Consider the following 461,373-nt stretch of genomic DNA (forward strand, 5'->3'; position numbering starts at 1 on the left):
CTTAAAGAGGCTGTTATAAATATTAAGTGGGTTTATATCGTGGAAAGTATCTTCAAAATCGTCCTTGTATTCCTTAACAAGAGTATGGACAAATTCGCTGCCATCCTTTCCAATATCTCTTGCTCCCTTAAACTTATTTACAACATAGATCCTAAGCATCTTAGAAAGCTCACTTCTTACATCTTCCATCTTGATGGCTGCAGCAAGCCCATTGTTTTGGTTTAAATATAGAGAAACTTCTATAGCAGATGCAAAAAAGTTTTTAACTGTTTGGCTAAATTCGTATTCTTTGACAGGGCTATAGGCAAAATCTTTGTTTGGCAGAAGTGCATCAGAACCTGGTTTGTTATATAAAAACTCAATATCAGCTGGGAGAGTCTTTATAAAGTCTTTAGCCACATCGCTACTTATTATCGACTCGGAAATCTTAATATTGTCCATCTTGTAAAGGTCGATGGTTGTAAAAGAAAACTTGTTTTTGTCGAGTTCGCTTTTCTCCTTAACCCTATTTACAAAGATTAGGTCATCAAAAAGTCCTGCAAACTCTTCTTCGAGTTTGGCTATAATTACCTCATTGACAACTGTATAAATCCTATAAAATTCGTCATTATTTTGCCTTTTTACATAAAAAATAGACTCTATGGCTGGGTTTGTCTTTGCATAATCTTTAATTTTTTGCGAAATATCATTCCTCATTTTTACTCCAACTTTCTATAAAGTTTTTTAGCATTTTTGCGGTCAAGCCCCAAATTACAGGCTTGGTATCATAGAAAAACATTTCATTGTATCCGGTTTGAAATTTATAATCCTTGCCATTCGGGATTTTATCAAAAGGAAAATCTTTTGGAAAATCCATCTTATAAGGCGCCCTGTAGGATATGGGCGGATTATTTTTAAAAAAGTCAAGATCGACCGTAAAAATCGACTCTACTTCCTTATTATACTTTATTTCTGACAAATTTTTATTAATCCTACCATAAAAACTTTTTACATGCCTGTAATTAGATGTAAGAATCATAGAAGAATAACCTAAATATGTTATTTCTCGGCGATTAAGATTTAATTCTTCCATAGTCTCTCTTATGGCGGCTTCCTTAAAATCTTCGCCACATTCTACTCTACCACCAGGAAAAGAAACCTCACCAGGTTGGCTAACTATGTCACTTCTTACTTCAAATAAAATATGGTCCTTGCCGTCAATCTCTATTAGGGGAATAAAAACAGCGAAGGATTTTAACCTAGATAAAAATTCGTCATCTACTTGTAAATATTTCATAGAAACTCCTATTAAAATCATATATAAATATGGTTTTAAAGTCAAGTTATTAGAGTATAATGAAACAGTATTTTAGAAATATAGAAAGGAATTATTATGTTTAAAGAATTTAAGGAATTTATTGCCCGTGGCAATGTATTAGATATGGCCATAGGTATTATTATGGGTTCAGCCTTTACAGCTATTGTAACTAGTGTAGTTGATGATCTTTTAATGCCAATTATAGCAGGCCTTACAGCAGGAGTTAACTATGAAGACCTTGTTATAAGCATAGGAGGAGCAACTCTTAAAATTGGTAATCTTATTAATGCAATTATTTCATTTATAATTATTGCCTTCGTTTTATTTTTGATTGTTAAATCTCTTAACGGTCTTCATAAAAAGAAGGAAGAACCAGTAGTAGAAACAGAAAAAACTTGCCCATACTGCAAGAGCAAAATTGATATAGAAGCAACTAGGTGTCCAAAGTGTACATCTAAGCTTGAAAATTACTCAAACGAATTAGAATAAAAATTAGGGACCTTCGCAAATTTGCAAGGGTCCCTATTTCATTTCTTTATTTTAAATCTTTTTTTATTTTCCGGATTTTTCTAGTTTTTCAAGGGCTTTTTCAGCTTTAACTATCAAGGCATCTGATTTTTTGATAAGATTTTGAAGTTTTGTTGTCACTTCTTTATTCAAATCAGGAACTGTATCTAATAGAAGTTGGGCAGCCTTAGTTGTAATTTTATTATCATCTATAGAAGCTTTTAACTTTTCAACTTGGCTAAGAGTTTTTTCCTTCTTATTTTCTTTTTTAGGAGTTTCTTTTTTACTTTCTTGTTTTGGAGCCTGTTTTGGAGCTTGCTTCAAGCTTGGCATCATTTCTTCTAGACCTGCTATAAACAATTCATGAGTTTTTGCATCTAATTGGTCGGTATTATAGTTGCCAGTAGATACCATTTGATCGAGTTTTTCTCCCATATTGTAAAGTACATCGAGAATTGTTCTATAATCACTTGTAACTGCTACAATACTATCTCCTCTATCTATAATTTTATTAATATAATCAATCTCTTGCTTATTTAGCAAGCTTTTATCAAGCTTATCAAATAGTATTTGTTTTGATTGTGCCTTATAAGATTTTAGGTTGAGGGCTTGGATTCTATCTAATACAACTTTTTCACCTTGATTTGTCTTAAAATTTACACCTAAATATAGGTCTTTAAATACCAGGCTAATTCCTGCCATGTTTTGTCCAGGAAATGATACAACCATTTTACCATTTTTATCTTCTACGGAATAATTGCCTGGCTCTAAGTTTCCCCTATAAATATCGCCATCAAAGTCTGCCATCAAAGCAAAGTCTTGAACTTGACCAAGATTTTTAGCACTTATGCCACTAAACTCAAGTGTATAGATATTTGTCTCATAATCAAATTTGCCGCTTACCAGCTTGATATTATTAGTATTAACATCAGCATAAGCAACGTTTTGAATCCCTGCGCTAAGGTTAGCATTATCTACAGGCATACCACCAAGTCCTGCAAAAGTCATTGTTCCAATTACTAAACCTGCTAACATTTTATTTGTTTTTTTCATAAAAACTCCTTTAATATTGTTATTTATAAACGCTTTACTTGAGTATTATGATATTTCAAACGAATATTTTGATATATACCAGTCGATTTATTGAAAACTATTCATTCTACAAATAAAAAACTATGACAAGAAATACTTGTCATAGCTAATTTATCTTTTCTTTACTTTTACATAATCACATTCAGAACATCTGATTTCGTCTGTTTTTCTATTTTTCTTATGGACTAAAAGGCTGCCACATTCTGGGCATTTCTCACCTGTTGGCGGATCCCAAAGGGCGTAATCGCATTTTGGATAGGTCGAACAACCGTAAAATCTCTTTCCTCTTTTGGATACTCTTTCGATAATTTCCCCATCTTTACACTTAGGACACTTAACTCCAGTTGTCTTTATTATAGACTTTGTAAAGTCACAATCAGGAAAACCAGTGCAACCTATAAACTTGCCGTTCCTACCATGTTTAATAGCAAGAGGCTTGCCGCATTTTGGACATTTTTCATCAAGGACCTTGTCTTTAACCTTATAGTCAGTTGTATCTTTTTTGACAGCAGCCATATCCTTAGAAAAATCTTTATAGAAATTTCTCAAAACATCTTTCCAAAAAACTTGGTCTTCGGCAATCCTGTCGAGTTGGTTTTCCATATCTGCAGTAAATTCTACGTTTATTACATCGTCAAAATTTTCCTGCAAAAATTCATTCACAGTCTTTCCTAACTCTGTCGGATAGATTGACCTGCCGTCAAGTTCGACATAGTTTCTGGACATGATTTGGTTTATGGTTGCAGAATAAGTTGAAGGCCTGCCTATGCCAAATTCCTCCAAGGTTTTTACAAGAGATGCTTCTGTGTACCTTGCTGGTGGATTTGTAAAGTGTTGGTCTTTGGTGATTTTTTCTGCACCTATGACTTGGCCTTCCTTAAGGTCTGGCAAATTATTTTCACTATCTAGGTTGCCATATAATTTATTGAAACCATCAAAAAGTGTAATCTTTCCATTTGCCCTAAAAATTAAGCCATTATTGTCAAAATTTATTTGGGTTGATAGATATTCATAATCAGCCATTTGGCTTGCTACTACCCTTGACCAGATTAGCTTATAGAGCTTGTATTGTTGGTCTGTTAGGTAAGTTTTGATTGAAATTGGGTCTCTAAATATGGATGTAGGCCTGATTGCCTCATGGGCGTCTTGGCTGCCTTTTTTCTTGCCAGAATAGGTATTGCCACGTCCTGCGTATTCTGCCCCGTATTTTTCCTTGATATATTTCAATGATTCGCCCACAATTTCCTTAGAAATCCTAGTCGCATCTGTTCTCATGTAGGATATTAGACCGACAGTTCCCTCTTTTCCAATATCAATACCTTCGTAAAGTTGTTGGGCAAGTTGCATGGTAAATTTGGTTGAAAAACCAAGTCTGTTTGATGCATCCTGTTGGAGGGTTGAGGTTGTATATGGGGCATAAGGACGTCTTTTTCTCTTAGTTTTGGCAATTGTATCGAGTTTAAAATTATCCTTATCAATCTTATCCAAAACTTTTTGGGCACCAGACTCATTTGAAACCTTCATTTTTTTGGATTTTGATCCATAAAATTCAGATTCAAAATCTATGCCATCGTATTTGTGTTTGGCAGTAATAGTCCAATATTCTTCTGGTATAAAATCATCAATTTCTTTTTGCCTATCAACAATTAGTTTTAGGGCAACAGATTGGACACGGCCTGCAGAAAGGCCTGATTTGACCCTCTTCCATAGAATTGGACTTATTTCATAACCCACAATCCTGTCCATGACCCTCCTAGCCTGTTGGGCATCAACAAGATTTTTGTCGATTTTTCTAGGGTTTTTCATGGCATTTAGGACATTATTTTTGGTTATTTCGTGAAATTCCACCCTGTTATTTTCATTTGGATCAAGGTCTAGTAGGTATTCAAGGTGCCAAGAAATGGCTTCACCTTCCCTATCCGGGTCTGTCGCCAGATAAACCTTGTCAGCACTTTCCGCTTCTTTTTTTAACTCGTTAATAGTTTTCGCCCTACCTCTGACCTTTATGTATTCAGGTTCAAAGTCATTTTCTATGTCAACACCAAACTTGCTTTTTGGTAGGTCCCTAAGGTGGCCAACAGTTGCCTTTACCTTATAGTTCCTTCCAAGCATTTTTGAAATTGACCTAGCCTTGGTAGGCGACTCTACTATTACTAGATTTTTAGCCAAAGTCTCACTCCTTTATTGTAAACTCATTATTTCCTATATTTTCAATTATGTTCTTAAGTTCTAAACTTGTCAGTAAAAAGTTTATCACATCTATGCTTAAATCTAAGTTAAGTGCCAAGTCATCAGGACTGGCATTTGGATTTGTCTCAATATATCTTACTACACTAACTTCATCTTTATCAAGTGCAGAATAATCAATAGGTTGTTTAGGTACTTTTTTATCCAAAAGATAATCGAGTTCTTCAAGTATATCTTCAGCACACAAAATAAGCTTTGAGCCATCTTGGATTAGCTTATTTGTCCCTTTTGAGTAAATTGAATTGATATTTCCAGGCACAGCAAAAACTTCCTTGCCTTGGTCTAGGGCACACCTGGTTGTAATCATGGTTCCTGATTTTTCCTTGGCTTCTATCACCACAGTTGCCAGGGAAATTCCAGAAATAATCCTATTTCTCCTTGGGAAATTATAGCCAATAGGTGGAGTTTCTAGGGGAAATTCTGACAAAATCAATCCTTCTTCTTCGATTTTTTCATACAAAAATTTATTTGCCTTGGGATATACCTGATCAATTCCACAGCCGATTACTCCAATGGTCCTGCCGCCAACTTCCAAAGTCGCCTTGTGGCACATGGCATCAATACCATAGGCCAAGCCAGAAACAGTTGTTAGGCCTGCCTGGGCAATTGATCCGGCCAAATTTTTGCAGGCCCACTTGCCGTAATCTGTGCACTTTCTTGCCCCGACAAAGGCGATGGACTTGCTATCACGAAGGGCATCGAGCCTTCCCTTATAATACAAAACCGCAGGTCTATCGTCTATGTATTTTAAATTCTCTGGATAAGATTCATCTAGGATTGTCACAAAGTCAACACCAAGCTTAGCAACTTTTTCCCTATAAGCTTTGAAATCCTCAAGGTTTTTTGGATTAAAAATCCTATCGTAATTCCCATCGTTAAGGAAGGAATAATCTAGCCTTCCCCTTTCGAAAAAATTATCCAAATTCGTATTTTCAAAAATATCTAGGATGGTTCTATTATTAATATTTATGTAATTTAGGTATAATAAAATTTCTCTCTTATCCATATCAAAAAGCATTTTCTATGTAATTTATCTTTCTTGTATCTAGGTAAACTTCGGCAATATCAAAGGTCATCAAAAAATCCGACATATTTTTTTCCATTAGATAGGCCTGGCTCGCCCTTCTTATCCTCTGCTGCTTATAGAAATCTACAGCCTCGGCCGCATAGGCAAAGGCATCTGACTTTCGAGTCTTAACCTCAACAAAGGCAATCAAATCATCCTTGATGGCGATTATATCAATTTCTCCAAAGGGTTTGGAATAATTCCTATCAAGGATCCTATAACCATTTTTTTCTAAGTATTCGGCAGTGATTTCCTCACCAAAATCGCCGACTTGTCTTTTTATCGTCATATAAATGATAGCTGCCTTTCGTGAAATTTTCTCAAAAAACTTTGCCTATGAATAGGAGTTTCTCCGTATTTTTCAAGGCCTTCATAATGAGCCTTTGTTCCATAGCCAAAATTTGTTTCAAAACCATAACCCGGGTAGATTTTAGAAAAATTTATCATAATATCATCTCGTCTGACCTTTGCCAAAATCGAAGCACAAGAAATAGCGTATTCGTTTAAGTCGCCCTTTACAATATTTAATTGAGGAAGGTCTGTATCAATCCTTTCCGCATCAATTAGGACAATATCTGGTTGGATTTCCAAATTTTCTAGGGCATCTTTCATGGCTCCTAGAGTCGCCTGTCTGATATTTATTTGATCGATTTTTCTGGAATTGGCATAGCCATAAGAAACAGCGATGGCTTCTGCCAAAATTTTTTCCTTTAGATCGAGCATTTTCTTGCGGCTTAATTTCTTGGAATCAGTCACTCCATCTATGTGAGAATCTTTTTTCATAATGACTGCACAGGTCACAACAGGACCTGCCAGAGGACCCCTGCCGACCTCGTCAATTCCACATATGTGGTCGTATTTTTCATATATTTCTTTTTTTATTTGGTCATTATATTCAGAATATTTCATAGTTTTTCTAGGGTAATTCTTCCAAGTTTACCTGTCCTAAAATCGTTTAGGATGATAGTCGCTGTCCTTGTGTAATCAAAATCTCCGCCAGCAATAATTGCACCACGCTTTTTGGCGATAGCTTCGTAAATGTCGATTGCTTGGGCATTTGGGTCAACTCCGTACCTTTCTTTGAGATTCTCCGGATATTCTTCTGCCAATTCTCTAATAAAATAAAGTGTCAAATCCTCTATATTTAGGATTTCATCTTTGATGGCGTTGGTGTAGGATAAGTGAAGACCTGTCCTATCATCAAATTTTGGCCAAAGCACACCTGGAGTATCAAGAAGTTGCAAATTAGAATTTGTCTTTATCCACTGTTTGGTTTGGGTCACACCTGGACGGTTGCCGACTCTCGCACCTTTCCTTTGGGCTACATTATTTATAAAGGTAGATTTGCCAGAATTTGGTACACCAACAATCATCATCCTTATTATAGGATTGTCAATGTCTTTTTCCTCATGTTTTTTAAACTTATCTGCAAGGATATCCCTTGCTATATCATAAATTTTGCCTACATTGATTCTCTCTTTAGAATTCATTGGTAAAGCCACAATCCCATCGTTTTTAAACTTATTAATCCACTTTTGATTTTCCTTTGGATCTGCAAGGTCCGATTTATTCATAATAATCATCCTTGGCTTATCAGCCAAAATATCATCAAGCATTGGATTTCTCGAAGATTCTGGAATCCTCGCATCTATAATTTCTAAAACTATGTCAACCAGCTTTAGATTTTTTTCAATTTCCTCCTTGGTCTTTTTCATATGACCAGGATACCAATTTATATTTAGTGCCATATCTATCTCCTAACTTACCTACTATCTATTATACATAAATAATCGGAAAAATAAAAATTATATATTTTTGCATTTAAAAAATGCCTTAAAGGTAACTTTAAGACATTTTTTATTATTAATAATTTGTTTTTTCTTTAACTTTAGCAGCCTTACCTTGACGTTCTCTTAGGTAGGTTAGCTTAGCTCTTCTTACCTTACCGCGTCTGGTTACTACTAGTTTTTCTATTCTTGGGTTGTGGTATAGGAAGGTTCTTTCTACACCTACACCGTAAGAGATTCTTCTTACTGTAAATGTCTTGCCTACGCCGCCTTCGCTGATGTAGATTACAGTTCCTTCAAAGTCTTGAAGTCTTGTCTTGTCGCCTTCTTTGATTCTGTAGCTTATTCTTACTGTATCACCTACATTAAAGTCAAAGTTTTCTTCACGTAGGTTTTCACTTTCTATTTTTTTGATTAAATCCATCTTTGCTCTCCTCTCGTAAGTACTTTTCGTATAAGTCTGGTCTTACTCTTTTTGTTTTTTCTATTGCATTATTTTTATTCCAAGCTGCGATTTTTTTGTGGTCCCCACTTACAAGTTCGCTTGGTACGTGGTAGCCATTGAAAACTCTTGGCTTGGTGTATTCATCTTGTTGCAACAATATATTATAGTGAGAATCTGTTACTAGTGACTCTTCCTTGCCTACAACTCCGTCTATGAACCTTGCCATGGAATCTATTAGGACCATAGCTGGGATTTCTCCGCCTGTTAGGACATAATCGCCTATGGATATTTCATAGTCTACATAGTGGTTGGTTATTCTTGCGTCGATGCCTTCATAATGACCGCATATTATTATCAAATGTTCAATACTCGCAAAGTCGATTGCTAACTTCTGATCTAAAACTTTTCCTGTAGCCGACATAAAGGCTACTTTAGACTTGGCTGTTTTGACTGATAATAGGGCGTCATATATTACTTGAGGTCTAATTAGCATACCGGCTGCCCCGCCGTATACTGTATCGTCGACGTGATTGTGCTTGTTGTTTGCAAAATCTCTCATATCCACTATTTCGAGTTCTAGTTTTTTATTTTCGATCGCCTTACCTATTACCCCATAGGTCCTTAAAAAATCAAAGGATTCTGGAAATAGGGTCAGGAGTGTTACCTTATTCATAGTCACTAAAATTTTCTACTTCAATTATTTTTTCTTCAGTATCAATTTTTTTGATTGTATTTTTGATTGCAGGAAGCAAAACTTCGCCGCCATCTGTTTTTATAACATAAACGTCATTTGGATAGACGCCTGAAATTACATCTACGATTTCACCCACATTTTGCCCATCGCAGATTACTTTTAGACCAATTAGGTCCTTGATGTAGACTTCATCTTCAGCAAGTTTTCCCAAATCTTTTTCATCTATGGTTAGGTCTTTGCCCACAAATTTAAGGATGTCGTTGATATTATCATATTCTTCAAAGCCTAGAATAAGCATCGCTTTTTGCTTATATGATCTTTTTATAGTTACAATTTCGTCTCCTATAAAAAGTTTTGATCCAATTTTGAATCTTTCTTCATTATCGCTTAGGCTTCTTACCTTGACTTCTCCCCTAATTCCTTGGGCTTTTACAATCTCTCCTACTGAGATCCTCATATTTTTATGTTTACCTTAACATTTTCCTTTATAGCTGCACTTCTTGCGATAGTTCTAATGGAGTTTATAATATTGCCCCTAACTCCTATTACCCTACCTTTGTCTTCTTCGGCAACCTTGATTAAAATATTAACCTCACTGCCTTCACGATCTTCTACAATTTCTACAGCTTCTTTGTCTGTTACTAATTCTTTAACGATTAATTCTACTAAATCTTTCATAATTATGCTAATACATCATTGTCTTTGAATAGCTTTTCTACAATAGATGTTGGTTGAGCACCGTTTTTAATCCATTGTTTAGCTTTTTCGTTGTCAACTTTAAATACTTTTGGTTCAGAAACTGGGTTGTAATAACCGATTTCTTCGATAAATCTACCATCTCTAGCTCTTCTAGAGTCTGCTACTACCACTCTGTAGAATGGTTTTTTCTTTTGTCCTAATCTTTTTAATCTAATTTTTACTGCCATTTTTTCCTCCTTATTTTTTAAAAGAAAGGCATCTTTGGAAAGCCTCTGCCTTTTTTTGCTTTTTTCTGTAGTCCGTTCATTTTTTTCATCATCTTCTTAAGCTCTTTAAATTGCTTTAATAGCTTATTAAGTTCACGGACATCCACTCCAGAACCATTTGCAATCCTGGTTTTTCTGCTCTTGCCAATAATTTCAGGCTTATCTCTTTCTTCCTTAGTCATGGAATTTATGAGGGCTTCGATTTTATCAAAACCTGCATCATCCACATTGACACCTTTGAGCATCTTTGAGTTAACTCCTGGTATCATTGCTAGTAAGTCTTCAAGGGGACCCATATTTTTTATCTGTTGGATTTGTTCCATAAAGTCATCCAAACTATAGGTCTGTTCCCTCATTTTTGCTTCGAGTTCCCTAGCATTTTCTAAGGAAAATTGTGCTTCAGCCTTCTCTATTAGCGAAAGTACATCACCCATTCCAAGGATCCTACTTGCCATCCTGTCTGGATAGAAAGGCTCTAAATCGTCAAGTTTTTCACCTACACCTATAAATTTGATAGGTTTGCCTACGGCTTGTCTGATTGATAAAGCAGCACCGCCCCTTGCGTCACCGTCTAATTTGGTGAGGATGACTCCTGTTATATCTAGGTAATCATCAAAGGATTTGGCTACATTTACCGCTTCTTGACCTGTCATAGCATCCACAACCAAGAGGATTTCATCAGGTTTTACTTCTTCTTTGATAGCCTTAAGTTCATCCATAAGGTCTGTATCTATCTGAAGCCTACCTGCTGTATCGAGGATTACTGTATCATAATTATTGATTCTTGCATAATCCTTTGCCTCTTTGGCAATTTTTACAGGATCTTCCTTGCCCTTTTCAAATACAAAGGTATCTGCTTGTTTACCTACGACCTTTAATTGTTCAATGGCTGCGGGTCTGTAGATATCAAGGGCTGCTAACATAGGATTTCTATTTTCCTTTTTTAGCATTTTTACAAGTTTACCAGAATGAGTAGTCTTACCAGAACCTTGAAGACCAACCATCATCACCATATGAGGTGTGCCACCTTTTAAGGCAAGCCTAGAGTTTTCCTTACCCATAAGCTCTGTTAGCTCTTCGTTTACGATTTTAACTACCATCTGTCCTGGAGAAAGTGAATTCATCACGTCAGCCCCAAGTGATCTTTCCTTAATAGTCTTTACAAAGTCTTTTACAACCTTGTAGTTAACATCTGCTTCAAGAAGGGATAATCTTATTTCTCTCATAGCAGTGTCTATATCTTTTTCGTTTAATTTTCCTTTTCCCGTTAGCTTTCCAAGTGCTGCTTGGAGTCTATCTGAAAGGCTTTCAAAAACCATATACGCTCCTAAATATTTTCAATTATTTCTGTTAACTTTTGAATTGCTTCTTTATTATTTGAACTTTCAATCAGCTCTCTTATTTCAAAAAGAGAAGCCTTAAGTTCAGTCTTGCTTTTTAGTAAAGAAAGCTCATTTTCAAACTCAAATAATTTATCCACACTCCTATTAATCATATCTGAAATTGCTTGCTTTGATCTACCGTCATTGTCAGCAATCTCTTGAAGGGATAAATCTTCGTTGTAGTAGCAATTTATAACATCTCTTTGCTTTTCATTTAGAAGTGGGCCATACATATCGTACAGCTGGGCTACTTTTACTATTTTCTCCATAATATCACCTGTCAATATTTTTACTTGACTTCACTATTATACACGCTTCCGAAGACCCTGTCAAGATAATTTCTTGACTCCAAACATTTTATAATAATCTCTATCAATATCGAAATTTCAATGGTTTTTAATGCATGCAAAAAGAGCAGCTAAAATAACTGCTCTTTTAAATTATTTTTTATGGAAGATTGAAAAATGGATTTGATTTTTCTTCCTGTTTTTCTTTGGATTCATTTGGTCTTGCAGACTTATATTCATCTACATTTGACGAATCTACTGTAAATTTAAAGTTAATTTCCTCTTCCTTGCCATCTCTTTCTATAGTTAATTTAACTGTATCACCAAGATTGTAGGCTAAGAGAAGTTTCTTTAATGCTCCCATGTCTTTTACAGGTTTTCCGTCTATTTCCTTAATTACATCGCCTTCCTTGATTGGGCTATCATCTGTAAATACGCTTACAACATAGATTCCACTTTTTACCTTGATATTGTCTTTTAGGTATTGTAATTGCCTTAGGTAATCAAGGGATTGACCGGTTATGCCAAGGTAGACTGAGTCAAACTTGCCATTTTCCCTAATTTTATCTATAACTGGTTTTACAGTATTAATTGGAATAGCAAAACCAATCCCATCGCTGTTTCCAGCCTTAGCTGTGTTGATTCCTATTAGTTGGCCCCTTGAATTTAGAAGGGCACCACCTGAGTTACCAGAGTTAATGGCTGCATCTGTTTGCATTAAGCCATCCATTTGAACTCCTGTATTAAAGGAAACTGACCTATTAAGACCAGAAATAATACCAGATGTGACAGTGGATTGAAGTTGAAAACCAAGTGGGTTACCAATTGCGACTACCCTATCTCCAACGCCTATTTCATCAGAATCTCCGATATCAATTGCCTTTAGGTTTTTATTATTTTCGTCAACCTTAATTATAGCAAGGTCTAAAGATGCATCGTTCCAAACAAGTTCTGCCGGAGCAGTTTCGCCATTATTAAATAAGACGTTAATCTCCTTGGCTTCCCCATCGCTAACAACATGTGAATTTGTCACAATATAGCCATCTTCACTTACGATTGATCCAGAACCAATACCTTCTACATAACCTGATTGAGGTCCAAAAAATGACTGTCTAGTCACCTTTGACACTGTATTGATACCAACCACAGAATCAATTGACTTTTTAACCACAACAGACTCCATAGACTCATTTTCCTTAATGTCTATTGGTTTGGTATAATCTTGCCTTGTTTCAACTTGGGTTTTATTTTCACTAATTTCTTTTTTATTTGACTGAGGCGCAACTAGTAAAAAATAAACAACAAATCCACCAATGATAGCACCAATTAAAGCTGAAGCAAAAGATGAAAATCTTCCGCCAGATTTTTTATAAGATCTATTACTCATATTTTCCTCCTATAAAGTAATATATACCCAATATGTGGCTAAACAATGGATAAATTATTAAATTTATATAAAATTTCTTATTTTTATTAATATCAGGAAAGAAAACTTCAAATTAATGGATTTTGATAAGGATATTTATTAAATATTTTCAATAAAAAAGGAGAAAATTCTCCTTAATTTTTATTTTACCTTATCAATATAGGCTCCGTAGCCTTCTTCTTCCATCTTGCTAAGGGGAACAAATCTTAAAGCTGCGCCGTTTATGCAATACCTGGCACCGCTCTTATCCGTTGGACCATCATTAAATACGTGACCTAGGTGAGAATCGCCTTTTTTACTCCTTACTTCCACCCTTTCCATACCGTAGGTCTTATCATTCTTGTAGTTGATATTAGAATCAATTGGTTTTGTAAAGGATGGCCAGCCACAACCTGCATCGTACTTATCTTTTGAAGAAAAGAGTGGCTCACCAGTTACCACATCAACGTAGATACCAGGTTGGTAAAAATCATCATATTCAGAAGAAAAAGGCCTTTCAGTTTCATTTTCCTGTGTCACCTTGTACTGATTTTTTGTAAGTTTTTCTTTTAATTCCTTTGTATTTTTATCAATTTTATTTGATTCTAAAGGCTTTTCTGCCAAAGAAATATTGATATGACAATAACCTCCAGGATTTTTATCCAAGTAGTCTTGGTGATAGTCTTCTGCCAAGACAAAATTCTTTAAAGGCTTAACTTCTACAGCAATTTTCTTTTCAAAATTTTCTTGTTTTTGCCTTATAAGCTCATCAATAATGAGCCTATCATTTTCATCTGTGTAGTAAATCCCAGTCCTATATTGCCTGCCCACATCATTGCCTTGCTTATTTATAGATGTAGGGTCAATTATCCTAAAATAATATTCTAGGATCCCTTGTAGGGACAGCTTATCTTGATCATAGGTGATTTTTACAGTTTCGCTGTGGTCTGTCTTTCCTATTTTTTCATAAGTAGTATCATCTGTTTTACCATTGGCGTAGCCAACACTTGTGTCAATAACACCTGGGATTTTCTTAAAATATCCTTCAACGCCCCAAAAGCAACCTCCAGCCAAATATATTTCTCCCCTATTCTTAAGGCTTGCTAGGTCTTTAGCTTTTATTTCTGTATTTTCATCTCTAGGAGAATTACTGTCTTTATTCCCAAAAACCCTTATTCCTATAAAGATCAACATTAAGAACAAAAAGGAAATCAATATTTTTTTCGACTTCATTTTCTAACCTCTTTATATTTTTTAAAGAATTTTACCATCCATTATTAAAAACATCCATAAAATTTACTTACATTGCAAAGGATAATCTCATAGAAAATCAAATTAAAAGACTTGCCCACATATTGCCCACACAATCGAGTAGGAGGTAAATGATTAATTCATCTACCGACCTCTCACACCACCGTACGTACGGTTCCGTATACGGCGGTTCTACAATTTAATATGAACTTTATTGTAATAGCTGACTAGGGATATATAGCCCCTTTCAGCTATTCTTTTGTTGTTTAGAGCTCTGTTTAATACTGGGCTTTTGGCTATTCTCCAATAGGATTTGCGTGTATTTGCCCATTGCCAAGCTTGATATTTTGTTGTACCTAGTTTTACTAAGTTTGTAAATTTAGTTTTAATTTTCTTCCAGCTTTTCCATGCACACATTCTGATTCTTCTTCTTAACCATTCGTCTAGTTTCTGAAGATGATTTCTCATATTTGCTAGTTTGAAATATTGTATCCATCCTCTTATGATTTGGTTGATTTTTATTCTTCTTTGCCTATAGCCTAGTGCATTACTTCTGCTTGTTACTGCTTTTAGTTTTGCCGTTAGTTTCTTTAGGCTTTCTTTGTGTACTTTTAATTGGGTTCCGTTGTTATGGTAAAATCCATATCCTAGATATTTTGTTTGGCTTAATTTTCTTATTGAGGTCTTTTCCTCATTGACTTTAAGCTTTAATTTTCCTTCTAACAGCTTTTTGACTCTTTTGTAGTATCTTTCGGCTGCTTTTCTATTTCTTGCAAATATTAGCATGTCGTCTGCATATCTTACAAATTTGTATCCCCATTTTTCAAGTTCTTGGTCAGCTTCATTTAGGTAGATGTTTGCGAGTAATGGACTTAGGGGACCGCCTTGTGGGACTCCTTTGTCTGATTTTACTTTTATTTCATCTATCATTATTCCTGATTTTAGATATTTGTGTATTAAGGATATTACATCTCCATCTTTTATTTCTTCTGATAGGATTTGTATGAGTTTGGATTGGTTTACTGTGTCGAAGTATTTTTCTAGGTCTAAGTCTACTACCCAAGTGTATCCTTCTTCTGCTATTTCTTTTATCCTTTTTAGGGCATCATGTGCATTTCTATTTGGTCTAAATCCATAGCTGTTTTCTGAGAATTTATTTTCATATATTGGGCTTAGTATTTGTGCTATTGCTTGTTGTATTACCCTATCTGTTGTTGTGGGTATTCCTAGATTTCGTTTCTTACCATTTGATTTTGGTATTTGTACTCTTTTTACTGCTTTGGGCTTGTATTTCCTCGCTCTTATTTGTCCTAGTATTTTATCTTTGTTTTCTTTTAGATGTTCTAGGAGTTCTTCTGTTGTTATTCCATCTATTCCTGCTGTACCTTTGTTGGATTTTACTCTTTTAAAGGCTTCATTTAGGTTGTCTCGATGGAGTATTTTCTCAATTAGTTCATTTTTGGTATTTTCTTTTGAGTTAATCTTATCATGACTGTGTCCAGCTAATTTATTTTCACTTTCCGAGTTATCTTTGATTAGTCTGGTTGATTTTCTACAGTCTTTGCCATGATTAGTTTCTTTCATAAATTTATACCTCCTGTAGTTCGGTCCTTCCTAGTTTTAACTAGTACTATGACTTCTGCTGACTTCTCACTATTCGTTGTTACTACTGTTTCGTTAGTGAGACCTCCTCGGGTAAGGGCATGTTCTTTCCTCTCATCTATCTGCCACATCTACATTTACGTATTCCGTGTAGTTTTTGGACTTTACTTTGTTGTGCAAGCTTATCCTACGTAACTGCCTTATATGATTTCTATTCGTCAGACCAAGAGTTTGCCTAGGGCTTCCTTCAGATTCCAGCTCACGATGGACACCCTTGCCTTTGGCTATGTGTTTCCCACTACCGGGCACACTTAGGACTTTCACCTGTTAGATTATGCTCATGCCGAGCGCACACAAAAAAGGAAGGTTGATCAAATCATCCTTCCTTATAATTTTTGGCGCGTCATTGAGGATTCGAACCCCAGGCCTTCTGGTCCGTAGCCAGACGCTCTATCCAGCTGAGCTAATGACGCATAAATATTCTCTACCTTATTAGTATATCTTATTTTTATATCCTAGTCAAATAACCATAGTGATTTTAAATTAAAAAAGCTTGCCAAGCAAGCTAAATTTGGAGCGGATGACGAGATTCGAACTCGCGACCCTCGCCTTGGCAAGGCGATGCTCTACCACTGAGCCACATCCGCATATGGAGCTGATGATAGGAATTGAACCCACAACCTACTGATTACAAGTCAGTTGCTCTACCAATTGAGCTACATCAGCCCATCAAAAGGGTTGGGCGGGATTAAATAATCTAATCCCTACAATGTAATAAGCTTAAAAGCTTATAAATAATATATAATTGGCGATCTGGATGAGATTCGAACCCAGTCCCTTGCAGGGTTTCAAATCGTCAGATTAGAAATCTTCGAGACGAACAAAGTGAGTCCGAAGAACTCTCCGCCGTAACGGCGGATTTAGAACGAAGTCACATCTAAGTGTTATTGTTATATTGGCGACCTGGATGGGATTCGAACCCACGACCTCCGCCGTGACAGGGCGGCATTCTAACCAGCTGAACTACCAGGCCAGATGCATGGATTAAGACAACCCATGATAATATTGGTGGAAGTAACAGGGCTCGAACCTGTGACCCCCTGCTTGTAAGGCAGATGCTCTCCCAACTGAGCTATACTTCCATAAAACTCGCAATTTGCGGGAAATTCCAAAAGGCTTATGGTGACCCTACCGGGATTCGAACCCGGGATACCACCGTGAAAGGGTGGTGTCTTAACCGCTTGACCATAGGGCCTTAATCTTAAAATCTTTAAAAATTTAATTCCACCTTAAAAATTAATACCATAGGCTATATAAGTCTATGGTCAATCTGGTGACTCCACCGGGATTCGAACCCGGGAAACCAGCGTGAGAGGCTGGTGTCTTAACCGCTTGACCATGGAGCCATATAGCTCCTAGGTCAAATAAGCTAAGAGCTTATAAAAAAATGGTAGCGAAGAAGAGACTTGAACTCTTGACACTCCGGGTATGAACCGAATGCTCTAGCCAACTGAGCTACTTCGCCATATTAAAAAATATTATAATTTTGGTTGCGGGAGCAGGATTTGAACCTACGACCTCCGGGTTATGAGCCCGACGAGCTACCAGACTGCTCTATCCCGCGCTAAAAGCTTTTTTGGCGCTCAGGGTGGGACTCGAACCCACAACCTACCGGTTAACAGCCGGGTGCTCCACCATTGAGCTACCTAAGCATAAAGCTAGATAGAATAATTCTAGGAAAACCTAGAATTTATCATAAATCTTAATTTAATTATTATTTTTAACTTTTTTCAAACCTAATCGTAAAAACGATTAGGCTAGAAATAGTTATTTGGCGACTTCCTACCGTAATACAAGGTTTCCCGACCTCTACTATCTCGTAGAGGCTTTAGAGAAGTCTTTTTATTTGGCGATTTCCTACTCTACCACACGGTTGCCCGAGCAGTACCATCGGCGTTATAAGGCTTAACTTCTGTGTTCGGTATGGAAACAGGTGTATCCCTTATGCAATCATCACCATATAGTAACCTTTAAAAACTTTTTGTAATAGCAAACAATATTTCCAGTCAAGATGTAAAGTTTAGTATCCATTAGCTTAATACATTACTGCACTTACACCTTGGACCTATCAAACGTATTTTCTTTACGTACTCTGAGAAATCTTATCTTGAGGTCTGTTTCGTACTTAGATGCTTTCAGTACTTATCGTTTCCACACGTAGCTACCCAGCTATGCAAATGGCTTTACAACTGGTACACCATAGGTGTGTCCATCCCGGTCCTCTCGTACTAGGGACAGATCCTCTCAAATTTCTTACGCCCACGCTGGATAGGGACCGAACTGTCTCACGACGTTCTGAACCCAGCTCGCGTGCCTCTTTAATGGGCGAACAGCCCAACCCTTGGGACCTACTTCAGCCCCAGGATGAGACGAGCCGACATCGAGGTGCCAAACCTCCCCGTCGATGTGGACTCTTGGGGGAGATAAGCCTGTTATCCCCGGGGTAGCTTTTATCCGTTGAGCGATGGCCCTTCCATGCGGTGCCACCGGATCACTAAGTCCGTATTTCTACTCTGCGCAACTTGTAGGTTTTGCAGTTAAGCTCGCTTTTGCCTTTGTACTCTTCGAATGGTTTCCGTCCATTCTGAGCGAACCTTTGAACGCCTCCGTTACTTTTTGGGAGGCGACCGCCCCAGTCAAACTGCCCAACTGACAATGTCCATTGCCCTGATTCAAGGGTCAATGTTAGAACTTTAATATTAGAAAGTTGGTATCCCAAGGGTGACTCTGCACATACTGGCGTACATGCTTCACAGTCTCCCAACTATCCTGTATATCTAATCTCAAAGTCCAATATCAGCCTACAGTAAAGCTCCACGGGGTCTTTCCGTCCTAGCGTGGGTAAGTCGCATCTTCACGACTACTACAATTTCACCGGATCCTTTGTTGAGACAGTGCCCAAATCGTTACACCTTTCGTGCGGGTCGGAACTTACCCGACAAGGAATTTCGCTACCTTAGGACCGTTATAGTTACGGCCGCCGTTTACTGGGGCTTAAGTTCGAGCCTTCGCTTGCGCTAAGCCGTCTCCTTAACCTTCCAGCACCGGGCAGGTGTCAGCTCCTATACTTCATCTTACGATTTTGCAGAAACTTGTGTTTTTGGTAAACAGTCGCTTGGGCCTGGTTTCTGTGGCCATATCGCTATGGCTCCCCTTCTCCCGAAGTTACGGGGACATTTTGCCGAGTTCCTTAACAAAGGTTCTTCCGCGCGTCTTGGTATTCTCTACCTCCCTACCTGTGTCGGTTTCGGGTACGGGCGCTTTGGTCTCGATAGTGACTTTTCTTGGCAATTTGAAATCGGCTACTTCTCTACTTATGTTTTCGATACCTATCAAGCCTCAGCCTTAATAGTGTGCGGATTTGCCTACACACTGGCCTTGACTCTTAGACTAGCATCCATCAGCTAGCTTAGCTTATCCTCTTGCGTCATCACATCTCTATTAACGACTTTAAGCGGTACAGGAATTTAAACCTGTTGTCCATCGCCTACGCCTTTCGGCCTTGGCTTAGGTCCCGACTTACCCTGAGTGGACGAGCCTTGCTCAGGAATCCTTAGGGTTTCGACGGGAGAGATTCTCACTCTCCTTCTCGCTACTCATGCCAGCATTCTCACTTGTATTAAGTCCACCTTTGCTTTCGCTTCTGCTTCTTCCCTAATACAACGCTCCTCTACCACTGATAGAGAAATTAAATCTAGACATAAAGTTTTTTCTTAGATAATACTTTGATTAACCAGGTTCATACTTTCGTATGCTGTTTTTTCGGTGATATCGTAGTTACAACTTACCATTTACTTGTGATTGATTTAGCGTAAATTTGATTATAACTCGTTTATCTTGATTAATTGTTGTTTACAATATTTCCTAGTTAAGCTTTTCTTACCTTTTTTCTTTAGTTCTTTATGATTAGATTTAAATTCTCTATCAATCCGAAGCTTCGGTACTGGATTTTAGCCCCGTTCATTTTCGGCGCAAACCCACTTGACCAGTGAGCTATTACGCATTCTTTAAATGCATGGCTGCTTCTAAGCCAACGTCCTGGTTGTCTTAGTAGATTCACATCCTTTTCCACTTAATCCAGATTTGGGGACCTTAGCTGTCGGTCTGGGCTGTTTCCCTTTCGACTTAGAAGCTTATCCCTCTAAGTCTGACTCCTTGACCTGATTTTTTGGCATTCGGAGTTTGATAGGTTTCGGTACGGTTAACCGCCCTAGACCATTCAGTGCTCTACCTCCTAAAATCTTTAGTCAAAGGCTAGCCCTAAAGCTATTTCGAGGAGAACCAGCTATATCCGAGTTCGTTTGGCTTTTCACCCCTATCCACAACTCATCCGATACGTTTTAAACCGTACCCGGTTCGAGCCTCCAGTGAATTTTACTTCACCTTCACTCTGGTCATGGATAGATCACCCGGTTTCGGGTCTATTCTAATCGACTTTGGCCCTATTAAGACTCGCTTTCGCTTTGACTTCGTATCTTAAATACTTAATCTTGCCGCTTAGAATAACTCGCTGGCCCATTCTACAAAAGGTACGACATCACACTTTAGTGCTCTGTCTGCTTGTAGGCGCTAGGTTTCAGGTTCTATTTCACTCCCCTTTCGGGGTTCTTTTCACCTTTCCCTCACGGTACTTGTTCACTATCGGTCACATGTTAGTATTTAGCCTTAGGGGATGGGCCCCCTATCTTCACAACGGATTCCTCGTGTCCGGTGCTACTTTCACTCTGTCCATATTTAACTGTCGCGTACAAGACTGTCACTTTCTTTGGTTCATCTTCCCAAATGATTCTGCTAATTAAATATGATCCTTATTGAGTTGGGCTGTTTTCTTTTCGCTCGCCGCTACTAAGAAAATCGAGTTTTCTTTCTTTTCCTCCTGCTACTTAGATGTTTCAGTTCACAGGGTCTTACTTCACTAAGCTATGTATTCACTTAGTGATGACTATGTCTTCCATAGCCGGGTTTCCCCATTCGGAGACCTAGGGGTCATGGCTTTTTGTGAGCTTACCCTAGTTTTCGTTCACTTACGTCCTTCATCGTCTTCATGTGCCAAGGCATCCACCTTGCGCCCTTTCTTTCTTGACTGGAAATATTGTTTGCTATTTAGTTTTTATTGGTTCATTGCATTTTTAAAACTTGTTTTAAAAATGCTTGGTGGAGATAAAGAGATTCGAACTCTTGACCCCCTGCGTGCAAGGCAGGTGCTCTCCCAGCTGAGCTATATCCCCATGTTTTATATTGTTGTTTTAATAATTCGTTCTTTTTTAGAACCAAATTAAAATATCAATGATTTTTGACTTTTTTTCTTTTCTGTTCGGTGAGAGAGCAACGTGTCGCTCTCTCGTCCTTAGAAAGGAGGTGATCCAGCCGCACCTTCCGATACGGCTACCTTGTTACGACTTCACCCCAGTTACTGACCCTACCTTCGACTGCTGCGCCCACAAGGGTTCGCTCACAGGCTTCGGGTATTGCCAACTTCCATGGTGTGACGGGCGGTGTGTACAAGACCCGGGAACGCATTCACCGCGACATTCTGATTCACGATTACTAGCAACTCCAACTTCATGTACTCGAGTTGCAGAGTACAATCCGAACTGGGACAGGCTTTTTGAGATTCGCAAGACATCACTGTTTAGCTGCTCTGTGTACCTGCCATTGTAGCACGTGTGTAGCCCAAGTCATAAAGGGCATGATGATTTGACGTCGTCCCCACCTTCCTCCGGTTTGTCACCGGCAGTATCGTTAGAGTCCCCAACTTAATGATGGTAACTAACAATAGGGGTTGCGCTCGTTATGGGACTTAACCCAACATCTCACGACACGAGCTGACGACAACCATGCACCACCTGTATTACAGTCTTCCGAAGAAGTAGGAATCTATCTCTAGATCCCGCCGTAATATGTCAAGACTTGGTAAGGTTCTTCGCGTTGCGTCGAATTAAACCACATGCTCCGCTGCTTGTGCGGGTCCCCGTCAATTCCTTTGAGTTTCACGCTTGCGCGCGTACTCCCCAGGCGGAGTGTTTAATGCGTTAGCTGCGGCACCCAGATTTACTCCAGACACCTAACACTCATCGTTTACGGCGTGGACTACCAGGGTATCTAATCCTGTTTGCTACCCACGCTTTCGTACCTCAGCGTCAGGTTATGGCCAGAAAGTCGCCTTCGCCACCGGTATTCCTCCTAATATCTGCGCATTTCACCGCTACACTAGGAATTCCACTTTCCCTTCCATACCTCAAGATGAGCAGTTTTAAAAGCTTACTATAGTTGAGCTATAGGATTTCACTTCTAACTTGCTTACCCGCCTACGTACCCTTTACGCCCAATGATTCCGGACAACGCTCGGACCTTACGTATTACCGCGGCTGCTGGCACGTAATTAGCCGGCCCTTATTCCTATGGTACTGTCATTTTCTTCCCATAGAAAAGATTTTTACAACCCGAAGGCCTTCTAAATCACGCGGCGTCGCTGCATCAGGGTTTCCCCCATTGTGCAAAATTCCCCACTGCTGCCTCCCGTAGGAGTCTGGGCCGTGTCTCAGTCCCAATGTGGCCGTACACTCTCTCAAGCCGGCTACTGATCGCTGTCTTGGTGGGCCGTTACCCCACCAACTAACTAATCAGACGCAAGTCCATCTTAGAGCGATAAATCTTTGACCAAGGCCTCATGCGAGGTTATGGTTTCATAGGGTATTATTCTTCGTTTCCAAAGGCTATCCCCTTCTCTAAGGCAGGTTACTCACGCGTTACTCACCCGTCCGCCACTAATCCACTTAAATTCACTCCGAAGAGATCATTTAAGTTTCATCGTTCGACTTGCATGTGTTATGCACGCCGCCAGCGTTAATCCTGAGCCAGGATCAAACTCTCATTAAAAATTTGTAATGAAAGTCATTTTATTCTGACTCTGTCATTTACATCTGACTTATATATCAAATGCGTGATTTAAAATTCTTTTTCAAGAATCATTTTTGTAAAGAAATTAACTAGGTTAATAGTTGTTTCATTTACGATTTTTTGATCAATTAAGATCATCAAAAATCATTGATATTTATTTGTTTGAAATGCTTTTGCATTTCTGGTTCAGTGTCTGGCACTTTTCGTGTGCTGACTCTAATATAGTACCACACGTTTTTTATCTTGTCAAGGATTTTTATCATTTTTTTATGATTTTTTTCACTTTGAACAAGTTTCTCTCTTGCCGACATTTAATACTATAACATCCAAAAAGTTCTTTGTCAAATATTTTTTTAAAAAATTTCATTATAAATTAAAAAAGCCCATTTTCTGGGCTTTTTATAATTTGTAGTGTGTTTTTATGATTTGAAGGTTTTCTTTTATCTCTTCTGTTAGGTCATCATAAGTTAGGAGTTCTTCTATATCTTCTTTGGCCTTTTCCTTATTTCCCAAAACAAGATTTATTTGTATCTTGTTGTAGGTCATCCTTGGGTCTTGTGGATATTTTTTAAGTCCTTGTCCTATGATTCCTAAGGCTTCTATTTCTTTTTTATTTAAATACAAGCTTATGGCATAGTCGTTGTATAGCTCCCTGAAGTCTGCATTTAGGTCTAGGGAGTTTTCAAAGGCCATTATTGAATTTTCATATTGGCCAAGGTTTTGATAGGCTACTCCTAGATAATAATATGCATCTGCCCTTTTTGTTTTTGATAGGAGTTTTGTTAGGGTTCTTACTGCCTGGTCATAATTGCTTTTTCCTATATAATAGAGGGCTTGTTCTATTTCTGCATTATCATCAATAGTCATTAGCTTATTTCTGATGTCATTTTTGGCCATTTCGTCATCTGTTAGCCTTAAGGCATTATTATAATATGACCTAGCCTTGATGTACTCTCCGAGATTAGCGTAGATATTTCCCAGTTCATAATATGAAAGCTTGAAGTTTTCATCATGTTTTAGGATTTCTTGAAGAATTCTTAAAGCTTCTTTTACAAAGGCATTTTGGTACTCTCCGTCATCTTCATAGGCGATTGGCCAAAGGAGTCTGGCATATAAATAGGCATTGTATTTATTTTCCGCCTCTAAAATATATCCTGCCCTTGCCATTAAAAGTGCCTTGGTTCTGTCAGTTTCTTCGTAGTTTACTGACTTATTGGCTGTATAATCGCCAAGGTTTTTGAGATATTTCTTTAGAATCTTTTCGTAGTCTTTCCTATATACAAAATTAGGATCAATGGCTATATTTAATAGCATGGCTTCTAGAATTATTTCTAGATTTATCTCGCTTGCAAAATCTCCAGACTGGATTCCTTCTTTCATATCTTCCATATATATAGGAAGGGATATCCCTTTGAGGTCCTCGTTTGGACTTTCTTCTTTTAATTCTATATAGGCAAGCCTATCTGTATATTTTATAAAGTATCCGTCTAAAATACCCATTAGCACCACCCCATGAACTTTCTTTGTCTGTAGGAGTGTTCATTTAAGTGTTTGAACAAGATTCCCCTAAAGATCATGAAGCCTGTGTGGATTGCACCAATTATGAGGCAGGCAATAATTTTATCTATCCCCATTGGTTGGCCGATAGAAAATCTCATGCTTAGGCAAAATTCAATGCCAATAAATATTAGGCTGTAAAGGCCGTAGTGGAGAATGTTGTTTTTTACAAAATTTACTGATTCAACTATTGCATTTACCCCACTTCTACCATTTAGGTAAATTTGCTCATATATTGATGATAAGAGGATTTGGATAATGATTGTTACCACAATCCTCGCCCTTGCCGGGAAGTTCACCATAAGGAGGTTTACAAACATTTCTAATAAATAGACCCAAAACATTGTTTCTATCATAGGGCCAAAGAAATTTCCCACAGCATTTTCTAAAGAAGACTTACCAGTATTTCCGAATTTTACAACTGATACAAGGCTTTGGACTACAAAGCAGGATATGATTACTCCTATGAAGTAGTTTACAATTCCGCCTATAGTCCCGCCTACGACACCAAAATTAAATTGGTTATTTTCAAAAATTGTATTTATTAAGATAAAAATGAAGACCATATAAGACTTGTTAATCTTTTTTATAGTTTCCTTAAAAGCTATTTTAGATACTACTAAAAAGTCTTTAATTTTATTCATTTACATCTTCTCCACAGTTCTAATTCCAAGTAGGCCTAGGGCTGTTTTGATTACTATTGCTGTTACATAGGCTAGGGCTAGTCTTTCTTCCTTTAATTTTTCGTCTTCTACCATGATTTTTGATGAGTTGTAGAATTTATTAAAGCTCTTAGCTATGTCTGTTAAGTGTCTTGTGATAAGTGATGGTTCGTATTTTTCCTTCGCTTTTACAACCACATCTTCAAAGCCAGCTAGTTTTTTAACTAAGGTAAACTCTTCATCGCTTGTGATTTTTTCAATATCAAGTGATTTGATTTCGTCAATACCAGCCTTTCTTAGGACGGATTTTGCCCTTGCATAGGTGTATTGAACGTAAGGTCCTGTTTCACCATCAAAGTTTAATACCTCATCCCAGTCGAAAACATAGTCCTTAATCCTGTTGTTGTATAATTCTTGGAATTTAACAGCTCCAATACCTACTATTCTTGAAACTTCATCGATATTTTCAACCGCATCATCACGATTTTCCATGATTTCACGTGTCTTATCTATAGCTTTATTTAGTACATCCTCTAAGAATACAACTTGGCCCTTTCTTGTTGATAGGGTTTGGTCTTTTAGACTTACCATACCAAAGGAGATGTGTTTGCATCCCTTATAAAGGTCATATCCCATTAGTTCAAGGATTCTCCAAAGTTGTTGGAAGTGTAAGTTTTGTTGAGTGGCTACAACGTAGAGGTTTTCATCAAAGTTGTATTCTTTTTTTCTGTTGATGGCTGTTGCAATATCTCTTGTTATATAAGCAGATGAGCCATTTGACTTGATTATTATTGATGGTGGAAGATCAAACTCTGAAAGATCTATAATTTGTGCCCCATCAGATTCTACAAGGAGGTTTTTCTCCTTTAGTTCTTCTAAAATCGCTGGCATATATTCTGAATAACAAGCCTCGCCCTTGTAGTTATCAAATTCTATATCAAGGAGTTTATAAACCCTATCAAATTCATTGAAGGAAATTTCCTTAAACCAAGACCAAAGTCTAGTAGCTTCTTCTTCGCCTTCTTCGAGGTTTTTAAATTCTTGACGGGCTACTTCCATCATTTCTTCGTTTTCGCTAGCCTCTGTATTATACCTAACGTAGAGGTTTAAAAGTTCTTGAATTGGGTTGGCATTTAATTTATCGTCATCTCCCCAAAGCTTATAGGCTGCAATCATGGTTCCAAATTGGGTGCCGTAATCACCTATATAGTTGGTTGCTATGGTATTATAACCCAAAAATTCGTGGATATTTCTAAGAGCATCGCCGATTACAGTTGACCTGATGTGGCCAATGTGGAATGGCTTTGCAATATTTACTGAAGAAAATTCTACAATTGCAGTCTTTCCCTTACCCATGTCAGATTTTCCGAAGTTTTCTTTTTTCTCTATGATTGTGTTTATAACTTGGTTTTCGAATTTTTTCCTATCTAAGAAAAAGTTTATATAAGGGCCAACGTTTTTAACCTCAGCAAAATCTTCAAAATCTAAGGCACCAACAAGTTCTGTCGCTATTTGGGCTGGATTTTTCCTTAAAGTTTTTGCAAGTTGGAAACAAGGGAAGGAATAATCTCCCATGTCTTCTTGAGGTGGAATTTCTATTAATTGGTAAATCTCATCTTTAGATAGGCCTAATTCTTTGCCTTCTAATTTTTCAGCAATAATTTCTTTGTAATCTTTCATTTTTCCTCCTTAGGCAAATTTGACAATTGTAACGCCGTAACCGCCTTCTTCGTCATCTCCAAACCTATAAGATTTTATTCTCTTATCTGTTTTTAAATTTTCACTTACACCCTTAATGAGGGCTCCTGTACCCTTTCCATGGATGATTTTCGCCTGGTCAAGCCCAGCAAGCATGGCATCATCAAGGTATTTATCAAGGTTTCTCATGGCTTCGTCATATCTTTGCCCTCTTAAGTCTAAGCTTGCAGAAATATTCATAGCCTTTTTAACACTATACACCTTCTTGATGTTTTTCTCAGTTTGGTTTTCGCCTTCAATCTTCTTGACGTTCTTGATATTTGAGTCCATCTTAAGGATTCCCATCTGAACTTTGATATTACCCTTAGCATCTGGTGCCTCAATAACTTCTGCCTTTTCATTTAAGCCTGATATTATAACCATATCTCCGATTTTTAACTCTTCTGGAGCATCCTTTGATCTTTTTTGGCCGAACTTGTCTTCTTCCCTTTCTATATAGGAATCCTTGTATTTGTTCCTAATTTTGTTTAGGGACCTATCAATGTCGCTAGTGTTTGCATTTTTAGACCTTTTGGCCTCTTTGAGCATGGCTTGACTTTCCTTGTTGGCCTTATCAAGGATTTGATTAGCCTTTTCTTCAGCCTGCTTGATGATTTCTTCTTTGATTTCGTCTATTTCTTTAGACTTATTTCTAAGTTTATCTTTGATGGACTGGATTTCTCGCCTATAGGCTTCAATTTCCTTATTTTTCGCTTCCATCTGGTACTTATCGTCTTCAATTTGCTCTAAGATTTTATTGAAGTTTTTTGTATCCTCACCAATCAGGCTTTTTGCTTTACTTAATATTTCATCTGAAAGTCCAAGTCTTTTTGAAATTTCAAAGGCATTTGACTTTCCAGGTGTTCCTATCTCTAGCTTGTAGGTTGGAGAAAGGGTGTTGACGTTAAATTCAACTGAAGCATTCATCACCTTGTCATTTTCCATGGCGTAATATTTGAGTTCGCTATAATGGGTTGTGGCAAAGGTCATAACTTCTTTTTCTGTTAGATGGGAAAGAATTGAAATCGCAAGGGCCGCTCCCTCGATTGGGTCAGTTCCAGATCCAATTTCATCAAGTAAAACCAAGGAATTGTCTGTCACTTTTTCTAATATGTCTACAATATTGGTTAGGGATGCAGAAAATGTTGAAAGACTCATTTCAATTGACTGCTTATCACCTATATCTAAAAATACATCATCAAAAACATTTACTGTAGATCCCTCTTCTGCCGGAATAAAAAGGGCTGTTTGGGCCATCAAAGTAATTAAACCAACAGTTTTTAGGGAAACTGTCTTACCCCCTGTGTTTGGTCCTGTGATAATTAAGGTAGTATAATCTCCACCAATGGCAACATCTATCGGCACAACCTTGCCTGGTAGAAGTGGATGGATTGCGCCCTTAATATTTATAATTTTTTGATCATTGAGCTTTGGCAAAGAATAGTCGTTTTCAAGGCCAAATTTTGCCTTGGCTTGGAGAAAATCTATCCTTGAGATTATTTTTTGGTTTTCCAAAATCTCTACATCGAATTTTTCAGCAAACCTTGATAGCCTATCAAGAATTCTTCTAATTTCCGCTTCTTCTTTTAATTCTAAATCCTTGTATTGATTGTTAAGCTCAACTATGGCTGATGGTTCGATAAATAGGGTATTGCCTGAAGCCGACTTGTCGTGGACAATGCCGTTAATTACTGAACGCTTGTTGGTTTTTATCGGAACAACATACCTGCCGTCTCTTACAGAAACAACCTTGTCTTGGAGGGCATCCTCGTATTTTGAAGAAGTTACATAGGAATTTAGTTTATTTTTAATTTCCTCTTCCTTGCGTCTTAGGCTCCTTCTTATTGACAAAAGCTCTCTTGAAGCATTGTCTGCAATTTCTTCCTCATTTAAAATCGATCTGTCTATTTCATCCTTGAGAAATTCATTGGTTGAAACCCTATCAAAAAGGTCTGAAATATAAGGGTCTTCGATATTTTTGCTATATTCTTTTAAATATTCTGAAACTCTCAAAAGGCTTAAAATTTTCAAAAGGTCAACTGGGTCGAGAATCCCATTTCTCTTGATATAGCCAACTATTTCTGTAAAATCATAAAGGCCAAAAATGTCAATATTCCCATTTCTGGCAATTACCTTTGCCATGGCACCAGTTTTTTCAAGCTCATCTTCTAGATAATCCATATCTGTGGATGGTCTTAAATCTAAGATTTGTTTTTTGACCAGGCCTGAGCGTGCCATTGCCGAAAGCTTTTCTAATATTTTTTCGTATTCTAAAACTTCTAGGCTTTTTGCCTGCATTAAATAACTCCTCTTTCGTAATTTAGCTTGTCTTTATAAGATTTATTTTGATAGACCCTTAAGTCCTCATCAGAAAAAACTGAAATTAATCTTGAAAGACCGCCATCAAATAAGTTCTCATCAAATCCCGCAGGATTAAATGGATATATTTTTGTGAGCAAATCCCTTCTTACAAGTTTCATCCTATCTCCATTAATAGATACAAATTCGCTATCCCTAAATTTGCAAGTCTCACAGCCCCTTAGACCACATTTTTTTATGGTTGAAAATGGGCAATGTACCATATTCATTAGTTCAATTCTGCCAAAAGATAAGGCTTCCACTTGGTATCTTTGGGCATTTTTATTTATATTTGTAAGGGTATTTTCAACTGAAGACTCGATTTTTTCTGCAAAATCCGAATAAAAATCAAAGGCATAGGAATTTATAACGTTTAAATACCTGCCAATCCTTATTTTTATGCCCGCTTCTTTGAAATCCTCAATAAAATCCAAATCCCTGTAATTATTAAAAATCACACCCTCGATGGAATTAGCCATTATATATGAAATCAAGTCATCAATTTCATAGTCCATATGACTGTCAAGATTTAAATACAAAGAAAAATCCTTATATTTTGGGTCGTATGATTTTATGTAGACCTTATCAAATTCTTTAAGAAGACTTGGATTTATATCCTTTGTCATAAGTTCAATATTTTTTTCAGGATTTTTCGTGCTTGGGTCTTCAAGTTTTGGTTTTACTATTTTTATCGCTTGTCTTTTGTATTTTCCTGCAATTTTTTCTTTTAAAAGTTCAATCGCATCTCGCCTTAATTGATTTATGTCTTTTTTTCTTAGGAAAATTCCTTGATCTATTTTGATTTCAATATCAAGAGCTTTAAAGATTTCATCCTTGAACCTATCAAGATTATCTCTGATGCTTGCTTCATCCAGAGAAATATTTTGAGCAGACTCAATTTGATTTTCGCCGAAGGCAACAACTTCCAAATCTCTATAAGATATTTTAAGTCGAGGTTTTTGGCCAAGTTTTCCTTCAAAATAAAGGCTAACCGGCAAATTTTGATACGACTTAAGTCCCTCTTCCAGATCATCTTTGATATTTTCTGCATTTAGCATTAAAATATCAGAATTTAACTTGGCATCCTTGTACTTATCAAGGAAAATTACCTGACCTTTCTTGTAATCTTCTGTCAAAGTCAGAGGTAATTTCTTATCCCTATCTGTTGTAACTTGGAGATTATCTCCCTTGTGAAGGTCTGAATTAGCAATAAAAGCTTTTTTGTTTTTTATTAAGTCAACAATTCCTACAGACCTGTGCTTAATATCCCCTTCTTTAAGGATATAGTCACGTCTTTGGTCGAAAATGAAACCTTTTGTATAACCCCTGTTTGAAATATCTCTTAGTTTTTCGCTATCATAATACTTGCCATTTACCTTTTTCTTATAGGCTAGGACTGAGTTATAGACATATTCAGGACTCTTCATCCTGCCTTCGATTTTAAGGCAATCAATACCGAGCTCCAACAAGGAGTCGAGATTGTCAATGACATTTAGGTCTTTCATATTTAGGTAATAATCATCGCCGTAAACTTTTCCATTATTTATAAGTTGATATTTTTGCCTGCAAGGTCCAGCGCACCTGCCCCTGTTGGCAGACCTCTGTCCAAAGTAGGAACTCATAAGGCATTCGCCCGAATAGGAAACGCAAAGTGACCCATGGACAAAAACTTCCTTTTCACAAGGAAGTTTGGCTATTTTTCTGATTTCTTCTATTGGTGTCTCACGGGCAATTACAATTCTTTTAAAACCCAAATCCATTAGAGCCTTGGCTCCGTGATAGTCTCTTACTGCCATTTGAGTTGAAGCGTGAAAATCAAGACCTGGCATTTGGTCCTTGATAATCGAATAAAAACCAATATCCTGGATCAAAATCCCATCAACTCCATATTGATAGAGTTTTTCTATATAGGAAATAGCCTTATCAATTTCAGAATCTTTGATAAGGGTGTTCATGGTTATGAAAACTTTCCTATCGAAATAATGGATATAGTCTATGACTTCTTCAATATTATCTATGGTGAAATTTTCCGCATAGGCTCTAGCGCCGAAATCGTCAAGGGCCAGATAGAAAGCATCTGCCCCTGCTGCGATTCCTGCATAAAGCATATCCATATTGCCAACAGGTGCAAGGATTTCAGTATTAATCATCAATTTTTCCCTTCAAAATTTCATTTTCCTTGGTAAGGTCCATGGCTTGTTTTTGGAGGGCCTTGATTTTTTCCCTTAATTTGTCAGCATCATTTTCTGCCTTGGTTAGGTTTATTATCTCTGCGTCCTTTTCTTGGAGGAGGATTTTTAAATCTTTTAGTTCTTCTTTTTTCTCCTCAAGATCGGTCTTGTAGGTTCCGTATTCGTTTTTAAAGGTTTCTAGTTCATCTTTTAAGGCTGGAAAATTTTCTATAGCCTCTTTATTTTCCTCGTAATATTGCCTAAAGGATTCCTTATCCTTAAAATATTCATCAGCTATATTAAGACTAGCCAAAATAAGCTGCCTATCAAAAGTGAGCTTATCAGATTTTACATCTTTAATCTTGCCGTCAACATAAGCTGCTATTTTTTCTATACTCTCTTTTGATTCTTTGGTTACAAGAGGATATTTTACACCGTCAATTTTAACTTCAAGTCTAAGTTCGCTCACTTTTTTCTCCTATCCACGTAATACTATGTTTTTCGCCTTTAATTCTTCAAGGATACTTTCTTCCACACCCTTGATATCTTCTTCCTTTAGGGTCCTGTCGGCTTTTCTATACCAAACCCTATAAGAAATTGATTTTTGATCATCGGCAATTCCCTTGCCTGTGTAAATATCAAATAATTCTATCTTGTAAAGAAGGTCACCGGCTTTTTCTTTCATGATATTTTCAATCAATTCTGATTCCACATCCCTGTCAGCAACAAAGGAATAGTCACGTTCTATAGCTGGGAATTTTGGAATTTGCTTATATTTTTTATCAGTAATTCTAGATTGGGCAATCTGGCTTAAGTTGATTTCTAAGATGATTGCACCCTTGTTTATATTATACTCTTCACGCACTTCATAGGAAATCTCGCCAATCACGCCGATTTTTTCGCCGTCAAAGTAGATATCAGCGCACCTACCAGCGTGGAAGGCATAAAGATTTTCGTTTGCCTTGTATGAAAAACCAGTAAAACCTATATTTCTCATAGCTTCTGTAAAGAAATCTTTCATATCATAGAAAGAATAGTCTCCATAAAGACCCATGGTTAGGGTGAGATTTTCTTTTGGAAGCTGATCATTTGTCTTTTCAAAAGTCCTGTCAAGTTCGAAAAATCTCATATCTTTTTGGCCATACTTGATATTTTTTGCGATAACATCAAGCATATTGGCTATTTGAGTTGTCCTCATAACTGAGAAATCTTCGCCAAGTGGGTTTATTAAGCTGATATAGTCCCTAAGTTTTGAATCTTTGGCAATGCCTAACCTGTCATATTCTCTTGGTGAAATGAAAGAATAGGTTGCAAGTTCTGAGAATTTTTGGCCCACAAGTTTGTGTTTTAAATCATCCCTTAGAAGTCTCATTTCTGATCTCTCGCCTTTTTTAAGAGAAGATACAAGTGGTTTTGATTCAATCTTACCCATACCGTAAAGTCTTACAACTTCTTCTATAAGGTCAGCTTCGATAGAAATGTCATTTCTAAAGTAAGGAGCTTTTGCTAAAATAGTGTCTTCGTCTATATCTTTAACTTCAAATTCTAATAATTCTAAGTTTTTGATTGCCTCTTCTTTGGTAAATTTAACACCAGTTAGGGAATTTAACCTAGTTATTCTAAGTTTAACTTCCTTATCGTCATTTTCTTTGATGCCTGCGTCAAAAGACCCGCCGATAATTGTACCTATGCCAAGTTCTTCGATTAATTTCATGACTCTTTTAGAAGCTATCTCAGCAGTTTCAACCGCTACTCCCTTTTCAAAACGAGAACTTGCCTCACTTCTAAGATTGAGTTTCTTGGATGTATCTCTGATATTATCAGCGTCAAAACTTGCCGCCTCTAGGAGGATATTTTTAGTATCATTTGTAATTTCAGAATCAAAACCTCCCATTACTCCTGCAAGACCAATAGCTTCCTTATCATCAGCTATAACAAGCATAGTTGGATCAAGTTTTCTTTCTTCGCCATCAAGGGTTTTAATAACTTCACCCTCTTTAGCATCTCTTACTATAATTTTTTTGCCAGCTAGCCTATCAAGGTCATAGGCATGGAGAGGTTGGCCAGTTTCAAGCATAACAAAGTTTGTAATATCAACGATATTATTAATTGGTCTCACACCTGCAAGCATCAAGTAATTTTGTAGCCATTGAGGAGATTTTTCAATCTTGACATCTTTTACAACTCTTGCGGTAAATCTCAAACATGAATGGCTTTCAACTTCTACCCCATTTGCGTAGTCATTTATATCTTCTCCATTTGTTGAATATTCTAATGAAGGATAAGTGATTTTCTCTCCAAAACTTGCCGCAGTTTCTCTTGCCATACCTATTATAGATAAGCAATCTGACCTGTTTGGAGTGATTTCATATTCTATGACTGGAGTGTTTGAAAAGAGAACTTCTGAAGCTGGTGTTCCTGGTCTAAATTCTCCAGCTAAAACAATTACTCCTTCTCTTAATTCTTTTGGAATTACAGAATCATCATAGCCAAGCTCGCTATAAGCTGTAAGCATGCCTTGGCTTACAATGCCAAAAAAGTCATGGTCTTCGATAAGAGTTCCATTATCCATCTTTGTGCCAGATGTGATTACTGGTAGGAAGTCTCCTTTTTTTGTATTTTTAGCATTTGTTATAATTGTAATTGGCTCATTTTTTCCAACATCAATTGTTAAAACTTTTAATCTGTCTGCATCTGGATGATCTTTTTGTTCTAGGACATGGCCTACAACAATGCCTTCAAGGTCAGATGTATGGATTGTAACTTCTTCTACGTGTGATCCAGTTTCAGAAAGTCTGTCTGTGATTGTTTTTAAATCTTTATCTATTTTTATATAATCTTTTTGCCATATTAAAGGTACTAACATTTTTCCTCCTAAAACTGTTCTATAAATCTCTTGTCGTTATCGTAAAGTAGTCTGATGTCATCAAGGCCGTATTTTACCATAGCAATCCTGTCAACTCCAAGACCAAAGGCGAAACCAGTGTATTTTTCGCTATCAATTCCACAAGCTTCAAGGACATTTGGATGAACCATGCCGCCACCTAATAATTCCATTGACCAACCAGTATTACCACATGCTGGACAGCCCTCGCCCATACAAACTGGACAAGTCACGTCGACTTCTAGAGATGGCTCAGTGAATGGGAAGTGGTGTGGCCTATATCTAAGACTCATCTTATCGCCAAACATTTCCTTGATAAATGTCTCAAGAGTTGCCTTAAGATTTGCCATTGAGACGTTTTCATCAACTACAAGACATTCTAGCTGGTGGAACATTGGTGAGTGGGTTGCGTCAACTTCATCATTCCTAAAAACCCTACCGGCAGAAACCATCTTGATTGGAAGTTTGCCTTCATTCATTACCCTAATTTGCATAGAAGAAGTGTGAGGTCTTAATAAAACCTCGTCATTTATATAAAAAGTATCTGATGTAGACCTAGCTGGATGGTTTTTGGGACTGTTTAGGTCGTCAAAAACATATTTAACTGTGTCAACTTCAGGGCCCGCCACAACATCAAAACCCATATTTTGGAAAATTGTTTCAAGTTCTTCCATCGTTTGGTTTATAACTGCGAGATGGCCTGATTCATACTTGTCAAAATGAGCTGTTACGTCTATTTTTTCAGCTTTGATCTTTTCTTTTAATAAGTCTCTTTTGATTATTTCATTTTTATCTGCAAGAAGGTTTTCAATTTCCTTGCTAGTTTGGTTTATTAACTTACCCGCACTTGGTTTTTCTTCATTAGGTAATTTTGCTATTGACTTTTTAAGGTCAGTAATAGTTCCTTTCTTACCTAAAAATTTTATCCTGAGTTCTTCTAGGGCCTCTAAGGTCTCTGCTTTTTCTATTTCAGTCTTGGCTGTTTCTAAGACTTGCTTTAAATTTTCTTCCATTTTTCCTCCAAATAAAAAAATCCGTCCTCTACAAAGGACAGATATAGCTCTGCGGTACCACCTTAATTGATTTATAAATAAATCCGCTCATTACTTTAACGAAAAGTTTACGTATCGATTACTCAATTCATCTCAAAGTTCATCGGTGAATAACCCTAATCGTGACTTAAAAGGCTCTCAACATCCCTTTCTTGCTGTATAAGAATAATTAAAGTCTTTCCGAATCATCACATAAGTCTATTCATAATTATGCTTGCAGCAATGGCTGCATTTAGAGATTCGATTTCTCCTTCCATAGGTATTTTGATAAAGTCATCAGTGATTTCTCTTAATTTTTGACTTAGGCCATTGGCCTCATTTCCTATAGCAAGGATGATTTTAGAATCTTTCTTAAAATCTCTTATATCTAGCCCGTCCATATCTGCTGATAGGACCTTGTAGCTAGGTTTTAGTTTGTTTATATCATCGTGAGTTTTTTCTAAGATATTTAGTCTAAAGACAGATCCCATTGATGCCCTTAGTGTTTTTTCATTGTAGAAATCAACTGTTCCTGGCATTAAAATCACATCTCTAAAACCAAAAGCTTCAGCAGAACGGATCATTGTGCCAAGATTACCCGGATCATTTATCCCATCTAAGAGCAAAATCTTAGGCGAAGAAATTTCCCTTGGATCTTTCTTTTTTATGACAGCCCCTATTCCATCAGGGTTTGTCATTGATGATAATTTATTAAAAAGGGCTTCACTAAAGACTAAAGTTCTATACTCAGTCTTATAAGAAACACCTTCTTTTAAAAAAATAAAATCTATCATAGCAGATGAAGCTACGGCCTCATCTACTAATTTCCTAGATTCTATAATAAATGAATTTTCTTTGTCTCGATACTTTTTCATTTTAAGCTTATTTATAAACTTAAAATTTTGATTAGATACCGATTCTATTAGCATTAAGCGTTTTTAGCTCTCTCTACTAATTTAGCAAATTCTTCTGGGTTGTTTACTGCAAGTTCAGCTAGCATCTTTCTGTTGATGTCGATGTTTGCTTTCTTTAGGCCGCCCATAAGTTTTGAATAGCTTGTGCCATTGATTCTTGCTGCAGCGTTGATCCTAGCAATCCAAAGTTTTCTGAAGTCTCTTTTTCTGTGTTTTCTACCAATGTAAGCATATGATAGAGATTTCATTACAGCTTGGTTAGCTGTCCTGAATAGAAGGCTTTTGGAACCGTAATAACCCTTTGCTTGTTTTAATACTTTTTTATGTCTTTTCTTTGCATTTACTGCTCTTTTTATTCTTGCCATCTATATCCTCCTATGCACCAATTAACTTTTTAACATTTTTATATACAGTTTGTGAAACTTCTGCAGGTTTTCTTAGTCTTCTTTTTCTGTTTGGTGATTTCTTAGCTGTTAAGTGTCCCTTATAAGCTTTTCTTCTCATGATTTTGCCAGAGCCTGTTACTTTAAATCTCTTAGCAGCTGCTCTTTTAGTTTTAATCTTATTTTTTGCCATCTTATTCTCCTTTTTCATCATTTGGTTCTAGAAACATAACAAGAGATCTGCCTTCCATCTTAGGCTTTTTGTCAATCTTGCCACAGTTATCTAGCATGCCGTTGAACTTATCCATTAATTCGTAGCCAGGTTCTTTTCTACCAAGTTCCCTACCACGGAATCTTATAGATACTTTGACTTTATCCCCGTTGTTTAAGAATTTTTTAGTTTGATTTGCCTTAGTTTGCAAGTCATTGTCTTCGATATTTAAAGAAAATCTTGTCTCTTTAAGTTGAGCATTCTTTTGTTTTTTCTTATTCTCTTTTTCTTTTTTCTCTTGATCATATTTAAACTTGCCATAGTCCATAATCCTTGTTACAGGTGGCTTTGCCTGTGGACTCATAAGTACAAGGTCAAGACCCTTTTCGTCAGCCATATCTTGGGCTTCTTTTAGGGAAGTGATACCAACTTGGTTACCTTGATCATCGATTAGTCTTACTTGACTAGCTCTAATTTCATCATTGATTCTTAAATCTTTTATAGTTATACCTCCAATGTATTGTATAAAAAAAGCGGGCACAAAGTACCCGCAAATAATCTATCAAAAATAAATCTTATTAACCTAAAAACTTGTGCCGTTAGGTGAGTTTGGGTACTTCTTTGTTGTTTACATGTATCATAATACTAGCTAAAATAGTAATTGTCAAATAAATTCAGATATTTTTTTGATATTTTCAAACTATTTTTAGTCTAAGATGAAAAATCCTATACCAATTAGTCCTGGACCAGTGTTTGCACCTAAGGTTGGGGAAATCTGTCCTTCCTTATAGATCTTAGCATTTTCTATAATATCTTTAAGTCTTTCTTTCATCTTTTCGTGACCATCTGGATAATCGCCTTCAGATATAAAGAAATAATAGTCTTTTACACCTTCAAGATTTTTTCTAATTATCTTTTCTAGTTGGCTAATGGTTTTCTTTTCACCCCTAACAATTTTTTCTATAGCGAAGCCGCCTTCTGGTGGATCTGTCTTAATGATTGGTTTTACTGAAAGAGCATCACCAATTTTACCAAAAGTTTTTGGCACCCTTCCACCTTCTACTATATATTTAAAAGTATCTATAGTGAAAAAGACCTTAGAATCATAGATTTTTTCTTCTAGTTTTTTTGTTATTTCATCAAAACTCTTGCCTTCGTCGATTAGTTTTTTTGCATAGGTTGCATAATAACCTTGAGCAAGGGTTAGATTTCCAGTATTAAAGGCGTAGATTTCAAGACCAGGAACTTCTGCTAGCTTACAAGCATTATAGGTTCCTGAAAACTTATTTCCTATATTAATACAAATTACTTTATCATATCCATCTTCTTTAATTTTTTCCAAAAGCTCATTGATATCTCCTGGAGAAGGCATGGATGTCTTTGGCAATTTGTTGTTAGTTTTTATCCAAGCATAAAAATCTTCAGGGCTAATTTCTAGCCTATCTTTTAGGAACTTACCATCTAAATTCACATATAATGGCAAGTAATAGAAACCTTCTTCTCTTATGTAATCAAGACTTAAATCACTTCCTGAATCTACTAATATAGCTATCTTTTCCATTATATCTCCTTGCGGTTATCTATTACTAATTGTGTGTATAATTTTGTAAATAGTGAAATGGCCAAGTAGGAAAGAACCTTATCGTGGTGGTCGGTGTATTCAAAAGAAATATTGACCGCATTGACCTTTTCACTTGTAAGTATGGCTTTTCTTGCTTGGTTAAATATATTTTCAAAATTCTCGTAAACGTCTTTTAGACCAAATGTTGACATTTCTATATCTATGCCCTTGGCCAAATCTTCTATTGATATTACCTGTTTAAATATTGATATAACAACCAATTGGGCTATGGAAGACCTGTAATATTTTTTCTTTTCCGGCCTATCAATATAGCCTAATTTGACATAGTTATTTACCATAGAAGAACTAATCAAATTTTTTTCAACTACATGAAGGGGACTTAAAATTTCATTTAAGTACCTCAAAAGTTCTTCCTTATAAATACCATCATTAGGCAGACTGTCCCAACTAGGCAGGTTAATATTTTCTAATTCATTAATTTTTTCAATCATATCTACCCCGTATTATACCCCATCTAGTTCATATTACTAGATTAGAGGTCACAATCTATATCTATTTCCACCCTCTCATTGGCCTTTGTAATCGCCCTTATATCAGTAAAATTAGATCTATAAAACTTCTTAAATTCAAGGCTTACTTCTTCCCTATCACCAATTTTTGTTGGAAATAGGATTTGACTATCAGCATCATCTATTATCTTATCCAAGTAGGCAAGGGATTTTTTGTTTAAATCTGTAATTGGCAAAAATATTATGTCTGGATTTTCAAATCTAAGTTCATCCAAGAGGTCTAGATACCTATCATCATCGACTTTTTCAAGGTCCATTGATCCTCCGTAAAAAATTATCAAATCCTCTACTTCTATTAAAAAACCAAGCCTTATCCCATCTAGGGAAAAAGCCCTAACAAATACTTCATCTCCCTTATAATGTAGACTTAATTTATCATCTTCGCCCAAAAGATAGACATTATCTCTTTTATAGAGTTTTTTAAGGTCCTTCATCCCAATCTCATCTTTATTTAGGTAGATAATATTATCCTGGTATTTTAAATCTCTAATATTCTTATTTAGGACATAGGTTAAAGACCTTAATTTACCAAGATTAAAAATGTCTTCTGTATAGGATTTCTCTCCCTTATCTGTGGCAAAAAATATAATATGTTTTGACTCGGGTATATCAAGCAAACCCTCAGCATAATCAAAAACTAAAAAATAATCCCCGTAAGCTAGGCTATAGCAGGAATCATAAATATAATTCACAAGTACTTTCTCACTCATCGTATCTCCTTAGATTTTTTATACCCTATATTACATTTTTTATCATTGGCGTATAATCTTTTTGAGGTGATTTTATGAAAAAAGAAATTAAAACTAATGCAATGAGATTTCTCGATAATTTAAATATAGAATATGAACACATAGATTACGGTCTTGACCACGAATTTGTTTCTTCTGTAGACTTGGCAGAAGAAGGTCATACAGATATCCACACAATCTTTAAGACCCTTGCTACAGAAAGTAAGGAGGGGGATGTTTATATACTTGTAATAAACGGAGCAGATGAGATCGATTTTAAAAAAGCAGCCAAGGCCATTGGTGTTAAGAGCCTTTCCATGCTTGCCCTTAAAGATCTTAAGAAAACTGTTGGTTATGAAAGAGGAGCCACAACTCCGCTTGCACTAAAAAAAGATTATCCAGTTTTTATTGACCAAAAGGCAAAAGATATGGATTTTATCAAGGTTTCTGCAGGTAAGGTTGGCCATTCTTTAAAAATTAAGCCAGCAGATTTGCAAAAAGCAACTAAGGCTAGCTTTGTTGATTTGATAAAATGATTTTAACAAAGTTTGAAAATGGCAAAAAAAATTCCTACCAAGTTACAAATGGTTTTGGTTTTGATCAAATAACTCAATGTCAAAGCCAATTTGAGGATTGCTTTTGCTTAGAAATCGAAAATGACCCTGAGGATGAGAAATTAAAACTACTTGTCATCCTCTCACCGATTTTTATTGCGGCCTTTGATAATGGAAATGTAGAACTCGAATTTCTTAAAAAAACCATAGAAAATTCTTCCCATCCTTTCGCCTTGTATCCAGATTTTTTTGGAAATTTTGACAAAGACCAATATTTCAAGGCTTATGAGGATAAAGACGAAGGGAAAATTACAGAAGACATAATTTTAAGGGAAGATAAGATTATAGAATTTTATTTCAATTCCCTACCAGAAGCCTACCTAAAATCTCTTCTCGCCATGGTTGATGGCCTGATAGAGGATGATTCTAATAGACGTAATCTCTTGCATTATTTCGATCAAATGAGAGATGATATTGTTATAAATGGTAGAAGGTCAATTTTAGCTAATGGCATCCAGGCTTTTTATTTAAATAAATATGTAGTAGTGTGGATGCTCGATTTATTTTCCTTTATACAAAAAAATAAAGCTGACGTTTCTAGCTTTCTTGATCCAATCATGGACCTGGTAAATGACCTAAAAACGCCAGCCAATATTAAATAAAATTTAGAAGTGAATCGTAAGATTCTTCTGATAAATATTTTGGGGCCACATCTAAAACGGTGATGGCTCCTTTTTTTCCTTCTTTAGCGAGTCTATAAAGTGCCCTAGCATAGGCAATGTCAACTGCTGCTGTAAAATCAGGATTTGATTCTAGATCGAGATTAAATTCCATTAGTGCATTGCCTTCGCCACTTGCCTTGCCCCTTCTTATAACATGGCCGCCGTGGACCATTTTTTTGTGGTTTTTATCAAGGTCTTCTTGGCTAATGAAGTGGACGAAAGTCTCGTATGGTGCGAAATAATCAGGCATAGTTTTTATTTTTTCTTCTATTATTTTCCTATCTGCCCCATCTTCGACAACTGCATAGACTTCTCTCAAATGAGCCTTGTGGCTATCAAAATCAAATTCCTCATCCTTTCTTATTTTATCCAAAATTTCAGGCTTTGGAATTGTATATTGTGTTGCATCAAGGACTCCATCTATCGACCTAACTGCTGCCGAATGACCTTGGCTAACTCCCTTGCCCCATAGGGTGAAGTACTTACCATCTGGAAGTACAGCTTGGCCAATAATCCTATTTAGGGAAAATAAACCCGGATCCCAACCAGTTGATATAAGGGCCAAGTTCCCATTTTCCTTACCAATATTATCCATCTCGTGAAAATAATCTTTAATTTTAGCATGATTATCAAAACTATCAAGAGTATTGAAGCTTTTTAATAACTCTGGCCCTTGGGATAAAATATCCTTATCTGATGACCCACATAAAATTAATAAATCAATTTGATCTTTGTATTCATTTATATTTTCAAGTGGCCTATAAAGGTCTATATCTAGCTTTCTCCTAGAAAATATCCCAGCCACTTCCATATCAGAAATCGCATCAATGCCTTTTTTTACAGACCTTCCTAAATTTCCGTAACCAACTATTCCAACTCTAATCATTGTCTCCCCTTATTACATCTTTAAAATCATACCTACCTGGTTTCTTTCCTTGTAAAAAACTTGCAGCCTTCAAAACCCCATTGGCAAAGATTTTTTTGGATGCTGCTTGGTGATTTATTTCAATAGTTTCATCAAGACCGGCTAGGATTAATCTATGCTCGCCAACTATTGTTCCCGCTCTCACAGAAGATATGCCAACTTCATTTGGATCACGCCTGTCATCATGACTAAAATCTCTCATTTTCTTAAATAATTTGCCATCCCTGCCCCTATTTACTCCGTCAAAGATCATATTGGCAGTGCCAGAAGGATTGTCCTTCTTTTTGTTGTGGTGGCTTTCAACTATTTCTATGTCAAAATCTTTTAAGACCCTGGCAAGTCTTTCGGCTATATCTGTCATAACATTTATGCCAAGAGAATAATTGCCTTCTTGAATAAAGGCTACACTTTCCCCGAGTTTCTTGATTTTAGAAAGGTCTTCATCTGTATAACCAGTTGTTGCAAATACTACTGGATAGGATTTTTCTTTGGCAAATTCAATTATATGATCAAGTAAAAATCTTATCAAATGCCCTATAATCCACATTTAGATTTTCATCAAAAGGCGTGATTACAGCGACAGTTGATCCTGTGAATATCATCATTACTCCTTTACTAAAAGTTCTGCGATTTGTACAGCGTTAAGGGCTGCACCCTTTCTAATATTATCTGCCACGCACCATAAATTTAAGCTATTGTCACAAGAGAAATCTCTCCTAATCCTACCGACAAAAACCTCGTCTTTGCCGCTTGCTGTAGCAGGCATTGGATAAATTTCATTGGCAATGTCATCTTCTACTATGACTCCCGGTGTAGACTCTAAAACTTTTCTAATGTCATCAAGATTAAAATCTTTTTTTAACTTTAAGTTGATTGAAACACCGTGAGCGTTAGAAACTGGTACTCTGATGGCTGTGGCTGTAATTTTTATAGAATCATCTCCCAAAATTTTTCTAGATTCGTTAACCATTTTCATCTCTTCTTTTGTATAGCCATTATCTAAGAAAGAATCTATTTGTGGAAGTAAATTGTCATAAATTTTATATTTCCAGTGGTCATTTTTCTTTTCATAGAGGTCTTCAAGAGCTCTTTCACCACCACCAGAAACCGCCTGATAGGTATTGTAAACAATTCTATCTATGCCGTATTCTTGATAAATATTCGCAATAGCAAGGACAGATTGGATTGTAGAACAATTTGGGTTTGCTATTAGCATATCTCTTTTCTTAATGTCACTAGGGTTCACTTCTGGAATTACAAGTGGCACGTCTTTATCCATCCTAAAACATGAAGAATTATCAACAACCCTGATATTGTTTTTTACAGCCAAAGGCACATATTTTTCTGAAACACTTCCACCTGCCGCAAATAAGGCTAGATCAATTCCCCTATTATCAAAGGAATCTTCCTTTAATTCTTCAATGATTACTTTCTTTCCCTGAAACTCAATTTCTTTTCCTACTGACTTTTTTGAAGCGAAGGCAAAAAGCCTATCAACCGGGAAATTTCTTTCCTCTAGGATATCCCTAATCTTGCTTCCAACTAATCCACTTGCACCAACAACTGCTACATTTGCCATCTTATTCTCCTTTATATTCACAATCATTTTTTATTAAATCATCTAAAGTTTCTCTTTTTACTGCAAGATAATCCTTGCCATCTTCAACAAAAACCACAGTCGGTTTTGGAAGTTTATTATAATTTGAACTCATCGCCAATGAATAGGCTCCGGTGTTTTCAATAGCAAGTATATCCCCTCTTTTTGGATAAGGAAGGTCGGTTTCTTCTATCAAAATGTCTCCCGATTCGCAAAACTTGCCTCCAACCCTAAATTTTTCATAATTTTTATCGTCAAGTCTATTTGCAATTAATGCATCGTACTTGGCCCCATAAAGGCTTGGCCTTATATTATCAGACATACCCCCATCGACAAAAACAAGTGGGAGGCCTTCAAGGGTGTGCTTAACACTACCCACACTATAAATCGTCGTTCCAGCCTGGTTAATCATAGACCTACCTGGCTCGATGCCGACCCTTGTGATCTTAAGCTTATAATCCTTGATTTTTTCCTCAATGATTTTCGCAAAGTCTCGTAAAAACTTTTCTAAATCAAAGTCTTTGTCATTTTTATTTTGTCTGACTCCAAAACCTCCGCCTAAGTTTAAATGACTAAAACTTTGGTCAGTAAGGTCTTGCATTTTCTTTGTAAAATCAAAGAGGATTTTAGCTTCTTCTTCAAAAAATCCAACTTCCATTACTTGGCTGCCTATGTGGGCGTGAAAACCTAGTAAATTTACAAATTGGCTTTGGGCCATTTCCTTGATATAGGATTCTATTTTTTCATCCCTGATATTTATCCCAAACTTGGAATCAGCGTTTGATGTTTGGATATACTTATGGGTTGAGGTTTTTACATCAGGATTAATCCTTAAAAGGCAATCCATCTTCTCGTCCATTTCCTTTAGGATTTCTTCTAAGAATAAAAATTCCTCGTAAGAATCTATAATTATTGTTCCAATCTTATTTTCTATGGCAAAAACAAGTTCTTCTTTGGTTTTATTATTGCCATGGAGATGGATTTTTTTAGGTTCAAAACCGGCCTTCATGCCTATATACATCTCCCCAATAGAAACCGTATCAAGAAAAAGGCCCTCGTTTTTAATAAGACCTAGCAAATACAAGTTTGACCCTGCCTTTGAGGCAAAACTTACCTCGCTAGCAAAGATATCTGATTTGAAATTTTCCCTAAAAGCCCTGGCTGTATCCTTAATTAGTTTTTGATCATATATGTAAAGGGGCGTCCCATATTTTTTCCTTAAATATTCTACAGAAAGTCCACCAATATGGAGCATCCCATCTATATTTGTATAATTTTTCTTAAGCATATATCCTCCATACGAAAAAAATCACGGGCAAAAGGCCCATGATTTCCCTTTCGCCTGACTTAGCAAGTACTCCAGCAAGATTTGGCAAATCTTGCTGACAATCATAGACCTATTCGACCTATGACCAATACCATGTATTTCGGCGGTTAGACCTTTCGTTACCTACTCATTGTAACCGCGACCCCTTGGCTAAATCTTTAATTATTTATCAGTCTATCAGATATTAGTGCTTTTGTCAAATTTATGTTAATATTCATGCAAATATTTTTATTTTAATACCGATTGTTGTATAATAGTGCCAATTAGGAGAATGATGTGAAAATAACAGCTAAATTTGGGGGCTCATCTGTAGCCTCAGCCAGTCAAATAGAAAAAGTAGGACAAATCGTAAAAAATGATGAAAATATAAGGGCTATTGTCGTTTCTGCCCCAGGAAAGAGATTTAAGGCAGATATAAAGGTGACAGACCTTTTAATCAGCCTTTTTGAAGAATATAAATCACAAAGCCCAACTTACATAAAAACCTTGGATATGATTGTCCTCAGGTACACAGAAATCTCTGAAATTTTGGGTCTTGATAGAAAATTAGTGGAATCTTTTAAGGAAATACTTCTAGGATTTTTATCAAGTATTAAGGATGATTTTTATTTGGAAAATGCCATTAAATCTTCAGGCGAAGACTTTAATGCAAGGCTTATTGCAGCCTACATGAATAAAATCGGAATCAAAGCCACCTATATGTCACCAAAAGATTTGGGAATTGTCCTTGAATACAGTCTAAATGATGTAAATATTTTAGATGAGACCTATAAGAATATCGGAAAATTTAAGGATAGGGATGAGCTCTTAGTTGTGCCTGGTTTTTATGGCTACAATAAGGATGGCGATAAGCTTACCTTCTCTAGGGGTGGATCAGATATAAGCGGGGCTATCCTTGCTAGAGGTCTTGGCTGCGATATTTACGAAAATTATACAGATATGACCTATATTTATTCAGCAAATCCTAGCCTTTTTGATAAGCCTGCGCCGATTAAAAATATTTCCTATGCCGAAATGAGAGAACTTTCCTACAATGGTTTTGAGATCTCCAAGAAGATGCCGTTGAGCCCCTTCTTGATACAGATATTGAAATCCATGTCAAAAACACCAATAATCCAAATGAAGGCGGGACAATTATTTCAAAGGAAAGGACAGATGTGGATAAGAACCCTATTGTCGGAATGAGCGATGTTGGAGAATTTACTTCCTTTAAAATCACTGAATATTTGATGAATAGGAAGGTCGGTTATATCAAAAACGTCCTTGATATTTTCCAATATATGCACATACCAGTTGAACATATTCCTACTTCAATAGATTCTATTTCTATCCTCGTTAGGAGCGAATATCTGGAGGACAGCTCAAAAAAATCTTCTATAGTAAATGCAATAAACAATTCCTTTGACCTCGATGAACTAGTAGTTAGAGATTTTCTAAAATCCATTGCTATAGTTGGCGAGGGTCTAAAAGACCAAATGACCACGGCACTTTATATCATTTCTGACGTCTTAAATCAAAACCAAATTAAAATCGAATATATTATCCAAGGAGCATCTAACAATTCACTTTTTATTCTAATTAATAAAAAAGATGAAAAATTATGCCTAAAATCCCTCTATAAGGCAATTTATGAAGATAAAGTCCTTGATAAGTAAATTAGTAAAGAAAAACCAGAGTCAGGATTCATATCCCGCTCTGGTTTTTAAAATTCTCAGATTCTCTTATTAGTATTTCTCCAAATACCGATTTCTTCTGCTGCCTTGATTAACTCATCCCTATTGTCTGGGTGGGCTAGACTTACAAGGGCTTCTGCTGCTTGCCAGGTTGTTAGACCTTTGAAGTTTACAATACCTTGTTCTGTTGCAATGTAATGGGTGTTAGATCTTACAGCTGTAGCTTGGGTGCCTGGTGCGAAGGTTGGAACGATGTTTGAAATTCTCTTACCGTCCTTGTCTACTCTTGATGAGTTAAGGGCAATTATTGATCTACCGCCCTTTGACCTATAAGCACCAAGTACAAAGTCTAGGGCTCCGCCTGCACCTGATATGTGTTTAGTTCCAATGGATTCAGCAGAAATTTGTCCCCAAAGGTCCACTTGTAAAACTGTATTGATTGAAACAAAGTTATCAAGAGATGCTATTACGTCAATATCATTTACATAGTCAACTGGAGCTGCCATTAGCTCTTCATTATCGTCTATATAGTCGTAAAGCTCTTGGCTACCTGCAGCGAAAGCATATGTTTGGCGACCAACATCTATATTTTTCTTACGTCCTGTAATCCTGCCTGCTAGGGCCATTTCTCTAAAGGCATCAACATACATTTCTGAGTGAACACCAAGGTCTTTTAGGTCAGATTTAGCAATTTCTGAACCTATAGCATTTGGAAGACCACCTATACCAATTTGGATAGTATCACCATCACGAAGCATATCTACTACGAAGCTTGCTGCCTTAAGTTCTTCTTCACCAAATGAAGCTTTTGGAAGTGTGAGCATTGGATAATTTGTTGATTGGTAAACATAGTCAACATCTTTGATATTTATAAAGTTATCATATCCACCAAGTGCTCTTGGAACATTTTCATTTATTTCTAGTATTACCTTATCAGCTGTTTCAAACGATGCCATAGCGTGACTTACTGATACACCAAAATTGAAGTTTCCATGCTTATCCATTGGACTAACTTGGAATACTGAAACTGCAGCTTTTGGAGCATTTTCTCTGATATATCTTGGTAGCTCGCTGTATTTGATTGGAATAAAGAAAGCGTTGTAGTCTTTTGAATTAATTAACTTTCTTTCTATACCTGATGAGTGCCAAGAATGGTAGGTAATGTGTTCTCCTGTAGGATCAGCTGTGGCTAAAGGTGAATTGTAAGCAAGGATTCCTCCCCTTACCTTTACATCTTTTAATTCATTTACTCTTTCAGCTAAGGCCTTATCGAAGTCAACAGGTGTTAGGGCACACCATCCCATTTCTACCCAGTCGCCGTCCTTAACCATTGCTGCTGCTTCTTTTGCAGTGATTAACTTTTCTTCATATAATTTCTTAAAATCCATATTTTCCCCTTTTATAATATCGTTTTCTTATGATATTAACTATATACCCATAATTGAAAATTATTATCAATCTTTAGTAAATAATTTAATATTTTATCGAAAATTAACAAAAAAAGGCATGCAGATAAGAACTACCTGCATACCTTAAAATTTATCTTATCTTTCTACTATAACTGCAGTACCCATACCGCCACCTATACAAAGTGTTGCGATACCTTTTTTAGAGTCTCTCTTTTGCATTTCATATAGAAGTGTTGTAAGGATTCTTGCTCCTGATGCACCAACTGGGTGACCGATAGCAATAGCTCCACCGTTTACGTTAACTATGTCTGTGTTTAGACCTAGTTCTTTGATTACTGATAAAGCTTGAGCAGCGAAAGCTTCGTTAGCTTCGATTAGATCGATGTCTTCAAGTGTTAGGTTAGCTTTTTCTAGAGCTTTTCTAACTGTTGGGATTGGGCCTGTACCCATGATTTTTGGATCAACACCTTCTGTAGCGTAGCTTACGATTGTAGCAAGTGGAGTAACGCCAAGTTCTTTAGCTTTTTCTTCACTCATTACTACTAGACAAGCTGCACCGTCGTTGATACCAGATGCGTTAGCTGCTGTAACTGTACCGTCTTTGATGAAAGCTGGTCTTAGGCCAGAAATGCTTTCTTTTGTAACGCCTTCTTTGATGTATTCATCTGTGTCAACTACTGTAACTTTGCCTTTTCTACCCTTAACTTCTACTGGTACGATTTCGTCTTTGAATCTACCTTCGGCTCTAGCTTTTGCAGCTTTTTGTTGGCTGTCTGCAGCAAGGGCATCTTGTTCTTCTCTAGTTAGACCGAATTTTTCTGCTATATTTTCTGCAGTAACTCCCATGTGGTAGTCATTGAATGCGTCCCAAAGTCCGTCTTTGATCATTTCATCGACAACTTTTTTATCACCCATTCTTGCTCCCCATCTTTCGTCTGTTAGAAGGTATGGAGCTTGTGACATTGATTCTGTACCACCTGCTAAAACAACATCACAGTCACCAGCGATAATCATTTGAGCTGCTAGAGAAACAGATCTTAAACCTGAACCACAAACAATGTTTAATGTCATTGCTGGTTTTTCAATTGGAATACCAGCGTCTAGTGCGATTTGTCTAGCGATATTTTGGCCGTTACCTGCTTGAAGTACACAACCAAGGATTGATTCATCTATATCTTCTGGTTTGATGCCAGCTCTTTTGATTGCTTCTTTAGCTGCTACTGCACCTAGTTCTCTTGCTGAAACTGTTTTAAATGCTCCGCCGTAAGCACCAACTGGTGTTCTTGCTGCACTTGCTATAACTACTTTTCTTGTCATAATTTCTCCTTTAGTTTTTCTTAAAATCTATTTATCTTATTTGCTGTAATCGTAGAAGCCTTTGCCTGTTTTTCTACCAAGGTCTCCAGCTCTTACCATTTGTCTTAATAGTGGGCATGGTCTATATTTGCTATCACCAAATTCATTGTAAAGAACTTCCATAATAGCTAGACATGTATCAAGTCCGATTAAATCTCCTAGAGCAAGAGGTCCCATTGGGTGGTTTGCACCAAGTTGCATACCCTTATCTATATCTTCTACGCTTGCAAGTCCATCAGCTAATACGCCAACAGCTTCGTTGATCATTGGGATAAGAAGTCTGTTAACTACGAATCCTGGACCTTCTTTAACTTCGATAGGTTGTTTGCCAAGATCTTCAGCTAGTTTAAAGATTGCTTGGTTTGTTTCATCAGATGTGTGTAGACCTCTGATAACTTCAACAAGTTTCATAACTGGAACTGGGTTGAAGAAATGCATACCAATTACTTTTTCAGGTCTTTTTGTAACAGCTGCTATGTCTGTAATTGAAAGTGAAGATGTGTTTGAAGCAAGGATTGCGCCTTCTTTAACAACTTCATCTAATTCTTTAAAGATATCTTTTTTAAGTTTTGGATTTTCTGTTGCTGCTTCAATTACTATGTCACAATCAGCTAAATCTTTAACTTCTGTTGTGTAAGAAATGTTTGCTAGAGCTTTTTCTTTAGCTTCTTCAGTCATTCTTTCTTTTGATACCAATTTTGTATAAGATTTTTCTATTCTTGCCTTGCAAGCATCTAGAAATTCATCTTTGATATCTCTTACAACAACTTCATAATTTTTAGCAGCAGTTTCTACAATACCGCCACCCATGATTCCTGATCCGATTACACCTATTTTCATTAAAAATCTCCTTTATTTATTTTCAAATTCAGCTTTACCTTTATTGATAAAAGCGTTCATTCCTGCTTTTTGATCTTCTGTTGAGAAGGTTAGGGCAAATAAGTTTTCTTCAACTTTGATTGCGCTGTCTATATCTACTTGACCACCTACGTTTATAGCTTCTTTTGAAGCTCTAACTGCAACTGGTGCGTTAGAAGCGATTTTTTCTGCTAGTTTTTGTACAGTTTCTTCAAGTTTGTCAGCTTCTACTACTTCTTGAACTAAGCCAATTTCGTAAGCCTTGTCAGCCTTGATGTTATTTGCTGTATAAATTAGATATTTCGCATAACCTGGTCCTACTAATCTTTGAAGTCTTTGGGTACCTGCAAAACCTGGAGTAATACCAAGACCTACTTCTGGTTGACCAAATAGGGCCTTATCGCTTGCAATCCTAAAATCACAGCTCATAGCGATTTCACATCCACCACCAAGCGCAAAGCCGTTAATTTGTGCTATAACTGGAATTGGTAGGCTTTCAAGTTTTCTAAATACGTGAAGACCTTTGTAACCAAATTCCTTAGCTTCGATAGCTGTAAGTGTTGACATTTCTTTAATGTCTGCACCTGCAACAAAGCTTCTGCCTTCACCTGTAAGGATTGCTACCCTAAGATCTTTGTTAGCTCTTACTTCATCTAATAGTGTGTTTAGTTCGTCTAGTACTTCTGAGTTAAGTGCGTTTAAAGCTTCTGGTCTGTTGATAGTTATTTTTGCTATGTGACCATTAACTTCATATTTTACAGTTTTGTAAGTCATCCATCCCCCTTCGAATTAAATCGTTTACAAATTTTCCTTAGTACAAAGCTTCCATAAACTTTATACCCATTTTCTCTTCTTATACTTATATTATAACAGTTGATATTTTTTTGTCAATCTTTTTTTGTATATTTTTTAACAAGATTTACAAACGATTTTCTACCAACTAATTATAGGTTTTTTTAATCTATAAAAGAAAAACCACTATTTGAGAAAATAGTGGTTTAATTTTTATATTAGGCCTTTCTAGCTTTGATTTTTTCTGTTAGGGCTGGAACTATTTCGAATAAGTCTCCAACTATACCATAATCAGCTACATCAAAGATAGGCGCATCTGGATCTTTGTTAATAGCAATAATTGTATCTGATGCATTGATACCAGCTAAGTGTTGGATAGCTCCAGAAATACCTATTGCTATATATACCTTTGGTCCTACAGTCTTACCTGATTGGCCAACTTGGTGAGAGTGTGAGATCCATCCAGCATCTACTGCTGCACGTGATGAACCAACTGTAGCTCCAAGTGCTTCTGCTAATTCTTCAATGATTTTGAAGTTAGCTGCTTCACCTAGTCCACGTCCACCAGATACGATATATTCAGCACCAACTAAGTCTACATCATCGCCTTCGTCTCTTGGGATGAAGTTAAGAATCTTAGTTCTAATTTCGCCTGTATATTCTATATTGTCTTCAATTTCTTCGATATTGTCTTTTCTACCAAATGCTTCTTTAGGGAATACGCCTGGACGTACTGTACCCATTTGTGGTCTAGAATCTGGACAAAGAATTTGTGCCATTAGGTTACCACCAAAGGCAGGTCTTGTCCATTGTACGTTGCCTGTTTCAGCGTCAACGTCAAGTTCTGTACAGTCTGCAGTAAGACCTGTGTGTAGTCTAGAAGATACTCTTGGACCTAGGTCTCTACCTTGGTTTGTTGCACCGATTAGGATTGTATTTGGATTGTGATTTTCAACTAATTTGCATACAGCGTTAGCGTAAACATCTGTATTGTATTCTTTATATATTTCGCCTTCGCATGTGATTATTGCATCAACGCCGTGATCTTTTACTTCTTCCTTAGCCTTTGATACTTCTTCACCAATTATAACTGCTACTAATTTTCCACCAAGTGTGTCAGCCATTCTTCTACCTGGATTTAATAATTCAAGTCCTACATTAACAGCTGATCCGTCTTCCTTAGTTTCAACTAATACCCATAGGTTTTTATTTTCTGACATAGTCCCTCCTTAAATAAGCTTCTTATCAGCTAATGCTGCAATTAGCTTATCTGCTGCTTCATCAGCTTCCATATTTTCAAACATTTCACCAACTTTTTCAACTGTTGGTGTGTAAGATTTATTTACTCTTGTTGGTGAACCTTTTAGACCGATAGCTGTTTCGTCTATAGAATCTTTTAGTTCTTCAAAAGTAATTTGTTCTATGTTAGCTTTTTTAGCTTTTAGTTTGTTTTTGATTTTTGGATATCTTAATTCTTCATCACCGTATTTTGTAAATGTAACAAGTGCTGGAAGAGTCATTTGGATTTCAAGTGCTCCGCCTTCAACTTCTTTAAGAACTTTTAGTCCTTCTTCATTTACTTCTGCAGTGTAACCATAAGTTACTTGTGGAAGGTCTAAGTGTTCAGCAAGTTCTGGTCCTACTTGTGCAGTATCACCATCGATAGCTTGTAGTCCACAAAATACCATGTCTGGTTGGCCTTCAGTTTCAGCTACTTTTTTGATAGCTTCTGAAAGGATATAAGATGTAGCTAGTGTATCAGAACCACCGAATTTTCTATCTGTTACTAGGTAAGCATTGTCTGCACCAACTGCTAGACAATCTCTAAGCATTTGATCTGCTTGTGGAGGTCCCATTGAGATTACTGTAATCTTAACTTCTGGGTCTTTGTCTTTGATTCTTAGAGCTTGCTCAAGAGCAAAAGCATCGTAAGTATTAAGGATACTTGGAACGCCTTTTCTAATTAGTGTATTTGTAACCGGATCAATTTTGATTTCATTTGTATCCGGAACTTGTTTAGCACATACGAATATGTTCATATATATCTCCCTTCGATTTATCTTATCTTAATAATGCTCCGCCAACAACCATTAACATAACTTCTGAAGTACCTTCATAAATTTCTGTTATCTTGGCGTCTCTCATCATTCTTTCAACTTCGTATTCTTTAACGTAGCCGTAACCACCGAATAATTGAACTGCTTTTGTTGTAACATCCATAGCTACTCTTGCTGCTTTTAATTTAGCTTCTGCTGCTGCTACAGTGTAGCTTTCGCCAGCATCTTTAAGTGTTGCCGCCTTATAAACCAGGTGACGAGCAGATTCTATGTCTATTGCCATTTCAGCTAGTTTAAATTGTGTATTTTGGAATTTAGCGATTGGTCTACCAAATTGTTGTCTTTCTTTAACGTATTTGATTGCTTTGTTTAATGCGCCTTCTGCAATACCAAGTGCTTGAGCTGCTATACCAATTCTACCACCATCAAGGGTTTGCATAGCGTATTTAAAGCCTTTACCTTCTTCACCTAGTAAGTTTGCTGCAGGAATTCTACAATCTCTAAATACTAATTCCATTGTTGAAGAAGCTTTGATACCCATCTTGTCTTCTTTTGTACCAAAATCAAAACCTGGAGTTCCTTTTTCTACTATGAAAGCTGAAATACCTTTTGTACCTTGTTCTTTATCTGTCATTGCAAATACTACATAAATGTCAGCATAGCCAGCATTTGTTATAAAGATTTTTGTACCGTTAAGAACATATTCATCACCATCTTTAACAGCTACAGTTTTTTGGCCTGAAGCATCTGTACCTGCATCTGGTTCTGTAAGGGCAAATGCACCTAGTTTTTCACCTGAAGCAAGTGGAGTTAAGAATTTTTCTTTTTGTTCTTCATTACCGAATTTATTGATTGCGTCAGCACATAAAGATGTGTGAGCAGAAAGAATAACACCTGTTGATGCACAGCACTTAGATAATTCTTCAACGCATAGTACATATGTAAGTGTATCAAGACCAATTCCGCCGTATTCTTCATCAAATGGGATACCAAAGAAACCTAGCTCTTGCATTTTAGCTACGTTTTCTTCTGGGAATCTGTGATTTTCGTCGATTTCAATAGCTATAGGTGCTACTTCTTTTTCGGCGAAGTCTCTAAACATTTGTTGCATTTCTAATTGTTCTTCAGTTAATTTATACATTTTCTCTCCTTATAATTTTGACTTTGGATTAAACATCCATACATTATTATCCTACTGTTATTATCTTAACAATCATTTTCGTAATTGTCAAATAAAAATCAAAGTCTTTTTTTAAACTAGACTTTTCACTTATGATTTAAGAAGCTTTGCCCTTTATTTCAAGGAAAAATCTTGCTGCAAATTAATCTAAAGTTGAATATTATTCAATCTTTAGAAAACTTCTGCACATAAGCTCTCATTCTAACTATACCTTTTCAGGCCTCTAATTCAATCGTTTTCTTATCATTTAACAAATATAAAATCATTGCAAATAATATTTAATTTTGCACATTGTTAAATTATTTGTTATAATCATATCACAAGCAAATGAAATTGTTATTTTATTAGGAGGTAATATGACAGATTACAACAAAGTTAGTGAAGAAATCATTAACAAATTTAGGGAAAGCGTTGAAGGTAAAGTTTATACTGCAGACGATATCAACGAAGACTACTACCACGACGAGATGCCAATCTACGGTTCTTACCAACCAGAAGTTCTTATTGCTGCTAAGTCTACACAAGACGTTTCAAATATTATGAAAATTTGTAACGAGAACAAAATTCCTGTTCTAGCACGTGGTGCTGGTTCTGGTCTAGTTGGTTCTGGTGTTGCTATCAATGGTGGAGTTATGATTGATATGCAAGATATGAACCAAATCCTTGAATACGACCTAGATAACCTTGTTGTTAGAGTTCAACCTGGTGTTTACTTACACGACCTTGCTGAAGATTGTCTAACAAAAGGCTATATGTACCCACCTGATCCAGGTGAAAAATTTGCTACCCTAGGCGGCAACGTTTCTACAAACGCCGGTGGTATGAGAGCTGTTAAATACGGTACAACTAGAGATTATGTAAGAGCTATGGAAGTTGTTCTTCCTACTGGCGAAGTCACAAGATTTGGTGCCGTTGTTTCTAAAACATCTACAGGTTATTCACTAAAAGACCTAATGGTAGGTTCTGAAGGAACCCTTGGTATAATCACAGAATTAACCCTAAAAATCGTTCCTCAAGCTAAACACACCATTTCTTTGATAGTTCCATTTGAATCTCTTGATGAATGTATAGCTACAGTTCCAGTTTTATTCAGAGCTAACCTTAAACCACAAGCTATCGAATTTATGGAAAGAAAGATAATTCTTGCTTCTGAAAAATATATCGGCAAGGAAACCTTCCCTAAAAATATCGAGGGCACTGATGTTAATGCTTACCTTCTAATCACCTTTGATGGCGATAACGAAGACGAAATTGATGGCCTAATGGAACAGGCAGCTGAATTATTAGTTGAAAACGGAGCTATAGATGTTCTAGTTGCTGATACTCCAAGTGCAATCAAAGATGCTTGGGCAGCAAGAAGCTCTTTCCTTGAAGCAATCAATAGCCAATACAAACTAATCGACGAATGTGACGTAGTAGTTCCAATTAACAAAATCGCTCCATTTATCAACTATGTAAATGAAATCGGTGAAGGATATGACTTTGACGTTCAATCATTCGGTCACGCTGGCGACGGCAACCTTCACATCTACACAGTTTCAAATGAAGAAGATAAATTAGATGAATTTAATGCACAAGTTCACGACTTCATGGAAAAAATCTACACCAAAGCTTATGAATTTGGCGGAAAATTATCAGGCGAACACGGTGTTGGTCACGGTAAATTAAAATACCTAGCAGAATACGAAGGCAAACTCAACACAGACCTAATGAGAGGCATCAAGAAAGTATTCGATCCAAACATGATCCTAAACCCAGGTAAAGTTGTTACAATAGACTAATAAAAAGATTTTAAACTAAAAACAATTTACAAGAAAAAAAGAGCTAAGTCTTTCGACTTAAGCTCTTTTTGCTTTCTTATATATTATCAAAATTAACAAGGTCCTGGTCGCCTGTTTCCATATTTCTTACAGTAACTTTTCCTTCTTCTCTCTCGTTTTGACCGATGATATAGGCATATTTTACACCAACCTTATCAGCGTAGGAGAATTTCTTTTTAAGTTTTCCGCCTTCTAGATAAATATCAGCTCTCTTTCCTTGTTCATGAAGCTTATTTAAGATATCTATAGCGTAGAAGTTTTCTTCATCGCTCATTGGAATTACAAGTATATCTGTAAGTCTAGATTCTTTTTCATCCACAAGACCAATTTCCTTTAATTGGTAGAATAAACGGGTCAAACCTATTGACATACCCACACCTGGGAGGGCCTGCTTAGAAAAGTTTGCTGCAAGGGTTTCATAACGGCCACCTGATGATACAGAACCAATTGATTCATAGCCATTTATAAAGGTTTCATAAACTGTGCCTGTATAATAATCAAGACCCCTTGTGATAGCTGGGTCAATTTTGACATTAGTATCAGGAATACCAAGGTGGATCATGTAGGAATAGACCGTTTTTAATTCGTCAAGGCCTTCTCTGTATAGGTCGTTATCTACAAAGTCGGTTAATTTTTCTAAAAGTTCTTCATTCGCCAAATCTGACCCTATAAAGGATAGGATTTTGTCTGCCTTTTCGCTATCGACTAATTCTAGAAGCTCATCTCTTGTATTTTCCATACCAATCTTATCTTTTTTATCGATAAGCCTTAGGACATCAGTTGTATCTGTGATATCCATAGCATTTAAAAATCCATTTAGAAGCTTTCTGTTGTTTATCCTAAAAGTCACATCTGGTGTATCAAGTTTATTGAAAATCTCATAGATAACCCTTGGTGGGATTGCGTCGTTGGCTATGGCTAGGTTGTTATGTCCGATTATATCAATATCGCATTGGTAAAATTCCCTGTAGCGGCCCTTTTGGTTTCTCTCTCCCCTATAAACTTTGGCTATGTGATAGCGTTTGAAAGGGAAATTTAAATCAGCAAAATGCTCTGCCACATACCTTGCAAGAGGCACTGTTAGGTCAAACCTAAGGCTCATATCCCTGGTTTCAGAGGCAATTTCATATATTTGCTTTTCTGTTTCTCCCCCACCCTTTGCAAAAAGTATTTCATTTTTTTCTATGACCGGGGTATCAATTGGCAAAAATTGAAATTTTTTATAAGTTTCTTCTATAATATTTTTCATCTTGTCAAAAGCCAGCTGGTCTTCTGGCAAAAGTTCCATAACTCCGGCTATGGTTGATGGTTTTACAATTTTCATATCTCTCTCCTATATCTCTTTAGCTAGGTATATTATACGATAATTTAGCAAAGAAAAAAGCCCCATATTAGAGGCTTAAATTTCAATGATAGAACCCAGGTCTATAAGTTCTGTTTTTGGATAAATAATATCTATATTTTTATTTTTGCAAATTTCTTCTATCTTTACAAAGGCCTTATGCCTAGAAATATCTCCGCTAAAAATTAGCTGGTTTCCAACCAAACCACAAGTCCCACCTAAAAATCCCTGGTCAAAGCCATCTAGGATGACCTTGTCATTATCAACTAATTCTATATCGACCTTATTTTTTAGAGCCTTGTAGATTCCATAATCGCTAGTTACTAATAAATCTCCAAGAGGAATTAGAGAACACCTGGTGTAGCCTTGGTTAACTTTGAGATGAGAAATACCTTTTTCTATAAGGAAATTTTCTATATTTTTTTCTGTAAAATCATTGTGGATATAAAAATCTTTAAATCTTACTAAATTATAAAGGGCGTCTTGAGGATATTTTCCGCCAAGATTCTCTCCCTTGATTAAGTTAAAGCCCACTAATTTCTCCTCATAATATGAAAAGACAGCTTCATCTACTACTAAAGTTTTATGGTCTATTTTAAACAAAGACAAGTCCGGATGATCAGCAATTCTTGGGTCTAAGTTGGGATTGGCTATTGTTTCTATAAAGGAAAATCCATTTTCCCTTAGAAAATTTTTAAAATCATCGCTTGCCTTATAGGAAATAACTAACATAAAAATCCTTTCAATAAAAAAATCCCCATCTGGGGATATTTTGGAGGCGCCACCCAGATTTGAACTGGGGGTAAAGGTGTTGCAGACCTCTGCCTTACCACTTGGCTATGGCGCCAAATAAAAAATGGAGCGGATGACGAGATTCGAACTCGCGACCCTCGCCTTGGCAAGGCGATGCTCTACCACTGAGCCACATCCGCATACAAATATTATAACATTTTTATTTGCTTTTGTAAAGTCTAATCCAATATTTTTTGAATTTTTACTTGCTTTAGGGTTTCTCCCTCTCAAGCTTACTTTTATATTATAGGATAAGTTTTAAGACTTGTCAAGTTTTATTATTTTATTTTCAAAAAATTTCTATAGCAATTTCAAAGTCTAATAAAAAATGGCAAAGCCAAGCCTAGTGGATTCGCTTTGCCTTTTTTAATTCGTTTAATTCTTCTCTTATCAAAAATATAGAAATAACCATAGTTAGGAAATCTGATGCAATTAGGACATACCAAATTGCTTCTTTTGCCATAAAGTTCGCAACAAAATAAGCAAAAAGTGTCACAAATACATAGCCCCTAAGAAGGGTTATGATAAAGTCAAACCTTGGCTTGCCAACAGCTGTAAGATACCCACCGTTTGTTATATTAAAGCCTAGGATTAAAAAACTTATAGCAAAAATCCTAAGTGACTTTGAGGCAAAAACCATAAAGTCAGCTGTCACATCAGTCAAAAATACATTTATGAAAAATTCTGGCCACAATTCTATAGCTCCCACCATTATTAGGGAAAGAATAGCAACTGATCTTAGCATGTATTTTCTAATAATTGGAATGTTGTCGTATTCTTCCGCTCCGTAATAAAAGCCCAAAAGTGGTTGGCTTGACTGGTTTATGGCAAGCATAGTATTTACAACAAAGGTCATGACATAGGCAATTACAGAAAAGGCTGCAAGGCCCACTTCTCCATAAAGCCTACCTATAGCAAGGTTAAATACCAAAATACAAAAACCTGTAGAAAGCTCTGATAAGGATGCAGGAAAACCATAGGAAAAAATTTCCTTAAACATAAAGGCCTTGACCCTAAATTTTCTAAATTTCAAATAAGACTTTGGTGATAAAAAGTAAATCAAATAGCCAATTGTTGGAATAGTCTGTGCCAAACCTGTCGCCACAGCCGCTCCCCATAATCCCCAATGGAATTTGAAGATAAAAATATAGTCAAGAACTACATTTGTAAGGGCCGACATCAACATGAGTACAGTTGTAATCGATGGTCTTCCATCTGCCTTTACCATTATCTCAAAAACATAGGATGTAAGATAAAAAGGCAAAAAGAAAATCAAAATAAATAGGTATTCCTTAACCATTTCTACCATGTGGCCTTCTGCGCCCAAAAATCTTACAAGGGGATTTATAAAAATAAAACCTACAATAGAAAGACCCAGGGCAAAGATTACTGAAATAGCAACGCCAAGGCTAAAAAATTCATCGGCACCTTCTTTATTTTGCCTACCTTTTTCGTGGGCAATTAGGTTTAAAGATCCGATTGAAATTAAAATCGAAAAAGCAAAAGCCAGGGTCACAAAAGGCATAGAAATATTTACAGCTGCCAAACCCTCACTACCAACACCCCTACCAACAAAAATACCATCCACCATGGTATAGGTCGAAAATAAGGTCATGGTCGTGATGGTAGGTATTAGATATTTTAAATAATTTTTAATTAGTGATTTTTTCTGCATTTAGACTCCTTAATACCTATAATATAACTCTCGAGCCTTCTTTGGTCAAGATTTTAAAGCAAAATAAAAAATCGACTCGAAAGAGCCGAAATTTTATGAGATTAACTTATAGTATTCCCTGGAACTTAATTTGTAATAAATCAAATACAAAAGAGCAAATATTACAAAGCCTATTACAAAGGAAGTAATTTTTATAGAGTTATTAACACATCCTAACATGACAAAGATTTTTGAAATCATCTTAAAGGCAAAGCCTACGTGGATGCCAGAAACTACCAAAGGTAGGAAGAAAAATACCAGAACTTGCTTATCTATAGTTTTTTTGATTTTTTCTTCTCCTATGCCAAGTTTCCTCAAAGATTCATATTTATTTTTATCGGCAAAACCCTCTTGGATTTGCTTATAATATATTATTAGGCCAGTTGCAACCATAAAAATTAATCCTAAGAATATTCCTACGAAAAATATAGCACCGTAAAGTTTGTATCCTTCTAAGACAAAATCATCATGAAAGCCAATGCCAAATTCATTTTGCACTTCCTTAGTTTTCTCTTTGAAAATCGCCATATCTTCATCACTTAGGTCAAAATTATAGGCATGGACTATTTTATTATCATCTATAATTAGGTTTTTATCCAAGTTTTTAACTATCACATAATAAAAATCAAACATGTAGGACACTATGGAATTATTTCCAGAATTTTTATATGGGAAATCTTTAATATCTGACTTTTTCCTTAATTTTTGGCCATTTATATCAAGTTCTGAAAGATCAGCCAATTTAGGGGACTTATAAAGTAAAAACTCCCCATCTTTTAAATTGGAAGCTTCTGGTATTGATTCGTCATTAACTTCCACAAGGATACCCATGGCCTTTCCATCAAGATCATTTGGATTTTTAAAGGCGTAAGATTGGTCACTGGTCTTAATATTTTGTCCATCTTTTTCAAAAGCAAGTACAGCTTTGTAATCTTGAATATTTTTTGCTTCCAAATTATTTTCTTTGATGATTTTTTTAACCTGGTCAATAGAATACTCATCAACACTAGCAAGGCCCACATCTCTTGGATATTGCCTAGATCCCACATCCTCAACACTCCTATAAAGAGCTATGGCTGATGATAATAAAATAATGGCAGCTGTAGACATGATTGTAATTGATCCAAGTCCCTTGGCGTTTGACCTTAACCTAAAAATAAGGCTAGAAACTGAGATAAATTTTTCAGTTTTGTAATAAGATTTGGAAGCCTTCATCATTTTTAAAATCACTATTGAAAGTGATGAGAAAAGGAAAAATGTTCCTATCATTACAAGAATAACCGCCAAGAAAAAGTAGCTAAGAGCCCTTAAAGGATTGTTTATAGTTTGGGCTAAGTAATATCCAGACCCAAGCAGAATTAATGATACAAACGCACTTAAAACCATCCCCCTTGGCCTTTTAAAGGTTTTTTCTTCCTTAAATAAGTCGAGAATTGATTTTCTTTTTATTTTTATAATTCTGGTTAATAAAATTAGTAGAGAAATTCCTGCAAAAACCAAGAAGCTAATTATATAAGCATCTCTAGCAAAACTTAGGTAGAAATTTCCTTCCATTAGCATAAGCTTCAAAAAAATTGTTTCTAATAGTTTATAGATAACTGAAGCAGAGATTATACCTATTAAATATCCTAAAGCTGATATTATTAATGATTCTAAGGCCAATATTTTTGAAAGATGTTTTTTATCAAGACCTAAAATCGCATAGAGAGAGATTTCCTTAAGTCTTTTATTTAATAAAAATCCATCTGAATAATATAAAAATATCAGCGAAAAAATCCCCATTACATAAATAGCAATTTTCAATATATAGTAGATGCTAGACATGGCGTAAAAATCTTTTAAAGTATCGGCATTCATTAAAAGCAAAATCGAAGTAAATGAAAAAACCATAAATCCGTAAATCAAAATATATGGAAGATAAACTTCCTTATTTTTTCTAATCCCATCTAGGGCAAGGCGCTTAGTGAGTTTCATTCTTTGCCGCCCTTAGAAAATTTAATGAATCTGAAATTCTTTTATAAAACTGATCTCTGCTGTCATCTGCCTTATAAATTTCATTAAAAATCTTACCGTCCCTGATAAATAAAACTCTTTTAGCAAAGGAAGCCGCGATATTTGAGTGGGTCACCATGAGAATTGTATTCCCATCTTGGTTTATTCTTTCAAAATAATTTAGCAAGTCTTCGCTGGATGAAGAATCAAGTTGACCTGTTGGTTCATCTGCCAATATTATTTTTGGTCTTATAATTAAGGCCCTTGCTACAGCCACCCTTTGCTTTTGGCCACCAGATATTTCTGCCGGATACTTATTTAAAAGTTCAGCAATCCCAAGCTTATTGACAATAGGCATAAGCTTATCCTCAAAATTTTCTGGATTTTCTTCCCTTAACACAAGGGGCAAAAGGATATTTTCCCTCACATCAAAATTATCCAAAAGATTAAAATCTTGAAAGATATAGCCAAAATTATCCCTCCTAAAATCTGACTTTTCCTTATCAGATAAGGACAGAATTTCCTTGTCATCAAGGAAAATTTGTCCACTAGTTTCCTTATCAATAAGGGAAATGATATTCAAAAGTGTGGTCTTTCCTGAACCAGACTCACCCATGATGGCTAGGAAATCACCATCCTCTACTTTCAAATTCACATCCTTTAGGGCAGTCACAGCGTTGGCTGTATTTTCCTTATAAATTTTTCTTAAGTTTTTTATTTCTAACATATTTTCACCTCTCATAATATAATTATAAAGGCTTTATAAAAATAAGTCCCTTTGCCTAGCTTACAAAGAGACCCCTTTTCTTACAATTTTGTAAGTTTTGGAAAATTTATCATGATTTTTGTAAATATCCCTTCTTCTGATTCGATTTTTATATCTAAGTTTAGGTCCTTGCCAATGGATTTTACAAGATATAGGCCAAGGCCAGTTGAAGACCCAAGTTTCCTGCCATTTTCACCTGTATAACCCATTTCAAAAACCCTTGGCAAGTCAGAGGCCTTAATGCCAATCCCATTATCTTCTATAATAAGGAAATTTTTCTCAAAATATATTTTTATCTTGCCAGCTTCTGGTGTATATTTCAAAGCATTATTTAAAATCTGACCTATAATAAAACCTATCCATTTTTCATCACTTACAGTCATAAATCCAAGGTCGCCCACATCCAAGCTAATTTTTTTGGAAATAAAATCGTAAGACTTTTCTCTGATTATTTCCTTAACCACAGATTCAATTCTTACTTCCTTAAAGACATAGTCATTGGTTTTTGAATTGTACCTTACAAAGCCAAGGAGAATGTTTAAATAATCTTCGATCCTCTTATTATTTTTTATAAGTAATTCAAGGTCTGGCTGATTGTCAGCTAAGATGAGCTTATTTTCAGCAATAGGCGTTTTAATTTCATGAATCCATAGGCCATAAAAATCCCTAAGGTCGCCTTCAATTTCATTATAGGCAAGTAATAGGTCCTTGTACTTCTTATCGAGATTTTCTAATTCATCTAGGATAATTTTTTCCCTCTGGCTTGGATTTTTTGAAATTTCTGCAAAAGTTGGTACCTCTTGGTTAAAATACTTATAGAGAAAATAAGCTAAAAAAATAAAAAAGCTTATCAAAAACCCATAAATTATTGGGAATTTTTCTAGGTTGAAACTTATGAAAACCAACAAATAAGTAAGGCTAATAATAAAAAAGAAAATAAAAGATACCTTATTTTCCTTCAAAAAATTTTTAAGCTTCAACATAATAACCATATCCCTGCTTGGTTTTTATAAAATCATCTACCCCAAGACCTGCCAAAGACTTTCTTAGCCTAGAAATATTGACTGTTAGGGTATTATCGTCGATGTAAATATCTGTGGACCACAAACTTGTCATTAGCTTATCTCTAGAGACAACATTTCCCTTATTTACCATAAGAGTTTCCAAAATTTTAAATTCATTTTTAGAAAGTTCAAGACTTTTTTCGCCAAAACTAATTGACATTGACTTTAAATCAAGAATTAGTCCTCTAACTTCAAGTCTTGATAGATTTTCCTTATAATCATAAGCCCTCCTTAAAAGTGCCTTGATTTTTGCAAGCAAAAGATCCATTTCAAAAGGTTTACTCACGAAATCATCTGCTCCCATTTCCATAGCCATGATTTTATTCATAGTATCTTCCTTGGAAGATAAAAATATTATTGGAACATTTGAGATGTTGCGAATCTTCCTAGTCCAAAAATACCCATCATAAAAAGGAAGGCCAATATCCATGACAACAAGGTCTGGTTTTTCTGATTTAAAAGCATCAAAAACCTTCTCAAAATCACACACAAGGGCGACTTCAAAGCCCCACTTCTCAAGTTCATTTTTTAATTTTTCTGAAATTATCTGGCTATCGTCCACCACAAATATCTTAAACATAGTCGCTCCTTAAAAATATTATAACACAAAAACCTCCCATTCCTAATTTGAATGAGAGGTTGTTAATTAATCTAGTTCCAACTTACCGGTATATAATTGCCAGTAGGTGCCTTTTTCTTTTATTAATTTGTCGTGGTTGCCACGTTCTATAATCCTGCCGTCTTCCATTACCATGATTACGTCAGAGTTTTGGATAGTTGAAAGCCTGTGGGCTATTACTATGGAGGTTGAACCTGTCATTAGCTTATCCATTGCCTCTGTGACATCTTTTTCTGTGGCTGTATCTATGGATGATGTCGCTTCGTCAAGTATAAGCATTGGAGGTTCTGCAATAGCAGCCCTTGATATTGAAATCAGCTGGTTTTGACCATCTGATAGGCTTGATCCGTCGCCGTGGATTTCGGTGTCATATTTTTCTGGAAGTCTTTTTATAAAGGAATCCGCACCAGAAAGCCTAGCCGCAGCCTTCACTTCTTCATCGCTGGCTCTTAGTCTACCATACTTGATATTGCCCTCAATGGTGTCTGTAAAGAGGTTTACTTCCTGGAGCACCATGCCAAAAGCACGCCTTAGGGCATCTTTTTTAATATCTCTTATGTCAATTCCGTCGACCATTATAGAACCATTGTCAATTTCATAAAACCTGGTGATGACGTTGGTAATGGTGGTCTTACCTGCTCCGGTTGAACCAACAAAGGCAATCTTTTCGCCAGGATCAGCATAAAATGAAATATCCTTAAGGATTTGGTTTTTGCCATCATATGAGAAGTCCACATTCTTAAACTCAAGTCTACCTTCGAGCATCTTATAGTGTTTCCTATCGCCATCATCCCACACCCAAGCATAGCGGCCTGTTAGGTCGTCACACTCAGTCACAGATCCGTCAGCATTTTCTACAGCGTGGACAAGCTCGATAAAACCAGTGTCTTTTTCAATCGGCATATCAATTATTTCAAAAATCCTGTCAGCCCCTGCCATAGCTTGGAAAACTGCGTTGGCCTGTTGGCTAACATTCACAATAGGATTTTGAATTTGCCTAATATTTGATAAAAAGGCTGCCAAAACTCCCACAGTCATATCTCCCTGGATTGTCAAATAGACTCCATAAACTGTAATAGCAGCATAGAGAATATTTACCATATTTAGCAAGAATGGCATCATCCTACCAGCATAGGTATTGGCACGGGTGAAGGCAATCCTCACTTCTTCAGTCTTATTTCTAAAAGTGTCGAGGATTTTTTCTTCTCTTGAAAAAACTTTTACAACTTTTTGTCCAGACAAAGTTTCCTCAGAAAATCCTTGCAAACTTGAAATATATCCCTGGCCTTCCCTGAAGGATGTCGAAGACTTGTAGATAATCCTAGATAGGATTGGAATTAAGATTAATAGACCAAGAAGCATTGTAAGTGTCAGATTAAAACTTAATTTAAACATGACAAGTATTGTTCCCACAAGCATGATTGTGGCCCTTACAATGGTTGGGACTGTATTTGCCAAGGCCTGGCTTAGGACGTCTGTGTCGTTAGTAAACCTTGACATAATCTCACCGTGCTTGTTGGTGTCAAAAAATCCTATTGGCATCTTTTGCACTTTGTCAAAAAGCTCTACCCTAATATTTCTAATTGATCTTTCTCCAACCCTGACCATGAGTCTTGAATATATAAAGGAAGTAAGGGCGGAAACTGCGTAGATTGCGCCCATTTGAAGGGATGCTCTCTTTAATCCTGCCACATCAGATTGTAAGATGTAGTTGTCAATAATTGGCTGGAGCATATTTACTCCCCAAATCTGGGTAAGGGCGGAAACTATTACGCAGACTACAATCAAAATCATCTGCCACCTATAAGCAAAAAGATAGGATAAGAGCCTTCCTATTGACGAAAATGAAACTTTTCTCCTATATGATTTGTCATTCATTTTATAATCATTAGTCATTATCTCCACCTCCTTGCTCTTGTATATCAACGGTTTCCCTGTAGACCCTGTTGGTCGCATAAAGCTCATCGTGAGTGCCGATTGCTTCGATTTTTCCTTCGTTCATAACTATAATCCTGTCTACATACTTAAATGAAGATACCCTCTGGGAAATAATTATCTTTGTCAAATCCTTGTTGTATTTGTTAATGCCATCGATAATGGCTGTTTCTGTCTTGGTATCAACTGCAGATGTGGAGTTATCCATAATAAGGATTTTTGGCTTTTTAAGTAGTGCTCTGGCAATAGTTAGCCTTTGTTTTTGACCACCAGAAACGCCTGTTCCACCCTGGCCAAGGACTGATTCATAGCCATCATGGCGGTTTCTTACAAAGTCATCGGCCTGGGAAATCTTACTTGCAAGCTCAATTTCTTCCATAGTTGCCTCATCATCTCCCCACCTGAGGTTATCGGCAATAGATCCTGAAAATAGGGTATTTTTTTGAAGAACTATTGCCACATCATCTCTTAAAGTTTTTAGGTCATATTTTTCAACCGAATGGCCACCTACTTTTAGAGAGCCTTCGCTTATATCATAGAGTCTTGGAATTAACTGAACTAGGGTGGATTTTGATGCTCCTGTTGGTCCTAAGATACCAATTGACTCACCGCTTTTGATGTGAAGATTTATATCTTCAAGCTGATAGGAATCAGAATCTTCTTCATATTTAAAGGAAACATTGTCAAAATCAATTGAACCATCTTCTAATTTTAGGCCTTCGATTTTCTTATTATTATCCATAGTAGGAACCCTGCTAATAACTTCAACAACCCTTGTAATACCAGGCGATGCTGACATAAACATGGTTAAAACCATGGACATACCGATAAAGGCGCCTAAAAGCATGGTTGCGTACATATTAAATGCCACAAGGTCGCCGACTTGGAGCCTGCCTTCGATGATTTCAATCCCGCCAAAATAGGTGATGCCAACAAAGGTGGCAAATAAAACTACATTGGCAAGGGGAAATACAAGAGACATTGGCCCTTGAGATCCGTCCGCGTATTCAAACATCTTTTGGTTTTGGATGCCAAACTTATCAAGCTCGTATTTTTTCCTAAAAAATGCCTTAATCACACGCATATTCTTAAGATTTTCCTCTACAACTAGGTTGAGTTTGTCATATTGGTAGCGGGCCTTCCTAAATTTTGGAATGGCATAGGTTGTTAATCCCATCAAAAGGGCAAACAAAATTGGCACAGCTATCAAAAATATAAGCGACAATTTTAGGCTAGATTTAAGAGCCAAAACAAAGGCCACTATAGCCATTGCTACAGTCTTAATTACAAACCTGGTTGAAACAAACATTGAAAAAGTAATCTGCTGGGTATCAGACGATAGCCTTGTCAAAAGCGAAGGGACCCCAAAATAATCTATATCTTCAAAAGAAAAGCGCTGGATATTTTCAAACTGAGCAAGCCTTGCATTACGGCCCATACCAGATGAAGCAATACCAGCATTTTTAGTTGCCTGCATACCACAAAACATGGTAATTAATGATAATACAACCATCAATAGTCCGTATTTTACGGCAAGACCCAAATCTTGGCCCTTAACAGCTTCATTAAGTGTAAGGCCCATAATAGCTGGAATTGCAAGCTCTAAGATGGTTTCAAAGCTGGTATAAATCCTCGAAATATTTCTATTTTTCTTAAATTCTCCCAAGTACCTTTTGATATAGGTAAAGGACTTGTAAAATTCTTTTATACTTTCCATTCATCCTCCTTCATAAAATCTTCTCTAATTGTGTCGTTAAGAAGTTTAAGAGCATCTTTAATCTCCCTTACCTTCTCATCGCCCAATTTCTCGTACATTCTCTTATTTGATTGGCTAATCGGTTTTAATCTCTCATCCCTAATTTTTTCTCCTTTGTCTGTCAGGCTTAAAATCCTCATCCTCTTATCATTTTCGTCTGGAATAAGGTCAATCAGCCCGTCTTCCTTAAGGATTTTAATGATATTATTTACAGTTTGCTTGGGAGCCCCAAGTTTTTCTGCAATATCTTTTTGACTAGGATTTGCCATGTGGCCGATGTGGATAAGGATAATAGTTTCAAGGTCATTAAGCCCATAAAACTTTGCCCTCTCCCTATTAAGGCCATTTGCACACCTCAGCAAAGAAAAAATAGAGACCATTGGATCAAGTTCAAAATTCATAAATCCTCTTTCTCTAAAATAAATAAACAATTATTTGTAATTAATATTATAGTCTTATTTAGGACTATGTCAAGTTGGGTTTATAGTTAGCATACCCCAGCGCCGTCCCGAACGACGCCAAAGGTGGCGGAGGGACCTTATAAGGTAAAGACCCCCACGTTCGTAAGATGTCTCACATACGTTCGACATGGCGCAGTAGTTTTAAGGAGACCGCAAACTCTAAGCCGCCGTCTCGATAGATAAGCCGAAGGCTTTGACGAGAGACCTTATAAAGAAAAGACATCTGATTTATGATAAAAACAATTAGCCACCAAAAAAACCGCCAAAATAGCGGTTTTCTATCTATTATATATATTTTTCCTATGATCAATGTCAACGACACAAATAATCAACTTCTCATCTTGAATTTCGCAAAGAATCCTATAGTCACCTATCCTATACCTCCAAAATCCCCTAAGATTTGTCGATAAAGCCTTGCCCCTAGACCTTGGTTCTTCTAATAGAGCGATTTTATCCATATAGGAAATTATTATTCTTTGAACTGGCTTATCCAATTTTTTAAGGGATTTGAGAGCCTCTTCAGAATAAATTATCCTCATAGACCAAGCTCTTTTTTCACTTCTTCGCTGGTATAAAATTTCATATTTTCTTTATTTAAAAGATAGTCCTCAATTAGTTTTTCGTCGTATTCTTCTTCTATATTTCTGAGCAAGGTCTCCCTTGCCCAATCTGATAGGGACTTACTATTCTCTTCGGCAACTTTTTTAAAAAGCTCCTTGTCATCTCTATTTAATCTAATTGTTAAAGTAGTCATAGGCCCTTCCTTTCTGTGTTACATTGTAATATGATTATACAATATTAGTTAAAAAAGTCAAAAAAAGACCGCAAGCCTTTGCTTACGATCTTTTAATCTTATTCTTCGTCCTCATTCTTTTTATCTCTTGTAAAGAATAGTCCGACACTTGATGCTGCCATCAATCCTATATATAGTCCATAATTGCTTATGATACCAGTTGTAGGATTTAGGAAGTTCTTCACCTGGTTAATTACTTTTGTACCTGTTTGGTTAATAGTTTTCACAATCTTTGTGCCAGTTTGGTCTAGATTTTTCTTGCTATCATTTTTAACAGGTGGTTGGTTCTGACCAGGCTTTTTAGGATCTTTATCTCCTGGTTTTTCTGGAGTTTCTTCCTTATCTTTGTCAGGAGTTTCCTCCCTATCAGGATTTTTCTCCTTGCCATTTTCTTCGTCAGGAGTCTTTTCCTTATCTTCAGGTTCCTTTTCATCATCACCACCATCAGGTAATGTTGGGTCAGGATCTGGAGTAGGTATATAACCACCGCCTCCTGGATTGTCCCCTGGCTCTGGAGCTGGACATGGCTTGCATGGTTCTCTTACGTAGATTAATACCTTTGTATCTACTTGAGTTCCATCATCATAACTTACTGTGATTATAGCAGATGTAAATTCATCTCCAACTTTAGTATTAGGACGTTTTATTACTTTTGCTCCCTTAATACTCTTTCCTTTAGGAAGTATAAGTTGACTTATCAATTGGTCATCACTTATCTCATCGTCTTTATCCACTTTCATTGGATTAGATTCAACACCGTTAACTTCGATTATTTCACCTGATGAAATGCTCTTTTCTTCATAAGTAGCTGTAATTATTGTCTCTTTATCAAATAATTTAGCTTTCTTAGGATTATATTCATCGCCTTTTGCATCAGCGCCAAGCTTCCATGCACTAAATATTTTCTTACCCTTTCCTACAGGATTATTTACAGGAATTATTACTTCTTTTTCTGGATTTACATAGAATATACTAGTTCCTTCGAGTTTTCCTTCGGCTGTTGGAACAAAGCTAACTTTTACAAAATTATCTGGAGTTCCAGCTGGTGGATTACCATGTTCATCAGCTGGTATAACATCCTCTGAATATTTAGCAACTAGGGTTATATCTTCTGTGACTTTGTATTCTTCTGGATTGATAATCTTACCATCAAGAGTCCATCCAACAAATAAATAACCTTTTTTTGTTGGGGATGGAACCTCTCCAATAGCAGTATCATGTTTTACCTTTTGTGCTGGAATATAATTTCCGCCATCTGTATCAAACTGAACTGTATGCAAATTCTCATCCCAAACAGCTACTGCAGTTGTGTTTTCATTTAGAGTGATTTTTTCACCTGGTTTGTAGATTTTTTCTCCAATCATCCAACCAGTCAAAGAATAATTATCTTTCTTTAGGTCATTGCCACCAGCTAGGGTTATCTCTGTGCCTACATCATATGACAAAGCAGCTGGAACTTCTCCTGATGTTTTATCATCTGCTTCATAGGTCATGGTTACCTTGGCCAATTTGAACCTAGCAACGAATTTCTTGTCGGTTTTGATAGGTTTATCATCAATTTTTTCATACCAGGCATCAAAATCGTAGTTTTTATTTGGTACAGGAGTTGGTATTTTAAGGTCATCTGAACCTACTGTGATATTCTTTAATGGATTTACATAATAGGTCTTGTTTCCTTCTTCTAATTTACCATTTTCACCTGCTATAAATTCAACTTTAACATAGCCTTCTGGTTTTTGATCTATTTTTTCTGCTGGGATAACATCCTTATATGATTGGAAATGATAAACAAAAGTCTTATCATTTTCAAATGTTGCCTTTAATGCAGCATCTGTATTATCTTCATTTGTCCATTTTCCGCCATCAGCAACAAAGCCAACATTTGGTTTTTTAGTAATTTTATTTGCAGTATCTGTTAGGTCTACTTCCTTTTCAGGATTTACATAGTAAACAGTTGTTCCTGATAGGCTACCATTGTCATCTGCCACAAATTTTACAACCTTATATCCCTCTGGCTTATCAGAACCATCTGTGTTTTTCTGTGGAATAATATCATCAAGTGGCTTATATTCGGCTGTGATTTCATAAGTAGGTGAATTTGCTTTTAAATTTACAGTTAAATCTTTATCCCAATTGTTAAATTTATAACCAAGATCTGGCTTTACAGTCGGTGCAGGAATATTCACTTCAACTCCTGGTTTAATCCAGTATATTTGTGTGCCTTCTAATGAGCCATTGGTTCCAGGTTTAAATTCAACTTTTACATAACCTTCTACTTCAGTTGTAGAAATGTTATCAGGATCATTATAAAGAGCTGTGATTTTTGCACCATCTTTGTATTGAATTGCTTGGTCTATAGAAATATCCCATCTTGCAAATTCATATCCAGTATTTGGAACAGGAGTAGGAGCTTTATCCTTAAGAACTACTGCCTTGTTTGGATTTACATAGTAAACTGCTTGTCCAGTTAATTCTTTTCCATGGTCACCCTTAACAAATGTTACAGTGATATAGCCATCTGGTTTCTCAGAATTGTCATCCTTTGTCTTTGGAATTACATCATCAATAGGATCATACTTAGCGGTAACAGTTTTATCAGCTTTTATTTCAAAATCATCTTTAGTGTCCCAGCCAGTAAATTTATAACCAACTTCTGCTTTTACTTCTGGTTTTACTATTGATGTGTCTCCTAAAGTTTTAGAAGGGTCAGCTTTTGGATTTACATAATAAACAGTTTGTCCTGTTATATCTTTTCCATGCTCGCCCTTGTCAAAGGTTAGGGTCACATAACCTTCTGGTTTTTCGTTTGGTGTTCCATCTTCCTTGTTTGCTGGAATAATATCATCAAGCTTTTTGAAGTTACCTTTAACTGTGGTGTCATCGGTGTATTTCTTAGCTTTTTTAACAGTATCTTGGTCCCACTTTTCAAATTCATATCCTGTGTCAGCTTCTGTCTTTGGCTGTTGAATTGTTACTTCTTTATCAGGATTTACATAGTAGACTGTAACTTCACCATCAGCAATCTTGCCGCCTTCTGCTGGTTCAATTATAAATGTAACTGTTTTGTATCCTTCTGGTTGTTTATTTTCACTTCCATCTGGATTTGTCTTTGGGATTACAGCGCCTTTTTCGTTAAACTGAGCTGTGATTACGGTCTTATCTTTGTATTGAATTTTTTCATTGATTGGTCTGTCCCAACCAGCAAAATCATAACCAGTTTTTGGAACTACTGATGGAGCATAAGCTTCTAGGGCTACAGCCTTATTTGGGTTGAGATAAAGAACTTTTTCTATATTTCCACCCTTGTCTGTAGTCTTGAAAGTAACTGTGATATAACCTTTTGGTTTTTCATTTGGACTTCCATCTTCTTTATTAGCTGGAATTACATCGCCAAGTGGTTTTGAAATTGCTTTTACAACTATATCGTCTGCTTTGATTTCTGTTGCATCTTCTTTATCCCACTTTTCGAACTTATAACCATCTTCTTCTGTGTATGCAGGTTTTTTAAGTTCATCATTTCCAAGTTTTATACCTGCATTTGCCTTTACATAGTAGGCTTTTTGTTCTGTTAATTTTAAGCCTTTTTCTGCTTCAAATGTTACTTTGACATAACCATCAGGTCTGAATATCTTTGAGTCATCAGTATTTGTTGGGTCAAATGGGATAATATTAGGTGATTCCTTATAGGTTGCTGTGATGATTGTTTCATTTTCAAATTTCTTTTTCACACTTGGTTCATAAACTTCTCCATCCGCATTTGCACCAATCTTCCATTCTTTGAAGGTGTAGTATTGATTACCAACAGGGTTTTTAACTGGGATTATTACATCTCTATCCTTCTTAACCCAGAATATTTTTGCACCTTCCATATCACCTTTTTCTGTAGGATTGAAAATAACTTTTACAAAATTATCTGGTAAGTTCTTAGGTTCTTCAGTTCCCTCTTGTGGGATGACGTCCTTAGTGTACTCTGCCTTAATTGTTGAATTCTTTTCAAACATGGTTCTTGGTCTTTTTGTTAATTCGTAAAGACTACCATCACCTGTAGCGTCATCTGCCTTCATTATCCATCTTACAAATAAGTTATCACCCACCCCTACTGGGTCTTCGCCAGGTATTACTACCTTGGCATTTGGATTTACATAGTAGAAGTATTTTTGTGGTTTTTCAGCTGTTGTAGTTGGGTCTACTGTCACCTTTACATAATCTTCTGGAACATAATTTGGCCTACCCTCTTTGGTTTTTGCCTCGTATATGTTTTTAATAACTTTAATAGGTACCTCTATAACTACATTTTTGCCAGTTTTCTTAAAATCCACCCTTACTTTAATAGTAGTATTTCGAGATACTTCAGTTTTATCATCTTCTTTTAGTTTATCATACAAGCTATTTGCTAACTCAAAGGATTTGATTTCTTTTCCAGTATCATCTAATACGGCAAAACCATGGTCGTCGATATTAAGTGGAGTGTATTTTCCATCTTCACCTTTTATCCTAATTTGCTTTTCTAATTTTTCCATGTTAGGAGTAAATTCATTAATCCAATTATCGCCATCTTTAAAAGATTCATGGACTACTAGTTCTTCAGCTGTAATATCGTTGTTACCCCAAATAGCATAGAAGGTTTTTGCTTCTGTAACATTTGTAGTTTTTGCCTTAAAGTCTGCTTCACTTAGGGCAGGACCATCTGCTGTTTCCGCCCAACCCTTAAAGGTTTCTAGGTCTTTTTTAGGCTCTTCAACCTCTTCTGTCAAATCTTTTCCGTATTCAACTTCTTTTACGATTTGTTGGTCAGCCTTTGGGTCTGTAATAGAAGAGAATTTACCCTCATTGGCATCAAAGGTGATAGGTAAGATCTCTGTCATAGTAAGCTTACCACCATTTATGACATCGTAGGTGAAGTCGTATTTGAATTTATGGTCATCTGATTTGACAGTTTTATTTGTTGTATCAAAAGTTAATCCAGCTGTGCTTGTATCTATTTTGACATCTGGAGTTTTTTCTAGATAAACTGACAACACAAGGTCAGGATCAAAATCATTGTACCAGTCTCTTATAATTTTAGTGTCTTTATCGTTCTTTGGTAATTCTACACTTACTGGAGACACCCCGTCTCCTTCATCATCAAAGGCAAAGTTTGCTTTCATGTCTGGTCTGTCTTCTTCAGAAACACCTGTATGCCATTCAGATTTAAACTTGGTAGATGCGATTTGATTGTAAGTAAGTCCTAATTTAATATTTCCAATTATCTCCCCATCTGCATTTTCTGGTAAAAATGTAGGACTTGAGCCTTGAGTACCAAAACTTACAGAAGTCAAAAGTTTAACCTTATCTGAGACTCTTTCATCAATCCTTACTTCGTATCTGTAAGGTTTAAAACTCTTTGAAAATAGAGGTAGTTTAGATGGTTTACCTTCTCCATCAGACCAAGTGTATTTACCTTCTTTAGTAATTTGTAACATATAATATACGCCAGTATCTACACTTGTTTCATAATCCATTTGCCTAAAAATTATTTGGGCTGGTTTTGGATTTCCGTTTTCATCTACTCCAAATATTTCATTCCACTGGAATGGATTCCCGTCTAGACCATTTAGGTCTAATTCCGCACTTACATTTCCAAAATATTTTGGTTTATCCACATCTTTTGGCTCGTTATTATCTCCAAAATATGGTCCTGAACTAAATAAACTAACTCCCGGCCTTTGTGATCTCGATGTCCTGGTCTTTGCAGCTATCCTATTTAATTCATTCATTATTTTTGCATCATAGCTTTTTGCATTTATCTCGCCTACTTTTACATACTTGCCTTGAGGGGGAGTCTCCTCTCCCTCAGCAAGTCCTATGTTAGGCGGGATAAAAACTTGCAATAACATCACTATTGCTAAAAGCAAAGATGTTAATTTTTTTCTCATTATTTTACCACCCTATATCATACTTTCTCTCTTCAGACTTAATTCCATCTTTAATTGCGTAGATTGTGATTTTATCACCTCTTTTTAATCCTCTGCCTATTGATTTTTTTACAAAGAAAACATTTAAGCGTCCTCTTTTAGCAGATGTTATTGTTTTATTACTTGATATTCCTTCTCCACTTATTTCAAGATATCCAGTAGCACCTTCAGTCAATTCATCAATTAGAATATTATTTGCGTTTAGCTTTAATTCTTTTATTTTAATATCTGGCTTTACTTCGTCTGCTTCGCCAATTATTGTGTCTTCTTCAAATTTCCACTTACCATTTTCAAATGTCCACTTATCATTTTCACCCTTTGTTAAATCCCATGATTTAAACTCATAGTCATTAACAGCATTATTTTCTAAGGTTAACTTGTGAACAATTGGTGTGTCAATTTCTACATCTGTATTGGCTTTGACATAGAATTTACTGTCGCCAGTCATGAAAGCTTTGTTTTCAGGAACTCTAAACTCTACTAATACCATTCCTTCAGGTGTTTCGTCTTTGATCTTATCTTTGTCAGTTTCTTCTGGATCTACTGGTATTACATCAGCTTTAGGTTCGTATTGGGCTGTGAAGGTTATATCTTCGCCATTTAATACTAGAGCTTTGTCCCAACCAGAATTTTCTGCTTTTGCCTTGTAGTATTTAGCTGGGTTGATTTCTGGAACTGTTAGACCAGCTTTAACTGCCTGTGCAAATGTGTAGTCTTTGGCAACTTTATAAGTTGTTTGACCATCAAGTTCTCCGTGCTTGCCTTTTAAGAAGGTGACTTTAATGAATTGTTCTTCGACAGTGGCATTTTCGTCAATTACTTGAACTGGAGCTTGCCAGATTGCTATTAGGGTCTTGTCTGCTGTGATTGGTGTATCAAAGTTAAAGTAAGATGTGTCAGTTTCTTTTTCTTTCCAACCCATAAAGACTTTGCCATCTTGTTTTGGTGCCTCTGGATTTGTTGCTTTATTTCCATGGTCAACTGTTTGGCTTGGAACATCACTGCCGCCCATAGTGTTAAAGGTTACGGTGTGTTTAGCTGATGACCATTGGGCTGTTGCAGTTCTCGCTTTTTCAAGTTTAACTTGGTCACCTGGTTGGTAGATTTTTTCATCTTCATCTAGTTTCCAGCCAGCAAAGGTTGCATTTGGTTTTGCTAGACTTCCAGGACCTGCAAGTCCTACTGTCTCTCCATAATTTACTGTCACAGAAGCTGGGACTGTACCGCTTGCGCCTTCACCACCTTCATAGGTCAAGGTCACTTGGCCTGACTTAAAGATTGCAACGTGTTCTCTATCGCTTTTAATTGGTGTGTTCTCATCAATATTTTCTTGCCAATTTAAGAATTCGTAGTTTGTTGCAGGGACTGTTTTTGGAACTGCTAATTGTTTGTCTTTTACAGTTTCATTTTCACCTAAAACTTTTAAGGTAATTCCAGCTTTTGGATTTACATAGTAGATTTTTTCTTTAATATCACCTTCAAGTTTGCCCTTGTTTTCATCTTCTGTTCTGAAGGTTACTTTTACATATCCTTTTGGAATAACTTGGGTAGGGTCGTCAGTTTTTTCTACGATGTCTTCTGACTTATCGAAGTTAAATACAAATTCTGTTTCTGGATCAGTAAATATACCCTTTAATGTTTTATTAGCTGTATTAGTCCATTTTTCACCATTTACAAAGTATCCTGTATCTGGTGTCTTTGTAACTTTGCCAGCAGATTCTGTCATATCGACTTGAACTTCTGGGCTTACATAATAGACTGTGTCACCTGATAGGCTTCCGCCCTTGCCAGCCTTAAAGATTACTTTCACATAATTTTCCATGGCATCTTTTGGTCTTTGACCACCTGGCGCTTCTGGGATTATATTTTTGTGAATTTCTACTGGGATTATGACTGGATTGTCATTTGTTCCTTGGGTTGAGCCGTCTTTGTATTTTATAGTTACCTTAGCTTCTTGTTTGCCAGGTTTACTTGGATCTGGTCTTTCAACTACTGTTATAGAGTCAATTTCTTTATTCTCTGGTGGAGTGATTTTTCCAATCAAATCCTTATCAGTAATTTCTTTGCCCTCAGGTGTGTGAAGCTCTTCGGTCTTGATTGGCTTAACTATTGGTGTAGCAGCAAATCTTTCGTTGTAGGCTGCTTCTATTACAGTTACCTTATCAGTGTATTTGTTGTTGGCTAGGATAATATCTTGAGCTGGTTTAACATCTTGTAGCTTATCATCCGCTTCACCAGCTTTGACTTTTTGCCAACCCTTAAATACATATGTGACTTCTTTTTCTCCAAGTCCTTTGATGTTGACTTTTACTTTTTCCTTACCTGTTGGAGGATCAAACTGAATTGATACTTCCTTGGTTGGATTAACCCAGAAAGCTTCTTCTTTTTCTTGGTTTGCTTTATCTGTAGTCCTAACTATAACTTTTACATAAGAATCTGGAACTTTTGGTTTATCCTTACCTTCTTGAGGTACTACATCCTTAGCAAATCCTGGTTGAATTAGAGTATCTTCAGTAAATTTATGACGTTTATTAAAGTCATAGATTCCATTTTCTGCTTGTCCTTCGTTTTGGTTGGCCTTATCAGCTGTCCAATTTGTGAAGCCTAGGTTTTTCTTTTCTTCTTCTGTTAATTTGATTTCAGGAATTTCTACCCAAGCCTTTGGATTTACGTAATAAATCTTTGTATCTTTTTCGCCTGGTTTACCTGTTGGGTTTACTCTTACTCTTACATAATTTCCTGTTATGTCTTTAAGCTCACCCTTTTCAGCATCTGATAAGAATAGTGGCTTTTCACCTGTTGTGAGAGCTTCGTAGACGTTTTTGTAAACTGTGATTGGTATATCAAGCTCTTGTTGGCCTTTGCCATCCTTGAAAGTTACTTTAGCTTTGATGTTTACTGTACGGACAAGTTGGTCTTTGTCGGCAGCTTTCTTTTCATTTACTAAATCATAGACTTGGTCGTTTGTTGTTAGTTCATTTCCAGCTTCATCGAATAATTTTATTTCAGTTCCTGCTGGTAGATCTTTAACTTGATCTTTTTCTCTCCAAACTAATTGTGCTTTTAATTGATCAATAGTTGGAGCAAATTTGTTTGACCAGTCTTTTGTTCCATCAGCCTTGTCATCTTTAAAGGCTTCTGTCCTTATAAGTCCTTTTGCTGTGAGGCCTGACCAATCGAAGTAGGCTGTAAATTCGTGGCCTTCATTAATGATTGTGTTTTTATTTAATAGTGGACTTTTATCCCATTTTGTAAATTTCTTACCATCATCAGGAGTGATATAGTACTTGTCAGCTTCTTTTGTCTTGCCTTCTTCTAATTCTTTTGGAACTGGAAGGAAGTCAGACTTAAGTCCCTTTATTACATCGTAGTGAAGTTCTGTGATGTCATTTCCATTTTCATCCTTACCAAAGGATCCGCCTTTTTCCGCCTTAAAGGTCACTCTGACATAACCATCTGGTGTCTTACCATTTTTTGGAACTTCTATTACTCTAACATCCTTATAGTAGAAGAAGATTTGGTCTGATCCTGTGCCGTTGATGCCCAAAAATTCATTTGTTTTTTCATTGACATCGAAGAAGAGTTGTTGTTGAGGATCACTAGTTAGCTTCCAACCATCAATCCTTCTGTAGTTTCTTGCATCATAGTGACGGTTACCGTTTGTGACAGCTTCTGGTTCTACAATTTGATGTTTTTTGATAATCTCTTGTAATTTTGATTTATTAGCTTCATATTTATTTTTGTTAGCCTTGTTTGCTTCAAGAAGGTCATTGCCTGTTAATCCGTCAGTAGGAGTACGTTTCAAGTCATCAAAGAATTTTTCAACTTCTGCTTTTCCCTGTTCATCTAGGTAATTTACAGTGTATTCACGTTGTCTGAAAGGTCTGTAGAAGAAGTGGAAGACGTTGCCCTTATAAGCTGGGTTAGGAATCATGTCCCCTGAGTTAGGGTCTTTGATTTTTTCTGGCTCTATACGTTGGTTTTGGAAGTAGGTGTTGTTGAATCCGAAATCTTTGTTGTATTTTTCATACATTTCTTTAATTCCTGCATCTTGAGTATTCATTAACTCTTCATGAGAAGCAAGGATCAATGTTTCACCTTGTTTATCACCAACTGTTGCTGTGTAATAACCTGTCCTCTTATTTTCTAAGATGTCTATTTTTTCTTCTTTCTCTTTACAATTCTTATCTAGGATATGATGATGAACTTCTACGTCCACTCTTTGGTTAGGAACCCAAATTGCCTTGAGGGTGATTGGAGAAACTACGTCGTTGCCAAAGGTGTAAAGCTCTGGCACGCCGTATTTATCACGGTAGGAAGTGTCGACTTCGTCTGTGTAATCGCCTTTGTCATTTTTCTTGTAGCGGATTACTTCCCAACCTAGGAAGTCGTATCCTTTTTTTGTAGGTGCTATAGGTTCTACAAGCTTTTGCCTTTGGATAACGGTAAAGTTTTGCTTGTCGCCGTCATTTGCTTCTTTTTTCGCATAGGTGTTTACTTCTTCTTGGCCTATGTCGCCTTCTTGGATAGTCTTGCGTTTTTCTGTTAGGTTTTCTTCTTTGATTGTCTTAAGCTTTCCACCATCTGGATCGAAAGTTACCTTCCATTTGTAGTCAGGCTCGCCCCATTTTGCGTATAGGTTTAATGGGTGGAAAGGCATTTTTTCGTCCTTGTTTTCCCAAACAAGTTTAGTGCCTGCTGGGTCTAATGCCCAACCCTTAAATACCATTTGGTCTGAAAGGCCTTCTGGTCTTTTGACTTTGAGTTTGCCATCTTTTGGATCAGTAAAGACTAGGTCTGTAAGGCCTAACTTTTGTAAGTTTTCTGGATTGTCCAATAAGTTTTTTGGGTCCTCTTTGAAATATTCCCTTTCTTCCCTAGGTGTTTGATCAGAAACTAATTCCGGACTTAAAACCTTTAATGGAAATTCATAGAAGGTATCTAATGATTTTTTTGAATTAAAGTAAGAATCATCTCTAATAATTGATGGGTCGTAGTTGAACCTTAGTGGGTACTTGTTACGGGTGTATTTGAAACGAAGGTAGCCGTTTTCTTCAAATGCTTTAATGCTATCATCTTTAGGATCGCCCCATGGATCAGCATCGCTAAAGAAAACTGAGATAAAGTCTAGCTGGCCTATAGGGAGTTTTACTCCTTGGTTGTTATAGTATGTCCCACAATTGTTAGGGGTGATTTCATCACGCTCATCGTTTAGGTCATTAATCCCTTCTTCATCCACACGACCATTTTCTTCGCTTCCCTCTCTGATTACTGGCCATGCACTTTGAGGATTACCAGGTTCATAGTCACGAGGAGTAAAGCCTGTAACTTTCGGATATCTATGGCCATAGTCAGGGGCAGCCGTATCTGCCTTGGTCCTAACAAGGTCGTAGCGGATGATGGTTTCCCCGTCCTTAAAGCCGTCCATCCAAAAGTCCATGTGGTGAGGAATAGATGGATGATCCTGTTTTATACCAAAAGATAGGGTTTTAAAATCGGAACTATCTAAATCGATGGTTGTGCCATCGCCCTTGTCTATGTGCTTAGTATAGCCGCCCCAATTAGTATAATTAGCCATGTCTAGAAACTCATCGGCATTAAGCCTATAAGGTGGTGTGTCAAGGTGTAGTGGCCAATTAGGGATAACGTAGTTTGGTCCCCAACCGAAAGATTGGTAGCCAGGTGTGAAGCCCTTGGTTTGCTTAGCATCATTTGGCCACTTATACATCATCTCATTAAATCTTGCCTTGTAGTGGTATGGGTTGCCTGGGCCACCTACTTTAACTGCCTCACCTTCCTTTTCATCATATTTCCAAATTTCAGGGTATATGGTGTTTTCCTCAGGTTGTGCATTGGACTTAGTAAAGTAGAGGTCGTAGACTTGCCTGTCGTAGTAAATGTTATAGACTGTTTTGCCTGTAGCTTCGACTTTTTTTACTTCACTTGGTACTTTTGGGTCGGAGTTTTGCTTGTTTGTTAAATCTTCATTGTAGACAAAGAATTTGTTTAGATAAAGATTAAGGCCTCGATTAAATCTTGCGTTAGCCCATATCTTATTTAGACGAGCTTGGTCTAGGTCTGGGAATCTTAGTCCATTTACAGGTTCATCTTTTAAAATTGGTTTTAATCCTGTATCGGCATCCTTATAAACACGGGTGCTAAGGTATTCATACTTTTCCATGATAGATGCATTATCTGCATGGTCAGCCTTTTCTGTCCAGAATTGGACTGCGTAGTCTGCCTTTTCCTTATCCTTCCACACTGCTGTGAATTTTAGTCTCTCTCTTGATTTTTCATCCTGACCTAAAAGAAGGGCAGGCATTTTGAGGTGGACATCAAGATCAAGGGAAGGTTTCCCGTCTGCTTTATTTATAACTTGTCCCTCTTTATAAGTATTTCCGTCTTTATCTGTTAGGTCGTGAGAAGGCATCCATCCTTGGAACACACAACCTACTTTTGTTGGGATATGTTCATTTTCTATTTTTGGAATTTCTTGATCATAGTAGTAGGTACGAGTTGATAGTGGTGTACCTCCCATTGTATCAAAGTCAACATTGTAGTGGGCACGGTTGTAGCGGTATTCCAAAACAAAGTCTGTCACATCTTCTGGGACCCTCATAGTGATAAACTTAGATTCTGGCTCAAAGCCTTTTCTGTCAACCTCATTTAGAGGGCTTACTTCCATGGTTGATCCAGTGTTCCCAGCTTGGGTAGTGATTTTTTCTGGCTTACCTTCTCCTCCTGGGTTTGTGTACTTGGTAAAATCGTTCATGTCTTGGAAAAGATGTTTAATCTTTATTTCATTTGATTTTGCCTTATACCTGAATTCTTGGTTTGCAAAATATCTCTTCCCATCCTTATCGTCTCCTGTTTCATTCTTGCCCTTAGCAGCATCATAAACAGTATTATAGTCGATTTTGTAAGTATCATCTAGGTGGCTTTTGTCATAGCCCGCAAGGTCAGGCAAGGTGATTTCTTGGTTGACCTTTTCTTTCTCACCCTTTGTTGCAGCTTCCCCTACACTTGCAACGTATGGTTGGTAGTCTATTTCATATTTCTCTCCCTTTTGTACTTTATAGTCTGTACGTAGGGTGAAGATTGCAGGTTGGTCTGGATTTTTTATCAAATCCGCTGCATTTTCATTTTTTTTAGTTTTTGCAGGGCTAACTGGAGTTTTTTGATTTACAATAACCGATGGCAAGCTATCGTATTTCGCAGTGCTTGCAAAAGCTGGAGCTATATTTGATGCCATCATGACAGCAGCTGTCAAAAAAGCAACAAACTTCTTAGTACTTTTCATAGTTTTCTCCTTATTTATCAATAATCTTTCTTGTGATAATTTAACAAATTAAAATATTACATTATTTAGTTATATTATACACCAAAAGCCTTAAAAAATAAACATTGTAAGCAATTTAACAATCAAAAATAATCCCTATCAAAAGCAATTATTGCAAATATAAAAAAATGATATTTTTCCTGCCTATTGTATAATAAATCCGAGGTGAATTATGATTAATTATTTAAAAGACCAGGGCATTAATGAGAATTTGATTGCCCTTTTAGAAGAATATAGACAAAAAAATGGCCTTGAAAATAACGACAGGATTATAAGGCCAGAGTATAAATACTATGGGAAAGATGTCTTAGAACAGGCAATTGCCGCCCTTTTGGCGGGGAAGAATATCCTCCTTACAGGGGCTAAGGCGACTGGCAAAAACGTCCTTGCTTCAAACCTTTCCTATCTTTTTAAAAGACCAACTTACAATGTTTCCTTCCATGTCAATACTGACTTTGCTTCCCTAATAGGAGCTGATACTTTCAAAAATGGTGAGGTGACTTTTAGGAAGGGGCCAATTTATGAAGCTGCTATTAATGGTGGTTTTGCGATTTTAGATGAGATCAATATGGCAAAAAACGAGGCGATTTCTGTCCTACACGCAAGTCTTGACCACAGGAGAATTATTGATATATCTGGTTTTGACAAGATAAATCTCGATCCAAACACCAGATTTATTGGAACTATGAACTACGGTTATGTTGGCACTCGTGAGCTTAACGAGGCTTTGGCATCAAGGTTTATGATTATAAATGTGCCAAATATTACCAAAGCCAATCTTGATTTGCTCCTTAAGGATAATTTCCCAACCCTCAAGGAAAAATATAGACAAGCTTTGATTGATATGTTTATTTCTCTACAATTAAAAAGCGAAAACAATGAAATTTCAACAAAATCTGTGGACCTTAGGGGTCTAATCGGGGCTATTGAAACTATGAAAATCGGCCTTAATCCATTTGACGCTATCAAAATGGGTCTGGTGAATAAGTCTTTTGACCAGTTTGAAAGAGACCTTGTCCTTGATTTGATAAAGACAAAAATTCCTGAAAAAATAGACGAGAGTGTCTTTGATGAGTGAGAATTTTGACAAGATAAGAGAATATAACATCATCTGGGATTTTGCGGAAAAATACGACTTTCTTCCCCAAAAATCCTATCCCATGGACCAAGTTTATAAAAATATGACCAGGGGTTTTGTAATTAAGACCTTTGATTTTGATGTTTTGGATTCATATTTTGAATATTTGAGGTCCGAAAGTCCCTTTTTCCCAGAATTTTCCTTTATTGCCAATCTCTTGATGGAAGATATTGCCTACAAGAGTCTTGCCAAGGACAATCTGGTTATAGATTCTTTGAGGAAAGATTTTGCAAAAAAAGCCCTAAGAAAATACAATTTCCACGAGGCGGACGACTTAAAAGAGCAAATCGAAAAGGCCTATTATGGGCAAATCTTAGGCAAACCTATCACTGAGGGTCCGTTTTTCAGGACAATTTATAGGGATATTTTTAAGATTTATGAACTTGATACAGGCAAACTCATTGAGAAATTAAACGGGGTTTTTAAGACCTATTTCACTTTTGAAAAGTCTAGGGAAAATGAATCCCTCCTTAAAGAGATGATTAAGGATAAAAAACCCAAGGACTTTAAAAATTCAAAGAAGGATGCCAAGGATTTCGACTTTTCTGATGACTTTATAAAGGACCAGTTTAACATTGGTTCGGCTGAGTTTACGGGAAATATCTACCTAGAAGAAAAAAATAAGGATATGGATAGGCACCTAATCCTCTTAAATGCTGATAAGGAAGGCTACCATGGAACAAATGAATTTATTGAAGACTTCTATGGCAAGTCGGTTTTTCCGGAAATGAGGGTCAAGTCCCTTGAGAAAAAACTCGCAACCGGGGTTCATTCTGGGAAATTTTTGTATTTTACCAAGGGAGTTTACACAGATAGTCCAAATGCAAAATTTTATAAGAAAAATAGGGACGAGGTTTTTGAGAAAAATAAGGATTATATTGAAAAAAATCTCGCCATCAACAATCGTTCCATCAAGGAACTTGCCCAGACTATTAAAAATTCTATAGCAAATTACGAAGATTTTTCTGAGGTGTCAAAGGCCTACGGGATTGTAGACTCTACAAAGGCTTGGAAGGCCAGCGTCCTTAAAGATTTTAATATTTTTGACAATGTAGAAAACGACGACGTTTCGACTTTCAAGGTCGATCTGCTTTTGGATTCCTCAGCCAGCCAGAGAAATAGGCAGGAAATTATCGCAAACCAAGCCTACATCATAGAAAATGCCATGGATGAAGTGGGCATACCTATTAGGGTCATGTCCTTTTCGACCCTACGTGACCACACAGTTTTCAATCTCTTTAGGGATTATAACGAAAAACACAACAACAAGGAGATTTTCAAATATTTCGCCTCTGGATCAAACAGGGACGGACTTGCCTTTAAGGTTTTAAATGAATTAATTGACAAGACTAAGGACAATGAAAAACACATTGTAATTATCTTATCAGACGGGAGACCAAATGACGAAAAGGCCAATATAAATACTGTAAAACTCCTGGAAAAAGAACAGTATGTCGGGGATGTGGCTGTGAAAGATACTGCCAAGGAGATTAGGAATATAAAAAACGAAGAAATTTCTGTATTGGGCGTCTTTACAGGAGAAGACGAAGATATAGAAAATGGCAAACTAATTTATGGGGCTGATTTTTGTAGGATTACGAGCCTTGAAAATTTCTCCAAAATTGTTTCGATTTTTATGAAAAATACCATTATGAAAATTTAAAAAGATGGCAAAATTGACCTGAACCCCAAAATCCGGAATACGGATGGAGGGGTTTTTGCATGCCAAAATACACAAAAGAATTTAAAATCAAACTAGTAATGGAATACTTATCAGGGGAATCTGGAGGCAGTCCGATGATTGCTAAAAAATATGATATACCCGAGGGTACATTACAAAACTGGATAATCAAATATCAATCAGGAGGTTTTGATAACTTATCAAAAAAACAAAATCAAGATAAATTCACTAGTGAATTTAAGCTATCTGTAATACAATATAGGCAAATCAATAATATCTCATTCAGACAAACCGCAGAGCACTTTAATATAAAAAATGGATCAATAATATGTAATTGGGAGAGAGCATATAGACAGCGTGGTTTATCTGGACTAGAAGATAACAGAGGAAGGCCTAAAAAAGACATGACCAAATCAAATAAGAAGTCTAAACCTAATACTCCAATAAATGAAAGTGAAAGAGAAGAGTTAATAAGATTAAGAGAAGAAAATAGACTTCTCAAAATGAAGATAATATACGAAAAAAAGTTACAAGCCTTGCTCCTGGAAGAGGAAGCAGAAGCAAGGAAAAAACAAAGATAATCCTCAAACTTCTAAAAGAAAATCCACAAATTAAAATAAATGAATGGCTAAAAATAGCAAAATTACCAAAATCATCATACTATGAATGGAAGATAAAATTAGAAAGTCCAGTGGATAAAGACAAAGAAGTTAAAGATGAAATTAAAACCATAACAGAAGCTTCAAAAGGTCGATATGGCTATAGAAGAGTAACTATGGTATTAAAAAATAAAGGCTTTAATATTAATCATAAAAAAGTCTTAAGAATAATGAGAGAAGAATCCTTGCTATGCACTAAATACAAAACTAGATCAAGAAAATACTCATCATACAAGGGACAAATAGGTAAAGTAGCAGATAATGTTGTAAAAAGACAGTTTACAGCTACTAAGCCAAATCAATTATGGCTAACAGATGTAACAGAATTTAGAATAAAAGGGCAAGAAAAGAAACTATACCTATCACCAATATTAGACCTATACAACAGTGAAATAATAAGTTATACACTAAGCGATCATCCAACAATAGAATTAACTAATACAATGCTAGAAAAAGCGTTAGAAGAAAATAAAGAAATTAAAGAATTAACAATACACTCAGACCAAGGATTTCATTATCAACATAGTACTTGGACTAAAAAACTAGAAAAAATGAATATTAGGCAGAGTATGCCAAGAAAAGGTAATTGTCTAGACAATTCTCCAATGGAGAACTTCTTTGGGATATTAAAACAGGAAATGTATTATGGAGAAGAGTTTAATAGTTATGATCATTTGAGAAATGAGATTGAAAAATATATCAAATGGTACAATGAGGATAGGATTAAGACAAAATTAAACGGAATGTCCCCTGTTATGTACAGATTACATTCCGCTTAAAATATTATTAAATTATTCCGTGTTTACGGGTTCAGGTCAAATTACGCCATCTTTTTTAATACCTATTTTTTCTTTTTCTTCTTGCTACCCTTTTTGGTTCTTCTTTTTTCTCAAAAAACTTGTGGTAGATTTGGTTAACTAGGTCCATGACTTCTGGAATCCTGGCTAGTAAAATTAGCAAAATATAAACAAGGCCTGCCACAATAATAGCTCCGAAAAGAGCGATTATATGGGAAATTTTACCAGCTAGCATGGTGTATGTGACATCTGCCAAAAAGGCCATAAGACCAGTTGCAAAGCCGATTTTCCCTAGGGAAATTAGGGTCGATTTGAAATTAAAGGATCCGAAATTATCCCTAAATTTATAAATCATCATGATTGACCCAATGGCAGTTGAAACAACTGTTGCATAAGCTAAACCCTTGATGTCAAAATACTTGATCAAAACAAAGTTTAAGACGATATTCAAAACTTGTTGGATCACAACTATAATAACTGGAGTTTTGCTATCGCCAACCGCATAAAATCCCCTATCCACAACATCTGTAATGGATTGGAAAATTATATAAGGGGCGTAGGCTGACAAGAGGCTCGCAACGATTATTGTATCTTCGCTTGTGAAGGCCCTTCTTTCAAAAACAAGCTCTATTATTGGCCCTGATAGGACCATCATGCCGATGGTGGCAGGAATTACAAGGCTCATAGATGTGACAACAGCAGATGAGATTGATGATTTCATCTCTTTTATTTGACCCGCTTGACCCAAGTGGGCAATTTTTGGGAAAATAGCTGTTGTGACAGAAACTGTAATTACTCCTGTGATTAGGGTGAGCATGGTTTTTGAATAAAACAATTTTGAAATGGCAGCCTTGCCGAAAAAGTAAGACGCCATGGAGTTGTCTGCAATTATAGAAAGTTCGCCAGCGGCAGATGAGATAATTATTGGCACTGCCACAATCATCAGACTTTTGACATACTTGTTGTGGATGTCGACTATTCTTTTGTGTTCATAGCCTGCTTGTCTTACGGCTTTTGGAAATAGGATGTATTGCAAAACATTTCCCAAAAGAGCTCCTACAATCAACAAATAAGGATTGCCTGTGATGCCTGTGAGGACTGTGAAAATTATAATTACAATATTCATCAAGATCCCAGTTATAGCAGGATCAAAGAAATTGCCCTTGAGGTTTAAATAGCCCCTAAAAATCGCAGAATAAAGATAGGCAAAGACTGCAAACATCATTATTCTTGTGTAGTTTGTCGCAAGGTCTAGCCATTCCCCCTCAAGGTCAGGGCTTAGGATTTTAGAAAAAGGTCTTGCAAAAACTATACCAAAAATTACCGCACCAAGGGCAAAGCGCATCAAAATATTAAATACATTTGAGGTAAATTCCTCTGCGGCTTCCTCGCCCTCTTCATTTTTTGCTTTGTTATATATAGGTATAAAACCTGAAATAATACCCATTGCCACGAAGTTTGATACAACTACAGGCAGGGTGTTGGCTGTTGTATATACACTTTTTAGATCACCTGCTCCAATGTAATAAGCCATCACGCCTTCTCTTAAAAATCCGAAGACCTTTGAGATGATGGTTATTATCATGAGCATCAAAGTAGTTTGACCCATAAATTTCCTCTCTTATAAAGACTTTCCTATATTATATCTAAAAAATGTCCCATTTACAAATATATGGTTTTAGGAATTTCTCTTTCCTTTGATTTGAATTTTCTCATCGGCTATAGATAAGCTTGATAGGGAGTGGCTTACGAGAAGAACTGTCTTATCCTGGCTCTCTTTTTTGATTGATTTTAGGATACTTGCTTCATTTAGGATATCGAGATTGCTTGTTGGTTCATCAAAAAGCAAGAGATTTGAATCGTGGAGGAAGGCTCTGGCTATGCCAATTCTCTGTCTTTCACCAGCTGATAAGGTCGATCCTAATTCTCCAGCCCTGGTTTCATAACCGTCTTTTAGGGAACTTATAAAATCGTGGATAGAAGCTTTTTTTGCCGCCTCTATTATTTCTGTATCTGTTGCATCAAGTTTTGCAAGCCTAATATTATCCTTTAGGCTGATATTGAAAATATAGGTGTCTTGGCCAAGAAGACTTTGCATTTTTCTTAGTTTTTCACTTGGGATTTCCTTGATATTTTCGTTATTTATTCTTATCTCTCCCTGGTCCACATCCCAAAATCTCATCAAAAGTCTTAGTAGAGTTGATTTTCCAGACCCACTTTTGCCATAAAGTCCAAAAATCTTGCCCTTGTCGAATTTTAAAGAGAAATCTTCGAGGATTTTTTCATTTTCATAGGCAAAGGAAATCTTATCTATTTCTGCAGATTCAAAGGCTTCCTTATCATCATCTCCCAAAACGTCCCTTACCATTGGCTCTTCTTCCAAAAGATCTAGGACCCTGTCCCCACTTGCAAGGGTGTGGGAGAGGATGTTGCCAAGGTTAGAAAGGGCAACGAATGGACCAAAGCTTGAAAACATGGCTATGGTTGGAATTATAAAGCCCTTTAGATCAACGATATTATTTTTATAAAGTAAGAGTGATAAAAGAAGCATTGCAAAGGAAAATCCTAGGATAAGGCCTCCAATTAAGGCTTCGGAACCTGCTCTTATTTGATCAAGTTTGTTGGCAGTTGTTCTTAATTTCCTAGATTTTTTCCTAAGGATAGAAACCTGCCTATCTTTTAGGTCAAATTGCTTAACCTCATCCATATTTCTTATAGTTTCAAGGACAAAAGAGTTCAAATCTCCAGTTTTATTCCTAAGATCAAGGCCCAGGCTAGAATTTTTCCTGCCAATTATCATAGGGCTTATTAGGCCAATTGCAACATATGCTAAAAGGGCTAAGATGGCTTGGTAGATAGAAAAACTTCCTAGGAATATTTCCATTATAATTAAGTAAGTTATGGCAATTCCGATTGGTGAAATTGTGTGGGCGTAGAAAACTTCTAGCAATTCTATATCTGATGTAATCAGGCTTATGAGGTTGCCCTTGTCCTTGCCAGCTAGTTTTGCTGGGGCTAAGCTCCTCATTTTCTTAAAGACAAGGTGTCTAATTTTGGCTAAAATTTTAAAGGCCAAAAAGTGGTTGGCGTATTGCTCGATATAGTGGAAAATCCCTCTTAGAATGGCAAAAATCAGCATTAATTTGATTATAAAAATAGTTTTTCCGTCGTTTTGATAATTCGACAAAATCCCGTAGCCTGCAAGGATTGTCACAAAACTTGCACAAAGGTGGCCAAGGCTGCCTATAATGATGGCTAGGGCCATAACAGGTTTTAATTCGCCAACAAGTCCTATCATATTTTTCATTATTGCAAGACCAGATCTCCTAGTTTTCATAGCTTACCCCCTTTGCATAAGAACAAAGCTCTTCTTGTTTATCAAAGATATCTTTATAAGACTTAGAATTTTCATATAGGTCAGCGTGGGTGCCGGATTTTTGAATTTTGCCGTCTTCTAAGAAATAAATCCTATCGCTATTAACTAAATTTATTAGCTTATGGGAAATGATTAAAACTGCCTTTTTCTTGGCGAGTTTTTGGATTATTTCCATGATTTTTGCCTCGTTTGGCCCGTCAATATTGCTTGTCGCCTCATCAAAAATATACAAAAGCCCATCAAACAAAAAGGCCCTGGCAAGGACAAGTCGCTGTCTTTGACCCCCAGAAAGGTTTGAAGCATTTTCTAAAATTTCTGTATCAAGGCCTGCTTGGTCTGTAAAATAGTCGTATAAATTGACCTTTTTTAGGGCATCTTGCATTTGCTCGTCAGTTAAATTTTCTCCTGCAATTTTCAAATTTTTCCTGACGCTTCCCTTAAAGACCTTGCCATCAAAATCCACATTTATTATTTTTTTGTTAAGGCTCTTTGGATCATAAGAATTTTTTTCAAGCCCATTTATGAGGATTTTTCCATCAAAGGAAAGGCCTGGGTCCTTGATTAACTTAGCTATTGTTGATTTTCCAGACCCACTTAGGCCGACAAGACTAACGAGTTCTCCATTTTTTATTTCAATATTAATATTATCTAGGATTTGTCTCCCACCATCATAGGAGAAATTCAAATTATCAAAGCTAAGATCAATTTTTTCACCTTCTAGGCTTTCTCTTCCTAAGTCCCTATCAAGACTATCGATTAGGACCATGAGCTTGTTTGAAGCTGCAATACCATTCATGGCTATGTGGAAATATGAGCCGAGCAGTCTCAATGGAAGGAAAAATTCCGCAGCCAAAAGACTTATAAAAACAAGGCCAAAAATATTTATGTCCCTTTGGCTAAATTCCAAAAGAGCAACCCCGATACCAGCCGCAGCTCCACCATATGCTATTATATCCATGACAGATGTTGAATTTAGCTGCATTACAAGGACTCTCATAGTCGCTTTTCTAAATTTTTCGGCAAAATCATCCATCAAATCTTGCCTATAAGAATCAGCTCCGTAAGATTTTAATTCATTAAGGCCCTCAAGATTTTCTAGAAATATATCAGCAAGGCTCATATAAGATGTCCAATAAGAACCCAAAAGTTTTTTGGCAATTTTTTGGATTAGGATTATAGAAACTGGGATTAGGGGTAGGCAAATTAGAAGGGTAATTGCCGCAGTTTTGCTTATATAGGAAATACAGGCAAAAAGTATTAGGGCTGATGATAGGGAATAGTAAAGTTGTGGTAGATAGGATGTGAAATAAATCTCCAACTGGTCTACTCCCTCCACAGCTAATTGCAAAATAGCAGATGTTGGCAATTTTTCCTCAAAGTCTATCCTATCGTCCATGAGTTTTTCAAAGATGATTTTTCTCATTTTTTCCTTGATAAATTTTGTAGAGTGAAAAGAAATTCTTGTTACCATATATTGGCAGAAAAGTTTTATAGCCAAAAATAAAATCCCATAAAGGATGATTTTCACTAGGGAAGTCTCCCCTATCTTTTGCCTAAATACTAAGGAAATAACCTGACTAAATATGCAAACTATTCCAATTTGCATAAAGAGGGACACATAGCGTAAAAGTAAATTTACATACAAATATTTTTTTGATCCCTCAAGCATTGCTAGAAGTTTTTTATTTACCATACTTACCTCATTTTTTATCTAATATTGTTAATAATATATTAATTTTATTTTATCATATGAAATAAAACCGTGCAATTGATTTTCAGTATCATAGTATTTAGGCATTTACTCAAGTTTTAAGAAAAAAATAAGCAATAAAGGGGCTGTTGCAGAATGAATAAATCGTCCCGATATCATCATAGGGTCTCAATGAGCCGACGGGCTTCTTTCTCGTGAAGTTTCGCCTCCGTGAGCCGGCGGGATAAATGTGGCCTGCCGGCCCAAAGAGGCAAACTTTGAGAGAGAACCCTATGATAATGGGACGATAGTTATTCATAATTTTGCAACAGCCCCTAAAAATTTTATAAATTATTTAATTTTAATGCTTATTTTTGTAAGACGCTATCGTCCGGTCTATCTGCTACTGGGATATTTGTATTATCTGCTGGTGATTTAAAGATTGATGCTACTGAGAAGTCCTTTACAGCCTTAGATGATTTTCTAATATCAACAACTGTTCCTGGTCCACCAACGCAGCCGCCAGTACAAGCCATTCCTTCGATTAGCTTACCGTTCATCTTGCCAAGTTTTGCCATCCTAGCAAGGGTTACACAATCGTGGAGACCTTCTGCCTTTTCGATATTAACTAGAGCATCTGGGTCAATTTCGTGGATTCTCTTTTCAACAGCTTGGGCAACACCACCGCTTACAGCATAGTACCTACCTGTTTGAGAAGCATCCATGATATCTTCTTCTACTTCTATTTCAGCTGGCTCTATACCCTTTGCAAGAAGCATACCCAAAAGCTCTTCGTAGGTAATTACAAAGTCAATAACTTCTGCAACTTCTGGTTCAAGGGCTTCAAGTTTTTTAGAAATACATGGGCCTATGAAAACAACTTCGCAATTTGGATCACGTTTTTTCATTTGCTTGCCTGAGTAAATCATAGGTGTAGATGACTCAGAAATCTTGTCGTTGATTTCTGGGAAATTCTTTCTAACCATTGATTTCCATGAGAAGCAGCAAGATGTACCCATGAATGGTATTTTACCTGTTGGAACTGATTCTAAGAATTCATGTGCTTCGTTCATTGTTGTAAGGTCAGCACCTAGACCTACTTCTATCATATCATCAAAGCCGAGCATTTTGACAGCTTCTCTAATCTGTTTTGGACTTACATTTGCACCAAATTGGCCTACAAAGGATGGAGCGACTATAGCATAAACCTTCCTGTCTGATTGGAGAGACTTAATTAATTGGTAAATTTCTCCCTTATCTGAAATAGCGCCAAATGGGCATGAAATAATACACTTACCACAAGCTACACACTTATCATCGTCAATTTTTGCACGACCTAGGTCATCTGATTTTATTGCCTTCACACCACAGCTTTCCGCACATGGTCTTTTTTGGTGATTTATAGCATTGTATGGGCAAGCTTCTACACACTTTCCGCATTTGATACATTTTTCTTGATCAATTATGGCACCCTTAGCTGTGTATTCTACTGCGTTTTTAGGACAAACATTTACACAAGGATGTCCTATACAAGCGTGACATTGGTCTGTAACTGTAACCTTGTTTTCTGGACAAGCTTCGCAGGCAATCTTAATAACTTGAACTAATGGTGGATGATAGATTCTCCTATCAACGTCCATATCAGCAAGACCTTCTGTGATGGCTTCGGTTTTGTCAGCTGTTCTTGCATCAAGACCTATACACATCCTAAGTCTTTCGCCCATTACAGCTCTTTCCCTGAAGATATTTTCCCTGTAGGATGCTTCTTCTCCAGGGAGGATATTATATACTTCTAGGCCTATATCTGTCAGTGGCCTATTCTCATAGGCAATCTTCGCAATTGCCTCAAAGGCCATCCTTCTTATGTTTAAAATATCTATGTACGATTCTTTCATTTAATACCTCAACTAACTTAATCTTTTCTTATTTATTTCTTTGCCCTTCTCTTATCCCTATCAACTTTGATAGTTGCATACATTTTTTCCATAAGAACTTCTGGTTTAGCTTTGGTTATGTACTCGTCATCTATTTTTAAAATAGGTGATAATCTTTTTGAATTTTCTACTTCATCCATTATGTTCTTATAAACTATTTCGATTTCTGGCGCGTCGCCAAGACCATCTACTTCATAAGCAATTTCAACATCTTTCTTTACAAGCTCAGCGGAATCGTGTAAGTATTCATTACCGTGGGCTGTACATCTTGCACATGAACATATAGTTACCTTCATCTCAGTCTCCTTTTTATATTCTCAATATGATTGTATCAAATATAACGAAATGTTTCAATATGAATTATATATAATCATCAATTGGTACTTCTATTATAAAAGTAGAACCCTCTCCTAACTTACTTTCGATGTCCAATTTAAAGTCAAGGGTATCGGCTATGTGTTTTGCAATAGAAAGGCCAAGACCAGTTGATTTTACCTTCCTGTCCCTTGATTTATCAACAACAAAAAATCTCTCAAAGACTCTTTTTATATCAGCACTTGCAATTCCTATGCCAGTATCTTTTATAAAAATCCTAAGCGACCTATCTATAAGAATCGAAGAAATTTCGATAGATCCGCCTTCCTTGTTGTATTTTATGGCATTTTCATAAATATTTGATAAAAGGTCCACAAAAAGAGATTTGACTGTGTGAACTCTGAAAGAAGCTAAATTATTTTCGACTTTTATATTTTTCTTATCTGAATTTTGCCTAAACTTATCGATAATAATATCCATCTCTTCCTTAATATCAAGATAAGATTTGGCTATATCAAGTCCTTTTTCATCAAGTTTTGATAATCTTAGGATGTCGTCAATTATTTCAAGGAGCCTATTTCCCTCATCAAAAATTATCTTGGCGAATTTTTTAACATCCGCTTCCTTGGCAATGCCAGTGGCAATGAGCTCTGCATAGCCATTTATAGATGTGAGTGGACTTTTTAGTTCGTGGGTTACATTGGCAGAAAATTCCCTTCTCATAAGCTCTGCCTTCCTAGTTTCAGAATAATCAATGATAATTACCACAAAACCCATATTACCATCGTCATAAATTGGGTCGATAAAAATCTTTAGGTGGTAGGAATTTACATCAAGAGCCAGGCTTTTTGACCTTGATAAAATCCTAGCTTCCCTAAGGGCGAGCCTATATTCCTTATCGTCAATAAGCTTATCAAGCCTAACCTTCTCGTCTTTATTTAGAAAAACCTTGGCAGAATCATTCATGAGTTCTACCCCGCCCTTTGGATCAAAAACTATAAAGCCTTCTTCCATATTGGAAGTGATATTTTTTAGCTCTTTGATTTGCCTTTTGAGGATAGAAATATTTTTCTCAAGTTTGATATTTTTGTTAAGGAGCTTGCCGTAAATCTTGCCTACATCTTCAAAATCTTCGCCAATGTGGTCAAAGTCGTAGTATTTATCAAATTTTGAAATCTCTTTGGCATAGGTATCTAATCTTTTGTCGATATAAAGGTGAGAAGATACCAACAAAACCATTACAAACGCCCAAAATAAAAGGCAAAGTTTATATTCACTTGTATAAAAACCAACAACCACAGCAAGACTTGTCGCTATGGTTGTTGTAATAATCAATGATTTTTTAGTTAGCTTTTTCATATCTCTCCAAATTTATAACCTAGGTTTCTTACTGTTGAAATGTAAGAACCAGCTTCTTTAAGCTTTGATCTTAGGCTTGCTATGTGAACGTCAACTGTCCTGGTTTCGCCCTGGTAGTCATAACCCCAGATTTTTAGGAGGAAATCTTCCCTGGTTATGACATTGCCAAGGTTAGCCATAAATAAGTTTAGCATTTCAAATTCTTTGTAAGTAAGGTCGATTTTTTCTCCATCAACCTTGACTGTTCGTTTTTTGGTATTAATACTTAGGTTTTTGTAGGTAAGATGATCGGCATCAACCTTGCTTACTCGGCGCAAGATAGCCTTGACCCTTGATAAGAGTTCAAGGATAGAAAATGGTTTAGTTATATAATCATCAGCCCCACTTTCAAGGCCCAAAACCTTGTCAAATTCATCAGTTTTTGCTGTAAGAATTATAACAGGAATATCAGAAAATTCCCTAAGGTCTTTTAGGATTGTAACTCCGTCTTTGCCTGGAAGCATGAGGTCTAAGAGTAAAAGTTCGCAGGGATTTTCCCTAATTTCCTTTACTATTGACCTACCATCCTCAAAAGTCTTTACTTGATAGCCTTTTTCTGTGAGTGCATAGGATACTAAATTTCTAATTGACCTATCATCTTCAACTACATAAATCATTATAACCTCGTTGCTAAGTCTGCTACCCTGGCGAGTCTGTCGCCAAGCCTTTCAAAATATTTAAAAAGTAAAATTTTATTCGATAATTCTACTGGACCTATCATATCATTTTTATTTTCATCTGCCGCAAAGTTAATGGCATCTATAAATAAGTCGTTATTTATTTGGTCTTTTTCTATTGTGGTAAGGGCTAAGTCCTTATTGTTGGTCATAAAGGCCTCTATACCATCTTCTAGCATATTTTTTTCATTTTCGATAAATTTTTTAAGAAAAACTATTTCTTTTTCAGAAAGACCATAGGATTTTAAAATCTCTGCTACGGAATTTAAGTGGCTTGCTATTCTCTTGAAAGTTGAGGCAAGTTTTATTTCCATTTGCAATAATCTTAAGTCTTTGGCTACTGGTTGTTGGAGGGCCAAAAGCTCAAAGCAAAACCTCTCTATTCCTGCTGCTCCCCTTCTTATATCGTCATAGAGTTCTATGACATGGTCCAAATTTTCATCGTTTTTATTATCAAGATATAGGTCAATCCTGTCATAGGAAATAAGGATTAATTGGCTTACTTCCTTACTCATATCCTTGATTGATCCCAAATCACTATTAAACCTAGTTCTCATTATCCAAACCTTCCTGTAATGTAATCTTCAGTCCTCTTATCAGCTGGATCTTCAAAAATCTTTTTGGTTTGATCCATCTCTATTACCTCTCCTGTAAGGAAGAAGGCTGTTTCGTCTGAAATCCTCGCTGCCTGTTGCATATTGTGGGTTACAATTACAATGGTGTATTTTTCCTTTAATTGATCCATCAAATCCTCTATGGCAGATGTAGATATAGGGTCAAGGGCACTTGTAGGCTCGTCCATTAGGATTATTTCAGGGTTTACTGAAAGGGTTCTCGCTATACAAATCCTTTGTTGCTGGCCACCGGAAAATGACAAGGCGTTTTGGTCGAGTTTGTCCTTGACTTCATCCCAAATTGCAGCAGCCTTTAGAGAATTTTCTACAATCCCATCTAGGGTGTCCTTATCCCTGATACCGGAAAGCTTTGGCCCATAGGTTATATTGTCATAAACTGACTTAGAGAAAGGGTTTGGTGCTTGAAAGACCATGCCGACATTCCTACGTAGACTTACGACATCCACGTCTTTTTTATAAATGTCAGCTCCTTCTATTTCTATTAAACCTTCTATTTTACACGAATCAACAAGGTCATTCATCCTATTAAAACACTTAAGAGTTGTAGATTTACCACAACCTGAAGGTCCTATGAAGGCAGTAACCTTGCCCTTTTTGATATCCATATTTATTTTCTTAAGGGCCTTGAAATCTCCATACCATAGGTCTAAGTCTTTGACAAGAATGGCAGTACCCTTATCTTCTACATTTCTTTGGGCAATTATTGATTTATTTTTCTTATTTATTTGCTGGGCCTTTTTGAAGATGTCGTCTCCTAAATGTCCCTTATCTTTTATATTATCCATTATTTCTCCTAAGCTTTTACAATTTTTTTACTAATCTTTGCTGACACAAAATTTATCAAAACAACAAAGACTAGGAGGAGGACTGCTGTAGCGTAGGCTTCATTAACGTGGAAACCTTCTGACGAAAGGACGTACATGTGAACTGCCATTGTCCTTGCAGACTTAAATAAGCCTTTTGGTATATCAGTGTTTGACCCCATGGTGAAAATTAGGGCGGCTGATTCGCCAACAATCCTGCCTGTTGATAAGAATATTCCTCCAAGAATCCCGTCCATGGCATCAGGGATTATGACCTTAAAAATCGTTTGAATCTTTGTGGCACCAAGGGCAAGGGAGGCGTGGGCTTGTAGAGGGTTAACTGTCAAAATCGCCTCCTCAGTTGTCCTTATTATGGTTGGAAGGACCATGATTGCCACTGTCAAACATCCTGCTAGGAGGGAATACTTCATACCAAGGCCATAGCCTGTCCCTGATACAAAAAACAAGTAACCAAATAGACCGTAAACAATAGAGGGAATTGATGATAGGATTTCAGTTGAAAACCTAACGGACTTTATAAGAAACTTATTTTTCGCATAGTTAGAAAGATAAATTGCAGTAAAAATTCCTACAGGAAGGGCAATTATCAAGGTTAAAACTATGGTTATCAAGGTTGTTATAAGAGCAGGCATGAGGGAAACATTTTCTGTAGTATATTTCATTTCAAATAAGGATGGGCTAATATTTGGTATGCCCTTGATTAAAATATAGGCGATAATAATCCCCGCCATAGCATAGCCAAGGAGGGTTAGAACCATTATTAGCCCCTTATAAAATTTACTCATAAAAATCTCCTATAATCTTTCTTCGGTTTTAGATCTTATAATATTAAATCCAATATTTATTATTAGGATAAAGACAAATAAAACCATGCCTGTAGCAATTAGGGCTTGTCTATGGGTACCTGATGCATATCCCATTTCTAGGACGATATTAGTAGTTAGGGTCCTTGCACCTTTTAAAATTGAAGATGGCATGACTGGTTGGTTACCTATTACAAGATAAACTGCCATGGTCTCGCCTATGGCCCTACCTATGGCAAGGATTATTGATGAAAATATACCAGATCTGGCATAAGGCACTAGGATTTTCCTGATAGTTTCTTCCTTTGTTGCCCCAAGGGCGAGAGACCCTGTCATGAAGGTCTTAGGGACTTGCCTTAAGGAGTTTTCAGAAATATTTACCATGGTTGGCAAAATCATAAAGGCTAGGAGGATTGAAGCTGTTAGCATATTCATACCTGATTTTACATGAAAAATATCTTTTACTAGGGGCACAAGGACCATCATTGCAAAAAAGCCATATACAACTGATGGAATTGCTGCCATAAGGTTCATCAGAGCTTTAAGGCCTTTGTAGGATTTTTTTGCATAGTAGGCCATAAATATTGAAATTGCAAGGCCAAATGGAAGTGCTATTAATGTTGATAAGCTGGTTACTATTAAAGATCCTATGATCATTGGATATATTCCAAATCTCGGATTGCCTGCAGTTGGTTTCCAAACCTTGCCGGTTACGAATTTTAAAAGTCCGTATTCATTTACAAACTTTACACCTTCAGAAAATATGAAGAAGATTATAAGTAGTATCAGAAATACGGACATTACTGCAGACAAGAGAAAAATTATTTCGCCAACTTTTTCTCTTATCTTTCCCATTTTACTTTCCTAGTTCGCTTGTACTTTTTAGCTCGCCCTTAAAGATTTGTTTAAGTTGGTCCATTGTTAGGTCTTCTACCTTGCTTGCTGGATTTACAACTACTGCGATACCGTCAGTTGCTATTACTTCTACAGCAAGTTTGTCTTTTTCTTCATCTTTTAATTCTCTTGAGGCCATAGCTATATCTGCTGCTCCGTCGATTACTGCTTCTATACCAGCAGAAGAACCTGTTGATTGGATTTCAATCTTGGCATCTGGGTTAAGTTCCTGGTATTTTTCTGCCATTTTTTGCATAAGTGGGGTTACAGATGTAGAACCAGCTACTGTGAGGGTACCAGAAAGTTTAGCTGGTTCATATTTCTCTGTATCCTTTAGTGGAACATAGCCTTCTTCTAAGGTGAGGACTTGGGCTTCTTCTGATAAGCAGAATTTTAAAAAGTCTTTGGCTAGGTCATTTATTTCAGCTTCTTTGAAAGCTAGGTTAAATGGGCGAGAAATTTTGTAAGCGCCATTTACTATATTTTCTTCGGTGGCTTCCACGCCTTCGATTTTTACTGCTTTTACAGTATCATTTAGGGATCCTAGGGAAATATAGCCTATAGCTTCAGCATCTTGGCTTACTGTTTGCATAACAGCGTTGGTTGAGTTTTGTACGATGGCTTCTTGGGTTGTCATATCTTCCTTAGAGCCATCAACTTCTTCTTCAAGTCCAACAAGTTCTATAAAAGCACCTCTTGTACCTGAACCTTCTTCTCTAGATACAACTGTGAAATCATAATCTTCTTGATTTGCTGTTTCAGTTGATGCCTCTTTTTCTGCTGGTGCTTCTGCTGTTTCAGTTGTTTCTGTTTCAGCTGGTTTTTCTTCAGCCTTTTGATCTTTGCCACATCCAGAAAGGATAAGTCCAAGTGAAAGTGTTGCTGCTAGTATCTTCTTATTTGTAATTTTCATTTTAATCTCCTTAAGTTTTTTAACTTAAGTCTATAATACTATGTCATTATTCGAGAGTTTTTAAATCTTTGTAAAACTTATGTAAAATAAAGCATAAAAAAAGACGAGGATTTCCTCGCCTAAAAATTATTATTTTTCTTAATCAGCTATTACTTCATCAAGGACTGTTTCTTGTCTCTTATCGGCATCTGTTTCTGGAATCATTACATTCATCAAAATTGATGTGAGGGCAGCAAGGACTACTGGCGATACACCGATTGCGTTTTTAAGAGCTTCTGGCATAAAAGTTATGCCTGCAGATTCAGCAGTTGTAACTATAGTTGTAAAACCAAAACCAATAGCAATGGCGATTCCTACTATAGAAGTATTTCTCACTGTGAGTGGCTGTTCAGTTATCATCCTAATTCCGTTCATAGTGATCGCTGCAAATACTGAAAGGGTTGCACCACCTACTACAGGTGCTGGGATGGTTGTTAGTAATGAAGATATTTTTGGCATAAAGCCTGCCACTAGAATAATCAAACCTGCTTGGAAAAACACTCTCCTATTAATAACCTTATTTACTGATACGATGCCAACGTTTTGTGAGAATGTAGCTGTTGGAAGACATCCTATAAAGGCACCTATAACATTTGCCACACCAAAACCTACAATTCCTCCCCTGAGCTCATCGTCTGTAGGGTTTCTATCCATACCACCGATGGTGGTTGATGACATATCGCCAATTCCTTCTATACATGTAACCATAAAGATGATTACAAAGGAAATTATGGCTGATGGTTCAAATTTTATGCCAAAGTGAAGTGGAGCTGCTACTGATAACCAACCTGCTTCCCTAACTGGTGATAGGTCTACCATATCAAAGAAAAATGCTATGATATAGCCAACAACCATGGCAAATAATACTGAAGCAAGTTTGGTAATGCCCTTGCCAAAATGGTTAAGACCAACATTTACAAGAAGGGTGATTATACCTACAAGCCAATATTGCCATGCTCCCCAACCTGGGGCCATAACTGATCCTGCTCCACCCATATTTGTAATAGCAACTGGATATAGGGTAAGGCCTATAGCCAAAACTACAGTTCCTGATACAAGTGGTGGGAAAAATGGTGTTATGTATTTAAGGGCAAGGCCAAATACTATAGAAACAATAGCTCCTATTAATTGACTTCCTAAAACTACGGCCACAATTCCAGCAGGACCTGCTGATTCAAATTGACCACAAAGGGCAATCATGGTTGGCACATATGGGAAGGCTACACCATAAATCATAGGTAATTTACTACCCAAAATTCCAATTGGGTAAAGCATCAAAAATGAAGTAAGGGCTGAGCCTATAAGGGCCATCTGGACAAGGATAATGCTATCAGCGTGGCTAAGGCCTGCTGCATCAGCAAAGATCAAAGCTGGAGCTACACAACCGGCAATCATAGCGATTACGTGTTGAAGTGCAAGTGGGAAGGCTTCTTTGAAAGAAACTTTGCCTTCAAATTGAAACAATTCTTTAAATTTACTTTCCATTATCTCTCCTATTTTTTATTTTGGACAAAGAAAAAGCCACCAATAGGTGACAAGCTTATTCATTTATCCTAGTTCTTTTTGAAATGGCTAGTATAAGTATGTATAAATCCAAAATTTATTTCTACCATTTCTAGATAAGTTATACAGTTAAAATCCCTTAAGTCAAGTTATTTCTAAGCCTTATTTTTTATGGTAATTTCAAAAGAAAATTTTAGTTTTATACAATTTTTATTTTTCTATAAAAGAAGTAAAATAGAAGAATAATAGCGAAAAATAGAAGATGGAGAATTAATAATGAAATTAGTAATACCAGAAGCTTACAAGTCAAATGAGGACCTTTACAGGACTCAGGTTTTAATAAAGGAAATAAAAGATTATTTTCAAATCAACCTTGCCAACAATTTAAATTTAAAAAGGGTATCTGCACCTCTTTTTGTATCAAAAAAATCAGGTCTTAACGACAACCTAAATGGCGTGGAGAAACCTGTTTCCTTCAATCTCCCAGAGGCTGATAATGAAGAAATGGAGATTGTCCATTCCTTAGCCAAGTGGAAGAGATATGCCCTTATGGAATATAAATTCAAAGTCCATGAAGGTTTATATACAGATATGAATGCCATCAGAGCTTGCGAAGAGCCTGACAATACTCATTCATTTTATGTAGACCAATGGGATTGGGAAAAAATAATCGATAAGGACGATAGAAACGAAACCTACCTTAAACAAACTGTAGAAACAATCTACAGAACAATGAAAAGTCTTGATGAATATCTTTGCGGACTTATACCTACAAGGAGTAAACTCTTAAAAGATCAAATTAGGTTTATTACCAGTCAAGAACTCCTTGATATGTATCCAGATAAGGATGCCAAGGAAAGAGAAAGACTTGCAGTAAAAGAATTTGGTTCAATATTCTTATTACAAATTGGCGACCTCTTATCAAATGGTGAAAAACACGATGGCAGAGCTCCAGACTATGATGACTGGCTTTTAAATGGTGATATAATCGTCTACAATCCAGTCCTTGATGATGCCCTAGAGCTTTCCTCAATGGGTATCAGAGTCGATAGCTTTAGGTTAAATGAGCAATTAAAGCAATCTGGCAACCTTGATAGACTAAAATACGACTACCACAGGATGCTCCTTGACGATAAGCTCCCACAAACCATAGGTGGTGGTATAGGCCAATCAAGACTTTGTATGTTCTTTTTACAAAAAGCCCACATCGGTGAAGTCCAAGTATCCTACTGGCCAGACGACCAAAGAAGAACCCTTGCAAACAAGGGAATCCAACTCTTATAAAATAAAAAAAAAGTGAGAAAATTACCAGCTCCAATAGTTAAATAAAAATAACTTATTGGCAGTTAAAAATTTTTCTCGCTTTTTCTTTGAAAATTTTTATAAGTTTAATTTTTTTAATTATCTCTGAGGTATTCCTTGATTTCTGCTATGAAAATATCCCCATATTGGATGAGTTTTTTCTCTCCGACTCCCTTGATTCTCAGGAATTCTTCCTCGTTTTTTGGCTTATTTATAGCCATGTCCTTTAGGGATTGATCAGAAAAAATTATAAAAGGTGGGATTTTTCTTAGTTTTGAAAGATCAAGCCTAACTTTCTTAAGCCTATCAAACAGAGCTTGGTCGGCTTGGCTGGCTAAATCTTGCTCTTTATGTTTGACGGATTTTTTAACTTCGGTCTTTCTTGCATAAAACCTTACCTTGGAAAATAAAATATCCTTGGATTTTTCAGTAAGGGCAAGGACTGGATAATCAAGACCAACGACCTTAATATAGCCATCTGCAATCAAAACCCCAATCAAATCTTTTATCTCTTCGGCGGATTTATCTTTCATGATGCCATAGGTAGATATATTTTCAAGATCCTTTTCTCTGGCATTTTTATTTTTTGACCCCTTTAGGCAATCAACAACTGTACTTATCCCGTACTTTTGGTCGAGCCTAAAGATACATGATAGGATTTTTTGAGCATCGATAGTCTTATCTTCTTTTTTTATATCATCCAAACAATTGGAACAAAAATCGCAATCGCCCTCGTAGTCTTGGCCAAAATATTCAAGGATAAAGGCCCTAAGGCACTTATTTGTATTGACGTAATTTATAATTGTCTGAAGCTTTTCAAGTTGGATTTTCCTGTAGGCAAGGTTACTGCTTTGGTTTATCAGGTGCTTATTTATAATAATATCCTGGGCAGAATAAAGAAGGATACAATCGGCATCTTCTCCGTCCCTACCAGCACGGCCTGCCTCTTGGTAGTAGGATTCCATATCCTTTGGCATATTGTAATGGATAACAAAACCCACATTTGACTTATCAATCCCCATGCCAAAGGCATTTGTAGCTACAACTAGGTCTTTTTTATCAAAAATAAAATCTTCCTGGGCCTTTTTCCTCTCAGCCTCACTAAGGCCTGCGTGGTATTTGGTCACACTTAGGCCTGCGGCTGCCAAATATCTTTGGAGTTTGTCAACCCTGTTTCTAGTTGATGCATAAATAATTCCAGATTTTCCCTGGCGGTCTTCCAGATAGGCTTTTAGAAATCTAAGCTTATCCTTTGGTTTTCTTACTATAAATTTTAAGTTTGGCCTGTCAAAACCAGTCACTTTCACAAAAGGATCTTTAAGGGCCAGATTATTTATGATATCTTCCCTAACTTCTTTGGTGGCTGTGGCTGTAAAGGCTGCTATTTGAACATGAGGTCCAATAATATTATAAAGGTCAGCAATTAATTTATAAGAAGGCCTAAAATCGTGGCCCCATTGGGAAATACAATGGGCCTCATCAACTGCCACAAAAGATAGGTTAATATCCCTCAAAAAGTCCCTAAAAAACTCATTATCTAGCCTTTCTGGAGAAATATAAAGGAGTTTGATTTTTCCCATTCTAACATCATTTAGAGTATCGATATAAGTTTCAAAATCAAGGCTTGAATTAATAAAACTTGCCTCAATTCCATCTTCCCTTAGGGCATCAACCTGGTCTTTCATGAGGCTGATTAAGGGCGAGATTACAAGGGTAAGCCCATCTTTCATAAGGGCTGGAAGCTGATAACAAATCGACTTGCCCCCTCCTGTTGGCAAAACTCCCAATACATCTCTTCCCTCTAGGATTTTTTCTATAATTTCCCTTTGCCCCTTCCTAAAAGAGTCAAAACCGAAATATTTTTTTAAATTACTCGTGATTTTTTCTGTCATATTTTTCCTAAAAAAAATAATTAAGCCCTAGGACCTAATTATTTTCTTCTTCCTCTTCTGAAGATTCGTCTGATTCTTCATCTATATTTTCTGAATCCTCTTCATCTTTTGCTTTTTCTTTTTCTTTGCGCTTTTTATTTTCTTTTTCGGTCTTTTTTACATTTCTCTCTAGGGCGTTTTCTTCATCATCCTTGACTTTAGAATCATTTGTGAGGTATTCCTGATTTTCAACCTTGGCTCCCTCACCCTTATTAAAGACAATGTCACCAATTTTTGTCCTAAGATCAATGTTATTTTTGGCCTTATTGTCTGAAAGGTAACCATCTGTGATATTCCTGTAAGAAATATTTCCTAGGACAAAATTACCAACTTCAAGATAGGCGTTTATATTGTAATTATCAATAGTATCCTTGGCATCAATCAAAATATCACCTGTAGATGTGGTAAAATCAAGTCTATTGCCTAGCTTTGATTCCTTGATAATAATATCACCTGCGACTGTTGATAGCTTAGTATTTGACAATTCGCTTTTGTTTAGATTTATAGATCCTGATTCATTTCTGATAGAACCTTGGAAAAATCCATTATTAAGACTGATATTGCCGCTTTTAATCCTTAGGTCAAAGTTTTTCACCTCAAGGTCATCAATTTTGACATCGCCAGCACCTATGGTGCCCTTGATTTCTTCTATACCTCCCTCAGATGGAAGGAAAATCCTAACTATCGGAATTTTATCCTTCATGTAAAGTTCCTTGCCCTCAACCTTGTTTTTAAGCTTAAGGACTCCTTCCTCAAAGCTCACATCAAGCCTGTAGGCATTATCTTCGCCCCTAAAAAGCTCGGTGTATTCTATATATGGGTTGGTATTAGACCTTTGAATTCTAACATCTGATGAACCAAGGTCAAAGTCAATTGACTTTATCTTATTTAAGTCAACCCTCATAATACGGGACTGGTTGTAAGAGTTTTCATCAATTTGACTAGTTGTAGCTGCATTTTGGATTGAAGCATTTTTCTTTGAAGAAATCATAAAAATCACAAGGATAATTAAGACGAGTCCTACTAAGCCAAAAATCAAATTCCTCTTATTTACTCCATCAAGCCACTTAAAAGGATTTGGCTTTTCGCTTTCCTTATTAGACTTTTCCATATTTTCTATCTTGTCTTCGATTAATTCTTCATCTATTTTTATTTTTTTATCGTCCACTCTTACCACCGCCTAGTTTCTCTAAAATTATAAGTCCTGATGTCAAGGCAAATAGCCATCCTATATATAAAATAGTTTGGTCTTTCTTTATGAAAACACTAAAAACTTTTTCTAAAAGTTTAGAAGATACATCTCCTTGTATTAAATATTGTATCACAAAAAGCAAAGTAAATACATTAAGACTTGCAATTATTAGGTAAAAAATATTTCTACTTATTAAAAGATCATTGGCCCTGATGTAAAAACTAAGTCCAAAAAGAAATACAGAAATTACCCCAAAGAGGATTGTCATGTAGGATTCTTTTACAAGAAATACTGACAAAACACAAAATATTAAGATTATAAGAGCCTTTAGCTCCTTAAAAATATCTATTACAATCAATATTCAACCTCCCATAGGTAAAGCCCAACTGGACTTAAGGCTGGATTTGCCCTCACATTTGACTCTGGGTCAAAATAAGCCTTGAAATCTTCTAGAGAAATTTTCCCTCTGGCAAGTTCAATCAAGCTTCCCGTCATAATCCTCACCTGATTATGGAGAAAGGATTCTGCCTTAAAGAAAATCTCTAGCGTATTCTCTTCTCTTTTGAAATAACAATCGTCTATCCTTCTATTTGTGTTTATCTCAAGTTCCTTATCTTCCTTCATAAAAAGCCTAAAATCATGGTCACCCTTAAGGACCTGAAGCCCCTGGTTTAGCTTATCATAATCAAGCTTGTAGGTTATATTTTCCATATAGGTCCTATAAATAGGATGTGGATTTTTTTCCTGGTTGATTACATACTTATAAGTTTTTGACTTACAAGAAAACCTGGCATGAAAACCAAGGCCTACTTCTTCTGAAGATAAGGCCAAAATATCATCTGGAAGATATGGCTGGATATGGTAGGCAAAACCTTTTGGATTTACATGAGAAGCTGTGAGAAAATTTACATAAAAACTTCTCGCATGGACTCCCGCATCTGTCCTTCCGCAAGCTATAATCCTATTATCTTCGCCTGTCACCTCTTGGATAGCTTTCTTTAGCTCTTCTTCTACTGTTCTTTGGTCTATCTGGTATTGGTAACCCTTAAAGTCCCTACCGTCAAAACACAAATTTACCAATACATTTTTAATCATAGGAAGTATAAAACAATTATAATGGCACAAAAGATTGTAAAACCAATAATAGAAATCCAATCAGTCCTGTGCATGTAAATCTCGTTGAGTTTTGTTCTTTCTTCACCAATCCTGTAAAGTCTCGCTTCCATAGCAGTTGCAAGATCTCCAGACCTTTTTAAGGCATTTATAAAAAGTGGTACCAAAAGTGGGATCATAGACATTGCCCTATCAAAGATATTTCCAGATTCAAAGTCCGCTCCCCTTGCCATTTGGGCCATCTTAATCTTGTTTGCCTCATCAAAAAGGGTTGGTATAAATCTTAGGGAAATTGAAATCATCATTGCAAGTTCCCCTGCTGGAAAACCAAATCTTTTCATTGGTGAGAAAAGTTTTTCAAGACCATATGTTAATTCCATTGGGCTTGTGGTGTAGGTTAGAACTGATGTTGAAAGGATAATTAAAACCAGCCTTAGGATTGTGAAAGCAGTCCTAAATACACCTTCTTCAGTTATGGAAAATTTCCAAATTGTGAAAATTTCCTTACCTGGTGTTGTGACTAAGTTAATTACACCTGTCAAGACAATAATAAATATCAAGGGTTTTAAAGACTTTACAATAGCCTTAAAAGGAATCTTGGCTATGGCCAATAGGGCAATCAAGAGGACTATAAAAGGTATATAAGTGATAAAATCTTTTACAAAAAATATTGTAATTATATATAAAAATACCCCTATGATTTTAACTCTTGGGTCTAGCCTATGGACAAAACTATCAAAAGGAAGGTATTGACCTATGGATATATTAGTCATTTTTGCCTCCTAAATGTTTGTATAATTCATTAATAGCAACGTCCACTGTGTAGATTTTTTCATCCACATCTGGATTTTTCTTTTTGTAGGCTCTCATAAATTTAGTTATCTGTGGCACATCAAGGCCAATAGTATCAAGGTCTACTGATGTGAAAGTATCAAAGGTAGACTTATCTGAATAAACCTTGCCGCCATTCATAACTATGACCCTGTCCACATATTCTGCCACGTCTTCCATAGAGTGGCTAACAAGGACAATACTTAGCTCATCATCAGCTTCGTAGATTTTCATAAGTTCCTTAAAAATTTCCTGGCGCCCTATTGGGTCAAGGCCTGCTGTTAGTTCATCAAGGACTAAAACTTTTGGATTCATAGATAAAATCCCCGCTACAGCCACCCTTCTTTGCTGGCCACCAGAAATTTCAAATGGTGAAACATCCTTATAGGTTTCATAATCAAGGCCAACTTTTTCCATGGCCGACTTTACTCTTGCGTGAATTTCATCTTCCTTTAAGCCCATATTTTTTGGACCAAAGGCAATGTCCTTGGCAATGGTTTCTTCAAATAATTGGTTTTCTGGATATTGGAAAACAAGACCAACCTTAAATCTGGCTGCCTTTCTCTTAGATTTTTCCTTAGAATTTATACCGTCAATTATAACATCACCATTTGTTGGAATCAAAAGACCATTTAAAAGCTGAACTAGTGTTGATTTACCAGATCCCGTTTGACCTATAAGACCAATTATCTCCCTGCTATTTATTTCTAAATTTATATCTTTTAGGGCATAAACCTCGTTGGGTAGGCCCTGGTTGTAGATATAGTCAACGTTTTTTATCTCTATTTTCATAAGCTTTCTAAAAACTCCTCGACAGTCAAAGGAAGCCTGTCAAATTTTATTCCCTTTTGGCTTAGGCCGTAGGCTACTTCTGTAACTTGAGGAACTGTAAGGCCTAGTTCTTTCATTTTCTTAACTTGGGAAAAAACTTCCCTACTATTACCTTCGAGAGCCTTCTTGCCTCTGTCTAAAACTACAATTTTATCAGCAAGAACAGCCTCTTCCATGTAGTGGGTGATGTAGATTATGGTTTTGCCATAGTCCTTGTTTAAGCTTTTAATTAGCTCAATAACATCCTTCCTACCTTGTGGATCTAGCATGGCTGTCGGCTCGTCAAAAATTATATAGTCTGATAGCATGGCAATTACACCTGCTATTGACACTCTTTGTTTTTGTCCACCTGATAGGTTTGATGGGTTTCTGTGCTTAAAGTTAGACATGCCTACCTGTTCGATTGCCCTATCAACTCTTTGTCTTAACTCAGGGTGTTCTACCCTTAGGTTTTCAGGACCAAAGGCTACTTCTTCTTCAACTGTAGTTGCAACCATCTGGTTGTCAGGGTTTTGGAAAACCATGGAACATTTCTTCCTAATATCCCATTCACTTCCTTCAGTAGAAGAAGAAATATCATCTACAAGAATTTCCCCACTTGTAGGTTTGATTTGGGCATTTAAAAGCTTACCCAAAGTCGATTTTCCGGAACCATTGTGGCCTAAAACTGCCACAAAGTCCCCCTTATTTATATCTATTGATAGATTATCAAGGGCAGTCTTGCCCTGGCTACCCTCGTCTATACCAGGATAGGTATAAGTTACATTTTTTATTTTTATCATTTTTTATCCTAATAGCTCATTGCTGGGCTGTAATTTGTGCTTGATTCATAAACTACTACTGGAGTTCCGTGAGGAGCAAGTTCAAATAATCTTCCTGCCATAGCTGGTGGCATATTTAAACATCCGTGGCTACCGTTTGAGAAATAAATTCCTCCACCAAAAGCCCCTCTCCAAGGTGCATCGTGGAAGCCTTCTCCGTCCCAACCTATTGGCATCCAGTATTTTACAGGGGTTTCATATCTTGACCCATCAAAACCATCTCCCCTTAGGGTTTGGTTAGCTGCTTTAGAAAGGATTGAACCAACTCCAACATTGGTTGCCCACTTGGTAGTATTTGGCATACCTGATACAATATTAGTTTCAAGAACAACTTCTCCATCCAAATAAAACCACATATATTGACGGGAAAGGTCCACTTCTACATAGGTGTTTCCTATATCAGATCCGTCAGCTTCTCTCCTAAATCCAGTTCTCTCGTAAACTGGCTCTATATTTCCAGATTTTCTTTCATTAACTAATTCATATACAGCATCAACTGTTCCTGGCACATCAAGTATAAAGCCGTAAACTCCTGGGTTTACAGTGATTTTGCCAATGCCTGTGGCATTAAAAGTCCTATTTGTTCCGTAGGTATCAGTTTGATCTGCAATTTCTTTGACATAGGAAGTTAACTTGTCGTAATTAAGCTCAAAACTTCCCTTATCTGTATCAAACATATCAATTAGCTTTTCGCCTTCAAGTTTAAAGTCAAAACCATTGAAGTTAAAACCTATTTTCATCCCTTCTATGGTTTTGCCATCCTCAAGAAGGGCTGCAAGTTCCTTGGAATTGTTCTTAACTGTTGGATTTATATAATCATTGTCATCAAGGACAATTTCATCTTTGTGGTTATAGATTGCATCCTTAATTTTTGCTGAGAGTTTTCCAAAGTCAACCTTATTTCCCATCACTTCTGGAAAAATTTTAAAGGCTCCATTTTCGTACTTAAGCCTAGCATTTTCTGGTTCTTTCACATTGGTCAATAAGGCCTGCCCTTTTAGGTTTTTATCAAGCTTTGCTTCATCGTATTTAACATTATAATCAAATGTAAAATCGTCGTTTGCTATTTTTGCAAAGGCAAGCGGCCATTTAAATGGATTTTGGTCTATAGATGCAGATTTTGGAATACTCGCACTATAGTCAATTTCCCTTAGGTCAATTGTTGCCTTTCTTTCATCCCTGCCTACTACAGTGATTGTAAAAGGTTCAGCAGGTTTTCTAAGAGCCTCATCTTTTGAGGCATAGGAAATATCCCTGCCGTTTACCTTGGTATTTGGTAGGGCTATAAAAGTAAATATTACTGTAACTATTAAATAAAGTGCTATTATTACAAGAATAAATAGGGTTAGGGCCCTAGATTTCTTTTTGTTGTTTGCTTCTGTTATGACGTCCTCCTCAATCTGGTCTCTTGCCAAAATATTGGTAAAAATCTACCTTTTGGCCACCATTGTATAATTTTCTTTTCTTAGATATTTTTCTCTTAAAGGTCCTATCAAATTTCTCGTCAGCTGTTATAAAATAAAGTGACCAGGTATCAAGGCCTGCCAATTTATTGTTGATTTTTTTATAAATATCAACTAGATCATTGTCTGATAGCCTCATTCCATAGGGTGGGTTTGAAATAAAAACCCCATAGTCATCAGCAAGGGCAACTGAGCCAAAATCTCTGGTTATGAAAGAAATATCTTCCCCAACTCCCGCATTTATAGCGTTTTGCTTGGCTAGCGAAATGGCCCTGCCTGATATATCTGAACCTAGGATATTTAACTTTTTGGAATAGTCGATTCTCTCCATTGCTTCTTTTTTGGCATCCTTAAAATATTTGGGATCCATAAATTTAAAGCTTGTAAAATCAAAGTCCCTATCGATGCCAGGTGCAATATTACGAGCGATTCTTGCAGCTTCTATGAGAATTGTCCCAGACCCGCAAAATCCGTCAAATAAAAACCTGTCTGGATTATAAAAAGAAAGGTCAACAAGAGCTGCTGCCAAGTTTTCTCTAAGAGGAGCTTTGACAGTTCCTTCCCTGTAGCCTCTTTTGTGAAGGCCATCCCCAGATGTGTCTAAACAGACCTTGACAATATTTTTCTCTATCATTATTTCGATATTAACTCTCTCAGCTGATTTTTCAAAAAAAGTTTTTTTATAGTAATTTTTCAACTTATCTATAAGAGCCTTTTCGCTTATGGACTGAATCGACCTTAGTGAAAATAATTTTGACTTATAAGATCTGGCATTTACAGTAAAGTTGCTATCTTCATTTAAAATATCCTGCCAAGGAATTTTATTTACATTTTCAAAAAGCTCTTCAAATTCCATGGCCTTAAAACTTGCGACTTCCAAATAGACCCTATCAGCGTGTTTTAGGTTTATATTTAATTTTGCTAAGTCGGATAAATCGCCTTTTAGGCTAATCAATCCATCACTTACTTCATAGTCTTTATATCCCATATCCCTTAGTTGGAACTTGACCAGGCTTTCTAGACCAAAGCTTGTGGTAATTAGTATTTTTTCCATACTGATATTATAACTGATTTTTGACTCTTTTCATCTTTTTTTGCAAAGGAAAAGCCACTTTCGTGGCAATTAATTTTCTTCAAAAAATTTATAGGACATTTCGTAAAGAATTTTCCTCTGATCTTCGTTAGTAAAGGAGTGATCAGCCCCTTCAATTTCAAAATATCTGGCATTTTTATAGGAATCTCTTAGTTTTTCATTAGAGTCCCTAAATACTAAAGTATCATCTGTACCCCTTATGATTAAAACATTTCCTTCATATTTGCTTGCTGACCCATATATATCTTTTACAATAAAATCTATTAGGAAATTTATATGAATTTTAACTCCCCCTATATCCGCTTCTTTAACTTTTGAAATTAAGCTTTCATAGGGCATGTTGCTTTCTATCTTGGTTTTGCCTGAAACTTCTCCTTCAAAAACAGTTTTAGCCATGACCTTCAAATAATCTTTGTTATTCATATCGCTAGCAGGGGCTAAAAGTGCCATGGCTCTTGGTTTTAATTTGTATGCCATAAGGCTTGCTAGAACTCCGCCTAAAGAGTGACCAATCCAATAAAGCCTATCCTTATCTACATAATATTTCATCTTAGCAAAGTCATGGATCATTTCAAGTTCTTTTTCTTCACGACTTACAGTCATGTCATAAAAAGACCCGTCTGATTCACCAGAACCTGAAAAATCAAACCTAAAGACCACATAGCCCCTTTCTGTGAGGTATTTGGCGTGGTTTATCCTGAAATTTACACTACCATTCCTATCTCCACCAAAACCGTGAAAAATTATTACACTTGGATATTTTTTATTTTCGTCAAAGTCATCTGGGGTGTTTATCACACCCCTCATAACTATGTCATCTTCTTTTTTTATCTGTTCATAAAAGTATTTCATTAAGCAAGTACCCTCGCAACTTCAATACCGCACGCAGAGGCTTGGGATAAGGAGTGAGTCGCACCTGAACCGTCGCCTACGCAGTAAAGTCCCTTTTGTTTTGATTCGAATTTTTCATCTACTTCTATTTCTGAATTGTAGAACTTAACTTCAATTCCGTATAAAAGTGTATCGTCATTTGCCATACCTGGAGCAATCTTGTCTAGTTGGTAGATCATCTCGATTATATCGTCAAGCTGCCTTTTTGGCATAACAAGAGAAAGGTCACCAGGAGTTGCATTCATAGTTGGCTTGGTGAAAGATTTTTCCATCCTTCTTTCTGATGAACGACGGCCTTTTACAAGGTCACCAAATCTTTGCATCAAGACTCCTCCGCCCAGCATATTAGATAGTTTTGCAATTGATTCACCATATTCATTTGAATCTTTAAATGGCTCTGTAAACCTATTTGTAACCAAAAGAGCAAAGTTGGTATTTTGTGATTGGAGTTTTGGATCTGTAAAGGAATGGCCATTTACTGTCAAAATTCCATTGGTATTTTCTGTTACAACGTGGCCATAAGGATTCATGCAAAATGTTCTTACAATATCGTTGTATTGCTTGGTTTGATACATTATTTTAGCTTCATAAACATCATCTGTTATGTGTTTAAAGACTTCAGCTGGCACTTCTATCCTAAGCCCAATATCAACCCTATTTCTCTTAGATTCGATGCCAAACTTATCGCAAACATCACCTATCCACTTAGATCCAGACCTTCCTGCCGCAAGAACTAAATCATCAGCAGAAAATTCCTCGCCCTTATTGGTTTTAACTATGTACTTTCCATTTTCATAATCAACGTCTTCCACCATAGTAGAAAATTCAAAATCTACTGTATCTTTCACATAATCATAGATTTTTTGTAAGATTATCTTGTTTCTGTCTGTACCAAAATGACGGACTTTTGCATCTAATAAATGAAGGTCGTGACGAAGACATTTTGTCTTAAGGTCATTTTTATCTGTGCTATATAATTCCAAATCGTCCCCACCATCAAAACTCATTAGGACGCTGTCAACATATTCCATAAGTTCCATGGCTTTTTTCTCGCCAACATAGCGGTGAAGATCGCCACCAAAATTAGTTGTGATATTGTATTTACCATCAGATAGGGTACCTGCACCACCAAATCCGTACATTATATTACATGGTTTACATCCTATACAATGGTCAACCTTGCCTTCTGTGATAGGGCAAGTCCTGTTTTGAACCTTACGGCCTCCATCAATTACAAGGACCTTTTTCTTAGTTTCTAATTTTGTAAGCTCATAAGCAAGAAAAGCTCCAGAGGCCCCTGCTCCTACTACAATAATGTCATAGTTTTTCATGATTTCTCCTATCCAATTTAATAAAAATTCGTGACATTTTTCTAATTTAACCTGCTATATTATACAAGTTAAATGCCTAATTTCAAACTATCCTTTACATTTTGAAAATATATGTTAAAATATATGTAATTTATTGAATCACTTGTAAGTGCTAAGTAAAGTATATGTAAATACTACATACAAATCAAAAAAAATTCAGTTAGAAAGGATAGCCAATGAAAAAAGCATTTAAAAAAGCCTTCCCCTATACTATACCCGTTATAATCGGTTATATGTTTTTGGGAATCACCTATGGCATTATGGTTAGCCAAGCTGGTTTTAATCCACTTTTCGCACCAATAATGTCACTTATCATGTACGCCGGCAGCATGCAATTTGTAATCCTCCCCCTGCTTAAATCTGATGTATCTATTATTGCAATTATTATCTTAACCTTATCGGTTAATATCAGAATGATGTTTTATGGGGTAAGTTTATTAAAAGAGTACAAAAATTCCAGATCAAAATTTCTTTTTATCCTAACCCTTTCTGATGAAACCTTTGCTCTTGACACATCTATAAAACCACCATCAGATGTGAATAAGGCGGATTTTTTCCTTGCAATTGGAATTATTAATTACCTGGTTTGGGCCCTAGCTTCTTATATTGGCGCCCTTCTTGGAGGCCTAATTAGCTTTAATACAATGGGAATGGATTTTGTCCTTACAGCACTTTTCCTTGTGCTTTTGGTTGAGCAATATTTCTCAACTCCAAACCACAAACCGCTCAAATTAGGACTTGCCCTATCAATCATTGCCCTATTAATCTTTAAGCCAAATAATTTTATGATCCCAGCCCTACTATTAATCGCCCTTAGCCTCTATGGCCTAAGAAATAGAATCGAGGAAAAAAATGACTAAGATTTTACTATGCGTGCTTGCATCATCACTTACAACTTTTTTAATAAGGTCCACCCCATTTTTCTTTTTCTCTAGAAAAGAACTTCCTGACCTAGTTAAATACTTTGGAAAATACCTTCCTTTTGCCCTCATGCCACTCTTGGTGGTCTTTGCCCTCAGAAATATAAACCTAATGGTCTATCCCTATGGGCTTCCTGAAATAATAGCCAGCGCAACGGTTATTATCCTTCATGCAAAATTTAAAAAGCTATTTCTTTCAATTTCTTTTGGAACTTTTATATATATGGTCCTCATTCAATTAGTTTTTGTCTAAAATTGTAGTAAAGTATTATTATAGAAAAGAATTAATAAAATGAGGTTAATATGAAAAAAGATATAAGTATATCAAACAATAAGGCCGTGATTAACTTTTCAAAGGCCTTTTTTAATGACACAGATGACTTATTAAGGAGCCAAGGATTCTTTGATGTAATCTGCTCCTTTGTAGCCTACCACAAGGAAAACCAAACAAGAATCTATACCTACCTAGAAAAATTTTTTAGGGCAAGTGATATAGAAATCCTTGCAGGTGAGATTAGGGATATTACCAAAATCTTAACTGTAATGAGCCTTGATGAAATTTCCGAAAAAATCAACAAATACCACGACCTAGACAAGGAAAGAGATGCCCTAATAAGAATTGTTGAAGACATCTACGATTATTGGAGAAAACTTGAAAGATATTCCGTTATCGAGCAATCTGATTACGACAGGGGTATAGAAGTAGAAAACTTCCTTTCTTCAAACATCAACTTCAAGGACCTTATCCTTGATATATATAGAAAGGCAGAATTTTCTGTCACAGGCAAGACTCCAAAGGTCTTTAGGCAAGTACCAGCAGGAGCCAACGCTTCAATAATTGTCAAAAATTTTGAAATTGATTATCCAGAAGACCTACAGTTTTTAAATGAAATTCCATTTATAACCAAGGTAATGATTGAAACTCCTTATATAACCTACACCAAGTCCAACAAAAGGGATGGTTTCTTTGAGGAAGTTTACGAAAATCCAATAAAGGGTCTAGATATAGATACAGATGAATTTTTGTGTTATCCTGCAAAAGTAGGTGACAACCTAGTATATATCTACTTCCACCACGACCTAATCACCCACGGCATCTCTGCTTCAAACTTATTTGACCTAGCAGATGAGGAGGAAATCCAATCCAAGAGACCGGATGCAATTTACTTATTTGGTGGAGAAAATTCTAAGGACCAAAATGTTTTCTATGAAAATAAAAACGGCCTATTAATTGGCTATGTAAACTATACAGACAAGAAAGACTACTTTGGTTATCTAAAAAAGATGTGCCTAACTCTTTCAAATATCATATCAATGAAAAAATCCTACCTACCAATCCACGGAGCTGGTGTAAATGTAGTTTTACAAAATGGAAAATCAGCTAACGTTGTAATCCTAGGTGACTCTGGAGCTGGAAAGAGTGAATCTATCGAAGCTTTCAGAACACTCGCCAAAGACTACATCAAAGACATGACAGTAATCTTTGACGATATGGGAACATTTAGACTCAAAGACGACAAGGTAATGGCCTATGGTACTGAAATTGGTGCCTTTGTAAGGCTTGACGACCTAGATGCAGGCTATGCCTTTAAGCAAATAGACAGGTCCATCTTCATGAACCCTGATAAGATAAATGCAAGGCTAATCATGCCAGTTGCGGACTACAGCCAAATTATGGCAGGCTACGAAGTTGACTTCTTCCTCTATGCAAATAACTACGATAAGCTAAAGAAGGGTGAAGACTCAATTTCAATCCTAGATGACGAAAAAGAAGCAATAAAGATCTTTAAAAGAGGAGCTAGATTTGCCAAGGGTACAACTACAGAAACAGGCCTAGTAGAATCCTACTTTGCCAACCCATTTGGCCCTTATCAAAAGCAAGATACTTGCGATAAGCTAATCGAAACCTACTTTAACAAACTTTATGAAAACAATAAAAAAGTCGGCCAAATCAAAACCCAACTTGGAGTAGAGGGCATGGAAACAGACGGTCCACTAAAATCAGCCAAGGAACTTTTTGAAATAATCAAGGCCCTATAAATAGGAAAAAATCATCACCTTACTTGAATAAGGCGATGATTTTTTTATTTAAGGTTAAAACCTAGTCAATTTTATATCAAGGTTTTAAAGAGTATTCTACTTTCCCCCTTCTTTGCCTTGCCTTTATTTTTGAACCTTAGCTTCTATAGTGGCCTTGTAATTTATTAGCTCGCCTGTTTCTGTTTCTACATATTGTTCAAAGTTGATTTTTACAGCATCGCTCACATTGTTTAGGGCGTAGGCTTCTTGGGCCCCCACGGTTTTTGCTCCTATTGGTGTTTCTTGTGCGTATTTTAAATCTTCAACTGCCGAATATGTTTCAGCCATCTCTCCCTTTTCATCAATTACAGAAGATGGGAAGAGATATAAATCTTGAATTTTATTGTCAAATCCCAAATTTTCATAGGAGTAATCGATACAAATAACTTCTGCTGGGTCCTTGTCTACAAATTCATTTCTTCCTTCAAGGACTTTTACAGAATTAACCACAAGCTTCCACTGGCCATCCACGACCCATTCCTCGCCTTCTTTAAGCTTGGCTATCTCACCATCTGAGCTTTCTTCCTCAGATGTATTTTCTCCTTCATTTGAGCTTTCTTTTTCTTCTAACTTTGTTTCTTCTTTGGCTTTCTCATCAACTTTTTTATCGCCACAGGCAACCAAACACGCCATAGCTAGGCTTGTTACGAATACTTTTTTAATTTTCATAATATCTCCTTATCCTCTTCCCATTATTGATAGGATCTTTGCGTAGAGTGGTCCTGAGAATGAATATTCTACGACTGTTTTATCCCAATCTAAAATCTTATTTGCATCTATTATCTCTGGGTTAAGACCAGTTATTTGGCCATTTTTATCTAAACTTACAAGGCTTTCTATTTCCTTATCCCTGTAGGCGATTTTGATTTTCACACTTGGCATATCTTTTTCTTGGCTCTGGCAAATGAGGACGGTTGACCTTTGGCAAATCCCATCAAGAAAGTCATTATCTTTTTCGGTGACCTTGCCATCATTACCCTTATCAACAGACCTTAGACTTACTACTGCATTCTCCCATTTTGGTACAACTAGGTAAAAGTCATTACCAGTTAAAAATGCACTATTATCATCATAAGGATCTCTCTGGCCTTCTAAGATTAGTCTTGGGTCTTTATAGTCTGCAAAGCAAGCTTGCCAGGCAAATAGTTTGCTCATTACATTAGGTAGAGTATCTTCTGCATTGGCCCTGCCCATATAGATTATAAAGGCACTTACATTTTTATCATCTGGATCTATACCAAGCTTTGTAGCCATCCTTACAAAGTCATCTGAGTATCGGTTAGTTTTATAATCAGGTCCAGCTAGGGTTTGGATTTCTATTGCTTCCCCTATGCCTGCATCTGAATAGATTTTGCTAAAAAACATTAGTCTACCTACTTCATTTACATAAAATATATTAGAATTATCTTGCCACAAGTCTTTGATGGCAAAACCTTCTTTATTTCCCATGTCATACTGGTAGGAAGGATTTGATAAATAACTGTCATAATGGTCAATTATGTGCCTATAGTAGTCCGCTAGGCTTTTTTCCATTAAGTCTAATTTCTGGTCAGGACTAATAGCAAAATAGGATAAGAGCTCATCATCTGTAAGACGCTTGCCATCTTTAATTGAAAAATTATAGGCCCTATATACTTGAAAACCTGAATCAATATTATTGTAGAGATGGATGAAAACACTTAGGATTTCTTCGTCTTGGTAGGTTGAAAACTCTGCATGAACAAAGGGTTCATCGCTATCTTTAGAATAATCGTCCGCATCCTTGTACATGGTTTTTAACTCTTCAAGGTCCTTTTCTATTTCCTCATTGGCTTGGTCCGCATCCTTTGAATCCAGCAAAATTTTTGGTAGGTGGATACCAAAGCGGAGACCCTTGGCCTTTTCCATTTGTTTTTCATCTACAAAATCCTTAAAGACTTGCCTATCTTCTACTAGGGTTGACTTACTACCTGCCTTTGCTCCTTCTAGGGCCTGAGCCTTTATTGGTTTTCTTTTAAAATTTATTTCTTTTACTAATTTTAAATCTTCATTGCTTTCTTCCTTGGCTAGGGTTTTTTCTTTAGGATTTTCATTTTCATCTTCAGATTTTTCTGCCAAATCCTTTGCTTTTTCTTCCCCTTCTTCTTCGCTTATCTTTGTAGGTTCTTCGTCAAGCTTTTCTTTACCACAGCCTACTAAAGCCAAGGCTAGAAAAATAAGAAGAACTTTTTGCCTTTTGCCTATCATAAACCCCCTCCTTACTTAAATTTGATCTTATCTCCCTTGATTTCACAGCTATTTTCTCCATCAATACAAGAGTTTTTAAGGCCGTATTCATGCCTTATAAATTCATCATGGCTTATAAGATTAGTCACTTCGTGTTTGTTTTCAACCTCATAGGAGTGCCTTGCATCCTGGTTCCTATATTTACTGTAGACATTAAAATAATATATGAAGCCAGCAACTAAGAGTAACCAGAAGAAGTTTCTGGAATCTTGAAACTTTGTATCATCAAATATATCAAAAGCTGCAACGAACCATAGGACAATGGCTATTAAGAAGCTTATAACTTCCACAAGGACTGATGCCATAAAAAGTTTTTTGAAATTTATAGGCACTGATCCCATGGTTTCCTTAGTCCTTGCATTTACTGCAACATAGTGTAAAACGTGTTTATCGCCCTTATTTTCCATATAGGAGTAAAGCCAAACCGGCAAATAGGAAGCCTTCCAAGAATCTCCTTTTACAATAAATTCTTCTTCTTCCCAGTTAACTCCTCTGTCATATTCTTCGATGGTATCTTTGATGGCAAATCTAGCCACATCTGAGCCCCACACGTCTGTAATTTTTTTAAGGTCATATACATTGGTATCTCTCTTTTCGGATGTATAGCCCTTAAGGTAGTTGGCATTGTATTTGACACAATTTTCTGTATCAAAAGGCATGATTGAATTTATGATATTTGTTGTCTTTTCCTTTGAAGAATAGTCAAGTTTATCCAAACTTGATTCTATTGATAAATCATCAATGCTTATGTCAAAGTCCCTGCCTACCCTGTAAAGATCAGCATCATAAATGGTTTTTTCATCATCACCATCTTTTACTGTCCTAGTATTGGTTAAAATTTCTCCCTTGCCGCTAAGTTTCATATGGCCGTTTATATCAACAAGCATATATGGAAAATATACCCCACATATATTTTCGGCATTAAATTCCTTAATAAATTGTGGGTGAGCAAAGGTCTTTCTTTGACCAACAAAATTTTCAATCTCTTCTTTTGCTTCATTCTTAGTCACAGAAAATGGCAAAATTACGTCAGGTACAGCTCCGTTAGCAATTTTAGAATTTATTGAAAGTGTATTTCTGCACCAATGACACCTGGCTTGGGTAGAAGTTGCTGTATCGATAACTACCTCAGCCCCACAACTTTCGCATTTTAGGGTAATGATATCACTAGCTTCTAGGTCTATATCTACTGCACCACTACGGGACTTGCTTCCTTCAAGGCTAGATATTTCATCATCTGCCTCTGCCATATCTAGGTCAAATTCATGCCTACAAAAATTGCACCTAAGCTTGCCAGTTTTGGTATTTGTAGAAATATCAGTTGACCCACACTTTGGACACTTAACCTGGCCATCTTTTGCTTGGTCTGTATCTTTAATAATGTTTATGTTTTCATTATTATCTCTTTCGCCTACCATAGCCTCCTCCTTAGAATCCTAAAAGATCAGATTTAACCTTATCAAATTCTTCCTGGCTAATAACTCCTGCATCTAAAAGTTTTTTCATTTGAATTAATTTTTCTGTTGGATCGACTTGTGCGTTATTTAACGTTTGTTGGTTTTGTTGATTTTGGTTTGGAATATTTTGTCCTACTCCAAAATTAGGTTGGTAAGAATTTGCTCCCTCAGGCTGGTTAAGTCCAACTGCCATAGATCCTGCAGCATTCATTCCCATGCCCATAAAGGCCATTCCTGCACCACCGCCATTTTCTCCTGCCCCTTGCATGCCCCTGGCAACAGATTGTTGGAAGAAAGAATTTCCACGACTTCCTGAAAGGGCATCCGCTTTTTTCACATCGGATAGGAGTTTCTTGGTATCCTCGTCATATTCGATAGCAAGGATAGCAGTTTTTATTATTTCAAGGCCCCTATCGGTCTTCCATTGGTAGGCATCTTCTACTGCCTGGGTTAAGGATTTGGCAAAACCAATCTGATCGCCTTGGATTTTGCTCATCCTATTTCCTCTGGATGGGTCATTTGTATAATTAGAAAATGCAGCAGAAAGACTTCCTACAACTTCATTAAATAGCTGTTCGACAGCTCCATTATCCATATCGTTAAAATCGAAAACTTCTTTATCACTGATTAGGTATTTTTGTGGGACGAAGTTTTTGACAAATAATAGAGGATCAACAATCTTTATTGTGTAAGTTCCCCTGGTTACTGCCCCTACTTGGGTGCCAAAGTAGGCATCATCCCAATAGATTTCACTTTGGGTGCCGAAGCGGTTGTTTGGTATTTCCTTTAAGTTAACATAAAATGCAAGTTGTTCAGCTCCTGGCTGACCACCAAATTTAATTTTCTCCCAAGTAGACTGGATAAGAGATCCCATGATCCCATCACCGGCAAAAATCGATTTAGAATTTGCCTCATCACTTGAATAAATAAAGCCCCCTGGCTCAGCAACTATGCCTGTTATCTTACCATCTTCGATAGTGATTAGGGCTGTGCCTTCTGGAACAATTATTTTAGATCCATTAGAAATAATATTTTCACTTGTACTTGTGTTTGAACCTCTACCTTGGTTTGTTGCTTGACCTTGGGCTGGAAATATTCCTGCTGTGGCAGAAATCCCTGGCATAGGTTTATAAAAATCTAGCCATTGGTCTGCAAAAGTCCCTCCGAGCGCTCCTGTAAATGCCTTTATAAATCCCATTTTTACCTCCTAATTTTTTTCTTATTTTAAGTAAATTTTATTAATTTACCTTGCTCTTAGTTTTATTAAATCACATTAAATTAGTAAAATAAATAGACCAAAAGGCAATCTTTGTTGAATTTTACAAAGATAGACCTTTGGTCTATATGAAAAAAACCTAATAAAGGCAAAAAACCAGCCCCTATCTTTACCATTCTAGTAAAAATAAGACCTGGTTAATTAATTTTTTTATTCTATTTTTTCATTGGCCCGTTCTTTTCTTCATTGGTATTGCCTATTATCTGATCAACCATGCCGCAGCCCTTGATTAGGTCAAGGTAGAGGAGCAATTCTCCCCTGGATGATACATTTAGTTTTTTATAAATTTTTAAAATATGGTGTTTGGCAGTACTCTTGCTAATGTAGAGTATTTCAGGTAGCTGGTCTACGTCATAACCCTTTATCAAAAGAACTAAGACATTTAGCTCTGCAGGAGTGAGACTTGATGTTGCTTCAATGAATTTTTTAAACTTATATTCCAAGTAATTTGGTAGGCCTTTGATAGGCTTACCCTGCATTTTTTCCCTGATGGTTTTAATAAATTGATTTATTTCATAAAAACCAGACTCAGATATTTCACGCATATATTTCTCATCTAGGATTTTTCCCTGGTTTTCAATAAGGGCAAGGCCATCAGTAATAGGACTTATGTATCTACGAGTAAAAGTCCAACTTATAACTATTGCAAAGAATAAAAATAAAACTACTGATATAGTGAGGTTTGTAATATTTCTAATGACATCCTTACGATAATCTTCCATGGGAATCATACAAACAATCATAGATTTTTCGCCATTTTCTATCAAGGATATTTCCCTTTCAAGACCAATATAGGTAGACTTCTTGCCAGCAAATTCCTTTAAACCTCTCGAATAATCTTTAATTTCTAGAATATCTTCTGGCAGATAATAATACCCATCTTCAGTACCGCTACTTAAAGCCTTTTTAGTATCTATATTTTTATCAACGACCGGCAAAAAAATTGAAGTTAATTTTTTTAAATTACTTGGCTGGGCTATTTTTTCTTTAAAAAACATCTCTTCTACTTCAAAACCGCATGTTCCATAAATTGTCCCATCCTCACCTATTATAGGCAAACTTATCAGCATTACTTTTTGATTGGTTCCTGCAAGCTCAAAGACCTTGCTAATCATATATGACTCATACAAGGAATTATTTACATTTTCAGCAAGCTTAGCATAGCTAGGAATCCTAGATATATCATATTCTAATTTCCATTTTCTATGAGGCATGGCCTTATGAATCCTGCCTACATCAGCGTCTCCCCTATAAACTGTAACAGAAGACTCATTCAAACTCCTAGAATCTAGTTTCAAATACAGGCCAGACCTAGAATTTTGGGCTCCATCATTATGGGAATTTACAGTTGTATTCCACAAGACGAAGGCACCTGAAACATCCGCATAAAGCATAGAGCTTTTTAAATTTTCAAAAATCCTGTCTTGAAGCTTGGTTAAAAGTTTTTGATTATCCCTTAAATCCTCAAAACTTACTCCTTCTTCTTCTAATAGATTTTCTAGATAATCCCTTGATTCTTGAGATAAATGCATGGCAGATATGGCTGATTTATCAAAATAACTATTGATTTCTTTATCTAGCATAGACATTTGTATATCAAGACTTTTTATATAAGTTTTTCTGACATTTTTATACTGGTCGAATAAGACCATGGCTATGACGATAAAAAACAATAAAAGACCTGCAAGTATTATCATGTAGGCAAATAATTTCCTATACATGGAATTTTTTTGATATTTATTAAATATACCAAACAAGACCTTCTCCTAAATCATCCTATAAGCATTTGCCAACATTCTTCTATAAGTTTATCCAAATCTTCACCCTTATTGTACCTTTCTACAAAGGATTTTTGCCTGTCCCTTAATTTGCCATAAAAACTTGAGACCTTATTATAATCATAAGATTCACTTAGAAAATTATAGTTCTCTTGCATCTTTGAAAGGCTATTATAAAGTTCTTTATAGTCATTGTTTTCAAAATCCATTGATGAAATTTTTTTAAAGGCATCAGGTCTTACTGGCATATAACCAGTTTTTGTAACAAAATCTAGGTTTCTTTCGCTTTCTGTAATCCACTTAGCAAATATAGCACAAGCCTTAGCCTTATCCTCACTTGTCTTATAGGCACAAAGTCCTGTCCCTGCTAGGGTGTCAAATTTATTTTCATTTTTATTTACTGGCAAAGGCAAGACCTTAAGGTCCATATCCTCAGATGTATTATCTGGATAGGTTACTATATCGTTATAATACAAAACAGCAGCAGATGAACTGATTCCTGCCGGGACCTCTCCTGTCATCATCTGGGTATTGGCATAAAGATCAGATACAATTATATGTCCCTCTACCAATGATTTCATAAACTTATCAAAGTTCTTTTTAAAAGATAAATTATCCTTATCATACCAACCCCCATCATTATGAAGACTTAGGTTAGGATCTTCAGAAAGAGCGGATAATTCTATTTCCCTTAGAATATAGTCCATGGCACAAAAAGCCTTGCCATCAGACCATTCGTAGAATTTCTCAGCTACTTCAAAAAATCCATCCCAAGTTTTTAAATCATCATAGGTCAGGCCTGTCGCTTCAGAAAACCTAGCAAACATAGACCCATTTATATAAAGCATGTGGGTTGATTTTGAGATAGGAAAAACTAAAAGTTTATTACCCACTCTCCCATCATCTAAAAAATCTTCTTGATAAGCTTTGAGTTCTTCTTTTGTAAAATAATCTTCCCAATCAACTAGGTTTTCAATCCCCAAATCATCTGCATTTCCACTATGGCAAAAAAACAAATCTGGCATCTTTTTTGACCCAGACTTCTTAGCTTGGGAATCTAGAAGCTCTTCGCCAATTTCTGCAGAATTAGATGTAGCAGTGACATTTATTATAATACCTTCCTTACTGCCAACAGTTTCGTTAAAATCATCAACGAGCTTATCCATTGGAGATGAGGCTTGTTCGCCATAAACATGCCACATTGTGAGACTTACTGGTTCTTTTTTATTACTTAAAAGTATAAGGACCAAGGCAATAATTACAAAAACAAATATAGTAATTATCCCCAGTCTTTTGTATTTGCTCTTTTCCATAGGACCCTCGATTCAAAATTAAAAACATCTTCTCTATTAAAACCTATCATAGTTTTTTTACATTGTCAAGATAAGTTCATATAGGAGTTAGTTAAAATATTATCATTTATTCAAGTATCCTTTAAATATTATAAATTAAAAAAAGATGAAATATCAAAATAGACTTATCTATTTTAATTCTTCATCTTTCTTCTTATTTTCCTATAGCATTTTCCCTACCATAATAAAATAGGTATTGCTGGGCGTAGCCTGCAAGGTCGCCAAAGATTTCTCTGGCATAGTCGTCTACTTGTTTTTTTGGAACTTCTTTGCCGATAAAAAGTGTTTCCATTACCCTTTTAATCCAGACATCAACAGGGAAGGTCTCCCTCCTGTGGTAGGCAAAAAGCATAATACAATCGGCTACCTTTGGCCCAATGCCTGGTAGTTCTTTTAGTTTGTTGTGGAGCTCTTTATCTGTGAGATTTTTTTCATCTTCAAAATTTAAGTACCCATCCACAAAAGCCTGGGATGTTTCAACAATCCTTACATCACGAAAACCAACTCTGGCATGTTCCCTCAAATCTAAAGGGTCAACCTTTGCTAGAACTTGGGGACTTGGGAAGGAATAATACTTTTCTCCCATATATTCTCCCAAATAATCTCCGTATCTTTCAGAAATTATTCTGACAGCTTTTTTAATCCTTGGAATTTGATTGTTGGCCGAGATTATAAAGGAAATTGTAGTTTCAAACAAATCTTGGTTTAAAATCCTAATTCCATAACCATATTCGCTGGCCTTATTTAGAATTTCTGATTCTGACAAGACTTCTTTTATCATTCCATAATCTGTGCATAGGTCGAAGTAATCATAAAAAATTTCGTAAAATTCATCCAGGCTTACATTTCTAATTAGGGTGTAATCTTCACATTCAAGAAGGTTTATAATTTTTCCCAAAAATACAGCTGTATATGACCCGTCGTCGTTTTTTCTAAAATTAAAACATTGACCACATTCGAAAATATGGTCAACTTTAAAAGAGTCTTCCCTGAGGATAAGTCCCTCAGGGCTTTCTTCTATATTTAATTTTCTCTTTTCACTTGTCTGGTATCTCATTATTTAATCCTAACAGCATGGATAGCTAGCCTCTGATCTTCATAATCGTATTGGCAGGTTGATAAGGTAATGATTGTATCCTCATCTGTAAAAGGTCTGGTATCAAGTTTTACCTCAGAGTTTGACCTAAGTTTGTTAAAGTAAGGCACCTTGTCTCCGTCATAGGTAAAGTCTAAGGTCCTATAATCAGAACTAGATGGTGTACCATAAGCTGAAAATATTAGATATTCTCTAAGACCTTCTTCTGTAGTTAGGTAAATGGTCCTATTTTTCTCAGCAAATTCTTGCTTCCTATACTGGTCAAGAGGTGTAAACATTGAGTCAATTTCTAGATGGTGACCATAAATTACAGAATTATCATCGTTAATATCTGGGGAATTGTAGACATCCATAAAGATGGAACCTGCTATGTCGTATTCCTTATTAAGACCCTTTCTAAGGTAAAATTCGTTATCAGGACCTTGGAAAATTGGGTATTTTATACCAGTTCCAGGAATTTCTAAAACTGCTATTACATCAGAATTTTGCTCTTTCAATTTCTTTAAAAGAGTCAAGTGGATTTTCTCAAGTCTTGCTAATGGATCCTTGATTTCTTCTGTAGGAACATTTGCATAATCATTTGAATCCACATCCGCTTCAGCTTGTTTGGATAAGTCTTCTATATATCTATTGTTTTTCATATTTGTCCAGTAATCTAGACCTCTCTTGCCTAGGATTGCAATACAGGCTAGAATTATTAAAATTAGGACAAATCTAATGAATGCCATTGTTTTTGATTTCATTTTACCACCTTTAAAAAGTTTCGTTTCATTAGTATAATATACCGTAAGAGAGAGTAAATAAAAGTTTTTTGTAAAAAAAAGGAGGACCTATGAAAGATTACAAGTTATATGTAGGAACAGTATGTAGATTTTGTAAAAAAGTAGAAGATTTCATGAAAGAAAACAATATAGATATTCCCCTAGTAAATATAAACGAAGACCGCGAGGCCATGATGGAATTGATGGAAAAGGGCGGAAAAAGACAAGTTCCATGCCTATACCACGATGGTGAATACCTCTATGAATCTGATGACATCATAGAATTTCTAAAAAAAAATTATAAATAAGGATAAAAATGATTAAACTAATAGCATCTGATATTGATGAAACTATAATAAGTAAGGACCAAAAAGTACCAGAAAGAAATAAAAAAGCTATTAAACAAGCAATTGAAAAAGGCCTAATAGTCATGCTTGCAACAGGCAGGGGCCCATACGAAATTTTCGATATACCAGAACAAGCTGGTGTCATTGCTGATGATAGGTATATAATTTGTTGTAACGGCGCAGTTATAATGAATGTTAAGACTAAGGAAATTATTGATGTGATTGACTTAGACTTTGCCTATGCCAAAAATGTTTTTTCCTATGCCTATGAAAACAAACTCACTTTTTACCTATATACCCTAGATAAAAAATACGGCATCAATTTAACTGACGATACAATAGTTGCAGAAAAGCATATAAATATTTTGGATACTGACAATATTGATTTTCTAAAGGATGAAACTATCCTCAAGCTAATAATCAAAAATGAAGATATGAACCATCTCCAAGCTTTGGAAGTTGATATAGCAAGGATTACTAACTATGACCTTGAGATTTCATATTCTTCAAATATGTATATGGAAATAAATGCCAAAGGCGTAAATAAAGCTGTAGCCCTCAAAAAAGTCTGCGACCATTATGGAATAGACCTAAAAGATGTCTTAGCCATTGGTGATAACTACAACGATGTTGCCATGCTAGAAGAAGCTGGCAGGTCTGTAGCAGTTAGAAATGCAAGACTTCAAGTAAGAGAAACTGCCGACTATGTCACAAGCCTTGATAATAACAAGGGTGCAGTTGGGGAAGCAATAGAAAAATTTGTTTTAAACCTATAAAAAATTTACAAAGAAAAAGACTAAGGAAGGAAAATCCTCCTTAGTCTTATTTTTATCCAAAATATTAATAATAATCCCTATTTGTCATATACCTATATCCAAAATAGATAAGTCCCCCAAAGATAATTAGAGGTAGAAGATGGGTTAGGATACCAAAGACAATTACTATTGGTAAGACTATAAGACCTCCAATTAGTAAAAATGGAAGGCTTACAAGGCCAAGAGTGAGACCTAAGACTCCTAAGATCAATTTAAAAACTAATTTTATAAGTGGGATGCCAATGAAAAAGGCCCCTATAATTAAAAGTAAGGTTAACATATTGAACTCCTTTTGTTAATATTATACATATTTTAAAGTTCTATGTCAAGTATCTTAAGATTATTTTTGATATTCTTTTATATCTTAAGTTTGATTTTAATATATGTAAGGGACAAAAAAAGGGAGCATAGCTCCCCTAAAATTATTTTCTAAAACCAAGTTCGTGGTCAAGGATGTAGATTCCACCCCAGTTTCCGTTGATTCTTTCAAGTCTTGTTACGATTTTACCTACAGAGTCTTCTTCTTCAACTTGTTCGTCGATGAAGCCTTTGATGAAAGAAAATACTCTAAGATCTTCATCTTTTGCAATTTCTGCGATTTCGTGAATTCTTCTTGTAACTTCTTTTTCGTGAGCTAGGGCTGCTTTAAATACATCTACTAGGCTTTCGTAGTCATATTGTGGTTCAGCAATTGCTTTATATCTAACATCATAGCCTACTTCTTGAAGGAAATGTTTCATAGCTTCGCCGTGTCCGATTTCTTCTTTAACTTGTTCGTCAAACCAGTGGGTATATCCATCAAGTTCAAGTCTATCTGTATAAGCAGCCATTGCTTTGTAGATGTATGCTGACTCATATTCAAAGTTCATTTGTTCATTTAATAAATCTAATACTTTACTCATTTATTTCTCCTTTTTCTAGCATCTCTCCGTATGGGATATACACTCCGTATATCTCTAGGTTTCTAGCTAAAATCTCCTTTATTACTTGTGTTGTATTTTTGGAGTTTATTTTGACTGTAAAAGTCTTATCCTTAATCATAAACTCATCCTCAGTTACTATACCATTCGATTTTAGGGCGCAAAAAATTTCCATTGCCTCCTTCTTAGTTAATTTGTCATCTAATTGGAAGCTAAAGGGAAAAACTTCTGCATTTTCTTCTAAAGGATTTATTTTTTTAATTAAAAGTAAGTCTTTCATAGCCATCTCCTATTAGTAAAGATACCCAATTTTAAAAAAACTTAACAATTATTTTCTTCCATCTCTTTTTTTGAAAAAATACAGCCACAATATTCTTGCCTGTAGATGCCGTATTCTTTAGAAAGCTCGATTGATTTTTTGTAGCCGTCCCTTTTCTTAAAGTCTGCGAAAAGATATTTAACCCCGTATTCTTTTTCGAGTTCTTCCCCTATTTCATTAAGCCATTGGGCGTTTTTGTAAGGAGAAATCGAAAGGCTAGTTGTGAAATAATCGTAAGATTTTTCCTTGGCAAGCCTTGCAGTTTCAGCTAGTCTTAGCTTATAGCAATCATAGCAAGCCTCGCCGAATTCCTTGTCATCCTTCCTTTTTTGGGAAACTTCGTAAAAGTCTTTCATATCATTGGCTGGAATTATCACCTTTCCTTCAAAATGAGATTTCTCTGCCACTTTTTTTAAATTTTCAGCACGCTTATCAAGTTCTTCTCTTGGATAGATCATGGGGTTATAAAAATATAGGTCCATATCAAAATGGTCCCTAAGCCTTTCAATAACTTGTGTTGAGCATGGCCCGCAGCAAACCTGGAGCAAAAGCCTAGGTTTTTCGCCATTTTCATCAAGTTTTTTAATAATATCTTCCATGACCTTATTGTAATTTATTTTATTCATATAAAACCTTTCAAGCAAAAAAATCGCAAGAATAAAATTCCTGCGATTTGTATTTGTATATTATCTCTTTGAGAATTGTGAAGATTTTCTTGCCTTTTTGAAACCAGGTTTCTTTCTTTCTTTTTTACGTGAATCACGTGTTAAGAAACCAGCTCTCTTTAGGGCAATTCTTAGGTCTGGGTTTGCTTCTACAAGAGCTCTTGCGATAGCGTGTCTGATAGCTCCTGCTTGACCATTAAATCCACCACCGTTAACATTTACTCTAATGTCATAGCTTGTTAGGTTTTCTGTTAATGTTAGTGGGCTTCTTACTACAATTTTAAGAGATTCAAAATCAAAATATTGATCTAAATCTTTTCCGTTTATGATTATTTTTCCAGATCCTGGTACCATTGTTACTCTTGCAACAGAGGTTTTTCTTCTACCAGTTGATTGAATAATGTTTCCTGCCATATTTTACTCCTTACTTAAGATCCAAAGCTTCTGGGAATTGTGCTTCATGACCGTGGTCGCTGCCAGCATAAACTCTTAGTTTCTTTGCCATTTGACGACCTAGTTTGTTGTGTGGAAGCATTCCTACTATTGCATGTTCTACAATTCTTTCTGGATATTTAGCCTTCATGTCTTTGAATTTAGTGATTTTTAGACCACCTGTGTATCCAGAATATCTCTTGTATTCTTTTTGGTCTTCTTTGTTTCCTGTAAGCACTACCTTGTCAGCGTTGATTACTATTACATAATCTCCTGTGTCAAAGTGTGGAGTAAAGGTTGGTTTGTTCTTTCCTCTTAGTATTGCTGCAACTTGGCTAGCTAGTCTACCTAGAACCATGCCTTCTGCATCAACAACATACCATTTTCTTTCGATGTTTGATGGAGTCGCAGTCCATGTCTTTTGATGTTTCATCTCATCCTCCTATAATTTTTTCGGCTACTATATTTAGACACCGCACTAGTAGCTTGCGGCTGTACTCGTCCTGGCATTTTTTTATCGCTCCCAGGATATGCGATCGTCTCGATTCCTTATGAAGGTCTGAGTCGACTGATATATAATACTTGCTTTTAAAGCTTTTGTCAAGATTTTCTTATTTTTTTGCCATTTTCTTGTAAGAATATGGAGAAAATAGCAAGAGCATTGGATAAAGCTCAAGCCTTCCAAATAGCATGGCCAAAGTTAGGGTAAACTTAGAAGTTGGAGCCATTGATGCAAAGGAAGATACTGGCCCAAAATCTTTAAGTCCCGGTCCCACGTTGTTGTAAGTTGTGGCAACAGCTGCAAAGGCTGATTCAAAATTCTCTACATCACGGCTTACTATTACCATAAATAGGATAAATAAAAGTATATATAAAACTAGATATTTATTTACAGCCTCTTCGAGCTCATCGTCCATCCTCTTTCCATCAAGCTTGGTAATGGCAACTCTCTTTGGATTTATAACTTTTTTTATGTGGTTGATTGTAGATTTAAAAAGGATTAAAAACCTTGAAACCTTAAAACCACCTGCAGTTGATCCTGCAGACGCTCCTATAAACATCAATAAAATTAAGATATTTCTAGAAAACATCGGCCAAGACCCGTAGTCAGCCGAAACATAGCCCGTAGTTGTCATTATGGACGACACTGTAAAGAGTGACTGGATTCCTGTATAAACAAGGTCCCCATAATAGTCCCTAATATTATAAAATATTAAGCCTGTAGCAAGGGCTACGATACCCAAATACCAATAAAGCTCTTCTGATTTAAAGCCTTCTCTAGCTGACCTAATTAGGGCAAAATAATAGAGGTTGAAGTTTACACCAAATGCGAGCATGGCAATAGAAAGAACTATTTCTATATACCTAGAATCATAGTATCCTACTGATAATCCCTTGTTGGCAAATCCTCCAGTTCCTGCCGCTCCCATGGCGAAGATTATTGAATCAAACAAATCCATACCGCCAAAAAGCAAGAATATTACAGTTATCAGAGTCATTACAAGATAGATTATGTATAAGACTCTGGCTGTATAAGTAAGTTTTGGAGTAATCTTTCCAAAAGATGGGCCTGGCATTTCAGCCTTCAAAAGGCTTGATGATTCCTTGTTTGATTTTGGAAGTATAGCAAGGGTGAAAACCAAAATTCCCATACCTCCAATCAAATGGGATAGAGACCTCCAAATAATTATTGAATGTGGAAGAAGTTCCACATTGATGGCTACAGATGCCCCACAGGTTGTAAAACCACTCGCCATCTCAAAAAAGGCATCCAAAAAAGTATGGTAATTTGTCGGTGTCAAATACAAGGGTATAGCCCCAATTATAGAAAAAAGGATCCAAGCGGCAGCTGTTGTAAACAAGCCCTCCCTGGTATAAATATGGCCTTGTTCGTCACCGATTTTAACTAAGATACTTCCTGCAAAGCTTGCTATTAAAATTGGTATAAAAAAATATAATTTATCATAAAATCCTTCTCGGTAGATAAAGGCCACCATTAATGGCACCAACATGAGTAGGGCCAATACTTGGAGCAATCTACCTAGGATGTAATTTATAACCTTACGATTCATATTTACTCCAATATATCATCTAAAACCTTGAAGCTGTGGTTGGTTGTTGCTACTAGGACTGAGTCGCCAAGGTTGATCTTTGACCTACCATTTGGGATTTCTATCTCAACCTGGCCGTGGTCTATTGCAAGAACTAGGCTGTCGTCCCTTATATTTAGGTCTTTTAAAGGATTATCAAGGATTTTAGAATGGTCTATAGCCTTAAATTCTATTACTTCAACTGCCCCATCTTCTAGCCTATACAAGGACGAAATCGAAGCCCCCCTGGCATTTACCTTAGACCTTACTCGTCTGTTAATGACATCTGATGCCGCCATTTTTGGCGCAAAAGTAGTATCATTATCTAAAATTCCAGTCATTTTCAAAAGTTTTGTCCTATTTACTTTTGCAATGACCTTCTCAAGTCCAGATTTTTGAGCAAGTAAGGAAATCAAAATATTTTCCTCATCTATACCTGTTAGGGCCAAAAGGGCATCAAAGTGGTTTAGCCTTAGTTCTTCTAAGACTTCTGGGCTTGTACCGTCAGCGTTAATAACAACAGCTTCTTCGTGCATTTCGCTAATGTCTTCGGCTTTTTTTCTGTCAATTTCAACAACAGTTACCTTAAAGCCCCTTTCGATTAGAAGGCCAACTAGGTATTTAGAAATATTTCCAGCTCCTATAACTAGGATATTTTTTATATCGTAGGCGCCTTTTTGTTCGTATCTATAGAAAATATCCACATCTTCTTTTTCGCCTATGACATAAATTTTATCACCGCTTTTTAGGACGTCATAACCGTGGGGTATATTTACTTCCCCATCAGAGTTGATGATACCAATCAATGTGTGGTAGTTTTTTGAATATGAAGATAGGTCAGAAAGCTTCTTGCCGTCAAGGGCAGAGCCTTCTTCTATAACTAATTCCATCATAATGGCCCTGTCTTTAAAGAATGACTCAACATTTAGGGCGTGGGAATATTTTAGGCTCCTTTGAAGGTCCTTGGCTGCTATGTATTCTGGGTTTACTATTGACATGGCATCGGTAACCTGGCCTATAAATTTCCTGTGTTTAACATAGCGAGGTTCCCTCATCCTTATAATTATGTTCTTGGCTCCCAAATTTTTGGCAAAAGTCGATGCTATTAGGTTTACATCGTCAGATTGGCTAATGGCTATGAAAAGATCACAATATTCTGCCCCAGCCTCTATTAGGGCTTCGACATCACGGCCGTCTCCAACTAAGCCCATAACGTCGTTGGTTGCCAAAAGTTCATCTAAAACTTCCTTGTCTCTATCGATTACAACTATATCATGACCCTCATTTGATAGGTCTTGTGTCACAAAAGAGCCGACTTTGCCGGCTCCCAAAATAATTATTTTCATTAAAGCTCCTTGGGAATTTTAAAAATCTACTAATACCTTACCGCTTTTATAAATTTTCCCATAAGATTTGCTTACTTCTTTAGATAATCGTAGGCATAACGAGCTAAAAGTTCTGCCCCGTATTTCATTGCTCTTTCATCTGGATTGAAGTCTTTGGCGTGGTTTTGAGGGTATGTTGCCTTGTTTTCTGGGTCTCTGCCACCTATAAACATGTAGGTTCCATCCACACCTGGCACATCTTTGTAACCTGATAAATAAAAACCAAAGTCTTCTGAACCTGCTAGTTTTAAATCTGTTTGAACATTGTCTTCACCAAAAATTTCCTTGGCTATTTTTACAGATAGGTCTGTAGACTTTTCCTCATTTATGACAGCTCCAGCTCCCATATGGTAGCCAAATTCAGCACTTCCACCGTAGATTTCTGCAGAAAGTTTGGCTGCTTTTTCTAGTTGTCTTACCATAAAGTCAACTGACTCATTAGAAAAAGACCTAAAAGATCCATCGAGTTTTATATCAGCTGCCACTGCATTTGCTGCGGACCCGCCCTCTACAACTCCTAGGTTCAACACAACTGGGTGGAAAACATTGTCGATTTTTCTCGCTTGGATTGCATAGGCAACATTTATGAAATTTGCAAGCATTAGCATGGCGTCATTTCCTTGATAAGGGGTAGATGAATGTGCAGAAGTTCCTTTAAATTTAACTGTAAAGAAGGTGTTATTTGCCATTACTTCTCCATAACCAGTTGAGGCCTTTCCAAGATCCCATCCGGTGTGAATGTGGATGGCAAAAGCTGAATCAACTCCCTTGGTGTAGCCTCCGCTTACAACTGCCCTACCACCTTCGCCTGTTTCTTCGCCAGGTTGGAAAATTATCCTAACCCTCCCATTTAAGTCATCTTTTACTTTCAAAAGTGCTTTTGTAGCATTTAAAAGCATGGCAGCATGAATATCATGGCCGCAAGCGTGGCTTAGGCCTTCAGTTTGGCTTTTAAAATCAAAATCATTTGTTTCCTTTATTGGTAGGGCATCTATGTCTGCCCTCAAAAGAACAGTCTTGCCCTTACTTTCTGGATTTATTTCAACCATAAGACCTGTAGGATCGATATCCACAGGAGAAAAGCCCAAAGCTTCCAGTTCTTTTTTGATAAAGGCAGTTGTCTTTACCTCTTTCATGGCAAGTTCAGGGTGGACGTGCATGAATCTTCTATCTTCTATCATTTTTTCTTCATTAGCTAGTATTGCTTTTTTAATTATCTCTGTCAATTTTCTTCCTTCCTTATTATTATTTATTATACCCAACTGAAAAAAGACTCGGTTTTTATTAAGCTTTTGCTTAACCAAGTCTTTTTTCCTAATCAGCTTGTGGAGCTATTTTTAAATCCAAAAACAAATCATTATACAAAATAGTTGTTTCCTTGCCCAAATCTTTGAAAACTTCTAGTTTATCAATTATTTCATCATCAGGATAAAGAGTCTTATCCTCCCTTGCTTCCTCATCAATTAAATCCATTGCCTTCTTGTTTGGAGTTGCGTACCATACATAATCAGCATTTCTTGCAGCTATATCTGGCCTTAAAAAATAAGATATAAGAGCATAGGCCCCCTTACTATTCCTACTTGTCTTTGGAATTACCATTGTATCAAACCAAATATTTGAGCCTTCTTTTGGTATGTGGTAGGCTAGATTTTCATTCATATCTTGGGCCATTGCAGCCTCACCAGAGAAGGTAATTCCTATATCAGCCTCGCCTTGGCCCATATACATCCTGATTTCGTCAGCAAGTAGGGCCTTGACATTTGACATAAAGGGCACCAGGTCATTTTTGACTTCTCTTAGGATTTTTTCGTTCTTTTCATTAAGGCTGTAACCTTTCTTAAGTAAACCAATTCCAAGTGTTTCCCTTGCTCCATCAAAGGATAGGATTTCCCCTTCAAACTTAGGATCCCATAGATTTGCCCAAGAATCCACATCTGCCTCGCTATATTTTTCGGTGTTATAAATTATACCGAAAGTCCCCCAAAAATAAGGTATTGAATATTCATTGCCCGGATCATAGGACTGGTTTAAAAATCTCTGGTCAATATTATCGAGTCCCACAATTTTTGAATGGTCAAGCTTTTCTAAAAGTCCCTTATCACGCATTATTTCGACCGTATATTCTGATGGAAAAGCCAAGTCATAGTAGGTTTTTCCTTGCTCAATCTTTGCCATCATAGCCTCATTTGAGTCAAAAGTTTCGTAGATTACGTTGTAGCCAGTTTCCTCTTCAAAATCTTTCAAAACTTCAGGATCTACATAATTTCCCCAGTTATAAAAATATATGTCCTTGTCATTAGTCCCTGTAGAACTAGCATTTAGCCTTTCCTTACCTAAAACTAAAAGGAGGGTTAGGGCCAAAATCCCTAGGACAAATTTATAAACCTTATTCATATTTCTTTGCCTCCCTTCTTTCTATAAAGTAATAGATAACTACCATGGCTAATGATATAGCAAAAATTATTGCAGATAGGGCGTTGATTTCAAGGGAAATTCCTGTTCTCACCCTAGAATAAATTTCTATAGAAAGGGTTGAAAAACCAGACCCTGTTACGAAAAATGTCACCGCAAAATCGTCTAGGGAATAAGTAAGCGCCATAAAAAAGCCCGCAAAAATCCCGCTTGCTATATTTGGCAAAATTATCTTATTTAAAATTGTCATATCATTTGCGCCCAAGTCTTCGGCAGCCCTTATCATATCTTCATTTAGGGCATAGAGTCTTGGAAGGACCATCAAAACTACAATTGGGATTGAAAATGCAATGTGGGCCAAAAGAACCGACATAAATCCCATAGGAATTTTTATTAACATGGAAAATAATATCAAGAAACTCGCTCCCATCATGATGTCCGGGAGGACCATCAAGACTGAATTTAAGCTTAAAATTTGTTTCTTAATTTTTTTGTTTTTTGTATAGTAAATCGAAATCGCACCTAAAGTGCCAATGACACTTGCAATCAAGGATGACAAAAGGGCTAAAATAAGCGTATTTAAAACTATATTTATGAGCCTCTTGTCAGAAAAAACTGCCAAATAGTGGTCCAGGGTGAAGGATTCGAAAGTATTCATGTTTCCGCCGCTGTTGAAGGAATAAAAAATCAAATATCCCAGAGGTAAGTACATGATTACAAAAACGAAAATCAAAAATAAATTTGATAATTTAGTCGATCTATTTTCCATTTAAGTCCCCCCTCCTGTTCAAAAACGAAATTACTGCAAACATAATTCCAATAAGGATAAGACCGATAGTTGAGCCCATGCCCCAGTTTTGGGTCACTAGATAGTGCTGTTCGACTGCTGTTCCCAGAGTAATTATCTTATTGCCCCCGATTATCCTTGTGATTAAAAATAGGGATAGGGAAGGGATGAAAACCGCCTGAAAACCAGCTATAACCCCATCCATTGAAAGAGGCAAAATTATTTTTCTAAAGGTTTGAAACTTAGTCGCTCCCAAATCCTCACTTGCGATTATATATTCTCTTGGAATTGTATCTATAGACCTAAAGATCGGCAAGATCATAAAGGGAAGTTCTACATAAGATGCAACCAGTATAAAGGCTGGGTTTGTAAAAAGAAAACCTTGGCTTGCAAGTCCCAAAAGTCCTACGATTGTTCCGTTTTTGTTAAAAAGTCCAATAAAGGCATAGGCCTTAAGAACTAGGTTTATCCAGGTTGGCAAAATTACCAAGAGCAAAATCAAATCCTTGTGCTTGGCCTTGGTCAAAAAATATGAAAAAGGATAAGCCCACAAAAGTGTAAAGGAAGTGATTAAAAAGGCTGTCAAAAAGGAATTTAAGGTCATTATTATATAGTTTTTGTTGGAAAAATATGCAATATAATTATCAAAGGTAAAATTGCCATAAATGTCAAAAAATGACTGGTAGAGCAAAAGGAGGATTGGCGCAATTATAAAAACTAAAATCCAAATATAGTAAATAAAGGTTAATTTTTGGTATTTTTTAGCCATCGCTTTCTCCTGTCGCATATTTTTCGATTCTCTTATCGAATGCCTCTTCACTTTCGTTGTAGCGCATAACGTGGATATTTTCAGGATCTATCTTGATTCCAATGTCATCTCCCTCTTCAAAACGCCTAGTTGTGTGGATTTTCCAAGAAAAATTCCTCTTATCAATTGCAATAAGTTCGTTAAAAACCCCACGGAAAAGGATGTTGTCAATATTTACAACAATGTCAGCGCCTTGGGCTGGGACAAGTTCTATATCTTCAGGCCTTATAACAACTTCTACCCTTTCGCCCTTAGCAATACCAGCGTCGGAACAGTCAAAGACCTTGCCCGCAAATTCTACCTTGTAGTCATCAACCATTTTCGCCTTTAGGATGTTGGATTCACCAATAAACTGGGCAACATAGCGATTAATTGGCTCATCGTAGATGTCTTTTGGTGGTCCTTGTTGGACAATTTTCCCCTTATCCATAACAAAAATATGGTCGCTTAAAGCTAGGGCTTCTTCCTGGTCGTGGGTTACAAAAACGAAGGTAATCCCAAGCTCCCACTGTATATCTGAAAGAAGGACCTGCATAGATTTTCTTAATTTCATATCAAGGGCTGAAAGTGGCTCATCTAGGAGAAGTACGTCTGGTTTATTGACAATAGCACGAGCAATTGCCACCCTCTGCTTTTGTCCGCCCGACATCTGGCTTACCTCACGCTTTTCAAAACCAGCTAGATTTACCATACCAAGGGCTTTTTTAACTTCTTTTTGTATTATAGCCTTGTCAGTTTTTTTGATTTCAAGACCAAAGGCCACGTTGTCGTAAACATTCATGTGAGGAAAAAGCGAGTAGTTTTGAAAAACTGTATTTACAGTCCTCTTATTTGCTGGGACATCTCCCACATTTTTCCCGTTTATATAGACAGATCCACTTGTTGGCTCCAAAAATCCTGCTATTAAATTTAAAATAGTAGTCTTGCCGCAACCAGAAGGACCTAAAAGGGTATAAAATTTCCCCTTTTCAAGCTCTAGATCCACAGATTTTAGGACTTCTTCATCTCCAAAAAATTTGGAAACTCCTTCAAGAACCACCGAGTATTTTTCAAAATTTTTATCCATTTTCCAACCCCCAACATTTTCTCATTATAAAAAGTATACCGCTTTTTATGTCAATTATTAGAAGTATTTGTAAAACTTCTTGGACTTATTAATTTTTTTCGCCAAAAATGGGCAAAAAAATGTACCGGACCTGGGCCCAGTACATTTTCTATTCTTATTTATTATCTTCTTCGACTGTCTTTGCTGCAGTCCTACCTGATGCGATTATCTCTGTGATAGCATTTCCGCCAAGCCTGTTACCGCCGTGGATACCGCCTGTGACTTCTCCTGCTGCATAAAGACCAGAAATTGGTTTTCCTTCTTTATTTAAAACTCTTCTGTGGTCATCAACTTTGAGACCGCCCATAGTGTGGTGGGTTGATGGAGCTAAAAATCTTACTCTGATTTTGCCAATCTTGTAAGTTTCTGGCTTATATTTACCATTTTCGTCCTTTTCAGCTACTCCTATTAAGGACCTGTAAGATTCTTTAGAAACGTCTAAGTGATCAGTTTGACCCATTACATAAGAGTCATATTCCTTGATGGCATCTTCTATTTGTTTGCCTGTAAGGTCGATTTTTAGTTCTTTGAATAGGCCGTCAAGTTCGCTAATTTCTCTTACATATTGTCTTAAGTTTACATCTTCATCCTTATATGGATATGGTCCAGGAATTGGGCTTTCAACATTTCCTACTTCAACGAAGACACCCTTTGTGCCATTTATTTCTATACCATTTTCAAAGGCACCCTTAGATAAAACGTCACGTTCTGCAGATTCGTCTACATATCTCTTGCCAGTTTTTGGTGAGATATAAATTACATCTTCACCGCCACCAAAGGCAAGGTTGCCGTCTTGGATCCAAGAAATTGGCATCATTTGTGTGAAGCCTTCGCCTGTAGTGTCAGCTCCAACTTCCTTACCCATTCTAATACCGTCACCCATTAGGGAATTTCTGTTGGTTGTCTTTAGAGAACCTTCTAGAGCTTCTGGATCCCAGTATTCGTTGGTTTCCTTAACCATTTCAATGTTAGCAGCATAACCACCTGTTGCTAGGATTACCCCCTTGTTTGCCTTAAGTGTGAAAGGTGTTCCGTCAAAGAGCTCTCCTTCTACACCAACTACCTTGCCATCTTCTTCGATAAGCTTTTTAGCATCTGCTCTTCTGTAGATTTTATTTTCCTTGTTTAATTCTTCAAATTTATGGATAGGTGCCCTAAAGTAAGTTGCCCACCTGCCTTCTTCCATTTGACCATCAATTTCTGAACCTATGAATTGGTTTTCTCTTTGCCACAAGCAACCGATTAGGGTTCTTTGGGTTGAATCATCAAATTTTGATCCCATTTCATTTAGCCATGGCTTAATCTCTTGACCTTCCTTGATAAATTGGCTAACTAGGCCTTCATTTCCATAAACCCAAGCTGTTCTTTCAAAGTTTGGTCTGATTCCGCCATAGTAGGTTTGGAAAATGTGGAGATTGATGGTTGAGAAAAGAGTTAGGTCGGTTTCTTGCTTACCAGCTTCTAGTTGTGGTTTAGCCCAGTCAAGATAAGCTTTGATTTCTTCTTTTAAGGCCTTCAATACTGGGAGGTATTCTTCGTGAACTCCTCTTTTTGAAAGGGCTTCGATGTCGCCAATTACAAATTCTTCCCCATCGGAAAGTTTTTCGTCAAATGGCTCTTCTGACCAATTGTAAATGGTCTCTAAGGTGTGAATCCTACCATTATCTGATTTTACTTTTTCAAATTTTTCGCCATTGTGTTCGCCTTCTGTAGCGTCAGGATTTTCCTTATCCCAAACTAAATAAGGCATTACTGATTGGTATTGACCGCCTGAAACAAGGGTATTTCCACCGATTTCAACGTTCTTTTCAACAATTGCAACCTTATTGCCAGCTTGGGCTGCTTCTACTGCTGCAGAAACACCAGCACCACCTGCACCTACAACTACCACATCATAAGTTTCTTCGATGGCTTCTTGTGGTTTTACTTCGATTGTGTTTTTCTTAAAGCCTTCAAGGTCAGAAACTTCCGCCTCTTCTGCAGCCTTGTTAATTGCTGATTTAAAGGCAGCTGAAGTGATTGTAGCCCCTGATACATTGTCAACTCCAGTACCATTTGCGGCAATTACGTCTGCTTTTACAATATCAAAGGCAGGTGTACCTACATGGTCTGTTTCAACATTTTCCACTACTTCAATATCTTCAATCTTATTTTCGCTAAATTTAACAGAGACCTTCATTGGTCCATTATAGCCAGGAGATTCTGCCTCATATGTACCTGGCTTGAAGGTTAATTCTGTAGTTTGAGCTTTTTCGCCCTCTTCCTTTCCTTCTTCTTTTCCTTCTTCAGCCTTATCTTCTACCTTCGCTTCTTCTTTAGGCTCTTCTTTTTTATCAGCCTCCTTTTGGCAAGCGGTGATAGAAAGACCAGCGATTAGCATAATCGCCAAGAGTTTCGATTTTTTCATATATCCTCCTAATAATATTTATGAATATTTTAATTATCAAACGTTTTCATATTTGTCTGAGAAATCTCAAATATCCACCTGTTCCTTATGATTAGAGTATAACACAAAAATGTATGGGCTGTATAAAATATTATTAACATTTTCAAAAATTTTCCTAAAAAAATACTGGCCACTTGGACCAGTATAATTTATGCTTCAATTCCGTATTTATCATCTAAATATACATCGGATAATCTTGCCATAAGGACAATGCTTGTTATTACCATTATAATTGCAAAGGCTAGAATAAAGATGCCAATTAAGCCCATAACAATTAATTCATTTTTTAATAAAATAAGGGATGCCATTAGGGCAAAAAATATTAAAATTGGTATGCCCATCCATTTTAAACCTAATAAAAGAGTTTTCTTAAAAAGTCTCTTACCTAGACTAAAAATCTTGCCGATTATTTCCATAACCCCATCTTCTGTATCATAATGATCTGCTAGATAGAAGTTTGAGTAGGCGAAAAACATAGCAATAACTAAAAATATTATTAATAAAACAATAGGCAATACAATCGCACCTATGGCAAAGACTGAACTGTTACTTGGGCTTGCTACGGCTGAAAATACACCAATAGCTCCACTTTCTGCAAAAGCATACTGGACGATAGCCTGGGCAACAGAAATAATAAATCCTACTGTAAGTACCTTAGCATTTAAGTAATTTACTTGATTTAGGTAGTCACCAATTGATCCCATCCTATTTCTGATAAGACCACTTGATATAGAGAAGGTAAATACAAAGGCAATAATCCCTGTAATTAAATCCCCCACAAATTCTAGGATAAAATTATCATCACCAAGGGCTGTAATAAGTCTATATAATAAGTAGTTTGTAAGCCCAACTATAATCATTATCCAAAGTATAGATGAAAACCTATATTCTCTCTTCATATAATTCTCCATTTTTTAAAAATTTGTCACTTTATAATAATTTACCACATTTAATAATTATTTACCATAAAAACTTATAATTGGGTATTAATCTACTGAGGTGATATAATGATAAAAGTAAGAATGAATCTTGAAAAATCCAGGGCTGAGGCCCTTGATGACGAAAAAGTAATAGGTCTTTGTGATTACAAAATAAAGGGAGATGTCCTTGATGTTTACCACACAGAGGTGGACAAGGCATACGGCGGCAAGGGACTTGCAGGAAAACTCCTAGACCAAGTAGTAGACTTTGCAAGAGCTGAAAATAAGAAAATATATCCAACTTGCTCCTATGTCCTAAAGAAATTTAACGATGACCAATCTTATAAGGATATCGATGCAAGATAAGGTCTGACCCAGCTATTGTTGGGTCCTTTTCTTTGTGAATAATTTGCCTTATCTAGCTATAAGGATTTATAGGTGGTATTATAAGTGTAGTTAACAAGGGAGGTGAAAAATGGAAATTTCAAATAAACATAGGTTCAGAAAAGAGGGAATCTTGTCTGTTTCCCTAATCTTGGCAGTAAACGCCATCATCAGCGGGGCTTTGATTTTTATCAAGGATGACCTTGGCATAAGCCTAGCTAGCGCAGAATTTCTTTTGAGCCTTCCATCAATTACAACAATTATCGCAATCCTTTTAAGCGAACCAATTAGCCAAAAAATTGGCATCAAAAAATGTGTAAGCTTGGGGCTTTTTTTAGTTGGTACATCTGCTTTTTTGCCAATTTTTATTAGGACCTACCCAAGTGTATTCATCTCAAGACTCATACTTGGTTTTGGAGTCGGCCTTTATAACGGCCATGCAGCAAGTCTTATAAATATTTTCTACAAAGGCGACGAGGCGGCAAGCCTCCATGGAATTAGAAATTCCTTTGAACACATAGGCCTAATGTTGCTTTTATTTATAGCAGGCCTTATTATAAAAATATCCTGGCACTATGTATTTTTAACCTACACCTTTGCCTTTTTGATTTTGATAATTTTTAACCTTACAGTAGAAGACGTGGTTCACCCAAAGACCCTAGCTGAAGAAAAATTTAAAATCACCCTTCAAACTATCTTCTTTATGGTCTTTGCAGGTGTGATTTTGATGGATACAACAGCTGTCACAGTCAGGTTTTCAACCATAGCCACAGCAAATCTAGGAGCAAATGCCAACATCAACATGCTAACCATGATTTTCCCAATTTTTGGAATGACAACAGGATTTTTCTTTGGCAAAATAAATAGGAGATTAAGGTCAAAAACTATTTTATTAGGCCTCCTCCTCTATATATTTAAAGATCTAACACTCGCCATATTCGGCCAAAACCTTTATATTTACATGATCTGCATAGCACTTACAGCCATCTCCCAAAGTCTGTGCTTCCCATATATCTTTGCGGAAGTAGCGAGAGTTACAAGGTCCTCTTCATCAAGGATTGTAAATAACCTAATTTTTGTTGGATCTAACATAGGAGGCTTTTTGGCATCAAGCTTTTTAAGCATCATAACTCTGATATTTAACCTAAAGAGCCCAACTACAGCCTTCATGGGCTTTTCAGTCCTATATTTAGGATTTTTCGCAGTTTACTTCTACGAATACCTAAGCGTTAGGGCCTACAGGCAAAAATAAAAATCTCGGAAATAATCCGAGCTCAGACTGTAGACAAAGTAGATGAAAAACATAAATTCATCTACTTTTTCTATGGTATAAACGTTTAAATTAAAGCAGCGGTGAAATAAATATACTAGAGATTAAAGAAGTTATGCTACATAAAAATGAAAAAGAAAAATAACTTAGCTATAAGATACATAGTAAATGGCTTGACAATCCAGTTAGCAAACCAAGTTATATATAAACCCTCAGGATTGTCCTTGATATTTTTTATACTATTAAAATCAATCTTGACCATCATAGGGTAGATCATAATCCATAAAAGTATGGTTGTTGGTATGGACACATTATAAAACTCAAGCTCTCCCAAAGCCTGTGGAATAGCAGGTATGAATTGTCCAATTAAAACACCTATAGCCATGCATATCAAGACCCAAAATGTAAGATTTCTTTCAAAAAAGCTTATATCTTGTTTTTCTATCTTCTTACCTCCTCATCTATTTCTTGGATTAAGTCCTTTAATTTTCTTTCAATTTCATCTATTACCTTGATAAATTCATCATCAGTCTTACCACTAGGATCTTCTATCCCCCAGTCATACTTTTTGTACTTAAATGGAAGTATTGGGCAGACAACATTGCAACCCATAGATATGACATAGTCTACTTCAGGTAGGTCATCTATGAGCTTGGAATATTGATCTTTTTCCATATCTATCCCGTGTATCTCTTTCATTAGCCTTACTGCATCTTGGTTTATATGAGGTACAAACTCAGTTCCTGCAGAGTAAAAATCTATCTTTTCTCCAGCAAATTTCTTGCCAAGGGCCTCAGCTATCTGAGACCTGCAGGAATTGTGAACGCATATAAATGCAACTTTTGTTTCTCCTGTCATATATACCTACTTAATTAATTTATCTAGGTTAGATCCCTTAATCTCATCACTTGACCATGGGATTATTGTGAAGTTTCCACCTGTACGCTTATCAACCTTATTTATCCATTCTAGCTCACTATTAGCCTTAGCTTGTAGGGTCTTGTTAGTAGAGCCAGTCTTATAGATAGATGAATTTATAATCCACCACTTGCTATAAATTCCCGCTCTTTTTAGGTCTTCTTCAAGTCTCACGGACTCATAGAAAGGAGTAGGTTCAGCAAGGGTTACAATTATGACTTCAGTTTCATCACTATTTTTTAGTCTAGGTAGAAGTTTTTTTGCTGATTCAGGAACATTACCTTGGTTTTTTTCTATCTCTGTGTTATAGCTTTCTGTAGAATCTAGAAGCAGAAGTGTATGGCCTGTTGGAGCTGTATCTATGACAACAACTTCACTATCTGCCCTATCAACTATATCTGCAAAGGCTCTAAATACAGCAATCTCCTGAGTGCATGGTGATCTTAAATCTTCTTTCACATATTCTAAGTCATCATCAGACATGACTTTCTTAGCATTTTCTAAAACTTCATCTTGGTATTTTTTAAGTTCCTTTTCTTCATCTATATGGCTTATAGTTAATAAGTCATTTTCATCAATCATACCTGTCAAATGGTTGGCTGGGTCAGTTGTAGTTAGATGGACTTTTTGTCCCTTACCTGTAAGTCCCTTGGCTATAGCGGATGCTAGTGTAGTCTTTCCTACACCACCTTTACCCATGGTAAAGATAACTTTTTTCTTATTCTCATATAAGTCATCTATGATATCTTTTAGACTAGGGGTTTCATCTATCTTAAGATCTTCATCACTAGTATAGCCCTTATCCTCAACTAACAAAGATCTTAGGTTTTCGATACTATTTAAGTTATATCCCCTTAGTGGGATAAAGAAGGTTTTAAGATCCTTAATACCTTCTGGCATCGCATCTAGGGCTTCTTTTTGTTTTTTATAGAAAGCTTCTGAAACTTCATCATCATAGGAACTTAAGAGAACATTTATGATAAGAATTTGATTGTTAATGCCTAATTCTAATAGTTCATGAGAGGCTCTATTTGCTTCAAGAAGAGGAGTTTCCTCAGGTCTTGCAACTAATACTAGGCTTGTAAGTTTGCCATCAGCTAAGGTATCTACAGCAAACTTATATGTTTCTTTCTCATCTTCTAGACCTGATAATTGACCTAGGCAGGAAGCCCCGTGGGTAGATTCGCTGATAAAATTGGACCAAGCAGCAGGAAGCTGGAGCATCCTAAGAGTATGGCCCGTTGGTGCAGTATCAAATATTATATAATCATAAGAATCTTTGAGGGCTGAATCAGTTATAAACTTAGAAAATTCATTAAAGGCAGCTATCTCAACAGTACAAGATCCAGATAATTGCTCTTCCATATTTTCTATTACACTATCAGGTAACTGTCCTCTGTAGGGACCAACTACACTTTCCTTATACTCATTGGCAGCTTCTATAGGATCTAGGTTTATAACAGTAAGCCCATCCACACCTTCTATCCTTACGCCTTTATTATCAAGCTCAGTTTCAAATACATCCTGAAGGTTTGAAGCAGGGTCGGTACTAATTAATAGGACATTATTGCCCATATCAGCTAGACTTATAGCGCTTGCACAGGCAGTAGAGGTCTTTCCGACTCCTCCCTTGCCTGTAAAAAATAAGTATTTGGTCAGGTCAATTTCCTTAATATCAAATTTTTTCATTTAAATTTACTTCCTTTTTTATTGCTATTAGCAGCAACCATTGCCACAACAGCAAGATCCTCCATCACTATTTGTATCTTCTTTGGCATCATCAGATAAAAATAATATTTCATAAAACTCTTCATTGCTAGGGTACCTACCTGTCATAACAACTTCATCATTAACCATTACAACTGGTAAGATATCTTCACCCTTTTCCCTTAAGAGATTATTGATAGTTTTGTTTTCTACAAACTCCTTAGTATTGTTAGTTAAGTTATATCTTTCAATACTAGCTCCACTTTTAGTTAGCTTATCAACTAGGGTAGACACTCTCATCAATTCCTCATCAGGGCTTGGTCCACATACACCTGTTGAGCAACACATAGCACCTTCATATATATACATCTTCTTCATAAAATCCTCCCTTAATTTAAGATTATCCTATATGTAAAAATACATATAGATATATTTAAATATTTCTATGTGTTTGTTGAAAAAATATTTGCCAGGATTTTATTCCTTGCAAATACAGTCATCTTGGATATGAAATATAAGTCTGAGGCTATCCTCAATCTCATCTAAACTATCCTTATCTAAAGAGTAATAGGTATTCTTACCCTCTCTCCAGCTAGTCACAAGACCAACTTCTTCAAGCTTTCTCATATCATGAGATAAGGTAGGCTGGCTAATATCGAATTTTTCAAGTATCTCACAAGCACAAAGCTGATCACAAGATAAGATATCAATAATCCTAAGCCTCTTAGGATCAGAAATCACCTTAAGCTTTTTAGATATATTTTCATAATCAACGCTCATAATCCACCTCATATAGAAATATTTCTATATGTTATGGTACCGGTGGATTTGGTGATGTCAAACAGTTTTTTAAGTTGATGGTGATTTTGTATATATAATCAGTAAAATAACTAATCTTAAATTGACTAAAGACAAAGGATTCTCTTAGGTTTAGTCCAATTGATAACAAACTAGCACTATCAAAAAAATATTTCCCAATAAAAAAAAATAGGCACTTTTATATCTTAATTGTTAGACTGTAGACAAAGTATAGACCCATTAGTATTATAAAACTTGTAATCCCACAATACATCTTCAAGATAAAGAGTATGAGGTAAACAATAAGAGAAGTTGGAATAAAACTAGTTTATCGTTGGTTATTTTGACTCGACTTTATCGAGAAAGTCCCTTACATCTCAACCTTAGGAAAACAAAGAATCTTTCTATCTTAAAGAATATAAATATGACAAAAATAGAGGCGATATCCTTCCATTTACCAAATATTTGCATCACTATTTAAAAAATTAATATATTTAGAATGAATATAGAAAAAGCGTCGATAAACCCAATTTATTAATGGGTTTGCCGACGCACTGAAAGTTTATATTTTTTTAATTAGCTAAAATATTATATCCTATTAGGCTAGCTCCTATGCCTGATAGCACAACCATTAATATTCCAATTTTTATTATTAAATTAGAATCCGAATTATCGTCAGCATGCAACATAGCTATAGGAGCAAATGAAGATGGCAATACATATGCTAAAGATCCACACATAGTTGTTGTTATGCATAAGGCTTGTGGACTTAGGCTAGGTGAAACCATAGCTATGCTTGCAGCAACTCCTGTCATTATTGTAATTGTAGATACATTAGATGAAAAGTTTGTTAGGGTACATGTTCCTAGTGCAAACAAAAGTACAACAAGCATTGTTGATGAATTATCTATTATTGGTCTAAGCTTAAGAATTACAAAATCATTTAGGCCTACACCTTCATTAGATACTGCACTCCCCAATAATACTCCTATCGATATAAAGAATATTGTTGCCCATGAAATTTTCTTATTCATCTCTTCTTTTAAATCTATTAGAGGCTTATTATCTATCCTTATAAAGGCCAGCAAAATAACAGCTAAGAAGGCCCAGAAGGTTATAGAGTATTTTTTTAACATCATGAGGATTAGATTATCTTTTGGCAGGAATATTTGTAAAACTCCAGGTAAAACCCAGAAAATCACAGTAATAAAGAATATGCTAGCTATTGCTTTTTCTCTTAATTGCATAGGCTTTATATCTTCCGAAAACTTGTCAACATCTAAATCTTTCGCCTTTTCAACATCTGGTTTTATTATAAACCTGATTATCGCAAATAGTAAAGCTAGTAATATTAGTGTTGTAGGAACTGCATAGACCATATACTCAAATAAACTTATCTCCATCTGTGTAGTTTGTTCAAATATACCAATACCCAAAATTGCCAACGGATGGGAAATAGGTGTTGCAGCTCCACCTAAGATTACAGAAAATATTGAGCCCAGTACTAAGGTGTTAGAAAATTTACTTTTTGCATCATATCCAATTCTATTGATTATTTCATTGGAAAATGCTAAAAAGAAAGCTGTCGCAGGAACTTGGTCCATAAAGCATCCAACCAAATAGCATATTCCAAAATATACAAACATAAAAGACCAAGGACTTTTTCTTGAAATCTTCATAGTAAGAATTTTGCTAGTAAGCCTAGCGGTAAAGCCAGACTCATTCAATGCATTCGTCATTATCATGCTTGCTACAACAAAGGCAAATATCCAATTACCTAAAGACCCTTGTATGACCTCATTTAAACTCATTACACCTGTCATGGATAACAAAAGAAAGCTAAGAAAAACCGGCCAAATTGTATCTACTATTGAAAGTAATAAAACCGTTCCTATGAAAACTCCTATAACTTTCATGCCCATTGATGTAATTGGCTCAACAGGAGGTAATACCCAAAATATAAATATTACTAAAAGACAAATGAAAGTTTTTACTAAATATTTTATATCCCATTTAAAACTTTCTTTTTTATTAATCATAATATCACCTATTTTTTGTAATTACCATTTTCTAGTAATAATGCTATACCTTGTCCCCCACCTATACAAGCACTTACAACTGCATACCTTAAGTTTGGATTTTCTTTAAATTCATATAAGGCTGTTGTTATAATTCTAGCACCTGTCATACCTAAAGGGTGTCCTAGAGCTACTGCTCCACCATGGAGATTGAAATTATTATTGTAGTAATCGCTTCCAAGGTAGATATCCAATTCTTTTAGGCATCCTAAAGTTTGTCCTGAGAAAGCTTCGTTTATTTCTAGCATTCCGATATCTTTCTTTAAGTCTAAATTATTTCTTTTTAGAAGATTATTTATTGCAGGAACTGGTCCCATTCCCATATAGGCTGGATCAACTCCTGCGATTTCGTAGTCTACTAATTTACCCATAACATCTAATCCATGCTCTTTCGCATAAGATAGGGTGGTGATTATTTCAAAAGCAGCTCCATCATTAAGTCCTGATGCATTTCCTGCAGTCACTGTCCCATCTTTTTCAAACACAGGTCTAAGTTTTGCAAGTTTTTCTAAAGTTGTATCTGGTTTTGGATGGCCATCCTTATCTACCAGATGTGTTTCTTTTCTGGATTTAACTTCTACTGGTACAATCTCTTTGGCAAATCTTCCAGATTCCATGGCTTTCTTAGCTTTCATTTGACTTTCATAAGCAAATAGGTCTTGATCTTCTCTTGAAATTTCATACTTTCTTACAACATTTTCGGCTGTGTTACCCATATGATTAATTCCAGAGTTTGCTCCAGACGCTGTTCTATGGCCTTCATCATTTGCATCAATTAGCCTTGAATCTCCCATCCTAAAGCCTTTAAATCTAGCTTCTTCTGGCAGCATATATGGTGCCCTAGATAAAGATTCGGCTCCTCCTACAGCAATGACCTTTTTATTTCCTCTTAATAATTCTAATGCACCGGATACGGCTGATTGCATACCAGAACCACAAATCCTGTTTACTGTCATACCTGTCGCTTCGAATTTAACCCCTGCGTCAATTCCTATTATATTACCCAAATTATTTGTTGTTTGTGAGCCTGTAACGTGACCAACTATAACTTCATCAATATCAGAAATATCTATATTAGCCCTTTTTACCGCCTCTTTTAGAGCGATTACTCCTAGTTCTTGAACTTTAACAGTTTTTAAATCTCCTAAATAAGCTCCAACTGGTGTTCTAGCTGCCCCTACAAATACTACTTCATCTTTTAAAAATTCTAACATTATTGTTCTCCTTAGTCTAAGATCATTTCTTCTAAATTATCACTAATTACTACATCGGCTTCGACTTCACTAATTATTTCTTCTACTGAAAAACTTGGATTATAAGCGGTTAACAAAAGCTTTCCATTATCAACATTAAACACAGCTTTTTCTGTTACAATCATTGTCGCAGCTTTTTGTGCTGTAAGTGGTAATTTACATTCTTTTAAAATTTTTGCCCTACCATTATTAGTGTGATAGGTTGCTATAATAACTTCTTTTGCACCAATACAAAGGTCCATAGCTCCTCCCATACCCACGACTAACTTGCCTGGTATAGTGTAATTGGCTATATTTCCATATTGATCAACTTCCATAGTTCCCAAAACAGTAGCCGCTAAGTGGCCGCCTCTAATAATTCCAAACGAAATAGATGAGTCAAAGAATGAAGCACCTTTTTTGTATTTTGTTGGAAATCCCGATGAACTAATAACTCCAGGAATATAGGCTGGATCATCATATCCAATATCACCTATAGCCCCAATCATTCCGTTTTCAGAATGAATATTTATATTTTGTTCATCAGTTACAAACTTTGATACGAGTGTTGGAAGACCAACTCCTAGGTTTACATAAGAATTATTCTTTAATCTGACAGCGATATTTTTTGCAATGATTTCTTTCATTTCTTGCTTACTTAATTCCATCATCTCCGCCCCCTTTTACAATATAATCAATAAAGATTCCTGGGATTTTGACATCATTAGGCTCAATTTCTCCATTTTCAACTATTTCATCAGCCTGTACAATAGTAATATCAGCAGCAGTTGTCATCATTGCTGAGTGAGAAGTTGCTGAACCAAAAAATATTACATTTCCCATTTTATCTGCTTTTCTAGCCCTAACTATACAAACATCAGCTCTTAGAGGTTTTTCAAGTAGGTAATCTTTACCATCCACATTTATAATTTCCTTACCTTCTGCTATATCAGTACCTATCCCTGTAGGTGTTAAAACCCCACCTAAACCAAAACCACCTGCACGAATTCTCTCAACAAGAGTACCTTGAGGCACAAACTCAACCTCAATTTCTCCTTTATTAAACTGATCCACCGTAAATTTATTCATTCCAATGTGGGAAACGATTGCCTTTTTGATGCAATGATTTGGTGTAAGTATACCAACATGTTCACCTGGTATATTTAAATCTCCAGTATCATTACAAATCAAGGTCAAATCTTTTATTCCCTCTTTTACTATTCCTTGGATAATTTCATTTGGTGCTTCAGACCCAGCAAATCCTCCTATCATAAGGGTTGAACCAGATTTAATCATAGAAACAGCTTCATTCATAGAAATAATTTTGCTACCATCCATATAAGTAACCTCCTTCTCATAAAATAATTATTTTCTTTTTGATATAATAATTGTATAATGTATGATAAAATAAAACCACGATATAAAAGTTATGAAAACAATAACCTAGCTTTATGCAAAAGGAGGTATAGATGGATATTAACCAAATGAAATATATAATATGTATAGCTGAAAATAATTTTAATATCACTAAGGCTGCTGATAAGCTATATATAAGTCAGCCAGCACTTAGCAAAGCAATAAAAACTATCGAGGAAAATTTAAGCATAGATATCTTCAAACGTAATAAAGGTAGGCTGATTGGTTTTAGTGATATAGGCGAAATACTATATCAAAATGCATTAGAAATTATAGACCTTGAAAATAAAATGCAAAAATCAATACTAGAATACAAGAAAAAATCAAAATCTTACATATCTATTGGGATACTTTCAGTATTTATGCCTATTGTCTATAAGCAAATAAACTCTATACTTAATAAGCACTTCCAAGATGAAGATATTATGATAGATATAGTTGAATACAATTATTGGGACCTTATAAAAAAATTTGAAGATGGACAAATTGACATTATTATAACTATAAGTACTTTTGAAGAAAATGAAAATATTATTAATAAAAATCTTGTAAACAGCTATTATGTAGCAATATACGATAAAAATAAGCATGAATTTGATGATGAAATAAAATACTATGACTTAAACAATGAAAACCTCATATATCCGTCTACCTTGAGCAAGTCAAAGTTATTGATAGATAAAATGCTTGAAAAGTCAGACGTAGTCAGCAAAAGAAAAATCCATCTTATGGATCCAGATGCTGTATTAGAGACTTTGTTAGATACAGATTTTATTGCAATTTTGCCAAAATTTTTTTATACTTTACTCTATCAAAAATATGGACTGTCATTAAAAACAAGTGATTTTACAAATCCAATATCTTGGCAGATGGATATAAGTGCAAATAAAGAAAATATTGAATCAAATGAAAAGTTTAGTAACATTTTTATTGAACTCTACAAAAATTTAAAAACCTTGGAATCATCCTGCTAATTAAATTAAACCAGCCATTTTCATATTTTTGATTTGATTAGTTAAAAATAATAATACTAGCTTGACAAAAAATCTCGGATATTATAGCTTTCCGAGATTTTTTTAATTTATCTTATAAAAATATTCAAATCCAATTCATAGGAAAGAATCTTAAGTAATTCCATGCCCCTTACAGAGTTGCCTGTTTTATCAAGCCTTGGTGAATAAACTGCTATACCGCAAAGGCCAGGGACTATGCCCAAAATTGCCCCGCTTACCCCTGATTTTGATGGGATGCCTACGTCCATTAGGTAGCGGCCAGACTTTTCGTACATCCCGCAAGATGACATTTGGCTTACTATGATAGATACTATTGATTCTGGAATTAAATCCCTGGTTTCATAAAGACCAAAACCCTTGTTTGCAAGGACTGCCCCGAAGTGGGAAAGGTCTACGACATTTGTCCCTATGGAACAAGATCTTATATAAAGGTCCAAAATTTCATTTGGGTCTTCGTCAAAAATATCCTTTGATTTTAGATAATAGGCTATGGCCTTGTTTCTGTCTGATGTTTCCATCTCTGACTTATAAATATCTTCCATAAGCCTTGCCTTATCGGTCCCTGAAATCATATTATAAAAATCAAGTATCCTCTTGAATTTATCTTCCGCGTCCCTTCCCCTTATCATAGAAGATGTTGTGATAGCACCCGCATTTATAAAAGGATTTGCTGGTTTATCTGTAATTGGCACAAGGGAGTTAAATTCAAACTTAGTTGGCTCGCTCCCAACCTTAGAATAAACTTCGATTATTGTATTATCATGGAGGGCAACAAGGAGGTCTAAGATTTTAGAAATCGACTGGATAGAAAATTCCTTGTCCACTTCCCCATAGCTATAGGTATCTCCTGTTGTAGATGTGATAGCAAGGGCAAAGGTGTCTGGGTCCACATTCAATAATTCCGGTATATAAGAAGCCACTTCCCCTTTGCCAATAAATTTTTCACTCTTTACAATTGATTGCCTAATTCTCCTATCAATTTCATTTCTATCAAAAAACATAAAGTCACTCTCCTAAATAATTATCACTTACTATTAATGTACTTTATGAGGATAAATGATACAATATTGGGTATAAATTATAAGAAATAAATCATGAAAGGAGCTTTTTATGAAAATTATAGATATATTAGAAAATGAGGCTTGGGTTAGGTCTTATCCATTTATAGATGACTTTGTAAAATCAGACTATTTTAAGATCTTGAAGGATTCTTACCAAAGATTAAATAGGGATATACTTTTTGATTCCCATATTCACGGCCAAGACCACATTGAAAGAGTGATTTTCTTTGCCCATCTTTTGGCCTTCCATTATAAACTTGACCAGAGGGATACTGATGTTCTTAGAAATGCAGCTAGTCTTCACGATACAAAAAGGGTGAACGATGGTTGGGATACAGAACACGGTCACAGGGCCGCCTTAGAATCAATTTCTTATTCCTATGCAGATAAGGCTGACGATGGGGTTATCCAAGCTGTTATTGCTGCCCATTCTACAGATGATAAGATAATGGATGAGACAATTAGGGAATTTATAAAAGATGGTGATGATTTTGAGAGGACAAAGAGACTTGCCAAGCTTTTTAAGGATGCAGATGGGCTCGATAGGGTAAGGATTAACCACCTTGACCCAGCTTATTTGAGAAATGACTTCTCAAAGGACTTGGTTGACTTTGCCTATGATCTATATGACCGCTTTTAGCTATTGACTTTTTATACAAAAAATTATAAAATTGTAGTGTATAAGGAGATTTATATGCTAAAAAGACAAAAAGCATATCTCGCTTCTATATTTTTAGGCTTGGGCCTCTTATTTCCAAAGACCGCCCTTGCGGATTCTGTAATGATTAATAAGGAAGTCGCCGATTCTTCAAACTTCTACACAGAAGAAAATGGCGAGCTTAGTCCAAGTGCTAGTATCGACACTACAGACCTTTACAATATGGTTAGCGAGGATGATTTTTATTATAAAATAGAATATCAGGGCAAAATTGGTTATGTAGAAAAAAATCATTTCTACAAGCTAAACCACACCAGCCTTGTCAGGGATGCGAATATAAAAAAAGATCCTTCTGATGATGCTGATGACCTCACTTCCTACCAGCTTAAAAAAGGAACTAAGGTTACCATCCTTGAATTTATAAATGTAGATGATTTTGTAAAAGTTTCCTATGAGCAAAGTCGCTTTGACAATAAATTTATAAACCTAGCTGATAGGGTGACTAAGGCCAAAAAGGGATTTGTTGAAACCCTAACCCTTGACCCAGTTCCTGTTGAAACTATAGGAAAAGATGGATTTGGTCCAAGTACTGTTACCGTTGACGATGAAGTAGCAAACTCAGAAGAAAAAATTGGTTACATACATTTTAAGGACCTAGCCCTTTCTTACAGGGACCAAGAAACCATTGACAAGTTTTATAACTATTACAATGCCCTAAATGCTTCAAGAACCTACAGGCAAACTCCAGTCTTTGACCAAGGTCCAGTCTACAACCTAATTCCTGGCCAGACCTACGAAGCAACTAGTGATTTACCAGAAATAACTGTCCACATGACAGGATCTCAAACAGGTATTGACCTATATTCTTATGCAGTTCAATTTTTGGGCAATCCTTATGTTTTCGGTGGCGAAGACCTTTATAACGGCATTGACTGCTCAGGCTTTACCATGAGAGTTTACCAAACAATAGGAATTGGCCTTCCACACTTTGCTCAAAGCCAGCAAAGATATGGTATAGAAGTGCCATTTGGCCAAGAAAAGGCCGGAGACTTGGTATTCTTTGGAACAAGTCTTTATAACATAACCCACGTTGGTATAGCTGATGGCTACGGCAACATGGTCCACGCCTCATCTCCAAGGACAGGTATAATCATAAGCCCAATCAGAAACCCAATCTCAATAAAAAGAATAGTAAATTAAAAAAATTGCTGAACGAGGGAATTTCCCGCGTCAGCAATTTTTTATTTCTTATTGATTGTTTGAATTGTCAGCTTCTTTGTTAAAGACGCTAATTATTGAATTAAAAACATCTTTTAGGAAGTTTATGAACTTATCTAAGAGGCCTGAGTCTTTGGCATCTTTAGCGATTTTTTCAAAATTTTCCTTATTATCTTTTGCAAATTTATTTATAGAATCCTTGTTATCTTCATAAAATTTACCAGCCTTGCCACCAATATCTTTGGCAAGCTTGAAAAGATTGTCTTTTACTTCCTTGCTATCTATTGCAGAAGTATTTTGATAAGAAGAAAAATAATTTACCAAGACATTGATATTATTTTCTGAAAGGACCTTGTCCATGTCTACATTTTTAAGGGCATTTATTACATAGGTTCCTATTTGTTCTTCTGAAGCAGTCTCACCATTTTTTTCCTTATAATCAGCTAAGTTTTGCTTAACTTCAATCACAGCTGCATCTAGTTTTTTGCTATCAAATTGAGGATTGTCTTCATTTTCCTTTGAGACTTCTATCACTGTCTTTAACTCATCTTGGGCAGTTTTTGTCCTTTCTGGATCAAGATTTTCTCCATGGAGCTCCTCTGATTTATAAACCCCAACAAGGGCTGATTCACCAGTAACAGGTTTTGGGCTTGCAACGCAAATTTCCGCATCGGTAATACCTGCAGTGATGGCTGCATTTGTGTATTGGGCTTCGGTGATTTGGTTGATATTACCAGGAGTCTTGATCATAACCCTGATACCAGAACCTTTTTCAAGCCTTTTTACAACTATAGATGAAATCATATTGTAATCATCAGTTCCATAGCCAAGATATTTTTTTAGATCAGCACCGTTTACAGTGCCAACATTTAATTCTCTAGCATCAATTCCAACAGCATTATCGACAATATTTCTTTGTTGGTCATTTAAGGCCACACCGTAAATTACATCGTCCTTATTTTTATCAAAACCTGCCGCAAGGGCAAGATTTGATAAAACAAGCGAAAAGCCTATAACAAGGCCAAATATTCTCTTTTTCATTTATTTTAGTCCTTCTATTTTTTCTACAATTGGATTTAACAATTCATTGTTAATCTCAGTTGCCATCCCTTGATCGATTTTAGATGCAATACTTGGGTCGATTGGGAGTTTGACAAGTGTATCAACATTGTATTTTTTCGCTACTTCTTCTATATTTGACTTGCCAAAAATTTCGTGTTTGCTGCCACAATCTGGACATTCATAATAAGACATATTTTCAACTATGCCTAAGATGTTTTTGCCCATCATCTTGGCCATCTTTAATGATTTTTCTACAACCATTTCAACAAGTCCCTGAGGAGTTGCCACAGCTACTACCCCATCGATTGGAAGGGATTGGAAGACTGTAAGAGGCACGTCTGCTGTTCCTGGAGGCATATCTACAACCATGTAGTCGATTTTTCCCCAATCAACATCTGTATAAAATTGCTTGATAACCCCTGTCACAATTGATGCCCTCCAAACAACTGGATCTGTTTTTTTAGGCAAAATCATGTTGGTTGAGATAAGCTTAATTCCATTATCAGCCACAGCTGGACTCATAATTCCCTCAGCTGTCCCCCTAACTGCTTCGTCAATACCAAAGGCTTCGGCAATTGATGGGCCTGTGATGTCTGCATCAAGAAGTCCCACTTCGTAGCCCTTGTTCTTAAGGCTTACTGCAAGTTGGCTTGCCACAGAAGACTTGCCTACTCCTCCCTTACCACTCATAACAGCGATAATTTTGCCGATTTGAGTTCCTGGTTGGGTATTTATTTTAAATTTATCAAAATTCATTTTTTTATTTTCCATTTCATCTCCTAGTTAATTTTATTTTAAAAAGAAAAAAGCATAGTAACTATGCTCTCTTAATTATATGATATTTAGCTTAAATTTCCATTAAAATTTTTGTAAGCTTTGGAGTTTTCTTCTTTGGCAAAGTCATAAAATTTCATTATTTTTAATAATTTACCAAAATAACTTGACAAGAATTTAATTGAGGTGTAAACTTATCCTAACGACGAAGATAAGAAGAGTAACTAAAGATACTGATTCAAGAGAGTCCCGGTTGGTGTGAGGGGATATCAAAGACTTTAGCGAATAAAGACTTGGAGTCTTCTCGGGGATTTGATCCGGGAACGAGTTTTGCACGTTATAGCAAAGGAGTATGATTGTACTTTTAGAGGTGTGTTTTGTGAAAAATACATAAATTAAGGTGGTAACGCGATTTTCGCCCTTATTATCCAGAAATGGATAGTAAGGGCTTTTTTAAATCTACAATCAAATAAATTTATGAAAGGAATATTATGAAAAGACTTGTTAATTTCTTACTTGCAATTATTCTCTTATTCCCAATAGGAAATTCTTATGCAAGCGAAGACGTACTTAGGGTTGGTATGGAGGTTAACTACGCTCCTTACAACTTCTCAGAGACAGATGATTCAAACGGAGGCGTACCTGTAGCTAATTCACCAGGTGAATTTGCCAACGGCTACGATGTAAGATTTGCAAAAAATATTGCAGATAAACTTGGTAAAAAACTTGAAATCTACAAAATCGAATGGGACGGCCTTATCCCTGCCCTAACCAGCGGCAAGATTGATGCCATCCTTGCAGGTATGAGCCCAACAGACGAAAGGCGCCAGCAAATCGACTTTTCCCTTCCATATTACAGGGCAAAGATGGTTGTGGTTGTGCCAAAAGATTCAAAACATATAAACGCAAAGTCAATCAACGATTTTAAGGGAGCAAAGATAACAGGCCAGCTTGGTACCTTCCACGCTGACATGGTTGATCAAATGGAGGGAGTTATCAAACAAGAACCAATGGATTCCTTCCCAACCATGATTGCTGCTACAAATGCAGGCACAATCGATGGTTACGTTTCAGAAGAAGCCGGCGCTGAATCAGCCATTTCTTCAAACCCAAACCTAACATATATTAAATTTGATGACGAGCATAATTTTAAGACTTCAGATTCTGATACAACAATAGCAGTAGGTCTTGTAAAAGGCTCACCGATGACAGAAGAAATCAACAATTACCTCAAAGACCTTGATATTGACAAGGTCCAAGATGAAATTATGACCGAGATGGTAGAAATTACTACAAAGGACGAAGCTCCAAAGACCTTCCTTACAGAAGTTAAGGAAATCTGGGGCAAGTATTCTTCCCTCTTCCTAAAGGGTGTTGTAAATACACTTTTCATTGCGATTTTATCAACCATCCTAGGTTTTATAATCGGTCTACTTGTTGCAATAATAAGAAGAATAGATGTAAACAAAAGAACAAATCCTATTGGATATTACTTCCATAGACTTGTAAATGTATTGCTTTCAGTCTATGTTGAAGTCTTTAGGGGTACACCAATGATGGTTCAATCCGTAATCATCTTCTACGGCCTAAAACAATATTTCGACATCGACCTATCAACAATATTTGCAGCGATTTTAATCGTATCAATCAACACCGGTGCCTACCTATCAGAAGTAGTCCGTGGTGGTATCAATGCGGTAGACAGCGGACAATTTGAGGCTTGCAAGGCCATTGGTCTTACAAACTGGCAGGCAATGACTGGTATTATCCTTCCTCAAACCATTAGAACCATCCTTCCATCTCTTGGAAATGAGTTTGTAATTAACATCAAGGATACATCAGTTCTTAACGTAATCTCTGTTACAGAATTATTCTTCATGTCTAAATCTGTTGCAGGATCAACCTACCAATATTTCCCAACCTACCTAATCACAGCAGTGATTTACCTAGTCTTAACCTTCACCATCACTAGGATCCTACTCCTACTTGAAAGAAGGTTTAACGATAGGGACTTTATATTAGAATCATCAACAGGAGCGATAAATGTCAATACTCAAGGTAAATAATTTAGAAAAAAAATTCGGCGATAACCTAGTCTTAAAAGACATTAATATGGAAGTTGAAAAGGGCGAAGTAGTTACAATCATAGGCTCATCAGGTTCTGGTAAGTCTACACTTCTTCGCTGCCTAAACCTTTTAGAAGAACCAACAAGTGGCGAAATTATCTATGAGGGCGAAAATATCCTAGACCATTCCTTTGACAGGAGAAAATACAGGTCCAAGGTGGGCATGGTTTTCCAAAACTTTAACCTCTTTGCCAACAAGAATATCCTAGAAAATTGTATGGTTGGCCAAGAAAAAGTTTTAGGAAAATCCAAAGAAGAAGCCAAGGCCACAGCCATAAAATATCTGGAATCTGTAGGCATGGCCCAATACGTAAATGCCAAACCAAGCCAAATTTCAGGCGGTCAACAGCAAAGGGTGGCTATAGCTCGTGCCCTTTGTATGAATCCAGATGTCCTACTCTTTGACGAGCCAACAAGCGCTCTTGACCCAGAGACAGTTGGAGAGGTTCTTGAAGTTATGACCAAACTTGCCAAGTCTGGTATGACCATGGTTGTCGTAACCCACGAGATGGACTTTGCAAGAGATGTCTCAGATAGGGTACTTTTCATGGATAAGGGTATAATCCTAGAAAGCAGTTCTGCCAAAGAAATGTTTGAAAACCCTAAACATGAAAGGACACAAGAATTCTTAAAGAGATTCTTAAACAACTAATGATAATAAATTTTAAAAATATTTGGTTCTCAAATGACCCTAGACAAAAAAATTTAATTTCAAAAAATATGGTAGATAAGCCAGGGATTTTCTCTGCTTATCTACTTTTTAGTGGGAGAAAAAAAGACCCAATAGAGATGGGAGGATCTTATGAATAACACCCTCATACTCATGGTCCTAAACCTTATTGGCAAGCTATTTTCCTTTTTTAGGGAGATGGTTTTTTCCTACTTTTATGGGACAAGTGCTATCACAGATGCCTTTAACACATCTACAACAGCTGCGACCTTGATTTTTTCAGTCATCACCTATGCCCTATCAAAGACCTATATCCCAAGCTTTTCAAAGATAAGCAAAGAAAGAGGGGAGGCGGCAGGAGATGAATTTACCAATAAGCTTTTAAACTTTTCCCTATTTTTGTGCACCACCATTATGATATTGGGACTTGTCTTTGCGCCTTATATAGTAAAGATGTTTGCTATTGGCTATGACGGGGAAAAACTCAAAATCGCTTCGCTTTTTATGAGGGCAGTTATTTTAACCATGTACCCAAATATTTATGCGGCTATCTTTTCATCCTACCTACAAATCAAGGGTGATTTCATAACCCCGGCCCTACCCCTTCTTATCCTAAATATAATATTGGGAATCACAGTGGCGATTTCAAAGGGCAATATTTACATCATGGCGGCAGGAATTTTCCTAGCCTACTTTGTTCAATTTGCAGTTTTTCCTAAAAAAATTAAGGAAAGTGGTTTTAGGAGAAAAAGGGCCAAGGCAAAAATTGATGAGGACATCAGGACCTTGATCAAATTATCAATTCCTACCATATTTTCTATGGCAGCAGTTTATATCTCAACCATAGTCGACCAGTCATTTGCCTCAATAGTTGCCAATGACGGTGGTGTGTCAGTTATAAACTATTCGCTAAAGATTTTAAGAATTGTCTCATCGACCTTCATAGTGCCTTTTCAAATCACAGCCTATCCTATAATTGGAAAGCTCGCTGCAGAAGGAAACTTCAATGAGGTTAAAAATATAACCTCAAAAACAATGGTCAAAATCATGATTTTATTTATCCCATCCCTTGTGGGATTAATGGTTTTATCAAGACCAATCATTTCCTTTGTCTACATGCGTGGAGCTTTTGGCTATGAAGATATGATTAGGACAGCCGACGTGCTTTTCTATTACACAATTTATTTGATAGGACCTGCGGTTGCGGACCTTTTGTACTTGTCATTTTTCTCTGTACAAAATACCAAAATCCCAACCATCATCTCCTTTATCCAGCTGTCTGTAAACGTCTTTTTAGACTTCGCCCTAAGTAGAAAATATGGCCTAGTGGGACTTGCCCTAGCGACAACCCTAAGCCAATTTGTACTTGTAGGCCTAGCAAGCCTTATGTATGTAAAACACTTTGGTAAACTCGATAATGCCTATATAATTAAAAATATAGGCAAAATTGCAATTGGAGCAGCGGCCCTAGGATTCACAGCTAACTACACCTACAAACTTAGACCATCAAACTTCTGGCTCTTAGTAACAATCCTCCTTGCCTCAGTCGTATATCTAGCCATCATCTTCGCCCTTAAAGTGGACGGCCTTGATGAAATAAAGGAGAAATTTACAAAGAAAATCAAAAAGTTTAGATAGGAAAAAGCCCCTAAGTGGGGCTTTTCTTATAATTTCTTATCCTTCATCAACTCCAAGGTCACCAAAAATGATTTGTACAAGCTATCTATTGGCAAAAATTCTTTGTTGGAGTGGAAGTTGTGGGCGCCGGTGAAATAATTTGGAGTGAAAATTCCTACTGTTGATAAGAAAGAACCGTCGGTCCCGCCTCGCATTGGGATTATTTTTGTCTCGATTTCAAGCTTATCAAATATTTCCTTAAGTCTTTCTACCGCAATTTTATTTTCATCATTCATGGAATCAGCTATATTATCGTAAACATCTTCGATTTGGATTTCGATTTCTGCTTTTTTATATCTTTTCTTTAATATTTCTGTTATTTCATAGAGATAAGCCTTAGCTTTCTCAAATTTCTCCCTGTCATGGTTTCTTATATTAAAATCTAGCCTTAGATTCAAAACATCGGAATTAATGTCTGTCACCCAGATATATCCTTCCCTATTTTCTGTATTTTCAGGCATCTTTGCCCTGTCAAGCATGGAAATAAAATCATGGGCAATCATTATTGGGTTTACTAAATTTCCCTTTGAAGACATTGGGTGTGCAGGGATTCCCTTTATTTTTAAAGTCCCGCTTGCAGCATTAAAGGTTTCGTAAATTAATTCCCCAAGCTCGCAACAATCTATAGTGTAAGCATAATCGACCTTAAACTTGTCAAAGTCAATCTTCCTAGATCCCCTAAGCCCAATTTCCTCATCAGGAACAAAGGCTATATAAATTTCTCCGTGATTTATTTGAGGGTTTTCCTTCAGATACCAAAGGGCAGTCATAATATTTGCAATAGCTGCCTTATTATCAGCCCCAAGTACTGATGAACCATCTGTAAAAATTATGTCATCGCCAATATAGGCAAGAACTTCTGGATTTTCTTTGCTAGAAAAAACCACATTCTCATTCAAATTTATATCCTTGCCATCATAGTTTTTAATAATCTGTGGGTGAATTTTATCGGATAAACCCACATCCACAGTATCAAGATGGGCAACCCAACCAAGAGATTTTTTGCCCTCGCCCCTCCTAGGAAGCCTTGCCTGGACAACTCCAAATTGATTAATACTTATATCGCTAAGCCCTAAGTCTTTTAGATCAGTTGCAAGAACCTTACCTAATTCTAGCTGGCCAAAAGATGAAGGCACATCCTTGTTCTTCTCATCAGATTGGCTAGGAATAGCCACATATTTAAGAAAATTTTCTACCAATTTATCTTTTATAATTTTTTCTTCCATAATTTTCCTCATATAATTTTCGCCTAATCGCAATTTCCCTATTTTTTATCCCGAAATACAAACCCACAAATTTAATTAATATTTTCGGATAATCTATAAGGGATTAAAATTTTTTCTTTGCCTTGGTCTGTATCGATATTTCTAATCAAAGCATCAACTCCAAATGCTTTTTTAATATTTTCTTCATTTATTATATCCCTTGATCCGTAAAAGTAATCGCCCTTTTCTCTTAAAATCAAAACCTTATCGGCAATTTTTAAGGCATAATTTGGATAATGGGTATTAAAAACAATAGTTATACCCCTTTTTTTCGCCAAATCTTTTAGTAAATTTATTATCTTTAACTGATTTTTAAAATCAAGCCCACTTTCAGCTTCATCTAGGATAAGAAGGCTGGGATTTTTTATTAGAGCCCTTGCTATTATAAGCATTTGAAGTTCCCCACCGCTTATCTTTGAACACAATTTATTATGAAGATTGCCTATGCCCAGGTCATCCATAAGGTTTTTTGCAAGGTCATAGTCTTTTTCGCTTGGATTTCCAAAGGGGCCAATCTTACTTGCAAGTCCAAAAACAACCATATCAAGACCTGTATAAGCAAAAGTCGCCTCTCTTTTTTGAGGTATATAGGAAATCTTATTCCAAAATCCTTTCTTATCAAAGCTTTCTATATTTTTACCATCTAAAAACGCCCCGCCTTCCTTAAATTTTTCAAAGCCGCATATAGCCCTTATTAGGCTAGTCTTTCCTACTCCATTTGGACCCATGATTGCAAGGATTTCTCCAGATTCAAGGTTAAAGGATAGGTCTTTAAATAAAATTTCGTCATTTTTATAAAAAAATTTAGCATTTTTTACTTCTAATTTCATCTAAAAACTCCTCCGCTAGTCCTGATAAGCCTTATAAATATTGAAGCTCCAATTATAGCTGTAAGTATTGATATAGGTAGTTCCACTACCGACATAGTCCTTGACAAAGCTTCAATTATTACCATGAAGCTCATTCCTAAAGACAGGGTTACTGGTAGGAGATACTTAGTATTAGCACCAACCATCATCCTTGCCATGTGAGGAATTATAAGACCGATAAAACCGATTTGCCCGCATAGGGAGATCGAGGATGCTGTTATCATTGTAGATGCAAGGATTAGTCTTAGTCTGGTTTTCTTAACATCTATACCCAAACTTTCTGCTTCATCTTCTGAAAGACTAAGGATATTAAGGGAATAGCCGTGCATCCAGATCATAAGGATTCCTAAAATAATAATGGGCCCCGCAAGGCCAATATTTTTAAAGGAGCTTCTGGCAAAAGACCCCATTAACCAATAGCTTATAGCAGGAAGTTTGTCTGTGGGATCTGCCATGTATTTTAAAAGTGACCCAAAAGCGTTGGCAAGGGATGATATAACTAGGCCTGATAAAATCAACATTATTGTTGACATTCTCCCGTCTTTTTTGCTTATTTTCAAGACAAAAAACACTCCCAAAAGTCCTGTCGCCAAAGCAAGGATTTGAATTTGAAAAGTACCTAGGGATAAGACAATGCCAAGGATTGCCCCAAGGCTTGCCGATGAGGCAACTCCCAGAATATCTGGTGTGGCTAGTGGGTTTGAAAAAATTAACTGGAAGGCGAGTCCTGCCACAGCGAGCCCTCCTCCTACTACTAGGCCTGTAAGTATCCTCGGTAGCCTAATATTAATAATCACCGATTCAAGCATAGGATCATAGGGTTCATTCTTTAAAAATGATAGCAAAAATCCTAGAATTTCTCTAGGACTTAAAGGCATCCTGCCAAGGCTAAGGCCAAAGAGGCTTGCTATTATTGGCAGGATTATTAGTATAAATAGGCCCATTGGCCTAAATTTTCTTTCTTTGATCAATAATTTTTTTATCATATGTCAAACATATCGTCGATTTGTTCGTCAGTTAAATCGTACTTGTACCAAGTCTTATAATAGTCTTTAATTTCGCTCTTTAGGTCATAGTCTTTGAAGGCTTCTGGATAGGTCTCACTTGCAAGCCAAGCATAGACTAAAGGTGCGTCTGGGTTTGGTGTAAGCCAGTTCCACATACCAAGTTTTGAATTATATACTCTTTTATTTTTAACTGCATCCATTGTTGAGAAATCAAAGCCTTCGACCTTGTTATCAAAAACATCACTTGTAGTCATATTTAATAGGCCTGGTCCATCTAGGTAAAGAATTCCAGGATTTTTCTTATAAATTTCTTCTACATTGACCTTGGCATAGCCCTTGGCATCTTCAAAGACATTTGAAACGCCAATTCTCTTTAGCCAAAAATCACCAAAAGTACCCTTGCCTGCTACCATTGGCACGCCTTCATTGTATTTCCATAAGATCATGCCGTTTGGTCTGTCTTTTTCGTCAACTTTTGCGATTCTTTCTTCAACGTCTTTTACAATTTTTTCTCCTGCCTTTAGGAAATCATCAGTTTTTCCTTCTTCTCCAAAGACATCTTCTAATAATTTTAGCCATTGGCCATATCTGTCGATTGGGTCTGCTTGGCCTAGAGTCCCGATTGTGGCAAAACCTACGCATGGAATGCCAGATTTTTTAAGGGCTTCGTAGCGGTCTTTGTTTGTAGCATTATAAAAAATAACATCTGGTTTTAATTTTACAATCTCTTCTATGTTTAGGTCTGATTGGCCGTGAACAGTTTCTTCTGCATCCATTAGCTCTGGAGCAATGTCTTTAAGGACAGTTTTTTCTGCCACTTGCTTTAGACTTCCTGCATAACCAACTATATATGGAGCCTCGCCCCCGTGATAGGCCATATAAGTAGATAGGATTGGCACTTGGTCTATTACAACCCTTTTAATTTCCTTTGGTAAGGTGACTTCATTGCCAGCGTGGTCTGTTATAGTCCTAGTTTCACCATTTTTTTCTGCGCTTTCCTCAGACTTTGAGGCTTCTTCTTTATTCTCAGTCTTTTCTTCAACTTTTGAGGCTTCCTCTTTTGTTTCTACCTTTTCTTCTACTTGACTAGTCTCTTTATTATCCTTATTACATCCACTAAGACCGCCTAATAAAATAGCATTTATGGTTAGGGCATAAAATATTTTTTTAATTGCTTTCATAATTCCTCCTTAAATTATAAAAAATCTTATAATTAGTCACTATCTATTATATCAATTTTTTTAAAACTCGCTAAATTTCTATAGAAAAAACCTCCAAGACTCATACTTGGAGGTAAAAATTTATAGGCCAATATCGAGGCTCTGAACTTTTTTATCGTAGTCTATATAATATAGTTTGCCATTATAAACCCTAAAACCGTAGGATTCTAGGTCTTTTTCCACAACCTCTCCTGTCAGATAATTTATTATATCCATTTTAAAGAGGTAATCAGCATCGTCGAATTTGACTGGCTCTTGGATTATTAGATTTTGTCCAATTAGAGTCATCCTTCTATCATCATTGATGGTGTATTTCTTGTCTTTTATTTCAATTTCATTGCCATTTGATTTGAATATCTCGTATATAGCTTTGCCATCTTCAAAGTGTTTGGATGATAGCAAGAAGTTTGCATCAGTATTTTCTTCTACAAGTTCTGCTTTTTGGTCGTAGTCTTTATCTGGGTCAAGTTTATAGAGATTAATCTTTTGATCATCTTCCATTTTTGTAAATAAAATTTCCTTATCGCTTATCCCTTGACCTAGCAGACTCTCATTTCCTTTTGTATGGGTAGCCTTATAAACTTCTAGCTTGCCGGTTTTAAGGTCAACTACTCCAATGCCAGATTTTTCTGATACAAAATCACTTTTATCCTTCATATCGTAGTTTTCGTAATACTGGTACCTGCCATAGATTTTATCATCTATCATGGCTAGAGGATAGAAGGTTTGGCCTTTGTCAAAATCATACATGAGTGTTAGGTCTTGGCCGTTGATTTTCTTTATAGAAAATTTCTTGTCCATAGCTGATCCTACCACAAAGATATTGTTTGAAAATGGAACATAGTCCATAAAGTAGTCTTTGCCATAGTCCTTTAAGTCTTCTAATACGTTTATAACTTCGCCATCCCTTACACTTACCAAGGAATAGTAGGAGAAGAAATAATCATCTTCTGTTAGGGCTTTCTTATCTTTATTGCTAGATTTCTTGTCTTTTTTCTTGGATTTTTTGTCTTTTTTATCTTTTTTAGGTTGTTTTTCGTCTGATTTTTCTTCTTTTGAGTCTTCTTTTTTATTTGAAGATTCTACAGAAATCACATCTTTTTTAACATCTTCATCCGGATAGGTCCTGTTTATATCTTGGTCTTCTTCGCTGTCGCCATCATTTTTATAATCATTTTGATTATCTTCTGCTTCTATATTCTCTGAAACTTCTTTTTGATTTAAGGCATCTTTAATTCTAGGATCATCTAAATCTTTCTCATCACAAGCAACAAGACTTAGGGCCAAGAGGGTTAAAATAATAGTTTTTTTCATTAGTTACTCCTTAAAGCTTCAATGGCTGATAGTTTGGTTGCACGTCTAGCTGGGATATAGCCTGCCAAAACTCCAACTAGGGATGAAAATCCAACTCCCACTATAGCTAAAATTGGGCTTATGGCAATTATATTTCCGCCTTGTCCGCCGCCACCAAATATCATTCCTCCGTCCAAAAATCCATTTAGTACTTTTCCTACAACAAGAGAAATAATTAGGCCTATTACGCCTCCAAAAAATCCGATAAAACCAGATTCTATTAAGAACATTCCCCTAATATCATTAATTGAAGCACCGATTACCTTCATCACGCCAATTTCCTTTTGTCTTTCATAAATTGACATGAGCATGGTATTTATTATACCAATAGCAGATACGATAAAGGCTACAGATCCGATTCCACCAAGGATTAGGGTCACTTGCATAGTTTGCTTTTTAATTTCTTCGGCAGAACTTGCCTCTGATTGGGTATTATAGCCGAGTTTTTTGATGTCATTTTCGATTCTTTCAAGATTATTTACATCATCGACTATTACCTTAAGATTGTCATACTTGATTTTATCTGATTTCGCTACTATTGGTTGGCCTTTTTCATCATAGGACATGTCTAGCTGAGGACTTTGAAGTTTCTTGTCTTCTTCCTTGAGCTTTTTATAAAAACTTTCATTAACATATGAAGACCAGCCCTTAAGGATAGCTTTAGAATTAAGCTTGCCACTAGGTTTTATTTTTATATCAACAAATGTTGGCTTTGTGATTTCTTCTGTATTTTCGTCTTGGTTTCCAAAGTGAACTCCATCATCTGATTCATCCTTATATCCCAAACGTAAATAGTATTCATGACTATTATAATCAAATTCTTCTTCCATTGGCATAGAAGTCCAACCACCGTCGGGCATCTTTTGAATCTTTTGCACATTTGCATTTTGGCCTAAAATTACTGCATCCTTATCAGAAGTGGAAAGATTTTTCCCCCATTCAAACATATCGCTTGTTAAGAGTTTGAAAACATCATCTGGAATTACTTCAAAGGAAGTATTTAGAACATAGTCATCGCCACTGTCAACTCTGACGTCTCCCCAGAATTCTTTTGAAGGTACAACAGCCTTTACTCCCCTGACTTTTTTAAGTTTGTTTATGTCTGTATCCTTTACATCCATATTTGCCGAAGGTTTGTCACCATCAATTGTAATTGATGTAAGACCCCCAAAAGATTCTATCATTTCTTTTTGGGAGTTTGAAATTCCTGTGGCGAAGGCAAGCATGAGTATGATTGATGTGGCACCGATTACTACTGAAAGTACTGTCAAAATAGTCCTTGATTTTCTACGAGATAGGTTTCTTAGCGCCATCAAAATCCTGTCACTAATCTTCATCGTCTATCAACAACTCCTCGTCTTCTTTCTTGCCTTTTTTCTTTTTGTATAAAATGCCAGCAAGGATTAGAATTACAATTAAGCCAATCCATAGGAAAGGTGATGTTAAAACTGAACCCCCACCCATGTTAGGATCTTCCACTCCCATTTCATGGGTCATCTCCCCATTCATGTCAGCACCCATATCTTCAGGCATGCCTTCCATGGCTTCTTTTTTAAAGTCCTTTGTTTGGGTGTGGACCTTGCCTGTAGAGTCTTCGTAAGATAACATGATTTGGCCTTCTATCTCGCCAGCCCTTGTTGGAGTAGCTGTAAAAGAGAAGGTCTCTTGGGTGCCGGTGTTAAAATTACCTATAAATTTCCTATCGTTTTCGATTTTAATTCCCTTGCCTATTACATCGCACATGAAAGTGTTTAGGTTATCCTTGCCGGTATTGTAGATATTTATCGACATTTCAGTAGGATTTCCGACCATAAGTTCGTCAGATTTTAATTCACTCATGGTAACGCCCGCCCTTTGGACAACAGGAATGCCAATAGCCTCTGTAGTTTTATATTGGTTGCCATCTGCGTCTTCGTATTCGATTGCAAGATTAATTACATAATTACCTGCAACTGCATTTGGCAAAACATTCATGGTTATATGTTTGTTGGCTGTATTCCAAGGATAAAGAGCTGCCACATAAAATGAATTCGATTGGTTTACAGGAGAAAATACTGATCCATCTGAAACCATAGCATTATTACCGCCTGAATTTTGTGGTTGGGCTCCAAGATTTTGCTCAATAGTTGCCTTTAGGTTGTAGATGGTGTTTTTTGAGTTTGTATTATAAAGGCCAAATGATAGGTCAAAACTCTTGCCAGCTTGAGGAATTTGAGGATTTAGCTGGTAGTATGAAATCATTATCTTTGGTTGGTTTTTAACATTAGTTGACATTTCAGCTTGGTTGTTTTCGTTTTCATTCATCTATAGTACCTCGTCTATACTTAGTTTTTCGTGGACCTTATCAAGCTTACCATCTCTCATAAAGAGGGTCCTATCGGCAAATTCTGTCATTTCTTCATCGTGGGTTACCATTATGAAGGTCTGGTCATTTTCTGTAATTATATCCTTGATTAATTGCATGATTTCAAAAGATGTCTTTGTATCAAGGTTTCCTGTTGGCTCGTCTGCAAAAATTATGGATGGCCTTCCGACAAAGGCTCTGGCTATTGAAACTCTCTGTTGCTGGCCACCTGATAATTCGTTTGGCTTATTATTCATCCTATGAGAAAGTCCAACTGCTTCTAGGATTTTCTCGGCTTCCTTTTTTCTCTGGCTTGCAGGTATCCCCTTAAAAGTAAGTGGCAAGGCCACATTTTCCCAAGCAGAAAGATATGGAAGAAGGTTATAAGACTGAAAAACAAATCCAATATTTAAGTTTCTAAACTTGGTAATCTGAACTTCGCTAAGTTTTGTTAGGTCAATATTTCCATAAGAAATTGTCCCCTTAGTAGGTCTTTCAAGTCCTGCAAGCATATTCAAAAGAGTTGATTTACCAGAACCTGATGTCCCAAGAAGGGCTATAAATTCGCCCTTATTAATGTCTATATTTATACCATCCAAGGCCTTAATTATAGTCCCACCTAGCTTGTAGTATTTTTTTAAATTTCTAACTTCTATTAGACTCATTTTCTTCTCTCTCGTAATGTGGGTTTAGATTTTTCATATAAAGGTCATATTGGTCTTGGTCAATAACTACATCTAGTTCTCCCACAGTTTCAAAAACATTGTCTTCAGTGAATTTTTTCTTGAAATTATAGAGACCATCTGTGCCGTCAGTTTCAAAAATCCCGCCCATATCGTAGTATCTAATATTATTTTCTATACAATATTTAATCTCTTCAAAATTAAGCTGGTAATTTTGGCCCATTGTCTTATACTCATCATTTGACCCGCCATAAAGCGATGTTGCCCTGTTTCCATAACAAAGAAGAAGCGAAGAGCAAACTGGCATATCTTGGTAATATCCTATAGAAAGTCTTATTTGGTCTTTAAATAATTCATATAAACTTTTGAAATAACTATAAGGTCTATGGCCAATATTTGCCCTAAGGGCTGTCTCTTCTATTTCTTTATAAAGAATATCAAGGCCTTCCTCGTCCATAGTTTTTGTGTAAATTCCGTCCCTATAAGATTTTCTAAGGTGTTTTCTAGTATTTTTACTAAAGCTTGATAAAATTTCTTCCTCGCTCCTGCCATTTATATCAAGAACCATATTTAGCAAAGGTTGGCTAGACCTTCTCTTATCTCGTCTAAAAATGATGCCAGCCTTCTTAAATGATTTTTCCATATCAGCATCATAAGGCAAGTATGGGTCTATCCTTAAAAGAAATCCGTCATTTTCTCTGGCAAAATCACCTGCTTCTTCTATTAATTTGGTGAAGTCTTCTAGATTTTTAGGGTCGCAAACAGGGCCCCTTGGGCCATAGAAAAAGTTTTTGCCAACCTTTTGGTCTTTTATATAAATAAGCGACAAAGCTGCTTTAATTTCTCCCGCTTCCTCTATATAAAAATAGACACTCTCCCAATTGCTTTTAAGGTCAGCCCACCTCATATCCTGTTGGAAGTGACCATAGGGGGAATTTTTCACAAAGTTATTATATTTTTCTACTAAAATTTTATTTTCTTTATCTAATATCATTTATATCACATTCTCGCTTCAATGTTTGGTATGTAGTCTAACACCTAATACTATTTTATCATAGGATCTTCTTATTGACAATAGTTCTCATCTAATTATATCCTGAAACTTGTTAAATTTAGCTTAAATTTTTTGTAAGTTTTTTATTTTCAAATAAAAAACCTGGCTAAGCCAAGTCAAATTTAAAAATAAGATATTTTCTCCTTGCCATTCCTAAAATCCCAAAAGACTTCCCTGTATTCTCCTTCATAGATTTTTAGGATATGGTCCATGGACATGGATTTTGGGTTGGTATTTTTAAATTCTTCATAATCCATCCAAAAGAGTTTGCCTTCCCTGTTTTCTTCTACCAAGTTTCCTTCAAAATCGCTAGTTTCATAGATTAGACCAACGTCTTTTCCTTCATCTGAAATCCAGGTAATAAGACCTACAAGTTTTGGATTTTTTATATCAAGGTTGGTTTCTTCCTTAGCTTCCCTAATGACAGAGTCTTCAAAAGATTCGCCAATTTCTACCTTGCCACCAGGAAAAGTGAGTCCTTCCCAACCGTATTTCTTAACCTTATCTAAAACTAAGACTTGACCAGTTTCTTCATTATAAATTTTTAACATATTCATTAAAACAGTTTTCATATTATCTCCTAAGAAAATTATATGGCAAAGAAAAAAGCCCGCAAGTTTTGCGAGCCTTACTTTCTTTTATCTATAGTCTTTCAAGACTAATTTTGATTTCCTTATCGTTAAGTTCGATTGGGTTTACATCCAAGTTTATCTTTTCAAGCTTATCGGCAAGGGTTTCTTTTTTGATTTCTTCTGCAAACTTATCTAGGGATTTGGCTAGGTCAGCGTCTGCCTCATAGGAAATATTGATCCTATCAGTTACCTCAAAACCAGAATCCTTTCTTAGGTTTTGGATTTTTGAGATAAATTCTCTCGCATAACCTTCGTCTTTTAGGTCCTCAGTGATTTCTGTATCAAGGATTACAAAGACATTACCGTCGATTTCAACGTCAAAGCCTTCCTTGGCAGAAATTCTTATATCTAGATAATCTTTGCTAACTTCAAATTCTTCCCCACCAATTTCTAACTTAACAGGCCCCTCATTTACCTGATCGATAAAGGTCTTGGCGTCTGTTTGTCCAAGATATTTTGCAAAGTCATTTACCTTTGATTGGAAAATCCTACCCACAACTCTAAAGTCTGGTTTTAGGAAATAATCCATGAAGGCTGATAGGTCGTCTTCAAAGTCGACTTCCTTGACATTTAATTCTTCTTTTATAAGTGGAAGGAGCTTTTCAAGCCTATCTTTGTAAGATCCATCTACAATTATCTTTGAAAGTGGTTGACGTACCTTGATTGCTTCTTTTTCTCTTGAAGCACGGCCAAGGTTAACAATCTTTCTTACAAGGTCCATATCAGCTTCTAATTTTGTATCAATTAGACTTTCATTTACTTGAGGTAAAAGTTCTGTGTGAACAGTTTTTTCACCAGTTAGTTTTTGGAAAATTTCCTCAGCTATAAATGGTGTGATTGGTGCAATTAGCTTAGTTAAAGCTACAAGAACATCATAGGTTGTTTTGTAAACAGATTTCTTAGAATCAGTTAATTCTTGTGACCAAAATCTCTTTCTATTACGTCTGATATACCAATTTGATAAATCTTCTACAACAAAGTCAGATATTTCGTGAACTACCTTGTTGTATTCAAATTGTTCCATTTCTTCGTAGTAGGACTTGATTAGGGAATTTAGTCTTGAATATAACCAGCGGTCAATTCCGTCTACTTCTACTCCCTCAAAGGACTTGATGTCAGAAAGACTTAGGCCATCTGTGCCTGCATATAGGCTAAAGAAGTTATAAACATTTTCAAAAGTCCTAAAGAAGTTATTTTTAACTTCCACAAGGCCTTTTTCGTCAAACTTTGTCTGCATCCAAGCTGGAGATACATATAGGGAATAAAATCTCACTGCATCTGCTCCATACTTGTCGAAAAGTTCGAATGGATCTAGGGTATTTCCTCTAGATTTTGACATTTTTTGACCGTTCTTATCTACAACTAGGTCGTTTACAAGAACATTTTTATATGGAGACCTGCCCATGGTAATGGTTGAAATTGCCATTAGTGAGTAGAACCAACCTCTTGTTTGGTCTATACCTTCGCAGATAAAGTCTGCTGGATAATAGCCTTTTTCAAATAATTCTTTATTTTCAAATGGGTAGTGAAGTTGGGCAAAAGGCATGGCTCCAGAGTCAAACCAAACGTCTAATACATCAGGAACCCTTGTCATCGTGCCACCGCACTTGTCACACTTGATGTGAACATTATCTACATATGGTCTATGAAGTTCAATATCTTCTGAAATATCTTCTATAGCTCGTTCTTTAAGTTCAGCACGACTTGCAACTGTATCAGTGTGGCCACATTCACATCTCCAAATATTTAGAGGTGTTCCCCAATATCTAGATCTTGAAATTGCCCAATCTTTGACATTTTCTAGCCAGTTTCCAAACCTCTTATCACCTATAGTTTGTGGGAACCAGTTTACTGTTTGGTTATTTTCTACCATCTTTCCTGAGAATTTAGACATTTCTATATACCAAGATGGTCTTGCATAATAAATTAGTGGTGTATGGCATCTCCAGCAGTGTGGATAGTTGTGTTCCATGGTTTCTTTGGCAAAAACCTTGCCTTCTTCTTGGAGATGTCTCCAGATTGCTTCGTTTGTATCAAAAACAAATTCGCCTTTCCAAGGTGTTTCTGTAAACCTACCTTCAAGGTCAACTGGTTGGATAAAGTCTAGGTCGTATTTCCTGCAAGCTTGGTAGTCGTCCTCACCAAAGGCTGGAGCGATATGGACAATACCTGTACCGTCTTCTGCAGAAACATAATCAGCAAGGATAACCTTAAAGGCCTTGCCTGGTTGGGTTTTAACATATGGCATCAATTGCTCATATTCTAAAAGCTCAAGGTCAGTACCCTTCATTTCCTCAACTACTTCGTAGTCCCTCTTATCCATGAGTTTTCCCATCAAAGATTTGGCCATGTAATAATAGCAATCATCTTCCTTGTCAAAAACTTTTACATAAGTTAATTCAGGATTTACTGCAAGGGCTAAGTTTGATGGAAGAGTCCATGGTGTAGTGGTCCATGCTAGGAAATACTCATTGTCAGCATCTTTCTTCTTAAACCTAACTGTAAGGGTGATGGTCTTTTCAAATTCATAACCTTGGGCAACTTCGTGGCTGGCAAGACCTGTACCACATCTTGGACAATATGGCATAACCTTGGCACCTTCGTAGATATAGCCCTTTTTGAAGGCTTGGTCTAATAGCCACCACTCAGTTTCTATGTAATTATTATCCATAGTTACATATGGGTGGTCCATATCATAAAGGAAAGCCATCCTATCTGACATGTCTCTCCACATATCTGAATATTTCCAAACTGACTCCTTACATAAATGGTTGAATTTTTCTATACCATATTCTTCTATATCGTTTTTGTCATGGAAACCTAATTGCTTTTCAACCTCGATTTCTACTGGCAAACCGTGGGTGTCCCAACCAGCTTTCTTAAGAACCTTGTAGCCCTTCATATTTTTATAACGGCTGGTCATATCCTTTAGGGTCCTTGCTATAACGTGGTGGATACCTGGCTTACCGTTGGCAGTTGGAGGTCCGTCGTAGATTACGTATTCATCTGCATTTTCACGTGTCTTAAAGGTTTCCTCTAAAAGGTCAATTTCATTCCAATAGTCTTTTAATTTGGCTTCTCTGGCCTTAACATCTTTGGAATTTACTTCTTCAAATTTCAAATCGCACATAATTTTTCCTTCCTAATAAAAAAGGACCATCCATACAGACGGTCCACTTATTTCCTAGTTTGCTCTTAAGGCTTGGCATTCCTGATAGGCTAGTATTTTCACCTATCAAACAATAAAGTGATTTTCATTTATAAAGCCCCTAGCATTCTCACCAACCATGCCTCTCTGGAAGTTTTTTATAAATTACTCTTCTTTATATAGTCAATATTCTTTCTCTAATGTACTATTTTACCCGATTTTTGTCAAATATGTCTTATAATCTTAAATTTTTCTAAAGTGAAAATATCAAAATCATCCACATTTGCCAAATCTTTTGCATCTTCACACATCTGGTAGTCTGTCTCGTAGTCTTCCCTAAAAACCATAACAGGATTGTTAGCATAAGAAAGAAGAAGGCCAGAATAGACACCAAAATCTTCGATATTTTCGATTTGTTCCACCTTATTTATTTCTAAAACTTGGATATAAACATCATCTAAATCTGAAAGTTTTAGGGCAAAGGCATTGTCAAAAACTCCGAGATTTACCACTTCGTGGATAATATCTAAGGCAATATTGGCCCTTGTAGGATAAATTGAACCTGATCTTTCGTGTCTGTCGCCCTTACTTATTTGGATCAAAACACCGTTGTGGTTATTTTTGAACTCTTCGTCATACTTATCAAGGTATTTTCCAGTCTCTAGGTAGTGCCTCAAGGATTCATAGGCTAAGTCCACAAACTTATCCCTAAGCATTTAAAAGCTCCTTTATGTCTTTTGCAATATTTGCAGGTTTTTTCATAGAATCATATCTCTTAACTGGTACTCCGTTTTTATCAATCAAGAATTTTGTAAAATTCCACCTGATTTTTTTGGAAATTTTACCAGAAATTTGATCTTTTAGATAAGTATATAATGGTGATTCATTTTCACCATTTACATCAATTTTATCAAAACGATCAAAACTTGTACCGAAATTTAAGGCGCAGAAATTGTTGATCTCTTCGATTGTACCTGGGGCCTGGCCTGCAAATTGGTTGCAAGGAAAATCTAGGATTTCAAAACCTTGGTCCTTATATTTTTTATAAAGTTCTTCCAGGCCATCATATTGTTTGGTAAAACCACACTTGGTCGCAGTATTTACTATCAAAAGGACTTTGCCCGCATATTTGTCTAGGCTTACGTCCTCTCCCTTATCATTTTTTACTGTAAAATCATAAATTGTTGTCATAATTTCTCCTCAGTCTTTCTTCTATTATTGTACGGTTTTTCCTCTTAAATTCAGCTAAATATAGAAATTCATCACAGAAAAAGACCTCTGCCAGTGCAAAAGTCTTTTAGAGTTATGAATCAATTGATAACAAAACGGAGGGTTAATTATCCCAAGCTGGTAACCAAGCACCCTTTGTTATTCTTTCAAAGTCTGCTTTTGTTTCGTCTGTTTGATAATATTTTACGAATTCTTTGTAGGCTGGGTTGTTTTCGTCTTCTTTTCTTGCTGCTATTAGGTTGATGTATTGTTTTACTGATTCGCTTTTTGGATCTTCTACATAGATTCCATTTTTCTTATCTAGGCCAGCATCTAGAGCGAAGGTGTCATTTACTACTGCACAATCTACGTCATCAAGACTTCTTGCAGTTTGTGATGCATCCATTTCTACAATTTCAAGTTTTTTAGGATTTTCTGTGATTTTATCTGTACCAATTATATCTCCAGCTTCGCCGTCAACTTTGATTAGACCAGCGTCTTGAAGAAGGAATAGGGCTCTTGATCCGTTTGATGGGTCATTTGGAATAGCTATTTTTGCTCCTTCGCCAATTTCATCAAGATTTTTAACCTTGTGAGAATATAGGGTTATTGGTGCAAGCATTGTATCTCCTATAGATACAAGGTCGCTTCCCTTATCGTCGTTAAATTCTTGTAGAAATTTATAGTGTTGGTAAGCATTTAGATCAATATCGCCTGCTAATAGAGCTTCGTTTGGTTGGTTATAGTCTGCAAATTTTACAAGTTCTACAGTATTGCCTGTACCCTTTTCATATCTTTTGATTACTTCTTCTAATACTTCGTTGTATTCACCAACTACACCTATTTTGATGTGAACTGGATCAGTTGATTTTGCTGCATCACCTGTATTTTTTGTTTCTGTTTTTGCTTCTTCCTTTGGAGCTTCTTCCTTTTTGTCCGCTCCGCTTCCACATGCTGTTAGAGTCACTATTAATCCTAGTGCTAGGGCTATTTTGCTAGTTAATTTCATTTTTTTCTCCTTTTTTTATTAAGCAACATTCCAACAAATTTATTTGAAATCTCTTTTGAGATGATTTCCTTAATGACTTGTCTTTCTAATTAGGTAGTTAGCTATACCTTGAATTAGGTAGACAATAATTAAAATTAGTATAACTGATACTATTACTACATCGTCTTTATATCTTTGGTAGCCCATGGCTATGGCTAAATCGCCTATACCACCAGCACCAACAGTGCCCGCCATAGCGGTAAGTCCCAAGAGGGAAATTAGGGTAATAGATGAGGCCCTGATCAAACTTGGAAGTCCTTCTCTTAGGTAGACCCTGATAATAATTTCGATAGGGCTTAGTCCCATAGCTTCTGCCGCTTCAACCTTTCCCCCATCCACATCTGCAAGAGCTTGTTCAACCTGTCTTGCAAAAAATGGAACTGTCGATAATGTTAGTGGCACTATTGCTGCAGTCGCTCCAATCCTTGTTCCTACTATAACTTTAGTAAAGGGAGCTATGAGGGCTAATAAGATTACAAAAGGTATGGCCCTAAAAAGGTTGGTTAACTTATCTAAAATGCTGTAAACCAACTTGTTTTCTAAAATCCTATCCTTGTCTGTGACTACCATTATTACACCCAAGATTAGGCCAAGTATGCCTGCAAAAATTGCAGATACTATTAGCATATAAAGTGTTATTTTAAAATCGCTTATAATCCTATCTTTTATGGATAGGGAATAATCAAAAAATCCCATCCTTACCTCCTAATATTTCTAAGTTAGTACCCTTATCTTTTAGATAATTACTTACTTCAACTAAATTATCGTCATCGCCTTTAAAGCTTACGATTAAGTTGCCGACTGGTGTTCCATTGATAAACTCTATATTTCCTGCTAGAATATTTGTCCTAACTCCAAACTTTTCGTATAATTCATTGATAATTGGTTCTGTTGTTGATTGACCCAGATATGATAATTTTGCTAGGACCTCATCATCCTTTAGGATTCCAACGTTGGACTTAACTTCCTCAATTGTTTCAGCAATATTTGTAGATGTCTCAACAAATTCCCTGGTTAGTTTATTTTTTGGATTTGAAAATATATCCAAGGTCGACCCAGATTCTATAACCTTGCCATCTTGCATGACTGCACATTTATTGCAAAGGTCTTTGACCACGTCCATTTGGTGGGTGATTATTACTACGGTTAGCTTTAATTTATCATTTAAGTCCTTAAGCAACTTCAAGATTTGCTTGGTTGTCTTTGGGTCTAGGGCACTTGTGGCCTCATCACAAAGTAAGATCTCTGGTTCTGAAGCTAGGGCCCTTGCTATGGCGCACCTTTGTTGCTGGCCACCAGATAATTCGCTCGGATAAGAATCAGCCTTATCCTTGATTCCTACTGTATCTAAAAGGTCTAGGGCTTTTTGCCTTTTTTCTTCCTTGGTCAAGGACTTATCTTTTTTTATGGGAAATATTACATTGTCAATAACTGTAAGGTTATTTAAGAGGTTAAAATGTTGGAAAATCATGCCAATCTTTTTTCTCCTATTCCTTAGGTCCTTATTTGATAAGTCTAGGAGGTTTTCTCCGTCAATTAGAACCTCGCCACTTGTTGGTCTTTGGAGGAGGTTTATGGTCCTAACAAGTGTTGACTTGCCAGCTCCCGAAAAACCTACAATTCCAAAGGTGTCTTGTTCTTTAATTGTTAAACTAACATCATCTACAGCTTTGAATCCATCAAAGTCTACTGTTATATTTTTTAATTCTATCATTTATCGCTCTCTTTCAAAAAATCTATAGCAAACTTAATTGCAAGGCCTAGGCCGTAATCAATTCCCCTCTCATCTAGGTCAAACTTTGCTGTGTGAAGGTCAGAAGCCTTCCCTTCCGCCTCATTTCTAGTTCCGAAATTTATAAAAATACTTGGGCAAAGTTTGGAATATCCATAAAAGGATTCTGAAATCCAAAGTTTTGGGCTTGCTATCAAAGCATCTTCATATAGGCTTTTTAGACTTTTCTTAACTTCTTTAGCTAGGTTTTCATCATTTATAACCGGCTCTGCCACAATTTTACTATAATCATTAAAGGCTACTGAACATCCATGGGCTTTGGCGGTAAGGTCCGCAACGTTTTTCACAAGTTCAAGGGCTTTTTTGCCTTCATCTAGGTCGAAAAACCTCAAGGTTCCCTTCACATTTGCCCTATCACAAATGACATTTGCAGCTGAACCGCCGTTTATTACCCCAATACCAAGGCTAACCGGCTTTTCCAAATCTAATTGGTTGTTCCAAGCAGAATTTAGGGCTGTTATGATATGGGCTGTGGCTATCAGAGGATTGACTGCCTTATCAGGCCTTGAACCGTGGCCGCCTTTCCCTATTATATCAAAGTCAAGGCCAGCGCAACCCGCATAGGCAGGGCCTTCTGTTATGGAAAATTTCCCAACATCTAGGCTTGGGCTTTGGTGGTTGCCGTAAACTGCATCAAGACCCTTATCTTTCAAATGATCTAGCATCGGCCCAATGCCTGCACCGGTTTCTTCGGCTTCTTCAAAGATAAAGTAGATTTTACCCTTGATTTCATCTGCCAAGTCCTTTAGGATTTTGGCACTTATAATCGCTATAGTCATGTGGCTATCGTGGCCACATGCATGGGATACTCCTGGATTTTTGGATACAACCTGCTTTTTTCCTTTGAGATTGTAAGGATCTTCCTCGATTGCAAGACCGTCAAGGTCAGTCCTTATACCAAGAGTCTTTCCAGGCCTGCCTGTGTCAAGTAGGGCAGTAAAACCAGTTGAACCAGGCACTTCTTCAACGATGAGGCCTATTTCTTCGCATCTTTTCTTAAGATACTTGCTTGTTTCAAACTCCTTGCTTGACACTTCTGGATTTTCATGCAAGTACCTACGGGTCTTTATTATGTCTTCTTTATTCAATTCTATTTCAGTTTTTATCCTATCTACTAAAGTCATTTTAACCTCGATTTTCCAAAAAAATAACGTCCCATATTCCATATAGGAATATAAGGACGTTTAAATCGCGTTACCACCTTATTTTATGCCTGGTCACCCAAACATACACTCATCAAGTACAAACATACTCTAATTCTATAACGGGAATTCCCGTATGGATCTCATATCGACCCATCCCATCCAAGGCCATCTTCATCTAGCCACCTCTTTGCTCCTTTTCACCAACTGGAGCTCTCTAAAAAAGATTCTTCTAAACTACTCTTCTTGTCAAATGGTTTTGTAAAACTTTTATCTCGTTGATAATGGTATAGTACCACTTAAAAATTTTTCTGTCAAATATATTGCCAAAATAATTTAAAATTATTCGGGAAGGCTGATTTTTTCAAGGATTTTATTCATCTTAGCAATAGCAATCCCATAATTTGTCATAGGGGTCCCGGCTTCTTTAGCTTTGGCCACCCTGTTTAAAACATGGGTCCTATTAAACATACATGACCCACAGGCTATGATTAGGTCATATTTTTCGTAGGCTATAGGGTCATTGCCCCTGGCAAAATCTATGTTTATATCTGGGTGGGTTTTCTTTATAAGCCTTGGAATCTTAACACTTCCTATATCTTCATCGATTGGTGGATGGCTGCAAGCTTCCGCAATCAAAATATTTTTTATATCCCCATCCAAAACATTGGCTGACTCTACAAAATATTCTAAATCGCCCTTAAAGGCAGAAAACAAAACCGAAAAGCTAGTAAGTTTCACTTCATTTGGCTTTTTTTCGTAAACTTCTTTAAAAGCCTGGCTATCGGTAATGATTAGGTCGATTTTATTTAGGCTTTTAATTGTATTTTCAAAATTTCTGAGGTCAGTGCAAATGGCACTGGCACCCTTATCGATAATTTCCCTTATGGTCATAACCTGAGGTTTTATAATCCTATCCTTGGGAGCTGCTGCATCTTGTGGCATAACAAGGACAACCATGTCGCCTTTTTTAACCAAATTTTTTGTAATGCTTAGGTCTTCTTTTTTGTAAAGAGCTTTTATTTTAGAAAAAATTTTATCTCTTGATTTTGTAGATGAAAGGTCAACTCCTATTGGGTTCTTATTGGCAAAATCATCTAAAATTTGATTTCCCTCACAAGTATCCATCTTCATTGCAAGAAAAATTACCGGTTTGTTTTTAAACTCAGTAATGATTTCCAAATCATCTTCTGGACTTAGGACATAGAGAAAAATATCAACCTTATCAATTTCCGCCAATGTCTTTTGGTACCTTTCCTTGCCAAGCTGAGTTTCATCTGCCGTACCTGCTGTGTCGATAAAAACAACTGGCCCGAAATTTGTAATTTCCATAGGCTTTCTGATTGGGTCAGTGGTTGTTCCTTCTATCGGTGAAACAATTGCAACATCTTGGCCCGTTAGGTAGTTTAGAAGTGTGGACTTGCCGGAGTTAGTCTTGCCGAAAATCCCTATGTGGACCCTTTCGCTATGGCCAGTCTTAGATATAGATGTCACGTTGACCCTCTTCTACACGCTTAATATTTTCCCTAGTTTCCTCTCTTACATCTGGGTTTGGGATGTTTTCTAATTCTCTTTTTATTAACTCATCTGCATGGGCTGCGGTTTTTTCACTAGCATAGTCAACTGCGTATTCTTTGAGGGTTACAAGGGCGTTTGGATGACAAATATTGCCTATTCCGTGTTTTTTAACCATGCCCATAAAGACTTCCCCAGTCCTACCCTTTCTGTAGCAGGCGGTGCAGAATGATGGAACGTGGTCCTTTTCAATTAGCCAATTTACAACCTCATCAAGGGTCCTATTATCAGCAAGCTCAAATTGGTCGCTCCCCTTTGTTTCGTGGTCTGTATAGCCACCAACAGATGTCTTTGAACCACCAGAAAGTTGGCTAATTCCAAGCTCTAGGAGTCTATTTCTCATAGCTTCTGACTCACGAGTTGAAACAATCATACCTGTATATGGTGCGGATATCCTAATGCATGCAACAAGTTTTGCAAACATATCGTCTGATAAGGAGTTGTCAAAATCATCTGGATCTATATCGTCAGCTGGCTGGATTCTTGGTACAGAAATTGTGTGAGGACCAACATTAAAACGAGCTTCCATGTGCTCAGCGTGCATTAATTGGCCGATAAATTCGTATTCATAAGAATCAAGTCCATAAAGAACGCCCATGCCGACATCATCAATTCCACCTTCCATAGCCCTGTCCATAGCCTCTGTGTGGTAGGCATAGTTTGATTTTGGACCGAACTTGTGAAGGGCTTCGTAGTTTTCCTTGTTGTAGGTTTCTTGGAAGAGTATGTAAGTACCGATTTCAGCTTCCTTTAATTTCCTATAATTTTCTACAGTTGTTGCTGCGATGTTGACATTTACACGTCTAATTGCCCCATTTTTGTGTTTGATATTATAAATTGTGTGGATAGACTCTAGTATGTATTCGATTGGGTTATTTATTGGGTCTTCACCAGCTTCGAGGGCAAGTCTCTTGTGGCCCAAGTCTTGGAGGGCGATTACCTGTTCTTTGATTTCTTCCTGGCTTAGTTTTTTCCTTGGAATAGTCCTATTTTGGCCATGGTAAGGGCAATATACGCAACCATTTACACAGTAATTTGACAAATAAAGTGGGGCAAAAAGCACAATCCTATTTGCATAAAATTTGTGTTTAAGATCTTTGGCAAGCTTGTAGATTTCCTCATTTAGGTCATCTTCCTTGCAAGACAAAAGGATGAAAGCATCCCTGTGACTAAGACCTTGGGCCTTTTTCGCCTTTTCCAAAACCTCTATTATCAATTTTCTATTGTGGGCATTTTCCCTGCCATAAGCTAGTGTTTCTAGTATTTCTTCATGATTTATAAATTCTTCTGCATGTGTACTAGCAGGATCGTATTTAGTCATTCTTTCCTTCTTTCATATTCTTTTCTAGTCTATTTATAATTATAATACTTTTTGGGGCAAATTTAAAATAAAATTGGGATAATATTAGAGTCATTCTATAAAAGTCAATAAAAATCCTTAGAAAAAAAAGTATAATAATAATGTTATCATCGGCCCTCAGGGTGAAGGGAGGTGGTTCTATGAATAACTTGTTCAACTTCATTCTCGCTGTCGCAGTACAAAGCAAGCCCCTCCGGCTCGGTGAGGAGTGGTGACTTCTTGTACAAATGGCTAGACGAGGCAAGCCCGTCTGGCTCGTGGAAGACCCTCCACGGAGTGGTCAAGCGAAGCTTGAAATAAAAGAGATGATAATTAGCCAATAAAAAAAGACGAGTCTGCAGCTCGTCTTTTTTTGGTTCCATGATATTGTTCAACTCCATGGTTAATATCATTATACCTAATAATCTTATATTTTCAATTCTTATTAATTTGAAAAGACGAGTTGGTGGCTCGTCTTTTACATTGTTTACCAATATTTATAGTTAACTTCATATAAATATTATACTTGTTTTTTTGTTAAAATCATAAGCCAATTATTCCCCGAAATCTGCCACATCTCCTCTTTCGTCCACAACCCTGTATCCGAAGGAGGCGATTTCTTTTTCGAGCTGTTTTTTTGCCTCTGCCGCCTCAAGGCCTGTGTTTAGCTTGTTATCATAAAGGTTATAGGCTTTTTTGGCTTTCTGGGGACTTAGGTTTGGCATAAGAACATTGGCCCCTGCCTTTAGTCCCAATTCCCTGCCCCTTGGATTAACTGTGCCAAGGGCTGTAGTTGCAGGTATTAGGGCATAAGGGAATACTATCCTCAATATCGAAACTAATCTTAAGGTCTTTGTAAAAGACCCATTTTTAAAATCCTTAAAAGGTGTATCGTGACTTACAAGATATGGCCCAATACCAACCATATCAGGCTCTAGCCTTTCAAGAAACCTAATATCTTCTATTAAGTCATCGGTCTTTTGGTAGGGGCTTTCAACCATAAATCCTCCTCCTACCTGGTAGCCGATTTTTTTAAGATTATAAAGACACTCTTGCCTACTAGCAAGTTTCATTGGCTCTGGATGAAGCATATCGTAATGGTCTGGATTTGAACTTTCTTCCCTTAATAGATACCTATCAGCACCAGCGTCAAAAAAAGCCTTGTAGTCTTCATAAGAACTCTCTCCAAGAGAAAGTGTTATGGCCACTTCAGGGTAAATCGCCTTAAGAGATTTTATCACATCAACCATAAATTCCTTGGTAAACTTTGGGTCTTCCCCGCCCTGCATAACAAAGGTCCTAAAGCCCAGCTCATAGCCAAAATTAGCCGCACATAGGATTTGGTCTTTGCCCAGCCTATAACGGTCCACATGGGTATTTGATTTTCTTATTCCACAATAGAAGCAATCATTTTTACAAATGTTAGAAACTTCAATTAGCCCCCTAAGATAGACCTTATCGCCGTAGATTTGCCTACGGATTTTATCTGCCTTCTCGGATAAAATTTCAGTCATGGACTCATCTTCTATCCATTTTTTAAGGGTCTTGTTGTCTATGTGGTTGATTTCTCTTTTAATCATAGGCCCTTCTTTATAAAAAAATTAGGAGGTCGACTGACCTCCTTCGGGTTTGGTAAAATAAATTCACTTATAATATACTCAAATCTTGGCTTTATGCAATATTATTTTTCATTTCTTAGAAGTTTATAGGGGAATTTATAGTAGCGTGGCCTTGGTAAATAGGCTTTTATAGGCTTTTCCAAGTTTTTTTCAAATTCATCCTTCCAGGCCTTTAAAATCTCAAGTCGGTCTTCTCTTTGAGGACTTTTTGGAATATTTCTCAAAGCTTCCCTCTCTTCAAGTCCAAGATACTTATCCTTGATTAAATTATCCAATAGAATAACTAATTTTTCATAAATATCAATATCACGTTTTTTTAGGTAGGCTCTTATAAATTCCTGGTCCCTCTCGCTCACATTTGCCCTTCCATGGTAAGACTTAAAATCATCAGTCACAAAACCATGGCCCAGGGCAATCCTTGCTGGGTAAAAATATGATTCAAACCTCAATATCCTGTAACCTTCCATCATGTGGGCCAAATCCTCATGGCCATAGGCCTTGCCAATATCGTGAAGACATCCGACTGCATAGGCAATTTCCGGATCAAGGCCAATTTCCTTTGCGATTTTTTCGCAAGTTTTCCCTATGACATGGCTGTGGATTATCCATCCGCCGGGATTTTCCCTAAAGGCCTCATCAAGCATGCACCTTACCTTGTCCTTGTTTGGTATATTTCCATATCCTTCCTTATACATATTCCACCATCCCATATGCGTGGTCAATCTCTGACCCTATTTTAAAATCAATCTTATCTTGGCCCTTCTTATAAAAAAGACCAACTTTTTCCTCGTTTTTTATCTGATTTTTGTAAATCATTTTTATATAGGAAATCTTTTCCTCATCAAGGCCTGGAATTTCCTTGATATAATCAAAATATATCCCGTTATTTACATGGTGATTTTTATCAAAATCTGCCCTTCTGATTGAGACTAGCTCTGATTTTTCAAAATTCCCTATCTTTTTATAATTCCTTCCAGTATAAAATTCAGGACTTTCCCCATAGGCTACCAAGACTTTCTTGTCAATTATTGCCGCCCTTTGTTTATCCTGGTCAAATAGGATAAACGTTCCCTTGGCCTTTGCCAAAATTTCTCCATTTCCTTCCACAATAAAATTCCTGTAAGCAAAAAATCTCTTCATGTGGGTAGGGATTGTTGTAATTTTAATTTCGCATCCTTCTTTTATAGGCTTTGAAATTTCAATATCCCAGGAATAAAGCAACCAAACCTTATGATCCATAACTTTTAGATTTTTTTCTACCCTTTCCGCCTGGATGGTTGATATATCAACCATTAAGCTAGTAAGACTTCTCATGGTAATATGGCCATTTTCCCCGCAAAACATAGGCCCAATCTCATAAATTCTTGAATCTTTCATAAGACTCCTCACATAAAAAGGGCAGGAGTCTGCCCTCATTTTTATTTAATCTCTTTTAACAACTCAGCCAAGGCCTTTAAAAATTGTGGATCCTTATTAAAGTCGTTTGCACTTAGGTCTAAATCCATATTTTTATTTTCTACTTCGACATCTGGCTTAACACCAATCTTGTTAATCTTGTTGCCACTTGGTGTCTTGTATTCACTAATGGTAATCTTAGCCCCAGCCCCATTTTCAAGTGGGAAGAGTTTTTGAACAATACCCTTACCAAAGGACTTGGTACCAACAATCTTAGCCCTGCCCCTGTCTTTTAAGGCTCCAGCTAAAATCTCTGATGCAGACGCAGAATTTTCATTAATTAGAACTGTCATTGGTATATCATCCATGTTAGCATCAGATTTTTCTGTAATTACATTGCCATTCTTATCTTCAGTAGTCACAATCACTCCCTCATCAAGGAAGGTATCGGCTATATCTAGGCAAACATCAAGGGCCCCACCTGGGTTATTTCTCAAATCGAGAATTAAGCCGTCAATATCAGCATTTTTAAGTTTTGAATATTGGGCCTTGAAATCATCCCAAGTAACATCGTCAAAGGCGGAAAGTCTTAGGTAGCCAATATTTTTGCCACCAAGGTTTAAAGTTTTTGTATAAACTGTATCAACAGTCACATCACGTCTTTCGACAAGCATTGGGATTTCCTCACCCTTTGGGTTTTTCTCGCTAACCCTCAAGACTTCAATCTTAACCTTAGTACCAGCTTCGCCCCTAATTAAAGAAACTGCCTTTTCAAGCTCGCTAGCGTCAAATTTAGTTCCCTCAACAGACTTAATAAAGTCCCCAGCCTTCATACCAGCTTCCTTAGCTGGAGAATTTTCAAACACTTGGACAACCTTAATCAAACCTTCCTTAGAAGCAGAAACTGTAACCCCAATTCCCTTATATCTTCCATCGAGGTTTTCCATAAGTTTTGTGTACTCGTCCTTTGGATAATATGAAGTATAAGGATCGCCAAGGTTGGCAAACATACCCTTAAGAGCTCCATTATAAAGGTCTTCGTCCTTATATTCAAAGAGGAAGTTTTTATCAATAAGACCCTTTAAGGAATCCATCTCACTAATCAATTCTTTATCTTTTGCCCCCATGTCGTGTCCCAAATCAACATTAGAACCAAGCATGAAGCCTGCAAAGCCAATCGCCCCAACAAGAACGACGGCCAAAATTAATTTTCCAAATCTTTTCATTAAGCATTAATCCTTTCCAAATGGACCTAAGCCCACTTATACTAATTATATATATTATATCACAATAAATTCCAAATTGTAATAAAAAATAAGGCCTTAAAGTAGTAATAAATATTTAAGGCTCTTTTTGGGTAAAAATCAAGAAAGGACAAAGGAAGGATAATATGCAAATAAAAGAAGTTTATAAAAATATTTACCAAGCGATTTTTCCCCTTACAGGAAATCCCCTCAAATCAATTAATATATACGTCATAAAGTCAAAGGAATTTGCCATGATAATCGATACAGGCTTTAACAATCCAGAAAACAGGGCCAATATGGAAGAATTAATCCAAAGCCTAGACCTAAATCTACTCAAAACCAAGCTCTTCCTAACCCACCTCCACTCTGACCACGTGGGCCTTGCCAAATGGCTAGATGATAAGGGAATTGGCGATATTTATATATCAGAAAAAGACGGAAAAATGGTCGAAAACGGGATAAACAAAGAAGATTTTCAATGGCAAAATATAATAAAAAACGCCCACTTCCAAGGATTGGGACCTGAAAAACTTAAAATCGAAGACCACCCAGGCTACAAAAATAGGCCAAAAGAAGCCTTTCATCATACAAAAATAAGGCCAGGACGGGAAATTTCCATAGGCGATTATAACTTCATCGCAATCGACGAAGAAGGTCACACTCCGGGTATGCTAGGCCTTTACGAGAAAGACCACAAAATCCTATTCTGTGGCGATCATGTTTTAGGAAAGATAACCCCAAACATCACCTATTGGGGCGATAAATTTGGCGATAGCCTTGGGATTTATTTAGAAAACATCAAGAAAATCAAAGACCTAGATATCAAACACCTCTACTCTGCCCACAGATTTTTAGTAGAAGATACAAATGCTAGAATTGACGAACTTATCGCCCACCACCAAGAAAGGCTTGCCGATTGCCTAAAAATTATAGAAAAATTAGGTAAAGCAAACACCACCCAAATCACCCAACAAATGCAATGGGACATCAAGGCCAAGGACTGGAATGATTTCCCAGCCAGCCAAAAATGGTTCGCAGTAGGAGAAGCCGCCGCCCACCTAAAACACCTAGTAAAAATAGGCAAAATCAAAGAAGAAGTAATAGACGGGGTTGGGTATTATTCCATAAAATAAGATCACCAAAAAACTCGCCACACTTTCATGCTGGCGAGTTTTTTATCTTTATTTCCAAAAATCTAGTTTTTCTCCATCAAGGCCTATGTTTGCTGCTACAAATACTGGGTCTTTGTTTTCTTTTCTTTGTTTTCTGTAGTCTTCTAGGGCTCCTAGGGCGTATTTTCCTAGGGCAAAGATTGAGAAGATATTAATTATTGCCATGATTCCCATGAGTAGGTCTGCCAAGTTCCAGGCGAATTTCATTTCCATTCCTGCTCCTAAAAATATCATGACTGTGGCTATTATCCTAAAAGCTAGCATGAAGTTTTTAGATGGGACTTCCTTTTTTAGGTAGGCTAGGCAAGAATCACAATAATAGAGATTGCCTAAAAGGGTTGTGAAGGCGAAAAGTCCCAGGCAAAAAGTGATGAATATATATCCAAAAGGTCCGATGACTGTTGCGAGCGCCTCTTGGACATAGCCAGCTCCTGCAAGTTCTTCAACTGGGGCGATGCCTGATACTAGGGCCATGAAGGCTGTGGCTGTACAAATTACTAAAGTGTCTATAAATACCGAAATCATTTGAACAAGGCCTTGCTTGACTGGATGGCTTACAACAGCGCTTGCTGCCGCATTTGGTGCAGAACCCATACCTGCCTCGTTGGAATATAGACCTCTCTTGATTCCTTCAACCATGGCAGATCCTGCCACACCGCCAAAAATCGCCCTGAAATTAAAGGCGTCATCTATGATTAATTTAAACATTGGCCCAAGGTTTTTGATATTAAAGACAATCATAAAAATAGACATAAATACGTAAATCAAGCCCATTATTGGAACTATTATCGATGTGTATTTTATAATCCTCTTGCCCCCGCCTAGGATACAATAACCGGCTATGAGTGCTAGGATTCCCCCGATTATCCAAGGAGTTATCCCTTTTTGGTAAAATCCGTAGGCCTTAAAAGAATCTTGAAGGTTAAAAGACGCAAGCATGTTAAAACCAACTGCATAGGTCAAAATAAGGGCAATAGCAAAAACCACGCCAAGCTTTCTTGATCCCAAACCATTTTCGATGTAATAGGAAGGACCACCGTAAGATGACCCATCCTTGGCTTTTTTCTTAAAAATCTGTGCCAAAGTCGATTCTATAAAGGCTGAGGCTCCGCCAATTACAGCGATAATCCACATCCAGAAAACCGCTCCTGGCCCACCTAGGCAAATGGCATTAGAAACTCCTACAATATTTCCAGTTCCTACCCTAGATGCGGTAGAGACCATGAGGGCCTGAAAGCTTGAAACATCATCCTTGCCCGCTGGTTTTTCCCCAATAACCTTAACAGCATCTGAAAATAAACTAAACTGGATAAAACCAGTACTAATTGTAAAATAAAATCCACAGGCTAATAGGATAATTATTAATATCGGATAATATAAATACCCATTCACCGTCGATATAATACTCTTAAAAATTTCCATAAAATCTCCTTTATTTTTGTAACTATCAAATCAAATCCATAACTTATCTGAATTTTCATTATTAAAGTACACATTGTATCAATACATCATCTTATCACACTAAAGTATAGCTTTCATTAATTTACTTTAAAAAATGTTTTTTGTCAATTAATTTTTATTTATAAATATTTATAATATTTCATTCTTGAATGGATACTGCGAACGTGACTTAACAACAAAGATAGGAAGCTTAACTTTAAGATCGCCTAGAACAAGATATGATAAATATTGTGCTAGTAAATTTTACACAATATTATGAAATTCACTTACTCCTATTTTTAAAAAAATAATAATTATAATTCTTTAATTTGGGTATATTCTTATTAAGAAAGGTTGGTATATATGAAAAAAATAATCAATGAAAAAGAAAAAATTATAAGTCAAATGCTAAGGGGTCTTCAAAAAGCAAATGAGGACAAGGTCGAAATAAACGAAGAGTTAAAAATCGTTTATAGGAAAAATCTTCCTATTAAGGGAAAAGTTGGTTTGATTTCTGGTGGTGGAAGTGGACATGAACCAGCTCACGCAGGCTATGTTGGTGATGGAATGCTTGATTGTGCAATTTGTGGAGAAATTTTCACATCTCCTACTCCTGACCAAGTTTTAGAAGCTATAAAACTTGCTGATTCTGGTGAAGGCGTATTTATGGTAATTAAAAATTATACTGGTGATGTCATGAACTTTGAAATGGCAAAGGATATGGCAGAAATGGAAGGAATAAAAGTAGATTATATAATTGTAAATGATGATGTTGCAGTTGAAGATTCTACTTATACAACAGGTAAAAGGGGAATTGCTGGAACTGTTTTTGTTCACAAAGTTTTAGGTGCTATGGCAAGAAGCGGAAAAAGCTTGGAAGAAATGAAAGCTATGGCAGAAAAAATTGTGAAAAATATAAAATCTATGGGTATGGCTGTTAAGCCTTGTATAAATCCAATTTCCGGTAAAGAAAGTTTTGAATTATCTGAAGAGGATATGGAAATCGGAATAGGAATTCATGGTGAACCAGGTATAAAACAAGAAAAAATAAAATCTGCTGATGAGATTTCAAAAGAACTTTTGGATTACATTCTAAAAGATTTTGAAAATCTTGATGGAGAATTTGTTTTAATGGTAAATGGAATGGGTCAAACAACTGAAATGGAATTATTTGTTGTAAATAATTTTGTTTATGATTATTTGAAAGAAAAAAATATAAGTATCAAAAAAACTTACCTAGGTAATTTTATGACAAGTATGGATATGGCAGGATTTTCTTTGACCTTATTTAAAGTTGATGAGGAAATATTAAAATTATTAGAAGAAGATGTAGATGTTGTCAGGGGATAATATGGATATAGATAAAATAAAAAATAAGATAATAAATTTATCAAACACCATAATAGAAAATGAAGAATATTTGACAGACCTTGATAGGGCAATTGGTGATGGTGACCATGGATTTAATATGGCAAAAGGTTTTAACAAAGTAAAAGATGCCATGAATGATGATTATAAAGATTTAAAAACTTTATTTAATAAAATCGCTATGACCTTAATTTCAAATGTTGGAGGGGCAAGTGGTCCCTTATATGGAACATTTTTTATGAAATTTGCCCAATCCTTGGATGGAGAAATTCACTTAAGTAAAACTTTATTTGCTAAGGCTTTTTCTGATGGAGTTGATGGGGTTATTATGAGAGGAAAAGCTCAAGTTGGGGATAAAACCATGGTCGATGTACTTTCTCCAGTTTCAGAAGCTTTGAAAAATGATTCTACTTTTGAAGAAATCGTAAAAATTGCAAAAGAAAATATGGAAAAAACTAAGGATATAAAAGCTCTCAAGGGTAGGGCTGCCTATCTTGGTGAAAGATCAATAGGACATATTGATCCTGGTGCATATTCTTCTTATTTGTGCATAAAAAGTGTACTCGGAGATTTAGATGATTAATATTTTATTAGCAAGTCACAGTAAAAAGTTAGCGGAAGGTTTAAAAGAAATTCTAGTCCAAATGGCACCAAATGTAAATATTTTAACAAGTGGTGGTGACAAAGATGGAGATATTGGATCAAATTTCGAAGAGATAAATGAAATAATTAATGAATATGCAAAAGATGATGGCTTAATTATATTTTTTGATTTAGGATCATCAATGCTTAATTGTCAAATGGCAATAGATATGCTAGATGAAGAAAAAAAATCCAAAGTTTACCTTGCAGGAACCCCACTTATTGAAACGAGTGTTCAAGTAGCAGTTAAAGCATCAACAGGGGAAACTTTGGATGAAATAATTTCTTATTTAGAAACTTATCCTGTAAATAAACTAAATAATTTCGACTAGGCTTAAATAATATATTTCATATTTATTAAAAGTGGTGGATTTTCTTAAAGATTTAACAATGTCTTTGGTTAGTTCACCATTTTTTTGATTTGTAATTTTTTTCTTTATACATAGAATATGTAAATTTTCTGATTTTATTATTTCTAAAATAAGGACAAATTCTCCTTTAAAAACCACTAATTTTTTCTACACTGTAAAGTATTGATTTGTAGCTATTTATAGAGTATGGGACGTAAAAGGGGCTGTTGCAAATTGTGAATAACTATCGTCCCATCAGCAGAGGGTTCTCTTAGAAAATTTTTTATATAGCCTGCCGGCTCATGGAGGCGTTTAGCCTGTCGGCATGTGAGACTTTTCTAAGAGGTTCCTCTGGTGATATTGGGACGATTTATTCATTCTGAAACATCCCCTTTTTATAGTTTATATAATTTTTATTCCTCACCCAAGTCCAAAATTCCCTCTGGGGCGGATTCTTTGCCGACGTATTCAATTCTTGTTCTTAGCTTTCCCTTGGCCCCGCTTTCCTTAAAAGACTGGTCGGTTTCTTTGATTAGGTAGGCACCTTCATCTAGATTTTTTATTTTTATTTTTTCCTTAATCTTTCCCTTATCTTTCTCATACATGGCGGAAGTCATCTGATCGTATGCCTTGTCGTCAAAATAAAGTTGGGATTTTTCTGAATATTTTGGCTCACTTCCAAGTTTTTTGCTAATTTCTCCAAGGCTCATCTCATCACAATCCTTGGCAAGCCTCATTATATCCCAAGGCCCCATCCCATCTTCCTTGACCTTCCAATAAGCGACCTGCCTATGGCTTGCCCTCGCCATTTCCTCATCACTTTTAATTTTTACTCCTAGGTCTATTTCATATCCGTCATTCTTATTGGCATAGGATTTTGCAAGAAAAATTCCTGCAAAAACTAAAACTAGGATGCCTAAAATAAGAATTTTTTTATTAAATATCTTCTTCATTCTTTCCTCCTTTTTCCTAGTTTAGCATTTCCCATGTAAAATTTAGATTAAAAAAGCCCATAGCCTATATTTTTTTTATAAAATAAAGTCTAAGAGCTTTTAAATATTATTTTTCAAATCCAGCTTTCAATCTTTTCCCAAATCTCATTGCTGTATAGATTATAGCAAGGACGCCGACAATGCCACCTATTAGGGTTGCTGTCTTTGTAATTTTTACAAGACCATTGCCTTCTTTTGCGTCATTGGCACTTGCCACAAATTCTCCAGAAGGAAGTTTAAATTCTTCTGCAGGGCCAGATTCGTCCCTAATCGCATTTACCAAAAGCCTATCGGGTCTTGGTGGCAAAAATGGACTACAGGTGAGAAGGGTAATCATATCAAGATCTCCCCTTGGAGCAAGCTTTGCCCAATCATATGGCCCGATAATTTCCTTATCGCTTACCACATAACGCATGGTTTCATTGGCTCTTTCTATATAAATATAGTCGCCACTTTCAAGTTCATCCACATATAAAAACATGGTATCGCCCCACCAGCCTCTGTGGCCGGCTATGGCTGACCTTGTACCCTTGCCACCAACAGGAATAGCAGTTCCTGCTACCTGGGCAACTCCCTTTGATATGTGTTCAAGAGTCGCATCTAGGTATAAAGGCAAATATTTATCCAGCTTTGGTATAGAAAGATAGGCAAAAGGTGTGTTGGTTGTCCTAAACATCTCGTACTTATTTTCGTAATCCTCAGTTGTGAATGGGTCTTCCACGGAAATGTCAGTATCCTTAATCATTTCATTGTAGGCTGCTGCGTTTTTATTTTCTTCTTCAATCTCTTCTGCCGGCTTTGCAGCTTCGATTTTCTCGAAGGATTTTTTCTCAGCTTTGGCCCTCAAATCGTGGTAAGATCTCAAAACCAAAGGGCTGGTCAAAAGCACTAGGCCTAGCAATATTAATATATATCCCAAAAAGGATTTTTTAGTTAATTTGATTTCTTTCTTCAATTTCTCTCAGCTCCTTGCTTAGATTGTCGGTCCTCTTCTTTTCCCTAAAAAGGGTCAACAAAAGGATAATTATAATCGGTATGAGTACCAAAACCATCCTGAAAAAGTCAAACCTTGCCCTTGGAGTGTTTGCAACACCATCGTCGATTGCTTCCTGGTAAGGAATCCTCACCCCACGGACCAAAAGCCTGTGGGAGTTGATCATGTAAGGTGTACAGGTTAGTAGGGTCGCATAATCCTTACGCTCAACTACAAGGACTGGCTCAAAATCAGAAGGCTCTACAACCTGGATTTTATCAACCTTATAGGCAATAGTTTCCTTAATATTTGTAATATAAAATATGTCGCCATAGGCAAGTTGGTCAAGATTTCTAAAAAGCTTGGCATTAGGTAGGCCCCTGTGGGCTGTGATAACTGTATGGGTCGAATCTCCACCGATAGGAAGAGATGTACCCTCCAAGTGGCCGGCACCCTTCTGCAAGACATCCTCACTAGAGCCCGCCCTTATTGGAATATCAACCTGAATCTTAGGAATCCTAATATGGCCAAGCATTTCCTCAACTTCAAGCATCCTGGCATATTCAGCACGACCTGCCTTTTCCATATCGGTATAAGGGTCGGCTAGCCTTGATGGATCAAGAGTACGGTTATAAGCTGCAGCCAGCGCCATCCTCTTGTCGAGGTCCTCTGGCGCAAGTTCTTTGGCGGCCTTTGTGAAGGTAATAACTTCGTCTTCCGCCTTGATTTCATAATACTTCTGACTTATCAAGGGATAGGAAAATATCAAAAGTCCCAGGGTGAAAATCGCCATGAAGATTAGTCTAGACCTTGTCTTTCTAGACATAATCGTCATCCTCACCCACTAGGTTATCAAACAAATCACCTTGGGTATTTGTCCTAGGCTTCATAAATCCGCCCTTGGTAAATTCGCTAATCTTCTTGAAATACTCCTTATTATCCCTTCTTAATTTCAAAATCAGGATAATTAATAGAATAATTAAGCCAAGGGCCGCAAAGAATAGGGTCCTGAAGATCCAGTTATTCCTGCTTTCCCTGATTAATTCCTCATCAACCGCTGGCACATATGGTACCCTGTGGCCCCTTACAATAAGCCTGTGGGTATTGATCATAATTGGTGTACAGGTCAAAAGAGTCGCATAATCGTGGCCCGGACTAATCATCAAGTCCTCAAAATTTGAAGGCTCAATTACCTTAATCTGGTCAACCTGGTAGGCAATAATGCCCTCGATATTTTCAATATAAAACTTATCCCCGATTTCCAATTGGTTTAAGTGGGTAAAAAGTGTCGCCTCAGGCAGACCTGAGTGGGCAGTCAAAACCGTATGGCTTGAATTGCCACCGATTGGAAGGGAAGTACCCTCCAAATGGCCAACACCCTTTTGCAAAATATCCTCACTTGTACCTGCATATATCGGAAGCTTTTGGTTAATCTTTGGTATATCAACAGTCCCAATCATCTCCTCAACTTCAAGCATACGGGCGTATTCCTTGCGGCCCTCCTCTTGTTGTTTCCTAGTATATGGGTCTGAAGCAATCTTTCCAGAAAGTGAATCATTGAAGGCCTTTGCCAGGTTAATTCTCCTGTCGATTTCCTTGGTATCAAGCTTTTTGGCCCCAGTCGAGAAGGTCTCAACCTGCTCATTTGATTCAATCCTGTAATAGAGTCTTGAAATCAAAGGATAAATCATCACCAAAAATCCAAGCAAGAAAATCAGCCTAAAGACCCAGCGTGATTTCTTTTTATTAACTTTTTTTCCCTTAGCTTTTCCTTTAGCTTTTTTCTTCGCCATATAAATCCTTTATGTAAAAAGGGGCAAAAGCCCCGTGCTTCTATAATATTTTACTTGAAAATTAAAAATCTCAACTAAATTCTAATATGTAAAATAAGGACCCTTCAAATGAAGGATCCTTCATATTTTATATTCTTTGCACCCTCTCTGTGCTATTAACAAGTTTGATACCCATCATGAGGAGAATCAAACCAACTATAGCCATAACCACGATTCTAATATCGCCAGTCTTAACAAGAGGAGTCTTCACAATCCTAGTAATTTCATTAGGTGTGTATTTGGTTGTAATAGTGTTAGTCTTACTAACAATAGTCTTTGGAACATAAGGTTCATTTACAATCTTCTTTGCAGGAAGCGAACTACTAGCCGCATCCACAGTAAATGGAGTAAGGTCATTTACAATAGTGTGATTTTTTGGAGCTTCAACTTCCTTAAGGGCATATTCGCCATAAGGAAGCCCATCAATCGCAAACTCCCCATTATCCTTAGAAGTAAGCTTCACTTCCTTGCCATTTACAAGATATTTTTCAAAATTAGATCCAACCTTCTTCATCAAAATAAACTTAGCACCACCAAGCCTATTTTCATCCTTGGTAGAATCTATCTTAACAAAGTTAAACCCACCTGTTGGAGTCTTTGGGGTTGGTTTTTCTGGTTTATTCTCAACAATTAAAACCTTAGTATTTCCTTTTTCATCAACTGCCCTAGCATCCTTAACTTTAAATTCTATCTTATTAACAGATAAAATATACTTTTCAGGAGCCTTTGTTTCCTCTAGATAATACTCTCCATCTTTTAAATCAGAAATATAAATCGCACCATTACTATCAGTTACAATTTCTTCCTTACCATTGGTATCTTCTTCATAATAAATACCAGTCTTCTTGAATTTAATGAGAGTTCCATCTTTTTTATACAATTTGAAAACAGCATCTTTTAGATATTTATTCTTATCAGCTGCATCTATTTTTCTAAGTATTGGAGTAATCTTATTTTTTACTGTAACAGTTCCACCAGGACTAACATCTTCAGATTTATTACCTATATTAGCTTTATCGTATCCTGGGTGTGGAGTTTTTTCCTTAAAGTAATATTTACCTTCTGGCACATTCTCAACGACAATCTTTCCATCATCGTTAGTAATAAGAGAACTTGTCTTTCCTTTATCTTTATAAATATAAGAACCCGTACTACCATCAACAGTAACAACCTTATCGCCGTCTTTATCTTTTCTGTAAAGCTCAAATTCTACTTGGTTGAGCTTAATATTTGAATTATCCACATCTTCCTTAATTAGGACAATCCTATCACTAGGAACTTTTTCAGTGACCTTAGCTTCTATTCTTCGAACTTTCTTATTATTTGTAGTTTTTTTAGATAGATGAACCACGAAAGTATTGAGTTTCTCATTGGCAATCTTCTTAGACTCATCAGTCTCCTTGATAAGGTAATAACCCTCCTCAAGGTCCTTAATTGCAATATTTTCTTCAGTCAATTTAGTAAGTTCAGGATCATCGCCCTTATTAAGTTTAATCTCTTCAACAAACTTGCCATCATAAACGAGCTTACTCTTTTCTGATAAGACTCCGTCTTTATCAAAAAGCTTTTTCTCCTTAAGCTTATCCTCAGCTTCCTTAATAGAAACTTCCTTCTCGCCTGATTTGTGAAGGCTTTGCGCCAAGTCAAACATTTCCTTATCGGTCATGCCCTTATCAGCCTTAAGCTTATAAACCTTAACTTGTCTGCCAGAAGACTTGATAGTACCGCCTTCTTTAACTTCTTTTATTAGCTTGTCCTTTTCATTGATTTTGATCCCAATATCAATGCTATACTTCCCACCATCAGCCAAAGCACCGCCACAAGGAAGGAAAATCCCCACAACCATGACCAAAGCTAATAGAAAAGATATGTACTTAGTCTTAAGTATATTTTTCATAATTCCTCCAAGAATCCAAAAACCAAGGCAAAATCAAAAGCCAAGGAAAAACACACAAAACTTGCATTTTATTATAGTTTTTTATGATATATTTGACTTCAAAAATAAATATAATAAATTTCTTCTAGTTATAACTATTATATCACAAAAGCTTTGAAAATACTATGAAAAATAAGAGATAAGTCAAGTTTTTTGGACAAAAAACAAAAATAATCCCAAGTATTAATAGTAATAGAAAATAGAATTCAATTATTGAAAATAAATATAAAAACCAATTTTACTATTACTACAAATTAAAATTTATTTTAAAAATTCTGTAAAGAAAAGATTCTCATATTTTTATAACCATACCTTTTAAGTTAATCACACAAAATCTCATTCCAAAGATAATAATAGAGACCTCTCGTTGCTCCGCTCTGTCGAGGTGGGATTGCTTTATATACTCTGTCAAGATGCCTAGAAACCCACAACCCGTCTCGAACGACTGGAAGGAGTGAGAGACCTCTATCGTTCACTACATCATGGGGTCCGTAAATGCACCGTTACCACCTCTATAAAATAACACCCGTCTCGAACGAATGTGAGAGACCCCCATCGTTCCATATGAAAATCGTTCTGTAAATCCATCGTCAACATCTAAATACAACACCACCCATCTCGAACGACTGGAAGGAGTGAGAGACCTCTTCCGTTCCCTACATCATAGGTTCCGTAAATCCACCGTTATCACCTCTATAAAACGCCCCAACTAAAACAAATCATAATACAATTCTCTAAAATAAGGATTATCCTTCTCTACCAAAGCATACTTCTTTTTTCGACTATATTTTTTTATCTGCTTCTCCCTGGCCCTTGATTCGTAAAAATCATCTCCACATTCAAAGTAAACAAGCTTTGTAATATTATATTTAGCAGTATGAGCTTCTGGGTCAACGTGGTTCTTATGCTCCCACACTCTTTTTTTTAAATCATAAGCATGGCCAACATAAAATCTTTCATTACTTTTATTCATAAGTATATAGACATAATACATAAACCCCTCCTGTATTTATTTTATTATATAAGATTTCTCCTAATAATTGAAATATTTTAATAATAAGTAATGATACTAGCAATTAAATAAATTCATCCCGATGCATCCACAAAATCTCATTCCAAAGATAATAATAGAGACCTCTCGTCGCTCCGCTCTGTCGAGGTGGGATGCTTTATATACTCTGTCAACATGCTTAGAAACCCACCACCCGTCTCGACCGGAGGTAAGCCCGTCGGCTCGTGGAGACGAGAGACCTCTATCGTTCCCTACATCATGGGGTCCGTAAATGCACCGTTATTATCTATATAAAATAAGATCCCAATAAGATATCCCGATGCACCCACAAAATCCCATTCCAAAGATATTAATAGAGACCTCTCGTCGCTCCGCTCTGTCGAGGTGGGAGGATTTTTTCTCTCTCTTGTGTTTGTAAGACATAGACTTTCAAAAGTCCCCTAAATTCTTTTTTATACAATTCCTACAAGTAATAATTAATATATGAAAACCCAAGAAAAACTCAAACACCACCACCCGTCTCGAACGACTGGAAGGAGTGAGAGACCTCTATCGTTCACTACATCATGGGGTCCGTAAATGCACCGTTATTATCTACATAAAATAAGATCCTAATAAGATATCCCGATGCATCCACAAAATCCCATTCCAAAGATAATAATAGAGACCTCTCGTCGCTCCGCTCTGTCGAGGTGGGATGCTTTATATACTCTGTCAACATGCTTAGAAACCCACCACCCGTCTCGACCGGAGGTAAGCCCGTCGGCTCGTGGAGACGAGAGACCTCTATCGTTCCCTACATCATGTGTTCCGTAAATACATCGTTATTATCTACATAAAATAAGATCATCATAAAATATCCCGATGCATCCACAAAATCCCATTCCAAAGATAATAATAGAGACCTCTCGTCGCTTTGCTCTGTCGAGGTGGTATTGCTTTATATACTCTGTCAACATGCTTAGAAACCCACAACCCGTCTCGAACGAATGTGAGAGACCCCCATTGTTCCGTATGAAAATCGTTCTGTAAATCCATCGTCAACATCTAAATACAACACCACCCGTCTCGAACGACTAGAAAGAGTAAGGGACCTCTATCGTTCCCTACATTATGGTTTCCGTAAATGCATCGTTATTATCTATATAAAATAAGATCATCATAATATCCCGATGCTTCCAAATGCACCCAAGCCAAATATAATAGAGACCTCTCGTCGCTTTCCTCTGTCGAGGTGGTATTGCTTTATATACTCTGTCAACATGCCTAGAAAACAATCACCCGTCTCGACCGGAGGTAAGCCCGTCGGCTCGTGGAGACGAGAGACCTCTATCGTTCCCTACATCATGGGTTCCGTAAATACATCGTTATTATCTACATAAAATAAGATCCCAATAAGACATCCCGATGCATCCACAAAATCCCATTCCAAAGATAATAATAGAGACCTCTCGTCGCTCCGCTCTGTCGAGGTGGTATTGCTTTATATACTCTGTCAACATGCCTAGAAACCCACCACCCGTTTCGACCGGAGGTAAGCCCGTCGGCTAGTTGAGACATGCGCCTGCCATGTGCAGTCAGTTCGTCGGGTCGGGGGGGAAGACCCGTCGCCTTTGGGAAGTCTAGCCCGTCCGGCTCGAGGAGGACACCTGTTACGATGAAGATTGGTGATCCGTTACCTACTTTTTTATCCTAATATCATTATCAAATTAATTTAGCAACTCAAAACGCAAATATTATGTCATTAATAGTGCAATTTTGCTAGTAGTTATCATTATCAATCGGTTGGGGCAATCTATAGTATTTATAAAATGTTTAAAAGTTTCTTGTGTATAATAAGCTACCTGTCAATTTGGTATAGAAAAAGAGGAGATTTTTTCTCCTCTTTTCTTGTATAACTCAATCCACGTACTGGCGATTGGGTTTATTTTTAATTCTAAAATCTATTAAGCTTCAACAGCTTGAGATTTTTTGTAGGCTACGAATGCACCTGCCATGATTGCAAGACCTGCTACGATAAAGATTAGAGATCCGATACCACCTGTTTGTGGGATTGTTACTTTCTTGTTTACTAATCTTTTAGCTTTTGTAGTATCTGTTGTTGTTGAATCAATTGTTGCTGTTGTATCTTCTTCTTTGCTTCCTGTCTTCATGATTTTAAGGTCAGAATAAGATTTAGCATCTACAGTGAAGTCAAATTTGTTACCATCTGCTGGAAGACCGTATCCTGCTGGTGCAACAATCTCGTGTAGTTTATATGAACCAAAATCAAGTCCAGTTATTTCCATAAAACCTTGGCTATTTGGTGTTAGAACTACTAGGTTAGCACTTAGATTATCTTTTGTTCCGAATCCATCTTTCCATTCATATTGGATAGATGCTTTCTTTTTAAGTCCTGCTATTTCTGTTGCTTTTTCATCAATAGCTGTTTTCTTTTCTGTTCCAGTTTGACCTTTTTGATTTTCTGCTGATAGAGCATTATATTCATCTACTAATGTTTGTAGTTCGCCTTCTGCTTTTTTAAGTGCTGTTTGTTCAGCAGTTAATTGTTCAGCAGTTTTGTAGTATAGGTACTTGTTATCTTTCTTCATTATTAAGAACTTACCACCAACTAGACGTGCAATATTTGTGTTGTTATCATCAGTTTTTACAAATCTGTATCCACCTGATGTAACTGTTACTTCTGGAGGTGTGATTGGATTTGGGTTAGGGTTTTTCTTATTCTTGATTATAAGCTTACCTTGAGCATCATGTGAGTAATTAGCTACCCAACCTGTAACTTCTTTTTCTACTACTCTATATTTTGCGTCTTTGTCAAGATTTTCAAATTTACCACTAGTTTTTGATGATGTAAGCTCAAGTGTGCTTCCTGCACCTGTTTCAGCTTTCCATGTATTTGTTGCTTGATCCCATTTTTCTAGATTTAAAGTAATTGTTAGGTTTGCTGGCCATGTTTCAGTGCCTGTGCCGTCTCCACCTACAAATGATTTATTAACTTCTATTTGTGTTTTGTTCTTTTCTGGAATTGGGTTTTTATCTCCTGGTTGTGGAGTATAACCTGGTTTGTTTCCATAGTGGAATGAAACAGTGTTTGTTTCTGGGTCTACTGGACCTGTTAAACCGTTAAGAGTTGCAGAATATTTTAATGTAAATTCAACTTTTTGTGCTGCTTCGTCAGCTATTTTGTTATATACTGTTTTGCCATCAATAAGTTTAACGCCGTCACCTTTGTTTAGTGTTTTTTCTAATACCTTTTTGATACCTGCATCAGTAAGTTTCAAAACAAAACCATTATCAGAAGGTTCTACTGTATAATCTCCTTTTGCTAGACCTAAATCTTCTTTCTTATCTCCGTATGTTGCAGTAATTGCTACATCGCCGTTGTAAGTTAAACCTTCGCTCATTCTATCTGACCAAGCTAGCATAACTTCTTTTGATCCTGCTGGAATTGGTGTTGTAACAACGTAAGGTACTTTGGCACCTTTGTCTAGTGTATAAACTTCATTTTCTCCATTTTGTGTAACTGTAACTTTGTGTGATTCTTTGTTTGCTGTATTTGCATCTTTATCTAATTTCTTATCAGTTGTTTTTTCTGTCAATTTGTTTTTTGGATAAATATGAACATCACTTAGTTTTGCAGCTGTAGTTTTGTCATAGATTGGTAATGTAATCTTGAATGGAACTGCAAGTGCTCCAGTGTGATTTGCAGGAACTTCTGATTCTACGAAGTAGTATGTTCCGTCAGCAAAGTTTGAAAGTGTTACTTTACCATCTTTATCTGTAGCTTCAGTCTCTACACCTTTAACTTTGATTTTGTTTTCTGTAAATAAAGTTTCATTTGCATCAATTATTGCTTGTACTTGGGCAGGTGTTTGAGGATTTGATTCTTCAATCTTAGCAAGTTGTGCTGTATTAACTTTGTAATAAGTAAATTTAACTCCTGGTAAACCTTTTGGATTTTTGCCATTGAAGTATTCTTCTAATTTTTCTTGAGTTAATTCTTTACCATCGTGGTCTTTTGCTGTTACACCATCAAAATCATCAAGTTCAATTTTGTGGATGGTTAGGTTTGTAGTACCGTCAGTTGCACTAGCAGTCGTAAATGGTGCTACGAGGATTCCGAAGACCATTGCGAATGCGGTCAATAATGACAAAATTTTCTTTTTCATAATATTCTCCTTTATATTTTTTGTCAGTGTCGCTGTGAAAATATCCGACAGGATATTTTTCTCAGAAAGGCTAGCGACTTGCCTTTCGTGCTGGTGGGCCAGCTGCTTATAGGGGGCGTCCTTTTGTGATATACCAGCGGGACGGCCTATAAATAGTTCTTTTTCTATGTCTAAGGGACTTGCCCTTTTAGCTTTGCCTTAGGCTCTTGCCTATAAAGCCAAGCTTTCCTTTTCTTTATTATATCATAAATCAAGGATTAGTAACATTCTTTCTAGCTCAAACGAGCTGCCATTTCTCGTGCCCTGTACAAGCGGCAAGGGATTTGGCTTTATAATCATAGGCAAGAGCCTAATAATTATTGTGGTTGTGGGATCTCTTCGTTTGGGAGGTCCCGGGGTTTATAAGATTTCTCAGTCGCTCCGCTTCCTTAGAAACGGCACTGAATATTGGGGATTGTTTCCCTTCGTTCATAATGGTCCAGCGTTTATGAGATTCCTCGTCGGCCATGCGGCCTCTGTCGGAATGGCGCTGATTATTGGTTTTTGGATTCTACACCATATCCTTAACTCAATTATTACTAGAGATTTCTCGAGTCTCCTCGAGCCGACGGGCTTGCTTTTGCTCGCTCGAAACGAGGGGGAGGCAAGAGCCTAATAATTATTGGTTTTAGAATGACTCTTCGTTCATTCTGGTCTAGCGTTTGTAAGATCTCTCAGTCCTCTCTACGTGCCGAGGGGCATACCCGCTCCTTCGAGATGGCGCTGGTATTGGGGGTTGTGGGATCTCTCCGTTTTGGAGGTCCCGGGTTTGTGGGATTCTTCGCTTCGCTCAGAATGACACTTTAAGTTTCAGTTTCACTCTTCGTACATCCTACTCCGACGTTTATGAGCCTGGAGTGGTGGGGATTTATCCCCACTTTTCTCCTAGACTCCTATTGCTTGTTTCTTCTTATGGTATACGAAGGCTCCCATTACCATTAGTGCTAGACCGATTGCTGTGAATATCGCTGTGCCCACACTCGCTGTGAATGGGTATTCGGCTTTTTTGTTTTCAACCTCGATTGGTTTGCTTAAGTCTATATCACCCTTAGTTGTAAATGTGTAAGAGTGGTTTTCGTAGGCATCGCCTTTGGTGCCTATATGGAAGCTTCTGTCTTCATTAATCTTATCGCCTATAACTAACTTAGATCCAAGATCTAATTCTGTATTTAGGTATAGTTTTGAACTCATGAATAATACTAGAGTTTTATTTGTAGTAATATCTTCGTCAGTATTTTTACCTTCGAGTTCTTTTACTAGGGCAAATAGGTCTATTTCTTTTGTAGCATAATCCCTACTACCGTAATCACTTAAATCTAAAGTAATAGTTTTTTGTGTAGAATTGTTTGTTCCATCTGTTAGATAAGCTGTTATGGAAATTCCTTTATCTATAACCTTATCTCCAGTTGGTTGACTTGCTTTTGGTAGACCAGAAAGTGTTAACTTCGAATTGTTCTTAGTATAAGTTATTGGCATTTTTTCTGTGTTGTACTTCATTGTAATACTAGTATCATAACAGTTAACAAATCCCCAAGTATATTGCCAAGTTGCTGTCTTATTTACATTTACTTCTGTTACAAATTCTCCATTTTGGGCCTTGTCATCTACTTTTATTTCACCATCAAGATAAGAGAACTCTTTTACATTAAATCTAGGCTTGATATAGTGGTCAGGTGCCTTGACTTCTTTGAGTGCGTAGTAGCCATAATCTAAGACTTTAAACTCAACTAAACCATCTTTTCCAGTGATAAACTTATCACCTGCCACAGCTTTATATCCATCTGGAACATTGTCGCCTTCTTTTAGTACAAGTCTTTCAGTTTTGCCATTAACTGTTTTTTCATAAACCTTAAGCTTTGTGGTGTAATCTTTATCTTCAGCATTGGCTTTATACCAAACTTCAAATTCTGCACCAGCAAGCTTTGACTTATCGCTTGCATCAACTTTTACAAATTTGATTTTTTGTGGTTTTTTGTTGACTACTGGTATTGGTGTACTACCTGATTCGTCAACTCTTACTGGCTGAGTACTACCAACCGGTTTATTATTTGGATCAGTTGTAGTATTTGTATCTTTGTTACGGTGGATATTACCAGAAGCATCTACTTCAAATTCTAGGATAACTCCTGATATTTTTTCATATCCAGTTGGTGCTGCAGTTTCTACTAGTTGATATTTACCAGGTTTTAGTTGTTTAAATTCAGCTATACCATCTTCACCCGATGTTACTATTCCACCTTGGTAGTCATTCCATTTGCCTTCACCATCTTGGATGTTAAGTGAGAATGATGCACCCTTTAGAGGCTTACCATCTTGGTCTACCTTTAAGAATCTAATCTTATTTTCTGGGTTTACAGCTTGGATGCTTAGGTCTGCCTTGGCATTTGTAGAGTTTCCAAAACCATATACTTGGTCTTTTCTATTAACATACAAGTAATACCCAGCAGTTTGGTAGTTTCTATCAAGTTTACCGTGGCCTACATAGGCTGTCTTATTTTTATCCTTAACTGTACCTGTAACCTTAATGATATAAGATTCAGTTGCTTTGAATCCTTCTTTAAAGGTCAATTCTGGTTCTGAGCCCTTAGATAGGTCTTGCAATGATACTAATTCTTTTGCTTTATAATTAGAATTAGTTTCATCTATACCGAAGGATGCTGGCATAACATCGTCAATATCTTCATTATTTGTAATATCTATTCCAGTAATTTTGAAATTATAAATATTTTGATCTGAGTGATAAATAAATGTAGATGGTCCAATATATTTCTTATCTCTATTAATGTAATAATAGTGGACAAATTCCCCAGTTTCTGGATTAAATTTAGTAATCTTAGAACCTAGGTTCATGAAGCTTACCTTATCATCTTCTCTTGATATCATTGAGTCGTAAACAACTTTTATATCTTTTAGTTGTGTCTCATCATCTTTTATGCTAAATCCAACTTTTTCATTACTATTAGTCTTCTTAACCTCCTTTAGATTAATGAAGGCTGTTAGCTTATTAGAAAATTCTGCTAACTGATAAGTCTTGGCATAGTCTGTGAAGGTATAGGTTATAGTTCCATCTTTTCTATTGTAGTCAGCCTTGGCTATTGTACCTACTCCATCTGCAAACATATCAAGGTTGGATGCTTCGTCTTCAAAGATACCATTAAGGTCAATGTTCTTAGTTAGATTTAATACGAAATAGTCACCAGGTTTAATCTTTGTGTTTGGATCTAACTTAAAGGTATTAGCAAATTCAAAGACTTCACCTAAGTGTGGATGAATTTCCCCATCTGCTTTTTGTTTGTTGTCCTTATTTTCTGGATTTATGACTGTCATCTTAGATTCACTTAGTGTAATCTTATCTGACAAGTTGTCTTTCCTTTGAGGAGCCTCTCCTGCATATGGGTCTAGGTCCTTACCACCCACTGTGAAGTGCCAGATTTGGTGGTTGTTGATATAGCCACTTGGAGATGCAACTTCTTCAAGTTTGTATTGACCTATTGTAAGTTGGTCAAATACAATTTCACCCTTTTCATCAACAGTCTTTATTGTGGTTGTACCATTTAAAATATTTGTTAATTTAAATTGTGCTCCTGGTTTTAGGTCTGTTTTCTTGATTGCCTGTGCATCTTGGTCGACCTTCTTAAGTTTTACCTCACCTTTTCCTGGCTTAGTGTTTACTATCTTACCCATGTTCTTTGCAGTGGCGCTTGTTACGAAGTCCACTAGCTTACCATCTTTTTCAGATGTGGATTTTTCAGGAACGTATTGGTAAACTCCATTTGCCTTGTCATATTCTAGGGATATATATCCACTAGATTTAGGAACAATTTTGGCATCCTTGATATTGTAATCGCCATTTACTCCTACAATTTTTAGGTCTTTTAGAAGAACTTTGTTTTTGGTTGTATCTTGTTCATGTGGATTTATGATTTTTGTTGTTTCAACATTGATGTCTGTTGATTTAGCATCTTTAATTGCAACAGTTTCGCCTTTTGCATTTACCATTGATAGGTCTGAAAGCTTATGAACTTCTGGATCAGTATCAGAGAACTTAATTTGAATTGATTTAATATCAACTACTTCTCCTGTTTCAGGATGGACAATTTTACCAGAGTTTGTCTTTATTGTTTCAACTGTGAAGTATAGGAGTGGACCATCAATTGGTTTGTAGTCCTTTGGTGCCTTTACTTCCATTAGTCTATAACGTCCTGGGCTTAGTCCTCTGAAACCAAAGTATCCATTGAAGGCTGATGCTACTGTAGATCCTGGTACATCTATAAATCTACCTAGTCTTTCTTCTTGAAGTTTAAAGACTGCACCTTCAAGCCTCCTCTTTGTTACTTCTTCGCTGTCTATTTTATAATTAGGGTCGTCTTGACCGTGTTTTGAGAAGGTAACATTGTAGGTTTCTTCGTCGTTCGTAATAGACATTCCATCTTGGCTAATTTGGTTGGTCTTATTGGATGAGTATAGGGGCTTGATATCTATTGTTGTTTTAACTTGCGCTAAAGTTGCATCTGCGACTTTTACCCACTGATTATTTATTAATTTATAAGGAGTGTCAATTTTACCTGTTCGATAATTATTACCATCTGTCCAAGTAACATTTTTACCAACCCAGTTAGGATATTTATTATCTAGTGATAATTTTTTACCCCATTCAGTTGGGTCACCTTTTTTGTGGATGATTTTTCCTGATGAATCTTTTACATCTTCCTCATAAACTCCACCAAGTGCTGCAGCACCTGATTGGTAAGAACCATCTTTTCGCCAATAAAAGTTTCCGTATTGGTCTTTGGCTTGTGAATAAAAGTATCTTTCTGTCAAGAAATCTATATTCATTTCTATTTTTCCGGTTTGTTCTTCGGTGATATTGTCATCGTAGAAGCCTTCAACATCTATATAGTAGACTCCCTTATCAAGGTTAAGTTGGTCTTCGTCAAAGCCCCAGTCAAATGGTCTCCACCTTGCGGTGTTAATCATAGACACATTAGGAGCTGACAAGTCATATATGCTTAGGATGTCATTTAATTTTGTATCGTCTGGATCTCCAGTTAAACCTGCAATTTGATAAGTTGACCTATAGGCTGTCTTAACACCATACTTTCCCTTGTAACCTATTTCAGGCGTTTGACCTGGTCTGTCAAACTCTTCTCTTTTTATTACTGGTGTGATTTTTACATTGACTTTTTCATTGCCAGTGTAGTTTCTAGTATCAACATAGATTCTTTGAATAAAGGTCTTAGATTCTGTGTTGATATAGGTCATTTTACTAGCGTATTTAATTCCGCTACCAGCATTTTTTAGATAAGATGAGCCATTAGTTGTATTTGCGTCTTTGGCCTTATCAGAAGTGACAAAGTTTGTAGGTGTATTTTCTGGACCCTTGTACTCGGCCTTCATAGTTCGGGTAGTTGGGTCTTCGTATACACGAATCTTCCAGTCAGCATTTATTTTCTTGTAGCCTTGTGGAGATGTTACTTCTCTTAAAACATAGTAACCTGGTTTTAGTTTAACTTCACTGCCATTTTTGATGAATTTAACAATTCCATCTGCACCAGATATACCAGACATAGATGCTTTTTCTTTGCCTTCTCCATCTTTGTCAGTTATATTGTAATTCTGATCTGCATTATAAAGCTCAAATGTCGCGCCTTCAAGTGGTCTATCACGGAAATCGTGCTTATATATCTTGAATTCAAGACCAACTTGCTTGTTGGTTATTTGTGCAAATTTATCCTTAGGGATTTCTATTCCTGCGTACTCAAAGTTTGCTGATACACTAACAGCTGATGCCGGCATCTTGAATCTATTACCAGTAAGTGGAACAGGTTGTCCATTTGCTGTTACTGAATAGCCTTTAAATACATATCCTGGGCTTGCTAGAGCAGAAAGTGTTATTTCTTCTCCCTCATCAGCACTTGTTGGAGATGCACTAACTCGTCCATTTTGATTTTGTGTAAGGTTAACTTGATAATCACCTGGGTTTGATCTTTCAAATGTTCCAGAAACTGTAACATTTGCCTTTGGCATGATGAAGTAATAACCTTGTTCATCAGATAGGACAGGTACTGGAGTACCACCTTGAGCATATTTTACGCTTTGTTTTGTATTCTTGAAGCCTTCATATGGAGTAAGTGTAATCCTTACCTTTTCTCCTGGTTTATTAATTCTTTGGCTTACAGTTACATATCCACCTGGAATAGTACTTTCTGTATCTGCGGTGTAACTTCCAGTTGGGATTGTTTCTACTTTATAGTCTGCAGCTTTTATAGTAACTCCGACAGCTGGCATGATGAATGAACCATTTACTCCATCAAAGTCTAAATCTACATTTCCGGTTCCGTCAGCCTTTCTTACTATAACTTTGTCTTTTTCTACTTCATAGCCTGGTATAGGATCTACTCTAAACTTAACAATTTCTCCTTCTCTCGCTTGGCGATTAAATCCATCTGAAATCTGAGTAATTGTAATTCTTCCTCTATCGTTGTTTCCTTCCAAGCCTACAGGGTATGTTGGGTAAGTTTTTTCGTTGAAAGTTACACTTACAATTACATCGTCAGCTGGCATTGTGAAAGAATATTTACCTTTTTGTAATTGTGGTCCAATAGATGTATTATCTGCCCTAACATCAGTTACTTCAATTGTGTCATCTTTTGGAGTTACAGTTACTGTAACAGTTTCTCCTACGCTAGCTTTGTCTTTATCAACTGTAACACTTCCTAGTTTAGGGTCGTTTACACTTGTTGTAATGTTAAATACAGTTCTCTTGAAAGTAGCTTTAATAACAACATTTTTGTCTGGCATATTGAAGGTGTTATTGGTAACATCTTGGATCTTAGCACCATTTTGATCTTCAATCCAAATTTTATCTATAGCATAACCCTCTGTTGTATTTACTGTTAAAGAAATTGGTTTACCTTTAACTGAACTACTTGGATTAGCTGTTACACTTCCTTCTGGTCCGCTATAGTTTGTAATTGAAAACTCTGTTGGCTTTGGTTTTAGCTTAAAGTAAGGCTTTAAGTTTACATTTTTCCCTGGCATCGTAAAAGTATTTGTTGTCTTGTCGACATTTTTTATAAATGCACCAGAACTGTCTAATACATCTATCCTATCAAGCTCAGAATCACTTTCAGGAGTTACTTTTACTGTGACAGTATCGCCTTCTTTTGCTGTCGAAGGTGCGGATATTGTTCCATTGCCTTCTCCTGCCTTTTGTAAGGTGTAAATGTTATATTCTTGTGCAGCTTTAGACTTAAATGTTGCATTAACTGTAACATTTGATGCTGGCATGTTGAAAGTCTTTGTATTCTTAATATCATATGTTCTTCCACCATAGCTATAAGTTAAAGTATCTAATTCATAACCTGTTTTCGGTGTTACTGTTAAGCTAACTTGTTCATCTTTCTTGAGTTCTTCTGTCTTAGCAGTTGTAACACTACCATTTCCATCAGTGTTAATGCTTACTGTATAAGTTTGCTCCTGAATTTTATTTATTCCTGCTTCGTTTAAATAAGAGTCACATGCCCAAGATGCAATCTTTGTGTTGTCATATGGACCTGATTTATTAGCAAATTGGTAATCTGCTCCTAAACCAATTGTTCCATCATTTGCATAAGAAGATTCAACTTCTACCAATATTGTCTTACCTTTTGGAAGGTCTGACTTAATCCTCATAGATGGACTACCATCTCTATTATTTTTAGGATTTATTGTAATCTCATTTTTACCAGTAATATTATCTATTGTTGAATTTGCATCAACTTCATAGAATTTAACTGTAGATATTACCCTTGTACCTTGTTTTATATAAAGGTCATTTAATTGATTATTATTTTTCTCTGGCTCTCTATGGATTTCAATCTTACCAGTAAAGTTATTAGTCTTTGGTTTGAATAAGAATATTTGTCTAAATTTCTTAGTATTAGCATCCTTATTTATCGCAGTGATTTTTGTTTCCATATAAGCATCACTATGGGCTTTGCTAGTTCTGCCCTCAGACTTACTTGGGTCAACTGGTTCCCAACCAGATCCTTGACCAAGTGCAAAGCCTACTAAATCATCACCTATTTCTAAGCCCATGTTGTCGGCTATGGAGTTAAAGGCTGCTAGTCTTGCTGACCTTAGTACTGGTTTTAAGGCGTTTAGGCCTTGGGCTGCTGGGTCTTCACCTACAGATATGTTTGTATTTGAAGTTGACCTAGCTTCTTTATTTTCCCTTATAAAGGTCTTGCCGTCTTTAGAAACTGTTACTGTCCAGTCATTCTTGGCTTGTTCGTAGCCTGGTGCTGGTTTAGTTTCTTCTAACTTATAGGTGCCTGGTTTTAGGTTATCAAAAGAAATTTTTCCGTCTTTTCCAGTTGTCATTTCTCTTTCTGTTTTGCTTTCTCCAGGACCTGTTAGTTTAAATGTTGCTCCTTGAATTGCTGAAGGAGCAGTTCCCTCTTTAACCTTTTTTAAGGTAAATTTATAGGTTTGAAGTTCGTTACTTACATCTAGGGAGTCATCTCCTATATAAGAACCTTGGATACCTTTAGATTGCTCTAGTACAGGACCTGCTTCTTTTATAATGTTGACTCTTTCGTAGTAGTCAGACTTCCAATAGGTTACCCCATTTTCAGTCCAGTCCATACCAGTACCAACACCTTGATTGAAATCTTTGTAAGGAACTTTAACATCGACTAGGATTGGCTTATTAGTTTCTGGGAATTCTAGTTTTAATCTAGTTGGTTCTCCAAAACGAGTATCGTCCTTGCTTGCTGTAACATTCTCTGTAATGTTTGTCGGGTTGTACTCTGCAAGCCTGATGTCTTCAATATTGCCTGTGACAGCCTTATCAAGTGTGAATACTTGGTAGTCTTCATTGGCTTTGGCACTTCCATCGTACCAATCCATGTTTGGATATTCTGGTTTTTCTCTATGGATAGTAGCAGTAGTTTTCCCTATTCTTAGAGATTCTGGGTTTAGGATGTATCTTTGGATAACATAACCATCAGTTTTATTTATACCAACTATTCTTGTACCTAGTTTAAATGGATTTGGATAGTTAGCTGTCCAGTCTGCACGTCTATTGTCATAAAGGTTCCAACCTTCAAGGCTCCTGTTTCCAACATCAACCCAATTAACATTTTCTTTTTCAAGAATTGAGTTTAGCTTATTAGTAGTTCCAGATTGCTCCCTGTAGTTATAAACTCTCTTGCCTTGATTATCAATTACAAGAACCCATTTCTTATCTAGTGGTTTATAGCCTGATGGTGGGGAAATTTCTTCTATAATATAGGTTCCGTTTTGAAGCGCACCAAATTTTACAAGACCTTTTTCATCTGATTCTACTTCAACTGATTTGAAGCTAGCGTCATTATGTTTGGTTAATTTAAACTTAGCTCCTTGAAGTGGGTTTCCCTTATCATCCTTTTTATAGACTATAAAGTCTTGACCCACAGGCTTGTTGGTTATTTCTATATTTATATTCTTGCCATCATAAGATTGAGTTGAACCTGAAACTCCAGATTCTGTAATTCTAATATTACCATCACTAAAGACGAAGACTTGCCATTGCTTGTTTGTCTTAATGTGGTCATCTGGTGCCTTAAATTCTTCAAGAATATACCTACCTGGTGCAAGACCAGTGAAGCTAATTTCTCCATTAACATCACTTGTCCTATATATAGGATTTCCTTCTTCTGGTCTTAAGACGAAGATTGCACCTGATAGTTTTTTAGTCCTTTCAGCTTCGTCTAATTTTGTGATTTTAAACTTACCTGGAGTATATTTTTTGTTAATTAGACCAGTGATTTCTTCATAATATTTTGGAATTTCTTCACCTGTTTGGTCTGCTGTAGCAGTGTTGAAGTTGGCACTGTTAGCGAAGGCTGATTCCATGCCTCCTCCATCAGAGTATGCGCCGTTATTCATGTAGAAAATCCTTGATAAGTTTATGAAATTCTCTACGTCTGTTATCTTGAAGGTTTGTTCTACTATGAATCCTTCTTTTTGTGGAGAAATATTCGGCATTCTCACTTTTAGTGGGAAAGTAGTGTGAACTCCTCCAGTTGTTTTTATTTTTCCTGGATCATATTCTAGACTAACTCCATTTGCTGAACTAGAAGTCTTTTGACCTGGGTTAATATAAGTGTGATAGAGCAAAGCATAGGTGCTTGGATCTTGCTCTGGCCTTACACCATAGGATAATGGCATATTGTAGTTAACAGTTATTGTATCACTACCTACTTGTAACTTACCCATGTTCGGCTCAGTACGATATACCTTAACATCTACTAAATCATAAGCAGGTTTATAGCCCTTACCTTCTTGTCTGGCTATCCTAGTATTTTTATCATAGTTTGTAGACATCCAGTTAAATTGAAGTGTCTTTGATGTTCTACTATCTGCCATTGGGTTGAAGTAGGCCATGGCTGTTACATACCACTGACCATCATCACCTTTGTAGATATCTCTAAAGTAATATGATTGTGATGGTTGGCCAAAGCCTGTATCATACCTACCATAGTCTCCTACAATATCTTTAGTGATTTCTTGTTGTCCATCTACACCTGATTGTCCTGGAGCAACTGTAATTGTAAAAGGTTTTATACCAGAGTTTTGGAAATAGTATTTGTCTGGAATCATACCCTTTAGGTCTACACTTACTATAGTTTGTTCTGGTTTAGAGTTCTTATTAAAAACATAGGTCAATAGGTTAGTCTTGTAGTCAAAATATGGATCGGCTATATCTACCCCACCTTTTCTGATTTTAGGAAAACCAGAGAAGTATTGGGTAAAGTCTAGGTTTGGATCAAATTGAATTTCAAATCTTTTGCCAGGGGTACCATCACTTATAGTGATGTCTGCGTGGTATTTTAGGGATTCAAACATGTAGGCTTCCCACACATTTGGTTTTTTTCCCCACTTATCTGCTCCACCTTCATTGTACTCTAGTCTTTGGCTAACATAAGTTACATTAGGTTTTTCTGTTTTTTGAGTTTCTGTTCCCTTTTCAATCCAGTAATCTTCACCGATAACTGGTTGGCCTGATCCTTTTTTAAATTTTGGCTTATAGGTTACTTTGTTTGATTCGTCTACTGTTACTTCGTAGTAAACGTTGGATTTTAAATAGCCATCTGGAGCATTTATTTCTTCTATTGTATATGTTCCAGGAATGTGGCTGTCAAAGTTTACATTACCTTCACTATCAGTTAGTTTGTTAGCTAGAACGTTGCCATCGCTGTCTTTTAGTACAAATTCAGCATTTGAAACTCTTGCTCTCTTGCCATCCTCTTTAAATTCATTGGCAAATTTTGAAATCTTAATCTCGCTTTGCTTAAATGCTTCATTTTTGATAGTGATGGTTGGAATATCATCTTTATTGGTATTTTTACTTAAAGTGACATTTTGTCTAATATGGGAATCTTGTGGTGAGTTATGAACTAGCCAGTCATAGGATAGGTTGGTTGAATCTTTGTCCCCAATATTTCCAGTGACTTTTACTAAGAATCCCCAGTCATCAGCAAATCTTTCTTTAGGGAAGTAAATTTGATAAGCATTTTCTCCTAGGTTGGCAGATTGAATTGTTTTTCCTGTAATAACTTTTTTATTTCTTTTATCATTAATTAGGTTTGATCCAGATGTTATATTATTTACACTTGATAGATCTTGGGCTACCATAGCCTGTCTGACTTGGTCCCTATAGTATGGATGGACATCATAAGCTGTAACATTTGTATTTGTTAGACTCACACCAGGTAAAGTAATATTTAAGTCAGTATCCTTATCTGTTGAACCACCGGCTTGTTTAGCTCTTGGTTTTAGGTAAACATAGAATTCTACATTTCCATTTGAGTCAACCTTGCCATAGTGCATAGCGTTCATAAAGTCTGGCCAGTTAGGATAGTTGCTATGTTCTACCATTTGAGTCTTGCTAGAACCTGTTTTAAGAACAGCATTGTTGCCTGTTACAATTATTTCTCCATTTTCAGTAATAGTTACATTCTTAGTTTCTTGGTCAAGTTTGTAACCATTTGGAGCCTTGGTTTCTTTTAGTACATAGTTGCCAGGCCCTATATTTCTAAATGTAGCTTCACCATTTTTGTCTGTTGTTATACCAACACCTGCACCTAGTAGATAGTAGTCTGCTCCTTCTAGCTTTATATCTTTTCCATCTTTATCCTTGTTCTTATCAATTTTTATAACTGTAAAACTTGTTAGAGTCTTTCCTTCCCTAACTGCTGAGTTTCTAATTAAGTAGGTTTTGGTGTCTTCTTTATAGTAGTTGGAGTTTTCGCTGTATTTGTATTGTTGACCATTTGCAGAAAATGGTTTTTTTGGAAGATTTTGTTTAATTCCAAGCTTATTTGCTACATATACTTGCTTGCCATTTTCGTCTTTGAAGTCCCAGAACTTGACATTTGGAATAGTAATTGTTCTTGAGCTGCCTGTTTCTTCTCCAACTTGTTTTGAAGCTATAACATTGCCAGTTTCCTTGTCTATGACCTCAATTTTTTGGCCAGGCATATTTTGGTCTTTTGGTAAGGTCCATTCTTGTTCGACTATTACATCTTTGTATTTAGAAAGACTAACTCCGCTTAACCTGTAGTCCTTGGCTGTGTTTTGGCCAGATGTGTCATCAGTTAGGTTTGTGTCAATTTTATATACTGCGATATTACCAACTGCTTGGGCACCTTCTGGGTCTTTTTCTTTGGCTGGTATTTCAGTAATAGTATTTTCTGTTCTCTTAACTACCATTTGTCCATAAGTTTGGCTATCTGAATTTGTATCTATACCATAGACAACACTTTTACCAGAATTAAAAGTTTGACTTCCCTCTAGTTTTCTAGTTTCTAATGGAAGGCCCTTGTTTTTGTTTGGGTTTGATTCTTTTTCATCTCCAGATGATACTTGATCTGTTACTGTCCACTCTGCTTCATTAGCTGATTTAAACTTACCTTGAATAGTAGTTCTGTTATTCATGCCGACACGAGTTGGTGTTGCTTCACTTATGGCATCAGCCTTATAGGCATCATCTAATATTAATCTAGTTGCTCCTAAAATATTGTTTTTATTTGTTAGGATACCAGATACATCTAGCATATACGCAGATTGGACTCTTTCTACTGGTGTGTAGAAGGTATAAAGTAGGTCAGTTGCGTTTTTGTCAAGAGTGTGGTGCTTAGAGTCAACTATACCTGTTGCATTTTCAAGTTGTTTTGTTAATGTAACTTCCTGTCCGTTTAATTTAACATCTTTTATTTCTTTAAGACCAGAGCCTTCAACTGCTGTTAGGTTTAGTCTAAAGCCTAGATCTTTTAGGTCATCTGTTGAGTGAACTTTAACGGTCCAGTTAATGCCTTGAATTTTTCCATTTTCAACAGCTGGTTTACCATGAGCGTCCACATTAACTGAGTAGGTCCTGTCATGTTCATTATCAAAGATTTGGATAACATCGTGTCTACCAGGTTCTATTATAGATCCTGCTGGGTTACCATTCTTGTCAATTCTTTGTGGAACTAGGTCTTTTGGTGGATTTAATATTCCTAGACCTGAAACTTTATTTATGACTGTAAATGTTCCATCTGGGTCAAGCTTGATTTTATCCACATTATAATCAACAGGGATATCTAGTGGAACACTAATATTTTCCGGAATAGTTCCTTCTATATTATAGGTAATAATATTTTTTTCACTATCGTATGATGGATTTGCAATTACTCTTCCATTGTAATAGATCGGCTTTAATGTGTTTTTATCTTTAACTGTAAGCTCATCATCTAAATGGATTTTGAAATATTGGTAAGACTGTATTGCCCCACCTGCATTTGAAGTTTGGAAGATTGTCTTTACATGGAATTTCTTATCAGCTAGGCCGGTCTTTTCTTCATCTGTCAGGCTCCTAGCTTCCCCAGCTCCCACTGCTGGTGAGATTATATTATCTCCCATGTCAAAGAGCATGGATGGTCTGAAGTTATTTTCCTTATCTTTTGCTATTAGTTTCTTTATAGCTTCGCCATTGTCATCCATTAGTTTGGCTTGATCGGCTTTTGAGAGTTTGTATTTTTTCTCAAAGCTATCTAATAGATTTTGGATTTCTGCTAGGCCGTTTTTTTTGTCGGCTAGGGCTTTCTTTAATTCCTTGTCTGCTTTTTGGAGGTCGGTTTGTCCTAATAAGGATTTTAGGCCTTCAACAAGTCCTGCTTCTTTTTTGTCTTCCTTTTTTGCTTCTTCTTTTAGCTTATCAAGATTAGCATCAAAGACTTTGATGGCTGATTCTTTTTCATTCTTATCTTCGGAAGGCTTTTCTGATTGTTTTTCTGTTTGTGGTTTGATTTCTGACTTTTCTACTGAAGGCTTATCCTTAGTCTGATTTTCCTTTTTATCTTGTGGTTTTTCTTCAGAATTCTTGCCATCTACCTTTATTTGGCTTTCTTTCTTTTCTGGATATGCATAATTGATTATTTCATCAAAGTTTAAATTAGCTGCCTTGTTTTTTTGTTTATTAAGTCCAGATAGGATTGCTTCTAGGTAAAATCTTAGGTCAGATTTTTCAATTTTATTGTTGACCGCTAGGGCTTTTGTGAAGTCCTTTAGGTCTTGGTCGGTAATCTTGCCTTGGTTGTAAGAATCAAGATCTTGAGCAAGGCTTTCTATAAGAGATTCTTGATTGCCTATTAGTTTGCCTTCTGATTTTAATTTTGCTATTAGGCTATCTTTGTTTAGGATGATAGCTGAAATTGTTTCTTTTTGAGGATTTACTTTTTCCCCTACTGGAATTTCATTTCCATTAGCATCTGTTACGACGATTTGTGTGTCAGAAGTTTTTTCTTCTTTTTTGTCTTCAGTTGATTTGTTTTCTTCTGACTTTTTATCATCTACTTTGGTTTCTGTAGATGGTTTCTTATCCTCTGCTGGTTTTTCTACAGGTTTTTCTGTTGGAGTTTTGTCTGCCGGAAGAGGGTCTTCTTCGTCATTTGATTTTTCTTCTTCATTTCCTTCTATATATATAGGATTTTTTAACTCGCTTTTATTTAAGGAATATGATTTGATATTTGTGTTTTTCTTTGAGACTTTTGTTTGTAGGCTAAGTTTTGCTATAAAACCTTTTGGTATTTCGAATTTAACCTTTTTTGAAAAGTCTATTTTTTGAGAAAATTCCCTTTTGATTTCAAAACCGTTTTCGCTTTGTTCATAATAGTCTAGGCCTATTTGTGAATTTGTTGCTTCTTGGTTTTGATCAAGGTCGAAACTATAGGTAATTTCTTTGTTGTCCTCTTCTTCGTTTACTATGTAGTCTGTCCATGTAATGGTGTCATGACTTGCAAATAGTCCTCCAAGAATTCCTTCTTTTTTGTAGTCGCCTTTTGCTTTTGTAGATTTTTCTTCCTGGTTTACAAGTTGGATTATCTCGACTGTTTGGTTATCTACAATAGTAACGCCTGTTTGTGCCTTTAGGTTGTAGGTAAATACACCGGCTTCTTTGTCAGCTTCTTTTAGACCTATGATTAAGTCATATGGTCTTTGATCTTTGGCCTTGTTCACATCTGCTCTAAGCTTATAGATTATTTCATCACGTACTTTAGATTTGATTACAAGGCTTTCAAAATCTTCTTTGAAGTCTGGGTCGTTGGTTTCAGTATCTGTGCTTGCTGATACTAGTTTTATCTTGTTAATATTTGAAGTAGGTGTCTTTGCTATGGTTAATGAAAGATTTTCATCACTAACTTGGTTTGGGTTTTCATTCTTTGCTTGGTTTTTTCTTTTGGCCTTGATTGTGTAGTCTATCTTTGTCAATGACTCATCGAGGGTCGATGTGATTTCTAGACTATAGTCATCCAAGTCTTTTTCTATTTTTGTTTGGTCTGTGTTTTCTACCTTGGCTTGATCTTCCTTTTTTGGTGCAAGGCCCATGATAGACGAATTTGCATCGTAGACTACAGGCTCTGGTGCACTTGCAAAGGCTGTAGGTGGGATTGACATAGATATGGCAACAATTGATGCAAATATTTTTCTAGTTAGTAGACTCATTTTCCCTTTCATAATAACCTCCTTCCTTTCTCTTCGTTCTCCTTAATTTTGTATTGGAATTTTATCTTAGCTATATTCACTTTTGTCCGATATTTTATCATTTTCATAGTTAAATCCTTGTTTTGATATATTTTCAATTATTTTTTAGTTTTTTTGTGAAATTTTGTTAAATGCCGTTTGAGTTAAATTTTTCTTTATATTTCTTACTATTATAATATAACATTTTGGAAATTTTTACAAGAGAAAAGTCTCTTGTTTGCTTGATTTTCTGTGCTTTTTTGTAAGATTTCAACTCGTTTTTCTCGTTTTTTCCTTAAATGCTTTAGTGAAACTAGGTTATTTGCCAATACTCTTTTATATTTATTTGCAATTTACTTGGTTTTTATAAATATATAGTATAAATTTATATCAAATTTCCCGAGGAAATAATTATAAATAATAGGCCATAAATAATCAAAAATATATCAATCTAAGATTAGATTATTAAGAAGAGGGCTGGATTTTTCCTAGCCCCCTTCTTCCTAATTTCATTTGTTATCTATTAATCTGCTTCTTAGGTTCAAGGATTGAAGATATCTTATAAATATTGGAGTATAAACTTTTTGTGATGATTTTTTCTTTGATGGTTGGGAGTTTTCCTTCTTGTCTTTTTTCTTTTCGTCTTCTTTTTTATCTACTTTTTCGTCTGTTTTCTTGTCGGTTTTTTCATTGGTTTCTCCAGCCTTGGTTGGGTCCTTAGCTTCATTTTTGTTATCTATTTCAATAACACTTTTAGCGTCTGTTTTTCCATCAACTTTGGCTTTATCATCTGGCTTGGATGCTTTGTCATCCTTGGCCTTTTCATCAGTTTTTGTCTCGTCTTTTAGATTTATTTCTTCTTTTGTTTTAGAATCTTCTTCCTTGTTTGTTTTTTCTTCTAAGTTCTTTTCGTCCTTAGCCTTGTTTGGATCTTCTTTTTGATCTCCAGGCTTTTGGTCGGCTTTTGCATCATCTTTTTCGCCTATTGTCACTGTTTGGACTTTCTTAATGGCTTCATTTAGCTTCTTTTGTAAGTTCTTAGAGAAATTCCTTTCGCTTTCTAGCGGAGAATCTTTTGTTATGTCTGAGATTATTGATAATGGTGTAAGTTTGCCCAGATTTAGGACTACCTTATCTCCTCCTCGGCCCACAATTGGATCAGAATCATTATCTACTAGGATTATTTCATCTAGTTCTATAAGTTGTTGATTTGCCTTTGTGCCTAGGGCCTCAGCTTCTTTAACAAGTTGAGCTATTCTCTTGTATTCTTCTTTGGCTGCTTCTGGATCACTTGCTTCAAGGGCTGCCAGACTATCTAGTTCATAGTCTAGGAGTGCTTGCTGGATGAGCTCATAGATGTCTGATGTGACTTCCCTGAGTTCTTCAGTAAGTGCCTTGATTTCTCTATTTTCTTTTTCTATTTCTGCATTAATCTCTACTACAGATTTTTTCTTTTCTTCTGGCTTTTTATTTATTGGCATAAGTGAATTTTGGATTTGCGCCAATGGCGAAGCCATAATAGCTCCATCATCCATCAAGCCTTTAAGTTTTGCATTTTGCTTGCTGATGGCTTGGGATAAGCTCATCATTTCAAGAGTTTCTGGGTCTATATTTGGATATAGCTTTCTAAGAGAAGCTTTTTCCGTTTGGATAAGTTTTTCCATATTTGGACTTAAGACCCTGTTTTGGTTTCCCTTCTTATTTATTAGGCTCGCTAGGGAAACTTCTGCCTTGCCTTCTTGTGTGAAATCTAGGTCAAAGGCTGTGATTTCGGCATCCTCGATAGGATTTGTTGTGTCTGTTTTTTCTCTTAGGTCAAATCTTAATAAGGAATTTGCTGGAATAGAGAAATTTGCTGGATTGTCTATTTCTACCTGTTTTGCTTCCTGGGTGTTTGGATCGACATAAGTCGCCAGTAGTTTATATGGACCATAATCAAGTTGGCTTAGGTCCAAATAATCTGTAAGATTTTTCTCCTCGTCTGTGTCGTTTAGGAGGATTTTTGTAAATGGAAGACTTGCAAAAGGATTTTCCTTAGTTTGGTCCAAATAGGTCGCTTCCCTATTTTCCCCATCCCTTGCTATAGCGAAACCCTTGTCTTGGTCTTTTTCAACCTTAGCATCAAGCTTGCCAAAAGTAGTTTTGCCCTTGCTTGTAACTGCGTAATATAGGGTATAATCGCCAGCTTGGTCTTCTTCCCCAAGATTTACTTGGGCATCGACAATGCATTTATCTTTTATTTGGGTATTAATCCTAAAACCATAAACGCCATTACCTGCGATTTGTTTGCAAGATTCTGCCATTTCTTGACCTGCTTGGATAGCTTTTCCATCAGCTATAAAATTATTTAGGTCAAATTTTTTAACCTTGCCATCTTTTAGGGCAAATATAGAAATTGTGTAGTCTTCTGCTGTATTTCTTCCTTTTATTTCAAAGGTGTAAGAAAGCTTTCCAGCATTTTCTCCTATAAATTCTACGGGATGAGTCTCTACTTGAGGCTTATCTTCAATTTCTTTGCCTTTCTGACTTATGTAATTTATATTCGATTTAAAATCTAGTTGAGCTTTGTATTTAGTGTTTACAATAGTCTGTGAATTACTTACCGGCTGTGTTTGTGGATTGTTTGCCGATTTAACTTCTATTATATTTGTCGGATTTTGTTCTTGACGCCTATCTTCCATGTTGACTTCATCACCACTTATAAGTTCAGTGTCTGCCTTTTCTGTTAGGCTATCAACAGGGGTAAGATTCATCTCATCAGCATTAGCATTTAGAGGAAAAGCTAAAGCTATGGCTAGAGAAAGGAGTCCATATCCAAGATTGTTTTTTCTGATTTTCATAGTTTCCTCCGCTTACCTATATTTTATCACATTTCAATTTATTTACAATAACTATTTTATATTTGTTATTTATTAATGATTATTTCTAAAAAAATCTTAGTTATTTCATATACTTGCTTGCTTCCCTAATGGTTAGAGGGGCTAAGGCCTTTGATTCTTCATCCAAAAAAGAACCAACCCAGGCCGGATTAGTTTTGGAATATTCTCTCAGGGCCCAGCCTATGGCCTTGTCTATAAAAAACTTTTCGTCCTTGTCCTTAACAGGGATTTCTAGATTAATTTTTATAATTTTTGCCAAAAGGTCAGTATCAGTTTTATCTTTGTATCTTCTTTGGTGGCCAATAGCGATTCGCCTGAGCCAAAAATTGTCACTTTGGGCAAGATCTAGTATTTTTTCTTCAAATTCCTTGTTGCCATGACCAAGCCCACCTATTATGGAATCGATATTGTCGATAGTATCCCACCATGGGCGGATTTGAGCAAGATCTACTAGGTTTTCAAAATCACCTATTGTCAAAAGATGGCTTTGGGCCTTCAAAAGATCGAGGCCAAGGTAGTTTATTTCCCTATATTTATTTGAAAAAAGGCCGGTCAAAAGTGTCCGGTCAATGGATTTCGCTTTTTTACCTTCCTTTATATAGGCCTTTGATAAATCTCGCCTGAGCCCTGCAGGCAGCCCATAAAAATCAAATTTATTTCTCATATAGGCTGCCATCTTTTTTGCCCTTTCTGGGTCTGCATGGCTTTTATAAATATTTTCTATTTCATTTATGGTAAACATTTTAGAAATTTTCTAGTCTGATATAGCCGGTTGGACCATAAATCGCCCAGTTTGTTGACCTTAGAAGGTCTGCACCGAAAACAACTTGGATGTCAGCTCCCTCAAGGGCAGGCTCAATTTGTGGTGAAGCAAGCCTTACTTCCTTATTATCATTTGTGAAAATAAAGCGACTGAGGTTTGTAATGTCATCAAGGGATTCACCAAGCATGGTGAGTGTCTCTTTTACTTCATTATCAGAGTCAATCGCCTCTTTGGCTAGGCTTGGTGAAAGTATGGTCACTGGCCTAGATGTGTCGATAGCTGCCTTTATAATCCTATCTATGAAACCGATGTTTATGATTGGTTGGTTGGTTTTCTCCTTATTAGGTTCCATAAAATCTGAAGTTTGAACTTCAAAACGGCCTTCTTTTGGATTGGCCCTCCAAGCAAATTGGGAAATCACATTCCAACCTAGGACCATATCGCAATCGTTGGTATTACCCATTGGATCAGTGCCAAGGTCAAAAGTAGAATCTTTTGCAACAAGAACAGGAACCTTATTCAATTTAAGCCCACCGATTAATAATTCAGAAAGAAAAGCCCTCTTGTAGGTCTTTTTGTCATCTATGTAATCCTTATCTAAATAGTCTATATCAAGGTCTGCCGCAAGGGATTCCTTGATCATAGTATTGCCCCTGGTATTAAACATGGCAATAAGGTTCTTGCCATTCGAACCAAGACCAAGGTAAATAAAATTTAAAAATGTATTGTCAGCAACTGGAACTAAAGAAAAATCCATATAAACTCCTTTTTTTCTTTTTATTTCTTTTATTATACCACAATATTTTTTCACTAGGTGAGTCTATTAATCCAGGATTAACATCTTTTTTTCTTCAATCCGAGATTAATGGTAGTAAAAACTTTTAAATAAAAGTTTTTACGGTTTTCAAAATTTCTCAAGGTGCAAAGCACCGTAGTAGAAATTTATGAAAAACCTTATGTAATTTTTTAGGACCGATGCGACGAATAGGAGCATTGGTTCTAAAAAGATTACGTACCTTTTTATATTTTTTCATTCATTAATGCGAACTCTCCGTAAAAAGGAGGGGCGTAGGGGGCTTTCCGCATGCCCCCTCATGCCCCTCCTTAAACCTCCCCATTACACCCCTAGGCGGCCCCTAAGGCGGGGAGCATGAGCAGTGGATTTCCTTCGGAAATCTTTTTTAATAAGGTTCCCATCTTCGTTTTAGAATTACTATCTACTTACTTTTTAAAATCCCAAGCCTCCTAAAAATTGCAATCTCGTCTGACTTGTGCTTTTTATTTGAAAATTAGTTCACAGTAGCCATTATGTTTTTTATTTGTAAAAAGCTGTCAGTGCAATTTTCTTGACGGATGCTTGGGATTTTAAAATTCTCGACTTTAAGACTTTTAATCTCTTCGTATAAGAAAGATAAAACTCATTTAGCAAAGTTTGGCGAAAGCCAAACGAGCCAGGCGAGTTCTGAAAATTCGAGACCAATTCTCCCATCTATCGAGTAAATATTTCTAATAGAAAGCTCCGTTAAGAAAACTGATTGTTTGAGCGTTAGCGAGTTATCAGTTTTTAGGGGCTTGAATATTAGAAATCAGTGGGGAGATACGTAATCTTATACAAGGTAATTCTCTCTACATAAAAAAGCTTGCCGAAAAGGCAAGCTTCTACTTTCGCACTCCGCTTTAGGAGCCGCTCGGGGGTGTAGCGGTAAGGGGGCCTGGGGGAACCCAGTGAGGGACCCTGCGGAAGGTCCCTTGGGGTTCCCCCAGTTACGGAGTGGTTATGTCAATGACCTAGAATTTTTATAAGATAATATTAATTAAATTCTTTGAATATTCTAGTCTTGTATTCATAAGATCCCTCGTCAGTCGCTTCGCTCCTTCTGTCGGGACGGCGCTGGGTTGTCTTATGGAATAATAACTTGTCTTGGACAAGAAAAATAATAACTTATCTTGGATAAGAAAACCTCTTTGACACTGGTAATTTTGAAGGTATAGTTTAGGAAGTTTAGGATAAAAAAAGAAAGGAATGTTTATGAATTCAGAAAAGAAAATCTATCACATTGATGAAAAGGTTCCAGCTAAGCTACTTTTGCCTCTTTCTTTGCAACATACTTTTGCAATGTTTGGAGCATCTGTTTTAGTCCCTATTTTATTTCAAATTAATCCAGGTATTGTTCTTTTAATGAACGGGATTGGTACCTTATTATTCATCTTAATAACAAAAGGCAAGGCACCGGCTTATTTGGGTTCTTCATTTGCATTTTTGGCTCCAGGAACAGCTATCATTGCAAAACAAGGATTTGAATATGCGCAAGGTGCCTTTGTTGTAGTCGGAATTTTAGGTTGTATCATGGCCTATATTATCTACAAATTTGGCACAAGTTGGATTGACGTTGTCCTTCCACCAGCTGCCATGGGTGCAGTTGTGGCCCTAATCGGTTTTGAGCTTGCGGGCAACACCGTCACAGGCGGAGCAATCGGCGCAAACCTCATGACAGATACAGCCCAAGCCAAGGACTTCATAGTTTTTGGAATTACCCTTCTCACAGCCATCATAGGATCTGTTGCCTTTAAGGGATTTTTCTCAACAATCCCAATTCTAATTGCAATCGTGGTTGGCTATATTTCAGCAATATTTTTTGACATGGTTGATTTCACACCAGTTTTGGAAGCGAAACTTTTTACCATGCCAAACTTCCACATGGCAAAGTTTAGCTTAAATGCAATTTTAGCCATGCTCCCAGTCCTCCTTGTTATCACAAGCGAACATATTTCCCACCAGGTTGTTACATCAAATATTGTAAATAGGGACCTACTCACAGAGCCAGGCCTCCACAGGTCAATCTTTGCCGACAACTTCTCTACAGCCCTATCAGGTCTTGTTGGAGGCGTGCCAACAACAACCTACGGCGAAAACATCGGCGTTATGGCTATTACTGGCGTTTACTCAGTCCAGGTTATTGGAGGAGCTGCCGTTGTATCAATCATCATGGCCTTCTTTGGCCCACTTGCAGCCTTCATCTCAACCATACCAGGTAATGTAATCGGCGGGGTAACCTTCCTTCTATACGGTATGATCGGAACTAGCGGCATCAGGCTTTTGGTAGACGAAAAAGTCGACTACTCAAAATCAATGAACCTAGTTTTGACATCAGTAATCTTCATTGCAGGTCTATCAGGCCTAAAAATTCAATTTGCTTCTATAGAGCTATCAGGCATGGTCCTCGCATCTGTAGTAGCAGTAATCCTATCAGCCTTTATGACAATTTTGAAGAAATTTAATCTTACAAATGAATAAAAAAAGGCCCCTGTGGGGCTTTTTTTGCTATTAGAAAAATCTTAGTTTTCTAATTAAGGATAAATTAATGAAAAACTAAGTAAAAATATAGGCATAAAATAAAAATAAGCGGAATCCTAATCTCCTATATAGACTAGGTTCCGCTTATTTTTTATTATTAAATTTCTAAACCATTTATGCCAAAGTCTTGGCTTTTATCTCTTAATAAAATTCTTTTTCCTAAAAACCTAGATAAAACCTTGCAAATAAAGCAGCCGCAATAGCTCCAAAATATGGAGCAAGACCTGGAATCATCAAACCATATTGCCAATCATTATCTGTTTTGTTTTTGATTGGTAAAAGGCTATAAGCAAGTCTTGGACCTAGGTCTCTGGCTGGATTCATAGCAAATCCTGTAGGACCACCTAGGGCCATACCGATTGCCCATACTAATAAGCCCACACCTATTGGCACAAAATCTGGTTGGTTTTTTACAAGACCTAATATTGATGATAAGAAGATAAAGGTTGCAAAAAACTCTACAAAGAAGTTTCTAGGAAGGTTTCTAAATATAGGGTTTGTTGAAAATATATTTCTTACCTTTACTGGGTCGACGTCTAGGGATGAATCAAATTGATCTTTGTATAGGACGTAGCAAATCAAAGCTCCAAAACATGCTCCCAAACATTCAACTATAACATATGGTATAAAATAAGTCCAAGGAATAAGGCCTAGGATTGCTTGGCAAAACGCCATAGCTGGGTTAATACATACGTCACCAAATATTACCAAAACTATGGTAATACCAAAGCCCCATGTTGTAATTGCAAATAAATGGCCTGAGCCTTGGTATTTAGTCTTGTTAAGTACCTCATCACAATGAACGCCCACACCAAAAATAATCATAAGGGCAGTTCCTAAAAATTCTGCTATTAATTTTGAAATCATATTCGCTCCTTATCTATTAATCTTCAACAACTACGCCCAAACCATCTGGAATAACTACTACTTTAGCATCTTGACCCATTATATCAAAGGCTAATTTTAAAGCATCATCCATAGTTCTTGCTAATTGCATGTGTAAGTCAGTAACAAGTTTTTCGTCTACTTTATCAGATACCAATATTACATGATAATGAGAAAGGATGCGGGCAAAAATTTGAGAAGTCCATTGGTCTGGCACAGTATCTAGCCTTGGAGTGTTAATTGCCATCTCTTCAAATTCCCTAGCTTCTTTTACATCGGCAATATTGTGATAGAAACCTTCACCACCGTGGCCATCACCACAAGCACAACAGCTAATGATTACTCCGCCTTCTTTAACAGTTGCTTCAGCAGCTGTCATACCCTTTACAGCTTGGTAAATATTTTGATCAAGAGGAGCCCCACCATTTGTTGTAATTGCTACATCACAGTCGATCTTTTTCACACTGGCGAGGTCTCTTACAAAATCACAACCAACCTTGTGAGCTTCTTCCATATCACCTGCAAAAGAACCGATAATTTCGTGATTACCATTTAATACAACATTAATAATGAAGGCAAGATTTGCTGTTCTTGCTGCATAAACCATATCTTCATGGATTAAATTATGTTTTAGGTTTCCAGTTCTTGAATTTTTATCATCTATAAATTCACCGCTATGGTTGGCCATGATTGTCTTATAGGAAGCAACTCCTGGCAAAACTGCTTTTCTTCCGCCAGAAAATCCTGCGAAAAAATGAGCTTCAATAAAGCCTTCAGCAATCAACAAATCACATTCCGCAGCAATTTTGTTAATTATGCAAGCTCCGCCACTTGGAAGAGTTCCTATTTCTTTCATTGAGCTATCATCTGTTGATACGTGCATCACGATTTCTTCGTTGTCTACAATTTCTTGACCGTATTTATTTATCAATTCTTCCCTAGTTGATGGGCGGTGGAAGCCTGTTGCTACAAGGATACGGATGCGGGCATCTGGGTTAGCACTGCGTATTCTTCTTAATAAAATTGGTGTGATAATTTTTGAAGGCACAGGACGAGTATGGTCTGAACTAATTATTACAATATCTTTTTTGCCAACAACAAGTTCTTCTAGACTTTTTTGTCCGATTGGGTTATCTAGAGATTCTTCAACCAAGTCTTCTTGAGACTTTTCTGCAACAAAGTGAGTTTGTTGACCTTCTAGTTTTCCTGCAAAGTTTTTATCTTCTAATGCGACCTCCATGCTTGTATGATCGTAAGGTACATTGATTTTTATCATTTTAACATCTCCTATTGTATTAATAATTATTCAACAGGTAGATTATAACATCAAAAATCACCAATATCAAGGGCATTTTTATTAATTTTTGTACGTATAAATGGATAAATTCTAAGACCCTCTAAATTCCAAAAAGTAAAACGTTTTTTGTAATTAAGGGATTTATAGCCTATAAATTATATTTATTTTTTATAGTAATTTGAAACTATATGCAAAATTAATCCATGCATTAATATGCAAAAAAAATTAAAATTTAGATAGAAAAGTCAAAAATAAGATTCCTCGTTAAAACCTTACGATTTCTCTGTCGGAATGACACCAGCCCTCCTTCTTTAGAAACTAGGCAAGCTCGGCCGACACTGGGTAGTGTCTGTCATTCCGAACAAAGTGAGGAATCCCATAAAGCAAAAACCAGAAGAATAGAAGAGAGTTCCTCATAAATGAGATTCCCCGTCGGTCTCCTAAAGCAGACGGGCTAATTGTCTCTCTTGCTTCGCTACGAGATAGTCTGCCGGTCTATGCCGCTTGGTAATTCTGCCCTCGGATACGGCACGCTCTAGGCCGCTAGGGCAGTCCAGCTATCCATCAAATCACTCCGTAATTTGGGATAAGCATAGACACTAACCGAAAAGGCTTGTCTTCTCTGTCGGAATGACAGATCTTAGCTAGCCCACAAATTTCCCAACAAAAAATCCGGCCAGATGACCGGATTTTTCTTAAATTTCAATTTTATTTCAAGTCTTCACCATTAAAGGCATCAATAAAGTCGTCTTTGGCCCTGTTGGCCTTTTCTTTTGCGTCTTTTACAGTTTCTTCTACTTCTTTTTGGTTTTTCTTTAGAAGATATGCACCAGCACCTATCATGAAGGCTGCCTTAGCAAGTCTAGAAATAATATTTGGTTTGTTTTTGTATTTATTATTAAACATCTTTTTCCTTCTTCCTTTGTTTTGAACGCTTTTTCTAGCAAGGTTTGAGGCTAGGTCTTTTGTGCCTTTTGCAACAATTATTTTCTTAAAAAGTCCCATAAGAACCTCCTTCTAAAAGTGTCTAACAAATATATACCCAGTTTTTAGTCTTCTCTAACAAGTGGCATTGACATACATCTTGGGCCGCCCCTACCTACTGTTAAGTTAGAAGAGTCAAGTTTTAATACTTCAAAGCCTTCTTTTTCCAAAACGTCGTTTGTAACATTGTTTCTATCATAAACTACTACCTTGCCTGGAGCAATAGCTAGGGTGTTTGATCCGTCTGTCCATTGTTCACGAAGGGCTGCTATTGGATCGCCGCCACCACATGGGATTAGCTTGACATGGTCAAGGCCAAGGGCATCTTTTAGCAAGTTTTCTAGGCTCTTGTCTAATTGTTCAGATACAATTTCTCCATCCCTTGCAGTAAATCTGTAAGCATGGAAGGTGGACATAATGCCTGGGTGATAGGTAAAGGCATCGTGGTCAATTTGTGTAAATACAGTATCAAGATGCATGTAGGCTCTTTCTACCGGGATATTTACAGCAAGAACTTCCTTAACTTCATTATCGTCAGCTAAGATTAGATTTGTAGCTAAGGTCTTGATTGATTCAAGCTCTGTTCTTTGGCTTATACCAACCATTACAAGGTTTTTATTGATATTTAAAATGTCTCCACCCTCTATAGAATGGCCAGTATTTCTACCGTAGAAATCCCTTGTTCCGCCGTATTCCTTGTGGTATTTAAAGATATAATCAGCGTAGATTGTCTCCCTACGTCTGGTTACGGTGTGCATGCAGTTAATAGAAACGCCATTAGCTATTGAAGAGAATGGATCCCTTGTGAAATAAAGATTTGGCATAGGATAAATTGCTGTGTAGGCTTCATTAGAAACAATTTTGTCAATGTTTTTGAAGCCGCCAATTTCCTTAAGTGTAATACCAGACATAGTTTTTTCAACAAAAGCCTTGGTATCCTTAATTGACTTAAGAAGGGCTTCGCTTTCCTTGTAAAGGTTTTCGTTCTTGATATTAGCTTCTTCTAAATATTGGGCCAAAAACTTGTCACGAAGGCCTTCATTAGCGTCAAGAGTCTCAGCCATAAGGTCTTCAAGATAAACAACCTCAGCCCCATTGTCCCTTAGGATCTTTGCAAAGTCGTCATGCTCAGCCTGGGCCTTAGCAAGGTCAGGAATGTCATCGAATAAAAGTTCCTCAAGCAAGAAAGGTGTAAGGTTTAGAAGTTCCTCACCTGGTCTGTGAAGCATAACTTTTTTCAAAGTCTTGATTTCATTGTTAACGTTTACTTTTACCATAATCTTCTCCTAAATAATTTTCTGAAAAAAAGGACCGATGTTGGTAAATCTACCAACAAAAGTCCTTATTATCAACCAGCAACTTTGCCAGTATCTTTAAATTACGTTTTCCTGATATAATTATAACACTAATCTACAAGTATTGCAACAAATATTGCAAAAAAAGTCAAAGTTTTACAAGACAATTTTAAAATAATATGAATCCCAATCCTCACAGCGCCGTCCCTAATGGGTCTGCCCACAGTGAGCGTAGCGAACTGATGGAAGCCCTTAATCGAGGCTTTTCGAGATGAAGGCAAGCCGTTAGGCGAAGCCTCAATCCGAAAACTACCGTCGACAGAAAAGTCCGAAGGACTTTGACGAGGGACCTTATAAATTAAGGACCAGTGTGAACGCAGTAGCCCCCACAAAAAAAACGCAAAAAAAACTCAAGGCCCAATCGCCTTGAGTTTTTCAAGAGAGGTAAAATAAGTCAAATCTTACTTATCTTATTCCTCGTCTTCTTTTTTCTTTGTAACAAATAATCCTGCAAGAGCAGCGCCTGCTAGTCCTGCTAAACCGCTAACAGAGCCAACGCCTGTCTTGACATTCTTAGCGCCAAGTTGATTGCGTTTGTTTCTCATAGGTGCTTGAGCATTTTGCTTATTACCCTTGAATGGATCTTGGGCATGGGATTTGTCCCTAGAAGGAACTCCCACAGAACCTGGCTCAACCTTAGCAATTAAACTCTTATAAGGAATACTCGCCTCAAAACCGTCATCATAGGTTAGGACAACATTACCCTTATCGTCCATTTCAACCTTCTTGGCATCTGGATTAGCCTTCTTAACCTCATCGATGATTTTATTCTTCTCATCTTCAGTTAAATTATCTTCATCCTTAACCTTAACCTTGTCATCTGGAAGGTTTGGAGTTCTTTGATTCTTACCATCAGAATCTTTACCACCTTTGTCACCAGTCTTATCATCTGTGCCTGGTTTATTTGAATCATCATCACCTGGTTTAATTGGATCAGTTGGAGTAGTTCCACCTGTAGAACCACCACTTCCGCCTGGGGTGGTTGTTTTTTCTGTTACTTTTACAGTTACTTCATCTCCACCTTTTGGTGTTACTTTGATTTCAGCACCTTTGTCTTGTTTTGGTACTTCTGCTGTGAAGTCTCCGTTTGCATCAGATGTTGCTTTGCCTATTTCTTTTCCATCTTTGTCTGTTATTACTACTTCTGTATTTGGTTTTGTTTTTCCGCTTACTGTTGTTGTAGTTTTTGTTGGATCATTTTCAGCTTTGCCATCTGTGATTGCTGGTTTATCTTCTGGTGTTGTAGACTTATCTGCTACTGTTACTTCTGATGGTGTTCCATCTTTTGGTGTTAGAGTAACTTTAGCACCTTTGTCTTGTTTTGGTACTTCTGCTGTGAAGTCTCCGTTTGCATCAGATGTTGCTTTGCCTATTTCTTTTCCATCTTTGTCTGTTATTACTACTTCTGTATTTGGTTTTGTTTTTCCGCTTACTGTTGTTGTAGTTTTTGTTGGATCATTTTCAGCTTTGCCATCTGTGATTGCTGGTTTATCTTCTGGTGTTGTAGACTTATCTGCTACTGTTACTTCTGATGGTGTTCCATCTTTTGGTGTTAGAGTAACTTTAGCACCTTTGTCTTGTTTTGGTACTTCTGCTGTGAAGTCTCCGTTTGCATCAGATGTTGCTTTGCCTATTTCTTTTCCATCTTTGTCTGTTATTACTACTTCTGTATTTGGTTTTGTTTTTCCGCTTACTGTTGTTGTAGTTTTTGTTGGATCATTTTCAGCTTTGCCATCTGTGATTGCTGGTTTATCTTCTGGTGTTGTAGACTTATCTGCTACTGTTACTTCTGATGGTGTTCCATCTTTTGGTGTTAGAGTAACTTTAGCACCTTTGTCTTGTTTTGGTACTTCTGCTGTGAAGTCTCCGTTTGCATCAGATGTTGCTTTGCCTATTTCTTTTCCATCTTTGTCTGTTATTACTACTTCTGTATTTGGTTTTGTTTTTCCGCTTACTGTTGTTGTAGTTTTTGTTGGATCATTTTCAGCTTTGCCATCTGTGATTGCTGGTTTATCTTCTGGTGTTGTAGACTTATCTGCTACTGTTACTTCTGATGGTGTTCCATCTTTTGGTGTTAGAGTAACTTTAGCACCTTTGTCTTGTTTTGGTACTTCTGCTGTGAAGTCTCCGTTTGCATCAGATGTTGCTTTGCCTATTTCTTTTCCATCTTTGTCTGTTATTACTACTTCTGTATTTGGTTTTGTTTTTCCGCTTACTGTTGTTGTAGTTTTTGTTGGATCATTTTCAGCTTTGCCATCTGTGATTGCTGGTTTATCTTCTGGTGTTGTAGACTTATCTGCTACTGTTACTTCTGATGGTGTTCCATCTTTTGGTGTTAGAGTAACTTTAGCACCTTTGTCTTGTTTTGGTACTTCTGCTGTGAAGTCTCCGTTTGCATCAGATGTTGCTTTGCCTATTTCTTTTCCATCTTTGTCTGTTATTACTACTTCTGTATTTGGTTTTGTTTTTCCGCTTACTGTTGTTGTAGTTTTTGTTGGATCATTTTCAGCTTTGCCATCCGTGATTGCTGGTTTATCTTCTGGTGTTGTAGACTTATCTGCTACTGTTACTTCTGATGGTGTTCCATCTTTTGGTGTTAGAGTAACTTTAGCACCTTTGTCTTGTTTTGGTACTTCTGCTGTGAAGTCTCCGTTTGCATCAGATGTTGCTTTGCCTATTTCTTTTCCATCTTTGTCTGTTATTACTACTTCTGTATTTGGTTTTGTTTTTCCGCTTACTGTTGTTGTAGTTTTTGTTGGATCATTTTCAGCTTTGCCATCTGTGATTGCTGGTTTTTCTTCTGGTGTTGTAGACTTATCTGCTACTGTTACTTCTGATGGTGTTCCATCTTTTGGTGTTAGAGTAACTTTAGCACCTTTGTCTTGTTTTGGTACTTCTGCTGTGAAGTCTCCGTTTGCATCAGATGTTGCTTTGCCTATTTCTTTTCCATCTTTGTCTGTTATTACTACTTCTGTATTTGGTTTTGTTTTTCCGCTTACTGTTGTTGTAGTTTTTGTTGGATCATTTTCAGCTTTGCCATCTGTGATTGCTGGTTTATCTTCTGGTGTTGTAGACTTATCTGCTACTGTTACTTCTGATGGTGTTCCATCTTTTGGTGTTAGAGTAACTTTAGCACCTTTGTCTTGTTTTGGTACTTCTGCTGTGAAGTCTCCGTTTGCATCAGATGTTGCTTTGCCTATTTCTTTTCCATCTTTGTCTGTTATTACTACTTCTGTATTTGGTTTTGTTTTTCCGCTTACTGTTGTTGTAGTTTTTGTTGGATCATTTTCAGCTTTGCCATCTGTGATTGCTGGTTTATCTTCTGGTGTTGTAGACTTATCTGCTACTGTTACTTCTGATGGTGTTCCATCTTTTGGTGTTAGAGTAACTTTAGCACCTTTGTCTTGTTTTGGTACTTCTGCTGTGAAGTCTCCGTTTGCATCAGATGTTGCTTTGCCTATTTCTTTTCCATCTTTGTCTGTTATTACTACTTCTGTATTTGGTTTTGTTTTTCCGCTTACTGTTGTTGTAGTTTTTGTTGGATCATTTTCAGCTTTGCCATCTGTGATTGCTGGTTTTTCTGATGGAGTTGTTGCTGTTCCTGCAGTTGATACATTACCTGCTTCATCTTTTGCTTTTGCACTTACTTCAGTATTATCTTTCACCTTGTCTGCTGGGATTGTTACTACTCCTGATGCTGGGTCTATTTTTAAGTCGCTTCTGTCTGGTAGTGACCAGTTTCCATAGTCATCTTTGGTTGCTGTAACTGTTACTGGTTTATCTGATCCTTCTGGTGTGTATGTTATATCCATTGATTTAACGTCTACATCCTTAGGTGGTGTAATTGTTACAGTTCCGTCGTTGTTTGCTCCTACTCCTGGTGCAGCTGGAGCTGTTTTGTCTTTAGTATTATTTTTTACAACTGTATTTTTAGCTGGTATTGTAGCTGCTGGTCTACCGTCTGTTGTTGGATAAGTTACTGTTACTTCTCCATTTGCAGCTACTTCAATTTTTGTACCTTCTGGTAGGTTTGGATTGGCTTTTCTAACTGCATTTTCGACATCTACTTTTTCGTTGTCTGTAAGGGCAGCTGGATTAACAACCTCAGTTATTTCTGGGTATTTTAATTTTTCAACAACATTATCTTTTTGTGCAAGGGCATATTTCTTGTCACCTCTTGTAATAACTGCAGAACCATCATCGTTAATTACTACTTCCTCTTTTGTTAGTTTAAGGTCTGGGTTAGCATCAATTATCGCTTGTTCAACCGCTTCTTGTTCTGGTTCTGTAAGGTCATTGATGTTTGCAACTTCTGTCTTCTTAGGTGCCTTAACATCAAGTAGTTTTGCGTCCTTCTTAACAGTTTCAACTGGTTCAAAAACTTTTGTAGAGTCGCCTCTTGTAACTGTTGCTTTACCATTATCATCTACTGTAATTTCATTATCTTGTAAGTCGTAGTCTTTGTTAGCAGCCTTGATAGCGTCTCTAACCGCTTGTTTTTCATTTTCTATTAGATCTTTATCATCTGCTACAGGAGTTATTGCTGGTTTATTTAATTTCGACAAGTCTTTTTCTTTAACTGTCTTTGCAGCAGGAATTTCGCCGGTCTTTCCATCGCTGGTTTTAACACTAACGTTACCTTTAGAATCTACTGTGATGTCATTTACAGTCAAACCGCTATTCTTTGCAATAACAGCTTTCTTTACTGCATCCTTTTCTTCTCCAGTAAGGTTATTAGGATCCTTAACTTCTGTTATTTCTGGATCAGTTAATTTTAGAACAGAGTCCTTAGCCTTAACAGTTTTGTCAGCCGGAATAGTTCCTACTTTACCGTCTTGGTTGATTTTTACAGTACCGTTGTTTTCTACTGTAATGTCATTATCTGTTAAGTTTCTGTCTGGGTTGGCTTTTTTAACAGCGTCTTTAACAGCTTGTTTTTCTTCAGGTGTTAATGCGCTTGTATTTTCAACAAGAACCGGTTCTTTTGGTGGGTTGAAGTTGTTTTGAACTTGTTTTTGTTCTACAGTTTTTTCAGGTGCTAATGTTCCAGTCTTGCCGTCTTTTTTAACTGTAACTGTACCGTCGCCTGCAACTGTAATGTCAGCTTTTGTTAAAGTTGGGTTAGCTTTAATCACGGCATCTGCTACATCGTCTTTTTCATCTGAAGTTAAATTCTTAGTGTCTTTTACTACTGTCTTTACAGGATCATTTAACTTCAAAGGTGTCTTATCTGTTTGTTCCCAAACAGCATAATAAGTTTTTTGTGATGTGATGTTTGTAAATTCTGTAACATTTGGTTTTGTTGCATCTTTTGTATCTGCCCAGCCCTTGAATGTGTATCCATCTCTTGTTGGATCAGCTGGTTTTGTTGCATTTCCACCTTCAACTTTGACATTAGTTGTGTCCTTACCGTCAGTAAATGTACCTTGATTTGCATCAAATGTAACTGTTACTTCATTTGAATAAACAGCATAAACAACTAAGTGTTTTGTTATTGGTGTTTCATTAGTAAAGATTTGTTCTTTTGGCAATTTATTAAATTCATCTGCTGTAACAACTGCATTATTTCCTAAAGTTGTCTTACCTTTTTCAGTAACCCAACCTAAGAAGTTCTTTCCTTCTAGTTTTGGTGCTTCAGGGAATTTATCACCGGTATTTGCTTCTACATTTGCACCTTCAAAACCGTTAGCTACATAGCCATCTTGGCCGTAGAACTTAACATTATCTGGTGCTATCTTAACAGCTTTCTTTGTACCGTCTGCCCATGCACCGTCTGTTGTATCAAATAATACTCTTGCCCTTACCCTTGTTTCTAATAGGTAAGATGGAAGTGATGAACCGTCAGATGCACTTGAAACAAACTTCATATCCTTCTTTAGCTCAAGCTTATGCTCTGTTGTTTTATCTTCTGAATGATAAGCAAGCATCTTAGCTAGGTTTATCCTATATTCATAAGCCTTGTAGGTCTTGTTATCTCCTGCAAAGTGAGGATCAAAGATATGGCCCTTAGGAATAGTGATATCTTTTCTTTTATCTTCACCGACTAATTTACCATCTTTATCGTATTCATTTTCATCAGCTTCAACTTTGGCGTAAAGTTTTTCTCTTTCAAAAAGAGTCCTTACCTTACCACCGTCATACTTTGTATAACCAACAAGTTCTGTTGTGTCAGTGTTAAACTTAGCATTATCAGCCGGCAATACTCTTGGATCCTTGTAGAAGTCATCTGTTCCTTCTGCATAATCATTTGTAAATATCAATTGATATGGAGTGTAAAGTGACTTGTTTATAGAAAGGATTGCTGACTTATCAGAGTGGTCTGTCCATGCTATTTTATTTGTATTTTCTATCTTATCTATATTTACATACTTAAACCAAGAAGTTTTAGAATCAATCTTATTGCCGTTATTATCATAGGCTTCTACAATAATATCTTTTCCTGGCTCTAATTTTTTAGTGTTAATCCAGAAGTTACCAGCTGTAGAAAGGATGGATGTATTAGGTACACCTGTTAGAACTTTGTCATTATCTTTATATTGCCAGAAAGTTCCTACTTTCGGTGTAGTGAAAACTAGTTCTTTTTGTTCAGTTTCACCTTTTAAAGTATATTTTAATTTAAAGGATGCTCCTCTTGGAAGATCTGTATAAAGGTGCATATTGATATTTCTATCGTTTTGTAATGTTAATGTTGCTGCGCCTTTATTTAGCTTACTGCCGTTGTGCGTTTCAAGGAAGTTTACAGGACCGGTAAAGGTTGAATCATAAGGCATGTAAATCTTTAGACTTTGTCCAGCCTTTATTGTAGCACCTTCTCTAAGTGTAAATTTATAAACACCTTCTGCAAATTTTGTGATGCTATCAACAGCGTCCTTGCCGGTAACGAAGCCATTGTAATAACCTTGTTGCTTTCTTGATATTGCTTGGTCTCCACCAATGTGAATCATGATTTGATCTGCGGCTGGCTTAGAAGTTGTATCAATTAGGTATGATTCTCCCTCTGGGACTACATAATCATTAGCGTATTTCTTTTCAAAAACTGTCCAGCCTTTGTTGTTAGGGTTAGTCCAACCTGACATAGTAGAGTAGTTAAGTTTTCTTACTTTGTCGCTGCTAAAAGTATCTTCAAACTTACCCTTGTCTACTACATAATCAATCGCTGTGATGTAAAATCCGGATAACATGGTGTGTTGGTCATGTTTAGGTACTTGTACTACTTTTACGTCACCTTTACTGAAATCACTTGTACTGACAACTATATAAGCTAATTTTCCATCAGAAGAGTAGTTTATCTTGTCTTTAGGTATTCCAACGTTTTTAGTATATGAAGATAGTTTTCTATCGACAGTCATAACATTGACATATCCAACATTTCCCTCAGAATCAGGTTTCAAATAATTAACAAGATTAGCATCAAAAACTTGTGTAAAAGCAATTGGTTCTCCACCAACTGTATTTCTTACAATAGTGTTCGTTTGACCCATGTATTGAGTTCTAATTATACCTAAGTTTGATGCGTCGCTATAGTTTTCTGGATTTGCAATAAATTCTGACATAAAGAACTCTTGGTTTGTTGCATTATTACTATCAGATTGCAAACCTCCCTTTAGGAATAAAGAGTTTACCTTATCATTTAGAGAAACACCTGTAGTCTTAGTATAAGTTGAGTAGTCCATAGAGGATTCACCCGGTGCATAAGCGTATACTTTCGAATAATCATCAGTTGTTAATCTCATTTGGATAATAAAGTTTTCATTACCCAGACTTTTTAAGTCAATGCCTTCTTTTAAAACTAAATTTATAGGCAGATTCTTTCTTTGGTTAGCTCTACCACCAACAGCGGATGGCAAATCAAAAGACCTACCGACAATTCCGTTTACATTTTCAAGTTTGTATTGAGTCGTACCGTCTCTGCCTACAACATGTGATAAATCAAAGTCGACGAACTTTTCAAGATCCCCGAAATTAATTAAAGCCTTGTGCCAAACAGCCGAAGCAGCTTGTGTCTTTTCTTTGTAAACAAGCCTAATTACGTATCTGCCGTTTGCGTCAATGAACATACCATCATAGTCGATGTCGTTCATTTGAATTGGATCAGATGTAGTTACTCTAACTAAAGTTTGGGAGTCCTCCACCTTCCAACGGGATTTATCCTTAATTTTGTTTTCCCAGTTAGGCTTGTTATAGTAGGTTGCACTTGATAGAGCGTCAACTCCTTTTCCACCTTGATTAGGTTCACCTACTGGTTCTGGAGTTTCTTCATCGCTAAATTCTAGGCCTTGATCTGCATCATCGCTAGATTCTTCGCCTTGTTTTTCTTTATCGGCTATTTCTTGGTCGATAAACTCGTCAAGGTCAAAAAGTATGCCTTCTTGGGCCTTTTGGTCCTTGGCCTTGATTTCTAGTTCTTTGATTTCTTCTTCTGTGAATTTTGCATCTAGTAATTTTTGCTTTTGTTCTTCAGAGAAGATGGATTCTTCTTCAGTATTTGCATCAGCTAATTCTTCTGAACTAGCAGGAAAATCTGCTTCCTCTGCCCATGTATCAACTGGTGATACAATGAGGCTGAAGCCTAGCATACAAGATACTAAACCAATAGATAGTTTTCTTGTAGCGTATTTTGGTTTTCTGATGGAACCTTTGAGCTTTCTTTGCTCGATTATTTCCTTCATTAACAATTTGTCGTCCAAAATTAATACCTCTCTTTCTACTTTTTCCTAATATATAGGGACAATACCCCCATTATTAACTAAAGTCTTATATCCATCATACATCTAAGAGTCATTTTTTCAATTTAATTAGTTTTTCAAACTTGTCTTTCTCAATAAAACTAAAATTAATATGACTTTCCAAGGGATTTTTTCCTTGACAGTGATTAATTATGTATTAATTATGGATTTCATGCATAAACAAAGCGAAATCTGAATAAATATTTATTAAAAAATCTATATCTATCTAGTTTTAATAATCTTCATTTTTTTTACTTTAAAGCTTTTTAATGATTTTTTTATAATTATAAAGGTCTTTTAATTGATTTTATCGCATTTAGGGTGCCTTTATCTGATTAAACATTTACCTTGTTTTGTATTATTATGGACCTAATCTCGAGATGAATAATTTTAGAAATGAGGAATAAGAATGATTAATATAAATAATGCTGTTAGGATAATGGATGATTATATGCCACTGATTTATGCTACTATTAGAAGATTTAATAAATTTGATAGGATGGAGGCGATTGATGAGGCAAAGATGGTCTTGATGGAGGCCATCCTCGATTATGATGAGAGTAAGGGGTCTTTTGGAAATTACCTAAAGAACATGCTTAATTACTATTTTTGGGATAAGTCAAAAAAGCCCTTTCCAATTTCCCTTGATATAGAAAGCGGCAATGGGGCAAGTCTTAAAGACGACCTTGTGTGCGATGATGATATTGAGGATGATTTTTTTACAAAGGAAAAATATAAGGATCTTTACGCAAAGATAAAACGCCTTGATGATAAAGATATTTTGATAATAAAGCTAAAATACTGGGAAAATCTGTCGGATAAAAAAATAGGAGAAATAATGAATCTCTCCGCCAAGACAATTAGAAATAGGCATTCTCTGGCCCTAAAAGACCTTAAGGAGATGATGGAAGTGGAGTAGGGAAATATTTTGCTTGCTTAGATTGATCTGGTCCATGATTTATAGGATTCCTTCTCTCGATTGCAATCGATGTAAACTAAGTCAAGTAATCTCTAGCAGCCAACCCCCTCGTCTCGACTAAGTGAGCGTAGCGAAGAGCAAGCCCGTCTGGCTATAGGAGACCGGAGAGATCTCTTGCTTTTTTTGTATAATTATTATGGAAATGGTGTCGTATTAATTTTAGTATGGAGTAGTTGTTTTATAAACGTCTCCCGAATGTATGAGTAGAGCTAGCTTTGAGTTGGTCTCTCCGTTCATACTGGTCTTTTATTTGTAAGATCCCTCGTCAAAGTCCTTCGGACTTTTCTGTCGGGACGGCGCTGAATTCATCTCGCAAATTCTAGGCTAAGGACTGCCATCAACTCGCTTAACTCACTGTAGCCAGACCATTAGCGACGGCACCGTCCCCCTCGCTTCGACCGATAACTAGCCCGTCGGCTCTAGGAGGCTGGAGAAGCCTCTTGCCGTTTTTGTATAATTATTATGGTAAGGAATTCTCGTTAATTTTAGGATGGAGTAGTCGTTTTATAAACGTCCCCCGAATGTATGAGTAGAGCTCATACGTAGTTGGAAGGTAATCTTTTTATTCCGAACGCTCCTTTTCGTCGCGTCCTGTCCTCACCTAGCCGGACGGGCTAGCTCAAAATTACATAAGGTTTTATCCTATTTTTTCTTCATACCTTTGGTGTTCGAGAAATAGCATAAATCGTTCAAATTTTGTTAGCAAAATTTGAACTACCATTATAGTAGGTATCAGTCTCACCGAGCCGACGGGCTTGCCTCCCATTCGAGACGAGGGCATGGGTTTGAGTTGGTCTCGGGGCTCCACCTCCTCATCTCGACTGAGCTTAGGGCAAGCCCGTCTGGCTTTTGGAAGACCCACCACGCGAAGTCCTAACCCTATTTTCGACGAAAATAGATGGTAGGCCTGGTGCCGTAGCTGAGTGGTCTCGAAAATGACCGATGCTAAAGCATCGGTCACCCTTGAATGGTGGGACTATTCCCATTAGCGAATCAGAAAAAGACTGATGTTTTGATCAGTCTTTCTAAAATCCCGAGGTAATTTGTGAGGAAAAATGTGGGAAATCGGCGAAGTACAGAAGAAACCGGAGTGAGGCGTACCAAAGTACGCCGCAACGAGGTTTATTCGAAACGAGCCGATTTACCCATTTTTACCACAAATTACTCCCATTCTTCTTTTCCAAACGTACACTAATTATCAAACCATTCAAAATACTATATTCTATTTTATGTAGTACCACTAAATCCACCTAATTATAGGACATTTTCAAATTTTTAGTCCCGTCCCAATCCCAGTACCGGACAAAAACTAATAATATTTATAAAGATTCTATATAAACGCCAAAATACATCTAGCTAATAATAAAAACCACCGGCGCAGTGAAATGAGCACAAAAGCTTGACTTAAAAACCAACTTAAAGAGGTCAGTTTTTTGGCTCTTTGTCAAATCGTGTTGGTAATTAAAAATCAACTACATTCTTTATCGGGGATAGAAATTTCTATCCCCGATTTTTAACTAGCAAATAAATTCCTTGAAATAAGTATTCTAGTTCTAAAATTCGCAAAATTCCTGTAACCAAACGCCACTCTCTTTAAAACCTTAATATAATTGTTTATACCCTCAACAGCACCATTAGAGTACTCAAAATTAAATGAATTCTTAAGATAATCAATATATTCAAGGCAAGTATCAATCGATACCTGCATCCTAAAACCAACCCTATCCCTAAAATAAATCAAATGCTTTTTAAAAGACTCAAAATCTCGATTTTCAATATCTTGCCTAATAATCAGATAGCAGGTATAAGAGTCTTCTAAAACTTTATCAATTGAAATACTTTCATTAACAACATCTAACTGAGAAATATACCTACCAGGGAAATGTATTTTCTTAGAAAGGACTGTCGAACTAAGCAACCTATAAGGTTTTAGAAATAGCTTCCAATATTTCTTAAGCTTCTTGTAATCTGAAGAATAAGTAGAAAAAGTCTTCATAGTATCAACTCTAATCTGATTAAAAGATCTAGAAAAAAGACCAACAATATGGAATCTTTCAATAATAATCTTAGCATTTACAAATAACTCCTTAATTAAAGAAATATAGGGACTATACGTATCAATACAAATAATCTCAACTTGATTTCTAACATATTTAGGAAAAGAAGAAAAATATCTTTTTAGAAAAGGCAGTTGTCTATTCTCAACAATATCAACTATCTTATTATTATCAGCATCACAATAAATAAAACTCATAGCACCTTTAGCATCTTTGGTTGATTTAAACTCATCAAAACATAGATGTTTAGGAAGTGTTCTAAAATCTGCATTAAAATAATTATCAAATCTAACTAAAAATCTAGCAACACTAGTAGTGGAAATGTTGTTATCTCTGGCAATATCTTTAATTGAAATCTTCTTAGTTAAATCAGTAAATATGTGTTTTTTTACTTGATTATAAATATTACAATGTTTATCAACTATCTTAGACTCAAGTAAAAAATACTTATTGCAATCCTTGCAGTACATCTTCTGCTTCTTCAAATCAATTAAAACAGGATGTTCACCTGCCCTAGAGCACCTTACAATAGATGATTTAAATCCATACTTAATTAGATTATGGTTAGAGCCACAATTAGGACAAACTTGTTCAGAATATTCTAATTTAGCTGTTAAAACTGTATATGTTACACCTTTAATAACTTTGTGATATATTCCATTAGAAAAATTAAGGTTCTTATCTTTGATATTCAGTAAATTTGTAATAAAATAATTGTTAGACATATTTAATCTCCTTTTTAATTTGTAGCTGATTTAATTATAGGGTAAATGATTAAATATGTCTTCTTTTTTTACAAAAAAATCGTGCTGACAGAAGTTTCATCTACTTCTACCAACACGATTTATTATAGAACCTTTTTTCAGGATTAAGGTTGATACACAAAATTGTTTACAGATCCGGGTCACCTTATTTAATTTGGTAGCTCTTTTTAATTGTATCATATTATAATTCTTTTATATTTGTACAAAGTATAAAACATAGTTTATCGTTTATTGACTAGCTTTCAAATCCATAGTAAATACAGATCCACTTGGTATATTATCCGTTACACTTATTTCGCCACCATGGGCCTTAACTATAATTCTACAAAGATATAAGCCTAGACCTATACTCCTCTTGCTATCGATGATTTTGTTATTAGCCGAATAGAATTTTTGGAATATTCTTTTCTTATCGGTATCTTCAATTCCTTTTCCATTATCTGCCACTTGGATTATGACTTTGTTTGCATCTTGGTAGGCTCTTATATTGATACTTGACCCTTCAAAAGTATATTTTATAGCATTATCTACAAGGTTTATGATGACTTGTATTATTAACCTCACATCCATATCAGCCATTAGGTAGTCATCATCTATATCAACAGTTATATTGTGATTTTTTTTATCTCTGCTTACATGCTTTAGGGCCTCTTCTATGACTTCTTCAACCATTTGTGGCTCTATTTTTAGTTTGCTTTTACCTTCTTCAACTCTAGTTACTGAAAGTAAATTTTCTATAAGATTCAGTAGCCACTGTGAATCATCATAAATATCTCTATATAGCCCTAATTTCATTGTTTCTGTTAAGTTTTCCGAATTATTAAGTAGTATATGAGAATTTCCATAAATAGTTGTTAGGGGCGTTCTTAAGTCATGGGAGATTGATCTTAAAAGATTTGTTTTCAATTGCTCATCTTTTATTCTCAAATTAGCTTCGTTTTTATCTTTTAAAATTTTTTCTTTCTCTAAAGCCAAAGACATATCTCCAAGGATTGCTAGTAAAATTTTATTTTCTACGGAATCTAGCCTATCTTTACCCAAATGTATACCTATAACCCCATACACACTTGTATTAAATCTGATTGCATAATATAAGTACTTGGCATCTGGCAAATATTCTGTGCCAGCACCTGCACTTTTGTTTTTGGCAAATACCCACTTTACTATTTCTAATTCTTTGAGAAATTCTTTATCAGCATCCCTAAAATCATCCTTGAAAATTAGTGGATCCTGAATTTCCCCATCTACTATATCGTAATAAACTATATTTCTATTTAGTAGGTTTGATAATTGATTACAGCCTGTTTCTATGATTTCGTGTTTGGATATTTTAGTCTGTAAAAGTTGATTTGTTTCTAACAAAAGCTTTGTTATATATGTCATATTTGATGAGTTCTTTGCATTTTTTCTTATCTGGCTTGCTAGCTTACTTGTCAAAAATGATACTATTAATAAGACTAAAAAAGTAATAATATATTCAGGATTAGATACTGATAAACTTAAAGTTGGCTTAGTAAAACAATAATTAAAGGCTAATACGCATATTACAGATGAAATAAAACTCACTAATTCATCATAAGTTACAAGGGCAATAAAAAATACACCTAGTATATAGATCATTATTATATTTGCATCACTGTAGCCAAAATCATAAAATATATAACCTATTAGAGTGCTGATTGCTAATATTATAAAAGCAATTAACAAATCTTTTGATATATTTTTGTTTTCTTTAAATCCATAAGTTTTGACCTTATCATTTATTGGAACAGCGTAAATATCTATTCTGTCAGATTTTTTTACCACTTGATCATATATGCTGGTATTTAAAGATAATAGCTTAAAATCATTTCGTTTTTTTCCTATTACAATTTTTTTTACTTTATATAGTTTTGCAAAGTTTACTATTTGGCTTGCTATATCGTCATCATATATAATCTCAACCATAGCCCCCATGTTTTCCGCTAGACTTAAATTGTCTTGTAGGTAGTCATTGTCCTTTTTTTCCTGAAACTTATCTCTATCAGATACATATAGAGCAATTAGTTTAGCTTTTTCATTTTGAGCTATCTCATTGGCTTCTTTTATTACCTTACTATTAGATTGGGATTCAGATATACATACTAATATCAAATCTCTATCAATTAAATCCATTTATTTCATCTTCCCCTGATTTATTGATTCTAATCATCTTGTAGCCAACTCCAACATGAGTTTGGATATACTTATCGTCAGTTAATTTTTCTATCTTTTTTCTAAGAGAGGTCATATACACTCTCAAAGAAGAGAGATCAGATGCTAGGTAATTGACCCAAATGTTTTTTAGGATGTACTGATGTGTGAGAACCTTGCCAACATTTTCTGCTAATAAACATAATAAACTATATTCTATTGGCATTAAATGTATTTCTTCACCTTTAATAAATACGCTTCTCGAAGGATAATCTATTCTTATATCTCCATTTTCAAATGAAATTTTGTCTTCAACACTATTATTTTCAACATAGTTTATTCTTCTTAAGGTTGACCTAACTCTTGCAAGAAGTTCATCAACATTAAATGGCTTGGTCAAAAAATCATCTGCCCCTGCGTCCAAGGCTTCTATTTTATCTTCATCATTGGTCCTAGCGCTAATTACTATAACTGGAGTAGTCGAAAAATCTCTGAATTTTTTTATTATTTCTATTCCATCAATGTCAGGCAATCCCAAGTCAATAAAAACTATGTCATATTTATTTGAAGTCATTAGCTGTAGAGCATTTTTACCATCAATCGCTAGGTCATATTCATAATCATTTATCTGCAATGTTGTTGATATCAAGTTTCTCACAGCTCTGTCATCTTCTACAATTAATATTTTTATATTTTCATTCATATATACTTACCTTCTTTATAGCAAAATATTGGTCAAATCATTCTAAGCCTCAAGTTATGATTACCTGAGGCCTTATATTACAATATTATTTTTTCATTTCACTTACTAAGTCTATGTTTAGTTTCAATACATTTACAGTTTGTTCACCAAAGATTCCCAAAGCTTTTTCACTAGTATTTTGTTTTATCAGTTGTTCTAAGTTTTCTTTGGAGAGATTTGTATTTTTTGCTACTCTATCAACTTGTAATTGAGCTGCTTTGACAGAAATGTGTGGATCGAGACCTGAGCCTGATTGGCTTATGATGTCTTCAGGGATATCTTCTTTTGATACCGCAGGATTTTCTTTAATAAACTTATCTATTTCTTCGTTAATTCTTTTCTTTAGGTTAGGGTTACTTACTGCTAAGTTTTTACTACCAGAAGCTAATCCATCATACTTGTCTCCATCTTCATAGACATTGTAGTTAACAGCTGATGGTCTCGAATGAAATAATTTTGGATCAGTAAAATCTTGACCTATTAATTCTGAGCCAACTACTTCATCTCCCATCTTTATTAAACTTCCATTAGCTTGTTTTGGAAAGATAATTTGTGCAAGTACCGTCATTAAAAGTGGATATATAATACCACAGACTATAAATGCAAATATTGTAACAAAAAAAACTTGTTTATATTTTTTAATAGTTCTCATTATAACTCCTTAAACTCCTTAAATTCCTAACATTCCAAGTAAAGGAAATACTAATATATCTATTAGTTTTATACCAATAAAAGGACAAATTACACCACCAAGTCCGTAAATCAACATATTCTTTCCTAACATTTTTGAAGCTGACATCGGTTCATATTTAACACCTTTCATTGCCAAAGGAATTAGACAAGGAATAATAATTGCATTAAATATTAGTGCTGAAATAATAGCACTTGATGGACTATTCAATCCCATAATGTTCAATACTTTCATTTGAGGTATAGCAAGAGTAAATATAGCTGGTATTATAGCAAAATATTTGGCAATATCATTAGCAATGGAAAATGTTGTCAAAGAACCTCTTGTTATAAGTAGCTGTTTACCAATCTCTATAACTTCCAATATTTTGGTTGGATCTGAATCCAAATCAACCATGTTTGCTGCTTCTTTTGCTGAACTTGTACCACTGTTCATAGCAATACCAACATCAGCTTGAGCCAAGGCTGGAGCATCGTTGGTTCCATCTCCTGTCATGGCTACAATTTTACCTAGGGTTTGTTCTTTCTTTATGGCTTCTATCTTATCCTCAGGTTTACATTCTGCTATATAGCCGTCAACACCAGCTTCTGCAGCAATTGTAGCAGCAGTAAGAGGGTTATCTCCAGTACACATTATGGTCTTTATCCCTATTTTTCTAAGTCTTTCAAACCTTTGTCTAAGTCCTGGCTTAACCGTATCTTTCAAATAGATAATTCCATAAATTACATTATCTACACAAACGACTAGTGGAGTACCCCCTAATTTTGAAATACTTTCTACTTTTGCTTGTAGGTCGCTTGGTACATCTCCACCTCTTTCAGTAATAAACTTTATTATCGCTTCCCCAGATCCCTTGCGTATCATGACACCGTTTTTTAAATCGATCCCACTCATCTTACTTGCTGCAGTAAATTCTACAAAAGACGCATCTTCGTAATCTGCTGGATTAACTTTAGAACCCAATTTTTTTGCAAGTTCGACTGTAGATTTACCTTCAGGGGTGTCATCTTTTAGTGATGATATCATGGCATATTCTATTAAATCTGATTTGTCGATTCCATCGACATTTATAAAATCACTAGCTAACCTATTTCCAAAGGTTATTGTTCCTGTTTTGTCTAGAATCATTGTATCAACATCACCACAAGCTTCTACAGCCTTGCCTGACATTGCTATGACATTGAATCTAGTAACCCTATCCATACCAGCTATACCGATTGCGCTAAGTAATGCACCAATTGTAGTAGGGATTAGGCAAACCATTAAAGCTATTAATGTAGAAACTGAAATTTTTACATTAGAATAGTTAGCTATTGGATATAGGGTTATGATAACTATCAAAAATATAATAGTTAAGGAAACCAACAAGGTATTTAGAGCAATCTCATTTGGTGTTTTTTGTCTAGAGGCTCCTTCTACAAGAGATATCATCTTATCCAAAAATGATTCACCAGGATCTGAGCTTATACGAACTTTAATCCAGTCTGATACAATAAGTGTACCTCCCGTCACTGAAGAAAAATCTCCTCCACTTTCTTTAGTTACTGGTGCAGATTCACCAGTGATTGCAGATTCATCAATACTTGCTATACCTTCAATTATTTCACCGTCATTAGGGATTATTTCGCCTACTTTTACTAAAACTATGTCTCCTTTTTTTAGGTCATTACTAGAGATTTCAATTTCTTTTCCATCATCTAAAATTTTTCTAGCCTTAGTATCCTTTTTTGTTTTTTTCAATGTCTCTGCTTGTGCCTTTCCCCTACCTTCAGCTACGGATTCGGCGAAATTTGCAAATAGTAAAGTTATAAACAAAATAATGGAAACAAGCATATTGTATTTACTTGCATTGTCGCTTCCATCATTTATCAAATTTGGGAAAAAAGCAAGTAATAGACAAATTATAAATCCAATTTCTACTACAAACATTACAGGGTTTTTTATCATATACTTAGGATTTAATTTTAAGAATGCCCCTTTAATAGAAGTCTTCATTATATCTTTACTTACAAATTTTGTTTTCTTATTAACCATATTTCCTCCTATAGTACCAACCATTCTGCTATTGGTCCTAAAGCTAGTACTGGCAAAAATGTTAGTGCTGCAAATATATAAACAATTATTACTAAAATAATTGAAAAAGTTAAGTTATTAGTTTTTAGTGTTCCAGCAGTTTCATTGATATCTATTTTTTTAGAAAGATTTCCTGCTATTGCTAGCTGGATAATAATAGCTAAATATCTTCCAAAAAACATTACTAATCCACAAGTTATATTCCAAAAGATTGTATTGTCAGCCAAACCTTCAAAACCAGAGCCATTATTCGCTGCTGATGAAGAATATTCGTATAGTATTTGACTTAGTCCGTGGAATCCTGGATTAGTAATACCCTCAAGTCCAGGATTTATACTAACTGCTAGTGCAGAAAAACCTAGAATCAAAAGTGGGTGAATGATAATTGATAAAGCTGCAAGTTTCATCTCATTACCTTCAATTTTTTTACCTAGATATTCCGGTGTCTTACCAATCATAAGACCGCATATAAATACTGCTAAGATAGCATAGATTAACATATTCATAAGTCCTACACCTGCTCCACCAAATACAACATTTAACATCATGTGAAGCAAAGGAACTAGGCCACCCAAAGGTGTAAGTGTATCATGCATATTGTTAACAGTTCCAGTAGTAAATGACGTTGTAACTGTTGTAAATAATGAAGATTGGGCAATACCAAAACGCATCTCTTTTCCTTCCATATTTCCCATATTGTGAGATATTCCAGAAAGACTTGCCCCGTTTACACCATTAAGCTCATTATGATAGCAAATACCCAAGCCTATTACAAATAATATGGACATGGCAATAAATATTGACTGGCCTTCTTTGCCCAGCCAAACTTTCTTAGCCATAGCTTTATCTGTGTGCTCTGGTATTTGTTCATTTTCACTTGCTGATTTTTTAATAAACTTATCATGTGCCATCTTTCCAAAAATGAAAACACATGATCCTGGCAATAACATCATAGAAATTAATTCTATAATATTTGAAATAATATTAGGGTTTTCAAAAGGAGTTGATGAGTTGGCTCCGAAAAATCCTCCACCATTAGTACCCAAATGTTTAATTGCCTCCAAAGCAGCTACAGGACCAGCACCAAGTTCTTGGTTTTTGCCCTCAATAGTTTTAATTAAAATATTAGAATTAAAGTTTTGGATAACTCCTTGAGACACCAATAATAATCCAACAATAATAGATGCTGGTAATAAAAATCTTGTTATGATTTTTATAAAATCCACAAAGAAGTTTCCCATCTTCTCTCCAAGTATTCCTCTTATCATTGCTACGCAAGCTGCATATCCACTAGCTGCTGAAGTGAACATCATCATAATAATCACAAACATTTGAGAAAAATATGACAAGCCTGATTCACCAGCATAGTGTTGCAAGTTAGTATTAGTCATAAAAGAAATAATTGTATTAAAAGCTAAAGTTTCCTCCATAGAGCCTATTTTATTTGGATTAAATATCCCTATAGATTGAATTCTAAGAACTAGATATGAAAGTAGAACCAAACACGCATTTAAAAGAATCAATGACAATGCATATTCTTTCCAGTCCATATCACTTTTTTCAATCTTTAAAATTTTAAAAATTCCTGAATCCACTTTATCAAATAAAGGATCAGCGAATGTTTTTTTATTGTTAGTCATTTTATATAAGTAATTTCCACATGGAAATATAATGACTAAGAATATTAGTAATGTTAATAATATTTGTAACATAATCTCTCCTACTTACACAATTTTCTTACGAAAATATATATTTTTTATTTGTGCCATATATTGCTAAATTTCCCAAATTTTTACTAGCAGGTTCATAGCAAGGGTCTAATGCCCAAGCAGCCCTGAAGTGTTTCATAGCCAATTCATGGTTTCCTCTTATTTCCATCAAAATACCTAACAAATTGTGAGGAACTGGACTATGTGGATATTCTTTCATTTTATCTTTTACCAATTCTAAACATTCGTCAAGGTTTCCCAAATCAATTTTTAATTTTATTAAGGAACAAAAATCATTCAAACAATTATTAAAATCACATTTAGTTAAATTCATAATTTCCTTCATACTTATCTCCCAAAACTATATTTAAAATTTCTCAGGGTTAATCAGTGCATAAAACAAATAGCATAAAACCCCTAAAATAACAATTAATAATAGTAACATATAAACCTCCACAATAATTAATTACTTGTAATTTTTTTATCTATCCAATGGACAAATAATTTTAATATTAAAAATGAAATGATAATTATAGCTATCATAATAAGGTCTAACATTAATCATTCCTCCTATTCTCTAACTATATGTGTAATATACCAACTTTTACCTTAAAATAGTTTTAAAATATACACCATAGACATTAAAATTGTATTAAAATTCACTGATTTTGCCTTTTTTTTAATATATATAGTAAAATAAAATCAGAAATAAATAAATAAGGATAATTTTATGGAAAAAAAAGGTGAATTGACAATCTTCTTCGGATACTGTGCAGGTGTCGGCAAGACATACAATATGCTAGAAGTTGCCCACGAAAAGTACCTAGAAGGCATAGATGTGGTTGTTGGTTATGTAGAACTTCATGATAGAAAAGATACTCTAGCATTAATGAATGGTCTAGATATAATAGACTATAAAAAAATAAACTATAAAGATCATATTTTTAATGAACTGGATATAGATAAGTCCCTAGATAGAAAACCTGACATCATATTAGTAGATGAGCTTGCCCATACCAATGCACCAGGCAGTAGACATAAAAAAAGATACCAAGATGTAGAGGAATTACTTAGAGCAGGCATTGATGTATACACAACATTAAATGTCCAACACCTGGAGAGCCTTCATGATATAGTAGAATCAATTACTAATATAAAAGTCAATGAACGTATACCTGATTATGTTTTTGATAATGCTGACCATATAAAAATAATAGATATTGAAGTAGAACAATTAATTGAAAGATTAAAGGAAGGAAAAATATATAATTATTCCCAGTCTAAAAAAGCCCTAGATAATTTTTTTACTATAGATAATCTTATCTCGCTTAGGGAAATAGCTTTAAGAAGATATGCTGATAAAATAAATTTATATACTGACGAAAAAAATAAACCATTTTTAAAAGAACATATACTAGTGTGTCTTGGCCCATCACCCACTAACCAAAAAGTAATCAGAACTGCTTATAGGATGGCTAACTCTTTCCATGCAGAGTTTAGTGCCCTATATGTAGAAACATCTGAAAGCAAAAATTTTTCTAATACAGAAAAAAATAACTTACAAAAAAATATAGACTTGGCTAAACATCTAAAAGCTAATATCGTTTCTTCTTATGGTGATGATATATCATTTCAAATTAGCCAATATGCAAAACTTAGTGGAGTATCAAAGCTTGTCTTGGGAAGATCCTCACAGAAAATATCATTTTTAAATAAAACAACTATAATTGATGAGATTACTAAGGATGCTCCAAATCTTGATATATTCATAATCCCTGATGCTAACAGTGAGTATAAGAAAAAAAATATAAGGCTAGATGAATTTGTGCATTTCGATAGAGAAGATCTGATAGTAACTTTGCTCATACTGTTAGCTACAACTGTACTATCTTATGCCTTATTTATTTTTGATTTTAATACAACTAACATAGTTTTGCTTTATACTCTATCATCCTGCATAGTTGGATACACAACAAAACACCCTATATACAATATTCTTGCTCTCTTGCTAAATATATTTATTATAGATTTTATATTTATACCACCCTATTATTCTTTGAGGATTTACTCAAAAGAGTATCTGATGATATTTATAATAATGATCATAGTTTCTTTTTTCATTAGCCTAATGCAAAATAGACTAAAAAAGGAAAATATACTAACAACTCAGCAGTCACACAGCTTAGAGGTTCTGCTTCAAACAAGCCAGAGATTGCAGCTAAGCAAAAACTATGATGAAGTAATGTATGAAACCTGCTATCAACTACATAAGCTCCTAAACAAGGTAATAATATTTTATCCTGTTTTCAAAAGCTCACTTTTGTCGCCAATAATTTATAACCCAAAAAACGTCGCAAATATGAAAGAAATATATTTGCAAGACTCCGAGAAAACTGTAGCAAAATGGGTATTTTTAAATAATGATAGTGCTGGTGCAGGCACAAATACTCTAACTAATGCTAATGGCTTATATTTTGCCATTAGAAAAAATAGTGCAGTCTATGGCGTTGTCGGCATAGATATGTCAGATAAAAGTATCGGTAGTCAATTGTCAGTAAATGATAAATCTCTGCTTATAGCCATGCTAAACGAGATCGCTCTGGCAATTGATTCATTGGAAAATAAGTCTTGCTATATAAACCTTAATAAAAATTAATATTATAACTTCATAATTTTTCTATTGAATACTTTGCTATATTATGGGGGTATTTTTATGTCCGAACTAATGAACAAATAATAAAGTATTAAGATCATTTCATAATCAATATATAAATGGGCAAATCAAAACTACCAGCTCAGCTGGTAGTTTTGATTATAATATAAAAAGAGGTATGCAATGGTTATTTTAAAGAAGATTTCATTTTCAAATGAGGAAGTTGTTTATGAGTATTACCCGGAAGGGAAAACTGAATTTCTGGGTGTAATCGTCGCAGATTCAAAAGAAAGAAAAGTTTTCCTTAAAGAAAGCTCGGAAAAGGATTTCTATAGAGAAATAATTGGATCAGAACTTAATGACACGAGGTATAGTATTAATAAGATGCGAGTTGAAAATGGCAAAGAGCCGTATACTGAAGAATTGTACATTTGTAATCCTGATAAAGATTATGGTGGTTATGTATATGCAGAAAAAGCTCTATCTAAACTTGAAGAATTTCTTGAAACTAATAATTACAAAGATTAATGTATAGTTGCTTGGTATTAGCAAAAATTATGTTACTAAATTTTTATAGATTTTTAAAATTTTAATTCAAAAGAATGTAAAGAAAAATCTATAGATATGAGTGGAGATTCAGCCATTCAAATATTTTATCACAAATATATTTGTGATAAAATACTAGACAAGAATACTTTATCTTAATATAGAGAAAGCAATGGAGGAAATTATGATTGAAAAAATTATTGACGACAATGAAAATATATTGTGGCGAGGAAAGCCCAATGCTTTTCTTTATATTGTAGGCAAGCCAAGCATTTATTTAATTGCATTAATTTGGGGGATTTTTGACTTCTTTTTTATATCTATTTTTTTTAGAGAATTTAGCTTTATGAATGGATTTTTTATAATTTTCTTTATAATTCATCTTTTTCCTGTTTGGTTTGCAATTTTAATGCCCATCTATAGGGTTTTAAATTATGGAACAATTGAATATGCAATTACAGATAAGAGAGTTTACATCAGCCAAGGCATTTTTGGAAGAGATGTAAATAATTATGAGCACAGAGAGCTTACAAATTTGAAAGTAGATGTAAATTTTATGGAAAACATCAAGGGACTTGGCACAATTATCCTAGTTTATAATGGCGAAGGTGGTAATTCATCTTACAGCTTTAAGACTGACGCAGATAAATTTATTTCCATAAAAGATCCCTACGATGTCTACAAACTTCTTAAAAAAGTATCTCTCGATGTTGCAACAGATCAAGCCTATCCAAACGCCTATAGACCAAAAGAGAATGAAGGCTACAACACAAAATATAAAAGATAACTTAAAATGCAACAAAAATGTCACTGAGAAAATTTTCATGTCAGAATTTTTATCGGTGACTTCTGATTAATGAGGGAAATTTCTGTAATATTTTATTTTAATAGAGCCTTCTTTGCCTTAATTTTTAATAAATAAGAATAAATAATAAGTTATAAGAAAGAGTTGACAGGTGATGCATATCCTATGTTACCTTCTAAATATTCTTTTACTATTTTTAGTTTGAATTCTAAATTGTATTTTGACATTAAAAGACCGCAGCATGAAGCTACGGTCTAATTTTTTGTCCTCATGTAAACCACTTGGAACTATTATTCAGTTTATTCTTTTTTACAAATGTTCCCATTTTAATCCCAGTTACAGTTTTTGATCTTCTGTAACTGTTGATTTTACAAAGTTTTTAATTTTTCAGGTTAATTTGTGAGGAAAAATGGATGAAATAGACGAAGTACAAAAAAGCCCGCAGTGAGGCGTACCTTAGTACGCCGCAACGAGGGCTTTTTGAAACGAGTCTAGTTCGCCATTTTTACCACAAATTTATTCCCATTCTTCTTTTCCAAACGTCCGATATATCCCAAACCATTCAAAATTCTAAGTTCTATTTTTTCTAATATAACTAAATCCACCTAATTATAGGACGTTTTCAGATTTTTAGTCCCGTCCCAGTCCCAGTACCGGAGAAAGATTGTTTTAATATAATATCTGTTAATCTTGTTTATCCAGTTTTCAAATTAATCTCACTTCGAATTTACTTCATTTTTACTTTTTGCTTTGTGGGTTTAAATCTAAATATATTACTTGGTAATTATCCAGCCTATGGATATAAGACAAAATATCTACAGAACCTAAAGCAAGGAGATTTTGTTAAAATATTTGGAAAAGTAAAAACAAATATTGATAATAACGGGAAAGAACATAAAAATGTTCGTATTCTGTCTTCTAAGATATTAAAAGCAAAAGAACAAGTAAGGAGTCAAGGCAAGGATAAAAAGTCCATATTAGGGCAAATAAATAGCTTTAAGGCAGAGGACAAATTTAAGTAGTGATACAGAAAAATATTTTAAAGCTATTTCAGGATACGACACATGTGGAGACGGTGGTATTATTGTCAAGAAAATAGAATAACAAGTTATTAAACTGTCGAAATAGGTGGCTTTTAGGATTTTAAAAGAAATCAGTTCTATAATAAATTAAAAATCGTGTTGGTAGAAAAATCGTCTACTTCTACCAACACTATTTTACAAATAGCCAGTACTTACATCTCTTTTTCTCCTGTAAAACTATTGTATCTTGATACTTTAAGGAGTTTCAATTATTCGATCTGTTAATTGTCATTTTTTCGGATCTAATCTTAATAAAATAGCATTAATGGCGACGATGACTGTTGACACAGACATTAGGATTGCTCCTAATGCAGGGCTTAATGTGATACCAATAGGAGCCAAAATTCCTGCAGCTAAAGGGATAGCTATAAAGTTATAACCGGCTCCCCAAAAGAGGTTTTGTTTCATTTTACGAGTTGTTTTGTGTGCTAATTCAATGAATGATTCAATATCTCCTGGATCGGATTGAGTCAATATGACATCAGCTGAATCCAATGCCACTTGGGTTCCAGCGCCTATAGCTATACCAACGTCTGCTAAGGCAAGAGAAGGGGCATCATTGACACCGTCACCTACCATGATAACTTTCTTTCCACGATCTTTAAGTGTTTTTACTAACTCATATTTGTCTTGTGGAGATTGATTTGATCTATATTCAATCTCTAAATCTTCTGCCGCACCTTGAGCTGCTTTTTCATTATCACCTGTTGCCATAATTGGTTGAATATTGTTCTTTTTAAGAACTTTAATTAACTCTTTACTGGTTGCTTTTAATTCATCCCCCAAAGCTACAGCACCAATAGCATCATCGTTTTCTACTAAGACACTGAGAGTTGCTCCTTTTGGAATATCCATATCCAGATTACGTCCGTATGCTTTTTGACTGATTAATTGGTATTGGTGCCCGTTGGCTTTACCTTCTACGCCAGCACCGGAAATTACATCAATAGAATCAAAGGATACTGGACTTATACCTTCTTGGTCGGCGAAGCTTATAATTGATTGAGCAATAGGGTGACTAGACCCTCCTTCAATACCTGCCAATAGTGAAATGATTTCTTCTTTTGTATATTTTTCATTAAAAAGTTCAACATCTAATACTTTAAACTCACCTGTTGTTAAAGTACCTGTCTTATCTAAAATCATCACATCTGCATCTTGAGCTATTTCTAAAGATTCTCGGTCTTTTACTAGTAAGCCACGACTTGCCCCTAAGCTTGTGCTACGAGCGGTGACCAATGGAATAGCTAGACCCAAAGCGTGAGGACAAGCTATAACTAATGTTGTGATAGCAAATTTTACTGCCGTTGGGATGTCCGCTATAAGCGTCCATACTACAAAAGCTATTAGTGCGACAATGACCGCAATATAGAAGAGCCACCCTGCAACCTTTTGCGCAATATTTTCTGCTCTGGAAGGCTGACTTTGAGCTTGGCTGATTAAATTCTGAACTTGAGAGATGAAGGATTGATCACCTGTCTCATTCACTTTAATATAAAGAACCCCTTCTCCATTTGTTGAGCCTCCGATCACTTCGTCGCCAGGACCTTTTTTAACTGCTTTTGATTCTCCAGTCAAAAGAGCTTCATTTACACGTGATTCGCCACGCTCGATAGTTCCGTCTGCTGGCACATTTTCTCCAGCTTGAACTCGAATTAAATCACCTACCTTTAAGTCAGCAACTGGTCGTGTTTCAATTGAATCGTCTTCTAATACAACGTGAGCATCTTTCGGCACTAGCTTAGCCAATTCTGCTTGTGCGTCTCCTGCTTCTCCAATAGCTTTCATCTCAATCCAGTGACCTAATAACATGATTAATAGTAATGAAGCAAATTCAAAGAAAAAGTCCATAATTTGTTCACCTGTTACGTAGCTTGCTATTACAGTATAAATACTATATAAATATGAAACACTTAAACCTAAAGAAACGAGAGCCATCATTCCAGGTTCTTTTTGTTTAAATTCGTCAACTGCCCCTTGATAGAATGGACGTCCACCATAAATAATTAATATAGTAGATAAAATAGCTACTACAATATCAGAATATGGAAAAGTAAACTGGAATGGTAGGTCAAACCCAGCCATAGGGGATAAGAGCATAATAATGATTCCTAGTGGCAATGATTTTAAGAAAAGTTCCTTAAAGTTACCGTGATGATGGTGGTCATGCCCACTGTGTCCGCTGTGATCATGCCCATTGTGCCCGCTGTGATCATGCCCAGCATGATGTTCTTGATGTTCATCCTTATGGTCTCCATGTTCTTCCGTGCTTACGTGCTCATGTTTTGAATGATCCATGTCGCCATGATTATGGTGACTGTGGGATAAATGTTTGTTGTTATTGTTCATTTTAAATTCCTCCTTATGCTTAATGATGATGTAAATGACATTCGCATTGTCCTTCTGGACAATTGCAATCCACTTCTTCTACTGCGAAAGATTTTTTCATCTCTAATATTTTTTCTAGTCGATCTATATCATCGAAGCTTAAAACATGATCTTCAATAATGCTTCCTATTACATTTCCGACTTTCTTATTGCAAATACGATTAAAAATATCTTCTGCATAATCCCTTACGGCTTCTTTCTCTTCAATATTGGCAGTGTAAATAAACTTTCTACCTTCTTGCTCTGTATTTAGTACGCCTTTTCCAACTAATCGACCTAAGATCGTTTTGATAGTTGATTGTGTCCAGTCCATTTTTTCTTGCAATACGGAAATGACCTCTTTACTGGTTACTCGATCATTTGCCCAAACTACACGCATGACTTCCCATTCTGCATCTGTGATATAAGTATTAAATTCTATTGTGCTCATTCTCCTTTCCTCCTAGTTGTCTACAGATGTGAACAAATATCCTCAAAGTAAGTTTACCATTGTAAACGAATTATGTCAAGTCTTTTTAATAAATGTAAGCAACGCTTATAGCTTTTTATCTCTCCACTTCTATCCCATAATAATTTTCATAGTTTTTCCTATATTGAACAAGGTCAGAAAATTGTTCTTTATTTAAAGAATACTCTTGCATAAAGGCTCATTAAATTAGGGATTTTAGAAAACTGATTTAGAGAGTCTTTTAGGTGGCAAGTAGAAAGGCCATGAGTTTAATGCTCATAGCCGTTTTTGCGGGTCTGTAAATAATTTTGTGTATCAACCTAAATCCTGATATAAGGGTAAGGGTTGATAATTTGGATAAGATTTGATCCCAGCCTCGTATTCTATATGTCCATATGATGATCTAACTGTTTTTTTACTAGTACCATTTCTTGTATTTAATGATAGTGGTTTTTCTCCATATTCATAGTGTAAATGCTAATCTAATTCTGCTTTTAAAAGTTCTTCCATTGTATCGCCTAGAAGGTCTTTTAGAGCTTCTTGAATATCTTGTGCGCTTTGAGGCTGATATTCTTCAATTAACATTTTTGCTTCTTTTTGTTTCTGGTCTTTTTTGGGCATAAAAATTCCTCCTGATTAGTTTTTACTTACCCTAATCAGGAGGTTTCTATACACAAAATTTTACACAGTCTCCGCCATGGTCATTTTTTTCTTTATTTATATTCTCTTTTGTTCATTGAACAACAATCTAATCTTTCATTTCCAAAAGATTTTTTATTTTCTTCTGCTAGATTTTTCAAGAATTTTTTCCATCTATTTTTTATTGATTCAAAGATTTTCATATTTTACCTCCTCGGGTAATTATTTGTAAATTTTCTACAATAATGTTTATACCAGAAAAAAATTATTTTTTCAATTTTTTATCTCTCCACTTCCTTCCCATAATAATTTTTATAGTTTTTCCTATACTGAACAAGGTCAGAAAATTGTTCTTTATTCAGAGAATACTCTTGCATAAGGGTATTCTTTTTTGTAATTACCATACTAATCACCAGAACTTTATTTTGATTTATTAAGAAGTAGGGAATGGATCTGCCATATTTCTTTTGATAATTTTTCTATTTCTTTATTCATTGATTCAATTTCATTTTTGTAAATAACACCAGTTGTATTAGTAGCTTTTGCAATCTGATTTATATTATTTGTTGAATTTGAAAGTAACCATTTGAGATGTCAAAATAAATTAATCCTCATAATATGTACGCAAAAAGACCGTAGCTTGAAACTACGGTCTAATTTTTTATCCAAATGTATACCACTTGAAACTATTATTTACATACCATAGGTTGTTAGTTTTCTGCACCTTATCCTTCATTGTAGCTATTACTATTATCCAATATTAAATTAATTCTGTATCTAATCATATATAATGCTAACATGGTAACTTTAAAAGCAAATTTAAGCATATAACCTTCAAAATAATCTCTTCCATGAATACATTCATTTCTAATATTTAGAGAGTTACTATTATACATAAAGTGATATACGAATAATAAATCCGGAGCACTCTCTAAACCATCCAACTCCTCGTATACATCTTCTATTAGCTCTCTTAATATAGAACTTGGATCCTTAAATTTCATAAATTCACGTACATTTTCTTTAAATGGCACAATCCCAAATAACTTTCCAAGTTTTCTAATCTCAATTTCTAACAAAGGAAAAAGTTGAGTTAAGTGACCTAGAGAAATTTGTTCATTAAATGGAATTAATCTGACTCCAATAATTTTTTCTAACAATTCATATAACTCTTTTTCTTTATTAAATAAATTAATTACGAAATATACGTTATTTATATATGTATCATGCATAGCAGAAACATAAATATCTGCATCTAAAACATTTATAAATTTATATCCATATTTTTCTATAATTTTCTCAACCTGTTTTCTTAAAATATTGTCTGTTTCATGTCTATCAAAATTTATACCAGTGTCTTTAATTGGAAATATATTGTTTATTTCAATTCTACTAACCATATACATTAATGAATGATTAGAAGTTCTTTCAAGAACTGATATTAAATCATCAACTTTAGCTAGAACGGTACTATTAGCTACAATAATGGGATTCTCCAAAATACTTTTATTGTATTTTTCTACTTCTTCTGTGGAAATCTGGGTACTATATATAAATTTTTGAAGATTCTTTATTTGTTCTTGGTATTTACTTTTTTCCCAATACTCTTGAAGATTTATCATATCTTGTTTCACAATTCTTTTATCAACAATTTGATTAGTTTGATTAACAGATATGAGAAATAACATCGCGTGGTAGAATATATTCGCAACCAAAGTATCATTAACATCTTTTATTAACTTCAAGAACCTATCCTTAGTTTCATCATAATAAAATTGATTAATATATCTTGCTATATCTATATTTTTTAAGTATTGCATCAAAATTGGAATATCGTTGATATCCAAAATAGTCCTATATTCATTTTCTATGTAATCTTTTACGCTTTGAATTTGATCTCTATGTAGAGGAAAAGAGGAACGGAGTCTCATTAAGAGATTTACAGAAGTTATAGAGTGTAAACTTTTATAGAATTCTTTTATTACTTCTGTTTTATCTATCCTATCCATAGCTCCTTGATCAAATAGCATAGTCAATATTTCATAAGTTGAAGAAGTCAATATTTCATAGTCCTCACCTTTACTAATCAGATCTAAAAACAAGTTACAATGATCCTCAATAGTCTCTATATTTGGAGCCTTTTGATTTAATAAGAAATCAACAGATTCTATTACAAAATCAGAAATCCTATTGTTAAAATAGTTTTTTAACTGTTTTAATAAATCCGGAGTCCAATCTTTATAGTTTGGAACTATAATATCTCCATTTGAATACATAGGGATTACTTCTCCATTCCTTATTGAAATCTGGATCATGTCTAATAAAGTATCTTCCTGCCAAGTTAAGTTAGTCCCTCTATCAAATGATTGAAAATTGAAACAGTTTTCTGAGAGTAATTTATCACCATACTTCTCAAAGAAATTTTCTGAAAGGCCATAAACTGCACGATTTAGATTATCTTCTATGTTTCGTTTTATTCTTCCAAAGTCTTTTAATTTTATTTTTTCTAAATATAAAATTATCTCTTCTTTATCATAATCAAATTCTTGCATATTGAGTTCTTGATGAAAGTTTCGCTGATTCATGAATCGATTATCAATAATATACTTTGAATTATTTCCTGAATTTTGTAATTTAGTTAACCAAACTGATAAAAGTAGGACTTTAGAAAACTCGCTACTTACCTTTTTCTCACATTTCTCTCTTTCCATTGCTCCTACATAATATTTTGATATTTCATAAATCTCTTGCAACAATATAGTTTTAAATTGAAAGTTAGAATCACATATCTCTAAAATGTTAGTAAAATTTCTTAAGATACGAATCAAAGAATTACTTCTATTTTGATACTCAATGTACGAGCCTACGTCTGACAAATTATAATTATCTTCAATATATTCAATAAACCATTGCCAGTTCTGACTTTGTTCTAATATCCCATCTACAAATTTAACATGTATTTCATGGTCTAAATAGTTTTTATATTTTAATTCTGACAATTCTTTAATCCCCCTTACTATTAAGTAATCCTTATATCTATTATTTTAATATAGATTATTATCATTACTTTTAGTTAATTAATATTTGAATATAGAAATAGCCCCAGTACAAAGACCAGGGCTATCGCTTTTTTCTAAACCACTTTGAACTGTTATTAAGTTTATTCTTTTTAACAAATGTTCCCATTTTGATTCCAGTTAAAATTTTTAGTATTCTATAATCCTTGAATTTACAAGGTTTTATATACTTTAAAATCACTTCGTACTCGGATATGCTTCGTTTTAGTTGGTCTTTAGATTAGTTGAAAATTACTTCGTAATTTTCAATCCCATTCAGCGAATCAGAAAAGCCAACGCTCCTATTCGTCGCGTCGGCTTTTCTTCCCTGCAGAAGGGTTTCCATCCATTTATTCTGCGGTGCTTCGCACCTTGATAAATGGGGAAAACGTAAAAAATATTGCTCGCAATATTTTTTACTCCCATTCTTCTTTTCCAAACGTCCGATATATCCAAAACCATTCAAAATACTGCATTCTATTTTTTAGAGTATCACTAAATCCACCTAGTTATAGGACGTTTTCAAATTTTTAGTCCCGTCCCAGTCCCAGTACCGGAGAAAAAAATTATAATAACACTTCTTTATTCAAACCTGTATCACTCCAAGAAAGTTTATATGCGTTTTTATTAGGGTTAGATTTAATAACATACATCTTATAATTATCCCAAACAACTGCCACTTGATTTTCTATTGCAATCGCATCTGTTAGCTGTCCAACATAAAACTCATCAAATACTACTCTATCAGGCTCGTCATAATGAGGACAGTGTAGATAAGGAATAATACCTAAACCCTTAACCCATATAGGTTTTGGATTTTCAACACCTTCTATATACTCACTATCACTATGACCTGCAATAAACCAACATATAGATCCTGCACTTAAGCCAGAGAGTACCTTTCCACTTTTATAGGCTCTAATCAATGCCTTATCTACACCGTATTCTTCCCAAACTTCCATCATATAAGCAGTATTACCGCCACCAACATAGATGATGTCCGCTTTTTCTATCTTTTGATTAACCTCTTCCTTGTTTACTTTTACATTAGATAAATACAAGGTGTCAGTTTTGCATCCTAATCTCTCGTATAAATTATTGATGACCTCTATATAAGCCTCAGCATCTTTACTTGCTGTAGGAATGAATAGAAAATTTAGATTTTCTTTTTTTCATGACTCGACAATAAATTTATCTATATCGTAGGTTTGATTTTGGGATACTTCTCCTCCTCCAATTACTATAATCATAAAATTCCTCCTGTGTTTAATAATTGTTTCTTTAGTAGAAGTCTTGAACTCCTTATATTTACATAACTATTTACTTCTATCGCTACTATGACACGAAACCCACAAAATATCCTATAGTATTATTAATGATTGCAGACAATACCTTTTCGATCTATTCAGACGGATTGTCAATCGCATTAACCGAAAAATTTATACTTTGGAAATTTATTTAGATACTTTTTACCATCGTTATATTATTGTATCGTGTTCCATCCTTTAAAATAAATGCATCCGGTATTTCTCCCACTTTGACGAATCCTAGTTTCTCATAAAGAATCTGACCTCTTTTATTACCTGAAAAATAGTCCAGTTCAATTTGAGTAAGGCCCCATTCCTTAGCATAGTCTTCAAGACAAAGGAGCATCTTCTTTCCTATTCCTAAGTTCCAAAATTCTTTCAGAACTGTAACAGCGACATTCCCTCGATGACGCATTTTCATTTTTTTTGATTTTGAAATCTGAGCACTTGCAATCAATCTTCCATCAATCTCTGCTATAATCATAAGAATATCTTCAGATTCATTAAAACCTTTTATCATCTTCTCTTCCTGTTCAACAGTCAGAGTTATTTCTTCTGGATAAGAGTATAAAAAGTTAGATTCTCCCATAACAGTTTTCAAATATTCAATAGTTTCTGCAGCATCTTTTACTTGAATTTCTCTAATTTGGCAAATCCTACCATCTTTCATTTCAAAACTTACTGGTATGTATTTCATATTTATCCCTCTCTTATTTTTTATTGTAATATTTTCTTCTTCCTAAATCATTTTACAAATTTACTGTAAAAATCATTCAATCCTTATTTTTATTTTTTGTTTCTACTAATATAACTAATCTATCATTTTTAAATCTTATGCCTAAGTATTGATTGTTTGTATCTGTGTCTCCTTTTTGGTAATCTTTTATATTTTTTCCAACTGTTTTAAGTGCTTGAACATAACTAAACTCTCCTGATTCAGTGTTACCAATCTGATGCATGTTACCTATTTTTTATTATTTCGGATCTATTCATTTAATTACCTGACATAATCCATAATATCTTCAACCTTACAATCAAGAACATAACAAATCTTTGCTATAGTTTCTAAATCAATTCTTTTAACTTTATTATTACAATAAGAATTAAGTTGCGTCCTTTGAAGATTTGCTTCTTTTTCTAATTTGTTTTTGCTTATATTTTTTTCTTCTAAAACCTGGTCTATTTTTAAAATCGGAATATCATTTATATTTATTTTATTATATCTTAAAACTTATTACAGGTCTAAGATATGTTTTAGATGAATTCTATTTAGTTTTTCTTAATAAAAGGGAATGTATATCTCATATTTCTTTTGACTACTTTTATAATTTTTCTGTATTTCTAACTTTCTGTAAAAATATATCTAACTAATATTTGCTAAACAAAATTATTGTCATAATCTAATGAGTCCTTACGATTATTTGTATTATAATTCCTTACTTGTACTAAAAACAATTCTATTTTTAAGATTAGATAAACTCAAAGATTTATGATTTTTAATGATCACAGATTTAAAATTAAAATATAAAACAAAAAAAGACTAGCTCTGAACACTACCCTGACTTGAAATTCAGGCGGTATTTTTTGAACGAGTCTTTTAATCAAATTTTCTTTAATATTGTTTTAGATATTCTGATAAAAGAGCCTCACTATTTTTACCATCGTCTATTAAAATATCTTGTATTATTTCCAATATTAAGCCCTGTCCACTGATAACATTCTCTGAATCATAAGGGCCATGGATATCTCCGCTTATAGGGATTTCTACTTCATTTATCCACCACTTATCAATTTTTCTATATATTTCAATTAATTCTACTAAATATTTAACCTCATCTTCACTAAAGCCTTCACTCAAGCAAAATATTAATTCATGAACAATCTTATTCCTGAATTTTCTTAATTTTTTAAAAGTAGCATACTCCTCTTCTGAAAGAGCGCCAACCATAATAAACCACTTAAAAGATGCATTCTCTATATGAGCATCAAGTTTCCTGACATTTTCTTTATACTCTTCTGACTCATGAACGATAATATTCTCATCTTTAAATTCTGTATGATTGCAAAAAAAATATTTTGGCAAATCTATTAATGAATCTTTTAAGCACTCATAGTACAAAACATATAAAGATGCAAAATGAATATTAGGCTTTAACCTTTTTTCATCCAACACATTTAAAATCTTTTCATAATATCTTTCCATAAAAATCTCCTATCAAGACCACAACTATAATAAATAATATAGAATAGAGTTTATTTAACTCTATCATTTACTTTACTCGAAATATTATTCTTCAATTTCAAAAGTAACCAATATTTATTATATCACAGTATAACGCTATCATAATTGACACTCATTCACTTACAATGACAAGTAAAATCATGGTTTAAAGAATGTAGTTTCCTAATCCCATTCTTCTTTTCAAAAGATACGATATTCCTGAAACCGTTCAAAATACTAAGTTTTTTTTTCTAATTTCGTTAAGCCTTCTAAATATAATACATTTTCAAATTTTTAGTCCAATCCCAGTACCGGACAATAAAGGTTAAAACAATCTATTAAATTTTAAACAATCTTATATTCCTTATGGAATCCTTAAATTTGTATTTTATACTAAGTTTATAAAATGAAGAGGAGGTTCATTTATGGACAAATTGATATTAGAAACAAAAAATCTTACTAAAACCTTTGGTAATCAAAAAGCTGTAGATAATATTTCTTTAAAAATAAAAGAGAATTCTATCTATGGATTGCTAGGACCTAATGGGGCTGGTAAATCGACTACATTGAAGATGATTACTGGAATGATTCATAAAACATCTGGTCAAATCTTTTTTAAAGGTCATGAGTGGAGTCGTGACGATTTATCGGATATTGGTGCCTTGATAGAAATGCCTGCCTTGTATGAGAACTTATCGGCTAGGGAAAATTTAAAAGTAAGGACACTCATATTAGGATTACCAGATTCTAGGATTGATGAAGTTTTGGAAATAGTAAGTTTAAAAGATACTGGCAGAAAGAAAAGTGGCCAGTTTTCTTTAGGCATGAAACAAAGACTAGGTATCGCCATTGCCTTATTAAATAATCCTAAGCTTTTGATTTTAGATGAACCAACAAACGGACTTGATCCACTTGGGATTCAAGAATTACGTGATTTAATAAGATCTTTCCCAGAAAAAGGGATAACCGTTATTTTGTCTAGTCATATTTTAGCAGAAGTTGAACAAACTGCTGATCATATTGGGATTATTAATAATGGAAAATTGCAATATCAAAACATTATTAATCGTGATGACAATTTAGAAGAACTTTTTATGAATGTTATAAAAAGTGGAATGGGAGTGTAAAAAATGATATCTTATATTCTTGCAGAAAATTTAAAACATAAGGGCACTTTTTTGAAGAAGTTATTAGTTCTTATGCCAATATCTTTAATCTTATTGTCACTCTTTCTTATGCCAAGCTATTTCACTGCTAATTCCTATAACTGGTGGTACGTCATAATAATGCCAGCAACTTTTGCCTTAATCCCAGCAATGATGGATAGAAAAGAAAGTAGAAAATTAAACTACAGAGCAGTTTTCCCTCTAAATATTAATCTCAAAAAGTTATGGGTTTCAAAAATAATTACAGCATTTATTTATATGAGTATTACCACTATTGTTCATATGCTAGGAGTGTATATTTTTCAATTTTTAATTGGAGAGCAATTAACACCAAACTATGAATTTTCAACATTACTATTTGCAAGTTTCTTACTAATAATAACCAATATTTGGCAAATCCCATTATGCTTTTTCTTGGTAAAAAAATTTGGCTTTATCGCATGTATTGCAATAAATGCAGTATTAGGTTTAGGATCAGGAATCTTGTTGTCTGACGGTGCTTTTTGGATTTATTGCCCATATTCTTGGGGAATTAGGTTAATGATTCCTGTTATGCATATTTTACCAAGTGGTCTTTTAACGGAAGCATCAAATCCAATAATATCAAGCACATCATTATATATTCCTTGTATTTTATCTGTATGTCTATTTACATTACTTGCAGTAATAAGTGCAAATTGGTTTTCAAAACAAGAGGTAAAATAATGATAAATATAATAAAATCAGAAATATACAAAATTAAAGGCACCTGGCTTCCTTGGATTCACATAGTTTTACCTATAGCCTATTCTTTATTATTTTATGTGGCATCAAAAACCACTGGATTAAAAAATTTTGAAGAAAACGATATAATACAAACTTATTTTGTACTTTTAGGAGCGATAATGCCAATAATATTAAGTTTTATAACTTCAAAAGTAGTTGATATGGAAATGAGTGCTGGGAAATTTCAAGTGCTTTTATCTACTACAAAATCTAGAAGCAAAGCCTATATAGGAAAACTCCTTGTATTAGAATTGGGATTTGTTATTTCTCTTGCTTTAGCTATTATAATTTTCGCAATATTAACAGGATATCAAAATATATTAGATTGGCTTATTGAATTTTTCTTAATTCTTATTAGCAGCCTTTCTCTATACATGATCCATCTTTGGGTATCAATTGAATTAAGTAGTGGCGCATCTATTGGATTAGGTTTTTTAGAAACAATGATTGCTTTACTTTCAATGACTGTCATCGGTGATAATATTTGGTATTTTATTCCTTGTACCTGGGGCGCAAGACTTCCTGCCATGTATATAAGGCTGGGCAAAGCTTTAGATCCTTCATATTTTTATAAAGAGTTAGGGCTGTGGGGTTTAATAGCATCCTTTATTATCTTAATCCTATTTATTTCCTCAATTATTTGGTTTAATAAGTGGGATGGGAAATCTGTTAGTGAATAAAAGTTTTTAATTTAAAATTAGGAGGTGATAAAATGTCTTTAATTCTTGCAGTTGATGACGAACTAGATATGCTTGATCTAATAAAAAACATTTTAAAAAAGAACAACCATAAGGTCGATGTATATCAAAACCCTTTAGACGTTGATAATAGTAAACTTAGTAAATATGATTTGATTCTACTTGATGTGATGATGCCAGGTATTGACGGAATTAGTTTCTGTAAGGATATTCGAACTAAAGTAGACTGCCCTATTCTTTTTTTAACAGCGAAAACTATGGAAGAAGATATAGTTGAAGGCTTATTAATTGGTGGTGATGATTACATCACAAAACCATTCGGTGCAGCAGAACTCCTAGCTCGTGTTGAAGCACATTTAAGACGAGAAAAAAGAGAACGACACACTAGTTTAAATCTTGGTGAAATTCGATTTGATTTATCTTCCAATGAAGTTTTTGTAGGAGAGGAAAAAGTTCATTTAACAAAATCTGAGTATCAGATTTCAGAATTACTAGCAAAAAGAAAAGGGCAAGTATTTTCAAGAGACCAAATATACGAGCTTGTCTTTGGATTTGATGGTATAGGAGATGCATCTGCAATATCAGAACATATAAAAAATATTAGGTCAAAGTTTCAAAAACATGGGAAAAATCCAATTGAAACAGTATGGGGGATCGGATATAAATGGAATTAATATCAAAAGGTCAATCTCTTAAAAATATACTTTTTAAATATTTGTTAAGTATTGCACTAGGACTAGTAATCTCAGTTGGATTAATAATAGCTTTTATATCTGCTTCTTACCAATTTAAATGGATATTTCCTGCGAACTATACTGAGAATTTAATTCTTGAAAAAAGGACAGATATTGCCACTTCAAAAAAATTCGAAAAATCATTACTTCCAGATAATACATCTTATCTATTTATATCAAAAGACGAAAAAGTTATAGAAACAAATATGAATAAGAATATCAAAGATATAGCCTTTAACTATCATAAGGGCTCTGGTAATTCTAATGCCAACTTATCCTTTATGGAAATACAGAGATCCGATGGATATGTACTAGTAGCTTATAAGCTAAAACCTTATTATAGAAACCCTTGGATGCAAAAAAATCTACCACAAATAAATATTTTATTACTAACTTTACTGATAATATTTTGTTTTATTAGTATTATTACTATCACATTAATTTGGGCAAAGAAAATATCAAAAGAATTAAATCCTTTGCTAGAAGCTTCGGAAGAAATTGGGAAACAAAACTTAGACTTCCAAGTTAAAAAGTCAAATATTCAGGAATTTAATGCTATATTAGATAGTTTAGAAAAAATGAAAATAGGATTAAGTGAATCTTTAAGGACAAACTGGAGAGAGGAAGAGAAAAAAAGAAATCAGATTTCAGCATTAAGCCATGATATAAAGACTCCTCTTTCAATTATAAAGGGAAACTCAGAATTATTAGGAGAAACAAACCTAACAGAAGAACAGCAAACATATCTAAATTATATTAAAAAAAACACAAGCCGTATTGATAAATATATCCAAACTTTAATGCTTGTTAATAAATCTGATCAAGCAAATGAATTGAATTTTCTTGAAATTAAGACAGAAAAATTTGTCGAAAACATTGAAAAACTAGCTAAAGAATTTACATCAACTTATAAGTTAAATCTTTTAGAAGATATTAACTATGAGAATGGTATTTTAATAGTAGATTTAAAAAATTTTGAACGAGCCTTTCTTAATATTCTTAGCAATGCTGAGAAACACAGTCCTAAAAACTCAACTATTAAGTTAATTATATGTTCAAAAGCTGATGAGTTTAAAATATCAATATTAGACCAAGGGCATGGATTTACAGGTGAAGACCTATTATATGCAACAGATCAATTCTATCAAGGAGACAAAAGTAGGCATTCAAAAGAAAACTACGGTATCGGATTATTTGTTGCCGAACAAATTATTAAGATGCATAGAGGAAGTCTTATTTTAGAAAATAGGACTGATGAATGTGGTGCTAAAGTCAGCATACTATTGCCAGTAAAGAATACTCAAGAATAGGGGTATTCTTTTTTCTTGCATTTATGAATTTTATGTGTGTGTTGTTTGTATATCTTTTTAAAAGCACTTTCATAAGTTTTTTCACTTTTAGTAATATAATCTACTTCTAAATTTAGAGCTTATTTTATAGGATGTATTTTTGTAATTGCCATACTAATCTCTAGAACTTTCTTTTGATTTATTAAGAAGCAGTGAATAAATCTGCCATATTTCTTTTGATAATTTTTCTATTTCTTTATTCATTGAATCAATTTCATTTTTGTATATAACACCAGTTGTATTAGTAGCCTTTGCAATCTGATTTATATTATTTGTTGCATTTGAAAGTAGCCATTGGAGATCTCTAAATGGTTCTAGGTCTACAATATAAATTTCTTTTTCTAATACGCATTTCCTAAGAAAATTGGACATTGTTTTGCAATTTGCAAGTTTCATTTTCTTTTCAAATATTTCTTTTTCTTCGTCTGTTAAATATATTTTAAGTTGGTTCTTTCTTGTTCTATTATCCATATTTTTCTCCTTTGCTCATATCTTTTGGGGTCTTAGGGTTCTCCCTAACAAGGTAAAAATCGTAAAATTATATAGCCTTATAAGCTATTGATTTTTTGATTTTTTCGTAAGTGGGTACTCACTTACTGTGCTTGCTCATATACTAATAGTATAAGAACAGCTTTAAGCATAGTTCTTAAAAATGAACCTAATCATCTATGATAAAATTATAGATATTAGGGATGAAATGGGATTGTTTTATGTGCTTGCTGGGTTTCCAATTTAGGAATTACTCATTTGGTAGACTCCACCCTCATTCCATTGCCTTTCATCTTTTCGGTTGGTTAGGTTCATTTATTGATTACCTGTATAACTCGTGAGCCTGTTGTGGTTTTGGATTAACAGGGCATCCCAAATTATAGGAGGTATATTATGTCAGAAAAAATTGTTGTAGGAATTGATGTGAGTAAAGCTTTCAGTGATATCTGTATTCTATCACCTAATAATGACATCATCAAAAGACTTAAAATTTCTAATGATATTACTGGTATGAAGTCGCTCATCTATGTACTTGAAAAGGTAGAAGATGAGTACAAAGACACAGCAGTAATTATCATGGAAGCTACTGCACACTATCATCAAATTTTAGCTAATTTTTTCCGTAAGCATAATTACGAAGTCATTGTAATTAATCCGATTCAAAGTGGAGCATTGAAAAATATCAATATCCGAAAAATTAAATCAGATAAAACAGATGCATATAATATAGCGTTGCTATATCGTATTAAGAATTACAACGAAACAATTACACACTCAGATACCGTTAACAGTATCAAAAAGCTTTGCAGACAGCATAAAGGATTGACGGATGAAATTGTGGAACACATCAACCGATTAATCGCTTTTTTAGATATTTCCTTTCCAGATTTCAAGAAAGTATTTACGGATTTGCAAGGGAAAACACCTTTGTCTTTGCTTGAAAAATATCCTACTATACAGGAAGTATTATCTCCTGAAAATAAGCAAGATATTATTCAACTGATAAAAGAAAATTCACATAAAAGCAGCTCCTATGCCGAAGTAAAATATGAAAAACTATTGAAAGCTGCTGAAAAATCTATTGAAGTTTGTATAGTAAGCCTTAGTTCAGCAGTACTTATTCAAACAACTGTAAGGGTTATTTTCAGTTTACAGGAAGCTTTGAAAGCAATCGATGATGAAATCAAAAGACTATCTCTTTTAGATGAAAAGTTTCATAAAGAAATAGTGCTTTTACAAAGTATTCCAGGAGTTGGAGAGTATACAGCATATGTTGTTTTATCAGAGCTTGGAGATATATCCAATTTCTCGAAACCGAAAGAATTAGTTGCCTTCTTTGGATTGGATCCAGGAGTAACTCAAAGTGGAACATACAATAGGAAAAACAATAAAATCTCTAAAAGAGGATCACCTCATGTTCGCTCAATTCTCCATATGCTGGCTAAATCTAATGTGTATCCAAATCGCAACCGAGAGTATTTAAATCCTGTTATGCGTGCTTATTTTGAAAAGAAGATAGCTGAAAAACCATACAAAGTTGTAATGTGTGCAATTATGCGAAAGATGGTTCAAATTATTTTTGCTGTTCTCAGAAACCAAAAATCATTTGAATTAAGAACACCCGAAGAACATCAAAAACTAATTCGAGAAAAGAGTAAGTTAGTCGCATAAACTTTTAAAAGTGTTGCCTCAAAAAATGAAAGTGTATGAGGCTTATTTGCTATGCACATTTTTAAGTTTTGTGACTTAAAAATTTTTCAAAAAAATTTTTAAAATAACTATTGACTTCCTTAGTTGGTCTACTACTAACAAGTCATTAATTTGATTTCCCATAATTTTTCAAATAGGAATTAATAAGTGTAACTGTAACTTATAAAATAAAAACTTCCAAAATTAGGCGAGCTTGTTTTAAGAGTCTATATCAACACCTTATTATCAAGCCATTAATTTATGTAATCCTAATTTAAGAAGATTTATAACGATTAGTTACAGGTTACAAAGTTACATTTGTATCTTTACTTGATTTGCTGTATCTATTTCTGATTGATTTTCTTTTTGCCATTCTTCTGGCAATAAATTCTTGTCAATTTCTATAAAGTCAGTTTCGTTTTCTGTTTTCTTTTCATAATATAGTTTTACTGGAATTGAGACTCCACTTGGTGATATTCTCTGGGTCTTTGATGATCTAACTGGAATCCATTCTTGAAAATAATTATCCATAATCTCTGAAAAAGATTTTGATTTTATTTGGTAGCCTTGCATGGTTAATTCTTTAAAACAAGTTATATTAGGATCTGCACTTTTCGGCTTATATTCTTCTAAGAAATACCTAATGTCTTCCACATCTGGGTTTAGATATTTAAACTTTTCTTGTTCTTTATACAAGTCTTTTAAAAGATGTTTTGGTATAGTCCATGCATGAGTCTTGTTTTTAAAGATTTCATATCCCAAGGCTAGAGCCTGATTAAAATCTTCTCTTATACGAGACATATATTCTTTATCCGAGAGTTTTTCATTGTTATCTTTATCTGGATATATAGTCCTTATTCTTTGATTCGGGTTACATTCAACAGGTAAATATCTTCTTTCTCCAGTATGGTCATTAAGAAAAGTTCTTTCATTTAATGTACCTATGAAGATACAAGTTCTAGGCACATCTGTGGCATATTTTTCGTAGGGTATTCTTATCCTATCGCTTAATTTTGATAAAAAAGATTTAGCTTCATTAGCCGATTTTGCATTTCTTAAAGCAACAAATTCTTCGATTTCAACGACAGTTTTACCCATAAGGTTCATGACGGCATCCTTACCTTGAATGTTTTCTATTGTACAAAACCAATCATCTGTTATGGACAAGTATCTTGCAAAAGTCGATTTACCTATACCTTGCCCACCAACTAAAACAATCATTTCATCAAACTTAGAACCGGGATTAAAAATTCTTTTTATCATGCCCAATATCATATGTTCCATTATCCAATTGTTAAGCTCTGTATCATCTGCTCCCAAATACTTTGGTAAAAGTTTTCTAATGGCATTTTTATCTCCATTCCATTTTAAATTTTGAAGATATTGCTTTGGCGGACTCACTTCATATTGGTGAGCTACAAAACGAATAGCTTCCCACATTTTATTGGAATTATAATTAATTCCAAAGTGTTTTTATATCTCTAAGCCCAGTCTATTGTTTAAAGAATCATCCCAAAGTCGTATTTGATTTTCCTTTATATTTCTTTCTCCGATGATTTTTCCCTGGAATTTTATTTCATTGGTAAATTTATCAAAGAATATTTGTCCATCAATGATTTTTTGATTTTGACAATATTTGGGATTTAAAATAGCTGTTACAATATTTCCAGTAATTTGTCTAACCGTCCCCTTATCCGTAGTTTGTAAGTCTAAAAAGGCGTAAGTCTGATCTATTTCTGGGAATTTTAATTTAATATCTGTCATAAGCCTTACTCCTCTTCTTTTTACAAGCATCTAATCTCTTTATTGTTTTATATTTATTCTCCATTTTATCCTCCTGTCTGGTATAAATAAGACTCCTGTGGTAAAATGAACTTATCTAGAGAACACTTCTCACAGGAGTGTATGCCTTTACTCTTTGTAGTAGGGGCTTTTTTCTTTTTTGATTTCTTCATATATTTGTAAAATATAGATTAAAATATCAGCTTCATCGTCATTGAGTTTGCCGTACTTTTTAATAACTTTTGCTAGTTGAAATATTTCCTTGGCTATATTGTCAGAAAGTCTGTAATCACTTACTAACTTAACCTGGTGATTTAATAGCATTTGTAGAAAATAATCTTGTTTTTTAAGTCCGCTTATTGCAATTTTTTTGTTTATTAGATCATATTCTTCTTCAGATACTCTGAAATTTAAAATGCGATTTCTTTTTCTATTTTTCTCTTTATTTCTAGTTTTTTTAGAAATATCACCTAATGAATGTCTTCTAAACATCTTTATCATCCTCTTCTAATAAATCTTTCCAGTCATTTGCCTTATTATTTCTTACTTGCGTTAAAGACAGAGCCATTTCTTTTTGCTTGCTAGGGAAAAGATGAGCATACCTATAGGTGATGTCAATCGATTCATGTCCAACCCTATCAGCTATTGCAGTTGCAGAAAATCCAAGTTCAATCAAGAGAGAAACGTGAGAATGTCTTAAATCATGTATTCTAATTCTTTTTACTTGAGATTTCTTAGATCCCCTATCCATTTCATGGTGCAGGTAGCTCTTAGAGAAATTAAATATTAAGTCTTTTGGTTTTAACTTATAAAAACTATCTATATATTCTTTGATTTCATCAGTTAAAAATTCAGGCATAACTATTGTCCTGATACTTTTTTTAGTCTTAGGAGCAGTTATTACATTTTTCCCATCAATCCTTTGTAAAGATTCATCAATTTTTAATGTATGCCTTTCAAAATCAAATTTCTCTTTTGTTAAGGCTAATAATTCTCCCATTCTAAGACCACACCAATACAAAAGTTCAAAAGCATAGAATGATTCAGGTTTATCTTTAATAGCTTCTATAAATCTTTCATATTCATCTTGAGTCCAAAAGAGCATTTCATCAGCTTCTTTCTCTCCCATAGAACCAACATCACGAGCAACATTAGTTTTTAAATTGTAGTACCTACAAGCATGATTTAGGATACTAGATAACTGAGCATGAATAGTTCTCAAATAAGTAGGAGAGTACTTTTTCCCATTCTTATCCTTAATCTTCATAAGCTCATTTTGCCATTGAATGATGGTTACATTATTAATCTCATTAAGCATTAAATCACCAATATAGGGAAGTATTTTTTGATTTACAATTGCTTCTTTTGTCCTCCAAGTATTTTCTCTTATTCTTGGTTTTCTATCTCTCTTATAAAGTTCAAAAAACTCCCTAAAGCTCATCTCAATCGATTCAGAATGTTGATTTAAAAATTCTTGTTCCCATTTTAATGCTTCTTTTTTTGTTAAAAATCCACGTTTTTTCTTAGTTAATTTTTCTCCTTTCCAGTTGGTGTAATTAAATTTACAAAACCAAGTCTTGTTCCCGCTTTCATCTCTAAATGCTGGCACTTTAAACCTCCTTTGCATTTGTTGGTTTATAGCAATACTTTTCCATAAAGTATTCTCTATTTACCTTTCCTCTTTGCACACGATAACCTAATTTAAGTAGATCTTGATTCATATCGTTTATTATCTGATATGCTGTTGTTCTGCTTACATCAAGAAATTCTTGTACATCTTTTGCATTCATAAAAATACCTTTCATAATGTCCTCCTTTTATAGTTTGTAAGGTTCTACATCCTCAAAAAAGGCGAGCATTAATTTATATGTCTTACAATTTTCGTTCAATATCGAACGGTATGTATATATAATAACAGTTCATATTTGTTCTGTCAAGTTTTTTCTATTTATTTTTTTCTAAAATATTCAGATACTTGCAACTATTTACAACAGAACAGTTTTGTTGAGCTTTTGTTCGTTTTGTGATAAAATATTTATAGTTATTATGAAATAAGGAGGAATTAGTTTGATTTCTGGAGAAAAATTAAAAAAGTTAAGACTTATGCGAAACTTAACTCAAAAAGAACTTGCCATTAAGTCTGGTTTGACAGATGCTGCCATAAGAAATTATGAACTTGGAAATAGATCTCCAAGTAAAGAACAATTACAAAAAATATCTGAAGCACTTGATTGTGACATATCAGCATTAATTAATCATGAACCTAATTCTATTTTTGAAATAATGCATATAATATTTGATTATGAAAAAGACATGAAGTTTAGACCGTTGGCAGGCGATGGAGAGATCACTGGACTTTTATCAAATGATGTAGACTTCAATAATTTTCTTATAGAATGGAATGAGATGAGAAAAAAGCATTACAACGATGAGATAACAGACGAGGAATTTGAAGATTGGAAGTTATCTTATCCTAAAAAATCAAGATTTTTAAAATAAAATATGTACGCAAAAAGACCGCAGCTTTTAACTACGGTCTAATTTTTTGTCCAAATGTAAACCACTTGGAACTATTATTCAATTTATTCTTTTTAACAAATGTTCCCATTTTAATCCCAGTTACAGTTTTTAATCTTCTGTAATCGTTGAATTTACTACTTTTTTATTATTGTCCCCTCAGAAACATTCAGTTTCTTCGCTTAGTTTTATGCTAGCTCGTATGGATTTTGGAAGACCAACTACTGAGTAGTCTCAAAAATGACCGAGTCCAGGATCACGGAAGCACCTCTTAGCATCGGTCACCCTAAAATCTCAGAATAATTTATTAGGAAAAAATAAATTAAACGTACGAAGCTCGAACCTCCGAATTGAGTTTTTTTTAATAAGTTTATTTCGACATTTTTACTACCTTTATTACAAATTGCTCCCATTCCATATGTCCATTGATACCGTTTTATATAAATGCCGTAAAACAATGTTTTTATTATCGATTTTAGCCTTATTATCGATCTAATTGCTATTTATCTAATATTTTGTAATAATATTACAAGCACAAATTCTATTTCATCAATGACTAATTTAATCCTATCGCAAGCAACAATTTCCTTTTAATCACCTATCTTAAAGTTTTCATATTATCAATCATCTAGTATGATCTTACAATATTCTTCTATAACAACATCTTCCGCTTTTCGTTTAATATTACGAAGATTATTGTGCCCCGTTAACGAATTTAATGCATTCTCAATGTTATTTACTTCTATTTTGACAGAAGTGTTTTTATATATGTTATTAATCAATTCTTCAGCGACATCATTAATAAACTTTCTTTTTTCATCAACAGAAAGTTCTATAAACCTATATACCATGTCAAATCTAGATTTTAACGGATTTGGTATTAATTCAATATATCTTGTTTTTGACATATTTGATGTAAACACAATGATATATCCATCTAAATTATGTTCTATTCCATGTCGATCAGTAAATTTACCATCCTCAAGCAATTCATAAAAAAAGTGAAATACACTAGGAGTTGCCTTTTCAAATTCGTCAATTAAAATTATTTTAGAGTTTGACAATTTCATTTTATTAATCAGTTCGCCACCTTCTTCACTACCAATATACCCTAATGGGGAGCCTATTAAACTATTTAGTACACCTTCATTTGAGTAATTTCCAAAATTTATTTTTATAAGTGACTGATTGGGATACATAATCTCTGAAAGAATTTTGGCAAATTCCGTTTTTCCTATGCCTGATTCTCCTGTTAAGAAAACAGAAAAAATTTTACGTTGTTTGAGTTTGTTTAATAAGGCAAATTTTTTAAGGTTAAAACTAAAATCTTTTTTAAAATCTTCATGACCTTTTAACTGAACATCAATATTTTCAATTATTTCTTGTAAGCTACCATATGGAAATACTCTCGTTTCACAAATGTTTGTATCATTTTCAATAGATTGTGAAAATAAGTTTTTCTTATATTCGAAAGAAAAGGGGAAATATTTTTTTATTTCATCTTCCATGTCTTCAATAATTAAAAATTGAATCTCCCTATTTCTATTCTGAATTTGCCTTAAAATTATCTCAAAATTCAAAATCAAATCTTTTCTTAATGCCAAAGTGTGTACTAGTTCAGTAATGTCTATGTAACGAATATCTTTGTTAATAAGAACATCCTCAATTTCATCAATGTTAAATTTATAGTTAATATTTTCTGCTCCTGAAAATAAACTTCCAATCGATATAATTTGATATTTTTGATTCATATCTTCAACTATTGATTTTTTATATAGTAGCAAAGAAATAGGACTGACAATTATCTCATTTATAGTAATATCTTCTTCTTTACAATCCTCGCTTACTACAGAATATTCCTCATTTATTTCATCAAACACATAAGGGAACTTATCTAATATTGAATTCTTATTTGAACTATTTATCAAAAATTCTACACTTTTAAAACGCTCAATTAATCTATACAAATATCTTTCAATAAATATTCTATAATATCCATTATCAAGAGCTAATGATGTAATATCAATCATGCACTTATTAATAAAATCATCGTCTAAATCGTCAATTTCATCTAAATTTTGTGCTAAATTAAAAATCAGAGCAATACTAACAAAATTTCGAGAAGAAAACTTAATTTTTAAATCATTAATTTTTTCATGATTATATACATATAACCTTTTATTCATTTTTGGTCTCTCCATTTATTCTTAACTCCTGAATAATTGCGATCACATCAATTAAATGCATCTTTTCATTAAGTTTATTGGGTTCAAAATTGAAAGGAGATATTTCTGCCTCCTCATTAATATAACTATCTTTCATAATATCATCATTCCATCTACTACTAAGATCTTTTTTATAAGAATCAGACATTATCTCTAAGAACTTTGATGAAACACTTTCTTTTTTTGAAAAATCTATCTCTCCCCTATAGATTCCCACTATACTTAGTTTTCCTAGCTGTAAATCATTATGTTGATATCCGTTTTCAAAATTATCATTTGCGCTATAAGGTATTTGAATAAGGCATTTCATGTTTTTACAATCATCGGAAATTTTCTGTTCGAATTGATAATCTATTGTAAAATCGTCCAATATTTTCTGCATCATTTTATTCATATCTATCTCGATATTTTCATCACCTTGATTTCTCAGTTTACTATCCTTCAATACATTCAAAATCATAACTGTATCATCAATGTTTATTCTTCTTAATTCTACATCTCTAAAAAGTATCAGTTGCCCTGATACTATACTTGTTTCTCTATTACTACTTTGTTTTGCAACTTCATACAACTTTCTCAGCAATATTGATTTTGTCGTCTTTACATCAAAATTCTCATAAACACGTTTCTTATAGTTATTTTCTTTTTGTATTGAAGTTTCACCAGATAACATAGCTGTCCTCGACGCTAAAGATGAAGTAGTTTTAAGTAATTCTTCCGAAAACTGCTCCTTCTCAACCATTTTCATTATTTTATTATCAATGAGCATAGCAATTTCATGTACCTTAGAAGTATTTACATAAAACAGATTAAATAAATCTTGCATAGGAGATTTAGTAAGTAATTGTAGATTATAATTTTTATCTACGTAATATTTAGAGATTAGTAAATTAATAAATGAGATTAACGTAAGAAAAGTTAATATCATTGAATTATTTTTCATGTATAATTGATTAAAAAACCTTATATTTACAAGCACACATAAAATTAAAAATGTGATTATAGTCGTAATAATATTCATTTTATTCGATATACTAAATCTAAGTATATTATTGATAATAGTAACCAGAATAAAAACTAAAATAGGAATAAAGAAAAAGATTTTACTTTTATTGTAAAAAACTAGTACTTCGTACATACATAAATATATAAATAAATATATACTCGACAAACATATAATATGTACAACATTTTTCAGACATTTAAACTTCGAAATCCCTCTCATATTCTAAAAAATCTCTCCAATCTTAAATTCTATATACTCACATATCAATCATTAAATTTCAATTTATCTGTAATCTATCTTTCTTTTCTTGACAGAACATAAATGCAATTTTATTTTCTGGATATGTTTCAAATCACATGCTTAAATTATTGAAATATTGAGGTGTGAAGTCTGTTATATTTTTCTATAAATTTTTTCTCATATCGAATTTTTATCTGCTCTGATGTCATATCTTTACAGGTTGTTCCGATTCGCATTGTACATCCAGTAGAGGAGAATCCATAATTCTTTTGACAATAAATATGATGATGACCTTTATTTATATGAATTACTATTAGAGTTTTTCCTTCATCAAATTTTAATTCTGAACTGATTTCATCTTGTGGGTTCGGTTCTATTTTAGTTGTTATAACATCAGATATTTTTCTAAGAATTTCATCAACTTTATCCACACCAACTACAACACCATCATCTTTTACTCCTATAATAATTGATCCTCCTGCACTATTAAGGAAAGATACTATTTCCTTTGTAATCGTATCTGTGTATTTTTCTTTTAATTCAATTGTTTCTGATTCGATATATCGGCTCATTGTAGTCCTCCTCAATTATAATTATTATATCATATTTACGACAGTACAAGAATTCAAACCGACATTTTATTGTCGCATTATTTATTTGTTTGCTAAGTTATATAAAATATGTACGCAAAAAGACCGCAGTTTGAAACTACGGTCTAATTTTTTGTTCAAATGTAAACCACTTGAAACTATTATTCAATTTATTCTTTTTAACAAATGTTCCCATTTTAATCCCAGTTACAGTTTTTAATCTTATGCAACTATTGATTTTACAAGATTTTTTGTTTTTTTGCTACTATTCCCACTCGATTGTTCCTGGTGGTTTGCTGGTTATATCATATACTATCCTGCCTACTCCTGCTACTTCGTTTATCATTCTGTTTGATAAAGTTTGTAGGAGGTCGTATGGGAGGTTGGCGGCTTCTACTGTCATGGCGTCGGTGGATGTGACGGCTCTGATTGCTACTACGTTGTCGTAGCTTCTGGCGTCGCCTTTTACTCCTACGGTTTTGATTGGGGTCCAGACTGTGAAGTATTGCCAAATGTCTTCATTTAGGCCAAAGTTTTTGACTTCTTCTCTTAGGATGGCGTCGGTTTCTCTGACTATCCTTAGTTTATCTTCGGTGATATCGCCCATGACTCTGATGCCGAGGCCTGGTCCTGGGAATGGTTGACGCCATACCATGTCGTGTGGGATGCCGATGGCTTCGCCTACTGCCCTTACTTCGTCTTTGAAAAGCATTCTTAGTGGTTCTACTAGGCCTTTGAAGTCCATGTCTTCTGGTAGGCCGCCTACGTTGTGGTGGCTTTTGATGACGCTTGCCTTGTCTTTGCCTGATTCTATGACGTCTGGATAAATTGTGCCTTGAACTAGGTAGGAAGCTCCGCCGATTTTGTGGGCTTCTTCTTCGAAGACTTCGACAAAGTGGTTGCCGATGATTTTTCTCTTTGTTTCTGGATCTGACACTCCTTTTAGGAGGTCTAAGAATTCCTTAGACTTGTCTACCATTTTGACATTTAGGCCAAGATTTTTGTAGGTTTCCATTACAGATTTGGCTTCATCTTTTCTTAGAAGACCGTGGTCTACAAAGATACATTGGAGGTTATCTCCTATGGCCTTTGAGACAATTGTTGCTGCAACTGAGCTATCTACACCGCCTGATAGGCCGCAAATCATCTTTTCGCCAGCGTATTTTTCTTTGATTTCTGCTATGATTTCTGTAGCAAAGTCTGCCATTTTCCAGGTTTTTTCTGCCTGGCAAATGTTTAAAACGAAATTTTCTAGAATTTCCCTGCCGTATTCAGAGTGGACTACTTCTGGGTGGAATTGAACTGAATAAATATTCTTTTCAGTATTTTCCATGGCTGCCACTTCTGTGTTAGCTGTTTTTGCAATTGCCTTAAAGCCTTCAGCTATGTTTGCTACCCTATCTTTGTGATTCATCCAGATTATGGATTTTTCTGGGATATTTTTAAATAATTCTGATTTATTATCTACAATTAATTCTGTCTTGCCATATTCTGCAAGCTTTGGAGTTTCAACAGATCCACCATATAATTGGTTTATAAATTGGTGACCGTAGCAGATTCCTAAAACTGGCACGCCTAGGTCAAAGATTTTTTCATCTGCCCTTAGGCTGTTGGCGTTGTTTACAGATTGAGGACCACCTGTTAGGATGATGCCTGCAAGATTATTTAGGTCAAGGTCATTTAAATCAGTGTCGCAGTCGTGGATTTCTGCAAAAACGCCCATTTCCCTGACACGTCTTACTATTAATTGGTCGGTTTGGCCGCCAAAATTTAATACTAGGATTTTTTCTTTTGCCATATTTTCCCTTCCTTGTCTTAGCTCTTTTCTTCCCTTTCTTCTGGGAATTTTTCGAAGTAATATTGGACAATTTCTGTCGCTGTTTGCTCGATTGTATTTTCTGTTACATCAATTACCTTGCAATCAAGGTCTTTGAAGACTTCCTTGGCATAGGCAAGTTCTTCTCTGATTCTTTCCTTGTCAAAATACTTGCTTTCTCCAACAATGCCCATGGTTTTGGTCCTCTCAGCCCTGATGTTGGATAATTTATCAGGATCAATTACAAGACCAATTACCCTGTCAGGGTCAACCTCAAAGAGTTCCTGAGGTAGTTTGGATTCTGGGACTAGGGGTAGGTTTGCTACCTTGAAATTTTTGGTGGCAAGTATCATGGTTGTAGGTGTCTTTGATGTTCTAGATACGCCAACAAGGACAATATCTGATTCCAAAAATCCCCTCGGATCCTTGCCGTCATCGTATTTTATAGCAAATTCTATGGCGTCAATCATCTTGAAATAGCCCCTAGAGAGGGTCCTTGTAAGGCCAGCCTCTCTGATGGCTTTTTTGCCAGTTAATTGCTCAAACTTGTTGATTCCATAGGAAAGAATATCGAGTACAGTTATGTCTGCTTTCTTTGCCCTATCCCTTAAATGAAGGGCCAAATCCTTGTTTGCAACTGTCATAACTATCACAGAATCATCATCGAGGTCGTCCATGATTTCGTCGATTTCTTCTTTGGTTTTTATATCCGGTTTTCTTATTACCCTTGTTTCTAGGTCTGGAAATTGGCTAGTAACAGATTTCATATAATTGATCGCAGTTTCTCCTGTCGAATCACTTATAATTACAATCGTCAAACAATCGTCCATCAATTCCTCCTATCTTACTATTTCAGAAATATCAAATACTAAATCCATTCTCCTCTTTAGAGAATTTAACATGGCTAGTCTGTTGTTTTTAACTTCCTCATTATCTACATTTATCATTGTATTATCTAGGTAGTCATTGCCTACGAGGCTGGTTTTTTGGATATTTTCTAGCTCTTTTTTATAGTCGTCACTGCTTGCAAGGCCTAGGTCTTCAAGACTAGAAATTTCCTCAAAGAACTTTCTTTCAAGGTCTGTTTCAAGAAGGTCTTGTCTTATTTCTGTCACTTGGCTATCTTTGGCGAGATTTTTTATCCTAATTAGGTAAGAAAGTGAATCGTCACTTTCTTCTATAAATTCACTTACAGCCTTAACTTTTTCGGTCATTTTTAAAATATTTGTAAAGTCTGTATTTATTACTGAGTTTACTATATCATACCTATATCCATCATCTAAAAGCTTATTTTTGAGCCTATCTTTGATGAAGGTTAGACTTTCGTCCATGGTTTTGTCATAGTCAAAGGCTAGGGCGTTGGTTTCTGTATAAACCAAGAGGGCCTCAGCTATTAGCTTTTTGATGTCTACGTCAATGCCATTTTCTAGGATAATGTTGATTATACCTAGGGCCGCCCTTCTTAGACCGAATGGATCACGGCTACCTGTGACGTAATTTTCTATGGCATAAAGACCAACTATATTGTCCATCTTATCTGCTATGGCAAGGAGGATTCCTGCTACAGATTTTGGAGTCTCTGAGTTTTGGTTCTTTGGTAGGTATTGTTCCTTGATGGCTGTGGCAACTCTTTGGTTTTCTCCAGATTTTAGGGCATAGATTGCACCCATAGTTCCCTGAAGCTCGGTAAATTCTACTACCATCCTTGTAACAAGGTCTGCCTTTGCTAGGTAGGCTGCTCTTTTTGCATCTTCTGCTATATCGTCACCTAGGTTTAGTTCTTTTTGATAGCGGCCTACAAGGTCCACAAGCCTCTTGGTTTTTTGGCCCATATTACCAAGGCCTTCAAAAAATACAAGACTATCAAGGTCTTTGACATAGGATTCAAGCTTAGTTTCAACATCTAGGTTGTAGAAGAATTTAGCATCTTCTAGCCTTGCAACTAGGACTTTTTTGTTGCCCTCAATTACATTTTGACTTTCGTAGTCATCCCCATTTCTAACTAGGCAGAAATATGGGAGGAGCTTTTTCTTATCGTCAAGGATTGGGAAGTACCTTTGGTGGTCCTTCATTGGAGTTGTGATTACTTCCCTAGGAAGTTCTAGGTAAGAGTGATCAATTTCACCAACTAGGACTGTTGGGTATTCAACTATATTTACTACCTCATCTAGGAGGTCTTCGTCTTTCATGTATTCTCCTCCAACCTGGCTTGATAGGGAGTTTAGGCCTTTAAGTATTATATCTCTCCTGTCCTTACCCCTTAGGATGACGTAGTTTTCCTTTAATTTTCCTTCGTAATCAGAAATTTTGTCGATAAGAATCTTATCAGAGCCAAGTGTCCTGTGGCCCTTTGTGATATTGCCGACTTCGATGCCTTCAGCATCAAAAGATAAGATTTTATCGTCAAGTAGGGATACAAACCACCTAATTGGTCTGGCCCATCTGATTGATTTTCCGCCCCATCTCATTGATCTTGGGAAGGAAATTGACTTTACTAATTCATAGACATTTTCTTTTAGGAGGTCTTCTAGGGATTTAGATTCTTCCTTTTTTTCTACAAAGATATAGTCTTCGCCTTTTTGTTCTTTGACAATCACATCTTCGAGGCTTGCCTTTTGGCCTTTTAAGAAACCAAGAAGGGCTTTGGATGGATTGCCGTCCGCATCATAGGCGATTTTTACACTTGGTCCTCTAACAGAGATGACTTCTGCTTGGGCCGCTTCTGCTACATTTTTTAGAAGAACCATAAATCTTCTTGGTGTAGATTCGATTTCGATTTCTTCATAAGATAATTTATTTTCAGATAAAAGTTTTTCAAACTTTTCCCTTAGTTGGGTCTTGGTGGATTTGACATAATCTGAAGGTATCTCTTCCACACCAATTTCTAATAGATAATTATGCATGCTCTTCCTTTCTTAAGAGAGGAAAGCCAAGTTCTTCTCTTTTTTCGATGTATTTTTGGGCTACAAGACTTGATATATCCCTAACTCTCTTGATATAGTGGTTTCTTTCTGAAACAGAAATCGCACCTTTGGCATCAAGGGTGTTAAAGGTATGGCTGGTTTTTAAAACATTATCGTAGGCTGGGTAAATTAAGCCAAGTTCGATAAGTCTTGCCGCTTCTTTTTCGTAAATATTAAATAGGGTTTCTAGGGTTTCGTTGTCTGCATCCTCGAAAGAATATTTGGAATTTTCATATTCTGGGAGTTTGAAAACATCACCGTAAGTTAAGTTTTCTGACCACTTGATGTCGTAGACATTGTCCACATCTTGAAGATACATACAAATTCTTTCAAGACCTATGGTTATTTCTCCACTTTCCAATGCGCAGTTGATACCGCCTACTTGTTGGAAATATGTAAATTGGGTAATTTCCATCCCGTCAAGCCATACTTCCCAACCAAGTCCCCAAGCACCTAGGGTTGGAGATTCCCAGTTATCTTCAACAAACCTAATATCGTGTTTTTTTGGATCAATGCCTATGGTTTCTAGGCATTTTAAATATAAATCTTGAATATTAGATGGGGTTGGTTTTAATAAAATTTGCATCTGGTGGTGTTGGTAAAGTCTGTTTGGGTTTTCTCCATACCTACCATCTGCAGGTCTTCTGGATGGCTCAATATAGCAAACCTTCCATGGTTCAGGACCTAGGGCCCTTAAAAATGTGTGAGGGTTCATTGTTCCTGCACCCTTTTCGATGTCGTATGGAATCATGACTGAACAGCCCTGTTCTTTCCAATACTCCTCTAGTTTTAGTATTAAATCTTCAAAGTACATTTACATTCCTTTCGAGTGCCTTTTTGACCCATTCTAAGGAAGGATAGGTCCCTAGATCTAGGTTACTAAGGCAATAGTCTATTATTATTTTGCCGATTTTCGGATAGTTTTCTACCAAATTTATATCTTCAAGGTCTTCTGATCTGGTATATAAAAGTTTGTTAAAATATACAAATTCTTCATAGGTCATAAAGACCTTGTCAAAGACTTGATCTTTACACTCATCACAAATAACTGATGATTCTGATGGGGAAAAGTACAAATATTTGCCCCTTATATTTTTACCGCAAATCCCACAAGTTTTAAAGTTTGGTTTAAAACCTGAAAAGGAAATATATTTGAGAAAAAATCCCAAAAATATATTTACATAGTTTTTACGGGCCTTTTCAAATGCATCAAAACTATTTGTAAGGAGGGTAAAAACAGTCTCTACTTGGATATGGTCGATAGTCCTTAATAAAAGGTCGCAAATCGCTGACTTATACAATATTATATCAAAGTTTTTGTTTGATTTGTAGTAGGGATTTAAAACGAGGCCTTCTCTCAATCCATAAAAGTCCTTGCCGGATCTGTAAAGGTCGAAGGATGCCAAGATAAACCTGTTTGTTAGGGCTAGGTTTTTAGAATTTTTCTTTAAAACCCCCTGGCAATTTATGGAAATTTTTCCCATGTCTTTTGTGAAAACTTCGATGATTTTGGAAGATTCCTTGTATTTAAATTCCCTGAGGACTATACCCCTTATGTCCTTAAGGTCTGCCGTAGCCAAACCTATCCACCAACTTTTCCTTCTTGCGCCAATCTTTTTCGACCTTGACCCATAGTTGGAGGTTGACCCTAGAAGCTAGGAAATCTTCTATCTCACGTCTGGCGTCGATGCCAATTTGCTTTATCATTTGGCCATTTTTGCCAATTACGATTTGCTTGTGGGAATTTTTCTCAACAATAATTGTCGCCCTGATGTCAATAAGGTCCTTATCGTCCCTTTCTTTGAAATCGTCAATTCTCACTGCAAGACCGTGGGGAACTTCTTCTGACAAGAGTCTTAGTGCCTTTTCCCTGATTATTTCTGAGACTACAAACCTCTCAGTCTTGTCTGTGATCATATCCCTGTCATAGTAGGCTGGTCCTTCTTCTAGGTAGGATTTTACCCCTTCTATGTAGGCATTGACATTTGTATCATCAAGAGCAGAAATAGGGATAATTTTATCAAAAAGTCCAACTTGATCGTAGAGTTCTTCGATTTCTTCGATTTCCTCTTCATTTAGAAGGTCTATCTTATTTATAAGTAGGATTATCGGAACTCTAACATTTCTTAGTTCGTCAATTATCATCTGGTCAAGTTTGCCAATTTCTTTAGACTCGTCAACCACGTAGGTTACTAGGTCTGACTCGTTTAGGGAATCCTTAGAAAAGCTTAATAGCCTTTCTTGGAGGACATTTCTTGGCTTTTGGATACCAGGCGTATCTATAAAAATAAGCTGGCTGTCCTCGTCGTTATATATTATATTTATCTTATCTCTGGTGGTTTGGGGCTTGTTTGAAATGATGGAAATTTTCTCTTTTAAAATCTTTTCCATAAGAGTTGATTTTCCAACATTGGCCCTGCCAACTACCGATATAAATCCTGATTTCATTCTAAATCCTTTTTGCTAAAACTTTCTGGCAAGAGTTCGTCAATCCTATAAGTCTTGTAACTTTCAGGGTCCCTGGCTACAATTATCTTTGTGTCGCAATCCGCAAACTCTCTTATAAATTGCCTGCAAACTCCGCAAGGATAAGTATATTCGGAATCGCCTGTTATTACTATGTAGGCAAATTCTCTTTCCCCCTCTGTAATGGCTGTAGAAAGAGCATTTCTTTCTGCACAAAGGGTCGGAGAATAGGCCGCATTTTCTATATTTACACCCTCAAATATCCTTCCAGATTTTGTCATTACGACACAAGCAACATGGAAGTTCGAATAAGGGGCATAGGCCCTTTTTTTGATCTCTATGGCTTTTTTTATCAAATCTTTTATCTCTGTCATGAAAATATCCCAAATATAGCCATGGCCATGGAGGTCCCAAGGATGGCTCCTCTAATAATTTCTCTAGCCGAATGGATGTCGGCTTCGTACCTGGATTCTGCAACTATGAAGGCAAGGGCAACTAATAATAGCCTCACCAAGGGTTCATTTACCAACAAAATGCCTATGGTCGATAGGCAAAAGGCAACTGAGGTGTGGCCTGAAACAAAACCGCCCTTAAAGGCTGTGCCACGGCCTTCATAGAAAACTCCCTTAAGAAAAATTGTTAAGATTATTACCAAGGAAATGGTAATTAAGGCTAAGTGTGATGGTCGTCTGGCAATTTTTAAGATAACTGAATCGTAAAAATTTAAAAATTTGTCAAAAAATATCAAATAGCCAACAAAAACTGCATTTAGGGCTGCAATAAAGGTTGCAGCTGCAGATACGTCCTTGCCAGCCTTGGCGAGTTTTGAGAACTTACCCCCGCTTGCCAAGTCTACAATCTCTTCTATGGCTGTATTTAAAAGCTCAAGGGCCACTACAAAGGCAATTGAAAATACCAAAAACATCATTTCAACCCTGGATAGGTTGAAAAATAAAGATGCAATTAGAACTAGGATTGATGCCAAAATATGAAATTTCATATTTTTTTCGTGGTTTATGGCATAAACCAAACCCTCATAGGCATAGTCAAAGCCCTTGAGGAATTTTTGGCCGTGGGTTAATTTTAAGGGCTCAAAGTCCTCTCCATCTTTCTTTTGGAGTTCCTCGAGGATTTCCTTTTTTAAATTTTCTTTAAGGTCATCATAGTTTTTATCCATTGATTATTTGAAAACTCCTAAGTTTTTCATAACCTCTTTTTCTTTTGATCTCATGACTTTTTTGTCGCCTTCTTCTATGTGGTCATAGCCAAGTAGGTGAAGGGTTGAGTGACAAATGAGATACATGATTTCCCTTTCTAGAGAATGGCCAAAATCTACCGCTTGATCCTCCGCCACATCAAGGCAAATAACTATATCTCCAAGAAGGATTAGAGGATTTCCCTCATTATCAAAACCTTCTTCATCCAAGGGGAAAGATAAAACGTCTGTTTCTCTGTCCACATTTCTGTAGTCCTTGTTGAGCTTATGGATTGTTTCCTTATCTACAATAGAAAGGGAAACTTCAACATTTTCGCTTATATTTTCCACCCTAAGGACTTCAGTGATGGTTTTTTCTGCCTTTTTCCTTATAATGTCAAAGTCCAAATCTTCATTTGTATCATTGGCTATCAGAAGATTCATTTTCTTTCCTCTTTTTTTCTTCTTCTAATCTCAAATCGTTCTTTTCGTAAGCATCGATTATCCTTTGGACAAGTGGATGACGGACAACGTCAATTGAGCTAAAGTTTATAAATTCAATGCCTGGGACATTTTTTAAAATCTGAGCAGCCGAAACAAGGCCAGATTTTCTGCCACGTGGCAAGTCGACCTGGGTCTTATCTCCTGTAATTATAGCCTTTGAGCCGTAGCCCAAACGGGTTAAGAACATCTTCATCTGTTCATAAGTTGTGTTTTGGGCCTCATCAAGAATTACAAAGGAATTATCAAGAGTCCTACCCCTCATATAGGCAAGGGGAGCAACTTCTATGATGCCCTTTTCAACTAGGGCCTGGTAGGTTTCAAAACCTAAGATTTCAAAAAGACCGTCATATAGGGGTCTTAGGTATGGATCTACCTTATCTTGCAAATCTCCCGGCAAGAAACCTAGGCTCTCGCCTGCTTCTACAGCTGGACGGGTGAGGATAATCCTGTTTACTTCGTTGTTTTTAAAGGCACGGACAGCCATAGCTACTGCCAAGTAGGTCTTACCTGTACCTGCAGGTCCTATTCCAAAAACCACGTCATTGGCCAAAATCTTTTCTATATAGGATTTTTGTCCCAAAGTCTTTGGCTTGATTGGTTTACCAGCTGCTGTTGTGACAATTACATGATCAAGGAGGGCCTTTACCACATCCTTGTTTTCCCTTTCAAGCATGTCTGCATCGTACTTTAGTCTTTGAAAATCAAGTTCCTCATCTCTCTTAAGCTCGGATAACAATTGAATTATAAGTTTCTTGGCAAGGTCAACATGACCTTCATCACCATTTATTTCTAGCATATTGTCCTTAAGCTTGAGTTTGACGTCAAATCTGTCTTCTATATATTTTCTATTTGAATCAAAATTGCCAAAGAGAGAAATAATTCTCTCTGGCGCTTCTATTTCTAAAAATTCTTTAATATTTATCTCCTAGCGTCTTTTGGAAACTGGCGGACCAAGGATTTCTGCCATGATAATGGCATCACTTAGCCTTTGTCTATTTTTATCTTTGGCCATTTTTTCCCTAATTTTGTCTGTTTTTTCTTTTTGCTCAGCGTCTCTAAGCCTCATTAAGGCAGCATTGTCCCCTTCCTCACTCTTAGCCTTGATAGAGCCAGTCTGGCCATCATTAGATTTGATTGCCTCCAAGCTTTCCCTGGCTAAGCTGTCAATCTCTTTTTGTATTTGAGAGGACTTTTTAAATTTATCTGCGTGTTTATTTCTTAATTCCGCCTTGAGCCTCCTTTGGGCTTCAAGGTCTGGCTTTGCAGGTTCAGCAATTTCACCAAAATTCCTGTCCATATTTTCTACCAGATCATTAAGGTAGCCGATTATGGATGGGTTTTTTCTTGCAGATTTTTTTGCCTTAAGAGGACTTGTGTCGATTTTTTTATAAAAATCTCCCATTTCACTTTCAGTCTTGATTTCTTCAACCAAGTCGTCTAGAAATGATAAAAAAGATTTATTCTTATTTGACATCTAAGTCAGCCTCATCGTTTGAGATTGACTGGCGCATTTTTGTGTCGGCTTTGATATTTTGGAGGTTATAATAATCCATAACTCCAAGATTTCCTTCTTTGAAGGCTTGGGCGATGGCAAGTGGGATTTCGCTTTCTGCTTCCACAACCTTGGCCCTGTTTTCTTGTTCAAGAGCAATCGCTTGGGCACGTCTTTCTTCGGCCTTAGCTTGGGCGATATTCTTATCAGCCTCTGCCTGGTCTCTTTGAAGCTCAGCTCCTACGTTTCTTCCAACATCCACATCTGCTATATCGATTGATAAAATCTCAAAGGCTGTACCTGAATCAAGTCCCTTGTTTAATACAGTTTGAGAAATATTATCTGGATTTTCTAGTACTTCTGCGTGGGTTTCTGATGAACCAACTGTGGTTACAATACCTTCACCAACTCTGGCAATGATGGTCTCTTCACCCGCACCACCAACTAGCCTTTCAATATTGGCCCTAACAGTGACTTTGGCAATTACCTTTACTTCTATACCATTTTTGGCAACTGCAGCTATAACTGGGGTGTTAATCACCTTTGGTGTTACAGAAACTTGGACAGCCTCAAATACGTTACGACCTGCAAGGTCAATGGCTGCGGCTTCTTCAAAAGAAAGGTCTATTTTTGCCCTTTCTGCTGCGATTAGTGCGTCAACAACTTGGTTGATATTACCACCTGCAAGGTAGTGGCTTTCAAGGTCGTTTGTTTCTATGTGGATACCTGCTTGGTGGGATTTGATCATGGCGTTGACGATTTTTGATGGAGATAATCTCCTAAATCTCATTGCCACAAGGCTTGCCATGGAGATTTTAACTCCTGAAAACCTCGCTGTAATCCAAAGTCCAACTGGTACCATTGTAAAAAATACTATGACTAATATAAAAATTAGTCCCATAATTATATATTCCATTACATCTCCTTTACTATAATGTGGCCATCTTTAACATCTATAACAGAAATCACCCTAGATTTTTCAATGAATTCTGCCCTGGCCATAGCGTCATAAATTTCTCCGTCAATTTCAATCCTGCCCGAAGGCCTAAGTATTGTCTTGCTAATTCCAACACTGCCTATAAGTTTACTCAAATCCTTATTCTTATAGACTTTATTTTTGTTTTTCTCCTTCACATCTAGGACGTAGGAATCAAACAAATTTGCCCTGAAGCCAAGCTTTACAAAAATTGTCATGGTAATGACAACTGCAAGGCCTGTGGCGATAATTACAAAAAATCCAATTTGGGGGTCTGTGAATGAATCCATCACCGAATAAGTCGTAAGGGCAAGGCCCGCCACACCTATTATTCCAAAGCTAGGAATAAAAAGCTCAAGGCTAAGAAGGGATATACCCACAATGAAGGTGATAACTGTGACATTGTCGGCTATATTATACTTGGCATTGGCCAGGTAAAAATAGGCGAATAAAATCACAGAAAGACCCGCAAAGATTAGCTTTTTTTGGGTAAATAAGAGACATATCAAAGATATGACTGCGAGAATAAAACTTGTCGCAATAATTAGGTCATTTCCTAGCATATTTTTCTCCATTTCTTAAAGGCAAATCCTTATTTTTTGAAAATATTTATAAAAAATATTTCCTAAATTTAAGGATTATAATATTAACTTCCTTATAATTATTATCTAGTAAATGAGGTTAAAAATCAACATAAGAGGTCCACTTCTTCTTTTTGAAAAAAATGATTTTTTATCCTGCTTTAGAAAAATTTTTTACAAAAAAGGAGCCTAAGCTCCTTTAATTTTTATTTTCTTTTCTTTTTCTTAGTGAAAAACGAAGATGCCGAATAATTTAAGATGTGTTTTTTATAAACCTTAGATGCTAGGATGTATGAAATATAGAGACTTCCTATTAAAATCATTATAGAAATCCCACCTTCCATGATCCCTGCATTTGCCTTTATCAACCTCAAAGGCATGAAAAATACGGAAATATATGGGATAAAGGATGCGATTTTTACAAATAAATTCACAGGGCGGTTCATAAAAATCATGGCTACCATAAAGGCTGCTATGATTGTGACCATAAGAGGTGTTGCAACCTTGGATGCATCTTCTTGTTTGCTGGCAAGAGATCCTAGCATGGCGGCAATTATCATATAGGCCAAAAGTGAGAGAATTATAAATACAAATATCTCTGCGATTATAATTAGGCTTCTCTGATCAAGGCTTAGGTCAATTTTTATCATATCTAAAAGGCCCTTAGATTTTGCGACAAAATAAGAAATAGCTCCTAAAATTATATACAAAATCGAATGGACGATTATGGCAAAGAGATTACCCAAAATTTTACCTGCAAAATAGTCCTTGGCAGATACTGACGAAAAGATAAATTCAATCATCTTTGAACCTTTTTCTGTTGCTATATCAACGACTAGGATGTTTGAGTACATGATTAGCATAAAATACATGAACATCAAAAGGATAAAATAGGAAGCATAGACCATGAGGCTCTTGCCCTTGTCGAGCTGGTTGATTTTGACATCTGCCTTGGTCGAAAAAATCCCAATTTGTTTTTCATTTAGGCCTGCATTTTTGATGTTAATAGCATTTTGTATCTCATTTGCAAGAAGGGGCAATTTTGAAAGAGCCTTACCGTCCATGGTTTTGGTCTCGATAGTAAGTTTTACCTGGCCCTTTGATTCAGAAATTTCCCCGTAAGACTCAATTTTTTCTGCCTTTAAGGCATCTTCTGCCGCATCTTTTGAAACTAGTTTATATTCATTTTCCATTCCCTTAAAGAAAGGGCTAATATTTTCATCTGCCACTATTTGGTATTTATGACCGTCACTGCCAAGCTTGGCCTGATCTGACTTCGCTAGGAAATAATTAATCCCCACAGGTACTAGCATGACAAGGATTGGCACAAAAACCATGGCCCAAAAGGCAGGTGATTTTATTTGTTTTTTGAAAGAGTCTAGGGCTACTATTAATTTTCTATTCATTTTCTTCCACCTTTCTGGCAAAGATTTCATTTAGGCTTGGTGGCTCTTGGCTAAACATTTCAAGGTAGCCAAGTTTTTCTACAAGTTTATCAAAAATCCCCCTGCCATCTTCTTCCTTTTCAAGCCTTATTGTCCAAAGATTACCATCTCTCTTAACATCATATTGAGGGAAAATCTCTGATAAATCCTCTTCTGTCCTGACTTTTACAAGAGCTTTTTCATAAGAATTTCTAATCTCATTTGGTGAACCCTTTAGGACAATTTTTCCATTCTTTAGCATGATGAGCCTGTCGCAAAGGTATTCTACATTTTCCATGTTGTGGGATGAGAAAATTATGGTTGTACCTTGATTGTTGATTTCCTTGATTATCCCCATCAATAGATTGGCATTGTAAGGATCTAACCCTGAAAAAGGCTCGTCTAAGATTAGAAATTCTGGCTTATAGATAAGGCTTGCCAAAAGTTGAACCTTTTGCTGGTTTCCCTTAGAAAGGGATTTTATTTTATCATCAAGACTTCCCTTGATTTCAAAACGGTCAAAGTAGGTTTGTAGGGTCTTTTCATCAAGGTTTCTCATTTGGTTGAGCCTTGCGAAAAATTTCACCTCTTCCCTAATAGTTTTCTTTGGTGAAAGCGAGCGTTCTTCTGGGAGAAAGCCGATTTTTTCTAGGGGAATATCTGCCATTGGCCTTCCTTCGTAAAGAATTTCCCCGTCAAAATGGTCGTAGAAATTCATCATAGAGCGAAAAAGTGTAGATTTGCCCGCCCCATTTTGGCCGATAACTCCAAAAAGCTCGCCTTTTTTAACATCAAAGCTCACATTATCGAGAGCCTTTAAATCTCCAAAATTTTTAGATAAGTTTTTTATTTCAATCATGATTTTTCTCCTGCAAAGCCATTTGTAAAAACTCCAACCAAACAAGGTATTAGAACAATAAGAGCTATTATTGGGCTTATATTTTCATAAAGGGCTGAGCAAAATAAGATTATTATCATTACAAATTGGCACATAAGCATTCTCTTATAAGAAAGGTAGCCTTTTTTGTAATATTTAAGCTTATCTCTCTCATCAGATTCTGCCATGAATTTGCTATCAAAAAAGAAGTCAAAGATCTCGGTTTTTCTTTCTGGCTCAATTTTTCTTACAAGTTTATAAGTTAGATAAGACAGTATCGAGTTTATAGCTGTAAATACAAATAGAATTACAAGTATAATCAAAGTATTTTTTAATGGATTAGAACTTTTTTTCATTTCGTTATAAATAATTATTATAAGAGATAAAAGGCTGAATAATCCAGCATCTCTCATTGCATTAGCATAATCTATATACTTTGTTTCTATAAATCCATCTTCCCTCAGGCCATCTTCAACTTCTTTTTTTGCTTTTATATAAAAATGTAAACCTAAAACAGCGAATATACTACAAAGTCCTATAGTTAAAACCAAGATGTTTTGGCTTAAAAATCTAGAAAGAACTTCAATAAGCCCACCTATATTTAATTTATTAAAAATAAAACCTACTCCAAAACCAACTACCAATCCTAATCCAACCATATAAAGTACGCTAGTTAGGAATGTTTTCTTATTTTTCTTCATCACTTTCCTCCAAGCTAAAAATCTCATTAATATCCACACCTAGGACCATGGCGATTGTTAGGGCCACGGTCACAGATGGGTTGTAATCTCCTCTTTCTATTAGGCTTATGGTTTGGCGGCTGACTCCGACGAGCCCTCCAAGGTCTGCTTGGTTATATCCCGCCTTTTTTCTAAAGTCCGCCAAGTTATTTCTTAGTTCCATCCGCCCTCCTTTCAAAATAATTGACAACCATTCTTGTCATTATTGTAACTCTGACAACTTTATTTGTCAAATTGTTTTTCAAAACTTATAAGTTTCTAGGAAATTTCATTAAAATTCAAAGCAAGAACAAATAAATAAGCATTTTGAAAGCTTTGATCAAAGCGACTTGGATTTTTTGCATATTCTATGCATAAAATGAAAATATTTACATTTTTTATGCATTTTTTCTTTTTTCCCATATAATAAGAATAGATAATAATTTAAGGAGAAAGTCATGCTAGGTGCCGCTGTCAACGCTATTGCCGTTTTTCTATCTGGTCTTGTTGGTCTTAAACTTGCAAATTACATAGAGCCTTGCTATAAGGATGCAATTATGAAATTTTTGCCCCTTACCATTGTGGTTTTGGGTATAGAATCTGCCCTCAAAGGTGATGTCATAATCGTTCTTATTTCAATGATTTTGGGAGTTATTATTGGAGAATACTTTGATCTGGAAGGAAAACTCAATAATTTTGCCAATATGCTCAAGGATAAATTTATAAAAGGCGAAGACAATGATTTTGCGACAGGTTTTGTTTCTGGCACCCTAATTTTTTGCGTGGGCTCTTTGGGAATCCTTGGAGCTATCGAATCCGGAGTCAACGGGGACAACTCAATTTTATACACTAAGGCCATCATAGATAGCCTTTCCTCAATCTTTTTATCAACAACCCTAGGGATTGGTGTTGCCTGCTCTGCTGGGGTAATCTTCCTCTATGAGGGCCTTATAGCCTTACTTTCAGGATTTCTCGCTCCAATCCTCACACCAGAAATTTTGGCAAATATTTCTGGAGTTGGTGGAATCACAATCATTGCTGTGGGTCTCTCCATGCTTAATCTTGTGAAATTTAAGCTGGTAAATTCCTTGCCTGCAATTGTAATCCCTGTTATAATCGGATTAATTTTAAATTTATTTTAAGAAAAACCCCATTACGGATTATTAAGGTGACCCCACAAAGTTGGACCTAATACCAGAGTTAGAACTAAACTAGCTCTGGTATTTCTTTGTTCTTTCCTACCCCTAGGGGTAGGAAATTTTTATGCTGCATTTTTCTTTCTATATTCTATTGGTGATAAGTATCCTAATTTTTCTTTTATTCTTTCTTCGTTGTAATATTCTATGAAATCTTCTATTGTCTGTTTTAAGTGTTCGTATGAATAGAATTTTCTTCCGTAATATATTTCTTGTTTTAATATTCCAAAGAAGTTTTCCATTGGTGAGTTGTCTAAGCAGTTGCCTTTTCTTGACATAGATTGGGTGATGCCGTTTGTTTCAAGTCTTGATGTATATTTCTTTGTTTGATATGCCCAGCCTTGATCTGAGTGGAATATTCTTTCTTCTTTACTTTTTTTAGTTACCTTTATTGCTTTGTCTAATGCTTTTAATATTGGTTCTATTGTTGGGTGTTTTGATATTTCATAGCTTAGTATTTCACTGTTGTACATATCTAGGTATGGGTTTAGATAGAGTTTCTTTATTTGGTATGTTCCTGTTTTATCTTTTTCTAAATACTTAAATTCTGTTGTGTCTGTTGTTATTTTTGTGTATGGTTTTTCTACTTTGAAGTTTCTTTTTATTTTGTTGTCTGATATTTTTCCTACCTGTCCTTTGTAGGATGAGTATTTTCTAGATTTTCGTGAATAGCTTTTTACTTGAAGTTTTAACTTTTGAACTAATCTTTGTACTTTCTTTTTGTTTATTATTAGTCCTGTTCTTTTTAACATAGCTGTTATTCTTCTGTAGCCATAGTTTGGATTGTCTTTTCTTATCTTAAGTATTTTCTTTTCTATTTCTATATCTTTATTTGGTTTATTTAATCGTTTTTGCCAATACATGTATGTTGATTTGGCAATATTAAAGTATTTTAACAAGTCTTTTAGTTTGTATTTACTTCTTAAGACTTCAATTGTTTCAGCAATTGTCTTATTTCTGTATCTGTCATTTGAGACAATTCTATCTTTTTTTTATTGCATCATTTTCTAGTTGGAGCCAATAGTTTTTTTCTTCTAATTTCTTTATTTTTTCTTTTAGTTGTGCTTCATTTAAGGAATTATCTTCTTCGTTGGTTAATTGTGCTGATGATTCTGTTTTAGAGTCTTTTGATCTCTTTTGTGTCTTTGACATTTTTGAAGGTCTTCCTCTCTTTTTAGATTTCAGTCCTTCTATGCCTTTTTGTCTAAAGTCTATTACCCATCTTGCCATCATTGATGGATTGTTTATCTTTAATTCATTTGCTAGGCTTTGATAGGACATTTCTCCTGTTAAGTACAAGTTTACTACATTTAACTTAAATTCCAAAGTATATTGTGTATTTTCTCTTTTTACTTTTAGTCCTTCATAGCCTTGTGATTTGTATGCATTTACCCATCTTCTTATTACACTTTTATCCGGTATACAATATTTTTCTGATAAAGATCTATATGAGATATTGGATTCTAAATATTCTTTTACTACTTTCATTTTGAATTCTGTGCTATATTTTGCCATTAAAAAACTGACCTCCTTTAGTTAGTTTTTGGTCTAACTTTTGGGGGTCAGTTCATATTTCCGAAATGGGGTTATATTTATATCCTGCCCCTTAATTTAAGGGCTTTTTCTATTCTTGAAAGGCTTAGGATGAAGGCTGCTTTTCTGTAATTTACCTTATACTTATCTGCAGTTTCAAATACTTCTTTGATTGCCTTTGACATATCTTTCTCTTGTTTATTTCTTACTTCCTCTTCGTCCCAATAAGAGCCTGTTATATTTTGAATCCATTCATAATGACTTACTAAAACTCCGCCAGAGTTTGCGAGGATATCTGGAATTAGAGGGATATTTTTCTCATTTAAAATCGCCTCTCCTGCTTCAGTCACAGGTCCATTTGCCGCTTCAACAACAAGTTTAGCTTTAATTTCCCCTGCATTGGTCTCATCTATTACATTTTCCATAGCTGCTGGAATTAATATGTCACAATCTAGGGCAAAAAATTCTTCATTAGAAATTTTCTTTGCATCGATATTTAAGGCAGACCCTGTTTCTTGCCTTGCCTTTTCTAACTTATCAATATCAAGGCCATTTGGATTGTAAATGGCAGATGAACCTGATTTTTGGCTCTTATCCTTAGAATTTAAAGCGATTAGCTTTGCCCCATCTTGGGCTAAAAATTTCGCTGCAAAAGAGCCAACATTACCAAAACCTTGGATTGCAAAAGTTGCTCCTTTTAAGCTCTTGCCGATTTTTTCGTAGTATTTTTTTATGGTGAGGTATACTCCAAAACCTGTTGCTTCAGTCCTTCCAAGGGATCCACCCATGTCGGTGGACTTGCCTGTGAAGGTTCCTATATCGTGGCGGCCGCCATTTAGGGCAATGTATTCGTCAGTGAAATATCCCATAATTTTGGCATTGGTATTTACATCTGGGGCTGGAACGTCAATTCTTGGTCCAATGTAGTTGTTGATTGCCCTGACAAAGCCACGAGAAAGACTTTCAAGTTCCCTTTCTGAAAGCTTTTTAGGGTCAACTACGATTCCGCCCTTGCCACCACCAAGAGGAAGGCCAAGTAGAGCTACCTTTAGGCTCATCAAAGTGGAAAGGACTTTAACTTCTTCATAGGTCACAGATTCATCAAAACGCACTCCGCCCTTTGATGGACCAAGAGCTGATGAATGGGCAGACCTGAAGGCCCTAAAGGTCTTTGTAGTGCCATCATCCATTTTGACTGGAATATTTGCCTCGATTATCCTTTCAGGTTCTTTTATAATATTGTAAAAAGATTCAGAAAAACCTGCAAGGTCTGAAACTTCCTTTAATTTCTTTTGTAGATTTATAAATTGATCGTAAGCTTTTGTCATATTGCCTTCTTTCTAATTGCTAATTAAATTTCTAAAGTATTATACACCTTTTTTGCTAACAGAAAAATAATTTTTTATCATTTTTATCTTTAATTATCCTTATTTTTTCTTATAAGTTTTTCCAAAGACAATTAGGTATTTGCGTCTGTATAGCGGGTCCATCAATCAATTTTTCTTCACAAAAAAACTGGTCCTAGGACCAGCTTTTTAATTTTCTTTTATCTTATCCCTGGCTGCTGCCATCATGAGTTTGACCCTATTTACCTGGTTTACCTCACTGGCACCTGGGTCGTAGTCGATTGCTACTATGTTTGCTTCTGGATAGATTTCTCTAATTTTTTTCATGACACCCTTACCGGTAATATGGTTTGGAAGACATCCAAATGGCTGGATGCAGACAATATTTGGTGCACCAGATTCGATTAGCTCAACCATTTCTCCAGCTAAAAGCCAACCCTCACCGGCTTGGTTGCCGAGACTTGTGACTTCGCTTGCGAGATCTGATATTCCATCAATGTATTTTGGCTCGTCAAAGTGGATACTTTCCTTGAGGGCCTTTCTGATTGGCTTTCTGAAATTTTCTATAAGGACAATTCCCATTCGGGCAAGAGTCGCATTTACAGGGCTTTTGCCGTAAAAATCTCTCTTTAATTCTGCATTTTTAAAGCAATAGAGGAAAAAGTCTGTAAGGTCGGGAACAATCACCTCAGCCCCCTCCGCTTCAAGGACGTCTTGGAGGTGGTTGTTGGCTTCTGGGAGGAATTTCACCAAAATTTCCCCAACTATACCTGCCTTTGGAATTTCCTTGTGGCAAACAGGAATTTCATCAAAATCTTTTACGATATCCTTGATGGCCTTTCTGTATTTTGGCCTATCCATAGTCCTTATCTCTTCGGTAAGTCTTTGTATCCATGCTTCTTTGAGCCTATTTGTGGCATCTTTTTCGATTTCATAAGGCCTGGTTGCGTTGGCCACCCTATTTAAAAGGTCTCCTAATAAAATCGCACTTAGCATTTTTTTCATCAAAGGAATATTTTTGAAGCTTAATAGGTCAAAACCTGGACTCTTCTCAATTCCCTGGGCAGATAGGGCTATTACTGGGATATTTGGATAGCCTGCATCCTTTAGTCCCTTTCTGATGTAGCCAACATAATTTGATGCCCTACAAGCGCCTCCTGTCTGGGTCATCAAAAGGGCAATCTTATCTGTATCGTAACGGCCGGAATTAACTGCCTCTAGCATCTGGCCTACGACTGTAATTGACGGATAGCAAGAGTCGTTGTTTACGTATTTGAGGCCTTCATTTATAACGTCCTTGTCGATTTTGTTCAAAAACTCAATCTTATAAGGAGAATCTTTGAAGGCCCCTTCCATAATCCTAAAGTGTTCTCTTGCCATTTGTGGGGCAAGAATTGTATAGCCATCTTGACGCATTTCTTTGGTGAAAGGCTTGAAATCATAGGCCTTATCTAGGGATTGGACTTCAAAGTCTATGCCTTCGAGTTTTTTCTGGTTTAGGGCCTCAAGTAGGGATCTTACCCTGATTTTAACTGCTCCAAGATTTGAAATTTCGTCAATTTTTAAAAGTGTATAAATTTTCCCAGCTGATTTTAGAATATCTTCAACTTGGTCGGTTGTCACCGCATCAAGTCCACAACCAAAGGAATTTAGCTGAATTAGTTGGAGATTTTTATTTTTTGCCACATAGTCGCTTGCCCTATAAAGCCTTGCGTGGTAGGACCACTGGTCAAGGACCCTGAGTTTTTCGTTTAAATCATCAAGATTATAGGCGACCGCATCTTCGGAAAGAACTGGTATATCCATGGACTCGATTAAATCTCCTATGCCGTGGTTGATTTCTGGATCTATATGGTAAGGTCTACCGGCTAGAACTATGGCATTTAGGCCCTTTTTATTGACCAAATCTATTATTTCCTTGCCCTTTAGCCTTATTGCATCATGGTAGGCTTGCTGGGCCTGCCAAGCTTTTTCTACTGCGTTTTCGATATGATTTTTTGATAAAATATTACCCTCAAAATCATAACCATCAAAAACTTCTACCATTCTCTTTTTGATAATCTCTTCGCTCTCAAAAGAAATATAAGGAAAAAGATATTTAATATCCTTTAGGCCATCAACATTATTTTCAATAACATCTGGATAACCAGACACAACTGGGCAATTCATATGGTTTTTGGCCTTGTCATACTGTTTGTATTCGTAAAAAACTGCTGGATAAAAAATCAAATCTGGATTTTTTGAAATTAGGTTTTCCATGTGGCCATGAACGAGTTTTGCTGGATAGCAGGCAGTTTCTGATGAAATCGAACCTAGACCCTTTTCATAAATTTCCCTAGATGACTTGTCGGATAAGACTATATCAAAGCCTAAGGAAGTAAAAAATTTATGCCAAAATGGATAGTCTTCGTAGATGTTTAAAACCCTTGGAATACCAACTCTTCCAAACCTGGCCTTAGATCCAAGAGTATCCCTATTAAAGAGGAGGTCGTACTTAAATTTGTACATATTAAGGTCGTCTTTGGACTTATCAAGCTTGACCCCAGCACCTCTTTCGCACCTGTTTCCGGTTATGTATTTCCTACCGTCTGAGAAAATATTAATTATTAGGGCACAGTTATTGGTACAACGGCCACACCTAGCTGATTTTTGTTCGTAGGAAAAATCTTCAAGGTCAGCTAGACCTGCAAGCTTAGATGTGCCTGTAGACCTATCCTTGGCAATAAGAGCCATACCCATAGCCCCCATAAGCCCTGAAATTTCAGGCCTGGTGACATCTCTTTCTGATAATTTTTCAAAGGCCCTAAGGATGGCATCTCCATAAAAAGTGCCGCCTTGGACTACTATATTTTTGCCAAGGGTCTTTGGATCTCTGATTTTAATTACCTTTTGGATGGCGTTTTTAATTACTGAATAGCAAAGGCCGGCGGCTATATCTGCCACTTCTGCGCCTTCTTTTTGGGCTTGTTTGACCTTGGAATTCATAAAAACTGTGCAACGAGAACCAAGGTCTGCGGGCTTCTTTGATTTGATAGCTTCTTCTTGAAATTCTTTTACATCCATAGAAACTGATGCAGCAAAGGTTGATAAAAATGACCCACAACCAGAAGAGCAAGCCTCATTTAGCTGGATAGAGTCAATAACCCCGTCCCTGATGTGCATGGCCTTCATATCCTGGCCACCAATATCTAGGATGAAGTCGACGTTGGGATTAAAAAATCTCGCCGCCCTGTAGTGGGCAATTGTTTCAACCTCTCCATTATCAACGTGGAGGGCATTTTTTATAAAATCTTCCCCGTATCCACAAATCCCAGATGAAGCGATGTGGGCCTTGGGATTTTTCTTCTGGTAGGCGTCTTTTAGCATGTCAATGCAGACTTCAAGAGGATTACCTAGATTCATCCTATAATCATCAAGGAGAATTTCCATGTCTTTTGAGAGCCAAACCATCTTTGAAGTTGTAGATCCTGCGTCAAGTCCAACATAGATTGGTCCTTCATAGGTCGCAAGATCCCTGTATTTAATTTTAGAAGTCTTATGTCTTTTTTTGAATTCTTTGTATTCTTCTTCCGATTCAAAAAGTGGTTCAAGCCTTTTTGTGGCTTCTATTTCAACTTTTTCGCTAGTCTTTAATTTTTCTATGAGGTCTGTAATCGAAGCAAATTTTCCATCTTCGCTTGATAAAATCGCAGCCCCCTTGGCAACGTAAACTTCAGCGTCTTCTGGTATATAAAACTTATTAAATTCTTGGCCAAGAGTCTCTATAAAACGGTCTCTTAGGGCAGGAAGGAAGTGCAAAGGTCCACCCAAAAAGGTGACATTACCCCTAATTGGCCTACCACAAGCGAGATTTGAAATTGTTTGGTTGACAACTGATTGGAAGATTGAAATAGCAATATCTTCTCTTGTAGCACCCTGGTTCATCAGAGCCTGGATATCGGTTTTGGCAAAAACCCCGCATCTTGAAGCGATTGGATAAATTTTTTGATAAGATTTTGCTAGGTCATTTAGGCCCAAAGCGTCAGTATCAAGAAGGGATGCCATCTGGTCTATAAAAGCGCCTGTACCACCTGCGCAAATCGAATTCATCCTCTGTTCTACAGAACCAGAAAGATATGTAATTTTAGAATCCTCGCCCCCAAGTTCAATTAAAACGTCAGTTTCTGGGATAAATTCCTTGATTGCCCTGGTTTCTGCTATAACTTCTTGGACAAAGTCAGTTTCAATTAGGTCGGCAAGAAACATACCGCCAGAGCCTGTCACAGCCACAGTCAGTCTGTCGTCCTTGAATTTGTCTCTAGCATCAGCCAGAACCTTTTTTACAGTCTCCCTCACATCCGACTTGTGACGAGTATATACAGAATATATTGTATTAAATGAGTCGTCAGTCACTACCAGCTTAACTGTTGTAGAACCAACGTCTAAACCCATATGTAAGTCCATATTCTCCCTCTCTATTCGAATAAATAATATTAATTATTTATATTTATGTAATAACTTTAAATAAATTTTTAATATTTTTTTATATCCACCCGATTTACTAGGGTAAATGTACTTATATTATACCATTGATTAAATAAAGTAAAGCCCATACATCATAGATATATAGCTAATTTTCAAATTATCGCCAACTGTAAAATTAACTTTACAAAATAAGAATCTATTGTTTTTTAAAAATCTTTATTAGTTGTTATTCACACTATAATTTAATTTTTATACAATAGTTATTCTTTATAGCATAACTAAAAAAGACCCAGTCATTTGACTGGATCTTGTCTTTGTTTATAAATTTCATACTTATTTTTACTAAAATTTCTTGCCTATAAATTAAAAAATCATTATAAGGCCTTACTAAAATCATCAAAAATTATTTTCGTTAATTCATCAAATTTTCCCCGGCTGTATTCCGGATGCCACTGGACGCCCATCATATAGGAATCGTAGTAGGGATTTTCTATGGCTTCGACTAGGCCATCATCACTTGTTGCTGTGGCAAATAAACCCTTTGCCATATCCCTTATGCCCTCGTGATGCATGGAATTGACGTCCCTAGACTTTTGTCCGCCCAATTTTTCATATATCCTCGAAGACCCATTAAAGTTTACCATATGATAGGTAAAACCATCTGAACCATCCCTGTGAGAAATACTTGTCCCAAATTGGCTTGGTAAGTCCTCGTAGAGACTGCCCCCGTAGTAGATATTTATAAGTTGCATACCCCTACAAATACCTAAAATAGGCTTTCCTTCTTCAATAGCTAGGCCTAAAAGCTCAAGGTCAGACCTGTCCTGGTCTGTCGAATAGGTTTCTACAAGGTCATAGGCATCCGATCCGTAAAGGGCAGGATCAAAGTCGTCACCACCTGCAAATATTACCCCGTCCACACTTTTAATGATATCCCTAGAAGCGTCTTTATTTGTCTGGACCCCGGTTAATATATGGATTTCATAATTATAAGAATTTGCAATTTCATAGTAAGTAGCCCCAATTGTCTGGCTAGTGCCAATTACCAACACTTTTTTCTTATTTGATTTTATAAAAATAAAAATACCAACAATTAGAGCCCCAAGCAAGATAAGATTTCTAATAAATCGTAAAAATTTCCTCATAAAAAGCCCTCCTTATTATAAGTATAACAAGAAAGGCTAAATGTTTCCCTACAATTTTTGTAAGCTATTTTATCCCACAAGCATCCTTGGCAAGCCTGTCGGCTAGGTCGTTGTATTTGTCATTTGAGTGGCCTTTGACTTTTACAAAGGCGATTTGGATATATTTTTTTCTGTCATTAATAAAGGCCTTGTAGGATTGGGTGAGGTCGTTGTTGGCCTTCCAATCGCCTTCGGCCCAGGCTTGGATGCCTTGGTAGTCGTGGTGGATGATTATTTTTTTATAAGCTTTTTCTATGGCAAGGTCAATGGCAAGCTCGCTCGCCTTTACTTCTCCTGCCACATTCCTGTGGGTGTAGTAGGAGTCGGTGTAGGCTTTTTTGAAATATTCCTCCTCGCCATCTTTGATTAGGACTACACCTGCACCGTAGGTTTTCTCTGGCAGGTTAAAAGATCCATCGACATAGGCGACAATGGTGTCTGCGTCAACTTCAATTTTCTTTTCAGCCCCTTCTATAAAAGCGATAGCCTCGTCCTTAGTTTTAAAGGACTTGTAAATGGCGCCTGAAAATCCCTTTACTTCCTTAAGACAAGAATCCCAGGATGTGTATATCCCAGGATTTCTACCTTTTCTTACTGCGTAATATTTCTTCATTGGCCTAAGCTTTCCTTGTTTGCCCAGTAGGTTACCTGGCCAGGTCCTACTGTAAAGACGCCGTTGCCATTTTCATCTATGGTAATTTCTTCATTTTTGCCTGAAAGGTCAACATAGGTGGCGCCAGCTTCAGATTCGCCAACAAACATTTGTTTTTCCGCCATATCTTGAATGGAGATTAGAACTGCTAGTGGCTTGTGGTCATCATCGCCTCGTCTTACCCAACCAATTACAGATGGGTGGTCGAAGTAATCATCCTCTTCTCCGTAGTTATATGCCTTTCTAACGGCCATCATCTTATCAAGCATATCTTTGAGTGGGTCTTTTTTTACAGGCCCAATAAGGCCGTAATAATCGCCCGCAAAGAGGCATGGATAACCGTCCTTCCTAAATAAAATCAAGGCGTAGGCTATTTCCTTAAACCAGTCTTCTACCCAAGAATCAAGTGCTTGGCCTGGTTGGGAGTCGTGGTTGTCGACAAAGGTTACTGCTTGGGCTGGAAATTCCTTGACAACTGTGCCGTCAAAGATTTTTCTCATGTCATAGCCGCCCATAGACTTGCTGGCCTCTGCCATGTGGAAGTGGAGTGGAACGTCAAAAAGGTCTATCTTGTAGTCTGAGTTTTGGAGATAATTTTCGATGGCACCTGTGTTATATTGCCAAAATTCTCCAAATAAGTAAAACTTGTTTTCGCCCATATTGTCGTATATATGTTTGGAAAGTTCGTAGATAAAGTCACCTGAAATGTGCTTTAGGGCATCGTATCTGAAGCCATCGACCTTGGTTTCCTTAATAAACCAGTCAACCCATTTAAAAATCTCTTCACGGACTTCTGGGTGGTTGTGGTCGATGTCGCAATTCATAAGATAATCAAAATTGCCCTTTTCATTGGAAACGTCCTCGTCCCAATACTTGCCATCCCCCAAAATCCTATAAATGGCAGAGGTTTCGCTCTTAGCATCGTAGTCTATACCTGTGAAATGGTAGTAGTGCCAGGTCATGTCGGAATATTTTCCCTTTCTGCCCTTAAAATCAAAACCTGTCCATCCTTCGATTTCAAGCTCGCCAGATACGTCTTCTTCCCTATTGTTTTGGTCGACCATAACGGCCTTAAAACTTTCCTTAAAATCAGCATTACCCTTGTGGTTTAGGACTATGTCTGCGTAGGATTTTATCCCTGCTTCATGGAGGTCGGCTATGGCCTTGATTAATTCATCCTTGGTTCCGTACTTGGTCCTAATTGTGCCTTTTTGGTCAAATTCTCCCAAGTCCCAAAGGTCGTAGATTCCATAACCAACGTCATTGTCACCACCACCCTTACAGGCTGGTGGAAGCCAAAGGGCGTCAATACCCGCTTTTTTTAAGTCTTTGGCATCTCTTGAAAGTTTTTTATAAAAATCTCCAGATCCGTCTGTGTCCCATTCAAAAGATTGCATCATTATTTCATTGGCCATGTTTACTCCTTACAAATATCAATTGACTTTGATGCACCAATCCTTGATGCACCTGCTTCTATCATTACTAGAGCCTCTTCTCTGGTGTGGATGCCACCGCTAGCCTTGACTTTTGCCTTATTACCAACAGTTTCTGCCATTAATTTCACATCTGCTACTGTCGCTCCACCTGTAGAAAAACCTGTAGAAGTCTTTACAAAATCAGCTCCTGCGGCTACAGATAATTGGCAAGCCTTGATTTTTTCCTCATCTATCAAAAGACAAGTTTCTATAATTACCTTTAGGACATTTGAACCTATAGCTTCTTTAATCTCTCTAATTTCGTCTTCTACATATGCATATTCACCGTCTTTAAGCCTGCCAACATTGATTACCATATCAATTTCACAAGCTCCGTCTTCTATGGCTTTTTTTGCCTCAAAAACCTTGGCTTCCTTGGCCATAGCTCCTAGAGGAAAACCAACAACAGCGGCTATCCTTACGTCCTTGTTGTAGTCTTTTATAAGTTTAACATTGGCTGAATTTACGCAAACAGAATAAAAATCGTGATCAACCGCTTCATCAACTAGGTTTTTAATATCTTTTATACTTGCATCAGCTTTTAAATTTGTGTGGTCTATATATTGGTTAAGTTTCATATCTCTTCCTTCTTTTCATATTCTAATAGGGCAAGGGTCAAATCATCTGCCATGGCCTGCCAGTTGTAGGATGTGATTATATCATCAACAAAGGTTAAATCACGTGACTTGGAAAAAGTCTCCCTCAACCTTTCAAGACCAAATTCGTTTCCCTCTTCATTTTTCGCTTCGATTGCTCCGTCTGTAAAAAATAATATCTTATCACCTTGGGATAAGTTTAGGCTTTTTTCTATATATTCGTCAGGCTCGATTATATTTGAGATCATCCTCCCATTAGCAAGGAGATATTCTGCCTCGTTTTTCTCCTTGAAATAAATCAGTGGCGGACAATTGTGGCCAGCATTAGAAAATACCAGACTATCGTCCCTAAAGTCAAAAATACCCAGCCAAGCTGTAAAATACTGACTAGAATCAATCTGTAATTTAGTAAATTTTTTCCTAAGATTTAGAAAAACCTGGCCTGGAGAATAATCTGGATGCTTATCAAAAATCGCACTCATGGTCACCTTCAAAAACATAGTCATAATTGAAGCCTTTACCCCATGGCCCATGACATCCGCAATATAAAAAGCAATCCTATTTTCATCTATCTTAATTAGGTCATAAAGATCGCCTGATACATCGTCTGCAGGATTATAAATTCCAGACAGGCTTAGCTTGCCGTAAGTCCCATTTTTAGGAAGGATTGAAGACTGGATACGCCTTACAAAACGTATATCGTCAAGCATGGCCTTGTTGGCATTGTAAAGGTCAATTTTAAGGATAGATTCGCTGGTAATATCCCTGTAGACTTCGATAGTGCCTGTGAAGGTATCACCAAGATAAATCGGACTTGATTTTATCGAATAATACTTGCCGTCGATGAGCTTTTCCTCAATCATGGTCGCTGACTTTGACAAAGTGTTAGAATTAGAAATAATTAGGTCTATATTTTCATCCAAGTAGGTTTTAAGTTTTGGACTTTTCTTTAGGGCATCTTTGAGGGCGTCATTAATAAAGGTCACCTGACCAAAATCATCAATAATCCTCACCCAATCATCCATGGAATTAAGGATAAAAAAGTTGATATTCTCTTGTAAATCTCGGTTTTTATCAAAAGATTTCCTCATTGCGACCCCTTTACTGTCTTTATAGTAACTATATCTTTTTAATATAGTAATTCAATCAAAGTTTTTAGGCCTTATATGCCAATAAAATTGGACTTTTCTTTTGAATTTAAGCCCTTTACCTTAAAATATTTATAAAAGTAAAATAAAATTTACCAAAAGAAAAAGGCTAGACTGATAATTTTACAGCCATTAGCCTTTTTATATATTTTATAGGGACGCTTCCATTTTCACTAGGTGTTTTTCCACAAGACCTATATTTACTTTTAATTTTTCTATCAATTTAATAAGCTTCGCTCTCTTATTAGCGTCCATCTTGCCTGTTTTTGCATAATTTTCTGCAAGTGTTACGACTTCCTTGGCCCTATTAACACTTGCTTTTAATCTTAGGTAAGAATTTTTTAAACGGATTTTTTTATCCATTTTTTCAAGGCTAAGACTTGATAGGTCAATCCCGTAATCATCAGCAATATTATTATCACTACTTCCTTCTGTCCTATGATCTGGTCTAGTAGGATTATCTTGCTTTCTAGGATTTTCAAGGTTTTTAATTTGCTTTTGAAGGTCTTTTATTTGTTGGTCTAGAGTTTTGATTTGCTCTTCTAAACTTTTTACCTTTTTTAATTCTTCAGATTTTTCTAAGGCTTTGATGTCATTTTTTAGTCTATCAATCTCAGCATTATTTTCAGCTATTTTTTCTTTTGCTTTTTGAACATCCTCAGACCCAACGCCTAGTCTATCTCTTTCATCAATAAATTTTTGTTGTTCTTTTGTTATATCATCAATTTCTTTTAATTTTTTATCCAATTCAGCTTTGGCTGTATAATATTTTTCTTTCAAGGATTCTAAAATTTGTGAATTGGCTCTTCCATTTTTCTTGTTTTCTAAGAATTTTCTAAATTCAGTAATGGCTTCTAGGGAATTTGTTTTAGTTTCATAATTTGCTTTTGCAGAATAAAGTTGGTGTTTTTTATAATCTACAGCTTTTTCTAAATCTTTCTTATGTTGGGAAAACTTGGTCAATTCCTCAATTATTCCCTTAGCCCTTTGGTCATGAATATTAGCTAGGTTTTTAAGGTAGGTTTTATTATCTTTTGCAAAATCATTCCTATCATCAGCTAAATTTTTATTTAACCATTCAGATATTGATTTAGATTTGTGGAATTCTTTTCGCTTCATAGCTTCATTTTCTAAATATTCTTGATAAGCATTTTCTGCTTCTTCTTTTTCTCTTATGCTATCTTGCAAGGTTTTAGATGCTTCAGCAACTTCATTGACTTTAGAATTTTGAATACCTTCTAGATTTTTATCTTTAATAATAGCATTTTTATAGTCAGTTTCATAACCTAAGGCAAGTTCTTCTTTCTTGTAAGCATTGTATCTATCATCTCTTTTTTGCTCACTACTTGCAAGTTCTTTCTTATTTTCTATAATTTTTTCATTCTTATCTTTTACTTCTTTTTCTAGCCTATTGTAATTTTCATCAATAATTTTTGATTTAGCTAATGCTTTTTCTCTGAAGGCTTTATAGGCTGGGGTATCTTTTTTATCTGGATTTTGGCTTTCAAATTCTTTTATAAATTCTTCAATCCCATTTTTTTGACCATATGCCTTATATAAATCGCCTTCTATTTTAGATAAGTCCTCCTTTAGATTATCTTCTTTCTTTTGAATTTGGCCGTGATAATTCTCCGCTAAATCATATTCATTTTTTAAATCATCTACCCTATCTTTACTCGCAAAATCAGGGCTTGGGCTAGGGTTGGCTTTTTCAGCCTCATAAACTTTTTCTGCATTTTGATATGTTTTAGTAGCTGCTTCTAATTCTGCATTTACTTCTTTTTCTCTTTGCTTGAGTTCTTCAATTTTCTTATCTAATTCATTTTTCTGTTGTTCTTTGGCTAGGATTTCTTCATTATTTTTTATATTTTCTTCTATTTTTCCAAGCTTTTTTTCTAAAGCTTCTTTCTCTTCTTGGTTTTTTGCTGCATCTTTTTTTGCTTGATCTAAGTCTTTTTCAAGATTTGTTTTTTTATCTTGGGCTGATTTAAGGTTTTCTTTTGCTTGATCTAATTCAGACTTCGCTTTTTCATTAAGGTTTTTCCCTTCATCCGCTCTTGCAGTTTCTATTTTTCCCATAAAAGGCAGGACCGATGCCATCATTAGGCTTGTAATTATAATTTTTTTCTTCATTTTTTATCTCCTAAAATTTTATATTCCTATAATAAAATATTGCTTGTTAAATTTATGTTAAGGAGATAATATTTTTTATAATTTCCTATAATCATTGATATAAAGCCATTTACGATAAATATATCCAAGCCTTATTGTTGCGAAAAAATAAAATAAACATAAAATTTTCCAAGAAAAAACACCCACTAGGGGTGGATTTTCTGTTAGATTAATTAGTCTCTTTTGCTTGCTGCGTATGCAACTGAAGCTGCTGCTAGGATACCTGCAATGCCTGCTACTCCAGCAACACCTGTTTTTGCGTTGTTACCAGCTTTTTTAGAAGGAGTTTTTTCTTCTTTCTTTTCTTCTGGTTTATTTTCTTCTTCTTGTTTTTCTTCTGGTTTATCTTTGATTAGATCTTTGATTTCGCTTGTTGTAGAGTCTAATTCTTTGATTAGAGCGTCTGTGTTATCAGCTTCTTCATCAGCGTAAGCTGTAGCGATGAAGGCTACTTTAGCTTTTGCTAATTTTTCGTCAGCTTTTTTGATAAGAGATTCAGCTTTAACAACTAGAGCATTAAGTTTAGCTTCAACGTTTTTGATCTTTTCTGGAGAAAGTTCTTTTAGAAGAGCTACAGCCTTGATAGCTGTTCTAGCTTCTTCTCTTGCTGTCTTAAGTTCTTCAAGGTTGTCTTTCTTTTTTGGTTTTGATGTTTGTTTGTTTCTATCCTTATTATTAGCATTATTTACATCGTCTTTAGAAGCTTTTTTTGCTGCCTTTTCAGATTTTTGCCTTTCTTCTATAATTTTTTGTTCGATATAGGCATTATAATCACCGTAAGCTTGAGATACCGCTTGATTTCCTTTATTTTTAACCGCTTCAAGTCGTTCTAAGAAATATTTCTTTTCTTCATCGGATAATTGATCGTCGGTACTTATCACTCTTTTAAAATAATCAAATTGGCTTTCATTCTTAAGAAAATTTGCAGATCCTTCTACTCCCCTAATAGCTTCTTTCGCATGCGCTTTGCTTACAAAGCCACCAGTTGCTAATAAAATTGCCATTGCACCTGCAAGGACTTTTTTGTTTGTTTTCATAAATTTACTCCTTTTAATATCTACTTTCGTAATTCAGTTTTTTATCACTTTACCGTCCATTTTTATATTTTCAATTTATATTTATGACTAAGAATTTTTATGTAATCACAAAAAAACCACCCTCTTTTGAGGATGGTCTTTATTTAAATTATAATCTAAATAAATCTATAAGCCCACAGCCGCGAATTTTGGGCTTTTATTTATTAAACTAGTTCGATGATTGCGCGTTCTGATCCGTCGCCTCTTCTTGGTCCTAGTTTTAGTACTCTTGTGTATCCACCGTTTCTGTCTTCGTATTCTGGTGCGATTTCAGAAAATAGTTTTTGTACAAGTTTTGGCTCGTAAAGATAGCTTGCTGCTTGTCTTCTTGTGTGAAGTGTGTTTCTCTTACCTAGGGTGATCATCTTTTCAGCCATTTTTTGTGTTTCTTTAGCTCTTGTTAGGGTAGTTTCGATTCTACCGTGTTCAAGTAATGAACCCACTAGGTTTCTAAGCATAGCATCTCTATGGTCTGTTCTTCTACCAAGTTTTCTTTTGCCTGCCATATTTCCTCCTATTCATCTTTTAGGGAAAATCCAAGTTCATGGATTTTATCTATTACTTCAGTTAGTGATTTTTTACCGAAATTTTTGATTGTCTTTAGTTCTGATTCTGGAACTGCTATTATGTCTGCCACAGTGTTGAAGCCTGCTCTTTTTAGACAGTTGAATGATCTTAATGATAGGTCTAGTTCTTCGATTGTTCTATCTAGATCTTCGTTTGTATCTTCTTCAACTATTTCTTCTTCAACTTCAATTTCTTCTGGTGGGAATGTCTTTCCTGGTAGTTCCTTGAAGAATGAGAAGTTGTCGATTAGGATTGATGAGCCTTCTGCTAGGGCTTCTTGTGGAGTTACTGTTCCATTTGTCCATACTTCTATTATTAGCTTATCAAAGTCTGTAGATTCTCCTACCCTGGTGTTTTCAACTGTGAAGTTTACTTTTTCTACTGGGGTGAAGGATGAATCGATAGCGATAGTTCCTATAGGATCTTTTTCATCTTTATTGTCTTCTGATATCCTATAACCATTTCCATTTGTTACATCCATAGCTATTAGTAGCTTACTTTTATCGTTAACTGTAGCTATATAATGGTCTGGATTGGCTATTTCAACTAAGGCATCTTCTTTTATATCTTTGGCTGTTACTATCTTTGGTCCTTCAATTTCTAGAAATAAGGTTACATCTTCGTCTGAATGTTTTTTTACATTTAGGCCTTTGATGTTTAGGATTATTTCTGGAACGTCTTCAACTACTCCATCAATTATAGAAAATTCATGAAGTACTCCATCGATTAGTATTTTTGAGACGCTAGAACCAGGTAAGGATGATAAGAGCACCCTTCTCATGCTGTTTCCAATGGTTGTACCATATCCTCGCTCAAGTGGGTATAGGGCAAATTTACCGTAGTGGTCTTCTTCCCTTATATCCAATATCTCTATATTAGTTTCTATTTTATCGATCATGGTAGCTCCTTAGTTCTAACTATTACTTAATCCTACTTAGAGTAGAACTCTACTATCATACGTTCTTCAACTGGAATGTCTATTTCTTCTCTTGTTGGGAACTTTACTACTTTTACTTTTAGGTTTTCTATGTCGCTATCTAACCATTCAACTACACCAAATGATGCATTTACTTCTTTGATAGCTTTAAATAGTGTGTTTGTTCTAGATTTTTCTCTAACTTCGATTACATCACCTTCTTCAACTAAGTAAGATGGGATGTCTACTTGCTTACCATTTACGAGTAGGTGGCCGTGTGTCACGATTTGTCTTGCTTCTCTTCTTGTTCTAGCAAGGCCTGATCTGAAGGCTATGTTATCTAGTCTTCTTTCACAAAGGATTATAAGTTGTTCACCTGTTTGACCTTTCATTCTGCTAGCTTTGTCGTAGTAGCCTCTAAATTGTTTTTCGCTTACTCCGTAGATGAATTTAGCTTTTTGTTTTTCTCTTTGTTGCATACCATACTCAGATAGTTTGCTTCTTCTTTTTGGAAGAGCTCTATTTGAAGAACCTGTGTATCCTAGGTAGGCTGGAGAAATTCCTAAAGCTCTCGCTCTTTTGTATACTGGATCTTTGCTTACTGCCATAATATCTCCTTAATTAAACTCTTCTTCTCTTTGGTGGTCTACAACCGTTGTGTGGGATTGGTGTTACGTCTTTAATCATTGTAACTTCTAGTCCTGCTGCTTGTAGACTTCTGATTGCTGCTTCTCTTCCTGAACCTGGTCCTTTTACATAAACTTCTACAGTTTTTAGGCCTTGGTCGATTGCAATTTTAGCTGCAGTTTCTGCTGCTTCACCTGCTGCGAATGGAGTAGATTTTCTACTTCCTCTAAAGCCTAGTTGTCCTGCGCTTGCCCAAGAGAGTGCGTTTCCTTGCATATCAGTAAGTGTTACCATTGTATTATTGAATGTTGATGAAATGTGAGCTTGGCCACGTTCAACATTCTTTTTAACTCTTCTTCTACCTTTGGTAGATTTTTTTCCTTTTGGAGCCATCTATTAACCCTTTCTGCTTTTTCTTGTTCTTGCGTTGTTCTTTGTGTTTTGACCTCTTACTGGAAGACCGTTTTTATGTCTAAGTCCTCTATAAGAACCATTTTCTCTAAGTGCTTTGATGTTAAGACTTGTTTCTCTTCTTAGGTCACCTTCGATTGTGTAGTGGTCTAATTGTTCACGGATCTTACCAAGTTCTTCTTCTGTAAGGTCTTTCATCTTTGTATCAGGATTTATTCCTGCTTTTTCTAATATTTCGTTAGCAGTTGCTCTTCCTACACCATAAATATATGTTAGTCCAATTTCTGCTCTTTTTTCTCTAGGTAAATCTATACCAGCTATTCTTGGCATTAAACCCTCCTAACCTTGTCTTTGTTTGTGTTTTGGATTTTCGCAGATTACCATAACTTTACCATTTCTTTTGATAATCTTGCATTTATCACACATTTTTTTAACTGATGCTCTAACTTTCATGTTTGCTCCTAACTTAAGTTTATATCTTATTTTTAGATCTAACTTTTAAAATTAAAGTTAATGTCCTTTGCCTTGGTAATTATTTGCGTCTCCAAGTAATTCTACCTTGGCTAAGATCGTAAGGAGATAGCTCTACAGTTACTGTATCTCCTTCTAATATTCTAATGCTGTTCATACGAAGCTTGCCTGATATGTGAGCTTGTACTTCATGTCCGTTGTCTAGTCTTACCCTAAATATTGCATTAGGCATTGCTTCGACAACTTCTCCTGTAACTTCTATAGCATCTTTTTTTGACATTGATAGAACCTCCTTTATAAATTTTCTAAAATGTCTATTGAACGCTTGTGTTTTATCAACGACTTTGTTCTAGAAATCTTTGTAAGATTCTATCACATCTAATTTTTTCTTAGCATAAATTAGTTTACTTTCCTAATTTATCGTTAAATTCGTTAAAAACTTCTTCTGGAGTTTTAGCGCCATCTATTTTAACTAACTTTCCTGCCTTTTCATAGTATTCTATGAGTGGACTGGTGAAGTCATTATATACTGCAATACGGTTTTTAACTGTTTGTTCATTATCATCATTTCTTTGAATGAGCTTTCCGCCACATTTATCACAAAGGCCTTCTTTTTGAGGCTTATTGTTCATTATGTGGAAGGTTGCTCCACAGTCTTCGCAAACCCTTCTGCCTGTAATTCTTTCAATTAGGATTTCATCATCTACATCAAAATAAACTACCTGGCCTATTTCAGTATTTCTTTCTGCCATTCCCTTATCTAGGGCCTTGGCTTGGTCTAAGTTTCTAGGAAATCCGTCGAATAGTACTATTCTTTCATCCCTATTTTCCACTTTGTCAAAGGCATCCCATACTAGATCAATTGTTAATTCATCTGGCACAAGGTCTCCTCTGTCCATATAAGATTTTGCTTTCATTCCCAGTTCAGTTTTATTTGAGATATTGTATCTGAATATGTCACCTGTTGCTATCTGAACTGCGTCTAATCTGTCTATTATTTTACTTGATAGCGTACCCTTACCAGCTCCTGGTGGGCCTAACAATATTATATTCATTTCTTACCTGTTTAAAAATCCTTTATATTGCTTCATAGTCATCATAGCTTCGATTTGTTTTACAGTTTCAATAATTACACCTACAACGATGATTACTGATGATCCACCAAATGATATTTGTAGTCCTAGGAGTCTGCTTGCTATAGCTGGTACTATGGTTAGTAGGGCTAAGCAAATTGAACCGATGAAGGTTATTCTTGTTGATACAGTTGCTAGGAAATCACTGGTTGGTTTACCAGGTCTAATTCCCGGAACGAAACCACCATTTTGTTGTAGTTGCTTTGCATATTCAACGGTGTTAAATTGGATTTGGTTATAGAAGTATGCGAATACTAGGATAAGTACAGTTTGTACTAATAGATATACCGCGAAACCAAATGTTGATTTGTTGAAAAATGCAGTTAATCCGCTTTCTCCACCATTTCCGAAGAATAGTGATACAGTAGAAGGAATAGCAAGTACTGCTGATGCGAAGATGATTGGCATTACTCCGCCCATGTTTACCTTTACTGGAATATGGGTTGATTGGCCGCCGTACATCTTACGTCCTACTACTCTTTTTGCGTATTGGATTGGGATTTTTCTTTCACCTTCAGATATCATTACTACTGCTATTACTATTAGGACAACTAAAATTGACATAATAGCTATAGCAAGAACGCTTGTAGTATTGTAGTGAAGGCCTTCTTGCCATCTAGAAATGGTTCTTGGGAAGGATGCTATAATACCCATGAAGATTAGTAAACTTGTACCGTTACCAAGTCCCTTTTCTGTCATAGTTTCACCCATCCATGTTACAAACATTGTTCCGCCTATTAGGGTAACATTCATGGCTATCTTTTGGAAGCCTGTTGCACTTGATAGGGCTGCACCGTAAAGGCCGTTTGTAATGGCTATTGCCTGGAATATGGCAAGTACTATTGTCATATACCTGGTGTATTTTTGAATGGTTTTTCTTCCCTGTTCACCCTCACGAGTTAATTCTTCTAACCTTGGTATTACTACAGTTAGTAATTGCATTACGATTGATGCTGTAATGTAAGGTTGAACTCCTAGGGCAAATATTGATAAGGTTGATAGTCCACCACCTGTTAACATATTTAGGTAGTCAACAAGGGTTCCTTCAATGTTTGAATATACGTTTGCTAAGGCCTTTGTATCGATAAAAGGTATTGGAATGTTGTTTCCAAGCCTATATATTACAAGCATCAAGAGGGTGAATCGGAATTTCTTCCTGATTTCTTCTTCCCCTGCTGCTCTTTTAATTATATCTAACATAGCTACTTCTTTCTATTAAGCTTTTTTAGATGGTTTTACCCACTTTTTCACTTCGATAGTTTCTACACTTCCACCTGCTTGTTCGATTTTTTCTACAGCAGATTTTGTGAATTTATGAGCTTTTATTGTTAGTTTCTTTTCTAGTTCGCCATCGCCTAGGATCTTAACTCCAGCTTTAGCTTTGTTTTTCTTTAATAGTTTTGTCTCAAATAATAATTCTGGTGTAACTTCTGTACCATCTTCAAAGACGTTTAAGCTTTCAACATTGATTGTTTCGTAAATCTTTCTGTTGATATTTTTAAAACCTCTTTTAGGTAAGAGTCTGTATAGAGGCATTTGACCACCTTCGAAACCTGGTCTTACTCCTCCACCACTTCTTGAGTTTTGTCCGTCTTGTCCACGACCAGATCTTTTACCTAGTCCTGAACCAGCTCCTCTTCCTTTACGTTTCTTATCTTTTAATTTAACGTTTGGTTGTAAATCATGTAATTTCATTTTACACCTCAGTCTATATTCTTAACTTCAACCATGTGTCTGATTTTGTGAACCATTCCCTTGGTTGCGTCATTATTTTCTTTAACAACTGATTGACCGATTTTTCTAAGGCCAAGCGCTTTTGCTGTTGCGATCTGTCCATCTTTTTTACCGATAAAAGATCTTTTAAGTGTGATTTCAATTCTTGCCATTGTACTCTCCTTAATAGTCAAATTCTTCTACCGATATACCACGAAGTCTTGCAACTTCTTCTACAGTCTTCATGTTGTAAAATGCGTTTATACATGCGTTAATGATATTTCTTGGATTTGATGTACCAAGGTTTTTAGCTTTGATATCCTTGAATCCTGCAAGTTCGCATATAGCACGTACTGGACCACCTGCGATGATTCCTGTACCTTCTACTGCTGGCATTAGTAATACCTTACCTGCACCATCAACTCCTTGAATTCTGTGTGGAATTGTTGTTCCTACTACTGGAACTTCTATCATTTGCTTTTTAGCATTTTCTGTAGCTTTTCTGATTGCTTCTGGTACTTCTGTAGCTTTACCTGTTCCAACACCTACAACACCGTTTGAGTTTCCTACAACTACTAGGGCTGTAAATCTGATGTTACGTCCACCTTTTACAGTTTTAGCAACTCTGTTGATTGCAACTACTCTATCTTCGAGGTTTAGTTTTTCTACTTCACTTTTTAATAAATATTTCATTTTACCAACCTCCTAAAACTTAAGACCAGCTTCTCTTGCTGCTTCTGCTAGTGCTTTGACTTTTCCGTGATATAAATAACCATTTCTATCAAATACAACTTCTTCGATGCCAGCTTCAAGAGCTCTCTTACCTATTGCTGCTCCAACTTTCTTAGCTGTTTCAACGTTAGCGTGTTCGCTTTCTGCTACATCTTTTTGAAGGCTGTTAGCACTTGCAAGTGTTACGCCGTTAACATCGTCAATTAGTTGTGCATAGATGTTTGTGTTTGATTTATAAACTGAAAGTCTTGGTCTTTGAGGAGTTCCTGATATCTTTGCTCTAACTCTTTTTTTACGAGTTATAAGTCTATCGTTTTTATTCTTCTTAGCCATTTATATCTCCTACTTACCTGTCTTACCAACTTTACGTCTTACATGCTCATCAGCGTATCTGATTCCCTTGCCCTTGTATGGTTCAGGTTTTCTCTTAGCTCTGATGTTTGCAGCATGTTGACCTACATGTTGTTTGTTGTATCCCTTAACAATAATAGTTCTATCATTTGGTACTTCAGTTTCGATACCTTCAGGATCTGGCATTGTGATTTGGTGAGAATAACCTAGGTTTAATACTAAGTTCTTACCTTGTTTAGCTGCTCTGTATCCTGTTCCTTCGATTTGAAGTGTTTTTTGATAACCTTCTGATACTCCTACTACCATATTGTGTATTAAAGATCTATAAAGACCGTGGTCAATGTTTTGTTGTTTTGTATAGTTTTCAGGAATTGAAAGGATTAGTTCATTTTCAACTTGTTCAAGTGTAACTCTATCGCTTATTGTTAAGCTATCTTCTCCGTTTTTTCCTTTAACTTTTACATTAAGACCATCTATAGTAACTTCTACTCCAGAAGGTATTACGATTGGTTGTTTACCTATTCTTGACATATATTACTCCTTACCATACGTAACAAATAACTTCGCCGCCTACATTTTCACGTCTTGCAGCACGGTCAGTCATAAGTCCTTTTGATGTCGAAATAATCGCTGTTCCAAGACCATCTAGTACCTTTGGAACTTCATTAGCTTTTACGTAAACTCTAAGACCTGGTTTAGAGATTCTTCTAAGGCCAGAGATTACTTTTTCGCCATTTTCTGTATATTTTAAATCTATTGTAAGAATACCTTGTTTATTGTCTTCTTCTACGTTAAACCCTGTTATAAAGCCTTCATCAAGCAGTATTTGGGCAATAGCTTTTTTCTCATTAGAAGATGGAACAGTAATCTTTTTATGATTAGCTTTGTTACCATTTCTGATTCTTGTTAGCATATCCGCTATTGGATCTGTCATCATAATTATCTTTCCCCCTTAATTACCAGCTTGCTTTTCTTACTCCTGGTATTTGTCCATTATTTGCAAGTTCTCTAAAGCAAATACGGCAAATTCCATATTTTCTTAAGTAGCCGTGTGGTCTTCCACAAAGTTTACATCTTGTATATTCTCTTGTAGAGAATCTTTGTTTTCTTTGTTGTTTAGCTCTTAGTGACTTTTTAGCCATTTTTGCTCCTTCTATTTCCTAAATGGCATTCCCATTAATTCTAAGAATGCTTTTGCTTCTTCATCAGTTTCAGCAGTAGTTACGATTGTAATATCCATTCCGTGGATGAAGTCTACATCGTCATACTTGATTTCAGGGAAGATCAATTGTTCTTTGATACCTAGTGAATAGTTTCCACGGCCATCAAAAGAATTTGGGTTGATACCTCTAAAGTCCCTAACTCTTGGAAGTGAGATTGAGATTAACTTATCTAGGAAGTCATACATCTTTTCTCTTCTAAGGGTAACTTTTGTACCAACTGCTTGACCAGCTCTTAATTTAAAGTTTGCTACTGATTTTTTAGCTTTGATTTCGATTGGTTGTTGACCTGTTATTAGGCTAAGTTCTCTCTTAGCTGCATTTAATAGGTTTTGGTTGTCTTTTGCTTCTCCAAGTCCGATGTTTATAACAATCTTTTCAAGTCTTGGAACTTGCATAACATTTTTATAACCGAACTGTTCGATAAGTTTTTCAACAACTTCGTTTTGATATTTTTCTTTAAGTCTCTGTGTCATAATATCTCCTATTACCTAGTCGAATTTTTCGTCAGTCTTTTTTGATTTACGAATCTTTTTGCCGTCTTCGTAAACAATTCCTGTACGAACACCTTTTTTAAGTTCTTCTGAGTATAGAAGTACATTTGATGCATCAATTGGACCGTTTTGTTCAAGTCTTCCTGACTCACCGCCCATTGTTGTTGCTCTTTGGTGTTTTATTTGCACGTTGGCACCTTCAACTATTACTCTATTTGTCTTTGGGAAAGCTTGTAAAACTTCTCCTACATGTCCTTTATATTCACCTGATATTATTTGGACTTTATCGCCTTTTTTTATATGCATTTTATCCCCCTATAATACTTCCGGTGCTAGTGAGATAATTCTCATGAAACCTTCAGATCTTAGTTCTCTTGTTACTGGACCAAAGATTCTTGTTCCTACTGGTGTTTGGTCGTCTTTGATGATTACTGCTGCGTTATCGTCAAATCTTATTACTGAACCATCAACTCTTTTTAGGCCTCTTTTTGTTCTAACAATAACAGCCTTAACTACTTGACCTTTTTTTACCGCTCCGCCGGGTGTTGCACTTTTTACTGAACAAACAACTACATCACCAATATTGGCATATCTTCTTCTAGTTCCTCCAAGAACTTTGATTACTAAAAGTTCTCTTGCGCCGGAGTTATCTGCTACTCTCATACGAGTTTCTTGTTGTATCATAATAATCTCCTTATTAATTAAACAATTTCTGCCGCTTGGCTAATGCGTACTAGTCTCCATCTTTTTGTTTTAGATAGGGCTCTTGTTTCCATTATTACTACTTTATCGCCAACTTTAGCTTCATTTTTCTCATCATGAGCTTTGTATTTTTTACTTCTAACTATTTTCTTTTTGTACACTGGGTGGCTAATGATATCTTCAACAAGAACTGTTATAGTCTTATCCATTGCGTCAGATACTACCACGCCTTGGCGCACGTTTCTTCTATTTCTTTCCATTGAGATTAAGCCTCCTTGCCCGCTTCAATCTTTCTTTCTGTTTGGATAGTCTTAACTCTAGCTATATCTTTCTTAACAGTTCCTATAGCTGCTGGGTTTTCTAACTGACCTGTGGCAAGCCTAAAACGAAGATTGAAAAGCTCATTTTGTAAATCAAATAGTTGTTTATCTAGATCTTTGTCTGATAAATTTCTAATTTCTGCTATTTTCATCCTTATTCCTCCGAACCTGTTACTTCAAGTCTTTGGATGAATTTTGTCTTGATTGGAAGTTTTTGTGCAGCAAGTCTCATCGCTTCTCTTGCTACCTCTTCACTAACACCACTCATCTCAAATAGTACTCTACCTGGTTTGATTACGGCTACCCAGTATTCTGGTGCACCTTTACCAGAACCCATTCTTACCTCTGCAGGCTTTTTAGATACTGGTTTGTCTGGAAATACTTTTATCCAAATATTTCCGCCTCTTTTTATATATCTTGTCATCGCACGACGAGCAGCCTCGATTTGGTTTGCTGTCATCCAGCAAGCTTCTAGAGCTTGTAAGCCATACTCACCATAAGCAAGTTGGTTACCTCTATTAGCATTACCCTTCATTCTGCCTCTATGTTGTCTACGATATTTTACTCTTTTAGGCATTAACATAAATAATACTCTCCTGATTCTTTAAGACTAATTTTGTCCCTGATTATTTCTGTTTGGACGTCTATTATTTCTTTTCTTTCTTCTGTTATTTTGTGGAGCAGCTAGTTTTGGTTCTCTTTCAGCTTTTTCTCCTGGAAGAACTTCACCTTTGTAGATCCAAACTTTGCATCCGATTTTACCGTATTCTGTGTCTGCTTCTGCAAAACCGTAGTCAATATTTGCTCTTAGTGTTTGAAGTGGAATTGTACCTTCTGAGTATCCTTCACTTCTTGCCATATCTGCTCCGCCAACTCTTCCTGAAACCATAGTTTTAATACCCTTAGCTCCAGCTCTCATTGTTCTTTGGATAGATTGTTTCATGGCACGTCTAAATGCAATTCTGTTTTCTAGTTGGTTAGCAATATTTTCAGCAACTAGTTGGGCAGATAAATCTTGGTATTTGATTTCTTCAACGTTGATGATGATTCTTTTGCCTGGAGCGATTTTTTCAATCTTAGCTTTTAGTTCTTCAACTCCAACACCACCTCTACCGATTACCATTCCTGGTTTTCCTGTGAAGATTGTAATCTTTAGGTTGTTTACTGCTCTTTCAATTTCAATATCTGCAATTCCAGCTTCAAAAGCTGTCTTTTTGATAAATTCTCTTATCTTTACGTCTTCTACTAGAAGGTCAGAAAAGTCTTTTTTATCAGCGAACCATTTGGAGTCCCAATCTCTGATTACGCCTACTCTATATCCTTTAGGGTTTACTTTTTGTCCCATATTAATCCTACCTTTCCTCTATATCCGCTAACACTACGCCGATATGACTTGATCTTTTTAATATTGGGTATGCAGCACCCTTAGCTTTAGGTCTGTATCTTTTCATAGTTGGAGCATCATTTGCGTATGCTTTTTCTACGTATAGATCTTCTCTGTCAAGTCCGTCGTTGTTTTCAGCATTGGCAATGGCACTTTTTAGTACTTCTTCAAGTAGTCTTGCACCTTTCTTGTTAGTAAATCTTAAGATGTTTAGTGCTTCGTCTACTTGTTTGCCTCTGATTTCTCTTGCTATATAGTTAACTTTTAGAGGAGATATTCTTTGATATTTAGCTATTGCTTGTACTTTCATTTATCTCTCCTAACGCATTTTGCTTTTCATTTCAGTTGCCTTTTTAGCGTGGCCTCTGAATGTTCTTGTTGGCACAAATTCGCCAAGTTTATGACCTACCATATCTTCTGTGATATAGATTGGAACGTGTTTTCTTCCGTCATGAACTGCTATTGTGTGTTCTACAAATTCAGGGAATATTGTAGAACGTCTTGACCATGTTCTAATTACTTTCTTTTCATTTTTTTCATTTAATTCGTCTATTTTCTTCATTAAATGATCATCGACAAATGGTCCCTTTTTAAGTGATCTAGCCATTATATCCCCCTATTTTTCGTTTCTTCTTCTTACGATGTATGCAGAAGATTGTTTTTTCTTATTTCTAGTCTTAACACCGATAGCTTTCTTGCCCCATGGTGTCATTGGAGCTGGTCTACCAATTGGTGCTCTACCTTCACCACCACCGTGTGGATGGTCTACTGGGTTCATTACTGATCCTCTTACGTGAGGTCTCTTGCCTTTATATCTAGATTTACCTGCTTTACCAACTCTTATAAGTTCGTGTTCAGAATTTCCTACTGTACCGATAGTTGCTTTGCAGTTTAAGTGTACCATTCTCATTTCACCGCTTGGTAGTCTTAGTGTAGCAAATCCGCCTTCTTTAGCCATAAGTTGTGCGCCAACTCCGGCACTTCTTACAAGTATAGCTCCACGGCCTGCTCTAAGTTCTACTGCGTGTACTGTTGTACCTACTGGAATGTCTTTTAGTTCAAGAGCGTTACCTGGTTTGATATCAGCATGTTCGCCAGATTCGATTACATCGCCTACTTTTAATCCTTTTGGAGCTAGGATATATCTTTTTTCACCATCAGCATATGCTACTAGTGCGATATATGCGCTTCTGTTTGGATCGTATTCGATTGTTTGTACTCTTGCTGGAATATTATCTTTATCTCTTTTGAAGTCGATAATTCTATATCTTCTCTTAACTCCGCCGCCACGGAATCTTACTGTTGTTCTACCTGTATTGTTTCTACCAGCCTTGCTTTTAAGGTCTGTAGTTAGTGCCTTGTATGGCTTTGCTGTAGTAACTTCTTCAAAGGTACTTACTGACATATTTCTATGTCCGTTTGATGTTGGTTTTAATTTTCTAATAGCCATCTAAGTCCTCCTTATAGTCCGTCGAAGTATTCAATAGCTTGGCTATCTTCTGTTAGTTCAACGATAGCTTTTTTCCAGTCAGCTCTTTTACCATAACCATATCTGGTTCTAACTTTTTTACCTTTATAGTTCATGGTTCTTACTGATTTAACTTTTACGCCATCAAAGATTGCTTCTACTGCAGCTTTGATTTCTGGTTTATTAGCGTTTTTGTCTACTTCAAAAGTATATTTGTGTTCATCAAGCATTTCCATGCTTTTTTCTGTGATTATTGGTCTTTTGATTATTTGATAAGGTGCTTTCATTAGATAAATACCTCCTGAAGTTTAGCAATAGCGTCTTGTGTTATTACTAACTTGTCGTGTCTTACTAAATCATAAACATTTATTAATCTAGCTTCAGCTACTTCTACACCTTCGATGTTTCTAAATGATCTATATACTAATTCGTCTTTTTCAGCTGTTACTACATATGCTTTTCTGTCAGCATTTAAGGCTGTAAGTGCTGCTTTAGCTTCTTTTGTTTTAGCATTAGCTAGCTCTAGGCTATCTACTACTATTAACTCATTATCATTAAGTTTAGATGTAAGTACTGAGTAAAGTGCTTTTCTTCTTAATTTCTTTGCTAGTCTGTAGCTGTAGTCTCTTGGCTTTGGTGCAAATACAACACCACCACCTGTGTAGTGTGGAGCTCTTATAGAACCTTGACGAGCACGTCCTGTTCCTTTTTGTCTGAATGGCTTTCTTCCACCACCACGTACTTCAGCACGAGTCTTAGCTGATTGTGTACCTTGTCTTTTATTTGCTAGTTGGTTTTTGATTACTTCGTAAACTGCGTGTTCGCTTACTTTTGTAGCGAAGATTATTTCGTTTAGTTCAAGTTCGCCAACATTTTCTCCCTTAATATTTAAAATATTTACTTTAGGCATTTTATCCTCCTTAGTCTAGGCTTTTAATAGCTTGTTTAACTTCAACAAGTCCACCTTTAGGTCCTGGTACTCCGCCTTTTACTAAGATGTAGCTATCTTCAGCGTTAACTTTTACTAGCTTAACATTTTGGATAGTTACACGATCGTGTCCCATTTTTCCTGAACCTTTTCTACCCTTGAATACTCTTGATGGGTCAGAACCTGCTGCTCTAGCACCTGCTACTCTGTGAGATTTTGAACCGTGGCTTGCAGGACCTCTTCCGTAGTTCCATCTTTTGATAGCACCTTGAGTTCCCTTACCCTTTGAAATAGCAACTATATCTACTAGTTGGCCTTCTTCAAAGATGTCAACTGTGATTTTATCACCAGCTTTTAATTCGGTTTCTTCTTCACCAAGGTTGATTTCTTTTAGGTATCTCTTGTATGAAGCACCTGCCTTATCAAAGTGACCTCTGATTGGCTTTTTAACGTTCTTTTCTTTCTTGTCAACCGTTCCTACTTGGATAGCGTTGTATCCGTCTACGTCTTTTGTCTTAACTTGAACAACTACGTTCTCGTCAGCTTTTAGAACAGTAACAGGAGTAATAACTCCGTCTTCGTCGATGACTTGAGTCATGCCTACTTTTGTTGTAAATATACTCTTCATGAGTCCTCCTTAATTACAGCGGATTGATCAATCTAGTTAATCCTTATTAACCTTTAACCGTCAATCATCCTAATTACAGTTATAATTTAATCTCTATATCAACACCAGCTGGAAGATTTAACTTCTTTAGCGCATCTAATGTCTTAGCATTAGGTCCGATGATGTCGATAAGTCTTTTGTGAGTTCTTTGTTCAAACTGTTCTCTGGAATCTTTGTATTTGTGAACCGCTCTAAGAATTGTAATTCTTTCGATTTCTGTTGGTAATGGAATTGGTCCACTTACTTCTGCTCCGCTTCTTTTTACCGCTTCTACGATTTTCTCTGCTGAGCTATCGATAACTTCGTGATCGTAAGCTCTAAGTCTGATTCTTATCTTTTGTTGATTAGCCATTTTCCTCTCTCTTTCTTTTACGCCCGTCCGGGCGTTTGATAATTTTTGGAAATCGCTTAGGATTATTCCTAAGCTCGCTCTGTCAGAGTTTCCTTATGCATTGGCCTATACATAAGCAACATCTAACTTCAAAGCACTTATATATAATACGACAATTAAGCGTATTTCGCAAGTTTTTTTCTAGGTTTTACAATTCTTTTTATTTATTAATGAAAAAAAATAAAACACTAGTAAAAAACTCTGCTACTAAATATACCGGCTAGGATTTACTTTTCAAGTTATATACAAATATTTTTTATTATTCATTCCCTTCTTTATATATAGGATTAATGTGCTTATATTTTAAATATCTTAATATTGCCAATAAATTTTTTCTATGTTATGATTTTATTAACTTACATAAGGAGGTAATTATGAAAAACAAATTATTGCTATTGCTTTTAAGCGCTTCTATTTTAGCGTCTTGTCAAAATGACAATGCTGATAAAAAAGAAGAAGTTAAAAGCGAAGAAAATTCTCAAGAAAATTCTGAACAAAAACAACCAACTACCGATATAGCTTACAAAGAAGGCGAATACAAAGCTGTTGCCCAAGGTGTTGACGGTGATGTTGAAGTCATTGTTAAGCTTGGCAAGGATAAGATAGAGTCAATTGAAATCGGCGAGGAAAATGAAACAAGTGGTATTTGCGAAGCTGTCTATGAGACTATTCCTAAAGCTATAGTTGATAACCAATCTTTAGCAATCGACAATGTTTCCGGCGCAACAATCACATCTGCAGCTGTAAAAACTGCAGCAGCCAAGGCTATAGAAGAAGGATCATCAAAGGAAGTTGTTGATGCCCTTAAGAAAGCCCTCGTTCCTGTTGATGTAAAAGATGAAGAATTTGACTACGACGTAGTTGTAGCAGGTGGTGGTTTTAGCGGAATTGTATCTGCTTACAGAGCTGCTAGCAATGGTGCAAAAGTTGCCCTTATCGAAAAGAACGGCCTTCTAGGCGGTACATCAATCACAGCAAGTGGTAATATGCTTGCCGCTCCAACAGAAGCTGACAAGGAAACAATGAAAACAGGCTGGCTAAACAGGTCTTGGGCCCAAGATCTAAACCCAATCGACATGGAGATGCTTGATGCCCTTATAGATGTTTCACCAAAATTAATGCAAGTTTATGATGAAATCGGCGTCGATTACAGGACTGAACCAAGCGAAAAAGATGGGTCTATTACTGTAAAAATTAACCCAAATGAAAAATCTAAGAAAAACGCAGAAGCAATCACCATCCCATCTAAAAAAGCAAATGCCAAGGGTGCACCAAACCTTATCACAACCTTTGTTAAAAAATTAGAGGATTTGGGAGTTGATATTTACATAAATACTCCAGCTACAGAATTGATAAATGATGACGGAGTTATCAAAGGAGTAATTTCTGATTCTAAGACCGGCAAGAAAACCTTCAACGCTGACGCAGTAGTCCTTGCAACAGGCGACTACGCAAGAAACCCTGAAATGGATAAGGAATACAACAAGAGGGGTGCTGGTGAATATTCTGCATCTGCTATAGGCAACACCGGAGATGGCCACAAACTTGCCCTAGAAGCAGGTGGTGTAATGAACCCATTCCAAGAATCAATGTCAGGTGTATTTAACGCCAACCCACACGACTATCCAATGGTAGGCGATCCTACAAATGGTTATCCATTTGAAGCTATCCTTCTTAATATGGAAGGCAAAAGAGTATTCAAGGAAGACGGCGGTTCCCACCCACAAAAATTTGAATTCGTAAGAGAAGACGGACAAAATACTGCTTGGGCAATTATGGATAGCGAAATCGCTCCAAACCTTCCTCACTTGGAAGAATACCTAGAAAAAACTGCCAACAATGACAAAATTATCAGAGTTTACAAGGCAGATACTATTGAAGAATTAGCCAAGTTAATGGAACTTGACCCAGAAGTAGTCAAGAAAGAAGTAGACAGATACAACGAACTAGCCAAGGCTGGAGAAGATACAGACTTCGGTAAAGACCCTAAATTCCTCAAAGAATTTAAGGCAGAAGGTCCTTACTACGCGGCTTTGATGTACGATGCAACCCGTGGTGTTTTCGGCGGAATCAAAACCTCTCCAAGGGCTGAAGTTGTAGACAAAGATGGCCATGCAATCCCTGGACTTTATGCATCTGGTGTAATCTCATCAGGTCAATTCTTTGGTGACTTCTACCCAGGTAGACAAGCTATAGGTGTTGCAGGCTATATGGGTTATATAGCAGGTGAAAATGCAAGTGCCTTTGCAGATGAAAGTGTTGCAAATGACTTTGCAGATAAAGGCGATAAAAAATAAAAATAATTATGCAGTAAAATTAAAATACCCTCTTTGCACGAAAGCAAGGAGGGTATTTTTGTTAATGCAAGTAAACCAATGCCACGAGGTCATTCCGACAGATAGTTTACTTCGAGCAAAGTCGAGAAGATAGGAGGGATCTCACAAATTACAATTATTTAATTCTCTTTAGCAAATTATTTTCTTATATCTCCTATTTACCAAACATATGACCTATCTCTTTATAACCTATAAAATTTATTTGCTCTTATAAAATTTCATCCAAAGGCTAGCCGCAAGTGGAACTAAAAGCGAAGTCATAATCACAACAGTCCCCAATTGGGCGGAAGCCAAACTTTCATAAGGCTTCCAAGAAGGATCAAGATTAGCCACAAGGGTCGGTACAATAACAGAATTGCCTGCAGCTGTATAGGTCGAAATCGCAGCCCAACCCGGTCTCTTGTTGATAAAAATATCTGCCGGCAATGAAATAACAAAGGCAGCTCCAACAGTAAGAATTGATAAAACCAAACCTGGCAAACCACCCTTAAAGATAGACATTATATTAATCCCAGCCCCAATAGCAAAACCTAAAAAAGGCATGATATACATTTGGGTAGCTGCTAAAAATTCACAAAAATTTTTATCAATATTACCAAGAACAATCCCAACAAGCAAGGGTAGACACAAATCTAAAATCGAAGTTGGAGTAATATCTGCAATCCCAAGCATAGACAGGGTCAAAAAAGTAAAAATCGGCACAGATATTATTGCAGTAATAGCCGCACTCGCCACATCATATTCATCCCCATAATCAGAAATAAGGCCAATAAAAAGTGCATTGTTATGGTTAGAAATCGCCGCTATAAAAGCAAGAGCAGAAATCCCAAGAAATCCATCTCTACCAAAAGATTTAAAAAATAAAAATCCCAAAACAATAGCAGTAAGCCATTTTGCCAAAAATAAAACTAGCCCCCTCTTAAGGGCAAGCTCAAGCCTCTTAAAAGTAAGCTGGCTACCAACAGCAACCAGAGTCACATCAATCAAAGCATTAAGACCTTCCTTGCTAGAAATAGCCGCCGTCATGGGCCCAACCTGTAAAAACCCAGGAACAAAAGTATTCAAAATAGAAGCCAAAAACATAGGCGCCACAATAATCCCCGCCGGCACCCTCTTAAAAAATCTAGAAATCATAATCCCCTCCGTGATAGGGTTATTATACCTAAGTATAAAAATACAGTTAATTTTTTTATTAAAACACTAAATGAGCATTTGCAATTGTACATATATTAAATATTAAAAAAGATTCAACAACCATGTACTTAATAAAAATAATCATTAAAAATAAGGCTGAAATAGACCCAATTTTCTAGATAACTATCTAATATCTTTAAACCCAATTCGATAACCGACTTTAAAGTATTAATACTATATATTATATTTTTCAAAGATCTTGAGTTTATATAATAATATTTTTTCTAAATATTTTGTTTATGTTCAATACAATTGAACTTGATAATACAAGAATCATACCAATAATTCGATAAACCGTGAATTGTTCTTTTAAGAAAATTACAGAAAGAATTGATGCAAATATTGGTATGAATAACCTATATATTCCAAATTCACTAGCTGAATGATATCTTAGAACCATTGTCCATATTGTAAATGCTGCAGCAGAAAGGATTGATGAATAAACCAATAAGATAAGACCTTTATTTGTAAATGTAAGGCTGCCGTGCTTGGTAGTAATCCCAATTAAAATCAATACAATAGAGCCAATTATAAATTGAAATCCTGTTAATAGATAAGAATTTTGATTCTGTCCATATTTTCTAACCAAAACACTGCATAGAGCGTTTACAGTTGTAGCCATAATTATAAAGCCTTCACCTGTAAGCTTGAAGTTCGTATCGCTTAGCCCTCCACCAATATTCGTGATAATAATTCCTACCGTTCCTAATACAAGTGATAAAATAAGTCTTTTGCTCACCTTATCTCCTGGAATCAAAATTAATGAAATTAATACCACTATAAAAGAGTTAGACGCCTCGATTATAGCTGATTTAACACCCAAAGTATTAGATAAACCTATATAGAAAAAGATATAATGAATGCAAGTTTGTAATATTCCTAATAACAAGATAAATTTCCAATCTAGCTTAGCATTTTCAATATCTTCTTTATTAAATATTTTAGCAAATAATAGGGTAATTATACCCGCCATCAAAAATCTAATACCTGCTACAAATATTTTTAGACCAGTGTCATTCACAGGAACTGCTAACTCCTCATATGTTATTTTTATTGTAGGGGTTGCAGAGCCCCACAAAAACATTGCAATGATAGTAAATATTATTGCTTTTCTTTTATCTTTAAGCAATTTTGCCTCCTTTTACATTACAAATGACAATTTTAACATACAATACTTATTATTTAATAAATCTAAATATTGTTAATTATATTTATTATTAAGAATCAAACTTTATTCTTTAATTAAATTAGCATTATTAATTTAAGATGCTCGATATTCAAAACCATAATTATCATCTTGATGCCCGTATTTACCTTACTTTAATTCTCATCTATTACCAAAACGCTATCTTAATACATATAAGAGTATAATTTATATGCTATATAAATATTTATTTCTATTTTTTAAACGGCTTACACTTATAACGATAAATTCGTTTAATTATTTACATTCCAGCTAAATTTGTTATTATTCTTATTAAGCATAAAAAGCCATTTGTTAAACTGAATATTACATAAAAAAATATAATATATACGTTTCAAATGGCCTTTATTTAAAGCAATTATTTTTCTTAAGTTTTACATTAATAACTATTTAAATATCAGTTGACACTCAATTAAAAGTAAGAACTATTTTTATAGCTTTTGTATCATTACTAGAAAATTCATCAAATGCTTTCTGATAATCTTCAGCTTTATATACATGCGTTACAAATTTATCTATTAAATTTCTTTTCTCCTTTATATAGGAAACAACCTTAGGGAATTTATTATTTTGAAGTCTACTTCCTAATATATCCATTTCTTTTTTATTTAAAGAAGCGTAATTGATAGCTATATCTTCATTACCAAATGCTAAAGGAACAAACCTAGAAGCTGCAGATAAATTTCTTAAGCCTTCCCTGATCACGCTATTAATGCCTGTTGTATCTATATATACATTAGCTCCTTCACTAGATATTTCCTTAATTCTGTCAGATAAATTATCATTGTTAGGATCCACAAGATAATCTGCACCAAACTCTTTAGCTATTTCCAATCTATATTTATTGGTTTCAGAAACTATAACTTTAGCACCTTTATCTTTTGCTATATTAATAACTAGCAAACCAATTGGTCCAGCTCCTGTTACCAGCACTAAATCATCTTCTAATAATTGTGCCCTATCTGTGCACTCCTCAGCTATAGTAAATGGTTCTGCAACAACAGCGCTTTCAAACGGTATACTACTATCCACCTTGTGAAGCTTACTTTTATCAACTACCATATATTCACAAAAACCACCGTCAATGTGTACCCCATAAACTTTTAATTCTTCACATACATTATGTCTACCATGTCTACAAGCATAACACTCACCACAATATTCAATTGGTTCTAAAACAACTCTATCTCCTAGGGATAAGTCTTTTACATTTTTCCCTATTTCATGTACTTCCCCAGCAACTTCATGCCCTATTATTCTAGGATAAGTAACAAAAGGGTTGTTTCCTTTATATATGGCAACATCAGACCCACAAATACCGAACGCTCTAACTTTTATTAATACATCATCATCAGAATTAATTGTTGGTTTTTCAACATCAACCATCCTTATATCATTCTTTTCAAATACTCTTATCGCTTTCATTATTTATAAATTACCTGCCAATTCCCTTACTTGTTTTAGGTACATATCATCAACTTCTATACCATTCTCTAGATTGCGCTTTTCTCTATATAATAGACCTTGTCCTGGGAATCTAACTGAATCAGTAGATTTATTGTCTATTTCTTCAACTTTTCCTTTAACATTATTTATTATTGATTCGTTAGTATCTGCATCAGATAATAGCCTTGGGTTTATAGCGATAAATAATTGTGAACAACCTGTACAATTCCAAGAATTTTCTTTATCCATATCATAAGTTGTTCTACCTTCACTAATTACAGAGGTTAATAAATCTACACATAATGCTAACCCAGAACCTTTCCAATATCCTATAGGAAGAAACCTTCCGCTTTCTAAGATTTTTTCTGGATCATCAGTAAGAACACCATCAGAATCAAATCCACCAGGATAAGGTAGATTTTTATTAAGATTTTTTAGTGTATCTACTTTTCCATAAGAATATTGACTTAGTGCCATATCCAATATAATATTTCCAGATTTTGAAGGAATAGATATGCATACTGGATTATTACCTACACTTTTCTCATTGCTTCCCCACAACGGCATCAATGACTCAGTATTAGTAAATAATAAACCTATGTATCCATTATCAGCAATAATTTCACCATATGTTCCAGCTCTCATCCAATGTGTGGTATTTTTAACAGCAACAAGACCAATACCATTTTCTTTTGCTAACTCACAAGCTCTTTCACTGGCTTTTATTGCATTTATAACTCCAAACCCAAGATTTCCATCATATCTTTCAATAGCCCCAGAAGATTTGACAAGTTGTAAATCTCCATTGATATCCACTAAATCCTCATGAATAAAATCTACCAATCTTGGAATTCTATTTAAACCATGTGATCCAACACCTTTTAAGCTTGAATCAGCATGGATTTTAGCCATAAGATTCGCCCTCTTATTATCAACTCCGTTGTTCTCTAATGCTTTAGCTATCAATTCTTTTAATTCATTATACTTAATATTCATTTTTTCTCCTTTAATTATAATAATCCAGAAATTGTTGGTAAAAATAGTGATATTTGAGGTATGAATGTTACCAATAATAAAGAAATCACTATTACCACAAAATATGGTATCATATCTTTAATTACACTTTCTATTGTTACTCCTCCTACCTTACAACCTGTGAATAATACTGTTCCTACTGGTGGAGTTATTATACCAACAGCCAGGTTCATACAGATAATTATACCAAAGTGTACTGGATTTACTCCAAGAGAAGTTACTATTGGTAAAAGTATTGGAGTGAATATTAGTATTGCAGGTGTAGCATCCATAAATGTTCCTACAATAAGTAGAATTATGTTCATTAACAATAATATTAAATATTTATTGCTTGTTAATCCTAATACAGCATTAGCTATCATGTCAGGAATTTCTGTGAAGGCCATTGCCCAACTCATAATTGATGATACACCAATCATAAATGTGATGATACCCGTTGTGACTGCTGATTGAAGAATTATTCTTGGTAAGTCTGAAACTTTTATTGATTTATATAAGAATGATAGGATTAATGAGTAGACTACTGATATTGCTGAGGCTTCTGTCGCAGTGAATACACCTTTCATAATACCACCAACAATAATAACTATTAGTAATAATGAAGGGACTGCTTGCCATAATACTTTAAGTTTTTCTTTACCAGTTAGGGTTACTTCATTAACATAACCTCTTTTTTTAGCTTCTCTACTAGCTAGTATAATACATCCTAAGCCCCAGATTAAACCTGGTATGTAACCAGCTAAGAATAGGGCTGCTATTGATACACTACCTGCAACAGTTGAAAATACAATCATTGTATTTGATGGAGGGATTAGAGTTCCTGTTGGAGCTGATGCAACGTTGGCTGCTACAGAATAATTTGGATCATATCCTTCTTCTTTTTGGATAGGTCCCATTGTTCCACCAATAGCTGCTGCTGCAGCTGCTGCAGAACCAGAAATTGCACCGAAAAACATATTTGCTATTATGTTTGTAATGGCAAGTGCTCCTGGTCTTTTCCCTGCTAAAACCTTAGCAGCATTTACTAGCCTAATTGCAATACCACCATTGTTCATTATATTTCCCGCTAAAACGAAAAAAGGTATCGCTATGAGGGAGAATGAGTTCGAACCTGCAAATACTCTTTGTGCACTTGTGGCAAAAGCAATATCTGCTGGCGTAATAATTAGCATAGATATGGCAGAAGAAAATCCTATAGAAACAGCTATTGGAACTCCTATTGCTAAAAATAAAACTATTAATCCTAGCATTGTTAATGCTATCTGTGTTATTTGACCCATTATTTTTCCTTTCTAATCAATGATTGCTGAATCTTCAACAATCTCTTCGCCTTTAGCATACAAAGCGATATTGTAAATACTGTAAAAAATTATTAATATTCCAGCTATTGGTATACATGAGTAAATGTATCCTGTAGGGATATTTAAAATTGAATCAAACTGTAGCATGTTTAGTGTAGATACCTTTATGCCCCCATATATTAAAACCAATATCGAAAATGCAATTGTTATTAATTCTATCGCTATATTGACTTTTTGTTTTACTGATTCTGGCATTTTTTCTTTTAAGTAACCTATATTTATATGATCTTTTTGCCCAAATACATAAGCTGATGAATATAAAATCAACCAAACAAATAAGTATCTTGCTAAAGTTTCACTGTAAGCGCTAGGTTTAGAAAAGACGTATCTTACTACAACTTGATAAGTAGTTAAAATCACCATCAAGCTGAACAGTATCACACAAAACCAGCCTAATATTTTATCAAGTTTTAATTTTATATTATTCATCAGTCATCCTCTCTTAATTCATTTATCTTCTTATATATCTCTCTAGTTATGTCAGATTCGTTTGCTAAACTTTCTGTAAGAGGAGATACCATTTCTCTAAATTTTTCTACATCAGGATATGAGAATTTTACTCCTTTTGATTCTACTATTTTCTTAGCTTCTTCTATTTTTTCTTTAAATTTCTCAAACTCATATGTAGATGACTCAAGAACTAATTCATCAAATATTTTTTTATCTTCATCACTTAAAGAATCTAAAAATTCATTACTGCCTATTAAGACATCAGGAAGTACAATATGCTTTGTGTAGGAGTAATATGGTGATACTTCATAATTTTTAAAGTCATTATATACTAACTCAGAATTTTCAGCAGCATCCACCACACCCTGTTGTAGTGCAGTATAAACTTCTGATTGTGCCATTGTAGCACCCGAGCCTCCCATTAGTTCTGTCATTTTTATATAGCTTGGACTATCTGAAACTCTTATTATCATGCCTTTTAAATCTTCTACACTTTCTATAGGCTTTTTAGCGTATACGTTTCTTTCACCAGCGGTATATACTGTTAAAGGTTTAAATCCGTATATTTTTGTTTCTTCGAATAGTTTATCAAACACACCTGCTCTTACGGCTCTTTCCATATGATCTATATCTTGATAAAGATATGGAGCTCCTATAATTGCAAAGTCTTTATTGTAAGTTTCTGGTATTCCACTTGGAACCATGGCCATTTGTAACGCTCCAGTTCTTACAAATTCTGCTACTTCTGATTGCGATCCTAAGACACCATTAGGATAAATTTTCATCTTATATCTACCATCGGTGGCTTTTTCAAACTTTTCTCCTAATTGTTTTACCGCCAAGTATTGAGGGTGTTCTGTGTTTTGGTTAAATGCCACTCTTATTATTTGAACATCTTTATTCTCCACCTTAGATGCTCCGCATCCTGCTAGGAAAAATATTGATAGAATAGCCATTAACAGTGAAAGTCTCTTTTTCATTTTTACTCCTAATTGCTTAATAAACTTGTCCTAATTTTTACTACAACCTTTTTTTCATCTGCAGGTTCTTTGACCGCTATTTGTGGTTTATGAACATCTTCTGGGAAGAATACGCTTACACAACCTTCAACAGCGTGAACATATCCTTCATCTTCTACGCTTTCATAGAAGATTAAATCCCTATTTTCAAAGTATTCTTTTACAGAATATGAATCTTTAAGTCTTGTTATTCCGATTTTTTCTTCACCTTTCACTACAAATTGGCAATCGATATATTCCTTGTGACTTTCTGGAGATCTTTTTTCAAGTTTTTCTGTTTTTATTTCATGGACTTGATAAAATATATCTCTTCCTTCCAATTCATATTCACCTGGTCCTATATCTGAGAAATCTGTTTCTTTTAAGAAATCTATCACTTTTATTAGTACAGGGTGAAGACCTTGACTTTTATAGTCGCTGTATACACTTGTAAAAATCATTTTTTCTCCTTTTCACTTAAGTTTTTTAATTCCAAGGCATGAACTAAGTCTACTGCCATTTCAGAGTATGGAGTCTTTACTCCAAATTTTTCTCCCGCTTTAACTATGGCTCCGCTTATTGTATCAACCTCTGTTCTCCTAGCATTTTTAATGTCTGCATAGATAGATGTATAGCCATCAGGATTATTGATACTTACTTCTTTAACTTTTCCGATTTCACTTTCAGTATCAAAGCTTAACCCTTGAGCTCTTCCCACCTCTAGTATTTCTCCTATCAATTTTTGGCAGAGTTTCCAGCTATATTCATTTCTTGCAATATGGCCAATTGAAACTTGGAGTATTCCAGTCAAGACACTTAAGGAAGCGTTTGTAATAATTTTATTCCAAATTAGCTGTTGGATATTTTCCTCTATATTTATCTTAAAGTCAGCGCCTTCAAAGCAAGACTTTAATTCTTCAAAATCAATGGAATTATCTTTAGCATAAGCACCTAAATTTGTCTTACCTTCTCCACCATGTCTGATGAATCCTAGGTCTAGTACAGCCCCATTGTCTTCTGTTGTTCCCAATACGACCCTGTCATCACTTACAAATTTATTTAGAATTTCACCATGACCCGCACCATTTTGAAGTGACATTAATAGGGTTTTATCGCTTATTAAATGTTTGTTTTGCTCTATAGCCACTTCTGAGAAGATGGATTTTACAAAAACAATCATTAAATCAACTGGCTCAAGATTTTTCGTATCATAATAAGCTTGAGGCTTATAATTGTTTTTTTCACCTTTTTCTTCCAAGAAAACACCATCTTTATTTATTTTCTCGACAAGTTCTTTATTAGTATCTATTAGAATTACCTGATTATTTTTTGATAGGTGGCCGGCGTAAATTGATCCCATTGCGCCGGCACCTAATACTGCTATTCTCATTAATTTTCCTACTTAGAAAATTCTGCTAAACCTTCAATAGCATAAGCTCTAATTGAGCATGAATCCAATCCTTTGATTGGCATTGGTGTATATGACATAAAGAATACCTTAGAGTTTAAATGTTCAAGGTTTTTAAGAACTTCCAAGAATACAATATCTTCAGCCATTAGGATATCGTGGAATGGTTTAACATCTTCGTTACAATTTTCGATTGAAACTCCATCGCCAAAGCCTACACATTTAACTTTCTTATCTCTGAACCATTCTGCACTTTCTTTACCAATTAATAATCTTTGGTCTTCTTCAGTGTTTGTTTTTTTGGTAAATGGTGGGAGCTTATATGATGAATCTAGGATGACAATGTCACCTTCTTGGAGCAAACCTTCAGTCGCTCTGTCTAGGTCTTCTCTTGTAATGTGTGTGTATGGTTTTACAGTTTCTTCAAAATCAATGTAGATTGCTCTTCCTAAAAATGTTGTTAGTGGAAGTTCAGAAACATCCTTCCAATCATCATCATGGTGGTAAGGACATTCAACGTGTGTTCCTAAGTGTGAAGTAATATCCATATGTGTATGGTAATCAGGAATTGGACCGCCTGTATTAAATCTGTCTAGAGATAATCTTCTAGTTTCTGTTGCTGGATCTAATTCTTTTGTTAAATCAACTACTCTTAATTTTCCTAATTCATATACTGGTTTCATATTTTTTCTCCTTTTATTTTTATTTTATATATTTTGTTGCGTTATTAAATGAAATATCTTTTACCATTTGACCCAAGTATTCTTCTTTCCATGGGTATTGGCCTTTGGCTACTTTTTCTCCTATGAAGTTGCATAGGATTCTTCTAAAGTATTCGTGTCTTGGGTATGATAGGAAGCTCCTTGAGTCTGTTAGCATTCCTACAAAGTTAGCGAATACTCCTGTTTGGGCGAACATGGTCATTTGTTTTTCCATGCCGTCTAAGTGGTCTGCAAACCACCAAGCTGTTCCTATTTGAATATTTGATATGCCTGTTTCATTTTCCCTGTTAAATGATCCACCAATTGTGGCTAATGGATAGTAATCATTTTCGTTTAGTGAGAATAACAAGATTTTTGGAAGTCCATCGCCTTCTTCAAAATCACTCATTAGGTTGGCTAGGTTTTCTGCCCTTAGTTCGTCATTTACTGCGTCATTTCCAACGTCTGGACCCAGTCTATCAAACAAGGCTTTTGAATTGTCTCTAATTGCTGCTACGTGAATTTCCATTACCCAATCACGTTTTTTATATTCTTTGGCTAGGAAAATTAGAAGGGCTGTTTTATAAGCTTCTTCTTCTAATATTTCGATTTTTTCTCCCCTTATAGCCTTTGCAACTATCTCATCTATTTCTTTTTCATCTTTTTTGATGTATGGGAAATATTTTAGGGCGTGGTCACTTGCAGAGCATTCATTTTCTCCAAAGAAGTCAATCCTTTGTTGAAGGGCTGCCTTTATATCTTTGAAATCTTTGATTTCAATTCCTGCCGTATGGCCAAGGTCTTTTAAGTAATCTTTGAAATCTACTTTTTCAATGTTTAAGGCCTTGTCTGGTCTGAAAGCTGGTTTTACTTTCACATTGAAATCTTCTTCTTTTAATAGTTTGTGGTATTTTAAGTCATCTACCGGATCATTTGTTGTGCATAGGGCCCTTACATTTGATCTTTCTATTAAAGCTCTTGGTTTGAATTCATCTTTTTGAAGAAGTTCATTTGTTTTTTTGTAGATTTCATCTGCTGTTTCTGGATTTAGTTCTTCTTTTATTCCAAAAAAGTTATTAAGTTCTAGGGATGTCCAATGATATAGGGGATTTCCCAATAGTCTTGGTACTACATATGCCCATTTATCAAACTTTTCTTTATCAGTTTTGTTTCCTGTTATATATTCTTCAGAAATACCACAAGCACGCATCACACGCCATTTGTAGTGGTCTCCTCCGAGCCAAACTTGTGTAATTGAATCAAAGTTTTTGTTTTCATAAATTTCCTTTGCTTCTAGGTGGCAATGGAAGTCAAAGATTGGCATATCTTTGGCATATTTATGAAAGAGTGTCTTTGCATATTCGCTTTGTAAAATAAAATCATCGTTGATTAATGCCATATTTCCTCCTATAATGTTACTCCGTCCTTAAAGATTGAAATTTCTCTAAAGTCGTATTTTTCGTTGTTGGTTTCTTTGCCGCTGGCTACTTCTAGTAAGTAGGTTATAAATTCATCTCTTAACTCTTCAAAGCTTAGGCCTTCACTTATTACCCTGCCTGCGTCAAAATCTATCCAATTTGTTTTTTTCTTGGCTAGTTCTGTGTTTGTTGACATTTTAACTGTTGGTACTATCGATCCAAATGGATTGCCCCTGCCTGTTGTGAACACTATTAGGGTACAACCGCTTGCTGCAAGGTTGGTGCAGGATACTTGGTCGTTTCCCGGTCCGTTTAGGAGGTTTAATCCTTTCACATGACTTTGCTCTCCTAGTCCTAGGACATTTTCTACTTCTGAGCTTCCTCCCTTCTGTATGCATCCTAGAGATTTGTCTTCTAGGGTTGAAATTCCACCATCTTTATTACCTGGTGATGGGTTTTCGTATATGTTTTGTCCGTGACTTTTGAAGTATTCTTTGAAATTATTAATCATGCTTACAATATCTTCAAAGGTTTCCTCATCTTTGGCACGGTTCATAAGGAGTTTTTCTGCCCCAAACATTTCTGGAACTTCGGTTAGCATTGTTGTGGCACCGTTTTTTACCAGTTTGTCTGAAGTATATCCGCACAATGGATTTGCTGTTATACCTGAAAATCCATCTGATCCTCCGCACTTAAATCCAACTGTTAATTTAGAAATTGGAAGCGCTTCCTTTTTGAACGTATTTCTATAGGCAACTAGGTCATCAATTAAATCCAGACCTGTTTGGTATTCGTCTTCCACTTCTTGAACAGTTAAGAATTTTACTCTTTTTTCGTTATATGGTTTTATATATTCTTTAAATTCGCTAATTACATTGTTTTCGCAACCCAGGGATACAACTAAGACTCCAGCTGCATTTGGATTTTTGATTAATCCAGCTAGGATATCTCTAGTCATTTCTAGGTCATCGCCTAGTTGTGAACATCCATGGGTGTGGGTTATAGCTTGGAAGGTCACATCTGGATATTTTTTGCTGGCCATTTTTACAAGGTTGTTACAAGTTTGGTTGATACAACCAACTCCTGGCACAATCCAAATTTCATTTCTGATTCCTGCCCTACCATCTTCCCTTAAATAACCTTGGAACTTAAGGCTTTCATCGAGTAAGTCATCTTTTAGACTAACTTCTTTTTTGTCGTAGTCATAAGAAATTATGTCAGAAAGGTTGGTCTTTAAGTTATGAATATGGACCCAGGATCCTTTTTTTATATCTGCTAGGGCATGACCTATTGGCATGCCGTATTTTACTATGTCTTCGCCTTTTTTTATATCTTTTATGGCGAATTTGTGACCTCTTTTTATATCTTCTTTAAGGCTTAGGTCAAATTCCTCGATTTTAAGGTCTTTTTCCAGGTCTCTTACAGCTATGGCCACATTGTCATTGGGATTAATTTTTAAATATGCTTTCATATTTCCTTCATTACCTCCCTTATGGACTTAGCCTTGATTTCTTCGTAGTATTTCTTAACCGCTTCTTTGAAATCTCCAAGTTTGCTTAGGTCGTATCCCCAAATATCAGAATCTAGAACTTGGTCAATATAATTTTCATCCTTTGCTTTTGCTGCGAAAAATTCAAGTAAGTCTTGGTCATCTTTTACTGGATATGTCTTGCCATTTTCGTCTTTTCCGAAGTATCCTTCGCTTGTTTCTTCTATCTCATAAAACCTAATTAATGATGCTAGAGAAAAGGCAAAGTGTTTTGGAGTCTTTCCACTCTCATTGTAGAAATCAACTATGCTTGGTAAGCACCTAGCGTTGAATTTTGAAATTGAGTTTAGGGTTATAGATAAAAGTTTGTGGTCTACGTATGGATTGTTAAACCTTAGGAAAACTTCATTTTTAAATTTAACCAAGTCTTCTTTTGGAAGGTCGATATTTGGAATTACCTCTTGGTCAATCAAATCATTTAGGTAGTTTGCAAATACTTCATCTTCCATAAAGTCCCTTACAATGTCGTGGCCGTGGATAACAGCTGCTGGCACTGTTGAAGTATGACCACCGTTTAGGATTCTTACCTTTCTCTTCTTGTATGGGGCTACATTGTCAGTCCAAATCACATTGCAAGGAAGGTTTTCGAATCCAAAGTCCTTAGCTCTTTCCTTATCACCTTCTATAACCCAAAGGTTAAAGAGTTCTGAAAATACTAGGAGTTTATCTTCGTAGCCATTTTCCTTGAAAAATTCTTGGGCCTCTTCTGGAGAAGGTCTACCAGTTACAATCCTATCTACAAGTGTAGATGTAATGTGATTGGCTTTTTTAAACCATTCTTTGAAGTCATCCCCAAGCCCCCAGTGATCTATGTGTTGGTTTACATATTTTTCTAAATAGTAGCCATTATTGTCAATTAGCTCGACTGGGAAAAATACCAGCCCCTTATCTAAGTCACCATCATATTTTTTGTATCTAAAGTATAAAAGTTGGGCAACTTTGGCTGGGAAAGAATCTTGAACTTGGTCTTCTTTGAAGTCTTCTTCATGATAGGAAATACCAGCCTCTGTAGTGTTTGAAATTACATATTTGAGGTCTTCGCTTTCCACAAATTCTTTGTAAGCCTTAAAATCAGCATATGGGTTAATACCCCTTGAAACTGACTTAATCACCCTATTTTCAATCTTCTTGCCAGTCTCACTATTGCCTCTCATTGAGAGAGTGTAGATGCCGTTTTGTTCGTTAAGCAAATCTACAATACCATTTGCAATAGGTTGGACAATAACTACATCGCCTGGTTTGTTATCCCTTTCATTTGAAAGATCAATCATCCAGTCAACAAAGGCCCTAAGGAAGTTACCCTCCCCGAACTGTAAAATAGTCTCTTTTCTCTTTTCTTTTTTCACAATCTCCGAAATGTTTTCCATTATGTTGTCTCCTTTACTACCAGTTCTGGTTTTATAACATTATCTCTTTTAACTTCTTTATCATTTATCAACTCCAATAGGAGGTCTACAGCAACCTTGGAGTGGTCGTAAATCTTATGGTCGATCGAACTTATTCTTTTTTGTGTATAATCAGTTGTTAGCTGGTTATCAAAACCGATAATTCCAATATCACCAGGCACATCCAAGCCCTTATCTGTGAAAAACTTAAAAAGTTTAATTGCTATATTATCGTTTTCACATTGGATTGCATCAATCCCTTCAGCCTTAATTTTTTTAAGTAAGTCTTCATAAGAATAATCATCCAAGAAAATTTCGATATAAGCATTATCTTTATAATATTTATTTAGGCCTTGTTCATAGCCCTTCTTTTTTTCGTTGAAAGCCCTATTATTCTTACTTCTTGTTATGTAAACGAAGGCTGGTTTTTGGTAATTATTTGACTTTAAATAGGCCAAGGCTTGGTCCATACCATTTTTTTCGTCACAATAAACACTGACAAGATTTTCATTGTAGTTATTTAGCTGAATTATAGGTATTATTTTATTTAACTCTACAGCCTCATCAATAAATTCTTTTTCATTGTAATCAGAACCAATTGTTATAATCCCTTCAACCTGTTGTTGCTTTTGAATCTTTAGATTTTTTATTTTTTCATCAAGATCCCTAGTAGTATTTGATAACAAAGTTCTGTAGCCATATTCCTTAAGCAAATTATCAATCTCATAGCAAGCTTGGGAATGGAAATAATTTCTTATATCAGGAACTAAAAGGCCAATCAATGAAGATTTTTTACTAGCCAAGGATCTGGCAATATTGTTTGGACTATAGTCTGCTTTTTTTATGATTGCCTCAACCTTATCCCTAGTCTTTTGACTGACACTGCCAGAATTATTCATAACTCTAGAGACAGTTGAAATTGAGACATTAGCTTCTTTGGCTATATCATAAATATTTAAATTATCTGTCTTGATATAATCGCCCCCATAAGTTAAATTTCCTAAAATGGAAGCGCTTCCATTTTGTAGAAAAATAAAAACATTTTAGGAGAATTTTTGTTAATTGTTATTAATCATTGGATTTTTCTTTAAGAAAGCGCTTCCCTAATGTTTGATAACAATATATCACATATAAAAACGTTTGTCAAATATTTCTCATATTTATTTATTATAAATATTTAATCCATTGCAATTAAAAGATCTTAGGGTATCTTTTGTTTTCAACATTTAACGTTTTTCTAAGTTTTTTTAAGAAATTTTCTATTTTTCCCTTAAGGCTTAACAAATTTTTTAGATCTTCCCAACAAAAAAACACCAAAACTTTTACTAGCTTTGGCGTTTTGTTATTTTTAATGAAACATCATTCTTCTGTTTCCTGATATTAGGGACCTTACTTGTCTTTCTGTGAAGATTGCGAAGTCGCCTTCCATTGTGTGTTTTAGGGTTGATAGGGCCACTCCAAATTCTAGGGCGTCGTAGATGTCGTTTCCTTTGAATAGCGAGTTTATTAGGCCTGCTGCGAAGGCGTCTCCTCCGCCGATTCTGTCTACTATATCAAATTCGTAGGCACGGGTTTTTATGTATTCGTCCCCACAATATGCTCCTGCTGATAGGGAATTTCTTGATGCTGAGTAGGATGTTCTGATTGTTGATATAGCGTATTCTAGGTCATATTTTTTGTATAAGTCTATTAGCATATTTGCTAAACTTACGTTGTCAAATACTCCCTTAAATGATGAGTGAAGGGTTGGGAGGACTCCTATTAGGATGTCTACGTCGTTTAGGATTGTTTTATAAAAGGCAGCTGCCTCTTCGAGTGGCCAGAGGTTTGCCCTGTAGTTTAGGTCAAAGATGACTTTTACTCCAAATTCCTTGGCTCTTTTTATGGCGTAGGTGGTTAGTTCTCTACCTTCTTCCGATAGGGCGGCTGTGATTCCTGATAGAAAGAATATTTTTGCGTCTTCAAAAATCGCTTGCCAATCATATTCAAAGTATCTAGCCTGGCTCATGGCTGAGTGTTTTCTGTCATAGATTACCTTTGATGCCCTAAGGCCTATGCCGTTTTCTGCAAAGTAGATTCCTATTCTGTCTCCACCTAGGGCTGTATAATCCATATCTATACCGTAGTTTCTTAGGTTGTTTAGGCCTGCATAGCCTATTTCATTATCAGGTAACCTTGTTATATATTTTACTTTTTGTCCAAGGTTGGCTAGGGCTATGGCTACGTTGGCTTCACTGCCTCCATAGATAGGTCTGAAAGATTCAGCCTGGACTAATCTCTCGAAACCCGGTGGAGAGAGTCTTAGGACAAGTTCTCCCATGCATACTATTTTATCTTTCATTTTTTACCTCGATTTTTATAATCAAAACTACCAGCTTAGCTGGTAGTTTGTGCAGCGCCTATAAGGCGCGAATACCGGCACGCCCCTATTGGGGCTCCGAATATTCCATCACATGCACCACTATCCCAACTACTGCTGAAGCAGTTTTTTATTTGTTTTTATTTACTGACTCTCCCGTAAACGGGTCATGGTATTCTTTTATACTTATTTGGTCAGCATAATAATCTTCTTTTAATTGATTTTGTATATATTCTTTTATTTTCTTTTCATTTCTGCCTACAGTATCTACATAGTATCCTCTACACCAAAAATGTCTGTTTCCATATTTATATTTTAAGTTGGCATGTCTATCGAATATTATCAGCGAACTTTTTCCTTTTAAATATCCCATTATTTGTGATATTGAATATTTTGGTGGTATTTCTACCAACATATGGACATGATCTGGGCATAACTCTGCTTCTATTATGTTTACTCCTTTTCTTGAACATAATTCTCGAAGTATGCTTCCTATATCTTTCCTTAGTTGTCTATATATTACTTGTCTTCTATATTTTGGCGCAAAAACTATATGATATTTGCATCTCCAGCTTGTATGTGATAAAGTATTTTTATCCATGATTACCTCCTTGTTTAATTGTGCATGTGACTATCACAATTATACTTTAAGGAGGTTTTCTTGGTGCTTGAAGCTAAAGCTAAATCCCTCCACCTGCATAGCAGGTGGTTTTTTGTTTCGCTCTCTTTCGTTCGCTCAACTCACTAAAGTGGACAAAAAAATAAGCAGGATGAAGACTCACCCTGCTTAAATAGTTATCTATCTTTGTACTCTGCCTGATGTGTCTCCACCAACTAGAACTTCTACTTCTTCTCTAGACATGTGGTTGTAGTCACCTTTGATGGTGTGTTTTAGAGCTGATGCTGCTACACCAAAGTCAAGGGCTGCTGCAGGAGATTTACCGTCTAATAGACCTGTGATTAATCCTGCTGCAAAGCTGTCTCCGCCACCTACTCTGTCTACAATTCTTACGTCGTATTGTGGAGCTTGGTGGAAGTCTTTGCCGTCATAAATTAGGGCTGACCAACCGTTATCGCTTGCTGAGTATGATTCTCTAAGTGATGAAGCGATCATATCGAAACCAAATTCTTCTCTCATTTGTTTGAAGATTTCGTGGTAGGCTTCTACATCTAGCTTGCCGCTTGTTACGTCAAGTCCCTTTGGTGTAAAGCCAAGTGATAGAGATGCGTCTTCTTCATTTCCGATACATACGTCTACATATTGCATAAGGTCTTTCATTACCTTTTGAGCTTCTTCTGGTGTCCAAAGTTTTGCTCTGTAGTTAAGGTCGATAGAAACTTTTGCACCTGCAGCCTTAGCTGCCTTCATAGCTTCTCTTGTGATTTCTGCACCATTTTTAGAAATAGCTGGAGTAATACCTGAAGTGTGGAACCATTTAGCGTTTTTAAAGATTTCTTCAAAGTTAAATTCGCTTGGGTCTGCTTCTGCTATTGCTGAGTTTGATCTATCGTAGATTACCTTTGATGGTCTTGAAGATGCACCTGTTTCTGAATAATAAATACCAACTCTTTCTCCGCCTCTTACGATGTAGTTTGTGTTTACGCCGTATCTTCTAAGTGAGTTTAGGGCTGCTTGGCCGATTTCGTGGCTTGGTAATTTTGTTACATAGTAGGCATCAAAACCATAGTTTGCAAGTGAAACTGCTACGTTTGCTTCTCCACCACCGTAGATTGCGTCAAAGCTTTCTGCTTGGACAAATCTTTCGTATCCTGGTGTGGATAATCTTAACATGATTTCGCCTAGGGTTACTACTTTTTTGCTCATTATTTTCTTACCTCCGCAATTTTTTCTAGATATTCTTTAGCTTTTTTGGTTATTTCTTCACGACTACCTTTAACAAGGTTTGATCCTGCACCTACAGCTACAACGCCTGCATCAAACCAATCTTTGATGTTTTCAAGGCTTACACCGCCTGTTGGCATAATTTGGAAGTGTGGGTATGGTCCGTGGATAGCTTTTACATAAGATGGACCTGCTAGGGAACCTGGGAATAGTTTAATAATATCAACACCATACTTGTATGCTTCAAGCATCTCAGCAGGTGTAACGCATCCTGGCATATATGGAATGTTGTAGATATTACACATTTTTGCTACTTCTTTATCAAAAGATGGGCTAACTACGAATTTTGCCCCATTCATTATTGCAAGTCTTGCTGTTGTTGGATCAAGAACAGTGCCTGCTCCAAGGAGTGTGTCTTCTGGAAGTTCTTTTTGGATTCTTTGGAATACTTCGATAGCATTTGGGATTGTAAAGGTTACCTCAAGAGTATTGATACCTCCATCGATTAGGCCCTTGCAAAATTCTATGGCTTGGTCAGCAGAATTTGCCCTTACAACTGGAACTATTCCAAGTTTTGTGATTTGTTGAATTGTTGTTACTTTGCTCATTTATTACTCCTTTCTAAAATATATGCTAAACATTAAAGCAATTTTTTTCTTTTTCTGATACCATTGTGCGGCAATTTTTTTTAATTTCAAGTGAATGGAAAACATTTTTTGAAAATCCATCAAAAAATATCCCAAGAATTTATCTCAAAAACTTGATAATCAGTACTTTTCGATAAATTTAATCTTAAGGAATTTTTTTGAATTTACTTCCCATACTAAAGCTAAAAACAAATAATTTGTTTAATTATGGTTTCTAGCAGTAGTCTCTTTTTCGATTAATTTCGCTTCTAGGGCAATATTTGTCTGGGCTTCCTCCTGGTTTAAAATCTTAAGGAGGTTATCTATCGCAATTTCAACCTGGTCTGAAATTCTCTGGTCAATCGAAGTTATGGCTTGGTTGGTAAATTCTGTCGCCTCAATATTATCAAAGCCAATAAGGCCAATATCTTCAGGGATTTTTATTCCTTCATTTGCCATCAATTTATAGGCACTTACAGCCAAACTATCAAGCTCAAATTGGATTGAGTCAAATTCTGGATTTTCCTTTAAAAAATCAATCAGTTTTGCCAGGTCCTTTTCAGGGTCTTTTACCTTAAACTCAACAAAATTCGCATCGTCATAGTACTTGTAAAGAGCCTCCACAAAACCAGATTTTTTGCCGATATAAGACCTAGACATATAGCCGGTATCGAGGGAAACATAAAGGGGTTTTTTGTAAGAATTATCCTTCAAAAGCTTAACAGACTGGTCCATCGCCTCGATTTCGTCGATATAAACATTGACAATTTTTTCATTTTCATCGCTAGTCTTAACATTCAAAAGTGCCATGGGAATGATAACCGACATGTTTTTTAATTTTTCATAAAATTTCTTTTCCTCATATGTCGAACCAACGCCAATTATTGCCTCAACCTTGCTTTCAACCAAGATATCAAGATAGGACATCTTTTTATCGTAGCTATTGGTTGTCACACAAAGTAGGTTGGTATAACCGAGCTTGTCAAGCCTCCTTTCAAGTTCATAGGCCGATTGGCTCTCAAAATATCCCCTAATATCAGGAACCATAATCCCAATCATCTGGGTAGAATTTTTCGCCAGACTCCTCGCAATCCTATTGGGCTTATAACCCGACTCCTCAATAATTTCCTCTATAATTTTCCTAGCCTTGTCACTCACATTAGGCGACTTGTTAATAACCCTAGAAACAGTCGCCGTAGAATAACCCGACTTCTTCGCTATATCATAAATATCCATTCTTGCCTCACATCTTATCAATGTCAATAATATCTCAATTATATTATATCACAGAAAACGTTTGACAATAAGTTTTTAATAAGATTTTTGTAAATTACCCATTTTAAAGACCCCAAGTTAATAATCCTTGGGGTCTTTAGAGGGCACTTAGAAAATTTTATTTATTTTTCTTTGCTCCCATCATATTAAATATGATTAGGGCTAAGATTGTGAATGCTGTCAGCATTGTAGCGAGGGCTGCGGCTACTCCGTAGTTTCCTCTTACTACTTCTGTGTAGATAGAAACTGTCATTGTCCTTGTCTTTAAATTTGTAAGGATAATGGATGAAGATAGCTCTGATATCAAGGTTACGTATGATAAAATTGAGCCTGCTACTACTCCCCTCATCATTAGTGGGAGGGTGATTTGTGCGAATGTCTTAAACTTGCTTGCTCCTAGCGAATAAGACGCTTCTTCTAAGGATATTGGGAGGGACTGGAGGGTTGATGTGGCTGACCTTAGAGTATAAGGCAGTCTCCTTATTACGAAGGATACTATTACTATCCACATTGTTCCGCCCAAGACTAGGAAGTTTGATCCCATCATTCCATTTCCAAAACCTGTTAGAAGTGCTATACCTATTACAACTCCTGGGAGGATAAATGGCACCATAGTGAATACGTCTATAGCTGCTGCAAGTTTGCCTTTTATCCTAACTACTATATAGGCTATCAAAACTGATAGGATTATGATAATTATAAGGGCTAGGAGTGGTAAAAGGAGGGTGTTTCTGATTGATGTTCCCATCCTTGCAAAGGCTGTGTGGTAAGATTTTAATGAATATCCGTCAATGAATATCTTGCCTGATGTGTTCTTAAATGATGTCAGAATTAAATAAGCTTGTGGTAGGATTGATAGGCCTACTATAATGTAGACAAATAGGTGGATTAAAACACCCTTTGCTCCTTTAAGCTTAGTCTTTTGGACTGGATTTAAGAAGTTTGACGAATAGGCATTTTTCTCTGATATTTTCTTTTGTATTAGGAAAATTACGCTGGTTACTATTATGGCAATTATGGCTATAGCTGATGCAAAGCCTTGGTTTTGGCCAACTTCACCTACGAATTCATTGTAGATTAATACTGGGAAAGTCCTATATCCTTCACCGATTAGCATTGGGGTACCAAAGTCAGACATACATCTCATGAAGACTAAAAGTCCTCCTGCTAAAAGTGATGGAGTCACAAGAGGTAGGATTATTTTCCTAAATCTCTTAAAACCTGTTACTCCCAAGTTTTCACTTGCTTCCATAAGGGATGCGTCAAGGTTTTCAAAGGCTGCCTTGGCGTATAAAAATACTAATGAATATAGTTGGAAGGTGAATACTAGTAATATTCCAGCAAAACCGTATATATCAGGAATATTTAGGCCAATACCAGCAAAAAAGTTTGTTATTATACCATTTCTACCAAGCAATAAGATCCATGAATAAGCTCCGATAAAAGGTGCTGACATTGATGCTAGGATTATGATTATCTCTAAAACCTTGGCTCCCCTAATCTTATAAAAACTCATAAAATAAGCTATTGGTGTAGCTAAGATAATGGTTGTGGCTGTGGCTATTATTGATAATTTCAAACTGTTTATAATAGTTGAAAAATAGTACTTGTTTGAAAAGAATTCAGTAAAGTTGGCAAGACTTAGGTTTCCTTCTTTGTTGTAAAAAGATTGGATTAAAAGTCTGGTGATTGGATAGATTAGAAAAATCAAAACTCCAGCTAGGATGGCTAGGGTAATTATTTTCCAAAATCCAAATTTATTAGCTTTCGTTTTCATTGAGATTCACATCTCCTTTTTCGTTAAATACGTTAATCTTATCAAGGTTAATCCTTAATTTAGTGTCTGTATTTACCCTGCTGATTTCTTCAAACTTTGATTCTTCCATTATGTTCAAAAGGGTTTTATCCTTAAGTTCTACATTGTAATGCATAGTAGATCCTAAAAAGACTTCATCGTTGATTTTTACTTCCACATCTCCATTTGGATCTAGCCTAAAATCTTCAGGTCTAACTGAAAGTTTAACCCTTTGGCTAGGTTGATTTCCTAGATTGTAGGAGAATTTTTCTCCAGAATCTATGATAATTTCTTTATTATCTGCGTCATAATTTCCACTTAATACATTGTTTGTTCCTATAAATGAAGCTACGAACATATTGTTTGGCTTGTGGTAAATCTTTCTTGGTTTGTCACATTGTTCAATAACTCCATCTTTCATAACAGCAATCCTGTCTGATACTGCCATAGCTTCTTCTTGGTCGTGGGTTACATAAACTGTTGTGATACCAATTTCTTTTTGAATTCTTCTGATTTCTTCTCTAAGGTCTACCCTTAATTTAGCATCTAGGTTACTTAGTGGCTCATCCATTAGTAAAACGTCTGGCTCAATAACTATAGCTCTTGCTAGGGCCACCCTTTGTTGCTGACCACCTGAGAGGTTTTGAGGTTTTCTGTCGGCATATTCTCTGATTTTCATTATATCGAGAATTTTTTCCACTCTCTCGTCCATCTCATCTTTTGGTACTTTTCTTTCTTTAAGGCCAAATTCTATATTGCCCCTAACTGTCATATTTGGGAAGACCGCATAGTTTTGGAATACCATTCCTATGTTTCTCTTGGATGGGTCCATATTGTTAATGAGGGTGTCATTAAAATAAAATTCGCCGCCCTCAATTGAGTTAAAGCCGGCTATCATCCTAAGTAATGTTGTCTTTCCACAGCCTGAAGGCCCAAGGAGGGTGAAGAATTCACCATCCTGGATCTCTAGGTTGACAGATTTTATTACTGTCTTTTCGCCGTATTTTTTAACGGCGTCTTTGATTATAATTTTTGACATCTTAGTTTCCTGCTTCTACAAGAAGGTTTGTAAATCTTTCGATGATTTTTTCTCTGTTTTCATTTACATAGTCATAATCTTCATGCAATTGCTTAATATCTTTGATTGGTTTCATAAAGTCGCTTACTTCTGCGTCTTCTCTGATTGGTCTGTTTGTTGTTTGTGTGCCTAGGATATCTTGAGCTTCTTTAGAGTTTAGGAAGTCCATAAATAGTTTAGCATTGTTTGGGTGTGAGCAGTTCTTGATGATACCTGAACCTGCTGGTAGGAAGATAACTCCTTCTTCCATGTAAACTATGTCGATATTATCTGCACCGTCTTTGATTAGTTGCATAACTGGGTCTTCATAAGAAATACCAACTGCCATTTCGCCGTCTACTACAGTTTTGTAAACTGAAGATGAAGATGATTGGATTTTGCCGTCGATATTTTTGAATAATTTGTCAACATAATCCCAAGCTTCGTCTGATTCATAGCCGCCCATAGCTACTAACATATTTGTTAGGTGTGAGAAAGCTGATGATGAAGATGTTGGGTCACTTGTTGCAATTTTGCCCTTAAGTTCTGGGTTTAATAGGTCTTTGTAGCCTTTGATTTCTATACCATCTGTAAGGTCTTTGTTTACGATAATTACAGAACCATCAAGTGTATAGCTTGTTTTGTAGCCATCTTTGTTTCTGAAGGCTTCTGGAAGTTCGCTATCATGGCTTGAAACGTATTCTTCAAATAAGTCTTTGTTTTCAGAATAGGTTGAGAATGATCCACCAAAGATAACGTCTGCTACTGGAGCTGATGCTTCACCTCTTAATTTGGTGAAAAGTTCGCCTGTACCAGCTTGTTCTAGTTGAACTGTGATACCATATTTTTCTTCAAATGCAGGAATTATTGAGTTAATAAGTCCTTCTGAGTTTGGTGAATAAACAATTAAAGTTTCTTCATCGTCCTTTTTTACTTCTTCAGCAGATTCTTCTACCTTTGTTTCTGCCTTTTCTTCTTTGACATCGTTTTCTTCTTTAGCATTATTTCCGCATCCTGAAGCTAGGATAAGTCCAAATACTGCTAAAATACTGAGTAATTTCTTTTTCATATTTTCCTCCAAATGTTTTCTTACCTATAGTATATCATTTTTGCCCACAAAAAAAGTACACTATTTTACACAATAGGTGTACTTTTTAATCAACTTTGCCTTTTATAGGTCAGATGGCGACATTCCAAGGTATTTTTTAAAAACCCTGGCAAAATATTTTGCAGAAGAATACCCGCACATATAAGCGATTTCTGTAATATTGTAATCGGAATTTTTAAGCAAATCGATAGCCTTATTTATCCTATATCTGTTCAAATATTCGTTAAAAGTGATGTGGACTTCCTTCTTAAACTTCCTATTAAGCATGGATTCAGAATAAGCTAACTCCTTTGATAGGTCTGAGATAGAAATTTTTTCCTCGTAATTGTTTTTTATATAATCAATCATCTCAAGAACAGTGGTATCCTTTATAAGAGGATTTAAGCTAATATCAACAGCATTTTCAAGGTCCGTTTTTTGGGAAATAACATTTCTCTTTTTGTAAATTATCTCCCTAGCATTTATCAGAGCTTCCTTTAGATCATCAAGGCTGATTGGTTTTAGAAGATAGTCTGTAACCCCGTATTTAAGTGCTCTTTGGGCATAGGAAAAATAATCGTAGCCCGAAATAATTATGGCTATATAATCATAATCAAGAGTTTCACTTATCATATCAAGCCCATCTTTTTCGGGCATATTTATATCAGCAATGACAATGTCTGGCTGGTATTTTTTGATAAGATCAACTCCCTCGACTCCATTAGATCCGTCAGCCACAACTACCATGCCCAAAGCATCGTAGTCTATGAAGTGGAGGAGTTTTTTCCTAATTAAATTTTCATCTTCAACTATTAAAACTTTTATCATCTTATAATCCTATCTTTATTTCCACACAAACACCCTCGCTATCATCCACAAAGCCTATCCAAACCTTATCCTTATAAAGCATCCTTAGCCTGTTGTAGGTGTTAATAAGACCGTGGTGCTTCATAGAAATATAATCTTTTTTTGATTCTACTTCCAGATAAGAATTTAGCCTCTCAATCTCTGTTTTTGCGAACTTTTTGCCATTATCACTAATCCTTATCAAAAGATCTTTGTCATTGCGTTTTATTTGTATTTTTAAATCCAAATTCGAAGTAGATTTTCTTGCATACTTCAAACTATTTTCCAAAATTGGCTGGAGGAAAAGTTTAGGGACCAAGACCTCCCCACTTTCCTCGTCCATTTCGATTTGATATTTAAATTTGTCCTCAGATTTGATTTTTTCAATGTCTAAGAACTTGTAAATATAGAAAATATCCTCATCCAGCCTAATAAAGGATAGGTCATTTATGGAATATCTTAGGATTTCATTTAAGCCTTGGATTAGCCTGTCAGATATTTTTGGGTCAATATACATGGTAATTGAAATTAGCTCTAGGGTGTTGTACAAAAAGTGTGGATTGAATTGAGATTCAAGCATCTTAAACTCATTGTACTTGTTGACGTATTTGAGCCTCACGTTTTTATCTAGAAGGATTTTCTTTGAGTCAATTAGCTTATTTATATTTTTTACTATGGAATTTATCTCATCGTCAGTCCTTATGTCGATGCGGTTAAGCTCTCCTTCAGCAACCATATCAATTTCCTCGTTAAGCCTTGCAATTACTGCTGTTGAGTCTTCTATAAAGCCCCTGATAGATACTAGTAAAAAGGCAAGGATTAAAAATCCCCCAAGGAAAATCAAAGAAAGGATATAAATAAATTGGTCGTTTGAAATGGTTCTTTTGACAATGGTGTGGACTTGGTAATCTCCGTAATCCATGGCTTCTTCGATATAGGTTCCCTTATCCAAAAAATCCGGCCTCAGCTTATTTAGCCTATCCAAATTATTTTCAACCAAGGCCAAGTCGTTAAATATCACCCTGCCATAATGATCTGTTATATAAAAGCCACCAGCCTTAAGTCTGATTTTCCTGGAAATATTCCCACCAGGTATATATAAAACTGCCTGGCCATTTTTGTATTTGCCCCTAAGAACGTAGACAAAGTCCTTCCTATCCCTAAAAAAAGTTGTGGAAATTCCGTCCCTATCAAGGCCCATAATGTTTTGGTAGGACATAAAAGATTTGTAATCTCTTTTCTTCTTGCTATAGGAAAAATCATTTCCCTTAGTTGGATAAAAATCAATTTGGTAGTCGATTCCTAGCTCATTTGCCAAACTATAATAAGATTTTACCAAGCTTTGGCTAGCCTTGCCTTTTTCTAAACCAGATTCTATTTCTTTTTCATTTTCCTTAAGGAAATCTTTAAAACTCGTGTCAATTAGGGCAAATTCATTGTAAACGGCATCAAGATTTGTCCTAACTTCCTTGAAATCAACAGCATAATAGATATAGACATAAAGGCCTGAAAGTCCAAGGAGGATTAGGATCAAAAAGCCCAAAACCTTTTTAAAAATCCCCTTATAAATCTTGTGCGAATAAAGCATAATCTTTTACACCACCAGTCCCAAGGCCAGGTAAATAGCCCCACTTGCAAGCATTACCTTTATTGGGTCGTAATCTTTTTTTTGCATGATTATAAAAGCTCCGATAAAAAGACCTAGCATTTTAAAATCAAGGTTTGCTATTGCTACGGCATTTACATCAAAAAGTGCAGTTTTTAGTATATCAAGGCCTGCAATTAGGATCATTACAACAATGGCAGGTCTTAGAAATTTTAAGACATCAGTCATTAAGTCCAGGTCCTTGTATTTTTTATAAAAATATGAAAGGGCCCCAACTATGATCGCCGATGGGAGAATACAGCCCATTGTGGCGGCAAGGCTGCCTGGAAAACCCGCTACTCTTTGGCCTACAAAGGTAGCTGAGTTTAGGGCAATTGGCCCTGGTGTCATCTGGCTTATTGTGATTAGGTCGTTAAATTCTCCCACTGCAAGCCAGCCGTTTTCTACGACTACTTCTTGTTGGATTAGGGCGAGGGCTGCATAGCCTCCGCCAAAAGAGAAGAGTCCGATTTTAAAAAAACTTATAAATAATTTAATTAGCATGGCCCCTCCTTTTTATAAGCGAATTTATTAGGCCAAGTAAGATTAGTCCGCCGATTATATAAACAATGTTGACCTTTAAAAAATATCCCAAAATAAATGCTACAACCATAACTACCGGCACGAATTTTGACTTTTCCTTTAGTAAGTCTTTGGCCATATCATAAGAAACCTTAAAAATCAGGGCGGCAATAGCTGCCTGCATTCCCTTTAAGAAGCTTGCTATATAGTGGTTTGCTATGAAGGCCTCGTAAAACATTGAAATGACAGAAATAATTACAAGGGGTGGGATGGCTGTGCCTAAAATCGCCACAAACATTCCAGGTATTCCTCCTGTTTCATAGCCTACAACTATTGATGCATTTATAGCAACAGCTCCCGGTGCCGACTGGGCAATGGCTGTCATATCAAGCATCTGGTCCTTATCTATCCATTTTAATTTATCTACAAAGGTATCTTTCATCAAAGTCAATATCACATAGCCCCCGCCAAAGGTGAAGGCTGAAAGGTAAAGAGTTGATTTAAAGATTTGCCATAATTTATTTTTCATAAGTCCTCTTTCTACCTATATCTTACTATTTTTTTGGGTATAAGTAAGGTGAGGTGAATATGAAACTAATACTAGCAGTTGACAAAAATTGGGCAATCGGTCTGGACAATAAGATGCTTTATGATTTAAAAAAAGATCTCAAGCATTTTAAGGAAACTACAACCGGTGGCATTGTTATAATGGGAAGAAAGACCTTCGATTCAATGGGTAGGGCACTTCCAAATAGGGAAAATATAATTTTAACTAGGGATGAGGACCTAAAAAGAGATGGGGCCTTGGTTTTTAATGACATTTCTGAAATCCTATCCTATGTAGAAAAATCCCCCAAGGAGGCCTTTGTAATTGGTGGAGCAGAAATTTGTGAGCTTTTCCTGGACAATATTGATGAGGCAATCATCACAAAAATTGATAAGGAAAGCCCAGCAGACACCAAACTCCACAACTTTGATAAGGATTCAGATTTTGAAATCGTCGAAGAAAGCGAACCCATAGATGATGAAGGAAAAAAGATAAAATTTGTAAGATACATAAGAAAGGAAAGAAAATGAAAGATAAAATATTATTTGTAAGTGACCTCTGCCCAGATTGTGCAGGGATTTTAGGAGAAATTGAAGACGGAAGCGAGAAATATAAGGACTACGATGTAGTAAATGTCACCTCTTCCATGCCAAGCCTAAAACTATTTCTAAAATACAGGGACACTCTCCCTGGCTACGAAGAAGTAAGAAAAACCCACAGGGCAGGCGTGCCTTCTGTGGTAATTGGGGAAAATGAGGTGGAGTTTTTATAGTTTGATTTTCATTTCAAATTAATTTTTTATTTGAAATCCAGACGAACTTACAAAGTGGATTCTAAACTCATGGAGTCTTGTAATTTAAAAGACAAACAAAGTCTCAATTTATGAGAATTTTCATCCTTTAAAAGGTCGCAATAGCGATTTAGGATAACTTGATAAAAATCTGACCCGGCAAAAATGAACTGACCCCCAAAAGTTAGACCAAAAACTAACTAAAGGAGGTCAGTTTTTAAATGGCAAAATATAGTACAGAATTCAAAATGAAAGTAGTAAAAGAATATTTAGAATCCAATATCTCATATAGATCTTTATCAGATAAATATTGCATACCATCAGAAAAAGTAATAAAAACCTGGGTAAATACATATAAAACACAAGGCTATGAATGACTAAAAGTAAAAAGAGAAAATACACAATACACTTTGGAATTTAAGTTAAATGTAGTAAACTTGTACTTAACAGGAGAAATGTCCTATCAAAGCCTAGCAAATGAATTAAAGATAAACAATCCATTAATGATAGCAAGATGGGTAATAGACTTTAGAGAAAAAGGCATAGAAGGACTGAAATCTAAAAAGAGAGGAAGACCTTCAAAAATGTCAAAATCCCCAAAAAAATCAAAAGATACTAAAATAGAATCATCAGCACAATTAACCAACGAAGAAGATAATTCCTTAAATGAAGCACAACTAAAAGAAAAAATAAAGAAATTAGAAGAAAAAAACTATTGGCTCCAACTAGAAAATGATGCAATAAAAAAAAAGATAGAATTATCTCAAATGACAGATACAGAAATAAGACAATTGCTGAAACAATTGAAGTCTTAAGAAGTAAATACAAACTAAAAGACTTGTTAAAATACTTTAATATTGCCAAATCAACATACATGTATTAGCAAAAACGATTAAATAAACCAAATAAAGATATAGAGATAGAAAAGAAAATACTAAACATAAGAAAAGACAATCCAAACTATGGCTACAGAAGAATAACAGCCATGTTAAAAAGATCAGGACTAATAATAAACAAAAAGAAAGTACAAAGATTAGTTCAAAAGTTAAAACTTCAAGTAAAAAGTTATTCACGAAAATCTAGAAAATACTCATCCTACAAAGGACAAGTAGGAAAAATATCAGACAACAAAATAAAAAGAAACTTCAAAGTAGAAAAACCATACATAAAAATAACAACAGACACAACAGAATTTAAGTATTTAGAAAAAGATAAAACAGGAACCTACCAAATAAAGAAACTCTATCTAAACCCATACCTAGACATGTACAACAGTGAAATACTAAGCTATGAAATATCAAAACAACCAACAATAGAACCAATCTTGAAAGCCTTAGACAAAGCAATAAAGGTAACTAAAAAAAGTAAAGAAGAAAGAATATTCCACTCAGATCAAGGCTGGGCATATCAAACAAAGAAATATACATCAAGACTTGAAACAAACGGCATCACCCAATCTATGTCAAGAAAAGGCAACTGCTTAGACAACTCACCAATGGAAAACTTCTTTGGAATATTAAAACAAGAAATATATTACGGAAGAAAATTCTATTCATACGAACACTTAAAACAGACAATAGAAGATTTCATAGAATATTACAACGAAGAAAGAATAAAAGAAAAATTAGGATACTTATCACCAATAGAATACAGAAAGAAGAATGCAGCATAAAAATTTCCTACCCCTAGGGGTAGGAAAGAACAAAGAAATACCAGAGCTAGTTTAGTTCTAACTCTGGTATTAGGTCCAACTTTGTGGGGTCACCTTAAAAATGCCGGGTCTTTTTTTGAAATTTTATAGAATTTTATTAATTTTTTCCTTTAATTTCCTTGTATCTTCTTCTACATTTGGGCTATCCATAATAGCTCTTACAACGCAGATCCCGTCTATGCTTGAGCCTTTTAGGATGTCAATGTTGTCGAAATTCAGGCCGCCTATGGCATAGACTTCAATTCCTACATTTTTCTTTATTTCAATTAAGGTTTCCAAGCTTGTCCTTTTGGTTTTGACGTGGGTTTTGGTTTCAAAAATAGCCCCAACCCCTAGATAATTAGCCCCTTGCTTTTCGGCTATTTTAGCAGCTTCCACAGATTTTGCTGTAGCCCCTATAAGGGCTTCTGGTCCTAAAAGTTTTCTGCCAAGCTCTATTGGAATATCGTCCGCACCTAGGTGAACCCCGAGACCCAAAGCCCAGGCAATGTGAGGCTTATCGTCAATTAACATTGGTACCTTGTAGGAATCACAAAGGGCCTTGACTTTTTTGCCCAGATTTAGGATTTCAAGGTCAGTCTTTTCTTTTTCCCTCAGTTGAAGGATATCTACCCCGCCTTTGAGGGCAGATTCGATTCTTTCTAAAAATTCTTCCTCGCTATACTTATCCGAATTTGTAACCATGTATAGTTTTTTCAAAATTTTATCTCCCTTACTTTTGCTTTTTCCCTTATTTCGCAATCACTAATCAGACCGATTTGGTCCATCAAATTTACAAAAAATGTATAAAGACCTTCTGTATCTGCCTTTTCTGCGGCAATTTCCATTACAAGTAGGCCAATAAGGCTAGCCGAAACCGGGTCAGTTACTGCCATAAAAGATGAAATCATTGCTGTGACCATGCAGCCTGTGCCGGTAATTTTGCTTAAGGTCTCAACTCCATTGTCAACTGTGTAAAAAGAATCTTTTGTCACGACCAAGTCGGTTTTACCTGTGACTAATACTGTCGTTTGGTATTTTTTCGCTAGATTTCTTACTTCTCGGGCAATTTCTTCTATATTTTCTTTAGAAATTTCATCAGCTTTACCAACGTCAATTCCTCTGGCATTTGACTTTCCCTTAGCAAGGGCCCTGATTTCTGAACTATTGCCCTTGATCAAATCAAAATGGTACTTACCAAGTAAATCCATTGCAAAATTATAGCGGAGAGTCGATGCTCCAACTCCTACCATATCAATACTTAGAGATATTTTTTTCTCATTTGCAGCCTGAGCTGCCAGATCAATAGCGACCATCCTTTCTGCCGTGATATTTCCTAGATTTATACTTAGGGAATCAACCATTTTTACTATCTCTCCCACCTCTTGAGGATGGGCTGCACAAATTGCCTTGGCTCCCATAAATAAAATAACATTGGCAACCATATTTATAGCGATTGGATGGGTGATGGCATGGACTAGGGGCGATTTTTCCTTTAACCTGTCCCTGGCCTCTAATATTTTTTCTAAATCAAACATTGCCCTTCCTTTCTTTTTTGAAATTGTTTTTAATTTATTCGAAAAGCCGACCTATAGGTTTATATAGTCTGTAAATACTGGGGTCATGCCGAGGTTCTTTAGGTCCTCAAAGGTTTCTGCAGTTGACCTTGCATCGTCAATTACAAATTGTTCATCACCCTCATCTTGACTTTCTTTTGACCTATGGCCAATTGATGTATCAACAGATGCTGAAATTTTTGTCGCAGCATAGTTTACGGCTAGGTTTCTAAAATCTTTTGACTCCCTGGTTGAAAGGGTGATTGATGCAAAAGGCAAAAACATCCTAATAGCAGCCATGATTTGGAAAAACTTTTTATCGTCAACTATGTTGAATTTTAGTGAATTATCTGCACCGTGGGTTGGTCTTATTCTTGGCAAAGAAATAGCGATTTCTGCGTAAGGGTATTTTTTCTGGATTTCGCTTGCGTGGATAGCAAGTTTAAAGGCTTCTTCTATTGGATCTCCAAGACCGAAAAGCGTTCCAAAACCAACTCCCCTAAAACCAGCCTGGAGGGCCCTTTCCTGGGTATCAAACCTATAGGAAAAACTCCTCTTGTGACCGTAAGGGTGGTAGTAATCGTAGGTTTCAGGATTGTATGTTTCTTGGAAAACTGTCACAAAATCCGCCCCTGCTTGTCTTAAAAGTTTGTAATCATCCACATTGGCAGGATAAACCTCGATGCCTATCACCTTAAAATACTTGCTAGCAATTTTACAAGCTTCGGCAATATATTCTATAGACGAAAACTTTTTAGATTCCCCAGTTAAGATTAACACGTCTTCAATACCTGTATCGGCAAGAGCCTTCATCTCAGCTTCGATTTCATCAAAGGTTAATTTGGCCCTTTTTATATCAGACTTGGCCCTAAAGCCACAATACCTACAGGAATTTTCGCAATAATTTGCTATATATATTGGAGAAAATAGACAAACATTGTTGCCAAAATATCTGATTCTTTTCTCCTTTGCCAAATCGGCTATGACCTCTAGGTATTCTCCTGCCTCATCGCTTAGGAGATTATAAAAGTCTCTTGGAGTAATACTTGATGACTCTAGGCTTGCCACCACATCAGCCTTGGTAACTTTTATATTTTTTACTTCTTCGTAGGATTTTTTCACCCTTTCTTTAATGTCTGAATCGATTATATCCATTCCTGGAAAATAATCGAGCACACTTTCTATATTCATATCAGTCAAAAAAGTCCCTTAGTGGTGAAGATGGGTCGGCACCTGATTGTAAAACTCTACCTGGTTTTGCAAGGTAAGCTAGCCTTCCACCTTCAATTCCTAGCTTGAAGGCCTTGGCCATCAAGTTTATATCGCTAGCAGAAGCTATACCTGTATTTGCCATAATAGCTGCAGCTCCCATTTCCATAGCTTCTGCAGCATGACTTGGCACACCAATTCCTGCATCGACAATAACTGGTAGGTCTATTTCGTCAATTATTATTTTTATAAAATCTCGAGTAGCTAGTCCCTTGTTTGAGCCAATTGGACTAGCAAGAGGCATGATTGCAGAAGCTCCTGCATCTCTTAAGTCCCTAGCAAAATTTAGGTCTGGATACATATATGGAAGAACTACAAAGCCTTCTTTGGCAAGAATTTCTGTTGCCTTTAGGGTTTCAACATTGTCTGGTAAAAGGTATTTTGAATCTCTCATTATTTCGATTTTTACAAAGTTTCCACAACCCATTTCCCTGGCAAGTCTTGAGATTCTAATAGCTTCGTCAGCATTTCTTGCACCTGAGGTGTTTGGGATGATAGTAACATCTTTTGGTATGTAATTTAAAATATTTGCTACATCTTTGGTATTTGCTCTTCTTAGAGCAACAGTAATCATTTGTGAACCTGCAGATTTGATAGCTGCATCAATTAATTCTGGCGAATATTTTCCAGAACCAAGGATAAACCTTGACTCAAATTTCTTATCTCCAAGTACTAAATAATCTTTATTTTCCATTTCTTTCTCCTATAATAATTTTAAGTGCTAAGAGTGCTTCTAAATTTGCTACAATTCCTATATAAGGTGCATATAAACCTTGTTCAGGACTTGATTTGAAGTCCCCAACCATGCTTATATTTTTTATTTTTTTCACTTTTATATCAGATAAATCTCCAAGACCCGAAAGACCTGATGCCATAATTAATTTTTTATCATCTTTTCCCAAAAAATATTCAAACACCATGCTTTTCATCTCTTTTTTGTCAAAGGCTTCGATGAAAATATCTGTTTTTCCTGAAATTTCAGCTAAGTTATCTTTTGTAATAAGAACTTCCTCGGCAAAAATTTTGTTACAGGGAACAGTTTCCTCAATTTTTTTCTTTATTTGAAAAACCTTTGATTTTCCCAAATCTTTTTGGTCATAGTTTTGCCTGTTTAGGTTCGATAATTCAACCTTATCGTAATCGTAGATATAAATTTCTCCAAGCCCACACCTGGCAAGGATCATGGCTATATTTGAACCAAGTCCCCCACAACCTAAGATTGAAACACTTGCTTTTTTGAGTATTTCATTAATTTCTGGGTCTTGTCTTTTTAAAATTTCATTTCTCATATCAACCCCCGCCAACAAAGGAAAAAACTTCCACTTTTGCCCCATCTTCTAAGATAAATTTATCAAAATCCACTTTTTTAACCAATCGGCAGTCAACTTCACAGGCCAAAAATCTGGGTCGTAGTCATTTCTTATTAAGAAATCCCTGAGATTTTCCCCCTCAAGGAAGAAAACCTCCTTGTCATTTACCTTAATCACTTACTCACCCCCTCAAAAAAAGGCACAAAAAGGACAACCATACCCGAGGTGGTATGCCCCTTTAGTGCCTAAGCATCTTTACTTAATTTTCTTTGCCCTTCTAGGAGAGGGAATTTTTCATTAAAAAAGACCCCTCCTAGGGGCCTTTAAACTCTTTTTCTAGCTTTCTTACGAAGGTCTTAACCTACAAGTTTAAAGGGTTGATGAATTCATCTCTCAGCTACTAGCACCCCTAGCTACTAATATTATAAGGCAAATTCCTAATAATTTCAATTTTATTTTTGACTAATATTTGCTTTTATTTTCAATATATTAAAATTGCCTATAAATTATTTATTTTTTTGTATTTCACATAGGCATTGGCCGTCATAAGGATGGCTGCAATTAAGATTAGCCACCAGACTTCCTTGCCTTTGGAGTATTGCAAATAAGCCAATACATAGACTAAAATCGCACTTGCTAGCGATGTATAAAATTCCAATTGGTCTAAATTATTTTTTCTCATCAATAACAGCCCTTAGGGTGTTCCAAGAAAGTAGGGCACAATTTACCCTTTGTGGCATATTTTGAATGTTCTTGAAGGCTATAGCGTCTTCTAATTCTTCAAGTTCTTCATCTGTCACATCTTCTCTTTTGATCATCCTTTGGTAGATGTCTGCCATTTTATCAGCCTGATCTATAGTTTTTCCAACCAGCATATCGCACATTACAGATGTGGCTGCCTGGCTAATGGCACAGCCGTCGCCTGTGAAGGCTGCGTCCACAATCTTATCTCCATCGAGTTTTAATTGCAAAACTATTTCATCACCACAAGATGGATTGTGGCCGTCTTCCTTGATGTCAGGGTCTTCTAGGTCATGCTTATTGGCTTGGTTTCTTGAATGATCTAGGATAATCTGACTGTATATTTCTTGCATATCCATTATAGTCCCATCACCTTTCTAACTTCTCTTAAGCTTTTTGCAAAGATTTCAACTTCTTCTTTTGTATTATAAATCGCAAAAGATGCCCTGGCTGTAGATGAGATTCCAAGATAGGTGTGTAGAGGCATGGCGCAATGGTGGCCACTTCTTACAGCTACATTCTTAGAATCTAGGATAGAAGCTATGTCGTGTGGGTGGACGTCATCGAAAGTAAAGGAAATTAGAGCCCCCTCCTCAACACTTGTCGGATGGACGATTTTGATATTTTCTATGTCCTTGATTAGGTCATAGGCATAGTGAGTTAATTCCATCTCATGGGCGTGGATTTTATCCATGCCGATTTGATCCACATATTTTATAGCTTCTATTAGGCCAATAACTCCACCAACATTTGGTGTTCCGGCCTCAAATTTTATAGGTGCCTTGGCAAAGGTTGAATAATCTTCATAGACATATTCTATCATATCTCCGCCCAAGTTAAAAGGTTTCATCTTATCAAGTAGGTCATATTTTCCATAAAGAATACCAATGCCCATTGGGGCATAGATTTTATGGCCAGAAAATACAAGGAAATCACAATCTAAGTCTGTGACGTCAATTTTTTTGTGGGCTACAAGTTGGGCTGCATCAACGATTGTGGTTGCTCCTACTTCTTTTGCCCAGCCAATTATTTTTTTTACATCAATAATTTCCCCAGTCACATTTGATGCACCGGTTATTGAAACTATTTTTGTTTTCTCATTAATCTTTGACTTTAAATCTTCATAATCAAGGGAATGATCGTCTTTTAAGTAGGCATAAACAAGCTTTGCCCCAGTGGCCTTTGCCACCATTTGCCATGGAACAAGGTTGGCGTGGTGTTCTAAGATTGTAATTAAAATCTCATCGCCCGCCTTTAAATTATCTAGTCCATAGGAATAGGCAAGAAGGTTCATTGCCTCTGTGGTAGTCTTTGTGTAGACTATTTCATTTCGAGACTTTGCATTTATAAATTTTCTAATTACTTCCCTACCATTTTCATAGGCTTCTGTAGCTACCCATGAAAGGTAGTGGGCACCCCTATGAGGGTTGGCGTTTTTATACCTATAATAATTGTCAACTGCTTCGATTACCTGTCTTGGCTTTTGGCTTGTGGCGGCTGTATCTAGGTAGATTACGTCCTTGCCGACCTTGGCCCCGTCAATATATGGGAAATCTTTTCTAATTTCTGCTACATCCATACTAATTCCTGCTATTTAGTTCGTGAACTTCGTCTGCTATTAACTTGCGAAGATCTTCGTCTTCAATCTTATCAAGAGCTGGGGCAAAATTTGCCTCAAGCATCATGGATTCTGCTTGTTTTTTGCTAAATCCACGGCTCATGATATAAAATAGCATTTCCTTATTCATCCTACCCACGCTTGCTGCGTGCTTGCCGGCTACTTCCCTTTCCTCATTAAGAAGGATAGGTGCAGACTTGTTAATAACCGCATCTGAAAGCATCATTGAATAATCTCCAATCTTGCCGTCAGCCTTGGTGCAACCACGTCTTAAATCGACAATACCCTTAAAGTTTTTAACAGCCTTATCTTTTAAAGCGCCATTAAAAAGGGTATTTGAATCTGTATTTATGCCAAAATGCTCATTTACAGCCATTAGGTCTAGGTATTCTTCCTTTGATTTAAAGTAAACACCATTTTCTACGACTTTGGCCTCTTCGCCTCTTAGGATATTTCTGATATTAACCATGGACTTTGTAGCTCCGATTTCAATATAAGTAATATCAAGCTCTGACCTGTCGGCAAGTCTAGTTGCGATTGAGTTTAGGTTGGTAGAGTCGTTTTTAAGGTCAACTACAACTACGAGTTTCACCTTAGAATCTTTCTCTAAATTAACTAGGATTTGAGAATTTATAAAAATCTTTCCCTGAGCAAGGTCTGCAAAATTAACTAAAAATGAAGAAGAAGTATTCTCTCTTGCGTTAATTTCAATGCTTGATACAAGGATGTTGTTTTCGTCGTTCATTTCTAAGTTTATAAATTCAGTTTCCCTATTTTTATCTATATCAAAACTTAAAAAGTGATTTCTAAAGTCTCTATTTTCCTTATTTATTTCTGGAGAAAGGCCGTAAGTTTCGCCTGAAAAGGCTGTTTGAACTTGGTTCTGGCCTTCTTTTACAGAATTTCCATAAAAAGGCTGGTTTTTAATTTCAACTAGGTCATAATCAGCCTTGTTTAGACCTAGGTAGGCCCAAGTTAAGGCCCTCATTTCATTTATTCTTGCCATCAGCCGTTCGCTCCTTCCAATTCCATATCAATCAAGTTATTCATTTCAACTGCATATTCAAGTGGTAGAAGTTTAGAAATCGGCTCAGCAAAACCTCTTACAATCATTGATTTTGCTTCATCTTCTGGAATACCCCTGCTCATTAGGTAAAATACCTGGCCTTGGTCAATTGAACCAATTTTTGCCTCATGGCCACAGTCGACGTCGTCATTTCTAATATCTAAAACTGGAATTGTATCTGATTGACTTTCTTCAGAAATCATGAGGTTTTCACAGTCTACAGTTGATCTAGAACCCTGGGAGTTCTTTCTCATTTCAACTAAAGAACGGGTCATGGACTTACCGTTTCCTGCAGTAATTGACTTAGTTAGGGCTGTTGAGTAGGTATTTGGGGCAAGGTGGATCATAGAACAACCGTTGTCTATATATTGACCGTCACCTGCAAAGGTAATACCAGTGTACTCAGCACTTGCTCCCTCACCAGCTAAAACTGATGTTGGATAAAGCATAGACACTTTTGAACCAAAAGATCCTGATACCCAAATCATCTTGCCGCCTTCTTGGATAATGGCACGCTTGGTGTTTAGGTTGTACATATTTCTTGACCAGTTTTCTATAGTAGAAAATCTAACTTCGGCGTTTTTGCCGACAAAAATTTCTACAGAACCTGCGTGAAGGTTAACCACGTTATATCTTGGCGCAGAACATCCCTCGATGAAGTGGACTCTTGAATTATCCTCAGCAATAATCATTGTATGCTCAAATTGGCCAGCTCCTGGGGCATTTAGCCTGTAATAAGATTGGAGTGGAATATCAACCTTAACTCCTTCTGGCACGTAAATTAGAGATCCGCCTGACCAAACAGCACCGTGGAGGGCTGCATACTTATGAAGTGTAGGGGGAATTGCCTTTTGGAAGTATTTCTTGACCAAATCTTCGTGTTCCCTAATAGCAGATGTGAAATCCATGAAAATTACACCTTGGTCTGATAAGTGTTTTTGGATAGAGTGGTAAACTTCCTCACTATCGTATTGGGCACCAACACCAGCAAGAGATTCTTGCTCAGCTTGTGGAATACCAAGTCTATCGAAGGTATCCTTGATGTCTTCTGGTAGGGCCTCCCAAGAGGATTTTTTATCTGTTGGTGGCTTGACATAGGTTGTAATATCAGCCATATCTAGCTCTGATAAGTCTGGACCCCAAGAAGGATTATCGATTTTCTCAAAAAGTTCTAGAGATTTAAGTCTTCTCTTTCTCATCCAATCTGGTTCGTTTTTCTTATCAGATATTTCATTTACAATATCAGCATTCAAGCCCTTTTCTGTAATATCTGAATATATAAATTCATTAAAGAAATCATAGTAACCGCGGTCTATGTCCTTTAATTGTTCTTCAATATTAATTTCTTTCATCTTACACCCATTCGTAGCCTTCAGCTTCAATCTTATCCATTAGGCTATCATCACCAGTTTCTTGGATTACACCATCTTTTAGGATATGAACATAATCAGCCTTGATATTTGATAAAATTTCCCTGTGGTGGGTAATTAAAATTACTGATTTTTCCCCATCTAGGAAATTTTTAATACCTTCTGAAACAATCCTTACCGCATCAACGTCAAGACCTGAATCTGTCTCATCAAGAAGGGCAAGTTTTGGATTTAGCATTTGCATTTGAAGGATTTCTGATTTCTTTCTTTCACCACCAGAAAAACCAACATTTACATACCTATTAGCATAGGAAGAATCTAGCTTAAGATTTTCCATTTCCTTGGTAAGTTTTTTGTTAAAGGCCAAAATTTTTGGCTTATCACCTGTGATTTGCTCTTCAGAAATTCTTAGAAAATCAGAAAGCTTAACACCAGGAATCTCATCTGGGTGTTGGAAGGACATGAAAATACCAAGTCTAGCCCTCTTATCAACGCTAAGATCTGTGATATCCTCACCCTCAAAGAAAATCTTTCCTTCCTTGATTGTATAGGCAGGATTTGCCATAATTGAGTTCATAAGGGTTGATTTACCAGAACCATTGGCCCCCATAACAACGTGGACCTCGCCCTTACCAACTGTCAAATTTATTCCCTTTAGTATATCCTTATCTCCAGCCGAAACGTGGAGATTTTCTATTTTTAATAAATCGCTCATTATCTACCTCTTTTATCTATTTTTCACTCTTTTTAAATCATACCTTTTTGCTAGGGATTATCAATAATCCCGCATTAATCAGCATACCAGAAAAAATAAAAAAAACGAGCCAGGGCTCGTTATTTATTATTATGCTAATATTCATTCAATTTATTTTCAACTAAATCGATAAGACTTTTTACAGCATCTTCTTCTTCGTCACCTTCTGCTCGAATAACTATCTCATCGCCTTTAGAAGCACTCATGCTCAGAACTGACATGATAGACTTAGCATTATAACTCCTCCCAGCTTTTTCAACAGTTATGTCACAAGGAAACTGGACAGCTTGTCTTATGAATATTGATGCTGGTCTAGCATGCAAACCAATTTCATTAGAAAGTGTTACTTTTTGTTCGTACATAGGGCCTCCTTTGTCAAATATTTATCACCTTATAATAGATGTTACTATAATTTCGAAATTTTGCAAACGATTTTTTGGTTAAATATCCAGGATATTTATGATTAGCTATTTATTAATGTATATTTTTTTATTTTTATTTATAATAATTTTATTTTTTCCCTGCGGGAATGGCATGGGTGGAATGTTTTTTTAGAATAATTCTGTGTAAGATTTTTTTAATTTTTAATTTATTTTTATTTTTTATTAAATTATTTTATTTAGAAAATTACTTGAGTCTCTTATACCAATATGAGTTATGTATTTAAATAAATTATTTTATTTACATAATCCCTTCGAAAATGGGGAGGCCCAGGGGAACGTTCCGTCGCTCTCGGCCGCTAGGGCAGGCTGTTCCCCCACCTGCCTCCCCAAACCCCTCTCGGCTACCCCCTCCGGCCGGCCCCTCGCGGGAGATATTGTGTTTGCCTTCGGCAAACTTTTGATACGGGGAATAACTTCGTATTGAATTACGTATATCTCCATAGATTTCTAATATTCAAGCCCCTAAAAACTGATAACTCGCTATCGCTCAGTCCTCAACGAGCCGGACGGGCTTGCCATCAGTTTTCTTTACGCAACCTTAGATTAGAAATCTTCGCTTGGTAAATAATAGAATTATTTTCTAAGTTCTAGATTTTGCAAGGCTCGTTTGGCTTTTTCCAAATTTTGTTTATTATTATCGTAAATCAGTCACTTTTTTTAAAGGTATTTTTCTCGTGCTTCTTATGGGTCACAAATTAATCATATCTTTCAAATTTTATTTTATAATCCGAGTAAAATCACTAGCCAGGCTTGGATTATGGATGCTATTGGAATTAGTAAAAATGGCATCAAGATAAAATGTTCTTTAATGGCCAAATGTTTCATCCAATTTCTAAATTCGTAGTCCTCATGCCCTTCTGTGCCTGGTATTACTATTTTATCCTTGTACTTTCCTTGGAACAAAAGTACATCCAACAAAAAGAAATCTCCTAAGTTTAATATTGTCCACTGAATATAACTCATCCAGAAAAGATCTCTAAGTCCTCTTATTCCTGTATGTAAAAGAGAGGTCACACCATATATAAATGCGATTCCTGAAATTATAATCGTAAGTATGAAATTTATTCTTTTCTCTTCTTTTGTCATCTTATCTGGAGCCGAATTTTGAATTGTCTTTGGATAAGAATCGAAGAAAAATCTTGGGTTAATCAGTACAAAAGCTGCTACTGCACCGTTAAAGATAGCAGCCATTGCAATCCCATCTAATATTGCTCGTGTTATATCCATAATATTCTCCTTGTTAATTATCCAAAAATAATTTTAGTTTCTTAGCGTATTCTTGAGGGTGTTCGTGAAGAAATTGTTTGTGGCCCATCCCGTCAAATACTTCTGTCTTCATTTGTGGAAAATACTCTCTCTAATAAAAATAAATTATCTATTACTCTTTATCTCCTAGGATGAAGTAATCGCAGTAGTCTCCTCCCTTGGCGATGGTTTCTTTTCTATGTAAAACTCCATGTTGAAGGCTTATCATTACATCGTCAAGCTCGCAAAATAGGGGCATTAATTCATCTACCCCGAGCTTCTTTGTATATGCACAAATGGGACAACGAGTAATCCTATAATAACAAGCACCCTCATAAGGTTGACCTTCAAAGTCAACCTTAAAAGAAGTTGGATAAAGTTTTTCTTTTTCCTCTGTATACCACTTGTAGTACTTAAGAACATTTTTCTTATTGGCCTCTTTTCCTATCTTAGTATTGAGGTTTATTAAAGAAAAATACCATTTGACAGAATAAAGAGAGCGACGCATCATTTCTTGAATTGTTTCTGGTGGAATTTTTTTCTCACTTGCTATATATGGAGCAACAAAGACAAGGGCGAACATCTCATTGTATGCCATTGGATTGTCATCGCCAATATCATCTGCCTCTTCTATTAGTTTTCGATAAATTATCTTACTCTTCTTAATAATTTCTGATGCATATCCTTTATCATATTTTTCTATTAGAACTTTCTTCATTGGACCTTTAAATAATAAGAAATAAAAACCTTTGTATTTCATCTTAAATACTCCATCAATTTTCTAAAATATTTTATAGCAATTTATATATAATTTTATTTTCTACCAATAAGAAGACTTGAGCCGTAAAGTCCTAAGAATAAGGCTTCTTTGTGATCCATAAAAAGACCCTTTGTTGTATCAATTAATTGCACATCTTGGTAGCCGTCCTTCTTAAGCTTTTCCATAAAATCATCCATATCTCCGTATCTTGACTTATTCATCAAGTCATGAATAACAAAAACTCCACCTTTTTTAAGCACACGAAATGTTTCTAGTAAAAGTTTTTGTTTATTTTGCCCCATTATATTGTGATAAACGTAGTTACTAGTCACTAGATCAAAACTTTCATCTGCAAATGGAAGATTCACTGCATTTCCTTCTTCAAATCTCACATTTTCTACTCCCTCAGCCTTTGCATTGTCCTGGCAGAGCTTCTTTGAAAATTCACTCTTGTATGACCCACTCCATATGTCACAACCCACCATAGTCGCTTTTGGATTTCTTTTTGCACAAGCTATGGTAAGTGCACCGCTGCCACAACCTACATCAAGTCCAAGTCCACCGTCTGGGATCTTTGCATACTCTGCGACGCCTTCTATAATAATTTTGGCGAGTTTTCTCTTACCCCTATAGTCAAAGGTTCGATACATGTGAGAAAGCATGATTGAAAAGAATAAAAGTATCAAGACTGCAAGTCCCAAAATAATTCCCCAGATAATCCTTTGCCTTCCTTGAAGAAAGAGGTCACTTGCACCAAATAAGATGAATAAAATAAGACATACTAGACTTTCAACAATCTTTGCCTTTAACAATCTTTTAGGAACCCAATTTTTGTAATCAGGTTTTACCTTCTTCTTATCAATAAAATTTTCTTGTTTCATAAAATTTTCTCCTGTAAATAATAATTCTATTCCCTTAATTCATAATCTTATAAATTCATATTAGTAAAGGTTATCAATAAGTATAAGTATTAAATAAAATATATTAGGTTAAACCAACCACCACGAACAATCATATGCAGTCCCTTTGGTAACCTCCCAGTAAGAGGAGTAAAGAGCAAAAGAAATATAGGTGTAAATAGGGCTTGCCATCATAATCATTAGGATCATAATATAAGGCCATGTCTCCCAAAAACATCAAAAATGAACCCAAAAGACCAATTAAGATACACTTGTATAAAGTCACAAATAAACACCTTCTTTTATTAAACGATATTGATTATCAATTTGATTATACCATATAACACAGTTTCCTTTCAATCGTATGATTTACTGGGTTCAAATACGCAAAAAAAGACAGCCCGAAGACTGCCGATACTTATCTCTCATCTCTCTAATTATAGTAAGTAAAGAATTTCACTAGAAATACGGAAAATATAAACACTGTAAATAAGAATCGTGAAATGTATAAATACCATACGAAAAATCATTAAGGTAAATCTTTCATGAATACCAATGGTTCTAAATATCTTTTAAATTTTTAAATAATCTCCCAGTTCTATAGACAGATTTAACAGGCCCTATTTTACAATTCAAAAATCTCATCTGCTACTTCATTTAAAAATTCTATATCATGGGAAACAATAAAAATTATTTTATCCTTATTTCTATATTTTTTGATTAATTCCGATATTTTCATCATATTGGAATAATCCATACCACTTGTAGGTTCATCGTAATAGACAAATGGAGAATCCTTACACATAAGAGATGCTATTGCAAGTCTTTGCTTTTGTCCTCCTGATAAACTCATCGGATGCCTTTCAATAAATTCGTCCAGGCCTAAATCTTTTAAAATGATTTTCGCCTTTTCTTCATCAAAATTCTTTACACCTAAGCTAAGCTCTTTGAATACTTCATCTGTAAATAATTGATGATTTACGTCTTGCATAACAAGTGAAGATTTTTTCAGCCTTTCTTTCTTGGATAGTTTTTCTCCTTTAAAATAAATCTCTTCTTTTGATATTTTCTCAAGACCTATTAAGCATCTCAAAAGCGTTGACTTCCCTCGTCCATTGGATCCTATTATGCCATAAATTTTTCCAAGCTTAAATGAGATGTCTGTTAAACTTAAATAGTCATCATCAGTAAATTTGTAGCTAAGATTTTTTATCTGATATTCTCCACCGTCTTTTAAATAAGGAACTTCTAATTTGCTTAATTCTTTATCCCTTAAACTTAAAGCGTTCAATTTATTTTTATCAAACTTTAAAAATTCACTTCTTGTATAAGTTTTTTTAAGTTTGCCTTTATCTATCAAAAATACACGATCAACTATGTCCATCAAATAATAAATTCTATGCTCTGCTACAATTATGCTTATGCCTTTTTCTTTTAGTATTTTAAGCATTTTTGTCAAAACACTTATGCTTTTAATATCCAAATTTGATGAAGGCTCATCCATAACTATAATCTTTGTGCCTGCTATATAAGAAGCTGCAATGCAAAGAATTTGTTTTTCACCGCCGGATAAATTAAATATATTTCTGTTCAAAAGATTTTTTATCGGGAATATCTCAAGCATATCACTTAAACGCTTGTCCATCTCTTCTCTTGCAAGTCCAATATTTTCTAAATAGAACAATAATTCTAATGTCGTATTTATATTGAAAAAATATGTCTTAGGATTTTGAAAAACAGTTGAGACAAGCATCGAAATTTGATAAAGTTCCAAAGCTTTTATATTTTTACCATCAATAAATATTTCACCCTTGATCTTTGCGTTATCATATCTTACAGCTAAGCCATTGATAGAATTTATTAAAGATGACTTACCGCTTCCGCTTTTTCCTGTAAATAGCACGCACTCTCCCTCGCCTATGGATAGCGATATATCATCTATTATATGGTCTTCGCCATAAGCAAGGCTTAAATTTTTAATTTCTACCATATTAAGCCTCCCACAATAAGTCCAGCAATTAATAAAACATAAACAAAGTCAATTAGCTGTATCTTTACACTGATATATCTGGTCTTGGCAATTGGATTTTCTATCGCCTTTGTTTCTGCTGCTTTTGCAATGTCATCTGCAATGTTTGAAGATATAATTAGTAGTGGTACTGAAACGTATTCAAGATATTTGATTGGGTTTTTAAAATTTATCCCCCTTACTCTCATAGCCATTTTGATGTTTTTCTTCTCCTCTTTAAAAGATGGGAAAAATCTAAACATAACTGCAATAGGTATGGAAAGATTTTTTGGAATTTTAAGCTTATCCATTGATGAAATTATTGTGCCTACGTCAGAAGTTTTTATCATGAAGCTAGCTGCCATAAATGGCAATAAAAACATTCTAAAGACTATAGGTATACTTAAAAACATCTTAATTATTGGGTTTAGTGTAGATAGAATCATAAAATTAGGCAAGGAGTAAAGTATTCCACATAAAACTATCCATTTGTAAACTGTTTTTTTATATCCATTCAAATAAAACAAAATTAAAAATATACAGACAATAGCTAGTTCAAAACGAATATTTATGCCATGCATTACTGTTAACCCTGTAAGGAATACTACTAATATTTTGCTGATCGGATTTGGATTAAATGGAGCATTTGAAGAAAAGGTAGGCATTATACAATGCCTGCTTTTTCAAAGTGTTTTTTCAATAGAGCCTTTCCTATATATGCCCCAATTATTCCTCCTATAAAAGCACCTAAGGCTACTAAAGCCATGTGAGGATATGTTATTAGTTTTTCTAGGGCTACTACATAGTCGTCTCCCATCATTTTGCAATGTTCTATATATACTTCTTTTGCCAAAAGCATTTGCATCATAGAGCTGCAAATCCATATGCAAAATACAGCGTAAGAAAGCATATTGTATTTAAAAGAATTGTAATTGCCAATCTTTCTAATTAATTCTGCTATTATCATTACTATAAGCGATAAAACTACAACTACATAAGTATGTCCAGCAGCAAACATCACAAGTGGTGATATCATACCAAATATAAATAACGCCCATGGTTTTTGAACCTTAGTCATAAATAACATAACTACAGTCCCTGCAATTATGCCCAAAACTGTTGGGTATATTAAAAACAATATTGGGACCATACCCATCATACCAACACCAAACATCAAGGCGAAATAAATTACGGCAAAAACACCGATACTTACTAAATCTTTTACTTTTAATTTTTTATTATCCATTTTATTACTCCTAATAAATAAATTCTTCTGCCATTTTTATTTTTCTTTTTATTTTATTTTTAATCATTTACATTCATATTCGAAAGAGCCTTTGCTTGCATTGCTAAACCTACCATTATCATAGTAAAATCTACAACTGGTTCTGTCCACCAAACAGCCCCTGCTCCAAATACTCTTGGTAATATAAGTAAGGCTGGAACAAGTAGTATTAGCTGTCTTAACATTACAATCATTCCAGCTTTTTTTCCATCCCCTATCGCTTGGAAAAAAGTTATTGTCATAATCATAATTCCATAAAGAATAAATACTGAATAGAACATTCTGAAATTATTAACTCCACTTGAAATTATATCCTGACTTACTTTAAATAAACCAAGTAACTGTTTTGAAAATACTTGTGCTGGTAACCAAAAAATTGCCGCAAGTACTGTTCCTCCTATAGAAAATATCTTCATAGTTTCCTTTACTCTATCGTATTGTTTTGCTCCAAAGTTTGTACCAATAATCGGCTGTAATGCCTGACTCATTCCCCAAATTGGTATAAATGAAAATCCATAAAACCTCAAAGTTGCAGACATTAATATTGCATTTGGATCTCCTCCATATCTAAAAGCTTGTCTATAAAGCAATGTTTGTTGAACCATGAAAAATACTTGCATGATCATAGCTGATACTCCTACTCCAAACATTTCCTTTGATATATCTTTTTCTTTTTTTATTTTCTTTATTTTTACATTTTCACTTTTACTCTTAAAATAATAAAGAGTAATAACCGCTTGAATTATTTGTGCTGTTACAGTTGCTATAGCTGCTCCCTCAATGGCATAATCACCCATTAATTTCATTAGTATTGGATCAAGAGCTATATTGATAAAGGCACCAAGTCCCATGATACTCATTGCTCTTTTCATAAGTCCTTCACCACGCATAACCATATTGGCTGACTGGGTAAAGTTTACAAAATTTGAGCCTAGAAATATTATTCTTAAATACCTTATGCCTAATCCCTTTATTTCTCCTGTTGCTCCAATTAAATCTAAAAAATATGGTCCTAGAAGTATTCCTCCTATTGTTATGATCGTTGAAAAAAATATAATCCAATAGATAAGATTTCCCATAAGCTTGTCTATAGTATCTTTATCACTCTTTCCCATGGCTCTTGATAAAATTGATGCCGAACCTATCCCTATAAGCGTTGCAATCCCATTATTAAAAAATGTAAGCGGCATAGCTATTGAGCAAGCCGCCATGGCATTCTCACCAATTATTTGTCCAGCAAATATTCCATCCATAAGTGGATATAGACCTATAACTACCATCCCAATTACTGCTGGTATAGATAATTGAAACATTAAAGACAATGGCTTCTTGGTCAACAACTGTTCTTTCATGTTTTGTTTCATTTTTAGTTCTTTCAATATATAAATTCTTCTGCCATTTTTGTTTTTTCTATTAAATTCTTGTAAACTTTTGATTTTTGTAAAAGCTCTTCATGTTTGCCTTCGCTTTCTACTCTTCCGTTTTCAAGAACTACTATCTTGTCTGCATTTTCTATGGATTTCATTCTATGTGAAATGATGACAACAGTTTTATCTTTAACTAAATTATTTAAGGACTCTTGAATCTTTTTCTCGTTGTCAACATCAAGGCTTGCTGCTATCTCATCTAAAATCAATATCGACGCATCTTTTAAGAAGGCTCTGGCTATTGATAATCTTTGTCTTTCTCCTCCTGATAGCTCAGCACCGTTCTCACCGATAAGTGTATCGAAACCCTTATCCATTTTTTCTATAAAATCTGTGCAGTTTGCAAGTTTTGCTGCTATTTTAACTTCTTCGTCACTTGCATCTTGCTTACCAATTCTAATATTTTCCATAACGCTTTGATTAAATAGAACGACATCTTGGAAAACTATTGATACCTTGTCAAAAAGGGATTCTGTTGATATTTCTTTTATATCCTTGCCATCGATTAAGATTTGTCCCTCGTCATAATCATAAAGTCTTGATATAAGTTTCAAGATAGTTGTTTTGCCACAGCCACTTGCTCCTACCAAAGCAGTAACCTCTCCCTGTTTAGCTTTAAAGCTTACACCGTTTAAAATTTTTGCATCTTTATTATAGGCAAATTCAACATTTTTTAGATCAATATCAAATTTTTTCAAATTATAGTCTTCGCCTTCTTGTAAATTTTGATTTTGAATTTCTTTTAGTCTTTCAATTTTTGGCGATAAATAAAATATCTCCATCATGCCTTCTTTAGATGCATCTAAAGAGTCTTTTAACTTTATAGCCGCTAGTAAATATCCTACAAGGTAGAGGACACTTATCTCTTTATTAATAATTAGATTTACGCCAACAAATATTACGACAGCAAGGGATATAAAGCTAAAAATAGATGAAAGTGACATAGTTAAAATAAGTCCTATCTCTGTCTTTAAGTGCACTTTTTCACTTTTATCCATTTTTTCATATAGCTTTTCTTTCATTTCCTCTGATAAGCCATAGGCTTTGATCTCCATTTGCATTTCGATATTTTCTTGAAAGCTTTCTGAGTTTTCTCTTAAGACGTCATAATATCTTTTTTGTCCCTTAACCTGATGTTTTTTAGATAGGGGTATAAATATAAAGCTTAATATCGTTGGAATAATTACAGCTAAACCCATCTTGACATTGCTCACTAGCATCATGATGGATATAAGTGGGAAGAAGAGTGCCATGCCACCCACTTTTGGTATTGCGTGGCTCATTGCATGTTCTATGCCTTCAATATCAGACATGATTGTTTGCGCTAGGTCTGAAATGTCATGTTTAGAAAAGTATGATAGAGGTAGTTTTGATAAATTCTCTGCTGTCCTTATTCTTAAATCCGCACTTTCTTGATATGTTGTGCTATATAATTTATCGTATTCGATAGAAAGCAGAATATACATTGCTATCAAAGTCAAAACTGAGAATGCTGTATAAAATCCATTGCTTTTATTGATATTATCTAAAACTTCCTGGGCAAAAATCATTAGTAACATGGCAGGAAGCATGTTTATACAGTAGACGAAAAATGAGGCCATTGTCGCTTTAGATAAATTTCTCGCTCCCTTATCTGTAAGAGCAAATCTTTTTTTATAAAACTCCTTCATTTGAAACCCTCCATTCATTCGCACTGTTAAAGAGTTCTTGCAGTCTCTTATACTTTGTATCACTTGACATTAATTCTTTGTCAGAACCTCTTTCTATAATTTTGCCACCATCCATAACAAGTATTTCATCAAGCTCTTTAATTGTAGATAGTCTGTGTGCAATCATGATAACTGTTTTACCCTTCATAAGATTCTTGAAAGCTTTTTGCAATTCAAACTCGTTATCTGGGTCAATAGATGCTGATGCTTCATCCATAATAATAATTTTAGAATCCTTTAAAATTGCTCTGGCAATTGCGATTCTTTGTTTTTCTCCACCAGATAAATAAACTCCTTTTGAGCCTATGATAGTGTTTTCTCTTTCTGGGAATTTGTCTAGTATCAAATCGCATCCTGCTAATTTTAAGGCTTTCATAACGTCATCTTTGCTCGCATCTTTATTAGCTAAAGCTACATTGTCATAAATACTTTTCTTGAATAATTTTGAATCTTGAAAAACAAAGGAAATGGCTTTAATTAAGGCTTCATCAGAGTATTCACTTATTGCTACGCCGCCTATCTTTATGCTTCCTTCATTAACATTGTAAAAACCCGATATAAGTTTTGCTACAGTCGATTTGCCTGATCCCGATGAACCGACTAGTGCATAGGACTTTCCTTCTTCTAATTTAAAGGATAAATTTTCAATAACAGCTTTATCGTTATAAGCAAAGCTTACATTGTCAAATTCTATATTGTAGTTTTTAAAATTATTGACATTGCCATGCATCAATTTGTCTTTTTGCATATCTTCGTAAATAGCCTCTAAAGTATCTACTGCATAATTACCTTGAGAAATGTACATAGAGTACCACATCATTCTCATAAATGAAACAAAAAGAACTCCTGATAAAAATAAAATCATGATAAGGTCAAGTAAAATCACCTTGCTGCTACCCAAGCTAGCAATAAAATAAACTATTGGAATGATTAAAATTGCAATCAGTCCAAAAAATAACCACTGATACAAAACATAAGGTTTTTTACAAGATAGTGAATAATCATAAGCATACTTCGAGTAATCTTTTATCGCCTTATAAAAGCTTTTAAATGATTCGACATTTGCTCTAAATATTTTTACAACCTGCATTCCTCTAACGTATTCAACAGTTTCAGCACTTAATTTAGATAGCGCTTCTTGGTATATCTTCATAAATTTTTGCTCGCCCATCATTGCTCCTAAAATTAAGCCGCCGATTATAGTAAGAGCAAGCAAGGTTATGCCAACTCTTATACTTACTATAAAACCAAGTGCAAGTACAAGTATAGGTGTAACTATTGCCTGAGAGCTATCTGGAATCATGTGAGCTACAACCTGATGAGTTTGTGCGGCATTGTCATCTATGATTTTTCTAATTTGACCAGAAGGATTCAAGTCAAAGAATCTAAAACTAGCTTTCTCTAACCCATCAATCCCCCTTTTCCTTAAATTTGTTTCAAGCCTAAATCCCAAGATGTGTGAAAACATTCCTGAAACACAATAAAATATCGCTCCACTTGTTAGTGTAATAACAGATTTTAATGCTAAGCTCTCTGCACCAGATAAATCTGAATTAATTATTAAATTATCCAGAAATTTGTAGATTAAATAAAATCCATATACTGTAAGTACAGCAGATATAGCAGAAAAAACTATAGCTAAAAATCCAAGATATTTTTTATCCTGTACATATGCAAATAGTTTTTTGTAAATCTTCATAATCATATCTCCTTTCTTTGATATCCCTTTTAGATATAAATCCTCATTATCAATAATAATTATCATTGTGTTTTTATTATACATTGGTTATAATTACTAATACAATGGTTTTTAATTAATAAGGCTAATTGGAATATTATCTAAAAGGGATAGGTGTATTATGACATATTACGATTTTGTAAAAGATTATATGAAAGTAGATGAATGTAAAAACAATAAGAAGTATTCAAGTGCAGGCCACACTTTTTGTTGGAGTAAAGAAGATTTAACTTATGCAGATGGCTTGTATTGGTTTTATGAAGGAGATGGATTTATTATTGATGTCCATGATTTTTATATCAGTGAAGAAGTAGTTCAAAATAATACCTATAGTATGGCAGATTATGCTTCAATATACACAAGCTACATAGTCAGCGCAAACGGCGAGAAATTCAGTCCTTATCAAACGCTTACCGCAAACTCATTATGCACACTTGATTTCGACAACATAAAAGATGACTTCCTATTTTTATTACACGAGAACTGTTATTATCTTGCCGTTTCGATTGGCTTTAAAAAGGAGCTAATAGAAAAACATTTAGCATCTATTAACATTAATCCGGAATCATTTTATTCATCTTTACTTCAACCGAATCAAATTATACTTACAAAGTCATTGGAAAAAGTGGCAATGGAAATCTTGAATTGCAAGATGGATGCCCCCGCCGCTGATTTTTTCTTCAAAGCAAAGGCAAATGAATGGGTAAGTATAGTTATTGACACATACTTAAATAGAAAAAAATATAAAATTGAGTCTGACGATAATAAAGCACTTGAAGATGTATCCAGATTTTTAGACGATCATTTCGCCATGAATGTAAATCAGGAAACCCTTGAAAAAATATCTAAAATGAGCGGAACTAAATTAAAAAATCTGTTCAAAGAAAAATATGGTCAAAGCATTACAGAATATACCCAAAGAAAAAGAATGAATGTAGCTGAAACTCTTCTCTTAAATACCCAACTGCCTATAAAAGAAATTGCAGAATCTGTTGGATATTCATCTGCTAGCAAATTTTCCATTTATTACAAAAGATACAAGGGAAAACTTCCCAGCGAAGTCCGTGGTTTGGCTTGCGACCATTACAATTTAAATTGTGATTGCTGTGATTAAACTATTTTTTTAAATTTATACGTATTTATTTTTAGACATTTGTATATGTGTATATAAATTTGATATTTAAAAAGTGAACAAAAAATAAAGGCAGTCCGAAGACTGCCGATATTTATCTCTCTGCACCTTTGCTATGGTCTTTCTTATTTGACTTAGCTTTATGTCTCTCTGAGCTAAGTCCTTTAAATTTATTAACCCTGCGAAAAATACAAATTCAAAACTATGAATCTTTCAACAATTAAGCTTTAGCTATGAGATTAATATCCACCCGTCAGCCTTTTTAGACCAATCTTCGTTGACATCAATAAGGATTGGATAAGACCCTCTAAGATATATATTAGGATGAAATAATAAATATTGTTTTAGTAAATTTTACACAATAATATAAACTTGACTTATTTTTATTCTTATGTATAACATTAATAATAATTAGAATCATTTTAAATTAGGAGGAAGAAATGACAAATTTAAACAAATATCTTGCAAATCTTGCAGTAATGAATATAAAATTCCATAACCTACATTGGAATGTAGTAGGCAGTCAATTTGTGGCTGTACATGAGTACCTTGAAGCTGAATATGATAAGGCTAGTGATAGACTTGATGAAGTTGCTGAGCTTATCAGAATGGCTGGGGAATTCCCAGTTGCTAATATAAAAGAATATTTAGAAATTTCTACAATCAAAGAGATTGAAGATTCTAAAGAAATATCTATTAAAGAGGCATTAGAAATAGTCCTATCTGACATAAAACTTCAAAAAGAACTCGCCCTAGAGATTAGAAAAGAAGCAGATGAAGCTGATAATTTCCCTGTAGCTAATGCCATGGAAGATCATATTGAAGACTACAACAAACAAATTTGGTTTGTAGAATCAAGTCTTAAATAGGCAAAATTAACTTTTGCAAAACTATGGATTGAATAATCCTTAATAATAAAATATACTGTAGGCCTTATTAAGGACTCTCCCCACAGAGTGAAAGAGTAAGGCTAAAAGGCCAAGCCCAGCGTGAGAAGGGTCTGTAAATAATTTTATGTATCAACTTAAATCCTAATAAAAGGGGAAGGATTGATACATTTTTTATGTATAGATATTTGTATTAGTGTATATAAATTTGATAAAAAACTAAATCGACTAGGCCTAGATAAACATCCCTAGTCAATTTAGTTTATCCAGTATCGTGTCCGATTTTAAATTGTACAAATAGGTGTTGATAATCCACTAGACCCTGTAGGGAAATTCACCCTAGCATTAAAATATGCCCATCATAGAAAAAACCACCCTCTTTAATACCAGGGTGGTTTTAACTTTTCTCTTAGATTCTTTCTAATAGTTCTATTAAGAATTTAAAGTTATTTGCTATTGATTTTATATTTACTCTTTCTTCTGGGCTGTGGGCGCCTTGGATTTCTGGGCCGAAGGATATCATTTCGGTGTCTTTTAGGGTTTTCTTGAAAAGTCCGCATTCTAGGCCGCCGTGGGTGGTGGCGATTTGCATTTCATCTCCGTGGACATCTTTCCAAACTTCTTTGGCAAGATCAATTATTGGGCTATCTTCTCTTTGCCAGCCTGAATATTCGCTGGTGATTTCTGCCCTTGCTCCGAATTTTTCTACGATTTTCTTTGAAATGGCTGCCTTGTAGAATTTTTGAGAGTCGATTTCTGATCTAAACATTGATGAAATCCAGATTACATTTTCTCTATCTTCGATTAGGCCTAAGTTTGAGCTTGTTACTATTGAATCTCCAACTTTTTTGTATAGGCCATCTGGGATTACAAATAAGAGGTCGATTATGTTTTTAGATAGGTCTTTTGTGAGAACTTCTCCATCAAATGATGCATCTTTTACCCAAATTTCCCCATTTGGATCAACGTCTTTATATTCGTTTTTAACTTCTCTTATTCTTTCTTCTATAAGTTTCATTGCTTCTTCTTTGTTAGGAACAGAAACAACAGCCTTTGCAGAAGATGCGATTGCATTTCTCTTTACACCACCATTTATTGTAGCGATTTGTAGGCCTTCTATGCCTTCTAAGAGTCTTCCTAAGGTTTTATTAGCATTTATCCTAAATTCATCAATTTCCATACCTGAGTGGCCGCCTGCAAAGCCCTTTAGGCCAACTTCTATAAAGTCACCTTCTGCTTTTTCGAATTTCTTATCAAATTCGATTTCAAGGTCAAGTCCGCCTGCACAGCCTACTGTAAGGATTCCCTCTTCTTCAGAGTCGATATTTACAAGATATTTGGCTGTAATTTGAGAAAGGTCAAGCTTGCCAGCTCCTCCCATTGATGTTTCTTCTTCAGTTGTGATTATTGCTTCGATTGGGCCGTGTTTTAGGCTATCGTCATCTAAGACTGCCAAAATAAAGGCAACGCCAATTCCGTCGTCAGCACCAAGAGTTGTCCCATCTGCCGTAATCCAGCCATCTTCTTCTAATAATTTGATTGGGTCTTTTTCAAAGTCGTGGTCGGATCCTTCAACCTTAACACAAACCATATCCATGTGGCCTTGGAGGGCAACAATTGCGTGATCTTCGTAGCCTTCGCTTGCTGGTTTTCTAATAATTACGTTTAGGGCCTCATCTTGAACGACTTCTAAATTTCTTTCCTTGGCAAAGTTTACCAAAAAGTCAGAAACTTCTTGTTCATTGCCAGATTCTCTAGGAATTTTTGCAAGTTCCTTAAAATATTTTAAAACTTGGTCAGAGTAATTCATTTTTATCTCCTTATCTCTTTTATAAGCTCATTTTTGGCGGACAGATTATTTTCAAAATCCTGGTAATAATCTCTGAGATTTCTTGGATTTCTGAATTTTTTCCCAGAAATCATTTTGGAATTGGCATTCATGCCCAGGCCTAAAATTGAGCCGATTTCTTCATTAATAATTACATTATACCTCTGGGCTGTATTATTTCTTTGATAACCCACGTTTTCTAGGTTGGAAATTATATTTTTTTGCCTATACAAATAGTAAGGCTGGTAGGAATTTTCCTTGGTGAAATTTTCAATATCTTTCGCTATTTTTAGGGAATCCGACCTCTGACCGGTCTTACCCGCTTCATTATACTTAGAACCTGATTTTATGGCGAGGGCATGAAAAGTAATATTGTCTGGAAGAAGATTTTTTAAAATGTCAAAATTTTTGGCAAAATCATCTGCACTTTCTCCCTCAAGACCCACTATAAAGTCCATATTTACAATAAAATCCAAGTCCTTGGCGGTCTTATAAATATCTAGAAAATGGTCCATATCAATATCCCTGTTTAGATTTTTCAAAATTTCTCTATTAAAGGTTTGAGGATTTAGGGATATCCTAGAGACCCCGCCAGCCTTTAGAATTTTAAGCTTTTCGTAATCAAGTGTATCTTCCCTGCCCGCTTCGAAGGTAAATTCCTTGTAGGAAAATTTCTTATTTACGGCTGCTAGAATTTTTTCAATTTGGGATCCTGTCAGATAAGATGGAGTCCCGCCTCCTATGTAGATGGCATCAAGCTTTTCTGGTAAATTTATCCCCTCAATTTCCTTGATTAGATAATCCACATAGGTCCCCTTGTCGTGGTGGGCACCAATCAAAGTCGGATAGGAACAATAATCGCACCTAGTCGGGCAAAAGGGAATGTTGATATATAGGCTAAAATCGTCTAGACAAATGTCTAGCCTAGCCTGGTTTTCGGAAACTTTTTCCAAAAGTTCTAGTTTCTCATCTGACAATTTATAAATAGATTTAATTTCCCTAAGGCTTTTATTTTTCAAAAGTTTTGACGGTTTTGACCCCGTTAGAGTCCCCCAAGGCGACTCGTAACCAGTTTTTTGAGCCAAAAAGTCGTAGAGAAGAACTTTTAATTCTTGGTTGGTTTTATAAGAAAAATCTTTTCCGGAAATATTTACCAAATTATCTTTAATTTTAATATGAGCCTCATTTTCTTCTTCCACAAAATTAATCTCCTCGTGGTCTAGGAAAATATTCAAAATATCATAGGCTATTTTTCTCTTATTTTCATCTTCAAGGTATATTTTCATCTTGTCCCCACAAATTTTTCAAGCAAAAAAGGGCCTAAGCCCCTTTTTATTCTGCCTTTAGGAAGTTTTCCGCCCAGGCCCTGTCTACTAATAAGTTCATGTCTTTTTTGATCAAATCTCCATAATTATTTACGATTGTATCATAAAGAATGTCGGAAAACTCAAGTCTAAGTCCCACATTTAGGACGGTTTCCAAATAAAATTCCTTATCTTCTGTAAATATAAAGTCCTTAATTTGTTCTGGCTTATAGGCGAAATCTTCACTGTTAATTAGGAAATATTTCATAAGCTCGATTACCTTATCATCAAGGCCCATCTCTAGAATATTGATTTTTTCTCTAAGAGCCTTGTAATCGTAAGTTAATCTTAGGGTATGTTTAATAAGTTCGTCTTTACGGCTAGCCCCTATAAGGCCTAGACCTGTTGAAAAAGCAAGCCTTGCCTTTTTGTCCACAAAGGCCGGGTCGTTTACAACCATAAAAAGATTGACCTCATCTGTGTAGGCGAAGCGATAGTTTAGGATAAAATCATTTTCGCAATCAGGACAAGTTATAATCGCAAAATTACCCTTTATAATCTTCTCCCTGTCTTCTCCCAGCGCAAAAATCGCTGTTGGCAGAGTCTTTTCAAAGTTGTGACCGCACTTAGGGCAGGTTATTTTATATACTTTTTCTCTTCTTTCCATATCAAACCTTTCTCTTTTCTTAAGCTTAATTTATATTTACCCAAAAACTAGGCTTAGTCTTCAAATTTTACAGCCTTAAGAAGAGGAATGGCTAAAATAGTTGCTACAATTACAGAAATAACTGCATTTACCATTGAAACTGATCCTTTCTGGATGACTTCTGCCATGGTTGCTTCCATAGTAAGTCCTAGGACCATTCTGTTTTTGATAAAGGTCTTTGCTAGGTATAAGATTACGTAGGTAATTTGTCCTAGGGCACTTGCAATGACAAGCTTTGGTGTATTTACAACCTTATCTCTTTTTCTGTAGATCATTCCTGCAACAAAGGCCATGGCGAACTTTGTGATGAAGGTGATTGGTGCGCTTGTAAAATATACCGGATCAAATAAATCAAATAGCGCAGAACCCACACCTGCTGAGATACCGCCATAGACTGGTCCTAATAAAAGACCGCCAAGTAGGCAAAATACATTTCCTAGATGGAACCTAGTTTGACCAAGAGGGGTCACTATAGGGATTTGGAAAAATCTTGAAAATATGTATACCAAAGCCGCAAAAAGCGCCATATATACAAGTTTCTGTGTGCTTAGTTTTTTCATTCTAACTCCTTTTTCTTTTCTAACATTACGTCCAACTCATTATACCATAAATTGGTGAATTGTGAAAATTTTATCTAAATAATTCTCACTTGAAAATCAAAATCGGGACCAAGGATAATAAATTTAATGAATTATCAAAGCCCAAACATTGTCAGATTTCAGAAATTTCCTTGATTTTGAAATCTATATAATTCACAAAAAATGCCACAAGAACGCCAATTAAGGTGTCAATTATCCTATTTAGGGCAAAATTAAAGGGCACAAGGTCGCCTGCGTGGTTTATGGTAACTGACAAAAAGACAATGCCAGCAATAGATACGGCGTCTTTTTTGTTGACCGATGCCATAATCCAGATAATTATTGTGACAAGACCTGCGATTATAATTAGTCTTGCGATTTCTGGAATAGCTCCTGCTGGAAAGGCCAAAAGGTAAATAAGGCCCATAGTTCCGCCAAAAATTGTCCCGATAATCCTGCCTAGGCCCTTGTGAAAGGTTTGATGAACATTTTGCTGCATGCAGATGATCGCAGCTATGGCCGAATAAAAGGCGAGTCCTTCTCCCGGCCTATAATAGGAAATTATCATGGAGATGAGGACAGCAAGACCTGTTTTTCTTATCCTTGGTCCTGGAAAATTTACTCGCATAGGATGGCTCTTAAATAATCGTAAAAGCTTTCTTCGTTGACCTTATTTACCAAATAGGCCTTTGGTCTTGAGTTTACTTTTTCAAGAATTTTCTCATCAAAATTCACCTTAAGACCCGCTTCTTCAAAGATGAAGGCTTCTGGCCTTTGGGATAGGTAGAGTAAGAGGGCCCCTATCAGCGGCTCTTCATCATAAGATTTTAAAAGTTTTTCCATTTGCGGATGATTTTTTATTATATTTTTTAAATCTTTATCTTCTAGGATAAAATTTTTGGCAAAGTTATGGTCGATAGCAAATACTTCTATACCCGAAGATAAAATTAGGTCGAGGTCGGCTAAATCTTCCTTTGATAGGTCTTTTAAATCTGGGATTAGTAGGAAAATGTGGTCAATATAGTCGGTGAAGTCTTCAAATTCGCGACAAGCCTTAGCGATGTTAGATAAGTCGCCAGATACGATTATATCAAGCCTTCCACAATCGGAAGCCAGATCATAAAGATTTTCAAAAGCGTCCATGTCCTCGAGATAGTCGCCAACTGCAGTGAAAATTTCATTATCATACTTTGATTCTAAGTCATCATAATTTTTAGCCACTGACAAGTAAAGTCCTTCATTATTAACAAGACCCAGGATATTTTCTCCAGCAGCCCTGCTTGACATAAAAGACCTATTTGCTGATAGGCCCACAAGTTCAAAATCAAAGGAATCAAGAGCCATTTTTATAAAAAGTCCGTCAGCAGGGCTAAAATTTGTATCTATATAAATAAAGGGTTTTTGATATTCCATAATTCTTCCTTTCTGATAAATTACTATACTAAAAAATCCCAGCTTTTTAAAGCTGAGATTTTTATTTTATACATCCATAAAGCCCTTTGTATATTTTTTAAGAGTGGCCCTATAAATTAGAAATGTAATAATAAGAACAGCTAAGAAAGCCACACCTGCCCCTATGATTATATTGTCTGTTAATTCTGTGATTGCAAAGACCATAAGGCCCAAAATTCCCATTATAACAAGAGATCCTAGGTAGAGTAAAACTGCCTTCAATCCTCCGCCTTGCTGGATTTCCTGAGGTTTTTTCCATTGGGTGTAGACCATAAAAGTCCCAAAATAAAGGCTAATCATAGTTGCGAATGCTCCTGTTAGGCAAAGACCTAAAAATATTACAAGACATCCTAGAATCGTTAGTTTTAGGATAAGGGTAAAGGCTATGGCTAGGATTAGGTTTATCCCACAGGCAACGACATAGGCTGCGGCAAATCTCGCCCTCATGTGGCTTTTTGGATCAATTGGCAGGGTCTGGATGAGGTAAAAGCTCTTTCCTTCCCTTGATAAGGAGGTATTGGCAAGACCCCCATTTATCCAGATGAAAAGTCCAACCGCAAGGGAAATTAAAAAGGCAAATAGGAGAAATTCTGGACTAGCTGGGTCAACTCCTGATTCTTCCATAGCACGGCTCGCTTGGACAAAGCCCATAACTAAGATAACCATGACCATGCCAAGAGGTCCTGACAAAAAGACAATGTTTGAAAAGAGTGTTTTCAAATCCTTTTTGAAAATCGCCTTAAATTGGCTGCCTGATTCGATTTTGATATCCTTTGGCCTAGCCACTTCTTTCTTTGAAGTATCAAGGTGTTCATCAAATACAGCTTCATAATAAAATTCGTCTGCTATTTTATAGGAAATAAAGGCCAAGATAAAACACAATCCCAAAAGAATGCCTGTAAAAATAAGCCTTTGGCTCATAGTTCCTGCGACTGCAAAGCCGTATATTTTTGCGTTGAAAAATACATTTGAAACCATGCCGAGCATATTTTTTATTTGATTTGGGTCAATATTCATTTTTCCCATTGAACTTGAATTTGAAGCAGAAAAAGAGAAGTAGTAAATCACTCCCATAAAAGCAAACATTATTAAATATCCAATTGTCTTAAAAAGTTTTGCATGCCTGTTTACATTGGTAAACTTTTTTATTACAAGTAAGAAAAGTGACAAAATCCCATAAGGTAGGTAAACCATTGGCAAATACAATATTAGCCCCATTACTAAAACCCAAGGATCAAAGCCTGCTTCCCCAAAATAAATTACAAGGCCGATTATTAAATATAGGAAAAAGTCCACAAAGCTTAAAACTCCACCAAAAACCTTGCCCACAAAGAGTTCGCCCTCCCTAATAGGCATAGTCTGATAATTGGCTATGGCCGACTTGGTGTAGAGGTTTGAGAAAATTTGTGGCAGGTAAAATAAAAATACCATTAGGGTCATGGACATGCCAAAGCTTGTAAAATACATAAAGGCCATGTCGTTTGCCACGTAAAGGTAGGCAGATGCCTTGAAAACTCCTGTGAAAATCGCTCCAAAAAATACATAAGTCCATATTAAAAGCAAAATCCTACCTAAATATGATTTTGGCATATTTGGGACAGTTTTCCTCGGCATATATGGAAAAAATGACTCTTTAAGACTATATTTGGCGAGTGTTAGGATATTAGACTTATTCATCTGTAAGCTCCAAGAAAATTGATTCAAGAGTGCCATCGTTGTTGGCTATGTGCTTAATTTCTTCAAGAGTTCCCATAGCGATAATCTTGCCCTTGGCGATAATTGCAATCCTGTCGCAAAGTTCTTGGGCAACTTCCATGACGTGGGTTGAAAACATGACACACTTGCCCTCATTTGCTCTTTGTCTTAAAATCTGTTTGAGATTAAAAGCAGACTTGGCATCAAGGCCAACCATCGGCTCATCAAGGATTAAAACCTGTGGATCGTGGATAAGGGCACCGATAATGGCAAGCCTTTGGGCCATACCGTGAGAATAGGTTGAAATTTGGTCTTTCATGGCATCTCTAATGTCAAAAAAGTTTAGGTAATAATCAAGCCTCTCCTTCCTGGTCTCAGTGTCAATACCATAAATATCTGCGATGAAATTTATATATTCATTTCCTGAATAATTTTCGAATAATTCCGGATTATCTGGCACATAAGAAAACTGGCTCTTGTAAGCCATTGGGTCATCTTCAAGACGGATACCATTTATAAAAATTTCTCCCTTGGTCTTTGAATTTATCCCTACAATGGACTTGATTGTAGTAGATTTGCCCGCCCCATTAGGACCTAAAAACCCAAAGATTTCCCCATCTTTAGCTTCAAAAGAAATATCATCAACTGCCTTTTTTTCGATTGTGTATTCCTTAGTAAAGTTTTTTACTTCAATCATATTTCACTTCCTTTTTTATATTATTTTACAACTATAACTAATAAAATTCATTCCATAAATATTCATAAAAATATAATATCAATAGTCTTAAACATTTTACCAGTCGGAGAATTTTTTGCATAAAAAAAGCGTCCGCAAAAGACGCTTATAAATTTTATCCGATAGAATCTGAATAATCTTTTAATTTTCCTAGGGCCTGGTTTTCAATTTGTCTTATTCTCTCACGAGAAAGGTCGTATATTGAACCTATTTGCTCTAGGGTCTTTGGTTTTTCGTTATCTAGGCCGTATCTGTAGATTATGATTTGCTTTTCCCTTTCTGTTAGCTGGTCTAGGGCCTGCATCAAAAAGTTTTCCATGTCTTTTTCTAGGATTACCATATCTACTGGGGTTGACTCGTCGCCTACCATATCCATTAGCTCATCACCCGTGGAGTCTTCACTATCTAGGTTGATGTTTAGGGATGTGGAGTTTACTTGGTTTCTGTTTATGAGGAACAAATCATCTGCTTGTTTTTTGTTTATTCCTTCATTTTCTAAAATCCTGTAAATCTCTTCATCGCTTGCTTCTGGGTTGGCCTTTAGAATTTGTTTTAATTTATTTAATTTTAAGTACTTACCTGCTGGTATTCTGATTGTATGTCCTTCTTTGTTGATGGCCTTTCTGATTGCCTTGTCTATCCACTTGTAGGCATAGGTTGTAAATTTGTAACCTAAAGTAAGGTCAAATTTCTCTGCAGCCCTTATCATGCCTAGCATGCCGGATTGGACTAAATCTTCTAGGTCTAGGTCGTTGCCATGGGACCTAAAGAAATATGAAGCACGACTCCTTACAAGTCCTTGGTTTTTTTCAACAAGGGCTGAAAGGGCGTTTTGGTTGCCAAGTTGGAATTGCTCCACTATCTCTTCGTTGTTTAGGTCAGATAATTTCATCATGTCCTTGCGTCTGATAGGGGCAAGGGAGGTGTTTACTCCCTTTTTGGCAGAACCAATTAGGTCATCATCATCGTCGAAGTCTTCGTCGTCTTCTTCAGAAATAATGTCTAGAATTTCTTCTTTTTGCTCATCGGTCATCGCATCCACAAGTTGGGTGAGCTCTTCTTCACTCAAATCACTTGTATCAAGATAATCTCTAAGCTTTTCTAAAGTTTCCTTATCTTTTAAATTTATTTTATCCATCTTATCACCCGTTTGAATTTATTTACCCACCTAGTCGTCTAGGTCTATTTTAAGCTCATCAAGCTTGGCTTTTAAGGCTTTGGAAATGGGATAGGCGTCGTAATTTTCATTGAAATTTGCCCTTTTAGTTTTTCTAATCTTGGACCTTAATATATCAAGATCAGCCTTAAGCTCAAGGGCTGTCATCCTCACTGCACCCTTGACTAGGGCCATGTTTTGGACTTGGCCGTCATCTGTGACTACCTTTACATTGTGCCTTCTTGCAATCCTTGCAAGTTCTGCCTCAATGTAGGTATCTGCAGTTTGAAACCTCTTGGTAAAAACTATTTTCATCCCGTATTTTTCTATGGTCGTTTCCTTGAGCCTATCAAGGTTGTAGGCGTCAAAAACTATGACCATTTTTTCCCCAGATAAAAAACTATATTCAGCCAAGTCTTCTATTAAATCTTCCCTGGCTGTTTCTAGACTTTCTCTGGCCGCCTCTCTAAGCTTTGGCCACTTGTTTATAACATTGTAGCCGTCGACGTAGGATATATTTTCCTTAATTAAAGCCATTTTGTCTTAAAACCTCATACATGGCAATGGCTGAGGCTACTGATGCATTTAAGCTATTTACAAAACCCTTCATCGGTATATTAATAAGTATATCACAATTTTCCCTAACAAGTCTAGATAGTCCCTTACCTTCGTTACCAACTATCAAACAAACCTTGCCTTTAAGGTCTACTTGGTCAATTGGTGAAGAGGCCTCGCCAGCTAATCCATAAACCCAAAAACCGGCTTCTTTGATCTCTTCTATGGCCCTGTTGGTATTTTTAACCATGATAATATTAATATTATTGATAGCACCAGCACTTGTTTTGTAGACAATTGGGCTTACTGATGCACTCCTTCTTTCAGGAATGATTACCCCGTCAAAACCAAAGCTTTCTGCACTTCTGATTATGGCTCCGAGGTTGTGAGGGTCTTCGATTTGGTCAAGGATAATTAGCCTTTGATACTTATCAATGTCTTTTAGGTCCTTATACTGAAAAGATTCCGCCTCTACCATCACTCCCTGGTGGTTCATATCTATTTTATCAAAAAATCTCTTATCTACAAAATTTATCTCAACATTTGCTCTTTGAAGCTTAGAAATAATCTCATCGACAATCTTAGAATTTTGCTTGATTACAAAAGCCTTATAGATTTTTACACCCGAATCAATGGCGTCGATTACAGGTTTTCTGCCGTAAATCTTATCCATCAGCCTATCTCCCACTTGGTACCTTCTCTGGTATCCTTAAGGATGATGCCCATTTCCTTTAGGTCATCACGAATCTTATCCGCTGTCGCAAAATCTCTATTTTTCTTAGCTGCATTTCTCTCTGCGATTTTTTCTTCTATAAATGCCTCGTCTACTTGGCTTTCCTTTTTCTTTGCAAGAAGTCCAAGGACATCATAGAGCCTCTTATAAAGGTCGAAAGTTTTTTCTACAAATGCCTTAGAAGAGTCCCCGTCTAAGTTTGTATTTATAAATTTAGCAAGATCAAATAAAACTGTAATGGCATCTGCTGTATTTAGGTCATCTTCCATTACACTTACAAATTCATTTTCTTTGGCATCTAGGATTTGAAGCAAATCTTTTTCCTCATTTAAGATTTCTTTTTCACTTGCATTTGCGACTAGGTCTTCCGCTTTGAAATAAGCATTGTTTAGCCTATCTAGGGAAGCTTGGGCCTGGTCGATTATTTCCTTGGTGAAGTTAATTGGCTGCCTATAAGATGTTGTGAGTAGCCAAAACCTAATGGTCATCAGGTCGTATTCCTTCTTGATGTCATCAAGAGTAAAGAAATTACCAACCGACTTGCTCATCTTTGAACCATTTACCTGGATCATCCCGTTGTGCATCCAATAATTTGCAAACTGGACGTCATTTAGGGCTTCAGATTGGGCGATTTCATTTTCGTGGTGTGGAAATTCCAAATCTTCCCCGCCAGCGTGGATGTCGATTGTATCTCCAAGGATTTTCTTATTCATGGTTGAACATTCTATATGCCAACCTGGTCTACCCTTGCCCCATGGGGAATCCCAAGCAACTTCGCCCTCAAGTTTAGTCGCCTTCCAAAGTGTAAAGTCCGCAGGATTTTTCTTCTTGCCTGCGTCCTTGTCGTCTAATCTTTGGCTTGCTCCATGGACTAGGTCTTCAAGATTTTTCCTTGATAATTTGCCGTAGTCGGCTTTTTTGCTTACATCAAAGTAAACATCGCCATCTGAAACGTATGCCATACCCTTATCGATCAAACCCTTTACAAAGTCTATAATATCATCCATAACCTCGGTTGCCCTTGGGTGGATGGTGTCTTCTTCGTCTAGGTTTAGGGCCTTAGCGTCTGTCATGTATTGGGCAATGTAGCGGTCTGTGACTTCCTTAGTTGTGATACCTTCTTCGATTGATTTTTTTATAATCTTATCGTCAACATCGGTGAAGTTTACAACATAGGTCACATCATAACCCCTATATTGGGCAAAACGCCTAAAGGTGTCAAAAATAACCAAAGGCCTTGCGTTTCCTATGTGCATGTAATCATAAACTGTAGGTCCGCAGACGTACATTTTTATTTTGTTTTCTTCAATTGGTTTAAATACTTCCTTAGTTCTGCTAAGAGTATTGTAAATCTTCATTAAAAATTATCCCTTACGTATTCTAGTCTATCCTTAACTAGGTCCTTGCCCATGATTAAAAAGGCATTTGATAGGTCTGGACCATGGACTGATCCTGTAACTGCTGCCCTTACTGGGAACCAAAGGTTCTTGCCCTTGATGCCTGTTTCCTTTTGGATAGTTTTCATAACTGATTTTGCAAAGTCTGCATCAATTTCGTCAACTTGGTCAAGTTGGTTTAAGAAGGCATTAAATAAAGTTCTTGCCTCATCTGTTGAAATTGCTTCTTTTGCGTCATCATCATATTCAATATCTTCGCTCTTTATATAGTAGTTTTTAGCAAGTTCTGGTGCATCTGAGAATTTATCAATGGCTGATTGCCATGTTTCTGCAAGAAGAACTAGTTTGTCATGGTCATAAGATTCGTCAATTAAACCAGCCTTAATCATGTATGGCTTGATGTCTTCTGCAAGTTTTTCTGGTGATAATTCTCTTACATAATGGCCATTTACCCAGTCAAGTTTTTTCTTGTCAAAAACAGCACCAGTTTTATTTACCCTATCAAAGTCAAATTGTTTAGCAAGCTCTTCAATTGTGAAGATTTCTTCTTCGCTATCTGGTGACCAACCTAATAGTGATAGGAAATTAATTAGGCCTTCTGGCATGTAACCTTCTTCGATGAAGTCCTCTACCATACCGTCGCCGTTTCTCTTTGAATATTTTTTGTGGTCCTTATTTAAAACTGTAGGTAGGTGGATATATTCTGGAGCATCCCAGCCAAAGGCTTCGTAAAGATAAACGTGCTTTGGTGTTGATGAAATCCACTCATCTCCACGAACAACGTGGGTAATTCCCATCAAGTGGTCGTCTACAACTACAGCAAAGTGGTAGGTTGGGTAACCATCTCTTTTGATAAGGACTTGGTCATCTTGGTCGTCAGTATTAAAGGTAATTTTGCCCTTGATCCTGTCGTTAAATGAAATATCATAGTCTTTTGGTAATTTTAGTCTAACTGTGTATTCTTCACCATTCGCAACTCTCTGTTTGGCTTCTTCTAGAGGAATAGACCTGCAAAGACCGTCGTATTTTGGTGTAAGGCCGTCAGCTTTCATTTGGTCTCTGACCTTGTCGACTCTTTCTTGAGAGCAGAAGCAGTAGTAAGCCTTGCCTTCTTCAATCAATTGGTCGATGTATTTATTATAAATGCCTTTTTCTACCCTTTCAGATTGGATATATGGACCAAAATCTCCTTTTTCTGTAACATGACCATTTTCATCGAGCATAACACCTTCGTCGATTTCAACGCCTGACCATTTTAGGGCCTTCAAAAGATTTTCCAAAGCACCTTCTACAAACCTGGTCCTGTCTGTATCTTCTATTCTCAAAATCATCTTGCCGCCAGTATGTCTTGCGTATAGGTAGTTAAATAGGGCTGTCCTAAGGCCGCCTATATGCAAATATCCTGTTGGAGATGGTGCAAATCTTACTCTAACTTCACTCATTAATAACTCCTTTTAGTTTTCTTATCAATTATTCTTTTAGGTTGATAAGTAAATAAGGGAAGTAAAACTTCCCCCACAAACTTAACCTTAACTCATCTAATTATAACATCTATTACTACAAAAATCAACCTTGTCAAGGTTGATTTTTGTTTTTTTGATAAATTTTTGTACTTTTATTAAATTATTTTTTCTTCTTTATCATTTATCGAGGTTTTTATAAAAATTTTTATCCCTGTGTTTTTGATTTTTTCAAAAATTCTCATATCCTCGTCGTCCACAGCCACGAGTTCTGTCAAAGATTTTTTGCCGATTGAAAGGTGAATTACTCCGACATTTACTTCTGTAATTTGGGCACCTGAATCAATTATTTTTTCAAGATCTCCCGTATTTTTAATAAGGAGAAAATACTCTCCCTCATTTTTATCAAGAAAATCTTTTACATTTGCTACTTTTAAATAAGTCGATTCAATAAAATCTGGCACTGTAAGGTCCATGACCTCAATTCTAATATGATCGGTCGCTGTCCTGTCATTGGCGATGATTACTTTTTTCAAATTGTATGAGTCACACCAATCTTTGACGACACTTCCATTTGCAAGTCTTGAATCAATTCTCGCGAGAGTAATTTTTCCCATCAAGCCCTCCTAATTACCATTTCGCTTGGGTCATCAATTATTAGGTCAGGATTTGCATCTTCAAGGACCTTTCTATCCCTAAAACCCCAAGAGACCCCAACGGTAAAGATTCCTGCGTTTTTACCGCACTTCATATCAACTTCGCTGTCGCCGAAATAAATAATATCAGAAAAATCTGCCCCAAACTTTTCTTTTAGGATCATAATCCCCTCTGGTGATGGCTTTCTCTGGTAATCTTCTCTGTAGCCTAAAATCTCATCAAAATATCCCTCCCCAAAAACAACAGGGATGACTTTCTTGCAAGTTTCGTCTGGTTTATTTGAAAAACAAACAAGGGGTTTTCCCGTTTTCTTTAGCGCATCAAGGGCTTCTTTCACCCCATCATAGGCCTTTGTAAGATAGGCAGAATTATCGTCGTAGGCCTTGTTGTAAGAATCCAAGAAATCTTTCCTAAATTTTGCATCTTTAGGGGCCCCAACATAGTCAAGGGTCTTTTCGCAAAGGACAACTGGGCCATTTCCAACAAAGGGTTCAACCTTATCTTTTGGGCAAGCTTCCAATTCAAATTTCTTTAAAGTTTGGTTTATAAAATAAGTTATGGTATCTATTGTGTATAACAAGGTACCGTCTATATCAAATATATACATATCTTCCTCGCTTTTTTCTATTATTGTACTTTTCTTTGGAAATTTGCCTATAGGTAAATATTTAAAGAAAGTTTTGACTTTTAGGGTATAAATATTGGTAAGAAAATGAACTTAAAATAAGAAGGAGCTTATGAAAGAGATTAGAAACCTAACCATGCTTAGCGATTTTTATGAATTTACTATGGCTAATGGTTATTATGAAAACGGAATGAAAGATACAATCGCAGTCTTTGACGCCTTTTACAGGAAAAACCCAGACGGCGGTGGCTATGCGATTTTTGCAGGTCTTAATGATATAATTTCCTATATCAAAAACCTTCATTTCACTGACGAAGACATTGAATATTTCAAGGCCCAGGGTGGTTTTTCTGATGGATTTTTGGAATATTTAAGAAATTTCAAATTCACAGGTGATGTTTATGCATTTCCTGAAGGATCAGTTATGTTTCCAGGCGAGCCAATCGTCACAGTCAAAGCCCCAATCATAGAGTGTTCTATAATTGAAACCTACTTGCTTTTGTCAATGAATTTTAATTCACTAATTGCAACTAAGACCAATAGGATTGTTAACTCTGCAGGTGACAGGCTTGTAATGGAATTTGGTGCTAGACGTGCCCAGGGAGCCGATGCTTCAATCACTGGAGCAAGGGCAGCCTACATCGCGGGTGCCCCAATTACATCCAACACTTATTCAGCCAAAAAATATGGCTTTAAGGCATCTGGAACCATGGCCCACTCTTGGATTCAAGCCTTTGATTCTGAATACCAAGCCTTTAAAACCTATGCAAAAATGTATCCAAATAACTGCATACTTTTAATCGATACCTACGACACACTTGAATCTGGCCTTGTAAATGCCATGAAGGTTTTCAAGGAAGAACTTGTCCCAAAGGGCCTTACAGGTGGAGTGAGGATTGACTCAGGCGATTTGGCCTACCTCTCTAAGGAAGTCAGAAAAAGGCTTGACGAGAATGGTTTCGAGGACTTTAAGATTGTCGCATCAAATTCCCTAGATGAATTTAAAATCGAATCCCTTCTTGCCCAGGGAGCAAAAATCGACTCTTTTGGTATAGGTGAAAGGCTAATTACTGCCAAGTCTGACCCAGTTTTTGGCGGGGTTTATAAGCTTGTAGCCATAGAAAAAGACGGAGACCTTGAGGCAAAAATCAAAGTCTCAGAAAATGTAGAAAAAATTACAACACCAGGTTTTAAGAAGGTCTACAGGCTCTACGATGCTGAAACTTGCAAGGCTGAGGCTGACTATATTGCCCTAAGAGATGAGGAAGTTGACGATTCCGAACCACTTGTAATCTTCGACCCACTTTTCACCTGGAAGATGAAAAAAATGAAAAATTACAAGGCTAGAGAGATGCAAGTTAAAATCTTTGAAAAAGGCGAACTTGTCTATGACGAGCCAAGCCTAGACGATATAGCAGAATACAGAAAAGAAGAAGTCGAATCTCTTTGGGATGAGGTAAAAAGATATGACGCCCCACACAATTATTACGTTGACCTTTCCCAAAAACTTTGGAACTTGAAACAAAAATTAATTTTAGAAGCAAAATCTAAATAAAAAGAGGCAGCCTGGGCTGCCTTTTTGCTTGCTTAAATTTCTTGATAAAGTTCTTCCAAAGTCCCACTGGTTTTGACCTTTATCTCTTCTAGGCCATTTTCACCTAGGACTTGGATTTTTATATTTTTTGCATTTTTATAATAATTTTCAGCTTGGCTTTTATTTCCTTCAAGCTTTGATAAGACTGCACTTGCTAGGTTTTTTAAGCTTACTACAAAGGGCTTTATTTCCTTGTATAAGGATTCATTTGAATGATTTTTTTGGTAAGCTTCTACGGCCTTTATTTTTTCTTCCAGTAATTTTTTAAGGATCCCTGTGTTTTTTTCTTCAAAGGCTTTTTTAAGGTCCATATCTTCGGTAAATTTCTTGGCTTCTGTCCTTTGATAGACCAAGGAACCGTAAAAGCTTGGGGCGATTTTTATCAAATCTTCAAAGGCGCCTGGTTCTAGGTTTTTGGCTGCTTTTTTAAAAGCCCCTTCAGGATTGTATTTTTCTGGATTTTTCAAATATTCATTTGCCTGGTAGATTGCTATTTTTGAAGCTTCTGCCTGGTTCATCGGGTTTAGGTAAAAGCCATCAAAATTTATATCTCTTGAATCGTAAAACTCAAAAATTTCCAAAAAAATTTCATCTGGCTTATAATCATTTACCGGCCAATTAAACCAAATATAGGGTTTTTTGCTAGTTCTTTTTAAAAAATCTTCGTTTGACTTGTGATTGATTGGATCTACAACCTGGCTGCCGGTCCACATGAGGTTGAGGTTTTTCATCTCCTCCAAAAGGCCCTCGTATTCAAAACCCTTTTCATCTATCCAAGCGTCGTTATACCAAGGATGGACAAAATAAAGGTAAGAGCCCGTTTCCTTTTCCACAAAATCCGCCAAGTCTCTTATTAATTTCATATGGTCGGATCTTTTTTCAAAGGCGAACTTTTTGTCAATATCATCAAGACATAGGCCAAAAGACTTGACTCCCACGCCCATTAATTGCCTATATTTAGCGAAAATCTTCCCAATTTCTTCATCGTAAGAATCAAAGTCGAAGGGATTTTGGCCTGGGTGGATGGCCCAAGTAAATTCAATACCCTTTTCATCGCTTAGGTCTGCGAGGGTTTTTATTTTCGAAATTTCATCAACTGGATAAGGCTCGCGCCACTTTTTGTTGTGGTAGGGGTCGTCTTTTGGAGCATAAATGTACTGGTCCATGCCAATTTCAGCTAGGAAATTTATCATAGACTTTCTCTCGTCAAAAGTCCAAGGGATACCGTAAAAGCCTTCAATTATGCCTTTTTTCATCTTATTTCTCCACTGGATTTGCTTCTATTATTGTAAGCTTGCCTGTAATTTTATAGTCCTTAGCATAATTTGTTATTAGGAAAAAATCTCCCTTTTTGATTGGGTAGACTTTTCCGTCAATTTCAATCTCGCCGGCCCCTTCAATTACAGATTCCAATAAATATGGATTTTGTCTTTCAAACTTAGCTTGGCTATTTATTTTAAATTCCCTTACTTCAAAATATTCATTGGAAGTTAAATTTCTTCCCTCGTAGCCTGTGCCGGATAAGGTTTGGATTTGGTCTTCTTGGTCAATAATTTTGATGGCTTGCTTAGATTTTTCTAGGTGAAGATCTCTGAGATTTCCCTTATCGTCCCTCCTATCGTAGTCATAAAGCCTGTAGGTAATGTCTGAAGCTTGTTGGATTTCAAGGATTAGGGAGTCTTTTTTGATAGCGTGGACTGTGCCTGCCCTTACAAAGAAAAAGTCACCCTTTTTTGTAGGAACTTCCTTCAAAAGCTCATCCCACTTTCTGTCGTCAATTAATCTTATGGCCTCATCTTTAGAATCAACCTTGAGCCCAAAAATAATTGAGGCAGAATTTTCATTTAAAATGTACCAACACTCGGTCTTTCCCTTTGAATTTTCAAGCCTAGCCCCCATCTCATCATCAGGGTGAACTTGGATTGATAGGTCGTCTGCCGCATCAATTATTTTTACCAAAAGTGGAAATTCTTTTTCATTAGGATTGCCAAAAAGCTCTGGCTTATCTTTATAAACTTCCCTTAAGGACTTGCCTTTAAATTCGCCATTTAAAATTGCAGACGATTCCCCTTCCATGCCTGAAATAGCCCAATATTCCCCAGTTTTATCTGATGGGATTTGGTAAGAATAAAGGTCTTTTAATTTGGATCCGCCCCAGATTTTTTCTGAAAATTTGCCTTCTAAAAATAAAATTTTATCCATTTTAATCTCCTATACTTTCGTAAATCCTCAATGTTTCTTCTATATGCCCGTCGTTTAGGTTGTCTATGTCATCATAAGGGACTCCCATGACAACTAAGATATATTCCTTGCCATTTTTTTCTGCAAGAGTTGCCCAACAAAGGCCAGCCTTATCAGTTGTTCCGGACTTGCCGCCTATTATTTCAAAACCATTTTGATTGTATTTTTTTAAATGGCTAAAAACTGTCGATTCAAGATAGACTCCGTCGGGATGATCAAGGGTTGGCCTTGTCACAAAGTCTCTTTTTGTAAAAATCGCCCTAAAATCGCCGTCTTCTAGGCTATCTTTTATGAGCATGGCACAGTCTTTGGCCGATTGGTAATTTCCTGGATCATCCATGCCGTCAGCGTTGGCATAGGAAGTGTTTTTAAGGCCCAAATCTTTAGCTTCCTGGTTCATCATAGCCACATAATTATCCATAGAACCTGAAATATTTATGGCAAGGCTATCGGCAGCTTCACCAGCAGACCTTAACATGGTTGCATAAAGCAAATCCCTATAAGATGTAGCTTCTCCTCCCCTAAATCCTGCCATTGATGCATTCATGTCAATAGCCCTATGATAAGCATCAGTATCGACTGGGGCAGTCGCTGCCAAATCAGTGATGTGTTTTAAGGCCACCCTTACAGTCATGATTTTTGTTAGAGATGCCATTGGAAGCCTCTCGTTTTCGTTTTTAGAAAGGACTTCCTTATCGTCAGTCAAATTGTAAAGGTAGACCGCCTTTGATATAAACTTTTCATCCTCAGCCTCTTTTTTGAACCTAGAGCTGACAAAAACTGCTATAAGAAAAACTAAGGCAATTATAAATAAATTTCTAATCTTTTTCATACTTCTATTGTACACCAAATTTGAATTTAGATAATTAAATCTTTTGTAAGCCTTTTTATAAAAGCTTAAAATTTTGCCAAATTTAAAGCTTATTAGATATGATTTTTAGCGGCTAGCTTGTCCCCGAAAATCATAGAAAAAAATATAAAAAAACTTTTCCCACTACTTGCAATTGATAATTTATATCAGATAGTAAATATGAGGTGAAAAAAATGAAAGATATAATTATAATTGGAGCAGGCCCTGCCGGCCTTAGCGCAGCCTTATATGCAAAGGCCCGTGGCAAGGACCTACTTTTACTAGAAAAAGATAGGGTAGGTGGCCTAATTAGCCATGTTTCCAAAGTTAGTCATTATGCTAGCCTTGCCGATAATGAATCCGGCGAGGATTTTTCACAAAAACTAAAAGACCAACTCGCCTTTTCAAAGATTGATGTGACCTACGAAGAATGTCTATCTATTGAGAAAAAAAACGACTTTTTCCTTGTAAAAACAAATAAAAATACCTATGAAGGTAAAAAACTAATCTATGCAGCAGGTTCTCACTTAAAAGAGCTTGATATTGATTATAAGGGCTTTGAGATAAAACATTGGCCATATGGCAATGAAGAAAGTCTTAAGGGAAAAACTGTAATTGTAAACGGTGGATCAGACGGAGCAAGCAAGGAAGCTCTCTATATAGCTAAATTCGCCAAAGAAGTCCACATTGTCCAAAACCAGGATGCCCTTCTTTGCATAGACGAATTTAAAAAGCAAATCGAGGCTTCAGAAAAAATAAAAGTCCACACATCATCAAGCCTTACAGATATTGAAGTTAAGGATAATAAGTGTGTGAAGGCTATCTTAGATGATTGTGTCATTGAAGATGAAGAAGGCATAGAAATCTATGTCCAAATCGGCCAAAACGGCAATACAGAACTAATTAAGGACCTAGGTCAAATTAAAAACACCTTCCTTGATGAAGATATAAGCTCAAAAGTTGACGGCTTATTTTTTGCAGGAGATGTTAGGATTAAAGATGTAAAACAAATAGCCACAGCAGTTGCTGATGGGACTCTTGCTGGTATAAGAGCAAGCAAGTAAAATTTTCAATTAAATAGGACTCCCTATTCCTCTTTGGATAAGGGAGTCCTATTTTAGTTTTTATTAATAGTTATTTTTGAAGATATTCTTCTGCGTGTTTTGCAGCATTTCTACCAAATACTATTATATCTGTTACAGCGTTTCCCCCTAGTCTATTAGCTCCGTGGATGCCGCCTGTAACTTCGCCTGCAGCGTATAGGCCTGGAATAGGGTTTCCGTCTTTGTCTAGGACTTCAGAATTTGTATTTACTTCTACCCCGCCCATTGTATGGTGGATACCAGGTGAGATTTGAACTGCATAATAAGGAGCAACTGATAGGTCAGATCTTGTTTCTTCCATTCCTTTTCTGCCAAATTCCTTATCTTCATTGTTTTTAACTGTTTCAATCCAGTTTTCTATTGTTTCTTTGATAGTTTCTTCGTCTGTGCCAATTAATTCTGCTAGAGCCTTATAATCATCACATTTTGTTAGAAGTCCCTTGTCGAAATACTTAGCAATTGTTGCAGATTGGTCAAACATTGATTGGTCAACTATTAGCCAAGCTGCTGGGTCTTTTTGACTTAGAATTTCTTTTGATACAAAATCTCTTGTTTCTAGTTCATTTACAAATCTCTTTCCGTCTTGGTTTACAAGGATTGCTCCTTCTCCCCTAAGACCTTCAGAAATTAGTGATCCGTCTTTTTGTACTACAGTTGGGTGGATTTGAATTTGATCCATATCTATGAAGTTTGCGCCTACTTCTTCTAAGAAGTCTACAGCATCACCTTCGATTGACTTAGCGTTTGTTGACACATATCCCTTTAGGTCTGGGTTATATTTTTCAACCATTTCTTGGTTAGAACCAAAACCACCTGTCGCAACTATAACAGCACCAGCGTTGACTTTTAGCTTTTCGCCATCTTTATAAGCTGCTTCAACACCAACAGCTTTTCCATCTTCCATAAGAACTTTTTCTACTCTTGCGTCATAGACAATTTCTACACCAAGTTCTTTTGCTTTTTCAGTAAGTTTTTGAACTAAATAGTTACCTACAGGTATTGATTTTCCTTCGTCATTAATTGGTGCGTGAGTTCTCATTTCTGTTTGACCACCTGAGAATTTTAGCTGCTTAAGTGGTGCACCTAATTCTTCTAGCCAATCAACAGCTTCAGAAGATTCTGCTGCCATTTTTTCAACTAATTCCTTATTATTTTTATCATGACCACCCTTCATAGTGTCTGCTACGAATGTTTCTACTGTGTCAGGTATTCCTTCTTCTTTTTGAAGTTTTGTTTCAGCAGCATTCATTCCGCCAGAAGCTAATGATGAGTTACCGCCAGTGATGCCTGCTTTTTCAACAACTGTGACGTTTTTACCATCTTGGGCCATTTGGATAGCTGCAGAAAGACCTGCTCCACCTGCACCTACTACTACTGTATCAGTTGTTATTTCTGTTTGTCTATCTTCTTTAGATTCTTTTGCTACTAGGTCTTCTGGATTTGCTCCAGCTTCTTTTATAGCATTCTTTACTGCAGATAAAAATGCAGCTGATGATATAGTTGCACCTGAAATGTTATCAAGATCTGTTGTATTTTTGGCAATAACCTCTTCTTTAATTCTAAGAATGCCTGCCCCGCCTACAGCACCTGTTTCCTTTTGATCTACATCAATACCAGTAATTACGCCATTTTCCATAGTTACTTTAACATTGACATCTCCGCCGTAGCCTTTAGCTGTACCTTCAAAATCACCAGAAAGTGTAGCTATATCTGTAGTGCTTTCTGTTTCTTTTTCATCTTTAGCAGTTTCTTCCTGTTTAACTTCTTCTTTAGTTTCTTCTTTTGGCTTTGTTGCAGTATTTCCACAAGCTGAAAATGCCATTGCCATGGCAAGGGCCATTGCTGATGACTTATATTTATTCATATGTACTCCTTAATAATTGTATTTTATAGATAAATTAAAAGAAAATATATGGCTATCCGAAGATAGCCTTAAATATTTTTCTTATTTTGCAGCGTCCATAGCGTCCTTTAGGGCAGCTTTGAATGCTTCACTTGTAACTGTTGCGCCAGATACGTTGTCGAATTCTGTTCCGTTTGCATTTTTAGCAGCTTCTACTAGTTCTGGAAGTGCATCTGCACCGATTCCTTCGCTTTCGCTGTGTTCATCAACTACGATGTCTTTGATTTTATCGCCTTCCATAGTAACTGTTAGCTTGATGTCTCCACCGTAACCTGCAGCTGTAGCTGTACCTGTTTTTTCGGCTGTTTCTTCTGCTGCTGGTGCTTGTGCGTTTTCTTCTGCTGGTTTTTCAGCTGAGTTTCCACAAGCTGCTAGTACTAGAGCAAGAGCTCCAACTAAAAATATATTCTTTTTCATATTACTCTCCTTGTAAAAATTCTGTTTGAATTATGTTTACTAAAAAAATATACCATAAATTCTGGTAAATTTCAAGGTTTTTCCTGACCTAGGCCCCAAAGACGTCTTTAATGACCTCTTTGATATTGAACATTTGCCTGATTTTCATATCTTTAAAATCCTTTTGATCTAGGGAATTTTTAGCCAAATAAACCTTGTCATAGCCAAGTCTTTCAAGTTCCTTGACCCTTTGTTTGGCCTGGGGCACTTTTTTTAGTTCGCCAGTAAGGCCAACTTCGGCTATAAAAACGACCTTGTCTGAGATTGGTTTTTTCAAGTAAGATGAAGCGATAGACATGATTATAGCAAGGTTTACAGATGGTTCTGAAAGTTTTAGCCCACCTGTAGTCTTGATTATAACATTCATATCAAATAAATTAAGACCCGCCCTTTCTTGGAGAATTGAAATAAGGGTATTTAGGTCATCTCTCCTTAGGGAATCGCCTATTCTTTGCGGATAAGGCATAAAGGATTTTGAAACTAAGGATTCTATCTCAACTTCAAGGAGCCTTGAACCTTCCTTGGTCACAGAAATCGCTGAGCCTTCGATTTCGCTATCTCTTTGGGTTATAAAATATTCGCTAGGATTTGTGATTTCTATTAAGCCTTCCTCATCCATTGAAAAAAGCCCAATCTCACCTGTCCTTCCAAACCTGTTTTTGCTTGATGTTAAAACTCTTAGGTCTTCATCGGGACTGCCGTCTAGGATTAAGACTGTGTCAACCAAGTGCTCAAGTGTACGTAGCCCTGCCATTTCTCCTGTCTTTGTCATGTGGCCTACCATGATGAAGGCACGCTTCTTTTCTGGATTTTTGGCCATTTCAACAGCCTTACCTGCCACCTCAATTGTCTGGGTAGGTGAGCCCTGCTTGTTGTCAAATTCCTGGAGGGAAAAAGTCTGAATGGAGTCTAAAATTACAATATCAACCCCAGTTGCCTTTATTTCCTTAATTGCAAGGTCCATAGAATTGGTCGAAAGGATCCAAAGATTCTTGGGTTCGTCTTTCATAATTCTTTGTGACCTTGATTTTATCTGGCTTTCGCTTTCTTCTCCCGAAACGTAAAGGACTTTGAGTCCCTCGTCGGCATAGGATTTTGACAATTGTAATAATAGTGTAGATTTTCCTGCACCTGGGCGAGCTGTAAGTATTGAAACTGAGTCACGGACAAGTCCTCCGCCCACTGCCCTGTCAAATTCCTCATAGGCAGAGTGGATTCTCTCCGACTCGTTAATTTCAATTTCCTTTAGCTTTTTAGCCTTATTATCTTCATCGAGGATAACTTTTTTGTCAGCCTTTTCTTCTTTGATTGTTGTTTCTACAAGGCTTCCCCACTTTTTGCAAGATGGGCACTGGCCAGCCCAAACATTTTGGATGTGGCCGCAATTAGTACATTCGTAAGCTTTTTTGACCTTAGCCATTATATGCCTCTACAAACCTATTTACAGAAAATTCGTAAACGGCCCTTTTTGGATTATCCTTGTAAATTTTTGCAAAAATATCCCTTGGAACAATGCCAAAATCAAGCATAGCTTCAAGTTCATCAAGATATTTATTTTCACTTTCGTCTAGAACTGGCCTAATAATATCGATTATATCTAGGACGTGCTGGTAGATTTCCACATTTTGATAAAGGGCGAAAATCCCCATCCTAGTGGCGTTATTTTTAAGCTTTTGAGCCTCGTCATAGGTCATATCTTGGAACAATTCGTAAACTTTTTCAAAAGTTTCGTCAACAAAAAATATTCCCTTTATCAAAGCCGCAGCTGCCATATTGTAAGGATATGGAATATTATCAGGCATCCTGATTTCCATATAAGTTTTAACTCTCACATCAGGGAAAACTATGGAAATTCCGTGGTTAACCATGACGTCGGCATTTTCCTCGGTCATTAGTTCATCGAGGGTCTTTCTTCCGACATAGGCTTCCCCATCATCACTTGGCATAAAAATCATTGGAGTATCAAGAATTTTCTCAGCATATTTTGCGTATGACAAATCAGAATCAAAGGCAAAGTCGTAAAGACCAGTCCTGTCCCTGTCTGTGTATTCCCAAATTGTTTGCCTTAGGTTTCTGTCAATGTAGGTTTCTCCCTCAAAAATTAGGGCATTATCAAAGACTGAATACAAAAATGGGCTGAGGGCGTTGGCTAAAAAGTATTTCTTTTTGAAATCTTCTTCATTTTTATAATCCACAGCCAACTGCATAGAGCAAGTCCCCTTCATCATGTTATGGGCATACTCTCCGCCGTATTTTTCAAAATATTTGTACATAAAATCATAGCGAGCCTTTGGAATTATCTTAATATCGTCAATCTTAGTTTTTGGATGATAGCCAAGGGTCACCAAAAGCAGGCCTCTTCTTTCAAAAAGAGGGATAAGTCTTTCCGTGTGGGTCCTATAAACTTCAAAAAGGTCATCTACCATAGTCTTAGCCCTTAGGGCAAGTTCGAATTGGCCAGCAGGTTCTATTGAGATATCAACATTACCATCAGAAAAGGCCATGCCAGATTCGTCTGTTTTTTCATAACCAAGGCTAACTAGGTCTTTTAGGATTTCCCCAATCCCGTCTTCGCCGTAAAAAGATTGGCTCTCCAAAGTTTCCTTATTTACTACAAAGTGCTCTATTTCAAAGCCCAGCCTAAAGTCCTTTTCGTCCTTTTCGCCTGACTTAATAAAATCTACAATTTTTTGAATTTTTTCTAATCTTTCCATAATAACCCCTTTACTCTTATCATTATACGAATATTTGCCAAATAAACCATGGTATAATGGACTTATGAAATATGGATTTTTTGAAAGTCCCCTAGGAATCATAAAAATTTCCTATTAGGCAAAGATAAGGAAAATTGAATTAGTGGATGAAATTGATGAAAATAGCGAAGAAAATGAGCTTTTTAACATTTTTAAAGACCAGCTTTTAGAATATTTTGAAGGAAAAAGAAAAACTTTCGATAAGCTTGACCTCCTAGATCCAAAAGGCACCGCCTTTCAAAAAACAGTCTGGCGATCCCTTTTAAAAATCCCCTACGGAGAAACTTCATCTTATAAAGAAATTGCAAAAACCATAGGTAATCCAAGGGCCACCCAAGCGGTAGGGACAGCCATCGGCAAAAATCCCTTTTTAATCATAATCCCCTGTCACAGGGTAATAAAAGCAGACGGATCCCTAGGAGGCTTTGCCTATGGCAGGGAAATAAAAAGAAAACTATTAAAAATCGAAGGATAAATTTTCCCTTATAGGAGAAATTTTTGATATTTCCTAACACAAAAAAGAGTCGGACATCCGACTCTCTTTTTTAGTTAATTCTGTTTGTTGTTTCTCCGTCAAAGAAGTGGAGGGCTTCTGGGTCTAGGCTAAAGGTGTGGCTTTCGCCTATTCTGTATTCGAAGTGGCCTGGTTGGCTTACTACAAGTTCAGTTCCGTCGTCCATCTTTGCGTAGATGATTTGTTCCTTACCAAGCATTTCTATAACTTCTATAGTTCCTGTTACAGAGTTATATTCGTGTTCGCCTGGGATAAATCTTTCTGATCTGATTCCTAGAGAAACTTCCTTGCCTTCATAGTTTTTAAGGATGGCTGCATCTTTGTCATTCGCTCTTATTTTCATAAGGCCAGATTTATTGACAAACATACCATTTTCTATCTTTCCTTCTATGATGTTCATAGTTGGTGAACCGATAAAGCCAGCTACGAAGAGGTTTTCTGGTCTTTGGTAGAATTCTGTTGGCGCACCTACTTGTTGGATTTTACCTTGATCAAGAAGGATGATTTTTGTTGCCATGGTCATAGCTTCTGTTTGGTCGTGGGTTACATAGCAGCTGGTTGTTTCAAGCTGGTTGTGAATCCTTACGATTTCAACTCTCATGTGTTCACGAAGCTTGGCATCAAGGTTTGAAAGTGGTTCGTCCATGAGGAATACTGATGGTTTTCTAACGATTGCACGTCCTAGCGCCACCCTTTGTCTTTGACCACCTGAGATGTCTGATGGTCTAGAATATAGGTAGTCTCTTAATTGTAAGATGTCTGCCGCTTCTTGAACTCTTTGGTCGATGACTTCTTTTCTCTCGTTTTTCATCTTTAGGGAGAAAGCCATATTATCATATACTGTCATGTGTGGGTAGAGGGCGTAGGATTGGAATACCATTGCGATGTCCCTGTCCTTTGGCTCTACTGTATTCATTATTTTATCGCCGAAATATAGGGTACCTTCTGTTATTGAGTTAAGGCCCGCTATCATTCTTACTAGGGTTGATTTACCACAACCAGATGGTCCTAGGATGGCACAAAAGTCCTTGTCTTTGATGTCTAGATCTATGTGTCTGATGGTAAATTTATCCCTACCTTCATATTTTTTTCCTAAATTATCTAATTTAACTCTCATTATTTTATCCTTTCACTGCACCTGATGACAATCCTCCAACTAGCTCATCTTGTAGGAACAAGAATAGAAGCATAACAGGGATGGCTGATAAGAAGCCGCCTGCTGCAAAGGCCGGTTGGTTCATATTTCTAACGTCTGATATTAGTGTAAATAGGCCTGTTGCCAAGGTGTAATCTGCTGGATTTGTCAAGAGTATTTTTGGCATCATGTAATCAAGAAATGGTCCTATAAAGCATTGTAGAGCTATGATTGCTAGCATTGGTCTTGCAAGTGGCATGATTATTAGCCTATAAACTTGGAAGTTTGAACATCCGTCTATCCTTGCAGCCTCGTCAAGCTCTTGGGAAATAGAATCAAGGTAACCTTTTAAGATGAAGGTGTTACCTGCTATTGCCCCACCTGAGTAGATTAAAATTAGCATCATTGGACGAGAAAATACTGGAACTACACCCGAAACAATTGTGTGGATAGCGTAGTAGGCAGTGATTCCCGCAAAGGCTGGGATAATCTGAACTAGCATTATGGTTATAAGACTTGCTTTCTTGCCCTTAAATCTAAATCTTGAATAGGCATAACCTGTAAAAGAGACAAAAATCAGGGTAAGGATTGTTGTTGCTGTTGCTATTTTTAGTGTATTTACTACCCATCTTAAGAACTGTGTTTTTTCAAACAAGTACTTAAAGTTATTTACTGAGAAGACAAAGTCTCCTGTCATTGATATATATTGGCCTTGGTTGCCGTTAAATGATGATACAACCATGATTACTAGGGGTACTAGGATAATTGCAGCCCATATAAATAAGATTAGGTAGGATATTGTCAAAGCTACCTTGCCTGCAGCTGTAAGTGGCTGGAGGTCTGATAGGTAGAGGTCTTTATTTTTCTTTTTCTTAAACATACTAATACTCCTTGAAGGCTGATGATTTCATGTAGCCGAAGAAGGAAATGATTATGAGTATTATTGAGATAAATACTGTAATCGCAGCTCCTATAGCTTGGTATTGACTGTTCATAGTCAAGTTGTAGATGTATGAAATCAAAATATCACTTGATCCCGCTAAGTTACCGTAGACTTGTGGGTTGAATGGGCCACCGCCGTTAAATAGGTAAATTATTGAGAAGTTGTTAAAGTTGAATGTGTATTGGTTGATTAGCATTGGAGATATTTGGAAAAGTACCAAAGGTATTGTTATTCTTAATGTCCTTTGGAAACCTGTTGCTCCGTCTATGCTTGCTGCTTCATATAAATCCTTTGGTATAGCTTGAAGTACACCAGTTGTAAGTAGGAATATATAAGAATGTCCCAACCAACCTTGAAGTAGCACTAGGGCAGCTCTGGTTTGAACTGTGTTATTTTTAATATCTAAAGATGTGTTAAACAAGGTGTTTACAGCTTCTGTTATTACACCGCCACGGCTGGTCATTATTGAGAAGAACATGATTGTGATGAAGGCTGGTATTGCCCATGGCAATAGGTAGACAGTTCTAAAGAACTTTTTGCCTTTGATCCTCTCGTTGTTTACCATTAGGGCAAAGATGAAGCCCAATACAATTGCAAGTGTAGAAGCTAGTATTGTCCACATAATTGTCCAACCGAATATATGCCAGAAGGCCTTACCTGCTATACCTTGTCCTCTTGCTATGGATACATAGTTAGCAAGTCCTACCCACTCGAATTTGTTTTGGTGTTGTGGGTCCATATTTGTAAAGGAAATAAGGATGGCTGTTACTATTGGTACAATTACTATAAAGATGATTACCAAAAGAGCTGGTGAGGTTATTAAATATGGGAATCCATCAGTTCTTAGGTATTTTTTTGTTTCGAAGTATGAGTTTGGTCTAATTCCTTGGATTTCTCCCTTTTCTGTCCTATAGGCATCCAAAAATGATCCTATAAAGATTGCAAGGGCTATAAGTACAAAGGCTAGGGCTAATATACCCTCTATCATAAAGATGATTGACCTATCAAGTCTCTTGCCTCCTTGGGCTAGAGAAATAAGACCTGCTATACCTTGCCCTTGGTAGTTTCCAAAGCCAAGTGCATATGGAATTGCTATTAAGAATATAAACAAGGCTCCTACTAAAAACATTAGGCCCTTTTGCCATTGGCCGTTTAATAGTTGGCCAACTCCTGGGATTGGGGCTGAGATTATGGATTTAAAAGGTCTTTCCTTATCGACTTCGACAGGTGTCCTTCTTCTAGCATCTGATCTTTCTTCTTCTAATATTTTTAAAGAATGTTTGAGGTCTTCTTTTAATTTATATTTATAAGACTCAATCTCTTCTTTTATAGATCTTTCAGGGTTCCTGTAGTCTATCTTTAAGTTTTGGTCTTTAAATTTTTGTTTTAGTTGTTCTTTTGTAGCCTTGTAGGCCTTTTTTGAAATTCTTTCTTCTTTGAAGGCTTCTTCTATTTCAGCTACGTCGTGTTCGTATTTTTCCTTTAAGACCTTCCTGTCGGCCTCAATGAACTTACTTTTTTCAGCAATGACTCCTGGAGTCAAGTTTTTTTGGCGTTCTTCAGCGTCTTTTAGGGAATCTTTTAAGAATTGGTCGTGATCTAAGATTTTTGGTATCTCTGTGACATCTAGGTCATTTAGCCTATAATCAAGGAGGCTTTCATAGGATAGGTCCTTGTTTTCCTCATAGAAGGCCTGCATTTTTTCTGCCACGAGTTTTTCTATATATAGGTCTTTTAGTTTACCATCTGCTGGAAGGTCTTTATCAGAATTCGCCTCGTTTTTTGCTTTTTCTAGAAGGGCTTTTTTCTGATCCTCGTATTCTTTTAACTTAATATTGTAGGGATGGTTTGCTTTAGTATATTTAGGGCTAGTACCGTTTTCCTTAGCTTCGATAAGATCAATTATATATTGATTTTTCCTAGGATAGGTCACTCCCCTCCTATCTATAAGGCTTTTTTCATAAGTCATTATAATTACCTTTCTTGTCTTGTTATTACTATTAGTAAGAAAATATTTAAAATAAGTCCTAGATAATAAAATACAGATCCTAGGCTAAAGGAAAAAAATAGGTTGACTATAGAAATAAGAGTCATTGCCCCGAAAAATAGCTTATAGGTTTTGTTAATTCCGTATTTTTTAATAGTAAAAAAGGTGTATAGAGATATAGTTATGGGATTTATTACCTTTATAAATAAAGAAAAAATGATTGAATTTAAAAAATCATCATAACTAAGTCCTGGTTTAATTTTAGAAATAGTTTCAAAAACACTTGGGTCCTTGGCTAACATCATTGCTTCTAGGCTGAAGTTTAAGATGATTGCTGCGGATATTAGTAGTATTTGTAGTAGAAATTTATTTCTTTGCTTTTCTTTTTCCATATTGTTTTAAATATAAGGGGCTAAGCTTAAAGCCTGCCCCTTAACAATTTATTAATGGTTAAAGTTTGCCATCATTGAATCAAATGATGCTTTTAATTCTGCGTATGCTGCTTTTTCGTCAGCTGGTTTTACAGAGTTCCAAGAAAGTATTGCGTTTTTGTAGGTATCCCATACATCGCCCCACTCTTTGAATAGTGGTCTTGCTGGAGCTTCTTTGTAAGATTCAATTGTAGCTGCGATGATTTTCTTATCAGTTTCTGGAAGATCCATTCCTTGATATGTTTCAGCGCTTACGTTTTCAAGTACCTTACCTGTAGCTTTGTATAGGTCTGCTGCAAATTCTGGGTTTACAATTTCTTCAATCATTGCTTCTGCTATAGCAACTTTGTCAGCATCTTCTTCGATTCTAGCGTTCATTGCAAGTCCCCATCCACCTTGCCAGTGGGTTAGAGCTTTGCCTGCTAATGTTAATTGGCTAATTGGAAAGATTTCTAGGTTATCTTCGCCAGCTTGTTCAGATATAGGAGCTGCATCCCATGGTCCACCAAGTCTAGCTACGCCGCCCTTGCCAGGTTTGAATGTATCATCGATATATCCCCAACCAGCGTCAGCGTCAAATAATTGTGTTCCTGCTTCATTGTGTTTTTTCCAGTAATCAAATAGGGCTTTAACTGTTGCTTGTTTTTCTGGTTCAAGCTCATCCCATTCTTTTGTGAAGTCAGAGTAAAGTGTACCGTCTTCTTTTTTGCCTAAAAGTTCGATTCCTGAAGAGTTTGTTGCTGCAACACCGTACCAAGCATCAAAGATTGGTAGTAGAACTGTTGATTCATCAGCTACATCATTGATTTCAATTGGTTTAGAAAGGTCGATGCCTTTTTCTTCAGCGTTAGCTTTGTTTACATAGGTGATTAGAGTTTCAATGTTGAATGGGAAAGCAAAATATTCGCCGTCGATGTTGAAGTTTCCGCCGATTCCCTTATCAAAATCATCCCAACCACCGATTTCGCCAGCAAGTTTTTTAGAATCGATTGCAGCTAGTATATCGTTTCCGTGAAGACCGTAAAGTCTGTCTGCTGGGATTGCAAATAGGTCAGCAACGTCTTCGTTTGAAGCGTCTGTAGCATCGATTATATCAAGGTGATCGAATGCTCCCATTGTCTTAAATTCGATTTCTGCGTTAGGGAATTTTTCCTTAACTCTTTCTGCTGCTTTTTCGTAGTGTGGAAGCCATGCTTCTTCTACTTGCACGCTTAATTTTGCGCTTGCGTCCTTATTTGCTGCTTCTTTACCAGTATCAGCAGCTTCTTTTCCGCCATCTTTAGCTCCACCACATGCTGCCATAACAAAAGCAAGTGATAAAGCCATTATTGTTTTTATTCCTTTTTTCATATTTCCTCCTAAAAATGATATGAAAGCGTTTATTACACCATCATTATATCTAATTATTATAATTCTGTCAAACTTTTTCGGTATCGTTCTCTATTATGGAGTTGCAACGTTTTATCAGGTTCTGAGATAAGGTTGAAGCCATGCCATTTGCGAGTATTTATCATTCGTTAATTTTTTTACAAAAAAAATATTTTTTTCCTTGGATATTTTATTTTTTTGAGCAAAAGGTACATTGTTTATATAAAAGTTTATAAAAAATATAAGGAGAATTACTATGTCATGTACAACCATACTTGTAGGTAAAAAAGCAAGTTTTGATGGATCAACCCTAGTTGCCAGAAATGAAGATTCTGGAAGTGGCCAATATAATGCAAAAAAATTCGTTTTTGTTAAAAAAGAAGACCAACCAAAGGTCTATAAATCAGTGATTTCAAAGGTGGAAATTCCTCTTCCAGAAAATCCTCTTTCCTATACAGCTATGCCAGAGGCTGTAGCTGGCCAAGGAATCTGGGCAGCTTGCGGTGTCAATGCTAAAAACGTCGCTATGACTGCAACTGAGACAATTACCTCAAATGAAAGAGTCCTCGGCGCAGACCCTCTTGTAGTCTACCAAAAATCTGTCGGCACAAAGGGAGAGGCTAATTATAAGGAAGAAATTCCTGGCGGAATTGGCGAAGAAGACATTGTTTCAATCGTCCTTCCCTATATAAGTTCAGCAAGAGAAGGTGTCATCCGTCTGGGATCCCTTCTAGAAGAATATGGCACTTACGAGAAAAACGGCATCGCCTTCCAAGATGAAAATGAAATTTGGTGGCTTGAAACTATTGGCGGCCACCACTGGATTGCAAGACGTGTCCCAGACGATTCCTATGTAATCATGCCAAACCAACTAGGCCTTGATTATTTTGACCTAGAAGACGCCCTAGGAAAGGGTGAGAATTTCTTATGTTCAGCTGACCTTAAGGACTTTATAGAAAAATACCACCTAGACCTATCCCTTGATGGTAGTTTAAATCCAAGAGATGCCTTTGGTAGCCATTCAGATGCTGACCATGTCTACAACACACCAAGGGCCTGGGTTTTACAAAGATATTTTAACCCAATGTCAAATACCTATGACGGCATAGATGCTGACCTAAGACCAGATGATGACGATATCCCATGGGCAAGTGTTCCTGAAAAGAAAATCACTGTAGAAGACATCAAATATGCCCTCTCCCACCATTTCCAAGGCACACCTTACGACCCATACAAAAAACATGGGGACACATCTCAGGCAGGTGCCTTCCGTCCAATCGGCATAAATAGGAATAATTTCCTAGGCTTAACACAAATTAGGTCCGATAAGCCAGATCCAATCAAGGCCATAGAATGGCTTGCCCTAGGCTCAAATACCTTTAACGCCATGGCTCCATTTTATGTAAACATCACCAACACTCCAGCTTATTTGAGAGATACTACAGGACGTGTCACTACAGAATCTTTCTACTGGATAAACCGCATAATTGCAGCCCTTGCCGACCCATATTTCGCAGATACTGCAAATTTAATCGAGCGTTACCAAGAAAAAGTAGGATCTTTTGCTTGGGAGATGATTTATAAGACAGATGAGAAAATTATAAGCGGAAATCTTTCAAGAGAAGATTCTCTAGAAATCCTTGAAGAAGCCAACGAGAAAATCGCAAAAATGCTCCAAAAAGAGACTGACGACCTTCTTGACCAAGTCCTTTTAGTGGCATCAAATAAGATGACAAACAGCTTTTCAAGGTCAGACGCATAAAAAATTCCCGAGCCGAGCTCGGGTTTTCCCTTGCAAAAATTTCACCAAATCTTATAATAATATAAAAAATAAAGGAGATTTTATGTCAAAAACTTTAGGACCAATCCACTATCTAATGTATGAAAAAATCAAGTTTCAAGATGAAATAACAGATTTTTTGATGGATGGGGATTTTTCTCAAATAAAATATGAACCTGTTTCAAAAAGACCCCTCGAGGAAATCTTAGACCAAGAAAATATCCACGGTTTTCTCCAAGAAAAGATAGATATAGTTGAAAGTCGCCTTGCCAAGGCACTTAGTCTTTGCAAAAACCCAAGCGAAAAACTTTTTAAACTTGGTCAAGAATGTGGCAAGGACAAAGATTTTTCAAACTTTGAGGAGATTTTTACCGACCTAAATAAGTATTTACTCGACGGCATGCCTTGTGATCAAGGACTTTCAGCCGTACTTGACGGAGGAAGTTTGTATTTAATTACCAATAATAACCTCCATGCAAAATACCAGGACGCTATCAACCTTGAAAATTCAAGAAATGCCTCTTGCGAGGGTGGTCACAGCCACGACCATCACGAGTCCTTTGAGCTTGGAAACGGCTCAGTAAAAGACTTAAAAAATGAAGAATCCTCCTACCATAAATACAGGCTAGATTTTCTAAGAGGATATTTTTCAGCAAGTCCCTATGAGGTTGAACTTGTAAATGGGATTAATTATAAAATAACAAAAAAATAAGACCCCGAAGGGTCTTTAAAATCTCATAATCCCAAAAGCTCTCTCAAATAAAGAGAGCTTTTTTGATTGAAGTTTCCTATATAAATGGATTGTAAAACCTGCCCTGATTGATGAAAAATAAAGAAATTCCGATTCCGACCAAAGCTAGGGTGATAAATAAAATTACAAAGTCATTTTTACCAAAGGGTCTAGCCTTGTACCAAGTTCTAGTTTTATTTTTTCCAAAACGTCTTAATTCCATGGCTTGGGCTATGGCTTCAATCCTCTCTAGACTGTCAAAAATTAGGGGAATTACAATATTGCTACTCGCCTTAATTCTCTTTACAAGACCTGCCTTCTCGCTCATTTCTATCCCCCTAGCCTGGCTTGCCTGCCTAATATCAAAATAAGATTTTTGGATGTCTGGTATATACCTAAGGGCAAGGGCGACTGCGTAAGAGATTTTGTAGGATAGGCCAATCCTATTTAGGCTTGATGAAAATTCGGATGGATCTGTGGCAAAAATAAAAACTATAGCCAAGGGAATGGTTGAAAAATACTTAAGAGCGACGTTAAATTCGTAAAAAACTTGCTCCAAAGTCAGGGCGTACCTTCCAGTGCCAAAAATAAGTGTCCTTGACCCATAGAGTCCCACCCCATAGGCTGGCTCAAAAATATAAATTGCAAGGATATTGATTAGGGAAAAGACTGCGACAATTTTTATCAAAAATGCCACATCTTCCCAATGAATTTCTGCAATTTTCATTGCCAATAGCGATAGTGCCATAACGAGGATTAGAAATCTTGTGTCATAGCTAGTCATGACTATTACAGAAAGGAGGATAAAAGCAAGCAGTTTTGTTGTGCCAGAAAGTCCATGAATAAATGTATCGTTCTTGATATATCCGAGGGTCTTATTCATCTCTTGCTCCTTTCATAACCAATAAAGGTCTCTATAAAGTCAAGGGCATCCATACTTTTAAGCCTCTGACCAAGTTTAAAAAGCGATGTCTCGGCAAGATTTGCCCTGTCAATTAATTCACTTTGACTAAAAAGCTCAGCTGGAGTAGTATCAGCTAGGATTTTCTTATCACCGATTACAAGAGCCCTATCTGTATATTCCTCAATTAGGTGCATATCATGGCTAATCATTAGGATGGTTAGGTCATATTCTTTGTTGATTTTCCTTATAAATTCCATCATTTTTGTATAGTGGTGGAAGTCTTGACCGGCTGTCGGCTCATCCATAATAATCACTTCTGGGTCCAAAACCAAAATCGAAGCTATAGTGACCCTTCGTCTTTGCCCGTAAGAAAGAGCGGAAATCGGCCACTTCCTAAAGGAATATAGGCCACAAATTTCAAGAGCATCGTGAACTTTCTTCTTGATTACATCTTCGGCCACTCCCCTCACCCTCAAACCAAAAGCGACTTCATCAAAAATCATAGTCTTTGAAATCATAGCGTTTGGATTTTGGAGGATGAAGCCAACCTTATCGGCAATTTCTTTTATGGATAGGTCTTTCGAATCCTTCCCTGCAAGGATTATTTTCCCAGAATCTGGTCTTAAGAACCCACACATAAGCTTGGCGAGTGTTGATTTTCCTGCTCCATTCGGACCTAAAATCGAAATTATTTCCCCCTTGTCAATCTCTAGGGAAAGATTTTCCAAAATATTTTCCCTCTCATAGGAGAAGGTTAGATTCTCTATTTTAATCACTTCTTCATTAGTTTTTTTGATTTCTTTGCCGACCTGCCCCTTGGCCCATCCTTCTATCTTGGCTAGGTCACTTGGAGATATATCAACTTCATCAAAGTCTCCAAGCTTTTCGTATCCAGAAATGTCTACGCCAGCGTATTTCATAGCGTCGATATAAAGAGGTCTTCTAATACCGATTTTCTCCAAAATATCTGACTTTAAAAGGTCAGTCGGACTCATATCCGCAAGAATTTTCCCACCGTCAACAGCAATTATCCTATCGGGATCAAGTAAAAGGGCCTCTTCAAACCTATGTTCAATTACAATAACTGTGTAACCAAGCTTATCAGCGAGCCTTTTTAATAACTCCATAGTCCTTCTGCCAGACTTTGGATCAAGATTTGCCAGAGGTTCATCAAGTAATAAAATCGGCACATCTGAAACCAAGACCCCAGCTATGGAGACCGATTGCTTTTGTCCCCCCGAAAGCTCTCCAGGTTTCATTTCTAAAAGCTTAGAAAGATTTAATTCTTTCGCCCACTTCTCAACGATTTTTTTCATCTCTTCCTGGTCTACATTGTCATTTTCTAGAGAGAAGGCAATGTCTTCGGCAACTGTAAGGCCTACGAATTGACCGTCTGTATCTTGAAGAACTGTGCCTACCGATAGGGATAGGTCAAAAATAGACGAATCAAGTAAATCTTTTCCATCAATTAGACAAGAGCCTGTTATATCCCCAGGAAAGGTGTTTGGAATCTGTCCATTTAGGCTTTTGGCAAGGGTGGACTTGCCAGAGCCAGATGGGCCCACAATTATTATTTTCTCGCCCTTTTTCACTTTTAAATCTATGTCAAAAAGCGAAGGTTCGACCTGGGACTTGTATTTAAAATTGTACTTGTCAAAAACTACCAGGTCCTGTCTATTTTCCATATATCCTAATCTCTTTTTAGTGAATTATCTGCTGTTCTTGTCTTAGCATAAGCTGCGATTAAAATTGTACCTAAGATACCAACTGCTACTGAATTTAAGCCTGCTGATACAAAACCTTGGGCAAAAACCTTGTTAGCTGGTTCTGAATAGATTAAAATATCCAAAACTGGTGCAATGATTCCCCAGCAAAGAACATTTACAATAATTTGGCCAACATTGAATTTAACCATGTCTTTTTTTGTAAAAGCGCCCTGAGAAATGTCAAGTTTAGATCCAACTAGACCGTAACCAAAGCCTGTGATGCCTGATGTTACAACCCATGACCACCATAGACCATAAGTTAGAAGGTCCTTAATAGCATGGCCAATAAGACCGATTAGGCCGCCTGCTACTGGTCCAAAAAGAACTGACATCAAAGCCAAGAATGGATAGGTTGTTTCAACTGATGTGTTTGGTATAAAGCCAACTGGTATAGATAAATACCTACCTAGGATAAAAAATACAGCAGCGCCAATACCGATAGCTACAATTGTAGTAATAGAATTATTCTTTTTCATTATTGCTCCTTTTTAATAAAAATACTCCAATCTGCCCCTGTACCGATTTGGTAGGTGGCAGAAAATGACGCTTGGTTAATTGCGATACCAAGATTGATTAACGAATTGATATAGGCTACGGTTTCACCCAAACCTACATCTGCAAAGGAATGGCCAAAGGTCATCTGATTTTCATATTTTTTGATTCCCTTATAATAGATAATGACCTTAATCATATCCCCTTGTTTGATACCAGCTTCGTTTAGCATATCGAGGCTAATATTTGTCCATAAAGATCCAAACCTAATATCTAAGATGTCAACAGTGCCTTCTATGACTCCATCAGTGATTTTTGCATCTTTTATGGTTTCATAGCAAAGCTCATCTAGACTAAGCGTATCTAGAAAATCATAATAAGAAGTATCACCGGCAAGTTTTGCCCCGTTGTAGGCATAGACATCTCTACCATGGAAGGTGTGAGAATTTTCGGAAAAAGGAAGTCTATCCTTTATCTCGTCTATAATCCTTGCAGACTCAAGGCCTATATATTTTGCCACATGGGAAATGGTGCCATTATCTGGTGTGACTATATAGTGACCTGACTTGGTTTTTACCACTATAGAATGGCGACTAGAGCCAACCCCTGGGTCAACTACTGATACAAAAACTGTGCCCTCTGGCCAATACTTGATAGTTTGTAAAAGCCTATAAGATGCTTCAAAAATATTGTAGGGCATAATTTCATGAGTCAAGTCGTCTATGGTTAAGTCTGGATTTACCATAAAACTTACTCCGTGCATAGCGGAAACTGCTCCGTCTCCTAAACCGAAATCTGATTGAAAAACTAATGTGTTCATATAAATTCCTTTCAAATTATTACTAGGATATTATATCAACATAATTCTATCAGTCAATTTCCATAAATAAATTTTAGGCACGAAAAAACACCCATCGCCCTGATGGATGTGAAAAAACTCCATCAGCCAAGCTTTAGCACCTTACAAAAAGTAGGTTGCTGAAGGATCACAGAGCTTGTCTCTCCCCTTCTCTTTATGGTAATCTTATTATACTGCTTTTGATGGAATTTGCTATTATTTATTAAGCTCTGATTACTTATCTTATTTTTAACAAAAATATATAAAAATCTGCTATAATTATTATGTTACTATCCCTATACTGGTAACAGAAAGGGGGCGTTTAAATGAGCATATTATATCCCTTCTTGATAGCTGTCATGGCAAATGTAATAAGCTATTACCTTTGCAAATGGCTAGACAGCTTATCAGATAAAGATAGTAACTAGCCTAAATAAAAAGACAGGAGTTAGTCGAGTTCTCCTGTCTTTTTTTGCGTTCAAAATGAACATATTTCCTTCTTGTAGTTTAATTATACGTCCTATAGCATAAAATTCAAGCTTCATTCCCTTTAATGGATTCAGCTTATTCCCCCAAATATTTAACAACAACAGCAGCCATAGCCTTGGCGCAGATTTTCATGGCATCTTCTCTTATGTCAAATTTTGGGTGGTGGTGTGGGTATGGAGCGTCTTCCTTTTTTGCACCTACATAGAAAAAGCAGGATGGCCTTTCCTTGGCATAATAAGAGAAATCTTCTGATGGTGGCTGAGGACCACAATCAATTATGTCAGTCACTTCCTTGATATTTGCTTCCTTAACAGCATTAACAACCAGCTGGGTCATTTCAGGGTCATTGTATAAAACTGGGTAATCATCAGTATATTCAATCTCAACTCCAACCTTAAAAGTCTCCCCAATTCCCCTGGCAATGGTCTTTATTTCGTCTTCAATTGTTTTTTTGGTCTCATCTGCCATGGCCCTGACGTCGCCTTCGACAGTTACAGAATCCTTGATTATATTAAAAGTTCCCTTGCCGTCAAAAGAACCGATAGTCACAACTCCCACCTCGTATGGAGAAAGTCTACGGCTTACGACAGTTTGAACAGCTGTCACAAAATGACTTGCGGCTACAATTGAGTCGTTTGATAAATGAGGCATTGATCCATGACCTCCCTTACCTTGAAATTTTATCTTAAACATGGCCCTGCCAGTTTGGGTGTTGCCCTTGTGGTATTGAATAGTTCCATAATCCATGGCGGACATGACGTGAATGCCAAAAACATTATCAACCCCGTCGAGGACGCCCGCCTCAATCATCCCCTTGGCACCTCCGGGTGGGACTTCTTCGGCGTGTTGGTGGATAAGCACGATTTTTCCAGAAAGTTTTTCTTTTTTCTCACGGAGGATATCTCCAAGGACCATTAAATAGGCTGTGTGGGCATCATGTCCGCAAGCGTGCATGACCCCTTCGTTTTTTGAAGCAAAACTAAGACCTGTTTCTTCCTTAATAGGAAGGGCATCAAAATCAGCCCTAAGGGCAATTGTCTTGCCAGATTTTCCTGTATCAATTATAACCCTAAGACCATTACCGCCCATGTGGCTTGTAATTTCCACATCCTTATCCTTATAAAAGTCTTCAACGAATTCAGCAGTTTCCACTTCCTCAAAAGAAAGCTCAGCATTTTGGTGGATCCTTCTACGAAAATCAACCATTTGAACAAAACGATCATCGATTTCCTTATAAATTTCACCTAAAATTTTATTCAAAAAAATCACCTCTTAATGTAATTTTACCCAAAATTTGAGGGAAAATATAATAATTTAAAAAGGTATTCTTCTATTTTTGTTTAATAAGATTCCTTTACCATATTGATAATACAAAAGTGGCCAGAGACTTCTCCGCTCGCTACGCTCGGTCGAAGCGAGGGGTGTAGATTCATACCTTTTCTCAAGGTTTTTATTTTCTTATTGATAAAACTATTTTATAGTTTATTATCCCCATTATTTAATAACACATTTTTTATCTATAGAAAAATATAGCCCTAGAAAACAAGTACTGTTAAAAAGTCTCAGCATACAAAAAAGGCGATTAGTAGAAATTTCTTCTACAAAATCACCTTTTTTATCAATTTATTTTTATTTTTCAAGTGTCATTGCGTTGATTTGATCGCAAGCTTGCCATACTGGTGTAATGACATCGAAGCCTTTAATCCTGTTTGAATATCCTGTGTGGAATACATTTGAATATAGTGGGATTTCTGGTAGATAGTCGTTGTACCATTTTTGGAATTCTTCCCATTTATCTAGGTAGCCTTCTTTGTCAGTTGGGTCTGTTTTTCTTAAGTTTGATGTTACTTCATCAGCCTTTGGATCATTAACCTTGCTTCTGTTAAATGGACCCTCTGATGAATAGTAGAACCATGGGTCAAATGGTGTTGAAAAGTCTGAAGCCATTGAAAATGCAGTATATTGTGCATCTTCTTTTGGGAAACTTAAATAATCCATTAGGGTTGAGAAGGAACCTGCTGTCACATTATATTCCATACCAGCTTGTTTAGCATTTGGAGGAAGTTGGTTGGATATTAGGGTTGTGATTGGAGATTGTTCTGCACCATATTGGTTAACAACAAGCTTATTGCCATTTTCGTCATACCTATAATAGTCAAATCCTTCTTGGTTTTTGCTAAATTCATCGAGAGCTTTTGCCTTATACCATGGGGTCTTGCCGTCTTTTTCAAACTTGTAAGGAGTTTTATCTAACAATTCATTTGCCTTATCAATATTTAAAACCCAGTTTGTAAGTTTTTCTTGTAGGTCACTTCCTCTTTCCTTATACATCCATTGGCTTTGGCCGTACATACCATTTGTCACAACTCCATAACCACCTAGGAAAGCTTGAACAAATTCATTCCTGTCCATTAGGCTTGCTATAGCTTGTCTTACTTCCTTGTATTGAGTGGCTCCTCTGTCTGTTAAAAAGATTATATTTCCATAACCATTTCTTTCATAAGAAGTTAACCCTATTTTGCCTGCTTCTTGAGCTTTTTTAAGTTGGTCAATTTTAGCTCCATCAGTTTCACCTTCCCAAATGTCGATGTCGCCATTTTCTAGGAGGTCTGGGCCTATATTTCTATTTACCAATTGAACTATGATGTGAGGGATACTTGCTTTTTGGCCCTTGAAGTTACCTTGGTAATTCTCATTAAGGTCAAGTTTTACCATGTTATTTTCAAATTTATTGAATTTATAAGGTCCGCAAGTAACAGCAGGATTGAACCTGTAATCGCTAGTTTCTTTTATCATGGCTTCTTCAATTAGAAGTCTTGTTGGATCAACATCACCGTTTTTTCTGGCCTCTAAATCTTTTTCTTTTTGATCTAATTCTTCCTTGGCTTTTTTGTAATCTTCGCTTTCCTTATCCTCACCTTCATTGTCTTTGTCAAAGTTTTCTTTTAGGAGGGCAATTTGATTATCTATAGATTTCTTGTAATTTTCCTTGTCTTGGTCAGTCACTTGGTAGCCATCTTTTACAACAAGTTTCTTACCATCTTTTGCTACAGCAAGGTTTTGACCAATATAGTGAAGAGGTGTAGGACCTGCATTTGATAGGGCTTGGGATTCAAAATATGGTAGTTGTGAAGCATCGACTGTTATAGAGAAAGTATAATCATCGATTTTTTCAAGACCTTCGAATGAATCTGAATCGCCCTTCTTGAAAGCATCGAATCCCTTAAGAGAATCGCCACCAACATTTAAAGAGCCTGTAAGAGTGTTAAAGTCCTTATCAGATTCTAGTAGGATGCCGAAAAGATAATCATCAGCTGTAATAGGCTCACCGTCTGACCATTTCAAATCTTTTTTGATGGTATATTTAGTAGTCATAGACCCATCTTCATTCTTGATCACTTCAGGATCCTTTTCAAGAGCTGCTGTATTTGTTTGAAATTGGCCATATTCGTCAATTACATAGCAATTATAGCCATTATTTCCTTCGATACCCATAAACCTTCTAACATTTACATCATTGGCATCATTGTTGTAGCCTTGGATGAAGTCACCATTAATAGTACCAACACCCAAAACGATGGTATCATCAGCTGTTTGCTTTTCGAAATTATCAAGATTTTCTTCTTGACCATCGTTAGATCCACCAGCTTCCTTGCTTTCTTCTTGTCCGCTTGTTTTACTTCTCGCTTCGTTGTTAGAATCTGAACTAGATCCACAAGCCGTAAGACTTAGGACTAAAGCCAAAGCCATTAAGGATGAATAAAGTTTTTTGTTCTTCATACTAACCTTCCTTTTCTTATGTATATTTTTTTTAAAATATTTTCAACTCTACCCCTATTATTCATCCTGGTCAAAAATTTTTGTATATATATTAATTTCCTTTTTTAGTTTAGTAGATTTCTAGGTGTGGTAATATCAGGCTAAAGGACTTTGTACCCCCCCCAAGTTTTTCATTTCCTAAAGCGTTATTATTCATCAATTATTCGCAAATTATTCGCATTATCATAATAAGAGCATAAAAAACAAAACAAAAAAATCCAGCCACCTTTAGAATACGAAAAATACAAAATAGCCAGGGTCTTCTCCGCTTAGTTTACATCAAGCAAGGTCGAGAAGAGAGGAAGCGAGAGTTCCATTTCTTACTATTTTTCTAAGTTTTAGATTACTTTATTTAATAAAACAATTTTAAAACTGTTTAAAAACTATTAAAAATTAGTATCATATCTCATTTATTATGTATTTTAAAATCTCAAGACTCCGTCAAAAAAATTGCACTGACGCACGTTTACAAGTAAATTTCAGTAGCTACTGTGAGAAAATCTTAATATCAATTAAAAGTCAGACTAGATTGCAATTTTTAGGAGGCTTGTGATTTTAAAACTTCAAAAGAAAATCAACAATAAACGAAGAATCAGACCATACCAAAAAAAGCTTGCCGAAAAGGCAAGTTTCTGCTTTCGCCCTCCGCTTAAGGAGCAGTCAGGGGTGAAGCGTAAGGGGGTCTTAGGGGGAACCAGTGAGGGGGCCTCTGCCGCCCCCTTGGGTTCCCCCTATGAACGAAGATTCAACTGTAAATTATATAACATTTATAAGATTAAATTTAATTTAAAATTAAAGCACAAATAATTTATCTTGGATAAAAAAACCAGGTTGATTTCTCAACCCAGTTTAATCTGTATTATGCTTTTGCTTCTTGCCTAGCTTCTTTAGAAGCTTTCTTAGATTTAGTAATGTTTCTAAAACACAACCTATCGTTTTGAACATAAATCCTAATAGTCATGTCCTTATCAAGCTTGTTATCAAGAATATCTTCAGCAAGCCTATCGTCTATCATCTTTGTGATGTGGCGTTCTAGTGGTCTTGCTCCATATTCGGAGTTGAAGCCTTCCTTGGCAAGGAGGTTTACAACCCTCTCGTCAAAGGCTATTTCTATGCCGATTTCATTAAGTCTAGCCCTAGTTTTTTCAAGCATTAAGCCAGTTATTTCCCTGATATTAGCTTGGCTTAGGGAATTGAACATGATTGTTCCATCTAGCCTGTTTAAAAATTCTGGCGCAAAGGAATCCTTGATGGCCTTTGTTATTATTTCCTTGTTGCGTTCGTTGTCGGCCTCTTGCTTATCTTCTGCCAGGTCAAAACCGATTGATGTGGCCTTAGCAAGGCTTGATACACCAACATTTGAGGTCATAATTATTATTGTGTTTTTAAAGTCAATGGTCCTACCCTGACCATCTGTGAGCCTTCCGTCATCTAGGATTTGAAGAAGGAGGTTAAAGACGTCTGGGTGGGCCTTTTCGATTTCGTCAAAGAGGATTACGGAATATGGATTGGTCCTAACTGCCTCGGTGAGTTGGCCACCTTCTTCGTAGCCAACATAGCCTGGAGGAGATCCCACCAAACGGCTTACGGCAAATTTTTCCATATATTCACTCATATCCATCCTAACTAGCCTGTCTTCTGAGCCAAAAAGGGCCCCTGCTAAACTTTTTGCAAGGTAAGTCTTACCCACACCTGTAGGTCCCACAAAGATGAAAGAACCAATTGGTTTTTTAGGATCTTTAAGTCCTACCCTTGCCCTTTTGATGGCACGGGCAACACTTGCTATTGCCTCATCTTGGCCGATAACTGTGCCCGCCAAATTTTTATCAAGGCTAGCATACTTGGCTTTTTCGTCTTCTGTGAGCCTTTCAACTGGAACTTTGGACCAAGAAGCGACAATATTTGCTATATCATCGTAGGAAATAGCTAGCTTGTAGGCCGCTTTTTCCTCTTCCTTTTCCTCTTCCAGGTCAAACTTCTTTTGATTTATTATATCGCGGAGCTTGGCGGCCTTTTCGAAATCTTGGTCAAGAACTGCCTGGTCCTTTTCCGCCTTCAATTTCTCCAGTATATCTTCATTGGTATCTGTGTTTTCTTCCTCATCGTCAAAGGCCAAAATCCTTAGCTTTGAGGCCGCCTCGTCTATTAGGTCTATGGCCTTATCTGGCAAGAATCTATCTGTAATATACCTATCAGATAGGTCAACAGCCGCATTTATGGCCTCGTCTGTGATTTCTACCTTGTGGTGGTCTTCGTACATAGGCTTTAGGCCCCTAATGATTTTTTTAGAATCCTCAAGGCTTGGCTCGTCGACTTGGACTTCCTGCATACGTCGAGCAAGGGCCGAGTCCTTTTCCACGTGTTTCCTGTATTCATCAATGGTTGTAGCCCCTATTACCTGAAGATCTCCCTTAGCCAAAATTGGCTTTAGGATATTGGCCGCATCCATTGATCCTTCGGCAGCACCAGCACCTAGAACCATGTGAAACTCATCTATAAATAAAATCAAATCGTCACGATTAGCGGCTTCTTCGAATAATTTTTTTAGCCTATCTTCAAAATCGCCCCTGTACTTGGTCCCTGCAATCATTGAAGCAAGGTCCAGGCTTAAAATAGTTTTGTCCTTCATAATGCCAGGGAGATTCCCATTTACAAGTTCATATGCAAGACCTTCTGCGATGGCAGTCTTGCCCACGCCTGGTTCCCCGATTAGGATTGGGTTATTTTTGGTCCTTCTCATTAGGATTTGGATTATCCTCTTGATTTCCTCATCCCTACCTATTACCGGGTCAATCTTTCCGGCCTTGGCCATGTCATTTAGGTTTGTGCAGAAATTTGTGATATTTTCACTGAATTTAGAAGGTGCCTTACCTTCTGATTTTTCTGCCCTAACCATGCTTAGGAGTTGCTTTTTGATTGTTTCCTTGTCCACTCCTGAGAGTAAAAACATGATATTTGTGAAGGAATCTTCATCGTTTATAATTGCCAAAAGGACGTCTTCTTCACTTGTGGCAAGGGCACGTCTGTTATTGGCGTAAAATCTCGCAGTTTCTAAAATTTTCCTTACTTTTTTGCTATATTCAGTCGCAGGCCTTACAGCTGTGCCCCTGCCAATATTGTTAATGACAATGGACCTTAAAAGCTCGTAATTAGCACCTGCCGCCTCTAGGGCCTTAGTCGCCCCTGACCCTGTTTTCATGAGGGCAAGGAGGAGGTGTTCAGTCCCTATATAGTCGTGGTTTAGACTATAGGACTCACGCCTGGCCTGTTGGGTTAGTCTGTTTAATCTATTATTTTCCATGGCTTTCCCCCATTTCTTTCATCAAATATTCGTACCTTCCGGCATCGAAATTTTCCTTATACTTGTGAGAAGAAAGATTTTTGATCATCTTATTTAATTCATCTTCTGATAATTTTATATTAAAGCCCAAAAGTTGGTATTTTTTAAGCCTATAAAGGCCCTTCATCATCTTATCAATGCTCTTAACAAGTCCTGTTTCAAGGCTTTTTTCGATTAAATCAATCTCTTCTTCTACTTCTCTATCGTCTATATTATTTAAAATCCTATAATCTCTCCTAAACCTTCTCTCGTTTTTGACCAGAGTTTCTAGGTCTTTTTCTATCTTTTTGAGGTAGGATTCAGGCTTTTCCCTGTAATTTCCATAATTTTTTAGCAAATATAGGTCATCTGCATAAGACTTTAAGCCTTGGGGAATAAATTTCTGTGGGTATAGGCCTGCGTAAACCATAGCCTGCTCAAAGCCTGCGTAGGTTTTTGGATTATCAATCAAACCAAAAAGGAATAATTTCATCCAAATTTCGAGGCCTGTTCCCGCATTTCTCGCCCCACTTGTCAGATAACCGTATTCGCTAGAAAAGGCAAAATCAAAATGGCTATCGAGAACTTTTTCAATTTCGACTGCCTTTTTGTAAGCCCCAGTTAAATCCAAATCAAAGTTTGAAATATTTATGGAAATGTGGTCCCTATCGTTGATTACAAGGGTAGTATCCCCCTCAAAAATAAGGCCAACCTGGGCAAGTTTATTAGTCACATCAGGACTTAGGACCATTTCTGAAATGAGTCTATCAATGGTTTCGTCGTCCAAATCAGTAAGTAAAACAAGCCTATCACCAAAAACGCTCCTTACCATATCCATTATTACAAGGGACTCGTCATAGGTCATGGTTGTTGGAAAATCATAGCCCTTGATGTTTCTCCTTAAAGATAGGTTGGTAGAGATTAGGATGTCTTTTGCAAAATCTCTCAATTTTTCACCTGCATATTTAATTTATCAATTTTTTCCTTAAGATCGGCTGCCAGCTCATAATCCTCTGTTTGAACAGATTCGTTGAGCCTCTTTGATAATTCCTTGATCTCATCAGCCACTTCTTTAAACTTTCTTTCTGCTCTTGGGTAGGCACCCTTGTAGTCGCTAAAATTGTTGTAGGTCTTTAAAACCTTGTCTGTAAGGGCCTTGTCTAGGTTATAGCAATGGGCACAACCAAAGACCCCATTTCTAATATTTGACTCCAAATTCCCACAATATGGGCAGGATTTTTCATCTACATTTAGGATATAGGACAATTCTTTGTTGGCCTGGTTGTATTTATATTCATAAAACCCATCTATAACTTCCTCAAGACTTGGGATAAACTTTTGCAAAAGTCCTTCCAAATCCTTTGGATTGAAAGAAATATTTTCCCCGCTAATTTTTGTCGGATCAAAATTTTCTGGAGCATTTGAATATTTTTTCATACAATCTGAGCAAAGGTGGATATTGTGGCTATTGCCATTAAAAATCACCTTTAGGCTCACACTGGCATCCTTGCCGCATTTATCACATTTCATATTAACTCCTTGCCAAAATACTCAAAAGAAGGCTTCTGACAATCGAGGCCCTGACTGTGTTTCGGCCCTTGGCCTCAATATCTGCCAGGGTCTTATCGCTTGTGGCATACCTTGCCATCAGGTACTCGTTTTTGTCAAAATATTCCCTCTCGTAAAGGTCTCTAAAAAGATTATTGGCGTTTGATTCGCTCATTTCCTTGGCCAAATTCCTAAGTAAATAGGAAATATAGTCGTCTTCTTCGACAATGCTTATTATCTTTATAAAGCCATTGCCCCCACGCTTACTCTCGATTAGGTAGCCGTTATAAGGTGTAAACCTGGTTGAAAGCACGTAATTTATCTGACTTGGCGAACAATCAAACTGACTCGCCAGCTCATTTCTCCCAATTTCCAAAGCGCCGTCCACGCTATCTTCGAGCATGAGCTTTAGAAATCTTTCTATTTGATTAGTTAAACCTGCCATAATCTCCTGTCTTTCTCTATTTATAGGTCAAAGCTTACTGACTATCTCTGACCATTGCCTGTAAAATAAAGGAAGCCTCGCTTCCTAAATGAATTATACTAGATTGCTAGGAATTTACAATGTAAATTTCTTTTAAAAACAAAAGCACCCCAGAAATCGGCCAGGGCACTTAATTTCCTTTGATAATTCCTTCTTAGTCCCTACGGTTCCTGTCCCCAAATAAGAGGAAAAGTCTCAATAATTGAAGGGCTGTCGCAAGGGTTGCTGCCACATAGGTGAGGGCAGCTGATCTTAGCATATCCTTTGCTCCTGGGATTTCACTTTCATCAAGGATATGGGTCCTTTCAAGGGCTACTATAGCACGCCTTGACGCATCAAACTCCACAGGTAGGGTTATGATTTGGAATAAAAGTGTAAGGGAAAATAGGGCCAAGCCTATGGTTATTAGCTTTTGTTGGGATAAAAATACTCCTGCCAAAAGAATTGGAAAAGATAATCTCGATCCAAAATTAACCGCAGGCACCATATAGGATTTGACCTTAAGAGGTATATAGCCTTCCTTAAACTGGATAACGTGGCCAATTTCGTGGAGAGCCACAGCCAAAGATGCTATTGACGAATCATGGAAGGATGTGTCAGATAAGGCGACCTCCTTGGTCATAGGATTGAAATAATCTGACAAGGACCCAGGAATTCTCTTAATAGAAATATCCCTGTAATTATTGTAATTAAGGACCATCTGGGCCGCTTCCGCCCCAGTCATCCCGCGTTTTGACCTAATTTTACTATACTTATTAAATTTTGAAGTGATATTAGCCTGGGCCAGCATTGAAATCACAAGGCCAATCAATACTAAAAAGTAAGTTCTATCAAAATAAAATCCATATGGATACATAATATTCCTCGTTTCTATTTTCAAAAAATTGGTATTAAAGCTATTATATTCAAATTTTCTTAAAAGTCAAAGAAGGTCAAAGTTCTTTTCACTAGTGAGTCTATTTATCCGAGATAAAATATCTTTTTTTGTTAATCCGAGATTAACCGTATCACAATAATAATCTAGGTCATTTACATTACCCCTCCGTAAAAAGGGGAGGCCCAAGGGACCTTCCGCAGGGTCCCTCACTCGCCTCCCCTTAAACCCCTCTCGGCTACACCCCCGAGCGGCTCCTTATGCGGAGGGCGAAATCAGAAGCTTGCCTTATCGGCAAGCTTTTTTTAGTAGAGAGAACGTCCTTGTTTTAGTTGGTGTATTTACCCAGAGATTTCTAATATTCAAGCCCCTAAAAACTGATAACTCGGCTTCGCCTCAAACAATCAGTTTTCTTAACGGGGCTTTCTATTAGAAATCTTTGCCCGATAAAGAAGATATTTTATCTCGAAGTTCTAGAACTTGCGAGGCTCGTTTGGCTTCCGCCAAACATTGCTAGATGACTTTTACTTAGACGAAGAGTTTAAAATTTAAGACCAAGTATTTTAAGATCCCAAGCATCCGTTAAGAAAATTGCACTGACAGCTCTTTACAATAAAGAATACAATAACTACTGTGAACTGATTTTCAAATGTAATACACAAGTCAGACTAGATTGCAATTTTTAGGAGGCTTGGAATTTTAAAAGAGTTAGGATATTAATATACTAAAACAAGGGCTCCTACATATCAACAAGTTTGCCGATAGGCAAACACAATATCCCCCGTGAGGGGTCGCCCGGAGGGGGTAACGGAAGGGGTTTTAAAGGGGACCCGATGGGGGAACGTGCGAAACGTTCCCCTGGGGTCCCCTTTTTACGGAGAGGTCATGTAAATGACCTAGATTATTTAAATGATACAGTTAATCTCGGATTAACGAAAAAAAAGATAATTTATCTCGGATAAAAAAATCTTATTTTATTTGCAAAACCATCTTCACATGTTCAATTCCATCGAGCAAAAAGACCTCTGAGTCTTCCACGAAGCCCACCTTTTCATAAAGTTTTTTGGCGTAGGTTTGGGCTTCTATGATAATTTTTCTGGTCTGGTATTTTTCCTTTGCTGCCTTTATAGCTTCTTTTAGGATAAGGGTGGCGTGGCCCTTTCTTCTTTCTTTTGCGATGACTCTTCCTAGGTGAACTTGTCCTTCTTCTTCGTAGACCCTGGCGTAAGCTAAGATTTGACCTTGGTTTTCCAAATAAATATGGATAGCATCATAATCTTTTCCGTCTATTTCCGGGTAGGGACAGGCTTGTTCTACCACAAAAACATCGACCCTGAGTCTTAAGATCTCATAGAGTTCACGCTTTGTTAAGTCATCAAAAGTTTTAATTATACTCTGCATTATTATCCCCATCTAAATTCCATAAATTTGTAAATATCATTTATCCTGTTAATCTCTTATCCTAAAACAATTATAACAGATTGTGTTGAGAATAAAACCTGTTTTTACCCGATTATCATTAAATATCTAAATTTCCAAAATTTTCATAAAGCAAATTCCTAACTTAATATAACCTATCAATATCTTTAGAGACCTTACTAATAAATTGGAAAATAATCCATAACGTCCCGGAAATTTCAAATATTTTTAAAAATACAAACAGATTATCAATATTTATTGAAACTCCCGGATAAATAATGTATAATGATTCTTATTATCAATGCATTTCTTTATTTATGAGTAAAAGGAGAATTTATGAAAAAAACAAAAATTATAGCCCTAGCTATGTCAGTAAGTCTTGTACTCGGAGGAGCCTACATCATAGACTCAAAAACCAACATAGCCTATGCTGAAGAAGAAAAAACCATCGCCCAACAAATAGAAGAAAAAGAAGCTAATATTCAAGAACTTGAGAAAGAGAACTCAAAAATCGATAAATAAGTTTCTGACCTAGAAAAAAGTCTGGATAATTTAAATAAATTAAATAAGGAACTTGAAGCCTTAGCTTCAGAAGCAGACAAATTATACGAAATTTATGCACCTAAATATGAAAAATGGGAAGGGCTAGATAAACTCGTTAATGAGGGTATAGCTAAGCGAAAAGCCTTATACGACGAATATAAAGCCTTGGCTGATGAGTTGAAAAAAAACCCAACAAATAAAGAGCTAGAATCCCAAACAAAAGCCAAAGCCTACGAATGGGACAAACAAGATAAAATAGTAAAAGAAGATACCAAAAAAAGAACTGAGCAATATCGTGCAATAAAAGCCGATGAAAAAAAATATGCAGAAGCCAACGCCAAGTATCTTGAGAAAAAAGCTGAAGTAAGCGAAGAAGAAGAAAAGACCAAAGGTATTTCTGAGAAAATCGAAGAAAAAAAAGAAAAAATAAAAAATAATAGCAGAAAAATCAATGTTCTAGAAGAACAAAGAAAAACTCTTGAGGATTTAAAAGCCAAAGAGGATAAAGAAAATATAGATGATAATGAAGACGGCGATGAAAAACAGAAACCTGTTGAACAGCAAATTGCTGATGATAAGAATAAACTCGATAAGCTGAAAGACGAAAACAAAAAACAAAATGAAGAAATAGATAAGTTAAAAGGACAAATGGCAGACACCCCTAGCCTAAGAAATGAGTTTGAACAATTAAAAAAAGATAGGGATGCTAAATACGATATTTATGTAAATAAAAATAAAGAGCTAGATGAACGCAGGATGGAACATTCAAAGGCAAATGAATTAAAGGACGAACTAAAAAACAAATATAAAGATGCCCAAAAAAAACTCGATAAAGATCCAGATAATGCAGCTCTACAAAAAGAAGTAAATGAAATATTAAAAAATTGGCAAGAGAATAATGAAAAGTTAGAAAAAGCCGAGCAAGCTTGCAATAAACTAGATGATGAAATAGATTCAATAAATAAGGATTATGAAAACATTAATAAAAAATACAAAGAATTTAAAACTGACCTTGAATCCAAAGAAGATGAAAATCAAAAACTAGAATTTAAAATAGGATTAATAAACAAAAGAATCAAAAAAAACGAATCAAAAATACAAGCCCTAAACAGCAAACTAGAAGCTAACAATACCAAGGTTCTTAATAAGTCTAAAGAAAATGCTAATAAAGAAATTGACAGACTTTCTAACCTCAGCGAAGAGGAAAAGAAAGTGGCTAAGGATAAGGTTCATAAGGCCGATACTGTAGAAAAGGTCAACCAAGCCCTTGAAAATGCAAAGAAATTAGCTGAGAAAAATTTAGCTAAGGCCAAGGAAGAGGAAAGGAAGAATAAGGAGAAAAAAGATTATAATCCAATCCTTCCAGACCCAGACTATAATTACTACCTAGGCGGAGACAAGGACAAAGATACCAAGAAAAAGACCCTCTCAGCCAAGACTGTCCTCAGACTAAAAGAGGCTGTCGAGAGAAGCAAGACCGCCATTAAAGCAGCTGAGCTCCTAATGGAAATAGCTCCAAAGAAAGTAGCTGACGTCAAACCACAGCTATTACAACTAATCAAAAAATCCAAAGAACTTCAAAAAATAGCAGAAAAAATCCTAGCCGAAAATGGTTATGCTTATTAGGCAGATTTGACAAAAATAAATCACAAAATAATATTATAAACAAGAGATAATAGAAAAATTTAATCCTATAAATAATTCCCTATCCAAAAGGGAAAAAGATTAAAAAACCACTCTTATCTAACTAAAAGACCCGGGCGAAAAGCCCGAGTTTTTTTGCCCAAATAAACCCTTATCAGGATTTAGGTTGGTAGACAAAAATTTTTACAGTCCCTTTTCTAAAATCTAAACATTACAAAAGAAAAAATCCCCACACATATAAATTTGTGAGAGGAGTATTTATCATATCTTATTATATCTTGTATTATTCTCTTGGTAATTTTTTGCAATAGGGTGCTGGTAATTTTTCGCTATAGGATATGCAAATTTTTGCCTATGGGTATTAGAGTTTACTTATATACTAGGGCAATTTTATCCTAGCCTTGCTGGGGTTTTTATCTTAAAAAAATCTTCAAAAAAGACCCCAGATGGGGCCAAATTTATAGGTTTATAAGTCCAAAAGTCAAAAACATGAGGTATTCTTTGATGAAGTCGAGAAATGTCTTATCAAAGCCAATTCCAATTACTATATAAATTACGTGCACTGCCGCAAATATTACTATGAAGAGCAAAATGAGATTGTCGTATTTTTTTCTTAAGAAAATCCCTATTATAAACAGCCACAAGGAAAGGCTTAAGGGCAAAAGGATTGGGTTTAAAAAAGTATTTTCAAAATCATATCCAAGACCAAAGTCTTCCCCAAGAAAGATAGTCAAAACAGTATAGGCGATTACAAGTAGGCTTGCTATACAATATAGGTTTCGTTTTTTGTCGTAATTCTTATCCATATAAGATACTTTCATTTCAAAATTTAATCAGGTTTTCTTATGTCTATTATATCACATTTATAGCTAAAGTATATTTTTACATAAAAAGAAGTGGGCATTGTGCCCACCATCTTTTTTCAGGAGTCTATTAAGTCTCTTTTATTTTAAGCAACGCCTTTCCTAAGGAACGTAATCTTTTTACAATCAATGCTCCTGTTCGTCGCATCTATTGTAAAAAATTACGGAAGGTTTCTCATCAATTTTCCTGCGGACTTTGTCCTTGTAAAATTGTGAGAATCGTTCAAATTTTGCCAACAAAATTTGAACTACCTTTCTATATAGGTTCCTGTCTCGCCTTTTAGGCCGTCTAGAGCTTTTTCTAGAGATGTGATTAACGCTTTTCCGCCTTCTTTGTTTCTTACGAAGGATAGGGCTGCTTCTACTTTTGGTTTCATTGAGCCTTCTGCAAATTCTCCGTCTGCTAGGTATTTTTCAGCTTCTTCTATTGATAGGTGTCCTAGCCATTCTTGGTTTGGTTCTCCGAAGTGGATGGCTACCTTTTCTACTGCTGTAAGGATTACAAGTATATCTGCTTCTACTAGTTCAGCTACTTTTGCAGATGTGAAATCTTTGTCGATTACTGCATCTACACCGATTAGTTTGCCGTCTTCTTTGATTACAGGGATGCCGCCGCCACCTGCTGCTACTACGATCATTCCATCGTTGTAGAGTTTTTCGACTGCTTTTTTCTCAATTATATCGATTGGTTTTGGACTTGGTACTACTCTTCTGTAGCCTCTGCCTGCGTCTTCTTTGAAGGTGAAGCCTTTTTCAGCTTGTTTTTCAGCTTCTTCTTTAGAATAGAATGATCCAATTGGTTTGGTTGGATTTTGGAAGGCTGGGTCTTCTTTGTCTACCAATACTTGGGTTACAAGTGATACTACGGTTTGGTCCATTTCTCTTTTTGCTAGTTCGTTTTCGATAGCGTTTTGAAGATGGTAGCCGATATAGCCTTGGCTCATGGCTCCGCATTCAGCAAATGGCATTTCAGCTGTTTTTGCTTCTGATTTGCTTGCTGTATCCATGGCTAGGTTGATCATGCCTACTTGTGGGCCGTTGCCGTGGGATATTATTACTTGGTTGCCTTCTGCTACTAAGTCTACGATTGATTTAGCAGTTACTGCTACTGCTTTTTTTTGTTCTTCTGGGCTATTTCCTAGTGCGTTTCCGCCTAGGGCAAGTACGATTTTTTTCATTGCTTCTCCTTAAGTTTGATTTTAGTTGTTTAAGGCTCTGTCAACATTTCTGATAAAGTCTTGAACATTTGTTACCATTGATACGGCTGTAACTGTTCCCCTGTCTGATAGTTTGTTTACAGCGAATTCTTGGATGTCGATTGTGTACATGTATACTGGTCTTACTACGCCGTCAAATACGTTGTAGGATGGGGTCATATTTCCTGTTGCGATTGTGTAGAGGATTGCGCCCATCATGATGATTGTAGATGTTTTTCTAGCGTGTTTTCTCATTTCGTTTTGAGCAGCATATACGTTGTTGATTGTTTCAGGGAGTCCTAGTCTGTCACGGATTGTGCCTGCTATTACTACTGGAACGTCCATTTCAACACAAGCTTTCATGAAGCCGTCTTTTACAAGTCCGCTTTCTACAAGGGCTTTGGTTGAGCCGTATTTTCTTGCTAGGTTGATTGTTTTGTATAAGTTTTTGGTTGTGTTTTGTTCTTTTTCGAATTTTTCTTGGCCCCAAGTTGTGCCGTAGATTCCTTTTTCAAGGTCGAATGCTGCAGTTTCTGTACCACAGAAGATTGCATTTACATAACCATTTCTTACTAATCTTTCTAGGGCTGCTCTTGAGTCTCTGTCGAGTGCTAGGGCTGCTCCTACGATTAATGTTACATAACCATTGTGTTCTTTTTCATATTTTAGTACTTCGTATAGGTTGTCATAGTCGATTGAGAAGGCTGTTTCTCTTGATCTTCCTGCTCTAAATGCGAAAGTATCTTGGTGGGCATCTCCTTCTAGGAAGCCTTGGGTCCATACATAGATACCTTCTGAAGCATCTTCTGTACGTCCGATTACTACCTTGTCACCTTTTTTAAGGTTTCTAAATTCAACTATGTTTACACTTTCTTCACCTGGTGTGTCGTTTGCTACACAAACTGTATCCATTCTAGATTGAGCAGCTAATACCCATTTGTCATTTATTTTGAAGTATTCTGGATAAACTGAAAGAGCGTGGTAGTTTCTTGGGCTAAGTCCATCTTCTTTTACTTCTTCTAGGGTTACATTTGGTGCATTTTTAAGAAAGTCTTTTTCAAAATCTGGGTGATGGTATTTTGGCATTTCAAATTTCATTATTGTATCTCTCCTTCGTTTTTATCTGCTTTTTTGTCAGCTTCTACGTATTCCATTTCAGGAATTTCCATTTCTCTAGCAAAAGCCTTGTTTGCTGGGCTTATTAGAGCTTTTTCACAGTTTACTACGAAATCTTGTACGTTTGTTACCATTGGCACGTATGCAAGATTTTCTCTAGCTGCTCCTACTTTGTGTACTACGTTTTCTGTTACGTCTACACAGTATAGGTAAACTGGTGAAATTTTTCCATCTTTTCTTACCCTATAGCTAGATGCCATGTTGGCTACTGATAGGGAGTGGAGCATGGTTGCTATACAAATAATTACTGTTGCCTTATCAAGTTCTTTCTTTGTTTCTGTAAGTGCTCTATCTTCATCGCCTATTACTTCTGGAAGTGGACCGTCATCTCTGATTGATCCTGAAAGTACAAATGGAACGTCCATGTCTGATAGGGTCTTGATGATACCGTCTTTTACATTTCCGCTTGCGATAAATTCTTTTATAGAACCTGTTGTTCTTACTTCGTTTAATAGGTCAAGGTGGTTATAGTGACCCATTGGTTGGTTTTCTTGGGTGTAGATATTTTGACCAAGAGCTGTATTTAAGAATCCACCTTCAAGGTCGTGAGTTGCCATAGCGTTTCCGCCTAATAGGCAGTTGATATAGCCATTTTCTGCAAGTTGGTTAAGGGCTTTTCTAGTATCATAGTCAAATACTACTGAAGGACCTAGTACCCATACTATATAACCATCTTCTGAATCTCTTTCGTGTTGTAAGAGTTCAAATAGGTTGTCATAGTCTTCAGAGAATGATGTTTCTACGGCCTTACCTGGTTTAGAATATACATCGTCTGGGAAGGCGTTGTTATAAACAAAGATACCGTCTTCGATTTTGCCGTCTTCGCTTACTACAACTTGATCACCTTTTTTAAGGTCTCTTATTTCTTCTACTACGATTTTGCCGTCTTTTAGGACTGCAACACAGTTTAATGATGTATGTTCAGGTAGTTGCCATTCGCCATTTACTTTATAGAATGTTGGCATATGGCGTGTTAGGTAGAAATCATCAGGTGCAACACCGTCTTTCTCTACTTCTTGTAGGCTAATGTCTGCTGCTTTCTTGAACTTTTCTTCTGAAAAGTCTGGTGTAACAAATTCTGGTACTTTAAATTCCATTCTTCTACTCCTTATTTTTATTTTCTTTTAATTCGACAGTGAACTTATTTTCACTATCAAAATCCAAAGTTAATTCTGAGAATGCTTTAATTTCGCTTTCGAGATTTTTCTCGCAAATCAAAAAGTAAACATCCTGTTCTATAAGCTTCTTTAAGCTCCTTGCATCAAAACCCTCTTCCTTGGCATAGACGCCGAATTTATCAAAAAATCCGTCCGCATAGGAGAGTTTTATCTGTCTTTCTGCTAGGGCTTTTTCTAATTCCCTAAAGTTTAGGTAAATAAGCTTATCTAATTTATCATCATCTAGAGGGCTTAGTTTGAAGACGTAATCGACATATTTGCCAAAGTCCACGTCAAATTTTTCTTTGACTAATTTTTCGTAATCTTCGTCACTATCTACAGTCATGGTTAGGACTACGATTGAGTTTTTAAGGTTGATGTCGCGTCCCTTGTTATCCTTGATTGTGCCGTCTTGGATGATTTGTAGGACCAAGTTTTGCACCTCGAAGTGGGCGTTTTCGATATTTTCAAAAACCAACACACTGTAAGGTCTGGTCCTTAATGCCTGGGTCAATACTCCTCCGAATTCGTATCCAACATAGCCAGGAGGGGCACCAATCAGCTTGGTGATTGATGACTTATCAGTAAACTCGCTCATATCGAAGCTAAGTAGGGATTTTTCTCCCTCATAGAGATAGTCTGCCAAAAGTTTGGCTATATAAGACTTACCCGAAGATGATGGTCCTGAAACATTAAAACTTAGGACTGGCCTTTTTCTCTCAAAGAGACCGCCTTCTGATATGATGTAGGTATTTATAATCTTATCGATCATATCATCGCCGCCTACGAATTCTTCCTTGAGTTTTTCTCTAACAAGTTTAATAGAATCAAGTTTGTCATATTGGAGCTTAGACTTTGGCATTCCGCTCATCTTTGAAATAATATCTTTGACTTCAGAAACGCCAACTTTTGTCCTCAGCGGATAATATTCTCCTTTATCTTCTATTTTCTTTAATTTTTCGCTTACTTTTTCTTTTAGACTTACGAACTTATCAAGGTTTTCAAAGTCTCTCTTATCCTTGGCTTCTTCTATCTCAAAGCCAATGATGTCGATTTCTCTTTCAAGCTTGACTATAGTTTCTTGTCTTTCTTTTTCTTTTTCATAGAGTTCAGTTTTTTGGGCAAGCTCTTCTTCAAGCTTTTTGATCTGTTCTTCTTTTTCCTTGGACCTGTGGCTTGATAGGCTGTCTTTTTCGTTTTTTAAGGCTATATTTTCCATTTCAAGCTGGACAATTTCCCTGTGGAGATTATCTAGCTCTTCTGGTTTTTGGTCCCTCGCCATTTTTACCTGGGCACAAGCCTCATCTATGACGTCTATTGCCACATCTGGGAGTTTCCTCTCAGTCAAAAACCTCTTTGATAATTTAACCGCTTCTGTGATAGCAGGGTCTGTTATCTTTATCATATGGTGGTTTTCGTATTTGGATTTTATTCCCCTCATGATAGCAATTGTTGTTTCAACGCTTGGCTCCTCGATTAGGATTTTTTGGAAACGCCTATCAAGGGCCTTATCTACCTCAATGTGCTTTCTGTATTCTTCGATGGTAGTTGCACCTATTGTTAAAATCTCTCCACGAGCCAGCATTGGTTTCAGCATATTGGCTGTATCCATTGTTCCCGATGCAGATCCTGAACCTATTATGTTGTGGATTTCATCTATAAATAGAATTATCCTTCCCTTAGAGTCCTTGATAATTTCAAGAATTTTTTTAAGTCTTTCTTCAAAATCTCCCCTGTATTTTGCTCCAGCAACTAAGGCTGTCATATCTAGGGAGAATATAATCTTATCTTTTAAATCATCTGGCACGTCGCCTGCCACAATCCTTTGGACAATACCTTCAACTATGGCAGTTTTACCAACGCCTGCATCCCCGATTAAAACCGGATTGTTTTTTATCCTTCTAGATAAAATCCTGATGGCGTTTCTGGTTTCTTCTTCCCTGCCGATAACCGGATCAAGCCTTCCTTCGATGGCTTCCTTGGTGAGGACTGTCCCGTATTTTTCAAGGTTGATTATAGTTTCTTGGTCGACGCCCTTTAGTAGGTATTCGTTAAATTTCTTGGCAACTAATTCGTTAAAAATTTGATAAGTTAGACCGTGTGTCGCCGCAAGTTTTGCTGTTGGCATATCGGCTTCTCTTAGGAGGGCCAAAACCAAGTGTTCGGTCTTGATTTTTTCTTCAAACTGGTTTCTAGAAATTTCTTCTGCTATCAAAAGAGCTCTTTGATAAGACCTTGATGTGTAGAGGGAAGAAATCCCCTTAGCTGACCTTAATTTGGTCAGGGCATTTTCTGTATCATCCAAAACATCTTGGTAGATTACCTTAAGTTCCTTAAAATAGGTTCTTATTAATTTTTCCTCTAAGGTCAAAATCGCATAGAAAATGTGAAGGTCAGATACCTCTACGTTGTTTTTCCTGATGGCAACCTTATTAGCTTCTTTAATAATTTCCACAGAAGATTGTGAATACTTACTTATGTCCATATTTACCTATCCTATCACCATAAATATAAGATGGGCAGCTATACCTGCTCCGAGTCCTCCTATAGTATGGCACAATATTGCATTACCTGTCATTTCTTTAGTCTCTAGGGCATCCATCATGGCTATGTGGGTTGATAAATAGCCTGACCAGCACATACAAATTGATGTAAATACTGCTATGTCGTTTGCTGTTACAACGCCTCTTCCAGACATATCTGCTACAACACCAATGGCTGCTCCTGCAGAACCTAGGGCTGTAATTGGCACAGCTATGGCTTCTGGTGAATTAAAACCAAATAGTGGGTTGATGAGGAAGGCAAGTTTTTCGCCTATCATTGGTAGGATTGCAATACCTTGGTTGGCTTCGCCTGTATAACCATTTGGGCCTGCGCCATTTGTAAGCATAACTACTAGGGTACAAATGAGGCAAACACCTGGGATTATTGCAACACCCATGTCTACTCCGACCTTACCACCGTCTAGGAAGGCTGTTATAAACCTAGCTCCTGCTGATCCTTCTCTGACTTTTCTATAGCCATCTGGTACGTTTGCTGCTCCCTTGGTTTCAACCATTTCTTCTGTGCCGTAATACTTTTTGGTCCTAGAAATCATAAGTCTAACTGATATGATAGAACCAACTACAGCACCAAGGAGTCCGACAAGGGCGCCCTTCATAGCATTGTCAACTGGTAAGGCCATCATAGATGTAACTGTGATAAGTCCCATACCAAAGGAAGTTCCTAGGTTGGTTAAGGCTGGCATCTGATATTTTTTGAAATATTTTCTAAAGTTATCATCAGCTGCAAGTGTTAATATGGCTGGGTTATCAGACATAAAACAATTTAGCATACCAAGAGAAGATGCACCTGGTAGGTCGTATATAGGCTTCATTATCTTTGAAACAAGCCTGTTTACTAAGGCAATAACGCCAAATTCTGAAAATATAGCAGATATACCACCTGCTAAAACTGCAACGGCCATCAAATATAGGCAGACATTCATCAAAAGATCATATGATGTAAGCATCATGGTTTTGATCATGTTTGTCCCGCCCATTATAGAACCCATATAGATAAAGAGGCCTAAGAAGGCTATCAGAAATATAAATACCTCTGGGCCAACATCTTTCTTTATGGTTTTGTCCATTTTTAATTCGTCTCTTATTTCATCTAATTCTTCCATTAAATCATCCTTAACAAGATAAATCTTGAATTTATATTTTTTTCAAATGCCTTAACTAAAAATATCCGAAAGAATCGGACATTTTTAGTTTTATGCACCTGTTAATTAAACTTTAGTTTAATTTATTATTTTACTTAGCTCCTGGGTAGAATTTAGGGTCATTGAAGAATTCATCAACAAGTTCTCTAATTTCACCACTTAGAAGAATCATACCAACCATGTTGGTAAATACTACTAATCCTAGGGTCGCATCAAGGAATACACCTGCGTTATCAAATGATACGAATCCACCAAGAAGGATCATAGCACATGCTATAAATCTTACTATTTTACCTACTGTTGTACCAAATAGGTATTCACCTTGTTTTTCAGCGTAGAATACGATTACTACGATTGTAGAAAGTACAAATAGGAATAGGGAAAGAGCTATAACAGCTGTACCGATTTGACCGAAAGCTGTGTTGAACGCTCTTTCAACTCCGATATCTTTCATGTCTGGGTTTTGCCATAGACCTGTTGTTAAAACAACTAGGGCAGAGATTGTACAAACTATAACTGTATCAGCGATTACTTCGAATACGCCCCACATACCTTGACGGCATGGATGGTCTGTAACTGCTGTAGCGTGTGCGTATGGAGCTGAACCCATACCAGCTTCGTTAGAGTAGCATCCTCTAGCTGCACCGGCTTTGATAAGTGCTGAGATACCTGCTCCTGCGATACCGCCACCTACTGCTCTTGGGTTAAATGCGCCAACAAAGATTGCTTTGAAAGCTGCTGGTATTTGATTAGCGTGCATGATTATAACTACAAGACCCATGATGATGTATAGGGCTGCCATGAATGGTACCATTTTTTCTGTTACTTGAGCGATTCTCTTGATTCCGCCGTAAGCTACGAGTACTACTAAGAGTGTAATTACTACAGCTCCTACTAAACGGCTAAGTCCTAATTGTTCAAGTGGGCCTACTGCTGAGATTGTTTGTAGAGTGATTGATGGTAGGATTTCAAGCATGAAGAAAAATGATACTAAGAATCCCATGATTTTACCTGCTGTACCGCCAATACCTTTTTTGAATGTATAAGCTGGTCCACCTACGAACTCGCCATCTACGTTTTTCTCACGGTATTTAATACCTAATACGATTTCTGCAAATTTTGTTCCTTGACCGATAATAGCTGCTATCCACATCCAGAATACTGCTCCTGGACCTGCTGTAAATATAATTGATGGAGCAACTACGATATTTGCTGCACCTATTGATGAAGCAAGGGCTGCTGATGCTGCTTGGAATGGTGAAACTGAACCTTCGCCGCCAACATCTGATGCAAACATTTTTCCAAACGTTTGCTTAATAATAAATGGCAAGTATCTAAGTTGTACAAATCCCATTCTAAATGATATTAAAAGACCGCCGCCTAGTAATACTATAAGGATAGGCCATCCCCAGAACCAACCTGTAAGTTTTGATATCATATCTAATATTGCTTGCATAATAATTCCTTTTTAATTTTATGGAGCCTTGGCCAAAAGGTTTCCTCTTAGACTAATGAAGATTTTCAAGAATCTAAGTTTACTTCCTAAGGCCAGCCCCATCCTTGTATTTTTTTTATAATCTAGTTTCGTCTAAAAACTAGCAAAGTGTTGCATACATAACTGCTTTGATTGTATGCATTCTGTTTTCTGCTTCTTCAAATACTAATGATTGTGCGCTTTCAAATACTTCGTCTGTTACTTCTATTGATTCCATACCATATTTTTCAAATATTTCTTGTCCAACTTTTGTTTCTTTATCGTGGAATGATGGTAGGCAGTGTAGGAAGATAGCTTCTTTGTCTGCGTTAGCCATAACTTCTTTTGTTACTTGGTATGGTTTAAGAATCTTAATTCTCTTTTCCCATTCTTCTTTTGGTTCACCCATAGATACCCAAACGTCTGTGTAGATTACGTTAGCGTCTTTGCTTGCTTGTTCTACATCTTCTGTAAGTGTAACTGTTGAGAAGTTTTCTGCTGCGATTTTTTCGCATTCTTTAACTAGCCATTCTTCTGGGAATAATTCTTTTGGAGCACATGCTACAAAGTCAACACCAAGTTTAGCACAAACTACCATTAAAGAGTTTGCCATGTTGTTTCTAGCATCACCAAAGTATACAAATTTTAGACCTTTTAGACGTCCAAAATGTTCTTCAATTGTTAGCATATCAGCTAGCATTTGTGTTGGGTGCCATTGGTCTGTTAGACCATTCCATACTGGAACACCAGAGTATTTAGCAAGGTCTTCAACGTGTTCTTGTTTGAATCCTCTAAATTCGATACCATCATACATTCTTCCAAGAACTCTAGCAGTATCAGCTACAGATTCTTTGTGGCCCATTTGAGATCCTGTTGGATCAAGATATGTTACTCCCATACCTAGGTCATAACCAGCTACTTCAAATGAACATCTTGTTCTTGTAGATGTTTTTTCGAATATGATAGCAATGTTTTTGCCTTCAAGATATCTGTGTGGGATACCAGCTCTCTTCATGTCCTTGAAGTTTTTAGATAAATCTAATAAGTATCTGATGTCCTCTGTTGAAAAATCCATTAATTTTAAGAATGATTTTCCTCTAAAATTCTTTGCCATAATAATCTCTCCTTTATTATTATTTGTTACCAATAGATTTTAGTAACGATTTCACATTTATATAATATCACAATTTTAAAATCGAGTTCGGACAAAAATGTCGAATTTTTTTGTCAGAAATTTAAAAATCGTCAAAAAGACCACTTTGATTGATTTTTTTGGCAATTCGAGAAGAAGCAAACGTTTTTTGTAAAAATATTATAAAAAAATCGCAAAAAATCTTGAAAATAAAAAAAGAAAAAATACCATAATATAAGGAGGCTTTCTTTTATGGGCAAAAAATATATAACCTTGCAGGATTCGTTTTCCTCATCTATGACCGAGTCAAACCTCATTAGTTTTGACATCCAGTCAGATAATGGAAAGACCCTGCCCCTTATGCACAAGCACAGTAGATTTTTGTACATACTAGAAGGAGAAGGCAAGATTAAAATCCAAGATAAGGTCTATAAAATGGCGCCCGGCGCAGTTATCTCTATCCTTCCTTGGCAAACTTCAGAAATAATCGAAGTAGAAAAGAATATTTCCTACTACCTTTTAGTTTACAACTTTAATTTGATAAACATTTACACTAAAAGCCAGCTAAATCTAAACAAAGAAGATGTTGACTTTATTAAGTGTCTCTATTCGAGCGAATCAGCTCTTTACGACCTCGAAGCCTGCGATAAAATCGAGGAAATCTTTGAGGATATAAGAAAAGAAGTGGGGGTCCATTCCCTAAACCTAATCATCCACACCAAGAAAAAATTCTCAACAATCTATCTTATGTGCAAGATTAGTGAACTTTTGATAATCTTCATGAGATATATAAACGACGATGACACCTTTGGCGAATCAATCGCCGCAAGACCTGAAAACATCTTTATGTACATGTTTTTAAACTCATCCAAGGATATAAGTCTTGAAGTCTTATCAAAAATTTTTCTCATGTCAGAATCGGCCATTAGCCAATACATCAAAGATGTGACCGGGCTTGGTTTTCTTGATATACTCCATGAGATTAGGATTTATAAGGCAAAATTCCTTTTAAGCCACACAGATATGACCCTAAAGGAGATTGCAAATGCAGTTCATTATTCAGATCCTGCCCAACTTTCCAAGGTATTCCAGTCCAAGCAAGCCATTTCTACCAAAGATTTTAGACGACTTAACCAGCTACTTGAAGGCAAGGAGTCTTTCACTTTTAAGCCTGAAGATTTAAAACTAATTGACTTTGTAAATGAAAACTATGCAGAAGACATTGATATAATGGAAGTTTCCAAAAAATTTGACATCACACCTAGAAATATCAACAAGATTTTCGTTTATTTTATGGAACAAAACTTCTATTCATACCTCCACCAAGTAAGGGTTCATGCTGCTTGTGATCTCTTAGTCAACACTGACGAACCAATCACAGACATAGCCATAGGTGTTGGTTACAATTCACCAAAGACCCTTTTGAGAAACTTTTTAAAACACCTGGGCATGACCCCATCAGAATTTAGGTCGGGTCATTTGGCAGATTTGCCAAAATAAATAATTTTTAATATATAAAAAGTGGGAGATTGATCCCACTTTTGTTTGTTTGGGCAAGGAAGAAAGGACTAAAATATGTGAGAGTCCAAGTTCCCCGCCCAGAGAAGAAAGGAATAAAACCACTTTGAGGATTGAGAGAAGAAAGGAAATATACTTTAAATCCTCAAGGCCCCTAATTATTATAGACAGAAAGAAAGGCTATGTGGTTTTATTTTTTTATATGGTTTCTTTTTATTTTCCTTACTGAAGAGGTGAGACGACTTTTTCTAAGACCTTTAATCGTCTATTTTGGAAAATGTGTAGAAACCAGCCGCCTTGCTCATCCACAAGGCATATCTATAGGATCCTAGGAGGGCTTTTTAGAAATTTGAGACTTTATTTTACTTTTTCCTAATTGCCATTCCCAGTTTATTCATTTTCTAACTTATTTGTATTAAATTAAGCTTTGTAAAATAAAAAAAGTATAGAAATATCCCTGGGGGATTTTTCTATACCTTCATAGTATAAATGTAAATTAAACTTTCATCTTCTGATAATAACGGCTTTGCCGTCTGGCATTACTTTCTTGTAGGCCACAGATAAAAGCTATATATTTTTTTCGAGCTCTTCTAGAGCTAGACTTATTAATTTTTTCATAGAATAATCGCTCACACCTACAATAACATTATCATCGTGGAGGAAGGGGATCAAAATTCTTTTTGCCCTTGATGTGGAAACGGCTTCTGCCATTTTGCCGGTAATTTCCCCACACATTGAGTTTGTAAGTAGGATGCCAATTGGGCCTATGATTATATCTGCCAGTTGAGCATTGTAGATTAGTGCATTTTCTCCTGTGGCTGCGCGAGTGGCTCCTGCCTTTAACATAGCACTTGCGGCATGGGAATTTGTCCCTACACAGGTGACGTCTAAATCTTTATGGTTTTCTCTAATGGAGCTAACAAGCTGTTTGCCAAGACCTCCGCCCTGGGCATCAATTACTAATACTTTCATATAACCTCTATTCTATTGATATTATTATAACATAAATTCCTTATTTTTTAAACTTTTAAAGAAGAAATAAATTTAAGGCAAAATTTTAAACAAGTTTTGTCCTTTTCATGATTTTTCGCATAAGAAAAGGGCCAACAAGGCCCCTTCCCAATAGAAAAGAATAAGTTAGTCCTAGTTTTCAAAAGGGAAAACTATAAGGAATTAATAATGAAAAACCTAGCTATTTGATAGCTGTTTATATTATAACATAAATTTCAACTTATGCAAACTTTTTCAGGCTTTTTTATTAATTAGTGTTTTTCAACATTTGATTGTTTTCCTGTCGTTTTCCCTTTCTTTTTAACTTATTTTTCGTTAGAAACTTTTTCTACATCTTCTTTTTTGCCCAGCAAAACAATTAGGTCATTTTTCTCGATTTTTGTGTGTGGACCTGGGTTTATAATTGTGCTCCCACTTCTTTCAAAGGCAACCACATTTAAGTTGTATTTGTTTCTGAAATCCAAATCCTTAAGGTCCTTGCCTATCCAAGCCTGGTGGACTCTGACTTCTGCAAGAGAGAATTCGTTAGAAAATTCTATAAATTCTAGGAGGTTTGATCCTGAAATCACCCTGGCAAGTCTCTCACCACTGTCGAGTTCTGGGAAAATTATCTTGTCAGCCCCGATTTTTTCTAAAATTCTCTCGTGGGTGGCTGTTGTAGCCTTGGCAATTACTGTAGTAATCCCTGCATCCTTGCATAGCAAGGTAGCCTCAATAGATGCTTCGATATTCGACCCTGTTGCAATTACTGCTATGTCAAAGTTTTTGATGCCCAAATCCTTCATAGCTTCTTCGTCAGTCATATCAGCCTGAGCGGCATAGGTCACTTGGTCGGCCATCCTTTGGACCTTGGTATAGTCCCTATCAACGGCCATGACTTCCACGCCTTTTTCAAATAATTTTTTGGCAAGTGCCGATCCAAACCTGCCCAAACCCAATACTAGTACGTTTTTTTCTTTCATATTTTCTCCTTAACCTATACTTATAAAACTCTCTGGATACCTAATTAGGCTCTTTTTAGCCTTCATGCCAAAGGCAAAGGCCATGGTCATTGGACCGATACGGCCCAAATACATACACAAGGTAATTAAATTTTTGCCTGCATCTGTTAAATGTGGTGTAATTCCTTTGCTTGCCCCGACTGTGGCTAGGGCTGATACTGTTTCATACAAAATATCTACAAGGGGCGCACTTTCTGTAATGGTGAGCATGAAGCTTACAGAAAGGATAATGACTATAGAAACCAAGAATATTGCAAGGGCCTTTCTTACGGTCTCTGTTCCAATATGTCTGCCAAAAACTACCGGTTCGCTTTCGCCCCTAACAACTGCGTGGGTTGATAAAACGAGAACGCCTAGGGTTGTTGTCTTGATACCACCTGCGGTTGATCCTGGAGAACCTCCCACAAACATTAGTCCCATGAGCATAAGGGCTGTCGAATCCTTAATCTTGGATAGGTCTACCGAATAAAAACCAGCAGTCCTTGCCACAACTGATTGGAAGAAGGATTCAAGGATTGACCCTTTCAAGGTCTCGTATTGAAGGACCCCGTCTTCGTTTTCCAAAAATAGAAACATGACAGTTCCTAATACCAAAAGGATAGCTGTTACCATAAGGACCAATTTGGAGTGGGTTGATAATTTCTTAAATGATCTACGTCTAAAAAGTTCACTTGTCACCACAAAACCCAAACCACCGACTATTACAAGGGCACAAAGGGTGAGGTTAATTAATAAATCGTCCCTAAATGGGAAAATGGAATCTCCCAAAATATCAAAACCCGCATTACAAAAGGCTGAGATTGAATGAAATACCGCATACCAGACGCCTTTGCCAGCCCCATACAAGGGCACAAATTTTATGGAAAGGAGGATTGCTCCTAGAACTTCTGTCCCAAAAGTGAAGGCCAAAACGTATTTAAAAAGGACAATCATGCCTTCAAGGCTTTCGACATTTAGCTGTTCCTTTAAGATTTGCCTGGACTTCATTCCGATTTTCTTACCCAAAATCAAAGGAATAATTGAGGCCAAACTCATGACCCCCAGTCCCCCTATTTGGATTAGGATAATGATTAAAATGTGGCCGTAGGTGTTCCAATGTTCAAGAGTGTTAACGGGAGTAAGGCCTGTTACACAAGAGGCACTTGCCGCTACAAATAAAGAGTCGACCAAGGGTGTCGCCTGGCCAGATTTGGTGAAAAATGGGAGGGATAAAAGTAAACCGCCCGCAGTAATAAGGATAGCAAAACCCAGACTCAAGACCATTGGCGGGTTAAGGCTAATCTTATCGTATAATTTATTGATAAAGTTTCTGTTCATAATAGCTCCTAAAATTCTTGCCTGTAGAGCAATTTTACCCCTCAAATCCTATTGGTCAAAGGGATTGTAAACTTATTCTTAGAATGAAAACTATGGAAAGAAGTTTTTTCTTGTATAATATTTTTAAGGAGGATTTATGAAAAAAATTTTTATAACACTAGCAATTATTTTGGGGATTTTTATCCCACAAAGCGCCCACGCTGACGAATTTAGGGAAATATCAATAGAGGCAAATATAGATGAAAAAGGCATCGGCTCCATTGAAGAGGTTTGGAAAATCAACGAAACCAACGAAGATTATACAGAAAGATACAAGACCATAAATAACCTAAGAGGACTAAAAATCGAAGACTTTAGCCTAGAGGCCTTTGGCAAAACCTTCGAAAATAGGGATCCTTGGGATACAGACCTAGATTTTGACGAAAAGGCCTACAAGTCCGGCGTCATCACAAGGGGCGAGGACGAAGTCGAGCTTTGTTGGGGCATTTCAAATTATGCTGACAATACCTATAAGCTAAAATACAAAATAAATCCTCTAGCAATCGGATTAAAGGATTCAGACATGGTGTTTTTCACCTTTGTCGGAGATAATTTTGACCCTGAGCCTGAGAAAGTAAATATCAAAATTACGGGCTATAAACCATTTTCAGATATAAAGTTTTGGGCCTTTGGCCTTAGGGGTGCTATCCACGAAGAAAATGGTCAAATCATCCTAGAATCAACTGGAGACATATCATATACAACAGTCATGGTGAAATTCCCAAAGGGAACTTTTGCCACTTCCTACAGGGAAGATAAAAATTTCGCCGACTACGCCAACCAGGCAGTCAAGGGGTCAAAATGGGAAGAAAATGAAGGAACCGCCTATAAAATTCCTTTACCAATCTGGGCCAAGGCCTTGATAGGAACAGGAATAGGAGTGGGTCTTATTATAATATTTTCATTAATCAGAGCAGGGGCCCTAACATTTGACAAAAAAGCCCTAGCCAACGCCAAAGACCTCCCACATCCAAAAGATTTCAAAGATAAGTATTACAGGGGCCTTCCTTACGAGGGCCATATAGAAAATCTCGCCTACCTAATAAAACAAATCCCAATCATAGGCGGCGACCTTGGAACAGCTTATATGAATGTCTTCATATTGAAATGGGCCATGGAAGGCCATATTGACCTAGGTGATGGCGAGCCAGGCTTTTTGGAATCTCAGGCCATAAAAATCCTATCAAAACCAGAAGACATGGGTAATATAGAAAAAAGTATTTTTGAAATGCTTTATAAGGCGAGTCTTAGAAAAAATGGCGAGAGACTCACTGACTACGACTTTTCAAAATATTTAAAAGCCAAGAAGGATGATATAGATAATATCTATGACGACCTTGAAGATAAGTCTATAGAAGCCTTGAAAAATGCTGGATACATCGAAGACTACGAATACGAAAAGACCTTCTTAAATTCAAGAAAAACCGGCAAGGAACTAAGGATTACAGATACGGGGCTTAAACTATATGAAAATATTTTGGGCTTTAAGTCATACTTAAGAGACTATGCCGAAGTCGGCACAAAAGCCCCAGAAGAGATTAAAAATTGGAAAGACTATCTCCTCTACTCTATACTTTTGAATGTGGATAGCAATTTCCAAAGCTTTGTAGACGAAAACTACAAAGAGGAACCATACTTCATCTACCACCCATACTTTTACACAAACGCAGGATCCTACTCAAAATCCATCAACCAATCCTATGCCAATGCTACAGGATTTTCAAATGCAGGATTTGGAGGTCAAACTTCCGTTGGAGGAGGCGGCGGATCCTTTGGTGGTGGAGGAGGAGGAGGAAGGTAAATCTTATCCAAGATAAGTTATTTGTTCTTATTTTTATAAAATATCTTTATCTTGTGTAAGTTAAGGTCATTGACATGACCACTCCGTAAAAAGGGGGAGGCCCAAGGACCCTTCCGCATGGATCCTCATCGTCCTCCCCCTTAAACCCCCTCTCCGTTACACCCCACAAGCGGCTCCTTAGCGGAGGGCAAATAAGGAAGCTTGCCTTTTCGGCAAGCTTTTTTTAGTATGGAGAACTTCCCTGTATTAGTTGTCGGTTTTCCATAGAGATTTCTAATCGTCGGGTTGCTAAAAATCGCAAACTCGCTTACGCTCAAACAAGCGATTTTCTTTACGCAACCCTTGATTAGAAATCTTTGCCCGATAAAGGGGTGGATTGGTCTCGAAGTTCCAGAACTTGCCAGGCTCGTTTGGCTTCGCCAAACTTTGCTATATGAGCTTTGCATTCTCAAGCAAAGAGTGGAAAACTTAAGACCAAGTATTTTAAAATCCCAAGCATCCGTGAAGAAAATTACACTGACAGTCAATTACAATTAAGATTACAATAACTACTGTGAACTAATTTTCAAATGTAAAACACAAGTCAGACGAGATTGCAATTTTTAGGAGGCTTGGGATTTTAAAAAGTTAACTAAATATTATTCCTAAACAAGGACTCCTCCATACCAACACGTTTGCCGATAGGCAAACACATTATTCCCCGCGAGGGGTCGCCCGGAGGGTGTAACGGAAGGGGTTTAAGGGGATCCGATGAGGGAACGTGCGAAACGTTCCCTAGGGCTCCCCTTTTTACGAAGCAGCCATGTAAATGGCTAAGAAATAATTAAAGATATAATAAAAAAATCCTAGATAAAAATATAATTTATCTAGGATAAAAAAATCCAACCTTGGGCCTCCCCTTTTTTACGGAGGGGTCATGTAAATGACCTAGAATATTTATAAGATATGGTTAATCTCGGATTAACAACTTAAGGAACGTAATCTTTTTCTTTCGATTGCTCCTATTCGTCGCAACCTACAGAAAAAATTACATAAGGTTTTTCATAAATTTCTACTGCGGTGCTTTGCCCCTTGAGAAATTTTGAAAACCGCAAAAACTTTGCCTGCAAAGTTTTTACTACCATTATCTCGGATAGATCCTAAACAAATAGTGCCACTCCTGGTCCTAATGGAATTTTAAATATCATCCATCCAACTAATAGCAAGGTCCAGAAGATTAAAAATGCTATCGAATATGGTAGCATGGTTGAAATTAAGGTTCCAAGTCCCCTGTCTTTGTCGTATTTTTGCATGAAAATTACTATCATGGCGAAATAATTCATTAGTGGGCTTATGATGTTGGTTGATGAGTCTGCTATCCTGTAGGCCATTTGGCTTAGTTCTGGGGAAAGTCCCATGTTCATAAACATTGGCACAAAGATTGGCGCCATGATTGCCCATTTGGCTGAGGCCGATCCTATAAATAGATTGATGAAGGCTGATAGGATGATAAAGAGGATTACTAATGGTACTCCTGTTAATTTTATCGATTCCAAAAATTCAGCTCCCTTTACAGATAGGATTGTGCCGAGGTTTGTGTAGGCGAAAAATGACACGAATTGGGCTGCGAAAAATGCTAGTACCAAAAATCCGCTCATTGATTCCATAGACTTGGTCATAGCTCCTATTAGGTCAGTTGAGTTCTTAAACTTGCCTGTTGTCCTTCCAAATACATAGCCTGGTATGAGGAACATAAATAGAATTGCTGCGATTAGGCCCTTGCCCATAAAGGCTTCTAGGGTCATCTTGCCCTCTGCGTTTGCCTCTCTTAATATCGCATTTTCTGGCACCATTAATATTGCCATAACAATAGCAAAGACTAAAAATGCAATTAAAGAATTTTTGAGTCCCTTTTTCTCAAGGTCTGTAAGTGGCTTATCTTCGTGGACATAGGCTCCTGTGTACTGACCTAGGTTTGGAATTACGACCTTTTCTGTCACAAGTGTCGCTACGATTGTTAAAACAAAGGTAGAAACGATTATGAAATACCAGTTAGCTTGAGGATATACTGTATAGTCGATATTTGCCGCTCTTAGGGCTTCATTGGTGATTCCACCTAAAAGCACATCTGTTGGCCCAAAGATGAGGTTGGCAGAAAATCCACCAGATACACCTGCAAAGGCTGCTGCAAGACCAGCTATTGGGTGCTTATCAGCTGCCGCAAAAATCATTGCTCCAAGTGGAACTACCACTACATAGCCTGCATCAGAGGCGATATTTGAAACAATTCCTGTAAAGACAACTGCTGCTGTAAGGATCATTGGTGGCACATTTGAAAGCATCTTCTTAAGGCCAGCGTCAAAAAATCCTGCATCTTCAGCCACACCCACACCAAGCATAGCAACTAAAACTACACCGAGAGGTGCGAAGGATGTGAAGTTATCAACTAGGGATGAAAACATATAGCGGATGCCTTCTGCATTTAAAAGTCCAATGGCCTTTATTGTTGATTCCGCTTCTGCCTTGGCGTCATAGTATGATACAGAAACTCCAGCCGATGCACAAATTTGTGCAATGATGGCTAAGATTCCAATCATAATGACAAAAATTATAGCAGGGTGGGGTAAGGCATTGCCGACTCTTTCGATCTTAGCCAGAACCCCTCCCTTATTTTTATTCTTAGACATAAGTCCTCCTTATATATTAAAATAGTGTTTTTATATTCTTAAAAAAATAACACCTTTTTAATATACGAGTTTTTCAACTAAATTCACCTAAAGTATTCCAAAACTCATCTAAAACCTTCTTCCCCGACCGTTTGTCGCCGAATTTTGACCTTTTATCCGAAAATCAATGCATAAGTTGGACCTAGGCTTTATAATAGAATCAGGAGGTAGGGATGAAAGTTGACATAATAATTGATCAAACCATCGACGAAACCCAGGTAAAAATATTCGCCAAAGAATATTCAAAGGAAGTCGAAACCATAAAGGATTTGCTGGCTGACAGGCTGATTGACAAGCTTGTGGCCTTTCGTGATAAGGAAGTTTTTATCCTCTCTCACGAAGAAATTATAAGAATTTTTGCCCAAGATAAGTTCGTCTTTATTAAAACGAAAAACGGGACTTTTTCGTCAAGGCTTACTATTTCTGAATTGGATAAGAGGCTTGATAAGAAAAAATTTATAAGAATTTCTCGTTCAGATATTGTAAATCTAGATTTTGTAAAAAAACTCGACCTTTCCTTCACAGGAACAATAGCAGTCGAGCTTACAAATTGTGATGTGGCCTACGTTTCTAGGCGAAATCTAAAAGAATTTAGGAGGGCCTTGGGTCTATAAGGAGGAATTATGAAAAATTTTAAAGATTTATTAGTCGGTTTTTTGGCAGGTGTAGGTATCGGAGCCTTAATCGAGGCAATTTTATCTATACTAATTAAAGAAAATATAGTTGGAGTTTCTGACTTCGTGGCAAGCCAAGCTCCAGGTTATGCAAAAATTATTCAATGCTTAGTTTACGGTGGCTTTGGTTTGGTATCTGTCCTAATGGGGGCAATTTTCAAAAATGAAAATAGGGCATCCTATTTAAATCAAACCATCCACTTTTGTGCAATGCTTGTCTATTTTATCTTTGCAGGTCTTTACCTAAGATGGTTTGAATATAATTTAAGCCTAGCAATTTCTGTTATCTTCTTTGTTGGTGTTTATTTATTAATATCTTTCGCTTGTTACATTTACGAAAAAAATATGATAGGTCAAATCAATAAAATGTTATAAGCAAGTAAAAATGGTCCCAAATTCGGGACCATTTTGCTTTTAAAATTCCTTGGCCTTATAAATATTGCTAGAAATTTTAAAGGAAAGAAAGCTTATTAAAATTGTTACAATCACAAGGCCTAGAGCCAAGATATTCTTATTCAAACTCACACCAAAATTTATCAAGTCTAAAAGTTTCTCTTTGTTTGCCCCAAAATAGGAAAAGCTTCCAAATATTATAAAGTAAAATAGGACGAATATCATCCTGGACTTTTCTTCCCCAAACTTATACATGAGGGGAAGTTGGACTAAGGCTATGAAGTTTGAGAAAAATAGGACGCTTGCACAGTAAAGGGCAAGGGGCAATTTTACTCTGTAGCCAACAATTATGCTTATGATAAGGGCAAAGATTGAAAGAATCCAAACAAAGGCGTATCTTGATCCAACGATTTTTTCCTTGCCAATTCCTGTCGAAATCAAATACTTATCAATGTGGCTTTCGGAGTCGACTCCAAACAAGATTCCCAAAAGGATTGTTGGAAGTAGGATAAAGGTCAGAGGGAAAAATTCTAGTTGGCCCTCATTGTTGAAAACAAAGGCAATGGCTGCCATGATTAATGTCATTAGCCCAATTGATGTCTTTGTTGTTGTAAAGTCCTTATATATCAAGGCTTTCATTGTAGGCCTCCTTTATCATATAGACCATGATATCTTCGATTGATGGTTTTTCTATGTCAAAACCAGCTGGCATTTTTACTCTTCTTACCAAACACTCCCTGCCAAATTGATGTTTTCTCACACCTACAAGAGCACTTTTATCAAGGCTTTCAAATTCATCATCTCCTAGGGAAACAAGGCCGTATTTTTCGCTAAGCCCGTCTTTTTCTTCGTTAAAAATAAGCTGGCCCTTGTGGATAAAGGCGATGTAGTCGGCGATTTTTTCTAGGTCTGATAAAATGTGAGAAGAAATCAAAACTGTGTGGTTCTCATCTTGGATAAAATCTAAGAGGATATCCAAAAAATCATCCCTTACAACCGGGTCAAGGCCGCTTGTAGGCTCATCAAGGATTAGGATTTCTGCCCCATGACTCATAGCAAGGGCAAGTCCCAACTTCATTTTCATCCCTCTTGAAAAAGCCTTAACTGGAATATTGGCAGGAAGGGCAAAATTTTCCATAAATTCATAAAAAGTACCCTTCTCCCAGTGGTCCTTATAGAGCAATGAGTGAAATTTTTCTATTTCATTCACTTTCATAGATCCCGGCAAAAATAGGTCATCGTAGACAAAGCCAAGCCTGTATTTTTCGTCAACAGACAAGTCTTTTATGTCCTTGTCAAAAATTTCTATCGCTCCATTATCTCTGCCAATTACATCCAGGATAAGCTTGATAGTGGTAGACTTTCCAGCCCCATTTTCGCCGATAAAACCTGTTATAGTTCCCTTTTTGATCCCTAAATCGACAGGGCCCAGCCTAAAATTGCCGAAAGATTTGCCTAGATTTTTTATTTTTATTGCATCAGTCATCAGTATCCTCCAATATATCAACTAGGGCGAGGATTTCTTCTTTTGAAATATCGCCTAGTCTTGCAAGCTTGATGACTTCCTTGATATGGTCTTCGATTTTAACCATGAATTTTTCCTTGACCATTTGTGGGTCCTGGCTTTTGATAAAATTTCCCTTACCTGGAACAGAATTGATTAATCCATCCTTTTCTAATTCGTCGTAGGCCCTCTTGGTTGTAATCACGCTCACCCTAAGCTCCTTGGCAAGAAGCCTTATGGAAGGCAGGGGTTTGTCAATATCTAGCTTGTCATCTAAGATTGCATCCCTAATCTGATTTTTGATTTGTAAATATATCGGATCTTTACTCGAGTAATTTATTTTTATGTCCATATATCCTCCATCTGTATATAGTGTATATTAACAGTTATAATTTGTCAAGACTTTTGGGAAATAATTATGAATTGTTTTTGCAAATCAAATTGAAATCCCAAGAAAAACCTAAAATTCACCCTAAAGACTTAGAAAAATATCCAAGGTCATTCCGATGAACGAAGTGAAGAGGAATCCCATAGACTTGGGTTTAGTATGTTTATTATTGCATTCTATTTGTTAAAAAACTTTTTATCAAAAAAAGCCCCGAGTGGGGCTAATTTCTTTATCAATTTTTAAGTTTTCTATAAATTTAAGTCTATTTCATAGGTCCTTTTGGCCTTTTTAAACAAAAATTCTCCGCTTCTCACACTTGCCAAGCACTCTGCCCTATTTCTGATGGCATCATAAGGACTAGATGCGTCTAAGACTATGAAATTGGCGGATTTTCCAAGATCTAAGCCGTAAGAATTTTCCAAATTCATGGCCTTTGCCCCATTTATGGTCACAAGGTCAAGAGCCTTTTCAA

General features: G+C 36.0%; 405 protein-coding genes, 13 tRNA genes, 3 rRNA genes, 6 pseudogenes, 3 riboswitches and 2 other annotated features (2 of these 432 running past the window's edge). Of the genes and pseudogenes, 62 read left to right on the plus strand and 365 right to left on the minus strand.

Features of this window, described 5'->3' with window-relative positions; all coding sequences use genetic code 11:
* Both K8P03_RS00980 and K8P03_RS00985 read right to left on the minus strand, forming a co-directional pair.
* Positions 1-696, minus strand: partial view of an aminoglycoside 6-adenylyltransferase gene (locus tag K8P03_RS00980; protein WP_223417680.1) — the 5' portion only. 135 nt of this gene lie to the left of the window's left edge; 696 of the gene's 831 nt are visible here — the first part of the coding sequence; its start codon is at positions 694-696; its stop codon lies beyond the left edge, outside the window.
* Positions 686-1,276: an NUDIX hydrolase gene (locus K8P03_RS00985; protein ID WP_223417681.1), complete on the minus strand. Its 591-nt coding sequence runs from the start codon at positions 1,274-1,276 to the stop codon at positions 686-688. The genes K8P03_RS00980 and K8P03_RS00985 overlap by 11 nt, the downstream gene beginning before the upstream one ends.
* A 96-nt stretch (positions 1,277-1,372) precedes the next feature.
* Here K8P03_RS00985 and mscL point away from each other — a divergent pair, with 96 nt between their 5' ends.
* A complete protein-coding gene (gene mscL / locus K8P03_RS00990; protein ID WP_223417682.1) occupies positions 1,373-1,786 on the plus strand; it encodes a large conductance mechanosensitive channel protein MscL in 414 nt (137 codons plus the stop codon).
* A gap of 63 nt (positions 1,787-1,849) precedes the next feature.
* Here the strand turns inward: mscL and K8P03_RS00995 are convergent, their stop codons facing one another.
* From K8P03_RS00995 to K8P03_RS01215, 45 genes are all read right to left on the minus strand, one after another.
* Positions 1,850-2,857, minus strand: coding sequence for a hypothetical protein (locus tag K8P03_RS00995; protein ID WP_223417683.1), 1,008 nt, complete (start codon positions 2,855-2,857; stop codon positions 1,850-1,852).
* A 150-nt stretch (positions 2,858-3,007) separates the two neighbouring features.
* Positions 3,008-5,065, minus strand: a complete 2,058-nt coding sequence (gene topA, locus K8P03_RS01000) for a type I DNA topoisomerase (RefSeq protein WP_223417684.1) — start codon at positions 5,063-5,065, stop codon at positions 3,008-3,010.
* A gap of 4 nt (positions 5,066-5,069) precedes the next feature.
* Positions 5,070-6,149 carry a DNA-processing protein DprA gene (dprA, locus tag K8P03_RS01005; RefSeq protein ID WP_223417685.1) on the minus strand — a complete coding sequence of 360 codons (1,080 nt, stop codon included), beginning with the start codon at positions 6,147-6,149 and terminating at the stop codon, positions 5,070-5,072.
* Between the two features lies 1 nt (position 6,150).
* The gene (locus K8P03_RS01010; protein ID WP_223417686.1) at positions 6,151-6,498 is read right to left on the minus strand and encodes a YraN family protein; all 348 of its coding nucleotides are present in this window, start codon (positions 6,496-6,498) and stop codon (positions 6,151-6,153) included.
* A complete protein-coding gene (locus K8P03_RS01015) occupies positions 6,495-7,118 on the minus strand; it encodes a ribonuclease HII (protein WP_223417687.1) in 624 nt (207 codons plus the stop codon). Before K8P03_RS01015 ends, K8P03_RS01010 begins: the two co-directional genes overlap by 4 nt.
* The gene (gene ylqF, locus K8P03_RS01020; protein ID WP_223417688.1) at positions 7,115-7,957 is read right to left on the minus strand and encodes a ribosome biogenesis GTPase YlqF; all 843 of its coding nucleotides are present in this window, start codon (positions 7,955-7,957) and stop codon (positions 7,115-7,117) included. Before ylqF ends, K8P03_RS01015 begins: the two co-directional genes overlap by 4 nt.
* 115 nt (positions 7,958-8,072) lie before the next feature.
* Positions 8,073-8,420, minus strand: a complete 348-nt coding sequence (rplS, locus tag K8P03_RS01025) for a 50S ribosomal protein L19 (protein WP_209774354.1) — start codon at positions 8,418-8,420, stop codon at positions 8,073-8,075.
* Positions 8,392-9,114, minus strand: a complete 723-nt coding sequence (gene trmD / locus K8P03_RS01030) for a tRNA (guanosine(37)-N1)-methyltransferase TrmD (protein ID WP_223417690.1) — start codon at positions 9,112-9,114, stop codon at positions 8,392-8,394. Before trmD ends, rplS begins: the two co-directional genes overlap by 29 nt.
* The gene (gene rimM, locus K8P03_RS01035; protein ID WP_223417691.1) at positions 9,107-9,592 is read right to left on the minus strand and encodes a ribosome maturation factor RimM; all 486 of its coding nucleotides are present in this window, start codon (positions 9,590-9,592) and stop codon (positions 9,107-9,109) included. Before rimM ends, trmD begins: the two co-directional genes overlap by 8 nt.
* Positions 9,589-9,813 (minus strand): KH domain-containing protein, encoded by a 225-nt coding sequence (locus K8P03_RS01040; RefSeq protein WP_223417692.1) that lies wholly within the window; start codon positions 9,811-9,813, stop codon positions 9,589-9,591. The genes rimM and K8P03_RS01040 overlap by 4 nt, the downstream gene beginning before the upstream one ends.
* A 2-nt stretch (positions 9,814-9,815) precedes the next feature.
* The gene (rpsP, locus tag K8P03_RS01045; RefSeq protein ID WP_209774369.1) at positions 9,816-10,061 is read right to left on the minus strand and encodes a 30S ribosomal protein S16; all 246 of its coding nucleotides are present in this window, start codon (positions 10,059-10,061) and stop codon (positions 9,816-9,818) included.
* Positions 10,062-10,078: 17 nt separating this feature from the next.
* Positions 10,079-11,419, minus strand: coding sequence for a signal recognition particle protein (gene ffh, locus K8P03_RS01050; RefSeq protein ID WP_223417693.1), 1,341 nt, complete (start codon positions 11,417-11,419; stop codon positions 10,079-10,081).
* Positions 11,420-11,427: 8 nt separating this feature from the next.
* Positions 11,428-11,751, minus strand: a complete 324-nt coding sequence (gene ylxM / locus K8P03_RS01055) for a YlxM family DNA-binding protein (RefSeq protein ID WP_209774372.1) — start codon at positions 11,749-11,751, stop codon at positions 11,428-11,430.
* Between the two features lie 178 nt (positions 11,752-11,929).
* Positions 11,930-13,156 carry a S1C family serine protease gene (locus K8P03_RS01060; protein ID WP_223417695.1) on the minus strand — a complete coding sequence of 409 codons (1,227 nt, stop codon included), beginning with the start codon at positions 13,154-13,156 and terminating at the stop codon, positions 11,930-11,932.
* 180 nt (positions 13,157-13,336) lie between these two features.
* Entirely contained in the window at positions 13,337-14,407 is a 1,071-nt protein-coding gene (gene msrB / locus K8P03_RS01065; protein ID WP_223417697.1) for a peptide-methionine (R)-S-oxide reductase MsrB, read from the minus strand.
* Positions 14,408-14,617: 210 nt separating this feature from the next.
* Entirely contained in the window at positions 14,618-16,009 is a 1,392-nt protein-coding gene (gene ltrA / locus K8P03_RS01070) for a group II intron reverse transcriptase/maturase (protein WP_223417700.1), read from the minus strand.
* A 414-nt stretch (positions 16,010-16,423) separates the two neighbouring features.
* Positions 16,424-16,500: transfer RNA gene (locus K8P03_RS01075), tRNA-Arg, on the minus strand.
* A 99-nt stretch (positions 16,501-16,599) separates the two neighbouring features.
* A tRNA-Gly gene (locus K8P03_RS01080) sits at positions 16,600-16,674 on the minus strand.
* A 3-nt stretch (positions 16,675-16,677) separates the two neighbouring features.
* Positions 16,678-16,753 (minus strand) — tRNA-Thr (locus K8P03_RS01085).
* Positions 16,754-16,983: 230 nt separating this feature from the next.
* Positions 16,984-17,060 (minus strand) — tRNA-Asp (locus K8P03_RS01090).
* Positions 17,061-17,093: 33 nt separating this feature from the next.
* A tRNA-Val gene (locus K8P03_RS01095) sits at positions 17,094-17,169 on the minus strand.
* A gap of 38 nt (positions 17,170-17,207) precedes the next feature.
* A tRNA-Glu gene (locus K8P03_RS01100) sits at positions 17,208-17,282 on the minus strand.
* A 76-nt stretch (positions 17,283-17,358) separates the two neighbouring features.
* Positions 17,359-17,433: transfer RNA gene (locus K8P03_RS01105), tRNA-Glu, on the minus strand.
* 42 nt (positions 17,434-17,475) lie between these two features.
* Positions 17,476-17,552, minus strand: a tRNA-Met gene (locus K8P03_RS01110).
* A gap of 22 nt (positions 17,553-17,574) precedes the next feature.
* Positions 17,575-17,651, minus strand: a tRNA-Met gene (locus K8P03_RS01115).
* Positions 17,652-17,664: 13 nt separating this feature from the next.
* Positions 17,665-17,739 (minus strand) — tRNA-Asn (locus tag K8P03_RS01120).
* A gap of 192 nt (positions 17,740-17,931) precedes the next feature.
* Positions 17,932-18,048: ribosomal RNA gene (rrf, locus tag K8P03_RS01125) — 5S ribosomal RNA — on the minus strand.
* A gap of 41 nt (positions 18,049-18,089) precedes the next feature.
* A 23S ribosomal RNA gene (locus K8P03_RS01130) occupies positions 18,090-21,172 on the minus strand.
* Positions 21,173-21,239: 67 nt separating this feature from the next.
* A tRNA-Ala gene (locus tag K8P03_RS01135) sits at positions 21,240-21,315 on the minus strand.
* A 123-nt stretch (positions 21,316-21,438) separates the two neighbouring features.
* Positions 21,439-22,966 (minus strand): 16S ribosomal RNA (locus K8P03_RS01140).
* The 16S, 23S and 5S rRNA genes sit together here with 11 tRNA genes alongside, the layout of an rRNA operon.
* Positions 22,967-23,386: 420 nt before the next feature.
* A complete protein-coding gene (locus K8P03_RS01145) occupies positions 23,387-24,487 on the minus strand; it encodes a tetratricopeptide repeat protein (protein ID WP_223417702.1) in 1,101 nt (366 codons plus the stop codon).
* A complete protein-coding gene (locus K8P03_RS01150) occupies positions 24,487-25,188 on the minus strand; it encodes a hypothetical protein (RefSeq protein WP_223417703.1) in 702 nt (233 codons plus the stop codon). Before K8P03_RS01150 ends, K8P03_RS01145 begins: the two co-directional genes overlap by 1 nt.
* Positions 25,189-26,886, minus strand: a complete 1,698-nt coding sequence (gene argS, locus K8P03_RS01155; RefSeq protein ID WP_223417704.1) for an arginine--tRNA ligase — start codon at positions 26,884-26,886, stop codon at positions 25,189-25,191. It lies immediately after the preceding gene.
* A 9-nt stretch (positions 26,887-26,895) separates the two neighbouring features.
* Complete coding sequence (locus K8P03_RS01160; protein WP_223417705.1) at positions 26,896-29,241, minus strand: endonuclease MutS2; 2,346 nt, start codon at positions 29,239-29,241, stop codon at positions 26,896-26,898.
* On the minus strand, positions 29,241-31,451 hold the full coding sequence (locus K8P03_RS01165) for a peptidase U32 family protein (RefSeq protein WP_223417707.1): 2,211 nt from the start codon (positions 31,449-31,451) through the stop codon (positions 29,241-29,243). The genes K8P03_RS01160 and K8P03_RS01165 overlap by 1 nt, the downstream gene beginning before the upstream one ends.
* Positions 31,444-31,941: a cell division protein ZapA gene (gene zapA / locus K8P03_RS01170; protein ID WP_223417709.1), complete on the minus strand. Its 498-nt coding sequence runs from the start codon at positions 31,939-31,941 to the stop codon at positions 31,444-31,446. Before zapA ends, K8P03_RS01165 begins: the two co-directional genes overlap by 8 nt.
* Before the next feature lie 9 nt (positions 31,942-31,950).
* Positions 31,951-34,338, minus strand: a complete 2,388-nt coding sequence (pheT, locus tag K8P03_RS01175) for a phenylalanine--tRNA ligase subunit beta (protein WP_223417710.1) — start codon at positions 34,336-34,338, stop codon at positions 31,951-31,953.
* A gap of 8 nt (positions 34,339-34,346) precedes the next feature.
* Positions 34,347-35,369, minus strand: a complete 1,023-nt coding sequence (gene pheS, locus K8P03_RS01180) for a phenylalanine--tRNA ligase subunit alpha (protein ID WP_223417711.1) — start codon at positions 35,367-35,369, stop codon at positions 34,347-34,349.
* Positions 35,370-35,596: 227 nt separating this feature from the next.
* Positions 35,597-36,262: a TrmH family RNA methyltransferase gene (locus K8P03_RS01185; protein ID WP_223417712.1), complete on the minus strand. Its 666-nt coding sequence runs from the start codon at positions 36,260-36,262 to the stop codon at positions 35,597-35,599.
* 53 nt (positions 36,263-36,315) lie between these two features.
* Complete coding sequence (gene rplT, locus K8P03_RS01190; protein WP_223417715.1) at positions 36,316-36,666, minus strand: 50S ribosomal protein L20; 351 nt, start codon at positions 36,664-36,666, stop codon at positions 36,316-36,318.
* 10 nt (positions 36,667-36,676) lie between these two features.
* Entirely contained in the window at positions 36,677-36,877 is a 201-nt protein-coding gene (gene rpmI / locus K8P03_RS01195; protein WP_037328888.1) for a 50S ribosomal protein L35, read from the minus strand.
* Between the two features lies 1 nt (position 36,878).
* Positions 36,879-37,436: a translation initiation factor IF-3 gene (gene infC / locus K8P03_RS01200; protein WP_223417717.1), complete on the minus strand. Its 558-nt coding sequence runs from the start codon at positions 37,434-37,436 to the stop codon at positions 36,879-36,881.
* Between the two features lie 165 nt (positions 37,437-37,601).
* Positions 37,602-38,456 (minus strand): DegV family protein, encoded by an 855-nt coding sequence (locus tag K8P03_RS01205; RefSeq protein WP_223417719.1) that lies wholly within the window; start codon positions 38,454-38,456, stop codon positions 37,602-37,604.
* Positions 38,456-38,968, minus strand: a complete 513-nt coding sequence (locus tag K8P03_RS01210; protein ID WP_223417721.1) for a DUF1836 domain-containing protein — start codon at positions 38,966-38,968, stop codon at positions 38,456-38,458. The genes K8P03_RS01205 and K8P03_RS01210 overlap by 1 nt, the downstream gene beginning before the upstream one ends.
* Before the next feature lie 41 nt (positions 38,969-39,009).
* Positions 39,010-39,756, minus strand: coding sequence for a hypothetical protein (locus K8P03_RS01215; RefSeq protein WP_223417723.1), 747 nt, complete (start codon positions 39,754-39,756; stop codon positions 39,010-39,012).
* A 74-nt stretch (positions 39,757-39,830) separates the two neighbouring features.
* Between K8P03_RS01215 and K8P03_RS01220 the strand changes: the two genes are divergently transcribed.
* Both K8P03_RS01220 and K8P03_RS01225 read left to right on the plus strand, forming a co-directional pair.
* Complete coding sequence (locus tag K8P03_RS01220; protein ID WP_223417725.1) at positions 39,831-40,310, plus strand: aminoacyl-tRNA deacylase; 480 nt, start codon at positions 39,831-39,833, stop codon at positions 40,308-40,310.
* Complete coding sequence (locus K8P03_RS01225; protein WP_223417727.1) at positions 40,307-40,990, plus strand: hypothetical protein; 684 nt, start codon at positions 40,307-40,309, stop codon at positions 40,988-40,990. Before K8P03_RS01220 ends, K8P03_RS01225 begins: the two co-directional genes overlap by 4 nt.
* Here K8P03_RS01225 and K8P03_RS01230 read toward each other — a convergent pair.
* The 4 genes from K8P03_RS01230 to lysA all read right to left on the minus strand — a co-directional run bounded on the left by K8P03_RS01230 (position 40,983) and on the right by lysA (position 44,860).
* Positions 40,983-41,936, minus strand: coding sequence for a diaminopimelate dehydrogenase (locus tag K8P03_RS01230; RefSeq protein ID WP_223417728.1), 954 nt, complete (start codon positions 41,934-41,936; stop codon positions 40,983-40,985). The two genes, K8P03_RS01225 and K8P03_RS01230, sit on opposite strands and share 8 nt — an antisense overlap.
* Positions 41,929-42,504 (minus strand): 4-hydroxy-tetrahydrodipicolinate reductase, encoded by a 576-nt coding sequence (gene dapB / locus K8P03_RS01235; RefSeq protein WP_223417729.1) that lies wholly within the window; start codon positions 42,502-42,504, stop codon positions 41,929-41,931. The genes K8P03_RS01230 and dapB overlap by 8 nt, the downstream gene beginning before the upstream one ends.
* A gap of 75 nt (positions 42,505-42,579) precedes the next feature.
* The gene (locus K8P03_RS01240) at positions 42,580-43,554 is read right to left on the minus strand and encodes an aspartate-semialdehyde dehydrogenase (RefSeq protein WP_223417730.1); all 975 of its coding nucleotides are present in this window, start codon (positions 43,552-43,554) and stop codon (positions 42,580-42,582) included.
* A gap of 1 nt (position 43,555) precedes the next feature.
* Positions 43,556-44,860 carry a diaminopimelate decarboxylase gene (gene lysA / locus K8P03_RS01245; protein WP_223417731.1) on the minus strand — a complete coding sequence of 435 codons (1,305 nt, stop codon included), beginning with the start codon at positions 44,858-44,860 and terminating at the stop codon, positions 43,556-43,558.
* A gap of 56 nt (positions 44,861-44,916) precedes the next feature.
* Positions 44,917-45,055, minus strand: a riboswitch (Lysine riboswitch).
* Positions 45,056-45,175: 120 nt separating this feature from the next.
* Between lysA and K8P03_RS01250 the strand changes: the two genes are divergently transcribed.
* On the plus strand, positions 45,176-46,084 hold the full coding sequence (locus K8P03_RS01250) for an amino acid kinase family protein (protein WP_223417733.1): 909 nt from the start codon (positions 45,176-45,178) through the stop codon (positions 46,082-46,084).
* Entirely contained in the window at positions 46,057-46,554 is a 498-nt protein-coding gene (locus K8P03_RS01255) for an ACT domain-containing protein (RefSeq protein ID WP_223417735.1), read from the plus strand. The genes K8P03_RS01250 and K8P03_RS01255 overlap by 28 nt, the downstream gene beginning before the upstream one ends.
* 56 nt (positions 46,555-46,610) lie before the next feature.
* On the opposite strand, the gene K8P03_RS01260 is transcribed toward K8P03_RS01255, so the two are convergent.
* The 7 genes from K8P03_RS01260 to K8P03_RS01290 form a co-directional block, all read right to left on the minus strand.
* The gene (locus K8P03_RS01260) at positions 46,611-47,960 is read right to left on the minus strand and encodes an acetyl-CoA hydrolase/transferase C-terminal domain-containing protein (protein WP_223417737.1); all 1,350 of its coding nucleotides are present in this window, start codon (positions 47,958-47,960) and stop codon (positions 46,611-46,613) included.
* A gap of 156 nt (positions 47,961-48,116) precedes the next feature.
* Complete coding sequence (locus K8P03_RS01265; RefSeq protein ID WP_223417739.1) at positions 48,117-49,298, minus strand: acetyl-CoA C-acetyltransferase; 1,182 nt, start codon at positions 49,296-49,298, stop codon at positions 48,117-48,119.
* A gap of 36 nt (positions 49,299-49,334) precedes the next feature.
* Positions 49,335-50,177, minus strand: a complete 843-nt coding sequence (locus K8P03_RS01270) for a 3-hydroxybutyryl-CoA dehydrogenase (protein ID WP_223417741.1) — start codon at positions 50,175-50,177, stop codon at positions 49,335-49,337.
* A 12-nt stretch (positions 50,178-50,189) separates the two neighbouring features.
* The gene (locus K8P03_RS01275) at positions 50,190-50,969 is read right to left on the minus strand and encodes an enoyl-CoA hydratase-related protein (protein ID WP_223417742.1); all 780 of its coding nucleotides are present in this window, start codon (positions 50,967-50,969) and stop codon (positions 50,190-50,192) included.
* A gap of 236 nt (positions 50,970-51,205) precedes the next feature.
* Positions 51,206-52,207, minus strand: coding sequence for an electron transfer flavoprotein subunit alpha/FixB family protein (locus tag K8P03_RS01280; RefSeq protein ID WP_223417743.1), 1,002 nt, complete (start codon positions 52,205-52,207; stop codon positions 51,206-51,208).
* A gap of 9 nt (positions 52,208-52,216) precedes the next feature.
* Positions 52,217-53,026, minus strand: coding sequence for an electron transfer flavoprotein subunit beta/FixA family protein (locus K8P03_RS01285; RefSeq protein WP_209772898.1), 810 nt, complete (start codon positions 53,024-53,026; stop codon positions 52,217-52,219).
* A gap of 22 nt (positions 53,027-53,048) precedes the next feature.
* Entirely contained in the window at positions 53,049-54,185 is a 1,137-nt protein-coding gene (locus K8P03_RS01290; RefSeq protein ID WP_223417744.1) for an acyl-CoA dehydrogenase, read from the minus strand.
* A gap of 395 nt (positions 54,186-54,580) precedes the next feature.
* Here K8P03_RS01290 and K8P03_RS01295 point away from each other — a divergent pair, with 395 nt between their 5' ends.
* A complete protein-coding gene (locus K8P03_RS01295; protein WP_223417746.1) occupies positions 54,581-56,005 on the plus strand; it encodes an FAD-binding oxidoreductase in 1,425 nt (474 codons plus the stop codon).
* A 76-nt stretch (positions 56,006-56,081) separates the two neighbouring features.
* Here the strand turns inward: K8P03_RS01295 and hisS are convergent, their stop codons facing one another.
* The 16 genes from hisS to K8P03_RS01375 all read right to left on the minus strand — a co-directional run bounded on the left by hisS (position 56,082) and on the right by K8P03_RS01375 (position 82,532).
* Positions 56,082-57,368 (minus strand): histidine--tRNA ligase, encoded by a 1,287-nt coding sequence (gene hisS, locus K8P03_RS01300; RefSeq protein WP_223417747.1) that lies wholly within the window; start codon positions 57,366-57,368, stop codon positions 56,082-56,084.
* Between the two features lie 75 nt (positions 57,369-57,443).
* Positions 57,444-58,118, minus strand: coding sequence for a DUF6873 family GME fold protein (locus K8P03_RS01305; RefSeq protein ID WP_223417748.1), 675 nt, complete (start codon positions 58,116-58,118; stop codon positions 57,444-57,446).
* Between the two features lie 41 nt (positions 58,119-58,159).
* A tRNA-Cys gene (locus K8P03_RS01310) sits at positions 58,160-58,233 on the minus strand.
* A 10-nt stretch (positions 58,234-58,243) separates the two neighbouring features.
* Positions 58,244-58,318, minus strand: a tRNA-Gly gene (locus K8P03_RS01315).
* Positions 58,319-58,521: 203 nt separating this feature from the next.
* A complete protein-coding gene (locus K8P03_RS01320; RefSeq protein ID WP_223417749.1) occupies positions 58,522-59,853 on the minus strand; it encodes an MATE family efflux transporter in 1,332 nt (443 codons plus the stop codon).
* Positions 59,854-59,946: 93 nt separating this feature from the next.
* On the minus strand, positions 59,947-61,866 hold the full coding sequence (locus K8P03_RS01325; RefSeq protein ID WP_223417750.1) for an FtsX-like permease family protein: 1,920 nt from the start codon (positions 61,864-61,866) through the stop codon (positions 59,947-59,949).
* Positions 61,853-62,611, minus strand: coding sequence for an ABC transporter ATP-binding protein (locus K8P03_RS01330; protein WP_317847229.1), 759 nt, complete (start codon positions 62,609-62,611; stop codon positions 61,853-61,855). Before K8P03_RS01330 ends, K8P03_RS01325 begins: the two co-directional genes overlap by 14 nt.
* An 80-nt stretch (positions 62,612-62,691) precedes the next feature.
* Positions 62,692-63,633: a sensor histidine kinase gene (locus K8P03_RS01335; protein WP_223417754.1), complete on the minus strand. Its 942-nt coding sequence runs from the start codon at positions 63,631-63,633 to the stop codon at positions 62,692-62,694.
* The gene (locus tag K8P03_RS01340; RefSeq protein WP_223417756.1) at positions 63,620-64,294 is read right to left on the minus strand and encodes a response regulator transcription factor; all 675 of its coding nucleotides are present in this window, start codon (positions 64,292-64,294) and stop codon (positions 63,620-63,622) included. Before K8P03_RS01340 ends, K8P03_RS01335 begins: the two co-directional genes overlap by 14 nt.
* A 66-nt stretch (positions 64,295-64,360) precedes the next feature.
* Positions 64,361-66,229: an ABC transporter ATP-binding protein gene (locus K8P03_RS01345; RefSeq protein WP_223417758.1), complete on the minus strand. Its 1,869-nt coding sequence runs from the start codon at positions 66,227-66,229 to the stop codon at positions 64,361-64,363.
* Positions 66,222-67,985, minus strand: coding sequence for an ABC transporter ATP-binding protein (locus K8P03_RS01350; protein ID WP_223417760.1), 1,764 nt, complete (start codon positions 67,983-67,985; stop codon positions 66,222-66,224). Before K8P03_RS01350 ends, K8P03_RS01345 begins: the two co-directional genes overlap by 8 nt.
* Positions 67,973-68,425: a MarR family winged helix-turn-helix transcriptional regulator gene (locus tag K8P03_RS01355; protein WP_223417762.1), complete on the minus strand. Its 453-nt coding sequence runs from the start codon at positions 68,423-68,425 to the stop codon at positions 67,973-67,975. Before K8P03_RS01355 ends, K8P03_RS01350 begins: the two co-directional genes overlap by 13 nt.
* A 338-nt stretch (positions 68,426-68,763) precedes the next feature.
* On the minus strand, positions 68,764-69,024 hold the full coding sequence (locus tag K8P03_RS01360; protein ID WP_223417763.1) for a type II toxin-antitoxin system RelE family toxin: 261 nt from the start codon (positions 69,022-69,024) through the stop codon (positions 68,764-68,766).
* On the minus strand, positions 69,021-69,239 hold the full coding sequence (gene relB / locus K8P03_RS01365; protein WP_223417764.1) for a type II toxin-antitoxin system RelB family antitoxin: 219 nt from the start codon (positions 69,237-69,239) through the stop codon (positions 69,021-69,023). Before relB ends, K8P03_RS01360 begins: the two co-directional genes overlap by 4 nt.
* 98 nt (positions 69,240-69,337) lie before the next feature.
* Positions 69,338-75,193 (minus strand): InlB B-repeat-containing protein, encoded by a 5,856-nt coding sequence (locus K8P03_RS01370; RefSeq protein ID WP_223417765.1) that lies wholly within the window; start codon positions 75,191-75,193, stop codon positions 69,338-69,340.
* A gap of 4 nt (positions 75,194-75,197) precedes the next feature.
* Positions 75,198-82,532 (minus strand): InlB B-repeat-containing protein, encoded by a 7,335-nt coding sequence (locus K8P03_RS01375; RefSeq protein ID WP_223417766.1) that lies wholly within the window; start codon positions 82,530-82,532, stop codon positions 75,198-75,200.
* 211 nt (positions 82,533-82,743) lie between these two features.
* On the opposite strand from K8P03_RS01375, the gene K8P03_RS01380 reads away from it, so the two are divergent.
* The 4 genes from K8P03_RS01380 to K8P03_RS01395 are packed head-to-tail and all read left to right on the plus strand — an operon-like array spanning position 82,744 to position 86,828.
* Entirely contained in the window at positions 82,744-83,649 is a 906-nt protein-coding gene (locus K8P03_RS01380; protein ID WP_223417768.1) for an AAA family ATPase, read from the plus strand.
* Positions 83,642-85,372: a vWA domain-containing protein gene (locus K8P03_RS01385; protein WP_223417769.1), complete on the plus strand. Its 1,731-nt coding sequence runs from the start codon at positions 83,642-83,644 to the stop codon at positions 85,370-85,372. The genes K8P03_RS01380 and K8P03_RS01385 overlap by 8 nt, the downstream gene beginning before the upstream one ends.
* A 59-nt stretch (positions 85,373-85,431) precedes the next feature.
* Positions 85,432-85,971: a helix-turn-helix domain-containing protein gene (locus K8P03_RS01390; RefSeq protein WP_223417770.1), complete on the plus strand. Its 540-nt coding sequence runs from the start codon at positions 85,432-85,434 to the stop codon at positions 85,969-85,971.
* Positions 85,905-86,828: an IS3 family transposase gene (locus K8P03_RS01395; protein ID WP_223420670.1), complete on the plus strand. Its 924-nt coding sequence runs from the start codon at positions 85,905-85,907 to the stop codon at positions 86,826-86,828. Before K8P03_RS01390 ends, K8P03_RS01395 begins: the two co-directional genes overlap by 67 nt.
* 55 nt (positions 86,829-86,883) lie before the next feature.
* On the opposite strand, the gene murJ (K8P03_RS01400) is transcribed toward K8P03_RS01395, so the two are convergent.
* From murJ (K8P03_RS01400) to K8P03_RS01460, 13 genes are all read right to left on the minus strand, one after another.
* Entirely contained in the window at positions 86,884-88,455 is a 1,572-nt protein-coding gene (gene murJ, locus K8P03_RS01400) for a murein biosynthesis integral membrane protein MurJ (RefSeq protein WP_223417771.1), read from the minus strand.
* 69 nt (positions 88,456-88,524) lie between these two features.
* Positions 88,525-90,183 (minus strand): amino acid ABC transporter ATP-binding/permease protein, encoded by a 1,659-nt coding sequence (locus K8P03_RS01405; protein ID WP_223417772.1) that lies wholly within the window; start codon positions 90,181-90,183, stop codon positions 88,525-88,527.
* Positions 90,173-91,915 (minus strand): ABC transporter ATP-binding protein/permease, encoded by a 1,743-nt coding sequence (locus K8P03_RS01410; protein ID WP_223417773.1) that lies wholly within the window; start codon positions 91,913-91,915, stop codon positions 90,173-90,175. Before K8P03_RS01410 ends, K8P03_RS01405 begins: the two co-directional genes overlap by 11 nt.
* A gap of 365 nt (positions 91,916-92,280) precedes the next feature.
* The gene (locus K8P03_RS01415; RefSeq protein WP_223417774.1) at positions 92,281-93,807 is read right to left on the minus strand and encodes a 4Fe-4S dicluster domain-containing protein; all 1,527 of its coding nucleotides are present in this window, start codon (positions 93,805-93,807) and stop codon (positions 92,281-92,283) included.
* Positions 93,808-93,839: 32 nt separating this feature from the next.
* Entirely contained in the window at positions 93,840-94,142 is a 303-nt protein-coding gene (locus tag K8P03_RS01420) for a hypothetical protein (RefSeq protein WP_223417775.1), read from the minus strand.
* Positions 94,143-94,206: 64 nt separating this feature from the next.
* Positions 94,207-95,520: a sensor histidine kinase gene (locus K8P03_RS01425; protein WP_223417776.1), complete on the minus strand. Its 1,314-nt coding sequence runs from the start codon at positions 95,518-95,520 to the stop codon at positions 94,207-94,209.
* A complete protein-coding gene (locus tag K8P03_RS01430; RefSeq protein ID WP_223417778.1) occupies positions 95,517-96,176 on the minus strand; it encodes a response regulator transcription factor in 660 nt (219 codons plus the stop codon). Before K8P03_RS01430 ends, K8P03_RS01425 begins: the two co-directional genes overlap by 4 nt.
* Complete coding sequence (locus tag K8P03_RS01435) at positions 96,176-96,793, minus strand: phosphate signaling complex PhoU family protein (RefSeq protein WP_223417779.1); 618 nt, start codon at positions 96,791-96,793, stop codon at positions 96,176-96,178. Before K8P03_RS01435 ends, K8P03_RS01430 begins: the two co-directional genes overlap by 1 nt.
* Positions 96,793-97,656: a phosphate ABC transporter ATP-binding protein PstB gene (gene pstB, locus K8P03_RS01440; RefSeq protein ID WP_223417780.1), complete on the minus strand. Its 864-nt coding sequence runs from the start codon at positions 97,654-97,656 to the stop codon at positions 96,793-96,795. The genes K8P03_RS01435 and pstB overlap by 1 nt, the downstream gene beginning before the upstream one ends.
* 8 nt (positions 97,657-97,664) lie before the next feature.
* A complete protein-coding gene (gene pstA / locus K8P03_RS01445; protein ID WP_223417781.1) occupies positions 97,665-98,480 on the minus strand; it encodes a phosphate ABC transporter permease PstA in 816 nt (271 codons plus the stop codon).
* Between the two features lie 9 nt (positions 98,481-98,489).
* Entirely contained in the window at positions 98,490-99,353 is an 864-nt protein-coding gene (gene pstC, locus K8P03_RS01450; RefSeq protein ID WP_223417782.1) for a phosphate ABC transporter permease subunit PstC, read from the minus strand.
* A 1-nt stretch (position 99,354) separates the two neighbouring features.
* Positions 99,355-100,305 (minus strand): substrate-binding domain-containing protein, encoded by a 951-nt coding sequence (locus tag K8P03_RS01455; protein WP_223417783.1) that lies wholly within the window; start codon positions 100,303-100,305, stop codon positions 99,355-99,357.
* Between the two features lie 138 nt (positions 100,306-100,443).
* Complete coding sequence (locus tag K8P03_RS01460) at positions 100,444-101,829, minus strand: uracil-xanthine permease family protein (protein WP_223417785.1); 1,386 nt, start codon at positions 101,827-101,829, stop codon at positions 100,444-100,446.
* A 294-nt stretch (positions 101,830-102,123) separates the two neighbouring features.
* Here K8P03_RS01460 and asnA point away from each other — a divergent pair, with 294 nt between their 5' ends.
* Positions 102,124-103,131, plus strand: coding sequence for an aspartate--ammonia ligase (gene asnA / locus K8P03_RS01465; RefSeq protein WP_223417787.1), 1,008 nt, complete (start codon positions 102,124-102,126; stop codon positions 103,129-103,131).
* 113 nt (positions 103,132-103,244) lie between these two features.
* On the opposite strand, the gene recQ is transcribed toward asnA, so the two are convergent.
* The 11 genes from recQ to K8P03_RS01520 form a co-directional block, all read right to left on the minus strand.
* Positions 103,245-105,041 carry a DNA helicase RecQ gene (gene recQ, locus K8P03_RS01470; protein WP_223417789.1) on the minus strand — a complete coding sequence of 599 codons (1,797 nt, stop codon included), beginning with the start codon at positions 105,039-105,041 and terminating at the stop codon, positions 103,245-103,247.
* Positions 105,042-105,075: 34 nt separating this feature from the next.
* Complete coding sequence (locus K8P03_RS01475) at positions 105,076-106,248, minus strand: DUF4097 family beta strand repeat-containing protein (RefSeq protein WP_223417790.1); 1,173 nt, start codon at positions 106,246-106,248, stop codon at positions 105,076-105,078.
* On the minus strand, positions 106,238-106,630 hold the full coding sequence (locus K8P03_RS01480) for a hypothetical protein (protein WP_223417791.1): 393 nt from the start codon (positions 106,628-106,630) through the stop codon (positions 106,238-106,240). Before K8P03_RS01480 ends, K8P03_RS01475 begins: the two co-directional genes overlap by 11 nt.
* The gene (gene truA, locus K8P03_RS01485; RefSeq protein ID WP_223417792.1) at positions 106,627-107,367 is read right to left on the minus strand and encodes a tRNA pseudouridine(38-40) synthase TruA; all 741 of its coding nucleotides are present in this window, start codon (positions 107,365-107,367) and stop codon (positions 106,627-106,629) included. The genes K8P03_RS01480 and truA overlap by 4 nt, the downstream gene beginning before the upstream one ends.
* A complete protein-coding gene (locus tag K8P03_RS01490; protein WP_223417793.1) occupies positions 107,364-108,158 on the minus strand; it encodes an energy-coupling factor transporter transmembrane component T family protein in 795 nt (264 codons plus the stop codon). Before K8P03_RS01490 ends, truA begins: the two co-directional genes overlap by 4 nt.
* On the minus strand, positions 108,151-109,008 hold the full coding sequence (locus K8P03_RS01495; RefSeq protein WP_223417795.1) for an energy-coupling factor transporter ATPase: 858 nt from the start codon (positions 109,006-109,008) through the stop codon (positions 108,151-108,153). Before K8P03_RS01495 ends, K8P03_RS01490 begins: the two co-directional genes overlap by 8 nt.
* Complete coding sequence (locus K8P03_RS01500) at positions 109,005-109,829, minus strand: energy-coupling factor transporter ATPase (RefSeq protein ID WP_223417797.1); 825 nt, start codon at positions 109,827-109,829, stop codon at positions 109,005-109,007. Before K8P03_RS01500 ends, K8P03_RS01495 begins: the two co-directional genes overlap by 4 nt.
* 8 nt (positions 109,830-109,837) lie before the next feature.
* Positions 109,838-111,283 carry a L,D-transpeptidase family protein gene (locus K8P03_RS01505; protein WP_223417799.1) on the minus strand — a complete coding sequence of 482 codons (1,446 nt, stop codon included), beginning with the start codon at positions 111,281-111,283 and terminating at the stop codon, positions 109,838-109,840.
* Entirely contained in the window at positions 111,264-112,385 is a 1,122-nt protein-coding gene (locus tag K8P03_RS01510) for a THUMP domain-containing class I SAM-dependent RNA methyltransferase (protein WP_223417801.1), read from the minus strand. Before K8P03_RS01510 ends, K8P03_RS01505 begins: the two co-directional genes overlap by 20 nt.
* Before the next feature lie 69 nt (positions 112,386-112,454).
* Positions 112,455-113,276: an alpha/beta hydrolase family protein gene (locus K8P03_RS01515; protein WP_223417803.1), complete on the minus strand. Its 822-nt coding sequence runs from the start codon at positions 113,274-113,276 to the stop codon at positions 112,455-112,457.
* Positions 113,276-114,646: an NAD(P)/FAD-dependent oxidoreductase gene (locus K8P03_RS01520; RefSeq protein ID WP_223417804.1), complete on the minus strand. Its 1,371-nt coding sequence runs from the start codon at positions 114,644-114,646 to the stop codon at positions 113,276-113,278. Before K8P03_RS01520 ends, K8P03_RS01515 begins: the two co-directional genes overlap by 1 nt.
* Positions 114,647-114,861: 215 nt before the next feature.
* On the opposite strand from K8P03_RS01520, the gene K8P03_RS01525 reads away from it, so the two are divergent.
* Genes K8P03_RS01525 through K8P03_RS01535 form a run of 3 tightly spaced genes read left to right on the plus strand, consistent with a single transcriptional unit; the run spans position 114,862 to position 117,645 of the window.
* Positions 114,862-115,545, plus strand: coding sequence for an AzlC family ABC transporter permease (locus K8P03_RS01525; protein WP_223417805.1), 684 nt, complete (start codon positions 114,862-114,864; stop codon positions 115,543-115,545).
* A complete protein-coding gene (locus K8P03_RS01530; protein ID WP_223417806.1) occupies positions 115,538-115,858 on the plus strand; it encodes a branched-chain amino acid transporter permease in 321 nt (106 codons plus the stop codon). The genes K8P03_RS01525 and K8P03_RS01530 overlap by 8 nt, the downstream gene beginning before the upstream one ends.
* A 50-nt stretch (positions 115,859-115,908) precedes the next feature.
* Positions 115,909-117,645, plus strand: coding sequence for a phosphoenolpyruvate carboxykinase (locus K8P03_RS01535; RefSeq protein ID WP_223417807.1), 1,737 nt, complete (start codon positions 115,909-115,911; stop codon positions 117,643-117,645).
* Between the two features lie 123 nt (positions 117,646-117,768).
* On the opposite strand, the gene K8P03_RS01540 is transcribed toward K8P03_RS01535, so the two are convergent.
* The 8 genes from K8P03_RS01540 to srtB form a co-directional block, all read right to left on the minus strand.
* Positions 117,769-118,353, minus strand: coding sequence for a hypothetical protein (locus K8P03_RS01540; protein WP_223417809.1), 585 nt, complete (start codon positions 118,351-118,353; stop codon positions 117,769-117,771).
* Between the two features lie 9 nt (positions 118,354-118,362).
* A complete protein-coding gene (locus tag K8P03_RS01545; protein WP_223417810.1) occupies positions 118,363-119,910 on the minus strand; it encodes a hypothetical protein in 1,548 nt (515 codons plus the stop codon).
* A gap of 11 nt (positions 119,911-119,921) precedes the next feature.
* Positions 119,922-121,367 (minus strand): TFIIB-type zinc ribbon-containing protein, encoded by a 1,446-nt coding sequence (locus tag K8P03_RS01550; protein ID WP_223417811.1) that lies wholly within the window; start codon positions 121,365-121,367, stop codon positions 119,922-119,924.
* Positions 121,368-121,377: 10 nt separating this feature from the next.
* On the minus strand, positions 121,378-122,604 hold the full coding sequence (locus K8P03_RS01555) for an SPFH domain-containing protein (RefSeq protein ID WP_223417812.1): 1,227 nt from the start codon (positions 122,602-122,604) through the stop codon (positions 121,378-121,380).
* Positions 122,605-122,837: 233 nt separating this feature from the next.
* Positions 122,838-124,439, minus strand: a complete 1,602-nt coding sequence (locus K8P03_RS01560) for a helix-turn-helix transcriptional regulator (RefSeq protein WP_223417813.1) — start codon at positions 124,437-124,439, stop codon at positions 122,838-122,840.
* Positions 124,440-124,453: 14 nt separating this feature from the next.
* Positions 124,454-125,773 (minus strand): ABC transporter substrate-binding protein, encoded by a 1,320-nt coding sequence (locus K8P03_RS01565; RefSeq protein WP_223417815.1) that lies wholly within the window; start codon positions 125,771-125,773, stop codon positions 124,454-124,456.
* A 193-nt stretch (positions 125,774-125,966) separates the two neighbouring features.
* Positions 125,967-126,872: a DNA-3-methyladenine glycosylase family protein gene (locus K8P03_RS01570; protein ID WP_396020901.1), complete on the minus strand. Its 906-nt coding sequence runs from the start codon at positions 126,870-126,872 to the stop codon at positions 125,967-125,969.
* Positions 126,869-127,651 carry a class B sortase gene (gene srtB / locus K8P03_RS01575; protein ID WP_223417819.1) on the minus strand — a complete coding sequence of 261 codons (783 nt, stop codon included), beginning with the start codon at positions 127,649-127,651 and terminating at the stop codon, positions 126,869-126,871. The genes K8P03_RS01570 and srtB overlap by 4 nt, the downstream gene beginning before the upstream one ends.
* 89 nt (positions 127,652-127,740) lie before the next feature.
* Between srtB and K8P03_RS01580 the strand changes: the two genes are divergently transcribed.
* Positions 127,741-127,977: a glutaredoxin family protein gene (locus tag K8P03_RS01580; protein WP_223417821.1), complete on the plus strand. Its 237-nt coding sequence runs from the start codon at positions 127,741-127,743 to the stop codon at positions 127,975-127,977.
* Positions 127,978-127,985: 8 nt separating this feature from the next.
* Entirely contained in the window at positions 127,986-128,792 is an 807-nt protein-coding gene (locus tag K8P03_RS01585; protein WP_223417823.1) for a Cof-type HAD-IIB family hydrolase, read from the plus strand.
* 64 nt (positions 128,793-128,856) lie between these two features.
* Here K8P03_RS01585 and K8P03_RS01590 read toward each other — a convergent pair whose 3' ends face one another.
* From K8P03_RS01590 to K8P03_RS01670, 15 genes are all read right to left on the minus strand, one after another.
* Positions 128,857-129,111 carry a hypothetical protein gene (locus K8P03_RS01590; protein WP_223417825.1) on the minus strand — a complete coding sequence of 85 codons (255 nt, stop codon included), beginning with the start codon at positions 129,109-129,111 and terminating at the stop codon, positions 128,857-128,859.
* A 142-nt stretch (positions 129,112-129,253) separates the two neighbouring features.
* Positions 129,254-129,733, minus strand: coding sequence for a ferritin (locus K8P03_RS01595; RefSeq protein WP_223417827.1), 480 nt, complete (start codon positions 129,731-129,733; stop codon positions 129,254-129,256).
* Positions 129,726-130,031: a hypothetical protein gene (locus K8P03_RS01600; protein ID WP_223417829.1), complete on the minus strand. Its 306-nt coding sequence runs from the start codon at positions 130,029-130,031 to the stop codon at positions 129,726-129,728. Before K8P03_RS01600 ends, K8P03_RS01595 begins: the two co-directional genes overlap by 8 nt.
* 41 nt (positions 130,032-130,072) lie before the next feature.
* Positions 130,073-130,696 carry an epoxyqueuosine reductase QueH gene (locus tag K8P03_RS01605; protein ID WP_223417831.1) on the minus strand — a complete coding sequence of 208 codons (624 nt, stop codon included), beginning with the start codon at positions 130,694-130,696 and terminating at the stop codon, positions 130,073-130,075.
* Positions 130,697-130,756: 60 nt separating this feature from the next.
* The gene (gene rpsI / locus K8P03_RS01610) at positions 130,757-131,149 is read right to left on the minus strand and encodes a 30S ribosomal protein S9 (protein ID WP_223417833.1); all 393 of its coding nucleotides are present in this window, start codon (positions 131,147-131,149) and stop codon (positions 130,757-130,759) included.
* Positions 131,150-131,159: 10 nt separating this feature from the next.
* Positions 131,160-131,600 carry a 50S ribosomal protein L13 gene (gene rplM / locus K8P03_RS01615; protein WP_223417835.1) on the minus strand — a complete coding sequence of 147 codons (441 nt, stop codon included), beginning with the start codon at positions 131,598-131,600 and terminating at the stop codon, positions 131,160-131,162.
* A 178-nt stretch (positions 131,601-131,778) separates the two neighbouring features.
* Complete coding sequence (locus K8P03_RS01620) at positions 131,779-133,239, minus strand: TrkH family potassium uptake protein (RefSeq protein WP_223417837.1); 1,461 nt, start codon at positions 133,237-133,239, stop codon at positions 131,779-131,781.
* A 2-nt stretch (positions 133,240-133,241) separates the two neighbouring features.
* Positions 133,242-134,603, minus strand: coding sequence for a Trk system potassium transporter TrkA (gene trkA / locus K8P03_RS01625; protein WP_223417838.1), 1,362 nt, complete (start codon positions 134,601-134,603; stop codon positions 133,242-133,244).
* A gap of 71 nt (positions 134,604-134,674) precedes the next feature.
* Positions 134,675-135,868, minus strand: a complete 1,194-nt coding sequence (locus tag K8P03_RS01630) for a M20 metallopeptidase family protein (protein WP_223417839.1) — start codon at positions 135,866-135,868, stop codon at positions 134,675-134,677.
* 88 nt (positions 135,869-135,956) lie between these two features.
* Entirely contained in the window at positions 135,957-137,036 is a 1,080-nt protein-coding gene (locus K8P03_RS01635; RefSeq protein WP_223417840.1) for an ABC transporter substrate-binding protein, read from the minus strand.
* The gene (locus K8P03_RS01640; protein ID WP_223417841.1) at positions 137,029-137,823 is read right to left on the minus strand and encodes an ABC transporter permease; all 795 of its coding nucleotides are present in this window, start codon (positions 137,821-137,823) and stop codon (positions 137,029-137,031) included. The genes K8P03_RS01635 and K8P03_RS01640 overlap by 8 nt, the downstream gene beginning before the upstream one ends.
* Positions 137,813-138,610: an ABC transporter permease gene (locus K8P03_RS01645; RefSeq protein WP_223417842.1), complete on the minus strand. Its 798-nt coding sequence runs from the start codon at positions 138,608-138,610 to the stop codon at positions 137,813-137,815. Before K8P03_RS01645 ends, K8P03_RS01640 begins: the two co-directional genes overlap by 11 nt.
* A complete protein-coding gene (locus K8P03_RS01650) occupies positions 138,603-139,715 on the minus strand; it encodes an ABC transporter ATP-binding protein (protein ID WP_223417844.1) in 1,113 nt (370 codons plus the stop codon). Before K8P03_RS01650 ends, K8P03_RS01645 begins: the two co-directional genes overlap by 8 nt.
* Before the next feature lie 154 nt (positions 139,716-139,869).
* Positions 139,870-142,161 carry an FAD-dependent oxidoreductase gene (locus tag K8P03_RS11255; RefSeq protein WP_317847233.1) on the minus strand — a complete coding sequence of 764 codons (2,292 nt, stop codon included), beginning with the start codon at positions 142,159-142,161 and terminating at the stop codon, positions 139,870-139,872.
* 188 nt (positions 142,162-142,349) lie between these two features.
* On the minus strand, positions 142,350-143,099 hold the full coding sequence (locus tag K8P03_RS01670; protein ID WP_223417845.1) for a hypothetical protein: 750 nt from the start codon (positions 143,097-143,099) through the stop codon (positions 142,350-142,352).
* Between the two features lie 108 nt (positions 143,100-143,207).
* Between K8P03_RS01670 and K8P03_RS01675 the strand changes: the two genes are divergently transcribed.
* Both K8P03_RS01675 and K8P03_RS01680 read left to right on the plus strand, forming a co-directional pair.
* The gene (locus tag K8P03_RS01675) at positions 143,208-143,486 is read left to right on the plus strand and encodes a GNAT family N-acetyltransferase (RefSeq protein WP_223417846.1); all 279 of its coding nucleotides are present in this window, start codon (positions 143,208-143,210) and stop codon (positions 143,484-143,486) included.
* A 109-nt stretch (positions 143,487-143,595) separates the two neighbouring features.
* A complete protein-coding gene (locus tag K8P03_RS01680) occupies positions 143,596-144,756 on the plus strand; it encodes an MFS transporter (RefSeq protein WP_223417847.1) in 1,161 nt (386 codons plus the stop codon).
* 136 nt (positions 144,757-144,892) lie between these two features.
* Here K8P03_RS01680 and K8P03_RS01685 read toward each other — a convergent pair whose 3' ends face one another.
* From K8P03_RS01685 to K8P03_RS01725, 9 genes are all read right to left on the minus strand, one after another.
* Entirely contained in the window at positions 144,893-145,159 is a 267-nt protein-coding gene (locus K8P03_RS01685; RefSeq protein WP_223417848.1) for an arsenic resistance protein, read from the minus strand.
* Positions 145,160-145,215: 56 nt separating this feature from the next.
* Complete coding sequence (locus K8P03_RS01690; protein ID WP_223417849.1) at positions 145,216-145,632, minus strand: arsenate reductase ArsC; 417 nt, start codon at positions 145,630-145,632, stop codon at positions 145,216-145,218.
* A gap of 6 nt (positions 145,633-145,638) precedes the next feature.
* On the minus strand, positions 145,639-147,381 hold the full coding sequence (arsA, locus tag K8P03_RS01695; RefSeq protein ID WP_223417850.1) for an arsenical pump-driving ATPase: 1,743 nt from the start codon (positions 147,379-147,381) through the stop codon (positions 145,639-145,641).
* Between the two features lie 27 nt (positions 147,382-147,408).
* Complete coding sequence (gene arsD, locus K8P03_RS01700) at positions 147,409-147,777, minus strand: arsenite efflux transporter metallochaperone ArsD (RefSeq protein WP_223417852.1); 369 nt, start codon at positions 147,775-147,777, stop codon at positions 147,409-147,411.
* Positions 147,778-147,876: 99 nt separating this feature from the next.
* Positions 147,877-148,179, minus strand: coding sequence for an ArsR/SmtB family transcription factor (locus tag K8P03_RS01705; protein WP_223417854.1), 303 nt, complete (start codon positions 148,177-148,179; stop codon positions 147,877-147,879).
* A 590-nt stretch (positions 148,180-148,769) separates the two neighbouring features.
* On the minus strand, positions 148,770-150,236 hold the full coding sequence (locus K8P03_RS01710) for an SLC13 family permease (RefSeq protein WP_223417855.1): 1,467 nt from the start codon (positions 150,234-150,236) through the stop codon (positions 148,770-148,772).
* Positions 150,237-150,244: 8 nt separating this feature from the next.
* Positions 150,245-151,489, minus strand: coding sequence for a thiolase family protein (locus K8P03_RS01715; RefSeq protein WP_223417856.1), 1,245 nt, complete (start codon positions 151,487-151,489; stop codon positions 150,245-150,247).
* Between the two features lie 11 nt (positions 151,490-151,500).
* Positions 151,501-152,178: a CoA-transferase gene (locus K8P03_RS01720; protein WP_223417857.1), complete on the minus strand. Its 678-nt coding sequence runs from the start codon at positions 152,176-152,178 to the stop codon at positions 151,501-151,503.
* On the minus strand, positions 152,162-152,845 hold the full coding sequence (locus tag K8P03_RS01725) for a CoA transferase subunit A (RefSeq protein WP_209773034.1): 684 nt from the start codon (positions 152,843-152,845) through the stop codon (positions 152,162-152,164). The genes K8P03_RS01720 and K8P03_RS01725 overlap by 17 nt, the downstream gene beginning before the upstream one ends.
* Positions 152,846-152,976: 131 nt before the next feature.
* Here K8P03_RS01725 and K8P03_RS01730 point away from each other — a divergent pair, with 131 nt between their 5' ends.
* Complete coding sequence (locus K8P03_RS01730) at positions 152,977-153,897, plus strand: LysR family transcriptional regulator (RefSeq protein ID WP_223417858.1); 921 nt, start codon at positions 152,977-152,979, stop codon at positions 153,895-153,897.
* Positions 153,898-154,004: 107 nt separating this feature from the next.
* On the opposite strand, the gene glsA is transcribed toward K8P03_RS01730, so the two are convergent.
* On the minus strand, positions 154,005-154,937 hold the full coding sequence (gene glsA / locus K8P03_RS01735; protein ID WP_223417859.1) for a glutaminase A: 933 nt from the start codon (positions 154,935-154,937) through the stop codon (positions 154,005-154,007).
* A gap of 109 nt (positions 154,938-155,046) precedes the next feature.
* Here glsA and K8P03_RS01740 point away from each other — a divergent pair, with 109 nt between their 5' ends.
* Positions 155,047-155,637 (plus strand): HD domain-containing protein, encoded by a 591-nt coding sequence (locus K8P03_RS01740; RefSeq protein WP_223417861.1) that lies wholly within the window; start codon positions 155,047-155,049, stop codon positions 155,635-155,637.
* Between the two features lie 54 nt (positions 155,638-155,691).
* Positions 155,692-156,855 (plus strand): C40 family peptidase, encoded by a 1,164-nt coding sequence (locus K8P03_RS01745; protein ID WP_223417863.1) that lies wholly within the window; start codon positions 155,692-155,694, stop codon positions 156,853-156,855.
* A 48-nt stretch (positions 156,856-156,903) separates the two neighbouring features.
* On the opposite strand, the gene K8P03_RS01750 is transcribed toward K8P03_RS01745, so the two are convergent.
* Both K8P03_RS01750 and K8P03_RS01755 read right to left on the minus strand, forming a co-directional pair.
* Positions 156,904-157,914 (minus strand): DUF1002 domain-containing protein, encoded by a 1,011-nt coding sequence (locus tag K8P03_RS01750; protein WP_223417864.1) that lies wholly within the window; start codon positions 157,912-157,914, stop codon positions 156,904-156,906.
* Positions 157,915-158,706, minus strand: coding sequence for an Mrp/NBP35 family ATP-binding protein (locus K8P03_RS01755; protein ID WP_317847234.1), 792 nt, complete (start codon positions 158,704-158,706; stop codon positions 157,915-157,917).
* A 202-nt stretch (positions 158,707-158,908) separates the two neighbouring features.
* Positions 158,909-159,135: a binding site (T-box leader), on the plus strand.
* Between the two features lie 65 nt (positions 159,136-159,200).
* Between K8P03_RS01755 and K8P03_RS01760 the strand changes: the two genes are divergently transcribed.
* The 3 genes from K8P03_RS01760 (at position 159,201) to murJ (K8P03_RS01770) (ending at position 163,143) form a co-directional block, all read left to right on the plus strand.
* Positions 159,201-160,775 (plus strand): ABC transporter substrate-binding protein/permease, encoded by a 1,575-nt coding sequence (locus K8P03_RS01760; protein ID WP_223417865.1) that lies wholly within the window; start codon positions 159,201-159,203, stop codon positions 160,773-160,775.
* Positions 160,753-161,487 carry an amino acid ABC transporter ATP-binding protein gene (locus tag K8P03_RS01765; RefSeq protein WP_263285012.1) on the plus strand — a complete coding sequence of 245 codons (735 nt, stop codon included), beginning with the start codon at positions 160,753-160,755 and terminating at the stop codon, positions 161,485-161,487. Before K8P03_RS01760 ends, K8P03_RS01765 begins: the two co-directional genes overlap by 23 nt.
* 150 nt (positions 161,488-161,637) lie before the next feature.
* On the plus strand, positions 161,638-163,143 hold the full coding sequence (gene murJ / locus K8P03_RS01770; protein ID WP_223417866.1) for a murein biosynthesis integral membrane protein MurJ: 1,506 nt from the start codon (positions 161,638-161,640) through the stop codon (positions 163,141-163,143).
* 26 nt (positions 163,144-163,169) lie between these two features.
* Here the strand turns inward: murJ (K8P03_RS01770) and pepT are convergent, their stop codons facing one another.
* The 23 genes from pepT to K8P03_RS01885 form a co-directional block, all read right to left on the minus strand.
* On the minus strand, positions 163,170-164,408 hold the full coding sequence (gene pepT / locus K8P03_RS01775) for a peptidase T (RefSeq protein WP_223417867.1): 1,239 nt from the start codon (positions 164,406-164,408) through the stop codon (positions 163,170-163,172).
* Between the two features lie 71 nt (positions 164,409-164,479).
* A complete protein-coding gene (locus tag K8P03_RS01780) occupies positions 164,480-165,277 on the minus strand; it encodes an ABC transporter ATP-binding protein (protein WP_223417868.1) in 798 nt (265 codons plus the stop codon).
* The gene (locus tag K8P03_RS01785; RefSeq protein ID WP_223417870.1) at positions 165,274-166,302 is read right to left on the minus strand and encodes a FecCD family ABC transporter permease; all 1,029 of its coding nucleotides are present in this window, start codon (positions 166,300-166,302) and stop codon (positions 165,274-165,276) included. The genes K8P03_RS01780 and K8P03_RS01785 overlap by 4 nt, the downstream gene beginning before the upstream one ends.
* Positions 166,299-167,504, minus strand: coding sequence for an ABC transporter substrate-binding protein (locus K8P03_RS01790; RefSeq protein WP_223417872.1), 1,206 nt, complete (start codon positions 167,502-167,504; stop codon positions 166,299-166,301). The genes K8P03_RS01785 and K8P03_RS01790 overlap by 4 nt, the downstream gene beginning before the upstream one ends.
* A gap of 120 nt (positions 167,505-167,624) precedes the next feature.
* Positions 167,625-168,857: a hypothetical protein gene (locus K8P03_RS01795; RefSeq protein WP_223417874.1), complete on the minus strand. Its 1,233-nt coding sequence runs from the start codon at positions 168,855-168,857 to the stop codon at positions 167,625-167,627.
* A complete protein-coding gene (locus K8P03_RS01800) occupies positions 168,857-170,233 on the minus strand; it encodes an ABC transporter permease (RefSeq protein WP_223417876.1) in 1,377 nt (458 codons plus the stop codon). Before K8P03_RS01800 ends, K8P03_RS01795 begins: the two co-directional genes overlap by 1 nt.
* Positions 170,223-171,200, minus strand: coding sequence for a COG1361 S-layer family protein (locus tag K8P03_RS01805; RefSeq protein WP_223417879.1), 978 nt, complete (start codon positions 171,198-171,200; stop codon positions 170,223-170,225). Before K8P03_RS01805 ends, K8P03_RS01800 begins: the two co-directional genes overlap by 11 nt.
* Positions 171,201-171,905 (minus strand): ABC transporter ATP-binding protein, encoded by a 705-nt coding sequence (locus tag K8P03_RS01810; RefSeq protein ID WP_223417882.1) that lies wholly within the window; start codon positions 171,903-171,905, stop codon positions 171,201-171,203.
* Positions 171,886-172,917, minus strand: coding sequence for a lipid II:glycine glycyltransferase FemX (locus tag K8P03_RS01815; protein ID WP_223417884.1), 1,032 nt, complete (start codon positions 172,915-172,917; stop codon positions 171,886-171,888). The genes K8P03_RS01810 and K8P03_RS01815 overlap by 20 nt, the downstream gene beginning before the upstream one ends.
* Positions 172,918-173,099: 182 nt before the next feature.
* Complete coding sequence (locus K8P03_RS01820) at positions 173,100-173,549, minus strand: 8-oxo-dGTP diphosphatase (RefSeq protein WP_223417886.1); 450 nt, start codon at positions 173,547-173,549, stop codon at positions 173,100-173,102.
* Between the two features lie 70 nt (positions 173,550-173,619).
* A complete protein-coding gene (gene ileS, locus K8P03_RS01825; RefSeq protein ID WP_223417888.1) occupies positions 173,620-176,739 on the minus strand; it encodes an isoleucine--tRNA ligase in 3,120 nt (1,039 codons plus the stop codon).
* Between the two features lie 242 nt (positions 176,740-176,981).
* Positions 176,982-177,473, minus strand: a complete 492-nt coding sequence (locus K8P03_RS01830) for a hypothetical protein (protein ID WP_223417890.1) — start codon at positions 177,471-177,473, stop codon at positions 176,982-176,984.
* The gene (locus K8P03_RS01835; RefSeq protein WP_223417892.1) at positions 177,466-177,948 is read right to left on the minus strand and encodes a glutathione peroxidase; all 483 of its coding nucleotides are present in this window, start codon (positions 177,946-177,948) and stop codon (positions 177,466-177,468) included. Before K8P03_RS01835 ends, K8P03_RS01830 begins: the two co-directional genes overlap by 8 nt.
* A 142-nt stretch (positions 177,949-178,090) precedes the next feature.
* On the minus strand, positions 178,091-178,975 hold the full coding sequence (locus K8P03_RS01840) for a MetQ/NlpA family ABC transporter substrate-binding protein (RefSeq protein WP_223417894.1): 885 nt from the start codon (positions 178,973-178,975) through the stop codon (positions 178,091-178,093).
* 69 nt (positions 178,976-179,044) lie between these two features.
* Positions 179,045-179,710 (minus strand): methionine ABC transporter permease, encoded by a 666-nt coding sequence (locus K8P03_RS01845; protein ID WP_223417896.1) that lies wholly within the window; start codon positions 179,708-179,710, stop codon positions 179,045-179,047.
* Positions 179,697-180,728 carry a methionine ABC transporter ATP-binding protein gene (locus K8P03_RS01850; protein ID WP_223417897.1) on the minus strand — a complete coding sequence of 344 codons (1,032 nt, stop codon included), beginning with the start codon at positions 180,726-180,728 and terminating at the stop codon, positions 179,697-179,699. Before K8P03_RS01850 ends, K8P03_RS01845 begins: the two co-directional genes overlap by 14 nt.
* The gene (locus tag K8P03_RS01855) at positions 180,725-181,930 is read right to left on the minus strand and encodes a M20 metallopeptidase family protein (protein ID WP_223417898.1); all 1,206 of its coding nucleotides are present in this window, start codon (positions 181,928-181,930) and stop codon (positions 180,725-180,727) included. The genes K8P03_RS01850 and K8P03_RS01855 overlap by 4 nt, the downstream gene beginning before the upstream one ends.
* 49 nt (positions 181,931-181,979) lie before the next feature.
* Positions 181,980-182,210, minus strand: a binding site (T-box leader).
* A gap of 80 nt (positions 182,211-182,290) precedes the next feature.
* Positions 182,291-183,442: a [FeFe] hydrogenase H-cluster maturation GTPase HydF gene (gene hydF, locus K8P03_RS01860; RefSeq protein ID WP_223417899.1), complete on the minus strand. Its 1,152-nt coding sequence runs from the start codon at positions 183,440-183,442 to the stop codon at positions 182,291-182,293.
* Complete coding sequence (hydG, locus tag K8P03_RS01865; RefSeq protein WP_223417900.1) at positions 183,426-184,844, minus strand: [FeFe] hydrogenase H-cluster radical SAM maturase HydG; 1,419 nt, start codon at positions 184,842-184,844, stop codon at positions 183,426-183,428. The genes hydF and hydG overlap by 17 nt, the downstream gene beginning before the upstream one ends.
* A gap of 572 nt (positions 184,845-185,416) precedes the next feature.
* Positions 185,417-186,442, minus strand: a complete 1,026-nt coding sequence (gene hydE, locus K8P03_RS01870) for a [FeFe] hydrogenase H-cluster radical SAM maturase HydE (protein ID WP_223417902.1) — start codon at positions 186,440-186,442, stop codon at positions 185,417-185,419.
* A gap of 101 nt (positions 186,443-186,543) precedes the next feature.
* Entirely contained in the window at positions 186,544-187,176 is a 633-nt protein-coding gene (locus tag K8P03_RS01875) for an HD domain-containing protein (protein ID WP_223417904.1), read from the minus strand.
* Positions 187,169-187,858: an acyl-[acyl-carrier-protein] thioesterase gene (locus K8P03_RS01880; RefSeq protein ID WP_223417906.1), complete on the minus strand. Its 690-nt coding sequence runs from the start codon at positions 187,856-187,858 to the stop codon at positions 187,169-187,171. The genes K8P03_RS01875 and K8P03_RS01880 overlap by 8 nt, the downstream gene beginning before the upstream one ends.
* Before the next feature lie 41 nt (positions 187,859-187,899).
* Positions 187,900-189,102 carry a S41 family peptidase gene (locus K8P03_RS01885; protein ID WP_223417908.1) on the minus strand — a complete coding sequence of 401 codons (1,203 nt, stop codon included), beginning with the start codon at positions 189,100-189,102 and terminating at the stop codon, positions 187,900-187,902.
* A gap of 164 nt (positions 189,103-189,266) precedes the next feature.
* On the opposite strand from K8P03_RS01885, the gene K8P03_RS01890 reads away from it, so the two are divergent.
* Positions 189,267-190,256, plus strand: a complete 990-nt coding sequence (locus tag K8P03_RS01890; protein ID WP_223417910.1) for an MBL fold metallo-hydrolase — start codon at positions 189,267-189,269, stop codon at positions 190,254-190,256.
* Positions 190,257-190,304: 48 nt separating this feature from the next.
* Here K8P03_RS01890 and K8P03_RS01895 read toward each other — a convergent pair whose 3' ends face one another.
* Positions 190,305-191,717, minus strand: coding sequence for an alanine/glycine:cation symporter family protein (locus K8P03_RS01895; RefSeq protein WP_223417912.1), 1,413 nt, complete (start codon positions 191,715-191,717; stop codon positions 190,305-190,307).
* Positions 191,718-192,098: 381 nt separating this feature from the next.
* Between K8P03_RS01895 and dhaK the strand changes: the two genes are divergently transcribed.
* The 3 genes from dhaK to dhaM are packed head-to-tail and all read left to right on the plus strand — an operon-like array spanning position 192,099 to position 194,077.
* The gene (gene dhaK, locus K8P03_RS01900) at positions 192,099-193,085 is read left to right on the plus strand and encodes a dihydroxyacetone kinase subunit DhaK (RefSeq protein ID WP_223417914.1); all 987 of its coding nucleotides are present in this window, start codon (positions 192,099-192,101) and stop codon (positions 193,083-193,085) included.
* Position 193,086: 1 nt separating this feature from the next.
* A complete protein-coding gene (gene dhaL / locus K8P03_RS01905; protein ID WP_223417916.1) occupies positions 193,087-193,686 on the plus strand; it encodes a dihydroxyacetone kinase subunit DhaL in 600 nt (199 codons plus the stop codon).
* The gene (gene dhaM / locus K8P03_RS01910; protein WP_223417918.1) at positions 193,679-194,077 is read left to right on the plus strand and encodes a dihydroxyacetone kinase phosphoryl donor subunit DhaM; all 399 of its coding nucleotides are present in this window, start codon (positions 193,679-193,681) and stop codon (positions 194,075-194,077) included. Before dhaL ends, dhaM begins: the two co-directional genes overlap by 8 nt.
* A 431-nt stretch (positions 194,078-194,508) precedes the next feature.
* On the opposite strand, the gene K8P03_RS01915 is transcribed toward dhaM, so the two are convergent.
* The 11 genes from K8P03_RS01915 to K8P03_RS01965 all read right to left on the minus strand — a co-directional run bounded on the left by K8P03_RS01915 (position 194,509) and on the right by K8P03_RS01965 (position 225,476).
* On the minus strand, positions 194,509-195,048 hold the full coding sequence (locus K8P03_RS01915) for a hypothetical protein (protein ID WP_223417920.1): 540 nt from the start codon (positions 195,046-195,048) through the stop codon (positions 194,509-194,511).
* 106 nt (positions 195,049-195,154) lie between these two features.
* A complete protein-coding gene (locus K8P03_RS01920) occupies positions 195,155-196,042 on the minus strand; it encodes a class C sortase (protein WP_223417922.1) in 888 nt (295 codons plus the stop codon).
* Positions 196,017-196,886 (minus strand): class C sortase, encoded by an 870-nt coding sequence (locus K8P03_RS01925; protein WP_223417924.1) that lies wholly within the window; start codon positions 196,884-196,886, stop codon positions 196,017-196,019. Before K8P03_RS01925 ends, K8P03_RS01920 begins: the two co-directional genes overlap by 26 nt.
* Complete coding sequence (locus tag K8P03_RS01930) at positions 196,879-197,853, minus strand: class C sortase (protein WP_223417926.1); 975 nt, start codon at positions 197,851-197,853, stop codon at positions 196,879-196,881. Before K8P03_RS01930 ends, K8P03_RS01925 begins: the two co-directional genes overlap by 8 nt.
* 127 nt (positions 197,854-197,980) lie before the next feature.
* Positions 197,981-199,789 carry an MSCRAMM family protein gene (locus K8P03_RS01935; protein ID WP_223417928.1) on the minus strand — a complete coding sequence of 603 codons (1,809 nt, stop codon included), beginning with the start codon at positions 199,787-199,789 and terminating at the stop codon, positions 197,981-197,983.
* A gap of 748 nt (positions 199,790-200,537) precedes the next feature.
* Positions 200,538-200,822 (minus strand): GIY-YIG nuclease family protein, encoded by a 285-nt coding sequence (locus K8P03_RS01940; protein ID WP_223417931.1) that lies wholly within the window; start codon positions 200,820-200,822, stop codon positions 200,538-200,540.
* Positions 200,823-202,786: 1,964 nt separating this feature from the next.
* The gene (locus tag K8P03_RS01945; RefSeq protein WP_223417932.1) at positions 202,787-205,009 is read right to left on the minus strand and encodes a SpaH/EbpB family LPXTG-anchored major pilin; all 2,223 of its coding nucleotides are present in this window, start codon (positions 205,007-205,009) and stop codon (positions 202,787-202,789) included.
* A 924-nt stretch (positions 205,010-205,933) separates the two neighbouring features.
* Positions 205,934-221,071, minus strand: a complete 15,138-nt coding sequence (locus tag K8P03_RS01950) for a SpaA isopeptide-forming pilin-related protein (RefSeq protein WP_223417933.1) — start codon at positions 221,069-221,071, stop codon at positions 205,934-205,936.
* Positions 221,072-221,586: 515 nt separating this feature from the next.
* Positions 221,587-223,917: a hypothetical protein gene (locus K8P03_RS01955; RefSeq protein WP_223417934.1), complete on the minus strand. Its 2,331-nt coding sequence runs from the start codon at positions 223,915-223,917 to the stop codon at positions 221,587-221,589.
* 100 nt (positions 223,918-224,017) lie between these two features.
* Positions 224,018-224,698: a DNA alkylation repair protein gene (locus K8P03_RS01960; protein WP_223417935.1), complete on the minus strand. Its 681-nt coding sequence runs from the start codon at positions 224,696-224,698 to the stop codon at positions 224,018-224,020.
* A 1-nt stretch (position 224,699) separates the two neighbouring features.
* Complete coding sequence (locus K8P03_RS01965) at positions 224,700-225,476, minus strand: retropepsin-like domain-containing protein (protein ID WP_223417936.1); 777 nt, start codon at positions 225,474-225,476, stop codon at positions 224,700-224,702.
* 1,272 nt (positions 225,477-226,748) lie between these two features.
* Here K8P03_RS01965 and uraA point away from each other — a divergent pair.
* Entirely contained in the window at positions 226,749-228,014 is a 1,266-nt protein-coding gene (gene uraA, locus K8P03_RS01970; RefSeq protein ID WP_223417937.1) for a uracil permease, read from the plus strand.
* Positions 228,015-228,233: 219 nt separating this feature from the next.
* On the opposite strand, the gene larD is transcribed toward uraA, so the two are convergent.
* The 5 genes from larD to K8P03_RS01995 all read right to left on the minus strand — a co-directional run bounded on the left by larD (position 228,234) and on the right by K8P03_RS01995 (position 241,282).
* On the minus strand, positions 228,234-228,941 hold the full coding sequence (larD, locus tag K8P03_RS01975) for a D/L-lactic acid transporter LarD (RefSeq protein WP_223417938.1): 708 nt from the start codon (positions 228,939-228,941) through the stop codon (positions 228,234-228,236).
* A gap of 16 nt (positions 228,942-228,957) precedes the next feature.
* Positions 228,958-230,235, minus strand: coding sequence for a nickel-dependent lactate racemase (larA, locus tag K8P03_RS01980; RefSeq protein WP_223417939.1), 1,278 nt, complete (start codon positions 230,233-230,235; stop codon positions 228,958-228,960).
* A 729-nt stretch (positions 230,236-230,964) separates the two neighbouring features.
* Positions 230,965-231,261, minus strand: a complete 297-nt coding sequence (locus K8P03_RS01985) for a hypothetical protein (protein ID WP_223417940.1) — start codon at positions 231,259-231,261, stop codon at positions 230,965-230,967.
* Positions 231,262-231,305: 44 nt separating this feature from the next.
* Complete coding sequence (locus K8P03_RS01990) at positions 231,306-232,517, minus strand: arginine deiminase (protein WP_223417941.1); 1,212 nt, start codon at positions 232,515-232,517, stop codon at positions 231,306-231,308.
* A 488-nt stretch (positions 232,518-233,005) separates the two neighbouring features.
* A complete protein-coding gene (locus K8P03_RS01995; RefSeq protein ID WP_223417943.1) occupies positions 233,006-241,282 on the minus strand; it encodes an Ig-like domain-containing protein in 8,277 nt (2,758 codons plus the stop codon).
* A 448-nt stretch (positions 241,283-241,730) separates the two neighbouring features.
* Between K8P03_RS01995 and K8P03_RS02000 the strand changes: the two genes are divergently transcribed.
* Positions 241,731-242,240 (plus strand): sigma-70 family RNA polymerase sigma factor, encoded by a 510-nt coding sequence (locus K8P03_RS02000; protein ID WP_223417945.1) that lies wholly within the window; start codon positions 241,731-241,733, stop codon positions 242,238-242,240.
* A 1,573-nt stretch (positions 242,241-243,813) separates the two neighbouring features.
* Here the strand turns inward: K8P03_RS02000 and K8P03_RS02005 are convergent.
* The 8 genes from K8P03_RS02005 to kdpF all read right to left on the minus strand — a co-directional run bounded on the left by K8P03_RS02005 (position 243,814) and on the right by kdpF (position 252,953).
* Positions 243,814-245,082: an ISL3 family transposase gene (locus K8P03_RS02005; RefSeq protein ID WP_223417946.1), complete on the minus strand. Its 1,269-nt coding sequence runs from the start codon at positions 245,080-245,082 to the stop codon at positions 243,814-243,816.
* A 267-nt stretch (positions 245,083-245,349) separates the two neighbouring features.
* Entirely contained in the window at positions 245,350-247,275 is a 1,926-nt protein-coding gene (locus tag K8P03_RS02010) for a DUF4118 domain-containing protein (RefSeq protein WP_223417947.1), read from the minus strand.
* Positions 247,262-247,996: a response regulator transcription factor gene (locus K8P03_RS02015; protein WP_223417948.1), complete on the minus strand. Its 735-nt coding sequence runs from the start codon at positions 247,994-247,996 to the stop codon at positions 247,262-247,264. The genes K8P03_RS02010 and K8P03_RS02015 overlap by 14 nt, the downstream gene beginning before the upstream one ends.
* An 85-nt stretch (positions 247,997-248,081) precedes the next feature.
* The gene (gene kdpC / locus K8P03_RS02020; RefSeq protein WP_223417949.1) at positions 248,082-248,687 is read right to left on the minus strand and encodes a potassium-transporting ATPase subunit KdpC; all 606 of its coding nucleotides are present in this window, start codon (positions 248,685-248,687) and stop codon (positions 248,082-248,084) included.
* A gap of 18 nt (positions 248,688-248,705) precedes the next feature.
* The gene (gene kdpB / locus K8P03_RS02025) at positions 248,706-250,760 is read right to left on the minus strand and encodes a potassium-transporting ATPase subunit KdpB (protein WP_223417950.1); all 2,055 of its coding nucleotides are present in this window, start codon (positions 250,758-250,760) and stop codon (positions 248,706-248,708) included.
* Positions 250,761-250,768: 8 nt separating this feature from the next.
* A complete protein-coding gene (locus K8P03_RS02030) occupies positions 250,769-252,511 on the minus strand; it encodes a potassium-transporting ATPase subunit KdpA (RefSeq protein WP_010248327.1) in 1,743 nt (580 codons plus the stop codon).
* A 25-nt stretch (positions 252,512-252,536) separates the two neighbouring features.
* On the minus strand, positions 252,537-252,854 hold the full coding sequence (locus tag K8P03_RS02035) for a hypothetical protein (protein WP_223417951.1): 318 nt from the start codon (positions 252,852-252,854) through the stop codon (positions 252,537-252,539).
* Positions 252,855-252,875: 21 nt separating this feature from the next.
* On the minus strand, positions 252,876-252,953 hold the full coding sequence (kdpF, locus tag K8P03_RS11285) for a K(+)-transporting ATPase subunit F (protein WP_099321785.1): 78 nt from the start codon (positions 252,951-252,953) through the stop codon (positions 252,876-252,878).
* A 285-nt stretch (positions 252,954-253,238) separates the two neighbouring features.
* Between kdpF and K8P03_RS02045 the strand changes: the two genes are divergently transcribed.
* From K8P03_RS02045 to K8P03_RS02060, 4 genes and pseudogenes are all read left to right on the plus strand, one after another.
* On the plus strand, positions 253,239-255,164 hold the full coding sequence (locus K8P03_RS02045; RefSeq protein WP_223417952.1) for a sensor histidine kinase: 1,926 nt from the start codon (positions 253,239-253,241) through the stop codon (positions 255,162-255,164).
* Positions 255,165-255,344: 180 nt separating this feature from the next.
* Positions 255,345-255,689, plus strand: a complete 345-nt coding sequence (locus K8P03_RS02050; RefSeq protein WP_223417953.1) for a hypothetical protein — start codon at positions 255,345-255,347, stop codon at positions 255,687-255,689.
* Positions 255,690-255,891: 202 nt separating this feature from the next.
* The gene (locus tag K8P03_RS02055; RefSeq protein WP_209773206.1) at positions 255,892-256,494 is read left to right on the plus strand and encodes a PH domain-containing protein; all 603 of its coding nucleotides are present in this window, start codon (positions 255,892-255,894) and stop codon (positions 256,492-256,494) included.
* An 800-nt stretch (positions 256,495-257,294) separates the two neighbouring features.
* Positions 257,295-257,534 (plus strand): annotated as a pseudogene (locus K8P03_RS02060) (DNA-binding protein); the annotation flags it as partial.
* A gap of 288 nt (positions 257,535-257,822) precedes the next feature.
* Here K8P03_RS02060 and K8P03_RS02065 read toward each other — a convergent pair.
* The 13 genes and pseudogenes from K8P03_RS02065 to K8P03_RS02115 all read right to left on the minus strand — a co-directional run bounded on the left by K8P03_RS02065 (position 257,823) and on the right by K8P03_RS02115 (position 267,635).
* Positions 257,823-259,943, minus strand: a complete 2,121-nt coding sequence (locus K8P03_RS02065; protein ID WP_223417954.1) for a heavy metal translocating P-type ATPase — start codon at positions 259,941-259,943, stop codon at positions 257,823-257,825.
* Between the two features lie 19 nt (positions 259,944-259,962).
* Positions 259,963-260,412, minus strand: coding sequence for a CopY/TcrY family copper transport repressor (locus K8P03_RS02070; RefSeq protein WP_223417956.1), 450 nt, complete (start codon positions 260,410-260,412; stop codon positions 259,963-259,965).
* A gap of 115 nt (positions 260,413-260,527) precedes the next feature.
* A pseudogene (locus K8P03_RS11290) lies at positions 260,528-260,623 on the minus strand (relaxase); the annotation flags it as partial.
* 284 nt (positions 260,624-260,907) lie between these two features.
* On the minus strand, positions 260,908-261,051 hold the full coding sequence (locus K8P03_RS02075; protein ID WP_165803532.1) for a hypothetical protein: 144 nt from the start codon (positions 261,049-261,051) through the stop codon (positions 260,908-260,910).
* Positions 261,052-261,143: 92 nt separating this feature from the next.
* Positions 261,144-261,272 (minus strand): LDCC motif putative metal-binding protein, encoded by a 129-nt coding sequence (locus tag K8P03_RS11190; protein WP_008901864.1) that lies wholly within the window; start codon positions 261,270-261,272, stop codon positions 261,144-261,146.
* Positions 261,273-261,350: 78 nt separating this feature from the next.
* Positions 261,351-261,461, minus strand: a pseudogene (locus K8P03_RS02080) (relaxase); the annotation flags it as partial.
* A gap of 28 nt (positions 261,462-261,489) precedes the next feature.
* A pseudogene (mobC, locus tag K8P03_RS02085) lies at positions 261,490-261,663 on the minus strand (plasmid mobilization relaxosome protein MobC); the annotation flags it as partial.
* Between the two features lie 131 nt (positions 261,664-261,794).
* Positions 261,795-264,068, minus strand: coding sequence for a hypothetical protein (locus K8P03_RS02090; RefSeq protein ID WP_223417957.1), 2,274 nt, complete (start codon positions 264,066-264,068; stop codon positions 261,795-261,797).
* A 623-nt stretch (positions 264,069-264,691) separates the two neighbouring features.
* Positions 264,692-265,279, minus strand: a pseudogene (locus K8P03_RS02095) (Type 1 glutamine amidotransferase-like domain-containing protein); the annotation flags it as partial.
* A gap of 304 nt (positions 265,280-265,583) precedes the next feature.
* Positions 265,584-266,129 (minus strand): GNAT family N-acetyltransferase, encoded by a 546-nt coding sequence (locus K8P03_RS02100; protein ID WP_223417958.1) that lies wholly within the window; start codon positions 266,127-266,129, stop codon positions 265,584-265,586.
* A gap of 76 nt (positions 266,130-266,205) precedes the next feature.
* Entirely contained in the window at positions 266,206-266,391 is a 186-nt protein-coding gene (locus K8P03_RS02105) for a hypothetical protein (RefSeq protein WP_223417959.1), read from the minus strand.
* Positions 266,392-266,429: 38 nt separating this feature from the next.
* Positions 266,430-266,645, minus strand: a complete 216-nt coding sequence (locus K8P03_RS02110; protein ID WP_317847409.1) for a helix-turn-helix domain-containing protein — start codon at positions 266,643-266,645, stop codon at positions 266,430-266,432.
* 399 nt (positions 266,646-267,044) lie between these two features.
* Entirely contained in the window at positions 267,045-267,635 is a 591-nt protein-coding gene (locus K8P03_RS02115; RefSeq protein ID WP_223417960.1) for a hypothetical protein, read from the minus strand.
* Positions 267,636-268,078: 443 nt separating this feature from the next.
* Between K8P03_RS02115 and K8P03_RS02120 the strand changes: the two genes are divergently transcribed.
* The 5 genes from K8P03_RS02120 to K8P03_RS02140 are packed head-to-tail and all read left to right on the plus strand — an operon-like array spanning position 268,079 to position 272,326.
* Entirely contained in the window at positions 268,079-268,780 is a 702-nt protein-coding gene (locus K8P03_RS02120) for a lantibiotic protection ABC transporter ATP-binding protein (RefSeq protein WP_223417961.1), read from the plus strand.
* 3 nt (positions 268,781-268,783) lie between these two features.
* Entirely contained in the window at positions 268,784-269,524 is a 741-nt protein-coding gene (locus K8P03_RS02125) for a lantibiotic immunity ABC transporter MutE/EpiE family permease subunit (RefSeq protein WP_223417963.1), read from the plus strand.
* Positions 269,524-270,264, plus strand: a complete 741-nt coding sequence (locus K8P03_RS02130) for a lantibiotic immunity ABC transporter MutG family permease subunit (protein WP_223417965.1) — start codon at positions 269,524-269,526, stop codon at positions 270,262-270,264. Before K8P03_RS02125 ends, K8P03_RS02130 begins: the two co-directional genes overlap by 1 nt.
* Before the next feature lie 32 nt (positions 270,265-270,296).
* Positions 270,297-270,956: a response regulator transcription factor gene (locus K8P03_RS02135; protein ID WP_223417966.1), complete on the plus strand. Its 660-nt coding sequence runs from the start codon at positions 270,297-270,299 to the stop codon at positions 270,954-270,956.
* On the plus strand, positions 270,947-272,326 hold the full coding sequence (locus K8P03_RS02140) for a sensor histidine kinase (protein ID WP_223417967.1): 1,380 nt from the start codon (positions 270,947-270,949) through the stop codon (positions 272,324-272,326). Before K8P03_RS02135 ends, K8P03_RS02140 begins: the two co-directional genes overlap by 10 nt.
* 153 nt (positions 272,327-272,479) lie before the next feature.
* Here K8P03_RS02140 and K8P03_RS02145 read toward each other — a convergent pair whose 3' ends face one another.
* Positions 272,480-272,836 carry a plasmid mobilization protein gene (locus tag K8P03_RS02145; protein ID WP_223417968.1) on the minus strand — a complete coding sequence of 119 codons (357 nt, stop codon included), beginning with the start codon at positions 272,834-272,836 and terminating at the stop codon, positions 272,480-272,482.
* Positions 272,837-273,247: 411 nt separating this feature from the next.
* Here K8P03_RS02145 and K8P03_RS02150 point away from each other — a divergent pair, with 411 nt between their 5' ends.
* A complete protein-coding gene (locus K8P03_RS02150; protein WP_223417969.1) occupies positions 273,248-274,525 on the plus strand; it encodes an IS110 family RNA-guided transposase in 1,278 nt (425 codons plus the stop codon).
* A gap of 330 nt (positions 274,526-274,855) precedes the next feature.
* On the opposite strand, the gene K8P03_RS02155 is transcribed toward K8P03_RS02150, so the two are convergent.
* From K8P03_RS02155 to K8P03_RS02175, 5 genes are all read right to left on the minus strand, one after another.
* Complete coding sequence (locus K8P03_RS02155) at positions 274,856-275,944, minus strand: virulence-associated E family protein (RefSeq protein ID WP_223417971.1); 1,089 nt, start codon at positions 275,942-275,944, stop codon at positions 274,856-274,858.
* 72 nt (positions 275,945-276,016) lie between these two features.
* Complete coding sequence (locus K8P03_RS02160; RefSeq protein ID WP_223417972.1) at positions 276,017-276,337, minus strand: hypothetical protein; 321 nt, start codon at positions 276,335-276,337, stop codon at positions 276,017-276,019.
* Between the two features lie 117 nt (positions 276,338-276,454).
* Positions 276,455-276,817 carry a plasmid mobilization protein gene (locus tag K8P03_RS02165; RefSeq protein WP_223417973.1) on the minus strand — a complete coding sequence of 121 codons (363 nt, stop codon included), beginning with the start codon at positions 276,815-276,817 and terminating at the stop codon, positions 276,455-276,457.
* On the minus strand, positions 276,810-277,934 hold the full coding sequence (locus K8P03_RS02170) for a site-specific integrase (RefSeq protein WP_223417974.1): 1,125 nt from the start codon (positions 277,932-277,934) through the stop codon (positions 276,810-276,812). Before K8P03_RS02170 ends, K8P03_RS02165 begins: the two co-directional genes overlap by 8 nt.
* A 1-nt stretch (position 277,935) precedes the next feature.
* Positions 277,936-278,130, minus strand: a complete 195-nt coding sequence (locus K8P03_RS02175; protein WP_002839721.1) for a hypothetical protein — start codon at positions 278,128-278,130, stop codon at positions 277,936-277,938.
* A gap of 262 nt (positions 278,131-278,392) precedes the next feature.
* Here K8P03_RS02175 and K8P03_RS02180 point away from each other — a divergent pair, with 262 nt between their 5' ends.
* The gene (locus tag K8P03_RS02180) at positions 278,393-278,824 is read left to right on the plus strand and encodes a helix-turn-helix domain-containing protein (RefSeq protein WP_002839745.1); all 432 of its coding nucleotides are present in this window, start codon (positions 278,393-278,395) and stop codon (positions 278,822-278,824) included.
* 638 nt (positions 278,825-279,462) lie between these two features.
* Here K8P03_RS02180 and K8P03_RS02185 read toward each other — a convergent pair.
* The 20 genes from K8P03_RS02185 to K8P03_RS02280 form a co-directional block, all read right to left on the minus strand.
* Positions 279,463-281,028 (minus strand): AAA family ATPase, encoded by a 1,566-nt coding sequence (locus K8P03_RS02185; protein ID WP_223417975.1) that lies wholly within the window; start codon positions 281,026-281,028, stop codon positions 279,463-279,465.
* Positions 281,021-281,836 (minus strand): hypothetical protein, encoded by an 816-nt coding sequence (locus tag K8P03_RS02190; RefSeq protein WP_223417976.1) that lies wholly within the window; start codon positions 281,834-281,836, stop codon positions 281,021-281,023. The genes K8P03_RS02185 and K8P03_RS02190 overlap by 8 nt, the downstream gene beginning before the upstream one ends.
* 602 nt (positions 281,837-282,438) lie before the next feature.
* Complete coding sequence (locus K8P03_RS02195; RefSeq protein ID WP_223417977.1) at positions 282,439-282,885, minus strand: AlbA family DNA-binding domain-containing protein; 447 nt, start codon at positions 282,883-282,885, stop codon at positions 282,439-282,441.
* Positions 282,886-283,168: 283 nt separating this feature from the next.
* The gene (guaA, locus tag K8P03_RS02200; protein WP_223417978.1) at positions 283,169-284,701 is read right to left on the minus strand and encodes a glutamine-hydrolyzing GMP synthase; all 1,533 of its coding nucleotides are present in this window, start codon (positions 284,699-284,701) and stop codon (positions 283,169-283,171) included.
* Positions 284,702-284,718: 17 nt separating this feature from the next.
* On the minus strand, positions 284,719-285,549 hold the full coding sequence (locus K8P03_RS02205; protein WP_223417979.1) for a pyruvate, water dikinase regulatory protein: 831 nt from the start codon (positions 285,547-285,549) through the stop codon (positions 284,719-284,721).
* Positions 285,550-285,558: 9 nt separating this feature from the next.
* Positions 285,559-287,622 carry a glycine--tRNA ligase subunit beta gene (glyS, locus tag K8P03_RS02210; protein WP_223417980.1) on the minus strand — a complete coding sequence of 688 codons (2,064 nt, stop codon included), beginning with the start codon at positions 287,620-287,622 and terminating at the stop codon, positions 285,559-285,561.
* Positions 287,615-288,496, minus strand: a complete 882-nt coding sequence (gene glyQ, locus K8P03_RS02215) for a glycine--tRNA ligase subunit alpha (protein WP_223417981.1) — start codon at positions 288,494-288,496, stop codon at positions 287,615-287,617. The genes glyS and glyQ overlap by 8 nt, the downstream gene beginning before the upstream one ends.
* On the minus strand, positions 288,486-289,262 hold the full coding sequence (gene recO / locus K8P03_RS02220; protein ID WP_223417982.1) for a DNA repair protein RecO: 777 nt from the start codon (positions 289,260-289,262) through the stop codon (positions 288,486-288,488). Before recO ends, glyQ begins: the two co-directional genes overlap by 11 nt.
* On the minus strand, positions 289,243-290,130 hold the full coding sequence (era, locus tag K8P03_RS02225) for a GTPase Era (protein WP_223417983.1): 888 nt from the start codon (positions 290,128-290,130) through the stop codon (positions 289,243-289,245). The genes recO and era overlap by 20 nt, the downstream gene beginning before the upstream one ends.
* Entirely contained in the window at positions 290,127-290,522 is a 396-nt protein-coding gene (gene cdd, locus K8P03_RS02230; protein WP_223417986.1) for a cytidine deaminase, read from the minus strand. The genes era and cdd overlap by 4 nt, the downstream gene beginning before the upstream one ends.
* Positions 290,519-291,325, minus strand: a complete 807-nt coding sequence (locus K8P03_RS02235) for a diacylglycerol kinase (RefSeq protein ID WP_223417988.1) — start codon at positions 291,323-291,325, stop codon at positions 290,519-290,521. The genes cdd and K8P03_RS02235 overlap by 4 nt, the downstream gene beginning before the upstream one ends.
* 3 nt (positions 291,326-291,328) lie before the next feature.
* Positions 291,329-291,787, minus strand: coding sequence for an rRNA maturation RNase YbeY (ybeY, locus tag K8P03_RS02240; protein WP_223417991.1), 459 nt, complete (start codon positions 291,785-291,787; stop codon positions 291,329-291,331).
* On the minus strand, positions 291,765-292,724 hold the full coding sequence (locus K8P03_RS02245; protein ID WP_223420676.1) for a PhoH family protein: 960 nt from the start codon (positions 292,722-292,724) through the stop codon (positions 291,765-291,767). The genes ybeY and K8P03_RS02245 overlap by 23 nt, the downstream gene beginning before the upstream one ends.
* Before the next feature lie 48 nt (positions 292,725-292,772).
* Positions 292,773-293,321 carry a hypothetical protein gene (locus K8P03_RS02250; protein WP_223417992.1) on the minus strand — a complete coding sequence of 183 codons (549 nt, stop codon included), beginning with the start codon at positions 293,319-293,321 and terminating at the stop codon, positions 292,773-292,775.
* Positions 293,311-294,255, minus strand: a complete 945-nt coding sequence (gene floA, locus K8P03_RS02255) for a flotillin-like protein FloA (protein WP_223417993.1) — start codon at positions 294,253-294,255, stop codon at positions 293,311-293,313. Before floA ends, K8P03_RS02250 begins: the two co-directional genes overlap by 11 nt.
* Positions 294,255-294,878, minus strand: coding sequence for an NfeD family protein (locus K8P03_RS02260; RefSeq protein ID WP_223417994.1), 624 nt, complete (start codon positions 294,876-294,878; stop codon positions 294,255-294,257). The genes floA and K8P03_RS02260 overlap by 1 nt, the downstream gene beginning before the upstream one ends.
* A 224-nt stretch (positions 294,879-295,102) precedes the next feature.
* Positions 295,103-296,302 (minus strand): ABC transporter permease, encoded by a 1,200-nt coding sequence (locus K8P03_RS02265; protein ID WP_223417995.1) that lies wholly within the window; start codon positions 296,300-296,302, stop codon positions 295,103-295,105.
* A complete protein-coding gene (locus K8P03_RS02270) occupies positions 296,295-297,179 on the minus strand; it encodes an ABC transporter ATP-binding protein (protein WP_223417996.1) in 885 nt (294 codons plus the stop codon). Before K8P03_RS02270 ends, K8P03_RS02265 begins: the two co-directional genes overlap by 8 nt.
* On the minus strand, positions 297,176-297,898 hold the full coding sequence (locus K8P03_RS02275) for a DUF3169 family protein (protein ID WP_223417998.1): 723 nt from the start codon (positions 297,896-297,898) through the stop codon (positions 297,176-297,178). The genes K8P03_RS02270 and K8P03_RS02275 overlap by 4 nt, the downstream gene beginning before the upstream one ends.
* Positions 297,885-298,100 carry a helix-turn-helix transcriptional regulator gene (locus K8P03_RS02280; RefSeq protein ID WP_223418000.1) on the minus strand — a complete coding sequence of 72 codons (216 nt, stop codon included), beginning with the start codon at positions 298,098-298,100 and terminating at the stop codon, positions 297,885-297,887. The genes K8P03_RS02275 and K8P03_RS02280 overlap by 14 nt, the downstream gene beginning before the upstream one ends.
* Positions 298,101-298,374: 274 nt before the next feature.
* Between K8P03_RS02280 and K8P03_RS02285 the strand changes: the two genes are divergently transcribed.
* Complete coding sequence (locus K8P03_RS02285; RefSeq protein ID WP_223418003.1) at positions 298,375-299,058, plus strand: DUF554 domain-containing protein; 684 nt, start codon at positions 298,375-298,377, stop codon at positions 299,056-299,058.
* A gap of 119 nt (positions 299,059-299,177) precedes the next feature.
* On the opposite strand, the gene K8P03_RS02290 is transcribed toward K8P03_RS02285, so the two are convergent.
* The 41 genes from K8P03_RS02290 to rpsJ all read right to left on the minus strand — a co-directional run bounded on the left by K8P03_RS02290 (position 299,178) and on the right by rpsJ (position 329,214).
* Entirely contained in the window at positions 299,178-300,011 is an 834-nt protein-coding gene (locus K8P03_RS02290) for an IS3 family transposase (RefSeq protein ID WP_263285017.1), read from the minus strand.
* Positions 300,012-300,093: 82 nt separating this feature from the next.
* A complete protein-coding gene (locus K8P03_RS02295; protein ID WP_223418005.1) occupies positions 300,094-300,627 on the minus strand; it encodes a transposase in 534 nt (177 codons plus the stop codon).
* A gap of 77 nt (positions 300,628-300,704) precedes the next feature.
* A complete protein-coding gene (locus K8P03_RS02300) occupies positions 300,705-301,973 on the minus strand; it encodes a Glu/Leu/Phe/Val family dehydrogenase (protein WP_223418008.1) in 1,269 nt (422 codons plus the stop codon).
* Positions 301,974-302,180: 207 nt separating this feature from the next.
* On the minus strand, positions 302,181-306,434 hold the full coding sequence (locus K8P03_RS02305; RefSeq protein ID WP_223418010.1) for a 2-hydroxyacyl-CoA dehydratase: 4,254 nt from the start codon (positions 306,432-306,434) through the stop codon (positions 302,181-302,183).
* A 395-nt stretch (positions 306,435-306,829) separates the two neighbouring features.
* Entirely contained in the window at positions 306,830-307,600 is a 771-nt protein-coding gene (locus K8P03_RS02310; RefSeq protein ID WP_223418012.1) for a gamma-glutamyl-gamma-aminobutyrate hydrolase family protein, read from the minus strand.
* Positions 307,601-307,664: 64 nt separating this feature from the next.
* Positions 307,665-308,252, minus strand: coding sequence for a ribonuclease H1 domain-containing protein (locus K8P03_RS02315; RefSeq protein WP_223418014.1), 588 nt, complete (start codon positions 308,250-308,252; stop codon positions 307,665-307,667).
* The gene (locus K8P03_RS02320; protein ID WP_223418016.1) at positions 308,249-309,706 is read right to left on the minus strand and encodes an alpha-amylase; all 1,458 of its coding nucleotides are present in this window, start codon (positions 309,704-309,706) and stop codon (positions 308,249-308,251) included. Before K8P03_RS02320 ends, K8P03_RS02315 begins: the two co-directional genes overlap by 4 nt.
* Before the next feature lie 2 nt (positions 309,707-309,708).
* The gene (gene deoC / locus K8P03_RS02325; RefSeq protein WP_223418018.1) at positions 309,709-310,344 is read right to left on the minus strand and encodes a deoxyribose-phosphate aldolase; all 636 of its coding nucleotides are present in this window, start codon (positions 310,342-310,344) and stop codon (positions 309,709-309,711) included.
* Entirely contained in the window at positions 310,341-311,453 is a 1,113-nt protein-coding gene (locus tag K8P03_RS02330) for a PP2C family protein-serine/threonine phosphatase (RefSeq protein WP_223418020.1), read from the minus strand. The genes deoC and K8P03_RS02330 overlap by 4 nt, the downstream gene beginning before the upstream one ends.
* Positions 311,454-311,660: 207 nt before the next feature.
* Positions 311,661-313,643, minus strand: a complete 1,983-nt coding sequence (locus K8P03_RS02335; protein ID WP_223418022.1) for a coiled-coil domain-containing protein — start codon at positions 313,641-313,643, stop codon at positions 311,661-311,663.
* Positions 313,644-313,855: 212 nt separating this feature from the next.
* Positions 313,856-314,719 (minus strand): hypothetical protein, encoded by an 864-nt coding sequence (locus K8P03_RS02340; RefSeq protein WP_223418024.1) that lies wholly within the window; start codon positions 314,717-314,719, stop codon positions 313,856-313,858.
* A gap of 203 nt (positions 314,720-314,922) precedes the next feature.
* Complete coding sequence (gene rplQ, locus K8P03_RS02345; RefSeq protein WP_223418025.1) at positions 314,923-315,264, minus strand: 50S ribosomal protein L17; 342 nt, start codon at positions 315,262-315,264, stop codon at positions 314,923-314,925.
* 8 nt (positions 315,265-315,272) lie between these two features.
* Complete coding sequence (locus tag K8P03_RS02350) at positions 315,273-316,223, minus strand: DNA-directed RNA polymerase subunit alpha (RefSeq protein WP_223418026.1); 951 nt, start codon at positions 316,221-316,223, stop codon at positions 315,273-315,275.
* 32 nt (positions 316,224-316,255) lie between these two features.
* A complete protein-coding gene (gene rpsD, locus K8P03_RS02355) occupies positions 316,256-316,849 on the minus strand; it encodes a 30S ribosomal protein S4 (protein ID WP_223418027.1) in 594 nt (197 codons plus the stop codon).
* A 13-nt stretch (positions 316,850-316,862) separates the two neighbouring features.
* Complete coding sequence (gene rpsK / locus K8P03_RS02360) at positions 316,863-317,261, minus strand: 30S ribosomal protein S11 (RefSeq protein WP_004826876.1); 399 nt, start codon at positions 317,259-317,261, stop codon at positions 316,863-316,865.
* A 3-nt stretch (positions 317,262-317,264) separates the two neighbouring features.
* Positions 317,265-317,609 carry a 30S ribosomal protein S13 gene (rpsM, locus tag K8P03_RS02365; protein ID WP_223418028.1) on the minus strand — a complete coding sequence of 115 codons (345 nt, stop codon included), beginning with the start codon at positions 317,607-317,609 and terminating at the stop codon, positions 317,265-317,267.
* A 9-nt stretch (positions 317,610-317,618) separates the two neighbouring features.
* Positions 317,619-317,732 carry a 50S ribosomal protein L36 gene (gene rpmJ, locus K8P03_RS02370; protein WP_004818043.1) on the minus strand — a complete coding sequence of 38 codons (114 nt, stop codon included), beginning with the start codon at positions 317,730-317,732 and terminating at the stop codon, positions 317,619-317,621.
* A 79-nt stretch (positions 317,733-317,811) separates the two neighbouring features.
* Positions 317,812-318,030, minus strand: a complete 219-nt coding sequence (gene infA, locus K8P03_RS02375; RefSeq protein WP_223418029.1) for a translation initiation factor IF-1 — start codon at positions 318,028-318,030, stop codon at positions 317,812-317,814.
* Positions 318,031-318,154: 124 nt separating this feature from the next.
* Complete coding sequence (locus K8P03_RS02380) at positions 318,155-318,805, minus strand: adenylate kinase (protein WP_223418031.1); 651 nt, start codon at positions 318,803-318,805, stop codon at positions 318,155-318,157.
* Between the two features lie 3 nt (positions 318,806-318,808).
* The gene (secY, locus tag K8P03_RS02385) at positions 318,809-320,083 is read right to left on the minus strand and encodes a preprotein translocase subunit SecY (RefSeq protein ID WP_223418033.1); all 1,275 of its coding nucleotides are present in this window, start codon (positions 320,081-320,083) and stop codon (positions 318,809-318,811) included.
* A 15-nt stretch (positions 320,084-320,098) separates the two neighbouring features.
* Positions 320,099-320,578, minus strand: coding sequence for a 50S ribosomal protein L15 (gene rplO, locus K8P03_RS02390; protein WP_223418034.1), 480 nt, complete (start codon positions 320,576-320,578; stop codon positions 320,099-320,101).
* A gap of 8 nt (positions 320,579-320,586) precedes the next feature.
* Entirely contained in the window at positions 320,587-320,769 is a 183-nt protein-coding gene (rpmD, locus tag K8P03_RS02395; RefSeq protein ID WP_223418035.1) for a 50S ribosomal protein L30, read from the minus strand.
* 10 nt (positions 320,770-320,779) lie between these two features.
* Positions 320,780-321,289: a 30S ribosomal protein S5 gene (gene rpsE, locus K8P03_RS02400; protein ID WP_223418036.1), complete on the minus strand. Its 510-nt coding sequence runs from the start codon at positions 321,287-321,289 to the stop codon at positions 320,780-320,782.
* Positions 321,290-321,301: 12 nt separating this feature from the next.
* Complete coding sequence (gene rplR / locus K8P03_RS02405; protein ID WP_223418037.1) at positions 321,302-321,661, minus strand: 50S ribosomal protein L18; 360 nt, start codon at positions 321,659-321,661, stop codon at positions 321,302-321,304.
* Between the two features lie 9 nt (positions 321,662-321,670).
* Positions 321,671-322,210, minus strand: coding sequence for a 50S ribosomal protein L6 (gene rplF / locus K8P03_RS02410; RefSeq protein WP_223418038.1), 540 nt, complete (start codon positions 322,208-322,210; stop codon positions 321,671-321,673).
* Between the two features lie 10 nt (positions 322,211-322,220).
* Positions 322,221-322,616, minus strand: coding sequence for a 30S ribosomal protein S8 (gene rpsH, locus K8P03_RS02415; protein WP_209773442.1), 396 nt, complete (start codon positions 322,614-322,616; stop codon positions 322,221-322,223).
* 19 nt (positions 322,617-322,635) lie between these two features.
* Positions 322,636-322,821, minus strand: coding sequence for a type Z 30S ribosomal protein S14 (locus K8P03_RS02420; protein ID WP_223418039.1), 186 nt, complete (start codon positions 322,819-322,821; stop codon positions 322,636-322,638).
* 11 nt (positions 322,822-322,832) lie between these two features.
* The gene (gene rplE / locus K8P03_RS02425) at positions 322,833-323,375 is read right to left on the minus strand and encodes a 50S ribosomal protein L5 (RefSeq protein WP_223418041.1); all 543 of its coding nucleotides are present in this window, start codon (positions 323,373-323,375) and stop codon (positions 322,833-322,835) included.
* A gap of 15 nt (positions 323,376-323,390) precedes the next feature.
* Positions 323,391-323,699, minus strand: a complete 309-nt coding sequence (gene rplX, locus K8P03_RS02430; protein ID WP_223418042.1) for a 50S ribosomal protein L24 — start codon at positions 323,697-323,699, stop codon at positions 323,391-323,393.
* 9 nt (positions 323,700-323,708) lie between these two features.
* Positions 323,709-324,077, minus strand: a complete 369-nt coding sequence (gene rplN, locus K8P03_RS02435; protein ID WP_209773450.1) for a 50S ribosomal protein L14 — start codon at positions 324,075-324,077, stop codon at positions 323,709-323,711.
* Positions 324,078-324,094: 17 nt separating this feature from the next.
* A complete protein-coding gene (gene rpsQ, locus K8P03_RS02440; protein WP_223418043.1) occupies positions 324,095-324,355 on the minus strand; it encodes a 30S ribosomal protein S17 in 261 nt (86 codons plus the stop codon).
* 5 nt (positions 324,356-324,360) lie between these two features.
* Positions 324,361-324,567 carry a 50S ribosomal protein L29 gene (gene rpmC / locus K8P03_RS02445; RefSeq protein WP_004826892.1) on the minus strand — a complete coding sequence of 69 codons (207 nt, stop codon included), beginning with the start codon at positions 324,565-324,567 and terminating at the stop codon, positions 324,361-324,363.
* Positions 324,568-324,569: 2 nt separating this feature from the next.
* A complete protein-coding gene (gene rplP, locus K8P03_RS02450; RefSeq protein WP_223418044.1) occupies positions 324,570-324,998 on the minus strand; it encodes a 50S ribosomal protein L16 in 429 nt (142 codons plus the stop codon).
* 27 nt (positions 324,999-325,025) lie between these two features.
* Positions 325,026-325,760 (minus strand): 30S ribosomal protein S3, encoded by a 735-nt coding sequence (rpsC, locus tag K8P03_RS02455; protein WP_223418045.1) that lies wholly within the window; start codon positions 325,758-325,760, stop codon positions 325,026-325,028.
* A 7-nt stretch (positions 325,761-325,767) separates the two neighbouring features.
* The gene (rplV, locus tag K8P03_RS02460) at positions 325,768-326,109 is read right to left on the minus strand and encodes a 50S ribosomal protein L22 (protein ID WP_223418046.1); all 342 of its coding nucleotides are present in this window, start codon (positions 326,107-326,109) and stop codon (positions 325,768-325,770) included.
* Between the two features lie 9 nt (positions 326,110-326,118).
* Entirely contained in the window at positions 326,119-326,406 is a 288-nt protein-coding gene (gene rpsS, locus K8P03_RS02465; RefSeq protein ID WP_004826896.1) for a 30S ribosomal protein S19, read from the minus strand.
* A gap of 9 nt (positions 326,407-326,415) precedes the next feature.
* Complete coding sequence (gene rplB / locus K8P03_RS02470) at positions 326,416-327,249, minus strand: 50S ribosomal protein L2 (protein ID WP_223418047.1); 834 nt, start codon at positions 327,247-327,249, stop codon at positions 326,416-326,418.
* A gap of 11 nt (positions 327,250-327,260) precedes the next feature.
* Positions 327,261-327,554: a 50S ribosomal protein L23 gene (rplW, locus tag K8P03_RS02475; protein ID WP_223418049.1), complete on the minus strand. Its 294-nt coding sequence runs from the start codon at positions 327,552-327,554 to the stop codon at positions 327,261-327,263.
* Positions 327,554-328,177 carry a 50S ribosomal protein L4 gene (gene rplD, locus K8P03_RS02480; protein WP_223418051.1) on the minus strand — a complete coding sequence of 208 codons (624 nt, stop codon included), beginning with the start codon at positions 328,175-328,177 and terminating at the stop codon, positions 327,554-327,556. The genes rplW and rplD overlap by 1 nt, the downstream gene beginning before the upstream one ends.
* A gap of 10 nt (positions 328,178-328,187) precedes the next feature.
* A complete protein-coding gene (rplC, locus tag K8P03_RS02485; RefSeq protein WP_223418053.1) occupies positions 328,188-328,823 on the minus strand; it encodes a 50S ribosomal protein L3 in 636 nt (211 codons plus the stop codon).
* A 79-nt stretch (positions 328,824-328,902) separates the two neighbouring features.
* Entirely contained in the window at positions 328,903-329,214 is a 312-nt protein-coding gene (gene rpsJ, locus K8P03_RS02490; RefSeq protein WP_004826901.1) for a 30S ribosomal protein S10, read from the minus strand.
* A 413-nt stretch (positions 329,215-329,627) separates the two neighbouring features.
* Between rpsJ and K8P03_RS02495 the strand changes: the two genes are divergently transcribed.
* Positions 329,628-331,550 (plus strand): FAD-dependent oxidoreductase, encoded by a 1,923-nt coding sequence (locus tag K8P03_RS02495; protein WP_223418056.1) that lies wholly within the window; start codon positions 329,628-329,630, stop codon positions 331,548-331,550.
* 237 nt (positions 331,551-331,787) lie between these two features.
* Here K8P03_RS02495 and K8P03_RS02500 read toward each other — a convergent pair whose 3' ends face one another.
* The 26 genes from K8P03_RS02500 to K8P03_RS02625 all read right to left on the minus strand — a co-directional run bounded on the left by K8P03_RS02500 (position 331,788) and on the right by K8P03_RS02625 (position 359,322).
* Positions 331,788-332,723, minus strand: coding sequence for a 2-keto-3-deoxygluconate permease (locus tag K8P03_RS02500; protein ID WP_223418058.1), 936 nt, complete (start codon positions 332,721-332,723; stop codon positions 331,788-331,790).
* Between the two features lie 265 nt (positions 332,724-332,988).
* Entirely contained in the window at positions 332,989-333,912 is a 924-nt protein-coding gene (locus K8P03_RS02505; protein ID WP_223418061.1) for a DMT family transporter, read from the minus strand.
* A gap of 483 nt (positions 333,913-334,395) precedes the next feature.
* Positions 334,396-335,412: a zinc-binding alcohol dehydrogenase family protein gene (locus K8P03_RS02510; protein ID WP_223418063.1), complete on the minus strand. Its 1,017-nt coding sequence runs from the start codon at positions 335,410-335,412 to the stop codon at positions 334,396-334,398.
* 3 nt (positions 335,413-335,415) lie between these two features.
* Positions 335,416-336,429 carry a 3-dehydro-L-gulonate 2-dehydrogenase gene (gene yiaK, locus K8P03_RS02515; protein ID WP_223418065.1) on the minus strand — a complete coding sequence of 338 codons (1,014 nt, stop codon included), beginning with the start codon at positions 336,427-336,429 and terminating at the stop codon, positions 335,416-335,418.
* A gap of 14 nt (positions 336,430-336,443) precedes the next feature.
* The gene (locus tag K8P03_RS02520; RefSeq protein ID WP_223418067.1) at positions 336,444-337,748 is read right to left on the minus strand and encodes a TRAP transporter large permease; all 1,305 of its coding nucleotides are present in this window, start codon (positions 337,746-337,748) and stop codon (positions 336,444-336,446) included.
* Positions 337,749-337,760: 12 nt separating this feature from the next.
* A complete protein-coding gene (locus K8P03_RS02525) occupies positions 337,761-338,258 on the minus strand; it encodes a TRAP transporter small permease (protein WP_223418069.1) in 498 nt (165 codons plus the stop codon).
* Positions 338,258-339,259: a TRAP transporter substrate-binding protein gene (locus K8P03_RS02530; RefSeq protein ID WP_223418071.1), complete on the minus strand. Its 1,002-nt coding sequence runs from the start codon at positions 339,257-339,259 to the stop codon at positions 338,258-338,260. The genes K8P03_RS02525 and K8P03_RS02530 overlap by 1 nt, the downstream gene beginning before the upstream one ends.
* Positions 339,260-339,267: 8 nt before the next feature.
* Complete coding sequence (locus K8P03_RS02535; RefSeq protein ID WP_223418072.1) at positions 339,268-339,738, minus strand: YhcH/YjgK/YiaL family protein; 471 nt, start codon at positions 339,736-339,738, stop codon at positions 339,268-339,270.
* Complete coding sequence (locus K8P03_RS02540; RefSeq protein WP_223418073.1) at positions 339,735-340,667, minus strand: ketopantoate reductase family protein; 933 nt, start codon at positions 340,665-340,667, stop codon at positions 339,735-339,737. Before K8P03_RS02540 ends, K8P03_RS02535 begins: the two co-directional genes overlap by 4 nt.
* An 8-nt stretch (positions 340,668-340,675) precedes the next feature.
* Complete coding sequence (locus K8P03_RS02545; protein WP_223418074.1) at positions 340,676-341,368, minus strand: cyclase family protein; 693 nt, start codon at positions 341,366-341,368, stop codon at positions 340,676-340,678.
* A 19-nt stretch (positions 341,369-341,387) separates the two neighbouring features.
* Positions 341,388-342,785: a glucuronate isomerase gene (gene uxaC / locus K8P03_RS02550; protein ID WP_223418075.1), complete on the minus strand. Its 1,398-nt coding sequence runs from the start codon at positions 342,783-342,785 to the stop codon at positions 341,388-341,390.
* 8 nt (positions 342,786-342,793) lie between these two features.
* The gene (locus tag K8P03_RS02555) at positions 342,794-344,275 is read right to left on the minus strand and encodes a UxaA family hydrolase (RefSeq protein WP_223418076.1); all 1,482 of its coding nucleotides are present in this window, start codon (positions 344,273-344,275) and stop codon (positions 342,794-342,796) included.
* The gene (locus tag K8P03_RS02560; RefSeq protein ID WP_223418078.1) at positions 344,272-345,720 is read right to left on the minus strand and encodes a tagaturonate reductase; all 1,449 of its coding nucleotides are present in this window, start codon (positions 345,718-345,720) and stop codon (positions 344,272-344,274) included. The genes K8P03_RS02555 and K8P03_RS02560 overlap by 4 nt, the downstream gene beginning before the upstream one ends.
* A complete protein-coding gene (locus K8P03_RS02565; RefSeq protein WP_317847411.1) occupies positions 345,720-346,772 on the minus strand; it encodes a LacI family DNA-binding transcriptional regulator in 1,053 nt (350 codons plus the stop codon). The genes K8P03_RS02560 and K8P03_RS02565 overlap by 1 nt, the downstream gene beginning before the upstream one ends.
* Positions 346,773-347,086: 314 nt before the next feature.
* On the minus strand, positions 347,087-348,079 hold the full coding sequence (locus K8P03_RS02570; protein ID WP_223418080.1) for a sugar kinase: 993 nt from the start codon (positions 348,077-348,079) through the stop codon (positions 347,087-347,089).
* Between the two features lie 148 nt (positions 348,080-348,227).
* A complete protein-coding gene (tnpA, locus tag K8P03_RS02575; protein ID WP_223418082.1) occupies positions 348,228-348,698 on the minus strand; it encodes an IS200/IS605 family transposase in 471 nt (156 codons plus the stop codon).
* Positions 348,699-348,896: 198 nt separating this feature from the next.
* On the minus strand, positions 348,897-349,922 hold the full coding sequence (locus K8P03_RS02580; RefSeq protein ID WP_223418083.1) for a sugar kinase: 1,026 nt from the start codon (positions 349,920-349,922) through the stop codon (positions 348,897-348,899).
* Entirely contained in the window at positions 349,922-350,548 is a 627-nt protein-coding gene (locus K8P03_RS02585) for a bifunctional 2-keto-4-hydroxyglutarate aldolase/2-keto-3-deoxy-6-phosphogluconate aldolase (RefSeq protein WP_223418084.1), read from the minus strand. Before K8P03_RS02585 ends, K8P03_RS02580 begins: the two co-directional genes overlap by 1 nt.
* A gap of 240 nt (positions 350,549-350,788) precedes the next feature.
* Complete coding sequence (locus tag K8P03_RS02590; RefSeq protein ID WP_223418085.1) at positions 350,789-351,802, minus strand: LacI family DNA-binding transcriptional regulator; 1,014 nt, start codon at positions 351,800-351,802, stop codon at positions 350,789-350,791.
* Positions 351,803-351,959: 157 nt separating this feature from the next.
* Positions 351,960-353,618, minus strand: coding sequence for an ABC transporter permease (locus tag K8P03_RS02595; RefSeq protein WP_223418086.1), 1,659 nt, complete (start codon positions 353,616-353,618; stop codon positions 351,960-351,962).
* Positions 353,602-354,675: an ABC transporter ATP-binding protein gene (locus K8P03_RS02600; protein ID WP_223418087.1), complete on the minus strand. Its 1,074-nt coding sequence runs from the start codon at positions 354,673-354,675 to the stop codon at positions 353,602-353,604. Before K8P03_RS02600 ends, K8P03_RS02595 begins: the two co-directional genes overlap by 17 nt.
* A 1-nt stretch (position 354,676) precedes the next feature.
* Positions 354,677-355,762 (minus strand): ABC transporter substrate-binding protein, encoded by a 1,086-nt coding sequence (locus tag K8P03_RS02605; RefSeq protein ID WP_223418089.1) that lies wholly within the window; start codon positions 355,760-355,762, stop codon positions 354,677-354,679.
* A 102-nt stretch (positions 355,763-355,864) separates the two neighbouring features.
* Positions 355,865-356,608, minus strand: a complete 744-nt coding sequence (locus K8P03_RS02610) for a response regulator transcription factor (protein ID WP_223418091.1) — start codon at positions 356,606-356,608, stop codon at positions 355,865-355,867.
* A gap of 1 nt (position 356,609) precedes the next feature.
* Positions 356,610-358,214, minus strand: coding sequence for a sensor histidine kinase (locus K8P03_RS02615; RefSeq protein ID WP_223418093.1), 1,605 nt, complete (start codon positions 358,212-358,214; stop codon positions 356,610-356,612).
* A gap of 6 nt (positions 358,215-358,220) precedes the next feature.
* Positions 358,221-358,775 (minus strand): chromate transporter, encoded by a 555-nt coding sequence (locus K8P03_RS02620; RefSeq protein ID WP_223418095.1) that lies wholly within the window; start codon positions 358,773-358,775, stop codon positions 358,221-358,223.
* Entirely contained in the window at positions 358,765-359,322 is a 558-nt protein-coding gene (locus K8P03_RS02625) for a chromate transporter (RefSeq protein WP_223418097.1), read from the minus strand. Before K8P03_RS02625 ends, K8P03_RS02620 begins: the two co-directional genes overlap by 11 nt.
* Before the next feature lie 59 nt (positions 359,323-359,381).
* Between K8P03_RS02625 and K8P03_RS02630 the strand changes: the two genes are divergently transcribed.
* The 5 genes and pseudogenes from K8P03_RS02630 to K8P03_RS02650 all read left to right on the plus strand — a co-directional run.
* Positions 359,382-359,870 carry a dihydrofolate reductase gene (locus K8P03_RS02630; RefSeq protein WP_223418100.1) on the plus strand — a complete coding sequence of 163 codons (489 nt, stop codon included), beginning with the start codon at positions 359,382-359,384 and terminating at the stop codon, positions 359,868-359,870.
* On the plus strand, positions 359,867-360,112 hold the full coding sequence (locus tag K8P03_RS02635) for a hypothetical protein (protein ID WP_223418101.1): 246 nt from the start codon (positions 359,867-359,869) through the stop codon (positions 360,110-360,112). The genes K8P03_RS02630 and K8P03_RS02635 overlap by 4 nt, the downstream gene beginning before the upstream one ends.
* A 239-nt stretch (positions 360,113-360,351) precedes the next feature.
* Entirely contained in the window at positions 360,352-360,507 is a 156-nt protein-coding gene (locus tag K8P03_RS02640; protein WP_223418102.1) for a transposase, read from the plus strand.
* 33 nt (positions 360,508-360,540) lie between these two features.
* A complete protein-coding gene (locus K8P03_RS02645) occupies positions 360,541-360,945 on the plus strand; it encodes a helix-turn-helix domain-containing protein (protein ID WP_223418103.1) in 405 nt (134 codons plus the stop codon).
* A 92-nt stretch (positions 360,946-361,037) separates the two neighbouring features.
* Positions 361,038-361,802: pseudogene (locus K8P03_RS02650) on the plus strand (IS3 family transposase); the annotation flags it as partial.
* Positions 361,803-361,925: 123 nt separating this feature from the next.
* Here K8P03_RS02650 and thiE read toward each other — a convergent pair.
* The 23 genes from thiE to K8P03_RS02765 all read right to left on the minus strand — a co-directional run bounded on the left by thiE (position 361,926) and on the right by K8P03_RS02765 (position 382,979).
* A complete protein-coding gene (gene thiE, locus K8P03_RS02655) occupies positions 361,926-362,540 on the minus strand; it encodes a thiamine phosphate synthase (protein ID WP_223418104.1) in 615 nt (204 codons plus the stop codon).
* A complete protein-coding gene (gene thiM / locus K8P03_RS02660; protein ID WP_223418105.1) occupies positions 362,537-363,358 on the minus strand; it encodes a hydroxyethylthiazole kinase in 822 nt (273 codons plus the stop codon). The genes thiE and thiM overlap by 4 nt, the downstream gene beginning before the upstream one ends.
* Positions 363,359-363,409: 51 nt before the next feature.
* Positions 363,410-364,567: a 2-iminoacetate synthase ThiH gene (thiH, locus tag K8P03_RS02665; RefSeq protein WP_223420680.1), complete on the minus strand. Its 1,158-nt coding sequence runs from the start codon at positions 364,565-364,567 to the stop codon at positions 363,410-363,412.
* Between the two features lies 1 nt (position 364,568).
* A complete protein-coding gene (locus K8P03_RS02670; protein ID WP_223418106.1) occupies positions 364,569-365,339 on the minus strand; it encodes a thiazole synthase in 771 nt (256 codons plus the stop codon).
* Positions 365,329-365,934 carry a sulfur carrier protein ThiS adenylyltransferase ThiF gene (thiF, locus tag K8P03_RS02675; protein ID WP_223418107.1) on the minus strand — a complete coding sequence of 202 codons (606 nt, stop codon included), beginning with the start codon at positions 365,932-365,934 and terminating at the stop codon, positions 365,329-365,331. The genes K8P03_RS02670 and thiF overlap by 11 nt, the downstream gene beginning before the upstream one ends.
* A 1-nt stretch (position 365,935) precedes the next feature.
* A complete protein-coding gene (locus K8P03_RS02680; protein ID WP_223420681.1) occupies positions 365,936-366,007 on the minus strand; it encodes a hypothetical protein in 72 nt (23 codons plus the stop codon).
* Positions 365,983-366,132 carry a hypothetical protein gene (locus tag K8P03_RS02685; protein ID WP_223420719.1) on the minus strand — a complete coding sequence of 50 codons (150 nt, stop codon included), beginning with the start codon at positions 366,130-366,132 and terminating at the stop codon, positions 365,983-365,985. Before K8P03_RS02685 ends, K8P03_RS02680 begins: the two co-directional genes overlap by 25 nt.
* A gap of 148 nt (positions 366,133-366,280) precedes the next feature.
* Positions 366,281-366,376, minus strand: a riboswitch (TPP riboswitch).
* Positions 366,377-366,454: 78 nt separating this feature from the next.
* Positions 366,455-366,637: a hypothetical protein gene (locus tag K8P03_RS02690; RefSeq protein ID WP_223418108.1), complete on the minus strand. Its 183-nt coding sequence runs from the start codon at positions 366,635-366,637 to the stop codon at positions 366,455-366,457.
* Positions 366,624-367,055, minus strand: a complete 432-nt coding sequence (sufU, locus tag K8P03_RS02695) for a Fe-S cluster assembly sulfur transfer protein SufU (RefSeq protein ID WP_223418109.1) — start codon at positions 367,053-367,055, stop codon at positions 366,624-366,626. The genes K8P03_RS02690 and sufU overlap by 14 nt, the downstream gene beginning before the upstream one ends.
* Positions 367,055-368,275, minus strand: a complete 1,221-nt coding sequence (locus K8P03_RS02700) for an aminotransferase class V-fold PLP-dependent enzyme (protein ID WP_223418110.1) — start codon at positions 368,273-368,275, stop codon at positions 367,055-367,057. The genes sufU and K8P03_RS02700 overlap by 1 nt, the downstream gene beginning before the upstream one ends.
* Position 368,276: 1 nt before the next feature.
* Entirely contained in the window at positions 368,277-369,320 is a 1,044-nt protein-coding gene (locus K8P03_RS02705; protein ID WP_223418111.1) for a SufB/SufD family protein, read from the minus strand.
* On the minus strand, positions 369,320-370,732 hold the full coding sequence (gene sufB, locus K8P03_RS02710) for a Fe-S cluster assembly protein SufB (RefSeq protein ID WP_223418113.1): 1,413 nt from the start codon (positions 370,730-370,732) through the stop codon (positions 369,320-369,322). Before sufB ends, K8P03_RS02705 begins: the two co-directional genes overlap by 1 nt.
* 1 nt (position 370,733) lies before the next feature.
* Positions 370,734-371,465, minus strand: coding sequence for a Fe-S cluster assembly ATPase SufC (gene sufC / locus K8P03_RS02715; protein WP_223418114.1), 732 nt, complete (start codon positions 371,463-371,465; stop codon positions 370,734-370,736).
* 134 nt (positions 371,466-371,599) lie between these two features.
* Complete coding sequence (locus K8P03_RS02720; protein WP_223418115.1) at positions 371,600-371,866, minus strand: HPr family phosphocarrier protein; 267 nt, start codon at positions 371,864-371,866, stop codon at positions 371,600-371,602.
* A gap of 801 nt (positions 371,867-372,667) precedes the next feature.
* On the minus strand, positions 372,668-373,174 hold the full coding sequence (locus K8P03_RS02725) for a hypothetical protein (protein WP_223418116.1): 507 nt from the start codon (positions 373,172-373,174) through the stop codon (positions 372,668-372,670).
* Between the two features lie 151 nt (positions 373,175-373,325).
* A complete protein-coding gene (locus K8P03_RS02730; protein ID WP_223418117.1) occupies positions 373,326-373,952 on the minus strand; it encodes an L-2-amino-thiazoline-4-carboxylic acid hydrolase in 627 nt (208 codons plus the stop codon).
* A gap of 53 nt (positions 373,953-374,005) precedes the next feature.
* Positions 374,006-374,833 carry a class I SAM-dependent methyltransferase gene (locus tag K8P03_RS02735; RefSeq protein WP_223418118.1) on the minus strand — a complete coding sequence of 276 codons (828 nt, stop codon included), beginning with the start codon at positions 374,831-374,833 and terminating at the stop codon, positions 374,006-374,008.
* A 643-nt stretch (positions 374,834-375,476) separates the two neighbouring features.
* A complete protein-coding gene (locus tag K8P03_RS02740) occupies positions 375,477-376,841 on the minus strand; it encodes an ABC transporter ATP-binding protein (RefSeq protein ID WP_223418120.1) in 1,365 nt (454 codons plus the stop codon).
* The gene (locus tag K8P03_RS02745) at positions 376,835-377,524 is read right to left on the minus strand and encodes an energy-coupling factor transporter transmembrane component T family protein (protein WP_223418122.1); all 690 of its coding nucleotides are present in this window, start codon (positions 377,522-377,524) and stop codon (positions 376,835-376,837) included. The genes K8P03_RS02740 and K8P03_RS02745 overlap by 7 nt, the downstream gene beginning before the upstream one ends.
* Positions 377,524-378,105, minus strand: a complete 582-nt coding sequence (locus K8P03_RS02750) for an MptD family putative ECF transporter S component (protein WP_223418124.1) — start codon at positions 378,103-378,105, stop codon at positions 377,524-377,526. Before K8P03_RS02750 ends, K8P03_RS02745 begins: the two co-directional genes overlap by 1 nt.
* A 59-nt stretch (positions 378,106-378,164) precedes the next feature.
* Entirely contained in the window at positions 378,165-379,508 is a 1,344-nt protein-coding gene (locus K8P03_RS02755) for an MATE family efflux transporter (protein ID WP_223420682.1), read from the minus strand.
* Between the two features lie 11 nt (positions 379,509-379,519).
* Positions 379,520-381,241 (minus strand): ABC transporter ATP-binding protein, encoded by a 1,722-nt coding sequence (locus tag K8P03_RS02760; RefSeq protein ID WP_223418126.1) that lies wholly within the window; start codon positions 381,239-381,241, stop codon positions 379,520-379,522.
* Positions 381,225-382,979, minus strand: coding sequence for an ABC transporter ATP-binding protein (locus tag K8P03_RS02765; RefSeq protein ID WP_223418127.1), 1,755 nt, complete (start codon positions 382,977-382,979; stop codon positions 381,225-381,227). The genes K8P03_RS02760 and K8P03_RS02765 overlap by 17 nt, the downstream gene beginning before the upstream one ends.
* A gap of 160 nt (positions 382,980-383,139) precedes the next feature.
* On the opposite strand from K8P03_RS02765, the gene K8P03_RS02770 reads away from it, so the two are divergent.
* Entirely contained in the window at positions 383,140-384,132 is a 993-nt protein-coding gene (locus tag K8P03_RS02770; protein WP_223418128.1) for a helix-turn-helix domain-containing protein, read from the plus strand.
* Positions 384,133-384,590: 458 nt separating this feature from the next.
* On the plus strand, positions 384,591-385,019 hold the full coding sequence (locus tag K8P03_RS02775) for a Dps family protein (RefSeq protein WP_223418129.1): 429 nt from the start codon (positions 384,591-384,593) through the stop codon (positions 385,017-385,019).
* A 427-nt stretch (positions 385,020-385,446) separates the two neighbouring features.
* On the opposite strand, the gene pepD is transcribed toward K8P03_RS02775, so the two are convergent.
* From pepD to K8P03_RS02850, 15 genes are all read right to left on the minus strand, one after another.
* Positions 385,447-386,847 carry a beta-Ala-His dipeptidase gene (gene pepD, locus K8P03_RS02780; RefSeq protein ID WP_223418130.1) on the minus strand — a complete coding sequence of 467 codons (1,401 nt, stop codon included), beginning with the start codon at positions 386,845-386,847 and terminating at the stop codon, positions 385,447-385,449.
* 2 nt (positions 386,848-386,849) lie between these two features.
* Entirely contained in the window at positions 386,850-388,151 is a 1,302-nt protein-coding gene (locus K8P03_RS02785) for a radical SAM protein (RefSeq protein WP_223418131.1), read from the minus strand.
* Positions 388,152-388,197: 46 nt separating this feature from the next.
* Positions 388,198-388,836, minus strand: coding sequence for a CpXC domain-containing protein (locus K8P03_RS02790; RefSeq protein WP_223418133.1), 639 nt, complete (start codon positions 388,834-388,836; stop codon positions 388,198-388,200).
* 53 nt (positions 388,837-388,889) lie between these two features.
* The gene (locus tag K8P03_RS02795) at positions 388,890-389,435 is read right to left on the minus strand and encodes an ECF transporter S component (protein WP_223418135.1); all 546 of its coding nucleotides are present in this window, start codon (positions 389,433-389,435) and stop codon (positions 388,890-388,892) included.
* A gap of 151 nt (positions 389,436-389,586) precedes the next feature.
* Positions 389,587-390,081 (minus strand): FUSC family protein, encoded by a 495-nt coding sequence (locus K8P03_RS02800; protein WP_223418137.1) that lies wholly within the window; start codon positions 390,079-390,081, stop codon positions 389,587-389,589.
* Complete coding sequence (locus K8P03_RS02805) at positions 390,072-390,866, minus strand: nucleoside hydrolase (protein ID WP_223418139.1); 795 nt, start codon at positions 390,864-390,866, stop codon at positions 390,072-390,074. Before K8P03_RS02805 ends, K8P03_RS02800 begins: the two co-directional genes overlap by 10 nt.
* 66 nt (positions 390,867-390,932) lie before the next feature.
* The gene (locus tag K8P03_RS02810) at positions 390,933-392,582 is read right to left on the minus strand and encodes a hypothetical protein (RefSeq protein WP_223418140.1); all 1,650 of its coding nucleotides are present in this window, start codon (positions 392,580-392,582) and stop codon (positions 390,933-390,935) included.
* Entirely contained in the window at positions 392,575-393,297 is a 723-nt protein-coding gene (locus K8P03_RS02815) for an ABC transporter ATP-binding protein (protein ID WP_223418141.1), read from the minus strand. Before K8P03_RS02815 ends, K8P03_RS02810 begins: the two co-directional genes overlap by 8 nt.
* A gap of 154 nt (positions 393,298-393,451) precedes the next feature.
* Positions 393,452-394,474 (minus strand): sigma-70 family RNA polymerase sigma factor, encoded by a 1,023-nt coding sequence (locus K8P03_RS02820; protein WP_223418142.1) that lies wholly within the window; start codon positions 394,472-394,474, stop codon positions 393,452-393,454.
* Between the two features lie 30 nt (positions 394,475-394,504).
* Positions 394,505-395,029, minus strand: coding sequence for an NYN domain-containing protein (locus K8P03_RS02825; protein ID WP_223418143.1), 525 nt, complete (start codon positions 395,027-395,029; stop codon positions 394,505-394,507).
* Positions 395,016-395,720: a 23S rRNA (guanosine(2251)-2'-O)-methyltransferase RlmB gene (gene rlmB, locus K8P03_RS02830; protein WP_223418144.1), complete on the minus strand. Its 705-nt coding sequence runs from the start codon at positions 395,718-395,720 to the stop codon at positions 395,016-395,018. Before rlmB ends, K8P03_RS02825 begins: the two co-directional genes overlap by 14 nt.
* Positions 395,720-397,138, minus strand: coding sequence for a cysteine--tRNA ligase (gene cysS, locus K8P03_RS02835; RefSeq protein WP_223418146.1), 1,419 nt, complete (start codon positions 397,136-397,138; stop codon positions 395,720-395,722). The genes rlmB and cysS overlap by 1 nt, the downstream gene beginning before the upstream one ends.
* Positions 397,138-398,619, minus strand: coding sequence for a glutamate--tRNA ligase (gene gltX / locus K8P03_RS02840; protein WP_223418149.1), 1,482 nt, complete (start codon positions 398,617-398,619; stop codon positions 397,138-397,140). The genes cysS and gltX overlap by 1 nt, the downstream gene beginning before the upstream one ends.
* 176 nt (positions 398,620-398,795) lie before the next feature.
* On the minus strand, positions 398,796-399,254 hold the full coding sequence (locus tag K8P03_RS02845; protein WP_223418150.1) for a PTS sugar transporter subunit IIB: 459 nt from the start codon (positions 399,252-399,254) through the stop codon (positions 398,796-398,798).
* Positions 399,254-399,901, minus strand: a complete 648-nt coding sequence (locus K8P03_RS02850) for an HAD family hydrolase (protein ID WP_223418151.1) — start codon at positions 399,899-399,901, stop codon at positions 399,254-399,256. The genes K8P03_RS02845 and K8P03_RS02850 overlap by 1 nt, the downstream gene beginning before the upstream one ends.
* Before the next feature lie 130 nt (positions 399,902-400,031).
* Here K8P03_RS02850 and K8P03_RS02855 point away from each other — a divergent pair, with 130 nt between their 5' ends.
* A complete protein-coding gene (locus K8P03_RS02855) occupies positions 400,032-401,474 on the plus strand; it encodes a nicotinate phosphoribosyltransferase (protein WP_223418152.1) in 1,443 nt (480 codons plus the stop codon).
* Positions 401,475-401,506: 32 nt separating this feature from the next.
* On the opposite strand, the gene K8P03_RS02860 is transcribed toward K8P03_RS02855, so the two are convergent.
* The 3 genes from K8P03_RS02860 to K8P03_RS02870 are packed head-to-tail and all read right to left on the minus strand — an operon-like array spanning position 401,507 to position 404,586.
* Positions 401,507-402,769: a beta-N-acetylglucosaminidase domain-containing protein gene (locus K8P03_RS02860; RefSeq protein WP_223418153.1), complete on the minus strand. Its 1,263-nt coding sequence runs from the start codon at positions 402,767-402,769 to the stop codon at positions 401,507-401,509.
* Between the two features lies 1 nt (position 402,770).
* Positions 402,771-403,715 carry a type I phosphomannose isomerase catalytic subunit gene (locus K8P03_RS02865; RefSeq protein ID WP_223418154.1) on the minus strand — a complete coding sequence of 315 codons (945 nt, stop codon included), beginning with the start codon at positions 403,713-403,715 and terminating at the stop codon, positions 402,771-402,773.
* A gap of 1 nt (position 403,716) precedes the next feature.
* Complete coding sequence (locus K8P03_RS02870; protein ID WP_223418155.1) at positions 403,717-404,586, minus strand: D-alanyl-D-alanine carboxypeptidase family protein; 870 nt, start codon at positions 404,584-404,586, stop codon at positions 403,717-403,719.
* A gap of 212 nt (positions 404,587-404,798) precedes the next feature.
* Here K8P03_RS02870 and K8P03_RS02875 point away from each other — a divergent pair, with 212 nt between their 5' ends.
* The gene (locus K8P03_RS02875) at positions 404,799-405,668 is read left to right on the plus strand and encodes an NAD(P)/FAD-dependent oxidoreductase (RefSeq protein WP_223418157.1); all 870 of its coding nucleotides are present in this window, start codon (positions 404,799-404,801) and stop codon (positions 405,666-405,668) included.
* 70 nt (positions 405,669-405,738) lie between these two features.
* On the opposite strand, the gene K8P03_RS02880 is transcribed toward K8P03_RS02875, so the two are convergent.
* From K8P03_RS02880 to K8P03_RS02895, 4 genes are all read right to left on the minus strand, one after another.
* Positions 405,739-407,571 (minus strand): flavocytochrome c, encoded by a 1,833-nt coding sequence (locus tag K8P03_RS02880; RefSeq protein ID WP_223418159.1) that lies wholly within the window; start codon positions 407,569-407,571, stop codon positions 405,739-405,741.
* A gap of 81 nt (positions 407,572-407,652) precedes the next feature.
* On the minus strand, positions 407,653-408,027 hold the full coding sequence (locus K8P03_RS02885; protein WP_223418161.1) for an FMN-binding protein: 375 nt from the start codon (positions 408,025-408,027) through the stop codon (positions 407,653-407,655).
* Positions 408,028-408,115: 88 nt separating this feature from the next.
* On the minus strand, positions 408,116-409,486 hold the full coding sequence (gene radA, locus K8P03_RS02890) for a DNA repair protein RadA (RefSeq protein ID WP_223418163.1): 1,371 nt from the start codon (positions 409,484-409,486) through the stop codon (positions 408,116-408,118).
* Positions 409,479-410,780, minus strand: coding sequence for a glutamate-cysteine ligase family protein (locus tag K8P03_RS02895; protein ID WP_223418166.1), 1,302 nt, complete (start codon positions 410,778-410,780; stop codon positions 409,479-409,481). Before K8P03_RS02895 ends, radA begins: the two co-directional genes overlap by 8 nt.
* A gap of 142 nt (positions 410,781-410,922) precedes the next feature.
* Here K8P03_RS02895 and K8P03_RS11260 point away from each other — a divergent pair, with 142 nt between their 5' ends.
* Positions 410,923-411,294 carry a methylated-DNA--[protein]-cysteine S-methyltransferase gene (locus K8P03_RS11260; protein ID WP_223418168.1) on the plus strand — a complete coding sequence of 124 codons (372 nt, stop codon included), beginning with the start codon at positions 410,923-410,925 and terminating at the stop codon, positions 411,292-411,294.
* A gap of 70 nt (positions 411,295-411,364) precedes the next feature.
* On the opposite strand, the gene K8P03_RS02905 is transcribed toward K8P03_RS11260, so the two are convergent.
* Genes K8P03_RS02905 through K8P03_RS02925 form a run of 5 tightly spaced genes read right to left on the minus strand, consistent with a single transcriptional unit; the run spans position 411,365 to position 417,179 of the window.
* Positions 411,365-412,450, minus strand: coding sequence for an ABC transporter ATP-binding protein (locus tag K8P03_RS02905; RefSeq protein WP_223418170.1), 1,086 nt, complete (start codon positions 412,448-412,450; stop codon positions 411,365-411,367).
* 4 nt (positions 412,451-412,454) lie between these two features.
* Positions 412,455-413,348 carry a sugar ABC transporter permease gene (locus tag K8P03_RS02910; protein WP_223418172.1) on the minus strand — a complete coding sequence of 298 codons (894 nt, stop codon included), beginning with the start codon at positions 413,346-413,348 and terminating at the stop codon, positions 412,455-412,457.
* A gap of 1 nt (position 413,349) precedes the next feature.
* Positions 413,350-415,380, minus strand: coding sequence for a carbohydrate ABC transporter permease (locus K8P03_RS02915; RefSeq protein ID WP_223418174.1), 2,031 nt, complete (start codon positions 415,378-415,380; stop codon positions 413,350-413,352).
* A 5-nt stretch (positions 415,381-415,385) separates the two neighbouring features.
* Entirely contained in the window at positions 415,386-415,790 is a 405-nt protein-coding gene (locus K8P03_RS02920; protein ID WP_223418177.1) for a hypothetical protein, read from the minus strand.
* A 51-nt stretch (positions 415,791-415,841) separates the two neighbouring features.
* Positions 415,842-417,179: a sugar ABC transporter substrate-binding protein gene (locus K8P03_RS02925; protein ID WP_223418179.1), complete on the minus strand. Its 1,338-nt coding sequence runs from the start codon at positions 417,177-417,179 to the stop codon at positions 415,842-415,844.
* A 274-nt stretch (positions 417,180-417,453) separates the two neighbouring features.
* On the opposite strand from K8P03_RS02925, the gene K8P03_RS02930 reads away from it, so the two are divergent.
* Together K8P03_RS02930 and K8P03_RS02935 are read left to right on the plus strand one after the other, a co-directional pair.
* The gene (locus tag K8P03_RS02930) at positions 417,454-418,959 is read left to right on the plus strand and encodes a C69 family dipeptidase (RefSeq protein ID WP_223418180.1); all 1,506 of its coding nucleotides are present in this window, start codon (positions 417,454-417,456) and stop codon (positions 418,957-418,959) included.
* An 82-nt stretch (positions 418,960-419,041) separates the two neighbouring features.
* Positions 419,042-419,689, plus strand: coding sequence for a hypothetical protein (locus K8P03_RS02935; protein ID WP_223418181.1), 648 nt, complete (start codon positions 419,042-419,044; stop codon positions 419,687-419,689).
* 76 nt (positions 419,690-419,765) lie between these two features.
* On the opposite strand, the gene K8P03_RS02940 is transcribed toward K8P03_RS02935, so the two are convergent.
* The 6 genes from K8P03_RS02940 to K8P03_RS02965 all read right to left on the minus strand — a co-directional run bounded on the left by K8P03_RS02940 (position 419,766) and on the right by K8P03_RS02965 (position 427,976).
* A complete protein-coding gene (locus tag K8P03_RS02940; protein WP_223418182.1) occupies positions 419,766-420,590 on the minus strand; it encodes an energy-coupling factor transporter transmembrane component T family protein in 825 nt (274 codons plus the stop codon).
* Positions 420,587-422,296 (minus strand): ABC transporter ATP-binding protein, encoded by a 1,710-nt coding sequence (locus tag K8P03_RS02945; RefSeq protein WP_223418183.1) that lies wholly within the window; start codon positions 422,294-422,296, stop codon positions 420,587-420,589. The genes K8P03_RS02940 and K8P03_RS02945 overlap by 4 nt, the downstream gene beginning before the upstream one ends.
* Positions 422,297-422,301: 5 nt before the next feature.
* Positions 422,302-422,853 carry an ECF-type riboflavin transporter substrate-binding protein gene (locus tag K8P03_RS02950; protein ID WP_223418184.1) on the minus strand — a complete coding sequence of 184 codons (552 nt, stop codon included), beginning with the start codon at positions 422,851-422,853 and terminating at the stop codon, positions 422,302-422,304.
* Positions 422,853-423,689 carry an SAM hydrolase/SAM-dependent halogenase family protein gene (locus K8P03_RS02955; RefSeq protein WP_223418186.1) on the minus strand — a complete coding sequence of 279 codons (837 nt, stop codon included), beginning with the start codon at positions 423,687-423,689 and terminating at the stop codon, positions 422,853-422,855. The genes K8P03_RS02950 and K8P03_RS02955 overlap by 1 nt, the downstream gene beginning before the upstream one ends.
* A gap of 88 nt (positions 423,690-423,777) precedes the next feature.
* A riboswitch (SAM riboswitch) is annotated at positions 423,778-423,891 on the minus strand.
* A gap of 380 nt (positions 423,892-424,271) precedes the next feature.
* Positions 424,272-425,456 carry an amidohydrolase gene (locus K8P03_RS02960; protein WP_223418187.1) on the minus strand — a complete coding sequence of 395 codons (1,185 nt, stop codon included), beginning with the start codon at positions 425,454-425,456 and terminating at the stop codon, positions 424,272-424,274.
* 369 nt (positions 425,457-425,825) lie between these two features.
* On the minus strand, positions 425,826-427,976 hold the full coding sequence (locus K8P03_RS02965) for an ABC transporter substrate-binding protein (protein WP_223418188.1): 2,151 nt from the start codon (positions 427,974-427,976) through the stop codon (positions 425,826-425,828).
* Between the two features lie 588 nt (positions 427,977-428,564).
* Between K8P03_RS02965 and K8P03_RS02970 the strand changes: the two genes are divergently transcribed.
* Complete coding sequence (locus tag K8P03_RS02970) at positions 428,565-428,822, plus strand: hypothetical protein (protein ID WP_223418189.1); 258 nt, start codon at positions 428,565-428,567, stop codon at positions 428,820-428,822.
* A 52-nt stretch (positions 428,823-428,874) separates the two neighbouring features.
* Here K8P03_RS02970 and K8P03_RS02975 read toward each other — a convergent pair whose 3' ends face one another.
* The 6 genes from K8P03_RS02975 to K8P03_RS03000 all read right to left on the minus strand — a co-directional run bounded on the left by K8P03_RS02975 (position 428,875) and on the right by K8P03_RS03000 (position 435,641).
* Complete coding sequence (locus K8P03_RS02975) at positions 428,875-431,316, minus strand: ATP-dependent Clp protease ATP-binding subunit (RefSeq protein WP_223418190.1); 2,442 nt, start codon at positions 431,314-431,316, stop codon at positions 428,875-428,877.
* Positions 431,306-432,283: an ATP--guanido phosphotransferase gene (locus K8P03_RS02980; RefSeq protein WP_223418191.1), complete on the minus strand. Its 978-nt coding sequence runs from the start codon at positions 432,281-432,283 to the stop codon at positions 431,306-431,308. Before K8P03_RS02980 ends, K8P03_RS02975 begins: the two co-directional genes overlap by 11 nt.
* Positions 432,280-432,864 carry a UvrB/UvrC motif-containing protein gene (locus K8P03_RS02985; protein WP_223418193.1) on the minus strand — a complete coding sequence of 195 codons (585 nt, stop codon included), beginning with the start codon at positions 432,862-432,864 and terminating at the stop codon, positions 432,280-432,282. Before K8P03_RS02985 ends, K8P03_RS02980 begins: the two co-directional genes overlap by 4 nt.
* 1 nt (position 432,865) lies before the next feature.
* Positions 432,866-433,327, minus strand: a complete 462-nt coding sequence (locus K8P03_RS02990) for a CtsR family transcriptional regulator (protein ID WP_209772552.1) — start codon at positions 433,325-433,327, stop codon at positions 432,866-432,868.
* Between the two features lie 193 nt (positions 433,328-433,520).
* Positions 433,521-434,222, minus strand: a complete 702-nt coding sequence (locus tag K8P03_RS02995) for a zinc metallopeptidase (RefSeq protein WP_223418195.1) — start codon at positions 434,220-434,222, stop codon at positions 433,521-433,523.
* Positions 434,223-435,209: 987 nt separating this feature from the next.
* Complete coding sequence (locus tag K8P03_RS03000) at positions 435,210-435,641, minus strand: GNAT family N-acetyltransferase (protein WP_223418197.1); 432 nt, start codon at positions 435,639-435,641, stop codon at positions 435,210-435,212.
* Between the two features lie 354 nt (positions 435,642-435,995).
* On the opposite strand from K8P03_RS03000, the gene K8P03_RS03005 reads away from it, so the two are divergent.
* Entirely contained in the window at positions 435,996-436,181 is a 186-nt protein-coding gene (locus K8P03_RS03005) for a hypothetical protein (protein WP_223418200.1), read from the plus strand.
* Positions 436,182-436,367: 186 nt separating this feature from the next.
* Positions 436,368-437,828 (plus strand): coiled-coil domain-containing protein, encoded by a 1,461-nt coding sequence (locus K8P03_RS03010; RefSeq protein ID WP_223418202.1) that lies wholly within the window; start codon positions 436,368-436,370, stop codon positions 437,826-437,828.
* Between the two features lie 476 nt (positions 437,829-438,304).
* On the opposite strand, the gene K8P03_RS03015 is transcribed toward K8P03_RS03010, so the two are convergent.
* The 8 genes from K8P03_RS03015 to argF form a co-directional block, all read right to left on the minus strand.
* The gene (locus K8P03_RS03015) at positions 438,305-438,652 is read right to left on the minus strand and encodes a hypothetical protein (protein WP_223418203.1); all 348 of its coding nucleotides are present in this window, start codon (positions 438,650-438,652) and stop codon (positions 438,305-438,307) included.
* A gap of 305 nt (positions 438,653-438,957) precedes the next feature.
* Positions 438,958-439,887 (minus strand): carbamate kinase, encoded by a 930-nt coding sequence (gene arcC / locus K8P03_RS03020; protein ID WP_223418204.1) that lies wholly within the window; start codon positions 439,885-439,887, stop codon positions 438,958-438,960.
* Between the two features lie 21 nt (positions 439,888-439,908).
* Positions 439,909-441,003 carry an ornithine cyclodeaminase family domain gene (locus K8P03_RS03025; protein WP_209772560.1) on the minus strand — a complete coding sequence of 365 codons (1,095 nt, stop codon included), beginning with the start codon at positions 441,001-441,003 and terminating at the stop codon, positions 439,909-439,911.
* On the minus strand, positions 441,003-442,178 hold the full coding sequence (locus K8P03_RS03030; RefSeq protein ID WP_223418205.1) for an ornithine cyclodeaminase family domain: 1,176 nt from the start codon (positions 442,176-442,178) through the stop codon (positions 441,003-441,005). The genes K8P03_RS03025 and K8P03_RS03030 overlap by 1 nt, the downstream gene beginning before the upstream one ends.
* 4 nt (positions 442,179-442,182) lie before the next feature.
* A complete protein-coding gene (locus K8P03_RS03035) occupies positions 442,183-444,723 on the minus strand; it encodes an ATP-dependent Clp protease ATP-binding subunit (protein ID WP_223418206.1) in 2,541 nt (846 codons plus the stop codon).
* Positions 444,724-444,729: 6 nt separating this feature from the next.
* Entirely contained in the window at positions 444,730-445,905 is a 1,176-nt protein-coding gene (locus K8P03_RS03040) for a CD0519/CD1768 family membrane protein (protein WP_223418207.1), read from the minus strand.
* A 130-nt stretch (positions 445,906-446,035) separates the two neighbouring features.
* On the minus strand, positions 446,036-447,400 hold the full coding sequence (locus tag K8P03_RS03045) for an alanine/glycine:cation symporter family protein (protein ID WP_223418209.1): 1,365 nt from the start codon (positions 447,398-447,400) through the stop codon (positions 446,036-446,038).
* Positions 447,401-447,539: 139 nt separating this feature from the next.
* Entirely contained in the window at positions 447,540-448,532 is a 993-nt protein-coding gene (gene argF / locus K8P03_RS03050; protein WP_223418211.1) for an ornithine carbamoyltransferase, read from the minus strand.
* 270 nt (positions 448,533-448,802) lie between these two features.
* Here argF and K8P03_RS03055 point away from each other — a divergent pair, with 270 nt between their 5' ends.
* On the plus strand, positions 448,803-450,050 hold the full coding sequence (locus K8P03_RS03055; RefSeq protein ID WP_223418212.1) for an AraC family transcriptional regulator: 1,248 nt from the start codon (positions 448,803-448,805) through the stop codon (positions 450,048-450,050).
* 585 nt (positions 450,051-450,635) lie between these two features.
* Here K8P03_RS03055 and K8P03_RS03060 read toward each other — a convergent pair.
* The 3 genes from K8P03_RS03060 to K8P03_RS03070 all read right to left on the minus strand — a co-directional run bounded on the left by K8P03_RS03060 (position 450,636) and on the right by K8P03_RS03070 (position 453,397).
* On the minus strand, positions 450,636-451,040 hold the full coding sequence (locus K8P03_RS03060) for a DUF3842 family protein (RefSeq protein WP_223418213.1): 405 nt from the start codon (positions 451,038-451,040) through the stop codon (positions 450,636-450,638).
* Positions 451,041-451,384: 344 nt separating this feature from the next.
* Positions 451,385-452,041: a potassium channel family protein gene (locus K8P03_RS03065; protein WP_223418214.1), complete on the minus strand. Its 657-nt coding sequence runs from the start codon at positions 452,039-452,041 to the stop codon at positions 451,385-451,387.
* Positions 452,042-452,050: 9 nt separating this feature from the next.
* Complete coding sequence (locus tag K8P03_RS03070) at positions 452,051-453,397, minus strand: TrkH family potassium uptake protein (RefSeq protein ID WP_223418215.1); 1,347 nt, start codon at positions 453,395-453,397, stop codon at positions 452,051-452,053.
* A gap of 136 nt (positions 453,398-453,533) precedes the next feature.
* Here K8P03_RS03070 and K8P03_RS03075 point away from each other — a divergent pair, with 136 nt between their 5' ends.
* Positions 453,534-455,237: a DUF2207 family protein gene (locus K8P03_RS03075; RefSeq protein WP_223418216.1), complete on the plus strand. Its 1,704-nt coding sequence runs from the start codon at positions 453,534-453,536 to the stop codon at positions 455,235-455,237.
* A 1,139-nt stretch (positions 455,238-456,376) separates the two neighbouring features.
* Here the strand turns inward: K8P03_RS03075 and K8P03_RS03080 are convergent.
* Entirely contained in the window at positions 456,377-457,903 is a 1,527-nt protein-coding gene (locus K8P03_RS03080; protein WP_223418217.1) for an AbgT family transporter, read from the minus strand.
* A gap of 212 nt (positions 457,904-458,115) precedes the next feature.
* Between K8P03_RS03080 and K8P03_RS03085 the strand changes: the two genes are divergently transcribed.
* Together K8P03_RS03085 and K8P03_RS03090 are read left to right on the plus strand one after the other, a co-directional pair.
* Entirely contained in the window at positions 458,116-458,556 is a 441-nt protein-coding gene (locus K8P03_RS03085; RefSeq protein WP_223418219.1) for a LytTR family DNA-binding domain-containing protein, read from the plus strand.
* 9 nt (positions 458,557-458,565) lie between these two features.
* Positions 458,566-458,991, plus strand: a complete 426-nt coding sequence (locus K8P03_RS03090; RefSeq protein WP_223418221.1) for a DUF3021 domain-containing protein — start codon at positions 458,566-458,568, stop codon at positions 458,989-458,991.
* Between the two features lie 39 nt (positions 458,992-459,030).
* Here the strand turns inward: K8P03_RS03090 and K8P03_RS03095 are convergent, their stop codons facing one another.
* The 4 genes from K8P03_RS03095 to K8P03_RS03110 all read right to left on the minus strand — a co-directional run.
* Complete coding sequence (locus K8P03_RS03095) at positions 459,031-459,648, minus strand: ABC-2 transporter permease (RefSeq protein WP_223418222.1); 618 nt, start codon at positions 459,646-459,648, stop codon at positions 459,031-459,033.
* Entirely contained in the window at positions 459,629-460,495 is an 867-nt protein-coding gene (locus tag K8P03_RS03100; RefSeq protein ID WP_223418223.1) for an ABC transporter ATP-binding protein, read from the minus strand. The genes K8P03_RS03095 and K8P03_RS03100 overlap by 20 nt, the downstream gene beginning before the upstream one ends.
* On the minus strand, positions 460,488-460,865 hold the full coding sequence (locus tag K8P03_RS03105; RefSeq protein ID WP_223418224.1) for a GntR family transcriptional regulator: 378 nt from the start codon (positions 460,863-460,865) through the stop codon (positions 460,488-460,490). The genes K8P03_RS03100 and K8P03_RS03105 overlap by 8 nt, the downstream gene beginning before the upstream one ends.
* A 284-nt stretch (positions 460,866-461,149) precedes the next feature.
* On the minus strand, positions 461,150-461,373 hold the 3' end of the coding sequence (locus tag K8P03_RS03110; protein ID WP_223418225.1) for an amidohydrolase family protein. It continues 1,033 nt past the right edge of the window; only the last 224 of its 1,257 coding nucleotides appear in the window; its start codon lies beyond the right edge, outside the window — the gene reads right to left on this strand; it ends in the stop codon at positions 461,150-461,152.

It is taken from the genome of Anaerococcus murdochii (assembly GCF_019957155.1).
In the GTDB taxonomy this organism is placed as follows: Bacteria; Bacillota; Clostridia; order Tissierellales; family Peptoniphilaceae; genus Anaerococcus; species Anaerococcus murdochii.

What these genes read in the sequence shown, in the direction of transcription:
- K8P03_RS01490 (WP_223417793.1), bottom strand. Translation starts at nt 108,158, where the DNA reads ATGACTAATATATCCATAGGTCAATACCTTCCTTTTGATAGTTTTGTC.
- K8P03_RS01670 (WP_223417845.1), bottom strand. Translation starts at nt 143,099, where the DNA reads ATGAAGAGAGAATATAGGTTTTCATCTATACTTTGGATAATGATTATA.
- K8P03_RS02975 (WP_223418190.1), bottom strand. Translation starts at nt 431,316, where the DNA reads ATGGAAAATAATAGATTAAACAGACTAACCCAACAGGCCAGGCGTGAG.
- thiH (WP_223420680.1), bottom strand. Translation starts at nt 364,567, where the DNA reads ATGAATATAGAAAGTGTGCTCGATTATTTTCCAGGAATGGATATAATC.
- K8P03_RS01160 (WP_223417705.1), bottom strand. Translation starts at nt 29,241, where the DNA reads ATGCAGGCAAAAAGCCTAGAAGTTTTAGAATACGAAAAAATATTAGAA.
- rplV (WP_223418046.1), bottom strand. Translation starts at nt 326,109, where the DNA reads ATGAAAGTACAAGCAATAGCTAAATATCAAAGAATATCTCCTCTAAAA.
- K8P03_RS02605 (WP_223418089.1), bottom strand. Translation starts at nt 355,762, where the DNA reads ATGAAAAAGAAATTACTCAGTATTTTAGCAGTATTTGGACTTATCCTA.
- rpmC (WP_004826892.1), bottom strand. Translation starts at nt 324,567, where the DNA reads ATGAAAATAGCAGAAATTAGAAATTTATCAGACAAAGATCTAGATAAA.
- K8P03_RS02635 (WP_223418101.1), top strand. Translation starts at nt 359,867, where the DNA reads ATGAAAGATAAAATATTATTTGTAAGTGACCTCTGCCCAGATTGTGCA.
- pstC (WP_223417782.1), bottom strand. Translation starts at nt 99,353, where the DNA reads ATGGGAAAGATAAGAGAAAAAGTTGGCGAAATAATTTTTCTCTTGTCT.
- era (WP_223417983.1), bottom strand. Translation starts at nt 290,130, where the DNA reads ATGAAATCAGGATTTATATCGGTAGTTGGCAGGGCCAATGTTGGAAAA.
- K8P03_RS01390 (WP_223417770.1), top strand. Translation starts at nt 85,432, where the DNA reads ATGCCAAAATACACAAAAGAATTTAAAATCAAACTAGTAATGGAATAC.
- rplM (WP_223417835.1), bottom strand. Translation starts at nt 131,600, where the DNA reads ATGAAACATCAAAAGACATGGACTGCGACTCCATCAAACATCGAAAGA.
- K8P03_RS01745 (WP_223417863.1), top strand. Translation starts at nt 155,692, where the DNA reads ATGCTAAAAAGACAAAAAGCATATCTCGCTTCTATATTTTTAGGCTTG.
- K8P03_RS01815 (WP_223417884.1), bottom strand. Translation starts at nt 172,917, where the DNA reads ATGATATTAGATAAAGAAAATAAAATTTTAGTAGAAAAATATAATAAC.
- K8P03_RS01640 (WP_223417841.1), bottom strand. Translation starts at nt 137,823, where the DNA reads ATGGAAAATAGATCGACTAAATTATCAAATTTATTTTTGATTTTCGTT.
- K8P03_RS02745 (WP_223418122.1), bottom strand. Translation starts at nt 377,524, where the DNA reads ATGCCTACCTTTTCTTCAAATGCTCCATTTAATCCAAATCCGATCAGC.
- radA (WP_223418163.1), bottom strand. Translation starts at nt 409,486, where the DNA reads ATGGCTAAGGTCAAAAAAGCTTACGAATGTACTAATTGCGGCCACATC.
- K8P03_RS02525 (WP_223418069.1), bottom strand. Translation starts at nt 338,258, where the DNA reads ATGAATAATATAAAATTAAAACTTGATAAAATATTAGGCTGGTTTTGT.
- K8P03_RS01515 (WP_223417803.1), bottom strand. Translation starts at nt 113,276, where the DNA reads ATGAAATACTTTTATGAACAGATAAAAAAAGAAGATGACATAGTTATG.
- K8P03_RS02610 (WP_223418091.1), bottom strand. Translation starts at nt 356,608, where the DNA reads ATGATAAAAGTTTTAATAGTTGAAGATGAAAATTTAATTAGGAAAAAA.
- K8P03_RS01590 (WP_223417825.1), bottom strand. Translation starts at nt 129,111, where the DNA reads ATGTTAACCTTACTTTTAATTATAGGGGCCTTTTTCATTGGCATCCCA.
- K8P03_RS01925 (WP_223417924.1), bottom strand. Translation starts at nt 196,886, where the DNA reads ATGTCTAGAAAGACAAGGTCTAGACTAATCTTCATGGCGATTTTCACC.
- K8P03_RS01600 (WP_223417829.1), bottom strand. Translation starts at nt 130,031, where the DNA reads ATGAAAGACTTACTTTTAATTAAAAAAATAAATCCTTTAGAAGAAAAT.
- K8P03_RS01240 (WP_223417730.1), bottom strand. Translation starts at nt 43,554, where the DNA reads ATGGCAAATGTAGCAGTTGTTGGTGCAAGTGGATTAGTTGGAAGCAAG.
- K8P03_RS01345 (WP_223417758.1), bottom strand. Translation starts at nt 66,229, where the DNA reads ATGACTAATGATTATAAAATGAATGACAAATCATATAGGAGAAAAGTT.
- K8P03_RS02510 (WP_223418063.1), bottom strand. Translation starts at nt 335,412, where the DNA reads ATGAAAGCGATAAGAGTATTTGAAAAGAATGATATAAGGATGGTTGAT.
- K8P03_RS01845 (WP_223417896.1), bottom strand. Translation starts at nt 179,710, where the DNA reads ATGGGATTTTTTGATTATTCCCTATCCATAAAAGATAGGATTATAAGC.
- K8P03_RS01435 (WP_223417779.1), bottom strand. Translation starts at nt 96,793, where the DNA reads ATGAGAACTAGGTTTAATAGTGATTTGGGATCAATCAAGGATATGAGT.
- K8P03_RS02800 (WP_223418137.1), bottom strand. Translation starts at nt 390,081, where the DNA reads ATGCGAGTAAATTTTCCAGGACCAAGGATAAGAAAAACAGGTCTTGCT.
- uxaC (WP_223418075.1), bottom strand. Translation starts at nt 342,785, where the DNA reads ATGGCATTAATCAACGATGATTTTATTTTACAAAGCGAATATGCAAAG.
- K8P03_RS02115 (WP_223417960.1), bottom strand. Translation starts at nt 267,635, where the DNA reads ATGGAAAGATATTATGAAAAGATTTTAAATGTGTTGGATGAAAAAAGG.
- K8P03_RS02720 (WP_223418115.1), bottom strand. Translation starts at nt 371,866, where the DNA reads ATGTACGAACAAAAAGTAACACTTTCTAATGAAATTGGTTTGCATGCT.
- secY (WP_223418033.1), bottom strand. Translation starts at nt 320,083, where the DNA reads ATGTTAGATATAATTAAAAGAGCAGCAGGGGAAGAAGAAATCAGGAAG.
- rpsE (WP_223418036.1), bottom strand. Translation starts at nt 321,289, where the DNA reads ATGAAATATTTATTAAAAAGTGAAGTAGAAAAACTAAACCTCGAAGAT.
- K8P03_RS02340 (WP_223418024.1), bottom strand. Translation starts at nt 314,719, where the DNA reads ATGAAAACAAACAAAAAAGTCCTTGCAGGTGCAATGGCAATTTTATTA.
- K8P03_RS01890 (WP_223417910.1), top strand. Translation starts at nt 189,267, where the DNA reads ATGCAAATAAAAGAAGTTTATAAAAATATTTACCAAGCGATTTTTCCC.
- K8P03_RS01680 (WP_223417847.1), top strand. Translation starts at nt 143,596, where the DNA reads ATGGAAATTTCAAATAAACATAGGTTCAGAAAAGAGGGAATCTTGTCT.
- rplO (WP_223418034.1), bottom strand. Translation starts at nt 320,578, where the DNA reads ATGAAATTACATGATTTACAACCAAACGTTAAATTAAAAGATAAGAAA.
- pstA (WP_223417781.1), bottom strand. Translation starts at nt 98,480, where the DNA reads ATGAGTAAATTTTATAAGGGGCTAATAATGGTTCTAACCCTCCTTGGC.
- rplE (WP_223418041.1), bottom strand. Translation starts at nt 323,375, where the DNA reads ATGACACAGAGACTTAAAGAAAAATATCAAAACGAAGTTGTTGAAAAA.
- K8P03_RS02585 (WP_223418084.1), bottom strand. Translation starts at nt 350,548, where the DNA reads ATGAGCAAAGTAACAACAATTCAACAAATCACAAAACTTGGAATAGTT.
- K8P03_RS02985 (WP_223418193.1), bottom strand. Translation starts at nt 432,864, where the DNA reads ATGAAATGTGATAAATGCGGCAAGGATGCCAGTGTGAGCCTAAAGGTG.
- larA (WP_223417939.1), bottom strand. Translation starts at nt 230,235, where the DNA reads ATGATAAAAATCAATGTACCTTACGATCATACAAGCATGGAGGTCGCA.
- K8P03_RS02950 (WP_223418184.1), bottom strand. Translation starts at nt 422,853, where the DNA reads ATGAAAAAGAATAATTCTATTACTACAATTGTAGCTATCGGTATTGGC.
- argF (WP_223418211.1), bottom strand. Translation starts at nt 448,532, where the DNA reads ATGGCAAAGAATTTTAGAGGAAAATCATTCTTAAAATTAATGGATTTT.
- K8P03_RS02045 (WP_223417952.1), top strand. Translation starts at nt 253,239, where the DNA reads ATGGAAAAAAAAGGTGAATTGACAATCTTCTTCGGATACTGTGCAGGT.
- K8P03_RS02545 (WP_223418074.1), bottom strand. Translation starts at nt 341,368, where the DNA reads ATGAAACCAGTATATGAATTAGGAAAATTAAGAGTAGTTGATTTAACA.
- thiM (WP_223418105.1), bottom strand. Translation starts at nt 363,358, where the DNA reads ATGTTTGATTTAGAAAAAATATTAGAGGCCAGGGACAGGTTAAAGGAA.
- K8P03_RS01690 (WP_223417849.1), bottom strand. Translation starts at nt 145,632, where the DNA reads ATGACAGGAGAAACAAAAGTTGCATTTATATGCGTTCACAATTCCTGC.
- K8P03_RS03060 (WP_223418213.1), bottom strand. Translation starts at nt 451,040, where the DNA reads ATGAAAGTATTAGTAATTGATGCCCAGGGCGGAGGTCTTGGCAAACAG.
- K8P03_RS01335 (WP_223417754.1), bottom strand. Translation starts at nt 63,633, where the DNA reads ATGTTGAAGCTTAAAAATTTTTTGAAGGAAAATAAGGTATCTTTTATT.
- K8P03_RS03000 (WP_223418197.1), bottom strand. Translation starts at nt 435,641, where the DNA reads ATGCAGAGTATAATTAAAACTTTTGATGACTTAACAAAGCGTGAACTC.
- K8P03_RS02120 (WP_223417961.1), top strand. Translation starts at nt 268,079, where the DNA reads ATGGACAAATTGATATTAGAAACAAAAAATCTTACTAAAACCTTTGGT.
- K8P03_RS02670 (WP_223418106.1), bottom strand. Translation starts at nt 365,339, where the DNA reads ATGGAAAATAAAGATTATTTAGTACTTGGAGATAAGAAATTTGAGTCA.
- K8P03_RS01430 (WP_223417778.1), bottom strand. Translation starts at nt 96,176, where the DNA reads ATGATTTATGTAGTTGAAGATGATAGGTCAATTAGAAATTTAGTATCC.
- K8P03_RS02760 (WP_223418126.1), bottom strand. Translation starts at nt 381,241, where the DNA reads ATGAAGGAGTTTTATAAAAAAAGATTTGCTCTTACAGATAAGGGAGCG.
- K8P03_RS02070 (WP_223417956.1), bottom strand. Translation starts at nt 260,412, where the DNA reads ATGAGCACAATAGAATTTAATACTTATATCACAGATGCAGAATGGGAA.
- K8P03_RS02015 (WP_223417948.1), bottom strand. Translation starts at nt 247,996, where the DNA reads ATGAATGAAAATATAAAAATATTAATTGTAGAAGATGACAGAGCTGTG.
- rpsD (WP_223418027.1), bottom strand. Translation starts at nt 316,849, where the DNA reads ATGGCAGTAAGCAAAGATCCAGTATACAAAAGAGCGAGAGCTTTAGGA.
- tnpA (WP_223418082.1), bottom strand. Translation starts at nt 348,698, where the DNA reads ATGGATAAAAATACTTTATCACATACAAGCTGGAGATGCAAATATCAT.
- glsA (WP_223417859.1), bottom strand. Translation starts at nt 154,937, where the DNA reads ATGTTTTTTGATAGAAATGAAATTGATAGGAGAATTAGGCAATCAATT.
- K8P03_RS02285 (WP_223418003.1), top strand. Translation starts at nt 298,375, where the DNA reads ATGCTAGGTGCCGCTGTCAACGCTATTGCCGTTTTTCTATCTGGTCTT.
- pepT (WP_223417867.1), bottom strand. Translation starts at nt 164,408, where the DNA reads ATGGAAGAAAAAATTATAAAAGATAAATTGGTAGAAAATTTTCTTAAA.
- K8P03_RS01755 (WP_317847234.1), bottom strand. Translation starts at nt 158,706, where the DNA reads ATGGAAAATAAAAAAATGAATTTTGATAAATTTAAAATAAATACCCAA.
- uraA (WP_223417937.1), top strand. Translation starts at nt 226,749, where the DNA reads ATGAATTCAGAAAAGAAAATCTATCACATTGATGAAAAGGTTCCAGCT.
- K8P03_RS02140 (WP_223417967.1), top strand. Translation starts at nt 270,947, where the DNA reads ATGGAATTAATATCAAAAGGTCAATCTCTTAAAAATATACTTTTTAAA.
- K8P03_RS03040 (WP_223418207.1), bottom strand. Translation starts at nt 445,905, where the DNA reads ATGGAAGAATTAGATGAAATAAGAGACGAATTAAAAATGGACAAAACC.
- K8P03_RS01530 (WP_223417806.1), top strand. Translation starts at nt 115,538, where the DNA reads ATGACTAAGATTTTACTATGCGTGCTTGCATCATCACTTACAACTTTT.
- K8P03_RS01985 (WP_223417940.1), bottom strand. Translation starts at nt 231,261, where the DNA reads ATGGGACTTTTTAAGAAAATAATTGTTGCAAAAGGCACAAAAGACCTA.
- K8P03_RS02805 (WP_223418139.1), bottom strand. Translation starts at nt 390,866, where the DNA reads ATGGAATATCAAAAACCCTTTATTTATATAGATACAAATTTTAGCCCT.
- K8P03_RS01380 (WP_223417768.1), top strand. Translation starts at nt 82,744, where the DNA reads ATGATTAATTATTTAAAAGACCAGGGCATTAATGAGAATTTGATTGCC.
- K8P03_RS03025 (WP_209772560.1), bottom strand. Translation starts at nt 441,003, where the DNA reads ATGAAATTTGAAATGCCAAAATACCATCACCCAGATTTTGAAAAAGAC.
- K8P03_RS11190 (WP_008901864.1), bottom strand. Translation starts at nt 261,272, where the DNA reads ATGAAAATCTTTGAATCAATAAAAAATAGATGGAAAAAATTCTTGAAA.
- K8P03_RS01290 (WP_223417744.1), bottom strand. Translation starts at nt 54,185, where the DNA reads ATGTATAAATTAACTGAAGAACAATTAGAAATGCAACAAATGTTTAGA.
- K8P03_RS02640 (WP_223418102.1), top strand. Translation starts at nt 360,352, where the DNA reads ATGGCAAAATATAGTACAGAATTCAAAATGAAAGTAGTAAAAGAATAT.
- K8P03_RS01960 (WP_223417935.1), bottom strand. Translation starts at nt 224,698, where the DNA reads ATGTTTACCATAAATGAAATAGAAAATATTTATAAAAGCCATGCAGAC.
- dhaM (WP_223417918.1), top strand. Translation starts at nt 193,679, where the DNA reads ATGATTAATATTTTATTAGCAAGTCACAGTAAAAAGTTAGCGGAAGGT.
- K8P03_RS02380 (WP_223418031.1), bottom strand. Translation starts at nt 318,805, where the DNA reads ATGAATATAATATTGTTAGGCCCACCAGGAGCTGGTAAGGGTACGCTA.
- ileS (WP_223417888.1), bottom strand. Translation starts at nt 176,739, where the DNA reads ATGTGCGATTTGAAATTTGAAGAAGTAAATTCCAAAGATGTTAAGGCC.
- K8P03_RS02855 (WP_223418152.1), top strand. Translation starts at nt 400,032, where the DNA reads ATGAAAGAGATTAGAAACCTAACCATGCTTAGCGATTTTTATGAATTT.
- floA (WP_223417993.1), bottom strand. Translation starts at nt 294,255, where the DNA reads ATGGAATATATAATTATGGGACTAATTTTTATATTAGTCATAGTATTT.
- rplP (WP_223418044.1), bottom strand. Translation starts at nt 324,998, where the DNA reads ATGTTAATGCCTAAAAGAGTAAAATATCGTAGACAACATAGAGGCAGA.
- K8P03_RS02795 (WP_223418135.1), bottom strand. Translation starts at nt 389,435, where the DNA reads ATGAAAAAACTAAGCACACAGAAACTTGTATATATGGCGCTTTTTGCG.
- K8P03_RS02295 (WP_223418005.1), bottom strand. Translation starts at nt 300,627, where the DNA reads ATGGCAAAATATAGCACAGAATTCAAAATGAAAGTAGTAAAAGAATAT.
- K8P03_RS02280 (WP_223418000.1), bottom strand. Translation starts at nt 298,100, where the DNA reads ATGGAACTAAGAAATAACTTGGCGGACTTTAGAAAAAAGGCGGGATAT.
- K8P03_RS02165 (WP_223417973.1), bottom strand. Translation starts at nt 276,817, where the DNA reads ATGTTTAGAAGACATTCATTAGGTGATATTTCTAAAAAAACTAGAAAT.
- K8P03_RS01455 (WP_223417783.1), bottom strand. Translation starts at nt 100,305, where the DNA reads ATGAAAATTACAAATAAGAAGATACTAGCAGCAACACTTTCACTTGGA.
- K8P03_RS01500 (WP_223417797.1), bottom strand. Translation starts at nt 109,829, where the DNA reads ATGATAAAAATAAAAAATGTAACTTATACCTATCCTGGTATAGACGAG.
- K8P03_RS02875 (WP_223418157.1), top strand. Translation starts at nt 404,799, where the DNA reads ATGAAAGATATAATTATAATTGGAGCAGGCCCTGCCGGCCTTAGCGCA.
- K8P03_RS01330 (WP_317847229.1), bottom strand. Translation starts at nt 62,611, where the DNA reads ATGTTAGAAATAAAAAACTTAAGAAAAATTTATAAGGAAAATACAGCC.
- K8P03_RS02300 (WP_223418008.1), bottom strand. Translation starts at nt 301,973, where the DNA reads ATGACAAAAGCTTACGATCAATTTATAAATCTACAAAAGAAATTAAAG.
- K8P03_RS01790 (WP_223417872.1), bottom strand. Translation starts at nt 167,504, where the DNA reads ATGAAAGCAATTAAAAAAATATTTTATGCCCTAACCATAAATGCTATT.
- K8P03_RS02825 (WP_223418143.1), bottom strand. Translation starts at nt 395,029, where the DNA reads ATGGCTTTAATTAAGGAAAATATATCCTACGTCGACGGCTACAATGTT.
- K8P03_RS02925 (WP_223418179.1), bottom strand. Translation starts at nt 417,179, where the DNA reads ATGAAAAAAGGAATAAAAACAATAATGGCTTTATCACTTGCTTTTGTT.
- K8P03_RS01550 (WP_223417811.1), bottom strand. Translation starts at nt 121,367, where the DNA reads ATGGTAGGCGAAAGAGATAATAATGAAAACATAAACATTATTAAAGAT.
- K8P03_RS03030 (WP_223418205.1), bottom strand. Translation starts at nt 442,178, where the DNA reads ATGGAATTTAAAGTACCAGAATTTGTTACACCAGACTTTTCAGAAGAA.
- K8P03_RS01265 (WP_223417739.1), bottom strand. Translation starts at nt 49,298, where the DNA reads ATGACAAGAAAAGTAGTTATAGCAAGTGCAGCAAGAACACCAGTTGGT.
- K8P03_RS02785 (WP_223418131.1), bottom strand. Translation starts at nt 388,151, where the DNA reads ATGAAAATATACCTTGAAGATGAAAATAAGAGAAAAATAGCCTATGAT.
- K8P03_RS01645 (WP_223417842.1), bottom strand. Translation starts at nt 138,610, where the DNA reads ATGGCTAAAAAATACCAAAAATTAACCTTTATTTACTATATTTGGATT.
- K8P03_RS01355 (WP_223417762.1), bottom strand. Translation starts at nt 68,425, where the DNA reads ATGAATTTTGAACTTGATCCAATGGTCTCTATTTTTTCTTTGCTGAGG.
- K8P03_RS01060 (WP_223417695.1), bottom strand. Translation starts at nt 13,156, where the DNA reads ATGAGTAATAGATCTTATAAAAAATCTGGCGGAAGATTTTCATCTTTT.
- K8P03_RS02075 (WP_165803532.1), bottom strand. Translation starts at nt 261,051, where the DNA reads ATGCCCAAAAAAGACCAGAAACAAAAAGAAGCAAAAATGTTAATTGAA.
- K8P03_RS01990 (WP_223417941.1), bottom strand. Translation starts at nt 232,517, where the DNA reads ATGGTAAAAGTAAACGTTAACAATGAAATCAAGACTTTGAAAAAAGTT.
- K8P03_RS01880 (WP_223417906.1), bottom strand. Translation starts at nt 187,858, where the DNA reads ATGAAAGATTCAAGAATTTATGAGATTGGGCCTATGTTTTGCGGGGAA.
- K8P03_RS02820 (WP_223418142.1), bottom strand. Translation starts at nt 394,474, where the DNA reads ATGGATAAAATAAATTTAAAAGATAAGGAAACTTTAGAAAAGCTTAGA.
- K8P03_RS02160 (WP_223417972.1), bottom strand. Translation starts at nt 276,337, where the DNA reads ATGCTTGTAAAAAGAAGAGGAGTAAGGCTTATGACAGATATTAAATTA.
- K8P03_RS02315 (WP_223418014.1), bottom strand. Translation starts at nt 308,252, where the DNA reads ATGAAGAAATATTACGCAGTAAGAAAAGGTAGAAATCCTGGGATATAC.
- K8P03_RS02330 (WP_223418020.1), bottom strand. Translation starts at nt 311,453, where the DNA reads ATGAGGAAATCTTTTGATAAAAACCGAGATTTACAAGAGAATATCAAC.
- K8P03_RS02000 (WP_223417945.1), top strand. Translation starts at nt 241,731, where the DNA reads ATGATTAATATAAATAATGCTGTTAGGATAATGGATGATTATATGCCA.
- rplT (WP_223417715.1), bottom strand. Translation starts at nt 36,666, where the DNA reads ATGGCAAGAATAAAAAGAGCAGTAAATGCAAAGAAAAGACATAAAAAA.
- rlmB (WP_223418144.1), bottom strand. Translation starts at nt 395,720, where the DNA reads ATGGATAAGATTTACGGCAGAAAACCTGTAATCGACGCCATTGATTCG.
- K8P03_RS01955 (WP_223417934.1), bottom strand. Translation starts at nt 223,917, where the DNA reads ATGAAAATCAGAAAAAACAATCTTGGATATGGACTCCTTTCTCTAGCC.
- K8P03_RS01715 (WP_223417856.1), bottom strand. Translation starts at nt 151,489, where the DNA reads ATGTTAGAATTTTTAAAAGATGAAGTAGTATTTGTAGGGGCAGCTAGA.
- K8P03_RS01385 (WP_223417769.1), top strand. Translation starts at nt 83,642, where the DNA reads ATGAGTGAGAATTTTGACAAGATAAGAGAATATAACATCATCTGGGAT.
- murJ (WP_223417771.1), bottom strand. Translation starts at nt 88,455, where the DNA reads ATGGGTCAAACTACTTTGATGCTCATGATAATAACCATCATCTCAAAG.
- K8P03_RS02555 (WP_223418076.1), bottom strand. Translation starts at nt 344,275, where the DNA reads ATGAAAGCATATTTAAAAATTAATCCCAATGACAATGTGGCCATAGCT.
- msrB (WP_223417697.1), bottom strand. Translation starts at nt 14,407, where the DNA reads ATGAAGTCGAAAAAAATATTGATTTCCTTTTTGTTCTTAATGTTGATC.
- K8P03_RS03070 (WP_223418215.1), bottom strand. Translation starts at nt 453,397, where the DNA reads ATGAACAGAAACTTTATCAATAAATTATACGATAAGATTAGCCTTAAC.
- K8P03_RS01420 (WP_223417775.1), bottom strand. Translation starts at nt 94,142, where the DNA reads ATGAAGGTAACTATATGTTCATGTGCAAGATGTACAGCCCACGGTAAT.
- ylqF (WP_223417688.1), bottom strand. Translation starts at nt 7,957, where the DNA reads ATGGCACTAAATATAAATTGGTATCCTGGTCATATGAAAAAGACCAAG.
- K8P03_RS02915 (WP_223418174.1), bottom strand. Translation starts at nt 415,380, where the DNA reads ATGACTTATGAAAAAAGCCTTATAGATAGGAGGGGAGTGACCTATCCT.
- K8P03_RS01795 (WP_223417874.1), bottom strand. Translation starts at nt 168,857, where the DNA reads ATGAAAAAAACTATTATTTTAACCCTCTTGGCCCTAAGTCTTGTTGCT.
- cdd (WP_223417986.1), bottom strand. Translation starts at nt 290,522, where the DNA reads ATGACAGAGATAAAAGATTTGATAAAAAAAGCCATAGAGATCAAAAAA.
- K8P03_RS01780 (WP_223417868.1), bottom strand. Translation starts at nt 165,277, where the DNA reads ATGAAATTAGAAGTAAAAAATGCTAAATTTTTTTATAAAAATGACGAA.
- rimM (WP_223417691.1), bottom strand. Translation starts at nt 9,592, where the DNA reads ATGAGGATCTCAGTAGGAGAGATTGTAAAAGCCCAAGGAATTAGGGGA.
- K8P03_RS02630 (WP_223418100.1), top strand. Translation starts at nt 359,382, where the DNA reads ATGAAACTAATACTAGCAGTTGACAAAAATTGGGCAATCGGTCTGGAC.
- K8P03_RS01605 (WP_223417831.1), bottom strand. Translation starts at nt 130,696, where the DNA reads ATGAATAAAATAAATTACAATAAGGTCATGGAAGATATTATTAAAAAA.
- K8P03_RS02845 (WP_223418150.1), bottom strand. Translation starts at nt 399,254, where the DNA reads ATGGGAAAAATTACTCTCGCGAGAATTGATTCAAGACTTGCAAATGGA.
- arcC (WP_223418204.1), bottom strand. Translation starts at nt 439,887, where the DNA reads ATGAAAAAAATCGTACTTGCCCTAGGCGGAAACGCACTAGGAAATAGC.
- K8P03_RS00995 (WP_223417683.1), bottom strand. Translation starts at nt 2,857, where the DNA reads ATGAAAAAAACAAATAAAATGTTAGCAGGTTTAGTAATTGGAACAATG.
- K8P03_RS01765 (WP_263285012.1), top strand. Translation starts at nt 160,753, where the DNA reads ATGTCAATACTCAAGGTAAATAATTTAGAAAAAAAATTCGGCGATAAC.
- K8P03_RS02560 (WP_223418078.1), bottom strand. Translation starts at nt 345,720, where the DNA reads ATGGAAAACATTTCGGAGATTGTGAAAAAAGAAAAGAGAAAAGAGACT.
- K8P03_RS01800 (WP_223417876.1), bottom strand. Translation starts at nt 170,233, where the DNA reads ATGAAGATTAGTGACAGGATTTTGATGGCGCTAAGAAACCTATCTCGT.
- K8P03_RS02955 (WP_223418186.1), bottom strand. Translation starts at nt 423,689, where the DNA reads ATGAACACATTAGTTTTTCAATCAGATTTCGGTTTAGGAGACGGAGCA.
- rpsC (WP_223418045.1), bottom strand. Translation starts at nt 325,760, where the DNA reads ATGGGACAAAAAGTAAACCCTAAAGGATATAGAGTAGGCGTAATCAGA.
- rplW (WP_223418049.1), bottom strand. Translation starts at nt 327,554, where the DNA reads ATGAAAGCACCTTATCAAATAATCAAAAGACCAATAATCACAGAAAAA.
- K8P03_RS02815 (WP_223418141.1), bottom strand. Translation starts at nt 393,297, where the DNA reads ATGATTGAAGTAAAAAACTTTACTAAGGAATACACAATCGAAAAAAAG.
- K8P03_RS02010 (WP_223417947.1), bottom strand. Translation starts at nt 247,275, where the DNA reads ATGGATTTAATTGATAGAGATTTGATATTAGTATGTATATCTGAATCC.
- K8P03_RS02005 (WP_223417946.1), bottom strand. Translation starts at nt 245,082, where the DNA reads ATGTCTAACAATTATTTTATTACAAATTTACTGAATATCAAAGATAAG.
- K8P03_RS01220 (WP_223417725.1), top strand. Translation starts at nt 39,831, where the DNA reads ATGAAAAAAGAAATTAAAACTAATGCAATGAGATTTCTCGATAATTTA.
- K8P03_RS01750 (WP_223417864.1), bottom strand. Translation starts at nt 157,914, where the DNA reads ATGAAAAAGAGAATATTTGGCCTTGTTATAGGCTTTTCGCTTGTTTTA.
- yiaK (WP_223418065.1), bottom strand. Translation starts at nt 336,429, where the DNA reads ATGAATATTAAGTATAATGAATTAAAAGAATTGATAGCTAAAGCATTA.
- ltrA (WP_223417700.1), bottom strand. Translation starts at nt 16,009, where the DNA reads ATGAAAGAAACTAATCATGGCAAAGACTGTAGAAAATCAACCAGACTA.
- K8P03_RS01535 (WP_223417807.1), top strand. Translation starts at nt 115,909, where the DNA reads ATGAAAAAAGATATAAGTATATCAAACAATAAGGCCGTGATTAACTTT.
- K8P03_RS02620 (WP_223418095.1), bottom strand. Translation starts at nt 358,775, where the DNA reads ATGCTAATTAAATTATTTATAAGTTTTTTTAAAATCGGACTCTTCTCT.
- K8P03_RS01410 (WP_223417773.1), bottom strand. Translation starts at nt 91,915, where the DNA reads ATGGTAAATAAAAAACTTCTAGCAATGCTTGAGGGATCAAAAAAATAT.
- rpsH (WP_209773442.1), bottom strand. Translation starts at nt 322,616, where the DNA reads ATGATGACAGATCCAATAGCGGATATGCTAACAAGAATCAGAAATGGT.
- K8P03_RS01425 (WP_223417776.1), bottom strand. Translation starts at nt 95,520, where the DNA reads ATGAAAAAGCTAACTAAAAAATCATTGATTATTACAACAACCATAGCG.
- K8P03_RS03085 (WP_223418219.1), top strand. Translation starts at nt 458,116, where the DNA reads ATGAAAGTTGACATAATAATTGATCAAACCATCGACGAAACCCAGGTA.
- K8P03_RS01895 (WP_223417912.1), bottom strand. Translation starts at nt 191,717, where the DNA reads ATGGAAATTTTTAAGAGTATTATATCGACGGTGAATGGGTATTTATAT.
- K8P03_RS02145 (WP_223417968.1), bottom strand. Translation starts at nt 272,836, where the DNA reads ATGGATAATAGAACAAGAAAGAACCAACTTAAAATATATTTAACAGAC.
- K8P03_RS01850 (WP_223417897.1), bottom strand. Translation starts at nt 180,728, where the DNA reads ATGATAGAATTAAAAAATATAACAGTAGACTTTGATGGATTCAAAGCT.
- K8P03_RS02990 (WP_209772552.1), bottom strand. Translation starts at nt 433,327, where the DNA reads ATGGCAGGTTTAACTAATCAAATAGAAAGATTTCTAAAGCTCATGCTC.
- deoC (WP_223418018.1), bottom strand. Translation starts at nt 310,344, where the DNA reads ATGAAACTTAACCAATATATAGACCACACAAATTTAAAAGCTGATGCA.
- K8P03_RS02100 (WP_223417958.1), bottom strand. Translation starts at nt 266,129, where the DNA reads ATGAAATACATACCAGTAAGTTTTGAAATGAAAGATGGTAGGATTTGC.
- K8P03_RS02920 (WP_223418177.1), bottom strand. Translation starts at nt 415,790, where the DNA reads ATGGAAAAAGAAAAGCAAAGAAATAAATTTCTACTACAAATACTACTA.
- K8P03_RS03095 (WP_223418222.1), bottom strand. Translation starts at nt 459,648, where the DNA reads ATGAAAGCCTTGATATATAAGGACTTTACAACAACAAAGACATCAATT.
- sufB (WP_223418113.1), bottom strand. Translation starts at nt 370,732, where the DNA reads ATGAAAGAAATTAATATTGAAGAACAATTAAAGGACATAGACCGCGGT.
- kdpB (WP_223417950.1), bottom strand. Translation starts at nt 250,760, where the DNA reads ATGGTTAATAAGAAAACAAAATTTGTAAGTAAAGATATAATGAAGACT.
- dhaK (WP_223417914.1), top strand. Translation starts at nt 192,099, where the DNA reads ATGAAAAAAATAATCAATGAAAAAGAAAAAATTATAAGTCAAATGCTA.
- K8P03_RS01495 (WP_223417795.1), bottom strand. Translation starts at nt 109,008, where the DNA reads ATGAAAATAGAGATAAAAAACGTTGACTATATCTACAACCAGGGCCTA.
- rpsI (WP_223417833.1), bottom strand. Translation starts at nt 131,149, where the DNA reads ATGGCAGGAAACATTATTCAATCAACTGGTAGAAGAAAAACCTCTGTT.
- K8P03_RS01555 (WP_223417812.1), bottom strand. Translation starts at nt 122,604, where the DNA reads ATGGGATTTATAAAGGCATTTACAGGAGCGCTCGGAGGGACTTTTGCA.
- K8P03_RS02205 (WP_223417979.1), bottom strand. Translation starts at nt 285,549, where the DNA reads ATGGACGATTGTTTGACGATTGTAATTATAAGTGATTCGACAGGAGAA.
- K8P03_RS01785 (WP_223417870.1), bottom strand. Translation starts at nt 166,302, where the DNA reads ATGATAAAAAAATTATTGATCAAAGAAAGAAAATTTAGGCCAATGGGC.
- K8P03_RS02860 (WP_223418153.1), bottom strand. Translation starts at nt 402,769, where the DNA reads ATGAAAAAAGGCATAATTGAAGGCTTTTACGGTATCCCTTGGACTTTT.
- asnA (WP_223417787.1), top strand. Translation starts at nt 102,124, where the DNA reads ATGAAATTAGTAATACCAGAAGCTTACAAGTCAAATGAGGACCTTTAC.
- K8P03_RS01375 (WP_223417766.1), bottom strand. Translation starts at nt 82,532, where the DNA reads ATGAAAAGTACTAAGAAGTTTGTTGCTTTTTTGACAGCTGCTGTCATG.
- K8P03_RS01875 (WP_223417904.1), bottom strand. Translation starts at nt 187,176, where the DNA reads ATGTATAAGGAAGGATATGGAAATATACCAAACAAGGACAAGGTAAGG.
- K8P03_RS01350 (WP_223417760.1), bottom strand. Translation starts at nt 67,985, where the DNA reads ATGGAAAGTATAAAAGAATTTTACAAGTCCTTTACCTATATCAAAAGG.
- K8P03_RS02495 (WP_223418056.1), top strand. Translation starts at nt 329,628, where the DNA reads ATGAAAAACAAATTATTGCTATTGCTTTTAAGCGCTTCTATTTTAGCG.
- K8P03_RS02700 (WP_223418110.1), bottom strand. Translation starts at nt 368,275, where the DNA reads ATGGATGTAGCAGAAATTAGAAAAGATTTCCCATATATTGACGGGGCC.
- K8P03_RS02270 (WP_223417996.1), bottom strand. Translation starts at nt 297,179, where the DNA reads ATGATTGAAATAAAAAACTTATCTAAAAATTTTGGAGATTTAAAGGCT.
- rpsJ (WP_004826901.1), bottom strand. Translation starts at nt 329,214, where the DNA reads ATGGCTAATCAACAAAAGATAAGAATCAGACTTAGAGCTTACGATCAC.
- K8P03_RS01740 (WP_223417861.1), top strand. Translation starts at nt 155,047, where the DNA reads ATGAAAATTATAGATATATTAGAAAATGAGGCTTGGGTTAGGTCTTAT.
- K8P03_RS02690 (WP_223418108.1), bottom strand. Translation starts at nt 366,637, where the DNA reads ATGAGAAAAAATAATTTAGACCAATTGGAATTTTATACATCGCTAGCA.
- relB (WP_223417764.1), bottom strand. Translation starts at nt 69,239, where the DNA reads ATGACTACTTTAACAATTAGATTAAATAGAGATGACAAGGAGCTTTTT.
- K8P03_RS01580 (WP_223417821.1), top strand. Translation starts at nt 127,741, where the DNA reads ATGAAAGATTACAAGTTATATGTAGGAACAGTATGTAGATTTTGTAAA.
- K8P03_RS02770 (WP_223418128.1), top strand. Translation starts at nt 383,140, where the DNA reads ATGACATATTACGATTTTGTAAAAGATTATATGAAAGTAGATGAATGT.
- K8P03_RS02275 (WP_223417998.1), bottom strand. Translation starts at nt 297,898, where the DNA reads ATGAAGAAAAATAAGAAAACATTCCTAACTAGCGTACTTTATATGGTT.
- K8P03_RS02135 (WP_223417966.1), top strand. Translation starts at nt 270,297, where the DNA reads ATGTCTTTAATTCTTGCAGTTGATGACGAACTAGATATGCTTGATCTA.
- K8P03_RS02310 (WP_223418012.1), bottom strand. Translation starts at nt 307,600, where the DNA reads ATGAGGAAATTTTTACGATTTATTAGAAATCTTATCTTGCTTGGGGCT.
- K8P03_RS01725 (WP_209773034.1), bottom strand. Translation starts at nt 152,845, where the DNA reads ATGGATGGTAGCAAAATTATTTCTATGAATGAAGCTGTTTCTATGATT.
- K8P03_RS01295 (WP_223417746.1), top strand. Translation starts at nt 54,581, where the DNA reads ATGACAGATTACAACAAAGTTAGTGAAGAAATCATTAACAAATTTAGG.
- rplR (WP_223418037.1), bottom strand. Translation starts at nt 321,661, where the DNA reads ATGGCTAAGAAGAATAAAAACGATAGACTTATAACTCGTAAAAAAAGA.
- K8P03_RS02570 (WP_223418080.1), bottom strand. Translation starts at nt 348,079, where the DNA reads ATGAAAGATAAAATAGTATGCATGGGAGAACTTGTCCTAAGACTCTCT.
- K8P03_RS01940 (WP_223417931.1), bottom strand. Translation starts at nt 200,822, where the DNA reads ATGTATTATGTCTATATACTTATGAATAAAAGTAATGAAAGATTTTAT.
- K8P03_RS01520 (WP_223417804.1), bottom strand. Translation starts at nt 114,646, where the DNA reads ATGAAAAACTATGACATTATTGTAGTAGGAGCAGGGGCCTCTGGAGCT.
- glyQ (WP_223417981.1), bottom strand. Translation starts at nt 288,496, where the DNA reads ATGTACTTTGAAGATTTAATACTAAAACTAGAGGAGTATTGGAAAGAA.
- K8P03_RS02755 (WP_223420682.1), bottom strand. Translation starts at nt 379,508, where the DNA reads ATGAAACAAAACATGAAAGAACAGTTGTTGACCAAGAAGCCATTGTCT.
- glyS (WP_223417980.1), bottom strand. Translation starts at nt 287,622, where the DNA reads ATGCATAATTATCTATTAGAAATTGGTGTGGAAGAGATACCTTCAGAT.
- K8P03_RS02065 (WP_223417954.1), bottom strand. Translation starts at nt 259,943, where the DNA reads ATGAACAATAACAACAAACATTTATCCCACAGTCACCATAATCATGGC.
- K8P03_RS02195 (WP_223417977.1), bottom strand. Translation starts at nt 282,885, where the DNA reads ATGAGCCGATATATCGAATCAGAAACAATTGAATTAAAAGAAAAATAC.
- K8P03_RS02185 (WP_223417975.1), bottom strand. Translation starts at nt 281,028, where the DNA reads ATGAATAAAAGGTTATATGTATATAATCATGAAAAAATTAATGATTTA.
- K8P03_RS02750 (WP_223418124.1), bottom strand. Translation starts at nt 378,105, where the DNA reads ATGGATAATAAAAAATTAAAAGTAAAAGATTTAGTAAGTATCGGTGTT.
- K8P03_RS01810 (WP_223417882.1), bottom strand. Translation starts at nt 171,905, where the DNA reads ATGAGTCTAATAGAAGTTAGAAATTTAAAAAAATACTACAAGCTAGGT.
- K8P03_RS00985 (WP_223417681.1), bottom strand. Translation starts at nt 1,276, where the DNA reads ATGAAATATTTACAAGTAGATGACGAATTTTTATCTAGGTTAAAATCC.
- argS (WP_223417704.1), bottom strand. Translation starts at nt 26,886, where the DNA reads ATGAAAGATTACAAAGAAATTATTGCTGAAAAATTAGAAGGCAAAGAA.
- K8P03_RS02810 (WP_223418140.1), bottom strand. Translation starts at nt 392,582, where the DNA reads ATGAATAAGTCTAATATCCTAACACTCGCCAAATATAGTCTTAAAGAG.
- K8P03_RS01325 (WP_223417750.1), bottom strand. Translation starts at nt 61,866, where the DNA reads ATGAAACTCACTAAGCGCCTTGCCCTAGATGGGATTAGAAAAAATAAG.
- K8P03_RS03035 (WP_223418206.1), bottom strand. Translation starts at nt 444,723, where the DNA reads ATGGACATAAGTAAGTATTCACAATCTTCTGTGGAAATTATTAAAGAA.
- K8P03_RS01620 (WP_223417837.1), bottom strand. Translation starts at nt 133,239, where the DNA reads ATGAATCGTAAGGTTATAAATTACATCCTAGGTAGATTGCTCCAAGTA.
- rplQ (WP_223418025.1), bottom strand. Translation starts at nt 315,264, where the DNA reads ATGGCAGGCAAAAGAAAACTTGGTAGAAGAACAGACCATAGAGATGCT.
- K8P03_RS01210 (WP_223417721.1), bottom strand. Translation starts at nt 38,968, where the DNA reads ATGATTGAAAAAATTAATGAATTAGAAAATATTAACCTGCCTAGTTGG.
- K8P03_RS01320 (WP_223417749.1), bottom strand. Translation starts at nt 59,853, where the DNA reads ATGCAGAAAAAATCACTAATTAAAAATTATTTAAAATATCTAATACCT.
- rpsS (WP_004826896.1), bottom strand. Translation starts at nt 326,406, where the DNA reads ATGGCTAGATCACTTAAAAAGGGACCATTTGTCGATGATCATTTAATG.
- K8P03_RS02150 (WP_223417969.1), top strand. Translation starts at nt 273,248, where the DNA reads ATGTCAGAAAAAATTGTTGTAGGAATTGATGTGAGTAAAGCTTTCAGT.
- K8P03_RS01370 (WP_223417765.1), bottom strand. Translation starts at nt 75,193, where the DNA reads ATGAGAAAAAAATTAACATCTTTGCTTTTAGCAATAGTGATGTTATTG.
- pstB (WP_223417780.1), bottom strand. Translation starts at nt 97,656, where the DNA reads ATGGATAATATAAAAGATAAGGGACATTTAGGAGACGACATCTTCAAA.
- larD (WP_223417938.1), bottom strand. Translation starts at nt 228,941, where the DNA reads ATGATTTCAAAATTAATAGCAGAATTTTTAGGAACTGCCCTTATGATT.
- infA (WP_223418029.1), bottom strand. Translation starts at nt 318,030, where the DNA reads ATGTCAAAAAAAGATGCTATAGAAGTTACAGGAGAAGTTGTCGAAGCA.
- K8P03_RS02500 (WP_223418058.1), bottom strand. Translation starts at nt 332,723, where the DNA reads ATGATTTCTAGATTTTTTAAGAGGGTGCCGGCGGGGATTATTGTGGCG.
- K8P03_RS01225 (WP_223417727.1), top strand. Translation starts at nt 40,307, where the DNA reads ATGATTTTAACAAAGTTTGAAAATGGCAAAAAAAATTCCTACCAAGTT.
- K8P03_RS03100 (WP_223418223.1), bottom strand. Translation starts at nt 460,495, where the DNA reads ATGACTGATGCAATAAAAATAAAAAATCTAGGCAAATCTTTCGGCAAT.
- hisS (WP_223417747.1), bottom strand. Translation starts at nt 57,368, where the DNA reads ATGAAAATTGTAAAACCATCAACCATAGCCGGAGTTATGGAACTTTTG.
- rplX (WP_223418042.1), bottom strand. Translation starts at nt 323,699, where the DNA reads ATGCATATAAAAAAAGGCGATAAAGTCCAAATAATATCAGGTGAATAT.
- K8P03_RS03055 (WP_223418212.1), top strand. Translation starts at nt 448,803, where the DNA reads ATGGGCAAAAAATATATAACCTTGCAGGATTCGTTTTCCTCATCTATG.
- K8P03_RS03105 (WP_223418224.1), bottom strand. Translation starts at nt 460,865, where the DNA reads ATGGACATAAAAATAAATTACTCGAGTAAAGATCCGATATATTTACAA.
- K8P03_RS03080 (WP_223418217.1), bottom strand. Translation starts at nt 457,903, where the DNA reads ATGTCTAAGAATAAAAATAAGGGAGGGGTTCTGGCTAAGATCGAAAGA.
- K8P03_RS02910 (WP_223418172.1), bottom strand. Translation starts at nt 413,348, where the DNA reads ATGTTTAAGAAAAAGAAAAATAAAGACCTCTACCTATCAGACCTCCAG.
- K8P03_RS01360 (WP_223417763.1), bottom strand. Translation starts at nt 69,024, where the DNA reads ATGAGGATAATTTATTCTGAAGAGGCTCTCAAATCCCTTAAAAAATTG.
- K8P03_RS01685 (WP_223417848.1), bottom strand. Translation starts at nt 145,159, where the DNA reads ATGGCTATAGGTGTTTTAATTGGACAATTCATACCTGCTATTCCACAG.
- K8P03_RS02580 (WP_223418083.1), bottom strand. Translation starts at nt 349,922, where the DNA reads ATGAGCAAAAAAGTAGTAACCCTAGGCGAAATCATGTTAAGATTATCC.
- rplD (WP_223418051.1), bottom strand. Translation starts at nt 328,177, where the DNA reads ATGCCTAAAGTAAATATTTTAAATATTAAGGGAGAAAATGTTGGCGAA.
- pheT (WP_223417710.1), bottom strand. Translation starts at nt 34,338, where the DNA reads ATGTTAGTACCTTTAATATGGCAAAAAGATTATATAAAAATAGATAAA.
- K8P03_RS02615 (WP_223418093.1), bottom strand. Translation starts at nt 358,214, where the DNA reads ATGCTTTATTCGCACAAGATTTATAAGGGGATTTTTAAAAAGGTTTTG.
- rpmD (WP_223418035.1), bottom strand. Translation starts at nt 320,769, where the DNA reads ATGGCAAGAATTGAAATCACACTTAAAAGATCTTTTATCGGTAAAAAA.
- K8P03_RS02175 (WP_002839721.1), bottom strand. Translation starts at nt 278,130, where the DNA reads ATGAAAGGTATTTTTATGAATGCAAAAGATGTACAAGAATTTCTTGAT.
- K8P03_RS01405 (WP_223417772.1), bottom strand. Translation starts at nt 90,183, where the DNA reads ATGAAAACTAGGAGATCTGGTCTTGCAATAATGAAAAATATGATAGGA.
- hydE (WP_223417902.1), bottom strand. Translation starts at nt 186,442, where the DNA reads ATGATTAAAAGAGAAATCAACCACATAGACAACAAGACCCTTAAAAAA.
- kdpF (WP_099321785.1), bottom strand. Translation starts at nt 252,953, where the DNA reads ATGTTACTATTATTAATTGTTATTTTAGGGGTTTTATGCTATTTGTTT.
- K8P03_RS03065 (WP_223418214.1), bottom strand. Translation starts at nt 452,041, where the DNA reads ATGAAAGAAAAAAACGTACTAGTATTGGGTTTGGGCAGGTTTGGATCG.
- rpmJ (WP_004818043.1), bottom strand. Translation starts at nt 317,732, where the DNA reads ATGAAAGTTAGAGCATCAGTTAAAAAAATGTGTGATAAATGCAAGATT.
- mscL (WP_223417682.1), top strand. Translation starts at nt 1,373, where the DNA reads ATGTTTAAAGAATTTAAGGAATTTATTGCCCGTGGCAATGTATTAGAT.
- K8P03_RS01820 (WP_223417886.1), bottom strand. Translation starts at nt 173,549, where the DNA reads ATGAAAACTGTTTTAATGAATATGTTAAAAATTTATAATGAAGAAACT.
- K8P03_RS01540 (WP_223417809.1), bottom strand. Translation starts at nt 118,353, where the DNA reads ATGAAAATTAAAAAAGTATTCGTAACAAGCCTAGCTATGGCGTGTTTG.
- K8P03_RS02305 (WP_223418010.1), bottom strand. Translation starts at nt 306,434, where the DNA reads ATGGACTTACATATGGGTTTAGACGTTGGTTCTACAACAGTTAAGCTG.
- K8P03_RS02265 (WP_223417995.1), bottom strand. Translation starts at nt 296,302, where the DNA reads ATGAATAGAAAATTAATAGTAGCCCTAGACTCTTTCAAAAAACAAATA.
- dprA (WP_223417685.1), bottom strand. Translation starts at nt 6,149, where the DNA reads ATGGATAAGAGAGAAATTTTATTATACCTAAATTACATAAATATTAAT.
- K8P03_RS02895 (WP_223418166.1), bottom strand. Translation starts at nt 410,780, where the DNA reads ATGGAAAGATTAGAAAAAATTCAAAAAATTGTAGATTTTATTAAGTCA.
- K8P03_RS01545 (WP_223417810.1), bottom strand. Translation starts at nt 119,910, where the DNA reads ATGATAGGCAAAAGGCAAAAAGTTCTTCTTATTTTTCTAGCCTTGGCT.
- K8P03_RS01915 (WP_223417920.1), bottom strand. Translation starts at nt 195,048, where the DNA reads ATGAAGAAGATATTTAATAAAAAAATTCTTATTTTAGGCATCCTAGTT.
- rpsK (WP_004826876.1), bottom strand. Translation starts at nt 317,261, where the DNA reads ATGGCTCCAAAAGGAAAAAAATCTACCAAAGGTAGAAGAAGAGTTAAA.
- gltX (WP_223418149.1), bottom strand. Translation starts at nt 398,619, where the DNA reads ATGAGTGAAGTTAGAGTAAGATTTGCACCATCTCCAACAGGATATTTG.
- K8P03_RS02765 (WP_223418127.1), bottom strand. Translation starts at nt 382,979, where the DNA reads ATGAAGATTTACAAAAAACTATTTGCATATGTACAGGATAAAAAATAT.
- K8P03_RS02880 (WP_223418159.1), bottom strand. Translation starts at nt 407,571, where the DNA reads ATGAATAAATATAAGTCATCAGCAATGGCCCTTGCCATGGCAATGGCA.
- K8P03_RS01260 (WP_223417737.1), bottom strand. Translation starts at nt 47,960, where the DNA reads ATGGATTTTAAGAAATTATATGAAGAAAAGTTAATCACTGCAAAAGAA.
- K8P03_RS02030 (WP_010248327.1), bottom strand. Translation starts at nt 252,511, where the DNA reads ATGTTACAAATATTATTAACATTACTAATATTCTTAGTCATTATATTT.
- K8P03_RS02035 (WP_223417951.1), bottom strand. Translation starts at nt 252,854, where the DNA reads ATGAAGGAAATTATGAATTTAACTAAATGTGATTTTAATAATTGTTTG.
- rpsM (WP_223418028.1), bottom strand. Translation starts at nt 317,609, where the DNA reads ATGCCAAGAATAGCTGGTATAGATTTACCTAGAGAAAAAAGAGCAGAA.
- sufC (WP_223418114.1), bottom strand. Translation starts at nt 371,465, where the DNA reads ATGAGCGATTTATTAAAAATAGAAAATCTCCACGTTTCGGCTGGAGAT.
- K8P03_RS01885 (WP_223417908.1), bottom strand. Translation starts at nt 189,102, where the DNA reads ATGAAAAGATTTGGAAAATTAATTTTGGCCGTCGTTCTTGTTGGGGCG.
- K8P03_RS01855 (WP_223417898.1), bottom strand. Translation starts at nt 181,930, where the DNA reads ATGACTTTAGTAGATAGGATAAAAACTGAAATAGAATTGAATAAAGAA.
- K8P03_RS01595 (WP_223417827.1), bottom strand. Translation starts at nt 129,733, where the DNA reads ATGAGTAAAGTATTAGATTTATTAAATGAACAAATGAACTTTGAATAT.
- arsA (WP_223417850.1), bottom strand. Translation starts at nt 147,381, where the DNA reads ATGAAAAAATTTGATATTAAGGAAATTGACCTGACCAAATACTTATTT.
- K8P03_RS01675 (WP_223417846.1), top strand. Translation starts at nt 143,208, where the DNA reads ATGATAAAAGTAAGAATGAATCTTGAAAAATCCAGGGCTGAGGCCCTT.
- kdpC (WP_223417949.1), bottom strand. Translation starts at nt 248,687, where the DNA reads ATGAGAACTATTAAAAAATATAAACAAGTTTTTTTTGTTACAATATTT.
- K8P03_RS01805 (WP_223417879.1), bottom strand. Translation starts at nt 171,200, where the DNA reads ATGAATGAAAACGAAAACAACCAAGCTGAAATGTCAACTAATGTTAAA.
- K8P03_RS02250 (WP_223417992.1), bottom strand. Translation starts at nt 293,321, where the DNA reads ATGTCAAATAAGAATAAATCTTTTTTATCATTTCTAGACGACTTGGTT.
- K8P03_RS02105 (WP_223417959.1), bottom strand. Translation starts at nt 266,391, where the DNA reads ATGCATCAGATTGGTAACACTGAATCAGGAGAGTTTAGTTATGTTCAA.
- K8P03_RS01705 (WP_223417854.1), bottom strand. Translation starts at nt 148,179, where the DNA reads ATGAGCGTTGATTATGAAAATATATCTAAAAAGCTTAAGGTGATTTCT.
- pepD (WP_223418130.1), bottom strand. Translation starts at nt 386,847, where the DNA reads ATGAATTACTCTGACCAAGTTTTAAAATATTTTAAGGAACTTGCAAAA.
- rplB (WP_223418047.1), bottom strand. Translation starts at nt 327,249, where the DNA reads ATGGCTATTAGAAAATTAAAACCAACATCAAACGGACATAGAAATATG.
- rplC (WP_223418053.1), bottom strand. Translation starts at nt 328,823, where the DNA reads ATGAAGAGTATATTTACAACAAAAGTAGGCATGACTCAAGTCATCGAC.
- trmD (WP_223417690.1), bottom strand. Translation starts at nt 9,114, where the DNA reads ATGAATAAGGTAACACTCCTGACCCTATTTCCAGAATCCTTTGATTTT.
- K8P03_RS02235 (WP_223417988.1), bottom strand. Translation starts at nt 291,325, where the DNA reads ATGGATAAAAACTATGATGACCTTAAAGAAAATTTAAAAAAGGAAATC.
- K8P03_RS01285 (WP_209772898.1), bottom strand. Translation starts at nt 53,026, where the DNA reads ATGAACATATTCGTATGTGCTAAACAAGTTCCGGATACAAATGAAATC.
- K8P03_RS02740 (WP_223418120.1), bottom strand. Translation starts at nt 376,841, where the DNA reads ATGGTAGAAATTAAAAATTTAAGCCTTGCTTATGGCGAAGACCATATA.
- K8P03_RS01230 (WP_223417728.1), bottom strand. Translation starts at nt 41,936, where the DNA reads ATGATTAGAGTTGGAATAGTTGGTTACGGAAATTTAGGAAGGTCTGTA.
- K8P03_RS02050 (WP_223417953.1), top strand. Translation starts at nt 255,345, where the DNA reads ATGGTTATTTTAAAGAAGATTTCATTTTCAAATGAGGAAGTTGTTTAT.
- guaA (WP_223417978.1), bottom strand. Translation starts at nt 284,701, where the DNA reads ATGGCAAAAGAAAAAATCCTAGTATTAAATTTTGGCGGCCAAACCGAC.
- lysA (WP_223417731.1), bottom strand. Translation starts at nt 44,860, where the DNA reads ATGCTTAAGAAAAATTATACAAATATAGATGGGATGCTCCATATTGGT.
- K8P03_RS01650 (WP_223417844.1), bottom strand. Translation starts at nt 139,715, where the DNA reads ATGGATAAAAATTTTGAAAAATACTCGGTGGTTCTTGAAGGAGTTTCC.
- K8P03_RS02350 (WP_223418026.1), bottom strand. Translation starts at nt 316,223, where the DNA reads ATGATCGATAAAATAGAAACTAATATAGAGATATTGGATATAAGGGAA.
- K8P03_RS01720 (WP_223417857.1), bottom strand. Translation starts at nt 152,178, where the DNA reads ATGATGGAATTAAGTAAGCAAGAAATGAAAGAAATCATTGCAAAAAAT.
- K8P03_RS01145 (WP_223417702.1), bottom strand. Translation starts at nt 24,487, where the DNA reads ATGGGTATTTTAGACGGATACTTTATAAAATATACAGATAGGCTTGCC.
- K8P03_RS02320 (WP_223418016.1), bottom strand. Translation starts at nt 309,706, where the DNA reads ATGGCCAATGAAATAATGATGCAATCTTTTGAATGGGACACAGACGGA.
- rpmI (WP_037328888.1), bottom strand. Translation starts at nt 36,877, where the DNA reads ATGGCAAAAAATAAGATTAAAACTAAAAGAGCAGCTGCTAAGAGATTT.
- rpsQ (WP_223418043.1), bottom strand. Translation starts at nt 324,355, where the DNA reads ATGGAAAGAAATAGAAGAAACGTGCGCCAAGGCGTGGTAGTATCTGAC.
- sufU (WP_223418109.1), bottom strand. Translation starts at nt 367,055, where the DNA reads ATGGATATGCAAGAAATATACAGTCAGATTATCCTAGATCATTCAAGA.
- K8P03_RS02940 (WP_223418182.1), bottom strand. Translation starts at nt 420,590, where the DNA reads ATGAATAAGACCCTCGGATATATCAAGAACGATACATTTATTCATGGA.
- K8P03_RS02995 (WP_223418195.1), bottom strand. Translation starts at nt 434,222, where the DNA reads ATGTATCCATATGGATTTTATTTTGATAGAACTTACTTTTTAGTATTG.
- murJ (WP_223417866.1), top strand. Translation starts at nt 161,638, where the DNA reads ATGAATAACACCCTCATACTCATGGTCCTAAACCTTATTGGCAAGCTA.
- K8P03_RS01305 (WP_223417748.1), bottom strand. Translation starts at nt 58,118, where the DNA reads ATGTTAGTTATTTCCTATAAGGCAAGCGATGATTTTAAAAATTTTCTA.
- trkA (WP_223417838.1), bottom strand. Translation starts at nt 134,603, where the DNA reads ATGAAAATAATTATTTTGGGAGCCGGCAAAGTCGGCTCTTTTGTGACA.
- K8P03_RS03045 (WP_223418209.1), bottom strand. Translation starts at nt 447,400, where the DNA reads ATGCAAGCAATATTAGATATGATATCAAAACTTACAGGTTGGTTCTGG.
- K8P03_RS01930 (WP_223417926.1), bottom strand. Translation starts at nt 197,853, where the DNA reads ATGGCGAAGAAAAAAGCTAAAGGAAAAGCTAAGGGAAAAAAAGTTAAT.
- K8P03_RS01835 (WP_223417892.1), bottom strand. Translation starts at nt 177,948, where the DNA reads ATGACAACAATTTATGATTTTACAGTAAAAAATGATAAGGGAGAGGAC.
- K8P03_RS01710 (WP_223417855.1), bottom strand. Translation starts at nt 150,236, where the DNA reads ATGATTAATAAAAAAGAAAGTTTTAAATGGGATATAAAATATTTAGTA.
- K8P03_RS01565 (WP_223417815.1), bottom strand. Translation starts at nt 125,773, where the DNA reads ATGGAAAAGAGCAAATACAAAAGACTGGGGATAATTACTATATTTGTT.
- hydG (WP_223417900.1), bottom strand. Translation starts at nt 184,844, where the DNA reads ATGACTAAATACGATCCTGCTAGTACACATGCAGAAGAATTTATAAAT.
- K8P03_RS01830 (WP_223417890.1), bottom strand. Translation starts at nt 177,473, where the DNA reads ATGCTTAGGGATAAGTTTGTGGACTTAGCCTATGAATCCTTGAGGCAC.
- K8P03_RS01935 (WP_223417928.1), bottom strand. Translation starts at nt 199,789, where the DNA reads ATGAAAAATATACTTAAGACTAAGTACATATCTTTTCTATTAGCTTTG.
- K8P03_RS01205 (WP_223417719.1), bottom strand. Translation starts at nt 38,456, where the DNA reads ATGGAAAAGATAGCTATATTAGTAGATTCAGGAAGTGATTTAAGTCTT.
- K8P03_RS01730 (WP_223417858.1), top strand. Translation starts at nt 152,977, where the DNA reads ATGGATATTAACCAAATGAAATATATAATATGTATAGCTGAAAATAAT.
- rplS (WP_209774354.1), bottom strand. Translation starts at nt 8,420, where the DNA reads ATGGATTTAATCAAAAAAATAGAAAGTGAAAACCTACGTGAAGAAAAC.
- K8P03_RS01965 (WP_223417936.1), bottom strand. Translation starts at nt 225,476, where the DNA reads ATGGATTTTTCTTTAGTTCCAGTTGCTGACAATACATTTTTAAATTTT.
- K8P03_RS01950 (WP_223417933.1), bottom strand. Translation starts at nt 221,071, where the DNA reads ATGAAAGGGAAAATGAGTCTACTAACTAGAAAAATATTTGCATCAATT.
- K8P03_RS02965 (WP_223418188.1), bottom strand. Translation starts at nt 427,976, where the DNA reads ATGAAGAACAAAAAACTTTATTCATCCTTAATGGCTTTGGCTTTAGTC.
- K8P03_RS01585 (WP_223417823.1), top strand. Translation starts at nt 127,986, where the DNA reads ATGATTAAACTAATAGCATCTGATATTGATGAAACTATAATAAGTAAG.
- K8P03_RS01760 (WP_223417865.1), top strand. Translation starts at nt 159,201, where the DNA reads ATGAAAAGACTTGTTAATTTCTTACTTGCAATTATTCTCTTATTCCCA.
- K8P03_RS01185 (WP_223417712.1), bottom strand. Translation starts at nt 36,262, where the DNA reads ATGAAAAAGTATCGAGACAAAGAAAATTCATTTATTATAGAATCTAGG.
- K8P03_RS02775 (WP_223418129.1), top strand. Translation starts at nt 384,591, where the DNA reads ATGACAAATTTAAACAAATATCTTGCAAATCTTGCAGTAATGAATATA.
- K8P03_RS01040 (WP_223417692.1), bottom strand. Translation starts at nt 9,813, where the DNA reads ATGAAAGATTTAGTAGAATTAATCGTTAAAGAATTAGTAACAGACAAA.
- K8P03_RS01525 (WP_223417805.1), top strand. Translation starts at nt 114,862, where the DNA reads ATGAAAAAAGCATTTAAAAAAGCCTTCCCCTATACTATACCCGTTATA.
- arsD (WP_223417852.1), bottom strand. Translation starts at nt 147,777, where the DNA reads ATGAAGAAGATGTATATATATGAAGGTGCTATGTGTTGCTCAACAGGT.
- K8P03_RS02595 (WP_223418086.1), bottom strand. Translation starts at nt 353,618, where the DNA reads ATGAAAACGAAAGCTAATAAATTTGGATTTTGGAAAATAATTACCCTA.
- K8P03_RS02850 (WP_223418151.1), bottom strand. Translation starts at nt 399,901, where the DNA reads ATGTATATATTTGATATAGACGGTACCTTGTTATACACAATAGATACC.
- K8P03_RS02735 (WP_223418118.1), bottom strand. Translation starts at nt 374,833, where the DNA reads ATGAAACAAGAAAATTTTATTGATAAGAAGAAGGTAAAACCTGATTAC.
- K8P03_RS01635 (WP_223417840.1), bottom strand. Translation starts at nt 137,036, where the DNA reads ATGAATAAGGTTTATAAATTTGTCCTAGGGATTTTGGCCCTAACCCTC.
- K8P03_RS02625 (WP_223418097.1), bottom strand. Translation starts at nt 359,322, where the DNA reads ATGAAAAATAAATTATGGCAAATCTTTAAATCAACTCTTTACCTTTCA.
- thiF (WP_223418107.1), bottom strand. Translation starts at nt 365,934, where the DNA reads ATGAGAAATGAAATTTTAAAAAGACAAGACCCAGAAATTAATGAAATA.
- K8P03_RS02600 (WP_223418087.1), bottom strand. Translation starts at nt 354,675, where the DNA reads ATGTCAAAAATTATAATCAAAGACGCCGTTAAAAAATACGGCGAAAAG.
- K8P03_RS03015 (WP_223418203.1), bottom strand. Translation starts at nt 438,652, where the DNA reads ATGGATAAGAATTACGACAAAAAACGAAACCTATATTGTATAGCAAGC.
- K8P03_RS02930 (WP_223418180.1), top strand. Translation starts at nt 417,454, where the DNA reads ATGTCATGTACAACCATACTTGTAGGTAAAAAAGCAAGTTTTGATGGA.
- K8P03_RS02335 (WP_223418022.1), bottom strand. Translation starts at nt 313,643, where the DNA reads ATGAAGAAAAAAATTATAATTACAAGCCTAATGATGGCATCGGTCCTG.
- K8P03_RS01010 (WP_223417686.1), bottom strand. Translation starts at nt 6,498, where the DNA reads ATGACGATAAAAAGACAAGTCGGCGATTTTGGTGAGGAAATCACTGCC.
- K8P03_RS01945 (WP_223417932.1), bottom strand. Translation starts at nt 205,009, where the DNA reads ATGAAAAAGAAAATTTTGTCATTATTGACCGCATTCGCAATGGTCTTC.
- K8P03_RS01510 (WP_223417801.1), bottom strand. Translation starts at nt 112,385, where the DNA reads ATGGAAAAAATACTAATTACCACAAGCTTTGGTCTAGAAAGCCTGGTC.
- ylxM (WP_209774372.1), bottom strand. Translation starts at nt 11,751, where the DNA reads ATGGAGAAAATAGTAAAAGTAGCCCAGCTGTACGATATGTATGGCCCA.
- K8P03_RS01270 (WP_223417741.1), bottom strand. Translation starts at nt 50,177, where the DNA reads ATGAAAATAGGTGTAATCGGATCAGGAATCATGGGTGGCGGTATTGTA.
- K8P03_RS02865 (WP_223418154.1), bottom strand. Translation starts at nt 403,715, where the DNA reads ATGGATAAAATTTTATTTTTAGAAGGCAAATTTTCAGAAAAAATCTGG.
- K8P03_RS03090 (WP_223418221.1), top strand. Translation starts at nt 458,566, where the DNA reads ATGAAAAATTTTAAAGATTTATTAGTCGGTTTTTTGGCAGGTGTAGGT.
- K8P03_RS02870 (WP_223418155.1), bottom strand. Translation starts at nt 404,586, where the DNA reads ATGAAAAAGATTAGAAATTTATTTATAATTGCCTTAGTTTTTCTTATA.
- K8P03_RS02705 (WP_223418111.1), bottom strand. Translation starts at nt 369,320, where the DNA reads ATGGCAAGAATAAATGAAATGAGGGCCTTAACTTGGGCCTACCTAGGT.
- ybeY (WP_223417991.1), bottom strand. Translation starts at nt 291,787, where the DNA reads ATGAATCTTCTGATAGCCAATGATACAAATGAAGATTTGGACTTTGAC.
- ffh (WP_223417693.1), bottom strand. Translation starts at nt 11,419, where the DNA reads ATGGTTTTTGAAAGCCTTTCAGATAGACTCCAAGCAGCACTTGGAAAG.
- K8P03_RS03075 (WP_223418216.1), top strand. Translation starts at nt 453,534, where the DNA reads ATGAAAAAAATTTTTATAACACTAGCAATTATTTTGGGGATTTTTATC.
- K8P03_RS02535 (WP_223418072.1), bottom strand. Translation starts at nt 339,738, where the DNA reads ATGATTTTTACAAGTGTATACAGCGACTATAAAAGTCAAGGTCTTCAC.
- K8P03_RS03005 (WP_223418200.1), top strand. Translation starts at nt 435,996, where the DNA reads ATGAAAAAAACAAAAATTATAGCCCTAGCTATGTCAGTAAGTCTTGTA.
- K8P03_RS02420 (WP_223418039.1), bottom strand. Translation starts at nt 322,821, where the DNA reads ATGGCTAAAAAGTCACTAAGAGCTAAACAACAAAGAAAACAAAGATTC.
- K8P03_RS02125 (WP_223417963.1), top strand. Translation starts at nt 268,784, where the DNA reads ATGATATCTTATATTCTTGCAGAAAATTTAAAACATAAGGGCACTTTT.
- K8P03_RS02885 (WP_223418161.1), bottom strand. Translation starts at nt 408,027, where the DNA reads ATGAAAAAGAATATATTTTTAGTTGGAGCTCTTGCTCTAGTACTAGCA.
- K8P03_RS02260 (WP_223417994.1), bottom strand. Translation starts at nt 294,878, where the DNA reads ATGCTAGGAAATGACCTAATTATTGCGACAAGTTTTATTCTCGCAGTC.
- K8P03_RS01840 (WP_223417894.1), bottom strand. Translation starts at nt 178,975, where the DNA reads ATGAAATTAACTAGCAAAATAGCCCTAGCACTAGGATTAATAGTGACT.
- K8P03_RS02130 (WP_223417965.1), top strand. Translation starts at nt 269,524, where the DNA reads ATGATAAATATAATAAAATCAGAAATATACAAAATTAAAGGCACCTGG.
- K8P03_RS02725 (WP_223418116.1), bottom strand. Translation starts at nt 373,174, where the DNA reads ATGGATATAACACGAGCAATATTAGATGGGATTGCAATGGCTGCTATC.
- rpsP (WP_209774369.1), bottom strand. Translation starts at nt 10,061, where the DNA reads ATGGCAGTAAAAATTAGATTAAAAAGATTAGGACAAAAGAAAAAACCA.
- pheS (WP_223417711.1), bottom strand. Translation starts at nt 35,369, where the DNA reads ATGGAAGAAAATTTAAAGCAAGTCTTAGAAACAGCCAAGACTGAAATA.
- K8P03_RS02905 (WP_223418170.1), bottom strand. Translation starts at nt 412,450, where the DNA reads ATGAGAGTTAAATTAGATAATTTAGGAAAAAAATATGAAGGTAGGGAT.
- K8P03_RS01460 (WP_223417785.1), bottom strand. Translation starts at nt 101,829, where the DNA reads ATGGAAAGTAAATTTAAAGAATTGTTTCAATTTGAAGGCAAAGTTTCT.
- K8P03_RS01280 (WP_223417743.1), bottom strand. Translation starts at nt 52,207, where the DNA reads ATGTCAGAAAATAAAAACCTATGGGTATTAGTTGAAACTAAGGAAGAC.
- rplN (WP_209773450.1), bottom strand. Translation starts at nt 324,077, where the DNA reads ATGATACAACAAGAAACTCGTATGAGAGTAGCAGATAACTCCGGCGCA.
- K8P03_RS02730 (WP_223418117.1), bottom strand. Translation starts at nt 373,952, where the DNA reads ATGAAATACAAAGGTTTTTATTTCTTATTATTTAAAGGTCCAATGAAG.
- K8P03_RS02590 (WP_223418085.1), bottom strand. Translation starts at nt 351,802, where the DNA reads ATGGATATTTATGATATAGCGAAGAAGTCGGGTTATTCTACGGCGACT.
- cysS (WP_223418146.1), bottom strand. Translation starts at nt 397,138, where the DNA reads ATGAAGATTTACAATACTCTTAGCAGAACTAAGGAAGTATTTAAACCA.
- K8P03_RS01165 (WP_223417707.1), bottom strand. Translation starts at nt 31,451, where the DNA reads ATGATTAATACTGAAATCCTTGCACCTGTTGGCAATATGGATATGCTT.
- K8P03_RS02530 (WP_223418071.1), bottom strand. Translation starts at nt 339,259, where the DNA reads ATGAAAAAGAGACTTTCACTGTTAATGGCTATTCTATCAATATTTTTC.
- truA (WP_223417792.1), bottom strand. Translation starts at nt 107,367, where the DNA reads ATGATTAAAAATGTATTGGTAAATTTGTGTTTTGACGGTAGGGACTTT.
- K8P03_RS02945 (WP_223418183.1), bottom strand. Translation starts at nt 422,296, where the DNA reads ATGGAAAATAGACAGGACCTGGTAGTTTTTGACAAGTACAATTTTAAA.
- recQ (WP_223417789.1), bottom strand. Translation starts at nt 105,041, where the DNA reads ATGACAGAAAAAATCACGAGTAATTTAAAAAAATATTTCGGTTTTGAC.
- K8P03_RS01150 (WP_223417703.1), bottom strand. Translation starts at nt 25,188, where the DNA reads ATGAATAAAATTAAAGACTTTTTAGTAGTATCTAAAATAGCTTTTAAG.
- rplF (WP_223418038.1), bottom strand. Translation starts at nt 322,210, where the DNA reads ATGTCAAGAATAGGTAAACAACCAATCGTAATACCTTCTGGAGTAGAA.
- K8P03_RS02520 (WP_223418067.1), bottom strand. Translation starts at nt 337,748, where the DNA reads ATGGGTCAAATAACACAGATAGCATTAACAATGCTAGGATTAATAGTT.
- srtB (WP_223417819.1), bottom strand. Translation starts at nt 127,651, where the DNA reads ATGAAATCAAAAACAATGGCATTCATTAGATTTGTCCTAATTTTAATA.
- K8P03_RS11255 (WP_317847233.1), bottom strand. Translation starts at nt 142,161, where the DNA reads ATGAAAAAATCGAAACTCTTGGCGATTATGCTAATCGCTGGTCTTTCT.
- K8P03_RS02055 (WP_209773206.1), top strand. Translation starts at nt 255,892, where the DNA reads ATGATTGAAAAAATTATTGACGACAATGAAAATATATTGTGGCGAGGA.
- K8P03_RS01275 (WP_223417742.1), bottom strand. Translation starts at nt 50,969, where the DNA reads ATGACTTACAAAACTGTAAAATATGAAGTTAATGGTCACATAGCAAAA.
- K8P03_RS01415 (WP_223417774.1), bottom strand. Translation starts at nt 93,807, where the DNA reads ATGAAAGAATCGTACATAGATATTTTAAACATAAGAAGGATGGCCTTT.
- K8P03_RS02935 (WP_223418181.1), top strand. Translation starts at nt 419,042, where the DNA reads ATGTCAAAAACTTTAGGACCAATCCACTATCTAATGTATGAAAAAATC.
- dhaL (WP_223417916.1), top strand. Translation starts at nt 193,087, where the DNA reads ATGGATATAGATAAAATAAAAAATAAGATAATAAATTTATCAAACACC.
- K8P03_RS01015 (WP_223417687.1), bottom strand. Translation starts at nt 7,118, where the DNA reads ATGAAATATTCTGAATATAATGACCAAATAAAAAAAGAAATATATGAA.
- K8P03_RS02540 (WP_223418073.1), bottom strand. Translation starts at nt 340,667, where the DNA reads ATGAGAATAGCAGTATTAGGTGCCGGCGCAATGGGATCAATTTACGCC.
- K8P03_RS01215 (WP_223417723.1), bottom strand. Translation starts at nt 39,756, where the DNA reads ATGAGTGAGAAAGTACTTGTGAATTATATTTATGATTCCTGCTATAGC.
- K8P03_RS01340 (WP_223417756.1), bottom strand. Translation starts at nt 64,294, where the DNA reads ATGTTTAAGATATTTGTGGTGGACGATAGCCAGATAATTTCAGAAAAA.
- K8P03_RS02790 (WP_223418133.1), bottom strand. Translation starts at nt 388,836, where the DNA reads ATGGAAAGAAGAGAAAAAGTATATAAAATAACCTGCCCTAAGTGCGGT.
- K8P03_RS02190 (WP_223417976.1), bottom strand. Translation starts at nt 281,836, where the DNA reads ATGCTCATTGATAATAAAATAATGAAAATGGTTGAGAAGGAGCAGTTT.